385 protein-coding genes, 8 tRNA genes, 2 rRNA genes and 1 pseudogene (2 of these 396 only partly in view) are annotated in these 461,373 nt (G+C 49.7%); 201 read left to right on the forward strand and 195 right to left on the reverse strand.

Annotated features, from left to right (window positions below; all coding sequences use genetic code 11):
• From AC27N8_RS23665 to AC27N8_RS23675, 3 genes are all read right to left on the reverse strand, one after another.
• Positions 1 to 1,767 carry the 5' portion of a PLL family lectin gene (locus AC27N8_RS23665; RefSeq protein ID WP_487069980.1) on the reverse strand. The gene continues 624 nt to the left of window position 1, outside the view, so the window shows 1,767 of its 2,391 coding nt (coding positions 1–1,767); the start codon lies at positions 1,765 to 1,767; the stop codon falls past the left edge of the window.
• 666 nt (positions 1,768 to 2,433) lie between these two features.
• Positions 2,434 to 3,618: a cysteine--tRNA ligase gene (cysS, locus tag AC27N8_RS23670; RefSeq protein WP_487069982.1), complete on the reverse strand. Its 1,185-nt coding sequence runs from the start codon at positions 3,616 to 3,618 to the stop codon at positions 2,434 to 2,436.
• Positions 3,615 to 4,394: a TatD family hydrolase gene (locus AC27N8_RS23675; protein WP_487069984.1), complete on the reverse strand. Its 780-nt coding sequence runs from the start codon at positions 4,392 to 4,394 to the stop codon at positions 3,615 to 3,617. Before AC27N8_RS23675 ends, cysS begins: the two co-directional genes overlap by 4 nt.
• A gap of 175 nt (positions 4,395 to 4,569) precedes the next feature.
• Between AC27N8_RS23675 and AC27N8_RS23680 the strand changes: the two genes are divergently transcribed.
• The gene (locus tag AC27N8_RS23680; protein ID WP_487069986.1) at positions 4,570 to 4,875 is read left to right on the forward strand and encodes a hypothetical protein; all 306 of its coding nucleotides are present in this window, start codon (positions 4,570 to 4,572) and stop codon (positions 4,873 to 4,875) included.
• 68 nt (positions 4,876 to 4,943) lie between these two features.
• On the opposite strand, the gene menA is transcribed toward AC27N8_RS23680, so the two are convergent.
• From menA to AC27N8_RS23700, 4 genes are all read right to left on the reverse strand, one after another.
• Positions 4,944 to 6,998: a 1,4-dihydroxy-2-naphthoate octaprenyltransferase gene (menA, locus tag AC27N8_RS23685; RefSeq protein WP_487069988.1), complete on the reverse strand. Its 2,055-nt coding sequence runs from the start codon at positions 6,996 to 6,998 to the stop codon at positions 4,944 to 4,946.
• 265 nt (positions 6,999 to 7,263) lie between these two features.
• Positions 7,264 to 7,917: a haloacid dehalogenase gene (locus tag AC27N8_RS23690; protein WP_487069990.1), complete on the reverse strand. Its 654-nt coding sequence runs from the start codon at positions 7,915 to 7,917 to the stop codon at positions 7,264 to 7,266.
• 326 nt (positions 7,918 to 8,243) lie between these two features.
• Positions 8,244 to 8,723, reverse strand: a complete 480-nt coding sequence (locus AC27N8_RS23695) for a hypothetical protein (RefSeq protein WP_487069992.1) — start codon at positions 8,721 to 8,723, stop codon at positions 8,244 to 8,246.
• 214 nt (positions 8,724 to 8,937) lie between these two features.
• A complete protein-coding gene (locus tag AC27N8_RS23700; protein WP_487069994.1) occupies positions 8,938 to 9,294 on the reverse strand; it encodes an SUI1 family translation initiation factor in 357 nt (118 codons plus the stop codon).
• A gap of 342 nt (positions 9,295 to 9,636) precedes the next feature.
• On the opposite strand from AC27N8_RS23700, the gene AC27N8_RS23705 reads away from it, so the two are divergent.
• The 5 genes from AC27N8_RS23705 to AC27N8_RS23725 all read left to right on the forward strand — a co-directional run bounded on the left by AC27N8_RS23705 (position 9,637) and on the right by AC27N8_RS23725 (position 16,545).
• Positions 9,637 to 11,022, forward strand: a complete 1,386-nt coding sequence (locus AC27N8_RS23705; protein ID WP_487069996.1) for a serine/threonine protein kinase — start codon at positions 9,637 to 9,639, stop codon at positions 11,020 to 11,022.
• A 166-nt stretch (positions 11,023 to 11,188) separates the two neighbouring features.
• Positions 11,189 to 13,177 carry a serine/threonine-protein kinase gene (locus AC27N8_RS23710; protein WP_487069998.1) on the forward strand — a complete coding sequence of 663 codons (1,989 nt, stop codon included), beginning with the start codon at positions 11,189 to 11,191 and terminating at the stop codon, positions 13,175 to 13,177.
• Between the two features lie 397 nt (positions 13,178 to 13,574).
• A complete protein-coding gene (gene hemE / locus AC27N8_RS23715) occupies positions 13,575 to 14,657 on the forward strand; it encodes a uroporphyrinogen decarboxylase (protein ID WP_487070000.1) in 1,083 nt (360 codons plus the stop codon).
• Between the two features lie 12 nt (positions 14,658 to 14,669).
• A complete protein-coding gene (gene hemH / locus AC27N8_RS23720) occupies positions 14,670 to 15,608 on the forward strand; it encodes a ferrochelatase (protein WP_487070002.1) in 939 nt (312 codons plus the stop codon).
• 622 nt (positions 15,609 to 16,230) lie between these two features.
• Complete coding sequence (locus AC27N8_RS23725; RefSeq protein WP_487070004.1) at positions 16,231 to 16,545, forward strand: hypothetical protein; 315 nt, start codon at positions 16,231 to 16,233, stop codon at positions 16,543 to 16,545.
• A 129-nt stretch (positions 16,546 to 16,674) separates the two neighbouring features.
• On the opposite strand, the gene AC27N8_RS23730 is transcribed toward AC27N8_RS23725, so the two are convergent.
• Positions 16,675 to 17,547 carry an alpha/beta fold hydrolase gene (locus AC27N8_RS23730; RefSeq protein ID WP_487070006.1) on the reverse strand — a complete coding sequence of 291 codons (873 nt, stop codon included), beginning with the start codon at positions 17,545 to 17,547 and terminating at the stop codon, positions 16,675 to 16,677.
• Positions 17,548 to 17,714: 167 nt separating this feature from the next.
• On the opposite strand from AC27N8_RS23730, the gene AC27N8_RS23735 reads away from it, so the two are divergent.
• On the forward strand, positions 17,715 to 17,885 hold the full coding sequence (locus AC27N8_RS23735) for a hypothetical protein (RefSeq protein WP_487070008.1): 171 nt from the start codon (positions 17,715 to 17,717) through the stop codon (positions 17,883 to 17,885).
• A gap of 110 nt (positions 17,886 to 17,995) precedes the next feature.
• On the opposite strand, the gene AC27N8_RS23740 is transcribed toward AC27N8_RS23735, so the two are convergent.
• From AC27N8_RS23740 to sdhC, 4 genes are all read right to left on the reverse strand, one after another.
• A complete protein-coding gene (locus AC27N8_RS23740) occupies positions 17,996 to 18,703 on the reverse strand; it encodes a succinate dehydrogenase iron-sulfur subunit (RefSeq protein WP_487070010.1) in 708 nt (235 codons plus the stop codon).
• Between the two features lie 11 nt (positions 18,704 to 18,714).
• Entirely contained in the window at positions 18,715 to 20,451 is a 1,737-nt protein-coding gene (gene sdhA / locus AC27N8_RS23745; RefSeq protein WP_487070012.1) for a succinate dehydrogenase flavoprotein subunit, read from the reverse strand.
• Between the two features lie 15 nt (positions 20,452 to 20,466).
• A complete protein-coding gene (locus AC27N8_RS23750; protein WP_487070014.1) occupies positions 20,467 to 20,886 on the reverse strand; it encodes a succinate dehydrogenase hydrophobic membrane anchor subunit in 420 nt (139 codons plus the stop codon).
• A gap of 154 nt (positions 20,887 to 21,040) precedes the next feature.
• Complete coding sequence (sdhC, locus tag AC27N8_RS23755; RefSeq protein ID WP_487070016.1) at positions 21,041 to 21,427, reverse strand: succinate dehydrogenase, cytochrome b556 subunit; 387 nt, start codon at positions 21,425 to 21,427, stop codon at positions 21,041 to 21,043.
• A 319-nt stretch (positions 21,428 to 21,746) separates the two neighbouring features.
• Here sdhC and AC27N8_RS23760 point away from each other — a divergent pair, with 319 nt between their 5' ends.
• A complete protein-coding gene (locus AC27N8_RS23760; protein WP_487070018.1) occupies positions 21,747 to 22,178 on the forward strand; it encodes a FixH family protein in 432 nt (143 codons plus the stop codon).
• A gap of 284 nt (positions 22,179 to 22,462) precedes the next feature.
• On the opposite strand, the gene AC27N8_RS23765 is transcribed toward AC27N8_RS23760, so the two are convergent.
• From AC27N8_RS23765 to AC27N8_RS23775, 3 genes are all read right to left on the reverse strand, one after another.
• Entirely contained in the window at positions 22,463 to 24,145 is a 1,683-nt protein-coding gene (locus tag AC27N8_RS23765) for a molybdopterin-dependent oxidoreductase (protein WP_487070020.1), read from the reverse strand.
• 231 nt (positions 24,146 to 24,376) lie between these two features.
• Entirely contained in the window at positions 24,377 to 26,224 is a 1,848-nt protein-coding gene (locus AC27N8_RS23770; RefSeq protein ID WP_487070022.1) for an ABC transporter ATP-binding protein, read from the reverse strand.
• Between the two features lie 3 nt (positions 26,225 to 26,227).
• Entirely contained in the window at positions 26,228 to 28,105 is a 1,878-nt protein-coding gene (locus AC27N8_RS23775; RefSeq protein ID WP_487070024.1) for an ABC transporter ATP-binding protein, read from the reverse strand.
• A 591-nt stretch (positions 28,106 to 28,696) separates the two neighbouring features.
• On the opposite strand from AC27N8_RS23775, the gene AC27N8_RS23780 reads away from it, so the two are divergent.
• Complete coding sequence (locus AC27N8_RS23780; protein WP_487070026.1) at positions 28,697 to 30,115, forward strand: DUF512 domain-containing protein; 1,419 nt, start codon at positions 28,697 to 28,699, stop codon at positions 30,113 to 30,115.
• Positions 30,116 to 30,228: 113 nt separating this feature from the next.
• Here the strand turns inward: AC27N8_RS23780 and AC27N8_RS23785 are convergent, their stop codons facing one another.
• From AC27N8_RS23785 to AC27N8_RS23800, 4 genes are all read right to left on the reverse strand, one after another.
• Positions 30,229 to 30,849, reverse strand: a complete 621-nt coding sequence (locus AC27N8_RS23785) for a biotin transporter BioY (RefSeq protein ID WP_487070028.1) — start codon at positions 30,847 to 30,849, stop codon at positions 30,229 to 30,231.
• 140 nt (positions 30,850 to 30,989) lie between these two features.
• Positions 30,990 to 31,655, reverse strand: a complete 666-nt coding sequence (locus AC27N8_RS23790; RefSeq protein WP_487070030.1) for an SOS response-associated peptidase — start codon at positions 31,653 to 31,655, stop codon at positions 30,990 to 30,992.
• Positions 31,656 to 31,956: 301 nt separating this feature from the next.
• Complete coding sequence (locus AC27N8_RS23795) at positions 31,957 to 32,694, reverse strand: DUF4352 domain-containing protein (protein WP_487070032.1); 738 nt, start codon at positions 32,692 to 32,694, stop codon at positions 31,957 to 31,959.
• Positions 32,695 to 32,896: 202 nt separating this feature from the next.
• Positions 32,897 to 32,968, reverse strand: a tRNA-Thr gene (locus tag AC27N8_RS23800).
• 241 nt (positions 32,969 to 33,209) lie between these two features.
• Here AC27N8_RS23800 and AC27N8_RS23805 point away from each other — a divergent pair.
• Entirely contained in the window at positions 33,210 to 33,632 is a 423-nt protein-coding gene (locus AC27N8_RS23805) for a response regulator (protein ID WP_487070034.1), read from the forward strand.
• Positions 33,633 to 33,710: 78 nt separating this feature from the next.
• On the opposite strand, the gene AC27N8_RS23810 is transcribed toward AC27N8_RS23805, so the two are convergent.
• The 4 genes from AC27N8_RS23810 to AC27N8_RS23825 all read right to left on the reverse strand — a co-directional run bounded on the left by AC27N8_RS23810 (position 33,711) and on the right by AC27N8_RS23825 (position 39,535).
• Positions 33,711 to 34,568 carry a DUF2785 domain-containing protein gene (locus AC27N8_RS23810; protein WP_487070036.1) on the reverse strand — a complete coding sequence of 286 codons (858 nt, stop codon included), beginning with the start codon at positions 34,566 to 34,568 and terminating at the stop codon, positions 33,711 to 33,713.
• Positions 34,569 to 34,723: 155 nt separating this feature from the next.
• The gene (locus AC27N8_RS23815; protein WP_487070038.1) at positions 34,724 to 37,165 is read right to left on the reverse strand and encodes a glycogen debranching N-terminal domain-containing protein; all 2,442 of its coding nucleotides are present in this window, start codon (positions 37,163 to 37,165) and stop codon (positions 34,724 to 34,726) included.
• A 107-nt stretch (positions 37,166 to 37,272) separates the two neighbouring features.
• The gene (locus AC27N8_RS23820) at positions 37,273 to 38,700 is read right to left on the reverse strand and encodes an amidase (RefSeq protein ID WP_487070040.1); all 1,428 of its coding nucleotides are present in this window, start codon (positions 38,698 to 38,700) and stop codon (positions 37,273 to 37,275) included.
• Positions 38,701 to 38,773: 73 nt separating this feature from the next.
• Positions 38,774 to 39,535, reverse strand: a complete 762-nt coding sequence (locus AC27N8_RS23825) for a pentapeptide repeat-containing protein (RefSeq protein ID WP_487070042.1) — start codon at positions 39,533 to 39,535, stop codon at positions 38,774 to 38,776.
• 431 nt (positions 39,536 to 39,966) lie between these two features.
• On the opposite strand from AC27N8_RS23825, the gene AC27N8_RS23830 reads away from it, so the two are divergent.
• Positions 39,967 to 42,300, forward strand: a complete 2,334-nt coding sequence (locus tag AC27N8_RS23830) for a protein kinase domain-containing protein (protein ID WP_487070044.1) — start codon at positions 39,967 to 39,969, stop codon at positions 42,298 to 42,300.
• Here the strand turns inward: AC27N8_RS23830 and AC27N8_RS23835 are convergent.
• Entirely contained in the window at positions 42,290 to 45,001 is a 2,712-nt protein-coding gene (locus tag AC27N8_RS23835; protein ID WP_487070046.1) for a tetratricopeptide repeat protein, read from the reverse strand. The genes AC27N8_RS23830 and AC27N8_RS23835 overlap by 11 nt on opposite strands.
• 322 nt (positions 45,002 to 45,323) lie before the next feature.
• Between AC27N8_RS23835 and AC27N8_RS23840 the strand changes: the two genes are divergently transcribed.
• The gene (locus AC27N8_RS23840) at positions 45,324 to 45,773 is read left to right on the forward strand and encodes a nitroreductase family deazaflavin-dependent oxidoreductase (protein ID WP_487070048.1); all 450 of its coding nucleotides are present in this window, start codon (positions 45,324 to 45,326) and stop codon (positions 45,771 to 45,773) included.
• A 25-nt stretch (positions 45,774 to 45,798) separates the two neighbouring features.
• On the opposite strand, the gene cydC is transcribed toward AC27N8_RS23840, so the two are convergent.
• From cydC to AC27N8_RS23865, 5 genes are all read right to left on the reverse strand, one after another.
• Positions 45,799 to 47,559: a thiol reductant ABC exporter subunit CydC gene (gene cydC, locus AC27N8_RS23845; protein ID WP_487070050.1), complete on the reverse strand. Its 1,761-nt coding sequence runs from the start codon at positions 47,557 to 47,559 to the stop codon at positions 45,799 to 45,801.
• Positions 47,556 to 49,310 (reverse strand): thiol reductant ABC exporter subunit CydD, encoded by a 1,755-nt coding sequence (gene cydD / locus AC27N8_RS23850; protein WP_487070052.1) that lies wholly within the window; start codon positions 49,308 to 49,310, stop codon positions 47,556 to 47,558. The genes cydC and cydD overlap by 4 nt, the downstream gene beginning before the upstream one ends.
• Positions 49,311 to 49,578: 268 nt before the next feature.
• Positions 49,579 to 50,598, reverse strand: a complete 1,020-nt coding sequence (gene cydB / locus AC27N8_RS23855; protein ID WP_487070054.1) for a cytochrome d ubiquinol oxidase subunit II — start codon at positions 50,596 to 50,598, stop codon at positions 49,579 to 49,581.
• Positions 50,599 to 50,637: 39 nt separating this feature from the next.
• Positions 50,638 to 52,023: a cytochrome ubiquinol oxidase subunit I gene (locus AC27N8_RS23860; RefSeq protein ID WP_487070056.1), complete on the reverse strand. Its 1,386-nt coding sequence runs from the start codon at positions 52,021 to 52,023 to the stop codon at positions 50,638 to 50,640.
• Positions 52,024 to 52,439: 416 nt separating this feature from the next.
• The gene (locus AC27N8_RS23865; RefSeq protein WP_487070058.1) at positions 52,440 to 52,934 is read right to left on the reverse strand and encodes a YbaK/EbsC family protein; all 495 of its coding nucleotides are present in this window, start codon (positions 52,932 to 52,934) and stop codon (positions 52,440 to 52,442) included.
• A 158-nt stretch (positions 52,935 to 53,092) separates the two neighbouring features.
• Here AC27N8_RS23865 and AC27N8_RS23870 point away from each other — a divergent pair, with 158 nt between their 5' ends.
• Together AC27N8_RS23870 and AC27N8_RS23875 are read left to right on the forward strand one after the other, a co-directional pair.
• Positions 53,093 to 54,409, forward strand: coding sequence for a GNAT family N-acetyltransferase (locus AC27N8_RS23870; RefSeq protein WP_487070060.1), 1,317 nt, complete (start codon positions 53,093 to 53,095; stop codon positions 54,407 to 54,409).
• A gap of 357 nt (positions 54,410 to 54,766) precedes the next feature.
• Entirely contained in the window at positions 54,767 to 55,774 is a 1,008-nt protein-coding gene (locus AC27N8_RS23875; protein ID WP_487070062.1) for a glycosyltransferase family 2 protein, read from the forward strand.
• Positions 55,775 to 55,884: 110 nt separating this feature from the next.
• On the opposite strand, the gene AC27N8_RS23880 is transcribed toward AC27N8_RS23875, so the two are convergent.
• Complete coding sequence (locus AC27N8_RS23880) at positions 55,885 to 57,291, reverse strand: S53 family peptidase (protein WP_487070064.1); 1,407 nt, start codon at positions 57,289 to 57,291, stop codon at positions 55,885 to 55,887.
• A 552-nt stretch (positions 57,292 to 57,843) separates the two neighbouring features.
• On the opposite strand from AC27N8_RS23880, the gene AC27N8_RS23885 reads away from it, so the two are divergent.
• The 7 genes from AC27N8_RS23885 (at position 57,844) to AC27N8_RS23915 (ending at position 66,790) form a co-directional block, all read left to right on the forward strand.
• The gene (locus tag AC27N8_RS23885) at positions 57,844 to 58,407 is read left to right on the forward strand and encodes a GNAT family N-acetyltransferase (RefSeq protein WP_487070066.1); all 564 of its coding nucleotides are present in this window, start codon (positions 57,844 to 57,846) and stop codon (positions 58,405 to 58,407) included.
• Positions 58,408 to 58,412: 5 nt separating this feature from the next.
• The gene (locus tag AC27N8_RS23890) at positions 58,413 to 59,534 is read left to right on the forward strand and encodes a lipid II:glycine glycyltransferase FemX (protein ID WP_487070068.1); all 1,122 of its coding nucleotides are present in this window, start codon (positions 58,413 to 58,415) and stop codon (positions 59,532 to 59,534) included.
• Between the two features lie 223 nt (positions 59,535 to 59,757).
• Positions 59,758 to 60,882 (forward strand): lipid II:glycine glycyltransferase FemX, encoded by a 1,125-nt coding sequence (locus AC27N8_RS23895; RefSeq protein WP_487070070.1) that lies wholly within the window; start codon positions 59,758 to 59,760, stop codon positions 60,880 to 60,882.
• A 708-nt stretch (positions 60,883 to 61,590) separates the two neighbouring features.
• Positions 61,591 to 62,157, forward strand: a complete 567-nt coding sequence (locus tag AC27N8_RS23900; RefSeq protein ID WP_487070072.1) for a hypothetical protein — start codon at positions 61,591 to 61,593, stop codon at positions 62,155 to 62,157.
• Between the two features lie 96 nt (positions 62,158 to 62,253).
• Positions 62,254 to 65,148, forward strand: a complete 2,895-nt coding sequence (locus tag AC27N8_RS23905; protein WP_487070074.1) for an RHS repeat-associated core domain-containing protein — start codon at positions 62,254 to 62,256, stop codon at positions 65,146 to 65,148.
• Positions 65,149 to 65,676: 528 nt separating this feature from the next.
• Entirely contained in the window at positions 65,677 to 65,961 is a 285-nt protein-coding gene (locus AC27N8_RS23910) for an RHS repeat-associated core domain-containing protein (RefSeq protein WP_487070076.1), read from the forward strand.
• A 121-nt stretch (positions 65,962 to 66,082) separates the two neighbouring features.
• The gene (locus AC27N8_RS23915; protein ID WP_487070078.1) at positions 66,083 to 66,790 is read left to right on the forward strand and encodes a hypothetical protein; all 708 of its coding nucleotides are present in this window, start codon (positions 66,083 to 66,085) and stop codon (positions 66,788 to 66,790) included.
• 267 nt (positions 66,791 to 67,057) lie between these two features.
• Here AC27N8_RS23915 and AC27N8_RS23920 read toward each other — a convergent pair whose 3' ends face one another.
• The 3 genes from AC27N8_RS23920 to AC27N8_RS23930 all read right to left on the reverse strand — a co-directional run bounded on the left by AC27N8_RS23920 (position 67,058) and on the right by AC27N8_RS23930 (position 72,578).
• Positions 67,058 to 67,741, reverse strand: coding sequence for a hypothetical protein (locus AC27N8_RS23920; protein ID WP_487070080.1), 684 nt, complete (start codon positions 67,739 to 67,741; stop codon positions 67,058 to 67,060).
• 201 nt (positions 67,742 to 67,942) lie between these two features.
• Complete coding sequence (locus tag AC27N8_RS23925) at positions 67,943 to 71,899, reverse strand: tetratricopeptide repeat protein (protein WP_487070082.1); 3,957 nt, start codon at positions 71,897 to 71,899, stop codon at positions 67,943 to 67,945.
• A 184-nt stretch (positions 71,900 to 72,083) separates the two neighbouring features.
• The gene (locus AC27N8_RS23930) at positions 72,084 to 72,578 is read right to left on the reverse strand and encodes a YajQ family cyclic di-GMP-binding protein (protein ID WP_487070084.1); all 495 of its coding nucleotides are present in this window, start codon (positions 72,576 to 72,578) and stop codon (positions 72,084 to 72,086) included.
• Positions 72,579 to 72,923: 345 nt separating this feature from the next.
• On the opposite strand from AC27N8_RS23930, the gene AC27N8_RS23935 reads away from it, so the two are divergent.
• Complete coding sequence (locus tag AC27N8_RS23935; protein WP_487070086.1) at positions 72,924 to 73,253, forward strand: hypothetical protein; 330 nt, start codon at positions 72,924 to 72,926, stop codon at positions 73,251 to 73,253.
• A 192-nt stretch (positions 73,254 to 73,445) separates the two neighbouring features.
• Here AC27N8_RS23935 and AC27N8_RS23940 read toward each other — a convergent pair whose 3' ends face one another.
• The 4 genes from AC27N8_RS23940 to AC27N8_RS23955 form a co-directional block, all read right to left on the reverse strand.
• A complete protein-coding gene (locus tag AC27N8_RS23940) occupies positions 73,446 to 74,807 on the reverse strand; it encodes a helicase-associated domain-containing protein (protein WP_487070087.1) in 1,362 nt (453 codons plus the stop codon).
• A gap of 26 nt (positions 74,808 to 74,833) precedes the next feature.
• The gene (locus AC27N8_RS23945; RefSeq protein ID WP_487070088.1) at positions 74,834 to 75,718 is read right to left on the reverse strand and encodes a 4-hydroxy-3-methylbut-2-enyl diphosphate reductase; all 885 of its coding nucleotides are present in this window, start codon (positions 75,716 to 75,718) and stop codon (positions 74,834 to 74,836) included.
• A 114-nt stretch (positions 75,719 to 75,832) separates the two neighbouring features.
• Positions 75,833 to 76,114, reverse strand: a complete 282-nt coding sequence (locus tag AC27N8_RS23950; protein ID WP_487070089.1) for a hypothetical protein — start codon at positions 76,112 to 76,114, stop codon at positions 75,833 to 75,835.
• A complete protein-coding gene (locus AC27N8_RS23955) occupies positions 76,111 to 76,560 on the reverse strand; it encodes a hypothetical protein (RefSeq protein ID WP_487070091.1) in 450 nt (149 codons plus the stop codon). Before AC27N8_RS23955 ends, AC27N8_RS23950 begins: the two co-directional genes overlap by 4 nt.
• Positions 76,561 to 76,886: 326 nt before the next feature.
• On the opposite strand from AC27N8_RS23955, the gene AC27N8_RS23960 reads away from it, so the two are divergent.
• The 10 genes from AC27N8_RS23960 to AC27N8_RS24005 all read left to right on the forward strand — a co-directional run bounded on the left by AC27N8_RS23960 (position 76,887) and on the right by AC27N8_RS24005 (position 86,125).
• Positions 76,887 to 77,708: a class I SAM-dependent methyltransferase gene (locus AC27N8_RS23960; protein WP_487070093.1), complete on the forward strand. Its 822-nt coding sequence runs from the start codon at positions 76,887 to 76,889 to the stop codon at positions 77,706 to 77,708.
• A 107-nt stretch (positions 77,709 to 77,815) separates the two neighbouring features.
• Positions 77,816 to 78,307: an RrF2 family transcriptional regulator gene (locus tag AC27N8_RS23965; protein ID WP_487070095.1), complete on the forward strand. Its 492-nt coding sequence runs from the start codon at positions 77,816 to 77,818 to the stop codon at positions 78,305 to 78,307.
• A gap of 112 nt (positions 78,308 to 78,419) precedes the next feature.
• Positions 78,420 to 79,244 (forward strand): Fe-S cluster assembly ATPase SufC, encoded by an 825-nt coding sequence (gene sufC, locus AC27N8_RS23970; protein ID WP_487070097.1) that lies wholly within the window; start codon positions 78,420 to 78,422, stop codon positions 79,242 to 79,244.
• Positions 79,237 to 80,691, forward strand: coding sequence for a Fe-S cluster assembly protein SufD (gene sufD, locus AC27N8_RS23975; protein ID WP_487070099.1), 1,455 nt, complete (start codon positions 79,237 to 79,239; stop codon positions 80,689 to 80,691). Before sufC ends, sufD begins: the two co-directional genes overlap by 8 nt.
• Before the next feature lie 198 nt (positions 80,692 to 80,889).
• Positions 80,890 to 82,173 carry a cysteine desulfurase gene (locus tag AC27N8_RS23980; protein WP_487070101.1) on the forward strand — a complete coding sequence of 428 codons (1,284 nt, stop codon included), beginning with the start codon at positions 80,890 to 80,892 and terminating at the stop codon, positions 82,171 to 82,173.
• Positions 82,174 to 82,265: 92 nt separating this feature from the next.
• On the forward strand, positions 82,266 to 82,670 hold the full coding sequence (gene sufU / locus AC27N8_RS23985; RefSeq protein ID WP_487070103.1) for a Fe-S cluster assembly sulfur transfer protein SufU: 405 nt from the start codon (positions 82,266 to 82,268) through the stop codon (positions 82,668 to 82,670).
• Positions 82,671 to 82,700: 30 nt separating this feature from the next.
• Positions 82,701 to 83,027 carry a Rieske (2Fe-2S) protein gene (locus AC27N8_RS23990; protein WP_487070105.1) on the forward strand — a complete coding sequence of 109 codons (327 nt, stop codon included), beginning with the start codon at positions 82,701 to 82,703 and terminating at the stop codon, positions 83,025 to 83,027.
• 71 nt (positions 83,028 to 83,098) lie between these two features.
• Positions 83,099 to 83,698: a metal-dependent hydrolase gene (locus AC27N8_RS23995; protein ID WP_487070107.1), complete on the forward strand. Its 600-nt coding sequence runs from the start codon at positions 83,099 to 83,101 to the stop codon at positions 83,696 to 83,698.
• 64 nt (positions 83,699 to 83,762) lie between these two features.
• On the forward strand, positions 83,763 to 85,526 hold the full coding sequence (locus AC27N8_RS24000; protein WP_487070109.1) for a DUF2079 domain-containing protein: 1,764 nt from the start codon (positions 83,763 to 83,765) through the stop codon (positions 85,524 to 85,526).
• 107 nt (positions 85,527 to 85,633) lie between these two features.
• On the forward strand, positions 85,634 to 86,125 hold the full coding sequence (locus AC27N8_RS24005; RefSeq protein WP_487070111.1) for a hypothetical protein: 492 nt from the start codon (positions 85,634 to 85,636) through the stop codon (positions 86,123 to 86,125).
• Between the two features lie 78 nt (positions 86,126 to 86,203).
• Here AC27N8_RS24005 and AC27N8_RS24010 read toward each other — a convergent pair whose 3' ends face one another.
• On the reverse strand, positions 86,204 to 86,899 hold the full coding sequence (locus AC27N8_RS24010) for a DoxX family protein (protein ID WP_487070113.1): 696 nt from the start codon (positions 86,897 to 86,899) through the stop codon (positions 86,204 to 86,206).
• A gap of 486 nt (positions 86,900 to 87,385) precedes the next feature.
• Between AC27N8_RS24010 and AC27N8_RS24015 the strand changes: the two genes are divergently transcribed.
• The 19 genes from AC27N8_RS24015 to gcvPB all read left to right on the forward strand — a co-directional run bounded on the left by AC27N8_RS24015 (position 87,386) and on the right by gcvPB (position 109,651).
• A complete protein-coding gene (locus tag AC27N8_RS24015) occupies positions 87,386 to 88,546 on the forward strand; it encodes an N-acetylmuramoyl-L-alanine amidase (RefSeq protein ID WP_487070115.1) in 1,161 nt (386 codons plus the stop codon).
• An 83-nt stretch (positions 88,547 to 88,629) separates the two neighbouring features.
• Positions 88,630 to 89,568, forward strand: coding sequence for a ribose-phosphate diphosphokinase (locus tag AC27N8_RS24020; protein ID WP_487070117.1), 939 nt, complete (start codon positions 88,630 to 88,632; stop codon positions 89,566 to 89,568).
• Positions 89,569 to 89,731: 163 nt separating this feature from the next.
• Positions 89,732 to 91,147, forward strand: a complete 1,416-nt coding sequence (gene der, locus AC27N8_RS24025; protein WP_487070119.1) for a ribosome biogenesis GTPase Der — start codon at positions 89,732 to 89,734, stop codon at positions 91,145 to 91,147.
• Between the two features lie 301 nt (positions 91,148 to 91,448).
• Positions 91,449 to 92,333, forward strand: coding sequence for a PP2C family protein-serine/threonine phosphatase (locus AC27N8_RS24030; protein WP_487070121.1), 885 nt, complete (start codon positions 91,449 to 91,451; stop codon positions 92,331 to 92,333).
• A 30-nt stretch (positions 92,334 to 92,363) separates the two neighbouring features.
• The gene (locus AC27N8_RS24035; RefSeq protein WP_487070123.1) at positions 92,364 to 94,451 is read left to right on the forward strand and encodes a protein kinase domain-containing protein; all 2,088 of its coding nucleotides are present in this window, start codon (positions 92,364 to 92,366) and stop codon (positions 94,449 to 94,451) included.
• Positions 94,452 to 94,549: 98 nt separating this feature from the next.
• On the forward strand, positions 94,550 to 96,628 hold the full coding sequence (locus AC27N8_RS24040) for a PP2C family protein-serine/threonine phosphatase (RefSeq protein ID WP_487070125.1): 2,079 nt from the start codon (positions 94,550 to 94,552) through the stop codon (positions 96,626 to 96,628).
• A 108-nt stretch (positions 96,629 to 96,736) separates the two neighbouring features.
• Complete coding sequence (locus AC27N8_RS24045) at positions 96,737 to 97,975, forward strand: vWA domain-containing protein (protein WP_487070127.1); 1,239 nt, start codon at positions 96,737 to 96,739, stop codon at positions 97,973 to 97,975.
• A 114-nt stretch (positions 97,976 to 98,089) separates the two neighbouring features.
• Positions 98,090 to 98,746, forward strand: coding sequence for a double zinc ribbon and FHA domain-containing protein (locus AC27N8_RS24050; RefSeq protein ID WP_487070129.1), 657 nt, complete (start codon positions 98,090 to 98,092; stop codon positions 98,744 to 98,746).
• Between the two features lie 334 nt (positions 98,747 to 99,080).
• A complete protein-coding gene (rpmH, locus tag AC27N8_RS24055) occupies positions 99,081 to 99,215 on the forward strand; it encodes a 50S ribosomal protein L34 (RefSeq protein WP_126627207.1) in 135 nt (44 codons plus the stop codon).
• Positions 99,216 to 99,232: 17 nt separating this feature from the next.
• Entirely contained in the window at positions 99,233 to 99,604 is a 372-nt protein-coding gene (rnpA, locus tag AC27N8_RS24060; RefSeq protein WP_487070132.1) for a ribonuclease P protein component, read from the forward strand.
• 21 nt (positions 99,605 to 99,625) lie between these two features.
• Positions 99,626 to 99,853: a membrane protein insertion efficiency factor YidD gene (yidD, locus tag AC27N8_RS24065; RefSeq protein WP_487070134.1), complete on the forward strand. Its 228-nt coding sequence runs from the start codon at positions 99,626 to 99,628 to the stop codon at positions 99,851 to 99,853.
• Positions 99,854 to 99,877: 24 nt separating this feature from the next.
• Positions 99,878 to 100,975: a YidC/Oxa1 family membrane protein insertase gene (locus tag AC27N8_RS24070; protein WP_487070136.1), complete on the forward strand. Its 1,098-nt coding sequence runs from the start codon at positions 99,878 to 99,880 to the stop codon at positions 100,973 to 100,975.
• A gap of 89 nt (positions 100,976 to 101,064) precedes the next feature.
• Complete coding sequence (jag, locus tag AC27N8_RS24075) at positions 101,065 to 101,976, forward strand: RNA-binding cell elongation regulator Jag/EloR (protein WP_487070138.1); 912 nt, start codon at positions 101,065 to 101,067, stop codon at positions 101,974 to 101,976.
• Positions 101,976 to 102,857, forward strand: coding sequence for a PfkB family carbohydrate kinase (locus AC27N8_RS24080; RefSeq protein ID WP_487070140.1), 882 nt, complete (start codon positions 101,976 to 101,978; stop codon positions 102,855 to 102,857). The genes jag and AC27N8_RS24080 overlap by 1 nt, the downstream gene beginning before the upstream one ends.
• Before the next feature lie 98 nt (positions 102,858 to 102,955).
• A complete protein-coding gene (locus tag AC27N8_RS24085) occupies positions 102,956 to 104,647 on the forward strand; it encodes a S53 family peptidase (RefSeq protein ID WP_487070142.1) in 1,692 nt (563 codons plus the stop codon).
• Positions 104,648 to 104,825: 178 nt separating this feature from the next.
• Complete coding sequence (gene gcvT, locus AC27N8_RS24090; RefSeq protein ID WP_487070144.1) at positions 104,826 to 105,944, forward strand: glycine cleavage system aminomethyltransferase GcvT; 1,119 nt, start codon at positions 104,826 to 104,828, stop codon at positions 105,942 to 105,944.
• 65 nt (positions 105,945 to 106,009) lie between these two features.
• Positions 106,010 to 106,405, forward strand: a complete 396-nt coding sequence (gene gcvH / locus AC27N8_RS24095) for a glycine cleavage system protein GcvH (RefSeq protein WP_487070146.1) — start codon at positions 106,010 to 106,012, stop codon at positions 106,403 to 106,405.
• Positions 106,406 to 106,817: 412 nt separating this feature from the next.
• Positions 106,818 to 108,170, forward strand: a complete 1,353-nt coding sequence (gene gcvPA, locus AC27N8_RS24100) for an aminomethyl-transferring glycine dehydrogenase subunit GcvPA (RefSeq protein ID WP_487070148.1) — start codon at positions 106,818 to 106,820, stop codon at positions 108,168 to 108,170.
• Entirely contained in the window at positions 108,167 to 109,651 is a 1,485-nt protein-coding gene (gene gcvPB / locus AC27N8_RS24105) for an aminomethyl-transferring glycine dehydrogenase subunit GcvPB (protein WP_487070150.1), read from the forward strand. The genes gcvPA and gcvPB overlap by 4 nt, the downstream gene beginning before the upstream one ends.
• A 29-nt stretch (positions 109,652 to 109,680) precedes the next feature.
• On the opposite strand, the gene AC27N8_RS24110 is transcribed toward gcvPB, so the two are convergent.
• The 6 genes from AC27N8_RS24110 to tilS all read right to left on the reverse strand — a co-directional run bounded on the left by AC27N8_RS24110 (position 109,681) and on the right by tilS (position 114,693).
• On the reverse strand, positions 109,681 to 109,971 hold the full coding sequence (locus AC27N8_RS24110) for a hypothetical protein (RefSeq protein WP_487070152.1): 291 nt from the start codon (positions 109,969 to 109,971) through the stop codon (positions 109,681 to 109,683).
• A gap of 150 nt (positions 109,972 to 110,121) precedes the next feature.
• Positions 110,122 to 110,496, reverse strand: a complete 375-nt coding sequence (locus tag AC27N8_RS24115) for a response regulator (protein WP_487070154.1) — start codon at positions 110,494 to 110,496, stop codon at positions 110,122 to 110,124.
• A gap of 221 nt (positions 110,497 to 110,717) precedes the next feature.
• Positions 110,718 to 111,362 (reverse strand): hypothetical protein, encoded by a 645-nt coding sequence (locus tag AC27N8_RS24120; RefSeq protein WP_487070156.1) that lies wholly within the window; start codon positions 111,360 to 111,362, stop codon positions 110,718 to 110,720.
• 97 nt (positions 111,363 to 111,459) lie between these two features.
• Positions 111,460 to 112,473, reverse strand: a complete 1,014-nt coding sequence (locus AC27N8_RS24125; RefSeq protein WP_487070158.1) for an NAD(P)H-dependent glycerol-3-phosphate dehydrogenase — start codon at positions 112,471 to 112,473, stop codon at positions 111,460 to 111,462.
• 117 nt (positions 112,474 to 112,590) lie between these two features.
• On the reverse strand, positions 112,591 to 113,175 hold the full coding sequence (hpt, locus tag AC27N8_RS24130) for a hypoxanthine phosphoribosyltransferase (protein WP_487070160.1): 585 nt from the start codon (positions 113,173 to 113,175) through the stop codon (positions 112,591 to 112,593).
• 30 nt (positions 113,176 to 113,205) lie between these two features.
• A complete protein-coding gene (tilS, locus tag AC27N8_RS24135) occupies positions 113,206 to 114,693 on the reverse strand; it encodes a tRNA lysidine(34) synthetase TilS (protein WP_487070162.1) in 1,488 nt (495 codons plus the stop codon).
• 96 nt (positions 114,694 to 114,789) lie between these two features.
• Between tilS and def the strand changes: the two genes are divergently transcribed.
• Complete coding sequence (gene def / locus AC27N8_RS24140; protein WP_487070164.1) at positions 114,790 to 115,296, forward strand: peptide deformylase; 507 nt, start codon at positions 114,790 to 114,792, stop codon at positions 115,294 to 115,296.
• 92 nt (positions 115,297 to 115,388) lie between these two features.
• Here def and AC27N8_RS24145 read toward each other — a convergent pair whose 3' ends face one another.
• The 3 genes from AC27N8_RS24145 to AC27N8_RS24155 all read right to left on the reverse strand — a co-directional run bounded on the left by AC27N8_RS24145 (position 115,389) and on the right by AC27N8_RS24155 (position 116,315).
• Complete coding sequence (locus AC27N8_RS24145) at positions 115,389 to 115,796, reverse strand: hypothetical protein (RefSeq protein ID WP_487070166.1); 408 nt, start codon at positions 115,794 to 115,796, stop codon at positions 115,389 to 115,391.
• Between the two features lie 142 nt (positions 115,797 to 115,938).
• A complete protein-coding gene (locus AC27N8_RS24150; RefSeq protein WP_487070168.1) occupies positions 115,939 to 116,085 on the reverse strand; it encodes a hypothetical protein in 147 nt (48 codons plus the stop codon).
• A 41-nt stretch (positions 116,086 to 116,126) separates the two neighbouring features.
• Positions 116,127 to 116,315 carry a helix-turn-helix domain-containing protein gene (locus AC27N8_RS24155; RefSeq protein ID WP_487070170.1) on the reverse strand — a complete coding sequence of 63 codons (189 nt, stop codon included), beginning with the start codon at positions 116,313 to 116,315 and terminating at the stop codon, positions 116,127 to 116,129.
• 502 nt (positions 116,316 to 116,817) lie between these two features.
• Here AC27N8_RS24155 and AC27N8_RS24160 point away from each other — a divergent pair.
• Positions 116,818 to 117,426: an RNA polymerase sigma factor gene (locus AC27N8_RS24160; RefSeq protein ID WP_487070172.1), complete on the forward strand. Its 609-nt coding sequence runs from the start codon at positions 116,818 to 116,820 to the stop codon at positions 117,424 to 117,426.
• A 126-nt stretch (positions 117,427 to 117,552) separates the two neighbouring features.
• Here the strand turns inward: AC27N8_RS24160 and AC27N8_RS24165 are convergent, their stop codons facing one another.
• The gene (locus AC27N8_RS24165) at positions 117,553 to 117,750 is read right to left on the reverse strand and encodes a helix-turn-helix domain-containing protein (RefSeq protein WP_487070174.1); all 198 of its coding nucleotides are present in this window, start codon (positions 117,748 to 117,750) and stop codon (positions 117,553 to 117,555) included.
• A 735-nt stretch (positions 117,751 to 118,485) separates the two neighbouring features.
• Here AC27N8_RS24165 and AC27N8_RS24170 point away from each other — a divergent pair.
• Complete coding sequence (locus AC27N8_RS24170) at positions 118,486 to 121,212, forward strand: winged helix-turn-helix domain-containing protein (protein ID WP_487070176.1); 2,727 nt, start codon at positions 118,486 to 118,488, stop codon at positions 121,210 to 121,212.
• Between the two features lie 11 nt (positions 121,213 to 121,223).
• On the opposite strand, the gene AC27N8_RS24175 is transcribed toward AC27N8_RS24170, so the two are convergent.
• From AC27N8_RS24175 to AC27N8_RS24200, 6 genes are all read right to left on the reverse strand, one after another.
• Positions 121,224 to 123,998, reverse strand: coding sequence for a winged helix-turn-helix domain-containing protein (locus tag AC27N8_RS24175; protein WP_487070178.1), 2,775 nt, complete (start codon positions 123,996 to 123,998; stop codon positions 121,224 to 121,226).
• Between the two features lie 219 nt (positions 123,999 to 124,217).
• Positions 124,218 to 125,864, reverse strand: a complete 1,647-nt coding sequence (locus tag AC27N8_RS24180) for a sensor histidine kinase (RefSeq protein WP_487070180.1) — start codon at positions 125,862 to 125,864, stop codon at positions 124,218 to 124,220.
• Positions 125,865 to 125,885: 21 nt separating this feature from the next.
• Positions 125,886 to 126,665, reverse strand: a complete 780-nt coding sequence (locus AC27N8_RS24185; RefSeq protein WP_487070182.1) for a response regulator — start codon at positions 126,663 to 126,665, stop codon at positions 125,886 to 125,888.
• 166 nt (positions 126,666 to 126,831) lie between these two features.
• A complete protein-coding gene (locus AC27N8_RS24190) occupies positions 126,832 to 127,407 on the reverse strand; it encodes an NUDIX hydrolase (protein ID WP_487070184.1) in 576 nt (191 codons plus the stop codon).
• A 161-nt stretch (positions 127,408 to 127,568) separates the two neighbouring features.
• The gene (locus AC27N8_RS24195) at positions 127,569 to 128,330 is read right to left on the reverse strand and encodes a TlyA family RNA methyltransferase (protein ID WP_487070186.1); all 762 of its coding nucleotides are present in this window, start codon (positions 128,328 to 128,330) and stop codon (positions 127,569 to 127,571) included.
• Positions 128,331 to 128,395: 65 nt separating this feature from the next.
• Entirely contained in the window at positions 128,396 to 129,526 is a 1,131-nt protein-coding gene (locus AC27N8_RS24200; protein WP_487070188.1) for an ROK family protein, read from the reverse strand.
• 236 nt (positions 129,527 to 129,762) lie between these two features.
• On the opposite strand from AC27N8_RS24200, the gene AC27N8_RS24205 reads away from it, so the two are divergent.
• Positions 129,763 to 130,101, forward strand: coding sequence for a DUF805 domain-containing protein (locus tag AC27N8_RS24205; protein WP_487070190.1), 339 nt, complete (start codon positions 129,763 to 129,765; stop codon positions 130,099 to 130,101).
• A 143-nt stretch (positions 130,102 to 130,244) separates the two neighbouring features.
• On the opposite strand, the gene AC27N8_RS24210 is transcribed toward AC27N8_RS24205, so the two are convergent.
• The 7 genes from AC27N8_RS24210 to AC27N8_RS24240 all read right to left on the reverse strand — a co-directional run bounded on the left by AC27N8_RS24210 (position 130,245) and on the right by AC27N8_RS24240 (position 135,138).
• Positions 130,245 to 130,496, reverse strand: a complete 252-nt coding sequence (locus AC27N8_RS24210) for a hypothetical protein (protein ID WP_487070192.1) — start codon at positions 130,494 to 130,496, stop codon at positions 130,245 to 130,247.
• Between the two features lie 149 nt (positions 130,497 to 130,645).
• The gene (locus AC27N8_RS24215) at positions 130,646 to 131,350 is read right to left on the reverse strand and encodes a YIP1 family protein (RefSeq protein WP_487070194.1); all 705 of its coding nucleotides are present in this window, start codon (positions 131,348 to 131,350) and stop codon (positions 130,646 to 130,648) included.
• A 228-nt stretch (positions 131,351 to 131,578) separates the two neighbouring features.
• The gene (dtd, locus tag AC27N8_RS24220; protein WP_487070196.1) at positions 131,579 to 132,040 is read right to left on the reverse strand and encodes a D-aminoacyl-tRNA deacylase; all 462 of its coding nucleotides are present in this window, start codon (positions 132,038 to 132,040) and stop codon (positions 131,579 to 131,581) included.
• Positions 132,037 to 132,591 carry a holo-ACP synthase gene (gene acpS / locus AC27N8_RS24225; protein ID WP_487070198.1) on the reverse strand — a complete coding sequence of 185 codons (555 nt, stop codon included), beginning with the start codon at positions 132,589 to 132,591 and terminating at the stop codon, positions 132,037 to 132,039. The genes dtd and acpS overlap by 4 nt, the downstream gene beginning before the upstream one ends.
• 17 nt (positions 132,592 to 132,608) lie before the next feature.
• Positions 132,609 to 134,024 (reverse strand): UDP-glucose dehydrogenase family protein, encoded by a 1,416-nt coding sequence (locus AC27N8_RS24230; protein WP_487070200.1) that lies wholly within the window; start codon positions 134,022 to 134,024, stop codon positions 132,609 to 132,611.
• A gap of 4 nt (positions 134,025 to 134,028) precedes the next feature.
• Positions 134,029 to 134,694, reverse strand: a complete 666-nt coding sequence (locus AC27N8_RS24235; RefSeq protein WP_487070202.1) for an MBL fold metallo-hydrolase — start codon at positions 134,692 to 134,694, stop codon at positions 134,029 to 134,031.
• A 180-nt stretch (positions 134,695 to 134,874) separates the two neighbouring features.
• Entirely contained in the window at positions 134,875 to 135,138 is a 264-nt protein-coding gene (locus AC27N8_RS24240; protein ID WP_487070204.1) for a hypothetical protein, read from the reverse strand.
• A 70-nt stretch (positions 135,139 to 135,208) separates the two neighbouring features.
• Here AC27N8_RS24240 and AC27N8_RS24245 point away from each other — a divergent pair, with 70 nt between their 5' ends.
• From AC27N8_RS24245 to AC27N8_RS24270, 6 genes are all read left to right on the forward strand, one after another.
• Complete coding sequence (locus AC27N8_RS24245) at positions 135,209 to 136,597, forward strand: hypothetical protein (RefSeq protein ID WP_487070206.1); 1,389 nt, start codon at positions 135,209 to 135,211, stop codon at positions 136,595 to 136,597.
• A gap of 107 nt (positions 136,598 to 136,704) precedes the next feature.
• A tRNA-Lys gene (locus AC27N8_RS24250) sits at positions 136,705 to 136,776 on the forward strand.
• 268 nt (positions 136,777 to 137,044) lie between these two features.
• Positions 137,045 to 137,866, forward strand: a complete 822-nt coding sequence (locus tag AC27N8_RS24255; RefSeq protein ID WP_487070208.1) for a PHP-associated domain-containing protein — start codon at positions 137,045 to 137,047, stop codon at positions 137,864 to 137,866.
• Between the two features lie 670 nt (positions 137,867 to 138,536).
• On the forward strand, positions 138,537 to 138,767 hold the full coding sequence (locus AC27N8_RS24260; protein WP_487070210.1) for a hypothetical protein: 231 nt from the start codon (positions 138,537 to 138,539) through the stop codon (positions 138,765 to 138,767).
• Between the two features lie 366 nt (positions 138,768 to 139,133).
• Entirely contained in the window at positions 139,134 to 141,899 is a 2,766-nt protein-coding gene (locus AC27N8_RS24265) for a LabA-like NYN domain-containing protein (protein ID WP_487070212.1), read from the forward strand.
• A gap of 83 nt (positions 141,900 to 141,982) precedes the next feature.
• A complete protein-coding gene (locus tag AC27N8_RS24270) occupies positions 141,983 to 142,819 on the forward strand; it encodes an IS5 family transposase (RefSeq protein WP_487066645.1) in 837 nt (278 codons plus the stop codon).
• Between the two features lie 90 nt (positions 142,820 to 142,909).
• Here AC27N8_RS24270 and AC27N8_RS24275 read toward each other — a convergent pair whose 3' ends face one another.
• Both AC27N8_RS24275 and AC27N8_RS24280 read right to left on the reverse strand, forming a co-directional pair.
• Positions 142,910 to 144,124 carry a M20 family metallopeptidase gene (locus tag AC27N8_RS24275; protein WP_487070214.1) on the reverse strand — a complete coding sequence of 405 codons (1,215 nt, stop codon included), beginning with the start codon at positions 144,122 to 144,124 and terminating at the stop codon, positions 142,910 to 142,912.
• Positions 144,125 to 144,763: 639 nt separating this feature from the next.
• On the reverse strand, positions 144,764 to 145,249 hold the full coding sequence (locus tag AC27N8_RS24280; protein WP_487070216.1) for an FtsB family cell division protein: 486 nt from the start codon (positions 145,247 to 145,249) through the stop codon (positions 144,764 to 144,766).
• Positions 145,250 to 145,367: 118 nt separating this feature from the next.
• On the opposite strand from AC27N8_RS24280, the gene AC27N8_RS24285 reads away from it, so the two are divergent.
• Positions 145,368 to 145,748, forward strand: a complete 381-nt coding sequence (locus tag AC27N8_RS24285; protein ID WP_487070218.1) for a hypothetical protein — start codon at positions 145,368 to 145,370, stop codon at positions 145,746 to 145,748.
• Positions 145,749 to 145,855: 107 nt separating this feature from the next.
• Here the strand turns inward: AC27N8_RS24285 and AC27N8_RS24290 are convergent, their stop codons facing one another.
• Positions 145,856 to 146,257 (reverse strand): hypothetical protein, encoded by a 402-nt coding sequence (locus AC27N8_RS24290; RefSeq protein WP_487070220.1) that lies wholly within the window; start codon positions 146,255 to 146,257, stop codon positions 145,856 to 145,858.
• A 371-nt stretch (positions 146,258 to 146,628) separates the two neighbouring features.
• On the opposite strand from AC27N8_RS24290, the gene AC27N8_RS24295 reads away from it, so the two are divergent.
• The 4 genes from AC27N8_RS24295 (at position 146,629) to AC27N8_RS24310 (ending at position 149,573) form a co-directional block, all read left to right on the forward strand.
• The gene (locus AC27N8_RS24295; protein ID WP_487070222.1) at positions 146,629 to 147,135 is read left to right on the forward strand and encodes a hypothetical protein; all 507 of its coding nucleotides are present in this window, start codon (positions 146,629 to 146,631) and stop codon (positions 147,133 to 147,135) included.
• 362 nt (positions 147,136 to 147,497) lie between these two features.
• Positions 147,498 to 148,769: a transcription termination factor Rho gene (gene rho, locus AC27N8_RS24300; RefSeq protein WP_487070224.1), complete on the forward strand. Its 1,272-nt coding sequence runs from the start codon at positions 147,498 to 147,500 to the stop codon at positions 148,767 to 148,769.
• A gap of 177 nt (positions 148,770 to 148,946) precedes the next feature.
• Entirely contained in the window at positions 148,947 to 149,459 is a 513-nt protein-coding gene (locus AC27N8_RS24305) for a hypothetical protein (RefSeq protein WP_487070226.1), read from the forward strand.
• Positions 149,460 to 149,573: a DUF7737 domain-containing protein gene (locus AC27N8_RS24310; protein ID WP_487070228.1), complete on the forward strand. Its 114-nt coding sequence runs from the start codon at positions 149,460 to 149,462 to the stop codon at positions 149,571 to 149,573.
• Here AC27N8_RS24310 and AC27N8_RS24315 read toward each other — a convergent pair.
• Entirely contained in the window at positions 149,564 to 150,709 is a 1,146-nt protein-coding gene (locus tag AC27N8_RS24315) for an ABC transporter ATP-binding protein (RefSeq protein ID WP_487070230.1), read from the reverse strand. The two genes, AC27N8_RS24310 and AC27N8_RS24315, sit on opposite strands and share 10 nt — an antisense overlap.
• A 246-nt stretch (positions 150,710 to 150,955) precedes the next feature.
• Here AC27N8_RS24315 and AC27N8_RS24320 point away from each other — a divergent pair, with 246 nt between their 5' ends.
• Positions 150,956 to 151,312 (forward strand): winged helix-turn-helix transcriptional regulator, encoded by a 357-nt coding sequence (locus AC27N8_RS24320; protein WP_487070232.1) that lies wholly within the window; start codon positions 150,956 to 150,958, stop codon positions 151,310 to 151,312.
• A 51-nt stretch (positions 151,313 to 151,363) separates the two neighbouring features.
• Complete coding sequence (locus AC27N8_RS24325) at positions 151,364 to 151,864, forward strand: HIT family protein (RefSeq protein WP_487070233.1); 501 nt, start codon at positions 151,364 to 151,366, stop codon at positions 151,862 to 151,864.
• 25 nt (positions 151,865 to 151,889) lie between these two features.
• On the opposite strand, the gene AC27N8_RS24330 is transcribed toward AC27N8_RS24325, so the two are convergent.
• The 3 genes from AC27N8_RS24330 to AC27N8_RS24340 all read right to left on the reverse strand — a co-directional run bounded on the left by AC27N8_RS24330 (position 151,890) and on the right by AC27N8_RS24340 (position 154,338).
• Complete coding sequence (locus tag AC27N8_RS24330; RefSeq protein WP_487070235.1) at positions 151,890 to 152,654, reverse strand: response regulator; 765 nt, start codon at positions 152,652 to 152,654, stop codon at positions 151,890 to 151,892.
• 35 nt (positions 152,655 to 152,689) lie between these two features.
• Positions 152,690 to 153,481 carry a phosphate ABC transporter ATP-binding protein PstB gene (gene pstB, locus AC27N8_RS24335; RefSeq protein ID WP_487074745.1) on the reverse strand — a complete coding sequence of 264 codons (792 nt, stop codon included), beginning with the start codon at positions 153,479 to 153,481 and terminating at the stop codon, positions 152,690 to 152,692.
• Positions 153,482 to 153,894: 413 nt separating this feature from the next.
• On the reverse strand, positions 153,895 to 154,338 hold the full coding sequence (locus AC27N8_RS24340) for a hypothetical protein (protein WP_487070237.1): 444 nt from the start codon (positions 154,336 to 154,338) through the stop codon (positions 153,895 to 153,897).
• 312 nt (positions 154,339 to 154,650) lie between these two features.
• Between AC27N8_RS24340 and AC27N8_RS24345 the strand changes: the two genes are divergently transcribed.
• On the forward strand, positions 154,651 to 155,361 hold the full coding sequence (locus AC27N8_RS24345) for a hypothetical protein (protein ID WP_487070239.1): 711 nt from the start codon (positions 154,651 to 154,653) through the stop codon (positions 155,359 to 155,361).
• Between the two features lie 12 nt (positions 155,362 to 155,373).
• Here the strand turns inward: AC27N8_RS24345 and AC27N8_RS24350 are convergent, their stop codons facing one another.
• From AC27N8_RS24350 to lgt, 6 genes are all read right to left on the reverse strand, one after another.
• Positions 155,374 to 156,315: a WD40 repeat domain-containing protein gene (locus AC27N8_RS24350; protein WP_487070241.1), complete on the reverse strand. Its 942-nt coding sequence runs from the start codon at positions 156,313 to 156,315 to the stop codon at positions 155,374 to 155,376.
• A gap of 38 nt (positions 156,316 to 156,353) precedes the next feature.
• Complete coding sequence (locus AC27N8_RS24355; RefSeq protein WP_487070243.1) at positions 156,354 to 156,839, reverse strand: MogA/MoaB family molybdenum cofactor biosynthesis protein; 486 nt, start codon at positions 156,837 to 156,839, stop codon at positions 156,354 to 156,356.
• A 4-nt stretch (positions 156,840 to 156,843) separates the two neighbouring features.
• On the reverse strand, positions 156,844 to 157,506 hold the full coding sequence (locus AC27N8_RS24360; protein WP_487070245.1) for a CpXC domain-containing protein: 663 nt from the start codon (positions 157,504 to 157,506) through the stop codon (positions 156,844 to 156,846).
• A gap of 228 nt (positions 157,507 to 157,734) precedes the next feature.
• Positions 157,735 to 159,003, reverse strand: a complete 1,269-nt coding sequence (locus AC27N8_RS24365; RefSeq protein WP_487070247.1) for a DNA double-strand break repair nuclease NurA — start codon at positions 159,001 to 159,003, stop codon at positions 157,735 to 157,737.
• Between the two features lie 14 nt (positions 159,004 to 159,017).
• Complete coding sequence (locus AC27N8_RS24370; RefSeq protein WP_487070249.1) at positions 159,018 to 162,173, reverse strand: AAA family ATPase; 3,156 nt, start codon at positions 162,171 to 162,173, stop codon at positions 159,018 to 159,020.
• 287 nt (positions 162,174 to 162,460) lie between these two features.
• Entirely contained in the window at positions 162,461 to 163,549 is a 1,089-nt protein-coding gene (gene lgt / locus AC27N8_RS24375; protein WP_487070251.1) for a prolipoprotein diacylglyceryl transferase, read from the reverse strand.
• Between the two features lie 258 nt (positions 163,550 to 163,807).
• On the opposite strand from lgt, the gene AC27N8_RS24380 reads away from it, so the two are divergent.
• Positions 163,808 to 165,310 (forward strand): MFS transporter, encoded by a 1,503-nt coding sequence (locus AC27N8_RS24380; RefSeq protein ID WP_487070253.1) that lies wholly within the window; start codon positions 163,808 to 163,810, stop codon positions 165,308 to 165,310.
• 120 nt (positions 165,311 to 165,430) lie between these two features.
• Here AC27N8_RS24380 and AC27N8_RS24385 read toward each other — a convergent pair whose 3' ends face one another.
• The gene (locus AC27N8_RS24385) at positions 165,431 to 166,261 is read right to left on the reverse strand and encodes an XdhC family protein (RefSeq protein ID WP_487070255.1); all 831 of its coding nucleotides are present in this window, start codon (positions 166,259 to 166,261) and stop codon (positions 165,431 to 165,433) included.
• Positions 166,262 to 166,530: 269 nt separating this feature from the next.
• Between AC27N8_RS24385 and AC27N8_RS24390 the strand changes: the two genes are divergently transcribed.
• A complete protein-coding gene (locus tag AC27N8_RS24390; protein WP_487070257.1) occupies positions 166,531 to 167,355 on the forward strand; it encodes a hypothetical protein in 825 nt (274 codons plus the stop codon).
• Positions 167,356 to 167,367: 12 nt separating this feature from the next.
• A complete protein-coding gene (locus AC27N8_RS24395; RefSeq protein WP_487070259.1) occupies positions 167,368 to 167,643 on the forward strand; it encodes a hypothetical protein in 276 nt (91 codons plus the stop codon).
• Between the two features lie 168 nt (positions 167,644 to 167,811).
• Here the strand turns inward: AC27N8_RS24395 and AC27N8_RS24400 are convergent, their stop codons facing one another.
• From AC27N8_RS24400 to AC27N8_RS24440, 9 genes are all read right to left on the reverse strand, one after another.
• Complete coding sequence (locus AC27N8_RS24400) at positions 167,812 to 169,362, reverse strand: DUF4129 domain-containing protein (protein WP_487070261.1); 1,551 nt, start codon at positions 169,360 to 169,362, stop codon at positions 167,812 to 167,814.
• Positions 169,286 to 170,698 (reverse strand): DUF58 domain-containing protein, encoded by a 1,413-nt coding sequence (locus AC27N8_RS24405; protein ID WP_487070263.1) that lies wholly within the window; start codon positions 170,696 to 170,698, stop codon positions 169,286 to 169,288. The genes AC27N8_RS24400 and AC27N8_RS24405 overlap by 77 nt, the downstream gene beginning before the upstream one ends.
• A 5-nt stretch (positions 170,699 to 170,703) precedes the next feature.
• Complete coding sequence (locus tag AC27N8_RS24410) at positions 170,704 to 171,696, reverse strand: AAA family ATPase (protein WP_487070265.1); 993 nt, start codon at positions 171,694 to 171,696, stop codon at positions 170,704 to 170,706.
• A gap of 71 nt (positions 171,697 to 171,767) precedes the next feature.
• Positions 171,768 to 172,391 (reverse strand): hypothetical protein, encoded by a 624-nt coding sequence (locus AC27N8_RS24415; RefSeq protein WP_487070267.1) that lies wholly within the window; start codon positions 172,389 to 172,391, stop codon positions 171,768 to 171,770.
• A 204-nt stretch (positions 172,392 to 172,595) separates the two neighbouring features.
• Positions 172,596 to 173,438: a GNAT family N-acetyltransferase gene (locus AC27N8_RS24420; RefSeq protein ID WP_487070269.1), complete on the reverse strand. Its 843-nt coding sequence runs from the start codon at positions 173,436 to 173,438 to the stop codon at positions 172,596 to 172,598.
• Between the two features lie 104 nt (positions 173,439 to 173,542).
• A complete protein-coding gene (locus tag AC27N8_RS24425; protein WP_487070271.1) occupies positions 173,543 to 174,427 on the reverse strand; it encodes an alpha/beta fold hydrolase in 885 nt (294 codons plus the stop codon).
• A gap of 97 nt (positions 174,428 to 174,524) precedes the next feature.
• The gene (gene eno / locus AC27N8_RS24430) at positions 174,525 to 175,850 is read right to left on the reverse strand and encodes a phosphopyruvate hydratase (RefSeq protein WP_487070273.1); all 1,326 of its coding nucleotides are present in this window, start codon (positions 175,848 to 175,850) and stop codon (positions 174,525 to 174,527) included.
• Positions 175,851 to 176,076: 226 nt separating this feature from the next.
• Complete coding sequence (hisC, locus tag AC27N8_RS24435; protein ID WP_487070275.1) at positions 176,077 to 177,192, reverse strand: histidinol-phosphate transaminase; 1,116 nt, start codon at positions 177,190 to 177,192, stop codon at positions 176,077 to 176,079.
• A gap of 8 nt (positions 177,193 to 177,200) precedes the next feature.
• Positions 177,201 to 178,352: a hypothetical protein gene (locus AC27N8_RS24440; RefSeq protein ID WP_487070277.1), complete on the reverse strand. Its 1,152-nt coding sequence runs from the start codon at positions 178,350 to 178,352 to the stop codon at positions 177,201 to 177,203.
• Positions 178,353 to 179,429: 1,077 nt separating this feature from the next.
• On the opposite strand from AC27N8_RS24440, the gene AC27N8_RS24445 reads away from it, so the two are divergent.
• Positions 179,430 to 181,031 carry an alpha,alpha-trehalose-phosphate synthase (UDP-forming) gene (locus tag AC27N8_RS24445; protein WP_487070279.1) on the forward strand — a complete coding sequence of 534 codons (1,602 nt, stop codon included), beginning with the start codon at positions 179,430 to 179,432 and terminating at the stop codon, positions 181,029 to 181,031.
• 83 nt (positions 181,032 to 181,114) lie between these two features.
• Here AC27N8_RS24445 and otsB read toward each other — a convergent pair whose 3' ends face one another.
• The 6 genes from otsB to AC27N8_RS24475 all read right to left on the reverse strand — a co-directional run bounded on the left by otsB (position 181,115) and on the right by AC27N8_RS24475 (position 187,015).
• Complete coding sequence (gene otsB / locus AC27N8_RS24450; protein ID WP_487074747.1) at positions 181,115 to 181,930, reverse strand: trehalose-phosphatase; 816 nt, start codon at positions 181,928 to 181,930, stop codon at positions 181,115 to 181,117.
• A 102-nt stretch (positions 181,931 to 182,032) separates the two neighbouring features.
• Positions 182,033 to 184,207 (reverse strand): amylo-alpha-1,6-glucosidase, encoded by a 2,175-nt coding sequence (locus tag AC27N8_RS24455; RefSeq protein ID WP_487070281.1) that lies wholly within the window; start codon positions 184,205 to 184,207, stop codon positions 182,033 to 182,035.
• Positions 184,208 to 184,259: 52 nt separating this feature from the next.
• Positions 184,260 to 184,766, reverse strand: a complete 507-nt coding sequence (locus tag AC27N8_RS24460) for a hypothetical protein (RefSeq protein ID WP_487070283.1) — start codon at positions 184,764 to 184,766, stop codon at positions 184,260 to 184,262.
• 34 nt (positions 184,767 to 184,800) lie between these two features.
• Positions 184,801 to 185,790 (reverse strand): aldo/keto reductase, encoded by a 990-nt coding sequence (locus AC27N8_RS24465; RefSeq protein WP_487070285.1) that lies wholly within the window; start codon positions 185,788 to 185,790, stop codon positions 184,801 to 184,803.
• Positions 185,791 to 185,874: 84 nt separating this feature from the next.
• Positions 185,875 to 186,258: a DUF3037 domain-containing protein gene (locus tag AC27N8_RS24470; protein WP_487070287.1), complete on the reverse strand. Its 384-nt coding sequence runs from the start codon at positions 186,256 to 186,258 to the stop codon at positions 185,875 to 185,877.
• A complete protein-coding gene (locus AC27N8_RS24475) occupies positions 186,236 to 187,015 on the reverse strand; it encodes a HipA family kinase (protein ID WP_487070289.1) in 780 nt (259 codons plus the stop codon). The genes AC27N8_RS24470 and AC27N8_RS24475 overlap by 23 nt, the downstream gene beginning before the upstream one ends.
• A gap of 434 nt (positions 187,016 to 187,449) precedes the next feature.
• On the opposite strand from AC27N8_RS24475, the gene AC27N8_RS24480 reads away from it, so the two are divergent.
• Entirely contained in the window at positions 187,450 to 187,668 is a 219-nt protein-coding gene (locus AC27N8_RS24480; protein ID WP_487070291.1) for a hypothetical protein, read from the forward strand.
• 44 nt (positions 187,669 to 187,712) lie between these two features.
• Here the strand turns inward: AC27N8_RS24480 and AC27N8_RS24485 are convergent, their stop codons facing one another.
• Together AC27N8_RS24485 and AC27N8_RS24490 are read right to left on the reverse strand one after the other, a co-directional pair.
• Entirely contained in the window at positions 187,713 to 188,735 is a 1,023-nt protein-coding gene (locus tag AC27N8_RS24485; RefSeq protein ID WP_487070293.1) for a LacI family DNA-binding transcriptional regulator, read from the reverse strand.
• A gap of 154 nt (positions 188,736 to 188,889) precedes the next feature.
• A complete protein-coding gene (locus tag AC27N8_RS24490) occupies positions 188,890 to 189,087 on the reverse strand; it encodes a hypothetical protein (RefSeq protein WP_487070295.1) in 198 nt (65 codons plus the stop codon).
• Positions 189,088 to 189,270: 183 nt separating this feature from the next.
• Between AC27N8_RS24490 and uxaC the strand changes: the two genes are divergently transcribed.
• The 3 genes from uxaC (at position 189,271) to AC27N8_RS24505 (ending at position 193,026) form a co-directional block, all read left to right on the forward strand.
• Positions 189,271 to 190,683: a glucuronate isomerase gene (gene uxaC, locus AC27N8_RS24495; RefSeq protein ID WP_487070297.1), complete on the forward strand. Its 1,413-nt coding sequence runs from the start codon at positions 189,271 to 189,273 to the stop codon at positions 190,681 to 190,683.
• Between the two features lie 2 nt (positions 190,684 to 190,685).
• Positions 190,686 to 192,140: a tagaturonate epimerase family protein gene (locus AC27N8_RS24500; protein ID WP_487070299.1), complete on the forward strand. Its 1,455-nt coding sequence runs from the start codon at positions 190,686 to 190,688 to the stop codon at positions 192,138 to 192,140.
• A 139-nt stretch (positions 192,141 to 192,279) separates the two neighbouring features.
• A complete protein-coding gene (locus tag AC27N8_RS24505; protein ID WP_487070301.1) occupies positions 192,280 to 193,026 on the forward strand; it encodes an SDR family NAD(P)-dependent oxidoreductase in 747 nt (248 codons plus the stop codon).
• Positions 193,027 to 193,138: 112 nt separating this feature from the next.
• Here the strand turns inward: AC27N8_RS24505 and AC27N8_RS24510 are convergent, their stop codons facing one another.
• A complete protein-coding gene (locus AC27N8_RS24510) occupies positions 193,139 to 194,137 on the reverse strand; it encodes a PfkB family carbohydrate kinase (RefSeq protein ID WP_487070303.1) in 999 nt (332 codons plus the stop codon).
• Positions 194,138 to 194,309: 172 nt separating this feature from the next.
• Between AC27N8_RS24510 and AC27N8_RS24515 the strand changes: the two genes are divergently transcribed.
• Genes AC27N8_RS24515 through AC27N8_RS24525 form a run of 3 tightly spaced genes read left to right on the forward strand, consistent with a single transcriptional unit; the run spans position 194,310 to position 196,541 of the window.
• On the forward strand, positions 194,310 to 194,939 hold the full coding sequence (locus tag AC27N8_RS24515; protein WP_487070305.1) for a bifunctional 4-hydroxy-2-oxoglutarate aldolase/2-dehydro-3-deoxy-phosphogluconate aldolase: 630 nt from the start codon (positions 194,310 to 194,312) through the stop codon (positions 194,937 to 194,939).
• Positions 194,930 to 195,487, forward strand: a complete 558-nt coding sequence (locus tag AC27N8_RS24520) for a GNAT family N-acetyltransferase (RefSeq protein ID WP_487070307.1) — start codon at positions 194,930 to 194,932, stop codon at positions 195,485 to 195,487. Before AC27N8_RS24515 ends, AC27N8_RS24520 begins: the two co-directional genes overlap by 10 nt.
• Before the next feature lie 28 nt (positions 195,488 to 195,515).
• A complete protein-coding gene (locus AC27N8_RS24525; protein ID WP_487070309.1) occupies positions 195,516 to 196,541 on the forward strand; it encodes an alpha/beta hydrolase in 1,026 nt (341 codons plus the stop codon).
• Between the two features lie 72 nt (positions 196,542 to 196,613).
• On the opposite strand, the gene AC27N8_RS24530 is transcribed toward AC27N8_RS24525, so the two are convergent.
• The 6 genes from AC27N8_RS24530 to AC27N8_RS24555 all read right to left on the reverse strand — a co-directional run bounded on the left by AC27N8_RS24530 (position 196,614) and on the right by AC27N8_RS24555 (position 203,417).
• On the reverse strand, positions 196,614 to 197,792 hold the full coding sequence (locus AC27N8_RS24530) for an MFS transporter (protein ID WP_487070311.1): 1,179 nt from the start codon (positions 197,790 to 197,792) through the stop codon (positions 196,614 to 196,616).
• Between the two features lie 308 nt (positions 197,793 to 198,100).
• Positions 198,101 to 199,060: a GNAT family N-acetyltransferase gene (locus AC27N8_RS24535; protein ID WP_487070313.1), complete on the reverse strand. Its 960-nt coding sequence runs from the start codon at positions 199,058 to 199,060 to the stop codon at positions 198,101 to 198,103.
• Positions 199,061 to 199,104: 44 nt separating this feature from the next.
• Positions 199,105 to 200,727, reverse strand: coding sequence for a beta-N-acetylhexosaminidase (gene nagZ / locus AC27N8_RS24540; protein ID WP_487070315.1), 1,623 nt, complete (start codon positions 200,725 to 200,727; stop codon positions 199,105 to 199,107).
• A 23-nt stretch (positions 200,728 to 200,750) separates the two neighbouring features.
• Positions 200,751 to 201,719: a BadF/BadG/BcrA/BcrD ATPase family protein gene (locus AC27N8_RS24545; RefSeq protein WP_487070317.1), complete on the reverse strand. Its 969-nt coding sequence runs from the start codon at positions 201,717 to 201,719 to the stop codon at positions 200,751 to 200,753.
• Positions 201,716 to 202,648, reverse strand: a complete 933-nt coding sequence (gene murQ, locus AC27N8_RS24550) for an N-acetylmuramic acid 6-phosphate etherase (protein WP_487070319.1) — start codon at positions 202,646 to 202,648, stop codon at positions 201,716 to 201,718. The genes AC27N8_RS24545 and murQ overlap by 4 nt, the downstream gene beginning before the upstream one ends.
• Positions 202,649 to 202,670: 22 nt before the next feature.
• Entirely contained in the window at positions 202,671 to 203,417 is a 747-nt protein-coding gene (locus tag AC27N8_RS24555; protein WP_487070321.1) for a GntR family transcriptional regulator, read from the reverse strand.
• Between the two features lie 590 nt (positions 203,418 to 204,007).
• Between AC27N8_RS24555 and nagA the strand changes: the two genes are divergently transcribed.
• The 8 genes from nagA to AC27N8_RS24595 all read left to right on the forward strand — a co-directional run bounded on the left by nagA (position 204,008) and on the right by AC27N8_RS24595 (position 211,991).
• The gene (gene nagA / locus AC27N8_RS24560) at positions 204,008 to 205,201 is read left to right on the forward strand and encodes an N-acetylglucosamine-6-phosphate deacetylase (RefSeq protein ID WP_487070323.1); all 1,194 of its coding nucleotides are present in this window, start codon (positions 204,008 to 204,010) and stop codon (positions 205,199 to 205,201) included.
• A gap of 498 nt (positions 205,202 to 205,699) precedes the next feature.
• Complete coding sequence (locus tag AC27N8_RS24565; RefSeq protein WP_487070325.1) at positions 205,700 to 207,379, forward strand: ABC transporter substrate-binding protein; 1,680 nt, start codon at positions 205,700 to 205,702, stop codon at positions 207,377 to 207,379.
• Between the two features lie 76 nt (positions 207,380 to 207,455).
• Positions 207,456 to 207,641: a hypothetical protein gene (locus AC27N8_RS24570; RefSeq protein WP_487070327.1), complete on the forward strand. Its 186-nt coding sequence runs from the start codon at positions 207,456 to 207,458 to the stop codon at positions 207,639 to 207,641.
• A complete protein-coding gene (locus AC27N8_RS24575) occupies positions 207,628 to 207,771 on the forward strand; it encodes a hypothetical protein (RefSeq protein ID WP_487070329.1) in 144 nt (47 codons plus the stop codon). The genes AC27N8_RS24570 and AC27N8_RS24575 overlap by 14 nt, the downstream gene beginning before the upstream one ends.
• Position 207,772: 1 nt before the next feature.
• A complete protein-coding gene (locus AC27N8_RS24580; protein ID WP_487070331.1) occupies positions 207,773 to 208,768 on the forward strand; it encodes an ABC transporter permease in 996 nt (331 codons plus the stop codon).
• A gap of 3 nt (positions 208,769 to 208,771) precedes the next feature.
• Entirely contained in the window at positions 208,772 to 209,767 is a 996-nt protein-coding gene (locus AC27N8_RS24585; RefSeq protein WP_487070333.1) for an ABC transporter permease, read from the forward strand.
• Positions 209,767 to 210,906 carry an ABC transporter ATP-binding protein gene (locus AC27N8_RS24590; RefSeq protein ID WP_487070335.1) on the forward strand — a complete coding sequence of 380 codons (1,140 nt, stop codon included), beginning with the start codon at positions 209,767 to 209,769 and terminating at the stop codon, positions 210,904 to 210,906. The genes AC27N8_RS24585 and AC27N8_RS24590 overlap by 1 nt, the downstream gene beginning before the upstream one ends.
• Positions 210,906 to 211,991 carry an ABC transporter ATP-binding protein gene (locus tag AC27N8_RS24595; protein ID WP_487070337.1) on the forward strand — a complete coding sequence of 362 codons (1,086 nt, stop codon included), beginning with the start codon at positions 210,906 to 210,908 and terminating at the stop codon, positions 211,989 to 211,991. Before AC27N8_RS24590 ends, AC27N8_RS24595 begins: the two co-directional genes overlap by 1 nt.
• A gap of 146 nt (positions 211,992 to 212,137) precedes the next feature.
• On the opposite strand, the gene AC27N8_RS24600 is transcribed toward AC27N8_RS24595, so the two are convergent.
• A complete protein-coding gene (locus AC27N8_RS24600) occupies positions 212,138 to 213,247 on the reverse strand; it encodes a carboxylate-amine ligase (protein ID WP_487070339.1) in 1,110 nt (369 codons plus the stop codon).
• Positions 213,248 to 213,620: 373 nt separating this feature from the next.
• On the opposite strand from AC27N8_RS24600, the gene AC27N8_RS24605 reads away from it, so the two are divergent.
• The gene (locus AC27N8_RS24605) at positions 213,621 to 215,189 is read left to right on the forward strand and encodes an MDR family MFS transporter (RefSeq protein WP_487070341.1); all 1,569 of its coding nucleotides are present in this window, start codon (positions 213,621 to 213,623) and stop codon (positions 215,187 to 215,189) included.
• 246 nt (positions 215,190 to 215,435) lie between these two features.
• On the opposite strand, the gene AC27N8_RS24610 is transcribed toward AC27N8_RS24605, so the two are convergent.
• The 4 genes and pseudogenes from AC27N8_RS24610 to AC27N8_RS24625 form a co-directional block, all read right to left on the reverse strand.
• Entirely contained in the window at positions 215,436 to 215,975 is a 540-nt protein-coding gene (locus tag AC27N8_RS24610; RefSeq protein ID WP_487070343.1) for a GNAT family N-acetyltransferase, read from the reverse strand.
• Between the two features lie 4 nt (positions 215,976 to 215,979).
• Positions 215,980 to 216,564: a CGNR zinc finger domain-containing protein gene (locus AC27N8_RS24615; protein ID WP_487070345.1), complete on the reverse strand. Its 585-nt coding sequence runs from the start codon at positions 216,562 to 216,564 to the stop codon at positions 215,980 to 215,982.
• 210 nt (positions 216,565 to 216,774) lie between these two features.
• The gene (locus tag AC27N8_RS24620) at positions 216,775 to 218,196 is read right to left on the reverse strand and encodes a flavin monoamine oxidase family protein (RefSeq protein WP_487070347.1); all 1,422 of its coding nucleotides are present in this window, start codon (positions 218,194 to 218,196) and stop codon (positions 216,775 to 216,777) included.
• 113 nt (positions 218,197 to 218,309) lie between these two features.
• Positions 218,310 to 219,527, reverse strand: a pseudogene (locus tag AC27N8_RS24625) (threonine synthase).
• 376 nt (positions 219,528 to 219,903) lie between these two features.
• On the opposite strand from AC27N8_RS24625, the gene AC27N8_RS24630 reads away from it, so the two are divergent.
• Positions 219,904 to 222,552, forward strand: coding sequence for an HsdM family class I SAM-dependent methyltransferase (locus AC27N8_RS24630; RefSeq protein ID WP_487070349.1), 2,649 nt, complete (start codon positions 219,904 to 219,906; stop codon positions 222,550 to 222,552).
• 22 nt (positions 222,553 to 222,574) lie between these two features.
• Here the strand turns inward: AC27N8_RS24630 and AC27N8_RS24635 are convergent, their stop codons facing one another.
• The 4 genes from AC27N8_RS24635 to glmS form a co-directional block, all read right to left on the reverse strand.
• On the reverse strand, positions 222,575 to 223,126 hold the full coding sequence (locus AC27N8_RS24635; RefSeq protein WP_487070351.1) for a hypothetical protein: 552 nt from the start codon (positions 223,124 to 223,126) through the stop codon (positions 222,575 to 222,577).
• Positions 223,127 to 223,253: 127 nt separating this feature from the next.
• Positions 223,254 to 223,478 carry a hypothetical protein gene (locus AC27N8_RS24640; protein WP_487070353.1) on the reverse strand — a complete coding sequence of 75 codons (225 nt, stop codon included), beginning with the start codon at positions 223,476 to 223,478 and terminating at the stop codon, positions 223,254 to 223,256.
• Between the two features lie 185 nt (positions 223,479 to 223,663).
• Positions 223,664 to 225,088: a DUF4268 domain-containing protein gene (locus AC27N8_RS24645; RefSeq protein WP_487070355.1), complete on the reverse strand. Its 1,425-nt coding sequence runs from the start codon at positions 225,086 to 225,088 to the stop codon at positions 223,664 to 223,666.
• Positions 225,089 to 225,452: 364 nt separating this feature from the next.
• Positions 225,453 to 227,321: a glutamine--fructose-6-phosphate transaminase (isomerizing) gene (gene glmS, locus AC27N8_RS24650; protein ID WP_487070357.1), complete on the reverse strand. Its 1,869-nt coding sequence runs from the start codon at positions 227,319 to 227,321 to the stop codon at positions 225,453 to 225,455.
• 671 nt (positions 227,322 to 227,992) lie between these two features.
• Between glmS and AC27N8_RS24655 the strand changes: the two genes are divergently transcribed.
• The 6 genes from AC27N8_RS24655 to AC27N8_RS24680 all read left to right on the forward strand — a co-directional run bounded on the left by AC27N8_RS24655 (position 227,993) and on the right by AC27N8_RS24680 (position 237,873).
• Complete coding sequence (locus tag AC27N8_RS24655) at positions 227,993 to 229,981, forward strand: ABC transporter ATP-binding protein (RefSeq protein WP_487070359.1); 1,989 nt, start codon at positions 227,993 to 227,995, stop codon at positions 229,979 to 229,981.
• A gap of 113 nt (positions 229,982 to 230,094) precedes the next feature.
• The gene (locus AC27N8_RS24660) at positions 230,095 to 230,541 is read left to right on the forward strand and encodes a hypothetical protein (protein ID WP_487070361.1); all 447 of its coding nucleotides are present in this window, start codon (positions 230,095 to 230,097) and stop codon (positions 230,539 to 230,541) included.
• A gap of 191 nt (positions 230,542 to 230,732) precedes the next feature.
• Entirely contained in the window at positions 230,733 to 232,394 is a 1,662-nt protein-coding gene (locus tag AC27N8_RS24665; RefSeq protein ID WP_487070363.1) for a double zinc ribbon and FHA domain-containing protein, read from the forward strand.
• 349 nt (positions 232,395 to 232,743) lie between these two features.
• Positions 232,744 to 235,488 (forward strand): valine--tRNA ligase, encoded by a 2,745-nt coding sequence (locus tag AC27N8_RS24670; protein ID WP_487070365.1) that lies wholly within the window; start codon positions 232,744 to 232,746, stop codon positions 235,486 to 235,488.
• A 770-nt stretch (positions 235,489 to 236,258) separates the two neighbouring features.
• Positions 236,259 to 236,738, forward strand: coding sequence for an NUDIX hydrolase (locus tag AC27N8_RS24675; protein ID WP_487070367.1), 480 nt, complete (start codon positions 236,259 to 236,261; stop codon positions 236,736 to 236,738).
• 163 nt (positions 236,739 to 236,901) lie between these two features.
• A complete protein-coding gene (locus AC27N8_RS24680) occupies positions 236,902 to 237,873 on the forward strand; it encodes a hypothetical protein (protein WP_487070369.1) in 972 nt (323 codons plus the stop codon).
• A gap of 458 nt (positions 237,874 to 238,331) precedes the next feature.
• Here AC27N8_RS24680 and AC27N8_RS24685 read toward each other — a convergent pair whose 3' ends face one another.
• Positions 238,332 to 239,048 (reverse strand): DUF3159 domain-containing protein, encoded by a 717-nt coding sequence (locus AC27N8_RS24685; RefSeq protein WP_487070371.1) that lies wholly within the window; start codon positions 239,046 to 239,048, stop codon positions 238,332 to 238,334.
• A gap of 175 nt (positions 239,049 to 239,223) precedes the next feature.
• Here AC27N8_RS24685 and AC27N8_RS24690 point away from each other — a divergent pair, with 175 nt between their 5' ends.
• Positions 239,224 to 240,003, forward strand: coding sequence for a TspO/MBR family protein (locus AC27N8_RS24690; RefSeq protein ID WP_487070373.1), 780 nt, complete (start codon positions 239,224 to 239,226; stop codon positions 240,001 to 240,003).
• Positions 240,004 to 240,392: 389 nt separating this feature from the next.
• Positions 240,393 to 241,400: a sigma-70 family RNA polymerase sigma factor gene (locus tag AC27N8_RS24695; protein ID WP_487070375.1), complete on the forward strand. Its 1,008-nt coding sequence runs from the start codon at positions 240,393 to 240,395 to the stop codon at positions 241,398 to 241,400.
• Between the two features lie 45 nt (positions 241,401 to 241,445).
• Here the strand turns inward: AC27N8_RS24695 and AC27N8_RS24700 are convergent, their stop codons facing one another.
• The 3 genes from AC27N8_RS24700 to AC27N8_RS24710 all read right to left on the reverse strand — a co-directional run bounded on the left by AC27N8_RS24700 (position 241,446) and on the right by AC27N8_RS24710 (position 243,501).
• Positions 241,446 to 241,625: a hypothetical protein gene (locus tag AC27N8_RS24700; RefSeq protein WP_487070377.1), complete on the reverse strand. Its 180-nt coding sequence runs from the start codon at positions 241,623 to 241,625 to the stop codon at positions 241,446 to 241,448.
• Positions 241,626 to 241,667: 42 nt separating this feature from the next.
• Positions 241,668 to 242,783, reverse strand: coding sequence for a carboxylate-amine ligase (locus AC27N8_RS24705; RefSeq protein WP_487070379.1), 1,116 nt, complete (start codon positions 242,781 to 242,783; stop codon positions 241,668 to 241,670).
• A 328-nt stretch (positions 242,784 to 243,111) separates the two neighbouring features.
• Positions 243,112 to 243,501 (reverse strand): cytidine deaminase, encoded by a 390-nt coding sequence (locus AC27N8_RS24710; protein ID WP_487070381.1) that lies wholly within the window; start codon positions 243,499 to 243,501, stop codon positions 243,112 to 243,114.
• Between the two features lie 376 nt (positions 243,502 to 243,877).
• Between AC27N8_RS24710 and AC27N8_RS24715 the strand changes: the two genes are divergently transcribed.
• From AC27N8_RS24715 to AC27N8_RS24725, 3 genes are all read left to right on the forward strand, one after another.
• Positions 243,878 to 244,576, forward strand: coding sequence for a response regulator transcription factor (locus AC27N8_RS24715; RefSeq protein WP_487070383.1), 699 nt, complete (start codon positions 243,878 to 243,880; stop codon positions 244,574 to 244,576).
• Between the two features lie 257 nt (positions 244,577 to 244,833).
• Complete coding sequence (locus AC27N8_RS24720) at positions 244,834 to 245,805, forward strand: GspE/PulE/PilB domain-containing protein (protein WP_487070385.1); 972 nt, start codon at positions 244,834 to 244,836, stop codon at positions 245,803 to 245,805.
• A gap of 327 nt (positions 245,806 to 246,132) precedes the next feature.
• On the forward strand, positions 246,133 to 246,348 hold the full coding sequence (locus AC27N8_RS24725; RefSeq protein ID WP_487070387.1) for a helix-turn-helix domain-containing protein: 216 nt from the start codon (positions 246,133 to 246,135) through the stop codon (positions 246,346 to 246,348).
• Positions 246,349 to 246,511: 163 nt separating this feature from the next.
• On the opposite strand, the gene AC27N8_RS24730 is transcribed toward AC27N8_RS24725, so the two are convergent.
• Positions 246,512 to 247,432: a hypothetical protein gene (locus AC27N8_RS24730; RefSeq protein WP_487070389.1), complete on the reverse strand. Its 921-nt coding sequence runs from the start codon at positions 247,430 to 247,432 to the stop codon at positions 246,512 to 246,514.
• A gap of 10 nt (positions 247,433 to 247,442) precedes the next feature.
• On the reverse strand, positions 247,443 to 248,660 hold the full coding sequence (locus tag AC27N8_RS24735; protein WP_487070391.1) for a GAF domain-containing protein: 1,218 nt from the start codon (positions 248,658 to 248,660) through the stop codon (positions 247,443 to 247,445).
• Positions 248,661 to 248,965: 305 nt separating this feature from the next.
• Between AC27N8_RS24735 and AC27N8_RS24740 the strand changes: the two genes are divergently transcribed.
• Positions 248,966 to 249,838, forward strand: coding sequence for a methyltransferase domain-containing protein (locus AC27N8_RS24740; protein WP_487070393.1), 873 nt, complete (start codon positions 248,966 to 248,968; stop codon positions 249,836 to 249,838).
• A 365-nt stretch (positions 249,839 to 250,203) separates the two neighbouring features.
• Here AC27N8_RS24740 and AC27N8_RS24745 read toward each other — a convergent pair whose 3' ends face one another.
• Positions 250,204 to 250,437, reverse strand: coding sequence for a hypothetical protein (locus AC27N8_RS24745; RefSeq protein WP_487070395.1), 234 nt, complete (start codon positions 250,435 to 250,437; stop codon positions 250,204 to 250,206).
• A gap of 740 nt (positions 250,438 to 251,177) precedes the next feature.
• On the opposite strand from AC27N8_RS24745, the gene AC27N8_RS24750 reads away from it, so the two are divergent.
• Positions 251,178 to 252,290, forward strand: coding sequence for an ABC transporter ATP-binding protein (locus AC27N8_RS24750; RefSeq protein ID WP_487070397.1), 1,113 nt, complete (start codon positions 251,178 to 251,180; stop codon positions 252,288 to 252,290).
• Positions 252,291 to 252,382: 92 nt separating this feature from the next.
• Here the strand turns inward: AC27N8_RS24750 and AC27N8_RS24755 are convergent, their stop codons facing one another.
• From AC27N8_RS24755 to AC27N8_RS24775, 5 genes are all read right to left on the reverse strand, one after another.
• Positions 252,383 to 254,788, reverse strand: coding sequence for a 3-hydroxyacyl-CoA dehydrogenase/enoyl-CoA hydratase family protein (locus tag AC27N8_RS24755; protein WP_487070399.1), 2,406 nt, complete (start codon positions 254,786 to 254,788; stop codon positions 252,383 to 252,385).
• 2 nt (positions 254,789 to 254,790) lie between these two features.
• Positions 254,791 to 255,999 carry a thiolase family protein gene (locus tag AC27N8_RS24760; RefSeq protein WP_487070401.1) on the reverse strand — a complete coding sequence of 403 codons (1,209 nt, stop codon included), beginning with the start codon at positions 255,997 to 255,999 and terminating at the stop codon, positions 254,791 to 254,793.
• Between the two features lie 143 nt (positions 256,000 to 256,142).
• Positions 256,143 to 256,541, reverse strand: a complete 399-nt coding sequence (locus tag AC27N8_RS24765) for a hotdog family protein (RefSeq protein WP_487070403.1) — start codon at positions 256,539 to 256,541, stop codon at positions 256,143 to 256,145.
• 98 nt (positions 256,542 to 256,639) lie between these two features.
• Positions 256,640 to 258,433: an acyl-CoA dehydrogenase family protein gene (locus AC27N8_RS24770; protein ID WP_487070405.1), complete on the reverse strand. Its 1,794-nt coding sequence runs from the start codon at positions 258,431 to 258,433 to the stop codon at positions 256,640 to 256,642.
• A gap of 64 nt (positions 258,434 to 258,497) precedes the next feature.
• Complete coding sequence (locus tag AC27N8_RS24775) at positions 258,498 to 260,270, reverse strand: long-chain-fatty-acid--CoA ligase (RefSeq protein WP_487070407.1); 1,773 nt, start codon at positions 260,268 to 260,270, stop codon at positions 258,498 to 258,500.
• A 195-nt stretch (positions 260,271 to 260,465) separates the two neighbouring features.
• Between AC27N8_RS24775 and AC27N8_RS24780 the strand changes: the two genes are divergently transcribed.
• Both AC27N8_RS24780 and AC27N8_RS24785 read left to right on the forward strand, forming a co-directional pair.
• Entirely contained in the window at positions 260,466 to 261,278 is an 813-nt protein-coding gene (locus AC27N8_RS24780) for an MmyB family transcriptional regulator (RefSeq protein ID WP_487070409.1), read from the forward strand.
• A 102-nt stretch (positions 261,279 to 261,380) separates the two neighbouring features.
• Complete coding sequence (locus tag AC27N8_RS24785; protein ID WP_487070411.1) at positions 261,381 to 261,515, forward strand: hypothetical protein; 135 nt, start codon at positions 261,381 to 261,383, stop codon at positions 261,513 to 261,515.
• Between the two features lie 109 nt (positions 261,516 to 261,624).
• Here AC27N8_RS24785 and AC27N8_RS24790 read toward each other — a convergent pair whose 3' ends face one another.
• Entirely contained in the window at positions 261,625 to 262,239 is a 615-nt protein-coding gene (locus AC27N8_RS24790; RefSeq protein WP_487070413.1) for a PadR family transcriptional regulator, read from the reverse strand.
• Positions 262,240 to 262,570: 331 nt separating this feature from the next.
• Between AC27N8_RS24790 and AC27N8_RS24795 the strand changes: the two genes are divergently transcribed.
• Together AC27N8_RS24795 and AC27N8_RS24800 are read left to right on the forward strand one after the other, a co-directional pair.
• Entirely contained in the window at positions 262,571 to 263,377 is an 807-nt protein-coding gene (locus tag AC27N8_RS24795; protein WP_487070415.1) for a hypothetical protein, read from the forward strand.
• A 278-nt stretch (positions 263,378 to 263,655) separates the two neighbouring features.
• On the forward strand, positions 263,656 to 264,945 hold the full coding sequence (locus AC27N8_RS24800; protein ID WP_487070417.1) for an FHA domain-containing protein: 1,290 nt from the start codon (positions 263,656 to 263,658) through the stop codon (positions 264,943 to 264,945).
• A gap of 20 nt (positions 264,946 to 264,965) precedes the next feature.
• Here AC27N8_RS24800 and AC27N8_RS24805 read toward each other — a convergent pair whose 3' ends face one another.
• Positions 264,966 to 265,715, reverse strand: a complete 750-nt coding sequence (locus AC27N8_RS24805; RefSeq protein ID WP_487070419.1) for an MBL fold metallo-hydrolase — start codon at positions 265,713 to 265,715, stop codon at positions 264,966 to 264,968.
• A gap of 320 nt (positions 265,716 to 266,035) precedes the next feature.
• On the opposite strand from AC27N8_RS24805, the gene AC27N8_RS24810 reads away from it, so the two are divergent.
• From AC27N8_RS24810 to AC27N8_RS24820, 3 genes are all read left to right on the forward strand, one after another.
• Positions 266,036 to 266,485, forward strand: coding sequence for a zinc-ribbon domain containing protein (locus AC27N8_RS24810; RefSeq protein WP_487070421.1), 450 nt, complete (start codon positions 266,036 to 266,038; stop codon positions 266,483 to 266,485).
• A 205-nt stretch (positions 266,486 to 266,690) separates the two neighbouring features.
• Positions 266,691 to 267,938 (forward strand): 3-oxoacyl-ACP synthase III family protein, encoded by a 1,248-nt coding sequence (locus tag AC27N8_RS24815; protein ID WP_487070423.1) that lies wholly within the window; start codon positions 266,691 to 266,693, stop codon positions 267,936 to 267,938.
• A gap of 32 nt (positions 267,939 to 267,970) precedes the next feature.
• Positions 267,971 to 268,150: a hypothetical protein gene (locus tag AC27N8_RS24820; RefSeq protein WP_487070425.1), complete on the forward strand. Its 180-nt coding sequence runs from the start codon at positions 267,971 to 267,973 to the stop codon at positions 268,148 to 268,150.
• A gap of 13 nt (positions 268,151 to 268,163) precedes the next feature.
• On the opposite strand, the gene AC27N8_RS24825 is transcribed toward AC27N8_RS24820, so the two are convergent.
• Positions 268,164 to 269,048: a GNAT family N-acetyltransferase gene (locus AC27N8_RS24825; protein ID WP_487070427.1), complete on the reverse strand. Its 885-nt coding sequence runs from the start codon at positions 269,046 to 269,048 to the stop codon at positions 268,164 to 268,166.
• 136 nt (positions 269,049 to 269,184) lie between these two features.
• On the reverse strand, positions 269,185 to 270,654 hold the full coding sequence (locus tag AC27N8_RS24830; protein WP_487070429.1) for a coiled-coil domain-containing protein: 1,470 nt from the start codon (positions 270,652 to 270,654) through the stop codon (positions 269,185 to 269,187).
• Between the two features lie 268 nt (positions 270,655 to 270,922).
• Here AC27N8_RS24830 and AC27N8_RS24835 point away from each other — a divergent pair, with 268 nt between their 5' ends.
• The gene (locus AC27N8_RS24835; protein ID WP_487070431.1) at positions 270,923 to 271,405 is read left to right on the forward strand and encodes a PaaI family thioesterase; all 483 of its coding nucleotides are present in this window, start codon (positions 270,923 to 270,925) and stop codon (positions 271,403 to 271,405) included.
• A 122-nt stretch (positions 271,406 to 271,527) separates the two neighbouring features.
• Here AC27N8_RS24835 and ftsH read toward each other — a convergent pair whose 3' ends face one another.
• The 8 genes from ftsH to AC27N8_RS24875 all read right to left on the reverse strand — a co-directional run bounded on the left by ftsH (position 271,528) and on the right by AC27N8_RS24875 (position 283,509).
• The gene (gene ftsH / locus AC27N8_RS24840; RefSeq protein ID WP_487070433.1) at positions 271,528 to 273,555 is read right to left on the reverse strand and encodes an ATP-dependent zinc metalloprotease FtsH; all 2,028 of its coding nucleotides are present in this window, start codon (positions 273,553 to 273,555) and stop codon (positions 271,528 to 271,530) included.
• A 376-nt stretch (positions 273,556 to 273,931) separates the two neighbouring features.
• Entirely contained in the window at positions 273,932 to 275,743 is a 1,812-nt protein-coding gene (locus AC27N8_RS24845; RefSeq protein WP_487070435.1) for an NAD(P)/FAD-dependent oxidoreductase, read from the reverse strand.
• Positions 275,744 to 275,746: 3 nt separating this feature from the next.
• Positions 275,747 to 276,565 carry an alpha/beta fold hydrolase gene (locus AC27N8_RS24850; protein ID WP_487070437.1) on the reverse strand — a complete coding sequence of 273 codons (819 nt, stop codon included), beginning with the start codon at positions 276,563 to 276,565 and terminating at the stop codon, positions 275,747 to 275,749.
• A gap of 64 nt (positions 276,566 to 276,629) precedes the next feature.
• A complete protein-coding gene (locus AC27N8_RS24855) occupies positions 276,630 to 277,388 on the reverse strand; it encodes a class I SAM-dependent methyltransferase (RefSeq protein ID WP_487070439.1) in 759 nt (252 codons plus the stop codon).
• A gap of 200 nt (positions 277,389 to 277,588) precedes the next feature.
• A complete protein-coding gene (locus AC27N8_RS24860) occupies positions 277,589 to 278,242 on the reverse strand; it encodes an ATP-dependent Clp protease proteolytic subunit (RefSeq protein ID WP_487070441.1) in 654 nt (217 codons plus the stop codon).
• Positions 278,243 to 278,494: 252 nt separating this feature from the next.
• On the reverse strand, positions 278,495 to 280,153 hold the full coding sequence (locus tag AC27N8_RS24865; protein WP_487070443.1) for an ATP-binding protein: 1,659 nt from the start codon (positions 280,151 to 280,153) through the stop codon (positions 278,495 to 278,497).
• Entirely contained in the window at positions 280,099 to 280,851 is a 753-nt protein-coding gene (locus AC27N8_RS24870) for a DnaD domain-containing protein (protein WP_487070445.1), read from the reverse strand. The genes AC27N8_RS24865 and AC27N8_RS24870 overlap by 55 nt, the downstream gene beginning before the upstream one ends.
• A gap of 18 nt (positions 280,852 to 280,869) precedes the next feature.
• The gene (locus AC27N8_RS24875) at positions 280,870 to 283,509 is read right to left on the reverse strand and encodes a replicative DNA helicase (RefSeq protein WP_487070447.1); all 2,640 of its coding nucleotides are present in this window, start codon (positions 283,507 to 283,509) and stop codon (positions 280,870 to 280,872) included.
• 862 nt (positions 283,510 to 284,371) lie between these two features.
• Between AC27N8_RS24875 and AC27N8_RS24880 the strand changes: the two genes are divergently transcribed.
• Both AC27N8_RS24880 and AC27N8_RS24885 read left to right on the forward strand, forming a co-directional pair.
• On the forward strand, positions 284,372 to 285,307 hold the full coding sequence (locus AC27N8_RS24880) for a peptidylprolyl isomerase (RefSeq protein WP_487070449.1): 936 nt from the start codon (positions 284,372 to 284,374) through the stop codon (positions 285,305 to 285,307).
• Positions 285,308 to 285,491: 184 nt separating this feature from the next.
• Complete coding sequence (locus AC27N8_RS24885) at positions 285,492 to 286,004, forward strand: peptidylprolyl isomerase (RefSeq protein ID WP_487070451.1); 513 nt, start codon at positions 285,492 to 285,494, stop codon at positions 286,002 to 286,004.
• 74 nt (positions 286,005 to 286,078) lie between these two features.
• Here AC27N8_RS24885 and AC27N8_RS24890 read toward each other — a convergent pair whose 3' ends face one another.
• The 6 genes from AC27N8_RS24890 to AC27N8_RS24915 all read right to left on the reverse strand — a co-directional run bounded on the left by AC27N8_RS24890 (position 286,079) and on the right by AC27N8_RS24915 (position 292,770).
• Positions 286,079 to 286,696, reverse strand: coding sequence for a hypothetical protein (locus tag AC27N8_RS24890; RefSeq protein ID WP_487070453.1), 618 nt, complete (start codon positions 286,694 to 286,696; stop codon positions 286,079 to 286,081).
• Between the two features lie 16 nt (positions 286,697 to 286,712).
• Entirely contained in the window at positions 286,713 to 287,261 is a 549-nt protein-coding gene (gene lepB, locus AC27N8_RS24895) for a signal peptidase I (RefSeq protein WP_487070455.1), read from the reverse strand.
• 383 nt (positions 287,262 to 287,644) lie between these two features.
• Positions 287,645 to 289,849: a glycosyltransferase family 2 protein gene (locus AC27N8_RS24900; RefSeq protein ID WP_487070457.1), complete on the reverse strand. Its 2,205-nt coding sequence runs from the start codon at positions 289,847 to 289,849 to the stop codon at positions 287,645 to 287,647.
• Positions 289,850 to 289,865: 16 nt separating this feature from the next.
• Positions 289,866 to 291,212, reverse strand: coding sequence for a lipopolysaccharide biosynthesis protein (locus AC27N8_RS24905; RefSeq protein ID WP_487070459.1), 1,347 nt, complete (start codon positions 291,210 to 291,212; stop codon positions 289,866 to 289,868).
• 71 nt (positions 291,213 to 291,283) lie between these two features.
• On the reverse strand, positions 291,284 to 291,622 hold the full coding sequence (locus AC27N8_RS24910) for a hypothetical protein (RefSeq protein ID WP_487070461.1): 339 nt from the start codon (positions 291,620 to 291,622) through the stop codon (positions 291,284 to 291,286).
• Between the two features lie 428 nt (positions 291,623 to 292,050).
• Positions 292,051 to 292,770: an RNA polymerase sigma factor gene (locus AC27N8_RS24915; RefSeq protein ID WP_487070463.1), complete on the reverse strand. Its 720-nt coding sequence runs from the start codon at positions 292,768 to 292,770 to the stop codon at positions 292,051 to 292,053.
• A gap of 88 nt (positions 292,771 to 292,858) precedes the next feature.
• Here AC27N8_RS24915 and AC27N8_RS24920 point away from each other — a divergent pair, with 88 nt between their 5' ends.
• Positions 292,859 to 292,999 carry a hypothetical protein gene (locus tag AC27N8_RS24920; RefSeq protein WP_487070465.1) on the forward strand — a complete coding sequence of 47 codons (141 nt, stop codon included), beginning with the start codon at positions 292,859 to 292,861 and terminating at the stop codon, positions 292,997 to 292,999.
• Between the two features lie 94 nt (positions 293,000 to 293,093).
• Here AC27N8_RS24920 and AC27N8_RS24925 read toward each other — a convergent pair.
• Positions 293,094 to 293,164: transfer RNA gene (locus AC27N8_RS24925), tRNA-Gln, on the reverse strand.
• Between the two features lie 231 nt (positions 293,165 to 293,395).
• On the opposite strand from AC27N8_RS24925, the gene mdh reads away from it, so the two are divergent.
• Positions 293,396 to 294,322 carry a malate dehydrogenase gene (gene mdh, locus AC27N8_RS24930; protein ID WP_487070467.1) on the forward strand — a complete coding sequence of 309 codons (927 nt, stop codon included), beginning with the start codon at positions 293,396 to 293,398 and terminating at the stop codon, positions 294,320 to 294,322.
• A 72-nt stretch (positions 294,323 to 294,394) separates the two neighbouring features.
• Here mdh and rsmI read toward each other — a convergent pair whose 3' ends face one another.
• Complete coding sequence (rsmI, locus tag AC27N8_RS24935; RefSeq protein ID WP_487070469.1) at positions 294,395 to 295,138, reverse strand: 16S rRNA (cytidine(1402)-2'-O)-methyltransferase; 744 nt, start codon at positions 295,136 to 295,138, stop codon at positions 294,395 to 294,397.
• Between the two features lie 43 nt (positions 295,139 to 295,181).
• The gene (locus AC27N8_RS24940; RefSeq protein ID WP_487070471.1) at positions 295,182 to 296,741 is read right to left on the reverse strand and encodes an AMP-dependent synthetase/ligase; all 1,560 of its coding nucleotides are present in this window, start codon (positions 296,739 to 296,741) and stop codon (positions 295,182 to 295,184) included.
• Between the two features lie 841 nt (positions 296,742 to 297,582).
• Here AC27N8_RS24940 and AC27N8_RS24945 point away from each other — a divergent pair.
• The 3 genes from AC27N8_RS24945 (at position 297,583) to AC27N8_RS24955 (ending at position 301,253) form a co-directional block, all read left to right on the forward strand.
• Positions 297,583 to 298,965, forward strand: coding sequence for a helix-turn-helix domain-containing protein (locus tag AC27N8_RS24945; RefSeq protein WP_487070473.1), 1,383 nt, complete (start codon positions 297,583 to 297,585; stop codon positions 298,963 to 298,965).
• 294 nt (positions 298,966 to 299,259) lie between these two features.
• Positions 299,260 to 300,162, forward strand: coding sequence for a hypothetical protein (locus AC27N8_RS24950; RefSeq protein ID WP_487070475.1), 903 nt, complete (start codon positions 299,260 to 299,262; stop codon positions 300,160 to 300,162).
• A 41-nt stretch (positions 300,163 to 300,203) separates the two neighbouring features.
• Positions 300,204 to 301,253 carry a hypothetical protein gene (locus AC27N8_RS24955; RefSeq protein WP_487070477.1) on the forward strand — a complete coding sequence of 350 codons (1,050 nt, stop codon included), beginning with the start codon at positions 300,204 to 300,206 and terminating at the stop codon, positions 301,251 to 301,253.
• On the opposite strand, the gene moaC is transcribed toward AC27N8_RS24955, so the two are convergent.
• Positions 301,250 to 301,768: a cyclic pyranopterin monophosphate synthase MoaC gene (gene moaC / locus AC27N8_RS24960; RefSeq protein WP_487070479.1), complete on the reverse strand. Its 519-nt coding sequence runs from the start codon at positions 301,766 to 301,768 to the stop codon at positions 301,250 to 301,252. The genes AC27N8_RS24955 and moaC overlap by 4 nt on opposite strands.
• 124 nt (positions 301,769 to 301,892) lie before the next feature.
• Positions 301,893 to 303,245 (reverse strand): helix-turn-helix domain-containing protein, encoded by a 1,353-nt coding sequence (locus AC27N8_RS24965; protein ID WP_487070481.1) that lies wholly within the window; start codon positions 303,243 to 303,245, stop codon positions 301,893 to 301,895.
• Between the two features lie 821 nt (positions 303,246 to 304,066).
• Here AC27N8_RS24965 and aroC point away from each other — a divergent pair.
• Complete coding sequence (gene aroC / locus AC27N8_RS24970; protein WP_487070483.1) at positions 304,067 to 305,230, forward strand: chorismate synthase; 1,164 nt, start codon at positions 304,067 to 304,069, stop codon at positions 305,228 to 305,230.
• 220 nt (positions 305,231 to 305,450) lie between these two features.
• Entirely contained in the window at positions 305,451 to 307,085 is a 1,635-nt protein-coding gene (locus AC27N8_RS24975; RefSeq protein WP_487070485.1) for a penicillin-binding transpeptidase domain-containing protein, read from the forward strand.
• Here the strand turns inward: AC27N8_RS24975 and AC27N8_RS24980 are convergent.
• On the reverse strand, positions 307,082 to 307,549 hold the full coding sequence (locus tag AC27N8_RS24980; protein ID WP_487070487.1) for a Fur family transcriptional regulator: 468 nt from the start codon (positions 307,547 to 307,549) through the stop codon (positions 307,082 to 307,084). The genes AC27N8_RS24975 and AC27N8_RS24980 overlap by 4 nt on opposite strands.
• 182 nt (positions 307,550 to 307,731) lie before the next feature.
• Between AC27N8_RS24980 and fdhD the strand changes: the two genes are divergently transcribed.
• The 7 genes from fdhD (at position 307,732) to AC27N8_RS25015 (ending at position 318,929) form a co-directional block, all read left to right on the forward strand.
• Complete coding sequence (gene fdhD / locus AC27N8_RS24985; RefSeq protein ID WP_487070489.1) at positions 307,732 to 308,595, forward strand: formate dehydrogenase accessory sulfurtransferase FdhD; 864 nt, start codon at positions 307,732 to 307,734, stop codon at positions 308,593 to 308,595.
• Between the two features lie 66 nt (positions 308,596 to 308,661).
• The gene (mnmE, locus tag AC27N8_RS24990; RefSeq protein WP_487070491.1) at positions 308,662 to 310,089 is read left to right on the forward strand and encodes a tRNA uridine-5-carboxymethylaminomethyl(34) synthesis GTPase MnmE; all 1,428 of its coding nucleotides are present in this window, start codon (positions 308,662 to 308,664) and stop codon (positions 310,087 to 310,089) included.
• A gap of 163 nt (positions 310,090 to 310,252) precedes the next feature.
• Entirely contained in the window at positions 310,253 to 311,491 is a 1,239-nt protein-coding gene (locus AC27N8_RS24995; protein ID WP_487070493.1) for a hypothetical protein, read from the forward strand.
• Between the two features lie 552 nt (positions 311,492 to 312,043).
• A 16S ribosomal RNA gene (locus AC27N8_RS25000) occupies positions 312,044 to 313,524 on the forward strand.
• A gap of 307 nt (positions 313,525 to 313,831) precedes the next feature.
• Positions 313,832 to 316,810 (forward strand): 23S ribosomal RNA (locus AC27N8_RS25005).
• Together the 16S and 23S rRNA genes form the textbook arrangement of a ribosomal RNA operon.
• 236 nt (positions 316,811 to 317,046) lie before the next feature.
• Positions 317,047 to 317,886, forward strand: coding sequence for an amidohydrolase family protein (locus tag AC27N8_RS25010; protein ID WP_487070495.1), 840 nt, complete (start codon positions 317,047 to 317,049; stop codon positions 317,884 to 317,886).
• A gap of 71 nt (positions 317,887 to 317,957) precedes the next feature.
• Positions 317,958 to 318,929: an MBL fold metallo-hydrolase gene (locus AC27N8_RS25015; protein ID WP_487070497.1), complete on the forward strand. Its 972-nt coding sequence runs from the start codon at positions 317,958 to 317,960 to the stop codon at positions 318,927 to 318,929.
• Positions 318,930 to 318,942: 13 nt separating this feature from the next.
• Here the strand turns inward: AC27N8_RS25015 and AC27N8_RS25020 are convergent, their stop codons facing one another.
• Positions 318,943 to 323,025 carry an adenylate/guanylate cyclase domain-containing protein gene (locus AC27N8_RS25020; protein ID WP_487070499.1) on the reverse strand — a complete coding sequence of 1,361 codons (4,083 nt, stop codon included), beginning with the start codon at positions 323,023 to 323,025 and terminating at the stop codon, positions 318,943 to 318,945.
• Between the two features lie 378 nt (positions 323,026 to 323,403).
• Between AC27N8_RS25020 and AC27N8_RS25025 the strand changes: the two genes are divergently transcribed.
• The 6 genes from AC27N8_RS25025 (at position 323,404) to AC27N8_RS25050 (ending at position 326,395) form a co-directional block, all read left to right on the forward strand.
• Positions 323,404 to 323,961 carry a DUF402 domain-containing protein gene (locus AC27N8_RS25025; RefSeq protein WP_487070501.1) on the forward strand — a complete coding sequence of 186 codons (558 nt, stop codon included), beginning with the start codon at positions 323,404 to 323,406 and terminating at the stop codon, positions 323,959 to 323,961.
• Between the two features lie 43 nt (positions 323,962 to 324,004).
• Positions 324,005 to 324,415, forward strand: coding sequence for a methylmalonyl-CoA epimerase (gene mce, locus AC27N8_RS25030; protein ID WP_487070503.1), 411 nt, complete (start codon positions 324,005 to 324,007; stop codon positions 324,413 to 324,415).
• Between the two features lie 113 nt (positions 324,416 to 324,528).
• Positions 324,529 to 325,278, forward strand: coding sequence for a YggS family pyridoxal phosphate-dependent enzyme (locus tag AC27N8_RS25035; RefSeq protein ID WP_487070505.1), 750 nt, complete (start codon positions 324,529 to 324,531; stop codon positions 325,276 to 325,278).
• 68 nt (positions 325,279 to 325,346) lie between these two features.
• Positions 325,347 to 325,841, forward strand: coding sequence for a DUF6391 domain-containing protein (locus tag AC27N8_RS25040; protein WP_487070507.1), 495 nt, complete (start codon positions 325,347 to 325,349; stop codon positions 325,839 to 325,841).
• Between the two features lie 2 nt (positions 325,842 to 325,843).
• A complete protein-coding gene (locus AC27N8_RS25045) occupies positions 325,844 to 326,134 on the forward strand; it encodes a YggT family protein (RefSeq protein ID WP_487070509.1) in 291 nt (96 codons plus the stop codon).
• Positions 326,135 to 326,137: 3 nt separating this feature from the next.
• Entirely contained in the window at positions 326,138 to 326,395 is a 258-nt protein-coding gene (locus AC27N8_RS25050) for a DUF167 domain-containing protein (RefSeq protein WP_487070511.1), read from the forward strand.
• A gap of 74 nt (positions 326,396 to 326,469) precedes the next feature.
• Here AC27N8_RS25050 and AC27N8_RS25055 read toward each other — a convergent pair whose 3' ends face one another.
• The 3 genes from AC27N8_RS25055 to AC27N8_RS25065 form a co-directional block, all read right to left on the reverse strand.
• On the reverse strand, positions 326,470 to 329,313 hold the full coding sequence (locus AC27N8_RS25055; RefSeq protein ID WP_487070513.1) for a protein kinase domain-containing protein: 2,844 nt from the start codon (positions 329,311 to 329,313) through the stop codon (positions 326,470 to 326,472).
• A gap of 61 nt (positions 329,314 to 329,374) precedes the next feature.
• The gene (locus AC27N8_RS25060; protein ID WP_487070515.1) at positions 329,375 to 332,101 is read right to left on the reverse strand and encodes a protein kinase domain-containing protein; all 2,727 of its coding nucleotides are present in this window, start codon (positions 332,099 to 332,101) and stop codon (positions 329,375 to 329,377) included.
• Positions 332,102 to 332,429: 328 nt separating this feature from the next.
• On the reverse strand, positions 332,430 to 333,272 hold the full coding sequence (locus AC27N8_RS25065; RefSeq protein WP_487070517.1) for a sulfurtransferase: 843 nt from the start codon (positions 333,270 to 333,272) through the stop codon (positions 332,430 to 332,432).
• A gap of 381 nt (positions 333,273 to 333,653) precedes the next feature.
• Here AC27N8_RS25065 and AC27N8_RS25070 point away from each other — a divergent pair, with 381 nt between their 5' ends.
• The gene (locus tag AC27N8_RS25070; RefSeq protein ID WP_487070519.1) at positions 333,654 to 335,504 is read left to right on the forward strand and encodes an ABC transporter ATP-binding protein; all 1,851 of its coding nucleotides are present in this window, start codon (positions 333,654 to 333,656) and stop codon (positions 335,502 to 335,504) included.
• Between the two features lie 119 nt (positions 335,505 to 335,623).
• Here the strand turns inward: AC27N8_RS25070 and AC27N8_RS25075 are convergent, their stop codons facing one another.
• Positions 335,624 to 336,697 carry a dipeptide epimerase gene (locus AC27N8_RS25075; protein ID WP_487070521.1) on the reverse strand — a complete coding sequence of 358 codons (1,074 nt, stop codon included), beginning with the start codon at positions 336,695 to 336,697 and terminating at the stop codon, positions 335,624 to 335,626.
• A gap of 408 nt (positions 336,698 to 337,105) precedes the next feature.
• On the opposite strand from AC27N8_RS25075, the gene AC27N8_RS25080 reads away from it, so the two are divergent.
• From AC27N8_RS25080 to AC27N8_RS25095, 4 genes are all read left to right on the forward strand, one after another.
• On the forward strand, positions 337,106 to 337,477 hold the full coding sequence (locus AC27N8_RS25080; RefSeq protein ID WP_487070523.1) for a zinc-ribbon domain containing protein: 372 nt from the start codon (positions 337,106 to 337,108) through the stop codon (positions 337,475 to 337,477).
• A 5-nt stretch (positions 337,478 to 337,482) separates the two neighbouring features.
• The gene (gene rpsU / locus AC27N8_RS25085; protein ID WP_126551285.1) at positions 337,483 to 337,668 is read left to right on the forward strand and encodes a 30S ribosomal protein S21; all 186 of its coding nucleotides are present in this window, start codon (positions 337,483 to 337,485) and stop codon (positions 337,666 to 337,668) included.
• Between the two features lie 221 nt (positions 337,669 to 337,889).
• Positions 337,890 to 338,408, forward strand: coding sequence for a YceI family protein (locus tag AC27N8_RS25090; protein WP_487070526.1), 519 nt, complete (start codon positions 337,890 to 337,892; stop codon positions 338,406 to 338,408).
• A 246-nt stretch (positions 338,409 to 338,654) separates the two neighbouring features.
• On the forward strand, positions 338,655 to 339,632 hold the full coding sequence (locus AC27N8_RS25095; protein ID WP_487070528.1) for an NAD(P)H-quinone oxidoreductase: 978 nt from the start codon (positions 338,655 to 338,657) through the stop codon (positions 339,630 to 339,632).
• Between the two features lie 37 nt (positions 339,633 to 339,669).
• Here the strand turns inward: AC27N8_RS25095 and AC27N8_RS25100 are convergent, their stop codons facing one another.
• From AC27N8_RS25100 to AC27N8_RS25110, 3 genes are all read right to left on the reverse strand, one after another.
• Positions 339,670 to 340,194 carry a hypothetical protein gene (locus AC27N8_RS25100; protein ID WP_487070530.1) on the reverse strand — a complete coding sequence of 175 codons (525 nt, stop codon included), beginning with the start codon at positions 340,192 to 340,194 and terminating at the stop codon, positions 339,670 to 339,672.
• 67 nt (positions 340,195 to 340,261) lie between these two features.
• A complete protein-coding gene (locus tag AC27N8_RS25105; RefSeq protein WP_487070532.1) occupies positions 340,262 to 340,999 on the reverse strand; it encodes a hypothetical protein in 738 nt (245 codons plus the stop codon).
• Between the two features lie 277 nt (positions 341,000 to 341,276).
• On the reverse strand, positions 341,277 to 342,032 hold the full coding sequence (locus AC27N8_RS25110; RefSeq protein ID WP_487070534.1) for a 2-phosphosulfolactate phosphatase: 756 nt from the start codon (positions 342,030 to 342,032) through the stop codon (positions 341,277 to 341,279).
• A 141-nt stretch (positions 342,033 to 342,173) separates the two neighbouring features.
• On the opposite strand from AC27N8_RS25110, the gene AC27N8_RS25115 reads away from it, so the two are divergent.
• Positions 342,174 to 342,425 carry a hypothetical protein gene (locus tag AC27N8_RS25115; protein ID WP_487070536.1) on the forward strand — a complete coding sequence of 84 codons (252 nt, stop codon included), beginning with the start codon at positions 342,174 to 342,176 and terminating at the stop codon, positions 342,423 to 342,425.
• Here AC27N8_RS25115 and AC27N8_RS25120 read toward each other — a convergent pair.
• The gene (locus AC27N8_RS25120) at positions 342,412 to 343,536 is read right to left on the reverse strand and encodes an FtsK/SpoIIIE domain-containing protein (protein WP_487070538.1); all 1,125 of its coding nucleotides are present in this window, start codon (positions 343,534 to 343,536) and stop codon (positions 342,412 to 342,414) included. The two genes, AC27N8_RS25115 and AC27N8_RS25120, sit on opposite strands and share 14 nt — an antisense overlap.
• 3 nt (positions 343,537 to 343,539) lie before the next feature.
• Complete coding sequence (locus tag AC27N8_RS25125) at positions 343,540 to 346,035, reverse strand: FtsK/SpoIIIE domain-containing protein (protein ID WP_487070540.1); 2,496 nt, start codon at positions 346,033 to 346,035, stop codon at positions 343,540 to 343,542.
• A gap of 213 nt (positions 346,036 to 346,248) precedes the next feature.
• On the opposite strand from AC27N8_RS25125, the gene AC27N8_RS25130 reads away from it, so the two are divergent.
• Entirely contained in the window at positions 346,249 to 347,241 is a 993-nt protein-coding gene (locus AC27N8_RS25130; protein ID WP_487070542.1) for a lysylphosphatidylglycerol synthase transmembrane domain-containing protein, read from the forward strand.
• A gap of 80 nt (positions 347,242 to 347,321) precedes the next feature.
• Here the strand turns inward: AC27N8_RS25130 and AC27N8_RS25135 are convergent, their stop codons facing one another.
• A complete protein-coding gene (locus tag AC27N8_RS25135; RefSeq protein WP_487070544.1) occupies positions 347,322 to 348,020 on the reverse strand; it encodes a hypothetical protein in 699 nt (232 codons plus the stop codon).
• A 271-nt stretch (positions 348,021 to 348,291) separates the two neighbouring features.
• Here AC27N8_RS25135 and AC27N8_RS25140 point away from each other — a divergent pair, with 271 nt between their 5' ends.
• The 7 genes from AC27N8_RS25140 (at position 348,292) to AC27N8_RS25170 (ending at position 355,161) form a co-directional block, all read left to right on the forward strand.
• Positions 348,292 to 349,032 (forward strand): response regulator transcription factor, encoded by a 741-nt coding sequence (locus tag AC27N8_RS25140; protein ID WP_487070546.1) that lies wholly within the window; start codon positions 348,292 to 348,294, stop codon positions 349,030 to 349,032.
• An 11-nt stretch (positions 349,033 to 349,043) separates the two neighbouring features.
• Positions 349,044 to 350,675, forward strand: a complete 1,632-nt coding sequence (locus AC27N8_RS25145) for a sensor histidine kinase (protein ID WP_487070548.1) — start codon at positions 349,044 to 349,046, stop codon at positions 350,673 to 350,675.
• A gap of 273 nt (positions 350,676 to 350,948) precedes the next feature.
• The gene (locus AC27N8_RS25150; protein ID WP_487070550.1) at positions 350,949 to 352,082 is read left to right on the forward strand and encodes a sensor histidine kinase; all 1,134 of its coding nucleotides are present in this window, start codon (positions 350,949 to 350,951) and stop codon (positions 352,080 to 352,082) included.
• A gap of 219 nt (positions 352,083 to 352,301) precedes the next feature.
• A complete protein-coding gene (locus tag AC27N8_RS25155) occupies positions 352,302 to 352,547 on the forward strand; it encodes a hypothetical protein (RefSeq protein WP_487074749.1) in 246 nt (81 codons plus the stop codon).
• A gap of 9 nt (positions 352,548 to 352,556) precedes the next feature.
• On the forward strand, positions 352,557 to 353,009 hold the full coding sequence (locus AC27N8_RS25160; RefSeq protein ID WP_487070552.1) for a hypothetical protein: 453 nt from the start codon (positions 352,557 to 352,559) through the stop codon (positions 353,007 to 353,009).
• 293 nt (positions 353,010 to 353,302) lie between these two features.
• Entirely contained in the window at positions 353,303 to 353,515 is a 213-nt protein-coding gene (locus AC27N8_RS25165; protein WP_487070554.1) for a hypothetical protein, read from the forward strand.
• Positions 353,516 to 353,568: 53 nt separating this feature from the next.
• The gene (locus tag AC27N8_RS25170) at positions 353,569 to 355,161 is read left to right on the forward strand and encodes an acyl-CoA carboxylase subunit beta (RefSeq protein ID WP_487070556.1); all 1,593 of its coding nucleotides are present in this window, start codon (positions 353,569 to 353,571) and stop codon (positions 355,159 to 355,161) included.
• Positions 355,162 to 355,248: 87 nt separating this feature from the next.
• Here AC27N8_RS25170 and pgeF read toward each other — a convergent pair whose 3' ends face one another.
• A complete protein-coding gene (gene pgeF / locus AC27N8_RS25175; RefSeq protein ID WP_487070558.1) occupies positions 355,249 to 356,175 on the reverse strand; it encodes a peptidoglycan editing factor PgeF in 927 nt (308 codons plus the stop codon).
• A gap of 33 nt (positions 356,176 to 356,208) precedes the next feature.
• Positions 356,209 to 357,993 carry an LCP family protein gene (locus tag AC27N8_RS25180; protein WP_487070560.1) on the reverse strand — a complete coding sequence of 595 codons (1,785 nt, stop codon included), beginning with the start codon at positions 357,991 to 357,993 and terminating at the stop codon, positions 356,209 to 356,211.
• A gap of 481 nt (positions 357,994 to 358,474) precedes the next feature.
• Here AC27N8_RS25180 and AC27N8_RS25185 point away from each other — a divergent pair, with 481 nt between their 5' ends.
• A complete protein-coding gene (locus tag AC27N8_RS25185) occupies positions 358,475 to 359,665 on the forward strand; it encodes a M24 family metallopeptidase (protein WP_487070562.1) in 1,191 nt (396 codons plus the stop codon).
• Between the two features lie 187 nt (positions 359,666 to 359,852).
• The gene (locus AC27N8_RS25190; RefSeq protein ID WP_487070564.1) at positions 359,853 to 361,367 is read left to right on the forward strand and encodes a DnaJ-like cysteine-rich domain-containing protein; all 1,515 of its coding nucleotides are present in this window, start codon (positions 359,853 to 359,855) and stop codon (positions 361,365 to 361,367) included.
• Between the two features lie 247 nt (positions 361,368 to 361,614).
• Here AC27N8_RS25190 and hisS read toward each other — a convergent pair whose 3' ends face one another.
• Positions 361,615 to 362,913 carry a histidine--tRNA ligase gene (hisS, locus tag AC27N8_RS25195; protein ID WP_487070566.1) on the reverse strand — a complete coding sequence of 433 codons (1,299 nt, stop codon included), beginning with the start codon at positions 362,911 to 362,913 and terminating at the stop codon, positions 361,615 to 361,617.
• 216 nt (positions 362,914 to 363,129) lie between these two features.
• Here hisS and AC27N8_RS25200 point away from each other — a divergent pair, with 216 nt between their 5' ends.
• From AC27N8_RS25200 to AC27N8_RS25210, 3 genes are all read left to right on the forward strand, one after another.
• A complete protein-coding gene (locus tag AC27N8_RS25200; RefSeq protein WP_487070568.1) occupies positions 363,130 to 364,815 on the forward strand; it encodes a glycosyltransferase family 39 protein in 1,686 nt (561 codons plus the stop codon).
• A gap of 120 nt (positions 364,816 to 364,935) precedes the next feature.
• Positions 364,936 to 365,310, forward strand: a complete 375-nt coding sequence (locus AC27N8_RS25205; protein ID WP_487070570.1) for a hypothetical protein — start codon at positions 364,936 to 364,938, stop codon at positions 365,308 to 365,310.
• A 64-nt stretch (positions 365,311 to 365,374) separates the two neighbouring features.
• On the forward strand, positions 365,375 to 367,108 hold the full coding sequence (locus tag AC27N8_RS25210) for an MptA/MptB family glycosyltransferase (RefSeq protein WP_487070572.1): 1,734 nt from the start codon (positions 365,375 to 365,377) through the stop codon (positions 367,106 to 367,108).
• A 257-nt stretch (positions 367,109 to 367,365) separates the two neighbouring features.
• Here the strand turns inward: AC27N8_RS25210 and gyrA are convergent, their stop codons facing one another.
• The gene (gene gyrA / locus AC27N8_RS25215; protein WP_487070574.1) at positions 367,366 to 369,966 is read right to left on the reverse strand and encodes a DNA gyrase subunit A; all 2,601 of its coding nucleotides are present in this window, start codon (positions 369,964 to 369,966) and stop codon (positions 367,366 to 367,368) included.
• Positions 369,967 to 370,354: 388 nt separating this feature from the next.
• Between gyrA and AC27N8_RS25220 the strand changes: the two genes are divergently transcribed.
• On the forward strand, positions 370,355 to 370,918 hold the full coding sequence (locus tag AC27N8_RS25220) for a hypothetical protein (protein ID WP_487070576.1): 564 nt from the start codon (positions 370,355 to 370,357) through the stop codon (positions 370,916 to 370,918).
• Positions 370,919 to 370,959: 41 nt separating this feature from the next.
• The gene (locus tag AC27N8_RS25225) at positions 370,960 to 372,567 is read left to right on the forward strand and encodes a PASTA domain-containing protein (RefSeq protein WP_487070578.1); all 1,608 of its coding nucleotides are present in this window, start codon (positions 370,960 to 370,962) and stop codon (positions 372,565 to 372,567) included.
• Positions 372,568 to 372,681: 114 nt separating this feature from the next.
• Here AC27N8_RS25225 and rlmD read toward each other — a convergent pair whose 3' ends face one another.
• The 6 genes from rlmD to AC27N8_RS25255 form a co-directional block, all read right to left on the reverse strand.
• The gene (rlmD, locus tag AC27N8_RS25230; protein ID WP_487070580.1) at positions 372,682 to 374,043 is read right to left on the reverse strand and encodes a 23S rRNA (uracil(1939)-C(5))-methyltransferase RlmD; all 1,362 of its coding nucleotides are present in this window, start codon (positions 374,041 to 374,043) and stop codon (positions 372,682 to 372,684) included.
• Between the two features lie 209 nt (positions 374,044 to 374,252).
• Entirely contained in the window at positions 374,253 to 375,251 is a 999-nt protein-coding gene (locus tag AC27N8_RS25235) for a DUF8173 domain-containing protein (RefSeq protein WP_487070582.1), read from the reverse strand.
• A gap of 45 nt (positions 375,252 to 375,296) precedes the next feature.
• Positions 375,297 to 375,884, reverse strand: coding sequence for an anti-sigma factor family protein (locus AC27N8_RS25240; RefSeq protein WP_487070584.1), 588 nt, complete (start codon positions 375,882 to 375,884; stop codon positions 375,297 to 375,299).
• On the reverse strand, positions 375,865 to 376,629 hold the full coding sequence (locus AC27N8_RS25245) for a sigma-70 family RNA polymerase sigma factor (protein ID WP_487070586.1): 765 nt from the start codon (positions 376,627 to 376,629) through the stop codon (positions 375,865 to 375,867). The genes AC27N8_RS25240 and AC27N8_RS25245 overlap by 20 nt, the downstream gene beginning before the upstream one ends.
• Before the next feature lie 378 nt (positions 376,630 to 377,007).
• On the reverse strand, positions 377,008 to 377,982 hold the full coding sequence (locus AC27N8_RS25250; RefSeq protein ID WP_487070588.1) for a DUF4097 family beta strand repeat-containing protein: 975 nt from the start codon (positions 377,980 to 377,982) through the stop codon (positions 377,008 to 377,010).
• Between the two features lie 667 nt (positions 377,983 to 378,649).
• A tRNA-Leu gene (locus AC27N8_RS25255) sits at positions 378,650 to 378,732 on the reverse strand.
• A gap of 315 nt (positions 378,733 to 379,047) precedes the next feature.
• Between AC27N8_RS25255 and mnmG the strand changes: the two genes are divergently transcribed.
• The 3 genes from mnmG (at position 379,048) to AC27N8_RS25270 (ending at position 383,280) form a co-directional block, all read left to right on the forward strand.
• Positions 379,048 to 381,111 carry a tRNA uridine-5-carboxymethylaminomethyl(34) synthesis enzyme MnmG gene (mnmG, locus tag AC27N8_RS25260; protein ID WP_487070590.1) on the forward strand — a complete coding sequence of 688 codons (2,064 nt, stop codon included), beginning with the start codon at positions 379,048 to 379,050 and terminating at the stop codon, positions 381,109 to 381,111.
• A gap of 252 nt (positions 381,112 to 381,363) precedes the next feature.
• Positions 381,364 to 382,047: a response regulator transcription factor gene (locus tag AC27N8_RS25265; RefSeq protein ID WP_487070592.1), complete on the forward strand. Its 684-nt coding sequence runs from the start codon at positions 381,364 to 381,366 to the stop codon at positions 382,045 to 382,047.
• Between the two features lie 24 nt (positions 382,048 to 382,071).
• Entirely contained in the window at positions 382,072 to 383,280 is a 1,209-nt protein-coding gene (locus AC27N8_RS25270; RefSeq protein WP_487070594.1) for a sensor histidine kinase, read from the forward strand.
• A gap of 31 nt (positions 383,281 to 383,311) precedes the next feature.
• Here AC27N8_RS25270 and nfi read toward each other — a convergent pair whose 3' ends face one another.
• Together nfi and AC27N8_RS25280 are read right to left on the reverse strand one after the other, a co-directional pair.
• Positions 383,312 to 384,028, reverse strand: coding sequence for a deoxyribonuclease V (gene nfi, locus AC27N8_RS25275; RefSeq protein WP_487070596.1), 717 nt, complete (start codon positions 384,026 to 384,028; stop codon positions 383,312 to 383,314).
• 24 nt (positions 384,029 to 384,052) lie between these two features.
• Positions 384,053 to 384,814 (reverse strand): class I SAM-dependent methyltransferase, encoded by a 762-nt coding sequence (locus tag AC27N8_RS25280; protein ID WP_487070598.1) that lies wholly within the window; start codon positions 384,812 to 384,814, stop codon positions 384,053 to 384,055.
• A 355-nt stretch (positions 384,815 to 385,169) separates the two neighbouring features.
• On the opposite strand from AC27N8_RS25280, the gene AC27N8_RS25285 reads away from it, so the two are divergent.
• Positions 385,170 to 386,096: a DUF4097 family beta strand repeat-containing protein gene (locus AC27N8_RS25285; RefSeq protein WP_487070600.1), complete on the forward strand. Its 927-nt coding sequence runs from the start codon at positions 385,170 to 385,172 to the stop codon at positions 386,094 to 386,096.
• A gap of 176 nt (positions 386,097 to 386,272) precedes the next feature.
• Here AC27N8_RS25285 and ppdK read toward each other — a convergent pair whose 3' ends face one another.
• Both ppdK and AC27N8_RS25295 read right to left on the reverse strand, forming a co-directional pair.
• On the reverse strand, positions 386,273 to 389,053 hold the full coding sequence (ppdK, locus tag AC27N8_RS25290; protein WP_487070602.1) for a pyruvate, phosphate dikinase: 2,781 nt from the start codon (positions 389,051 to 389,053) through the stop codon (positions 386,273 to 386,275).
• Positions 389,054 to 389,152: 99 nt separating this feature from the next.
• Entirely contained in the window at positions 389,153 to 389,719 is a 567-nt protein-coding gene (locus tag AC27N8_RS25295) for a HEPN domain-containing protein (protein ID WP_487070604.1), read from the reverse strand.
• 358 nt (positions 389,720 to 390,077) lie between these two features.
• Between AC27N8_RS25295 and AC27N8_RS25300 the strand changes: the two genes are divergently transcribed.
• The 5 genes from AC27N8_RS25300 to AC27N8_RS25320 all read left to right on the forward strand — a co-directional run bounded on the left by AC27N8_RS25300 (position 390,078) and on the right by AC27N8_RS25320 (position 394,560).
• Positions 390,078 to 390,776 (forward strand): RNA polymerase sigma factor, encoded by a 699-nt coding sequence (locus tag AC27N8_RS25300; RefSeq protein WP_487070606.1) that lies wholly within the window; start codon positions 390,078 to 390,080, stop codon positions 390,774 to 390,776.
• 15 nt (positions 390,777 to 390,791) lie between these two features.
• A complete protein-coding gene (locus AC27N8_RS25305; protein WP_487070608.1) occupies positions 390,792 to 391,811 on the forward strand; it encodes a hypothetical protein in 1,020 nt (339 codons plus the stop codon).
• 258 nt (positions 391,812 to 392,069) lie between these two features.
• Positions 392,070 to 393,251, forward strand: a complete 1,182-nt coding sequence (locus tag AC27N8_RS25310) for an acetyl-CoA C-acetyltransferase (protein WP_487070610.1) — start codon at positions 392,070 to 392,072, stop codon at positions 393,249 to 393,251.
• A gap of 22 nt (positions 393,252 to 393,273) precedes the next feature.
• The gene (locus AC27N8_RS25315; RefSeq protein WP_487070612.1) at positions 393,274 to 394,170 is read left to right on the forward strand and encodes a GNAT family N-acetyltransferase; all 897 of its coding nucleotides are present in this window, start codon (positions 393,274 to 393,276) and stop codon (positions 394,168 to 394,170) included.
• A 141-nt stretch (positions 394,171 to 394,311) separates the two neighbouring features.
• Entirely contained in the window at positions 394,312 to 394,560 is a 249-nt protein-coding gene (locus AC27N8_RS25320) for a hypothetical protein (RefSeq protein WP_487070614.1), read from the forward strand.
• 339 nt (positions 394,561 to 394,899) lie between these two features.
• Here AC27N8_RS25320 and AC27N8_RS25325 read toward each other — a convergent pair whose 3' ends face one another.
• Positions 394,900 to 395,673: a 16S rRNA (uracil(1498)-N(3))-methyltransferase gene (locus AC27N8_RS25325; protein ID WP_487070616.1), complete on the reverse strand. Its 774-nt coding sequence runs from the start codon at positions 395,671 to 395,673 to the stop codon at positions 394,900 to 394,902.
• Positions 395,674 to 395,677: 4 nt separating this feature from the next.
• Complete coding sequence (gene prmA, locus AC27N8_RS25330; protein WP_487070618.1) at positions 395,678 to 396,625, reverse strand: 50S ribosomal protein L11 methyltransferase; 948 nt, start codon at positions 396,623 to 396,625, stop codon at positions 395,678 to 395,680.
• Between the two features lie 276 nt (positions 396,626 to 396,901).
• Between prmA and AC27N8_RS25335 the strand changes: the two genes are divergently transcribed.
• The 5 genes from AC27N8_RS25335 (at position 396,902) to recO (ending at position 402,850) form a co-directional block, all read left to right on the forward strand.
• On the forward strand, positions 396,902 to 399,346 hold the full coding sequence (locus AC27N8_RS25335) for a helicase-associated domain-containing protein (protein ID WP_487070620.1): 2,445 nt from the start codon (positions 396,902 to 396,904) through the stop codon (positions 399,344 to 399,346).
• The gene (locus tag AC27N8_RS25340) at positions 399,333 to 401,744 is read left to right on the forward strand and encodes a helicase-associated domain-containing protein (protein ID WP_487070622.1); all 2,412 of its coding nucleotides are present in this window, start codon (positions 399,333 to 399,335) and stop codon (positions 401,742 to 401,744) included. Before AC27N8_RS25335 ends, AC27N8_RS25340 begins: the two co-directional genes overlap by 14 nt.
• A 78-nt stretch (positions 401,745 to 401,822) precedes the next feature.
• Positions 401,823 to 401,894 (forward strand) — tRNA-Gly (locus tag AC27N8_RS25345).
• Positions 401,895 to 401,905: 11 nt separating this feature from the next.
• Positions 401,906 to 401,979 (forward strand) — tRNA-Cys (locus AC27N8_RS25350).
• Positions 401,980 to 402,037: 58 nt separating this feature from the next.
• A complete protein-coding gene (recO, locus tag AC27N8_RS25355; RefSeq protein ID WP_487070624.1) occupies positions 402,038 to 402,850 on the forward strand; it encodes a DNA repair protein RecO in 813 nt (270 codons plus the stop codon).
• Between the two features lie 10 nt (positions 402,851 to 402,860).
• Here the strand turns inward: recO and AC27N8_RS25360 are convergent, their stop codons facing one another.
• Positions 402,861 to 403,412 carry a hypothetical protein gene (locus AC27N8_RS25360; protein WP_487070626.1) on the reverse strand — a complete coding sequence of 184 codons (552 nt, stop codon included), beginning with the start codon at positions 403,410 to 403,412 and terminating at the stop codon, positions 402,861 to 402,863.
• 277 nt (positions 403,413 to 403,689) lie between these two features.
• Here AC27N8_RS25360 and hisD point away from each other — a divergent pair, with 277 nt between their 5' ends.
• From hisD to AC27N8_RS25415, 11 genes are all read left to right on the forward strand, one after another.
• Complete coding sequence (hisD, locus tag AC27N8_RS25365) at positions 403,690 to 405,003, forward strand: histidinol dehydrogenase (RefSeq protein ID WP_487070628.1); 1,314 nt, start codon at positions 403,690 to 403,692, stop codon at positions 405,001 to 405,003.
• Positions 405,004 to 405,330: 327 nt separating this feature from the next.
• Positions 405,331 to 407,196 carry a protein kinase domain-containing protein gene (locus AC27N8_RS25370; RefSeq protein WP_487070630.1) on the forward strand — a complete coding sequence of 622 codons (1,866 nt, stop codon included), beginning with the start codon at positions 405,331 to 405,333 and terminating at the stop codon, positions 407,194 to 407,196.
• Between the two features lie 48 nt (positions 407,197 to 407,244).
• A complete protein-coding gene (locus AC27N8_RS25375; protein WP_487070632.1) occupies positions 407,245 to 409,878 on the forward strand; it encodes a PP2C family protein-serine/threonine phosphatase in 2,634 nt (877 codons plus the stop codon).
• Between the two features lie 92 nt (positions 409,879 to 409,970).
• Positions 409,971 to 410,330: an NADH-quinone oxidoreductase subunit A gene (locus AC27N8_RS25380; RefSeq protein ID WP_487070634.1), complete on the forward strand. Its 360-nt coding sequence runs from the start codon at positions 409,971 to 409,973 to the stop codon at positions 410,328 to 410,330.
• Positions 410,321 to 411,064, forward strand: coding sequence for an NADH-quinone oxidoreductase subunit C (locus AC27N8_RS25385; protein WP_487070636.1), 744 nt, complete (start codon positions 410,321 to 410,323; stop codon positions 411,062 to 411,064). Before AC27N8_RS25380 ends, AC27N8_RS25385 begins: the two co-directional genes overlap by 10 nt.
• A gap of 48 nt (positions 411,065 to 411,112) precedes the next feature.
• Complete coding sequence (locus tag AC27N8_RS25390; RefSeq protein WP_487070638.1) at positions 411,113 to 411,412, forward strand: hypothetical protein; 300 nt, start codon at positions 411,113 to 411,115, stop codon at positions 411,410 to 411,412.
• Positions 411,413 to 411,421: 9 nt separating this feature from the next.
• The gene (locus AC27N8_RS25395; protein WP_487070640.1) at positions 411,422 to 412,573 is read left to right on the forward strand and encodes an NADH-quinone oxidoreductase subunit D; all 1,152 of its coding nucleotides are present in this window, start codon (positions 411,422 to 411,424) and stop codon (positions 412,571 to 412,573) included.
• A 63-nt stretch (positions 412,574 to 412,636) separates the two neighbouring features.
• On the forward strand, positions 412,637 to 414,061 hold the full coding sequence (locus AC27N8_RS25400; RefSeq protein WP_487070642.1) for a complex I subunit 1/NuoH family protein: 1,425 nt from the start codon (positions 412,637 to 412,639) through the stop codon (positions 414,059 to 414,061).
• A gap of 102 nt (positions 414,062 to 414,163) precedes the next feature.
• Positions 414,164 to 414,646: a flavoprotein gene (locus AC27N8_RS25405; RefSeq protein ID WP_487070644.1), complete on the forward strand. Its 483-nt coding sequence runs from the start codon at positions 414,164 to 414,166 to the stop codon at positions 414,644 to 414,646.
• A gap of 537 nt (positions 414,647 to 415,183) precedes the next feature.
• Positions 415,184 to 415,600 (forward strand): zinc metalloprotease, encoded by a 417-nt coding sequence (locus tag AC27N8_RS25410; protein WP_487070646.1) that lies wholly within the window; start codon positions 415,184 to 415,186, stop codon positions 415,598 to 415,600.
• A 25-nt stretch (positions 415,601 to 415,625) separates the two neighbouring features.
• Positions 415,626 to 416,222, forward strand: a complete 597-nt coding sequence (locus AC27N8_RS25415) for a hypothetical protein (RefSeq protein ID WP_487070648.1) — start codon at positions 415,626 to 415,628, stop codon at positions 416,220 to 416,222.
• Positions 416,223 to 416,338: 116 nt separating this feature from the next.
• Here AC27N8_RS25415 and AC27N8_RS25420 read toward each other — a convergent pair whose 3' ends face one another.
• Genes AC27N8_RS25420 through AC27N8_RS25435 form a run of 4 tightly spaced genes read right to left on the reverse strand, consistent with a single transcriptional unit; the run spans position 416,339 to position 420,166 of the window.
• Positions 416,339 to 416,971, reverse strand: coding sequence for a phosphatase PAP2 family protein (locus tag AC27N8_RS25420; protein WP_487070650.1), 633 nt, complete (start codon positions 416,969 to 416,971; stop codon positions 416,339 to 416,341).
• Positions 416,972 to 417,024: 53 nt separating this feature from the next.
• Positions 417,025 to 417,828: a glutamate racemase gene (gene murI, locus AC27N8_RS25425; protein ID WP_487070652.1), complete on the reverse strand. Its 804-nt coding sequence runs from the start codon at positions 417,826 to 417,828 to the stop codon at positions 417,025 to 417,027.
• Between the two features lie 48 nt (positions 417,829 to 417,876).
• Positions 417,877 to 419,544, reverse strand: a complete 1,668-nt coding sequence (locus tag AC27N8_RS25430) for an acyl-CoA mutase large subunit family protein (protein WP_487070654.1) — start codon at positions 419,542 to 419,544, stop codon at positions 417,877 to 417,879.
• Between the two features lie 49 nt (positions 419,545 to 419,593).
• Positions 419,594 to 420,166, reverse strand: coding sequence for an acyl-CoA carboxylase biotin carboxyl carrier protein subunit (locus tag AC27N8_RS25435; RefSeq protein WP_487070656.1), 573 nt, complete (start codon positions 420,164 to 420,166; stop codon positions 419,594 to 419,596).
• 470 nt (positions 420,167 to 420,636) lie between these two features.
• Here AC27N8_RS25435 and AC27N8_RS25440 point away from each other — a divergent pair, with 470 nt between their 5' ends.
• From AC27N8_RS25440 to AC27N8_RS25455, 4 genes are all read left to right on the forward strand, one after another.
• Positions 420,637 to 420,939: a hypothetical protein gene (locus AC27N8_RS25440; RefSeq protein ID WP_487070658.1), complete on the forward strand. Its 303-nt coding sequence runs from the start codon at positions 420,637 to 420,639 to the stop codon at positions 420,937 to 420,939.
• Positions 420,940 to 420,967: 28 nt separating this feature from the next.
• Positions 420,968 to 421,258, forward strand: a complete 291-nt coding sequence (gene groES, locus AC27N8_RS25445; protein ID WP_487070660.1) for a co-chaperone GroES — start codon at positions 420,968 to 420,970, stop codon at positions 421,256 to 421,258.
• Between the two features lie 88 nt (positions 421,259 to 421,346).
• Complete coding sequence (groL, locus tag AC27N8_RS25450) at positions 421,347 to 422,972, forward strand: chaperonin GroEL (protein WP_487070662.1); 1,626 nt, start codon at positions 421,347 to 421,349, stop codon at positions 422,970 to 422,972.
• A gap of 253 nt (positions 422,973 to 423,225) precedes the next feature.
• Positions 423,226 to 424,029 (forward strand): Cof-type HAD-IIB family hydrolase, encoded by an 804-nt coding sequence (locus tag AC27N8_RS25455; RefSeq protein WP_487070664.1) that lies wholly within the window; start codon positions 423,226 to 423,228, stop codon positions 424,027 to 424,029.
• A 36-nt stretch (positions 424,030 to 424,065) separates the two neighbouring features.
• On the opposite strand, the gene AC27N8_RS25460 is transcribed toward AC27N8_RS25455, so the two are convergent.
• The 3 genes from AC27N8_RS25460 to AC27N8_RS25470 all read right to left on the reverse strand — a co-directional run bounded on the left by AC27N8_RS25460 (position 424,066) and on the right by AC27N8_RS25470 (position 427,055).
• Positions 424,066 to 425,091, reverse strand: a complete 1,026-nt coding sequence (locus tag AC27N8_RS25460) for a carbohydrate kinase family protein (RefSeq protein ID WP_487070666.1) — start codon at positions 425,089 to 425,091, stop codon at positions 424,066 to 424,068.
• A 305-nt stretch (positions 425,092 to 425,396) separates the two neighbouring features.
• A complete protein-coding gene (locus tag AC27N8_RS25465) occupies positions 425,397 to 425,645 on the reverse strand; it encodes a hypothetical protein (protein ID WP_487070668.1) in 249 nt (82 codons plus the stop codon).
• A gap of 27 nt (positions 425,646 to 425,672) precedes the next feature.
• A complete protein-coding gene (locus AC27N8_RS25470; protein WP_487070670.1) occupies positions 425,673 to 427,055 on the reverse strand; it encodes a DnaJ domain-containing protein in 1,383 nt (460 codons plus the stop codon).
• A 532-nt stretch (positions 427,056 to 427,587) separates the two neighbouring features.
• Here AC27N8_RS25470 and AC27N8_RS25475 point away from each other — a divergent pair.
• Together AC27N8_RS25475 and AC27N8_RS25480 are read left to right on the forward strand one after the other, a co-directional pair.
• The gene (locus AC27N8_RS25475; protein WP_487070672.1) at positions 427,588 to 428,538 is read left to right on the forward strand and encodes a sensor histidine kinase; all 951 of its coding nucleotides are present in this window, start codon (positions 427,588 to 427,590) and stop codon (positions 428,536 to 428,538) included.
• A 223-nt stretch (positions 428,539 to 428,761) separates the two neighbouring features.
• Positions 428,762 to 429,427: a DNA-3-methyladenine glycosylase family protein gene (locus tag AC27N8_RS25480; RefSeq protein WP_487070674.1), complete on the forward strand. Its 666-nt coding sequence runs from the start codon at positions 428,762 to 428,764 to the stop codon at positions 429,425 to 429,427.
• Positions 429,428 to 429,440: 13 nt separating this feature from the next.
• Here the strand turns inward: AC27N8_RS25480 and AC27N8_RS25485 are convergent, their stop codons facing one another.
• The 3 genes from AC27N8_RS25485 to AC27N8_RS25495 are packed head-to-tail and all read right to left on the reverse strand — an operon-like array spanning position 429,441 to position 432,784.
• The gene (locus AC27N8_RS25485) at positions 429,441 to 431,090 is read right to left on the reverse strand and encodes an ABC transporter permease subunit (protein WP_487070676.1); all 1,650 of its coding nucleotides are present in this window, start codon (positions 431,088 to 431,090) and stop codon (positions 429,441 to 429,443) included.
• A gap of 46 nt (positions 431,091 to 431,136) precedes the next feature.
• Positions 431,137 to 432,054, reverse strand: coding sequence for an ABC transporter ATP-binding protein (locus AC27N8_RS25490; RefSeq protein WP_487070678.1), 918 nt, complete (start codon positions 432,052 to 432,054; stop codon positions 431,137 to 431,139).
• Positions 432,047 to 432,784 carry a TetR/AcrR family transcriptional regulator gene (locus AC27N8_RS25495; RefSeq protein ID WP_487070680.1) on the reverse strand — a complete coding sequence of 246 codons (738 nt, stop codon included), beginning with the start codon at positions 432,782 to 432,784 and terminating at the stop codon, positions 432,047 to 432,049. The genes AC27N8_RS25490 and AC27N8_RS25495 overlap by 8 nt, the downstream gene beginning before the upstream one ends.
• Before the next feature lie 215 nt (positions 432,785 to 432,999).
• On the opposite strand from AC27N8_RS25495, the gene AC27N8_RS25500 reads away from it, so the two are divergent.
• On the forward strand, positions 433,000 to 435,129 hold the full coding sequence (locus AC27N8_RS25500; protein WP_487070682.1) for a thioredoxin domain-containing protein: 2,130 nt from the start codon (positions 433,000 to 433,002) through the stop codon (positions 435,127 to 435,129).
• A gap of 131 nt (positions 435,130 to 435,260) precedes the next feature.
• Here the strand turns inward: AC27N8_RS25500 and AC27N8_RS25505 are convergent, their stop codons facing one another.
• The gene (locus AC27N8_RS25505) at positions 435,261 to 435,983 is read right to left on the reverse strand and encodes a universal stress protein (protein ID WP_487070684.1); all 723 of its coding nucleotides are present in this window, start codon (positions 435,981 to 435,983) and stop codon (positions 435,261 to 435,263) included.
• 470 nt (positions 435,984 to 436,453) lie between these two features.
• Here AC27N8_RS25505 and AC27N8_RS25510 point away from each other — a divergent pair, with 470 nt between their 5' ends.
• The gene (locus tag AC27N8_RS25510; RefSeq protein ID WP_487070686.1) at positions 436,454 to 437,152 is read left to right on the forward strand and encodes a sigma-70 RNA polymerase sigma factor region 4 domain-containing protein; all 699 of its coding nucleotides are present in this window, start codon (positions 436,454 to 436,456) and stop codon (positions 437,150 to 437,152) included.
• A 126-nt stretch (positions 437,153 to 437,278) separates the two neighbouring features.
• On the forward strand, positions 437,279 to 438,148 hold the full coding sequence (locus AC27N8_RS25515) for an anti-sigma factor family protein (protein WP_487070688.1): 870 nt from the start codon (positions 437,279 to 437,281) through the stop codon (positions 438,146 to 438,148).
• Here AC27N8_RS25515 and AC27N8_RS25520 read toward each other — a convergent pair.
• Entirely contained in the window at positions 438,102 to 438,392 is a 291-nt protein-coding gene (locus AC27N8_RS25520) for a Dabb family protein (protein ID WP_487070690.1), read from the reverse strand. The genes AC27N8_RS25515 and AC27N8_RS25520 overlap by 47 nt on opposite strands.
• 152 nt (positions 438,393 to 438,544) lie before the next feature.
• Complete coding sequence (locus tag AC27N8_RS25525; RefSeq protein WP_487070692.1) at positions 438,545 to 438,844, reverse strand: GlsB/YeaQ/YmgE family stress response membrane protein; 300 nt, start codon at positions 438,842 to 438,844, stop codon at positions 438,545 to 438,547.
• A 286-nt stretch (positions 438,845 to 439,130) separates the two neighbouring features.
• Here AC27N8_RS25525 and AC27N8_RS25530 point away from each other — a divergent pair, with 286 nt between their 5' ends.
• Complete coding sequence (locus AC27N8_RS25530) at positions 439,131 to 440,495, forward strand: MFS transporter (RefSeq protein ID WP_487070694.1); 1,365 nt, start codon at positions 439,131 to 439,133, stop codon at positions 440,493 to 440,495.
• A gap of 28 nt (positions 440,496 to 440,523) precedes the next feature.
• On the opposite strand, the gene AC27N8_RS25535 is transcribed toward AC27N8_RS25530, so the two are convergent.
• Positions 440,524 to 442,308: an ArnT family glycosyltransferase gene (locus AC27N8_RS25535; protein ID WP_487070696.1), complete on the reverse strand. Its 1,785-nt coding sequence runs from the start codon at positions 442,306 to 442,308 to the stop codon at positions 440,524 to 440,526.
• A 240-nt stretch (positions 442,309 to 442,548) separates the two neighbouring features.
• Here AC27N8_RS25535 and AC27N8_RS25540 point away from each other — a divergent pair, with 240 nt between their 5' ends.
• From AC27N8_RS25540 to AC27N8_RS25565, 6 genes are all read left to right on the forward strand, one after another.
• Positions 442,549 to 442,677, forward strand: coding sequence for an AAA family ATPase (locus AC27N8_RS25540; protein ID WP_487070698.1), 129 nt, complete (start codon positions 442,549 to 442,551; stop codon positions 442,675 to 442,677).
• A gap of 187 nt (positions 442,678 to 442,864) precedes the next feature.
• The gene (locus AC27N8_RS25545; RefSeq protein WP_487070700.1) at positions 442,865 to 443,536 is read left to right on the forward strand and encodes a histidine phosphatase family protein; all 672 of its coding nucleotides are present in this window, start codon (positions 442,865 to 442,867) and stop codon (positions 443,534 to 443,536) included.
• Between the two features lie 224 nt (positions 443,537 to 443,760).
• On the forward strand, positions 443,761 to 446,187 hold the full coding sequence (locus AC27N8_RS25550) for a transglutaminase TgpA family protein (protein WP_487070702.1): 2,427 nt from the start codon (positions 443,761 to 443,763) through the stop codon (positions 446,185 to 446,187).
• Positions 446,188 to 446,377: 190 nt separating this feature from the next.
• On the forward strand, positions 446,378 to 447,496 hold the full coding sequence (locus AC27N8_RS25555; RefSeq protein ID WP_487070704.1) for a hypothetical protein: 1,119 nt from the start codon (positions 446,378 to 446,380) through the stop codon (positions 447,494 to 447,496).
• Between the two features lie 44 nt (positions 447,497 to 447,540).
• Positions 447,541 to 448,254, forward strand: coding sequence for a hypothetical protein (locus AC27N8_RS25560; RefSeq protein ID WP_487070706.1), 714 nt, complete (start codon positions 447,541 to 447,543; stop codon positions 448,252 to 448,254).
• A gap of 28 nt (positions 448,255 to 448,282) precedes the next feature.
• Positions 448,283 to 449,410, forward strand: a complete 1,128-nt coding sequence (locus AC27N8_RS25565) for a hypothetical protein (protein ID WP_487070708.1) — start codon at positions 448,283 to 448,285, stop codon at positions 449,408 to 449,410.
• Positions 449,411 to 449,539: 129 nt separating this feature from the next.
• On the opposite strand, the gene AC27N8_RS25570 is transcribed toward AC27N8_RS25565, so the two are convergent.
• The 7 genes from AC27N8_RS25570 to AC27N8_RS25600 all read right to left on the reverse strand — a co-directional run bounded on the left by AC27N8_RS25570 (position 449,540) and on the right by AC27N8_RS25600 (position 453,081).
• Positions 449,540 to 449,624: transfer RNA gene (locus AC27N8_RS25570), tRNA-Ser, on the reverse strand.
• 5 nt (positions 449,625 to 449,629) lie between these two features.
• A tRNA-Ser gene (locus AC27N8_RS25575) sits at positions 449,630 to 449,715 on the reverse strand.
• Positions 449,716 to 449,792: 77 nt separating this feature from the next.
• Positions 449,793 to 450,242, reverse strand: coding sequence for a PPOX class F420-dependent oxidoreductase (locus AC27N8_RS25580; protein ID WP_487070710.1), 450 nt, complete (start codon positions 450,240 to 450,242; stop codon positions 449,793 to 449,795).
• 57 nt (positions 450,243 to 450,299) lie between these two features.
• A complete protein-coding gene (locus tag AC27N8_RS25585) occupies positions 450,300 to 450,974 on the reverse strand; it encodes a ribonuclease HII (protein ID WP_487070712.1) in 675 nt (224 codons plus the stop codon).
• The gene (gene rplS / locus AC27N8_RS25590) at positions 450,961 to 451,404 is read right to left on the reverse strand and encodes a 50S ribosomal protein L19 (RefSeq protein WP_487070714.1); all 444 of its coding nucleotides are present in this window, start codon (positions 451,402 to 451,404) and stop codon (positions 450,961 to 450,963) included. Before rplS ends, AC27N8_RS25585 begins: the two co-directional genes overlap by 14 nt.
• A gap of 69 nt (positions 451,405 to 451,473) precedes the next feature.
• Complete coding sequence (gene rpsT, locus AC27N8_RS25595; protein WP_487070716.1) at positions 451,474 to 451,752, reverse strand: 30S ribosomal protein S20; 279 nt, start codon at positions 451,750 to 451,752, stop codon at positions 451,474 to 451,476.
• A gap of 120 nt (positions 451,753 to 451,872) precedes the next feature.
• Positions 451,873 to 453,081, reverse strand: coding sequence for a cystathionine gamma-synthase (locus AC27N8_RS25600; protein WP_487070718.1), 1,209 nt, complete (start codon positions 453,079 to 453,081; stop codon positions 451,873 to 451,875).
• Between the two features lie 397 nt (positions 453,082 to 453,478).
• Between AC27N8_RS25600 and AC27N8_RS25605 the strand changes: the two genes are divergently transcribed.
• From AC27N8_RS25605 to AC27N8_RS25615, 3 genes are read left to right on the forward strand one after another with little or no spacing between them, the layout of a single operon-like run.
• A complete protein-coding gene (locus tag AC27N8_RS25605; RefSeq protein ID WP_487070720.1) occupies positions 453,479 to 454,264 on the forward strand; it encodes an alpha/beta hydrolase in 786 nt (261 codons plus the stop codon).
• A 57-nt stretch (positions 454,265 to 454,321) separates the two neighbouring features.
• A complete protein-coding gene (locus AC27N8_RS25610; RefSeq protein WP_487070722.1) occupies positions 454,322 to 455,623 on the forward strand; it encodes a hypothetical protein in 1,302 nt (433 codons plus the stop codon).
• A gap of 12 nt (positions 455,624 to 455,635) precedes the next feature.
• Positions 455,636 to 456,517, forward strand: a complete 882-nt coding sequence (locus tag AC27N8_RS25615; protein ID WP_487070724.1) for a carotenoid biosynthesis protein — start codon at positions 455,636 to 455,638, stop codon at positions 456,515 to 456,517.
• Here the strand turns inward: AC27N8_RS25615 and AC27N8_RS25620 are convergent.
• Together AC27N8_RS25620 and AC27N8_RS25625 are read right to left on the reverse strand one after the other, a co-directional pair.
• A complete protein-coding gene (locus AC27N8_RS25620; protein ID WP_487070726.1) occupies positions 456,514 to 457,710 on the reverse strand; it encodes a glycosyltransferase in 1,197 nt (398 codons plus the stop codon). The two genes, AC27N8_RS25615 and AC27N8_RS25620, sit on opposite strands and share 4 nt — an antisense overlap.
• A 44-nt stretch (positions 457,711 to 457,754) precedes the next feature.
• Positions 457,755 to 458,507, reverse strand: a complete 753-nt coding sequence (locus AC27N8_RS25625; protein ID WP_487070728.1) for a lysophospholipid acyltransferase family protein — start codon at positions 458,505 to 458,507, stop codon at positions 457,755 to 457,757.
• 81 nt (positions 458,508 to 458,588) lie between these two features.
• On the opposite strand from AC27N8_RS25625, the gene AC27N8_RS25630 reads away from it, so the two are divergent.
• From AC27N8_RS25630 to AC27N8_RS25640, 3 genes are all read left to right on the forward strand, one after another.
• A complete protein-coding gene (locus tag AC27N8_RS25630; RefSeq protein ID WP_487070730.1) occupies positions 458,589 to 460,160 on the forward strand; it encodes a phytoene desaturase family protein in 1,572 nt (523 codons plus the stop codon).
• Positions 460,161 to 460,320: 160 nt separating this feature from the next.
• Positions 460,321 to 460,755, forward strand: coding sequence for a DUF4288 domain-containing protein (locus AC27N8_RS25635; RefSeq protein WP_487070732.1), 435 nt, complete (start codon positions 460,321 to 460,323; stop codon positions 460,753 to 460,755).
• Between the two features lie 432 nt (positions 460,756 to 461,187).
• Positions 461,188 to 461,373, forward strand: the beginning of a protein-coding gene (locus AC27N8_RS25640; RefSeq protein WP_487070734.1) for a glycoside hydrolase family 6 protein. It continues 1,596 nt past the right edge of the window; only the first 186 of its 1,782 coding nucleotides appear in the window; its start codon is at positions 461,188 to 461,190; the stop codon falls past the right edge of the window.

Here is a 461,373-nt window from a genome sequence, read left to right on the forward strand (position 1 = left end):
CCAGCCGCTCCAGCCAGAGCTTTGTTCTACATCACGCCAGATATTATTATCTGCTCCACGAGCAAATAATTCTATTTGCCCATTCGAATCTTTCGCTGCTGTAGGCGTACCCTGAAATCCGAAACCAGCTTGTATGGTATTCCAGGTTCCCCAAGAAGTTCCCACTGCCGCTTGTGAGATATGCCAGATATTGCCATCGCTACCACGAGCAAAAACTTCTAAACGTCCACTTGAGTTCGTAACAACAGTTGGATCTCCACTAAAACCTAAACCGGCTTGTAGAGGAGCCCAACTTCCCCAGGCAGTAGTACTTGTTTGAGCGATATGCCAAATATTATCATCACTACCACGGGCGAATACTTCAAGAAGTCCATTTGAGCTCTTACCAACATATGTCCCAGAATCATTACTATTTAAATCTGGTACTGGTGTAACTGGGGTAGTTGTAGGGTCATGAAGCCAGCCAAGAAGAGTACCATATCCTTCTGTGTTTAAAACCCAACCACTTACAGGGTAAGTAAAGGTTCCATTGGATGAGGCATTCTCTTCAATTGTTGTTATAGTACCTGTTCCATTGCTATCCAAGTTTACTGCAGAAACTAAGGAGGTATGACCGGCAGTGCTACTATTGTTCCAGCTTAGAATATCACCAGCGCTTAGATTAGAATTGATAGAATTACCACTACCACTCTCTTTGAGAAGCGTTGAACCTGAATATGCAGAAACTACCTGATTCCCATTAGCGCCATAAGGATTGATATTATCTGCAAGATACATGTAACGCATAACGAGTTCAACACATTCAAATTCAAGTACCCCCCATGCACCTGGAAAAAATTGAACCGATAGATCATTGTAAGGAGCAGTTGTCTCGTAAGCAGGTCGTGGACCACAAGCAGGAACTCCTCGATAGCTAGCCGTACCTAGTTGATATGCATTTGGGTGATTGTATGTATCACATAGGGTACCATTCCAGACACTGGGATAAGATAAATTGCCTGGTACTACTGCAGGTGATATATTTGCCTTTGCTGTTGCGTGAGAATGTGCTTGTAAACTCGTGCCTCTATTAAGAGTGGTACTCGTGAGTATGGTGCCTTGAAGATTATGTAATAAATTATTTGCTGAGGAAGAAGTATCTTCTTGCATAACTCGAACAATCCAAACACGTGATCCTGCTTCACCAATCCATTCTGTGATAAGAGTAGGTTTAGGAGTAAGTGAGTCAAGTGGCATTTGAACATGATAAAGCGTTCCAACAATGTTTATCCCAAAAAGATTGATTGCCGGAAAAACCTGTGGCGCTTGTGTTTGAGATTGCCACGCAGTACGTAACTGGCTGCGATATGTTGAAGCAATCCCTGCCTGTGCTGTCGGGAGATGTTCATCATCGCTTGTTCCATAAGGTATGGCAGTTACTGATACCATTATATAAGGGTTTGTACCAGTCACTAGCGCTCGCTGAATAAAATCTCCCGTTTGGGTTGATTGGAAATGTGTGTTGGGTAAAATATGGCTCTGGAGATTAACTGTAACGTTATCAACAGTGAATATTGCTTTTTTCCCAAGATCACTGGAGGAAGCGTGCACAATATTAACTGTGAAGCCAATGCCAGTAAATAGCAAATATAGAAGAAGCGTAAAGAGGCAAGTAAAATATTGCCATGCATGTCCATGTGAATGACTTAGTAGATGTTTTTTTGAGGAGAGAATTGGGAGATGAACGTGCATTGCTCGCTCAGTTTTCTGAAACCAGATGCGTTGCATACAAAGAACTCCATTTCCTTGCGGTAAATATTTCTATTCGTGGAAGAAAACATGGTAGAGTGTGCATCTTTGCTGACACTAAAATGTCTTTCTCCTTGTGGTACAAATTAGATAAAGAAATGCATACTTATAAGAAAAGCGTAATTCTTTTAGACTTTCACCTTATTTAAGCTTTGTACTTTCTATACTTATTTAGATGAATTTGTCAATCAACCTATACTAAATACGTAGTTACTAGTAATTACTATCTTCTCTCAAAAGTAATTTGCTTACTGATAGCATATCTTAAACTAGATAAGCACCAATATTCATTTAAACTAATTTGAATCCATGAATATAAACGAGGAATTTTATATTTAGTAACGTGATTTTTAACCATTTTATATAAAATAAAATTAAATAATACTCTATGGATTACTATGGATTACTATGAATCGTTTTGACATAAATATGTTTATTTTTCCAAAAAATAAAGGAGATCCAAAAAACTGTTATATAGATATTAGTCTGTCATACTAATTTATGATTTTTGGCACGGCAGATTAATATCTATTATTATTTGACTAAGGGAGGAAGGTTAGGGGCAAGAGAAGTTATAATAAGTGGACCAGTTTATACTGGCCCACATTAATCGATAATTACCCTATCAGAAAGATGCAGCAATTGTCAAATAGTCATGCCAAGTACCTGTGTAATACGCAGAACCTCGGAGCCGAGTTGTGTATTTTTCTCAGCCAGAGCTTGTTTGGCAGATTGCTTGAGCAATTGGATGACTTCTGGCGTATTGAGATCGGTCTCCATGGCTGCCAGAAAGCGATTATGTAACATTGTATCCTCGCCTGTGAGCTTAGTGCCTACCAGGGTTCGGACCTGCTGGAGGATCTGGACGGTCTCAGCTGCGATCTTGAGGTCCTCGGGAAAGCACTCCCAGGGATAGCGATAGTGATGGCTCTGGAGGACAACTCGGACGGCGTTGGCATCGTATTCTTTGAGGAGATTTCTTACCAGGGTCAGGTTGCCTAGCGACTTACTCATCTTCTCGCCATCCTGATAAACCATCCCGACATGCATCCAGGTGCCCACAAATGGCGCCTTCCCACTGTAGTGTTCCGATTGCGCGATCTCGCAGGTATGATGAGGAAACGCCAGATCAGCTCCACCACCGTGGATGTCGACCTGCTGGCCCAGATAATACATGGACATGCTGCTGCACTCCACGTGCCATCCTGGTCGTCCGGGACCCCAGGGGCTCTCCCAGGCGGGCTCGTCGGGAGCCTGCGCTTGCCAGAGGACAAAATCTAATGGCGCTCGCTTACGCTTATCGTCGGGGAAATTTCCGCGCTCGTTGGCGATCGTGAGCATAGATTGATAGTCATTCAGTCCGATGGCTCGAGCCATGGCACCGAATTCTGGATCTTTCTCCACACTGAAAAAGACACATCCCTCGCTGACATAAGCAAATCCACGCTCGACCAGCGTCTGGGCTAGCTCAATGATACGCTCGATCTCGTCGGTTGCGCGTGCATATACATCGGGACGGCGTACATTGAGGGAGTCCATATCACCAAGGAAGCGTTCGATTTCGCGATTCCCCAGATCATCCCAGCGCATTCCTATCTCTCGTGCCTTACGAATCACATCGTCGTCGACATCTGTGACGTTCTGGACGTATTTGACTGTCAGTCCTTTGTATTCCAGATAGCGGATCAGTGTGTCGAAGGTGACGTACGTAAAGGCGTGTCCGAGGTGCGTGGTGTCATAGGGGGTTACCCCACAAACGTAGATGCTCACTGGATCCTTGAGAGGGATGAACTCCTGCAAGGATTGCGTGAGCGTGTTGAATAGTTTCATGCTTGCTTTTCTCCTAGACCGAACAAACGGATAGCGTTTGCTGTGGTAACCTGAGAAATTTCTTCGAGGGATATGCCGCGTATCTCCGCTAGCTTTTCTGCCGTGTGTTTGACAAAGAGTGGCTCGTTGCGTCTGACTTTCAGGGGCTTGGGTACCAGATATGGGCTATCCGTTTCGACGAGGATACGGTCGATGGGGGCCATACGAGCTACATCAGGAAGGGCATTTCCCTGCTTTGTAAGTGGACCTGCAAAGGAGAGCATGAAACCTTCAAAGTCCAGACATGCCTCTGCCTGCGCTACATCTCCCGAGAAACAGTGGAAGACTCCGCGTAAGCCCTGACCATGAGCATGTAGCAGTTCCATGACATCATCATGGGCGTCACGTACGTGGATGATGCATGGCAGCTGGCACTCACGAGCCAGTTTCAAATGGGCGCAGAAGACCTCTCGTTGGATTTCGCGTGGCGAGAGCATACGGAAATAATCGAGACCAAACTCACCAATGGCCACCACTTCTGGCTCGCGTGCCATCGCGCGTAACTGGGCCTCAACCTCCTCTGTATAGGTTGTGGCTTCGTGCGGATGAACCCCCACTCCTGCAAAGATGATGCCGGGATAGGCCCTGGCTAACGCGAGTGCTGCCTGGCTGGAGACCAGATCGCATCCTGGATCAACCATACGAGTGACTCCACCCGCTACCGCTGCCTGAATGACTGTGTCACGATCATGCTGGAAGCGGTCGGTATCTACATGTGTGTGGCTATCGATGAGCACTCTCTATGATCCTTTCTTTCCGATTGGAAAGCAAAAGAAAGGGAGAGTTCCAGCTGAAACTGGCTTTCTCTCTCCCAGGTTACTTTATGTTATGTACCTGTAGTATAGATGAAGATTCGGAAATGTGTCAAATTAAAGTAGGGTTTCCCCGAAGCTGCCAAAGGCCATCGTACCGATGTCGCATTGGAGATGTGCATCCCAATGGGGTGGGACGCTCACCGACGTAGCGGCGCGGCTCCGCCGTGCTGTCTGTGACTCGTCCGAACACGCTCCTCATGAGGTTCCATTGCACGATCTTCCCACCATGGATCGTCTTGTCTGTGACTCGTCCGAACACGCTCCTCATGAGGTTCCATTGCACGATCTTCCCACCGTGGATCGTCTCGTCTGCGTTGCTTCCAAATGCAGGTGGGACGTTTTCGTGCGGGATGTGACAGCACGGCGGAGCCGCGCCGCTACGTCGGCTGCCCTGGACGCTTGATGCGATTGTCCTATGATGTAAAAAAGTGGGCACCTCATAGCGAGGTGCCCACATGTTATCGAGGGTCTTCAGGGTAGGGTGATGAGGTTCGTGGGGATCTTTGGTAGCGCTGGAATGATGGCCGCTAGAATCAGCCCGATAATTAATAAGATGGTAAAAAGCGTATAGTTTTTGAGTGTCTGACGCATCACGCCATGAAAGCCAGCTGAGATCTCTGTCCGCATCGCGCCTGTGATTGCCACGACCAGGCCGGGCAAGGTCCATAACGCTATCAGGATAAAGTGTGGATGCGCATGTGGTACACCCAGGGCGATGACAACCAGATAGGCGGCGATCATCAAGATGCTGTAGGCGATTCGACTGAAGGAGAGTCCCAGCATTGTCGCCAGTGTGCGTTTGCCAACGTGACTATCGCCTTCAATGTCGCGCATGTTATTGGCATAGATAGTTGCTGCGGCGAGAAAACCCAACGGTAAACTATAGTAGAAGACCTGAGGGGTTAGCTGCCCATGGGTCTGGATCATATAAGCTCCCATCGTAGGAAGCAATCCAAAGGCGACAAAGCCGATCAACTCGCCCAGACCAAGCGAAGAGAGCGCTTTTTTTGTGGCACTGAAAAAGTATGCGCAGAGGACGATAATTAAGCCGAAGAGGCATGCCAGGAGTCCTCCTCTTAATGCTGCGGCTAGCCCGGTTGCTGCTCCCAGCGCGAGGAGGACCAATCCGATGGCCAGTAGACGTGTTGGCTTGATCATCCCTTGCTGAAGTAAGCCTCCGGGGCCGAGTGCATTACTTGTGTCGATGCCTCTCTGATAGTCATAGTAGTCGTTGATCAGATGAGCACCTGTTTGTAATATGATGGCTGTCACGAGTGCCAGCACAAAATAAACAACATCAAAATGTCCCAGGAGCCTTTTATTGCTGATTGTTTGTGTCCAGGCCAGCGCACTTCCGAGCAGAATTGGCATCAGAGATAAGGGTAAGTAACCTGGACGTATGCCATCTTGCCAGATCTCCAGCCATTCACCCAATCCGCGTCGATATTCTGAGGACTGTGCTACCAATGGCGCTGGCATACTCACAGCGCGCATAGAGGCAACGGAATGTACTGACACCTCTGGCTCGAGTGTGCTAATCGTCTGTAATGAGCCAATAGGAATAGTTGGAACTTCTTCCGCTTGCACGGAGTCAGCTGTGACTATCTGAGTAGCTTGCTTTTTTTTGCCTGGTTTTATTTTTGCCAGAAACTTTTCTGTATTATGTTTTAAATTTTTTGAGTTAAAACTCACGGTTGGGATATCTTCTTCGGCTTGAGGAGTTTGATCTGCTTCAACAATCTGAGAAGATAACGTTTGAGTCTGCATATCTGGCAGAGCATCGACAACCTGAGAGGATAACGTTTGAGTCTGCATGTCTGGTAGAGTATCGATAACCTGATCGGTATGTGTTTGCGCTTCTATCCTCGGCTGAGTCTCGGCCATTTGGGAGGCTTGGGGTTGAGCATCCTTTTCCTCTGGTGTATCGACAATCTGGGAAGTAGGAGGTTGAGCATCCTTTTCCTCTGGTGTATCGACAATCTGGGAAGTAGGAGGTTGAGCATCCTTTTCCTCTGGTGTATCGACAATCTGGGAAGTAGGAGGTTGCATATCTTTGTCCGGTAGCGCGTCGACAATCTGGGAGGTAGGAGGCTGCGTATCCTTGTCCGGTAGCGCGTCGACAATCTGGGGAGTAGAGGACTGTGCGTCCTTGTCCGGCAGTGAGTCGACAATCTGGGAGGTAGAAGGCTGTGTATCCTTGTCCGGTAGAGTATCGACAATCTGAGCAGGCTGAGTATCTGTATCTGTATCTGTTTGAGCATCCACAATCGGGGAGGCTGGAGATTCGCTCTCCATTTTCTGATCGCTATCCGCTGTTGGGAAAGAGTATGGTTTAACATCCGGCTCAGCGTTTGCTCCCTGATCGGCATCCACGAGTTGGGAAGCATGAGATTCAGCATGTTCGTTAGTGCCCTGGTCGGCATCGACAACCTGGGTAGCTTGTAACGTCCTGGCTGGCAGCTCAGCGTTTGGCTTTTTCTCTTGAATAATGTCCTGATCCGTCATAATTTTTTCTTCGTTTTCCATACGCCCCCCTCTTGGCGTAGTGATCAACAATAATGTTATGAGTGCATCTATGCATCTTCGTAAGGGCGCCTGATTGCTATCAATATAGATGGGTTGCTGGTTGGGATCTGCTTTTGTTTCTACACTCACGCGCTTTTTTTGCTGAATAAAGATTACGCGTGCCATGAGTCAGTGATGATTATCTATTGGGATCGTCTGTTAGCTTACTTTGGTTAGTATACAAAGTCAAGGAAGTGGGCCTCTTTTTGTATATAACTCCTATTTCCTATTGATCGGCAGGTAAGTGCTGATGTAAAGTTTCTTGTAACTCAAGCATGGCTCGTTGCAATGGCAATTGGATCGCTGCGGCTGTCAAATCTCCACGTGTCTTCTCCAGAATACCACGCGCAGCATCCGTTGTGCGGCGTAATCCACTGGTAATAGCATCTGGGAAATCCACTGTGATCAACACCGAATAAATATCATCCATATACGCCAGAAACACCTCACCATTTTCAATATTACTATGTCGTAATTGATCAAGCACATAGCGGCGCAGTTCACCAATAGCTTCGGCGATGCCGTTGAGATAGGCAGCGTGCCCTATTGAGAGCTCTGTGGGCGTTGGCAGAGGATGATGTTGTGTGAGGGCTGCAAATGTCGCTGCCTCTGCAAATTCCTTTTGAGCATCCTGGACAAAACCTGCATTATAGATGTCCTGATGATCCCGCAGATCGGCTTCCATCTCTGTCAGCAACGAGGCTGCCTGCTTGATAAGCGCTTCAGCAGCAGCCATCTCATGGCGATGAGTCGCGCGGATACTATTGGCACAATACCTGATCGCCGTACGCGACTTGGGCAGCGCACGCTCGCGGGCAGCATGTTTGAGCGTAAAATAAGCGATAGCTTCACGCCCAATGGCGTCGATGTGCTCAGGCATAAATATTCTCCCTTTCTCTGGTCTCTCTAGTGTAACATCCCACAGGGCTTTAGACGAGTGGTAGTCACCTCAGATAGCACGTTTGCCATGCCCAATCAGACTAGTAATAGTAGAATTGTACCCTGAACAGAGCGTTTTATTCAACGATTTTTGTCATGTGGCCTTGCCAGACGTAGCGTCGTACGCTTGCGTACGATGTCCCACTTTGCCGTACGATCAGGCAGGCCAGCGTCGCTCGCCGAGATCTTGCTGTCTCGTACGAGCTACTGGGACATCGTACGCAAGCGTACGACGCTACGTCTGGCAAGGAAGGCCATTGGTGGCATTTATCCTGCCGACCTTTTTCTTTCGATGCGGCTCTCGGCCTGGACGAGGATGGGCCATACTTCGATTTCCGGCGGGAAGCGATGATTTTGTGTGTTGCCGGCCCAGAAAAGTTGTTTCATCATTTCGGCGGTGGCATATAAGAGGTGTTGGAGTGTGGTGTCCCGACCCTGTTCGTAGGCGTCGCTGCCCTCGTAGGCGGATAACCTGCTGAAGCTGTCATTGAGGGGAGTCTGGTTACTTAAACGGACGAGATAAATATCCATTTTCACATCTCCCGTATCGACCGGGATCATGATACGTAGCTCAGGTCGTTGATCGATCAGATCGAGACGGTAAAAGACGCCGTAATGGTCACGCGAGGTCTGGAAGATGGAAACTTCTGGAATTGAATCGCTGTTGTATGGTTTCTGATCCTCTGGACGTTCCATTTCTACTCCTAACTCAGCCAGAAAATGGTCAAATTGTTCATCAATATTCATGCTTTACCCCCTGCTTACAAATCCCCTGGTAGTTGTAACGCCAGTATTTTTTTCCCTTATCTATATTATTCCTTTTGGAGCCTGCGAAAGCGGAAAAAAATTTGCGTTGGATTTATAAATCTGCTTGAGTGGCCTAAAAATAGATGATATGTGTTGTGAAGAAGATGAGTTATAGTAGTAAGGGGAGGGTCGGAGCGGCTGCGTGCCAGGATTATCAGCCGCCAGCGCGTTTGACTTTATAACCCAGTGCGGTCAGTTTTTCCTGGATTTTTGTGCAGTGATCGCCCTGAATTTCTATGTTTCCTTCTTTTACTGTTCCTCCTGTGCCACAGAGCTTTTTGAGTTGCTGCGCCAGAGTGGCAAGTTCGCTCTCAGTGCCTGTGATACCAGTGATTACTGTTACTGTTTTCCCACCACGCTGCTTGCGATCACGCATGATGCGTACAATCCCATCACTTTTTTTCTTTGTTCCTGCTGGTTGGTCACAGCGACAGGAACGGTAAGGTTGTCCACAGGTAGGGCAGGTTGAAATGCGACCATTATCGGTGGAATAGACGACACGATCTGACATAAGAAATCCTCTCAATTGGGGCGTTATTATCTGTATGATTATGTAATGACCTGCCTCTATTTTATCATACAGGTCTTGCTCATGAATATCATTTTTGGTTGCCAATGTCTGGCATGCAGAGGACATTGGAGTACTGATCTTTATTCGCCTCTCGTCTGTTAACTTCATCAAGAAGCTGGATATTTGTTCAGGCAATAGGAAAAATGACTCTATTATCACATCCTGAGACTAATCATTCTATACAGTCGTGTAGGTATATATATGGCTGCGACGTAGGTCAGCTAGTACATCTTGCTATAAGGATTGTCTCAGATATTTAAATTTGGAAATATGGGGATCGTAATGCAGCAGCTAGAACAAGTAACGATGGGACGTTATCAGATCCTGCGGCGGCTAGCCCGTGGGGGGATGGCGGATATCTATCTTGCACGCGACATTGAGACCGAGAGGACTGTCGCTGTAAAGCTCGTAAATACCGGAGCGGGTGACTACTACGAGCGTTTTCGCGATGAGGTGAAGGCACAGGCTGGATTATCCCATGAACATATCCTTCCTGTCCTGGATCACGGCGAATTTGAGTCATGGTGTTATCTCGTGACTCCGTATATCGAGCATGGTACATTAGATGCTCGTCTTCTGCAAGGACCTCTCTCGCTGGAGGAGATTGATCATGTATTTGGGCAATTGTGCCAGGCATTGCAATATGCCCATGATAAAGGCATTATCCATCGCGATATCAAGCCCTCCAATGTGCTGATGCGGGATGGTACTCATGTCTATCTGGCTGATTTTGGTCTGGTTAAACGCGTTGGCGTGAATAATGGTCTCACACTGACTGGCTACTTGATTGGTACGCCAGAGTACATGGCTCCTGAGCTGGCGGAAAAAGAGGCGGCTCCCGCAAGCGATGTTTATGCACTGGGCGTGTTGCTCTATCAGATGCTGTGCGGACGTGTACCCTTTAAGGCGACTACACCTATAGGTGTTTATGTCATGCATATTCGTGATCTTCCCGAACTACCCTCGACCTATAATCCGAGGATTCCAGTAGAGGTCGAACACGTGGTTATGCGTGCCCTGGAGAAAAATCCGGAAGAGCGCTTCTCCTCTCCCCAGGAATTGTATCTGGCCTATGCGCAGGCAATGAAGGCTGCTGGTGAGAGGCGTTATACCCGCACTTTGATGACGACTCAGATGGCATATCTCTCGCTGGAGAAACCTCATATAACTATCGTGCCGCAGAAGCACAGGATGCTACGTGGCCGCTTCCTCTTTTTATTGTTGCTTGCACCTCTGCTTTTGGTAACCTTGCCCTCAATGAGGCATGTGAGCTTTGGCTGGCAGGGCTTGCAGTTTTCAATGGCTGGTGCTGATGCTGTTTCTCCGATTGAAAAGCAGATTACCCCGGCTGCTAATGGTAAGAGCAGTAAGCCTACCGCTACGGCTACCGTAATTCAGCCGTCTCCAACTCCGACACCTATGCCAACGGTGGCTCCAAAGAATACCAGTCCACAGGGTCCAACGGTGGCTCCAAAGAATATCACCGGCCCACAGGGTCCAACAGGAGCTCCCCAGCCCGCCAGCCCGCCTGTACCATCCGTGGATAAAAGCGTCAAACCATCATTGCCGGATAGCACCTCGATAGATAACATTATAAAGAAAATTAAAACGCTACCACCACCCACGCCGAAGAAAGGGAAGCCTCATGGCCCTCATGGAAAGGGATAAAAAATCGTTTATGTGTTCTAAATCTGCATAAAGCATATATTTTTACTCTATTCATGTGTATCTTGCATCTATATATTTAGTTGTTGCGTGTTATAAATAATGAATCCTTATGGTGTCGCCCAGCTATGTATGGGTTGTGTCGCTAATTGCAGAAATAAAAAATAGTATGTCGGGATTAGAGGGAACTGTCCTCAAAACGTATCATATTGAGCGCTTGCTGGGTAGTGGAGGTATGTCAGATGTCTATCTGGCCTATGATGACGCGACGCAGCAAGATGTGGCAATTAAGGTCATGACAGGCTATTCGGCCAGCTATCTTGAGCGCTTTCGCCGTGAGGCTGAAGCGATCGATAAGCTCCAACATGCCCATATTTTGCCTGCCTTCGATTATGATGAGCATGAGCCATGGTATTATCTGGTGATGCAGTATGCTTCAGCGGGGACATTACGTGATCTGTTGGATGATGGTCCTCTCTCTCTGGAAGAGGCCGGTCAATTATTGAATCAGATCGCCAGTGCTGTTCAATATGCTCATGACCATGGGATCCTGCATCGAGATATCAAACCCTCAAATATCCTGCTGCGTGATGAAAGTCATCATGCATATCTGGCTGACTTTGGGCTGGCGAAGATTGTTGAGGATTCCAATGCCTTGACCCGTACCGGCATTTTGATGGGCACGCCTGAATATATGGCTCCTGATCTGGCTGATGGTCCCGCCACTGTCAGTACCGATATCTATTCGCTGGGCGTATTGCTCTATCAGATGCTAACCGCTCGTGTACCTTTTGAGGGCGAGACTCCTGTATCTGTCTTCTGGAAACAACTGCGCGATCAACCAGTTGCTCCTTCTACTTATAATCCGTTGATCCCGCGTGCGATTGACCTGGTTGTCCTGCATGCGCTGGAGAAAGATCCACGGTATCGCTATCGTTCAGCCACCACCCTCGCCGAAGCCTATCAACATGCGCTATTGCACAGCGAGCTGAGCACAGAACAAGCCTATGGGACTCCAGCGACCAGTGAGGCTACTCAGGGATACGCGACACTGGCGACTCCCGATGAACTTGTGGCGTTGGCGGATCATGCTGACATGCCTGAGCGGCTGGTGCTGGATAATGATAATGATGTGGCTGTTGCGGTTAGACCGGTTCCGCGGCGACGTCACTTTACCTCGCATGCACGAGATTTTATCACCTCGCATTCTGTGCTCGGTATACCTAGACGGCGCGGAGGGGCCAATGGCTACCGTCAAACCACCGACGATGCTGATGCTTATCATGCTGCTCCGTTACCTGTGCAGAGGCGTGCTGCCGTGAAAGGGAGGCCCAATGCTGTCCACCAGAAAGAGGTATCGGACGAACAAGATCTGATTAGACCTGTGGCGATGCGTCGTCATCGCCGTGTATCCTCTCGTCAAAAGCAGCGCAGAGTAGTCACTCGGATTGTTAGTATCGGAATTGCGCTCATTATCGTCATCCCGCTGGCTATCGTATACTTCTTATATGCCACTCGATCCTCCACCCCCCTGGTAATCGGTGCTGGCGCGCAATCGTCTGCGAGCGTGGTTGCCCAGACAACACCAGCCACGACGGGTGCACATGCAAATACTGTCACCCTGGTCGATAGCCTGGCGAACAACCATAGTAATCGCTGGTCTGAAGCACCTGGTAACTGTACTTTTATGGATCAATCCTATCGCGTGAGCAGTAGCTTGAAGAGCCCTGCACTGCCTTGTGCTCTGATTTCTCCCTTAGTTAGCAATGCTACCGTACAGGTTGATGTCTCTTTATTGTCCGGTAGTACTGCCGGGATGCTGCTGAGACTGCAAGGCGATCAGTTTTACGCTTTTGAGATTAGCTCTGCTGGACAGTTTTCTTTCCTCCGTCACGATGCTGGCGCTAGTAGCGCTACCTATACGACGTTGCTTAAAGCAGCAACCAGTAACGCGCTTATCTCGGGTAGTGGCAAAAATACCTTGCAAGTTATCGCACAGGGTAGCGACTTCAAGCTCTTCATCAACACTATTTTTGTGGGCGAAGCGCATGACACTTCGTATCAGAGTGGGCAGATCGCTTTCGCCAGCCATACCCTCTCTTCCTCGGCTATTGCAACAGCCAGCTTTACTAACTTTAAACTTTCGCAGGTATCCTGACCAGGGTCGAGCGCAGCGAGGACACCGTAGCGTCGCACGCTCGCGTGCGATGTCCCACTCGACGTACGAGCAGGCCCGCTAGCGTAGTGCGCCGGAATTGGGCTGTCTCGTGCGACGCTACAAGGTCTCAACGGTAGGGTTTTTTGTAATATAGAAAATTCTCAAAATATGCAGAGTAAACTGAAAAGATATGCAGATTTTTGTAGATTTGTGGTTGCAAAAATAACCTGAATCGCGCTATTATATGTATGAACAATGCCCTATTTCAGTATCCTCATCGCCATCTTCTCATGCGGATCGACATCTGGTTGTTCACGCGTTGAAGGATTGTGGATGGCAAAGTCGAACAGATTAAGTTTTTTGCCATAGGGATGCGATTCTATAGTAAGGAATCTTTATGCAACACAATACAGTATCTTCTGTTCCTCCAACGGAGCACGATGCTCCACATACGGGTGTTGCACGCTTTCTCGCTGCGTGCCGGCATCTGCAACCGGATGCAACTCCGATCTGGTTTATGCGACAGGCTGGTCGTAGCTCTCAGGGCTATCAGGAGCTACGTGAAAAATATGATGTGCTGACTCTCACCAAAACGCCTGAGCTCTGTGCTCAAATGACGTTGATGCCTGTGCAGAGCTTCAACGTTGATGCGGCTGTCCTCTATGCCGACATTATGTTGCCGCTTGAGGGCATGGGCATCAATTTTGAGTTGCGTACTGAGGGACCTGTGATTCACAATCCGATCCGTTCCGAGCGCGACATTGAGGCGTTACGGGTGATGGATATCGAGGAGTCTGTTCCCTATATTCTTGCGGCTATGCGACTGGTCCGCCGTGAGTTGGAGGGGAAGCAGGCGGTGATAGGCGTCTCGGGAGGACCTTTTACGCTGGCTTGCTACATGATTGAGGGAAAGCCGTCACGTGATTATGCGACGGCCAAGGCTTTGATGTATAGTCAGCCTGAGCTCTGGCATCGTCTAATGGACAAAATTACGACGGTGGTGACGAATTATCTGCTGGCCGAGATTGCCGCAGGGGCGCATGTGGTGCAGATTTTTGAGAGTTGGATCGGGACACTGAGTCCGAGTACGTATCGACGTTTCGTTTTGCCGTATACGCAGCGTATCTTTGCCGCAGTCAAGCAGACTGGCGCTCCGGCGATCCACTTTGGTACGGGGGCTGCCGCTTTGCTGGATGTTATGGTGGAAGCCGGTGGCGATGTGCTGAGTGTTGATTGGCGCGTGGATCTTGATACTGCCTGGGAGCAGATTGGTTTTGAGCATGGTATTCAGGGGAATCTTGATCCAACTTTGCTCCTTACCTCCTGGCCAGTCCTTGAAGCAGGTATGCACGATGTGTTACGCCGGGCGGACAACCGTGCCGGACATATCTTTAATCTGGGACATGGTATCCCGGCGGCAACTGATCCTGATATGTTGCGCCGTCTGGTGGATGCAGTTCATGAAACAACGAAGAGATAAGGGAAGAAAAAGATGACAAATACACATGTTGGTGTCATGTTGATGACATATGGTTCGCCAGCTACTCTGGATGATATCCCTGCCTATATTAAAAATGTCTATGGTGGTCGCGAGCCAGATGAAGAGATCCTGACCGAATTTCGTCGTCGTTATGCTTTGATTGGTGGCTCGCCGCTGATTAAGATCACACGTGAACAGGCTCAGGCTCTGGAGCAAGAGTTGAATGCGAGCAGCACAGATGGGACAACGTATCATACGACCGTGGGTATGCGCTTCTCGCCGCCCTTTGTCGCTGATATGGTCCCAGAAACGGCGGCTGGTGCTCAGGCGTTAGTGGGCATGATTATGTCTCCACAATATTCTCCTATTATCATGAGTGGGTACATTAAAACGCTCCAGCAGGCCTTTACCGAACTGCATCGAGACGATATCCAGCTTAAGATCTCCACTGATTGGCATCTACAACCACTTTTTCTTCAGGCAGTTGCCGACCGCATTAGCGAAGCCCTGGCACGCTTTCCTGTCGCTGTGCGTGATACTGTTCCAGTGCTACTGACTGCTCACAGTATGCCAAAGCGCGTGATTGAGAACGAGCCTGATTATATTAATCACCTCAAAGAGACTGCTGCTGAGATTGCTAAGCGCGTTGGATTGGCTGATGAGCGCTGGATGTTCTGTTATCAGAGCGCCGGACATACTCCAGAGGAGTGGCTGAAGCCCGACTTCGCCGATGTAATGCCCGAACTGAAAGCCGCTGGCAAAGAGCATGTTTTGATTGCTCCAGTGCAGTTCCTGGCCGATCATCTGGAAATTCTTTATGATATTGAGGTGGGAGCTCGTGAACAGGCCGAAGAGCACGGTATTCAATTTGCTCGGATTGAGTCGTTGAATACAAGCCCACTGTTTATTAAAGCATTGGCAGCCGTTGTCAAAGATACTCTTGCCCGATAGGAATGCCTGGAGGTGACACTGTCACGGTGTCACCTCCAGGGTTGCTTTATTATAGATGTATATGAATGTATAGATGCACAAAATGATTGGCAGGTTATCTGGAAATATGATGCTATATTAGGATTTAGTTAATAAATATATTCTGCCTGATTGTTGATACATGAATTTTATATGGTTGCTGCGTTCTTTAGAGAAGTAGTAGTTTTAAGGGTCCGTCGTGCGTAATTAGCTGCTATGAGGGCATGATACTTTTCCTCTTTCTCCACAGAAATATTTATGTTATCAGAAAGAATTGTGACATTATGGCGAAACAGTACACTTTTTTTGCTTTGAGATCGATTATAATAGATAGTGGAGATGTGAAGGACATACAATGTCTTCATATTTGCTACCCTGGATACGCGCTGTGATTGTTCGGATTGTGGGGTGAGGAAGATGATCTCATGCAGATACATGCCTGTAGTTGTATCTATGCTTCACGAAAGACCTTCACCGCTCTAGACGAAAAATGTCATGTCCCGGAGTAGAGATAGGTATTTCCGTATACCTGTTTCTATGGCTTTTATAATACCAATAATGACTCCTGTGTCAGGGAGACGCCTGCTGAGAAAGGATGTGGTGTATGGTGCGTCAATGTGCTTGGTGCTTGCATTTAATCAACAATGCCGGGGACCGTCTATCCCCCTTACCGTTGCCCAAGCTCTATGAGGCAAGCCATGGGATTTGTGGTATCTGTGGCGTGCAATGGATGGAGCAGGTCATTGAAGCAGAGGAACCAATGGGGGCTCTCCGGCGGCAAGAGGTTGATGCTACGCATGGAGTTGCCCTGGAGATAGAGCGCGTCGAGTCTATCACGCAGATGGTCCTGCAACTTCAGGAGCAGCCATCTGACGTTCCTGTCAGGCTCCGGCGTGCAACAAAGGTACGTAGCGTGTGAGTCTCTTCAGTTGGCCTTGCCACGTGATCAAAGAAGTTTCTTTTTGCTGACCTACTCAAAGAAGCACGAAAGAAACTTCTCAGTGGCGCTACAGATACGTTGCTGCTAGCAAATCTCTACCTATATTTGCTAGCGAGCTAAAAATTCTTTTAGAAAGGTATTGACCAGCTCCGGCTTTTCCTGCTGAACCCAATGCCCACTATCGGGAATGCGCTTGATGAGAAGATTGGGTACCCATTGTTCTAATCCTGTTGTCAGTGCAATATCCAGAGCTATATCTTGCTCACCCCAGATCAGTAGCGTCTGAACTGTTATCTGGGTATTTGCTCTTTTATTACCTGATGGTCTGAGGCGATCACGGTAAAGAGCTCGATAATAGCTGATACTCGCATGTAAAGAACCTGGTTTACTTATCGCGACGCGATAATGCTCCAGCACCTCGGATGGAAAAGCCTCCTTCTGGAAGGCTGCTTGATAGATCAACTGACCAATTTGAGCTGCGTGATTGCGCCCAAGGAAATATTCTGGTAACCACGGTACCTGAAGCGCGAAGATATACCAGCTTTTACGTAACTGCTTCCAGGTTTTGAGTTCGCGCTGCATCGCATTGGGATGAGGAGCATTCATCACGATCAGTTGCTCGGTTAATTGTGGATACTTGAGGGCAAAGGCCCAGGATAGTACTCCTCCCCAATCATGTCCCACAATCGCCGCTTTCTCATATCCCAGGCCTTTGATCAAACCCACGATGTCGAGTAACAACGTCGCAATATCATAGCCCCTGGCAGGCTTATCTGTATCGTTATATCCACGTAGATCTGGTGCCACTACCGTATAACCGAGCTCGGCCAGAAAAGGGATCTGAAGATGCCAGGAATACCAGTACTCTGGGAAACCATGCAGCAAAACTATCAGGGGACCGCTGCCCTGCGTCACATAATGCATGCGGATGCCGTTGGTGATGATGTCTCTATGGTGCCACGTCTCGATTGCCTGATTCATAGAACAATTTCTCTCACTTTATTTTATGTTGTTTGGAATGTCCCCATTATACGTCAATCGAGAGTTACGCAACCATCCAATACTGTGTTGTCTAAGCGGTCAGGATAACTCCTGGCACGAGGCGTCAATGCTCACCGACGTAGCGGCGCGGCTCCGCCGTGCTGTCTGTGACTCGTATGATTCGGCTTGGGAGCGTCTCGCAATGGAACGCGATGGGCAACGTGATCGTGCGTGCAGTGACAGCACGGCGGAGCCGCGCCGCTACGTCGGCTGGCCTGTTACCCGACGGCTTTACGGATCTGTTTTGGGGACACATCTCCTCTGCAACAGAGACGTAATGGCCTTTGACAATGTACTTACGTCGGTGAACATTGACGCCGTGAGCGGATTCCTATCTTGGGGGTTGCGTACGATGCATGGATACATCGTACGCAAGCGTGTGATGCTGCTAAGCGTCTTCGGGGCCGCCGTAGACGATGGCGCGTTTGACCTGTTCGATCAGGTCGGTGACAGGGATACCACGCGGACAAGCGTCGGCGCAGTTGAAGATGGTGCGGCAGCGCCAGACGCCATCTTTCTGGCTGAGGACGCCGAGTCGCTCGTTGCCGCCCTGGTCGCGACTATCAAAGATGAAGCGATGGGCGTTGACGATCGAGGCGGGTCCGACCCAGTCGGGATTGCCCCAGATGGAGGGACATGATCCCGTGCAGGCTCCGCACAGGATACATTTTGTTCCTTCGTCGTAGCGTGCCCGCTCGGCTGGCGATTGCAGTCGCTCGGTGCCTGGTTCGTTGTCGTGCGTGATCAAATACGGCTTGACGGAGCGATATTTGTCAAAGAAGCGATCCATGTCGACGACCAGATCTTTGATGACTGCATATCCCAGCATCGGCTCGATGGTGACCTTCTTGCCGACGTCGCGCATCAGGACTTTGCAGGCCAGTCGATTGCGTCCGTTGATGCGCATAGCGTCTGAGCCACAGACTCCATGGGCGCACGAGCGACGATATGTCAGCGTGCCATCCATTGTCCATTTGATGGTGTTAAGCGTGTCTAGCAGACGATCGATGGGATCGACCTCGACGCGAAATTCATCCCAATAGGGTTTGGCATCGCGCTCCGAGTCGTAGCGCTTAATACGTATCAGTACGTTCATGGAAAACTCCTCTAGTATTTGCGTTCCTTGGGCTTGAAAATTGGATCTTCGATGAGTACAACATCTTTGTAGTCAAGGCGTACATCGTGAGCGTTGGTACCCTGATACGCTAACGTGTGTTTGAGCCAATTGACATCATCGCGCTTCTCATAATCGAGACGGAAATGTGCGCCACGGCTCTCGGTACGTGCCAGTGCTCCGTGGATCGTCGCTTCTGAACAATCGAGCAGGAAGCCAAGTTCGATGGCCTCAGACAACTCGGTATTAAAGCGTTTGCCTTTATCCTGAAGCTGTACGTTCTTATAGGACTCTTGAAGATTCGCAATCACGTCGAGCGCGTGGCGCAGTCCCTCATCGGTACGCTCCACAAACACATTATCGATCATCTCATTTTGCAGATCCGTACGGATCTGGGCCGCCGATTGACCACCACTTGAGCTGTAGAGATGTTCAACATATTCACGTGAATAGTCTTCATGATGCTCAGGCAAGGGCGTAAAATCATTTTCTTGAATAAACTTCGCCATATGCTTACCGGCACGGCGTCCAAACACGATCAGGTCAACCAGCGAATTTGTTCCCAGGCGATTTGCTCCATGCACGGAGACGCAGGCGACTTCTCCGGCTGCATAGAAGCCGGGGAGTGGTGTCCACTGAGGGTCCATAACGACGCGAGCGTCGACGTCGGTAGGGATGCCACCCATGGCGTAGTGGGCCGTTGGCTGGATCGGCACTGGCTCTGTGATTGGTTCGACACCCAGATAATTGCGGGCGAAGTCGGTGATATCGGGTAATTTTTCTGTGATTACCTTTTCGCCCAGATGTCGAACATCGAGATAGACATAATCTTTGCCATCGACGCCATTGCCATTTTTGATCTCCTGGACAATACAGCGCGATACGATGTCACGGGGCGCCAGATCCTTCAACGTGGGCATATATCGCTCCATGAAGTACTCGCCCTTGCCGTTGAGGAGTTTTCCTCCTTCGCCACGCGCTGCCTCGCTGAGCAGGACTCCTACGCGATAGATGCCGGTGGGATGAAATTGATACATCTCCATATCCTGGAGCGGGATACCACGTCGATAGGCGATCGACATACCATCGCCCATGCAGGCAAAGGCGTTGCTGGTGACGCGCCAGGCTCGACCATAGCCTCCTGTCGCGAAGAGGATCGTTTTTGCGTGGAAGGTATGAATCTCGCCGGTACGAATCTCCAGAGCAACGACGCCGCAAGCCTGTCCTTCGTTGAGGAGCAGATCGAGTACGAGGAACTCGTTAAAGAAGCGCACTTCGTTTTTGATGGCACTCTGATACATCGTCTGGAGGATCATGTGTCCTGTGCGGTCTGCCGCGTAACAGGAGCGCTTGACGGGACCTTCACCGTAGTTACGGGTATGTCCACCGAAGCGACGCTGATCGATTCGTCCATCTTCTGTGCGGTTAAAGGGAAGCCCTCGATGCTCTAATTCGTAGACCGCATCGATCGCTTCGCGGGTCAAGATCTCGGCCGCAGGTTGATCGACCAGATAGTCTCCACCTTTGACCGTATCGTACATGTGCCATTTCCAGTGATCCTCTTCCTGGTTGCCCAGCGCGGCAGCTACTCCGCCCTGCGCCGCTCCAGTATGGGAGCGCGTGGGATAGACTTTAGTCAGAACCGCAACGCTGGCATTGGGTAATTGCATTGCGGCCATCAAGCCGGCTCCGCCAGAACCAACGATCACCACATCAAATTTTTGATACATGATTTATCCTTAGTCTTACTTGTTAACGCACCCGCTTATTCCAAGTACGCTGGGCGCAGCAGGAAATATGATTAGTGCAATTGTTCCGAGCATAAAAAAGACCACCAATAAGACGGCCGTTATCGTCATCAGCCACATTCTGGTTCCCGGCTTGTGGACATAGTCGTCGATCACGACGCGCAATCCGTTGACGCCATGGGTCAATGCCAGTGTCAGCAAGCACCAGTCAAAGACACGCCAGAATATGTTACTATAACGCATGGCTACAAACGCGTAGGTTGTGCAGGCCACGTCATTGGAGACGTGCATGATGTAAAGATGCACAAGGACCATGATAAGTAATATGGCACCAGAAGCGCGAAAATAATACCATGAAAAGGTTTCGAACCCCCCACTTGTAGGGCGAGGTCCACGTCCATTTGAAATATGCAGCATAAAGACCTTTCTCTTTCTATTGCTATTTCTACTCAGATGAGAAATGTATCGCAAGACATTCCTCGCAACCAACGTTGCGTCTCTACATGCATATGGGTATGAGTATGTTTCAAAGCACCGCAGTGTTTTTACCCATCATATGCAAAGCAGGCCATTAATGACCAGTTGAGGCTTGTGGTGGTTGTATTAACCAATGGAGGGTTGGCAACATGACTTTGTAAGCCACCGGTATGAATACAATGATGGTTAATGCCAGCACTATCCCAAACATGACGCGCTGATAACGTGCTCCCTTACGCCAGAAATCGATCGCCATAATACGGACGCCGTTGAAGGCGTGGTAGAGTACAGCTGCAATCAATGAGAGGGATAATAAGCGTACTACCCAATAATCAAACAGGAGCACGCTCTGGTTATAGACATTGGGGCCAAAACTGAGCATAGAGACATCAACGATGTGGATAAACAGAAAGAGTAAGATACCCAGTCCTGAGATGCGATGAAAAAGCCAGGACCACATTCCTGATTGACCTTTATACATTTCTTCCTCAATTCTGGAGGCAGGAGAGGGGGCTAACCAAAAATCTTTATACCACAAATCCAAGCGTTCTAAACGCCTGGAGTATCTATCGTCAAAAAATAATTCTTGTCTGGATCTTTAGTTCTACCAACTTTTGCCCAGTAACCTCTTCGTACCTCTCTGGGATTTGACGGTATTATTCATATTATACGTCAGTGTGCCGGTCGGCGCTACCGGCAAGTTGCCACTTTTATGGGGTAAATGCGGTACTATCTAGCTATTTCGTAGACAAATGATGGGAAAAAACCTCAACCTGTCACTCATAAGGAGATATATTACTATGAAGAGAAGACGACTTTTGATTGTAGTCGTGGGTATTGGTTTGCTGGTGCTGGTGACAACGATTGGGACTTCGCTGGAATCATTTTTGCCGCATCCATCGACATCCGCCGTCCAGATAGCGAAGGTGGACCCCTACCAGATTACCCTGGATATTACTCCCAATCCACCCGGGACCACACACCCTGCCACCCTCTCTTTTCAGATTGTCCAGATTTCTACTCAACAACTCGTCAGCGATGCCCATGTCGTGCTGGCTATCTCTATGCTTACGATGGATATGGGCACCGAGGCGTTGACGGCACAGGAAAAATCTCCCGGCATCTATGAGGTGCAGGCTCAGTTCTCGATGAGCGGTACATGGGAGGTCCATGTATCCGTCAGCAAGACGGGAGCCAAAACCGTATCTACATCATTTGATATTGGCTCCTAACTTATGAGTGTCGACGTAAGCAATCATAGGGCTTCTTCACACAGACCCATGAGAGTTCTTTGTTCTCGTCATTAATGCTAGCCGACGTAGGCGGCCAGTTCACGCACGAAAATGTTCCTTGTCGCTTTGCGGCATGGATAACAAAAATGAACGGATCGTACGTCACGAGGCCGCCGGGCACAAGACCACGGCGCTACGTCGGTTGGCTTGCCCTCTTCAGTGGGAGAGGTCTGATGCCCAGAGAGACCTACCCATATCAATTTGATCACTATTCATAATTTGTCCTAGATGGCGGTTACCGTAATGGTGTGATAGCCAGATGACCCATCCGGAATGGGCTGAGCGATTGAGGGATCTTGCACATTCCCCTGGAGGTCGACGGCGTGAACAACTATCTGTTGATGTCCGGCTTTTGGCTGCCATGGAAGCTCCCAGAGTACCCAGGTCAGCGCTGAAAGTGGACGCTTCAAGGTTGCTATTTGCCAGTTTTTTCCACCGTCGACGCTGACCTCTACCTGGCTGATGCCTAGATTGCCAGAGAAGGCGACGCCAGCTATATAGGTGGGCTTATCCGCGCTGACCTGCGTGCCGTCTATGGGAGTGTCGATGCGCGAGGTCATTTTGATGGGTGCGGGATCGCTCCAGCCGTTCTGCTGCCAGTAGCCCTGGAAATCTGTGTTGACAACTTGAATGTGGGTGATCCATTTGACGTGCTTCATGCCATATATTCCTGGCACCAGAAGACGCGCTGGATAACCGTGCTCCGAGGGAAGCATCACATCGTTCATCTTCAAGGCCATCAGCGTTGTATCTTCGAGCGCTTTAGAGAGGTGGATGCTGTCACTATAGTTGTCTGACGCGTACAGGACGACTTTGGTTGATCCCGGTGTAATCGTTCCTGCGCGTTGCAGGAGTTCTTTCAGGCGTATCCCTTCCCATTTGGCGCTGCTCATATATTCGCCACCCACTTCGTTGCTGATACACATCATGCTTTCATATTGGGTCTGGGTGGGAAAGGTGGCGAGATCTTTATACGTAATCGTGTAGGGCTTTGTGACGAGCCCATCGACAGTCAGTTTCCAGGTTGTGCCGTCGACTTTGGGGTCTGAGAGGAAGTTCTTTGAGACTTTGTAATAGATGCTGTTTGGTGTGACTTCCTTTGAAAGACCTTGTATTTCTGGGAAGGTGCCGTAGTTGGGAGTTGGCGGCGGTGTGATCTTCTTCTGATACTGTTGGAGCAGGCTGGATTGTAGCGCTGGATCGGCTGTCGATGAGCCTCCCGTTCCCACAATGAAGCGCCAGGCGGCGATGCCGAGCGTTCCCAGGCCAATCACGATCAGGCCACTACGAATGAATGAACGCCGCTCGTTCTGCTTTGTCTCCAGGATTGCTGCCGTCTGCGTTCCGTTTGTGGTGATGCGCTTCAATGCTCGCCAGGCCAGCCAGTTGTGCAGCAAAATAAAGATCAGCCCATATGCGAGGCCTGTCACCGCTAGATTAATCATCGTAGTGAGTGCGCCTGTGACAAGTGTGGCACCAAAAATGCCGGAACCTGTAAGTGGAAGAAAGATAAATCCGCTGAAGAGCCAGAGTACAAATGCGAGTCCGACGCCGACGCGATAGGGAAGATCTCCCTGTTCATCGCGCAGATGGCTATAGCCGAAGTGAAGACGATCGATCAGCAGATTGCAGAGTCCGCCGAAGAGGGCGAAAATCAGACATTGTCCGATCAGGATGATGTAGAAAAGGTATTCTTTGGCATCGCCCCCTAAATGTTCGTGCAGGTAGTTGAAGATCGGCAATGGTAACGCCTGGGCGATGTCTGATCCTAATGCTTCGGGGAGTGAGATGCCTCCGGTAATCAGGCTGAGGAGTAACATGATGCCCGAGGCCAGTATACCTGCAAGCAGGCCGGCAATAAAGCCGCGTGTGAACCGCTCTCTGCGGGTCGTTGATGGAAATCCCATTGAAGAGCCTCTTTATATTGATAATCAGGTAAGTATCTTACATTTTTCTTCTTCCTATGAAGTACCTACTGAAGCTTACCTACATACGATATAACTTGTCAGCGGAAGACGTCAAAAATGTTCCATTGGATGGCCTATCGACATGAAAGGAGATCGACTGGCAAGTTATATCTATGATAGTTAGCACGTTCAAGCTAGGTAATTTTTACCACTCAGTAAATATCGAGAGGATTAAACGTTGACGGTTGTGTTCCCCTCGCTATTACTGGTCGGTAAAAAGCCTTCGCCGGGTTTGTAGTCCGGCGATTGATGGCGGAAGTAGGTGTTATAGAGCTCGGCATAATGACCTCCTCGCGCTACAAGTTCATCATGTGTGCCCTCTTCGACGATGCGTCCCTGTCCCAGCACAACGATGCGGTCAGCGTGCTTGATCGTTGAGAGTCGATGCGCTATCACGATGGAGGTACGCGTCTGCAAGATTACATCCAGACCCTCCTGGATCTGGGCCTCAGTCAGAGGATCGATGCTGGCCGTGGCTTCGTCCATGATGATGATTGCCGGGTCCTGGAGCAGTACACGGGCCAGGGCGACGAGCTGACGTTGTCCCATCGAGAGTGCCTTGCCTGACTCTCCCACCAGTGTCTCCAGGCCAGCGGGCAGAGCATCGATCCAATCGCCGTTACCGATACGCTGAGCCACCAGCGCAACCTCATCGTTGGTCGCCTCGGGTCGAGCATAGCGAATGTTGTCGGCGATGGTTCCCGAAAATAAAAATGGAGCTTGCGGGACGATGCCGAGTTGTGTGTGATAGTCATGCAGATCAAAGGTACGAATATCCTGGTCATCGATCAGAATCTGACCGCCCTGGAATTCGTAGAAGCGCGAGATAAGTTTTCCGATGCTGGATTTTCCGGCTCCCGTATGTCCGACGAAGGCAATATTTTCTCCCGCTTTGATCGTGAGGTTGAAATCCTTGAGGACCATCTGGCGCTGGTCATAGCTAAAGAAGACATCCTTAAAAGTGATCTTGCCTTTCAAGCGCTCGACAGCGTTCTCCTCGGTCTGATGGACGCGTGGCTCAGCATCCAGCAGCGCAAAGACGCGCTCGCTGGCAGCCAATCCCAGTTGAAACTGACTCCAGAATGAGGCGATACTGGTCAATGGCTGCCAGAGCAAGCCCAGGCTCTGGATGAAGAGATACCATTCACCCGCTGAGATCGCATTATCGACCACTCTGAGCCCACCAAAGTAGATCACCAGCACGGTTCCGATGTTGGCCAGGAAGATCAGTACTGGAAAGATGCCGTTATACAAAAATCCGGATCGCAAGTTGACGTAATATGATTGCGCATTGACCTTTTTGAACTCATCATACATCGCCTGTTCCTGGCGAAAGTTTTTGGCAATCGTGATCCCGCTGACGATCTCCTGCACGTTTGCATTGACACGCGCCAGTGAGCGTTGCGATTTTTGTGTGTAACGTCTGGCAACAATGCGAAAGCCGATTGCGACTGCGATGATCGCTGGCATAATGGCCAGCGTAAGCAGTGCTAATTGTGCGTTGCGAAAGAACAGCACGACGACGATCAGGATGTAGAGCAGTACCTGACTCAGCAGGTTGAGTGTCAGTGTTACGACAGTGGCGAAGCTCTCGGTATCGGAGGTGACGCGGCTGACAATCTTGCCCGACGAGAACTCGTCAAAGAAAGACATATCGCGTGACATGACGGCGTTAAAAGCATCGGAGCGCAGCTTGAGCACGACATCGCCGACCGCACGAGCGGTATAGCTTTGTCGGAACATATTGCTGACCCACGAGAGCACGCCCGAAACCAGGATGAAGGCTACAAGCCAGAGGACTGTTTGCAAGCTATGTGCACCATTCAAAGTGTCGAGGCTGTTGGAGATCAAGATCGGAAATATGGTATCCAGACCGGCATTGAGCACCACGAGAATGGTGATAGTAATCATCAATGGCACTTTGGGTTTGAAGTATTGCACGATACGTTTGATCAATTGACCATCGGTATACGTTCGATCGTATGCCTCGGCATCAAGCCCATCCATAATAAAGCCCACGGCCTAAAACTCCTTCTGCGCGAGCGCATGCGCTACGCCGACTGCCGGTGCTGGAATGGCAGCATCGTAATGTGAGAAGATGCGACGATATGTATCGCAGCGTCCCAATAATTCTTCGTGTGTGCCCTGATCGATCACTTCGCCCTTTTGCAGGACCAGAATGCTATCAGCCCAGCGGATCTGTGAGAGGCGATGTGTGATCAATAGCGTGGTTCTTCCTTGTAGCAGACGACGGATCGCCTTCTGGATCTCATCTTCGGTGGCGCTGTCGATCGCGCTCGTTGAGTCATCCAGGATCAGAATGCGCGGATTGGTGAGCAGCGCACGGGCGATCGCCAGACGTTGTCTCTGTCCACCTGAGAGCGTGACGCCGCGCTCGCCAATCTCGGTGTCATAGCCTTGTGGGAAGCTCTGGATAAATTCGTGAGCCTGTGCATCTTTTGCCGCCGTCTCGATTGTATCCCGGTCCGCCTTTATGCCCTGGCCGTAGCCAATGTTCTCCGCAATTGTGCGCGAGAACAGAAAAACATCCTGCTCAATCGTCGAGATCTGAGAGCGTAGAGCATCCAGGTCCCAACTGCGCACATCGATCCCATCAATGAGCACTTGGCCCGCATCGACATCATAGATGCGATTGACCAACTTGGTCAGCGTACTTTTACCCGTTCCGGTCTGTCCGACAATAGCCACTGTCTGGCCCTCTTTGGCCCGGAATGAGATGTCTTTCAGGACAGGTGTGGCTCCGTAACTGAAGGTGACATGATCAAAGATGATCTCTCCATGCATCTCAGCGTGATGCCCTCCGGCATTTTCATCCAACTCGGTCTCCTCTTTGACCAGCGCAACGATACGACGTGCTCCGGCAATACCGATCTGTGTCAGGCCGAAACTCCAGGGCGAGACGCTCGTCACATAACGGAAGTTGAGCATCAGGCCGATGAAGGCGATCAGCGCCCCGATCGTGATTTGCTGCTGCGAGAGGAGATAGAGTCCATGCAGAAAGCCGAGCGCGAGTGCGATGCTCAGTAGCAGATTGGGTATATAGCGACCCTGAATCGTGCCGTTCTGCACATAAAAATCACGATAGCGACTCGCTCGCGTCATGAACTTGCCAATCTCTTGCTTTTCTTGCGCTGTGGCCTTGACCACTTCTATCCCTGTTACCGACTCGTTCAGGACAGCGTTCGTCTGGCCAAATTCATCGCGCATCTTTGCCGAGACAGGATTGAGCTGACGTGTGAAGTAGCGAATCGAGATCAAGAAGATAATGCAGTAGATGAACGGTACCAGTAACAATTGCACGTTGACAAAGCCAATAAAAATCAGGCTAATGATCAGGCTAGCGAAAGAATCTGTCAGCGTATCAAGGCCGGGACAGATCATAAAGCCAATCTGACTCATGTCGTTTGAGGCGCGAGCCATGATATCACCGACGCGCTGCCGATTATGAAAAGTCTGACTTTTACCCAGCAGGCTGGTATAGAGCTCCTCACGTGCATCACGCGTGGTGCGATTACTCAGTATCTCGGACAGCAGGCGTGCTCCGATATCGCAAAATCCCTGGAGGACAATGATCCCCAGAATGGAGAGTGCGATCAAGAGTAATTGTGCCTGCGCTGTATTCCTGGCGAGCACAGCATTAAATGCCTCTCCTGATAGGAGAGAGACGACCGACACAAAAATATTATTTCCGATGCATGCGATGAGATAGAAGAGTAAGTGGAATTTATAGCGTAAGATGTGTGATGCAATCCAACGTATCGGGCCTGACAAGTTATAGCGATACTCATCTGCGACTGTGAACTCGCGTTTGGCTAACAATGGATACCTCCCGGAGGCGTGTTGGTAAGACGCATTACGAAAAGATGATGGTTGAAGCATGAAATATCTCTGCGTGCACTATTTATGGCAAAATAGCACAGTCTTTTCTTGCTATTCTTTCTGAACAGTTCCTAAACGGTTACTTTCAGTCTTGAAGGATAGAACTGGTGTTCCGATGCTAGAAGATGAGTGTTGACATAATTTGGCTTGTTTCTCTGCCCATTGTCGAATAATTGTCGATGAGGCAAGTTGATATAGGGGATTGGTTATCTATCCCAGGACGCATTGATGAAAATCTTTTACATACATTCTGATTTGTCTACTCAGCATACCATATGTCCACGTTCTTTTGTAAGAGGGTACCGTGTCAAGCGAAGCGACGACACGGTAGCGTTGGACGCTTGCGTACGATGTCCCAGTAACTCGTACGAGACAGCCCGATCTTGGCGCGCAACACAGGTTGGCCTGATCGTACGTCTTCGCTTCGCTCGACCTTTTTCGGGGGCGAGATTTGACGTGTCGGGGGAGAGGGGTTATAATGGCACGATAACAACTATCATTTTGTAAGAAGGCCGTTAATCAGCCCTCTCTGTGTCCCCCCTCGTTTTCAGGACTGTTTTTTCAAGGACTGTTTTTAAGGAATATGAACCAATGCCAAAAATGTATGGATGGGTGCGTGAGGTAGTGCCCGAGAGTCCTGCTGACCATGCGGGATTACAATCAGGGGATCTCATTCGCTCTATCAATGGAAATATGATCCGAGATCTGGTCGATTACCGCTTCTACGTCGCCGACGAGGAGCTGGTGCTTGGCGTGGATCGTCAGCAGGATCAACTTGAGATGCGCATCAAAAAAGGCATTGATGAGAACCTCGGTGTCCTCTTTGGTGAGGAACCAACCCCCTATATCCGCCAGTGCGCCAACAAATGTGTCTTCTGCTTCATTAAAGGATTGCCTGAGCGCTTCGCTCCTACCGGCGGGATGGATCATGGTATGCGTTCGTCTCTCTACATTAAAGACGATGACTACCGTTACTCGTTCCTTTTCGGCAATTTCATTACGCTGACGAATCTGAAAGAGATGGATTGGCAGCGCCTGGATGAGCAAAAACTGACCCCTCTCTATGTTTCGGTCCACGTGACCGATCCCGATATGCGCCGCAAGATGGTTGATGGTCCGCGTGCGGGCGATATCCTGGGACATATTGAGCGTCTGGGTTCGATGAATATCAATTGTCACACACAGATGGTTTTGTGTCCGGACTTCAACGATGGAGAGTATCTGGATCGCAGTATTCGTGATCTGCTGGCGTTACGTCCGATCGTAGAATCGATCTCGGCTGTGCCCGTTGGTCTGACAAAATATAACAACATGTTGCAGTTTGACAACTTGCCGCCTCTGCGTCGCTACACGCGCGAAGAGGCTGATGTGATTGTCGAGCAAGTTGAAGTCTATCAGCGCGAACTGGCCGCCAGCGATCCTGATGGGAATCCCTTTGTGTACCTGTCGGATGAATGGTACTTCATCACGGGACGCGAGTTCCCACCTGCTCGCCACTACGGTCTCTATGCACAGATCGAGAATGGCGTCGGCATGACTCGCTTCTTGATCGATCAGTGGGCACGTACAAAGCGCCGCCTGCCGCTTCAGATACCTCAGCCGAGCAATGTCACTATCGTCACGAGTACGATGGCCGAACCAGTGATTGAGAAATTTGTTGAGGATTTGAGCAAGATCGACAATCTCAATGTCGAGTTGCTGCCCGTGGTGAATAAGTTTTTCGGCGATGGTATTACTGTTGCTGGACTGCTTTGCGGGCAGGACGTTCTCGATGCTCTGTTTGAGAGTAGCCAGCGGGCCGATCTGATCCTGCTGCCACGCGTGATGCTCGATAATGATGGGGTACGCTTCCTCGATGATATGACGGTCGAGGATTTCAAAGAAAAGTTGGCACCGGCTCGTGTCGAGTTCGTACGCAACGCTCCTGAGACGATCGATGCTATCCGTGCCCTGGCTGGCATTGTAAAAGGTGGCGAACGCAAACTGGTACGTGTTCAGTCTCGCTTGTAGTCCATCGGACATGCTAAAACTTTTTCTCTCGCAAGTGGACCTGCCAGGGCAGGTCCACTTTTTATTATCTCGAAATCAGCTATCTTTCACCACGAAAGAGTTTCTGATAGCGATTAGCGAGGCAATTGGCTCTCTGGCTTTAAGCGGCGTACGATCTGCCAGGCAACTGGCATCAGGATAGCCGCAACGATCACTTTGATCAGATCACCAGGGATAAATGGTAGCATACCCGCGCTAAATGCCTGCCACAGATTGAGATGAGCAACAACTGCCAACCAGGAGACACCAATCGCATAAATGATGCAAGTACCGGGTAGCATCACGAGTAGAGACGTAACAAAGCGCCGATCCAAATTACGCTCACAAAGATATCCCACTACAAATGCCGCAAATGGATACGACCATAGATAACCGGCCGATGGCGCAAATATAAGATAAAGGATTCCGCCTCCACCTGCAAACACTGGTAGACCGGTCGCGCCCTCGGCGAGATAAAGCAGCATCGCGAGCGCTCCACGACGGCTTCCCAGCGTGGCACCAGTTAACATCACAACCAGCGTTTGCAACGTGATTGGCACGGGGGTAAATGGAAGATAAAGACTTGCTCGTGCTGCAAGAATCATCAAGAGACTTGCTCCAACGACTAATATTCCATCTTTTAAGAGAGACGTACTGGACGTCGTTGGCTTAGATCCAATATGATCAGCCAGCGTCGTCCCGGGGGCAATAGCCATAAAAGACTCCTTCCTGAAGTACCTGATACTCATAGGTCTAGGAGTATTATACACTCAAATCCATCGACATTTGGGGCGACTGATGGCTATTGAACTGCGATGAAGCAGATTGGAATCTTTTGAAACGAGTAATCCAGTGCTCAAGCGATTAAATCTGCCTGATCATAGCGTGTATCATTGACACGTCGCGAGACCGGACGAGCTTGCATTTGATCGGCAGGATATGCGGTCAGCAGATGCGCCAGAGCTTGATTATCCTGCTGAGCAGTATCGAGCCACTCCGCCCGAGCATCTGGTGCCAGAATAACCGGCATCCTGGTATGGATCGATGCCATCAGTTCGTTTGGCTCCGTAGTAATAATCGTGCAGGTACGGAGCTGTGTGCCGTCTGGACGTTTCCAGCTATCCCACAGGCCAGCAAAAGCAAAAGGCTCATCGTTCTTAAGATTGATATACATCGGCGTCTTCAACTTTGAACCGGTCTCCTGCATCCACTCATAGAAGCCATCGGCGACGATCAGACAACGCCGGCCATGCAGCAAATGCTTAAAGCTTGGCTTCTCAGCCAACGTCTCCGCACGAGCATTAATCATCCGACTCCCGATACTCTCCTCCTTCGCCCACGACGGAATAAGTCCCCAGCGCACCGTCGCAAGTTGATCAGGATGATCGCTTGTGATCGCCACCACATCTTGCGTCGGCGCAACATTATAACGTGCTGATGTCTGCATTGATGCCGGCACTTCTACCTGAAATGTTTTTCCGATATCCTGGATTGAATGAAAAAGTGTGAAGCGACCACACATATTGATCCTCCTTCTAACATACATGGTTACTATCCACAAATAGTATTCTTTTTTTATACGTCAGAAGTGGTCAAGTGGCGTCGCACGCTTGTGCCCGATGCTGTGAAAAGAAGAAAAAAACTTTTTGCCCACTGCGTTGGTTGGCTGGTTTGATCTCTTTGGAGGAAATTATTGGTTGTTTGGCTCACCTGATCCTATTATACCTTACAATGAGTAATACTGTGTATAAATTAAACAACTTCACGCCTAAAGTGAAACCCCTGGTATGTGCATACCAGGGGGCTCTTCTCTGGGGCCAGATTTAGATTTTTATATCCCAGATGGACTCGCCTGTCGCTGTAAGGTCAGGGTCAAAGGAGAATATATAGTTTTTCTCAGTGGTTGGCACATCATAGGTAAACGTGCCGCGTGCAGGAGCACCTGGCTCAACTTTGCCGTCTGGAGGATTAGGAACGTCGGTTCCTGAAAAAGTTTCGGTATACGAAATGCCTGTTGAGTCCCGAAGCTTGAAATAGAGCAAGCTCGATATGGCTTGTTCTGTGCTGGATGTGTTGACGACTGAAACATCCAGCAGTAAGAATTGTCCTTTTGTTGGTTTAATATAGTCTGATCCGCTGCTGGTCTTAACACTGTTGACTGTCACTTGCCAGGTGCCAACTTTCACAACATCTCCGACTTTAAAATGAGTGGACGTGGCGGGTGCTTGTGTAGGCTGCGAATTGTTCTTGGTCGGATTAGCCGCCGTCTTAGTGATGATGGTACCTGTATTTGTCGTTTTCGATGCACTGTTGGTGATCATTGTCATGATGCCGCAAAGAGCTATCAATATGACAAGCACGAGACAACCAATACCGAGGTTGCGCTTGGTGTGTTTGACCTTTGGTGGAGGTGCAAATCCCTGTGGCGGGTAGGGCTGTTGATAGGGTTGAGCTGGATTGTATGGCGGTGGATATGCATGATTTGGGGTATAAGGTGATTGATTGGGTTGAATCGGTTGATCAGGCTGATTTGGATTTTGTTGATTTGGATCGTTATACATTATTTTTCTCATTTCATGATATAAATACATACATTTGCATTTATATCAACGTGTGATTGAGGAAAAATTAGCCACAGCTTTACAAGAGGCGTGAATTTCAAAGAGGATCATTTCGCTTACGTGGTTATGGCACAATAATTCTGAGGGGTAAAAAGTAGTGGGTGTTGCGTTAATCAAGTGGAAGAGAGAAGAGAGAAGAGAGAGCCGAAGGACAGGATTGAACTGTCGACCGACGGTTTACAAAACCGTTGCTCTACCACTGAGCTACTTCGGCTAATTCGTAGTCGTGGATGACTACAAAAAGCAGTATACACGCTCTTCCACAGCTTGTCAAGCGTTTTTGATGGCATTTTTTTGATAAAGTTTTTTAGCGCCAATATATGAAGCGCAAGCCTTTTACTCAGTAAAAATTAATCCAATTTGGCCTTTTTGGCGAAACCAGGCTTGCTGCTGACCCGTATCTACTTGTAGTCGAGTACAATTATGTGTGTGTTGTTTTTATTGAGGGGGAGAGGATGATGCAGCAATTGAACAATCAAACCTTTATGGGTCACTATACATTAGATAATACGATACTGGTGGTTGAGGATGATGATAGCATTGGCTCCGTATTGGTTGATGCTCTTTCCATGGAAACTTCTTATGATGCTTTGTGGGTCAGCGATGGCTTTCAAGCCTTGAATGTGATGCGTTCTATGAAACCACTCCTGGTGATCACTGATTACCGGCTGCCTCATATGGATGGTCTGGAATTGTATGATCATATTCATGCCAAAGCTGAGACAGCCGATGTTCCTGCGATCATTATGAGTGCTTATATGCCCGATGATGAGGTGCGTAAGCGTGATCTCTATAGCTTACATAAGCCTTTTGAGCTAGATGATCTTCTCAATCTGATTCATAGGCTGCTGGAAGATCATAAAAAAGCTTGTTCTTAATGACGCCCGCTTAAGGGCGTCTTTTTTCTTTATCGTGTGCATCTCCACTAACGTGCTTCTCGTATGTGCTGTACTGCTTTAATCCGCGACCCTGTGCTCCAGATAAATCTCATCCAATTTTCGTAAAGTTTTCAAGAGACGTTGTGTTACCAGTGGTGTGATATTGTCCCAGGTTAATAAGAAGTAGAGGCTGCGTAACATGTTTTTTGCGTTAGTGATACGTGTCCAGGAGACGACATCTGGCTCGCGTTCAACACTGCACATATCGATCCATTTTTCAATAAATTCGTCGCTGGCCTGATGTCCTAAGAGGATGTGATATGGAATAGTGGCCAGGCGCATATCTTCTTCATTGTATAGGGGTTCTGGCAGAGGTGCTAATTCGCTGACCGCTATGAGGATCTCTTGCCGATCTTTACTGCTCATGCTAGGATGTTGCGCACATTCGTCCAATGCTTCGGCGAGATGGGCCATGGCTTGCGCCCAGCCTTTTCCTTCGACGTAACCACGCCAATCTTTTTCTGCGGCTGCGTAGTGTAGAAGCTTCTCTTTGGTCATCTGGATGCTCGATCCCGCAAATTGGGGAGTGCGTGCATCGCTGAAAAGTATTGCTGCAATGATCAGATTTGAAAAGCTACGCATAAAGACTGAATCTGTTCCGCGTTCGCCAATATGATAGAACAAGTGATTTTCATCCAGGGCTGTGGTTAATAATGTTTCTAATTGTTGCTGATCCAGCTTTTTTTTGTCGATAATGCCACTGGCCAGCGTAATATAGCTGAGCTCTTCGCGTAATTCCGCGTCCGTGGAGGCTAAATTTTCTAAAAGGGCCTGCGCGAACGCAAACGGTTCAATTTCATCAGGTATCTCATAATTATCTTTGGCGATCGCCAGTAAAAACTCTTTGTTTGCAGCTTGTTCTTTACTATTTGGCATGCGTGCTCCTTATTACTACCTTGCTACCTTGCTATCATATTACATACGATGGATGAGTAGTAGAAGGTGACAAGTTTGACTCTGCTCCTAAAAAATAACGACGATGTATGAATATCAGGCATCAAGCAGGTTGTTCTTTTTATAGATGAGAAGTGCTAATCTACTTTGCTGCGGCCGAATGCATCCATCTTTCCCCAGCGGCCGGGGATATTAAATAATTTGAGCCAGCCGAACCATTCCGGTAGATGAGGATCAATGATTAGATGGTTGCCAATGGGTTCAAGACCAAGCATGGCACGTAGTAGGAGCAAGGGAGCTCCTGAGGCCCAGGCCTGGGGACTACATGCGGTCGGATATTCCACTGGATACTCTGTCATTGAGCGATCGTAGCCCGCGAAGGCTTCCGGCAGACGATTGTTGAAGTATGTTGCCGCCTGCAAGATCCCTGAGGCGATCCGCGCCGCCTCGCGATGGTAATTATTCTGCGCTAACCCTAGCGCAATAATTGAGTTGTCATGGGGCCAGATCGTCCCGTTATGATAACCGATGGGATTATAACCCCCTTCTCCTTCCGCCATGGTGCGGATACCCCAGCCGGAGAAGAGTCGATCACTCATTAGATGTTGAACACAGGCATCTTTTTTATCATCATCGATAATACCGCTCCACAATAGATGACCGATATTCGAGGTCAATGCATCTACTTTTCGACCATCACCATCGATGGCTAGCGCAAAGTAGCCCTTTTCAGCTAGCCAGAAATCTCGATTGAAGCGCCGCTTTAAATCGATAGCCTCCTGCTCCAGACGTACGGCCATCTCAGGATCATTCCAAACCTCGCGAGCCAGGCGGGCACAACGCCTTTTCGCGTCGTAGACGTAACCTTGTATCTCACAGAGCGTACGTGGCAGACGTGAGTTGCTCCCATCCGCGAACAGGATCGAGTTCCAGGAGTCCTTCCAGCCCTGATTCTCCAGCCCTGTTTTTGTGTTCCGGCGATTGTATTCGACATAGCCGTCGTGGTTGCGATCGCCATAGATATCGATCCATTCGATTGCGGCACGAGCATTCCATTCTAGATCTTTGACCAACTTTGTATTGCCCGTCCAGCGTTCCACCTCATCGAGTAAAATCAGAAACAAAGGTGTTGCGTCAGCCGATCCGTAGTAAGGAGAATGAGGACGCTCCTCAAAAGCCGTTAATTCTCCAAAGCGTGATTCATGGATGATCTTTCCGGGTTCCTCATCGCGGAAATCATCGATGCAGTGCCCCTGGCGATTGGCCAGAGCATACAGCGTCGTTATCGCTAGCTCGGGAGTGAATGGGAGGGCTTGAAAGCTGGTAATCAAGCTGTCGCGGCCGAAGACCGACATAAACCAGGGTAATCCTGCGGCTGGCAACGCTTCGCCGGGACGCGATTTGAGAAAGAGGCGCAGTGATGCTAGATCGATCAGGCTGCGTCGATAGATGTGTTCCAGTTCCGGATGCTCGCTTGAGAGCTGTGGTGCCGCCTCAATCCACGCATCAAGTTGACGCTGCAACTTGATCTTTTCATCGCCCTTATAAGGAATCGGATGTTTCTTCGTGGTTGTATTTGCCACCATGATATCCAGTTCCGTAAATGATTTTCCATGCGGCCCAATATGGATGGGCAGACTGAGTCGATCAGGCTCAATGCTCACCTTTGACGAGCACTCAATCCATGTTTCTCGTCTAAAGCGCTCCCTTTGGTACTGGAGTACGAGCCGCCGCTCGTCGATCCGATGGAAATAGTGACCCTTTTTTTGCAAGGCGTCTTTAATCTCAAAGATATCGGCAAAGTCTGCACCAACCTCAATTTGCACATCGAGATCGACCTCCTGATCGCTGTGATTAAGGAAGCAGAGCTGTTCGTGGAAGCCCTCTCCGATCGTGCGCGTGCGTATGAGTGAGAGGCTCGCATCGATATAGACAGTTCCCGTGGTCGGGACCAGAAAAAACTGCATGGAGTGATATTGCAAATCGTCGGTTGCTAAAATGGTTGGCGTGATACCATCGATTGTCAATTTCCAGCGCGAAAGATGACGCGTATCCCAGCTAAACAATCCCTGCGTATTGACCGGATTGGCATCGATATTGCCTCGCAGATCACTGACGACAAATGTATCGCCATTGAGCATGCTGACTGTTGGATTGGGAATCGCTTGCGACTGGTTGGTGTTTTTTCGCTTGCTTGATGAAGGGAGCGTTGTTTGTTTCGGATGTGGAGTTTGCTTACTCTCTATCAGGCATGGGCAGGGGAAAAGTCGCTGTATTGGGAAAATCAAGGCCAACCTACCTGCACAATTGATTCTCCCCTGTAGATACGTGGTAAGTAGGTTACGCTTCTCGCTGATGAGCAGATCAAAATCTTTAATATCTCCACTGATGACGAGATCAGCGGCTGCGGTACTCTCTTGCACCGTAATCTTTCCATCATCCAGTGTGATATAACGGCTCTCTAATCCTGTAATATCGAAGCGACATGTTCCTTCTACACCACGTATCCACCTGTTGCTACTGAGGGTTGCGAGCTCCTGGAAAAATGTGAAGGTGCTATGCGAAGTCGTCTGAGTCAAAATGTTCTCCTTGTGCGAAAACTCTCTCATCATACCCACTTCTCACCTTGCAGTATTTGAAAAAGTATTGGCTGCACCCTCGCAACACGAATGCTGAGAAACAAAAGTTACACCCTGGCAGGTATTTCTCGACGATGCCAATCAGTAAGTTGCTGATAAGCATGGGCAATACGTAGTACGGTTGTCTCTTCGAAAGGTCGACCCGCAATCTGTAGCCCAATCGGGAGTCCTTCAGAGTTGAAGCCGCAGGGACATGAGACCGTCGGTAAGCCAGTGAGATTAAATGGCATGGTTAGTCGTAGATACGCTGTCGTAGAGCTTTCTGTTACGCCATCAATCTCGATATCCGTCCCTGCCAGCTCACTACGTATGGCAGGAATCGGGAGCGTGGGAAGCACAAAGGCGTCTACGCGTTGCATGATGGTGCGCAGGCTACTGGCAAAGATACGGCGGTCGTTGAGGGCGTCGAGGTAATCAACGGCAGCTATCTGCTCTCCTTCGGCGAGACGTGTGCGTACAAGCTCGCTATAGAGCTCGCTACGCTGTGGATACCATTGCTTTTGTCTATGCGCCAGACTGGCTTCAGGCTTCTGGATGGTGCGATAGAGATCCATTGTTGGTCGCGGAAGCTCTACTTCAATAGTCTCGACGCCTTCTTCTTCAAGCACGCGCAGCGCTGTCTGCCATGCTCGCCGTACCTCTGGATCAAGAGGAGCCACAAATGATTCCTGTGGAATCCCGACTTTGAGTCCCTGCAACGAGAGTGGATCGCGTCCGCTTGTGCCGCTGTTGAGGGTTGTGGTGTTGCGATTGAGCGATGTTGGAGGGCCTGAGACGCTGTTGGGATCGCGTGGATCATATTTCGCAATGGCATCAAACATGATGGCACAGTCTTCGGCGCTGCGTCCCATTGGTCCAACGTGATCGAGCGACCAGCTAAGAGGAATAACACCATAGCAACTGACACGTCCATAGGTAGGCTTGAGTCCTGTCAGGCCACAGCAGGAGGATGGAATGCGAATCGATCCACCTGTGTCTGTGCCGATAGCTCCTGTAACCATTCCGGCCGCCACCGCCGCTGCTGATCCTCCACTGGAGCCGCCCGTGGTGCGTGTGAGATCCCAGGGATTACAGGTTGGTGGTGCGTAAGGTCCGTAAGCGAACTCAAACGTATTGGTCTTGCCTATGATGATCGCGCCGGCTTTGCGGAGCTGCTCGACAACCATGGCGTCTTCAGCTGAAATGTGGTCTGATAAGACCTTCGAACTGCCTGTTGTGCGTACTCCCTGGACAGCGATCAGATCTTTGATGGCGATCGGAATACCGTGTAGCTGGCTGCGATAGAGACCTGTGCGCAACTCTCGCTCAGCTTGTTCAGCGGCTTGCAAAGCCTCATCGCGCATAACTGTGATGAAAGCCTGGATCTCTCCATCCTGCTCATCGATGGATTCCAGAGTCTCCAGCACCAGTTCCGTCGGCGTGATCAGCCCCGAATGGATCTCCTCGGCTGCTTCACGTATGGACATGTAGGACATAAGCGAATATTCTCCTCGTCAAAATTAATCTCCAGCCCTCATTATATCCTAGATTTTGGACAGAGTACTGTGATTATGGATGAACGGTCCCATCTGGCATGGTTGCGCCTTTAAGCGTCTTGACTGAGCTTATTTGCGTCGAGGTCAGTCCGACCACATCGCGCAGATTGGCCCCTGCGAGATTGGCTCCCGTGATGTTCGTATTGTGCATATCGCAGGCGTGCAGATCGGCTTTTGCCAGGTTGGCGTGGGAGAGATTGGTAAATATCAGGATTGTATTGTTAAGCGTTGCTCCATGCAGATCAGCTCCACTCAAGTTGGCCCCGAGTAGATCGGTGTCCGCCAAGGTGATATTGGCCATCTGCCCCTGACTGATATCGACATCCTGCATGTTGAGGGAGACGCTATCATTGCTGATGAGCTTGGTCTGATACAAGAAACTCATCAATTGAGCTTTCCGCGTGGGATCTAAACCGCTCAGCGTCGCACGTGTGAGGGCATCTGCGGCGATCTTTGCCGGATCAGCAGCCGTATGTTTTTTCAAGAGTTGATTCTGGATCATAAAATCGCTGATGTTTTTCATATAGTTTTGTAGGCGGGTCTCTTGTTGCTGCTCATTGGATATGCGTAGCTGTGTAATTTGCTCCTGCTGGCTGATCAAGAGAGCATCTTGATGCCCCTGAATATTGGTCCAGAGAAATCCTGCCCCAATGATCATGATCAGTAGCAGGATCAGCATCCAATTTCCGAAGGAGTAGCGTGGTTGAAGTGGTGGGGGTGCTGAAAACTCCTCCTCGGGTTGATCTTCTTGCTGGCTCAGGGTTATCTCTTCCATGATGCTTTATCCTTTCATATGCCTGGAGCGCTGGGCGCCTGCTAAGGAGGCGATCATTGCACCACCCGATGATGGGTTCTTTCCCTCAATGTATATCATAACTTGATACGAAAAGAAAAGCGCCAATGTAGAAATCTGAATGGTCAGGGGTGATATTGCTAAAGTTGCCTCCACATGAATGTCATGATACTATTTAAAGTGAATTACTATGGATTTTTCTTATAATATGTGAGGTGGGGATTTGTACTTGAATGTGTTCTTCTTTCAATCTTTTCGTGTATACAGGATGTTCTCTATAAAATATTGGCAATTTGTTTTGTTCACGCAATTATTATGTTTTTTTATCTCCTGGTCTCATAAATGAGCTCTAGCGAATGCAATGTGTGGAAAGTTGGAATGGGTCTCTTTTGAGCATGGAGGGAATGCAACTTATGGAGCCAGGGGCAATGGTGGGACAGAGGTTAGGACACTATTATATTACTGGATTGATTGGTCGCGGAGGTATGGCAACGGTTTTTCTGGCCAGGGATACATATCTGAATCGTGAGGTGGCGCTGAAGGTATTCCGTCCCAGATCTGATGCCCAGGATTCCTTTTTGCGGCGCTTTGAACGTGAGGCACAGGTCGTTGCGCGCCTTGAACATCCCAACATTTTGTTGGTGTATGAGTATGGTCGCTACGAGGGAAAGGCGTATTTTGCCATGCCCTATCTCTCGTATGGATCGTTACGTAGTCGCCTACAAGCTCAGCGGAAACTGTCGGCACGCGCTGCGGTCGAATTGTTGGTCCCGATTCTGCGAGCTTTACAATATGCTCATGATCGAGGTTTGATTCATCGAGATATCAAGCCTGATAATCTCCTCTTCAAGGCTGATCATTCGCTGGTGCTCTCGGATTTTGGGCTGGTAAAGGTCTTGACCGACGAATATGATACGGCGGCGCTGGCTAGCTTTGTGACGCATACGACCAGTATCATGGGCACCCCACAATATATGTCTCCCGAACAGATCCAGGGCAGAGCTGTACCAGCGAGCGACATTTATAGCCTCGGTGTTGTGCTGTACGAATTGCTGACAGGCACGGTCCCTTTTGTGGCAGAGACAGCTATCCATGTGATGACGATGCATCTCTATGAGCATGCGCGCCCTTTACGCGATCTCAATCCGGCCATCTCGCAGGAATTAGAAGATGTGGTGCTGAAGTCGTTGGAGAAGGATGCTCATCGTCGCTATCAAAGTCCGCAGGATTTTTTACAGGCTCTCCTGGAGGTTGTACGCATTGATCCTGCCGTTGCCTCAAATGAGTTGCCAGGAGGACGTAGCATTGTTAGTCCAACGAGCAGGTTAGTGGCCGATCCACTGCTGCTCCCTGACGAGTTTGAGGAGACTCGTGCAGGAGGCAATTATGTCGTTGATAATCATAGTCTGGCTTCGTTGAATGTTCCTACACCAGCGCGTAAGCAGACACAGTTGAGCACATCGGTCTTACCAGCCACGATCGCTCGCTATGCAACCAGGAGACATCCCCAACAGCCATCGTCGGCATCGCGTTTTGTCTCGTTGGTGTTTCTGATCGGCTTACTCGCATTAGTTCCGCTTGGCATTCTCTGGAGCCTACCGATCTTGCTGCCAGTAACTGATCCTGCACGATCGATCTCTAGCCGCTGTCCTGCGACAGGTCAGGCACGTAGCGCGGTACTGACGCCACAAGTGGTTGATCCACAGACCGCACATCCAGCGGTTGTATATGTGAAGGAGACACGGGGTTCTGCTGGCTTTGCTGATGCTCTGGTGCGCTATGATGCTGTGACGGGGCAAGCCAGGACGCTTAAGATCTTGCCTGATGTCCGCGTTTCGTCGGCGCAGATCTCTCCCGATGGGCAGTGGATTGTGTTTGTAGCAAGCTCCGCGCAACAGAGCCAGCTCCAATTATTGCGTACTGACGGTTTATTGCTCCAGACATTATACTGTGCACCCACATCGAGCCGTACAGACCCATCGATCCAGGCTATTCATTGGTCGCCGTACAGCTATCGAGACTCTGCGCGACTTCTCTTTACTGCCACATCTGACACACAGATCTATCAGCTCTTTTTACATGATGGAACACTCCATCGTGAGCTCACTCTGCCTCCAGATAACCAGATCGTCGGCTGGCAAGACGCCCATCATATCTATCTGCGCAAAGACACCAAAAGTAGTGCCCTCTATCAGATAACAGTCTCAGACGAGAATACGACTGTCACAAGTGGCCTCCAGATAGTTGTACCTACTGGCAGTTCATCCTGTGATCTCTACGCAGTGAGAGCGCGAGCAGAAGTACCAGCAGTGACATATATTAGCCGCTGCACCGGCAGCGTTAGCATACTTGGTGCCGAACAACCCTTTTTTGTTGATCAGAGTATGGTCTTATCACAGCTCTGCCCGGCAGATGATATCCTCTTAGCTATATCTGATGCCGACCATCCAAACACCAACCTTCCTAATGGATTATGGTCCATCGACACCAAAAAGACGCTTCAGAGGCCAAAGCTGCTGGCACAAATTGACAGAAACCAGTACGACCCGATCCTTAATACATCCTCGCAGGACAGCTGGGCCAACGTCTCGCGCAATGGACGCTTCTATGCTCTCAAACTGCAACCTGTCAACGACACAGACAACACAATCCTTATGCTCGGATCAATGGTGGGTGGAACATCCAGGCAGATCGCCACCATGCCTGCAAATGCGCAAGTATCCCTTGTCGGCTGGATCACGTCGTAGCGTCTGACGTTACGGCATGCAAATTCGTGCGGGTGGCGTTTGTTTTGGGATGGTGGGGGCCATATATGTGTTCTCGGATGGTCAACGCTCGTTGATAAAGGGCTGCTGCCATTTGAGAGGTACCCTGTCCTGCATGGAGCTGGGCAAAACCATGCAACGTTCGGGCCAGATCTGGATGGTTCGGTGCCAACATTTGTTCTTGAATAGCCAATGCGCGTGCAAAGAGTAACTCAGCCTGCTCATACTCATGCCTTATCCAGTATAGCTTCGCCAAGCTCTCAAGGGTTCTGGCGGTCTCAGGATGCTGTGCTCCCAGGTGCTCTTCCTGGATCACTAATGCTTGCTGATAACAGGACTCCGCCTGTTCATATTTCCCTTGCTCGTAGTAAAGAAGTCCCAGATTATGTACAACTTCGGCGGTCTCAGGATGTTGTGCTCCTAATTGCTCTTCCAGGATGGTCAATGCTTGCTGACAATAAGGCTCCGCTCGTTCATATTCCCCTTGTTCATAATAAAGCAGGCTCAAGTTACTCATGGTCATTCCGGTCTCAGGATGCTGTACTCCTAACAACTCTTCACGCAGATGCAATGCTCGCTGATAATAATTTTCTGCTCGCTCATATTTCCCCTGCTTGGAGTACAGAAGTCCCAGGTTATTCAGGGTCCTGGCAGACTCAGGATGCCGTGCTTCTAAATACTCTTCCTGGATTACTAATGCTTGCTGATAATAGATTTCTGCCTGTTCGTACTTCCCCAGTCTGGAATAAAGAAAGCCCAGGTGATTCAGCGTCTCGGCTACATTGGGATGATGCATTCCCAACAGTTCCTCGCGTAGATGCAGTGCTCGTTGATAATAATTTTCTGCTTGTTCATATTTGCCCCGATAATAGTAAAGAATGCCCAGATTATGGAGAGTCTCGGCCATCTCCGTATGCTGTGCTTCTGGATGCTCTTCGCCAATATCCAATGCTCGCTGATAGAACGCTTCAACCTGTTCGTACTTCCCTTGTAACCAGTAAAGAATGCCCAGATTATTCAGGATCTTCGCTGTTTCAAGGTGATGTGCTCCCAGAAGCCCTTCACAAATACGTAGCGCTCGCTGATAAAATGTTTCGGCCAGGGAATAGGAGGCGTGAATGCGTAGATAGGTTCCAGCTCGATCCAGTAGATCTACGGCCTCAGAAAGCTGGAGCTCATGCCGTTCAATGAGCATGCTGCAAGCTTGTACTTGCTCAAGATAGCGCAGACACTGTGGCCAGGAACTGATAGCTTCTCCTGGCTGAAGAGGAAATAGGTGGTTGACAGCACGTACCAGACGTTCTGCCCACTGGCGTTGTTCCTCAGGTATAATTCTTTCTAGCTGGACGACTTGTACGAGACGATGGAGACTGAGTAAATGGTCTTCTGTCAGGCGCTTGACCAGGGAAAATTTAAGCAGGGCTTCAATCATCTGATTAAACGCGAACGGGTTTCCGACCGCTTGTTGGAGTAATGCCGGCCAGTATGGAGCTCCTTCACTTAAGAGTTCTTCAGGAATATGATCGGGGGATACAAACGCACACAATTGCAACAATTGGGCGGCGGCCGGATTGGCTTGTTCAACTTTTTGAAAGGTGAGCGACCAGGTTGTGGCGACTGATGCCGCATAGTTGGTGGATTGCGCACCACGTCTGGCCAGCAAAACACTACAGTGTGTTTGATAAAGGCGGAGATATGTACGAAATGTGCATCCAGTTTCTTCGATATACGCGCCAGCTTGTTCAAGGGCAAGCGGGAAATGATCGAGGGATGTTACCAGATCTCCCATTGCATTAACCTCATCATCGGGCAGTTCTTGCAAGCGTCGAGCTCGACGCAGAAGCAAGGTTGATCCTTCCGTGAAGCCCATCTTTTCCACTTCGATGGCTACAGCCAACGAGCCAACGGCATGCGCTCGCGTGGTAAACAGAAGGTTGCCATTTCCATAACGAGGTAGATAGTGCTGGATCGAGGAAAGTTCATCGGCGTTGTCAAAGATTAAGAGCCAACGCTGTGAGCAATTCTCCAGCCACAACTTGATCGCGTCTACAAGCTTCTGCAGATCCGTCTCATTGGTCGCTGAATATGCAGGGAGCAGAGTGGCCAGCGAGATAAAACTCTTCAAGATGGCTTCCTCGCTCGTCGCATTGATCCAGAAAATATGTGCATATGTGCCCTGCTCATGCATACGATAGGCATATTCGACGGCAAGCTGTGTCTTGCCAATTCCTCCCAGCCCGGTCAGCGCCAATGGTTGAGTCAACGTGGTCCTGTGCGCCATAGTGATCGTTTCCAGTGTCGCCGTCATGAAATGTTTATCAAGGTGACAAAAAAGGTCATCACGCCCGGTAAAAAAGGGATTGCGCAGATAAGGAACCGTCCAGAGTGAAGAAGGATCTGTTGGCATAGGCATGATTTCCCTCTCGTTTGCGACCTCAAACCGGGAGGAAGTTGCAGGCAGTTCCTGAACTTTTTGTAGCCCTAACATTTCTTCACTCTTGCCAAAGAGAGCTGTCAGCTTCAAACGAAAGTAGGGACTTGGAACAGTTATCTGACGTTCCCATCGTTTCACCGTGATAACTGTCGCTCCAACGCGCTCTGCCAGCTCGCGTTGGGACCAATGACGTTGTAATCGTGCGGAGCGTAAAGGGTGATTGTTCCTATGCTTGTTTGATAACGGCATCAAAAACATCCTTTTCTCAATGGTATGTTCAAAAGAAAGTTATTGTTTGATCGTCTGGATCACAACAGCCGTGTGCGACAATTTACCACCAGGCGAGCAGTAGCGATCTGATTCTATCATACTCATTAATAGCTTATGATTAATGCACATCAGACAAATCTAAATGGAGAGGTACAACATCGACAAGATGATACCTTCCACAAAAATGATACCCGAAAATGATACCAAATGATCTTTTTTCTTTTCTCGATACTGGGGTAAGCTCTTACTGGTAAACCTGAAATACCTGTAAACCTAAAATACCTGTCAAGGAGATTTATATATGAGCGATGATTTTGCTCCTGGTAGTTCTTTCGATGCAAAAACGGTCAACGATAATAATAAACTGGTTATTGAGGAGTTCCGTGCTAATGGTGGCAAACTTGGTGGTCCATTTGAGGGCCATAATGCGCTCTTGCTGCACACCCGTGGGGCCAAGAGTAATCAGCCGCGCGTCAATCCCCTGGGATATCTGAAAGATGGTGACAACTTCGTGATTGTAGCCTCCAAAGGTGGTGAACCAACCAATCCTGATTGGTACTACAATATCAAAGCGCATCCAGAAGTCTCGATTGAGGTGGGCACCGAGACGATCAACGTCCGTGCGACGATTCCAGAGCGCGAGGAACGTGATCGTCTCTTTGCCAACGCTGTGCAGGAAGAGCCTGGTTTTGGTCTCTATCAACAAAACACTTCTCGTATTCTCCCGGTAGTTGTTTTAACAAGAATCTAAGCACATAGAAAAGTAATCAGGATACTTATACCTCGGCGCGTGTGCGCTGTTGTTGCCACATGCGCCAATAGAGTCCTTCGGCTTCCAGAAGGGCGGTGTGGGTGCCACGTTCGACGATCTGGCCTTCTTGTAGGAACAAGATTTCGTCGGCCATCTCCATCTCGATGAGTCGATGCGTGACCATAAAGGTAGTGCGCTGCTGACGTAACGTATTGATTGCCTCCAGGATAGCTCGTTCGGTGATAGCATCCAGGTTGACGGTCGGCTCATCCAGGATGAGGATGGGAGCATCTTTGAGGAAGGCGCGGGCGATAGCAACACGCTGGCGTTCGCCTCCGCTCAGGCGCAGACCTTGCTCGCCGACCTGTGTATCATAGCCACGAGGCAGCGTCAGGATGAAGTCATGCAACTGAGCCTGTCTGGACGCTTCAATCATCTGCTCTTCCGTGACGTTTGAGCGTGCGATCATGAGGTTGTCACGTATCGAGGTGTTAAAAAGGTGCGTGTCCTGCTCAACGACGCTCACAAGTTTGTAGAGATCATCCAACTGGTACTCTGGCAGTGGATGGCCACCAAGCTCAATCTTCCCCTCGTGATAGTCCCAGAAGCGCAACAACAGATGGGCGAGCGTTGATTTTCCCGATCCGCTTGGTCCAACGACGATCAGACATTTACCCTGCTGCACGGTGAAGTTGATATCGTGCAGGACATACGGCTCGCTTGCGTCATAGCGGAAGTTCAGGTGTTCAGCCTGGATTGTCTGGTTCTCAGCGCCTGGCGATGGTGCCGTCGGATTAATGACCGCCGGTTTGGCATCTACGATCTCAAAGAGACGCCGTGCTGCTTCCAGGCTGCCTCCTAACTGCTGAAATGAGCCTGCAAGCGGCATGACTCCTTCGAAGCTGGCGAGCGCTCCCATGACCAGGACGGCTAGCAGGACGCCGCTGAGCTGTCCACGATAGACGTATGGGATGGCGGTGAAGAGCATTACCCACGCCGATAGATTGATCAGCAGATTGGTCAATGTTCCCTGCATCCCGCTGATATAGGCGTTGGTCATCTGTAACTTGCGCAGGCGCTTGTTCAGATCCTGGATATGCCGGGCTTCGTGTTCCTCCTGACCAAAGGCGATCAGGTCGGCGATACCCTGGACGCTGTCTACGAGATGTGTCTCCAGATCGGCTTGTGTGCTGACCAGTTCACGGTTCACGCGTTGGCCTAGTAAATGTGCTAAGGTGGGAATCACGATGCTGGTAATGAGGTAGAAGGCGATGAAGATCAGTCCAAAGATTGCGCCAAAGAAACCAAAGAAGATCCACATGACGATGCCGATGATGACTGCAACCAGTGGCGGAGCCAGAATACGCAGATAAAAGTTCTGGAGCGTATCGATATCTGACACCGCACGTCGGAGGATATCGCCACTGCGTAGCTCATGTGCCTGACCTTCTCTTTGTTCGAGCAGGCGTGCAGGAATCAAGGGCTCCAGCGCTGTATAAAACCAGACACGCAGCTTGGCGAGCAGGCCAAATGTGGCTTTGTGCGAGACGAGGCGCTCCAGATAGCGGAAGATGCCTCGGGAAATGCCGAAGAAGCGTACTCCCACAATTGCTACCTGAAGCAGGGCGACCGATGGATGTAGTGCCGCTTCCGAGATCAGATAGCCAGAAGTGGTTAGCAATCCGATGCCACTCATGACAGTAAAGCTACCGAGCAGAGCCGCAAGAAGCATCCAATTCCTGATAGGCCACGCCAGTTGGATCAGGCGTTTCAACGTGCTATTCATACTGTTGCCTCCTCTGCTTCATACGCTTTGATGAGTTCTTGATAGAGCGGCGATCGAGCCAGTAATTCCTGATGCGTTCCACTATCCGCGACCTGTCCATCATTGAGAACCACAATACGATCCGCGCTACTGATAGTATTTAGTCTATGGGCAATTATCAAGATAAAATGCTCTGCGGCGATCTGATCAATGGTCTTTAAGATCTGCGTTTCGCTCTCGCCATCGAGCGTCGAGGTTGCCTCGTCCAGTAAGAAGAGAGGGCTGTTTTTAAGGAGCGCACGCGCCAGACTTAAGCGTTGCAGCTGTCCACCACTCAGACGCGTTCCGCGCTCGCCAATCGATGTCTCATAGCCCTGTGGTAGGGCCTGTATAACCTCGTCGAGATGTGCCTGTCTGGCGGCCGCTATGACCTCTTCCATGCTGGCATCAGGCTTCCCCAGACGAATGTTTTCAGCCACCGTCGTGTTGAAGAGATAGGGACGCTGGGGCTGCCAGGCAACCTGTGTTCGCCATGATTGTGCCGAGAAATTTCTAATATCGGTACCGTCGGCAGAGATTGTTCCTTGCTCTGTCTCAATGAAGCGCAGTAGCAGACTGGCAAGCGTGCTCTTACCTGCGCCACTCTTGCCCACCAGGGCGACTTTTTGTCCGCGCTCGATGCAGAATGAGATACCTTTGAGCGCCTCATGCGGGCTTTCATCTTTGTCTGTGCCTGGATAGGCGTAGTGGATGTCTGTCAGTGTCAGCGTGTGCTCTAGTGAAGCGTCTGTGGCTGTCTCGTTCGTTGATGGTATCTGCGCTGGCGTTTCGAGGATATCGAAGATGCGTTGCGCACCTGCCGCGCTGTTCATGCTGGCATGGAACTGTGTCCCCAGATTGCGCAATGGCTGGTAGAATTCAGGTGTCAGGAGCAGTACAAAGAAAGCTGGCTCAAATGGGATGCTTCCGTAGACGAGTCGCAATCCAATTTCAACGGCAATGATGGCGTTGCTGATCGTTGATCCCAGCTCCATCACGAACGAGGATAGAAATGCAACGCGTAGCACTCCCATCGTGGTCGCGCCGTAGCGCTCGCTGACACGCTGGATCGTCTGTTGTTGCAGCTTGTTGCGACCGAAGAGCTTGAGCGTCGTCATCCCCTGCAACACATCGAGGAAGTGTGCGCTGAGCAGACTCATCTGCTGCCAGCGCTTTGCCGTGATGGCGTTGGCCTGGAGTCCGATCAGGATCATAAAGACGGGCAACACGGGCCAGGTCACAAGCAGAACCACTCCTGAAAGTGGATCGGTGCGGAAGACCACGATTAAAATTGTGAGTGGGATAATTACGGTTGCACATACTTGTGGAAAAAAGAGATTGAAATAAGCATCCAGAGCCTCTACAGCTTCTGTTGTTGTATTGGCGATCTCTCCACTGCGCTCGCCGCGCACATACATCGGTCCCAGCTTGAGAATATGTTTGAAGAGGCGCAAACGCAGATCACTCTTGACCGTTCCCGCCACAAAATTCGTTGCGATCTCGTTGCACCACACAATCAGAGCGCGACCGACCAGGACTCCCAGGAGAATGAGCAGGGCCAGCGACAGTTGCGCCAATGAGCGCCTGTTGAGAAATGAGTCGTTAATAATCTGGGCAATGTAATGAGATTGTAGTACGAGTGCGATCGCCGTAAAAAAACTGAGTAGCCCCACAATTACTATATAGATACGCATCGTCTTGACGTATTGAAGTAGACGTTTATTTATATTCATGACACCGTTCCTGATTGCGTCGACAAACTATCGGACCATGTACACTGTAGCGTCGCACGCTCGCGTGCGATGTCCCACTCGACGTACGATCAGGCAGGCCAGTGTGGCGCGCCGAGCTCCAACTGTCTCGTACGAGTCACTGGGACATCGCACGCGAGCGTGCGACGCTACAAGGTCTTCGCTGCGCTCGACCTCTTTTTGCTTGCCTTATAGTATTGTAGCACCATCAGTTCTTGAGGCAACCCCGTAGCGTCGGCGAGCTTCGGTTTTAATAATGTCCGATGTGATTGGGCTGGATGCGTTGTCGGAATATATAATAGTTCCAGGCTTGATACAGTAGGACGATCGGTACAATTGTCAGACCGATCCAGCTCAAGACGGTGAGCGTGTAGGGGCTGGACGATGCGTTATAGATGGTCAGATTCCAGGCCGGATTGAGGCTTGAGACCATGACATTCGGGACAGAGCCCAGTCCAATGATGACTCCAGATAGGACGATGATTACCGATGTCATGGTGAAGGCCCAACCACTATGATGACGCCTTACAAGCAAGGGGATTGAGACCAGTGCTGCCAGCAGGGCATAACCAAACGGTAACAATCGGACATTCAGAATGAGTTGCTGAAAGACGCTTGAACTACTATATCCAAAGCCGACGAGCGCCACGAGTAGGATGACGACTGGTAACCAGAGGCGTTTGGCGGCTCTTTCTGCGCGCTCTAGCAGTGTTCCTTCCAGACGAAGAGTCAGGAAGATAGCTCCATGTAGGGCGAATAGAGCGACCACCGTCAGGCCACACAGCAGGGCAAAGGGATTAAATGGTGTCAGGAGCGTGCCGACATATTTCATCTTCGCGTCGACCGGCACTCCATGGATCAGATTCGCGATAACCACTCCCCAGAGAAAACCTGGCAGGAGGCTACCGACAAAGAATAATGTGTCCCAGATGCCTTTCCAGCGCAGTCCTATAAGCAGGCTGCGGAACTCGATGGAGACTCCACGGACGATGAGAGCTAATAATATCAGGAACATCTCTAAATAGAAACCACTGAATAATGTTGCATACCAATCTGGAAAAGCGGCAAACATTGCGCCGCCAGCAGTAATGATCCAGACCTCATTGCCATCCCAAAACGGGCCGATCGCGTTGATAACCATGCGACGCTCGTTGTTGTCCCTCCCCAGAAATGGAGAGAGGATACCAACGCCATAGTCGAAGCCTTCTAGCACGAAGAAACCTGTGAAGAGGATGACAATTAAAGTGCCCCATAATATGTGTAAATTCATAAATCCCTCTTCCGCCGACGGAGCTCTATGAGAGCTCCGCTAATATACAGCTACTAACTCCTCTTCCTTACTCTCGAGGTGTTCCTCAACGGCCTCGGCTCCCAGACGACCGAACTTGAAGAGCAGGAATGCATCGACAACTGCCAGTATCCCGTAGACAACGATGAAGGTGATCAGCGAGATCAAGATCATGATTGGACTTACCGATGTTGATACGCCCGCAGAAGTCTTTAATAATCCGGTCACGAGCCACGGCTGCCGACCAATCTCCGCCAGCACCCAGCCAGCCGTATTGGCGATATATGGCAAGGCAATCGATCCAACCAGTAACCAGAGAAACCATCTCTTTTCCTCAAGACGCTTTTTCCACAAGAGGTAGATGCCTCCCAGTGCAATCAACGCCAGCAGCGTACCCGTAGCAAACATGAAGCGGAAGCTCCAGTAGGTCACGAAGACCGGCGGGATGTAGTTGCCAGGACCATATTCCCTGACGTACTGAGCCTGCAAGTCTTTGATGCCTTCGACCTTCCCTGTTAAGGTGTCGTTAGACAGGAAGCTGAGCAGGTAGGGAACCTTGATGGCGACGACGTCTTTCATGTTTTGCTGATCGCCGATCGAGAACAGCGAGAACGAGGCAGGACTCTCCGTATCCCAGAGATCCTCAGCCGCCGCCATCTTCATCGGCTGTTGCGCCACCACATACTGACCACTCAAGTGTCCTGTGATCGCCGTAGCCATACTTCCCACCAGCGCGATGATCAGACCGATACGCATCGAGCGCTGAAAGAAATCATGATCCTTTGATTTCTTGAGGAAGTGATAGGCCGAGATACCGACGACGAAGAAGGCTCCAGTTGTAACTGCTCCAAAGAAGACGTGTGGGAACTGTGCCCATAGCATCGGATTCTTCAGGAGGGCAAAGAAGTCTGTCATCTCTGCGCGACCGTTGCGGATCACATAGCCGACCGGCTGTTGCATAAAGGCATTGGCGACCATAATCCAAAATGCCGACAGCGTTGAAGCGATCGCCACCAGCCAGATAGCTGTCAGGTGGAGTTTCCTGGAAAGCTTCTCCCATCCAAAGATCCATATTCCTAAGAATGTGGATTCTAGAAAGAAGGCTAATAAGGCTTCAATCGCTAGTGGAGCCCCAAAGACGTCGCCTACAAAGCGTGAATATTCTGACCAGTTCATACCGAACTGGAATTCTTGCACAATACCGGTCACCACTCCAAGTGAGAAGTTGATGATGAAAAGCTTACCCCAGAATTGGGCCATACGCTTATAGGTATCATTTCCGCTCCGCACATACATGCTTTCCATGATGGCGATCATGAGCGAAAGCCCCATTGTTAACGGAACAAAGAGGAAATGGTAGATAATCGTGCTACCAAATTGAATTCGTGAGAGTGTTAATGCATCCACAGATGCGCTCCTTAATAGAATGTGCCATCCAATAGTTGCTTCATTGCTTTTTCTTTTTCGTACAAGCATAGTATGCCACTCGCGGTCCCCAGCGGACATCAGATGTTTACCCGATTACTGACCTGATTATTGGAAGCGTTGAATCAGCACAATTAAGGTAGATGTCGCTCTTGTCCATAACAGCGATCAGCTATTGACCTATCCCAGGGGCTTTAGAGGAGTGTTTTAAAAATGTAATAATATCGAAAGATGTATATAACAGACATTTCGGGCTTGGATCAGCCAGCCATCCAGGCCGATCTATCACACCTTAGTGTATCTGATACAATAACCTTAGATGATCGTATCCTGCGGGTGATACCTTAGGGCGTCATCGCCCTTCCCTGAGGAGAGCCGGCCAGTCGATGCTGAGGAGATTATGATTGGGGAGAGGTGGTGGTGACGATCTGAGCGTCTGTAAGTTTGAGCAGGTCATCGACATTGAGTTGCAGGTTGATGCCACGCTGTCCTCCGCTGATGGCGATCTCTTGAAAGTTGGAGGCGCTTGCATCTAGATACATGTCGAAGGGACGGTTGAGCAGGGCGAGGGCCGAGATGCCGCCAACTTTGAGTCCAGTCAACTTTTCGGCCTGATCATGTCTGGCCATGCGGACGGCTTTGACTCCTATCTGTTGTGCGAGGTGTCGTAGGTCGAGCTCCCGATTGGCAGGGACCATGACGAGCAGCGGGTGGGCGTTGATCTGATCCTCACGGATCACGACGAGGGTTTTAAAGACCTGCGCAGCTGGCAGGCCGATCTGCGCGGCTACCTCTTCGGCGTTGTGGATCGTGTCAGGAAACTGATGGACGCTATACTGTATCTTCTGAGCGTCGAGGACGCGCATTGCCAGCGTGCGTATTTTCTTGGCCATGCGAGTTTCCCTCCTTTACGTGCGCAATCTCTGTTTCCATGCTGATAGTATATCTCATGATCAAAGTTATGTGAAATTCGTGCACAAAGTGTTACTTTATTTTCATTTTATGAGTATCATATGAGTATGTTTTATATCCTGAAGAGGTCGCTGATTTTATGGACAAGACTTTTGAGACATCATCATCTTCGTTTTTGGATGCTGATACAACTCGAGCATGCTTACTTCAGGCCATGATAGAAAATATGCGGGCATGGGTTATACATGCCATTCTCCTTAGTGGAGGAGATGTGCAGTATCGTGACGATGTTGTCTGGGCTTATTCGCCACGCTTGCATTATGATGGGCTGATCCTCTTTCCTCGGTTTGACGCCTCGTCTGCCGATGAGCGTATTGAGTCGATGCTGGCATATTATCGTCAACATCAGCCCTTCAAGGATGTGCTCTGCTGGTCGCTTTATCCGCCGGAGCCGCTCGATCTGGAGAGCCGCTTGCTGGCGCGTGGCTTTGAGTCGAATTGGCTTCCCCACTGGATGTGGCTGGATTTTCGTTCCCTGGCTGCTTCTTTTCCAGTCTTGCCTTCTGTCACATTGGAGATCCTTACTGAGCTTCCGAGCTATCCCGTGACTGATCTACCTTATTATGATCAGCAAACAGTTAATACCAGCCCACGCCATCAGGACACGTCTACTTGTCTGGTGCGCTATGTTGTGGCCTGGTTGGATGGCAAGTTGGTCGGACATTGTGCTCTCAATCTGACACTGGGACCCCTGGGTGTCGCCGGTATCTTTGATGTTGGGGTTGTCCCGGAGGCACGCAATCAGGGGATTGGAAAAGCTCTGACGTTTACAGCCTGTCATTTTGCTCGGCAAATGGGATGTCATCACGCAGTTCTCAATGCGACCTCTCTGGGAGAGCCGACCTATCGGCGTCTCGGCTTTCGCTCAGCCGGCTATGGGCGCACCTGGATTCTCCGTGTCAATACCTTGATGGCACCTGAGCCTGCTCCTATTCTGCTGACCCACGCTGAAGCGGTTGGACGTGGCGATATTTCGCTCCTGACCACGTTGAGCGCACAGTCTCATGCTCATGTCTTGAACGAACGTCTGCCGAGTGGCCTTTCATTATTGCAGATCGCCGTACAATGTCGACAGCCTGCGACCGCTGAATGGCTTTTTCAGCATGGAGCCGACCTCGATGTGCTTTCGGCCTGGGATCTTGGTTGGAAAGAACGCGTTCATGCTCTCCTTCAGACCGCTCCTGAGCAGGCGAATGTGCGTCTGGGGATCATGCAGCTTACTCCCTTGCATGTCGCGGTTGAGCGCAACGATGATGAACTAGCCCAACTCCTTTTGTCCGCGCATCCAGACCTGAGTCTGGTCGACGCACGATTTCAATCAACTGCCCTGGGATGGGCACAACATCTTCAGCATCACGAAATCGCGGACCTGATCAGAAAGACGATGGATATGTAAATCGTAAGAGAAGCCAGAATGCGGAATTTTCATACTCCGCCAGGTGCAGGCTCTAGTCCATTAGTCATTATTGCTGGCTTTGTAAGCGTAATCGTGCTAGCCTTGGCAAAAATCCAATTTCATGGTTCCTTGAGTCTCAGTAAAAAAAAGAGAATAGAATACTGAATGAATTAGATGATTTTGCACTAGGCATTTGTATCACGTCTCTGATAAAATTTCTTATAACGAACATACCGTTTTTTGCAAAAACGGTTGTTATTATGATACCGCAGTCTGCCCTCCGCATCTAAAGAGATGCAAACTATGGAGGTTATCGATGAGACATGATCCTTGTGAGGAATATGAGGAGAAATATACATGATTGCTCCCCAGAGAGATGAAGTATCGCAGGCTTTTGCACAGCCTGTCTACTCTATCATAGCTCCAGTCTTTAATGAGGAGGAGACTCTTCCACAATTTTACTCACGGATGATCCAGGTCATGGAGGGCCTGGGTGAGCCGTTTGAGTTGATTCTTGTAAACGATGGCAGTAAAGATGGATCTTTCAATGTAATGAAAGATTTGCATGAGAGAGATGCACGTGTGCATATCCTGGACTTTTCGCGTAACTTTGGGCATCAGATTGCCATCTCCGCGGGACTTGACTATGCAAGTGGAAAAGCTGTCGTTGTGATTGATTCCGATCTGCAAGATCCTCCTGAAGTGATTCCTAATCTGATTGCACGTTGGAAAGAGGGAGCCGAGGTTGTCTACGCACAACGTACCTCGCGTGTCGGAGAGACAAAGTTTAAACTGGTCACGGCCTCGATTTTTTATCGCTTGATTGATCGTATCACCTCTATTCATATTCCGCGTAACGTGGGTGACTTTCGCCTGATGGATCGTACTGTTGTGAATACGTTGATTACCTTGCGAGAGCATCATCGCTTTATGCGCGGATTGTCTTCCTGGGTGGGTTTTCGTCAGGAAGCAGTTTTGTATGATCGCCATGAGCGTTATGCAGGCGCGTCCAAATATCCGTTGCGCAAGATGGTTAGTTTCTCGCTGGATGCTATCACGAGTTTTAGTCATCTACCTCTACAACTTGCGACCACCCTGGGCTTCATCCTTGCGGGCATCAGCCTGCTGGGAATAGTGGTTGCTGCATTCTTACGACTGGTGACCGATGCCATCGTTGGACAAGCCTCGACCTTAATTCTGGTGCTCTTCCTGGGTGGTATCCAACTTATTTTTCTGGGTATCATTGGTGAGTATCTTGGTCGTATCTATGACGAAGTACGCGCACGCCCACTCTATATCGTCCATCACGAACTGGGCTTTTCTAAAGATGATGAAGAGATCAGTCCTCGTCGGGTTGAACATTGACTGAACAATAGAGATATAAACACAGGGGACAGTTCCAATATATGGATCTGTCCCCTGCATTTTTATCTGGAGATGCTTCAATGTAAACATCTCTGGAACTCTGAGCTAGTTTATCTCATCGAACCAATCTGCTTGCTATATTGCGCACCGATGGTCAAGAGTGAGATCAAAGGTACAAACTTCGACACGATGGGAGAGCCCCAACCGGTTGTGGCATCCCAACCTTTTTGAGCATTGTAGCCCGGGAAGGTCTGGGGATTCCCTGCTGCATCCTCAAGCGTGATACCGTTGGTGCCGGTCGTAATATCGTGGAATGTCGATGTATAGATTGGTTTGCTTAATCCAAAGGCCAGGTACAGGTAGGGATTGATCAAGCCTAAGCGCTTGTGTCCCAGCTGATTGGCAAGGGCAGCAATACCGGCCCACTGTGGAGAGCCTGAACTGGTGCCACCGGAGATTAAGACTGCATTGGCTCCATAACCACTGTCAGAAGTGACGGTCAATACGCCACCGTTGATGGCTGCGTTGTAAGCCACATCAGGCTCGCCGCGGCCAGTACCAACGATGTTTTTGTTCCCATACTGGTAGAATGGTTTGGGATAGACATGGCTATAACCACCACCAGTACCAACTTCGTATGTAGGCTCGTTCCAGGTGGTCTCGCTTTGATAGGCACCAGTTGTCGCGTCTGCAACCAACTGTGTACCACCAACGCCTGTGACCAGAGGATCAGTAGCAGGAGACGATGCGACTTGCTCGTATGCTGTACCAGCACAATTTACCTGTGCTGCACCATCATCACCAGCGGATGCAAACAGGGTGATGCCTTTTTTGGTGGCGGCAGCAAAGGCTGAATGCCAGGCGGCATTTGTAGCAGCATCCAGGCAGTTCTCGTCTTCGCCGAAGCTCATCGAGACGACATCGCCCAGATTCTTGCTGATGGCGTAGTTGAGGGAAGCGACCAGATCAGAATCGTTGCTGGTTTTTGAGATGACCAGATCAATGGTGGCATCTGGAGCAACGACATGGGACCATTCAACGTCCAATGCGATCTCACCAGCCCAGCCCTGATCCAGTGGATCATTTGGATCCCAGGTGGGGAGAGAGCCCTGGCCAGGTATGATGTTGAGGATGGGATCTTTCAATCCAAAGGTCTGATCAAATGTATGGAGGTCACTTTTAATATTGGGTGCTCCATACGCATCAAGGATAACTATTGTGGTTCCTTTGCCTGTGATGCCTTTGTTGAGCAGTGGCTGGATGCTGTAGGCGTTACGGATCTGTGATGGTCCATAGCAGCGTACGGCGGCCGTGTTCGACTGACATTTGTAGGTCGTGGCCTCAGTATTACCGACAAAAATATGATGGGGCTTGACAGAAACAGAGTGAGGGCTGACATGGCTGGCCGGAGTGGCTGCCGCATTCTGCGCATACAGACCTTCTAATAGTGCAACTAGTAGAAGTGCGCAAGCGAGAGTAACATAAGATATACGAGAAGATATCATACGTTCTTGCATTACAAATAATCCCCCTAGATAAAAAGAGACTGTTGTAGAAGGTTCATATTAGGAACCTGATAATTATTATAGAAGATTTAGAATGAATTTACTAGTCTTTTATTCCATTGATAAAATAGTTGACAATTATCGGTACAGATACGTACTTTTATGGATATTTTATACAGACAGGTAATGTAGCCTGAAGTAGTAACTAGGGCGTATAGCACCAAAAATAAGCTGAACCATTGCGCCGCTAATAGCAAGATTTCCGATAAGCATACATGTACTTTTAGAGAGCATTCGCTGGCGCTTAACGTCTATATGGAGAGTCCATGTAAGAGAGGAGTGAAAGATGAAATTACCTATAATCTCTGCAATTATAATAGAATGTTTTAGCTCTAAATGTTATATAGGACTAATGGGCTGTATAATCTTCGCTCCTATCGTTGGATCAAACAAATGACCTACGTATAAGGTGATAAAATTGCCTCATATCTGGCCCTATGCTATACTTTTGCTGGAATTGTGCGAGTATTAGAAGTAAGCTTGCAAAGAAGGGAAGTGAGAATTATGGCTGAGGATACAGTAGAATTACAGAATCCCTTTGTGGTTGGGGAGCGTCTGTATTTACGACCTTTGGAGCCCTCTCAAGATAATCATCATTATTCGACGTGGATGAATGATGCTGACATTCGTCGCTATTTTTCAGTCTATCCTACCAGCGATTCGCGTGGTAAGGAGCGGCTAGAAACTTTTTATAAGGATACACGCCATATTTTGTTTGGAGTGGCGATGAAGGCGGATAATCGCCTGATCGGCCTGGTGGGACTCAAAGACATCAATCTGTTGAACCAGAGTGCCGAATTTTATGTGATTATCGGTGATCGTACGATCCACGGCAAAGGCTTTGGGACGGAAGCGACCAGGTTGATGCTGCAATATGGGTATCAAGAGTTGAACCTGAACCGCATTCAAACGCAGGATATGGAAGAGAATATTGGTGGCTGGCGGGCCGATGAGAAGGCCGGCTTCAAATACGAGGGCACTCTCCGTGAAGTGATCCCCCGATTTGGCAAGTACCACAATGTGCGCGTTTATAGTCTGCTACGGAGCGAGTATTTAGAAACGTTGTAGTGCACATGAGTATCACGATCCAGGAAATCAATGATCGGGAGCTGTGGAACAACTTTTTGTTGCATCAGTCCCATGGACATTTTCTACAGTCTTATGAGTGGAGCGAGTTCAGTCAGGAGTTGGGTGAGCGTGTCTATCGCCTCGGCATCCTCGACGATGGCCGCCTGATCGGCACCATGTTACTGATTGTCTCCTCCGTGTCGTTACCGTTGCCGAAATTACGTCCTACGTGGCTGTATTGCGTGCGTGGACCAGTTCTTGAGCGTCTTGATGCAAGCATCCTTACGCGCCTGCTCAAGCATATTGATGGTATTGCACAGCGCGAGCATGCGATTGTTTTACGCGTTGAACCCAATATTGCCGACGATGATCCCGATCTGGATATCTGGCTCGCTGCTTATTATAAGGCTGGCTTTCAGAGCAATCCCAATTCGGTCCATGGGCGACGTTCCTGGGTCCTTGATATTCGTCCCACGAGAGATCAGCTTTTTGCTGACTTTCAACTCATGTGGCAGCAATCTATCCGGAATGCCGAGCGGCAAGGCGTCACTGTCTATGAGGCACGCAGTGAGAGCGACTTCCACACCTATTATATGTTGCTCTCACATGCGAGTGAGCGTGATGGCGTGTTTGTGCACAGTCGAGATTATCATTGGCGTCTGTGGCGGACCTTTGCTGCCAGCAATGATGCGACTATCCTGCTGGCCGAGCGCGAGGGACGTGTGATCGCCGCCAAGTTGCTCCTGCGCTTTGGCGATTGGTGTTGGGATATGTTTACTGGCTATGCGGATGACTTATGGCCGCAGCCTCTCACCTATCAACTGCAATACTCGGCCGTACAATGGGCGCAGATGCGGGGATGTCGTTTCTTTGACTTTCGCTCTATTCCTGACGTGCTGGTCCCCGGCGAGGATCAATGGGATGCCTACGAGTATAAAAGAGGCTTTGGTGGCTTCTCGCGTCTGACGATGCCCACACAGGATTATATTTATCAGCCACTGATCTACAAGCCCTGGCGTAAGTTGACCGAGATGGGTCGAGAGCAGAGGCATAAAGAACGACAGAATATCGATATTGAGCGTCCACTGCTATCAGGGGTACCAGAAGTTGTGTTCGATGCCGATTGAGATATCTGTATCACCTTAAGAGGTAAAGCAGAGATAGGTCGAGCAACGCGAAGACCTTGTAGCGTCGCACGCTCGCGTGCGATGTCCCAGTGGCTCGTACGAGGCAGCCCGCTCTTGACGCGCAACGCTGTCGCACCTGATCATACGTCGAGTGGGACATCGCACGCGAGCGTGCGACGCTACGGTGTCCTCGCTTCGCTTGACACACTGAGGAGAAGGTTGTATGGAAGGTCAAATTATCACAGATCGTCAACGCTGGAACGACTTTGTACTGTCATCCGTTTGTTGCAATATCACACAGACGTATGAGTGGGCAGAATTCGGCTCGTATCTGGGAGCCGATGAGACGTTGCGGGTTGGCGTGGTGGATGATACTGGCTCGTTGTGTGCTGCGATGTTGATCATTGTGTCGCGTGTCCCCGTGCTCAAGCAGACCTATTTCTATGCACCGCGTGGACCAGTTGTAAACGATCCTGCCTCACCCGCCTTGACCGTCCTGCTCAATTATGTCAAAGTAGAGGCGCGACGGCGCAACGCTTTCATGCTAAAAGTTGAGCCCGGTGTACCCGATGATAACAGTTACTGGTTATCAGCATTGAAACGTCGCGGCTTTCAAATCAATCCTTACTATGTCCATATCCGCAACGAATGGGTCCTCGATATCCGTCCCGACGCGAAGACGCTGCTGGCTGGCATGAAAGATAAGTGGCGCTATAATATTCGACTGGCGGGCCGTAAAGGCGTTGTTGTGCGTCGTGGCGCTGGACAGGATGATATCGATGCCTTCTATCGCGTCTATGAAACTACCAGCGCTCGCGACAAGTTTTTCATCAATGATAAATCTCTCTACGCTGATATGCTGCGCATCCTGGGCGAGCAGGAGCGGGCCGCACTCTTTCTGGCCGAATATGAAGGCCAAGTGATCGCTGGCATCATCATGCTCCTGGCAGGTCCCTGGGCCTACTACATGTATGGTGCCTCCTCCAACGAGCATCGCGAAAAGATGCCGAATCATCTCCTGCAATGGACAGCTATCCAGTGGGCTCAAACACAGGGCTGTCAATATTACAACTTCCGTGGCATCCCCGTCATCCTCGAAGAAGGCCAGGAGATGTGGGGCGTCTACCTCTTCAAACGTGGCTTCGGCGGACATGCTCTCTTGTCCTTGCCCACACATGACCTTGCCTATCGGCCGCTAACCTATAGCCTCTATCGCACTATGCTGGATATGAAGCATAAGATGGATTCACGTCGTGAAATTCGTCAGGCCACACACGCAGTCAATTCAGCAGTACTTGATCCCACGAAGGCTCAAAAGCAGTCTCTTCCACCTTTGGAAAGAGCGTAGTATTGGACGCTACTGCTTAACCGTCTCGAGCCACGCTCTTTGAATACTTAAAATGCGTGTGGCTACATCCTCCAAGCATCGGTACAGATCAATATATTCCTCATAGTCTTCCTTGTCGGACACGAATGGCGTGGCGTGCCGTTTTTTCTCAAGTCAATCCCCAATTTCCTAACTTTATCTGTGAGTGAAGTCTTCGCATAAATTTTCGCCCTGAAGCTGTCAAATATGGATAAGCTCTGCCGTTAATATCTGCTACATAAAATAAACTCATCTATTGTTGAGTCAAATCTATGAATTGCTTGTAAAGTCATTAAAAGGGAATTGAGCTCAATCGAGCCCAATCACTCCTGCCTCATCAGTATGTAAAAACTACTCTATTTTGAGTATCTTTTGATTTATGATGAAAATTGTCACTTTATTCGATAGATATCCATTGACTTCTTTTTATTTGCTTGTGTATACTCTGTAATGCTAGAGAATGGAATACCTACTGGTCAGCGATTGTTTAAATTGCTCTAATTGATGTTGGAAATCAGCCATCATGCATTTGTTTCTATGCCTCTCTATATGCGGATGTCAGCTTTTCATCTGTGAATCCGAATATATCTAGTATGTATGGATACCCATGTTTGTTTTTGACACACAGGTATTCACGTTTTCAAGCGTCTATTTTTTTGTTTCTTGTACACAGAAATGGATTTCTTCTTTATGATGACCCAATCATCCTCTCAAGATGACGATGCCTCGTCACAGTCACTTCATTCGACATCTCAGGAGAGGAAGCGACGGCCTGCCTCTGGACACGTTGCGGGATCCGTGCTTCGTCTGGCGCTGGTGACCACGCTTGTCACGACCGGCTTCTTTCTGAGCTTTCTGGGCATGGCATCCCATGCCCACGCGGCAGTCGCGACGACAAACTCGCAGGCTCAGCACACGGTATCATCGACGACGCATGTGACCACCTCGACGCAGACTGGCATTCAGAAACTCGATCAACTGCTTCTGACATTGGCTGCAACCTACACATCTGCACCGCAGACCCAGGCACGGACAGTCACCCCAAAGACCGTAACGCCAATGACCGCCTCGGCCTTTACCTATGATGGTCTGGGAGATCTGCCCTTCTACAGCTATGTAGATCAAAAGAAACTCACCGATCAGGTGGCGATGAAAGTCAACGTCGCCAACGGCAACGTGTTGCTAAGTACCTCTGAACTGCATGTCGCCGGCACCGGCGTCAGCGTCTCGGTCGGTAGCGACTACAACAGCGAGTAAAATCCCTCGGCGCTGCTCGATGATGGCAATCTGTGGTTCTTCAGCACCGGTCGTGGCATCACGGTCGACCTGAGCAACGTGGCGAGCGGGATCACTTTGCATGGACCCAGTGGCTATTCGACCTTCTTCGCTGCCGATAGTGCCAAGCCAAATGGCTTCGACGATGCTCCCGGACTCAATGCCTCAATCAAGGCCGCAGGCAGCGGTACCTATCGCGTCACCTTCCATAACACGGGTGCGTACTGGGGCTTTAATCAATATGGCTCGTTCCTGGTCGAAGGCGATAAGAATGGCAATGCCGTCCAATACAGCTACGGTGGGAATGGGGATCTCAACACGATCACCGATACGCAGGGACGCACCATCACGTTCAATCATGGGACCGATGGGGCCAACAATCTGCATCAGGTGACGTCCTACACCATCACGACCACCGATGGCACCAGCAAGACAATCAGCCATGGCTATACCGCCTTTGCCTTGACGTCATTGACCAATGCTGATCTCAAGACGACCAGCTTCCAGTACGATAGTGTCGGTCGCATCAAGAAGATCACCGATCCGCTCAACCAGAGCACATCGTACGCCTACAACACGGCCGGACAGATCGCCACGATCACCGACGCAAAAATGGGCACGACAACGTTTGCGTATCATGTCAGCAGCGATAGCGCCTGTAGCAACGTCATCACCGGGCAAACCTTGCCGTGCACGGTCGTCACCGATCCAAATGGGCATAGTACCACGTATGCCTATGACAGCAGTACCTTACAGGTAGCCGGTGTCAAAGATGCTCTGGGACATACCTCGTCGCAGAAATTTGACAGCACGGGTTATAATGTGGCAACGTCGACCGACGCGCTCACGCAGGTGACGAGCTTCGGGTATAATAGTAATAACAGCCTGACGACCTCCACGGATGCGAGCGGAGCAAAATCATCGGCAACCTACAATGCGCCCAATCAAACGTATTATCCTGATACGCAAACGGACCCACAGGGTAATGTGACCAACTTCACCTACGACGCAAATGGGAATATGTTGACGCAGAAAGACAACACCAGTAGCAATACATTGACGTATGTCTATAATGCTGATGGCACGGTGGCCTCGCAAAGCGATCCCGATCGCAACGCCGCTGGCACCAATGGACATCAGACGACGTACGGCTACGATGCGCATGGCAATCTGACCACGGTCACGCCAACGGCTCCTCTGGGAGCGACGACGATGACCTACGATCAACTGAGTCGTCTCAAGACAGAGACCGATGGCAACGGGCACACGACCACCTTTACCTATGACAAAGAGGATCGTGTCTCCACTGTTGTCTACAGTGGTACGCCTACGCCCTCGGTGAGCTACACGTACGACGCGAATGGGAATGTGCTGACCGAGATCGATAGCACGGGCACCACAACGTTCACCTATGACGCCCTCAATCGAGAACTGACCAAGACGCTGCCCTCGACGACGGTGATCACGAACGTCTATGATGGCGTCGGCAACCTGACCAGTCTCAACGACGGCACCGGCACCACGACCTATACCTACAATGCAGCGAACTTGATGGATACCTTAACGGCCCCTGGCGGTGGCGTCTCGCGTTATGGATACACGAATACGAATGAGCGCAACTGCATCATCTATCCCAACGGTACCGGCATGCTCCTGACCTTTGATCCCGCAGGTCGTGAGAAGACCAATATCGGTGGCACGATGAGTAGTACCAGTACGGCCTGTACTTCATCTGCAAGTGTGAGTACCCCGATGACTGGCTATAGTTACACCTATGGGACCTCGCCGGCCTTCAAAGATGTGGTGCAGACGGCCACCATCCATGCAGCTGGCAACTATTCGACGGTTGTGACGAGCACCTACAGCTATGATAGTCAGAACCGTCTGACCAAGGTCGTCAATCCGAATCAAACGTGGACGGTGGGCTATGATCCCAATGGCAATATGACCTCCAAGACGTATGCTGGAGCTTCAACCTTCAATGCTTCGTATACCTATAACAACGCCAACGAACTGACGTCGGCGAGTGCGACCGGGACCAATGCAGGCAGTGCGACCTATGCGTACGATGGTAATGGGAATCAGACCAGTGTCACCAACGGCACCTCGGGTCCAGGACCATTAAGCCTGGCGCAGACGCACACCTACAACACAACCAATCAGGATACCAGTGGCACTGGGACGGCAACGGGCTCATCGAGCAGCTATGCCTATGGCTATAGTGGCACCAGTCAGACCGATCGCGTGAGTAACAACACGAACGCCACGGTGTACACGAGCCTGGGCCTGAGTACAGAGAAAACGTCAGCGACCAACACGAACGAGTATGTCCGCTGTAGTTGTGGCATGCTCAACAGCGAACGGACCTCGGCGGGAAGTGTCTACTACTATCTCTTCGATGGCTTAGGTTCCATCGTGGGCATGACCAATAGCAGCGGAGCGTTGGTGGCAACCTATGGCTATGATCCCTTCGGCAACGTCGGTGGGGGAACGGTACAGAGTGGGCTGGTCAATCCGTGGGGCTACGTCGGTGGCTATACCGACAAAACCACCGGCTTGATCAAGTTCGGCATCAGGTACTATGACGCACGCATCGGACGCTGGACGCAGGCGACACCGATTGGGGGCAGTTTGCAGGAGGTCACCAAGGCCAATCCTTACGTCTATGCTGATAATGATCCTATCAATGAAAATGACCCCAATGGCAATACACCAAGTTTTTGGGCTTGTGCGTCTGCCGGAGCAGTCGCTTTTTTTACAGCACTAGGTATAACTGGAGGCTCTAGCAATCTTGCAGCCGCACTTACTACTACTGCCAAAGCGGTGCCAGGTCTTATTAGTGCTTTGGCTGATATTGGTATTAATGTTGCAGAAAAATTTGTTCCTGTCATAGGGTGGATCGTATTAGGGGTTCAACTTGCATTTGGACTTGCATCTGCAGGTGTAGCCATGCATGTACTCGGCTGTTTTTAAGTATTCGTACATATAACATCAAAGGGATATACACAATCTGCCTTAAGAATTTATCGATAGATGACCTAAAGTAGCTATTGGTATCTTCTTTAGGATAAAGAGAGCCAGAGCAATAAAAAAACTTTAGCTCTCTTTTTAAAACAACATTATAATGTGTATCTCCTTACAATCAGGAACTCATCAAACAAGCTTGAGGAAAAACCATAAGGATGAGTATTCACATAAAAGGGACATAAAGCCATGCAAAAATTAAGTTCTAAACGTGGCCTGTTGGTTGGATCAATCATTGGTATGATAATCTGGACTATTCTGACTCTCAGCTTGCTCTACTCGCTTCTTACTAATCAATTTCCGATACTTATCGGAAGGATGATTACCATCATTTTTATTATTGTTAGTATCTTCTTCCTCATAAGTAATGTACGATTCTACTGGAAAAATAGAAATAAAAAGAACTCTTAGATGAAGCTTTTAGTGGGTATGCCAATCAGGCTGAAATAGATTCTCGCTGACCGCTTACCAACAAGTATGTGCTCTGTAGCTGGTAGCCTACTCAATAGCAAATGGGCTCCTGCCAGTAACTCTTACTACTATCTCTTCGATGGGCTCGGTTCCATTGTTGGGATGACTGATAGCAGCGGAGCATTAGTAGCGGGCTATGGGTATAACCCCTTTGGCGGTCTGGGAGGCGGAACGGTACAAAGCGGACTGATCAATCCCTCGGGCTACGCCGGTGGCTATACCGACAAAACCACCGGGTTGATCAAGTTCGGAATACGTTTCTATGACGCGCACATTGGACGCTGGACGTAGGCAACACCAGTCAGTGGCAGTTTGTAGGAGGCTATCAAGGCCAATCCGTACGTCTATGCTGATAATGATCCCACTAATAACGTTGATCCACATGGAACGTCAACTATTTCTGGAGGTTGGAATGCATTTGCATGGACAATTACAAATAATTCTGATGGCTCTACAACAGTTTCAATTTGCTACAGAAGGCTTAGAGGGCGGTCTTGCGATCATAGGAGCTCTGGCTGGTGCACTTATCGGTGCTTTTCTAGATGGGCCAGTTGGTGCTGTTTTAGGGGGATTAGTTAGTGCTGTTCCGGCAGCAGTTATCGTATTTATGAATGCTATGAGGATAAGTATGAGTAGATTATATTTTACAGTTGTACTATCTATATTTTGTATTGCTGGATTTGTTGGTTTGAATTTTATTACATTTTTACGGAGAAAAAATAGCGCAAGACACTTTTTCTTAGAGCTGTTGTGTGTTGGGATTATTATCGTTTTGCCAATAATTATGCTAGAGATTGAGTCCTTTTTATCTACACTGAGAATTTTGTTAGGTATTTTTGGTTTGCTCCTTTGTTTGAATGGTCTATTCGACGTATTTAATAGTTTCAAAAATAACTACGCAACTGATTACCTTATCAATGTAAGTAATATGATGGGTATTTTATTATTAGCACAAGGTACCGTTTCATTTTTTATGTCAGTACTACCTTTCCATTTTGATTCATATTGGCTTATGTTTATAATATTGGCAATTATTATATTTGTTTACAGTACTTTACTTATTGATTGGCGTAGAAAATATCCAAAAAGAGAGAATAATAAATCTATTGATGAGGAGTAGCGATGAAGAGTCCTTGGATTAAATTGAGTGTTTTTTGCATTGGTTTTTTTTGTTATGCATGCTTAGAAACAGTTATCACTCATTTGCCTATTATCGATATGCTTTGTATCGGTTTAGTTTTTTCAATAGGTTTCACATCTCTTACCAATGTTTTGTTCAATCAATATAGGAAAATTAAAAGGCATAAGTAAGAGGACTATAGTTAATGATGACAGAGATACAGCTCTACTGATCACAACTTCTGGAGGGTGCGGCATAAGTAAAAATCTACACAGACGAATGAGCTTTTCCCTGGTCAATTTCCTCTTCTATTGAGGTTTTCATTTGTGCCAGGTGCAGCCATACGGCCATTTCACTGAGAATGATAAAGGAGTTGAGTCCATGGCCTAATGCTGAAAGGAATAGCCATGCTAATTGAGATCCCACCTTTCCAGAACGCGTTGACACAGTATAGGTAAGCAGAGTTTTTTCTTGCTGAGCCTGGAAGGTCAGAAGATGATCCTGGAAAGAAGAACGACGTCTCTGCTTGAAGGCGAAAGATGTAGGAGCAACCGAATTTTTGATGATGATCGAGCCTGAAGTCATTGTTTTCCAGTCTGGAAATTCAGGGAAAGTCTCAGGAAAGTTCCCGGGGAAGCCCTTTGGTAATGTTTTCGAGCGGCGTCTAATTCTCATAATATATTGAAATGTTGTGCCGGCTTGCAAGGTTGGTGTTGAAAGATTTTGTATCTCAATGCTTGTTTCGGACTGTTCCCATAAAGGAGGTCTGGCATCATGTTTTTCGGGACCTTCGTTCCCATACTTTTTAAAGCGTTCGGGGATATTTTCCGGTGGCATGGCTTTTTTTGTGGGATCTAGTGTGATTAATTGAACGATATGTTGTGGTTGAAATAACCAGAGGAAGACGTCTTCAAGTGGGCGTTCAATGACAATATGATCTGTATACTTCATCTTGACCTCTCATTGGGATTTTGCGTTGAAGCTGTTCTAAATGGGAAGCTATTTTTATCTCTGAAGAGTATTGGTCTCTTATGCTGGGTAAAAAATAAATTCTCAATATATAAACGCTGAGATCTCATAGAAGTAAAGTGGAGGCGAGCAAGATGATGGATTAATGGGGCTTGACATCGATCAAGCCCCATTGTTGTGTGATTAGCGTGTGCGGAGTTCTTGCAGGGTGGCGAGACGTTCGCGGGCGATTGAGCTCCCGGGTTGCACTTTTGCCAGGTTGCGATAGACGCGGCTGGCTTGTTCGTATTCTCCTACTGATTGATAGGTTTGTCCGAGCATGTCATAGGCGTCGAAGTTCGAGCGGTCGATTGTGATGAGCTGCTGAAGTGCAGCAACTGCTTCTTTGACCTGTTGAGATTCGAAGTAGTTGCGTGCGATCATCTCTTGATAGCGGACCGCATCCTGTGTGCGACCGAGTTGTAGACAGAAGCCGACGACTTCGCGTAGCAGATCCATTGAGTTGGGATTGAGTTCGGCGGCTCTGAACAGGCTGGTCAGGGCTTCCTCGATGTCTCCCATGTCTGAATAGATGTTTCCGATACGTCTGACAGTTTCTCCAGCCTGCTCCAACTTGCCCTGGCGTAGATAGATATCAGCTAATAGGCGGAGTTCCGCTGTTCCTTCATCTAGCAGGCCACGGCTGACATAGATGTCTGCCAACTCGTCATGAGCACGTGTATCCTGTGGTGCCATGCGTACCATTTCGTTGAGCACGTTAATGGCATTGTCGATCTGGCGATTGTTGCGATAGTGTTGGACCAGATCGGTGTACTCTTGCAATGTGCTATTGATATCTCCGTTCTGGTGCTCTGAGATATCGGTCAGGCTGGATGCAACTTCGTCCTGATCGGGCTTGCCGCGCTTGATCTGCCGTAGGATGGCTTGCATCTGTTCCTGTTGACCTGTACGCCCGTAGGCTTTGGCAAGCTGCGATGAGATCTCGACTTCGGGAGCTCGATGCTCTTCACCGTCTTCGCGTGGGCGTGCGGCCCAGGTGGCTGGATCAATTGCTTGCGGGTTGAGGCGTACATTTTGTAGAGCCTGCTCTAATTGCTTGATGGCGGCCTCTGGTCTGCCTTGAGATAAGAGCGCCTGTGCGGCACTGGCTCGTGCAAAGACCTCAATGTGACTGTCGCGTACCGCTTGTGAATACTCTTCGACGGCGCGATCATAATATCCGCATTGATGATAGATTTGACCCAGGGCATAGTGGACGTCGGAGTTGTTTGGATAGATCTCGGTACTCTGTGTATATTCACGTATCACGGCGCGTGCATGCTTTTGTCCTTCGCCGCGCAGCTGCCAGCGAATCCGCGAGAGAACCTCCAGCGACGTGGCGCGTGGCGTGCCCATGGTTGTGATCATTGAGGTGTGCCAGCGTACGAGAGCTGTGATGTTGCGTGGATCGATCTGAAGCACACGCTGATATTCGGCAACCGCTTGCTGTGAGCGTCCCAGTTTTTGTAAGGCCAGCGCGTAGTTCAGACGTGTCGGAACGCTGGTTGGACTCTCCTGGAGTGCCTGCTCCAATTCTGTCATCGCTCGATCCATATAGCCCAGGCGCAAATATGCCTCTGCAGCCAGCGTACGCTCACGTAGGAGATCCTCTTTGTGTCCATGCGACGCCAGCAGATTGATCAGGCGCATTCGATAGGTGATGTTGTTGGGCTCTAATTGGAGAATACGTCGATATGTAGCGATGGCATCATCGATGCGTCCATTCACGACATAGGTATCGACGAGAATCCCATATTTGGAGACCGCCTGCTCAACGCTGCCCTGGCGTACATAAATCTCGCATAAGACCTGGTGTACGTCCAGATATTGAGGTGCAATATCGATGACGCGTAAGCATTCCTCAGTTGCGCGAGCCAGTAAGCCATGATTGATATATTTCTGAATATCCTGCATCGAGTTCACGACTTGCATGCGGATACTTTCAGGTAAGTTGGCTGTGCTGCTGAGGACCGCGTCGGCAACCTGTCCCATTCCATTGGCCTGCGTGCCTGCCATCTGATTGAGTAAGTCTTCAAAGCCTGGCCTTTGTTCCTGTACGGGTCGCAATGGTGCGCTTGGCACCATCAATTGTGGCTCCTCGAACGAGATGGGGAATGGCGATAGCTCTGGTGCCGGTGGCTGCGCCTGCGGTCGTGGCTGTGGCACAGGAGCAGGTGTCTGCCACGCAATCTGGTCAGGTTGCGCTAAAGGTGCCGATGCCGTTGGCAATGGCTGCGATGGCGCTTGCTGCTGAACTGGCGGTGGCGCGACTGGTGCTGGTGGCGTTTGCTGGACTGGCGGCGGAGCGGCCGGTGGTACTACCTCTTCTGGCAGCACACGTGTCGCATTAGGTTTGGCCTCATCCGTGAGCCAGGATGGAATGGATGCCGGGCCTCCAGAGTCCGCCTGGGATGTTGGTGCTGGTACGGTGGACTCTGGTGCTAGCGGCGATCGATAGTCATGATCGGTGTTTGGTGCCGCCTGTGCCGCTGGTTGTGGCTGTGCTGGTCGCTGTACATTTTGCGACTTGTCGTCATTTAGAATGCCAGTCAACCAATCGGGCAACTCGCCGGCTGCTGCGCCATTCTGTGAGGGAGCCGCCTGCGCATTATTGATGATGTTTGCCTGGATCTCCATCGTTGGTGCTTCTGGTACGTTGTTGGCGCTCGATGGAGGCATGGGGGCCTGTGTCTGCATTCCCATTGGGGGTGGCGTCGAGGAGCGAACAGGCGCGGCAGGGGCAGCGCCCTGCGCAGAAGCATTTTGCGCTTGCTGCAACATATATTCAACCTGTGCCACTTTTTCGCTCCAGCCGCGACTGCGCAAGAAGCCAAGCAGAGCGTTATAGACTGTCAGTGCCTGCTCTTGCTCTCCCAGGAGACGATGAGCTTCTGCCGCTTCCTGACACAGCTGGACCAATTGATCTGATTCTTCAGCTGTCAAGGCATCTAAGTTGACCCGGTCGACGGCCTCGTCAAAATGGACGGTGGCGGTGCGCAGGTCACCACGTGCTCGATAGCATTGGCCTAATGCATAGTAGCACGAGAGTGCATAGTCAGGATCGTTGAGAAGATTCTGAAATTGTTGAATCGCTTCATCCCAGCGCTGCTGCTCCTGATAAAGCCATCCTAAAAAGTATCGTGCATCCGGTCGATCAAAGCCGCTCTCCAGGATCTGCTCACAGAGGTCAATAGCATCATTGAAACGGCCCTGGTTCTGAAATGTTTGCGCCTGCTGTAAAGCCCCTGTGACCTGATTGGCAGTGATCCTTTTTCGTGAGCCAGCATTCATTCCGTTCCCATTGGCCGTTGGTGAAACAGAATTGTTAGCTCCGCCGTAGTTACCCGCGCTACCCATATTACCCATGATGCCAGTATTCCCTCCGCTTGTATTTCCCGATGTTACTGATCCGGTGAATGATTGATTTTGTTCTGCTTGGTCGTTCGCCGGATTCCCAGCATTGGGGTCTGAACGAACTGATGCGTTGTTTGCTCCTGAACTTTCAGAAGCGCTGCTTGTCTGTATCTGAGCCAGGAGCTGTTGCGCTTGCACGTTTGTGGCATCGGCGCGTAAGACTTCCTCACAATGGACACGTGCGGGGCCAGGTTCATTTCGAAGCAGATATCCCTGAGCGGCTGCCAGTCGCTCGGCTAACATCTGGGAGATGTCTTTCTTCTCGAAATAATAGCTTGCAAGCCGCTCGTGTGGCTCCGGATTGCCTGGGGATAATTGGACTGCTTTTTGCCAGGCTGCTTCCGCTCGCGCACCCTGACCAGCCTGTGCGTACAGGTCGGCTAAATGCACGTATGCATGATAGGCATCCTCACGCCGATTCAAAATGCCGTAGAGCTCGGCGGTCTTACTCAATGCAATGACGTTGCTGGGATCGCGCTGTAAAATATACTCGTATTCCTGAAGCGCCAGCGGCCATTGCTTCATTTGCATATTGCAAAACCCTAGACCACTACGAGCTGTAGCATCATCTGGGAACTCGGTGAGCGCTATCTGGTATTCTTGTAATGCGTCCGACCAGCGACTATCCCATCGATGCCGATCGGCTGTATTAATAGCCGTACTATAGGCTTGTCTGTTCCCAGGCATGAAAGGTTCACTTTCTCGAATGGGCGCACAATTGAGCAACTCTTCAGTGCTCGCACCATTGGTGAATGGCACCGAATTCTGTTGGTCTAGTCAGAGACTAGGGTACAACAATTCGGAGGCATGGACACTTTTTCTGGGACCTTAGTACTAAGATTTCTGGTACTCGATGTCCATGCCTCCGTCACTAACTACGATAGTTAATAAAATCCAACGGGATGGGATAATCTCTCTGTTTGAGCAGAGCTATGACCGCCTGGAGCTCATCACGGCTTTTTGCGGTCACGCGTACCGCATCACCCTGAATCTGTGTGCGAATTTTGGGATGCTCTTCGCGAATAATTTTACTAATTTCCTTCGCTTGCTCTTGTGTGATGCCTTGCTGTAGCTCAATCACCTGTCGGACACGGCTACCAGCGGCGTCTTCTTCTTTCCCCGGCTTAAAAATCTTCAGCGATAACTTGCGGCGCAGGGCCTTCGATTCAAGAATATCGCGCACATTTTTCAGTGAAAGAGCGCTATCGGTCGTAATCGTAATCGAATCTTTACTTTGAACAATATCGGTTTTAGTATCTTTCAGATCATAGCGTGTCTGCACGTCGCGTCGCGTCTGATCGAGCGTATTGACGAGTTCTTGCTCATCAAATTGCGATACTATATCGAATGAACAGTCGCCTGCCATGAAAATCCCTCTCTTTAACTCATAAATGGTACAAAATGGCTAGCAGAGGAATGCGCTACGTGTTTAGCTACCTGGCTTAGTCTATACCTTCTCTGCATTGTAGCGCATTTCGCCTCTTGTTTCCACTTTATCCCCCAAGTGGCACAATTTTAAAACCAACGAAGGGCGATGACACCTTATAGTACACTGAAATGGAGTGAGATCACAATATCTCTGTATTCTCTGTTCACTATACTCTTCTGCCGGATTGCTACCGATCTCTTTGTATAAGGATAGATTTTTTTAGCGGGGTGGTCAATATTCATACATGCTATCTCATAGATGTAATACGAGGGAGATCTGTACATGGTGCTCAGTATGCGCTCCGGCACGCTCCAGGATGAGGCGGATATGGAGCTTGTCACGATTTCTACGCTAGTATTGCCGCGTGTGGTCCATTCATCCAACACTATCGAACAAGGCTGCACCTTCGAACTGGTTCGCCTGGCCTTTTTCGCCCTCAAACTGCACAAACTCCAGCAGAGCCACGTCCTTGATCCTGTCAGTATCGATGCATCTGGATACAAATTCCAATGCAGCCTTTTGCAGCACGCCATCTTCCAACAGGTCCTGGTCCTGACAAAGCTAGGAGCACGTCAGCAAGCCCTCCAACTCATCCAGGCCAGCCAAAAGTAGCGTCCAATACTGTAAAGAAAGGCAATGGGGTGAAACGCTCACCGACGTAGCGGCGCGGCTCCGCCGTGCTGTCTGTGACTCGTATGAAAAGGCTTGGATGCGTCTCTCAATTGAACCCCATGGCAACAGTGTCGTACGAGTCACAGACAGCACGGCGAAGCCGCGCCGCTACGTCTGTTGGGGAGATGCTTCTTAAAAGTATTCGTCGGGATCGTTGTAGCCAGACGATTTTGAGCCTGCGGGCGCGATGAAGTGCGACATGACTCCTTCTTTTTCCAGGGCTGTGCGGATGGCTGGTACGTTGATGGAGCCGTTAAACTTTTGTGGGATGGCTAGCAGACAGGGAGCCAGTTGACGGATGCCCATTTTCACCAGTGAAGGTTGTTTCATGACTTGCTGTGCTACTTCTTCGCTGGGAAGTTCTAGCAGGACTGCCTGGGAAATGGAGGCTTGTTTGTATTGCTTGCCCCAGTCCTGTAGCGTGTAGACGATGTTTTGTGGCAATTCCTTTTGACTGAGCTTTTTCAAGGTCGCGATGACGTCCTCTGTACGTAAGCCGTTCTGGATGGCTCGAATCAGTGCCGATTGGGTAAGTGTCAATGTGCTTACCAGGTTGATCTGTTTGACCTGTGTGAAGGGCAGGATGTGGTATAAGGTTGGCATGTCTGGTTGCATGAGGAGTATTTCATAGTTGGGCTGTACGATCAGTAGCTTCTGGGGAGTCTGATTTGTATTTTTAGATACCTTTTTGTCTTCGTTCAGGACATCGGCACCGAACTCGGTGAGCCGAAACATGCACGTGCTGAAAAGCACTTGATGCTCATCCTCTATTCTGGAATGTCCAATTTCGACGATGCCTAACTCAAGCAGCGAGGAGAAGAACATATTGACAAAGACTGGCGCGGCGCTTTGAGCCCAGGTTCTGTACTTCTCTTCCGATGAATTGACACTGGCTTTGCGATAATACGCCTGAGGTCGCATGCTGATCTGCGAAATGCGTACCGGATTCTCCTCCCAGACCTGTCGGACAATCGCCTCCATTGAATACCAGGGTCCCGTCGCGCAGTGACTGATCTCTTCAAGCAGCATGCGCCGGTATTCGAGGAGGTAGTTTCCAAAAATATGGAGCCCGCGATTAAAGTCGTCATTGGAAAACATGTTGACGTCCAACCAATTATGATTATTTTTCCATTGGTTGAGTAGTTTACGCGTTTGATGGAAAGCGTTTTCACTGCTCCAGGTGGCAAAGGCGGGGCCAGGAGCCAGGTAAGGTTTAGTGTCTTCAAAAGGTGGATAGGTGTAGGTGACGATTTTGAGTGCTCTCAGTACGTTGATTAGCATATCGATGTACATCTCAGAATCGTCGTAATAGTAGCGCACTTTGGCTTTGAGTGCGGGCCTGAGCTTTTTTGTGATGCGCTTTGGGATGCGACCTTCTTTGGTTGGTTCTATGGTAGTCTGATAAATATTATTGATGAGTGTGGCTATGTCATAGAGGATCGTTGTTTCCGTTGGAATGACAACTTCTGGCGCAATGGTGGTTTCTTTCAGCATTTTTCCCCTCTACCTCTATTGTACTTCTATACTTCAGTGGGATATTTTTCCAGATAGCGAATAACCTCGCGCGTGAGCTGACTGGGGGTAGAGGCTCCGGCTGTCACTGCAATACGTTTTTTCCCCACCAGCCACTCGGGTTTCAATTGTGAGAGATCCTCAATACGTACTGCTGGCACGCCGGCCAGCTCCTCGGAGACCTGTACCAGGCGATTGGTGTTATTGCTGCGGGGATCGCCAACCACGACTGTGAGATCAGCTCCTTTGGCCTGAGCGGCGACCGCTTCCTGGCGCGTCTGCGTCGCGGCACAGATATCCACATGCACCTCAGCCTGTGGATAGCGCTCTTTAATATAGCGAATCACGCGCCGCGTATCCCATTGTGAAAGCGTTGTCTGAGTAGAGACGGCGATTTTCTCTTGTTGGATCGGAGTTAATTGCAGCGCGTCAACATCGGCCTCAACCTCTACCAGACTCACATGTCCGGGGATCTCGCCCATAACGCCCTCGGGCTCGGGATGCCCCTTTTTCCCCACATAGAGAATATAATAGCCCTTGTTTACCAGATCTTTTACCAGATCGTGTGTCTTCGTGACATCAGGACAGGTCGCATCAATGCATGTCAAACCGCGCTCCTGAGCTCGTTTTTTGACTTCAGGAGAGACTCCATGGGCCGTAAAAATGACTGTCCCGGCCGTGATCTGTTCCAGAATAGTCACGCGATCGGGGCCATCAAGCGTCACAATACCCATCCCCGTCAACTCATCAATGGCGTGCTGATTGTGTATGATTTGCCCGACAATATGTATCGGGCGTGGTAGTGTTGTATCCTTCGCCGCATTTCGTGAGATCGTTAACGCATCGACTACACCATAACAGTAGCCACGGGGCGAGATTTTGATGACTTCCATTTATCTTTTCCCAAATCGCTTTTATTTTTGTCTATATCCCTCTGTAAAAGGGCTATTCTGATTTCTCATTATACTGTTTAATGCAATATCGCGCTAGTAGTGCTCAATCAGAAGTCATCGCAACGTTGCCTGGACAAGAATGATGATCCCTCGCACCAGGCGTCCAGGCTCACCGATGTAGCGGCGCGGCTCCGCCGTGCTGTCACTACCCGCACGATCACGTTGCCCATAGCGTTCCATTGCGAGACGCTCCCAGGCCGAGTCGTACGAGTCACAGACAGCACGGCGGAGCCGCGCCGCTACGTTGGTGAGCATCTCACCCCACTGGGATGCATATCTCCAATGCAACATCGGCCCGATGGCCGTTGACAGAGCAGTAGCGTTGTGATTGTTCAACAGGCTTTCATGGTGGCTTGATTCTTCAGGGCAGCCTTATCGAGAATACTATGTATATCATTTGGGGTATAGAGGCAGACGGCGGGTAAGAGTCCAGCCAATTCCTCGACGGCTGTGGTGGGAGCGAGATCAAAGATAAGCAGCGGCGTGCGTCTGCCATCGCATCCCTGAGCGATACTCGCGGCAGTGATCTGCGGTACGACGATTCCACCGTCCGGCGTTCGCGTGAGGGCGGGCATGTAGATGAGTAACTGCACGTATGGGAGAATAGATGGCAGTCTGGCGGGCGTGTCTTCCTGATAGATATGTTTCATGCGTGCCTGTCGAAGCAGCTTGAGATAGGTTGAGCGCAGTTCTTCAGGTCCTATGAGCAACGCCGAGCGTCCTGGTAATCCACCAAGGCAGGCGTCAGCCATTGACACCACATCTGCTGCTATGTCTTGCATCGACTATTCTCCTCTGACATTGATTATAAATAATTGCTTGCTTAAAATAGATGCTCTTTAGATACTACCGCAAATACTCTGTACTTGGCATCAGGCGCACCCTGTATTTTCTTCTACGGTGTATCCCTGGTCGCGGTTAGAAATTTTGTCGCTTCATACGTCGTTTCGTTATGCGCTGAGCGTAGGAGCGCGTAGGTTAGCCCTGACTTTCGATTGCTGAGTTATAAGCATGTATGATATCCTCAGGTAGTACACTTACTATTTTGCGTGTAGCGAACAAGGTTAAGCTGATCTTCGCTGCTGCTATGACAAGGATAAAAATCATCATGCCCCACGATATGGGTGAATACTATAAGCGCGTTGAGGATTATGACCTGGAATATCAAAGCCAATCTGTGCAAGATCTGCCATTCTGGCGCGAACTGGTCATGCGTTACACGCCGACGCGCCTGCTCGAACTGGCCTGCGGCAGCGGGCGTATCGGTTTAGATCTGCTCCACAATCCCGGCGCTTTTTTGATGGATGGTCTGGATATCGATCACGGTATGCTGCAAGCGTATCGGCGTAAACTGGAGCGCGAATCTGTCGAGATCCAGCAGCGTGTGACCTTGCACGAAGGCGATATGAGTGCTTATCAACTGCCACATAAAGGTGAATATGATCTGATTCTGCTCCCTTTTAATTCTATCAGCCATCTGCACGAGATTGAGGAACAACTGGATACCTTTCACGCTACCTATGAGCATCTGGCTCCCGGCGGACGCTTCGTTGTCGATACCTTTCTGCCCGATATCGATTATCTCAGCGATGCTCTCAATCGCCCCTCGACCGTCTACCTGGAGGATGAGGTAGAATCTCCTGACAACGATTTCACTATGATGCTGTATACGACCAGAAGCTACGATACTATCGAACAGACTCAGCATATTACATATGTGCACGAGAAATTCCTGTCCACTGGAGAGAATGAGCGCTACCTCTCGAAGCTCGATATGCATGTTTTCTTCCCCCGTGAGCTCCAGATGCTCTTTCTGGCCACCGGCTTTCGTGTTGAGGCTATCTATGGAGATTATGCCTGGAAGCCATTTGGACACGGAACGCGTCAGATTGTGGTCGGATACAAGCCAAAAGATGCCCTATCGTCTTAAATAATGGCAGTTGACGCTCTCCCTTCCCAGGTGCTAGAATATATCCTAGTGAATAGGTCGGATTAATTTGTAATCATACCAGACGATGTGCTCAGAAGGGAGAAACCATGATGTTACGTGTATCTACAAAAGGTGAGTATGGTGTACGGATCATGGTGGATCTTGCCCGTCATTACGGTAGCCGCCCACGGTCCCTCACAGATATTTCTCTGTCAGAGACGTTACCGTTAGCTTACTTAGAGCAACTTGTAAAGCTTCTCCGCGAAGCCGATCCTCCGTTAGTTGTGAGTACGCGTGGTGCTCATGGTGGCTATAAATTAAGCCGCGACCCAAATGATATCTCCATGGGAGAGATTGTGCGTGTGCTAGAGGGTCCAATTGCTCCGATGATTTGCGCGACAGAAGGCGAGATGACTCAGGTTTGTAATTTTCTTGACGCCTGTAAAACGAAATATCTCTGGACGAAAGTTCGAGATGCTGTTGCTCAGACGCTGGACTCGATGACATTGGCCGAGTTGGCGTCGATGTCTCAGGATGAGCCTGTTGGTGCCAGCGCAACTGCACAGTTTATTGCGCTCTCTGATGTGCGAGTGAATTGAGCTCACAAGGGCTTTGTTTTCCTTCTACCTGTCAAGGATGGCGAAACTTCGTTTTCGTCCTTTAACATAATCAGTTTTCGTCCTTTATCTAAAAGGAAGGTTTTTTGAGGATATGGCATCTGAACTTGTAATTAAAAATCTCCATGCCAACATTGAAGGCAAGCCGATTTTGCGCGGCGTTGATCTGACCGTCCGTCAGGGTGAAATACATGCTCTGATGGGACCAAATGGTTCTGGTAAAAGCACATTGTCCAATGTCATCATGGGCAATCCAAAATATGAAGTCACCGATGGTGAGATCTGGTTTAAGGGTGAGAACATCCTGGAATATTCGCCGGATCGTCGCGCTCGTATGCGCCTCTTCCTGGCATTCCAGTATCCCATGTCGATCCCTGGTGTGAGCGTCGCAAACTTCTTGCGCCGTTCTCTTGAAGCCGTACGCGAAGGCAACAAGCCACTCGAAGAGGGTGAGAATCCTACCGGCAAAATTGGCAAGCGTAAGACCGTTCCCCCGGGAGAGTTCCGCAAACTGCTGCAGGCCAAGATGAAGTTGCTGCGTGTGGATAATAGCTTTATCAATCGCTCGATCAATGATGGCTTCTCTGGTGGTGAGAAGAAGCGTGCCGAGATCTTGCAGATGGCTTTGCTTGAGCCTGAGATCGCTTTGATGGATGAGACCGATTCTGGTCTGGACATCGATGCACTCCGTATCGTCTCCGAGAGCGTTAACGCGTTGACAGGTCCTGATCTGGGTATCCTGCTGATCACCCACTATCAGAGAATGTTGAATTATATCAAGCCGGACTTTGTCCATGTGATGTTCAACGGTCGTATCATCAAATCTGGCGGCAAGGAATTGGCCTTCGAGCTTGAAGAGAAGGGCTACGAATGGCTGCGTCCTGCTGAGACTGCCAGCGAGGTAACTGCCGATGCTTAATACGTTAGCTCCAGGGTTTTCCCGTGCGGCGATTGAAGAGTTGTCGCGCTACAAAGGGGAGCCTGAGTGGATGCTACAGTTGCGTCTCCAGGCCTGGGAAACTTATGAAAATACGGAGGCCCCCCTTGGTCGACGTGGTGATCTCGGTACGTTGAGGACGATGGCCGGTTTTGATTTTCAACAACTGCGTCCATTTACTCCGGCCGAGAAGGGCGACGTTTTGCCGGATGCTGTGCAGCGTTCGTTGCAGGCGTCTCTGGTAAACGAGCGCTCTGGCTTGATTGTGCAGGTCGATTCGACCGTGATCCATACCGAGCTGAACGCTGAATTAGCGCAGCAAGGGGTTATCCTGACTGATCTGGATACCGCTGTGCGTGAGCATGCTGATCTGGTGCGCGAGTATTTCATGACCAGTTGTGTGCCCGTCGCGACCAGTAAGTATACCGCACTGCATGCGGCCTTCTGGACCGGTGGCTTCTTTCTCTACATTCCAAAGGGTGTAGAGATCGATGCTCCTATTCTGTCGCAAGTCTGGGTTGATCATGACCTTGCTTCAATCTTCTCACATACATTGATTATTGCGGAAGAGCAGAGCAGTGTACGCTTTGTCGAAGAATACAACTCGACCACCCCTCATGAGGCTCCTGCTTTGTTGAGTGATGTGGTTGAAGTGTTCTCGAAGCGTGAAGGACGCGTTGAGTTTAGCAATCTTCAGGATCTGGCTCAGAACGTCTGGAACATCACCGACAAGAATGCTGTCTACGACAACGATGCCAGCGTCACGTTTGTCCTTGCCGATCTTGGCAGTAAAGTCAACGTGGAAACGATCGGTGCCGGCCTGAAGGGGAATGGGAGCGCGGGAGAGCTTGTGGGAGTCTTCTTTGCCGACCATGAGCAGCGTTATATCATCAATACCCTCTCGGATCACATCGGTCTCTCGACCAATGCTGAGACGTTGGTGAAGGGCGTTCTGACAGATCGCTCACGCGTCGAGTTCGATGGTATGATTCGCGTGCGTCCAAACGCGCAGCAGACAACATCATTCTTGTCGGCTCACGGCCTGCTCTTGAGCAAGGGGGCACGTGGCGAGTTCATTCCAGGTCTGGAGATCGCCGCCAACGATGTGAGCGCCAGCCACGGCGCGACTACGGGTCAGATCGATGAAGAGCAGCTCTTCTACTTGATGGTACGCGGTATTTCACGTCCCGAGGCCGAGCGCATCATTGTGCAAGGTTTCTTCGAGCCTGTCTTGCAGCGTATCCCGGTTGAAAACCTGCGCTTCCGCCTGCGTCGTAGCATTATTAGCCGCATGAGTGGTGCGTTTGAGAGCGAGGCCGATACGTGGGTCGATGCTCAAGAGCGCTGGGAGATCGAAGGCGTTGATGAGGTCGCTATCAGTCTGGATAGTCGATCAAGCGATGAAGAGATCCAGCTCGCGGAATACTAATTTTGTCGATATGCTGGTTGAGGGGCGATCACACATTGGTGGCTGAAGGTGACCTGTTTGTGTGCCACCTTGAGAGGAAGTATGAAGGCCAGAACGTCTGTTTTGAGATACGTTCTGTCTGGACATACCTCCTCTCCCGACCACCCTTGCTGATTACTTATCCTCTTCTTTAGCGAAGCAGTAAGGGTTGTGTATACCATGGTTTTATCTAATCAAAGCACACGCGCATCAGATGAGTCGTTTTCTTTTGCTGGTCGTAGCGTAGCAGATATTCGTAACGACTTCCCCATTCTCAAGCGCAAGATCCACGACGACAAACCTTTCATATTTCTCGATAGCGCTGCCAGCTCTCAGAAGCCCACGGCGGTCATCGAAGCGATGAGCCACTACTACCAGACGTATCACGCGAACGTACATCGTGGTGTCTATCAGGTGAGCGAAGAGGCTACAGCCGCGATGGAAAAGGCGCGTGTCAAAATCGCTCGTTTCATCAACGCTCGTCAGAGCAAGCAGGTCATCTTTACCCGCAACACCACGGAAAGCATCAATCTTGTGGCTTATAGCTGGGGTGGCGCTAATATTCACGCCGGTGACCTGATCATCTTGACCGAGATGGAGCATCATAGCAATCTCGTGCCCTGGCAATTGCTGGCTCAGCGTACGGGAGCACGGCTGGAATTCATTCCTGTGACTGATAATGGTCTGCTCGATCTGGATGTCTATGCTCAATTGCTCCAGCAGGGACCAAAATTGATTGCTTTTACCCATATGTCGAACGTGCTCGGAACGATCAATCCAGCTCAAGCAATGATTGCGCAGGCGCATGCCGCAGGCGCTATCGTGGTGCTGGATGCCGCTCAGAGTGCTCCCCATCTTCCGCTGGATGTGCAGGCTCTCGATGCGGACTTTGTCTGCTTTAGCGGCCACAAGATGCTTGGTCCCACAGGGATCGGTGCTCTTTACGGTAAGAAAGCCCTTCTGGAAGCCATGCCTCCCTTTATGGGCGGCGGCGATATGATCCGTACCGTGAAGCTGCGCGAGTCGACCTGGAATGATCTCCCCTGGAAATTCGAGGCTGGTACTCCTGCGATTGCCGAAGCGATCGGTTTTGGAGCTGCGATCGACTATTTGCAGGCGCTCGATATGCAGGCGGTCCAGGCACATGAGCAGGCGATCACCGCGTACGCGCTAGAGAAGCTGCAAGAGGTCCCCGACATTACTATTTATGGACCGTCTGCGCAACAGCGCGGTGGAGTGATCTCCTTCAACGTCAAAGATGTCCATCCCCACGATCTGGCCTCCATTATCGATCAAGAAGTCGGAGTCGCCATTCGGGCGGGACATCATTGCGCTCAGCCCTTGATGGATCACTATGACCTCGCGGCCACGGCACGTGCCAGCTTTTATATCTACACACTGCCAGAGGAAGTTGATATACTTATACAGGGCTTAATGAAAGCGCAGCAGATTTTTCACTTTTAATCGTTGTAAGAAAGTATGCTGGCCTCTCGCGCAGAGAGGCCCATTGCGGAATGCAAGTATCCGTACTCAGTAAATGAAGGGAGTGGATGTCGATGTCAATGGATATGTACCGGGAATATATCCTGGACCATTACAAAGATCCACGCAATTATGGCAAATTAGATGAGCCTGATGTCCATTGCGAGGATTCAAATCCTCTGTGCGGCGATCAATTAGGGATGGATCTTCAGGTTGAAGATAATCTTGTGACTGCCGTGCGCTTTCAAGGACGCGGCTGTGCGATCAGTCAGGCATCGGCGTCAATGCTCTCTGAGATGATTGAGGGTAAGACTGTCGACGAGGTGATCGCTCTGGGAAAAGATGATGTCCTCGATGCGTTGGGGATTCCGATCAGTCCTGCTCGCACAAAATGTGCATTTTTATCGCTGCGTGTCCTGCATCGCGGTCTGGCTATCGCTGGCCTGGAGAAGCCTCAGGGCGATGATGACGACGAATAAATTTTAATGAAGTAGAAGAATATTGTATCTATGGCTGATGAATTTTATAAGGTAGCCGATGTCAGTGAATTGCAGGAAGGCAAGCTGTACGCACGTGAGGTCGATGGTGAACCGGTCTGCGTGGTGAAGCTAGAGGATGCCATTTATGCATTCACTGATAATTGTACCCATATCAGTGGTCCCCTCAATCAAGGTGATTTTGATGGCTGTGCCATCACCTGTCCATGGCACGGCGCACGCTTCGATGTCCGCACTGGCAAAGTGTTGCGTGGTCCCGCCCGCCAGGATCTATACACGTATCCCGTCAAAGTGGACGGCGATACCGTCTTGATTGCCCTCCCGCCCGCTTTTGAATAGTCTGTTGACAGTTTGGGCAGAGCACCATACAATCATCTCTGATGTAATCACGGCAATTGAAAGGATTCCACATGCAGGGTCGCTCTCATCTCCTGATTGGATTGGCGGCGGGCGTCGTCGCGGATAGCCTGTTCCATTTTAGTGGTGCTCCCTTGACGGGTGCTCATCAAGTTTCACTTAACCTCCTGGTCGATAAAGGGGTCTATTATTGTGCCGTGGCGCTTGGTGCGCTCTTGCCCGATATCGATAATGCTCGCAGTACCCTGGGACATAAGCTAGGTTTTATTAGTAAAGAGATTCAGCGACTTGCGGGACATCGCACGTTCTTTCATAGCCTGTTGGGATTGGTTTTTGGCTCTGTGCTCGCCATCGCATTTGAAAATGTTGTGAGCTCCTTGCTCGCGTTGCGTGGGTACACAATTCCGGCCCATTTTGTGACAAGCTCGCATGTTTTTTTCTTTGGCGTATTATTTGGCTGTATCTTTCATATTGCGGCCGATGGTCTGACTCTGGGCGGTGTGCCGTTGCTCTGGCCTTACAAGAAACGCTTCGGCTTTCCACCCAATTATCACTGGCGCTTTCGCACCGGGAGCTGGCCCGAGTTTGTGATCGTCTGGGCAGTGATGATTCTTGTGGCTGTGGGTATCTACAATGCTGTGATTGTCATATAGAACTATTGTTGGTTGAGAAATGTTTGCCTGTCGCCATTTCTCAATGTATTTTATAGAGAATAACATGATAAAACGTTTTCGCTCGGGCGTCTCCTTTTCGCTCTCGTTACAAAAACGTATCGCCTGGCTGCTACTGATCGTTTTCATTGTAGTGTATGCCGTTGTGTTATGCGAGCAATCTATTTTGCGCTACACAACCTATGGGGCGACCGCTTTTGATCTGGGCAACATGGACCAGGCGACCTGGAACACGCTCCACGGTCATTTCCTTGAGTTCACTAATCGCTCGGATAACTGGTTTGGAGCTCCTATTCGCCTGGCGCAGCACGTTGAACCGATATTTTTGCTGTTTGCCCCGCTCTATCTCTTTTTTGCTGATCCACGCACGCTGCTGATTTTTCAGACGCTGGCTATTGCCGCTGGAGCGATCCCTGTATTTATCCTGGCGCGCAAATCTTTGCCTACCCTGCCGCTCTTCGCGCCCGTGATGGTGCTGGGATATTTTCTGGCTCCGGCGACACTCGGTGAGAATATCTTTGATTTTCATCCCGTGACGCTGGTAACTCCTCTTCTGCTCTATGCTGTGCTTGCCCTGACCTATCGACGGCATGTCTGGTTTGTGATCCTTTGTATCCTGGTCGCTGCCTGTAAAGAGGAGATGGGAGCGGTGGTTGCTCTGCTGGCCTTGCTGGCAATCTGGAAGTATCAGATACCACGCCTGGGCACTGCTGTCTTTATTGGCGGCATCGTCTGGAGCGCTATCGCCTTTCTGATTATTATTCCTCATTTCAATGTCGGAGCGCAGTCGAATAATTTCTGGTACCGCTATGAGGCGCTGGGGGTGACGCCAACTGCTGCCATCTTTAATATCTTGCGTCGCCCGTGGCTGCTCTTTGGTGTACTGATTACTACTGATCGTCTCTATTATATCGCCAGCCTTTTGCGCAGTACCGGTTTTATTGCTCTGCTCGCTCCAGAATGGCTCCTGCCGACGCTGCCATCGCTGGCGATTAACCTGTTAGCATCGGCATCGTATCAGCACAACGGTATCTATCATTACCACGCTGCCATTATTCCTTTTGTTGTCATTGCCGCGATCCAGGGTTTCAGGCGTGTGTATGGCTTCTGGTATGGTGCACGCGATGAGACTACTGAGCAAGAGCTTTTACGTGAAGAGGTCGTATTGGGTCGTACTACATATGCGGCGGGGAAACCTGTTCCGGGTATTAGCGCTGTGCTTATGCTTATCTGGACGTTTGTTGTACGTGTCTGGTCCTGGATTGTCAGAGCCGTGAGTACTCTGGTGCAGCGCTTACGTCTCTCGACGCTACTATCTGCCGTTCGCAGGCGTTTACAACTGTTTCGTGAACGTATAGTAGATCTGGCTCGCTGGCTACCAGTCTCCTGGTTGCAAACGGTCTTTGCTGTCTGGGTGGTGGCGATGATTGTACTCAACATTACCGTGAGCTGGCCTCTGCTCAATAGCTTTCTGGCGACGCACAGTCCCGGCGCACGTGAGCAGCATATTCAGCAATTGCTGGATATGATTCCTCCCGATGCGGTTGTATCAGCGGGAGGTAATATCAATCCACATTTGACTGAGAGACGCTATGTGACGGTTTTTCCTGTCTTGACTGTCCGTACGCTTACTCCTGGACAGGATAAGCTGGTTGATTATGTGATCGTCGATTTAGATAACGCTTCTCCTGAGAATAAGGCTTATTCGGATAACTTCTTGGATGTATTGAATCAGCTAGAGCGTACAGGAGAATTTCGTCCTATTGCACAGGCTGATGGAGTTATACTTTTAGTAAGGGTAAAATCATAGCATTCCGATAGAAAAGAATGTTATAATTCTGACAAGATCGGCATGCGCTGTTCTTACCTGTTTACGCGAGCTTGTCTACTTTCACTTTCATATGAGAGGGTTGCAGGATGCGCAATAATCCATATCCCGACGAACCGAATCGTGTACCGCCATCAGCTGAGGTATTGCCTCCGCGTCGCATGGATGATCTACCTCCGCGGCTGGCGCCGATCGTGGCACCAGCATCGATTGAAACTGAGTCTGTGGTTGAAAGTGCTGAAACACGCCAGGAAGAGGCTCGAACGGTGCGCTATGCAATTGGCAAACTGAACGATTTTCTGCAATGGTTTTTGGTTGTGTTGGAGGTGACTTTAACTATCCGCTTTTTTCTGAAGCTGATAGGCGCACTTCAGATAAACTTATTTGTTGGCTTTCTTTATGCATTAACCGATATTGTTTTGTTTCCATTTTCCAACATCGTCAACTCGTTAGTCCTGCGCTCAGGTCAAGTATTTGAGTGGTCAACGCTGATCGCGATCCTCATCTACTGGCTTATCTTCTGGGCCATACGCCGTTTCTTGCGGATACTTATTTCGACACCTGAAGAGCCAACCACTTAAGCCGGTATTATCATCCAACGCGAATAGCGCTTCGAGAGCATCTTTACTCTCGAAGCGCTATTTTGTATGCAAAGAACTTTATGATTGACTCTCAGCTACTACTGCTGGCGTTTCATGTTCAACCACATCTGGGGTACTTTCAGGATCTCGTTGAGTACTCTCTGAATCCCGTTGTTTTCTTGTCCAGGGAGTTCCAAGCAGTGGCAGCAAGAAGTAGTCGAGGCCAAAATAGCCAGCCGTCCTCCAGGCGAGCACGAGAAGCAATGCCGATATGGCTAACGTTGGATTAACGCTGATCGAACCAGAAAATAAATAATTAAGGTTCATAAACATCCCAAAGAATGCTGCTATACCCGTGAAGGCTCCAAATATCAAACCGAGCCCGACGAGTATTTCACCAAACGTGACCATGTAAGAGAAGAGAGTTGCATTGGGCAGAACAGCGCTATGTAAGAAAGCAGCATACCATCCCTGTACACTGGCGTTTGGTCCGACTGCTTTTGCGAGAGCGGCGTTGGCAAATGATTGGATGGCTTTACCACTGTGAGCATTAAATATCCAGGAGCCTCCTTTGGCCGGAGCACCAAACGAGTCAAAAGCGAAAGAATAACCTGTTAGCTTATCCAGACCTGCCGTCAACCACTCATAACCAACGTAGCAACGAAGTAGCAACCAGAGCCAGGAAACACGTGTATCGGTAAAAAGCAGCCTGGCAAGCGGAGCAGGCGGAAGTGAGGCTGAGTTGTAGGGAAATCGTAAGATCGCGGCTTTCATTAAAAGCAAATCCTCCATGCGACTACAGTTATATCCTCTCAGTAAGAGAGATTAGCGTTACCAGGTGATCACCTCTCCCCAAAATTTGGTTTCTTGTGAATATTAGCATGTACTAATACCTTAGTAACTTACTAGGATATTAGCATGTACTAACACTTTGCGTCAAGGGCTGTGGCGACTGAAATTTTGCTTTAATGGATCTGGCTACCAGATATGGTGAGATATTTTTGCTATAGCGGAGAGAATAGCTCTGTTATCTTCATCGTTTTTGCGTTATCTCATACTGGTAGTGTTATGCTCTATTTTTTGTGATTTGATGTGTATTATGATGCAGAAAGATGCTATTCAATGTGTTATATGAAATTGTGCCGACACAGATTATTCTCTGTTGGCGTTCGCTTGTTCTTCGTGCTGCTGTTTTTCGCTGGCGGTGAAGTATTTTTTCAGATCCATATTTCGCTTGCGTATGCGGCACGAAATATATCTGTGAGCTCTAATGACCTGCCAGCAGGCTGTGTCGATGACGGAAATACCGATTATCCTGGTGCGATAGATTGTATCGTGAGTCCTAAGAAATATGATTGTAATCTTGTTCCTGATAAGGCACCCTGTACTTATGAGGATGCTCATCGACCGGGCGATTATCCGCTTGATTATGTGGTTATCCATGATATTGAAGGCACAGCCAGCAGAGCTATCAGTACCTTTCACAATGTCCGTAGTCTGGTGAGCATCCACTATATCGTGGATAGTGATGGCACGGTATACCAATTACTCCATGATACGGACATTGCCTATCACGCTGGCAACTACTGGTATAACCAGCGAGCTCTGGGTATTGAGAATGTTGGCTACGCGGCTACTGGCTATCGTTGGTATAATGCGACACAATATCAGGCCGAGGCGCGCTTAACTGCCTATCTATTGAGTAAATATCATATCCCGCTGGATCGTGGTCATGTGATTGGACATGGTAATATTCCGTCGCCGTCGCTGGCTTTGATGCCGAACCATGTTGATCCGGGACCATACTGGTTGTGGGATTATTATTTATCCCTCGTCAATCGCTACGGGATTCCCTATACGCCTGGATCATGGAATGCCAACGTGATTGCTGTCCATCCTGCGACCGATCTGCTGCCATTGGGTACTGGCGGACAAGAATTGCCGCAAAACTATAATTTTTTTCCTCTTTACAGCGGTCCTAGCACGACCTCCGGACAGATTCCTCGGGCTGGCGGCGATGCCAGGACAGATGAAACTGGCAATGTTGAGCCTGGTAGTAGCTATGTTGCTATTAATCAGGTGCTTGATCCCGCAGGCAGTGGCGCTATGATGTATCAAATCTGGTATGGCGTAGAGACACATCAGAAAAATCGTAATCATTTCGCGGTGGCTCGTCTGGTGTGGCTGGCCGTCCCGCGTGGGTATGTGACGCATGGAGTCGGCATGGGTATCACACTAAGAGCGCGCACGAAAATATATGCCAAGCCTATCCTGGATAATAGCGCTCAGATCGGAGAAGCGCCTGCTGGTGCCGTCTTTGCTGCGATTGGGATTGTCCAGGATGATAAAGCTGGCATCTGGTACGCGATCAACTTCAATCATCGGCAGGCCTGGCTTCTGGCGAGCTCTACTATTTTTTAGCAGAAAAGCTCTACCGTGAGAACGTGCACTTCACCATAACTTGCAAGCAATGTGATATACTTTTTGCTACCAGGAGGTGCATATTGGACGATTTGAGTGTCTTCAGCGGGAACGCAAACCGTTCGCTGGCAGCTGCTATCTGCCGCCATCTGCGCATTCCACTTGGAGATGCAGATGTCTTTCAATTTAGCAATGAGAACATTTTCGTCAAAATCAACGAAAACGTACGAGGCCGGGATGTCTTTGTCATCCAGCCATTTAGTACGCCCGTCAATCGCTCGATCATGGAGTTGTTGATCATGCTCGACGCTTTGAAAAGGGCATCTGCGGCACGCATCACGGCCGTGATCCCTTATTATGCCTATGGGCGCACAGACAAGAAGGATCAGCCTCGCGTGCCGATCACGGCCCGCCTGATTGCCGATTGCATTACGGTGGCGGGTGCCGATCGGGTCCTGACAATGGATATGCATGCGGGCCAGATTCAGGGCTTTTTTAATATCCCCGTAGATGAGTTGACCGCCCAACTGACGCAGGCGCAGTATTTTGCCAATAAGAATATCCAAAATTTTACGGTTGTTTCGACGGATGAAGGTTTCGCCAAAAAGGCTCGTACGCTTGCCGATCGTCTGGATGCCCCTCTTGCCATTGTTGAAAAGAGACGCCTGGGTAATAACGGTATCACCGAGGCCATGGGGATTATCGGAAATGTGGATCAGCGCAATGTGCTGATCGTTGATGATGAAATCGATACGGCTGGCTCTCTGACTCAAGCGGTACAGGTGGTGCGCGAGCATGGTGCTCTCGATGTTTATTGCTGTGCAACCCATGGTATTTTCTCTGGTTCAGCGCTTGAACGGCTTCAAAAGGCTCCTCTCAAAGAGATTATTATCACCGATTCTATCCCACCCCCTGCGATTGAACAACTATCCAACCTGACAGTCCTCTCTGTCGCGGAACTGTTTGCTGGAACCATTAGTCGTATCCATGACGGCCGTTCCGTCTCCGAATTATTCTGGTAACGTCGTATGACGTCCCCTTAAGGCGGTAGATCGGACATTATTTGGAATGAGGAAAGCTCTGGCGAAAATCTCATTATTGGCGGAATATATGCTATAATACCCACCAATTGTATGTACAACTGAGGATTTTTCAGCACCAGGAAAAGGTGGAGGGGCGCATTTTATGAAGCCGCTAGTTGCCGTTGTGGGAAGACCGAATGTCGGTAAATCCACGTTCTTTAATCGTATGATCGGCGAACGGATCGCCATTGTTGAAGATATGCCGGGTACGACCCGCGATCGCCTGTATGGCGATACTGATTGGAATGGGCGTGTGTTCACGCTGATTGATACTGGCGGCCTCGAATTAGGTTCTGGTATTCCTGTGGGACAGGTGGGCTTGCATGGTCAACCCGGCGATCTGATGAACCATGTGATGTCTCAAGCTCAGCTTGCTATCGATGAAGCTGATGTGATCGTTTTTATGGTCGATGCTCGTTCGGGCATCACGACAGCCGACGAAGATGTTGCTCAGAAACTCCGCTTTACCAAAAAGCCGGTGATTGTGGCCGCGAATAAGGCCGATAACAAAGATCGTCGCATGGATGCTGTCGAGTTCTACAGCCTGGGATTAGGCGAGCCGATTGTGATTTCATCGATCCAGGGTGTCGGCACTGGCGATCTCCTGGACCGCATTGTCGAAGAACTGCCTCCGCTGAGCGAGACGGACGATGATGATGAGGAAGATGTCATCCGTATCGCGATCGTAGGGCGTCCAAATGTGGGAAAATCCTCGCTCCTGAACGCTATCATCGGATCAGATCGCTCCATCGTTAGCGCTGTACCAGGGACGACGCGTGACGCGATCGATATCGCCTTCGAGTTTCAGGGACATAAAATGCGTCTGGTGGATACCGCTGGTATTCGTCGTCGTGGTCGGGTCGGTCCAGGCGTTGAAAAGTATAGCGTCCTGCGCTCCGAGCGTGCGCTTGAGCGTAGTGATGTCTCTATTATCCTGGTCGATGCGACTGAGGGTCTGGCGGCCCAGGATACACATATCGCGGGGGAAATCCATGATAAAGCCAAGGGCGTCATCGTCGTTGTGAATAAGTGGGACCTCGCTCAACAGCAGCGTAAGGACGAGCGCGAAGGTGTCTTTGCCCATCCTGATGATGAGATTCAGAGTGCTGAAGAGTATCGTGAGATCTTAGCCGAAGGCTTAAAGTTCATTCCATACGCGCCAATTCTGTTTGCCTCAGCCAAGACCGGCTATCATGTGCAATCGATTCTGGAAACCGCCGTAAAGATCGCCGAAATGCGTTTCCTGCGTGTCTCGACATCGAAGTTAAACGAGGTGGTCCAGGAAGCTATCCGCCGTCATAGTCCGACCGTGATCAAGCAGAAGCCCTTGAAAATCTTTTATGCGACTCAGGCGCGTGTCAATCCACCAACGTTTATCTTTTTTGTCAACGATACTGAAGGCGTCCATTTTTCGTATGAGCGTTATCTGGAGAATCGTCTGCGCGAGGCTTTTGGTTTCAAAGGTACTGCCATTCGTATCCAGTTCAGGGCACGTTCGACGAGAGATAACGATAAATAGAGCCTGCGCGTGCGTGGCTCTTTTGACAAGGTTCAAGGCTGCCAGAATAGCGTTATCAGGTAGCTACATCGATGCGGAAGGTCAAAGGGATGTTTGAGCGACAAGGATGCTACAACTACCAGGCTTTTCGCTGCGTATAATTGATGTGTACCATCGAAATATATTCCATATACATTCGATACTTTGCAATACTTATAGAATTATGTGATTTGGTATGCTGCAATTGTCACGATTACTACTATATGCTATAGTGGACATGTAACGGACTGAGGAGTCTCCTGCTTGGGTGAGGTAATTTACTATGCATTTAAAACTGACTGCTGCTGATAAAACTGATGTTGGGAAGCAACGTGATCAAAATGAGGATTCTGCTTATAAACGCGTAGAATCGTCGGATGATGGAGATCGCGGCCTTTTTATTGTGGCTGACGGCATGGGGGGATATAAGGCAGGAGAGGTGGCGAGCAAGCTGGCTGTCGAGACGATGAGTAAGGCTTTGGATTTTTTCTTTAAACCTGTACATGATCAGCCCACCATTCAATTGGATAAAGCAGACCTGGACCCGGAAAAAACCATCAAATTGAAATCTACCCCTGCAAATGCACCCGCGCAACAAAAGACCCAGAAGTTGCCCGAAACACAAGCGGTCTCTTTCATCGGAGATCAGCTTGAGTTAGCCATACAGCAGGCCAACAAAGCAATCGTGGCGTATGGAGAGAAGAAATCATCGGCGCGAGGCCTTGGCAGCACGGTCACCGCAATGCTGATTCAGAATGATCAAGCCTATATTGCCAACGTTGGCGACAGTCGTACGTATCTATTACGTGGAAGCACATTTGCTCCTGTCACGCGGGACCATTCTCTTGTTGCTCGACTGGTAGAGTCGAAGCAGATTGAGCCGGAAGACGTCTATACGCATCCGCAGCGCAACTTAATCTATCGTTCGCTGGGAGCGGGTCATCGACAAGTTGAGGTTGATATCTTCCACGAGGTCCTTCAACCAGGGGATAAGTTGTTATTGTGCTCAGATGGATTGTGGGAAATGATACGTTATCAGGATCTACTCAGTGCGCTCACTGAGCAAGATAGTCCGCAAGCGATTTGCAACAAGCTCATTGACCTGGCAAATGCTAATGGCGGAGAAGACAACATATCAGCGATTGTTGTGCATGTGAGCCCTCAATAAGCATCCTGAGCGCATTTGGAGAAACGTTGTATGGCTCTCCCAATAGGTACTATCCTTGACGGAAAATTTAAGATTGTGCAGATTCTTGGCGAAGGCGGTATGGGCACCGTTTATAAAGTTGAACAGATCGGAACCCCACCGGGTACTCCTCCTTACTACTACGCCGTCAAAGAACTGCTGATAAGTCCTAATACCAGTGAAGAAGACCGCAGATCGGCTATTGATCGCTTCAATAAAGAAATTGCTTTGCTGCGGGGTCTAAAACATCCGCGTATTGCTGCCCTGATGCTTCCTTTCCAGGAGCGAGGTAACTATTACTTTGTGATGGAATTTGTTCCCGGACGCAGTCTGGAGAAGATTCTTGAAACCACGAAAGGACCGTTGCCAGAAGATCAGGTGCTTAAGTGGATGATTCAAGTCTGTGAAGCGTTGGCTTATATTCATACGAGGAATCCACCGATCATCCTGCGCGATTTAAAGCCTGGCAACATCATGGTGTCGGTCGATGATGAAGTGCAACTGATCGATTTTGGTATTGCTCGTCGCTTCGACCCCAATAAACGCACCAATACAGAGAATCTCGGAACCATCTCCTACGCCTCACCTGAGCATCTGGGCTCGGTCACTATGCCGGGTCAGCGCCGCACCGCACAAAATCCAGGCAAACTGGTGCAGACAGATGCACGCTCCGATATCTATTCTCTGGGTGCCACCATGTATCATTTGCTGACAAATTACGAGCCTGATCCAATTCAGACGCCGGCGCAAGGAAGTATTGTCGCGAAAAATCCTCGTCTGCGGACAGTACAGTTGGGAAATAAACGGGTCTGTCCGGTCGAACAGGTAATTATCAAGGCCATGCAGCAAGATCCCGCCCAGCGCTTTCAGAGTGCTGAAGCGATGCGTGTGGCCCTGTCTCAATGCTTGCCAAATGGAGCCGCTCCTACGACGATTCAAATTCCGGCGATGAGCGCCAATTCGACGATTATCGTGTCGACGGCGAGTAATACCTCTCCTGCGCCTAATGGTGGTGGAGTGATTTGCCCGAAGTGCGGTTTTCACAATCGAGCAGGTGCCAAGTTTTGCAAACGTGATGGTCAACCGCTAGTGCAAGGAGTGTCGATCGCGCCGCCCCAGATCCGCGCTCAGGCGGCGCGTGTACCCATTCGTGCCAGACCAGTGCAACAGCCTATTCAAGCTCGTCCGTCGCAATCTCAATCGATCAAGGCGCAACCAGCATCAACTCCCGGGCGTAACAATAGTATGACATCTGCATCTGCGCGGGTAGCTCAACCCATCCTTGCACGTCCGGTAACGACATCGAACGACCCTATGGTGGCTTATCGTGCTGGCTTACAGGCCCTGGCAGGCAAACGCTTTGTCGAGGCGATTAACCAATTCAAGAATGCGCAGAAGCAGGGGGTTGCCGCGTACGATGCGTTGTACAACCTTGGGCGTGTGTATCGTCAGTATGGACAGTCGGTTCGTGGTACGGACCAGCATCTCTTTACTGAGAATATGAAGCAGGCTGCTGAGTATTTTAAAGAGGCACTCGCTCTGAAGTCAGATGCGCTGGATGCACAATTCCAATTGGGGATGTGCTATCGAGATCTGGCACTGTATCCTCTTGCGCAGGGGGCGTTCAAGCAAGCGCTGGCGCTGGCTCCTGACGACTCGGCCGTCTACTATCAACTGGGATTGGTGGCGATCGAGCAGGGACAAAAAAGCGAAGCGGTCACGTACTTTACGCGTGGACTGGATATTAATCCTGATCATGCGTTGATCTTAGTGGCACTGGGACGTGTCTTGCTTGAGACGAAGAACCAACTGGCGGCTGCGATTGCATCTTTCCAACATGCGACTCGTATTGATCCAGATTTATGGGAGGCCTGGTATGAGCTGGGACGTGCCCATATCAAGGAAAAAGAGTGGAATTATGCTCTAAGTGCGCTGAGACGCGCACAACAGGTTCATTCCAGTTCCGCAGCCGTTTATAGCGCGATGGCGACCTGTTTTTTCAATTTAAAAAAGAAGTCGGATGCTCGGCAGATGGTAAATGAGGCTTTACAGCGTGATCCAAAGAATGCTGAGGCGATTCGCTTACAAAAACAACTGTAATACTCATGAACATTTAGAACTGCAACCTGCGTTGCCTGAAAGATGCTCGCGCGTCTTTCTTCTCTAAGTGCAAGGAATTTATAATAAGGAGGGCAGGAATGCTCTGTCCGTTGTGTCATACACAAAATCGTGATAATGCTAAATTCTGTAAGGGTTGTGGGCAGCTTTTAGCTGTCGAAGTGGTGGCTGCTGGACAACCAGAATCAGCGGAGCAGTATGGATCAGCTGCACAGAATCAGACACAGGGAAAGCAGCCATCCTCGCCATTACCTGAAGATGCTGCATCTGCCGCAGTGCCTGAGGAGACCAGCACAGCGCATGCGCCATCTGAGGGGGCATCGTCGTCTGAAGTGACTCAGGGAAGTGTATCCGCCAATGGACAAAGTACATTTCCATCCGAGGATGCGGCGCAGGTGTATTCGTTGCATCATGAGCAGATTGATGCCACCCAACCAGCTCAGGTAGATACTGCTTCAGATGCATATGGGGGGCTGGATGTCAGCCAGATGCCGACGCAGATCTTGACGCAAGAACAGATGCTGGCTTTTCATGCACGCCGCTGGCAGCAAGAGAGTACTCATGAGTCGGAGGAGCAGACGCAGTATGATAATATCTCTGATGCTCCAACCATCCTGACGACACCTGAGTCTTTGGGCTCAGAGCCAACGGTCTATGCTCCACATGAGGCATCTGGTTATACTATTGATGATGCTCCGACCATCTATAACTCATCTGCGTACGAGGAGAGTGCTTCCGCACCAGCCGATGAGCAACAGACGGCTCGGGATGCTGCTGGCACCTCTCAGGCTGTCCCATCAACAGAGACAGCGGCGACCCCAAAGAGTACTGAAACGCAAGCAAGTGTAGATGACGCAGGTGCTTCTTCCCAGGCGGATGATGCTACTGCTGTCCCCTTAAAGGAGAATAATTTGGAGCAGTCGACAAATACCAGTGAGAGCGCGGAGACAACTGAGGCTACTGAGAAGCAGACCGATGAGCAAGCGGCTCCCGAGAGCAACTCAGAGCAGTCCTTTCCTACGTTAGAGGTGGGCACTGTGGTTGGTGGGCGCTACGAGGTAACGCAAGTTGCTTCTGAGGGTGAGAGCGAGCATGTCTATATCGTCACGGATCACCAGGGATATCAGCATTGCTGGAACTGCGCCTCCGAACAGAATGCGGAAGGCGATGAGTTCTGTATCGATTGCGGCGCAGAACTTTTGAATGCAGCCTACATTCTTCACGCCTATCCCGCCACCGCTCAGAAGTCGGACGATGCTCAGGTCTTGCAAGGAACGATTATCAATACCTTCGTTGATCAAGGCACGACGTATGTCGTAGAGCAACCACAGGCGACCCAGACCGCCTTTCCGAATGGGGCACACTTGATTGCCGCTTGCGACTCTGACGCGGGCACTGTCAGGCGTACCGAACCAAATGAGGATAGTACACTGGTGCTCTCTATGCAAAGGGTCCATGAATCGATCTCGTCTCCTGGAGGACTGTTCGTCGTTGCTGATGGCATGGGAGGACATGCGAATGGACAGGGAGCAAGTCGTTTGACGATTGCTCTGCTGGCCGAGCGTGTGACCCGCGAACTGTTACTGGCTCCCTTGCAGGCCGAAAAAGCTGGCGAGTCGTCTCCTGCCTTCGACGATGAGAGCTTCAAAGAACTGTTACGTGGAGCTATCGAAGAAGCCAACACTGCACTCTGTCAGGTCAACCAGAAAGAGAAGTCAGATATGGGCTCGACCCTGACTGGCTTTATGGTTGTTGGCGACTATGCGTATATATTCAACGTGGGCGATAGTCGTACGTATATGTTACGTGATGAAAAACTTTATCAATTGACCAACGACCATTCGCTGGTGGGACAGCTGGTAGCTGGCGGTCTGATCGAGCCGGACGATGTCTATACACATCCACAGCGCAATCAGATTTTCCGCAGTATTGGCGATAAACAGAATGTACAGGTTGATCTTTTTACGCAACAGGTCCATCCAGGTGATGTGCTCTTAAGTTGTTCTGATGGGCTGTGGGAGATGGTGCGCAATCCACAAATCACTGAGATTCTTAACCAGGCCCCCGACCCACAGACTGCCTGTACCCGTTTAATCGATGCCGCGAATGCCAATGGTGGAGAAGATAATGTTAGTGCCGTCGTTGTTTATGTCCGCTAACCATCCTATGCAGGTCGAGAGAGGCCATTCACGCACGAGCCTGCCGTGGTTAATCGTGGATTATGATATACTGAGGGGCCAGCCGAGTGCGAAAGGAGCAAAAGTATTATGCCTGGAGAGGTAACTCTGGTACACCAATTGGGTAAGGATTATATGCCCGTTACTGGTGGTAGCCAGCTTGCATATCTGCTATTAGAAGCAAAACCGACGGCTTTAATGGCGCAGGTGCGCCTGCCATTGAATTTTGCCCTGGTAATCGATCATTCCGGCTCGATGAAGGGTGCGAAGTTGCGTAATGTCCGCGAAGCGGTGAAACTGGTGATTGATCGTCTGGAGCCGAAGGATTACATTTCCGTGATCATCTTTGATGATAGCGCGCAAGTGATTATCCCATCTATGCCTGCCAATGATAAGCCTGGCATGAAGGCCGCCATCGATCGCATCCAGGATGCCGGGGGGACAACTATGTCCCTGGGCATGATTCAAGGTCTGGGTGAGTTACGGCGTTGGAATATCCCCAATGCTATCAATCGGATGATTCTCCTGACGGATGGCGTCACCTATGGTGATACCGATCGCTGCCGCCAATTGGCTCGCGATGCGGCCGCCAGTGGCATTTCGATCTATCCCCTGGGTATTGGCTCCGACTGGGACGAGGGTTTGCTAGATGATATTGGTCAGCTGAGCGGCGGTATGCCGGCCGAGTTTATCAAATCACCTGAAGACGCGATGTCTCTGTTCGAGCAACAGGTTCAGAGCGCGGTCGCGGTTGCTGTACGTAATGCCACGGTGACTCTGCGCTTGCCAGCAGGCGTGAGCCCACGTAAGGCAGTGAAGGTTCTCCCGTTGATTCGGGATGTTGATGCCTCTTCTTTATCGGATCGTCAGGTAGTCATTAGTCTGGGTGATCTCGAAAAGGATACTGCACAGTCGATTCTGGTCGAGCTGATGATTGATCCTCGTCCTGCGGGACTCTTCCGCATCGCTCAGGCCGAGTTGACGTATGACGTTCCGGTGGTTGGTCTGACGAGCGAGAAGTTGCGCGAAGATATTAAAGTGACCTTTAGCGATGATACGAATCTTACATCTCAGGTCAATGCTCTGGTTATGAACTTCGCCGAAAAATCGAATGCACAGCGTTTGGTGACGCGTATTCTGGATGAGTATAAGCGTACCGGTAAGGCGACGACGAAGATCGCTCCCAATGTGACACGCGTGCTTGATGCCGAGACGCTTTCTGCCATTGAACAAATTAATCAAGGTCAACAAATTTCTCAAGAGCAGGTAAAATCTATCGGTAATAAGACTCGTAAATTAACGCAGCGTTTAGACGATCTGCTTCCGTAAAGATACATTATGTTGATATTCATTGGAAGCTGTAAACTATACATAGATGTTTCCATGTGATTCCCTATTCAGCATACGTAGATAAAAAATAAGGCAGAGGAAGGATATATTCTTATGTCAGTAAAGTGTTCATTAGGTCATGATAATCCCGATGGATCGGCATTCTGTGATGAATGTGGCGAACCATTGAATAGTGCTGCTCCTGCTCCTGACGCGGGGGCTCAGGCTCCGGTAGCGCAGGCAGCACCCGCGCAGACATCCACAGGAGAACAGACGTGCCCATCGTGCGGCGCTGAAAATCCTGCTGGCGAAGCTTTCTGCTCCAATTGTGGCGTGAGCCTGTTAGGAGCTCCTGCTCCCACCGCAGCGCCTGTGGCTCAAGCCTCTCCTGCGCCGATCGATGATACGCCTCAAGTGGCCTCTGCACCAGCGGCTGCCCCGGCAGCCTTGCAGGCTCGCCTGATCGTTGAGGCGGACAATCAGGAGTTTGACCTGAGCGGAAAAGATGTAATCACTATCGGTCGTGAAGATGCTGTGAGCAACATCTATCCTGATGTTGACATGACTCCTCATGGTGGTGAAGAGGGTGGTGTCTCGCGCCTGCATGCACGCATCTTTGTTGAAAATGGTCAGTACCTGTTAGAGGATGAGAACAGCACGAACTTCACATTTCTGAATCGTCAAAGATTGGCTGGCAAAACGCCTACTCCCTTACACGATAATGACGAAGTTCGTTTTGGCCGTGTCCTCTTGCGCTTTAAAACCCCGTAGTCATTGTTTAACTAGCTATGTCTGAAATCCATCTCGCACCTGAAGTAACGTGAGGTGGATAGGCATTGCACTCTGCATATATGTGTACGAGTTTCCGGTGCGGTTTGGTCCTGATTAGGCGGTCGTGAACAGCACTTAACACTGAGTGTATTGGTGTATGAGAGCCCCTCATAGGCGGGAGCTCATACACCAATACACTCACAACATATGTCGCCGACAGCCGACTGTAGTAAACCGGAAATGCTCTGGTACATCTACCGTAGAATTGACAGTAGGTATGATACTCGCTATAATCTACGGGATATCTTGATGTGGAGGCTAAGAAAGGTTCCTTATGAAACGTACCTGGCAACCAAAGCGTATTCCACGCTTACGCGAACATGGTTTTATGAAACGGATGTCTACCCGCAATGGACGTCGCGTGCTCAAAGCGCGTCGTGCTAAAGGCCGCTGGAGCTTGACTGTCTAGCAGTACTGGACAACATTGTGGCACTCAACCGTACGTTACGCTTATGTAAAAATAGCGATTTCCAACGAGTAAGGCAGCAGGGAGGTAGTATATCATCCCGGCTGCTTATCCTCGCTTGGACACCAAATGATCACGGCACATTGCGTGTTGGATTTGTCGTTAGTAAGCGCATCTCGAAACGCGCTGTCCAACGCAACTATGTAAAGCGATTACTCTCGGAGGCGGTTCGACTGTTTGTTGCGGATATTCCTCCAGGATGGGACTTAGTGTTTAGTGCTCGTACACAGATCGTCGGAGTACATCTGTCGGCACTGATCCGGGATATATCTACGTTGTTACGTCGAGCGCAGCTCCTTGAGAACTCTCTAAAATTGGGGACCAAGAGTTGAAGACACGCGAGGGTTTTTAACGTGAAATATATCGCACTCGTATTAATTCGTATCTATCAACGCACGTTGTCGGTGGTAATGCCCTCATCGTGTCGATTTACTCCCTCATGTTCTCAATATGGATATGAGGCCATTCAACGTTTTGGATTTTTCCGTGGCGGTTGGATGACAGCGAAGCGTATCGGCCGTTGCCATCCCTTTTATCACGGTGACCTCTATGATCCGGTTCCAGAGCATCTGGGTCACTAGATCGAGGAAGGCAGGAGAGTTCTTGTGGGTCAAATAGGCTATTTCTTCAATACAATTTTAACATTTCCCATTTTTAATGGACTTGTCGTCCTTGATCGCCTTTTTGGCGATTTCGGTCTCGCAATTTTAGTTCTGACACTGATTATTAAACTGATCTTATTCCCTCTAACGTTACAGCAGCTTAAATCCACCAAGGCGACGCAGGCACTCCAACCGCAGATGGCGGAGATTCGTAAGAAATATGCCAACGACCAGCAAGCTCAGGCGGCCGCACTCCAGACGCTTTACAAAGAGTATGGTGTCAATCCACTCGCCGGTTGTCTTCCCTTGTTTATTCAGCTGCCGGTCCTGTATGGTCTCTACTTTGCGCTTAGAACTGGTCTTAACTCGACAAGTAAATTGAGTGATTTGAACGCACTCCTTTATCCTTTTGTACCTCATTTCACTTCTTACCCGAACGTGTCCTTCGATTGGTTCACCTGGCTGTCATTCTTGAATCCGATTTTGCATCTGGATTGGACCTGGGCTTTCTCTTTGAACAATCCCGATCCTTCGCATGCTCTGCCAATTATCGCTGGTCTGGCGACCTTCGTTCAATTGCGTATGTCGCTGGCCAAGAGTAACCCCACTACGAATAACAAGCCTGCGGCTGTCGATCCCACGCAGCAATCGATGAAGATGATGCAGTACATTATGCCTATCTTCACCATCTTTATTGCCTGGAATGTCCCTTCTGGTCTGGCTTTGTATTGGACAATCTCCTCGATCTTCCAGGCCGTGCAGCAGTACTTTGTCACTGGTTGGGGCGGATTGAGCACGTTGTCAATTTCAAGAAAAGAGATGAGCAGCGGTACGAGCAGCCCAACAACTACGACGCGTCTCTCGCAGCGATCTACAACCACCACATCACGTAAGACAAACGTGGTTGAAAGTTCATTGGCAGATAGCGGTGAGCCTCGTATTGCCAGCGCCAGTGCTGGTACGGGTAGCACTGGGAGTACAGCGACAACTCCTAAGGTAAATGGGAATGGTTCATCTTCCAGTGGTTCACAATATACGCGTCGGCAGCGTGGTGGAAGCGCATCGGCCCGTAGGCGTAGTGGAGCACAACGCGCCCGTTGACGAGCGCTGCCTGATATGAATTTCGATCATCTGTGAAGTACGAGGATGATCGTTGACATAGATAAATTTTACAGGGAGGCACACAAAAAGTGGAAAGCATAGAGGCTAGTGGCAAAAGTGTTGATGAGGCGATTGCTCAAGCGCTTGTCCGCCTGGGAAAACGCCGTGATGAGGTGGAGATCGCCATTCTACAAGAACCTAGTCGAGGAACATTCGGTCTGGGCAGTCGCGATGCTCGTGTGCTGGTGACTGTTCGTGCCAATGTGGCTAATTCTGGTGTGGCGAGTGCCGTGATTACTCCCGAACTGGCTGATGCTATCCTGGGCTCAGTCGAGATTGAAATTCCTCTCCCCGAAGATGAAGAGGACCTCTACGAAGATGAAGAGGATGAGGAAGAGGTATACGAAGAGCTAGATGAAGGTGATATAACGTCTCCTTTCGCTGCCTCCTCGGAGTCTGAGTTACAGCCTCTGATCGAGGCTGCTGAGGCTACGGTTACCAGCGCCAGCGGTGAGATTCAGAACGTCGAACATCCTTCGCGTGAGGATGTCGAGATTACGGTTGATGTGTTACAAAATATTTTACGCTTCATGAGTATTCATGCCACCGTCCAAGTACGTTCAACCAATCCTCTCACGCTCAATATTCGAGGCATTAATGAGAACCTCGGCCTGCTGATTGGTCGTCGCGGAGAGACGCTGGCAGCTTTACAGTTGCTTGTCAATCTGATCGTCAGTCATCGGACCAAGCATCGCATGCGTATCATCGTGGATGCTGAAAACTATCGCGAGCGTCGTGAGGAGAACCTGCGTTCCCTGGCCTTGCGCGTCGCCCAGCAAGTACGAAATTATCGTCGCTCTATTGCTTTAGAAGCGATGCCTCCTCATGAACGGCGTATCGTCCATATCGCGCTCGCCGAGAGCAAAGACATCAGCACTGAGAGTATCGGCGAAGGGGAAGAGCGCCGTGTAGTTATCTCGTTAAAGCGCTCAGTGCGCTAATGTCTATACCAGAGCAGTGTCCCGAATTTGTCGCCCTTGGACATATCACCCGTGATATCCTGGCTGATGGCTCGTTCGCTCTTGGCGGAACGGTGACATTTGCTGCCCTGACGGCCTATCACCTGGGATTAACGGCCGGGATTGTCACCAGCGCGGATGCTGAATTAGCTGCCGGGCTGGCGGCAGCTTTGCCCACAATTGCTTTGCATGTCAGTCCATCGTCTGAAAGCACCACCTTTGCCAATCGCTATCATGAGGGATTTCGGACTCAATATCTTTATGCGCGGGGAACTGATCTCTCCGAGCAGGATATCCCTCCCACCTGGCGCGATCAAGCAGGGATTATTTTATTTGGCCCTCTGGTGCAGGAGATGAATCCCGATATCCTCAGTCATTTCCCACGTCGTGCCGGCAGACTGCTGGCGGCAACTCCCCAGGGCTGGCTGCGACGTTGGGATGCCGATGGACGAGTCTGGCCTACTCCCTGGAAAGATGCTGAGCGCGTCTTGCCGGCTCTCGATGCGCTAATTCTCAGCCATGATGATCTCCTTCCATTCGCCAATGGGAGGCGTGTGGATGCTGATGCGTTGTTGACCGAGTGGAGTATGCTGGTCCCTCTTCTGATTGCCACCGACGGACGTCATGGGGCAACCCTCTTTCAGCATGGAAAGATGACCCATTTTCCAGCCTACGCCGCCAATGAGATCGATCCTACGGGAGCGGGCGATGTCTTTGCCGCCGCTTTCCTCACCTCATTGTATCGTCACAATGATCCGGCCGCCGCGGTCGATTTCGCTAACTGCGTGGCAGCCTTCTCTATCGAGCAAGTGGGCATCCAGGGGATTCCGACGCTGGCTCAGGTTGAGGCACGTCTCGCGTGATGCGGCGGCGCTAGATTGGGTATGGTATCTTTTCTTTTTAGGTATACTATTGCATAATACTTGTGAGTGGATGTGTGGTGATAGGAAAGGGAGGCTTGATGCAAGTACGTGTTTTTCTTCTGTACTGGATCAAATGTGTTGTAGTTGGTTTGTTTTTGTTGAGTTCCTTGATTGTTTTCTGCTCCTTCCAATTTTTTAACCCTCGATATGATGACTCGCTCGTTCCCGCTATCCCCGCTCGCCAACGTAGCGCCGTGGTCTTGTGCCCGGCGGCCAGTTCACGTACGGAAACGTCCCCTATCGCCGATCTTTCGTCTCATCTTGCCGCATTGCGTGGCAAAAACGAACGGATCATACGTCACGAGGCCGCCGGGCACAAGACCACGGCGCTACGTTGGCTGACGTGTATGCCTGGTGCAAGGGGTCATCCTTCTGGTCTGGGCGACGTCGCGATGACCATTGACAGAGCAGTAGCGGAGCAGCCTTTGAACAGTATTGGTCAAGATGCGCGTAGTGGGTCGGCAACGATGAAGCCTGCCATGCATTATCGCGCTATTGGCAATATGCAGCAGAAGTCCTTTTCCTGCCAGTCAAACGCTTCTCCCAGGAAGTGCTATGGTGTCCAGCAGATACAGAATGCCTATAGTGTGACGCCGCTACTGAAAAAAGGGATTACTGGTAAGGGGCGGTCGATTGTGATTATCGATGCCTATCAAGCTCCGCATCTGCGTTACGATCTGGCCCTCTTTAATGAGTATTTTCATCTCCCTGCTTTTCCCCTGAGTATTGTAGCTCCTGATGGTGTGGTGGCGTGGAAGCCATCGAGTGCGCTTCAGGCTTCCTGGTCTGGTGAGATTTCGCTGGATGTTGAGTGGGCTCATGCGATTGCTCCTGAGGCCAGTATTGTGCTGGTAGAAGCGCGCTCTGAAGATGATAGCGCTTTGATCAGTGCGCTAAATTACGCCATCGATAAAAATCTGGGCGATATTATCTCAATGAGCTTTGGCGAAGGCGAAAATTGTGTGAAATCTACGTTGATAGCACCATGGCATGATGCTTTTGTGGCGGCTTTTCAAAAAAATATTACCTTGCTGGCCTCTTCTGGTGATAGTGGTGTGGCGCAGCAAAGCTGTGATGGCGATTCATGGGATAAGGTTGTTTCTGCTCCAGCCTCAGATCCTCTGGTGACTGGCGTTGGCGGCACTATCCTGGATGCAGATGCTCAAACCGGTCGCTATGCGGGCGAGGTTGGCTGGGAAGAACCGGCCAAGAAGGGAGCTACAGGGGGTGGGTTTAGCAATCTTCTCCCGCGTCCTTACTATCAGGCCAGAGCTTCCATGGGTATTTTTAAGCGTGGCGTCCCTGATGTCGCATACAATGCTTCTGTGATTCATGGAGTGATCTCTATCTGGTCCGATGGCCCCAAAGGATTGAATGGCGTGTACAGTGTCGGCGGAACAAGTGCCAGTACTCCCCAGTGGGCCGGGATTATTGCTCTTGTGGATCAATGCAGCCAGCGGCGTGTGGGATTTATCAATCCTGCGCTGTATCAGATTGGGAAAACTCCCTTGCTCTATCATTCTTCTTTTCATGATATTGTCTCAGGGGCAAATACGATTACATTGTCCACCGTGCGAGATGTTTCAAATCTCTATCGCGGCTACAGCGCGCAGACAAATTGGGATCCTGTAACAGGTCTGGGCTCACCGATCGTCTCTAAACTGGTCCCGTTGCTATCAGTCCTGACCATTCCTACAGGCAAAGCCTTGTGGGGCGACAAGCAGAGTTAGTAAGCAAGTCGTGTGTCTGCTGCGTGACATTGTATGACACTCATCATTGATTGTGGTCATCTGTAAAATCTGATATAGTAATTGTGTACAATTTTAGTTCCTACTTTTCCTTGATGGACTGCTTGAGTCGTGAACGAAGAGTAGATGCTGTCTGTTGAATTATACTGGAGTATTTGGCATGACGACAAATGACGGTGCCATCTCGCAATTAAAACGAACCCCTCTTTATGAGCAGCATCGTGCATTGGGCGCTCGCCTGGTTGAGTTCGGTGGTTGGGAGATGCCGGTACAATATAGTGGCATTTCGGCCGAGCATCAGGCCGTGCGCAACAGGGCTGGCCTGTTCGATGTCTCTCATATGGGCGAGTTTAAGGTTGGGGGAGAGGATGCACTGGCTTTTTTACAATATTTGGTCCCCAATGATGTCTCTCGACTGGCTATCCATCAGGCTCTCTACACGCAGTTGTGCTTGCCCGATGGCAATGTGATTGATGATCTGCTGATTTATTATCTGGCAGAGCATGAATACATGTTGGTCGTCAATGCCGCCAATATTGCAAAGGATTTTGCCTGGGTACAGGAGCAGTCTCGGCGCTTCCCGCAGGTGTCGCTTATCGATCAATCGGCTACCACTGCTTTGATTGCGTTGCAGGGACCGTTGGCACAAGAGATCTTGCAGCCTCTCACCGAAACTGATCTGTCCGCGGTACGCTTTTATCACTTTGCGCCCGGCGAGGTCGCTGGCGTGCATTGTATTATTTCTCGGACTGGCTATACGGGCGAGGATGGCTTTGAGCTCTATTGTTCCTCCGCTGATGTCTCCGCTCTCTGGGATGATGTGCTGGCTGCCGGTAAGCCCGCTGGACTCTTACCCGCTGGCCTGGGGGCACGCGATACTCTACGCCTGGAGGCAGGTCTCTGTCTCTATGGGCATGAGTTGGATGAGCATACGAATCCTCTGGAGGCCCGTCTTGGCTGGACGGTCAAGCTGGCTAAAGAGGCCTTTATTGGGCAGGATGCCTTAAAGCAAGTGAAAGCACAGGGACCTCAACGTCTGCTGGTCGGTGTTGAATTGTTGGAGCGTGGTGTGCCACGTGGCGGTTACGCTCTTTACTCCGGTGATAGACAGATTGGAAGTTTGACCAGCGGAGCACCCGGCCTGTCTGTGCCAAAAAATATTGGTATCGGATACGTCGAGACCGCTCAAGCGCAGATTGGCAATCAGATTCTGGTTGATATTCGTGGAAAGCACGTGGCTGCTCAGATTGTGGCCCTCCCTTTTTATAAGCGGAAATAGGGTCAGTCACAGGCAGATCACTACTAGTATGAAGCGTCGTTCCTGGTGAAGGGAGAAATAAAACTATGGCTAGCTTGAATCATCCGGGCAACTTAAAATACAGCAAAACCGACGAGTGGGTACGCGTGGAGGGTGATGAGGCGGTGATCGGTATCACCGACTATGCTCAGGATCAACTTGGAGACATCGTCTATGTCGAGCTGCCCTGGGATGGCAGTCAGGAGATCGCCTTCGACGGAAAATTTGGAGATATCGAGTCGGTCAAAGCCACATCTGAACTGGTCTCTCCGATTGCAGGTGAGATTATCAGCGCCAATGCAGAGCTCAAAGAGCATCCCGAGTACATCAATGACTATCCTTACGAGCAGGGCTGGATGCTACGCGTTAAGCTTTCTGATCCCTCTCTGCTGGATGCTCTATTAGATGTTGATCAGTATCTGGATTATCTGCAAGGTCGCTAAGCATGCTTTTTCGGAGGTGCGTGTCTGGATAGATGGCTGTCCACATGGCACCTCTGCCTGTTTTTGATATGTAACTTGTGTATGCGCTATAATGAAGTGTCATCATTATAGAACATCTATGAAGTGTTCGTGGGCTGCGTGCTTTTGCGCTGTCGATGTGTCGCGATGCCTGACTATGTGGAAGCTAGCACTCGCCTGAGTGCCGCTTATGTCATTACTTGTGTTATCTTCCTCACAATTTTGGTCTACAGGTATACCGCAAGAACTATTCAAAATTCATTATTATGGTAAAGCATGCTGCCCTGCATAGAAACCACTGACAAAGGTGTCAATACCCATTCAAATGACCCGGGTGGTTGCCGAAAAGTAAATCAATTGGGAGAGTTAGTATACCTATGGGAGTGTTCGCTACATGAGCTATGTGCCAAATACCCAAGAAGATCAGCAGGCGATGTTAGAGCGTCTGGGCCTCTCGACGCTTGAAGATCTGCTGACGCCGGTTCCTGCTGAGGTCCGCCTGAATGAGCCGCTAGATCTGCCTCCAGCTCTGGCTGAGCCAGATCTGAAGCGTCTGATGAGCCGGATGGCCGCTAAAAACAAAGATCTGGATACGACAATCTCTTTTCTGGGAGCGGGAACCTATGACCACGCAATTCCAAGCGTGGTGCCTCATTTACAGAAACGTTCTGAATTTGTCACCTCTTATACCCCCTATCAGCCCGAAGTAAGTCAGGGCATGCTGCAAGTGATCTACGAATTCCAAACGATGGTCTGTCAGGTAACGGGGATGGATATCGCTAATGCCTCCCTCTATGATGGCTCGACCGCTCTGGTTGAGGCGGCCTTGATGGCGCTTGGTCCCGGTGGTCGTAGCGAGATAGTCATCTCAGCGGCGGTTGATCCACAGTATCGACGCGTCTTGCAGACCTACGCCTTCGCTCGTGGCTTTACGATCAAAGAAGTTGCGATCAAGGATGGTGTGACCTCTTTGGAAGATCTTCAGACGGCGGTCAGTAAGGAGACGGCGGCAGTCGTGATTCAGCAGCCGAACTTCTTTGGTTGTGTTGAGGATGTGCAGGCGATTGAGCCACTGGCTCATCAAGGAAAATCCCTGTTTGTCACCGTCATCACCGAGCCTGCTTCGCTGGGTATCCTGACTCCTCCCGGAGCCTATAATGCGGATATCGCCGTTGGCGAGCTGATGAGTCTGGGCAATAGTATGAGCTATGGAGCCCCTGCCCTTGGCTTTATGGCGACAAAACAGAAGTTTATGCGCCTGTTACCAGGTCGTCTGGTTGGTCAGACAGTCGAAGAGGCTGGCGAAAAGCAGACAGGGTATGTCTTGACGCTGCAAACACGCGAGCAGCATATTCGTCGTGAACGAGCCACATCAAATATTTGTACCAATCAATCATTATTGGCGGTGGGTGCGACTATCTTCCTCGCGGCCTTAGGTAAGCAAGGCTTCCGCGAATTGGGCGAACTGTGCTTGCAGAAAGCGCACTATGCATTTCGACAGATTACCGCTCTACCAGGCTATGAAGCGGCCTTCAGTGGTCCTTTCTTTGATGAGTTTGTGATCAAATGTCCGGTTTCGATCCAGAAGTTGGAAGAGGCATTTCTGCGTGCGGATCTGCTTGGAGGCTATCCTCTGAGCGAAAGCTATTCTGGCATGGATACTTTTATGCTCTTCTGTGTTACTGAGACGCGCACAAAAGAAGATATCGATACGCTGATCGCTGTGTTGAAAGAGGTGCAGGCATGAGTGTAGAGTCGTTGATTTTTGAGAAGGGAGCTCCTGGACGTCGGGCGGCGACGCTGACACAGATGGATGTTCCTACAGAACCTATCGAGAGCCTGATCCCTTCAAGCTTGTTGCGTTCCGAACCTGCTGCATTGCCAGAGGTGAGCGAGATCGAGGTCGTGCGTCATTATACCCACCTCTCGCAGCGAAACTTTGGCGTGGATACGGGATTTTATCCTCTGGGCTCCTGCACGATGAAGTACAATCCCAAGGTAAATGAGGATATGGCCTCCTTACCCGGCTTTGCACATATTCATCCTTTGCAGCCAACCAGTACCGTGCAGGGAGCGATCCAGCTCATTTATGAATTGGAGCACTATCTGGCGGAGATCTCAAGCATGGCTCGTGTGACCCTTCAGCCTTCGGCCGGTGCGCATGGCGAACTGACTGGATTGATGCTCATCAAAGCATATCATCAGAGTCAGGGTCAGGGACAACGCAATCTGGTCTTGATCCCCGACAATGCTCATGGCACCAATCCCGCCAGTGCTACTCTGGCCGACTATAAAGCGGTCGAGATCAAGAGCGATGATAAGACTGGTGGCATCGATATCGAGAGCCTGAAGGCGCTGTTGGATACTCATGGCGAGCAGGTGGCGGCGATTATGCTGACCAATCCCAACACTCTGGGACTTTTTGATGAGAATATCGCTGAGATTGGACGTCTGATCCATGCCGTCGGCGGGCAGTTGTATTACGATGGCGCGAATGCCAATGCTGTATTAGGTATCACGCGTCCCGGCGATATGGGATTTGATGTGGTGCATTTCAATCTTCATAAGACATGTAGTACTCCTCATGGAGGAGGTGGCCCAGGAGCAGGTCCCATCGGCGTGAAAGCGCATTTAATCCCCTTCCTGCCAGGTCCCTTACCGGCTAAAAACGCGCAGGGCTACTACTGGGAGGATGCCGGACCGTTGTCGATTGGCAAGGTACGAGCCAATCTGGGCAACTTTGGCGTACTGGTACGTGCTTATACCTACATTCGCTTTAACGGCCCTGATGGCTTGCGTCATGTCTCTGAGAGCGCTATCCTCAATGCAAACTACCTCAAGCATGAGCTCTCCTCAGATTATGAGATTGCGTATCCGCAGACATGCCAGCATGAGTTTGTCGCCACCGCTCGCAGACAAAAAGAGGAGCATGGCGTGACCGCTACCGATATCGCCAAGCGTTTGCTCGATTTTGGGATGTATGCTCCTACCGTCTACTTCCCACTGATTGTTCCTGAGGCGATGATGATTGAGCCGACCGAGACCGAGACACGCGAGTCTCTAGATGAGTTTATACAGGTGATGCATCAGATTGCGGAGGAAGCGCGGACAAATCCTGAACTGGTGAAGACAGCGCCACATACGACTGTGATTGGTCGTCTGGATCAGGCTTTAGCGGCGCGTAAACCAAATCTGCGCTGGAAATCCGGACAAGCTGTAACGCATTGATCTGCCCAAACGTAGTACTCTGTCAAAAGTTATCGCGCCGATGCGGTATTGGTGATGTGTGTCCAAAACAGCTCCAGAAGGCGATGGGGTGAGAGGCTCACCGACGTAGCGGCGCGGCTCTGCCGTGCTGTCTGTGACTCGTCCGACCACGCTCCCCATGGGGTTCCATTGCGTGATCTTCCCACTGTGGATCGTCTCGTCTGCGTTGCTTTCAGATGCACATGGGACGTGTTCGTGCGGGAAGTGACAGCACGGCGGAGCCGCGCCGCTACGTCGGCGAGCCTGAGCGCCTGGTTCAAGGGGCCATCCTCCTTTGCCACGCAACGTCCTTCTGTGTTTTGACAGAGCAGTAGCGTCGCACGCTCGCGTGCGATGTCCCAGTGGCTCGTACGAGACAGCCCAATCTTGGCGCGTCACACTGGGGTGCCTGATCGTACGTCGAGTGGGACATCACACGCGAGCGTGCGACGCTACGTTAGTTGTTGTGATGAGGCAAGATGTTTTGCTACAATATCGATCAACTTATCGACATCGAAAGGCTTTTCCAGAAAATCGTCAGCTCCTCCGGCATCGGCAACCTTGCTGGCATCGGAATGTGCGGAGAGCATGATAACCGGGATATGCCTGGTCGCTGCATCGCTCTTGAGAGACCTGCAAATATCGCGGCCATCATCACCAGATAAAAGCACATCCAATAAGATGAGGTCTGGGAGATCATGCGCTAGATCGTGGAGGCCATCCCCGTTTGTTGCGGTGCGGACTGTATATCCTTCGCCTTCCAATACGATCTGTATGACCTCCACAATGCCCTCATCGTCATCAACAACCAGGATGTGATGTCCCATGTGTCAGTCTGCCTTTCAAAACGAGGTAGTATAAGATTAATTATGCCTGTTAGTCATAGATAGGCTTCAGCAGCCTTACGATCTATCTGTACCAGGCATGCCTATCGTTGCAAGCCTCTGGCACTTTACGCTGGAGGCGTTGACTCTGTGGCAATATGATATCTCAGTATATCATACTGTTGGAGCTCATAAGCTCTGCATTGTTTTACGTAGGATAATTGCTATGATTTGGCTGTAACTTCCCATGGGAGCGCTTCCCAACGGTTGATTTGTGCAAAGCCAAAGCCAGCTTCGACGACTGTTCCTTTGAAACCTGCGGGAATTGTCTCAAAGCGAGCGGCCAGCGTACGTGGAAAGATACCCAGATCAAAGACCCATGGGTCTCCTGCTGCTTCTGAAATCACTCGCCATGCCAGATTCTCCTGCCACTCGTCCGTGAAGTAGGCACCTATTTCGGTGAATGTGCGTGCAAGCCCCTGCAAGATCTGCCAGATAGTATATCCTACGGCTGGTGCAAAGCTTGTAGTAGCGTCAGTGCCGAACTCATCGAGATCGAGTAGTAAATTAAAGCCGATCCAGGAAGGCAACTCCTCCAGGCTGGGCACAGCTGGCTGTGTATAAAGCGAGATCTCAATGCCTGAGAATGCCAGTCCGGCGGTGCCAGGAGGAACGATCCGCACAGGAGCGGCATAGATATCCCCAAAGCTATCGTCGTCGGATGCGGGCCAGGAGATGGTTGTGATCCAGTCGAGGACCTGCTGATCCGTGCAGCCCAGGTGTATGAGCGCGGTGCGATAGCGTCGGAGCGCTTCAGGAAATGTCTCTTGCGAGCATGAGACATACGTTTGTATTTGTGCTTGTGACATAGTTCTTCTTCTTCACTTCTACTTTAGAAAAGGAAATGTTTATTATGTTGGAGGCGGTTCCCAACTATCGTCTGCTTGCTCCCGCTTAAATGGCTATCTATGAATAGCTCTCTAGTTCTCCCTTGGGATCACGTAGCATGAGTTCTGGCACGGCTTTGTGGGGATCGAGTCCCTCGAAGAGCACCATGTAGAGCTGATGCGTGATTGGCATCTCAATCTGATAGCGTTCCGCTAATTTTAGCGCTGCCTGAGTGGTGGTGACTCCTTCTGCAACACTCCGAGTTGATTGTAGAATCTCAGAAAGTTTTTCGCCAGTGGCCAGACGGCGTCCTAACTGCTGATTTCTGCTCAGTGGACTGGCACAGGTGGCAACGAGATCTCCCATGCCTGCCAGTCCAGCAAAGGTGAGTGGATTGGCTCCCGCAGCCACTCCAAGCCGCGAGATCTCCGCCAGACCACGCGTAATAATGGCGGCTTTGGCATTTTCTCCATAGCCCAATCCATCATTGAAGCCTGCACCAATGGCGATAATGTTCTTGAGCGCTCCCCCTAATTCGACCCCAATTACGTCGTTCGAGGTGTAGACGCGAAAGGTGTTGCTGGTAATAATGTTGCGTGCCTCGATGGCGATGGCCTGATCGATGGCAGCAACGACGGCAGCTGTAGGTTTCTCCTCAGCAATCTCACGCGAGAGATTGGGGCCGCTAATGGTCGCGATACGTTCGCGTGACTGTGGGAGCTCTTCCGCAATTATTTCTGTCATACGTTGCAGCGTGGCAATCTCGATGCCTTTGCTGGCGTTGACAATAATGGTCGTAGGTGAGAGGTGAGGTGCGAGAAAACGTACGTTTTCGCGTAACCTTTGTGAGGGAGTCACCAGCAAAAGTAGATCTTTCTGCTGGACGGCTTCTGCTACGTCTGAGGTGACCCGCAAGGCTGTGGGGAAACTGATAGCTGGAAGAAACAATCTATTTTCACGTTTTGTCTGCATTTCAACGGCTCGGTCCGCTTGATGATCCCATATCGTGGTTGAAATGCCCTTTCTGGCGAGCAGTATCGCAAGGGTTGTTCCCCATGCCCCGCTGCCAATGACACCAACTGATACCATCACAATTCGCTCCTCTGTCTGATATTCGTGCCTGTTAGGCTTGCCTGGTTCGTTTTTTCAGCCAGAACAACGTCATTGTAACATAGATGAGATAGATATGGATCATCATACGTGCCCCACTTATTCGTTTTCTGCTTTGCTTTTATGTTGTGTGGCCGGACTGACGGTTTCTGCGTAGATGGCTGGCTTGAGGATGCCTATATATGGTAGATTTCGATATAGTTGGGCGTAGTCGAGTCCGTAACCAACCACAAATTTATCTGGAATGCTGAAACCATGATAGTCGACAGGAACATTTTGCACGCGCTGGCGATCTTTGTTGAGGAGCGAACAGACTTTTAAGCTGAGCGGATTGCGCCGATTGAGCAGATCGATGAGATAATGTAAGGTGAGACCACTGTCTATGATGTCTTCAATGATCAAAATATGCTTCTGATCGATTGGACCTTCCAGGTCTTTCGTGATACGCACGATACCACTGGATTGAGTGCTGTTGCCGTAGCTGGCGACGGCCATATAGTCTATCTCCAGTGGAAGCTCAATGGCACGGGCGAGGTCGGCGATAAAGGGCACGGCTCCCTTAAGTGTGCCCAGTAAGAGCAGGTTCTTGCCCGTATAGTCGCGTGTGATTGTCTGACCTAATGCGATGATCTTGGCGTGGAGCTCTTCCTCCGAAATAAGAATCTCTTCAATATCTTGATGCATATATTCCTCATTTATGATAGGTTGATGGCTTCAATCTGACTTCTGACTGATGGATAAGCGTAGAATGTTGCGCGTTTTACTGTGCAGCCTTACACGATGGTCGATCTGGATGCCTCCAAGCCAGATGCAATGCCCTTCTGAGAAGAAGAGGGGCAATTGGGTACGGATAGTACGTGGTACATGTCGATCAATCAGTATATCCTTGATCTTCTTCTCTCGGCTCATGCCGAGTGGTTGCATGCGATCCCCATCCCGACGTGTCCTCACAAGTAGTGGCTTGAGTACGCCAGTATCCTCCTGTAATGGCAGCGTCGCCGCATCGATATGCACTACATAGGGCGTTGAGGGTAAGAGTTGCCAGACAGTTGGCCAATCTTCAGCTTGCAGTGCTGTCTGTACCAACTGCATCTTTTCTTCTGCTATCCACTCAACGCTAACTGTCCATGGTGTATCCACTAATGTGGCGCTTCCTGGCAAGTAGAGTATGATCTCTGTGGCAGATGGCTGACTGATTGGGTTTTGTGCCTGTCCCAAGACGCGTTTGATGCTTAGTATATCACCTTGACGAACGGCATGGAGATGATTGGGTAGATGAAGTGTCAGGTCCTGGCTGGTGGTTTGCCGTTGTTGCAACTGCTCTAGAAGAACGTAGTGGCGTAGCTCTAATGGGGATTGCCCATCACACAATCTTGCACTGACACGGCGTACTAGATGGCGTTGTAGGCTCAATGGGAGCCTGCGTTGCTCGGTGATGGAGAGTTGAATCATCTCTGGTTGCTCGTGGAGGACGATCGTTGGCCAGTGGCTATCGATCTGGTCGTTGATCCAGGAAAAATCGACCTGCGCGATTTCAGCGTTGCGCAGAAGCGTGTTGTGAAAGCCGGGATTAATAGCCTCCAGATCAGGTAAAAGCTCGTGGCGAATACGGTTACGCAGGAAACGTGTATCGTTATTGCTGGAGTCCTCGCTAGGGATGATCTGATGACGCCGACAATACTCCACTGTATCCGCATGCCGAACGGAGAGCAGGGGACGAATTATATCTTGCTGTCGTGGTTGTAGTCCAACCATGCTGGCGATGCCTCCACCGCGTAACCAGTGCAATAATAATGTTTCTACCTGATCATCCTGATGATGAGCTACTGCTATCGGACTTCCCTGAGCCACGTCGCGTAAAAAGCGATAACGTGCCAGACGAGCCGCTTCTTCCAGCGAACGGTGCTCCTGAGTGGCCAGGGTGTGAACATCGATCGTTGCGCTGACGAGCGGGAGTTGCCAGTCATGTGCAATTTTGGCTACTGCATCGGCGTCCCGCGTGCTCTCAGCGCCGCGCAGTAGATGGTTGAGATGCGCTACCTGGAGCTGTAGATGTGGGTAGCGTTTGCCTGGTCCGCACAAGCGATTGAGTATGTGAAGCAGGCAGAGCGAGTCAGCGCCTCCCGAAACTGCTACAACGACTGTTCCATGCTCTGGAAGTAAGTGATGCTCTTCGATAGCCACCACGATGAGCTCCAACATATTGCGCTTCACCTCTCTTGTATGATACGATTACAGCAATTATAACACTCGTGTTTTGATCGCTAGTTAGCGTGCTGTGTAGGGGTATAGAAAAGTATGGGCATTCGGAAAATTATTACTACTGAGAATCCAATTTTACGTCAGAAGGCCAAGAAGATTCATCATTTTGATTCATCGCTACAGAAGTTAGTTGATGATATGTTTGAGACAATGCGTGAAGCGAATGGCGTAGGGTTGGCCGCCCCACAAATTGCCCAGTCAATTCGTGTGTTCGTGGCCGAGTATGAAGATCGAAAAGTGGCAGTCTTTAATCCTGAAATTGTGAAAGCCGAGGGCGAGGAACTTGGTCAGGAGGGCTGCTTAAGTATTCCTGGTTATATTGGTGAGAATATTCGTCGAGCCACAAAAATAGTTGTCAAAGGTCAGGATGTACGTGGTAAAGCTATTCGGGTGAATGCCGAGGGCTGGTTTGCACGTATCCTGCAACATGAAATCGATCATTTGGATGGCGTTCTTTTTATTGATCGTCTCGATGATGCCAAAGATCTCCACGAGCTAACTGAGAGTGATCTCGAAGAAGGAGAAATCGTCCTGGCTGAATAGGGTAACACCTTGTATTGCCGTGGACAAGAATAAGCGGGCTCCGATCTTACTGTAGATCGGAGCCCGCTTATTCTTATTTGCCAGGGATGATCCTAGAGTTTCTGTTGCTTGCGTAACATGAATATACGTTGATGCCCTAAATTGTTTTCGCACTGAGGGCAGACATAAAAACCCTCTTCGCGATAATGAAGCTCACTGGTGTAGTGATAGATGTAGCAAAGGCCACAACGTGTTGCATCTGATTGACTGGCTACCTGTCGATCTTGTTCAAAAAGCTCTCGTAATGAAAGCACCATCTGTTCAAAATCGAATGAGCCGGGGGGGGAACTACGCTCAATACCGAGGGTTCCCAGAGAAGGCAGCGCCCCAGTAATATTGTCGGCGCGTGCTTCACGTCGACTGATCGCGGAACTCCCATTGTTCGATGCTCCACCTTCGGGTCTGGATGTATAGTTATTGCTCAAAGCAAAAATCTCCCAACGCATCGTAAGGGATAGCATTTTAGGTATTATACCCTTTAGGTATTGGATAAATCAAGCTATATGTGATGCGTACAAAGCTTGAGCGAGTCCTTCTGGCTGCTAATAGGGAGTATACTGGGGGGCGGCCGGCTTGATGGAAAGAGTATAGAGAGAAAAAATCTTATCCTCGCTCATCCCCCCAGGCGAAGATACACACATGAATAATCATATCAATTGTGGCGCAAGCAGAAAAATTGATCAAATGATGAACGGCATCGAGCACATCATCGTCAAGTAGGTAGTTACAGCGCCATAGCAGCTGGCGCATGAATTCCTGATCTGTTGCATAAATGTATCAATAGAGATACATTATTGAATATTACTGTCCCCAAGAACTCTGTCGAGGGTTTCGCGCTTGATACGATAGACTTGGCGGGAATGTACATGTGGTAAAACGACAGCTTCTAATACTCCCTGTTTGACCCATCGTCGCACTGTAGCGTCATCAACACGTAGAATACGAGCTACTTCCGAAACCGTGAGCAGATTGTTATCCATTTCATTGTCTCCTAACTCATAGTTAACCTTTTCCAAGTAATCATGTTGAAAAAGATGTATGAGAATCTTCATTCAAGAACATTGTATCAATATTGTATAATATTGATGATGACTTGTAAAGTATTATAAAAAGGGATTTTGGAAAAGTTTTGACATTCATACACTTTTTTTTATGTGTAGATCACGATAGACGGTGTAGCCAAAAAAACGGCGGTTGGCATGCTATCTTTAAATATAAAATTCACCTTCTTTAAACGCCCTCTGATGAATCGTCCTTTTGGTGGATGACAGTTTCCTCATCAGTCCGCTACACTTCTGAATAAGATAGATATATGCATACGAATGTTTACTTTGATGCGTTCGTTTGTATGTTCGCTCAGGGGATAGATGAGATGGTAGCTGTATACGAGGCTGCTGTACGTTCATTCGGTCCTCAGGTATAACTCATGGCAGGATCAAGATGAGCGTTGTGCTTGTATCGTATGGTAGAAAGGGTCTCTTTATGCAGAAGCGAGAATATATGCCTTCGCAGTGGTTAGAGTTCTCGGATGGTGTCCTGGCCCGTGAAGTCCTGGCTGGGAATCAGGTGGCCTTTGAGGCGCTGGTTGAGCGCTATCATACGATGCTCTATCGCTTTATTTATCATCACCTGGGAGAATACGACCAGGCATGTGATGTTCTCCAGCAAGTATTTTTGAAGTTATATATTGCTCTGCCTACCCTGCCAACTGGCGATCAATTGAAGCCATGGCTGTTCCGGGTGGCCCAGAACTGTTGTCGCGATGAGTTGCGGAAGCGTAGACGACGACGCGTGACCCTGTTCTCGGCGATGGAATGGCAGGCCGAGGAAGATGAGATGCCACCGCTCTTCGCTATTCCGGATACTCATCCTCTGCCAGAGGATATTGCTGAATATCATGACCTGCAATATACTTTGCAGCAGGCCATCCAGGCGTTACCGATAAAATTTCGTTCGGTAGTCCTCCTGCGCTATCTTTATCAGTTTAGCTTTTCGGAGATTGGTCAGATTCTGGAGATGCCTATGACGACAGCTAAAACTTATTACTATCGCGCCTGCACCAAGCTGCGTGTCTCGTTAAAATCGCGCTAGCCGTGCATTGATAAGAAGTGCGATGGCGAAGGATTCTGCTCGCTGTCAGCAAGTTGCGCTAGTATCAAACAAAGAAGGGCGCCTGATTAGATACCCTTCTTTGTTTGATTCCTGTCTTGCCTCTGCCTATGCAGGTAACGCAGGCTGATTAAGTAACGTATCGATGGTGCTACGACGCACGCGATACGCCTGGCGCTTTCCCACGTGTGGCAGCGAGACAGCTTCCAGTGTTCCATGTTTGATCCAACGTCGTACAGTTGTATCATCCACACGCAAGCGGCGTGCGACTTCTCGCACGGTTAAGAGTTCATCTGTTTGTTCCATGGTAATATATCCTCCTCGTAAGTAAACGTAATCATCGAATAAATCTCTTGCGAGATACTTTAGGAAATGACTTAGTATTATCCATTACTTTGCATAGCCGATTCAATTCAAGCTTAGGTTGAGTCTGGCTGCATGACAGGAAGACATGCTTTCCTTGATGAAAGATCTTTTCGCTAAAAAACCTTACTTGTTCTGTCCATTCCTTTCTCTTGTGGTTGCATGTGCAAATAATCTTTCTCACTATGCTTCGCTCACAGACAATGCTGTTACAGTATTAGTATAGTGAGGACGTGAAAGTGTGTCTTCCACCATATGGTGGAGAAAAAGGTAGGACTCACACATATACGTCTGTCATGCTAGCGGAAGGTCTTTGCAACATTATTTAATCCCTGGGAATAACAACTATCTGTATGTAGCTGTATGATCCTGAGACACCCTAATGCCTTGCCTTTTTACGTGGGCATTTTTAGATTATACTTTTGGTAAAATATGGATATCATGCTCACTTCAAGGGCAAGAATGCTAAAGCATTCCACTCCTTTATTGTTATTATAATGATGAAATAAAGAGTAAAGTATTGATATGAATTTGCTCCTAATAAATCATACGTTTTTGCATTGGAAGGTGTTTATATATGGATAAAGATTATCAATTATTGTATAATGATGATTGTCTGTTTGATTGATATGATGAGCCATGGCTGGCAGGGATGCTGTTGGATGAAGGAGGATGGCGATGGTAAGTGCCTGGGATGATCAACTGTTGCTGGCAACAAAGCTCACGATACCCCCCACTTATACACAGACGATTGTTCCCCGCAGCCGTCTCTATCGGATTTTAGAGCGTGGTCGGCAACATCCACTGCTTCTGCTCACATCGCCGGCAGGTTTTGGTAAGACTACGCTGCTTAGTGCATGGGCGCAGGATTGTACCGCCCAGGTGATCTGGGTCTCTTTAGAAAAAAGTGATGATGACAGTGTGCGTTTCTGGCGCTATTGTCTCACCGCTTTTGCACAGATCAATCATGATTTAAGTACATGCCTTCAACCTTTTATTCAATCCGGGCTCTCACTTCCGCTAGAAAATATGCTAACAGTTCTGATTAACACTCTGGCGATTGATCCAAAATTGGATATTTTGTTTATTCTAGATGATTACCATACGATTAATTCATCTGAGATACATCAATCGTTGACATTTTTACTAGAACATTTACCATCACATGTGCATATGGTTATCAGTACACGCATAGATCCACCTTTTCCTCTGGCCCGCTTACGCGTACATGGACAACTGATTGAATTACGAGCAGATGATCTACGTTTTAATCTTGAGGAGACCGTTGAATTTCTGATGCATACGATGCAAATTGTTTTAACGCGAGAGAAAACAGTAGCTTTATTGCATAGTACGGAAGGGTGGGTAGTGGGCTTACAACTGGCGGCACTCGCTCTGCAAATCTGTCCAGATTGTGAGTCACAGGCGCAATTTATCGCCTCTTTTGCCGGCGTAAATCGCTCGATTGATCACTATCTGAGCGCTGAAGTGCTGGAAATCCTTCCTATAGAGATGCAGGATTTCTTGATAATGACTTCAATCCTCCCACAGATGAATGGAGAGCTTTGTCGTGCCGTGACTGAGTCCGAGCAGAGTGATAGCATGCTTGAATGGCTAAAGAGGGCGGATCTGCTGAGTACTGTGGTGGATGACTATGGTACCTGGTACCGTTATCAGCATATTTTGCTGGAGCTCTTATGTCAACGCCTCACACAACGTCATGCGTGTGAATTGATTGCAACTCTTCATATGCGTGCAAGTTGCTGGTACGAGCGGTGTCATATGCTAAATGAGGCGGTCCAGCATGCTTTACATGGAAATGCTTTTGAGCGTGCTGCCGATCTGATTGAACGTGATGTGTGGCCCTTCTGGCTCCAGGGAAAAACTCCCGATATTTTTCGCTGGCTAATGATCCTGCGCGAGCGAATCAGCATAGAAAATAGGCCCATTATTGCCTACCTGTCCTCATTTCTCTTCCTGCATGAGGAACGGCTAGAAGAATATCAGCATGCATTGCATATTGCTCTAGATACCTGGGAGGTCGCTCACGCTACTGAAATGTTGAGTAGTATCTTTGACTTGCAGGCGTATTATGCTCTGTATCATCGCAATGGGATAGAAGCATTGGCGTATACGCAGAAGGCATTGGAGCTCAATCGCTATCAGCCTGTCCATGCATGTAGCTCACATGTTTTGCGTGGGGCAGCCTGTCTATACGGTGGAGATATCCAGCAGGCACAGCTAGAGTTGTTGTCAGGACAGCGGACAGGTCTCCAAACGAAACGTGCTATGGCTGTGGTCAGCTCACTGCTATATCAAGGAAGCCTGTACTCCATGCAGGGACAATTGCATGCTGCTTTGAGTTATTATTTGCAATGTATCAATGAGGCAGGAGAATGTGTCATCTGGTTTCAAGTGCTGGCTCATCTACATGCTGGATATGTCTATTGGGAATGGAATGATCTTGTGCATGCAGAGGAACGTCTCGGGACAGCCAGACGATTGTGCATGCATTTCTGGTCGGATCAGGCCAGTATCGATGAGGAGATACTGGCTGCGCGTCTGGCCTGGGCTGCTGGCAAGGCGGATCAGGCCCAAAATATTTTGGAGCGTGCTGAGATAGTTGCTCAGCACCCGGATAAGTGTCATTTTGATCTGGCGCAGATTGGTGTCTTGCGTGTCCAATACTGGTTGTCTGATCGGAAAATTGCTCGCGCACAGGCCTGGATAGAACAGATGTATCCTTCCGCTGCTCATCAGATGGGTATACTGGAACTTGAACTGTGGTGTCAGATCCGTGCTCGTCTGCTTCTGGCTCAAAAGCGACCAGAAGCAGCTATCCAGATCTTGCAGCGCTGCCTACTACGCATAAAAGAGCAGGGTAGAGTTGCACAGGAGATACAGATTCAACTCCTCCTGGTCCAGGCGTATCATGCTCTGGGCGAGAGCCGTCGCGTGAAACAACTCCTTGAGTATCTCTTGATGTTGGCTGAGCCGGGAGGATATCGACGGCTCTTCCTGGATGAAGGACAGGTGATGATCGGATTGTTGTCCGATTTGTATCATCGTCAGCAAAAGCGTTATTCAGGAGATCTTCAACCGCATATTCTTGGCTACGTGCAGACGCTCCTGACTGCCTGCGGATATGAGGTTGAACCACGCGATTGGCGCTCCTGGCAGAAAAGAGCTCAACAGGCACAAGTGTCACTGGCGCAACTGAGCGAACGCGAACTGGAGGTGTTGCAACTGATTGCCGCAGGCCATTCGAATCAGCAGATGGCTTGCACCCTTGTCGTCGCCGAGAGCACCATCAAGACACATCTCAATAGTATCTACAGTAAATTGAGCGTCAAATCACGCTTGCAGGCTCTTATGAAAGCCCACGCCCTTGGCCTCCTAAAGTAGCCCATTCATAGCTACCTTCTTTCGGTGGATTGGAACTGGGCTGGTGACTCGGTGTCAATTTCATTGCGGCGTAATACGCCGATGTCGTATGCACGAGTAACTGCTTGCAGGCGTGTATGGACGTGGAGCTTGGCATAGAGGTTGTTCAAGTGCGTTTTGATCGTACTGACGGTAACAACGAGTTTTTGAGCAATCTCCTGGTTGGATAGTCCTTCCGCGATGAGTCCCAGGACCATGTATTCACGCTCACTCAGGCGGTCGACAAGCAACTCTTCGCTGTTATGCGAGACGAGCCAGAGCGGTGGTTGTGCTTCGGTTCCAAAGGATGCGAGTAATGTGTAGATATAGCTCAATGAGATGTTGGATGTCTCTGCTGCTGAACGTCTTTGATAGCGGCTATAAAGTTCTGTCAACAGTGTCGCCATAATCTTGCCTTCATCAATGAAAATACGCATATAACCTCCAGGCTCGGCCAGAAGTAAGGCATGCTCCAATGTTTGGAGGGTGGCCTGAGTGTTTCCTTCTCGATGATAGGCCTGGGTGAGCAATACAAGCAACGCGATCTCACTTTCGATGCGTCCTTGCTCGGCGGCACTACGCTCGGCCGCTTTCAGGAGCGGAATGGCCTCTTTGCTCTGGTTTTGATGAATGTATAACTGTGCTTGTGCTTTGATGTAGCTCTCTTTTTCGGCGTCGGACATGTTATCTGTGGATAGAGATGCATAGTGTGTCTGCCACTGATGCGAAGCCATGTGATCATGCTGGGCTAACAGGAAACGTATGCGTATCTCTGCAATCTGCGTCAGGAAGCTGTAATGAGGGCCGAAGCGTTGTGAGCTGTGTTCGGCCTGATCGAGATACATGAAAGCTTGCTCGATCTCATCCTGTAGCCACGCCAGCTGAGCCATAATCAGGTAGCGTTGTGGGCTGATAAAACCTTCATGCTGTACTTGCTGTGCCAACTTTTGTGCCTGCTCAATCTGCTCCAGGGCGCTGGAGAGGTTATTCCATTCGCGATAGATGTCTGCTACCTGTATAAATGCTGTGATGTGGTACCAGATGGCGTGTTGACTGGTTTCAGCTGTGACTTGTTGTAATATTTGGAGCGCCGTACGTAAATTGCCCTGTACTTTCTGTAGCTTGCTGAGATGAATGAGTGCATCAAGAGCTACTCTATCATAGCCATATTTTTGTCCTAAGCGAGATCCTTCGGAGAGATAGAGATCAGCCTCTGAGAGCTCTCCACGTGAGAGATGGGTGGCTCCAAGTAGGACCAGCGTATGACTATATAAGAGGGGCGCCTCTGCTTCAGAGAGAGCAGAAAGTATTTGTCTGGCATAGATAAGTGCATCAGCGCTCTGTCCGGTATATACGGCTACCCGGGTGCGCAACTCGGCTGCAGCACCCAGCATCAAATGATTCTGCTCCTGTTGCCAGAGCTGTTCGGCTTGCGTTAACGCCTGTTCAAACGTATCCATACGCGCATGGAAGAATGATGCGTAGGCCTGTAAGTAGGAGAGTATCGGGCGCGTCGCAAAAACGATCTCTGGCAGATCGATAAACCAGGCGTTGATCTGTACCTCTTCTTCGTCCTGGATAAAACTCCAGACGTTTTGTTCGATTAAGCAAGCTGCACGTTCCATGTCTGCGGCCGCAATTGCGTGTGTGATGGCATCTACACGCATGTCCTGTTGTTCGTACCAGAGACTCGCACGACGATGGAGCTCGCTACTCTGATCAGGAGTGGTGGTATGCTTCAAATGATGGCGCAGTAATTCGACAAAAAGTTGATCGTAGCGATACCAGTGCTGTTGATTGTCCAATGCATTGAGGAAAAGATTATGCTGATCAAGCCATTCCAGCATCGCTGTGGCGTTGTTTTGTCCAGTGACTGCGTCACAAAGCGAGGCGTCAAGGCGCTCCAGAATTGAGGTCGTGAGCAGAAAGTTTTGTACTTCCTCCGGTTGATGGATCAGCACTTCTTCGGTTAGATAGTTGAGGATGTTTCTATCGATGGCTGTGAATGTTTTGATGAAATGGCTGATCCGCACGTTGTCTTCCAGGTTTTGTAACGAGAGGGCGGCCAGTTGCAAACCTGCGATCCAGCCTTCAGTATGTCTTCTGAGCTCGTATGCCTCTTCAGGAGCTATATCGATGTTCATTGTGTGCGTCAAGAAAGAAAGCGTCTCATGTTCGGTGAAGCGTAGATCATTCGTGCACAGCTCTGTAAGTCTCCCCTGAACGCGCATCCGCGCCAGTGGCAGTGGTGGATCATGTTGCGTGATGATGATCAGATGGAGTTGGGGCGGAAGGTGTTCAAGTAAAAAGGAGAGTCCTTGATGGATGGGCGAAGTGGTGATGGTGTGATAGTCGTCGAGAACCAAAACGATATCTTGAGTTAAATTCATCGATGTATTAATCAGTTGTGTGAGCATCGCTTCGACCTGGAGGTTGTGGGTCGCTGTTTCCCAACTGGTGAGCAGTTCCGCAAGCGCTGGATGGAGTTGGTGCAGTGCTGTCAGAATATAGCTCCAGAAAAGCAACTCATCATTATCGGCAGGCTCAAGCGAGATCCAGGCGGCAACGATCTGCTTCTGACGTATCCACTCGCTAACCAGTGTGGTCTTGCCAAATCCGGCGGCGGCCTTGATGATTGTCAGGGGACGCTGTAAACCGGCATTCATCTGCGCATAGATCTGGGTGCGCTGGACGATTGCCTTGAGATAATGAGGCGGAATGGCTAATTTTGTTGTAATCAGAAATGGATCATGCTTGACTGGTTCCATAAGAGACTCCTTTTTCGTATGCTCACCCAGGAATAGCTCTGCCCTGGCTGTTCCTGATTGTGTGCTCTTCCACTTCTTTACAATCGGCGAGATACGGAGCATAGAACAATGCTTAGCCATTATCTTACTCAGTTGCTCTGTATAAGGATCTCTGCGTTGAGAATGCTATCTCCTGACTTGCAATCATCTATCGTGGGCCATTTCTGCGCCCCCATATTCTCATTTGTGTGAAGGTAGGGCGAATTGAGAAGGTTGTTGCTTCTCCACGCTGATGCTTTTCGGTGCCAGAGGAAGTGTGAACATAATATGTGTCCCCTGTCCAAGTTTACTCTCGGCCCAGACCTGTCCTCCGTGAGCGGTGATAATCGCTTTCACAATCGCCAGGCCAAGCCCGCTGCCGCCAGTGATGGCGGCGCGTGAGCGATCCGCACGATAGAAGCGTTCGAAGATGTGTGGCAGATCCTTGGGATCGATACCTACTCCGGTGTCCGCGACCGTGATACAGATCATATCTTTTTTATCTTTTGGCTGTGTGGCCCAGATGCCAATTTTTCCGCCACTGTTTGTGTGTCGACGTGCGTTGTCGAGCAGGTTGAGGAGTACTTGCGTCAGGCGATCACTATCAGCCTGTACGTGAGGGACGTTGGCTGAGATGCCATTTTTGATCACAATCCCGGTGGCTTCACATTCTGGTTCTATGACCAGGACCGTCTCATCGACGAGAGAGTTCAGATCTAAAGGGGCCAGATCAAGTTTGATCTGTCCAGCCTCCATCATCGTCATCTGGCGCACATCGGCTACCAGACGGCGTAAGCGCTGCACTTCGCGTCCGATACGCTGAGCGGTCTCCTGTCGCGCCGTAGGACCCTGGATAACATCGTCGGCCAAAGCCTCGCTCAGTCCCTGGATCGCGGTTAATGGTGTCGCCAGATCATGGGCGATGTTGGCAATCATCTCGCGGCGCATCTGATCCTGACGATGCAACTCGTTGACGTCGGTCTCAATTGTATCTGCCATCTCGTTGAAGGTGAGAGCCAGGCGTCCTATCTCATCCTGGGAGCCGATCTGCGTGACACGCTGGGTGTAGCTGCCCTGCTTCATCTGCTCAGCTGCGATGGTCAAAGCTTCTAATGGGCGGATGAAGCGCCGCACAAATAAATAGCTGCATAGTGCCGCCACAATTGCCACGCCGAGCCCCGCTAGAAAAATGTACCAGTTGATCTGCTGCATAACTTGAAGACCACTATTGATGCCGAACGGGGCTCCCATATTATCTTGTGCGGCCATATAAGAAGCTCCGACTACCTGGTTGTTTACAATAATAGGAGTGCTGGCATAGATATATGAATGTGAGTTATTATTGCTGCTGAGGGTAACACTTCCTGTTGCTGTTGATGAATCGCTGGCTTGTAAGGTGTTTTTTAGCTGCTGTGTAATGTTATCATCGTTGCAATTTTGCGCAGAAAATTGATTGCTCCCAAGTTGACCATTTCCCGATGGGTTATTTCTGGGCGGGTTATTTCCGAACTGATTATCCAGCACAAATTGGTTAGGACTGCAATACATCTGATTGCCCTTGGCATCGATTACAACAAATAAACGTGTAGGATCAGTCCACTGGTATTCTACTAAAGTATCGAAGCTTCCTCCATTTTGTGCGTAGATCGTTATGATTCTGTTATTGGTACTGCGAAACCCGTTATATCCTGTGAGCAGATTCGTAATTTCCGTATCATAGTTATACTTTTGAACGGCCAGGGAAACGGCAAAAGTTAATACTATGACGGTGCCAAGAATGACAATGAGGTAGCTCAGTACCAACTTTGATTTAAGACTGAAGCCCGAAATTTTACGAATTGCGCTCATGCGATTTCTCTCTCCCTGTGACTACAACTGTGCAGTTTGTGAGGAGGCTGTCGATGTGGCAGGCGCTGGCGCTGGCACGAACTTATAACCGACTCCCCAGACGGTTTGGATGTGATGAGGCATGCCTGGAGCCGCTTCCATTTTTTTACGCAGGGTTCCGATATGGACGTCGACAGTACGACCGTCGCCAAGATAGCTGTATCCCCAGACCTGGTTGAGTAGCGATTCACGGGTGAAGACGCGATCCGGTGCCGATGCAAGTGCTACCAAAAGATCAAATTCTTTGACGGTCAGGGTGATCTGCTTTCCCTGCGCCATGACCCGACGCGAGGGCAGGTTGATGATGAGCGAGTTGAATTTTAGCTCTTCATGCGGCGCAGGCGTGCTTGGAGCCTCTTCTTTAGTCGCTGATGGGCCGTTGACGACGTTACTATTGCTATTTGTACGACGTAAGATGGCTTTGACACGACTTACCAGCTCTCGAGGGCTAAATGGTTTTAAGAGATAGTCATCGGCACCTGCTTCGAGTCCCGCGATGCGATCGTCCTCTTCTTGACGCGCTGTCAGCATGAGGATGGGGGTTCCCGCCCAGGCTCGAATGCGCCGACAGACTTCCATGCCGTCCAGGATTGGGAGCATAAGGTCGAGGACCACGATATCCGGCTGTTCGCGTGCATGGAGCTCCAGGCCGGCGATGCCGTCGCTGGCTGTGATGACCGTATAATCGGCCTGCTCCAGATAAATGCGGATGACTTCTGTGATGTTGGCTTCATCTTCTATGACAAGAATCTTCATACCCATATTTTACCTGCGACTCATCAAAAAAATACCAGGAAATTGTAAGATTTTTGTATTCTTTCGGCTTTTTGTCAACTTAACAGACCTTATTGGCTAATCTAAATTCGTGCCATTTCCGATCTAAACTATAGATAGGATCTCTACTTCATTCTAATCTATAGTGTACTCTTTAAAAATTTGTTTGCAAGTAACCAAGGCGCTCTAAGGCCATATATGCTGCCGCGATCTGCCCCTGGACGGAGAAATTTCCTTCGTGGATAAGCTTAAGAAGTTCCTGTGGCGTCACAAGCATATTCTCAATTACTTCAACCGGATCAACCTTTTGTTGACCCGTTTTCTGAATATCGCGTGCCAGATACCACCAGATACGTGTACGAGCTCCAGTCGGATTGGCATACATGTGAGCCAACATTTCTAGTTGTCCAGGTTCTACACTGTAGCCAGTCTCCTCCATTAATTCTCGATGCGCCGCCAGTATGGGTTCCTCGGTCTCGTGCGGATCAATACCCCCGGCCGGAAATTCTATCACCTCCTGACCAATCCCGTGCTTGTATTGGCGGTTGAGGAGAAATCGACCATCAGCGGTCACGGGCACAATGCCAACCCAGCCAAAGTTCTCAATAATGTAGTAATCATCGAGCGTCGGACCGTCAGGGATGGCTACACGCTCGCGGCGTACACGTAGATGTGGAGAATCGAGTACTTGCGTGTAAGATAACACTGTCCAGGGTTTCTGTTGAGCCAATCTGCCTTCTCGCTTTCTCTGCTATCGGTTGTTATGCTATCTGTATCATACAACATAGCCTGCCAACCAAAAGTAGCGTCGTACGCTCGCGTACGATGTTCCACTCGACGTACGTAACATTCGATCCTGGCACACGGTGCTGGGGAGCGATATCGTACGAGTTACGTTGGCTGGCGGAAGCGTAGCAGAAAGAGAAATTCGTGGTTGCCGTCGCGTCCAAGGATGGGGGAAGCGATCTCTCCATCGACTTGCAGGCTGGTATTTTCGGCGATCCAGGTGCGCAGTTCGCGCAGGACGCGTTGATGGACTTCTGGATCTCTGATGACTCCGCTGCCGCGATCAACTTCGGCCTTGCCAGCCTCAAATTGTGGCTTGACCAGGGCGGCGATCCAGGTATCCGGAGTTGCGGCCAGGAGCGGGATGAGAGGCGGCAGGACGAGGCGCAGGGAGATGAATGAGACGTCGATGACGGCGCATTGCATGACTTCCGGTAAGGTTGTCAGATGGCGAATGTTGGTGCGTTCCATGACGACGACACGCGGATCGTTGCGGAGCGTCCAGGCGAGCTGGCCATGTCCGACGTCGATGGCGTAGACTTTTTTTGCGCCACGCTCAAGCAGGCACTCGGTGAAGCCTCCAGTCGAGGAGCCGACGTCGATGGCGACCAATCCTGAGGGATCAAGTTGAAAGGTGTCGAGCGCTTTCTCCAGCTTTAATCCCCCTCGGCTGACGTATTTGAGTTCGGGTGAGACTTCTGCAACACGACAGGGGGCGTCGAGTGGTACCAGCGTACCGGGCTTATCCACCAGGCGCTCTCCAATAAAAACCTGACCCTCCATGATGATGGCTCGCGCTCGCTCACGGCTGGGAGCCAATCCCAGCCGTACCAATGCTACATCCAGACGCTCTTTTTTTGCTGCCATGTATTTTTTTAATCTCTCCTGTGCAAAAACCACTTAATTTTTTTGGTTCACCTCTATAAAATCACTCATTGCTGGGATGAACCAGGATGTTGATCCGCTTGAGGAATTGAAACAATTGAAGCAGAGGCACTGTTGTAGTAGATCAGTGCTCCGGCTCCGACCAGACCAACATCTGATCCCAATTCGGCCAGTACAATCTCGGCGGCCTCGCGTGGCACAAGCATGGCTCTCTCCTGGACAATGCGTTTGGCTGGTTGCAGGAGCGCTTCACCGATCTGAATCACGCCTCCGCCGAGGACAATCCGCTCGGGGTTGAAAATATGGATCACGTTGACGAGCCCGACTCCAATGCCTTCGGCGGCGGCGGCGATGATCTCTTTGGCGGCCGTTATGTCAGCCTGGGCCGCCTGGGCGACCATGAGGGCGTTGATGTAGACGGGTCCTTGCCTGGAGCGGCTGAGATCTGAGGGCGTATCGGCCCCGGCTCCATGTTCCTCATGCGTCAGAGCAAATTGTAAGAGCTCTTCACCCTGCCCGAGAGCAATGATTTCGTGGGCTCGGCGTGCAATGGCTGTTCCCGATGAGATACTTTCCCAGCAGCCAATATTGCCACAGTTACAGCGCGATCCGCGCCAGTCAATAGACATGTGCCCGAGCTCGAGAGCGGTACCAGAGATGCCTTCTACGATTCGACCATCGGAGATGACACCACCTCCAATGCCTGTACTGATTGTAATGTAGACAATCTCTTTGCTCCCTCGACCGGCTCCAAACATATACTCTCCGAGCGCGGCCGCGTTGGCGTCGTTTTCCACAAAAACGGGCACCCCAAAATTTTCTACAAAGAGCGCACGCAAGGGAACGTTGGTCCAGCCGGGCAGATTGGGGGGCGAAAAGACCACTCCTGTACGATTGTTGAGGGGTCCTGGAGCACCAATACCGATCCCGGCAATCTCATCGATCGTCACATGCGCTTCTTCGAGTGCTTGATGGATTGATTGGTACATACGTGGGATAACACGATCAGGTGAGGGATTTTCTCCTGTTAGCATGCCCACCCGGGATAGCAATCTGGCTCCTCGTAAGACCGCTGTACGGATCTGAGTGCCTCCCAGATCCAGACCTATCACCAGCGGCAACTGCTCTGGATCGTTCCATTGGTGAGATGGATGCTGTGCTTTTGTGTCGTCATTCATGCCTTTGTCGCTCCGAGTAATTTCTTACCTAGATGATACTGCATTTCAAGTCACTGAACAAGAGATCTTTATAGATAAGCTGGGCCGTGCAAAATTTGCTGTCCCAATAATGGATGCCTCGGACGTTCAATGTGCAAGATACCATTTTATTGATCTTCTGGTAACTATAATTTTAGCTTGTACAATAATTGCTCCCAGATTTCATTCTGGAGTGTTGTATAGCAAGGAGTGAAAGCATGACACCTGAGCAGACACGTCAATTAGAAGCCGCATTGGCTGTATATGCTTCAATCGCTGGAATCATTGGTTTGATTACGATCGTATTCGCTATCATCATCTGGTGGAGAATCTTTTCTAAGGCTGGTTATAGCGGCGCGATGTCTTTATGGATGCTGATTCCAATTGCTAATCTCGTCGTGATCATCATTTTAGCCTTTGGCGAATGGCCTGTCTTGCGCGAACTCAACATGCTACGTCAGCAAGTGGGTGCACAACAACGCTCTCAATATCCCCAGGGTCCTCAATTCTCCTCGGGACCTAATTATCAATCGGGACCTAACTATCCACGCCAGTAAATAGCCCAGAGTCAGGCATCACGCGTGCTCAAGCTCTTCTTGCTGTGATGAATACGGCTGGTAGAAGTTATCAAAAGATACGGCGGCTGAAATGTGATGGAGTCGCCGTGTTCTTTTGCTGATGAGATAGATACAGCTATGTACTATGATTGAGAAGTATCACTTCTATAAATGAGCACAATGCAACAGAGGCCCAGAAAAAAAAGGACAACTGAGATCCAACCAGTAATCTGCCTGCCTGAGAATGTATCTCCGGTGGCAACATCGCTAAAGGCTATTCCTAGTTGATAAATACTCATGGCTAAGAAGAAGAGTGTAATCAGAGAGCTCATAATGAGCATACGAATCTTCCTGCTCATCATCCGGCCTTTCAAGGATAATGTTTCGCCTGACATGGTTCACTCCTATGTGGATGCATCTTTTGGTATGGATTATATGTGAGCATGTATCGATGTTATTTTGTGTATAACTGTAAGACGTTTTACCTGATGAGAAGGTATACTCTACTCGGCGTCTAAATAGATAACGCGGGAATGAGTACTTTTTATTGCAGTGAGGAGATGGCCCTGGCAAGATAATGTGCCAGGGTTGCCAGCCCCCCACAGATTGCTAATCCACCGATGACATAAGGGATGATCACTGTGGCTACGGCTTTTCCACGACTGATCGCATGTACTCCCATGACGGCGAATATGTTGAGGTAGACACCATAGACGAAAAAGGCCATGCTGATGACGGGGGCAAAGAAGAGTGAGAAGAAGTGCAAAATGACAAAGACGGCGATGATGATACTCCCAGTCAGGGTGAGAGGAACTTGATAGAGCTGCATGGAGAAGCCATGTTCAACGTAGCGACCTCTGCCGCCAAAGGCACGAGCGAGAGCATATTGGAGGAGGACTCCAATAAAGAAAAGGATTGGCAGGAAGATAACTTTGAGGATCGTCGCCCCGGTGGTGGCTCCGACGGTAATAGCATCCAGCAGGCCGAAAATGACGTTTGAGGTAGTATTTACTCCCGTCGAGCGATCTCGGAAGATATTGCGGATCAGGCCGAGGATGATGGGAATGAGTATTAAAATTCCGAGCTGCAACCAGACAAGGCTCCAGCGTGCATATTCACTTTCGCGTGCAAAGCTACGCACGGATGGACGAAAAATGGTCCTGGCATAGAAACCTGGAAGTAAATAGAGCGGCGTCCGTGTTGGTCTCGGCTCATATATATTTTCTGATCGAGTGTGTGATTTCGCCATCTTTCCCCCTTACCATGTGTATGCCTTCAATGGATGTGTTGGTAGCATACGAATATACCTGACAAACTATCCATCTACTATTTTCTCATGCATTCACGCAAGTAGTCGTGAGATAACGGTACTATCATAACGAAATTTACAGAAATGTGCAAACACAGATATTCATTATTGATGAGTGATAAGCTTGTCGGGGCGTAATTTTTCTGATAGAAGAGATAATGGTGATTTTTATATGTCTTTGCGTGCCAGTTGCTCGCTATCTAACCAGATAGTTACCGGGCCGTCGTTGGTAAGAGTTACTTCCATGTGTGCACCAAATACTCCGCCCGCGACTGTAAGGCCCTGGGCAGCAATGGCCGCTTTGAAGCTTTCGACGAGTGGTTCGGCGATGCTTGGAGGGGCCGCAGCGATGAAACTGGGTCGGCGGCCTTTGCGCACATCTGCATAGAGGGTAAACTGCGAAACGACCAGCGCCTCTCCCCGTAGATCAAGCAGGGAGAGGTTCATCTTGCCGGCTTCGTCTTCGAAGATGCGCAGATTGACGATCTTATCGGTCAGGATCTTGATCTGTGCTTCGTTGTCTTTTGAGCCGATGCCCAGCAGTATCAGTAATCCAGAAGCTATTTTCCCGACTGTCTGTCCATCGACTGTGACGCTGGCGCTGCTGACGCGTTGTATCAGTGCTCTCATGTGTTAGCTGATTCAGGAGGAGACTGCTCGGAATCGGCTACTGTGCTTGATGGGGTGACCTGGATGGCGACGGCGATGGCAATGGAGAGTTGAGCCAGGTCGGCGATACTGACATCGAAGGCGTTGAGGCCAAGATACTCGGCGCGCCTCTTCGCGTTGCCGTGGAGGCGTACAGAGGGCCGTCCGCTATACAACTGGACAACTTCCATCTCACGCCAGGCCACACCGTGTAGTCCTGTCCCTAGCGCTTTGCTGATGGCTTCTTTGACGGCGAAGCGTCCGGCCAGACGCGCAACCTTGCCCCGGCATTGCACGATCTCCAGGTCGGTAAAGACGCGCTTCAAAAAGCGTTCTCCGTGTCGCTCGTAAACCTTGCGGATACGGTCGACTTCGATGATATCAACGCCGACGGCTACATTGACGCCTTGCGTTGGATGCAATGAAGCAGGAAGACCTGCAACCCCAGCTGGCCCGAAGAGCCAATCAGGCATGGGTGTAGTTGCCTGGCGTACAAGGGGAGTAAAAAGAAGTGGCTGGTCCTCTTGATTCATCTAAATAACTCCAAAGGTTAGCTCTCGCTGGTGATTAAGGTTTCCTGTACGAAGTCGTCTTCGAGTCTGGTGCTTGTGTCGCCGGCGGGCAGGATTGATCCTGTAGGATTGGTGGCTCTACCCATGCCGCGATAGAAGAAGCCGTAGCGATTCATTTCGGCTGGATCATAAATGTTACGCCCATCGATCAGGATTGGACGGCGCATGGAGTCATAAATCTTCTGCATGTTCAGATTTTTAAATTCGTTCCATTCCGTGACGATAACCAGGGCATCAGCCTCTTTTGTGACGTCATAGGCCGTTTTGCAAAAGGTGATCTCTTCCATATTGACGCCCTCACGCCGCAGGGCTTCGCGACCTGTCTCGGTGGCAATTGGATCGTAGACTTGCACTTTTGCTCCCTGACTGGTGACCCAATGGATGATGTCAACGGCTGGTGCTTCACGCATGTCATCTGTGTTTGGCTTGAAGGCCAGTCCCAAAATGCCGACGGTTGTGCCACGTAGCGAACCAAGCAGATTGGTGAGTTTCGAGACGACGAGACGGCGCTGATCGTGGTTGATGTCCATGACTGCACGCAGCATCTGAGGATGGAGTCCGGCTTCGTCAGCCATGTGTGCCAGCGCTCGTACATCTTTGGGGAAGCAACTTCCGCCATAGCCCAGGCCGGCATTGAGGAAGGCGTGACCGATGCGCTTGTCATAGCCCATACCTACGGCAACCTGATTGACGTCGGCACCCAGGCGCTCACAGATCTGCGCGATCTCGTTGATGAATGAGATCTTGGTGGCCAGAAAGGCGTTTGAGGCGTATTTGATCATTTCTGCCGTGTAGAGATCTGTGATGACGAAGGGGGCGCGTAACTGCATGTAGAGATGAGCCACTTTATGAGCGGCCTCAGGCTCCGATGAGCCTAAGACGATGCGGTCCGGATTCTGGAAATCCTGGAGCGCTGCGCCTTCGCGTAGGAATTCTGGATTGGAGACGACGGAGAAGGAGGCTTCAGAAGATTTGAGATTATTGCTGATGACGCGTGAGACGACGTCGCCGCTGCCAACCGGTACCGTACTTTTATTAATTACAATTGCATAGTGATCGAGATTTTCCGCGATACTGCGTGCCGCACTTTCAACAAAGCGCATATCGGCCCCACCCTGCGTATTGCCAGTAGGTGTATTGACGGCAATAAAGATAAATTCGCTGTTCTCTAAGCCTTCACGATAGTCGGTCGAGAAACGGAGGCGATCAGCATGGACGTTGCGCTCTACCATCTCTTCGAGGCCGGGCTCATAAATGGGAAGAATTCCCTGTTTCAGGCGATTAATTTTTTCTTCCACAATATCAATACAGGTGACCGTATTTCCAAGATCGGCGAGGCACGTGCCTGTTACCAAGCCGACATAGCCTGTTCCAATTACACAGATAACTGACACAACATTACTCCTCTGCAATTACGAATGGATTTTCGTTCTTCTCTTCTATTATAGTTGTCGGTTGCCCGTGACCCGGAAAGACGACCAGTTCATCTTCAAGGGTATATAACTTACTTCGGATCGATTGCTCAATCTGTTCATAGTTTCCTCCTGGCAAATCTGTTCGCCCGATACTGCGCTGAAAGAGGGTATCCCCACTAAAGACACAATATGGCGGGCTGATGAAGCAGACTCCACCAGGAGTATGACCAGGGGTAGCAATCACATCCAATGTCAGGGTACCGAAAGAAATGTGATCCCCTTCTTGCAATAAGATGTCCGGTTTTCTCTTGACTAATGGGGCCGTTAGTCCATATTCTTGTGCCACACGTTCATCTGTATAAAGAGGGACATCTGCTGGGTGGATGGCCAGTGGCACCGGATAGATGGCGCTGACCTCGTCAATGGCGCAGATATGATCGATATGTCCATGCGTGTTCAAGATATATTTAGGAATCAGGCGTAACTCCTGAATGGTTTCAAGAATCTTCGCTGGCTCATCACCCGGATCGATAATGACTGCTTCACGTGTCTCCGGACAAGCATAGAGATAGCAGTTTTCTTCAAATAGACCAACCGTGATACAGGCGACGATGGGCATCATCGTTATATCTTTATCATTAACGGACATGCCGTTCCTCCTAGACTTCAGGCGAAATAACACTGCACACTATTATAGCATAGCTTGCTATCAATCAGGAGATATCTGACTTTGGTGGGTATCATTCATTTTTTGTGCCAAGTATCTCCCACTCGACGTACGATCAGGATGGCCCGTGTGGCGCGCCGAGTTCCAACTGTCTCATACGAGTCACTGGAACATCGCACGCGAGCGTGCGACGCTACGGTGTCCTCGCTTCGCTTGACACTTGTCATTCATGTAAAGCATATTTCCTCTTGATTGCTGCTGAAAAAGAATAGATGTGTAGGGATGTCTGGTCAAGGCCGCTGTGGCACTCTCATAATCAAGATAGCTGATAGCAAAAACGGCATGGCTCGCGCTGATAGATGTGTAGGAATGTGGACGAAACGACAGATGTAATGTAGAATGTGTAGTATAAAGAACTTGCTTCATTATCCTGTGTCTTGGTGCCGCATGAGCGCCCTAATTGGCGACTGTCAACTCAGGAGGAGTAGAGGAAAGCATGTCGAAGGATCACCTGGAACGACGAATGTACCGTAAAAGCCCCGGACGCCAGTATGGTTATGATTATGATCCATTGCGTAGTCAAAGCGGGAGCGAACCCAAATCTTCTAGTGGCTCAGCAGCGAGTAGATCTGGTACGCTGCTCGCCCATCGGCCGGACCCGCGCCGAACACGACAACTCATGCGTCAAAGTATTATCGCCAGTAAGCGCCCCAATGAGGATGAGTCGGAGCAGCTAAGCTTTTCCGATCAGGATGTCTATGAGGCGGACGAAGAGTTGGTTGGATCACGAGCCGGGAGACGTCGTGTCTTACAGCGGGAAAGGTATCCATCGCACGAATATCCGTCTTCAGCCTCGCGTAGCCATCATCCATCCCGTGCCGAGCGCGGTAGAAGCATAGATTTGCCTCCCACGAGTGCGCTGCTTCTTTCCGATGTGGATGCGGATGATGATATCTATGGCGCCGACCATTGGCGTGATCTGGCGGCAGCTGAGCAGGAGCTCGGTGGCGTTGAGCCACTCGCTCAGCGTGTGCGCTATCGACACGATTATGATGATGACTATGACGAGGATGATGAGCCTTCTGTGCATCCATCACGCTCGGTCGCGCTGCGTCAGCCCGAGCCAAAATATACACAACGCCTGGAGCCCGAGCCCAAGTATACACAGCGTCTGGAGCCGGAGCGCCTTTATCCTGACGAGGATGACAAATACGACTACGATTATGAGCATGATGGCGATCGCTTGTCGGTACGGCGACCGAAGAGTAGTAAACCTAAAAAGAAGCTGACGCGTCGGCGTCTCTTGCTGGGAGCTGGCGTGGTTGCCGTGGCTGGCGTTGGGGTGGCCGCAGTTGAGTTACCAAAGGTGACCCCTCAGGTTGTCAATAATGTTGGCACCAATGTGGCACATCAGGTTGAAGATGCCTTTAATCGTGGTGTGACGCAGGGAATGGATCAGGCCCGCAAAGAGTTTGTCTCCTCTCTGGAGAGCCTCGAAGGCTTCACTCTGGATGGAGCGATCACGGCGGCTCGTCTGACACGTGTGGCTTACGATGTGTTTGTCTCTCCTATCGTCAAATTTGGCGCGGATATTGCTGGCAATGTATTGACAGGTATGTTGAACGCATTCAAGACGGCTCGCCAATTGCTGGCGGGCATCTATCAGGACAATGCGACCCTGATTGCGATTCAGAAAGTGCTTGAGTCGTGGGTGAGTCAGGTCAATATCATGCCGATGCAGTTGGATGCGATTACGCAGTCGGATCTGGATGGCGCTCAGGCTTATCTGAATGCGCTGCAAAAAAAGGTGGCCGCTGAAAAAGCGCAGTTGAACGCAACACCTACGCCTGCTGCCACGCCTACGAAGACCGCTCCAAAAAAGTAAGCGCACCAAAAAACCATCAATTGTGCGTCGCGGCAAATTGATGGTTTTCATCTCTTGACGGGAATCGGCCAGTATGCTATTATCTCTGTGCTGGACGGAATGTACACGGGCGACTAGCTCAATGGTAGAGCAAGCGACTCTTAATCGCTAGGTTCAGGGTTCGAGTCCCTGGTCGCCCACCTGAAAATACCTTCGATTACCCGTTTCTTTTTAAGAAGCCTCCTTCTTCCATAAAAGAAGGAGGCTTTTTATTACTCTATCGATACTTGATACTCATTTAACAAAGTATTACATTCTTTTAATTCGAAAACTTAATGTAGCTATGGTAGTGTAGAAGTGAGACCTGAAACTTGTAGCGCGCCTTGGATGCCGTTGCAAACCAGGAGAGGATAAAGAATCAGCAAACGTGTCCGATCCAGGCGAGGGTCGGAGCAGAAAAGGAATGAGATGACTACGATCCAGCGCAATCGAGGGCAGATGAAGCTTGAACATGGAGCACCTGGTACTGAGTTGTTGAAGAAGCGTAGCCGGATGACTGCGGAACAGGCAATGTATGCAGGAAAACATGGCAAGGCCGATTTGCATATGCATAGTACGTATAGCGATGGATGCGGCACGATCGAAGAGATCCTGGCGCATGTGCAGAACAATACCGATCTGAATGTGATTGCTATCACCGATCATGACGTCATTGAAGGATCGTTGCGTGCTCGTGATCTCTGGTCAAAGGGCTCATATCGCTTTGATTTTGTGGTAGGTGAAGAGGTCACGACCACAGAAGGTCATTTGCTGGGACTTTTCCTTGAAAAAAGGATTCCTCAGGGCTTAAGTATGGAGCGTAGTATCGATCTGATCCATGAGCAGAATGGTCTGGCTGTGGTTGCCCATCCTTTGCATCGTTTCTTTCGCCATAGCTGCCAGCGCGCCGTGATGGATCGCATTCATGCATCGACCGATGTCTGGTTGGATGGCATGGAGAGCTGGAACGCTAGCTTCTGCGGTTTCTATGCGAACTATATCGCCATGGGAACGAACCGTGAGATCTACCATCTGCCAGAGCTGGGGAACAGTGATGCTCATACCATCAACGCGATAGGCAGTGGTGTGACCTGGTTTGAAGGTCAGAGCGCAGCGGATATCCGTCGGACGATTGAAACTGGTACAGGTGCTCCTGGAGGCAAAATGTGGGAGCTACAAACATATTATCATTGGGCTCGCTACTCCCTCAATAAAGAGCAAAAGGAAGCACGTCGTCCTGTGCTGGCATAATTGTCTCTTGTTACTCAATCAAGCGCGTGAGTGTTATTCTGTCGGCCAAAGATGATGAATAACGCTCGCTTTTTTATATGCGAGCAATGGTCGGAGATTTTTTTAAGAAGCAAGCTTCTAGCCGCTTGAGAACGACAAAGAAAGCTCTTTCTACTCAAGGGTTTCTGTACTAGAATACACGAAGCAAGCGGAGTATGGCAAATCTATAGCGACAAACTACTAGTCCAAGGGAACATAAGTGTGGTACAATAAGAGTGTGTTTAGCAAGCGCGTATAGTAACTGGCCGGAAAAATTAGCGTAGTTATAGGACTGCCGCTGGCTCGGTTTGATGGAAATCCCAACAGGTTGACCGGTACATGGTGACTGCTCAGTGTCGTTATCGCACTGGTAATAGCCGCGAGGATATCAGTTCAATGTTGGGTCACTGATGCGGCTCGCAAACAAACATTTTTGACATACTTATGACGTAATGGCCCGTGTTCGTAATGCTGCCACAAACTCTGGCGCGTTCTTGACTCGATGCCTGACCGTTACGCAGAGAACATGATACTGTTTGGGTTGCTTAGATTTATGCGTTGCAGCATCCAGGCCTTAAAAATTCACTTTGGCCTGCTCCGCATAAGCAAAACTGGATGGTGATGTTCATTTACTTCGCCTGTTGGCTCACTCATGGTCAGCTCTACCAAGGCTCGTGCTAAGGATTGGGTACTGAGTGTAAAAACAAAGGCACTGGCTCGTCTAGAGTATGTCAGTCTGGTGGCAGTTGGACTTTTAACTCGCATCGGTACCTGGGCATTCGCCTTATTGAGTGGTCGCGTAATTTGCTTGATCGCGAATAGACATACCGACTACGGTGGAACGCATCATCGCCGTGTGGCGTCGCACACGTCAACCGCTTGAAATGCGTGACCAAAGAAATCCCTTCTCGTATGGTACCGATGAAGATAATTGCCATGTGCCAATACCGTTCACGTCCAACGAGGCAGACGCTTCCGACGTTCGTTCTGTACGTATTAACGTTTCGCCGTTCAATGGTAGCGTACAGCAAGATTCATAAGCAACGGCATCGACAATGGTAAGACCAGACCGGGATCGTGTAGAAGAAGCGCAGCGTGAAAAGACAGCCGAGGATAATGATAGCAATACATCGGCATTGAGTTGGTTAAGATTTGAAAACACATGTTCGCTCCAACTGTCTTCAGTCAAACAGTATTCTACCAGAGTAACCTGCGCCCCGGTTTGTAGCGACTGAGACTGGAGATCTTAGTGACAACGCAACATACACATCATGAGCATGGCGAGTTTGATGCACATGACGTGGAGAATTCGTCTGTCCCCACAGATGAAACGACGAACTCTCCCGCTGCATCAGAGGCTGATACATCTATTGATGCTGCCTCCTCTTCCTCTGAGGAACCTGCCACTTCTGCTGAGAAGCCGGAGCATGCTTTATCAGAGGCTTCGTTCGATGCGCCACCATTCGTGGAAACATCGACGGATATAGAGATTCCTGTTGAAGTTTCAGCTAACCACGAGGCTACCGTCGCCTCGGAAACAATTTTAGCAGCAGATGCGAATGCTGCTCCTGTGTCTGCTGAAGAGGCTCCGGTTGCATTGCCTTCAGCACAACAAGAGGAGCTGCCAGGAGACACTAAGTCGGAGAGGGACGATCTTTCTCCACTTGAGGTTCCTCATACTGATGAGGTAGCTACTGCTCAAGAACAGACACCTGAGGCTGTGTCTCTATCTGCGCCATTGCATGAGGATAATGCCCCGACTGAGGCGCCAGAGCCCGTTGCTGAGCAAGCAGCTCCAACGACACACACGCATGATATTCACGCTATTCAGGCGAATGAAACACACGAAGACATCGAACCTTCTCATTCCGTGCCGGCTGAAAGCCCAATCGTAGCTCAGCCTGTACAGGAAGAGCTGTCCGAGGTTACCTCATCGACACCAGAAGCTCCTGCCACTCAAGAAGCAGAGCAGCCAGCGGTGGCATCAGAAGAGGGACCCGACAGCCCAACGATTACCTTCCCTTACGCAGAGGGAGCAGCCCTTATCGATGCGAGGGCTGAAGAGGTACGGCCTTTTACCGAGTTTATTGCTGAATTCCGCCAGGCGGAAGCCTCATTGCAGGCGACGTTGCGCGATTCGCAAACTGATGCATTTACACTTCTGACATCGGTAGCCGCTAACCTTGCTAGTTCAGAAAATCAGGAGACACCTGAGTTGATTGAGTCCACCGAGACAGCTTTCTCTGAAAAGAATGATCATACCGCGCACAACGTGCCGTCAGATACAGAGGCAGCAGAAAATACCACAGCCGCGAAGAGTGAAGAAGAAGAGGCCAAGCCTACTGTGCGACCTGTTTCTCCACTTTTACGTCCGGCTTCACGTTTACGTTTACCACGCCATGGCTTAGGCCGCCACGAGCGTGAAGAAGCTCCTCAGCACGTGGCTGAAGAGCCAGAAATTCCTGCTGCTCCAGCGGCGGAAGTCCAGCCAGAAATTGCGGCGGTTGCCGAAGAGCCTGTGGCTCCGCGTCCCGCCCGTCGCTATCGTTTTGATCGACCGGCCACAGGAGTAAATGGCTCAGCCAGTACAACGGCAGCTGCCAAGACGACTGGCCGTCATACTCAGTCAACTATCCACCACAAGACGGGAGAGAAGATTGAGAAAATAGAAAAGCTGAGCGGGGCTGCAGAAGCCAAGGTTGTCAGCGAGCCAGTTGCCGCAGTCAATACGCCAGCGCTTCCAGAGCCTCCGGTTCAATCCGTTAATAAGAAGCATACAACAGCTCCGGAGCCAGAGGTAGTGACGCCAGCTCCAACTGTCGAGCACGGTCGTCGTCGGCATACACAAAAAGAGCAGCCAGTTGTCGCTCCTGTGCAGGAGACTGTACCTGTGGCAGAGCCGTTAACCCCGGCTGTAGATCTGTCGGCTGCACGTAAAGAAGATGTCGCGCCCGAAGATCTGCCTCCATTGGAGTACTCCGAGTTGCAGAAAGCCAGCTCGCGTCGACGTCGACGTCACCGCTCAGGCTCAAGTAGCACCACAACGCATATTGTGCAGAACGCTTCCAGCATTCAGGAGCCCCCGCTTGTAACGCCCGCGCCAATCGTGCCACCGGCTCCGATCCCGGCGCCCGCGCCAATGCCTGCGCAGTCATCGCGTTTACCCGCAGCATCGGCCAATGAGCAAGCGAGCCAACTCTATAACATAGTTTCCGGCTATACTGTTAGCCAGATGAATCAAGGAAATGAAGTGACTGGACCATTCATGGGGCCGGAGCCCTCACCTGCACGTGGAAGTATTATGTCACGAGATGGTCGTAACACTCGTGCCGAAGCTCGTTCAACGCCTCCACCTGCACTCTATTCGGGAGCACGCTCGCCAGAGGGTGGAATCTCTACTGCGGCGATGACTCAATTTGCTAATATTGTTGGACAGGCACTACAAACACAAACCGATCGTATGGTGACTGAATTCCGTCGTGTGAATCAATCGCCAACCAGTGTTTCTGTGTCCCTGCCACCATTTCCTTCGACGGAACGCGTCGGGGTCTTTGTGGACGTTGCCAATCTACTCTATTCGGCTCGTACTTTACGTATGGCTGTAGACTTCGGTAAGTTGCTTGACTTCCTGCGAGGTAACCGCCGTCTGGTACGTGCACATGCCTATTGTCCGACCAGTCCACAGGCTGGCGATGAGCAGATGTTCTTGCAGGCCGTCAAAGGTCTGGGCTATCGTATCACTACGAAGAATTATAAAACGTTCTCCAGTGGCGCGAAGAAGGCTGATCTGGACCTGGATCTGTGCATGGACGTGGTACGTCTGGTTGATGGCGGTTCGGTGGATTGTGTGGTGTTGGTGAGTGGTGATAGCGATTTTATGCCGATGCTTGACTACTGCTCTGATCATGGTGTCCGCGTTGAGGTTGCTGCCTTTGATGAGGCTATGTCGGCTACACTGCGCCAGAGTTGTGATCTGTTTATTAATCTGTCAATGCTTGAAGAGATCCGCGCGTAGCATTTCCTGTATGGCATGACTTAGACCTTATCCGAAAACCAGTGATACAATAGAAACAAAAAGAAATGAGGTGGAAAAGAGTAATGACACGAACACGACCTTGGGAAGTGAGCGATGAATTGTGGGAGCGTGTTCGCCCCTTGATTCCGCAACGGCCTCCTCACCCCAAAGGAGGCCGTCCAACGGCTGATGATCGACAAATGTTTGCAGCCATCATCTACGTGTTGCGCACGGGCATTCAATGGAATGCGTTGCCCCGCGAATTGGGAGCATCAAGTACCGTCTATGACCGCTTTCGTTTCTGGGAAGCGCAGGGCTTCTTCCAGCGCTTGTGGCAAGCCGAGTTGCAGCACTATGACGAACTGCTCGGCATCGCTTGGGACTGGCAAAGCGTGGATAGTTCGACAGTCAAGGCCCCTTTCGCCAAAGCCGCCGTCGGTCCCGCTCCCACCGATCGCGGCAAACAGGGGACCAAACGGAGCCTGCTGTGTGATCGGCGCGGACTTCCACTGGCTCTCTGTATTGAGGGAGCGAATCGCCACGATAGTAAACTGCTTTTTCCAACCCTTGACGCGTTGTGTCTTGATCGTCCAGAGCCAACCGTCGACGATCCGCAGAACCTGTGCTTGGATGCTGCCTACGATCATGATCCCATTTATGGGGAGTTGTATGAGCGTGGCTATGAGCCACACGTACGGCTCAATCCTCAGTACCACAAGTGGTATCAGCCTGCAGAGGAAGAGGTCAACAGTTTGGAACCGGGCAAAACACCTCGACGATGGGTCGTTGAGCGGCTTTTCTCCTGGCTCAATCGTTGGCGTCGCCTTTTGGTGCGCTTCGAGAAGCTTGGTGAGACGCATCAGGCTTTTTTGCAGTTGGCGTGTGGGCTCATCTGTTTTCAGTACACTTCTCATTTCTAGGTTTTCGGATAAGGTCTTATATAAGATTTTCAATTATCGAGACCCGCTTGCACTGGCAAGCGGGTCTTTGATGTCGCGATCTTTTTTCATCTAGAGGGCTTTGGTGCCAATTTCTGCGATGAGTCCAGCCAGCAATCCGGCACGTGGCGCAATACTGTCTTTCTCCATGTATTCGTTTGGACTATGATCCAGGCCGCCAACTGGCCCCAGGCCGTCGAGGGCGGGATAGCCAAAGCCTGATGCGTAGTTGGCATCCGAGATGCCTCCAGTGGGTGCATGGTTGACTTCAAAGCCCAGCTCGTGCGCGATCTCGTTGGCCCACTGAGCCATGTAAAGATTCTCTGGCGTACAGGTCATGGGATCGCGATCGTCGGGATCGGTGGTGAGCACGAGTTCAACTCCTGGTACGCATTTGTTGAGGAGGAGTTTATGCCATTGTTGCTCAAAGGCGATACGATCATCGAGGTGTGCAAAGCGGACGTCAAAGAAGACTTCTGCATGATCGGGGACGACGTTGGTGGCTGTGCCTCCTTTGATCCGGCCCGCATTGATGGTGAAACCTTCGCGCCAGCCGTGGAGCTCGTGCAGTTGTAAGATCTGATGCGCAAGTTCCAGAATGGCGTTTGAGCCTTTCTCGGGCTCGACGCCGGCATGAGCCGAATGTCCATATGCGTTCAGTCTGTACCAGGCTCCACCTTTCCTCGCACTGACGAGGTCCCCATTCTCACGCGCCGCTTCCAGTACGAGCGCAGCATGACTACCCTCGCAGACACGTCTGATGATCTCTTTGCTATGGCGATCGCTGATTTCTTCGTCCGAGACGCAGAGGAAACGAATTTCGGCGAAATCCTCATAATTGATCGTTTTGAGTGCCTCAATGGCATAAATAGCGAGCAGGATGCAGCCTTTCATGTCGATGACGCCAGGCCCGTAAATTTTGTTTCCTTCGACACGTACCGGTCGTGCGGCCGCTGTTCCCACAGGATAGACGGTATCCATATGACCGAGAAGGACTATAATGCCTTTGCCTGTTCCACGTAAAACTCCATAGACATCATTACCCCAGATATCATTTTCAATGAGTGTGACGTCCATGCCCAGGCCGCGCATACGCCCGGCTACGTAAAGGGATACTTCGTCGAGACCTGGTTTATAATATGATCCCGAATCGATGGCGCATAGATCGGTTAATTCCTGGAGGTATTGTGGCATATGTGCTTCCATATAGAGGGCAACTTTTTGTGCAGGCGTTTCATCATCCAGAATGATGTGTTTTGACGCCGGAGAGTGTGTACGTATACTCATGATAACTCCTACTCATAAAGAAATCTTCGGATAACTTCCGTCAGTGACGGGAGCTCCGGGATCAACAGTGATGCGATGTGATCCCGGCCAGATCTTCTGGCAACGCTGTCCTAGATGTCTGCCAGGGTCGAACCCAAACTTCCACTTTTCCCACTTGTCTGGCCCGATTTACGATGCTGTGGCTGTGAACTACTGCACCATAATGCGCATCATCATTGATACCACTTGAGTGGAGTGCGTGACTGTTCTGCTGGGAGTGTGATTTCAAACTCAACAAAAAATGGATAATACCAGGATACAAAGTCACTTTAGTCACATTTGACGATAAAGTCAGAGCCAGCTTATCACTATAAAAAAAAAAGAAAAAACGGAACGCTGGATGCGTTCCGCTTTTAGTATATATCTGATTTACAGTGCGAAACGTACCCTCTTCAAGAAAAACTTACAATGCTCCAAACGAAATTGGAGCTGCATCGTAAGAAGAGTTATAAACTTCTGGGCGTGCTTCGCGTTCATTTGTTGTCCTAAATGCGGTGATTAATTCAATGTAACTATACTTACGTTATACTTTTATCGTACGTATCCTGTCAAGTGATTCAAACTATTGTATGACTTTCTTCTCTTAGTTGAGGACAATCATTAGCTTGATGGACCAAAAAACATTTGCCACCATTCATTCCAATATCCCCCCTGTTGAGAAGGATGCGGGATGGCTGGTTTTTTTGTTTGCCCTTCTGAATTGGTGCCAGTAATCACAACTGGCTGCTCACCGCTATGGATGTATCCCAGCTGTTGGCGTGCCTCGCTCTCGATGACTGCCGGATCTTGATAGTGTTGCGCCTCTTTTTGGAGCTGATCATGCTGCGCTTGAATTTGATTCAGCGCTTGCTGCTCCTTGTTAACCTGTGCCATGAAATTATTATTGGACCAGGCTTGCGCAAATGTTCCCAGTAAGAAGGCGGCGCAGACCAGTCCTGTAATCCACAGCATTGAGCGCGTAAAAAGCGAGGTGCGGCGGGCACGCGAACGACCAACTGTTTCTTCCATACCGATAGCAGAAGTTACATTTGCAGAACTTCCCCCCCGGCGCAACGAAAATTGTGGTCTTCTTGGACGGCTTTGCACATAATCCCCTTTCCAGTAATATACGTATTAACTACTGTATTAGTATCACTGTTTCCATTTTACCATGATTTATGGGCAGGGGCTAAAATGCTACTCTCTGCACGATGGTACATATTGCTTGGTTACCACATCCTCAGGACAAGAGGGGGTAACGCCTGGCACCAGGCGTCCGAGCTGCGCCGCTACTACTTTGTCAAAGGTCATCGCACCGATGTCGCATGGGAGACGCGCATCCCAATGGGGTGAGACGCTCACCGACGTAGCGGCGCGGCTCCGCCGTGCTGTCTGTGACTCGTACGACCACGCTCCTTATGAAGTTCCATTGCGTGATCTTTCCACTGCGGATCGTCTCGTTTGCGTTGCTTTTAGATACAGGTGGGACATTCTCGTGCGTCCAGTGACAGCACGGCGGAGCCGCGCCGCTACGTCGGCTGGCCTGTCACCCCACTGCTTCACGGATCTGTTTTGGAGACAGGTCTCCTCTGCGGCCGAGGCGTAGTGACATTTGGCTGAGTAGTACTTCGGCTGGCTGCCAATAGAGTGCTTTCTAGAAGGAGATATGTGGAGGGTATAGGCGATGGGACTGGATTGATTTACTCATGCGGCTTAATGAGCTCTCAATACCAGTAATCCCATCAGATCGAAACCAATCATCAATAACATCAATGCCAGGCAGCCATACACAATGCGTCGCGACCAGGTGTCGGCGTCTGGTGAGGGGTATGCCAGCGGTTCTGTGCTGATGCCTGGTCGGCTCTGTGAAAGAGCATCAGTGGTATACGCTGGCGTCTGTAGGCTACTGCGGCTGTTCCAGTGATTATGTAGTGCCAGAACGCGATCGCTGAGTGCGGCATCGAATGAGTCGTGTAAGATGTTTTCATCGATGGCGGTTGGCTGTTTGGGCAGGACGATTTTTAATGGGGCGGTGGCATAACTATCTTCTATTTGTATCACTGGACAGTGAATTGCCAGATCGGTTTCCATCTCACTACAAAATATTGCGTTCATGATTGCTCCCTCCTTACTTACTTACTTATTCTCTATACACTCAAGAATAATGGAAATCAGACAGATTGTATATGGGTCAGATGACCCGTTTGTGCTTGAGTTGGAGCGGTTAAGCTAAATCTAATCTGATCACAAGCAGGAATTAATCTTCTGGCAACCTTCCCGAGAGAATAGCATGGCTATGGTAAAGGTAAACATCTCTCTCCCTGCTATCTCTTATCATCGGTATCGATCTACAAAACTAAAGGGCTCTCATAAACCTTCCAGTCCTGTTGGTATACTGATGGTGCGAGGCAATTTGATACCTGTTTGTGGGCTGAACCGGGTGGATGGGGAAAGGGCAGGTGTCTTTCTGTAGAAGGAGTTCCTCAATGCTCTCTCCTGTAATGATGAATGAACATACTTTTGATAGGATGCCGGTTGATAGATCTGATCTGTCTGCCTATCTACGTTGGATCTGGCAGACGTATTTTGCTGATAGCGCTTGCGTGAATAACCTGACGATCGAATATTGCTATCCCTGGAAAACGCGCCTGGGGTTGATTCGCCTCTCGCTGGATGCTACTCTGACTTTTATTGGGGTCAATACACTGTTGTATATGCAGCAGGTGCCGGAGTGTGTTCTGATCACGACGATTGCTCATGAGGTGGTGCATTATATGCATGGCTTCGGTTCACCGCTTGTGCCACGTTATCAACATCCGCATGCCAATCGGGTTGTCGAGCGCGAGTTAGAGCGGCGCGGGCTGGCAGAATCCTTACGCTGTTGCAACGAATGGATTGACAAGTATTGGTATTCATTCTATGATATGCAACGGGCAACTGGTTGGGCTGGTGTTCAGGGAGTGAAGCGCCCGATGCATCGCGCTGGTAAATAGTATATATGTATATACCACTGCAAGAGACGTGTTTCAGACTTCGTATAAGCGAAGAAGATGCAATTGATACACTTGACATCTCTTGGTGTCTATGGTATATTCTAGCTAGCTCCAGGGATACGTACTACGCCAAACAACTTGCCCACAGGTTATCACTCGTGGCAAGGTGTGTTGTATAGCGTCTTTGGTATATGGCTGGCACCTCATAACAACCATCACAGCCACTTGAAATTCAAGTCTTTCAAACAGGATATTATTTCAACGTGACCCGATATGAAAAATCCCACCATTGATTATCCTGGTTCAACCTCAGAAAGGAGAAAGGGCGTTTCCCTCAAGATTCTGCTGCGCCCTTACACAACGTGAACATAGCTGAGTTAGAAACAAAAACCATTACAGAGTTACGCGACATTGCTCGCGACCTCGAACTCTCTGGTTACAGCACCCTCAAGAAACAAGACCTCGTCTTTCGACTTCTCCAGGCCAATACCGAACAGCAAGGAAATATCTTTAGCGCTGGCGTTTTGGAGATAGTTGAGGATGGATTTGGCTTCCTACGTCAGGAACGCTTCCTGCCGGGCAATATGGATGTCTATGTTTCGCAGTCTCAAATCCGTCGATTTGGTCTACGCACAGGCGATATGGTCTCTGGTCAGGTTCGCCCCCCGAAAGATAATGAGAAATACTACGGACTTCTGCGCGTTGAGGCCATCAATGGAGTAGATCCAGAAATCGCGAAAAGACGCCCACACTTCGATAACCTGACCCCAATTTTCCCGCGTGAGATGTTCAACCTGGAGACCGGGCCTTCAAACATCTCTGGCCGCCTGGTAAATCTGGTGGCCCCGATTGGACGCGGACAACGTGGATTAATTGTTTCACCCCCCAAAGCTGGCAAAACCCTCCTCCTCAAGTCAATTGCTAATTCCATCACCGAAAATTATAGCGATACTCATCTGATGATTGCCCTGATCGGTGAGCGTCCTGAAGAAGTTACTGATATGAAGCGCTCGGTGCGTGCTGAAGTTATCAGTTCGACCTTCGATGAGCCAACTGAGGCGCATACACGCGTGGCTGAGATGGTGCTGGAACGCGCTAAGCGTCTGGTTGAAGGCGGTCGTGACGTCGTGGTGCTATTGGATAGCATTACACGTTTGAGCCGTGCCTATAATCTCGCTGTACAGCCCAGTGGCCGTACCCTCTCCGGTGGACTCGATCCCAGTGCCTTGATTCCGCCCAAGCGTTTCTTTGGTGCCGCCCGTAAGATCGAAGAAGGTGGTAGCTTAACGATTATCGCCACAGCTCTTGTCGATACCGGAAGTCGTATGGATGATGTCATCTACGAAGAATTTAAAGGTACCGGCAATATGGAGCTCCTATTAGATCGTAAATTGGCCGAGCGCCGCGTCTTTCCCGCTATCGATATTGCCCGCTCCAGTACCCGCCGTGAAGAACTCCTCCTCGACGACAAGACGCTCCGCTCCATTGTCGTGATGCGCCGTATGTTCTCGACGCTCGCAGATCAGCAGAGTGGCAAGAGCAGTCTTGAAGCCACTGAGGCGCTCCTCCAGCATATGTCTAAGACCAGCAATAATACTGAGTTCTTAGCTACCCTGACCAAGAGCATTTTTTAGCTTTATACCCTGACTCTTCATACCTTTGAGAGTGTTGATGATTGCTGATATGTCATAGCGTATCAGCAATCATCAACACTCTCTTTTTATTAAGGTAAGAGTCTGTGCATTGCATGATTTGCCTTGCGTTGCTACAATACACACAGAAAATTGGTTACTTTTTGGGAGAGCTTTGATATGGCATCATCTTCAGTCGCGCAGGAACAGGTATTTGTTGGACCCGGTTTGAGCCTGTTTAAACGCGTTGTGACAATTATTGGACTGATTGGGATCGTGGCACTCATTTTGTGGATCGCGTTCTATCAGCATACGGAGCGCAATGATGTTTCGGTTGTTGGCAGCACGATTGCTGCTATCCTCTTTGTGGCTGGCTTTGCCTGGTATCTCCGCATGGTGGCTCCAGCCTCCTTTACGATCACGATTACACCAGCGGCGCTGATTCGTAAGACCAGCCGTGGCGAGATCATCGAATTGGGTTGGGAGGATGTTCCGCGTATTAAAGAGGAATTTTTCCCGAATGGCAAGCTGATTAGCGTCAATGTGTATCGTCGCGTAACCGATCCGAGCCAGAAAGCTAAAGCCTGGGCCGTCTATCGGGATGAAATCAAAGATCTAAATGCGCTCTCTGCTGCGTTGCAAGAGGCCATTCCTGAGTCATGTACGTGGGAAAAAGAGATGGTGCACGAATAAATGGAGCATATCTCAAAAGCCTTTTTACTCGCCGACGATCAAAAGATTAAAGATCCGTCCATTGTCAGCCAACTCCGTCGTTGGCCGCTTTATTGGCAGGTTATCTATAGATAGGCGTTGGCTTCTGAGGCCTTAAAGGTGGCAAAGATCGTCTGTCCCTCTCGGATGTTCATGCGTGTGGCTGAGGCTTCGGTGATCTCAGCGGTTAGTGGGGCCTCGTTCTGGTTAATCAAAATGCTCACCCGCACCTGCTTATCATGATTGCCTGTCGAGCTGCCGAGGGGGAGCACCTGAGAGACTTCTCCCCGGAAAACGTTGCGCGCTGATCCTTCAGGGATGCTCTGGTGCAGGGTGACGCTGCGTGGATCTATGATCACACAGGCTTCCTGTCCCTGGCTAGATTGAAATGCTGCCTGCTCGCCTGGCTCTTCGATCAGCGCGACTATCACCGTGGGCTGTTCATCGATGCTTTGTGTGGGGAGGCGAATAGTACACGTGGTTGTATCCTCGCTGCTCTTAATCTGGCCGCGAAAGAAATTTACTCCGACCAGTTCTGCGATATATGGCGAGCGTGGACGCTCATGCAGTTCGCGCTGTGCTCCCTGCTGGATGAGTTTTCCCTGATCAAGGACCAGAATTTGATCTCCAAAGAGGACGGCGTCCAGGTATTGGTGGGTGACGAGAAGGGTGGTAATGCCAATATCGCGCAGGATATGCCGTAATTCTTGTCTTACTTCGCGTCTGGTCTGGACATCGAGGGCGGCCAGAGGCTCATCGAGGAGAAGTAGCTGAGGCCGAAGCGCGAGTGCGCGAGCGATGGCGACCCGTTGCTGCTGTCCTCCAGAGATCTGTGATGGCAGTCGTTCTGCATATTCGGTCAGATTAATTCGTTCCAATGCATCGATGACTTGTTGTTGAATAATTTGACGTGGTAGATGTTGTGCTCGCAATCCAAAGGCGACGTTTTCATAGACCGTGAGATGTGGAAAGAGTACATAGTCCTGGAAGACATAGCCGAAAGGACGCCTTTGTGGGGGGATTGCAATATGCTGTATACTATCGAAATAGGTTGTGTTGTCGAGTATAATGTGTCCTTTGTGTGGTGTTTGCAAACCTGCTAGCAACCGTAAGACTGTACTCTTTCCAGCTCCACTTTCGCCGAGCAGCACTGTTGTCTGCCCCGATTGAGCTTGAAAGTTCAGGTTCAATTGGAAGGTCTCGAAGTGAGTTTCGAGTGCAACATCTAGCATACTATCCATACCCCCAATGTTTTGTATTTTGTTCTCTTCTATCGTAGCGTGTAGAGGCAGTATTTGGCAAATAAGGTTGCGCGTTAGAATGCTTACTTTTTATACGTAACATTTCTTGCCTTAGAGCTGAAAGCATGGTATACTAAACAATACACCAAAGGATCGGATTCGATACTGGTTTTATATCTCTATTTTGGATGCTTGCGCGGGCAAGAAGACAGAATAGGAAATGGTAGGCTGAGCCTTATGACCACAAAACCGACACAACAAATACCATCGCCATCATCGCTAGCTCAAGCCTGTCCTCGTTATGAACATGCCGTTCAGGTGATTTGTAAACGTTGGACGGGATTATTGCTGAACGCTCTTATGGATGGTCCACGACGCTTTTGCGAATTAACCACGCTTGTCGAAGGTCTATCTGATCGCGTTTTGAGCGACCGTCTACGTGAATTGGAAACAGAAGGCATAGTCCGACGAGTGGTCTATCCCCAGATTCCCGTGCGTGTTGAGTACCAGCTGACAGAAAAGGGCTATGCCCTGAAACCTGTGACAGATGCAATCCACACCTGGTCTGACACCTGGATTGAACCCCGAAAGTAGCGTTGTGCGCTTGCATACGACATTACGGGATGATAAAGGTTTTATATTCTTATGGAAAATTTATGGGCTCCCTGGCGCATGGCATTCATCGACCCCAAAGATCCTCCTCCGCCAGGCTGCATCTTTTGCACGCAACCGGCTGCTCAGGAGGATGAGAAATATCATATCTTGCATCGAGGCACGTATTGTTTTATGATGCTGAACCTGTATCCTTACAACAATGGACATCTGATGGTCGCGCCCTTTGAACATGTCGGGGCGCTTGATCTCTTGAGTCCAGAGACGCTGGCGGATATGATGGCTCAAGCTCAGTGGGCTCTTAGAGCTCTACGCGTGGCGATGAAGCCTGATGGCTTTAATATGGGTATCAATATGGGGAAAGTCGCTGGTGCGGGTTTTGCCGAACATATCCATTATCACATAGTGCCACGTTGGAATGGTGACACGAATTTTATGCCTGTGATTGGAGATGTCAAAGTGATGCCAGAACATCTTGATGCTGTCTATGCTAGATTAGTGCAGGCCCTCGCCGAGACCAAAGTGGCTGAATGATGCGAAAAAGCACGCCTTATGTTGTCTAAGCGTGCTTTTGTTCTCCTCTAAAGACATAGCCTACCCCACGGACTGTCTGAAGCAACTTGGGATTGGCTGGATCTTCCTCCAACTTTTCGCGCAGCCAGCGCACATGGACATCGATTGTCCGCGTATCGCCCACGTAGTCGTAGCCCCAGACGTGTTGTAGAAGCTGATCACGCGTCAGGACGGTCCCTCGATTATGCACAAAATAGGTCAATAGATCGAATTGCTTGGGCTGGAGCTCTATGTATTTCCCTTGAATGCTTACCTGCCTGCCCGCCTCATCGATGCGGAGTGCCCCTGCTACCAGCTCATGATGCCTGAGAACCTGCTGGCTTTCGTTACGATGCGTGCCGCTATAATTGTCCTGACGCTGTTCATCGCTGGTAGGATAGTCGGCACGTCTCAGGAGCGCCCGGACGCGTGCGAGTAACTCACTACGCCCAAAGGGCTTGGTGATATAGTCATCGGCTCCGACCTCCAGTCCCACTACCTTATCGATCTCATCGCCGCGTGCCGTTAACATAATAATTGGAGTCGTTGCTGTTGCGTCATTGCGCCGTAGGCGGCGGCAAACTTCCAGACCGTCAATACCTGGAAGCATGATATCCAATATCACCAGGTCGGGAGTATCCTGCCTGGCGGCATCCAGCGCATCGATGCCATTGGATGCTATCGTCACTTGATAGCCAGATTGCTCTAAATTGTAGGCAATGGTATCCGATAAAACTACCTCATCATCCACAACCAGTATTTTCCGTGCCACTGAAATCTCCTCAACGTCTACTTATTTTCTATCACTCAACCAAAACGGCCGCTGATGTAATCCTCGGTCTCTTGACTGCGTGGGCGCTCAAAGAGCGTGGTGGTTGGTGCATATTCGATTAATTTCCCACTCAAGAAAAAACCTGTAAAGTGTGAGACACGCGCTGCCTGCTGCATGTTGTGTGTCACTATGATGATAGTATACTCTTTGACGAGTTCTGTGATCATCTCTTCAATTTTTAGCGTCGCGATCGGATCGAGTGCCGAACATGGCTCATCCATTAAAACCACGTCGGGTTTGACTGCCAGTGCTCGCGCAATACAGAGGCGCTGCTGTTGACCGCCCGAGAGCCCCATGGCACTGGTATGTAAGCGATCTTTGACTTCATCCCAGAGAGCCGCGCCTTTAAGACTATCCTCCACGCGCTCCTGAATATATTTTTTCGATTGACCCTGTACGCGTAGTCCGTATGCGACGTTGTCAAAGATGGATTTTGGAAATGGATTAGCTCGCTGGAAAACCATACCGATGCGCTGGCGCAAAAGCACCGGATCGGTCTTCTTGTCGTAGATATTTATGCCCTCAAAGATAGCCTGTCCTTCTGTACGCGTGCCAGGGATCAAATCATTCATACGGTTCAGCGTGCGCAAAAATGTCGATTTTCCGCAGCCGGACGGTCCTATCAGCGCGGTCACTTGCCGATCGCGTAAAGGTAGCGATATATCATATAATGCTTGCTTCGATCCATAAAAGAAATTGGCGTTTTGGACATCAATTTTGGGCTGAGATTGGATATTTAACGTCTGTGTTGGGTCAAAATGTCCCATGTGCTCGGATTTCTCCTCAGAGAGTTTATTGAGAGCGGATATATCGGTATCCTGAGCATAATCTTTCTCTGGCTGTGGTAGTGTCTGTGAATGATGTGACTCCATCATATCTCCTTAACGCGATGCGCTTTGCTGATGATGATTGTTATGGCAAGTCTGTCGCTGTCCGAAAAATTTATGTATGAGTCAATTCATATCACTCTATAATTAACGTTGCTTTATGAATATGTTAACAGAATGTTAAATACTATCTAAAGGGATAGGTGCTGTGCAGCCAGATAACTTGATTTTGCTGCTCTTCATGTTGCTGCAGATGCCCAATGAGGTTGGATGATTGGCTCAAGTTTGTTCTCCATTTTGCTGGATCAGCTTGTGGCGTTGAGCCAATCTGAGGTGTCTGAATATATTTATAGTTAGTCGTTGGTAGATGCCTCAAGTGCCTCGACACTCTGGGTTGCTTCGTCTTGATCGGCTTCTGTATCCGTCGCCGCTTGAGGTGCGATCGGCGTGGCCGACAAATGCTCAACAGGTGGATGGGCGTCGGGACGATCCTCGTAGTTGGAGGCTCCATTGCTCGACAGGATGTTCTTTACTTCGTCTTCTCGTCCATCTGGACGAATCGATACCACGACTCCGCCAGACTGATAGGCTGCGTCATAGTAGCTGGCCTGTTCCTGTGGCACACCCAGGTTGGTGAGATCGGCCTGCAGGTCTGGTGTGGCATTGCTGGAGCTGCTGATCGCGACTCCTACTTGATCGTAACGAAAGCCAGCACTACGGATAGCATCTACAGCGTGTTTGGCCTGTATCTCATTTTGGAAAATGCCAACGACAATGGGTGTCTGATATATTGCCATCGCTCAATACCCTTTCAAACTAACCATCCTGAAACATCTTTCGCCACTTTATAGAATATAGCAACGTGTATCTTGATATTTCAGGAAATCCTCCCAGAATACGCATACTCATCTGTTCGACACTTTTTACTACGTTTGATGAGGAAAAATAGATACAAAAAATGGAATAGAGGCCCGTTTGGATATGAGGAGTGTACATATTATTGCCTTCTTATCAAGAGCCTGCAATGCGGGCCAAATCTGACCGCTTTTCATGAGATACTCTCAAGAGAGAATTTGACGTTGCAAGCAGATAAAAGGAGATTTCCATTGATGGGACAGCCTTCAGCGCTAGGAGGAGCGACGACTGACAAACTTCGGGTGATGCTCGAAATCGGCCCAAAAGGCAAGCGTGTGGTGGCAGTGGCACCGGATTGGCCCGGTCTCGAGCGTGGTGCGAAGACCGAGGAGGCCGCAATTGCACGGTTACAATCCTATCTTCCACGCTATGCCCAGGTGGCGAAGCTAGCTGGGATGAGTGCAGCGTTTGCAGCTCTCACCACAGTTGATATAGTCGAGCACTATCCAGGTGTGGGCTCAACCGACTTCTGGGGCATTTCATTCGCGTTCTCAAGCATCGATAGGCAAGATATGTCAAGCACAGAATTGGAACGTGAACTGACCCTGATGCAGGCATGCTGGGCGTTTTTCGATGTTGTACATCCGCGTGTATCGGCGGAGCTACGGAAGGGTCCGCGCGGGGGCGGGCGGGATCGGGACCGCATTGTCAGGCATACATTGGGCACGGAGCAGGACTGGGCTACGAAGCTTGGGGTGCATACTCCTGAAGGCATACTGCTGACCGACGAGGGCCTGAGTGCGTATCGCGACGCCTATTGTACTGCCATTCGGGAGTTCCATGCCCAGGGCAAAGCGGCTCGCACCTGGCCGCTACGATATCTGATTCGGCATACTGCCTATCACACGCTGGATCACGCGTGGGAAATGGAAGACAAGGACCTGACAACAGCCAACCGCACGTGAGTAGGGGAGGTCTCATGCGAGTGATTGGATATCATGCCTCATTGGGGATTGTGACCAGAGATGGATGGTTTTTTTGCTGGCTGAGACAAGTCGCCGACTATCTGGTGACCAGGCGAGGGTGCGTATCCAGGAGGTGTGTTGATTGGAGACTGAGGCGATGGGCTGTCCGTTGTGAGCGGACCAGATATGTAGTGTATGGTCGTTGCCTCCGGTGGCGATATATGCTCCGCTTGGCGACCAGCTCATGGCTTTGATTGGCTGGGTGTGCCGGCTATAGATGTATTTAAGCTGACCTGTTGTGGCATCCCAGACGTGAGCTCGGCCTTCGTGTCCTGCGGAGGCGATGCTCGTGCCATCGGGCGACCAGCAAACGCTATAAACAGGTGCGCTGTGTCCGTCGTACTGGAGTTGTAGTTGACCTGTGTGTGGGTCCCAGATCTGCACTTTGCTATCAAAGCTACCCGAGGCGATGCGTGCTCCCTGTGGTGACCAGGGTGCGGCAAAGATGCGATATTGATTGCTATGTTTGTAGTGGATCTGGCCGGTGAATGGATTCCAGATTTGGGTACTACTGTCGCCGTATTCTGCCCCCGATGCTAATAGGAGTCCATCAGGAGACCAGGAGACACTACGTACGAAGCGTACATGACCTCGATAGTCAGTTATCACTTCGCCTGTCTGGACGGCCCAGATATAGACGATACCGCTGGTACAGCCGGTGGCCAGATATTTTCCATCAGGAGACCAGGCAAGCGCCAGGATACAGGTGGGATGCCGACGAAAGGTGAGAAGTGTCTGCCCGGTCACTGGATTCCAGATCTGGACAGTGGTATCTCGTCCGCCGGAGGCGATCAGTGAGCCATCAGGAGACCAGGCAAGCGCAAAGACGTTGTCGCTATGGCCTGCGTAGACTTTACCGTTGTCTCCCTGTGGGCTCGTGTTGTCCTCTTCCATCTCTGCTGGCGTCCTTTGGTGTGCTCTGGGGCCTGCGGTCAGTGTTCTTTTGGTCCTTCGGTGAGCAGGTTGATAGCGTGAGGTAGGACATCGATGATGTATGTCAGGCATTCTTCGACCGCTTTGGGGCTGCCTGGCAGGTTGATGATAAGCGTACTTCCTCGGACGCCTGCGAGTCCACGTGAAAGCATAGCCATCGGCGTATATTGCAAACTGTTTGAGCGTAGTGCTTCAGCAATTCCTGGAGCCTCACGTTCAATCACTGCTCGGGTGGCTTCGGGCGTGACATCGCGTGGTGCCAATCCCGTGCCGCCAGTTGTCAGGATGAGGTTGAGGCGCTGATGATCACTCCAGTCGAGGAGCGTCGCTATGATCTGCTCTTTTTCGTCTGGAATGATGGTCTGGGCGCTGATCTGGGCATCCGGCAGGAGAGTGATGAGCTGGCGCATGCGCTCACCGCTCACGTCTTGCCGTGTGCCATGAGCTGCGCCATCACTGATCGTAATAATTCCTACTGTTATCATAGTCCTACCTTGTGGCCAATTCGCGCATCAACGCGCCGACCTGGCGACGTGCTCCATAGATCCAGACGGTGTATTCATCGGGCAGATCTTCGACCTCGATGCAACATCCCATCTCGCTCGCCAGCTTACGTGCGATATCATGAAACTGTCCGCGCTCTGCCTCATTGCGACTCTGCGTATTCAAGGCCAGGCGTCCCAGGCGATCTTCCTGCGACAATACAGCGTTCATCAGTTCGCCGAGCTGCTCAATGCCAAAGATGACTTTGAGTGGAGGCATATTCTGGGCTTCGTTTGTTGAGAGAGAAACGACTTGTCCACCATTGTTTCCACTGGTTTCTCCCACTTGATCGTCTTGCTGCTCCCGGATCTTCGTCGCATCCAGATAGACATCGCGTAACTTCTCAAGGATCATCAGGCGTGCATCCTCGGGAGCGTCTGCTCGTGGATGTACATAGGCAAGCACATTATACGCGGGATCTGAATAGACAAATGGCATTGAGATGGTTGCTCTTCTGTTACAGATGGGACAGGTGGCAACGTTGATTAATCCGGCCAGCACAACGTAACGCAGATGGGGTTCATCGGCGACGTTGACGTATTCGTAGGCCTGACCGTTAAAGACCTGTCCGCAGGGACAGGTGAATGTGTGTGTTGTCGAACGTGACATATGGCTTATTCTTCGCTTAATTTCTAGTGAACTGTGTTTCTGGATGAATATCTATTCGTATGAGATCGATACTCTATCAAGTATAACATATATTTGTGCTGGATTTAAAAGCGATGTCCCTGTGACTCGTATGAGACAGCACGATCTCGGTGCACCACGCAGGCGAGCCTGATCGTACGTGGAGTGGGACATCGTGCCAGAGGGCACGACGCTACGGTGTCCTTGCTGCTAGCGACGCCTGTTTTTGCTGAGCGATTTGGTTGAGTAGGTGAATTGGACTCCTTGATGTTCCATGAAAGCCTGGAAGTGTCCATAGAATGCGGCGCGGTCTTGCATGGTGATGACGGAAACGGCATCAGCAGTCTCGATGGCGTAGGGATAGCCGTTGCCGGCAATAATCTCGGCGCGTACGACATCCAATACCGGTTCGAGGATACCATCCTCAAGCATCCAGCGTGGAAACTCCAGGCGCGTCGGCGGACGCGTGGCCGTGGTCTGGAGATAGCTGAAGGCGACGCTGTTATGATACGGTCCGTAGCTTTCGAGCACATCGTTGCGAGCGCAGATCATGGCTGGAGTGCGGTCTCCCCAGCGCAGATGTCCTCTCCAGAGCAAGGCGTCATGAATCTTCTTGGTATCCTGGAGGACTGGCCTGGGTAAGTTAGCATCCAGGCGTCTGAGCATAGTGATGGTATCGCGAGCGTAACTCGTGTCGATGTAGCCGATCAATGGGACACGCAGCTCCTCTGAGGTCTTGAGTAGCGAGACGGCGGCGTCGATGTAGCGCTGCCGGTAGGGATTGGGCATGGTGAGCGCAAAGGAGACAACAAGTGAGCCGTCAAAGAAGACCATTGGGCTGTGCAGCGGATCGTCGGTGCGTCGAGCCGCAGCATGTTGCTGCATCAGATTGCAGATGGTTTCCACTTCCAGCAGGTAGCGGCGCTGTGTCACCTGCATTTCGGAGTAGGGATAGCTATCAGGATCATCTAGCTCATTGCCATTCTCCTCCATCAGCTCTTCGGGTGTGAGCACTTCTATGCGGACGTCTTTGGTGTAGGTCTGTCCGCGTGCGTGAGGATTGACAAAGAAGCCAACCTGTACTAATCCAACGGGGATAGATGCGTCTCGCCAGGGCATGAGCTGGCTGCCATCGACTGCGATGGTGGTGATGCCCTCAATACACTCGGCCCACAGTCGTGATTGTTCGTGGCTGGAGAATTCTCGCCCAAAGGGAAAAACAGGACCATGATAGGTCTGCTCGGCTGCCGTGGTGAGCCAGTGATCGAATTCCATGGTCGGACGCGCACCGGCTGGCGGCATTCCAGGATCATCGGGTGGCAGCACGCTGTCGAGTTGGCTGCTGGATGCATAGGTCTTATGTAGTCCTTCGAGCGCCTGCTGATACATGGTTATCTGATCATGAAAGGTGCTGTCAAAGAGCGAGAATTGTCCTTGCTTGGCATTGAGTGCGGCTTGCAGTTTGCCTTTATGCAGCATGTTCTCTCCTCCGTCTAATTGGTTGGCTGGAGTTGGGGCTGATGATCCTGCCCATCATTGTGCCAGACGCCTCCAAAATTGGATTGTGGGAGCATTCCATCATCGTCGAGCACGCGTGTCTCGCCGTTGACCTTGTTGAGGCGGACAAGACTATCTAATCCTTGTTCGAAGGTGTCGTCGTGGCTGATCACGATCAATTGATCGAAGCCACGGACACGACGAATCTGCTCGGCAAGATTCATACGTCGTAGCTCATCCATATTTTGTGTTGGCTCATCGAAAAAGGCGATATTGAGCGTCGAGAGCTTCTTGAGGAGCGCCAGACGGACGGCGAGGGCCGCACTCATCTGTTCGCCACCGCTCAATTGCGCAAACGTGCGATCAACTCCTTGCTGGCGCAGAATGATTTCGTAGTCGTTGCGCCAGGACAACTGCGCTCGACGATCTCCCATAACCTCTCCAAAGATGCGATTGGCTTCTGCTGAAATATCTGCCAGCATCGCTTTTAATACGTGAGGAGCGGCATCTTTAATCATCTCGCGGAACTGCTTGGTCATCTTATACAGATCGTCGAGCGTCTGATGCTCCACTTCAGCCGCTGCTAGCTCTACGCGTAAAGCTTCGGCGACCGCGATTTTCTGCTCCAGTTCAGCTATCTCGCGCTGCAGCTCTTTGATGTTTCCTCCCAGCTCTATCAGCTCTGTGCGCAGCCTCTCGATCTTGATGCGTAACTCGTCCAACTCATGCTGCTGGAAGGAGGCTTGCGCCTCGTTAAATGCAAGCTGGATCACCTGCAAGTGTTGCGTAGCATTCAGTGTGTCCTGTTGCTGTTGCTGGAAAGCTTTTTCCCTGTCTGGGAGCGTCTGCGCTGCGTTCTGATGATTTAAGTAACGGCGATATCCCGCCTCGCTTTGCTGTACACGTATCTCCTGATAAGCGATGTCTTTATCAAGCGAGGTATAGATCGCGAGTTGCGCTTCCATGGCCTGCAGTTGCATTTCGATTTCGTGTAGACGTGCCAACTCGCTCTGTAACTGCTGCTGATATTGCGCTTCTCTGGCGATTGTCTCTTGCTTGGCTCTGCTTTCTGAACGAGGATCATTGAGCGCGTGCAGTTCGCTGGTGAACTGTTCGAGCCTGGCACCGCTGTTTTGTAGTGGAGCCGCTTCCTGTCGCAGCGTCTGAATTTCAAGCTCAGATTGCGCTATCTGTTTTTGTAGCTGCTCGCTGTGGCGATAGAGGCCATCGAGTTCGCGCACACGTGTATCGGCCTGTCGGCTCTCTTGCAGATCCTTCTCGGCCTGCTTGAGCTGGGAAACGACCTGATCAATCACGCTAATCTCTTGCTGAAGCGTCTGCTGATCCAGCTCTAAGCGTGTAATCTCTTGCTCCAGTCTCTGGGAAGCCTCAAGGAGGCTGTCGCGTTTGTCGATGTAGAGTGCGCTTCGATCCAGGGCCTCAGCATACTTCTTGATCTGATCTTTGCGGGTTGCAATTTTTTCCTGTTCAGCCGTGATAACTGCAATACTTTGCTTTTCTTTGGTCAGCAGATTTTCAAAATAGGCTTCCAGGCTGACGATCCCGTGCTGGCGGATGTTCAGGCAGCTTTCATTCAGGAGTGGACATTGTCCTCCAGCCGATTGCGCCCGCGATAGCGTGTAGCCTTCAATGTTTCCTTGCAGGTGATGTTTCTGTCCTATGAGCTGTTGCAGTTTTTCTTCTATCACAGGCATCTCTTCGGCCTCGTGACGATGCTCTTCTATCACCTTGAGATTATTTTCTGCTCGGCGCAGTTTATCGGCGAGCGGTTCTCTCTCGGCCAGCTTTTCTTTGAGACGGACCTCCTTCTCTTGGAGTTGGCGCTGTTTTTCCTTGCGTGTGCTGCTCTGGATGCGTAAATCATTGAAGGCTTCGGTGCGCGTCTCCAGCAGTTGTGCAACGGGTACGAGTGGCTCGATAGCTGTGATTTTTAGCTGCGTTTGCGCTTGCTCTTTCTGTAAGTTGCTGATTGTCTCGCCGAGCCGTTTGCCGGACGTGTAGATATCTTCATAGCGCTGCTTCTGATGCCTGGCTTCGTCGCGCAGCCGCTCTAGCTCACTTTGGTGATCCACCAGAGGTGCCAGATCAGCGATACGTCGTCGAGCCGTTTCAACCTCCTCGAGCTGGCCCTGATAGGTTTTGATGCGCTCATCACTCTGAATTCGCGTGTGGTGGAGGCTATTTTGCGTTTGACGTAAAGCATCACGCTGCTGGATCTCCTGACGCAGTTGGCGAAGCGCTGCGGTTGCCTGCTCGTTGAGTTGATAGTCATCGAAACTTTCTGTGACAACTCTTTGCGCCTCTAGTGCCTCTTGATGGGCGGCGCTGCGTTCGCGCAGGAGCGATTGTGCGTAGTTATGGCTGGATTGTGCCTGATCATATTGGACGCCTAGATCCCTGACGCGCTCGGCCTGCTGATCAAGCTTAACTTTGCGTACCTCGCTTTGGATGAGGTGTTCACCGAGTTGTATATTTCTGTCCTGCTGCTCTTGATTGTGCTGGAGCTTTTCCTTGAGCGTGTCATTCCACTCATCCAGATGCTGTGTTTTGTATTGTAGCAATTCGACGAGTCGCAACTGCTCTTGCATCTGATCTTTATAAACGCGTTGTGTCTCAAGCAGGTTATCGGCAGCAGTTTTGAAGTCCTCAATCTGGAGAAGCGCGTCGAAGGTCTGTTTGCGTTTGGAGGCTGTTTCAAGGAAGATAGAGGTGAAGGTTCCCTGAGGAACGCCGAGTGCGTCGCGGAAAAGAGCGTCGAGCGAACGTTCGCGCTCAATGCCGAAGAGATCATGGAGTTTATCCTGGACATCGGCACGCTGCTCCAGACGGATATCCGCTTCTTCATCATACACGATCCAGCGTGCGCCCGCGCCGCAGCGTCTCTCGACGGAATAGGGACGATCATCGCTGCCGACCAGATAAATCACAACCTTGCCGGTCTTCTCTCCCTCACGCACAAATTTATCATGATTATAGGGTAAGTAGCCGAAGAGCGCGAAGCCTACCGCCTCGACTAATGTCGTCTTTCCCGCCCCATTTGATCCACTGATCGCGGTGGTACCACGTCGAAAATCTACGCTAATCTGCCGATAACTTTTAATATTCTCTAACTCAATACGCGTGATGAGCATAATACAGTGGCCAGCCTTCCCTGCACGCAAATGCGAAATAATGATATGTACTTCAAACATTCTATTTCGAGATACCAAAAGTGGAAACTTCAGGGCATTATAACACGACCGGAAATCCCAATGTCGTCCAAGATATGTCCTCCCAAAGAGATCATGCCAAAGTAGCGTCGTGCCCTCAGGCACGATGTTCCAGTAGCTCGTACGAGACAGCAGGCTTGCGGTGAGCGACGCTGGCGTGCCTGATCGTACGTCAAGTGGGACATCGTGCCCGAGGGCACGACGCTACTTTAAATGGGTTCCTCCTCGGAGGTTGTTGTTGTGGTTACGGGTTGATTGTCCTGTGGGACCTCCTCTTTTTCGGGCTCGTCGTCGCTTGATGTTTCTGCGACGGTTTCAGGGAGGGTGTGCAGGTTTTCGGTAATCGCCTTTGGTTCGAGGGGATGTTCGGGTTTTTCTGGTTGTGGGATGCCATATGTGGCGGCTACCTCTCCGTCTGGGACTGGTTTCGAGTTGCGCAAGACCCAGTATGTCAGGGGGAGGAGCAGGATAAAGACGATGATTGATGTCCATTGGGCCTGCTTCAGGCCCGGGTTGAGGCCGAGGAAGCTGACAATGTCGTTGGCGCGTGTAAAGAAGATTAAGAACTGTGAGATGGCGTAGCTGAACAGGTAGATGAGCATTAAGATGCCTGGCCGTCTGAGTCTATAGGATAGGTAGAGCATGGTGCTCAATACGATCAGGTTGATGATGAGCTCATATCCTGCGGCGGGCTGGACCGGGACATTACACGTTCCGGCTGCCAGATTCAAGCAGGCCCAACTGTTGGGGTTCACATAAACGGTTGACCATGGCAGGGTGCTTGGATATCCAATGATGTCGCCGTTAATCAGGTTGCCGATACGCCCAAAGATCTGTCCGGCGGCGGCAAATAGCACTCCAGCGTCGATCAACACAAGTGGGTTGACGTGTTCACGCCTCGCTCGCCAGATGAGTGTGGGGATGACGAGGAAGATGGCTCCATAAAAGGCCATGCCTCCCTCCCATGTTGCCAGGATATGCTGCGGCTGGAGAAGATAGCCGCTGACAAAGTCGGGCTGCTGGATCACAAAATAAAGACGTCCGCCAAGTAAGCCTGCGACAATACACCACCAGAGCACACGATAGACCATATCCTGATCGATGCCTTTGCGCGTTGTGTATCCTTTGATGATCCATAGGCCCATCATGATGCCGACAACATACATTAAGCCATACCAACGAACTGCCAGTGGTCCCAGGTGGACAAGCACCGGATCAATATCGATATAGAGATAAGGCGGCCCAATGTGTAGCCAGCCTCCGCCGCTCAACAAAGCGGCGAATGGAAGATTATTCATGTGTAACTCCAAATATAAAAACTTCTTTAGCGCTTAAACTGTATGATAGTATGCATTGCTTAGACATGCAAGCCTGAGACTTGCTCATGTTTTTGCGCCCTGATGACAATTGTAGCTGGAAAGGTGTCATGGGGCAAATGACCCATCGACGAATTATCCCTTTCTTGATAAGATAGCCTCTACTGGTTCTATTTTCTTTTGAGCACTTTATTTGAGTATCCAGGCCAGTGAATAGCATCTAAGAAAGGCAAATAGGCGATGACTGTCGTAGATCATGGAGATGATACGTCCTCTTTCTCAGAGGACTCTGAGCCTCGAGCGACAAAATTACATTGGGGACGCATCATCTCGATCAGTGTTTTCTGGTTTGCTCTGAATTTCCATTGGGCGGCCATCGGCACTATTATCTTACCAAGTCAGGTTTTCAAGCTCGTGGGACCATTGCATCAGGGTGAGGCCTTAGCCACGATCCTGGTGCCCGGAGCCTTTGTGGCCTTACTTACGAATCCTCTCTGGGGTATGGTGAGCGATAGGACGCGTGGTCGTCTGGCACGTTGGGGACGTCGGCGTCCATATATTTTTATTGGCACACTTATCAATGTGGCTGGTCTGGTCTGGATGGCTTTCGCTCCAGATATTTTTTCACTTGTGCTCGCCTATATGGTGATTCAACTCTCCAGTAACATGGCTCAGGCTCCTTTCCATGCTCTGCTGCCTGATCTGGTTCCAACAGAGCAACGTGGTACGGCCTCCGGTATCATGGGATTTCTGTTGATTGCTGGCAATGTGGGTGGCGTATTGTCTGCTGGCCTGTTGGTCGATGCTTCCAAGCCCCTGGCACAGTATCAGAGGGATCTCTGGCTGATCTATGCAATTATCATTATTGTGCTCGTTGCCTTTATGCTTATCACCATCCTCGTCGTACACGAGCATCCTGCTGAAGAGAGAGAACTGCCTGATCGCTCGGATCAGAAGGGTTGGCGGCCAGATTGGCTGACGCGTTCCCTAGTTGTAACGGTGGTTGGTACTCTGGTGGCGGCCCTGATTGTCTGGGGCCTGACGCAACTCTGGAACTTTTTCCGCCCTGGAGGTTTCCAGATTAGCAACGATGTGATACAGGTTCTGATCGAGTTGGTGGCAACGGTTGGCATCCTCCGCTTGTTCGATTTTCACCCCCGGCGCAATCCAGATTTTGCCTGGGTCCTCTTTACACGCTTGCTCATGATGATGGGCATCTACACGATTCAGACATTCTTGCAATATTATATGCGCGATGTCGTCAAGGTCGCGCATCCCGAGGTCCAGACCAGTAATTTTTCGATTGTCGTTGCGGTGACGAGTCTGGTCAGTGCCGTAGTTGTTGGCTGGCTCTCTGATCGTTATGGGCGTAAGCGTATGGTCTATTTCTCAGGTGGCTTTATGGCGGTCGTGGGAGTAGTTTTTGTTATCTCCCACTCTTTAACAGTTGTGCTGATCTCTGGAGCCGTCTTTGGACTGGGTTATGGAGCCTATCAGAGCGTGGACTGGGCTCTCGTGGCGGATGTCTTGCCTTCACGTCTGAATTATGCTCGCGATATGGGTGTCTGGAACATCTCTCTCTCGGTCCCTCAGATCGTCGCGCCGGTACTCGGAGGTCCATTGCTGGATACCTTTGCCCAGCACGGTCAAACAGTACTTGGCTATCAAGTGCTTTTTATGATGGCCATTATCTATTGCGTGCTGGGTACCGTTACCGTACGCTATATCCGCCTCAAAAAGTAGCGTCGTACGCTCGCGTACGATGTTCCACTCGACGTACGAAACATCCGATCTCGCATGCGGCGCTGGGGAACAATATCGTACGAGTTACTGGAACATCGTACGCGAGTGTACGACGCTACTTTAGGCGTGGACGGCTTCTTCGAGGAGGTTGTGAATGCTGTTGAGAGGGGCTCCTGTGGCTCTTTTTTGCAGCATCATGATCTCGGCGGCGATGCTTAGGGCGATTTCGTCGGGTGTTTCTGCTCCTAGATCCAGCCCGATGGGGGCGTGGACCTGCTTGAGGCGTTCGCTGGAAAACCCTTCATTCATGAGCTCGCGGAAGATCCGTTTGACTTTGCTGGGGCTGCCGATCATACCGATATAGCCGGCTTTGCTTTCCAGGGCGGTGCGCAGTGCTTCTTTGTCCAGATTATGTCCACGGGTGACAATCACGATCCAGGAGACATCATCGGGCTCAAGCGTGCGTAGCGTTTGGGGGATGTCGCCAAAGGTGAGTTGGATCTGCGAGTTGAAGGCTTGCGGATCGGCCAGGTCGCGTCGATCGTCTACGACGATAATGCGGAAGTCGAGCGTGGAGACCAGACGCGAGAGCGCCTGCGCAACATAACCCGCGCCTGCTATAATCAAGCGCTGCTCCGGTCGTAACAGCTCAAAGAAAACTTCGAGTGTTGCTCCGCAACTTCCTACGGCTTCGCCTTGATCGGCGTCTAAATGGATATGGGTCGTCGTTGGATGTCCTTCACGTACCACCTTGAGCGCTTCCTGTACCACCTTACTATCCGTGTCAGGACCAGCAAAGCTGCCATGCATCGTGCCATCCAGATGAATGAGGGCCTTACTTCCGATTGGACAGGGGGCAGCCCCCATCGTTTTGATCACTGTGGCAATGATGACCTTTTCTCCATGTGCCAATGCTGTCTGCATCTCATTATAAATGCCAATGGTACTCATAGTTGTCCCTTTGTCTAGCAGCGGATGCTCAATCATTGAGTATGGTTATGCTCTAGATTATACATTACTTTGGCGTGCTTTGGTGTTTTCTCATGGATATTTATCAACATTGCCTCCTTGCTTTTTTGTTTCCTACCACTTTCTGCTACCCAAAAAAGAATGTTCTTGTGTATGACACTTTATGATACAACTTGATGCTTGACAAAACATGTCTCAAGTTCTAAAATAGTAGAACATAAATTCTAAAAGGAGCTAAAAGGAGCCGTAACATGATTGATCAAACTAAGAGGCCGGTTCAGGAAGAGCAGCCATTAAGTCGTGTGTTTAACCCCAATGAGCATCTAATACAGATTCGTAGTGGCCAAACTTCAAAAGATTACCTGCCGGTTCAATGGCGGCTCGTTTGGTTCCGCTCAATCTTTCCGCAAGGCGAGATCGAGACACAGATGCTCCAGTTGGATCTGGATCGCGACACTGAAGAAGAGGCTTTCGTTTGGAACAACGAACGTCGCCGTAGCGAGAAAGTCATCAAACAGGCCAAGGGCTTTTGCGTATTTCATGCAGTAGTCAAAGACGGTGTTGGTGGCATGGCGACGGGGACAAAGTCGGAGAAGGCAGCCAGCTTTCCAGATTTCATCGAAAAGGCTGAGACTGGTGCGATTGGTCGTGCTCTGGCAGCCCTCGGTTATGGCACGCAATTTACCGGCGACGAGTGGGAAGAAGCCCATCGTATTGTCGATGCTCCGGTCGATCGCCAGACGAATGGGAATGGCTCGAATGGCGCAGGCTCAAGTGCTACCTTTACGCCACTTCGACCTGCTTCCTCAACTACCAATGGATCGAACGGTTCGAATAATGGATCAAATGGCAACGGTCATAGTGGCCCGAACGCTACCGCGCATCGTCCCGCCGCCACTGATGCTCCAGTGACCGCTACCGAGCAGCAGCTGTCGGGGATTCGCAAGCTCTGTGACCATCTGGGCAAGCCGGCCCCCGAGGATAATGCCAATCTCAGTTTCGTCGACGCCAGTAAGTTACTTCAACAGTTGACCGCAGAATATAGGGAGTCGAAACAGCAAAATAAGGCTTCCTGAAGGAAAAGTACCATGAGCCCGGCTGAGCTAGAACATTCTCGTCAATCTATGCAGCAGCGATGGTACGAGTTGGTACAGGCAGAACAACGCGGCGTGTCGTCACAGGAGCTCGAACGTATGTATGATCTTTATCTACATGCGGTCGAGAAGTACAATCGCAGTGCGGAAGCCTATCAGCTTCATCATCGGGAGCCAGAAGCAGGGATGTCAGGAAGCTCGCAAGAACAATCCTCTTCTACGAGGACAGATGCCTCCAGGCGGGGAGGACGTAAACGTAAAGCATCATAAGTAGGACACCGTAGCGTCGTACCCTTGGGTACGATGTCCCACTCGACGTACGATCAAGCACGCCAGCGGGGTGCACCGAGAGCCTGCTGGCTCGTACGAGTTGCTGGGACATCGCACGCGAGCGTGCGACGCTACGGTGTCCTCGCTTCGCTCGACGGGAGCACACACTCAATCTTCGCCCCAGCGCGATGATTGGTAGGGGCGTTGTGGTGTTTTGGGGGGTGGGTTGAGATGTTCATTGAGTCGTTGCAGCAGGCGTGGAACCCATTGAGACAGATACTGTTGTGCTTCTCCAGACGATTGTTTGCCTCCATAGCGTTCCTGGACATAGGCATCCGTCAGCGTGGTAAGGATTGCTCGGTCGGATGGAATATCCGCAGCCTGCGTCTGGGGCGGGAGTTTTATTTCTGCCATGGTCAGCAGGCGTCTCTGATATTCAACCGGAGTTTCGTTATAGTGGCGCTCGATCTGCTCACCTTTTTCTGCCATCGCTTGCAAGAGGGATCGATACTGTATCTGAACGGAGTTAGAGGCCAGAACGTCGATCGGTTCCGCTTGATGATTTCTTTGGCGTTCGCGACGACGGTCCCGCCGGATTTGTAGGGCATCGAGCCCCTCTCGTACTTCTTCCTCTTCCGCGAGCGTCTCTTCCAGTGGATCTTTCTGGCGGCTCTTGATAAACCAGGCAATGCCAAAGATGGCAATGATAACACAGGCTATCAGGATGATTTGCAGGATAGGTGAGCTCTTGCCGAGCGCAGGCTGTGCCTCTGGTGGCTTTATGACTGGGATCGGAGGCTTTTTGAATGCTTGTATGGCGGGAAATAAGTAAGCTACCAGATCCAGTAGCAGCACATAGAAAAAGAATACTCCATAGGTGATCCATCCCAGGACGGTGAATATGATTTGAAGGATCAGTCCAATCAGCCACCATACTGGACTGAGTAGGACAATCAGAGCCGCTACTGGAAGGAGCTCCGAGGCGATGCTGAGCACAACGAGCAGTATCCAGGCGGCACTCAGGGCTATGATCCATGTATTGGTTCCTGCTTGACGTGTCGTCTGATGCTGGCGCTCCTGCTCCTTTTTAATGGCTGCGATACGCGTGAGTGAGAGTGCCAGAAAGCCGGCCAGAAAAAAGATCGGTAGGTTACTTAGCAGCTCATCTGCAACGGTATTGGCATGTGTGAAACCATCGAGTAGCGAGAAACATATGACCACAAGTAATATCCCAAACCCAACCTTGAACCAGAGGATCAGCTGGCTTTCATCGAGTCCTGCTTGTACACGCCGCACGCCACGTTGCCAGCCCCAGACAATAACTATGGTCGCGAGGATGGGTGTGATACCATCATCCAGCACGAATAGGTGTGTCAGTCCAAATGCTAGTAATGCCAACGCTATCCCCAGGATGTCATGCTTGCTGATTGAGATACGGGTGGAAGCGTCGTCCTCGATACCGCGTTGTGTACGTCTGGATTTTCCCCATAAAGCCCACCAGTTGAAAAAAAGTAGGATAAAGAGAATACTGCCAGCATCCATATTATCGGTGGTCATGAAAAAGTGTGATAGCAGCAGTTGTAGCCCAAGCAGAATTGGCTGTGTCTCCATCAACGCTGCGGCGACAGGGAGCGCAATCAGCTCAATCCAGTTGGAGGCTATGCGAGCTGGTACCGATCTCTCCATGTGTTTCGTCTTCGACGGTCTGAATAAGTTCATGCCATTTCTCCTTTCCGCCGATATGATAGCTTGGGATGCCTGCTGTATCCGGTTGTGACTTCTCTGGGGCCAGATCACCTGCTAACACGATATTGACCGCGTTGCCACGCCTGCGGTGCATATAGAGTCCCTCAATGGTGTTCTCGCTTAGCGTATTGATCGGGCTGACAGCTATGATAGTTGTTCCCGGCTGAAACATGTCGTTTTCTAGCTCAATGAGCCGCTCAATTGGTGTATTGTAGGTGGGCAGCATGGTTGCGAGTAACGTTAAAATCTGTTCATATTGCGTATAGTCGCGAGCGAAAGGAAGGCTGACTCCCGGCGGTGAGATGGTCGTGCTGGCAGATTTATCAGTGCCGATATTATCCTTCTCTTGATCAGTGCCAACCATGACGCTCAGAGGATGGTTCGCCGTGATGGTTGAACAATTGGCGAGTATACCAACCATATATCCCTCGTCGAGTCCCCAGGTAGCCAGAGAGGCTGTGATCGAGATACAAAACTCCTGTAGTTCTTCGTCCATGCCGTTTTTTTCATTGGTCCAGGTCCAGGTATCAAGCAGAATGAGCAGACGACGCTCAGTTGTTGACTCATAAATCTTGCTGCGTAACGCTCCACTGCGCGCCGTGGCCTTCCAGTCGATGCGGCGTGGATCGTCTCCGAGCTGATATTCACGGTTGCCCGCAAACCAGAGTGGATCTTCGAGCAGGTGACGCGCTCCTACAGTGTCTCCCATCGGAAAGACACCTGGGAGTCCAAAACTTTCGAGCGGCGCGATCAGCGGATAGACTAATAATGTCTCGTAGGCAGGCAGCCGGATGTCGTGCTCAAGCCAGCCGAGAGGATCACTGCTGTGCAGGTGAATAGGTCCAAAGAGGTGAAAGCCTCGTGCGTGACAGTGCATGTGGTAGCGCCGTGTGACGCGTTGATAGGACCAGAGTAACCAGGTGCTGATTAAGGTATCCCGTTGTGTGGTCTTGAATCTGTTCGCCTCTACCTGTGATACAGTCAACGGCGGCGAAATAGTATCCTCGATCTGTAAGCCAGGCAAGGGAAGCAGCTTACGATTCTCGATCGTAATCGAGAGCGTCACCTGCTCTCCAAAGAAGAGATGCTGATGATCGATCTGCTGACGTATAGAGAGATGCTTTAAGGCGAAACGAAACCAGAGTTCTGGTATAAGCCCTATCATACCTGTGAATGTAGCGGCCAGCATCAAGAAAGGTTGCCTGGTGAGAGCGCTCAACAGCAAGAGCGCCAGTGCCAGATAATACCAGGGACGTCTCTTTTTGAGTAACAGATAATGCTCGTCATTGAAGGTTGGATCTGTTCTCATGTCTGTTACCTTGTCGCTGATGGTGGAACAAGTCTCTCAACTGGAACTGGGGTTGCCTGGATGATCTCAGCGATAATGTCGAGCGTCCGCTTACCACGCATCCGATTACGGCTGGTGGTTAGCAAGCGATGTCCCAGGACAAATGGTGCTAAATATTTAATGTCGTCCGGCTGCACAAAATCTCTGCCCTGGATAGCGGCATATGCTTCACAGGCTCGATAGAGGGCCAGCGTTCCGCGTGGACTGACTCCCAACTGGATCGCGTCGTGATGGCGGGTCGCACGCACGATTGCCAGGAGATAACGCTCGGTTTCTGGTTGCCACTGGACCTGCCGGATGACGTTTTGTAGCTCAACGAATTCTGCGGCGCTCACGACAGGCTCCAACGTGTCAAATGGCTCGGCCTGTTTGAAGCGATGTAGGATTGCTTGCTCTTCTTCTTCTTCGGGATAGCCCATCTGTACGCGCAACAAAAAGCGATCAAGTTGCGCCTCCGGGAGTGGGAAGGTACCTTCAAGCTCGACCGGATTCTGGGTTGCCAGGACAAGAAATGGTCGTGGCAGGAGTTTGCTTTCTCGCTCGACTGTGACCTGATGCTCTGCCATGGCTTCTAATAATGCTGATTGGGTGCGCGGGGTGGTGCGGTTAATCTCGTCGACCAGCAGGATCTGCGCAAAGAGCGGACCCTCGCGAAAGATAAATTCGTTCTGCTTTTGATCGAAGTAGCTCACGCCAATGATGTCGGTGGGCAGCAGATCAGGAGTCCCTTGCACGCGCTGAAAGGTTGCTCCCAGTGAACGCGCCAGCGATTTTGCCAGCACGGTCTTGCCCGTACCAGGCACATCTTCTAGCAACACATGCCCATCGCTGAGCAAGGCAACGAGCAAAAGATCGATAACATCAAGTTTGCCGATGATGACGCGTCCGACATTGGCGCGAATATGTTCCGCATACTGCTGAACCCTGGCAAACTGCGGAACATTGGATGCATTTCCCATATAATTACAAAACTCCAGTCAATCTCTATGCATATCTTGTTGCCCCCTTACTATATCACCATCGTCCACTACTACTCTTTTCTCTGAGTATGAAGGGTGCGCAGAGCTTTCAGGTAGGCCGTCGTGTCATCTTGCAACTCGCGCAGCTGGGCGTTGCGATATGGATTGACGGTAGGTTGATCGTGTTCATCACTCGTGTTCGTGGTTGGTAAGCGCAGCAGCTTCTGGATGCTTCGCAGGGTTTGCATGCGTAAGCTTCTGCTGGCGAGATAGGCCCAGAATAGCATAATGAGGCACCAGGATATGAGAAGATAGTATAACCTGTGATTGAATAGTTGGTAGCTGATTAATCCCAGCACGACTGTGTCGAGGGCAAAAAGAATCTGCTTGCCGATGGGGATCAGGCGCGTGGAGGATAATGGTGCTTTTTTTACTCTGCTATATGGTTGTCTGGGCACTGTTTGCACCATCGATTGGCGCAGCTTGCTTATTTGTGATTGCTCGATCTCGTGCTCGGTCGAATGTGTAGATTGAAAAAGTTTATCTGTATGTACTGGTTTTTGCTGCATAAAATTATCCATCATCGGGTGATAGGCTGGTTGATCTACATGGGCGGAAATGCCGAGGATGGCTTTGATTTGTTGACCCTTCAGGCGAAGATCGCTAACTCTATGGAGTGATCTTTTTAAATGCATGTGAGAACAATCCCCTCTACTACATCTCCTCAATAATACTTTTATTGTTCTCTATTATTATACCTATTTATAGGGGATGATGCAAGAATCACACTCTTCTCAGTGATTGCATTGTTCATAGATGTCTGAATGTATCATAAAAAATGCTCCTTAAACCTGAGATGTGTGCTATCTGTACTCCTACTATGCGGTTGTCTTATAAATCTACAGGCGCAGCAACATTTCATATTGTGAGAAGAACTCTGTGAAACCAATCTCCCTGTAACGTGGGATGAATGGACTCTCCTCAGGCTCATTGAAGATATGGATTTTTGTTGCATCTCCAACCATTGAGCCAAGTAGGCCTGCAAATGCGCTATTGGTCAGTTCTGGCTGGAGATGAATAGTACGTATGCGGATAACGTCGTCTTTACGATTGGTGATGAAGGTGTTCGTCTGACCATCAGGACCTGCTACGGCAAGCATCTCGGAGTGTTGGGTAAGGATGCTGGGTAGCTCAAAGCCCCAATACGGTTGTACCTTGTTCTTTTCTTCTGAGTTTAAAAGGTCGACGAGTGCGATCTGTTTTGGTGTCGGTGTCGATGTTGGTGTGTTGATCGGGGGAAGCGCATGCGTGGCGATCTCCAAACCCAAAAGACGGCGTTGTTTGACAAAGCCTACTCTTTCGTAGGTTTTGATCGCTTTGGTATTCTGGCTGAGTACTTCTAGTTGGAGTTGGGTGAGTCCACTCGTTCGTGCGACCTGTACCATTTGCGTGGCGAGCAATTTGCTAACACCAAGGCCGCGAAATGCGGGCGCGATACCGAAGCCTCCACACCAGCCGTGTGTGCCACGTGATCCCATACGAGCCATGCCGACAAATTCGCCGTGCTCGTCGTGCATGATCACGCAGCGGGTAGCATCGATCTGATTGATACGCCAGAAATCAGCCACCTGCGTTGCTGTCATTTGGGAGGGGAGAAAATAGCCACTGAAGCTGCTGGTATGCATCTCAGCTAATTGTTGAAAGGAATGATTTACAGCATCGGAAAAATGGTATTCAGTCATGTTCCTTGCCTTTCAATGAGGGAGAAGGCGTGTCAGAAAAAGATCACCCCTCATGTTTGCCGGCGGGAATGAGGAGTGATTCTGTAATATATTCTGCGGCCCGGTTAGATGCCTTTGATGAATTCTGTAAGCGCGTCGGCAACCGCTGCTGGAGCATCAAAGAGCGAGAAGTGGCCAGCATCGGGCAGGATGACCAGTTGTGAGTTTGGGATGTCACGGTGCAGGCGATCGGCGTCTTTGACTGGATTCTGCTCATCTTTTCCGCCCCAGACGATCAGGGTCGGTTTGTTGAGGACGCGCAGGTCACTGGAAACCGCGTTGAGATAGTAGGGAACGAGATTGCGTATCTGCTGGAAGAGCAGTTCTTTGCCGTGCTCATTATTCCAGGGCTCGACATAATCCTTGATGACGTCGGCGAAGCCTTGCGCGTTTGTGGTAGCGGCAGGTAAGGTGGCGCGTAGGTCGCTGATCAGGTCATCCAGCTCGGTGTTCTGAGGAGCATCGAAGTCGCGGCGCTTCTCCATATCGGTCAGAGGCCAGTTGTCGGCAAAGGTGTGCAGGTAGCTGACTGAGTCGACGAGCACAAGCGCGGCAGTCTGTTGACGGATCAGGCGGGTGGCAAGCACCTGTGCTACACCTCCACCGAGTCCATGGCCCACAAGGATAATGTTGGTGAGTTTGAGGTCGCGAATGAGGTAGGATAAGACGTCGGCCTGCCCCCAGATGGAGGTATCGGCGGGCCAGGGGCGCTCAGATTGACCGAAGCCAAGCATATCAAAGGCATAGACGGCGCGATTGAGTCCTCCAATCTGCCCCATAATGCTTTCCCAGGTAAAGGCTCCGCCCAGAATATCATGTAGCAGAACAATGGCACCATCCGTACCGTACTCTGCTCCCTGGACCAGGTAGCTGATGTTATAGTGAACAGAACGTCCGGTACGTCGTTCGCGTGCGCTTGTACTCAGGACGTCAGATGTGTTGCTTGCCATAAACCCTCTCTTTAGTTGAGTTTAACTCGAGTGCAGATGTTGTCTGCATATCTCCTAATAATATAGCGCATCTGAAGCCCAGAGTACAGAGCAATTTTTATGCTTGTTTGTAGAGGCTAGGGACGTTGTAGAACGCGCCGAAGCCAGCATAGCGAGCTGTCTCGGCTCCCAGTTCATCTTCGATGACAAGCAGGCGATTGTATTTGGCGACGCGCTCACTGCGCGATGGTGCTCCAGTTTTGATCTGTCCGGCGTTGGTGGCGACGACGAGATCGGCGATGGTAGTATCCTCGGTTTCGCCGGAGCGGTGCGAGACGACGGCGGTGAATTGCGCTCGCTTGGCCATCTCGATCGAGTCCAATGTTTCGGACAGGCTACCGATCTGGTTGAGCTTGACAAGGATGGAGTTGGCCGATTGCTCACTGATGCCACGTTTCAAGCGCTCGGTATTGGTTACGAAGAGATCGTCTCCCACCAGCTGGATGCGATTGCCGATGCGCTTGTTCAGGAGAGACCATCCTTCCCAATCGTCCTCGGCCAGGCCGTCTTCGATACTGATCAGAGGATATTCACCAGCCCATTGCGCGTAGAGATCGATGAGTTCTGCGGAACTGAGTGTGCGACCTTCGCGGGCCAGGACATATTTTCCATTTTCAAACAGCTCGGTGGCGGCTGCGTCCATGCCCAGGAAGATGTCTTTGCCGGGCTTGTAACCTGCCGATTCGATGGCGGCGACCAGGAGCTCTAAGGCGGCACGATTTGTGGCTACAGCGGGAGCGAAGCCGCCTTCGTCGCCGACGTTCGTGTTTAGCTTTTTGTCGTGGAGTACTTTTTTCAGCGCGTGATAGACTTCGGCTCCCATGCGTAGTGCTTCATGGAACGATGAAGCTCCAACTGGCAGAACCATGTATTCCTGGAAGTCGGTGGAATCGTCTGCGTGCTTGCCGCCGTTGAGGATGTTCATCATCGGGACGGGGAGCGTGCGTGCAGAGACGCCTCCCAGATATCTATAGAGTGGCTGCTGATGCGCGGCTGCGGCTGCTTTGGCGACTGCGAGCGAGACTCCCAGGATCGCATTAGCACCCAGCTTGGCTTTATTCTCAGTACCGTCCAGAGCAATCATGACCTCATCGATCATGGCCTGATCTGTAGCATCCAAGCCAACCAGAGCATCTCCAATGGTATCCTGAACGTTGGCGACTGCTTTGAGTACACCTTTGCCACCATAGCGACTCTTGTCGCCATCGCGTAGCTCTACGGCCTCATGGGCTCCCGTTGATGCGCCGGATGGCACTGATGCCGTACCCTGGGCGCCGCCCATTAAAAGCACTTCCACTTGCACTGTTGGATTGCCACGCGAATCAAGAATTTCGCGTGCTGCGACGGCTTCTATCGTCGTAAGATCACTTGTATTGTATGGCATAAATAGAAACTCCTCTACGAAACCGTGTATGTGCATAATACGCATTGGTTGCGATGACGTTGATTGGTTATAGGGCACTGGTCCAGTATTTTTCGCGCAACTTTGCGGTGCTATTGTACATCTTGTCAGGCTCATGAGCAAGGGTAAAAAAGGACACATCAAGACGCAGAAAGATAGATACTATTATCCATGCTTTCTGCGTCTTGATGTGTCCCGTGGGGATTATCTATGCCTCTGCCTTGATCTGGTCCAGTGCATGAGCAATGAGATCGGTATGTTCTGGACGTCCGACCGTCAGGCGTACGAAGTTGCTCAAGTAGGGGTGATTAAAGAAACGCAACATCACGCCTCGCGCTTCGACCGCTTGCCGGATGCGTTCTAATTTAACCTCTTCTATATCCACTTCGGTCAATATAAAGTTGCCCTGTGATGGTAGGGGGTGAAGATATGGATGGCTTTCAAGCATTGTGAAGAGCCGCTCACGTTCTTCTACCAGCAGGCGCACTTTATCGAGCGTATAATCCAGGTGTTTGAGTGTTTCAATGGCAGCAATATGGCCCGCCAGATTTACCTCGAATGGACATTGAGCACGGCGCATGTAGGAAACGATCCATTCAGGAAAGATGCCGTAGCCGACGCGCAATCCTGCCAGACCAGCCCACTTGCTAAACGTGCGCATGACGATTAGATTGCGGTGATGTGGCACAAGATGGGCGAATCCCTGAGGTTGATCTGAGAACTCGACATACGCTTCGTCGACCATCACGATCCGTCCGGTATCCAGGAGTGCCAGGATATCCTGCTCGCTGACCGGATTGCCGGTAGGATTATTGGGCGAACACAATACGATCATCTTGGTTTCAGGCATGAGCGCTTTGATAATACCTTCGACATCGATCTCGTTATCGCTCAGGCGTGGGACCTCAAGCACGTAGGCGCCACAGAACGTCGTGATGAATGTGTATAGGGAAAAAGTCGGTGGACAACAAATAATATTGTCACCCACCGAGAGGAAGATGTGCCAGAGCAGATTGATGAGCTCATTGCTCCCATGGCTCACCACAATATGGCGTTGATCAACTCCGGTGTACACAGAGAGCGCCTGTTTGAGCTCTTGCGAGTCGGTATCGGGATAATGATTATAATTAGAATATTGGCCCAAAGCGGTCATCACCTGGGGCGCTGGTCCATATGGGCTTTCGTTGGCATTTAATTTAATGATTTGATTGACTGGTATTCCTGTACGTGCGCTGAATGATTCCTGCGACTCACCAGGTATATATTCAGCCATTCGGTCCAATTCTGGGCGCACGTGAACAGGACGAGGGGAATACGTATACATGGTTTGTCCTATTTTTTAGAGTCGGCGTCCACAAAAATTTGTGTCGGTCGACGAATGAGTGTGCTCCGAGGAGAAGTTCCTCCCGATGGGCTATTAAAGAGTGAACCACTGTTTTGGCCTCCAAACCTGCCATTTTGCTGAAGGTTTGGCTGCCCCATAGGTGTATCTGAAAGGCGTGCATTTGGTTGTTGTACCATATCTAAACCACGTCGTAACGTCATCATATCTCGCATAAAGCAGGCCACAGCAGATGCCGCAGACCCTTTCTCCTTAGACGTTTCATAGCGGCGAGAAGTTGCTTCACCAGCTGACTGCGCAGCTTCAGCCATAGGATCTGAAGTCTTTGCTGCATAGGCATCCTGGAAGATATCGTCCCAATTGCCGTAGCGTCCACGCAGTGGTTTCCAACCAAGCTGGCTATCGCTGATCGTTCGCCATTTTTCTTCCGTAAATTGGACCCAATCTTCTAACAGGCGATTTAAGGCAGCTACCTGTTGACGTAACTGTTCTTCTTCCTGTGAGGGGCGCTGTGGAAAGTTCTGTGGGAGCCCGTCAGTGCTCTGCGTGCTGACAAATTCGTTGTTAAAGGTGTTATTGCCAGCCGGTTGATAATTCATGGCTGGCTGACCATAGCCATTCGGTGCGAAATCCCCAGCTCCGGGAAAGAAACCAGAGCCGTTATATGGTTGCATGCCATCGCCGGGCATCTGTCCGCCTGGCATCCCAAGCATGGGCAATTCAGTACCAGCCGGGAGCTCTCCAATGACATGGATACCGTTGGCTCCGAGCAATGGGCTCATAATCGTCGTCCCATCCTGAAGCATAATGCTGTCGCTGAGGCCAGAGTTGCCACCGATGACAATCTCCTCATGACCGACGGCATCTAAGATACGCCAGGCAAGGTTGGGATGTTTTATTGACCACCAGATTCGGCGGCTCAGAAAGACGGCTGCGAATGTAAAATTTACGACCAGCCAGACAATACCACGCACCGCTAACCAATTGATGAGCGCAATAATGATAATGAGATACCAGGGGTTGTTCTGATTCGCCTCTTCAATGAATGTTAATACGGCTGCCACGGTGAGGCTGGGATCGCGCAACGGATTGATAAAATCCAGGATACGCTTAGGCCATTTCCTACCGGTCTTCTCTTCCAATGTGCGCTCCTCTCAATAGTCCCGCAGGTTAGATTACACATGTATTTCTCTCTGCATCTAGCAGGGCAATTCTAGCATGATGCCCCAGGTAACCGCAAAGTTTTGCTGTATTGATAGTAGTTATGGGTTATGCCTACAGGGTACCAAATAAATAGATACCAGTAAATAAGTATACCTCATAGAATTAGCGATAAATAAGCTGTATAAGCTCAGCAATATGCTTCCTGCCAGGCTACAGGCCGGCTCCAAAGCACTCTCTGCTAACAAAAACGAGTGCTTTGGCATGTCTTGATGCAAATGGGACTATTGTCTCACTCGCTTGTCGCAATTTAGCACTGTATGGAAGAGCAAAGCAATTATTTATGGGAGAAATACGTCTATGTTTATAGGGGTTGTAAATGGGAATGAATACTATGTACAAGTTATGGATTTGTGCGGCTGGTTTTTTGTTTATCTGGTAGCGCATGACGAGATAGATAAGTGCCTGGCATGCAGAACTTGTACTGAGAGTATCTACTATTTAAAACGCCGTCATGTTTACTGTGACTCGCCCTGTGTTGTGTGAGTGATGCGCATTGCCTGCGTGATAGCATTGGGAGGATCGCCTGACGAGGTATTGAGGACAGTACACTGACATGTTGTGTGCAAGAGGATGTGTTTGTTCAGCCGTTGCGGTTTATGTGCACAAGGCCAGGGTAAATTGTCTTCGCTACTATTCTAAAGTGAGTCGCTAGGACTGCTCTTATACGTGTCACCAATAAGTAAACTACCTCTACGATGACTTAGAAACGATCCAATTTGCTTACTTGCACAAGAAACTATTTCAGGTGTTGTGCTGAACTGCTCGCGGTGCGGTACTAACTCGAGGAAAGTCTAGGCATTCTCCTTCGTTGTATGGTAACATTACTATTGGGGGCTTGCATAACTCCGTCCTGCATAATTAGGTTTGTTAGTAGGTCAACGTGTGTCAGAGAGAATGAACAGCCAAAGAAGCCATAAACTCTTAGCTGTTTGTGTCTGTCAGCACGAAGAGGCCGAGGGCAAGAACAGTAAGCACCTGTTAGAAAGGATACATCCATGCCCACGCGGAAGACGACAAAGGTCCCTCCTCCGCAATTAGCGCATGCGCACCGTCTGATTATTGCTTCCAACCGAGGTCCTGTAGAATTTCAGTTAAAGCAAGATAAGACGCTTAAGGCGCGGCGCGGTGCTGGCGGTATGGTGACAGCATTGATTGATGCTGGCAACCGTATGGAGGTCTCGTGGGTTGCAATGACCATGACAGATGGGGATCGCCTGGCGGTGAAGAATGCGGAAAAAGAGAATGGTGGCCTTCTTCAATCACCTATCCCGGGTCAAAAAATGCAACTGCGTTACGTGTCTGTCTCGAAAGATGCATATCGCAAACACTACGAAAAGATTAGCAACGAATTGCTCTGGTTCCTACAACACTACATGTATGATCCCACGCAGGAATCTGCTTCGGCCGATCAACTCCAGGATGCCTGGGAAAATGGCTATACGGTCGCCAACCAAGCGATTGCCGATGCTATCTGTATTGAGATTGAGCGTGAGACTTCTGTGCCAGTGGTGATGTTGCAAGACTATCACCTCTATCTGGTACCATTAATGATTCGTAAGCGTCATCCGACCATTTTGATGCAACAGTTTATACACATCCCATGGCCGGACATCCGTTGCTGGCACTTTTTGCCCAGCAATATTGCTCAGGCCATCTACAGTGGTCTGGTGGGCAATGACATTATCGGGTTCCAGACCGAGCGTGATGCGCGTAACTTCTTAGAAGGTGCTCGCACACTTCTGGATGATGCGGTCGTCGATTTTGAGGAAGGGGCTATCTGGTGGCAGGGGCACCGGACTCAGACGAGGGCCTATCCAATCTCTATCTCTGTCGCGGAAGAACGGCGTGTTGTCAACAGTGCAGCTGGACGTCGGGCGGCGGAGCAAATGAAAAAACTCACCTGTGAATACACGATTATGCGTGTTGATCGTGTTGAGCCAACAAAAAATATCGTGCGTGGCTTTCAAGCCTATGCCGATGTGCTTGAGAAGCATCCCGAACTGCATGGCAAGGTAACATTTCTGGCCTTTCTCGTTCCATCTCGTCAGACCTTGCCCACCTATCGGCGCTTTGACGGTGATGTCCGTGCGCTGATTGAAGAGATCAACAATAAGTATGGTACCGATGAGTGGACACCTATACAGGCTTTCTTTGGCAACGATCGCGTACGTGCTCTGGCCGCGATGCAGTATTATGATGTACTGTTGGTCAACCCGATCATCGATGGTATGAACCTGGTAGCTAAAGAAGGTCCGGCGGTCAATCAGAATGATGGTGTTCTTGTCCTCTCGCGTACCGCTGGTGCGTTCCAGCAATTAGCAAAAGGATCTATCCCGACCTCTCCTACAGATGTTGTGGAGACCTCACAGGCTTTGTACAAAGCTTTGTCATTGTCGCCAGAGGAACGACGTACAAAAGCAACCTTAGCTCGTCAGGCGGTTGAGCGTAGCGATTTGAATGTCTGGATGGCTCGTCAGATTGCTGATATCAATGAACTGCTTGAGCGTACATTTGCCAGCCAAACCGTAACCCATCATGATATACCATCCGGTAGTGACCCTCACACGGATACATCGATTGTGGCTCATATGGCATAATGTGCACTTTGGCAGCGCTTGTGCGATGAGTGAAGACGCTGCAATTGTAGAGGTACCTTTGGGTACCCCTACCCTTGCTTCGTCTAGGGCTTCTGCCGAACGTGTGTGAGCTCCTCGGTCATCTCTGCCAGCAACTGGACCATCCCTTCTACTCCCTGGACAATCGTATCTCCGTGTTCAAGCAAAGCTTGAGGAGTGTCATCGTGCTGTACTACAATCGAGTGAGCCGCATATCCATCCTGGCGGAGGCGCTCCGTCTCCAGGATCGCGTGCAGGTCCGTGCGATCGTCTCCTGCAAAGATGACGCCGCGTAATGCAAATTGATCGACAAAGCGTCGTAGCGCTTTCCCTTTGTCGATGGTCACAGGAGCAAGTATCTCTACTGCACGTTTGCCCTCATCTATCTTCATGTTGAGCCTGGCTGCAGGCTCTTTGAGCGTTGCTAAAATGAGCTCACGCGCTTGCTCGGGATCGGGCACCTGCCGATAGTGTAATGTGCCCCCGATACTTTTACGCTGGACGATGAGCTGTGGAAGTTGAGGACCGAGTTGGTGCTCCGCGAGATCCATCAATTGCTTGCCGGGCTCGATGTAAGGGGTAGCCTCTGTGAGCAATTCTATCGGATGGGCGGCTGGAAGACCTTCGCTCCATTCCAATCCATGCGTACCTACATAGGTTAAACCTTCAATATTCACAATCCGTGCCCCATCTTCGACCGCTCTGCCCGTCAAAATACCAATATGAGCGAACTGTTTTATCCTCTCCAGATAGTTGGCTACTCCTGCGTAGAGATGTGCCTCACCGGGCGTCGGAGCGATAGAACTTAAGGTGCCATCAATGTCAAATACAAGTCCCAATGGATATTGCCTGAGTATAGTGGATATTTCCTCTGATATCATCACACCTTCTCTCTTTAGCTGCTGCTTGTACGTACGTATCATTGTTCTTACTATGTCTGATGGCGTCTGATCTTGTCAATGGACCTTTATGGATGAGTGTGTCTATGAGATGATGCGGATGTCTACCTGATTGTCGGGACAGATAGTGACTTCGGTATGTGCTCCTTGACGCGTGAAGCGTAGATGGACGCGATGCGCTCCAACAAAGAGTTCGTTGAGTTCCAGTGTGTTGAGCCAGGTAGGTAAGGTGGGCTGATGAAGTGTCAGGCGATTCTCGCTGGCGTTGGGTGTCAGACCGAGCAGGGATATGAGAAGGATTTGCGGGGCTCCAGCCGACCAGGCCTGTGGCGAGCAGGAGACGGGATAGCGTGTCGGTCCATAGCCGCTACGGCGTGTAAAGCCACAATAGAGCTCTGGCAGACGAGTGTCTGCGAAATGTCGGCTGGCGTCAAATAGACTCTTTAACAACTGGCTGGCGGCTTCTTTCTCTCCGTACAAAGCAAAACCTGAGCCGATCAGAGCGGTGTCGTGCGGCCAGATAGATCCGTTGTGATAGCTGAGGGGATTATAACGTGCCGCTTCGCTGGAGAGCGTGCGGATGCCCCAACCGCTGAACATATCGGGACGCATCATGCGCTCGATAATCTGATGGGCCTTGTCGTCCGGTAGGATGCCTGTCCAGAGGCACTGGCCCGCGTTGGAGGCAACGACGTCGCATGGCTCCTTGTTGACCGCCAGGGCGAGATAGACGCTCTGTTCTTCTTCCCACCAGTAGCGTTGCAGGAAGTTTTGCTGGATCTCCTCCGATTTCTGAGCCCAATGCTGCGCGTCGTCGTGGCGGCCCAGTTTTTGGGCCAGGTAGCTGGTTGCTCGGTAGGCGGCGTAGGCGTAGCCCTGGACTTCGCTGAGCGCTAGCGGCGTGCGTGCTATACGTCCATCGCTGTGAGACATGCTATCCCAGGCGTCTTTCCAGCCCTGATTATCGAGCCCCTTCCCGGAGGCACGATGATATTCGAGGAAAGTATCTCCATCTTTGTCGCCGTAGTTGACCATCCATTGGACGGCTGCCTCAATGTGCGGCCAGAATTGCTCCAGGAAAAGCTGATCATCGGTCCAGCGCATATAAGCTTCAAAGACAATCAGGAAGAGGGGCGTGGCGTCGACGGTGCCATAGTAGGGGATGTAGGGGACTTCGCGACAGGCAGCCATCTCGCCAGTCCTGAATTCGTGAAGTATCTTTCCAGGCTCTTCATCGGTGAAATCGTCTACCTTTGTGCCCTGGTAGGAGGCAAGAAAGGCTAACGTCCCACGTGCGATCTGTGGATAGAAAGGGAGGAATTCAAGCGCTGCTATCAGGCCATCGCGTCCAAAGGGACAGTTAAACCAGGGGATGCCAGCATAGGGATAGTATCCATAGGCGGTCATGGTGCTGAGCATCATAATGTCGTGGATGCCTCGATCTAACAACTGGTTGAGAAAAGGCTCGTCCGTAATCAGCGAGGATGGACGGCTCTCTTGCCAGAGAGGCTCGGCCGGTGCCGTCACAAGTTTGCTGCTACTCGATTCGTCCAGTCCGAATGAGATGCTGATCTGGATTGGCTTTCCTCGCTGTAGAGCGAGTTGCCAGTCGATGCGGTCAGCCTGGACGTTGTTCGCCGGAGTGTCTATATAGAGGGTGGTGCGACGCTCGACCTGATCAAGTCCCAGATAACTCAAGCGAACCCCTGTCTCATCGGTCTGAGGCGCTTGCTGGCTTCCATGCCGGGTACGATTAAACCCACGAATCTCAAAGAGATCACAGAAATCTGCTCCCAGCGTCAGACTCAGCGTGAGCGCGACATCGGCCGTATGGAAGTTGGTGATGGTGAACGTCTGTACCAGCGTGTTTTGCGCTAATTCCACAAAGCGATCGATGTGAATGACTCCTTGCTCGATGCTGGTCTCCGGCCCCAATTGCAATGGGACGTTAGTCAGGTCGATATGGCAGGCTTCACTCATACGCGACGTTTGATGCGAGAGCGAGACGCATTTGTAACCTTCTAAGAAGAGATTGCATACATTGAGGAAACGTGTCCCTTGCCGGAAGAGTCCCATTGCCTGACGTGACAAAAGGAGATCTCCACAGACATCCATGATCAAAAAACTGTCCCCACTTTTGAGCGTAATCGCCGTCTCGTTTACCAGCGTTTTTTCTTCTATAATCGATGTTTCATGCAATACAATTGGCTTCTCTTTGACTGTAGGAAGCGAGGGCGCATATTTTTTCTTGTCTGTCATGATAGTTTTTAGAATCCTTATGATGTCGCTATTGGAGTACGTTCGGTGCCTTTCATATCTTATGTGACGTACCATACTGCATATGGTCATTGTGCGACTGGACTCTAGGACATTTAGCAAAAAAAGTAGCGTCGCACGCTCGCGTGCGATGTCCCAGTTTCTCGTACGAGACAGTTTGATCTCGGCGAGCCACGTTGGCCTGCCTGATCATACGTCGAGTGGGACATCGCACGCGAGCGTGCGACGCTACTACTCTGTCAAAAGTCATCACGCCGATGCGGTATCGGTGATGTGTGTCCAAAACAGCTCCGGAAGGCGATGGGGTGAGAGGCTCACCGACGTAGCGGCGCGGCTCCGCCGTGCTGTCTGTGACTCGTACGATCACGCTCCCCATGGGGTTCCATTGCGTGATCTTCCCACCGTGGATCGTCTCGTCTGCGTTGCTTTCAGAGGCACATGGGACGTTATCGTGCGTGCAGTGACAGCACGGCGGAGCCGCGCCGCTACGTCGGCGAGCCTGAGCGCCTGGTTCAAGGAGCCATCCTCCTTTGCCACGCAACGTCCTTATGTGTCTTGGCAGAGTACTACTTTGGTTACCAGCGATTCTGCACTTGAGCACGGATCTTTGCATCATAGATGGCTTGAATACGCTGCATGGTTGCATCGCTCAGTGGAGGCAGTTGCGATGCATGAGCGTTGTCGCTGGCTTGCTGGGGATTCTTGGCACCTGGAATGATGGTCGATACTTCTGGGAACATCAAGATCCAGCGTAGCGCGAATTGTGCCAGCGTGATTCCTTCAGGAACCAGTGAGCGCAGTTCTTCGACGGCTTCCAATCCAGTATCGTAATCGACGCCGGAGAATGTTTCTCCCTGGTCGAAGGACTGTCCATAGCGATTAAAGTTGCGATGGTCGGTGCTGCTGAACTGTGTGTCGGCTTTGAATTTGCCGGTCAGCAGGCCGCTGGCGAGCGGGACGCGGACGATGATGCCGACGTTGCGCGCTTTGGCGGCAGCGAAAAACGCTTCGGAGGGCTTGAGTCGGAAGATGTTGAAGATGATCTGGACGCTTTTGACGTTCGGATATTGGATGGCTTTCATGGCCTCTTCAACTTTTTCGACGCTGACACCATAGTTGCGCACTTTGCCTTGCTGTACGAGCGTGTCGAGGATCGCGAAGACCTCGGGATTGTCATATACTTCGGAGGGCGGACAGTGTAGCTGTAAGAGGTCAAGCGTCTCGACGTTAAGGTTGCGCAGGCTGCGCTCGACAAAGCCGGTCAGGTTTTGGGCGTTATTGTAGCCCTCGGCGGTGTGCGGATTGAGGCGGCGTCCCGCTTTGGTGGCGATGAAGATATTCTCACTGCGCGCTTTGCTGACCTGTGCCACAAGTTGCTCTGAATGCCCATCGCCGTAGACGTCGGCGGTATCGATAAAATTGACACCTTCATCGATAGCTTTATTTAAAGCTGCAATCGAAGCAGCGTCATCCGTCTGTCCCCAGGCGTCTCCGCCGATACCCCAGCTGCCAAAGCCAATCTCTGAGACGTCCCAACCGGTCCGTCCAAATGTACGATAATGCATGATACATTGATCCTTTCTCTGTCCATGCGACCTCTGTACTATCAGGGGTAGCACCGATAGCTTACCTCAGAAATGGGATACATATCAAATCACCATCTTTTGCAAGAGCGCTCTGATGGCTTTCTCAGGATCTTCACAGATGCCCGAGTGGACCGGCGATGTCTGGATGGTTGTGTTGCGCGGAGAGACGATCCAGTGGAAGCGTTCCGACTGTGAGAGTTGTCCGATTGGTCCGCTCTCCTGCTTGCCGGCACTGACTATTTGTAGATAATTGAGCTGCTTCCAGAGAGTCGCGGTGTCGATATCGGGAGCGAAGGCGGTCAGGCGTGCCTGATCAAACTCCACCAGAGCTTGCAGAAAGCGCCTGGTGCGGCAGAAGAGGATAATCCCCACATTTATATACTCACCTCGTTCCACACATGGCACGACGCGAATCACGGCGTAATCATAGGAGCTGATCGCGGGCACGTAAGGCCTCCTCTACAAAGATATCGGAATGTGCCAGACGATCCAGCAGATAGTCAAAATAGGCCTGTCGATGAAGCTCGGTAGTCTCGAAGGAGTCACCATCCAACCAACTATTGGGAATCAGTTGAACGATCTGTTGCAAAATGGCTGGCGTCAGACGCGCCTTCAGACGCTGATCCGCTTCCCGCAGCTCGCTGGCTCGGGAGAGCAGGACGTGGCTTTTGATCGTGGTGAAAGGCGTGCGACTGCGCTCCATGTAGCCGGTGTCGATGTGATGAAAATAGAGCGAGGCTCCATGATCGATAAGCATGAGTCTGTGGTGCCACCAGAGCATGTTGGTATTGCGGGCCGTGCGATCGACGTTCGTCACAAATGAGTCGAACCAGACAATCTCCGAAGCCAGAGCGGCATCGAAGGTGCGCGTATCCAGAGCATCAAAGGCAAACGCACCCGGCAAAAAGTCGAGCGCGATATTTAGTCCTGCACTCGCTTTGACTAGCTCCTGGATCTCGAAATCTGGCTCCGAGCGTCCCAGCACCGGATCAAGCTCCATAAAGACAATTTCAGGCACCGGCAAGCCCAGCGCTCGAGCGATCTCGCCCGCTACCAGCTCGGCGATCAGCGCCTTGGGACCCTGTCCAGCACCGCGAAACTTGAGCACGTAGAGGCCATCATCGTTCGCCTCCACCAGAGCTGGTAGCGATCCTCCCTCGCGAAATGGAACCACGTAACGCGTGGCAACAGTTGTTCTCAGCATAGAGCTATTCTAGCATAAATTTTCTCTTTATACCTACTGAAAATTATTTTGAACGAGGGCGCCTAAAAATTATATACAGTAAGTAGATAAATGATCCCAACCAGATAATGCCGCCACAGTTTTTTAGCAAAAGAGAATGACTTAAGAATATGATGGCGATACCGATAAGCATCCCGATACAACTCACTGCACTAGCAACGCGATTACTCACCCTGTTCCTCCACAAATAGAATCGATATTAAAATGCGGCTCTTTGTTATAGGTATACGTGGCATTGAAGGTAGAGGCTCCAGCGTACGTCTTGGAAGTGATATACCCATTGCCATCATAGGAAGGATTCTCTCGCGATCATTATGCTAAAATAAGCGAGGAAGTAACATACTTCTGTAGAGTAATTGAGGGGCTTGAAAGAGCTATAGATTATAGGATGCTAAATGAGCCAGAAAACGAAGGAACGTCTTGTATTTACATTTTATTTCGCTGGTGCTGCGCTTGGTGCGTATTACCTGGCGATGGCAGTACAAGGAAGTGTCACTGCTCTCATAAAAATGATTGTGATTTTTGCGATACTCATCCTGGTATTTCTATTTTTCCTGTTACGTAATGCTCAAATTATACATATCAAAGAGCAAAGGCCAAAGAAGGAGATGTGAAAATCAGTAATATGTAGCTTTATTGCTACATATTATTCGTTGGATCAGGAGTCGCGCGTATCAATTGGGCGTGTGCTCTCGCGGACGACCAGACTGGGCACGAGGATGCGCTGATGTGGTTTCATCTCGGGAGTATTGAGGATCTCGATCAGATATTTGATGGCGGTTGTATCCTGCTGACTGAAGTCGAAGTCGACGGTTGTCAATGGAGGCTCTGTGAAGGTTGACAGCTCGGAGTTGTCGAAGCTCACGATTGAGATGTCCTCTGGGATGCGTAGTCCATGATTTCTGATGGCACGCATGGCGCCCAGGGCGATGGTGTCGGCTCCGACCAGGACGGCCGTAAAGTGCTGTCCACTTGTCAGAAGCTGGTTCATGGCTTCATAGCCTCCTTTGAAGGAGTACGCTGAAGCGCACATCGGTCCGGGCTCTAGATTGTGTTTCAGGAGGGTCTCACGCCATGTCTGGTGACGCCACCGTCCATTGATGTGATCCAGTGCGGGTGGGATGGTGGCTATCTGACGATGTCCCAGCTCCAGTAAGTGCTCAACGGCTATACTGGTGGCGTAGCGTTGGTCGAAGCCGACCCAGGCCAGTCGCGATTCCTTGACATAATCGCGACGTACCAGGGGCATGCCGGAACAGAGTTCGAGCAGCTTTTCGTCTGTGATGTGCAGAGCGGGTGCGTACATCACGACTCCATCTACGAGGCGAGCAGCGGCGTCATCGAGGGTGACGCCGAGATTTTCCAGGTCGGTCATGGTCACGAGGAGGTTGTAGCCAGCGTCTCGGGCGGCCAGGGCCATGTTTTGGATCGAGTCGGCGAAGCGTCCGCCGTGCTTGATGTCGACGATGATCAGCTCCAAGGTGTGCGAGCGATTGGTGCTGAGCATCTGTGCAATCTTGCTGGGGATGAAGTCAAGGGCCTCGATCGCCTGCAAGACACGCTTTCTCGTCTCCTCGGCGACGCTGCTGTTGCGGTTCAGGACGCGCGAGACGGTCTGATAGGAGACTCCTGCTTCTCGGGCGACATCGTGGATCGTATTTTTTTTCTTCCTGTTTGCCATCTTGCTACGTTCTCAACTTATCCCGCATGTGATTATGTGCCTGATACTGTCCAGCTGAAGGAATCGTTTCACCCTCAGAGATCAAGCACACCGACGTCGTGCTCTATCAAAGGTCATCGCGCCGTAGTCCAATCAGCCAAGATGATCCCTTGTACTAGGCGTCAACGCTCACCGACGTAGCGGCGCGGCTCCGCCGTGCTGTCAGTGGCTCGTCGGATTCGGCTGGGATGCGTCTCGCAATGGAACGCCATGGGCAACGTGGTCGTACGAGCCACTGACAGCACGGCGGAGCCGCGCCGCTACGTTGACTGGCATTGTCCCCCACAGATTCACAGATTTGTTTTGGATACACATCTCCGATGCGACAAGCATACGACGCTACTATAGCGGCTAGTCTATGCTCGTGTCAATGATAGAATGAACATATCATTATTTTGTCTCAGGATTTCGGCAGAGCTTGAATTGTACACTCTATCAGTGCATATAATATATGTGATCGGTCACAATGATGTAAAGAGAGAAATGAGGATTATGCATGCCTTTAGCACGAGAAGATCGCTATTTTGCTCCCGATCCGGCTCAAAAGCAGCTGGCGCGAGCGTTTTATGCGCAGGTTAAAGATCTGGCTCTTATTTGTCCGCATGGACATGTGGACCCGCGCTTATTGTCGACTTCACTGTATGAATGGGGCTCGCCCGTTGATATGTTGATTATCCCGGATCATTATATCTTCCGTATGCTTTATTCGCAGGGTATCTCGCTTGAGTCGCTGGGCATTCCACGCAAGGATGGCTCTCCTGTGGAAAGAGATCATCGTAAGATCTGGCAGACGGTCTGTGATCATTGGTATCTGTTTCGCGGCACCCCATCTGATCTCTGGATGCGCGATGGCTTACAGACGATCTTTGGGCTCGATGAGAAGATCAATTCAGCTAACGCACAACATCTGTATGATGCCATCGACGCTCAGTTACAGCGTCCGGATTTTCAGCCACGTAGCCTGTTTGAGCGCTTCAATATTGAGGTACTGGCGACAACCGATGCGGCGGTCTCGACGCTCACTGAGCATCAACGGTTGCGCGACTCTGGTTGGTCAGGGCGTGTGGTCCCGACGTTGCGTCCCGATGTTGTCATCAACATCCAGGCCGATTATGCCGCACAGATCGAGCTGCTGAGCGACGTCTCTGGCGTGACGGTCAGCGATTATCGCTCATATATTACGGCTCTGGAGCAACGTCGTCGCTTCTTTAAGAGTATGGGCGCGACGGCCACCGATCATGCTGCTCTGTCAGCTTATACGGAACGTCTCAGCGAGCGAGCTGCCGACGATATTTTTCAACGCGCTCTGCATGGTACGGCCTCTCCTGAAGATGTTCGTCGCTTTACGGGCCATATGCTGATTGAGATGGCTCGCATGAGTGTCGAGGATGGGCTGGTGATGCAGTTGCATGTTGGCTCATTCCGCGATCATAACGCGGAGCTGTTCGAGCGCTTCGGACGCGATATGGGGGCGGATATCCCTACGGCCAGCGAGTTCACGCACAATCTGAAGCCGTTACTCAATCTCTATGGACGCGATCCCAACCTGACCCTGATCCTGTTTAATCTCGATGAGACGACCTATAGCCGCGAGCTTGCTCCGCTGGCGGGACATTATCCAGTGCTACGTCTGGGACCTCCCTGGTGGTTCTTTGATAGTGTCCTGGGGATGCAGCGCTTCTTTGATGCTGTGGTGGAGACGGCTGGCATCTATAATACGGCCGGCTTTAATGATGATACCCGAGCGTATCCATCTATCCCCGTGCGTCACGATGTCTGGCGGCGTGTGAGCGCGGATTGGCTGGCTGGTCAGGTGGTGCGGGGCATCATTGATGAAGATGATGCGCATGAAATGATTGTTGATCTGGCTTATCGCCTGGCGAAGCAGACCTATAAATTGGAGGGATAATTATGTCTCAGGAATTTCCTTTTGCTGTCATTGAAGCATCTGTGGTCACACACGATGAAACGAGCTATGCTCTGGTACAGGCTGAGCAATCTGGAGATTATCAATTGGTCGTGGCAGGCGATCAGACTGGTCTGAGCGGCGAGATTGGCGCGGATGGTATCCTGCATGCTCCTCTCAATGCTGCTAATGCTCGTGTGTTACGTCAGAAGCTTGGCTGGTTGCAGCCAGCGGTCCTGGGATTGCAAACCTCAGCGGGCTTTGGCGATCGCCTGGGGATTGCTACTCCTGGACATGTCTGGGCCGTACGTGGAACTGGTGTGGCACCTATCTTCGCGCAGCAGTCGGTGCGAGAAAATACGCGTACCGGACGCTCTCCGCAGCAGGTCCTCGACGATGCGATGTGGGGCGTGTTTCAGACTGGATGGCGCGAGCCCTGGGGCGCGGATGCCGATCATCTGAAAACCGTCGATGATATCGTGCCTTTCGTCACCGCTGGCTATTCTTTCTATACGGTTGATCCCGGTGATTACGTCGATGATAGCGCCGAGACCGATGATGTGGAGGTGTTATTACTCAAATGCGCTGACTTACCCTGGTCCGATCTCCAGACCTCGCTTCAGGAGAGTAAAGAGCGCTATCTGAAAAGCTTTGATCTCGGCGAGGTGACGCTGACTTTTGATGAGCATGCACTCTATAAAGCTCTGGCGAAATATGGCGGTGCCGTGGCCCATACTGCCCGCATGACGCGGCGACTTCAGAAACTGTCAGGCAGCCATCCATTTGAGATGGAGATGTCGGTCGATGAGACTGGAACGACGACTACTCTACTTGAACATTTTTATATTGCGAGCGAACTGAAACGTCTGCACGTGCCTTTTGTGAGCCTGGCCCCGCGCTTCGTCGGACGTTTTGAGAAGGGTGTGGGCTATGTTGGCGATCTCCAGGAACTGGATCAGAATATCGCAGGCCATGCCAGTATCATGCGTTACTTTGAGTCTAGCTATAAGCTGAGCTTACACACTGGCTCGGATAAGTTTGAAGTCTATCCAATTGCGATGAAGCATACGCATGGACATGTTCATCTGAAGACGGCCGGAACCAGTTATCTCGAAGCGCTGCACTTACTGGCTTCGATTGACATCCCTTTGTTCCGCGAGATCTGGGACTTTTCACGTAGTCATTACGAAGAAGATCGTAGGACGTATCACGTCTCGGCCAGGCTTGAGCAGACGGCGCCATCCGCCGCACTGAGCGATGAGCAGTTGCCCTATCTGTTCAATCAATTTGCCGCACGTCAGGTGCTACATGTTACTTTCGGATCGGTTCTCGATACCTTTGGGACACAACTTCAGCATATCTTACGAGATAACCTGGAAGCGTATCAGACCTACATCAAAAAGCACTTCGACAGGCATCTGGAGCCGTTTCAGACCAGTCATAATGAAAAAGTAAGGTGAACGGTTATCCATTCATCAACATGTGATCTTTTTCCGTCACCTTATCCGTCATATATGCGTGTTAGTACTGCACAGGTATGCAATTATTAAGCAACGCTATGATATGTGATTTTTTTATGGGAAGAGGTCTTTAAATTAGATGGGGAAATCATTGCAGGGAAAAGTAGCCCTGATTACTGGTGCCTTGTCAGGCATCGGTGAAGCTTCGGCTCTGGCACTGGCAGCGGAGGGCGCTAATGTGGTGGCTGTGGGGCGCTATGCGGATAAGTTACAGAGCTTGATCAAACAGATTCGTGGGCGCGATGGCAAGGCGTTTCCTGCTGTGGCCGATATGGCTGATGAGAAGCAGGTCCAGAATCTGGTAAAGCATGTCGTCACTAAATTTGGATATATCGATATTTTGGTAAATAATGCCGGTGTGGTGCTTCAGGATCATCCGGTCGATGGCGTGCATACCGACGAGTGGCGTCGTCTGGTTGCGATCAATGTGATGGGATTGATGTACGTCACGCATGCAGTTTTACCGATCATGAAACAGCAGAATCGTGGCCATATTGTCAACATATCATCGGTCGCTGGACGCACCACTCAGGCTGATAGCGGTGTCTATAACGTCACCAAATGGGGAGTCGTGGCCTTCTCCGAGGCATTGCGCCAGGAGAGCTATCAGCACAACATACGTGTCACCGTGATCGAACCTGGATCGGTCACCAACGACTCCAAAGGCCAGCCGGCAGACGACGACGATCACAAGCAGCAGAGCGAGTGGATGCAAGGCCTTTCTCCTCTGGAGAGCGAGGATATCGCATCCGCTATCGTCTATGCCGTCACGCAGCCAGAGCGCGTCAACGTCAACGAGATACTCATCCGTCCCACAGCATCCTGACACCAGGTTTTTATCTACTGATTGGTATTGGTTTTATAATATAGATAGAGGTAATAATAATAATCCTGGTGCTTTGCATGTGGCTGTTTTCGTGGAGGTGGAGCTCTCTCCTCTACCGGAAGCGTTTACTGATCTCCAGTTGCAAGATCGTTTTGACGTCCGCCGGACTGATGATGGCTATGTCTCCGGCAATGCCTCGTTTGAGTGCAGCGAGCGCGTTTCCAAATTCGAGTGGTGAGAGTCCGGTCGTTCCGCGATTGTCTGCCAGTTCCTGATACAGGGGCTGTGCGAGATACGCGTGGAGATAGCCAGCATCAAAGGCATCGCCGGAGCCAAAGCGTCCATTGCTGGTGGTCGGGAAGCTGGGGGCGTGGTCGTAGTTGCCATGGTCAAGATGCGCTGATCCTTTGCTGCCGAGGGTCAGAACCAGCTTTTTGTCGCTGCCGAAGCGCTGAGCCATCATCCTGAGAACCGACTCCGCATCGCCACTAAATTCCCACAACTCGGCGGCATCGGCGTAGGCGCAGAAGAGGATACTGGCTTGTCGGCAGGCATCCTCGACATGTTGAGCAGCTTCTTCAGGCGTCCAGAGCTTGGCGCGATAGTTGACGTCGAAGGAGAGCGGGATCTGCTTATGCTGCGCTCGTGTGAGGAAGCGCTGGAAGACGTCGCGTGTCTGCTCGCTGAGTGCCGGTGTGATGCCGGTGAGATGCAGGATACGGGCCTCATCTATGCTGGCGTAATTGACGCGCTCGGGATCGATCAAGGCGCAGGCCGAGTTGGCGCGATCGTAATAGACCTGGAGTCCGATCGGCTCGGGCGCGTTTTCCGCATAGAATGTCCCCAGACGGCTGGCTGGCGTATCCCAGACCACCTGACTGGTGTCGATGCCGTGGGAGCGCAGTTCGCTCTCGACGTGTTTTCCCAACGGATTGTCAGGCAGCGCCGAGAGCCAGGAGACTTTGCAGCCGAGGCGAGATAGGGCAGCCAGCGTATTTGACTCAGTTCCTCCCACGTAAATGGTGAAGGCTGATGCGTTCTCGATCCGGGTATTATCAGGAGCGGTCAAACGGAGCATCGTCTCTCCAAAACTAACGACATCGACGGCCATATTCTTTTTCCTTCCGTTGCTTGTGGTGCACAAAGTCAAGACCTAAGCTATGAGTTATGTCTGGTTGTGTTGGCAGGCCGCATCTTGATGGATGGTAGCCGCTTTGCTACATGATATACTGAGATTGCCCGTACGACAACTTAGTTATCCATGGGAAGGAGCATAAAGAAGCATGCAACAACGAAGTGTCGATATTTTGCAACCACGGATGCCGGTCGCGATTGTGCGTTTGGATAATCTTGACGGCGCCCTCGATATCAGTGCTGCTCTGCTGGCGGGAGGCATCACGACGGTCGAGTTTACACTGACAAACGCGAAGGCAAATGAAGTGATTACTCAGGTGCGTCGTGAGTTTGGGGCGCGTATGATTATCGGGGCGGGAACCGTCCTGGATAGTGCCAATGCACGCGCTTCTATCGCCGCTGGCGCTCAATTTCTGGTGACTCCTATTCTGGCCCTCGACGTCATTGCTACGGGCAAAGAATTGAATGTTCCAGTTGTGTGTGGAGCGTATACTCCGACCGAGATCTGGACTGCCTGGCAGGCCGGAGCTACTCTGGTCAAAGTATTTCCAGCCAGCGGACTTGGTCCAACCTACTTCAAGGATGTGCTGGCACCTCTGCCCGATCTGCGACTTGTCCCGACTGGCGGCGTGAACCTGGAGACGTGCGGAGCCTATCTGGCAGCGGGAGCGTATACTGTAGCTATTGGGAGTAATCTGGTCAATAAGGCCAGGATCGCGGCACAGGACTGGGCTGGCCTGACAGCCTTATCGCGTCAATATGTTGAGGCATGTTTATAGTGACTATCTTTACAACAATCGAGACAAGCAGACTGCGTCTGCGACACTTTATGGATACTGATCTGCTCCCATTTATGGCCTATCGCAACGATCCCGAGGTTGCCCGCTATCAGAGCTGGGAGGGTATCAATGAGCGTGAAGCTCGTACGTTTATCGACAAGCAAAAGTCGGTGCAGCCGGGCGGACGCGGTCAGGGTATCCAGATTGCGATCGAGCTCAAGGAGACTGGACAGCTGATCGGCGACTGCTACTTTATGATCAGTGAAAACGACGAGCGTCAGGCCGAGATAGGATTTACTCTGGCACGTGCGTATCAGCGCCAGGGCTTCGCGACGGAAGCCGTCTCAAGCCTGCTCACATATATTTTCAACACGTTCAAACTGCATCGTATCATCGCTATCGCCGATTGTGAAAATACAGCCTCGGTTGCCCTGCTTGAACGTCTGGGGATGCGCCGAGAAGGACATTTTATCCAGAACATCTGGTTTAAGGGCAAGTGGGGCGATGAATATCAATATGCCATCCTCCGCGATGAATGGTTACAGTAATTAAGTATGTTTTTTGGAGGGAATTGTTATGTTACCATGGTCTGCTCCGCTCAGCGGACGCTTCGACGAAGTAGTCTTTGAGAGCACTGTCCTGAAAGATAATCCTCTGCACGATCCGGCGCAGCGCCCGCTGTGGATCTATCTGCCTCCCGGCTATGATGATCATCCCGAGCGGCGTTATCCATCCGTCTACATGATTCAGGGCCTGACCGGACAGCTCGATATGTGGCGCAATCGCTCCGCCTTTCGACAGAACTTTCCCGAACTGGCTGATGCTCTGTTCGCCCGCAATGAAGCACCTCCCTGCATCATCGTGTGGGTCGATTGCTGGACATCTTATGGTGGCAGTCAATTTGTCGATTCGCCCGCCACGGGACAGTATCATACGTACCTGTGCGACGAGATTGTTCCCTGGGTCGACGCCCACTATCGTACCCTGCCCGCACGGGATCATCGTGGAATCGCAGGCAAATCGAGTGGAGGTTACGGCGCTATGATCACGCCGATGCTGCGTCCAGATCTATGGGGCGGCCTGGCAACACATGCAGGCGACTCTCTTTTTGAAACTTGTTATCTTCCAGATTTCCGCGCCTCCATCCGTACGCTCCGCGACCGCTATCAGGGATCATTTGAGCAGTTCTGGCAAGCCTTTCGCACGCGGCCAGCCTTCTCACAGGCCGGTGATGAGGCTCCCATGAACGATTGGTGTATGGCCGCTTGCTATTCTGCTGATCCCGATGGCACGGTGCGCCTCCCCTACGATGTCGAGACTGGCGAACTGATCCCTGCCGTCTGGGAGCGTTGGCTCGCCTGGGACCCCGTGCGTATGGCTCCCAAGCACGCCGAAGCGCTGCGCAGCATGAAAGCCATCTACATCGACGCCGGCAATCACGATCAATATTATCTGGACCTTGGAGCCGCTGCCTTCTACAAAGAGCTCAAGCAGATCGGCGTTAACGATGTCCACTTTGAACTCTTTGACGGAACGCACTCAGCCATCGAATATCGCTATCCTATCAGCCTTAAATACCTGACTGAGCGCCTGACACCATAACCTTAATACTTTTCAGGGAGACTGTTGAAGGATATAGGTAGTTGGAAATTAAATGTTGTAAGGGAATACTACTTAACCAATTTCCTGAGAAATTCTTTGTTTGACTGCGGGAAAGCCTATTTTCAAAATAGGCAAAAGAACTAAAAGAGATAGGCTTAGGGTTATCATCGAGATAATGTAGATCATTTTTGTCTGGATGAAAGTAGAGAGGATAAGAGAGATTACAATACCTCCATTTTGTATCATCCAGAAAAATGAAGTCAAATACTCTAAGTTCTTTTTAGTTGTAACATCTCCGACTAATGCAAGCGTTATTGGGTAGATGATTGAGTAATAGGCAGAAATCAATATAATGCCCATAAGCAGAAAAAGAGCTATTGAAGAAAAGTATAGGGAGATTAATCCTAGGAAACAAATCAGGAATGCAACGCCTAAAATAGCTTTTCGACCTTTTATGTCTGAAAGTCTTCCTGATACATAAGAAAGTAGGACTGGCATAATGTAGAGCAACGAAGATAGCCCTCCGATGTAAGATACGCCTAACGTATTTTTAATCTCAATAGGAATTAAGCCAATCGCTAACCCAAACACGAAGTACAACGAGAACCAGATCATTGAGAGTTGCCATGCAGTTTTACTTGTCAGAACTTTGCGCAAAAGTTGGAAGTGATTTGCTGATTTTTCTGGTGGTAAGTCCCTCAAGCGTAATATGAATATGACACCAATAAGAGTTAAAAATGCAGCGCTTAAAAATGCTGATTGATAGGAAAATATAGATGTAAGAAGGCCCAACACAATAACACCCACAACCGCTCCGAAAAATAGCAAAGTGCCAAAAAAGCCTGCATTTGCGCCACGATTATCATCAGTTGTAGCTCTTACCAAATAGCTATTCTGTCCCGTCCATAGGAAAGCTCCAGAGAAGCCAAGAAGAGCGGATGCAAGGTAAATAAAAACAAGAAACTTTGTCATGAGTGCAAATAGAAAGAGCGCATAAAAGAAGAGAGCTATTGTCATTGATTTTTTTGCGCCGTATTTAGAAATAATGACGGCAGACAAAGGTTCTGCCAATGTAGAGAAAAGATAAATGAGAATAAGTACTTGAAATCCACTTCGAGGCAATCCAATTTGAGAAAAAAAAGCTGTAATATATTGTTGAGCTCCATCATACCCTGCAAACGCAAAGAAAAAGGCAAAACTTAGTAATCTTATCTCTTTCGTAACAGGAAATCTTACCATTTTAAAAAGCATACTCTCTTTACCTCATCTCAAAAAAGAAATTACCTTCATCATTTAAGGCAATCTCCATTTATTAACACATGTATTCAATCCAGTATAAGATATTATCTGGGCAAGAACATGTTTACCTACTATTTCTATTTTTTCTCTCTTTTTTTTGATCTTGTTGCTCATCGCGAGGGCGCACGACAACTATCTGCATTGGACTCCATTGAGTGGTCTTCCCGTGTAGATTGTTTTGTTTGATGTGGGTGGGTGTTTGCACTGTGAGAGAAAGGGCCTTTTTAACCTATCTGAGAGGTCTTGGACCCTTTGACCTGCTAGCTCTCCGGTTCAGTGCGTTGGCAGTAGGCATATGCGCGCCATTTGGGGTATCCGACTTTGGAGTAGAAGTCGGTGAGGGTGACCCAGTCAATGAAGCAGTTCTGGACGCCGCGCTGTTTTTGGATCTCGGAGGCGGCTGCGACAAGGGCGATGCCTATGCCACGTCCGCGTGCTTGAGCGTCGACCCCGACGGCTCCGATGGCTCCGGCGTTTTCGCCGAGAAGCTCCTGCCAGATGAGGTCGGTGCGCTCGGAATGGGAGTTCTGTGAGTACATGATGAGCGTCCCGATTACACGTCCATCCGCCTCGCGAGCGGTCAAGATGTCGCGATAATCGCCGAGATCGGCGCAACGCTCATAGAGAGCCAGCCAGCCAGAAAATTCTTTGGCTTCGAAGGCCAGGGCGTCTGTGACGTTCTGGCTGGTGGCGATGGCGATGCTGATCTGCTCTTGTTCTACACGTTTAACGATGTTTTCCGGGGTCTGATACGTACTGAGGTCCTGCACAAGATCATAGACAGTCTCAGATGGATTCCAACCTCTGGCTTTGAAGAAGGCGAGGGCTGGCTGGGATTGTGTCGGGATGCCGGGCCAAAAGCGTGGGACTATGCTACCCAGCTGGATTACGCTGGCTCCTGTACCCTGAAGATAGGCGAGGGCTGTATTATGCAAGGCTGTACCGATGCCCTGTCGTTGCATCTCTGGATGAACCAGGAGCGCTGCCAACTGCCCAATCTTTTTACCATCTTTGGAGCTCTGGAGGGTCGCGGCAAAGCCTACGATGCGTCCATTGATACGAGCTACAAAGTGCCGGGGCTCTGGGCCGTTCAGCACTTTTGTCAGGCGCTCTTGATTGATTGGCCAACTGGTGGCAAAGACTTCCTGCCATAGCGTATAGATGCTGGATGCATCGTGGTCGGCATCGTAGGGCTGGATATGTTCGGTCGTGACTTGCATTCTATTGTCCTAATCTAGCTAGTGATGATACAGTGTGCCCGCTGCTATTGGGTGAGTGGATACAATTCTGGTAAGCTGACCGGGAGCTTTCCTTGTGCTGGAATCTCACCAAACAGTACACGCACTGCTGCTGTTAAGGCCGGGGCCGTATACTCGTAGGTGACGATGTAGCTGCCGAGCTCGGGAAACGCTAACAGGTCATATGGATTATAAACCGCCAGCCCGATGGTTGGCTTCCCTCGCTTGAGCACATGTTGGACAAACTCTGCTTGAGCGTGATCTAGATTTGCATTCACTGTCACAATCATAATCATAGCAGCATTATCGACCGCCTCGTCAATCCCCGACAAAACATCCATAACTTTTTTAGGGATGATGGATATTTCCTCTACCTGTGCGTGTCGTTGGCGTATCTGCTCTATCAAGACGCCTGATTCTTCGGATGCATCGGCGGCGGCGGTGTACGTCTCCGGCTGGATTGTTAGCACCAGGATCTTTTGCGCGTCTGTCAATCGGAGCGGTAACAGTCCTTGCTGGTCGCGGACCACTGTCGTCGAGAGCTCGTAGGCGCTATCGCGTAGCTGCTGATGGCTGGCCGTGCTGATAACGCTGAGCTGCTCTTCGGTAGGGAGATCTTCCCAGGAGAGCATGCGGGCTTTCAATTGGAGGACACGCTCGCTGGCATCCTGGATGGTTTGGATATCGAGTTGCCCGCTCTTGATTGCTTGTTTGACAGCTAGAAGACTGCCCTTCTGCCGCTCATACGTATGAGAAACCAGCACTAAATCATTGCCTGCCTGTAGTGCCATCACTGCGCCATTCTCAACACCAATTGTCTTGGAAACTGCATTCATCTCCAGGCAGTCGGTGATGACGACTCCCGTGTAGCCGAGTCTGGTGCGCAGGAGATCGTGCACGATGTGGGATGAGACGGTGGCTGGCAATGTGGTATCGGCGGGCATCAGTGCTGGTAGATAAATATGTGCGGTCATGATGCTATCCGCTCCCGCTTCGATGCCGCGCTGGAAGGGGATCAGTTCGAGTTGTTCGAGCCGTTCCAGCTCATAGGGGATGCTGGGGAGGGCCAGATGCGAGTCGACAGCGGTATCACCATGGCCTGGGAAGTGCTTCAGACAGGTAATAATGCCGGCTTCTCGATACCCCTTCAGCATGGCTGTGAGGAGTTGCGCGACCTGTTGTGGATCTTCTCCAAATGAGCGGATGCCAATGACTGGATTGGCCGGGTTGTTGTTGACATCGGCTACAGGGGCCAGGTTCATGTTGATGCCCAGTGCTTTTAATTCTCTGCCGGTTGCCTGAGCTACGTCGTGTGTCAGTTGTGGAGATGCAATTGCACCCAGAGTCATGTTGCCAGGAAAGATCGTTGCGCTATCACCGAAGCGACGCACCATCCCGTTTTCCTGGTCGATACTGATCAGTAGCGGATAACGGTGTCCAGCTTTTTGCGCGATCATTTGCAAATCGTGCGTGAGCTGGCGAATCTGCTTGATGTCCTGAAGATTGCGCTTGAAGAGCACGATGCCGCCAACGTGATAGTTCTGGATCAGGTCAACGATTTCTGGCGTCACAGTTGGTCCAGGAAAACCTACGACAAACAATTGGCCGATCAATTCTTCCTGACTCATGTCTGAGGTGGAGGATTGCATAGAGTTTTCTCCTTGTGTGATTTTTAGATGCGGAACCAATCTTTGAAGTCTGCGGCGTGGATGACGCTGCGTGCGGCACTCAAAGCTGGCTGTTCTACATGCACAATCAGGTCTATCGCTTGCTGCTGCCGGAGTTGCTCTAAGAAGCGGGTCTGAAAACGGATCTCATTTAAGAGCAGTCCACCGCCCAGAGCGAGGGGAAGTGGTTGTTGCGCTGAGAAACCGAGTTTGGTTCCAACTGCGCGTACCACGAGCACCAATTCGTCGAGATTGTTCTGGACGATCTCATGGGCCACGGCATCTCCAAGCTGTTCGGCCTGGAAGACACAATTGGAGAGACGCGCAATTTTGGCTTTGTCATCCGCGCCATAGACCTCACCGATGATATCATCGGCTTGTTGAAGTTGCCACGCTTGCATAATGCTCTTCAGGAGCAGCGTCTGCGGCCCACGACCATCTGCAGCTCGGACTGCCGCTCGTAACGCCTGGTGTCCCAGTGCATAGCCGCTACCTTCATCGCCGAGAATATGTCCCCAGCCACCAGAGCGGGTGGTCTGACCTTGCGCATTACGTCCCAATGAGATAGATCCTGTGCCCGCGATCAGTACCACTCCGACGGTGGCTGGGAGCGCACTCAATGCGAGTTCGGCGTCATTTGTGACGTAGACGGTGGTGGCCAGAGATTGCACGTGGGCTTCAAGCATCTGCTGGTCCGCCTGACGATCAATGCCTGCGATACCTAACCAGGCTTTCTGGATCGGCTCCTGCTCATCCAATCCTTGACGCGCTTGCGCGACCGCCTCATGGATATGCTCGAGCGCTCGCGTGAGTCCGACGCCGGTATGATTCGAACTACCGGCTTGTCCGCGTCCAATCTCGGTGCCCAGTTCATCGACAATAATGGCCAGCGTCTTGCTGCCGCCGCCATCGATACCTAGATAATAGCTGTGCCTGGATTGGCTTTCTAAGTGGTCTGGTTGTGGGTTGCTCATTTTTGTATGGCTTCTAGCGTTGTACGCAAAATAGATTGATGTGTCGCCAGATGCTTTCTGGCCGCCTCCGACGATACGTTGGTAAGTCCAACGACAATCGCTGTTTTGGTCTCCCCATCGACACTTCTTAGCAAGCTAGCAGCCTCATCTTTAGATAATCCAGTGGCAGTCTGTACAATCTTCGTTGCCCGTTGCTCAAGCTTATAATTCGTCGCCACCACATCCACCATCAGATTGCCGAAGGTCTTGCCCAAAAGAATCATCGTGCCCGTGCTGAGCATATTGAGGACCATTTTCTGAGCTGTGCCGGATTTTAAGCGCGTCGAGCCTGTCAGCGCCTCTGGTCCCACGATTGGAGCAATCATAATGGCGACAGCCTGCTCAAGCGGTGTGCTGGCGTTACAAGCGATCCCAATCGTCAGGGCGCCTTGCGCTGTGGCATAGTCGATCGCTCCCAGTACATACGGTGTGCGTCCGCTGGCCGCGATGCCTACTACCGTATCGAGAGCTCCGACGTGCAACTGCTCCAGTTCGGCCTGTCCGGCGGCTGGATTATCTTCCGCATCTTCGACGGCGTTGGCGGTCGCAATAGGACCGCCTGCGATCAGTCCCACAATCTGCTCTGGGGAGGTGCCAAAGGTGGGTGGACACTCCGAAGCGTCCAGAATGCCCAGACGACCCGACGTGCCAGCTCCGATATAGATCAAACGTCCACCCTGGCGCATGCGGGCAGCGATCTGCTCAATTGCCTGAGCAATCGCGGGCAAGACGCGCTCCACTGCCAGCGCGACTTTGGCGTCCTCGGCGTTGATGGCCTGTACAATCCCTAATGGACTCAGGCGATCGATCTCTGTCGTGGCCGGATTAATGCCTTCTGTCGCGAGTGCTCCAATGTTGCTCGCTTCATCAGGATGCGATGCGCTAGACATAAGTTCTCCTTCATTGTCGACGCTACGGCATTAATTGTTCGCGTTTCAGATTCGTGTAGTAGATATATTTGTTGCCACAGTACATTGAGGTGGCGTACTCGATGGGTTGGTCTCGCTCGGTATAGGTGATGCGACGTGTGAAGAGGGCTGCACTGTTGGCTGGCACATGGAGCAATTGAGCTGCTTTCTCATCGAAGAGACCCGCTTCAATTTCCTGTTCAGCCTCCATAAGTGGGAGGCCATATTTTGTCTCCAGGATGCGATAGAGCGAATTATGCTCTAGATCTTCCTCAAGTAACTTCTCGCAGCCCATAAAGCTGAGATGAGAGATTTCGACCGCCAGTGGCTCATCATCGGCCAGGCGCAGGCGTTGCAGGCGAAAGATGGGTTGTCCTGGCTTGATGCGCAGGCGCTCGGCGGTTTTTTCGTCGGCCGGACACATGGCAGCGTCCAAAACCTTGGTGCCGGGTCGTTGACCACGTGTCTTGATATCCTCGGTAAAGCCGGTTAAGTGGATAAGTTGTTGTGTGATCTTGTGTCGACTGACGAAGGTCCCCTTGCCTTGCTCGCGGTAAAAGAGTCCTTCGTTGACCAACTCGGTGATGGCCTGACGCGCCGTCATGCGACTGATCCCGTATTGCTCTCCAAGCTCACGTTCAGAAGGGATAAGATCTCCAGGTTTCCATTCACCCAGACGAATTTTTTCTCGCATAATCTCTTTTAACTGATAGTAACGAGGTAAGGGACCTTTGCGAAAAACTGTACTCATATAGTTTCAACCTAATCCTTTTCAGCTCGTATAACGATAATCTGCCCCCAATGATCCAATCCCAATGAACGTCTACAAGGTAGCGTTTTTGCATATCACTGCAGGCTGGTATAATTGGTATATCGTCTATACCACGCCGTATCTTTAAATAATCACAGATATTAGACGAAACGTCAAGGCTTCTGGTTGCAAGCTCATATTTTGTAGCTCATGCGTATCGGGTGTCAATAGCTTTTGACGAGGCAAGCCCTTTATGAGTGCAGAAACTGGAGAGTTTATAATCAGGACCAGATAACGCTGAAATTGTTGCGCCGAAAAGTATTCTATCACTGATGATAGTCACGAGATGATGAGCAGGATCTTATTCTCTACGGCAAAAAAAATATAGTTAGATACTACATGTGTAAATCCTTGTGCATGGCTGATCTATCCATTTCTCTTTTGGGCGGGAGAAGCCAATAGTAATTTCTAAGGCTTTACCACTGTAGGGATTAGATACATAGTGGTACAATTGGCATATTGTATAGACCACTACTGTACAGGAAGATTGTCAAGTGCTGGAAAGAAAATCTGTGAAAGAGGAAAACTCAATGCGGTTTACATTAAGTGGTGCTCGTCTGGTGGATGCGAACATGGATGTGGAGCGGGGGGATGTGGCGATTGAGGGTGAGCACATTCAAACTATCGGACAGAGCGGTGATCAATCCGGGCTGGTGATCGATGCCGCAGATAGCATTGTCATGCCGGGATTTATAGAGGTCCATACGCATGGTGGTGGCGGCTTCAACTTACATACAACCGATGCAGAGGAGATTCATGCCTATCGACACTGGGTGGCGTCCACGGGTGTGACCTCATTTCTCATCGCCGTGGTAGGAACTCCGAACGCGCTACCCGAGGCGCAGCTCTTTACGGCAGTAGAAGCTATTGAGCAAGCAAAAAAAGCAGCCCATGGAGGTGATGCCGAGCCCGTGGGTATTCATCTTGAAGGTCCCTATATCAGTGAGGACAGGCGTGGAGCTCATCCGCCCATCTGGTTGCGTAAGCCTGATCCTGAAGAGACCGAGCTGATTTTGGATCTGACGCGAGGGCACCTCCAGCTCATCACACTTGCCCCCGAACTACCAGGCGCTCACGCTATGATCAAGCGCTTAGTCGAGGCTGGTGTCACGGTGAGCATTGGGCATACCGATACCGATTATTATCAGGCGAGCGAGGCGATTCGGCTAGGGATTACGCATGCGACGCATTGCTTTAATGCTATGCGACAATTAGAGCATCGCAATCCTGGACCATTGGCCGCCATTGTACAGTCCGAGCAGGTGCTGGGTGAGTTGATCGCCGATGGTGTTCACGTACATCCCGCCATGATGGATATGCTCATCAGAATGTTAGGCCCCAAACGGACCATCGTGATTACCGATGCCCAGGCCGGAGCCGGTATTCCAAATGCAGTCTTTGAGTTTGCTGGTCAGGAGGCACACGTTATTTGTGGGGCTGCTCGTTTACTGGATGGCACTTTGACCGGTAGTGTTCTGACATTGGATCATGCCTTACGTAACATGCTTGAATATACTCATGTCACCTTGTCTGAAGCCTCCGGGATGCTTTCATTCAATCCCGCTCGCTCCGCCCACGTTGCGGAGCGCAAAGGTCTCCTGACGCCCGGCTATGAGGCTGACCTGGCTATTTTCGATCGCTCTTTCCAACTGCAAGCCACGATCTGTCGTGGTCAAGTGGGCTTTGCGAATGAGGACTGGCAGCAGCGTTTAAAGGATTTATAGGCTCGGGCGTCTTCGTAAATGGTGGGTGGTGTTCCAGCGGAGCGATACCTCCACCATTTTGCCGTCAAGTTAGATTTTAGTGGTCTAGATGACTTGACAATTAGTGTAAATCCGTGTAATGTTCTCATAGACGTTCCAATTATGACACGCGAGCAGGGATGCTCCAGGCAATCATTGCGTTTTTATCACGTTGAATGAGACCCAGAAGGAAAGAGCGGACATTCAACTTGTAGTGCGTCCTTGTACCACGGAGTAGATAGTTGTATGTGCATGTTTGCTAATATCTATCTGGATAATGGTGAACATACATGTATCTTGATGAAAACGGTTCCCGTTTTTCGCGCACTGGTCTAGTTGTCTATATTAATTATAGGCGTATGAAGGATGGCGAATGGCGCGTAGGTTGAACAGAGGCTACGCTCTATTTTGCATATATCTGGACTTATGATGACTGTATTCCCATGGCACGGTGTTTTTTTATCTTTTAGGAGGTTGGGCGTGACTCTAAATCTCTTTTCACCGGTTGACAGCAAGAGATCCAGGGCTGGTATGATCTTGCTCTCGTCATTGATGATCATGGCATTTGTCCTCGCAGCCTGTGGTGGGAGTTCCACCGGCAGCACAAGCAGCAAAAAAAGTGTGTTACACATTGGAGCCCACGTTGGCGGCGATTTCACCAAGGCTCTTAGCCCCTATAATCCGACTCAGGTCAATGAGGGCATTCTGGGTATGGTCTATGAGCCTCTATTATTTTATAACGTGAACGATGGCTCAGTTCAGAACATGTTGGCCTCAAGCTACAAGTGGAGCAGCGACGAAAAGCAAGCCACCTTCACTATTCGTGATGGAGTTAAGTGGTCGGATGGCAAGCCTTTCACCGCCAGTGACGTGGCTTTCACATTCAATATGCTCAAGAAATATCCAGCAGCCGATGTGAATGGCGTCTGGACGTATCTCAGTGATGTGAGTGCCCCGGATGCAAGCACCGTTGTCTTTACCTTCAAATCTCCAAATCCCCCGACGCTCTGGTACATCGCAGGCAAAACATTTATTGTTCCTGAGCATATTTTTAGTGGTGTCGACCCCACAAAATTTGCCAATACAGATCCAATTGGAACTGGCCCCTTCAAGCTGAGCAAATTTTCGGCGCAATTATTGGTTTACACAAAGAATCCCAGCTACTGGCAAGCCAGTCAGGTAAAGGTTGACGAACTGGATTATCCAGCGGTTAAAGACAATCAGACATTGCAGTTGCAATTGATGAAAGGTCAAATCGACTGGGGAAGCTTCTACGCTCCTAATCTGGATCAGACATATGTCGCCAAAGATAAAGAGCACAACCATTATTGGATGTCCCCAACTGATATGGTGACCCTATATGTCAATCTAACCAAGGCACCATTTAACGATGTCGCCGTACGTCAGGCGATGAGCGCTGCATTTGATCGAGGGCAGATGGCCAAGCAAGCTGAGAGCGGCTATGTTTCTCCTGCGAGCACAACTGGCTTGATCTTACCCAATTCCAATGCCTACCTCGACCCCGCCTACAAGGACCAGCCCACAACGGCTAATGTCGCCAAGGCGACACAACTCCTGGAGAGTGCCGGTTATGTGAAGGGGAGTGATGGCATCTATGCCAAGGGTGGCAAGAAGTTGTCTTTCACTGTAAAGGTTGTGAATGGTTGGACCGACTGGGAAACAATGGCAGCGATCGTTACGCAGAACTTAAAAGATATTGGTATTAATGCGACCGTCGATGATATTCAGGATACTGCATATTTCGATGCTCGTAATAATGGCAACTTTGACGCGTTGATCGGTGGTCTCTTTGGTGGACCAACGCCATTCTACCTGTACAATACCGACCTGAATACAGCTAACCTTTCTCCCAAAGGCTATAACTGGGGCAAATGGAGCGATAGCACAACAGATCAATTGTTGAAACAGTATGCTTCGACGATTGATCCTGCCAAGCAAAAGACAGCCATCGCGGGACTCGAGAAGATCTTCGCTGAAAAGCTGCCCAACATTCCTCTGGTAAATGCAGCTTCCTGGTACGAATACAGCACAAAGAACTTTACCGGCTGGCCGTCGCAGGACAATCCATATGCGGTCGGAGCGGCTTACACCTCACCTGATAATGAAGTAGTCATCCTTCATTTGAAGCCTGTTAGCTAGGCAGTATGTCAGATCGTCTCATTAGCATAAGAGATGAGCGTACTCATACCGCACAGACAGTCAGATGAGTCAGGGGATGGTTGCGCAACCATCCCCTGACTCATACCCGGAGAATACTGTGAAGATAGGGAGCGTTCCCCTTTCACCTACAGTGCAAACGCTCACCAACGTAGCGGCGCGGCTCCGCCGTGCTGTCTGTGACTCGTACGAAAAGGTTGGTGTACGTCGCTCAAGGGTAGGCTTTCTCAATGGAGCCCCATGAGGAGCATGGTCGTGCGGGACGTGACAGCACGGCGGAGCCGCGCCGCTACGTTGGTGAGCTTGATCTCTTTGGGGAACACAATTTTTCTGCCGCTACTTTGTTTTGTAGTAGGACTGCAAAGGAGTACTAGAATGCGCCATATGTTTCGTCGCATTTTGTTCTATCTGGTGGCGATCTGGATATCAATCACCTTGAATTTTTTTATCCCGCGTCTGGCTCCAGGAAATCCCGCCCAAGCTCTCCTGGCGCGTCTTGAGCGCCTGGGACCGATCAGCCCCTCCACCCAACACGCTCTAGAGGCTGCCTTTGGCGTTAACACCACCGACTCTCTCTGGACACAATATATTCAATATCTCGGCAACCTCTTGCATGGGAATCTTGGCGTCTCATTTATTCAATATCCTATTCCCGTCGCTTCGGTGATTGGTCAAAACATCTTCTGGACACTTATCCTGGGGGCTGTCTCTGTTGTTATCAGCTTCATTGTCGGATGCTTGATTGGAATTATCATGGCCTGGCGCCGTGGCACATTTTTGGATACTTTCCTCTCGCCCGCTATGACTTTTCTTTCGGCAATTCCCTATTTCTGGTTGGCACTGATTATCCTCTATTTCTTTGGCTACACGCTGAGCTGGTTCCCATTCTCTGATGGTTTTGATACTCAATTAGATATTGGTTGGAATACTGATTTTATTATGAGTGCGCTCTACCATGCTATTTTGCCTGCTTTCACGATTGTGATCTCCTCGATCGCTGGCTGGATGCTGGTGATGCGTAACTCGATGATTACGACGCTGTCGGAGGATTATGTCTTGATGGCCGATGCCAAAGGATTGACGAGGGCTCGCGTGATGTTTATCTATGCGGCTCGCAATGCGATTCTGCCCAATATTGCTGGTTTCGCGCTCTCCATTGGCACCATTGTTGGCGGCCAATTATTGACTGAAATTGTCTTCTCGTATCCCGGGATTGGTTTTTCGCTGTTGCAGGCGGTGCAGGGACAAGATTATCCCCTGTTGCAGGGTATCTTCCTTGTGATCGCGTTGGCAGTACTTGGGGCCAATTTTCTGGCAGATCTCGTCTATGTCTTACTTGATCCTCGCGTACGTCAGGAGAGGAGTGCCTGAGTTATGAATACATTTTCATCCCCGTCTTCAAACGATGCTGTCTCCCAGAGCAGCAGGAAGCCAGTGGACTCTACGCTGCTGCGTACGGTGCGACCTCCATGGTATAAGCGCGCTGGACAAAGTTTGCAACGCTTCTGGTTTTATCTATCCGGGAATAGGAAAGTTGCGATTGGAACCTATATCGTAATTTTCTTTATCCTGGTGGCTATTTTCGGGCCACTCTTTATTCATACCGATCCTAATCGCTTATCGCAGGATGCGCAGGCGGCTCCTTCATCTGTCCATCTGCTGGGCACGACGGCTTTGGGGCAGGATATCTTCAGCCAGCTGGTGGTTGGAACGCGCTCCTCGATCTTCTGGGGCTTTATCACTGGTATTGCCGTCACGCTGCTTTCTGTCCTGGTAGGATTGATCGGTGGCTATGTCGGCGGTGTGGTCGATGAGTTTCTCTCATTGTTAACCAATGTCTTTCTGGTCTTGCCGGCACTCCCGCTGGCGATTGTGCTGGCCTCTTACTTCCCACGTGGACCTCAGACGGTGGCGATCGTGATTACTCTCACCAGTTGGTCGTGGGGGGCACGCGTCCTACGCTCGCAGACACTCTCTATGCGCAGTCGCGAGTTTGTTTCTGCGGCCCGCTCAAATGGCGAGACGACATTCCGCATTATCTTCAGAGAAATCTTCCCAAATGAGATCTCGATCGTGGCAGCCAATTTTGTAAGCACGACACTTTATGTTATACTAGCATCTGCTTCCCTAGAATTTTTAGGCTTAGGCGATCCCAATGGTATTAGCTGGGGCGATATGTTTTATTGGGCTCAAAAAGATAACGCCTTGATTTCCGGATTGTGGTGGTGGTTTATTCCACCAGGCATCTGTATTGCTGTGTTGGGAGCAGGCCTATCCCTGATTAATTTCGGTATTGACGAAATCGCTGATCCACGTTTGCGCCAGGACAAGAAGCCCCGGTTGCTGAAAGAGAAAAAGGTGATAGCTTAATGGCAACAAGTGTTGGAACCAAGACACTCTTAGAGGTCAATAATCTGAGTGTTGATTATTTGGCGGCGAATGGAGCAGTCCATGCCGCGCGCAATGTCAGCTTTAGTCTGGCACGCGGAGAGATCTTAGGGTTGGCAGGTGAGAGCGGATGCGGTAAATCGACCATGGCCTATGCAATTGCACGCCTGCTGCGTCCACCGGCCTACATTACTGGCGGCGAAATCCTTTACTATGCCAACGAAGAAGATGAGGTGATACGACGTCTCCCGAAGAAAAGCCGTCAGACGGACGATCAGGGGGCTATCGACGTGCTGAAGTTGTCTCCGCGAGAGCTCCGCGCATTTCGCTGGAACGAGCTGTCAATTGTCTTCCAGAGTGCCATGAATGCTCTGAATCCTGTGCTGACTGTGGGTGATCAAATTATAGATGTGTTGGTCACGCATCGTCCCGAGATGAAAGCGGATGCCAGGAAGCGTCGAGCCGCCGAATTATTTGAGATGGTTGGTATCGCTTCGGATCGTTTGAAAAGCTATCCCCACGAGCTGAGCGGTGGTATGCGCCAACGCGCCGTCATTGCGATTGCTTTAGCGCTCCAGCCCGAACTCATCATCATGGACGAGCCAACGACCGCTCTGGATGTGGTTGTCCAACGCGAGATTCTCCAACTCATCAGTAGCCTCTGCAAAGAGCTATCCACCGCACTCATCTTCATCACCCATGACCTGTCGCTCTTGATCGAATTAGCCGACAATATTGCGATTATGTATGCCGGCAAAATGATTGAGAAGGGACAGAGTAAAGATCTCTATCTGCACCCACGCCATCCCTATAGCTATGGACTGCTCAACTCTTTCCCCACTCTGCACGGACCACGGCGCATGATGGTTGGTATCCCAGGCTCCCCACCAGATCTACGCGCTTTGCCTCCCGGATGCCCTTTCCAGGAGCGCTGCCCGATGGCCTTTGATGCCTGTTCTCATGTGACTCCAACGTTGCTTCCTTCCAGTAAGGAGAGTCCTGATCAGGTTGTTGCGTGTCATTATTATGATCCAGCTCTCAGCTCTCATATCCCTACCACGGCGGAGTTAGCAGCCGGATACGAAAAGCTGGCTGAGAGAAGTATCGGAGGAAGAGCCTGATGAATACACTTGACCAGTCAAATGGTAGCGCCGCTGTGCCAGATGGAGAAGCTCCAGTATTGGAGGCTCAACACTTACGGAAAGAGTTTCCGATCAACGACTTTAAATTATTTCAGCCGCGTCGCGTTGTGCACGCTGTCGACGATGCCTCCTTTGCTCTCTATCCCGGACAGGCTACTGCTCTGGTGGGCGAAAGCGGAAGTGGCAAGACGACCGTCGCACGTATGCTGGCACGTCTGTACGATCCCACGTCTGGGACCATCCGCTTTCGCGGCGAGCCAATCCGCCTGCATGGAGGCACCTCTGTCCTGAGAAAATATCGCCGACATGTGCAATTAATCTTCCAGGACCCCTTTGCTTCGCTGAATCCGGTTCACAACGTACGTTATCATCTCAGTCGTCCGCTTCGATTATTCGGACACGCCCGCACGGAGGATGAGGTAACCGAGCAAGTTCTGGCGTTGCTCAGACGCGTGAGCTTGAGCCCTGCCGAGCAATTTATTCAGAAATTTCCGCATCAATTGAGTGGTGGACAACGACAGCGTATCGCGATTGCGCGTGCCCTGGCGGTCCAACCCGAAGTGTTGCTGGCCGACGAGCCGGTCTCGATGCTGGATGTGTCTATTCGCCTGGATATCTTAAATCTGTTGCTGCGGCTAAAGAACGAAGAGAAACTGGCTTTATTGTTTATCACGCACGATATTGCGAGTGCTCGCTATTTTGCTGAGAACACGCTGGTGATGTACGCCGGACAGATGGTGGAAGGCGGACCCAGTGATAGCGTTATCCAGGAGCCAAAGCATCCGTACACGCAACTGTTGTTGGCAGCAGCGCCTGATCCTGATCGTATCAAAGCGCAGGCGCACGGCCTGGCCGAAGAGGTGCATGCACGCGGTGAGATTCCCAGTTTGATTAATCCTCCAGAAGGATGTCGTTTCCATCCACGCTGCCCCCACGCGATGCCGGTCTGTAAGCAGAGTTTCCCGGCCCGGACCGATCTGGGGAATGGTCATTGGACAAACTGCTTCCTGTATACAAAAGAGACAGTCCAGGCGTCAGAGGCGCAGGTAGGAAGCAATCCGTAAGTGGAGCTTTCTTTGGACCTATTATGAACGATGATGAGCTCTATCTGTCTGGCAGATAGAGCTCATACTGTAGATTGTGGTAAGTTCCGACGGTTCTCTGGCAGGGCCTGATGGGTTGGTTATGCTATCTTTCCAGTAACCAGAATCTAAAAGCTACTGGTTTGCGCTACGACGTAGTCAACGACGTCTTTAAAATCTCCGGTCTGCTGAAAGATGTTGAGTTGCTGACGCGCTCCATTGCCTTGTTGCAAGATGCGACGCACACCTTTTTCAACACGTTCCCAATCGCCTTCAGCTTCAAGGGCGGGACGTAAAAATGTTAGCATATTTTCAATACATTGATGAGCTGGCACAATACAATTTTTCAGTGTATCGAACAGGTTTGCATCCAGGCCATAGCGTGCTGCACGCCAGTGCATAGCACGTAACTGATCAGCAGTTATCTCTGGATAGGGAATGCCTCGTACGACCTGTTCGTAGCATGTGCGCACAAGTGCTCGCGTGAGGCCAGTGATGACGACAGCTTCGTCAACGGTCAGACTGACATCCATCACACGAAACTCCAGGGTTGGGAAGCGCTCTGAAGGACGCAGATCCCAATATATTTTAGTGGCATCGTCGATGCTCTCGGTCTCAATCAGATTGTTAATCGTCTTTCTGTACTCATGATGCGAAGCGAAATAGGGAGGCGGACCAGCCAGTGGAACGGTCCACCAGAGTCCTGTCCGATAATCCTGATAGCCAGTATCCTCACCGAGCCAGTAGGGAGAATTGGCCGTCAACGCAATCAGTGGAGCGAGCCAGACACGCGCATGATTCAAGATCATGATGGCATTTTCTGGATCGGGCACTCCAATATGAACGTGACATCCAAAGATGACCTGTTCGCGGATAAGTTGTTGATATGTTTCTATAAGCTCGACATAGCGTTCTCGGGGTGTCACCTCTTGCTCATTCCATGGTGAGAAAGGATGCGTACCGGCTGCCGCGATCTTTAATCCGCGTTGATCGGCAGCAGTAATAATGCCCTTACGTAAACGAGTGAGCTCTCTGCGTACATCATCGAGTGTCTGGCAAATTGGAGTGGCAATCTCAATTTGGGAGAGAATCATTTCATACTGAACAGCGTCTCCTAACGTTTCTTGCGCATTGGGCAAGATAAGATGGGCGGCTTGACTTAATTCACGCGTGTGAGGATCAATGATTTGATACTCTTCTTCGACGCCTATCGTAAAACCATTTGATTGCAGGGACATGTATTCTCGCCTCCTTACAACTGCCAGAGTTCAAACTTACTACATACAAACCTGCTCAACTAGTATACAGTATGAAGCACGTATCGTCTGTGGACATAGTAGCCAGATAAATTCCGAATTCTTCCGACAATTCTTCAGTATTAGCTCCTGATGCGACAGGTAGAGTGTACATTTTCTCTATAGCGGCTGTAGAGATTGGAATAAATATTCTTATGACAAGTGTTAGATTAAGTTAGGGACACTATCTACCGTACCTCTTTTTTGCGCTGTTGCAGAGAAAAAAACTTCTAAGATGTTTGTACGACCGTCCTGGGTTGGGTGGTGGCTACACATACGTTGTCTTGATTTATTTTATGTGCAGGGGAAAATAGGGATGACCAAACAAGCAAAAATTCTTATCACCGTCGGATTAATGCTCGGCATGTCGTTAGCGGCGTTAGATACAACCATCGTCGGGACCGCTTTACCGAGTATCGTTGGGAAACTAGGAGGCATTACACTTTACTCATGGGTGTTTTCGATCTACCTGTTGACCTCTACAACCACCGTCCCCATCTACGGAAAACTCGCCGATCTGTATGGACGTAAACCGCTCTTTCTCTTTGGAGCCTCTCTTTTCTTGATCGGCTCAGCGGCCTCCGGAGCTGCGCAGTCGATGGAGCAGTTGATTATCTTCCGAGCCATCCAGGGTTTAGGAGCCGGAGCTGTGCTCCCAATCGTTCTGACCATCATCGGGGACATCTTCGCCCTGGAAGAGCGAGCCAGAGTCCAGGGATTATTTAGTGGTGTCTGGGGAATCTCCAGCGTGGTTGGACCACTGGCCGGTGGATTGATCGTTGACAATCTTTCGTGGCGCTGGGTCTTCTTTATCAATATTCCCTTTGGCCTGGTCTCAATGTTCCTATTGATCGTGTTCTTTAAAGAGTCCATTGTGCGCACCAAGCATCGCCTCGACTATCTGGGCACGCTGACACTGACTGGAAGCATTGTATCTCTGCTCTTTGCGCTGCTACAGGGAGGTACATCATGGTCCTGGCTCTCGGTCCCAAGCATTGGACTCTTTGTGGGAAGCGTAGTGCTCTTTGGACTCTTCATCTTTATTGAGCAGCGTGCCGCCGAGCCAATCCTCCCGCTCGAGCTCTTTAAGAGCCGTATCATCACGATCTCAAGCATCGGTGGTGTCATCCTTGGCGTACTGATGTTCGGTATCACAACCTACGTTCCGCTCTTTGTACAGGGCGTTAATGGGGGGACCGCCACAAGTGCTGGCTTTACACTGGGTCCTTTGCTGCTGGCCTGGCCTATCGCTGCCGCCATTAGTGGAAAAATTGCAATCAAGTATGGCTACCGCTTTACCGCTGTTATAGGAATGCTGGCTGCGGCCATTGGTGTCGGCATGACGACTCTCTTTACAATACAGACGGGCTTGCCCTTCATCATTGTCGCCATGGTCTTTATCGGTACAGGACTTGGCTTTGCCAGCTCTGTCTTTATCCTCTCCGTACAAAACGCCGTTCCCTGGAACCTGCGTGGAGTCGCAACTGCGACCACACAATTCTTTCGCACTATGGGTGGTACCGTTGGAGTAGCTATCATGGGGACAATCCTCAACGCGCAGATGGCCCAACGCTTTGCGCCTATCTACGCGCAGTTCGCAGCCGACGCCAGCCGCTTGCCCAAGAACATCGCGCCTGCCAACGTCCTGCTGACTCCTGGATTGCGCTCTTCGTTGCCGCTGGATTTCCTGGCGCAACTGCGGGATGCTCTCTCCCATAGCCTGTTCTGGGTCTATGCCTTGATGCTCGTACTTGCCATCATAGGCTTTGGCGTCATGTTTCTACTGCCAGGCGGCCGCGCCGACAAATATGCCTACCAGCCTACCGAGGAGGAGGTCGCTCTGATGCCGGAGGCGTCTACGGATGCTCTGGCACATATCGGGTAGTGGTCTGGATCGTTGCATGCCGATGGATAAATAAAATTCTCCATCTGGCTTTATGCCGAGATAAAACGCTGGGATTGTTTCTCATTTCAACAGAAACAATCCCAGCGTTTGTTACAAACTTTGGTGCATAACCCTAAGTTATCCTTTGCTACCTTTAGTTAAGCAAACGTAAATATGACGGACAAACAAAAGATAACATGTTTTTATTGTCTATCATGAATAAGAGGAGTTGGATAACAGGTTAGCCTATGATTCTGATGAGGAGATATCTGTAAGGGAGCGGCTATAGCCGATAACCAGCACTCCGGTGACGGGGCTGAAATCACGCTCGGGGACGCGCACGAAGCCCATGCGTTCATACATACGTACAGCGGCCTGCATGACCTCCATCGTATGTAATCCTAATGCCCTGGCTCCTGCGAGTTGTGCTCGTCGCATACATTCGTTCATGAGTGCCTTGCCGATCCCTTTCCCACGCGCTGACGGATGGACGGCCAAAAAGCGTACCTCTGGCTCCTGAAGGCTGATGGCGATATTGCGATAGGCGTCGGCAGTTGCAGGATAGAGTAGAACGCTTCCTATGATAACTCCATTTTGTTCGGCGACGATACGCTCGATTGAGTTACTGTTGTCGCTCAATGTTTCCAGGAGAAGTTGGCGGTACACGCTCCAGAAAGATGGAGGCATCAATGCTCCATACTCTTCATAGGCGGACAAAGTAACTTCTCGTATGCTATCTCGTTCGCTGGTTTCTGCATCGCGGATGGTGATTAGTTGCTGCTCCATTATTTTAGATATCCTTCTGCGCTGTGTGTCGTTGTCGATAGGCATTTGCTTTGAGGCGACTTCCGCAACTGGCCATTGAGCACCATACTCCTGAATGATTCTTTGAGCTATCGTAGAACGCCTTCCGACAGCGATCATTGCGACAAGTTTTGAGCCTTGTCCAGGTTCCCTCGGTCATACTCGTGAATACCATACCGACGAGACGAGCTATTGCTCCATCCACGCCATTGACGTCTGGTTGGAGGATCGATGATCCATCCGGCTCAAAATGAACTGTCAGAGGGGCGTTGTTGGCAAGATGATTGAGTGTTTCAAGCTGTGGGAGCGGTGAAGAACTCTCATTATTGGCGCGTAAGAGCTCGCGGAATGTTTCGCGCAATTGTATCATACGACGAAAATCTTCCTCGGTGACTGGCATCTCATCTTCCAGGAGATGATGCTGCACGAGCCAGGCATGAAGATGCTCTGGACGCGTCAGTTCTGCATGGAGGCGCTTTTCCTTGCCATATTGTGTATTGACAAAAGCTTGAATCAATGACAGAGCCTCTGGCGTCTCTTTACTTTTCTCTTCAGCTGTTGTGTTTATCAATTTTTTCCTTTTTAGAATATGTCACCAGTATACCATATATGCTGGTGACATGATAGGCGTTTTAGCGTGCACATCACCGGCATAATATATTGAATGGTCAACATGGTTTGAGGATATGAGTTGTCGACGATACGAAATTATGCCAGAAGATAGCATGTCAAACTCTCGCATCGTCCATGTATCGATGAGTAAAAAGGAGAAATTTAAGCTTTACATACCAGCGTCCTGTATAATCTCGCGAGCGGCACGGGCGCCTTCTTTGGCTGCCCCTTCCATGAAGCCTTGAAAGTCGATCGAGCAATGTTCTCCGGCAAAGTGAATAGATCCCTGGCGCATGCCCTCGTAGCCGCTAAATTGGGTATACTGTCCGATGCCCCAGCAGGAGTAGCTGCCCAGAAGATGGGGATCTCCGGTGGAGTAGCTCAACGCTGCTTTGCCTGTATAGTGGGCGCTGATTCCAGGGAAGACATGCTCCAATTGTTGTAGACAGTCCATGGCATAGGGCTGGATGTTTGTCGAGGCGTCGGAGGTGGTATACGCTGTCGATGGCGTGTAGGCGGCTCCTCGATGTCCACTCGTATAATTCACAAGCAAGCCATTTGGTCCTTTTTGACCGAGGGAAGTATCCCAAAGTGTCTGGATCTCCAGATCGGTGATGGTAAAGCCGTTGTGAGGCTGAGGCCAGGAACCATTATCGTACCAATAAGGCCTGTCAAATTCTAAGATGAGTTTGGAGATCGTGCCGTAGCCCAGCTCTTTGATGGCCGTTTGCTTCAATTGATCAAATCCGGCTCGTTGGTAATCGACGTGACGTAAGGTGCTGAAGGGGAGAGCCAGTAGCGCGTAGTCGCAATCCACCTTCTGCAAGCCAGCGGCAGTGGTAAACGTTAAGGTGAGTGAAGAGTCGCTCTGGCGCTCGATGGCTACCAGTTGATGCTCCAGATGGATACAATTTTCGGGTAAGCTACGAGCAATCGCCAGTGGAAGCTGTTGGTTGCCACCTGCGATTTTACTGCTCCCTTGTAGCGCACCAGAAGTGATCGAGCCCTTCGAGAGGTCACGTGTACCAAACATGTAGACTAGATTGAGAGAACTTTGCTGATCTGAATCCATGCCGTAGAACGCGGTGCAGGAGGCGTCAAGTAGACGACCCAGTGCCGTATTATGTCCACCGTTGACGTATTGCTCAATCCAATCATACACACTCAGATGATCGAGTCTGAACCCTTCCTGGGTGAAGTTGGTGTGAGTTGTAGGGAAACCTGCCGCTTGCAGCTGCTGGTGTAGGAGAGGTGCCAGTGCCTCGAAATCCTCAGTCATCTCTTCCTCGGTGTAATAGCGATTGAAGAGATACAAGACACTTTTGGACTGCTCGTCTTGTTCCTGTTGCAGGTCAGTGATATGGAGTCCAAAGCGCTTGGCAAGCCGGCGTATGGTCTCGTGATTGCTGTCGATGAATTCACCGCACCATTCGCTCACCATACCATTGTCCCAACTGCTGGCATCGGAGTGCATGCGACCGCCGATGCGGTTGGATGCTTCGTAAATGTTGCATGAGAGTTCGGCGTCCTGCAAGGTGAGTGCTGCATTGAGTCCTGCAATTCCTGCGCCCACGATGGCGATTCGAGGCATTGTTTTCCTCCTATTCGAGTCACTTGTTTCAGATGTACATAATTTACCACATAGACAGAGGCTTTCCCTTTCAACCTGTATACCTGATAAAAGCGCTGCCATCGATACAGATTTTACCATTGTAAAGGGACATCGTCCTGGGGCTGGAGCACAGGTACATTTACATGCACTGTATCTGGATATTTTATACCAGCTCCTGTATTTAGTAAAACAATCCTCTCACCTGATTTGAGCCAGTTCGCTTCACGTAGTTTTTGAGCAGCCGCAAGCGTTGCAGCACCCTCTGGACAGATAAACAGTCCCTCGCTGCTGGCCAGCAGCGCTTGAGCTTGTAGTAGTTCATCATCGCTCACAGAGATAGCACAGCCACCGGTATTTCTCACGGCCTCCAGGACCATGAAATCGCCGAGCGCCTTGGGAACATTAATGCCAAAGGCAATCGTGTTGGAATTTTGCTTGAATTCTGACTCTGACCTTCCTGCTCGCCAGGCCTGTACAATGGGATCACATCCATTGGCTTGAACGGCAACAAGACGTGGTAGACGCTCTCCAATCCAGCCAAGTTGCTGCAACTCACGTAACGCCTTGTAAATACCAATGATACCAACACCTCCGCCCGTTGGATAGAGGATCACATCCGGCACATCCCACTGAAATTGTTCAGCAATCTCATAGCCCATTGTTTTCTTACCCTCGATGCGGTAGGGCTCTTTTAAGGTCGATGCATCATACCAGGCATGCGCCTTAATCGCTCGACCGACAATCGCACCAGCATCGCTGATCAGTCCATGTACTAAAAACAGCTTCGCACCGGAAATCGCACATTCATTACGCGTAATGAGTGGAGCCCCCTCTGGCATAATTACTACCGACTCAATACCCGCACGCGCCCCGTATGTAGCCCAGGCTCCACCTGCATTCCCATTCGTTGGCAGTGCAAGTACTGTCGCTCCCAGTTCTTTTGCCCGTGACACTCCAACAGCCGCTCCACGAGCCTTAAAGCTTCCTGTAGGAATTATCCCTTCGTCTTTTACAAAAAGATGCTTCATTCCCAGCTTAGCGCCAACACGCGACAGAGGCAGCAAAGGAGTCATACCCTCTCCAAGTGTTACTACGTTGTCCGCAGAGCGTACTGGTAACAATTCGTGATACCGCTATAATGATGGTTCACGCAAGCGTATCGTATCTGTACTCAGCTGTGCCCGTACAGCATCAAGGTCATAACGCGCCAGCAATGGAGACCCACATGTACACAGATGAGCTGGCATGTCTGCATCGTAATGAGTATGACAGCGTGCACATTCGAGATGCGTCAAAAAGCTAAAGGTCATCTATCGAACTCCTGTATAAGTAGTAGGAAATATACATTGTAACATGTGTTACAAAAAATCTGCAGAAAGGGCATCCCCTATGATGTGATTAGCCGGGAAGACTATTGCAAAAGTTTTTTTATTGCTACGGACGCTATTGATCTTGTATTTCTAATATGCTAGTATTGCGATGCTAGCATATCGATAATAGATGTTTGGGAAACGTCGTTAGTGAGGATGCAATTTTATATAATTTAAATGAAATGATGATTTTATAAAAGTAAATCATCATTTTGGGAGTTTCATATTAGATGTGTATCTTCTGAAAGAAGTATTGCATCTTTGCGTTGTTTATAGACATTTTTGTGTATATAATTCAAGCAGAAGAAAGGGAGCTATGTCATTAGTCGAGGTACTGGACGTACTCCAATATAGTCAATCTCCACATTATCTGAAAACAAAGGATACTCACGAGCCAGGAAGCGTGGCCCTTTTTTGCGCTGCTTATCATGCGGGCGTAGATGGTATTTATGTCTTTCAATCAGAGAGCAAAAAAGATGCACCCTTCTCCGTACAGCCAGCTGTCTATGTGGCGGAAGCACAAACTCTGGTAGAAGCACAAACAATTCGTCGTCAGGTGTGGAATCTTGGACAGGCTCCATTTCTCATCATCAAACTTCCCACTGATATCCAGGTCTATAGCGGCATTGAGTACTCAAAAAAAGATGTACAAGTGGGTCTGCTTGAAGCACATGTGACGCTTGATAAAGACACTCTGCTGGCACGTCTGGCAGACTTTTGTGCTGCGTCGATTGATAATGGACAATTATGGCGTCGTCGCTCTCATGCTCTCAAAACGGATCAACGCGTTGATCAGCGTCTACTCAGAAATCTGAGCAGATTGGGACAATTGTTGAGAGAACAGATGAAGCTTTCTTCTGCTCTCTCGCACGCCTTGATTGGTAAATATCTCTCTATTCGTGCTTTGCGCGACCGAGATATCCTTTCAGATCAGTGGCTGAGACAGCATGAGATCGAGATCGATACTGTTCTTGGTCGTCATGCGACTGTTGATGGCTTACGTCAACTTGACGAGCTTCTGGCTGATCGCTTCAATGGCGCTATTTTCCCGCTGGATGTTGCAGGTGATGAAACAATTAGAGATGAGCATGTTGAATTGGTTGCTTCACTCTTCAAGGGTGGCGGCCCTCTACCTGGAAGATGGCGTCAGGCAGGCCTGGATGATTTCCAGATTTACGATTTTGCCCTCATACCTGTTGAGATGCTTGCCGCTGTCTATGATCAATTTCTACACGCCGAAGGCAATGGGAAAAAAGTGGGTGCATATTATACCCCTGCCTATCTTGCAAAATATCTCATTGCGGAAATGGACTCGGTGAGGCCACTGCATGCTGGAATGAAGATCCTTGATCCTGCCTGCGGGTCTGGAGTTTTTCTCGCGCTTATCTATACACGTTTGATTGAGCTACGTCTGGCTCGTTCAGATGCTAAAACGCTGTCACTGTCAGAATTATTAGAGCTCTTAGAGTCTATCTATGGGATTGAGCGAGAGGATGATGCCAGTCACTTTGCGGAGTTTAGCCTTCTTTTGACGTTATTAGATTATGTCGATGTATCCGATCCTTTACATGATGAGCATTTTAAACTTCCATCTTTACATAACACTCAGATTTTTCAGCACGATTTCTTTGATGCAACTGTACCTGTCTTGATGCAAGAGATTTCGTTTGATTGGATTGTAAGTAATCCTCCCTGGATTGTATCTGATCGTAGGGATGAAGCTCCAGTGAATGAGTGGATACGCACACATAGTACGCGTCGATCGATTGATAATAATAGTGTAGCAGAAGCCTTTAGCTGGCATGCACTTGACTGGCTGACACAAAACGGTGCTAGCGGACTTATTTTGCCGACGTCACTTCTATACAATCTTGAAGGATGGAAGTATCGACAGTCCTTCTTTAGAGATTGTGACGTGCATCGCATCACGAATTTTGCTAACCTGTATGGAGACCTCTTTGAAGGAAAAGTTACTGGCTCGGCCTTTACGGTAGTTTATCAGCAGGCACAGCAAGATCAGACAAAGCCATTGATTGATCATTATGGTCCCTTAGCCATTAACCAGCTTGTAAAGGCTGGTAACAAGCTCTTAGCGGTCACTGTAAATAAGGACGAAATTCACAGTGTTTCTTCGGATGAAGCAGCGCGTGGAGAGATCGCTACCTGGAAATTTGCTTTGTGGGGAACGTTACGAGATAAACAAACAATCGCTCACTTCAGAGAAATTTTCCCCAAAACTCTAGCCCAACTCTGTAGGGAGCAGCATAAATGGTATCTGTTGGAAGGTCCGCAATTACGCCATCAGGGTAAGGTTGGGGACAACAAAAGTGTCGAGCACATTCCGTCTCTGACAGGAAAGAAGCAACTTAACACAGATACTCTGAATACATCTGGATATCTTTTCTCTCTACCTGAACATGCGCTCGAAGATATCTCTGCCGCCGAAAGTTACATGCGTAAGCAGGGAGGACGTAAGGCTCTGCTCGTATCAGAGCCACCCCATGTAATTATGAACGACGCATGGAAGTACAGTATCTATAGCGATGCCTATGTGGTGATTAAACCCTGGCAGATAGGCTTATCTGCTCCTCCGTCTGATGCGGATCATTTACGAGCGCTCTCAGTTTTTCTTAGTTCTGGCTTTGTAAAATACTACTTTTTTTTTCACGCACCCAGATGGGGAATTGATCGTGATGTGGTGACGCTGAATATGGTTAAGACGATTCCCGTTCCCGAATTGACCCTGACGCAGATAGAAGCGCTAGCCGAGCTACAAAAAAAGCTTGTCATACTAGAAATCGGGCAGGATAGCAAATCTGCTCAAGCCTATCGGGATGAGCAGATCGTGCGGATTCTCCAGGTGCCAGCAAGTATCGCCACGCGCGTGACCGAATTTTTGCACATGCGCTCGAAGTTGGCCGGAGGGGATACAAAGAAGCTGCATTCAGGCTATGAACGGGGTTGATGAGATGATTGCTTCAAATCTCTCATCTTAACTTCTCCTCATCTTGCTTGAAATACTCGGTAACAAGATAGGCAACATTATCCCACGCGTTGTGGATACCTATAAAGATGAGTAGAGCCGTAGCTGCTCCAACGATAAATAATGTAAATGCTGGATTGCTCATGAGTAGAAACGCTGAGATAGCCAATGCTATGTATGAAGCAAATGGAAAGATGGTATGCCATAGCCAGTCTTCCAGTACCGGCTGATAAACAGTTTGACGACGCGTCCGTTGAAACACAACAATGACGTATATCGATCCTCCTAAACCAGTTATACCAAGTAGAATGCCGGCATTCCACAACTGCGGCCAGGGAGCACTGAGAATCATAGCTATAAGGAGGGCGACACAAAAATGCACAACGGTCGGAGTACTAAATGCCTCGATCACTCCATTTGAAGCCCTTTGTACTCTGATGCCTGTGATAAGAGTGATGACTACAAACATTAATCCAGTGAGTGCCGCAGCGGCGGAGCCGATAATGACATAAAAGTTTTCCCAACTTGCGAGCAGCGCTATCGCAGTCTCTTGCATAACGGGATCTTCCCTTTCGATATACATGCAAACCTTTGAAACCTCGGGGTGTCCCATACTTCTCAGAAAAGATAGCTATGAGACAAGACTGGATTGATTAAACCAAATCTTGTCCTCCACGTCAACTTCAGACGCGGCGACGACCAATCTTTAGAATAGATCCAGCCCCGCCAATACTGAGGATACTTCCCACGCTGCCAATACTCAAGATGCTTCCCGTGCTCCCAATACTGAGGATACTTCCGCTGCTCCCGATGCTGAGAATGCTTCCCGCACTAAAGAGACTCACCAGGCAAAAAATACTCCCAATGCTGAGGACGCTCTTGTAGGACCATTGCGATTGTGCTTTCATTGATTTCTCCTTTTTCTTCTATATTACCATTGACAAGAAGATCTACCATTCTGCAGTTGGTAAATATGATTTACTAACGAAGTACAATTTCACTTTTCGTGCTAATCCATTGAGTGAAGAGCACAACGAATAAAGAATATCTTGGATCAATTTTGGTATGACATTATTTATTCGTTGTTTACAGGTTATAGAAATTTTATTCGCGGTTGGAAGACGTCAATAAATTTTAACATAGTTTCCAAAGCCCAGTTTTTTAACATATCTAACTTATCAGGCGAGTCTGTTATCTTTCCCGGGTGGGCAATTGAAATACGGCAAGCTTTTTTACCATCTAGCCGACTCCAATCGAGGACCATGTGCAATTGATTCTCGATTTCCGGTTTCTGTTGAAATAATTTATCAAATAAATTTTTACTGTCTCCTGCCTCAATATATAATTCTACCCTAAGATTATCTATTCCGAATGCCCATCCAAAATTAAAACCAGAACGTCCCCCACTGAATGACCAGTAAGTTTCAGGTTGTGTCTTTGTTGCGTTAGTGATTCCTGGCTTGGCAATTTTCAAGCGATCTAACATCTCTACAAAGAACATTTGCCATAAAACTGTATTTGTTCGATATAAGATTACTTGCTGATTGTTGATGCTAACATCTCCAACACGCCATCCAGCCTTAAGCCATATTAAAGATTGAGGATTATCGATATAATCATTTGACCACCAACTCTCGTGTTGATATGCAGCAGAAGGAAGAGGATTTTGCAGTAGTGTTTCCATATCTACAAAATTTACTTGAATATTATTCTTTTTATCCCCTTCTACTTGTTTTAGAAATTCTATGAGTTTTTGTCCACTGGATGGATGAGGTTGAGAAACATTAATAGGTAATTTAGGACGTGTAGATATCCAGTAGCGTGCGTGTTCCAGCGAATTTCGCTGTGCTGCATCAAGGCGTATTCTAAAATGAGCTAATTTATTACGTATGTCGTTTATGTTACTCATTGTCTCTTTGAAAAGATCCTTAGGGGCTAAGTACTTTTCAAAGAATTCCCAATTTTTTTCATTCACTACCAGTCGGATTTGCTGGTTAAAGTTAAGTTTATCAAACTTGATATCAGATTTGAACTCTCGATAGATAGCGGCGTCTCTCACATTTCCCTCGGGCAAAATTGTTTCAATATAATTACGTATTGTTACCTCAATGTCTTCTATCTGAATAAGTCCCCCTGTTACCTCACGAAAAAAATGCGTTATATCATAATCAGTCAAAACACCAACTGGTTTTTTTTCATTAACAATTATGACTACAGAAACAATTTCTAAAAGTTCAAGTACTTTAAAGACCTCTTCAGTGTGGGGTAAAGTAGTTGGTTGAGATTGACAGTGATCTACAGTGAGATCTAAAAGTGGAACTTTTCCATTGAGAAAATGATATTTTTGTATAATGGTTCGCTCAGAAACAATGCCTACTAAATCCCCTTTTGTATTAACAACAGGAAGTTGGCTATAGTTGTTTTGAGTCATGATATTTAACGCTTCTCGTACCGTTTGATGCGTGCCAATACAAATCAGCTGTTGTGTTTCAAGTAATTTGCTCAAAGGAAATTGCATTGACTTTTCTGACCTCCTAATATCCCTCAAAGTTTGAGCGTTTAGATGTATAAGAACGGATTATTGTTCAAATAATACTTCTTCTTCGTTCGAATACAAGATTTATATATTTTTCAAAATATTACCATAAATTCTGTTTAGATACAGCATTATTGTATATGATTTTTGTGATGAATTGGGTTATAAATGCCATGAATGCCATGAATATAAATGATAATTATCATGTTAAAGGAGAAATGCCTATGAGTGCTGAAGCAGTGTAGAGATGCTAATATTGTAATGATAAGTATGACCACGTTCTATCGATTTAATAGAACGTGGTCATACTTATATGTTGTATAGAAAAAGCTATGGTAAGAAGTAGTTATTCCACCGTCACCGACTTTGCCAGATTGCGTGGCTGATCCACATCGCAGCCCCGTGCGACGGCGATATGGTAGGCAAAGAGTTGCAGCGGGACGGAAGCGAGCAGTGGACTAAACATCTCCAAGGTAGCGGGTACATACATGATGTCGTGGGCGTGCTGCTTGATGTTCTGATCGCCTTCGGTGGCGACGACGATGATATGTGCGTCGCGTGCGCGCACCTCCTGGATGTTGCTGACGACTTTCTCATAGACATGCGAGGCTGTGGCGATGCCGACGAGCGGCGTCTCTGGATCGAGCAGGGCGATGGAGCCGTGCTTGAGTTCACCAGCGGGAAAGCCTTCGGCGTGTATATAGGAGATCTCTTTGAGTTTGAGTGCGCCTTCGAGTGCGGTGGGATAGCCGACGCCGCGTCCGATGAACATGATGCTTTTCAGATTGGCCATGCGTTTGGCGAGTGGTTCGATGATGTCGTGTTCGCTGTTGGCGTGGTTGAGGATCTGTTGGATCTGTTCGGGGAGGATGTCGAGGGCGGTCAGGAACTCCTGCATCTGTTCGTCATTGATGCGTTTGCGTTGCTGTCCGAGGTAGAGTCCGAGCAGGTAGAGGACAGCAACGGAGCTGACGAAGGTTTTGGTGGCGACGACTCCTATCTCGGGTCCGGCCTGGAGGTAGAGGACGGCGTCCGAGAGTCTGGTGATGGCGCTGGAGACGATGTTGGTGACGGCTATGACTGGTGCTCCACGCTCGCGTGCCTGGCGGATTCCGACGAGTGTGTCGGCGGTCTCGCCCGATTGCGTGACGGCGATGCAGAGCGTTTCGGGTCCGACGATTGGATCGCTGTAGCGGAATTCGGCGGCGGTGACTGTCTCGACGGGTATGCGAGCCCATTTCTCGATGGCGTATTTGGCGATCATGCCGGCGTGGTGGGATGTTCCGCAGGCGACGACGATGATGCGCTGGATGTTGTTGAGCAGTCCGGCATGCTCGATGCGTTCCATTTCGGGGAGGTGTAGTTGTCCGTCGCGGATGCGTCCTGTGAGGGAGCGGCGCAGGGCTTCGGGCTGTTCATTGATCTCTTTGATGACGAAGTGGGGATAGCCAGCTTTTTCGGCGGCTTCGGCGTCCCAGTCGATGGTGATGGCTTCACGCTCGATGGGTGTGCCATAGATGGTCATCAATTCGACTCCCGTGGGACGCAGGACAGCCATCTCTCCTTCCTCCAGGATGAGGATGCGATGGGTGTGGGTGAGGATGGCCGGGATGTCTGAGGCTAAAAATTGTTCGTTCTCTCCCAGTCCGACGACGAGTGGTCCGGCGCAGCGGGCTCCGACGAGCAGGTCTGGATGCTCCTGGCTGACGACTCCGATCGAGTATGATCCGGTGACGCGTTGCAGGGCTGTTCTGACGGCCAGGACAAGATCATGATCAGCGGGTCCGAAGTAGGCTTGTTCGATCAGGTGGGCCAGCACTTCGCTGTCGGTCTCCGACTTGAAGCTATGTCCGGCCGCTTGCAGCTCGAGGCGTAGTTCGGCGTAGTTCTCGATGATACCGTTGTGGACAACTGTCAGGCTGCCTGTGCAGTCTGGATGCGGATGGGCGTTGATGTCGTTTGGTCGTCCATGCGTGGCCCAGCGTGTATGTCCGATGCCGAGCGTGCTGTTGCCGGGTCGCTCTCCGTTGGAGACGCTGGCTACGAGGTTGGCGATCTTGCCTGCCTGTCGATGAAGGTCGATGGTGCCTGTGGAGTTTAAGACGGCGATTCCTGCGGAGTCATATCCGCGATACTCAAGTTTAGCCAGGCCAGCAAGCAATATGGAAGTAACATCGGTCTCTTTTGAGCCGACGTATCCTATGATACCGCACATGTGTCGGGTACCTTTCTGTATTGTAATAAAACAGTCAATATGTTGTTTTACTACCTCACTGAGAGCGTTTTGTCCTGATCGTTACCAGACAGGCATTGTGTACTCTCTTCTTAGGAACGTGATCATCCCTGGAGGCTCCCCGCTGATTGTTCCGAACGGCCTCCACCTCGTCAACCGTAGTTTCCTCCTACGAACCCGGTCCATGCGCTACTAGACACGACTATGTATATCTTACTGCTCAATTGTAACACGCCTGATGGGTTGTTGTGGTAGACATCTGGTTAAATTTGCGTGTTGATAGGAAGAATAGACTATCTATTATCTACACAGTAGACGTTGACCCCTCTTATTTTCGATCTATCATTCCTGTCTATTTTGACAGGATTAAAACCCGTCCTCTTAGACAGTGTGTTCAAGCAACGCTTCATCTATACTTCATAATGGAGTACATATTGCTCTGTCAAAAGTCATCGTATCTCTGTCGTATCGGAGACGTGCATCCCAAATAGGTCAGTGAAGCCGTGGGGTGAGCGTGGATACCTGGCACGTCGCGATCAATTTGCTTGATCGCGACGTAAGCGAATTGCAAAGGATCATCACTGCCGGGAATCCTGATGGGGGTGGGATGGTACAATATATGTAATTTACGGATAGAGGAGTGAATAAAGCGTATGGGTTTTCGGAGTATGGGCGGTGGCATGTCTTCCTATTTAGAGGAGCAGAAGCTACGTGGACGTCAGACAGACTCTCGTACAATACGTCGAGTTGTGTCTGCATTCAAGCCATATAAACTACAGGTGTTTCTTGTCTTATTCGCAATTATCTTGACGACTCTCTTGGGATTGGTCAATCCTTTGTTGATCGAGCGCGTGTTCGATGACGCGATTGACAAAAGAAATCTTCAATTGCTTATCATCTATGTCGGTATTATGATCATCACGCCGATTGTCTCGGGCCTGATCGGTGTCTGGCAGTCCTACCTGAATAATACGGTGGGACAAAATGTGATGCGTGATTTCCGCAATCAGCTGTATCAGCATGTGCAGAGGATGTCGCTGCGCTTTTTCACGGCCACCAAGACTGGAGAGATTCAGTCGCGCTTATCGAACGATGTGAATGGCGTCGAGTCGGTCGTCACGAATACCGCGACCACTATCGTCTCAAATATCTCGACGGTCTTAAGCACAATCATCGCCATGCTGATCATCAGTCCCACGCTGACAGCCATCTCTCTCTGCATGCTACCGCTTTTCCTCTTTATCACGGTCAAGGTGGGCAATATTCGCCGGAAGACGAGTAAAGAGACGCAGCAGTCGCTGGCGTCTCTGACTGTGATGACTCAGGAGACACTCTCGGTAAGTGGTATCCTGCTGATGAAGACCTTTGGCCGTCAGGACTATGCTCGTAAGCTTTATGAGAATGAGAATCAGAAACTTACAGACCTTGAAGTGCGTCAGCAGCTAATTGGTCGCTGGTTCTTCATGACCATCAGTATCTTTTTTTCCATCGTGCCTGCGGTTGTCTATCTGGTCGCCGGCATACAAATCATCGATCATAGCGATCCATTTATGACGCTCGGTAAAGTCGTGGCTTTTACGACTCTCCAGAGTCGTATCTATGGTCCTATTGGACAGCTATTGTCTGTGCAAGTGGAGATCCAGGGGACGCTGGCTCTGTTTGATCGCATATTTGAGTATCTGGACATCCCGATCGAGATTATGGATAAAGCCGATGCTCTCAAGTTGACTCCTGCCGAGTCACGTGGACAGGTGAGCTTCAAAAATGTCTCCTTTGTCTACAAGAGCGATGTGCCGGAAGTTCTACTCCCCCCACCAGCCAGATCGAAGGGCGGTGCGAGACGCCCAGGCATGATGGGAGCTCGTCCCATGGAAAATTCGCTCTCTGACGAGGTCGCAGAGCAAAAGGTTGAGCTTCCAGGCGAGCCACGGCGCCAGACGCTTTCTAACGTCTCCTTTGACATCGCTCCGGGACAGCTGGCGGCCTTAGTGGGTCCCAGTGGTGCCGGGAAGACGACGATGACGTATATGGTGCCGAGGCTTTACGATGTCGATAGCGGTGCGGTTGAGATCGATGGGCATGATGTGAAAGACATCGCCCTGACCTCCCTGGGAGATTTGGTGGGCATGGTGACGCAGGAGACCTATCTTCTGCATGCCAGCGTGCGTGAAAATCTGCTCTATGCTCGACCGGAAGCCACCGATGAGGAGCTGATTGCTGCGACAACGGCTGCGGCTATCCACGAGCGCATCATGGAACTTGATGAGGGCTATGATACCATCGTGGGTGAGCGAGGATATCGCTTATCGGGAGGCGAGAAGCAGCGTATCGCCATTGCGCGTGTGATTCTCAAGAATCCGCGTATCCTGATCCTCGATGAAGCCACCAGTGCCCTGGATACCCATTCGGAGCGCTTAATCCAGGCCGCTCTTGTGCCTTTAATGCAGGGTCGTACGACCTTCGCGATTGCTCACCGCCTCTCGACTATTCTTGCGGCCGATGTCATTCTGGTTGTAGATAAAGGCGAAATCGTTGAGCGTGGCACGCATGAGGAACTCCTGGAACGTAATGGGCTCTATGCTCGATTGTACAACGAGCAATTTAGCAGTACTGCTCTGGAGGCACAAGAAATAAGCGCATAATATCCAACTTTCGCAACCTCAAGGCGTATACATTGTGGAAGAGATTGTCATCGTCTCTCAAATGATGTTTTACATCAATGACTATAAATATAAATTTATTGGAGGATAGCGCTATGGATGCTCGTTTTTATAATGTGAAAGATCAGCAAATCGATATTGAAAGTGTAGCAAATCAATTCGTGAGCGCCTATCGATCTCAAGGATATGCCGCTCAGTATGTTGGCAATAAAGAGAATGGTCTGATTCAGTTGAAAAAGGGCGGCGATTTTGAAGCCGTACTCGGTATGCAGGCTGCTCTTTCGCTCTCGTTGCAGCGTACGGATGGCGGAGTCGTCGTGACAGCCGGGCAGCAAAAATGGATCGATAAAGTGACGCTGGGAGCGGCAAGCTTTTTGATCCCTGTCCTGGCGCCGCTGGTGATCACGGCTGGCCTGGGAGCTGTGCGTCAGATGAATCTGGCAGGACAGGCCTTTTCTATGCTCGATGGCTTGATTCGTCAGCGCTATCCGGAGGTTCAGATTAATCCAACGACGCATGGGGCGGGTTTTGCTGGCTTCTAAATCTGCTCTCAACCCCTTTCTAACTCTGGTCAGTTACAAACGTAGATAGAAGTAAGCGAAAATGCTTATGCAGTATGCACTCGTTAGGGATAAGAGATTCTCATATTAGAAATTCAGCATAAGGAACAACCTTCCTTATGCTATTATGTACTTATAAAGAGTGATGAAAAAGCTACGTTGGAGGATAATGGATGGATGCCCGCTTTTACAACTCAGATGATATAGATGTGGAACGACTGGCTAATGATGTCGCGAATGCCTATCTGGCTCAAGGTTATCAAGCCCAGCAAATCGGTCACAGAGATCAGGTGCTTGTGCAGCTGAAGAAAGGTGGCGATTTTGAGGCGATTCTCGGGATGCAAGCGGCTGTCTCACTTACAATTCAACGAACCACTGGCGGTGTGTTGGCGATAATTGGTCAACAACGCTGGTTGGATAAGGCTGCCATTGGAGCAGTTGGTCTGGTGGCTTTTCCGATTCTCTGGCCGCTTACTTTGACGGCCGGAGCAGGAGCATTACGTCAGGCCAGTTTAGGTAATCAGGTACTCAACGTTGTGGATGGACTGGTACGCCAGCAGCGCCCAAATATCCTGCCGGGACCAATTCCACTGCAATTGATGCCGCACGTTCAGCAGCAGTGGGGACAGCCTACACCGCAGCAACAACAGACGCCTTACTATATCCCGTCCGGCACAGTTGTTGATGGATCTTCTCGTCCGATGATGCCAACGCCGATGGCTCCAGTCTCAACAGGATTAGCCTGCTCATTCTGTAATACGCCCTATGGACCTGGCGACACTTTTTGTTCGGGGTGTGGTCGGCCTTTAACGGCGCCAAAATCATATTGTCCCAATTGCAACTCCGAATTGAAATCGGGCCTGGCTTTCTGTCCCAAATGCGGTGCTTCTACCTATCAGCCTGGTTCATCTTCTTCGATTCCAAAGCCGGGACCAGCTCCGCAACCAATATCCTATGCAGCATCTGCACCGGCTCCGCAGGCGCCTGTGTATCAGCCGCCGGCTCCACCTATTCCAACCTATACACCGCCGACTCCGGCTCCACAGGCACCGGTCTATCAGCCGCCAACCTATACACCACCAGCGGCACCAACCCCACCGCCGGCCCCGGCTTATGTGCCGCCAACGCCACAATCGCCGCCCGTGGTACCACAGCCGCAGGTCTTTTATGTGCCATCTAACCAGCAGCCAACGGTGGAGGAGAAGCCAAAGGCACCTGAACAATATTATGTGCCTCCGGTGACGCAAGAGCCACTATCACAGCCGCAGCCGAAAGTGACGATCGTACCGGCTACGCCAACTCATGAGACGCCACCGCCGCCGAAGGCACATCCGCAGAAGCAGTACTATGTCCCATCACATCCTGAAGCTCAGCAGACATTGCAGGATATCGCTGGACAACCAACTGTACAGCATCAGGTGAATCCATCAGATGCCACACTGGCTGCGCAGCCAACTGTTGTCCATGCGCCATCTGGAGAGCAGGAAACGACCCTGGCTGATAATCCGCCAGCCAAACCCTGGGGAACACTGACGTTTAGCAATGGACAAACGATTCAGCTTACTGGCGAGAGTGCCGTCGTGGGTCGCTATGATCATGATCTGGGTGGGATTGAGCCAGAGGTTGATCTCAGCAAGACGGATGGTTCGGATACTGTCTCGCGTATCCATGCGAGCTTTGAACGCACTGGAAGCACCTATACGCTGACCGATCTGAACAGCACCAATGCGACCAAGATCAATAATAAGCGTCTGACTCCGGATACTCCGACTACTATCCAGGATGGCGATACGCTGCAATTTGGCAAGATAACCTGTACATTTAAAACCTTATAATGTCAGGGCTTGACATTTGTATGCATACTCGATAGACTAAAGCGAACAAGAATTTATACTGGCTGGGATCAGGAGGAGTAGCTGCGTCTGCCGTGTAGAGAAGGAAGATCAAGAGGCTGAAAGTCTTCCTCGGAACGTGCACAGCGAAGGTCGCCTGTGAGCCTGGAAAATCTCTTTGATAGAGGACTTTCCACGGGTATGCCCGATACAGCATTGGCTGAGGATCAATCTTAGGATACAGCGGTCTGTTGTGTCGTGTGTTTGATCGAAACAAGGTGGTACCACGAGTCACGTCCTTTCTCGTCCTTGACGGGAAGGGATTTTTTTATGTGTTATTGAGAGGTAAATAATGATCGAGCAGCAAAATACAAATGAGATAACGCCGATCACGGATGTGGCGTCATTGCCCAAGGCCTATGAGCCACAGGCTGTAGAGGCACGCTGGTACCGTTTCTGGGAAGAGGGGGGATACTTCAAGCCACGCCCCAATCCTGCACGCAAACCGTTTGTGATCGCTATGCCTCCCCCTAACGTGACGGGTGCTCTGCATCTGGGACATGCGATCACTGCGACGCTGGAAGATATTATGATCCGCTATCATCGTATGCAAGGCGATGAGACGCTCTGGGTGCCTGGTGAGGATCATGCCGGGATCGCCACGCAGACGGTGGTTGAACGCTTGCTGGAGCGTGAGGGGACGGATCGTCATAAGGTTGGCCGTGAGGCTTTCGTCGAGCGTGTCTGGGAGTGGGTCGCTCAGTATAAAAGTCGGATTCAAAATCAACATCGTCGTTTAGGAGCATCCTGCGATTGGTCACGCGAGCGTTTCACGCTCGATGAAGGTTTGTCCAAGGCTGTGCGCGAAGTCTTTGTGCGTATGTACGAAGAGGGCCTTGTTTATCATGGCGAAGGCATCATCAACTGGTGTCCATTCTGTATGAGCGCCATCTCAGATCTTGAGGTAAACCATGTTGACACGCCAGGGAAACTGACCTATGTGCGCTATCCCCTCAAGCCGCTGGCGGGACAGACCGTGGCCGATGTTGAGTATATTAGCGTGGCGACCACTCGTCCTGAGACGATTCTGGGAGATACGGGTATTGCTGTCAATCCCAACGATCCGCGTTATGCCAATATGATAGGTCGGCTGGCGATTGTGCCAGTCGTTGGGCGTGAGATCCCGATTATTGCCGATGAGGCCGTCGAGACGGCGTTTGGTACTGGTGCCGTCAAGGTGACTCCTGCTCATGATCCGGTCGACTTTGAGATCGGTCAGCGCCATCAACTGCCACGCGTCCAGGTGATCGGCTTCGATGGGATGATGACTGCTGAGGCTGGTCCTTATGCCGGTCAGGATCGCTTTGAGGCACGGAAAAATCTGGTCGCCGATCTGGAGAAGCTGGATCTTATCACGAAGATCGAAGATTATACGGTGCCGCTGGGTCGTTGTCAGCGCAGTGACACGATCATTGAGCCATTGATCTCAAAACAATGGTTCGTCAGGATGAAATCGCTGGCCACGCCAGCTATTAATGCTGTGCGCTATGGACAGATTAAGATTGTTCCGGAGCGCTTTAATAAGATCTACTTTGATTGGCTGGAGAATATTCACGATTGGTGTATCTCGCGTCAGCTATGGTGGGGACATCGTATCCCTGTCTGGTATTGTGATGCCTGTGGCGAGGTGATCCCAAGCCGTGAGGATGTGACAAGCTGTCCACGTTGTGAGAGCGCGGAACTGCGTCAGGATGAGGATGTGCTCGATACCTGGTTTAGCTCATGGCTGTGGCCGTTCAGCACACTGGGCTGGCCGGATAACACTCCTGATCTTCAGCGCTACTATCCGAACGCAGTTATGGAGACCGGCTACGATATTATCTTTTTCTGGGTGGCTCGTATGGTCATGTCAGGCATCCATTTCATGGGGAACGCACCGTTCTCGACCATTTATCTGCATGGTCTGGTGCGCGATGCCAAGGGCGAGAAGATGAGTAAGTCTAAAGCCAACGTGATTGATCCTTTGGAGGTGATGGATAAGTTTGGGACCGATGCTCTGCGCTTTACTCTGGCGACCAGTAGTACTCCGGGTAATGATATGAAGCTGATCGATGAGCGGATTGTTGGCAATCGCAATTTCGCCAATAAGATCTGGAATGCTTCGCGCTTTGTGCTGATGACCACGGATGCTATTGGTGGTGGCGTGCCTGCCATCGAGGATTTACAGCCGCGTACGCTGGCCGATCGTTGGATTCTTCAGCGCTTTGAGCAGGTGACAAAGTCGGCGACACGCCTGATTGATGAGTTTCAGTTTGGTGAGGCTGGTCGGCAGATTAATGATTTCTTCTGGTCGGATTATTGCGACTGGTATGTTGAGATTGCGAAAATACAGATGCAGGGCGATGAGCAAGCGCGTCAAAGTACCGCAGGTATCCTGCGTGCGGTCCTGGATCAAAGCCTGCGACTGTTGCATCCCTTCATGCCATTTGTGACTGAGGAGGTGTGGCAGTATCTGTATCATTTCAGCCAACCTGACACAGCATCCTGGCCCGCCTCGGCCTTGATCGTGGCGCAGTGGCCGCAGTATCATGCTGCTTTTGCCGATGAGAAGGCTGAGGAGCAGTTTGGTCTCGTACAGGAGGTGATTACACGTATCCGCGATGCTCGTAATCAGATGAATGTAGAGCCATCCCGGCGCGTGCCTGCGATTATGGCGTGCGGCTCTGATGAGACTCTGGCGATGTTTACAGAGCAAGTGCCTCTGATTGAGGTTCTCGCTCGCACAGAGGCTCCGCAATTGTCTGTGGTGCTCGCACAGAAGCCGGAACAGGCTATGAGCTTGCTCGCTGGCCCTGTAGAGATCTATCTGCCGTTGGCAGGTCTATTGGATATCGGGAAAGAGCTTGAACGCCTGGATAAGGAGATTACTCAGGCCCAGCAGGAGATCCTTCGCGTCCAGACGAAGCTGGCAAATCAAAATTTCGTCTCACGGGCAAAGCCGGAGGTGGTCGAAAAAGAGCGCGAGAAATTAGTAGTTCAGGAAGAACGCATCAACAAGCTACAGTCCAGACGCGTAGAGTTATCGAACATTCAGTGACGCTACGCTAGACTATGATGATGCGCATCTGCATTTTTCATGCCTTCTCCGGCAAAATGTGGATGTGCTGGCCAGGACAAAAAGAAGCGGTCGAGTTAATACCCTCCAGAAGTATTAACTCGACCGCTTCTCGTAGACACAAGCACGAACAGAGGAGACACAAGCATGAACCGGGGGGTGTTTGCAATGGTTCAGATAGCTTTCTTTGCTCGACTCTTCTTTCTTACTTATCTCCTTGAGACAGTGGCAATGACGTTCTCACACATATGAAATAGGCTTTATCTGGTCGGAATATATTATTACATCACTCCCGCCATTAAATAAACTTATTCCTTTTTCATAGCTTTTTTGGCTATCGCTGTATTTCTGCTCTGACCAAAGCATAATCTATAACCCCCCTTGTTGTCAAGAGTTTCATGACTAAATTGACAAACTAAGTCAACATATCAGAAAAATTGCTTCAACAAATGGGTAGGAGAGGGTTTAGCTGAGTTTCATATACTTTAGCCATATATATCTCATTTGATAGATAGGTAAAGTACCCGATGTATGAATTATCTCTTTTCTTTATAATACTAAAGACGTTTGATAGAATGTGCCTATTATAACTGAGTGCCATACATTGCTATACCCACATTTTGCTTATACTGCATCTATAGAAATGATACGGGCATGTCATAAAGCCTCCTTTTTAAGGTATACTTGACAAAGAAATTTGAGTGCCAGATTATGTATGGCTAAACTGTTGGCGAGATGAGGAGGAATTTATCATGCTTTATGAGATGCTCAAGATGTGCGTAAGCATTTCTTTCAATGTGTTGAACATGCTATTTAGTGGCAAGTTGCCTCCGTTAGGAAGCGCGGCCGTGATCGTGAACGAAGAGGATCGCTATCTGGTGATAGAATTGCCGCGTGGGCGTATCGCTTTGCCGGGAGGTTTTATGCACTGGCGTGAAACTCCTGAGCAGGCGGCTGTGCGTGAAGGTAAGGAAGAAACTGGCCTGGACTTAAAGGTAGATGGTCTGATTGGCTTCTATTCCTGTGCTAGCTCAAGTTGGCTGAATATGAGCAATTTGAGCTTTGTTTATCAAGCACATGTTGTTGGCGGTCAGTTGTGCAAGAATATCGAAGGGCGTCCGTTTTGGATGACTGAAGAGGAGTTACGTCATCGGTTGGATAAACATACTTTGAGTATCCTTGATGATTTCGTGAGCTATCTTCAACGGCAAAAAGATTCTTGTGCTGCATGATTTCTTTCTTTATCACGAGTATGCCTATAATCTGGCTCAGATATGGTAGCAAGCAGTTCCATCGTATTGACGAATGTTACCATAGAAGCTATGCTATATATAGTATGACAGCATAAATTGAATATAACAGCGCAAATACTATGTATTGGTGGTAGAAAGAAATATGGAAACATCCTGGCGTGAGCTTCTGAAAAAAATGATCAACGATCCACATGAGCAGCAAAGAATTTTAGAGGCGTTGAATATTAGCTCGATGACGCTACGGCGTTGGGTCAACGGAGAAACGAATCCTCGCCCACAAAATTTGCGGCTCCTTTTGAATGCGATGCCACAGCAACGTAAACAAATGATGGCTCTCCTCGTCGCTGAATTTCCTTCGATTGCGGAAGGTGGTGAGGTAAGAGAAGAAAATTTTCTTATGTCAGCTGAATTTTATGCTCAAGTGATTAATACCTATGTTAGTGCCTCCCAGTATTTAAGATCTGTAACGATAAGTAATCTGCTTTTGCAGCACATGTTGAAACATATGGACCCCTATAACGACGGCATGTTTATCTGTGTCGCCCAATGTGTGCCACCGACCGAGGGTCAGAAAGTACGTAGTGTACGCATTGTGGCGGGTCGTGGGACGCCTCCCTGGAGCACGTATATTGAACATTATCCACAATTGATGGGCATAGAATCAATGGTGGGATATGCCATCTCTTCAGGACATTTGACATCCGTGCATAGCCGTTCTGAAGGTTTACATTCCTTCGCTTTGGAGCAGATCAGCGGCGTGGAAAGCGCCGTGGCGGTTCCTATTGTCCTGGCTAATCAAACTGCTGGTGGAATCTATATTGGAAGTACACAGCTAGATCATTTTACTCAAAAACATCTTTCCTTGATTCAAAAGTATGCTGAGCTCATGTGTCTTGGTTTTGAAAAAGAGGATTTTTATCTCTTGTCTGATATTGCCTTAGGCGTTATGCCAACGCGTGAGCAACAGGGGCCATATCTGGTCACATTTCAGAAGCGTGTTACCCAGCAGATGGTCAAGTCAGTGAACAAGAAGTATCCTATTACACGGCCTCAGGCGGAAAGAATGGTGTGGCAACAACTTGAAGATGAACTGCTTCATCTGATTGAGCAATGATGTTAAGTTGTTTGTGAAAAAGGGGTCAGATCTACCGCATAAATCAGTACATCTGACTCCCATAACGAAATCCTTGAGTTCTCCTTACAGTCAGGCATCTTGCCGGAGACAGAAACTTTCTAGCAAGAGGAAGTTTCTGGCGTTGAGTGTTCTATACTTGTTTGCCACCACTATCCTATCTATCTTTTCTCCTGCTATCTTTTCACACCCACATCCCTACGCGCCACACCAGATAGTTCAGATGAGATAGATATATGATCTTTCCCCACATCCACCACAAGTATAATTTTAGCTCTTATCAAAAGAAGAGACAGGAAAAGCAGAGTTACTCCCCACTCAACTCTCTTTTAGAGTATAGCATGTTATGTGTGTAAAAGCTACATTTTTTATTCTTTCATATAGGGATGATCTTAATATTCTAAAAGTTGTAATAATGATTTTATAGTCGGATCGGCTGATTATAAATCTTGCCGGGATGATAAAGATGATGTTGTCTGAGTCCCTTGCGGGTGGATTTCATTCCAGTTTTTCTCCTGGTCATCTACATAGTGCAAGCTCCACATGGTTAAGAGTATGTAGAAAAGGCATGTGATGATCAGTGCGCTGGTGCCAAAAATCTCTGAAGCTATAAGTACGAAGAGAAGCATGATAACCAGTGCGAGGAGTATTTGTCCGACTCCCCAGACAAGATTGAGACGATACATCGTCTGCCGATATGCCTCATTTGTTTGCCAGTAGCCACGATAGAGTTCTGGACTCTCGGATGACTGAGCACGACAGTAGCGTTCTACATAAAAAGCCAGTGGTCTGGCTGTTAAACGCGTGCATATGGTTGCCAGACCGAGGATCCCAATCGGAAGGATAAAGGTAAATAGCGCTGGTATGATGGCCAGGTTACTTTGTACGATGGCATTGATGAAGATCCAGAAGATGACATAGAGGGCAATAATCCCTATCAGGTCAAGGATATGAAATGCTAGCTCAATGCGTATAATATTAACAATTGGGATTATTGCCGCCAGCGCAAATGCTATAAATAGAGAGACGTGGCTGACAAGAAGCTGATACAGCATATATGGAAAAACGATGTCAATCAAGATGGTTTGTAAGATACCGCTAGGCACAACTCCTGAGAAATCGAGTCGTCGTCGCGATGGTGGTGTATTACTATCCATACAATATTTCTCTCCTTCAAGCATCTTATTTTCTTTGTAGTATGACACGATCGCAGAAAACGAGCAACTTTCTTTTCCTCTTCTCGCAATCAGTATCAATGCAGGCTCTCTTGTTTCCGACTGACACGATTCTCTATTCTCATGCATCACAGAAAGATGTGAAGGAAGATGCTTTATGACAAAAGATCAGATAAGGCAAGTAGTCAATGTTGTGGCGACGATCGTCACACTTATTTTTAATCTCTTCAGCAACACTATCTTTGGACATAGTGTCGGTGAGATATCAAGTCACTACCCGACTCTCATCACGCCCTCAGGCTATGCTTTTGCTATCTGGGGACTTATTTATATAGGATTAATTGCTTTTGCTATCTATCAAGCGCTGCCATCACAGCGCAGCAATCCGCGTCTCAGGCGCATCGGTTACTACTATGTCGTGAGCTGTATGGGGAATGTTGGCTGGGAGTATGTCTGGTTGCATGAACAGATTGTACTTAGTCTGGTGATGATGCTTGTCATTTTTGGAGCGTTGCTGATGCTCTATCTTCGTGGCCATATCAATCGCGAAAGGATCTCGCCCACCGAAAGCTGGTGCGTGAATGTGCCTTTCAGTTTGTATCTTGGCTGGATTAGCGTAGCAAGCATTGTTAATGTCTCCGTTGTGTTGGCATATCTTGGCTGGGACGGCTTTGGCATCGATGCTGTGACCTGGACAGTGGTGCTTTTATGTGTCGCACTGCTGATTGGTCTGTTCGTTGGTCTATGTTGTTGGGATATGGTCTATCTAGCGGTACTGGCCTGGTCATTTATCGCCATTCTGGTGAAGAATGTGGGCAGGCCGGCGATCACTGTCGCTGCTGGTAGTCTGGCGGTGCTTGCCTGCCTTGCCATTGTCGTAATTGTCCGGCGACGCAAAGATCTATTAAGGATTGATGCGCCAGACACTTTTTCATAATGGCAGTGGCAATTTACTAGAGCGAGAGGGCAGAAAAATACCCTCTCGCTTTTTTATTGTGTATTTTTACACAGCTCCAGAAATATCTTCACAATTTTTGTACCGGATATTATTTTTTTTGTTGAAACATATCCTGTAAAAATGCAAATGATTGTACTGGTGAAGACATATCTTTATCTTCCCTGTGCTGGCTCCTTTATAGAAACGGCAGAAGTATCCGTATAGCAGGCTGTATATTATGTCTTTGGCATGGTTATTGCACATAAAGAATAGTGTCAGTGGAAAGCTTGAAAATAACATGCGACATGAGACACTGGCAGGAAAATTTTCTTTGAATGTAATGCATGTAACATAATGCATATGGGTATTGAGAAGAAGGAGTCGGTGGTATGACGGCAAGAACAATCAAAGCAGCGAACGCAGGAACGTCCACGGTTACAAAAAAAACAGATAAGACACGTTGGACGAAAGAGGTCGCCTTTGATGAGTCCCCGTTAGATGATGAGCGGAATCTCTATGATGAATGCGACGAAGAAGTGCATGATGTAGAGGAAGATCAACGTATGGCCGTTGATGATGCGGTAAAGCAATACTTAAAAGAAATTGGTATGTATCCTCTTCTTACCCCCGAGCAGGAATTATCATTGGCTAAGCGCGTATCGCAGGGTGATCAGCGCGCTCGGCAGCACTTGATTGAGGCCAATCTGCGCTTAGTGGTAAGTATCGCCAAGCGTTACTCAAATCAAGGCCTGCCCCTATTAGATCTGATCCAGGAGGGCAATATTGGCTTGATGCGGGCCACGCAGAAGTTTGATTATCAGCGTGGTTTTCGCTTTAGTACCTATGCGACGTGGTGGATTCGACAAGCGATCAGTCGTACTATTGCCGAGCATTCGCGCAGCATTCATATTCCTGTGCATGTGGTCGAACTCATTTATAAAATCAAGCGCATCGCCCGTCGCATGTATCAGGAACAAGGTATCGAGCCCCTGCCCGAGCAGATTGCCGCTGAGATGGGGCTGCCGCGGGAGCGTATCGTTGAGCTATTGCATGCATCTGAACAACCTATTTCGCTTGATGCTCCGATGGTTGATGATGAAGAATATCATCTAGCCGATTCGATAGAGAATATGAATACCGTTGTACCGGTCAACCAGACCACTAATCTGCTCCTGCAAGCTCAGATAGAGCAGGCCCTGACCGTTCTGAGTCCACGCGAGCGAACAATTATCGAAATGCGCTATGGATTGAAGGAGGGTCATTCGTTGTCATTGGACGAGGTGGGCGTTATTTTTCGACTGACACGCGAGCGTATCCGCCAGATTGAGGTGAAGGCTTTGCGTAAATTGCGTTATCCCGAGCGCTATGAGGGGATTCGAGAGCTTGCACGAGCCTGATTAACGTCGTATGCAAGCGCCCAGGAATCATCACCCACAAAGAGATCAGTAGCGGCGCGGCTCCGCCGTGCTGTCTGTGACTCGTACGGCAAGGTTGCCCATGGCGCTCCATTGAGAGACGCTCCAGACCGAAGCATACGAGTCACAGACAGCACGGCGGAGCCGCGCCGCTACGTTGGTGCGCGTTGACGCCGTGGGCGAGAGGGTTTTATTCCCTATCTTCACAGTATTGTACGCTTGATCATGGGGCGTGCTAAGTTTACGGTGTTACTTAATAGATTGAAGAGGGATCATACGTTGTATCAAGTATTTCGTTACTTCATGGATGCTCTGTGTTTCATTGTAGATGGCGATCTGGCGATCAGCTCCTGTGCCATACGGCTGCTCTAATAACGTACGCAAATACTGTATCTCTCGCTGGATGCCTAATTCTTCTACCACATCTGCGATAAAGTCGAGTGTCTCATAGAGAGATTCACGCATTGTTAAGCGTCGATTGCGTGGGAAGTCTACGATCATTGCGTCGAGCCCATAGCGAGACGCCTTCCATTTGTTTTCTTCAATGTAGTGGGCTGGCAACACAGGTGAGCTCATACCGTGTTCGTAGAGCCAGGTAAGTTTGCATACCAGAGCCTGACAGAGCGCGGCGATCGCCATCGTATCCTCGAACGTTGCGGGCATGTCGCAGACGCGAAACTCGATGGTGCTAAAGAATGGATGCGGTCGAATGTCCCACCAGATCTTCTTGGCGTTATCGATTTCTCCATTGCGCATCAAATCGGCCACATACGTATCGAACTCCGCAGTTGAGGCAAAGACCGGTGGGATGCCAGAACGGGGAAAGCGTTTCCAGACGATGGAGCGATATGATTTGATGCCGGTGTAGTGACTGATCCAGAAGGGGGAGTTGGAAGAAAGGGCGAGTAAGTGAGGAAGCCAGGTACGGAGTTGGTTCATCAGTGGTAGCGCCATCTCGTGAGAGTCGATACCGACATGGACGTGAAGACCACAAATGAGAATCGAACGTGCCACATCCTGTAACTCCTCTTCAATCTCTTCATAGCGCGGATTGGGAGTGCTACGCTGATCTCGCCAATGGGCTTCCGGATGAGTGCCCGCACTGATCAGTGCGAGTCCCTCTTCCTCAAGGATCTTGCTCAGCTGCTCACGCTTACAGGACAAATCCTGGCGTAGCTCCTGGACATCCGAGCAAACTCCAGTAATAATTTCCACCACAGATTGGAGCATTTCAGGTTTAATGAACTCGCCAAAGATCGGTATTCCTTTATCCAAAATAGTCTGGACATGAGACGCCAATTGCCCAGTGTCTCTCTCAACCATTTGAAATTCTTCTTCGACGCCAAGTGTAAAACGTGATGACATCGTTTTCCCCTTTCGGATAGTGTCAGAGCGTGGGTGTGAAAGATATACGATTGCGGCCAGCTACAGGAGGAGAAGAATGTAATAACAAAAGACGGGTACCATACGAGGCGTGAGAGGAATGAAAGGCGATTGCTATCAAGATCAGGTTCTATTGTAACCGACAGCAATCGTGCGCTATTGCGCAAGATCGGCATAAGGCACCTCTGGGTTAATGTATATGTGTGAGAGTCAAGCTAGAGTAGAGCACTATAGTAGAAAAGTATTAGGACTTATAGCGTACACAAGGGCTTTACATATGTCAAGGGGTAAGCAGAGAGAAGATAAAAAATCATAGCCTAAATGCAAATGGTAGGAGGTCGGACACCAAAAAATCACGGCTACAGCCGTCGATATAGAGTATGGCGGTGGGAGCTAAATCTGCCATCCACTGACGGCAAGCGCCGCAGGGCATACGTTCGCTTTCGGATGCATCTTCGCCGGCGTCGATACAGGCGATGGCGATATGCGTAATCGGACCTGCCTGCGCTGTCAGTGCGGCCGCAAGCGCTGACCTCTCGGCACAGAGCGTCAGACCATAGCTGGAAATCTCGATATTCACTCCTACAAATATCGTCTCTCCGGCTACCAATGCGGCTCCTACTCTGAAATGTGAATAAGGAGCATGCGCTCTTTGAGCGGTCTCGCGAGCCAGGGCTAATAAATCCTCACGTTGTGGCATAAAAAATCCTTTCATCACCATGATCAAAATCTCATCCTTTTCAAGCTTCTCGTCCAGTGTAGCTCTAATAATATCATTGCATGTCAAAGTACATCATGGCTATCTATTCTGTTGCCAGTAAAAAAAAGAAACGAAAACCGTTATAAAAATAGGCACCAATGACATATTGCGTTACCAGTCGAAAAAAGTGCTGTCAACAAAGGTAACCGAGTAAAGAAATCAAGAAGATGTCTAGCGATAGCCCATTTTGTGTCATGGTGTTACTGCACTTTAGAACGTCCCGTTACAACAAATGTAAGCCGTCCTGAAATTATGTACTTTGGTGAAAATCGGTACATTTTAGTATTGTAATGTAGGACAGGTAGGAGGCCGTGAATTGAAGATCCTGGTGGCGGATGATGACCGCGATATGGTAGACATGTTGAGCTACTGGCTCAAAGGCCATGGCTACGATGTCGTGCGTGCATTTGATGGAGAACAGGCGATTAAACGATGGCGGGAGACGTTACCTGATCTGGTAATTTTGGATATTCAAATGCCTAAACTTGATGGATTTGAGGTCTGTCGCCAGATGCGCATGGAAACAAATTCCATGATAATGATTTTGACCGCTCATGATCGCGAGGACGATGAAGTTCGAGGTTTGGAGATGGGAGCGGACGACTATTTGCGTAAGCCTTTTAGTCCACGTCAACTGCTGGCACGCATTAAAGCTGTGATGCGTCGCTCTTCCAGCTCCCGAGGAACATCCAGTTCGTCAGCTATCACGGTTGGTCCCGTGACTCATGATGCTATGCGCCATGAGGTGACGAGAGATGGTGTAAAAGTACGCCTGACACCAACTGAAAGTCGCTTGCTTCACCTTTTAATTTCTCATACGGGGCAGGTGCTGACGACCGATATGATTATAGAACGGGTCTGGGGATACGATGAAGCTGGAGATTCGGGTTTGGTCAAAACTCATATCCGACATATTCGGCAGAAAGTAGAACCTGATCCAAATTCGCCTCAGTATATTACGACTGTGCCAGGTGTTGGCTATACCTTTTCCGTTCCTATTACAGTTGAGTCGTAATGCTGAAGTGTATTGTGCATAAAAGTATATTTATAGATCTTTAAAAGTGCAAGACGTATCTATAGCTATCCAGGTGAATAGCCTGTACCTACAGGTTTATTCATCTGGATAGCTATCTGACTCTACGTTACTTCGCAAGCTAGTGGATAGGAAGAAAAGGTATCCTGCTAGCTATCTTGTTTATTATTGTATACACTGTTGAGCACGGTCAAATAGCGAGAAGCATTGTGAACCAGAAGCAACAGAAACAGAAAAGTATGTCATCAAAAATATCTCCACTCGCATCCCAGCTGAAGAAACATTCGGCTCCAACATCCGTCAGAAATGAACTATGCACCTGCTTTCCACTGACTCAAACCTTTTCCTCCGATAAGAAAGAGTCAGCAGATAAGTATCCGGGCAGTGAGCATACCGTACTTGTATCGCAAGAGTTGCGCAATAAAATGTATGCTCTGGTGCAGGAATTTATGCCACGTCTGGAGCCGATCAGCCTACTCGTATTGCACATGGTTCAGAGAGATGTCTCCTCGTCGCGCTTCTCCCAAAAGAGAAGGAGGCGTCATGCCACATATGAGTTATTCCAACAGGTACTAGTTTATGTACGACGTGCTATCCGTATCGATGATGATATGATACTATATGGGGAAGCAGGAGTGGCTATCGTTTTTCCTGCGGTAGACCAATCGGGCATGAAAATTATCGCAGAGCGTATTTATCGAAGTATTTGCTTATTACAGGCGGAGACTCTCGTTCCGCCACTGAAACGTGAAACAACCATCGTTCTGGGTATAGGAACGTATCCAGATCCTGCTCCGACCATCGATGGAATGTATCAGCATGCGGCACAGATCGCTCATACTTTGATATTGCGCCCCGCTATTATGCATCAACTCAGAGGACATAGTCCCCTACCAGTCATGGAAGTGACGACGGAGCAGCTACATTATTGGAAGAGCTCTATTCTGGCGGGCGTGAAGGGATCAATTGTGCCATATATGGAGCTGCCTCGCGCCTTATCAAAGCGGCTGACACAATTGATTCCATATCAGGTTGCCTGTGAGCTCCAATGTGCTCCTGTTGGTCGTGATCATCAGTGCTTGACTGTAGCTATGCTTGAGCCTTCTAATCATGAGGCAATTGCACGCTTACATGAGATCACAGGACTGACGATCTTTCCCGTCTCCTGCGAGGAGAACGAGTTAAACGCTTTATTAACAAGCCGTTGGTAAGAAAATGTCGCCCGTCTTCTATAGATAAAGAAATAGCAAAAAGACAATATAGTTCACGTTGATACGAGATGATATTCTCTCATGAGAGCCTTTTGCCGGTCAAATAGGCGAATTCTGGTCAGTAGAGACCTGCTGGTAGTGAAGATAGAACCAGATAGTTCTTAAAATTAACCAGATCGCAACTATTCCTTAACGCGAAAGCGTATCAACATTGGTTAATATAACATGCAATGAGACAATATTAATGATCATCTTTTAATGTTTTTTCACTACATTGTTAGTGTCAAACGCACTTATTTATCTGGTTTTATTTCAAGGAGAGAGTTCATGGTCGTACAGATGCTTCAGGAAGATGTTCTGCTGACGTTCAAGGAAGCGATGAGTTACCTGCGTGTTAGTCGCTCCACTCTTTATCGCCTGATGTGGTCAGGGCAGCTGACAGGTCATAAAGTGGGTAGCACGTGGCGCTTTTATCGCGAAGATCTCCGTGCCTGTGTCGGACGAGAAGTCCCGGTCGCAGTCGTTGCTAATGCTGTAAATTAAATTTTATGTAACTTTTTCATTTTATATGTGTTATATTAGTGAATATCGATCTTGTTCATAGAGAACTTCAAAAAAGTAATCAAAGAGAAGAGGAACAACCTGCATGGCTGTTCCTCTTCTCTTTGATTACAGAAATGATTGCTTTGTGATGATGCGATTATCTCTAGAGGTGGTCGTAGTTTGAGATTTTCCACTGATCATTGATTTTTGTCAGTTGGAGCTGCGTTGTATAGGATTGCTTGTTGCGTGCTATATCAACTTTGAGCGTAAAGGTTGTAATCGTATTGCCATCGTAGTTACTTAAGTCGGGTTGCGACGGGGTGTAGCGTAATACTGGACCATAAAGGCTGTCTTGCTTTTGGGCCTGGGCAGTAAATTCTGCCAGCGTGATATTTTTTAGCGCCCCTTGTGTGCTGAGATCGCTATAAGCCTGGGCATATTGTTTGTTTTGTAGTGCCGTGTAGTAGTCACTGACAACCGGGAGGCCATTCACTTCGACATTGTAGGCCTGGCTGTAGACCTGTTGAAAAATTGGGACGCCAACCCATGCGCATAAGCCGCAACTGAGTAATACGACCGCTATCAGCACCACCAGAATTGTGATGGTCCATTTCCGTGGCCTTTTTGTAGATGGTGGAGCGGCTACGAAGGGAGGGGCTTGTATTCCTGTATAGTTCTGCCCTTGAGGATAGCTTGGATAGCCTGCACGTGGAGCTTGTTGGTTGGGCGGAGGGGCTGTTTGCCAGGAATTTGGTTGTCCACTGTTGCGATATTCCGTAGTACTGTAGCTGGGTTGAAACGGTTGAGCTGGTACCGGTCGCGGACGTACTTGATTTGCCACCATGGCGGGCTCTGGTATTTCCTCATAGAAATCCGGCGGCGGTGGATAGATGAGTCCACGCCGAATTGCTTCATTTTGCGCTTTCTTGTCCGCCTTTGGAGCGATTTCTTGACGCTCTAAGGATTCTGGCTCTATGCCGGACGAAGAAGACGTTTCCTGTGTCTGATCAGTAACATTGGCTGCTTCAGATGACTGATCTCCAAGCGGTTGATTTTCTTCAGATGATTGATCGGACGTTTGCATAATTTTTACTCTATTCAGAAACTGGTACATGATGTGAATGATTCAGTTCAGGGATATCGTTTCCCTGCTGTATGAGCATTGTATGTGCTATTTCCTCGAACTCCAACTCGATTTCTCGCTGTACATTAAATTCGGCCTCCCGGCGTGAAGTGTTGTGCTCATGGGCGTACGTAATGATACGGTTTAAATAATTCTCTGCAAGCTCTTTCCGTTGCCATTTGATAGGAGGCATTGGTCTTAAATGTAAGAGATCAGAGGAGTGAAATTCGTGATCACTTAATGCTACACCCATCAGTAAGGCATATTCTGCGACCAGTTGGCAAGCGATTGGGTTTTTAAAGAAATCTGGTTGGTTGCTAGAAACAACGAGTACTCCCGCCAGAAGATTTCCATGTAGTACAGGGACTGCATATGAGCTACGTTCGTAACAGTCGATATCTACCAGAGAGCGGCTGTTATCAGTATCGTTCCAATCGCGAGCACGTTGCAAAACTGCGGCGGAGCCAACGAGCGTGGTGCCTCCAAGAAAGGCTTTTCCGTCAATTGAGTCCGCCCAGGGAGCATGGCCGCGCATTTTTATTTCACGTAAGGAATGGATACCATCTTTATGTGGAGGCATGAGTTTTGCATAAGTAATGGCCAGGCCATAATGATTGGGGTCTAGCTGATTGAGGGCCTCATTAAATATAATTTCGGAAACATGCCAGAAACGCATCTCGGAGTCTGGACTGCTGGTCATGACCGTTTCCAGTACCTGCTGGTAGACCTGTTTGCTTACTTCCCTGTTGTCTGATGATGGGGCACCGATGACTTCACCAAAAGTCTGACGGATGGCAATGATAAGTTGCGTACGATATTCCGGTAAGATCTCTATCAGGCGTTTTAAGTAGGTGTAACGCGGGTCCGATACATTGCTCATCCAGCGATAGATAGTATTTTCTGTGACCAATAACTCTCTGGCAATGCGCGTGATTTCGGAGTGGTTATGGCGCAGGATCTTTTGTAATAAAGAGCTAAATTCTGTCATCTGCTCTTTGTTACTCACATGATCTTCAATAGTTGTCGTCTGCGTGACGGATTCTATGGGCAATATATATGCAGCATTGGTCTTGCTCTGTTGCCGGGCTTTTTTTTGTTTGGCCTGCGTTGATGTTACTCTTTTGGTAGAGCCTGGAGGGCGACCACGTTTTTTTGTGTGTGGTCCATTGGGGGACGGTCCACTGTTCATATTATATTCCTTATGGCTATTGAAGGCATGAGAACATCTATAAAAAGCATGATTACTATTATACCATAGGCGCTGTATAAAGGGTTACACAAATCTGAGAATCACTCTCCTATTACTTATGTATTATTATTAATAATTTTTAATATAGTTAAGCATAAAAGCTTATATATTACAATGTGTAAACGTAAGTGGCACAATGTTAATAAACTATTGCTTTTTTATAATACAACATGTATATTAATTACTATCATGAGGAGCGATATATATACTAAATACACTTGATGGCTGGAGGAGTAAGGGTGAAAATGGCAGTTAACAATGTTGTGTACATTAATGAATGTGGGCTCCCACTAAATGCAGTTGATTGGTTAGCGAAGCATCATCAGAGCAAGTTGCCGGAACGTTATCAGATGATTCAGGATCTACAACTTGCGCCTGGGAGCTTTGTGGTGGATGCGGGGTGTGGCCCAGGTTTGTGGACTCCCCTCTTGGCTCAAATGATTGGAAGTGAAGGTCGTATTCTTGGGATCGATATTTCAATGGAGGCTCTGGTTATTGCGCAACGTATCTGTACAAATGTTTGGTATCGTCACAATGTGCAGTACAAACGTGCCAGCTTAGAGCAGTTGCCGATTGAATATGGCTGTGTTGATCACATTTTTAGCGCGAATGTTAGTCAATATCTCCCAGATCCTGTGGCAACGTTTGCGGCTATGGGTCCCTATTTGAAGCCCGGGGGACGTCTGGTCGTGAAAGATATTGACTTTGGAACGATGCATTTTCATACGGTTGAACCTACGCTACAGGCACGTGTATTACAGGCGCGTCAATATTGGGAGGCGGAACGTGTGCGGCATGATTATGCCTTTGAAGATAGCTGGGTAGGCTCGAAGCTTGCTGGTTACTTGCATGAGGCGGGTTATACCGATATTGAGGAGAAGGCGTATCGGATTGTGCGTCAGTATCCTTTAGCCAATGATTTTCGCTTCTACTTGCAAGGAATTGCGGAATGGTTTGTTTGTGAAGGAGCTCCCTATCTTTCACCTGATGAAGTGACAAGTTGGCTACAATGTTTTGCCGATGGTGAAAAGAATGTGCTGGATCAGCCAGATTTTATGAGCGAAGAGACCGAGTTCGTGGTATCCGGTACCTGGAATGCGACGCACGCGCGTTTTTAGTACGCGATAACCGTAGGCCGAGCATTGAATATGTTTGACTTACGGCAGCACATCAGATCCATTTATGAAAAATTTGTCATAATTGAAGGTTGTATTTCAGCTTCTGTCTTGATGTTTTCTCCTGCAGTAGACACATTGAAAATATTGAGACAGAATAATTGAATCACACGAATAGTGTAATAGCGTATACAAAAAGGATATCCGCCCACGAATACCCTTTTCCCTTTTCCCGTATAGTGTTACCTGTGTGTATATACGTAGAATGTGCCATGAGGCAGCTTAGATCGTATTTGAATTTATTTAGCATAGGCATATGTGCTAAATACCAATTTGCGCCTGGTTAAATGCAATCTACTCTGAGATGTTTAAGAATGAATGGTATTTAAGCGGTCGGCGATCATCGCGATGGCAACATCACCGACAATTGTTTGTAACTGAGTATGGAGCTGGCCCATATTTTCCATGCGAGCAGTAATGAATTCATGTTGTGACATACCATACGAAAGACCAGTGAGTCCGCGTTGAGCTGCTTCATACTCATCGCTAATCTGTGATAATAAGCGGGCTACTTCACTGCGTTGTTCATGTGCTCCAAGCATATTTTCCCGTTCCTTCCTAACCGCATAGGTCATCTATCCCAATTCTATGCTACGTCCAACAGACTTACGCTCGATGTAAATACATTGTACATCGTTTGTAAGAACAACATTAACAATGCACATCATTAGTATGCAACACGATGCACGTTCTTGTCTAGTGGTAAAATATGATTTAATACATAAAATATAATAATCTTCATGAAATCTTTATGCTGATGCAATCTCTTATTGTCAACATGTGTACAGTTATTTGTATCACAAGCTCTATCTAATGAACCCTCATAAAAATAAATCGATCTGCGATTGCAATTCCTTTTGTAAATGTACCCACCGATTATTTAGTACTTTTGGTGAGTTGTGGCTATATTTGCCTCCCAATAGGAGTTGATCTCCTGTATCGCCCCTGTCTTTTCTTAATAAAAATTTTATATGCACTGTAATTACATAGACTGCGATATTTGCAAAGCTTAAAAAAATACATGTTAGTAGAAGAATAAACAAGAAAACACAAAATTATATTTGTAACCTTCACTTCCACCGGGAGATATGGTATACTCATGCTTAGCACTTACGAAACGCGAGGCTTATTTCTCGTTGGTTGCGTACGGTGTGAAGAAGCCACATTGACTCCCCTCTGATATGTTACAGAGGCAATGTTGGCACTAAGCGATAGCTTCCATTAATGAAGTGAAGAATAGCAGGAATGGCCCTGCTATAGAAGCGAAAAGGAGTCAGCCTTCATGGCACAAGTACGTTTTGATCACGTCTACAAAACCTTCAACAAAGTTGAAGTTGTCCACGACATCAGCATTGACGTAAAAGACAAAGAATTCCTCGTTCTGGTTGGACCATCCGGTTGTGGTAAGAGCACCTGCCTGCGTATGATCGCTGGCCTGGAAGAGCCGACCGATGGCGAGATCTATATTGGCGATCGCGTCGTTAACGGTGTTGACCCCAAGGATCGGGATATCGCGATGGTTTTCCAAAACTATGCGTTGTATCCTCATATGACTGTCTTTGACAACATGGCCTTTGGTCTGAAATTGCGCCACTTCAACAAAAATGATATTAAGAAGCGTGTTGAAGATGCGGCTGAGATTCTGGGTTTGCAAGAATTACTAAAACGTAAACCTAAAGAGCTGTCTGGTGGACAACGCCAGCGTGTTGCTCTGGGCCGTGCTATTGTGCGTGAAGCACAAGTCTTCTTGATGGACGAGCCACTGTCTAACCTGGATGCAAAATTGCGTGTTGCCACGCGTGCAGAGATCATCAAACTGCATCAGCGTATCCAGACAACCATGGTCTATGTTACGCACGACCAGGTTGAAGCCATGACCATGGGTGATCGCATCGCTGTCCTCAACGGAGGCGTCATCCAGCAACTGGGTGCTCCACAAGAGCTGTATGATCATCCCGCCAATATCTTTGTAGCGGGCTTCATTGGTTCCCCTGCGATGAACTTCCTCCCCGGAGCAAAAATCTCCACTGAAGGAGAGCATACAGCGGTAGTGCTTGAAGGCGTTGGTCAAGTGATCGTTCCTCAGATCTATGTTGAGCGTGCTCGTGCCGCGGCTGAGCGTAACCTTACCTTTGGTATTCGCCCGGTTCACCTTGAGGATGCTAATCTGATTAGTGTCGAGCGTAGCGAATTGTTGTCATCCATTGATGCATCTGTCGATGTGGTTGAGAACCTGGGTAACGAATTGCAGGTCTATCTGACAACTGGCGGTAAAAATATCGTCGCAACGCTTGATCCACGTTCGCATGTCACAGCAGGAAACAAAGTAAAGCTGTTTGTTGATAGCGATCAGATTCATCTGTTTGACACCGATACCGGCGAAGCTATTTTCTAAACCTGAGATAGTTGTAGCTCAAAAAAGAGCCAGGGACCCGATCACAGCGCTGATTGAGTCCCTGGCTCTTTGGCTTTTAACCTCAATGCCCTTTAATTGCGTAGAGGCTTTCCCGATTGGAGAATCGATTGCATCCGATCTTGCGTCTTCTCCATGCCTGAGAGGCTTAAGAAAGCTTCTCGTTCCAGATCAAGGACGTATTGCTCGCTGACTGGCGTGACGGGCGAGCAATCCCCTCCAGTCAGGACGCGTGCGAGTTGGCTTCCGATGATGGCGTCATGTTCACTGACTTTGCCAGTAAGCGCCATGCCTTCAATCTGCTGCTCAAGTACCAGACGAGCACCTGCTCCTGGTAAGAGTAACATCTGTGGTTGTAGTTGCTGCCATGCGCCAGACTCTTTTGCCTCGGCCAGTCTAATGGCATCAGCTTTGGCATCGCGCAGGAGTAGATCCCGATTGACGGTGATGGTATCGGTCTTACGCAAGAAGCGTAGCTCCTGAGCCTCGACGGCGCTGGTAGAGACGGTTGCTACCGCGATTGCCTCGAAGGCCCGCCTGGAGGCGTTAAATGGTCCGCCGGATTTTCCTGACTTCTGACTCTCGACGCTCGCGCCATGACGTAGGAGCAGTTCTTTACATCCTCCACCTGCAGGCACCAGTCCAACGCCCACTTCGACCAATCCTATATAGGATTCGGCCAGGGCACGCGTGTGATGGCAGTGCAGGATGATTTCACAACCCCCACCTAACGCTCTCCCAGTAGGAGCCGCAACGATCGGGATAGGGCTATATTTCAAGATCTGATGGGCTTGCTGAAGTCCTGAAATGGCTCCTTCAAGCATATCCCAGGCACCCTGACGCGCTCCCATCAACACGAGGAACAGGTTGGCTCCGGCCGAAAAGTCGGGAGCTTCGTTGCCGAGCACCAGGGCTCGGAACTGCTTTGATCCCTCTTCCACAGCGTAGCGCAGCATCTCGATGATGCCCTCGTCGATGGAATTCATCTTGGTATGGAACTCAAGGCAGGCGATACCGTCGCCGAGATCGATCAATGCTGCTGAGCCGTTATCTTTGATGACTCCCTGGCCATGATACGCTTCAGGAGTGGCTTTGATCTCGCTCAGAGAGATGGCTCCTTCAACGACTGGCACCGGACGATAGCTATCGGTGAGGAAGTCAAAGAATTGCTTCTGGCCGTTGCTGGTGATATAGAATGTGCCCTGTCCCCTGGTCTGCACGCGCTGAACGAGCTCGGGTAACTCTTGTCCCTGAAAGACTTTCTCCAGCAGAACTGGATCTTTCAGGATCACATCCCATAACTCGAAGCTGCCCAGATCAAAGTTAAAGCCCCAGCATAAGGCGTGATCAATATCGACGATGCTCTCGGCAATTTCCTGAGCGCGAAACGCTGCATAGATTAATGAGTCGGCGGTTGTCTCGCGTGCCAGTTGACTCGCTCGATCGTCACCTTTGAGTACAGTGCTGATCTTCTGGACAGGCGTTTCGAGGTTACGCGCTTTGCCGATCGAGTCGAAGCGATGTTTGGGCTGCGGTTCATACTCCAGCGTTTTTAAATTGAGCTCCAGAATACTTGATGCTCCATCCGGGCCTTTGACGCGTTTATAGAAGCCCTGTCCGCTCTTTTCGCCCAGCCATTTACGATCGATAACCTGCTGGACCTCTGAGGGAATATGGAATGCTTCCCTCTGCTCATCGCCGGGGGCGTTCTGATAGAGATTATTGGCAACGTGCATGAGCGTGTCGAGGCCAGAGAGGTCGGCCGTGCGAAAGACGGCCGATTTTGGACGCCCCATGTTTGTTCCCAGAATGGTGTCGACTTCGCTGACCGTATAGTTCTCTGCCAGTGCGCGATGAATCGTAGATAAAAAGCCATAGACACCGAGCCGGTTGGCGATAAAGTTCGGCGTGTCTTTGCAGAGTACAACGCCTTTACCGAGCTTTTCTGTGCCAAATTGTTGCATGAATTGTAGCAATTCTGGATCGGTATCTGGCGTTGGAACCAGTTCGAGTAGGCGCATGTAACGCACTGGATTAAAAAAATGGGTGATCATGAAGTGACGACGAAAATTTTCTGAGCGTCCTTCGGCCAGCAGATGCGCTGGCAGTCCAGAGGTATTGGAGCTGATAATCGTATTGGGTTGCAGCACACGCTCGATCTTGCTGTAGAGCGCTTGTTTGATGTCTGGACGCTCGATAATCGCTTCGATGATCCAGTCGACATCGGCCAGGGCATCCAGATCGTCCTCAATGTTGCCAATGGAGATCAGTTGAGCGCCACGTTTGCTGTAAAACGAGGCCGGTCGGGATTTCAAGATGTTGGCCAGACCTGTCCGAGCGATCTGGTCACGATCGCTGGCGTTGGCCGGTACCACATCGAGTAAGAGACTGGGTATGCCGACGTTCGCCAGATGAGCCGCGATTGCGGCTCCCATGACACCAGCGCCGATGACGGCTGCTTTGCGAATAGCGTATGCCATGACTACGATATCCTCTCTATCAGGGTAGCCAGACCCTGACCACCACCGATGCAGAGCGTGGCGACACCAAAAGTCTTATCCTTCTCCTGCAAATCGTTGATGAGTGCTCCGACCAGACGAGCTCCACTGCATCCCAGTGGATGTCCAATGGCGATGGCTCCTCCGTGTGGGTTGAGCTTATTCTCATCAATACCCAGCGTGCGTACAACGGCCAGGCTCTGGGCCGCAAAGGCTTCGTTGAGTTCGAAGATGTCGATGTCACTGATCTGCATATTGGCACGCTTCAGCAGCTTCTGCACGGCTGGGATTGGTCCAACGCCCATCACATCCGGTCGGACGCCGGCCACTGCCATGGTATGTACACGCGCTAATGGGGTAATACCCAGATCGCGAGCACGTTCAGCCGACATCAGCACGAGTGCGGCTGCGCCGTCGTTGAGTGGGCTTGAATTACCCGCTGTGACCGTGCCTCCTTTGATAAAGACTGGCTCCAGACTGGCGAGCTTTTCCAGCGTTGTATCGCGCCGTGGACCCTCATCGATCTCCAACGTATCGCCGTTGGGTAGTGGAACGGAAATGATTTCATTGCGGAATGCCCCGCTATCGATGGCCGCAATGGCGCGTTGATGACTGCGTAACGCGAAAGCATCCTGATCCTGGCGGCTGATATGGTAGTCACGAGCCACGTTTTCGGCCGTCAAACCCATCGGGATGTAGCTTGCACGTGCATACTCCAACTCGCAAGGTGGATAAGGCGAGCTCTGAAGTCTTTGCCGCTCTTTATCGTCTCGTGGCTCTACCAGGCGAGGATTGAAGCTGGGATTAAAGCCTCCCATCGGGACGCGTGACATGCTTTCGACGCCGCCCGCGATAATTACATCGCCCAGCCCCAGCATGATGCTCTGGGCTGCCATGTTGACTGCCTGCAAACTGGAGGCACAAAAACGATTCACCGTCACGCCGCCCGTTGTCTCTGGCAGTCCGGCCAGTGCTCCAACCAGGCGAGCGAGATTCATGCCCTGTTCACCTTCAGGAAAAGCGCATCCTAAGATAACATCTTCGATCAGGGATCGGTCAAGTAAGGGGACACGCTCAACCGCAGCTCTGACCGCCAGGGCGGCCAGATCATCAGGTCGTACATCTTTCAAGCGACCTTTGTTGGCGCGTCCTATGGGAGTGCGTACCGCACTGACAATGACAGCTTCTGTCATAGTTAATTGCTCCTTCGCATACTAGTTCTGTACAACATTTCATGCTCTGTTCTGTTGTGTGACATATCAAATCCCGCTGGAGTGCGCGTGATATTTCTCGCAATGAACTTTGCGTATTCGCTTGAATATGACGTTATTGATGGTTAGTTAAGTCCAACACACATCGGGCGTGGCTTACGGATAGCTCCTGCCGTATGGCCGCGTAAGACAATCTCGCCATTCTGATTATGGCAAAGGATTGCGGCGCCGATATTAAGTTGCTCACCAGATTTTTCGGCTTGTGTCACTGTGACCAGGCAATGAACTGTGTCGCCGACAAAAACTGGTCGGATGAACTCGTATGTAAGATTATGCGCGAGAAAGTTCATGTCTGCGGCAATCTTTGTTGGTAGAGTAGCTGTTAAGAGATCGTGTACCATCACACGTCCTTGTTCATCGGGGAAGATATGATGTGCTCCCATTGCTTTGGATACCTTTCCAAAGAGGCGTACATCTTCGTCGGTGAAGCGACGTTCCCAATGTTGTGTATCACCAATCTGCATTGTTTAACTCCCGCCTGGGTAAGGTCGTGCTATAGAAACTCTCCCTGCTCAACGCGATCGACGTTGAGCAGGAGACTTCTGCAAGGGACCGGGCATGACTACAGGGGATAGCCTTGTTTTTCGACAACAAGGGCGGCAATTTCGCGCTGGACCTGCACGGCGTTGAGCATGTAATCACCAACATAGGCGCGTACACGGCTGAGTACTTTCGCGGCACGCTTTTCATCGACGTAAGTCTGGATCAACTGATCAAGATTGCTGCGCAGACGTGTCAACGCTGTCCAGGTTGCCAGTTGCGCGAGCTTGATATGCACACTGCTATTTTCAGCTCCCTGCGCGGTAACTTTGATGGCGCGTGCCAGAGCGCTATCGGCTGCATAGAGATCGATCATCAGGTTTGCCAGATACTCAATAAACTCCTGCTCCTCGCTGAGAGCCTGGGGATTTTGCATGTACTTGAGTGCGATCTGCATGGTGGCATAAATCGTAGCATCTTTGGCTCGTTCCAGTGTATCGACCGCATCGCGTAGCTCTGCCGGGACATCCTCACCGACACCAGCTGGTAGCTGATCAGCTTTCATACGTGCCTCGACCTCGCCATATTTGGTCATGAGGTCGAGCTTGCCGGCGATGACACGGCGGAAAAGGGTGCTGGCTGCGACGAGTCGGTTGATCTCGTTGGTGCCTTCGAAGATGCGTTGGATACGTGCGTCGCGGTAGGCTTTCTCGATCGGATATTCGTGCATAAATCCATAGCCACCGAAGATCTGGACACCTTCGTCAACGACGAGGGCCAGGACTTCACTGCCATGGACTTTGGCGATCGAGGCTTCAATCGCATATTCTTCGATGGATTTGAAGACCGTCTCTGTATCGGCTCCCGCGCTTTTCTGTGCCTGGGCAATATTGCCAGCGGTACGGAACACCTCGCTCTCAGCGGCATACGTCTCGGCAGCCATACGGGCCAATTTCTTCTTAATCATTCCGAAATTGTGCAGGAATTGTCCAAATGCTTTGCGCTCGGTGGTATAGGTCGCCGCCAGATCGAGTGCGGAACGCGATCCTCCCACGCTCCCGGCTCCCAATTTCAAGCGACCGATATTGAGAATATTAAAGGCGATCTTGTATCCTTTATGAATCTCGCCGAGCAGATTTTCGGCTGGCACCTTAACGTCTTCCAGGATCACCTGGCGTGTTGAGGAACCTTTGATACCCATTTTGTTTTCTTCGGGTCCGGTTGAGACGCCCTTCCAGTCAGCCTCCACGATAAATGCAGAAGGTCTCTGATCGCCGATCCTCGCAAAAACGACAAAGAGGTTGGCAAAACCAGCATTGGAGATCCATTGCTTGGTGCCATTGAGGATATAGTATTTGCCATCATCGGATACTGTTGCTCGCGTGTTTAGTCCCATCGCATCCGAGCCAACGCCAGGCTCAGTCAACGCATATGCGGAGATCCATTCGCCGGAGGCCAATCTGGGCAGATACGATTGTTTCTGAGCCTCGGTGCCGTAATAGACAATCGGGAGTGTACCAATGGTGGTGTGGGCTCCAAATGCGACGCTAAAGGATGCTTCCCGCAGCTGTGAGGCGACGAGTGCGCTGGTCAGTAAGCCAAGTTCCGCTCCACCATATTGTTCGGGAACATCAATCATCAACAGTCCCTGCTCACCAGCCTGCTTGACTAAGGCAGGCATGACGCCGGGCTCCTGACGATCGATGGCCTCTACCTTGGGCAGGACTTCACGCGTGACAAATGTATTGGCTGACTCTTCGATCCAGCGCTGTTCATCGTCGCGATCCTCAAGAATGAAGATGTTTTTCGCACTCTCGTTGACCGGGGTCGTGAGAAACGCTGTTCCTGGCTCCGTGGATTTTATCGTAGCTGACATGATTGTTCTTCTCCTTCGAAAATTAATCTTTCCATAATCCTGGCTTCTCGCTTGATTGCGAGCACTACGAAGGTGGACGTAACTTTCTGCGCAGGACTTTGCCTACCAGCGATTTTGGCAAGTCATCGCGAAATTCCAATTTTTTGGGTACTTTATACGCAGCAAGTTGATCTTTACAGAATACCACAATCTCCTGTTCTAACTCGGGTGACGGTTTGAACTCAGGTTTGAGAACAATGAATGCGGCGACGGTTTCGCCACGATATTCATCCGGAACGCCGGTGACGGCGGCTTCTAACACTGCTGGATGATTGAAAAGGACCTCTTCGACTTCTCGTGGATAGACATTGAAACCACCAGCGATGATCATATCTTTGGCGCGTTCTACCACGTAGAAAAAGCCATCAGCATCCATACGGCCAATATCGCCAGTGCGCATCCAGCCGTCGACGAACATCTCGCGCGTCTCTTGCTCACGATGCCAGTAGCCCTTCATGATATTTGGTCCTTTGACGACAATTTCACCAACCTCACCCGCGGGGAGTTGCTGATTGGTTGTCCTGTCGATGATGGCTGCTACCACGCCGGGCAGAGGAAGGCCAATGCTTCCATTGCGACATTCGTCCGTAAGCGGATTGCCGTGCGTGACTGGTGAGGCTTCGCTGAGACCATAGCCTTCGACGAGCTTTCCACCAGTGATGGCTTCGAAATCTGCCTGGACTTTAGCTGGTAAAGGCGATGCTCCACTGACGCAATATTTGATCGATTGCAAATACTCGGGATGGTTTTTTGTCTCTCTCATGATGGCAATATACATGGTCGGAATACCAGGGAACACGCTGGGATGATAACGCCGAATGGCTTTAACTACCTCTTTCACTTTAAATTGAGGGAGTAAAATCATCGTGGAGGCGGCGAAAATCGATGAATTCATGCCGGCACTTAATCCATAGGCATGAAAAAATGGTGCCACACAGAGTGCCCTCTCCGTGCTATCCTTGATGCCGGGCACCCAATAGCGTGTTTGGAGCGCATTTGCCAGCAAATTGCGATGCGTTAACATCGCCCCTTTTGATAATCCAGTGGTGCCACCGGTATATTGCAGCACTGCCATATCATCGCTCTGAATACTCGTCGGAAAATTGATGAGCTCGATGGCACCTTTGATGTGCGGTCTGAGTAGCGCTTGCATCGTATGCAAGGTTTTATCTTCTTTGAGTTCTTGTTCAGAGAGAGGAAGTTGCTTTGGCAATTTCTTTTGCTTACTCAAAGGATACAGCTTTTGGAGCACTAAAGGCAGAAAATCTGCCGGACTTGTGACGATGACATGCTCTAAAGCTGTCTGATCTCGAACTGCACGGATGATTGGATAATACATGGAAAGTACGACAAGAACTTTTGCTCCGGAGTCTGCAAGCTGATGTTGCATCTCGTGCTCGGTGTAGAGCGGGTTCGTAGGAACTGCGATGGCACCAAGACGGAGCGTGGCAAAAAAAGCAATCGGAAATTGAGGAATGTTGGGTAATGCAATCGCGACACGATCGCCTTTTTTCACTCCCAGACGTTGCAATTCGATGGCAAAGCGATTCGTCAAATCGGAGAACTGTGCGTAGGTGATCTTCTTTCCATAGTAGATGAAGGCGACCTGATGAGGATGGTTCTGGGCTGCTACATCTACGAGCCAGGAGAGAGATTTTTCCGGTATGGTTAACTGCTTTGGCACACCATGCTGATAATGCTGTATCCAGGGATACGAAGGCGTACCCACTACGGCATGCTCTTGCTCTGCCGAGTCTACTTCGCTATGTGTGTTGTGTATTAACGACGGATCAGACATGCGGTAATAGCTCCTCTCCATAGGGAATATCCATGATTAGGATATTTGGCGACAACCTCGTCGCTACCTGCTAAGCAACAACCCACTTATCATAATTATATGGTACTTTCGACCTGTTGAACATGTTGCCAGCTAACAATTTTTGCGGCATAATGTGCAGATAGCTAACGTAATCTCACTGTTGAGGATATTTAGATGCTTGATAACTCACGAGAAATTTCGACGTTTTCGCAGCTAGTGACTCAGTTTCGGCGTCGGAGGGCAATTTCACAGGGGCAGCTGGCTCAGGCAACGCAGCTGTCGCGTACCTATGTGTATCACCTGGAGACAGGGCAGAGAGCGAATCCTTCTCCACAGGTAGTGCAAAACATCGCCCGTGTCCTTGAGCTTTCCACGGCCGATCGCGTGCGCTTCTTCGAGGCCTATCATCGGCAGACAGGGCAGTTTGTGGATGCAGAACAGCTGGAGAGCACTCTGTTGGATATGGGGGAATTAGCCCGTTTACTGGTTCATAATACATCGTATCCAGCACACTCACTCGATAATTTGTGGTTTCTGCACTCCTGGAATGATGCTTCGACGTATCTCTTTGGCGTGCAAAGTATGGTGGAGCGCAATGAGCATATGCATCTGTTAGAGCTGGTCTTTGATCCTGATATGCGCAAGCGCTTTCAGGGTTGGGAGAATCTGGCTCGACGTCTGGTCAGCGACTTTTTGTATAATACCCGCACACTGACTCATCTGGCTGAATACAAAACCTTAGTCAAGACGTTACGCGATTACCCCGAGTATCGACGCCTGGCTTCATCGGTCTACACGCGCAGCAAGCCATCGCCATCGTTCGTCTTTCAGATTCAGCATGAGGAGCTGGGCCGCGTCACGTTGCGTACTGCGACCACCGTATTTACCAATCTTTCAAGTTATTCGATGGTCAGCTATGTCCCGGGCGATCAACAAACTCTGGATGTCTATCGCGCACGCCATTGGCAACCCGACGAATATGTGTGATCGCATGAGCATGCATGCCTGAGATTGGCGCTATTTCTTACGAGTGACTGGAACATCGGAAGCAAGTGCCCAATATTGTTAAGATAGGGATAAAAGCACCTTTTGCCTACGGCGTCAACGCTCACCGGCGTAGCGGCGCGGCTCCGCCGTGCTGTCAGCAGCTCGTACGATAGCTTTCCCCATGGTGTTCCATTGAGATATCTTCTCGTTGTGGAGCGTTTTGTGTGGCGTACGTGAGAGAGACGCACCCGAGCCGAATCATACGAGTCACAGACAGCACGGCGGAGCCGCGCCGCTACGTCTACTGGCTTGCTCTCTGGCGGAGATGCGTCATTCTGGATGCAAGCTACTGTGATGGGATTTCGGCCTGGCGCTGCTCCAGGCGTGCGATGGCGTTTTCGGTGACTTCCAGGCCGGCTTTCAATACCGCTTCTTTGTATTCGCGGACGAGGAGCTGGTATTCTAAGAGATGGGGACGCTTAACTGGTCGGTTACCGTATTCGCGCAGTGCCCATTCCATGTGTTCGAGCTGTTTTAGCAAGCTTGCGTGATGATCGCGCAGGTGGATGAGCGCGACGTCATCGGTCGTCTCGCCACAGAAAAAAAGCTTGGTCAAAAACTCGTCTTTGGTGAAGCGCTCAGGTACCTTTTCTTGTAACCAACGCATGATTTCTTGCTCGCCCATGGCTGTCAAACGATAGACTTTCCGGTTTGGACGGCTGGTCTGGACGATGATCTCGGCTTCGATCAGGCCCGCTCTGTGCAGGTTCTTGAGTGTGGTGTAGATCTGACTGTTGCCGGCGTTCCAGTAGCTGGCGATTGCTCGCTCAAAGGTGCGTTTGATATCATAGCCACTCAATGGACGGGTCCAGAGTAGGCCAAGCATGATGTAGCGTAACGTGTTACGTGAAGGGCCTTCGGTCTCATTGCCTTCGATAAATATGTCTGATTGTTCGTGCATGGACTACTTCTCTCATCTGTTAACCTGAATGAAATTGTTGTGGCGTATTATAGCACCTTCCCGTGGAATAGTCATGCATAGTGGATTGCTGGTTCTCCTCCTGCGAACGCTGGTTCGCCGTGGGTTTTCTGGAATATGTTGATTCTGCCACTACAAAGATAGTATCTGGCATACACAATGAGTTAAAATAGCTTTGGTGGATAGGATTTATATGAATCGTAAATGGTGGATGCAAGGTTGCTGATCTGTATCGCATTTGTCTCTGTATCTCGCTCTGACAAACGTGTATAAGATAGAGAAACTGAAAATTTAACGAGGAAAGAAATTTATTATGGCTGAAGCAGAACAGACTGTGGTTGTCGGTATTTTTGAAGACCGTAAAGCGGTGGTGGGAACCTTTGATGCGTTACTGAAAGCTGGCTTTCAGGAAGAGCAATTGGGTTTTGTGGCACGTACTCATGAGGAACATATTGCCAATGCTCAGCATCACATCAAGCATGGATACGGCGTACGTGCGGTGACACGCGGCATTCTGGGAGGTATCTTGGGGGCTGCTGATATCTTGTTGGTGCCGTTTATTGGCCCGACTGATGCCTCTAACGTTTTTGCGACTGCGCTTCCCGTGACGGAAGAGGCGCTGGACCGTCTGCCATTCCCTGGTTCGCGTGACGAGAAGGAGCCCCTGGCTCGTCCTGACGATGCTTTGCGCTCAGGAGAACATGCTCCATTGACCGATGATACTGTATCTCAAGCCGATGATGCAATTGATGAGGAAGATGAGTCTGAAAGTGTTGTGGAAAAACGCATCTTGCATGAAGAGCGGGAAAGCGCGGCCGCTGGTGGTGTGGTCGGTGGCGCGTTGGGAGCAGCGGCGGCCGCGTTAATGTTGCCCGGGGTTGGCTTTGTCGTGGCTGGTGGTATTATTGCTGCGGCACTTGGAGGTGGCGCTATTGGTAGTGTGGCCGGCAGTTTTCTTGGGACGCTAACGGAAATGGGTGTTCCTCATGAAGATGCTCGACGCTATGAACATGAGGTGAAGGCTGGTCGTACGGTTGTAACGGTGCGAGATGCCTCCAGGCAGCAGGAGGCTGCGGATATCTTGCGGCAGCAGGGAGCTGTCGACGTTCAGGTACATTAAGTTTGTGTCCATTGTCACGCTTTTGGGTGCGGGATTCTCTTTGTTGCTGTGATATGTGGCAAAGAGAATCCCGCTTTAGAGGAATATCTCTGTTAGAATTTCTTTATCATATGAGGGGCGTTAAAAAGTATATACTATATAGAATTGTTCAGCAGAAATGACCCCCACAAGTCCCATTTATTTGCTCGTCATGATACAAGATGATATGATTAACCTCGAAAGTAACTTCCAAAAGAGGGTGGTACATATGCCATGCAAGGAAGGAGCGAGCCGCAATCATGCTAAATTTTACGACCTGGTTCCACGTAGATTGTTATGGAGGTATCGCGTGTTGTTTATTAGCGATGTCCCTCACAATCTGTGTGAAAATGGTGCGTCATCATAAAGGGATTGGCTATCACTTCGCTGTTACGATGGTACTCTGCTTATTATCTGCGCTATTATTAACGCCAGCTATACTCTGGTTTCATGTCGGTTCTTACAGCACGCAAGTGCAAAAAGTGTCTGCCGTTGTGACCTGGGGTGCGCTGGTGTATGTCTTTGTCTGTGGTTGGCTGATACCTCTGACTGCAATGAGCGTCTATTTTTTTTCCACCCGCTCTCGCTCGGCCAATACTCCTTCATCTGGACAGCCACCAGAATCTACGCTTCATCCGCCTCGCTATCAAGCTGGACAGGTTCTTCCCTATGTATTTGCCGACGATATACCATGGGGCTGGCTTGAATATAAAAATGGGAATTTCCAGGGACAGCGTCTGGCTCTAAAGCGTGTCGTGGCAACACTCGGTCGCGAGGAGAGTTGTGATATCTGGCTGGATGATGATCTGGCCTCACGCTTTCATGCCGAGCTGGCCTGGTATGAGGGGAAGTGCTGTTTGACAGATTGTGGCAGCATGAACGGGGTGATACTGAACGGCCAACGTATTTATGGTTCGGTCTTTGTCGAAGCCGATAACCTGATCGAGATTGGTGCACAACAGTTCAGCTTTTTGCCTGCAACGAAAGAAGATGTCTTAAAGGATCAATATGATCCTCTCGTGCATCACACCTGGCGCTCATCACTTGATCTTCAGAGCAATGTCTGGCCTGCCGCCGTTGATCCTCTCTCAAGCCCATATGCGACTCCTCACCTCTCAGTGGAAACCGATCAGGTCTTTCAGATTCATGGTTCCGAGCAGGACTATGGCTATCTTGTCGTGCAGCAGGGCGAAAATATAGGGCAGCGTTGGACGTTGGATGCTCCCGTGATGACTGTTGGATCCGGCGAAGCGTGTGCGATTGTCCTGCATGACGCATCTGTGGCCCCGGTTCATGTACAAATACTGCGGCGTCCTGAGGGATTATTTGTGCAGGATGTGGCTGGCACATATGGAACTTTCATCAACGGAGAGGCGATGACAGCTCCTCAATCGCTAAAGGTGGGCGATGTATTGGGCCTGGGCAATGTTCTGCTGGCATATGGTCAGATCGCACAGTTGCCGAATACGACTATGCCTCCTATCCCAATTGCTAAATCGATGAATGGTCCAATGCCCTTACGCTTGCCGAGCAAGATGAAGCCGTACTAAATAAGTTGCTACGGATGGATTTACCATTCAACGTCAACGTTGTTGAGGGGATGTAGCGCTAGAATCGGTCGTCCATGGCCGGGATATAAATAGTGGACCTGTAAACTGCGCAGCACACGTAATGTCTCTTCTAATTGTGCACGATTGCTACTGCCTCGCAACAACGGCGCTCCTCCCTGAATTGTAATCACGGAGTCTCCACATAAAAGTTCTTGAGTAAATGGATTATATAAGCAGAGGCTCTCGGGTGTGTGTCCGGGACTGGCGATAACGCGCCAGTTTGGATGCCCTGGTAATCCCTTTACGTCTTCTAACCAGATATCTACCATTTTATATTGGCGCTCATAGATGGGTGGAAAAAGATCAACATGTTGCAATGGACCCGTTAAAAAATGTTCAGCCAGATGCGCAAAGCTAGGAGCGCTTCTCCTCTCGCGCATATCTTCATGTGCCAGATAACGCACGATGGCTGAGGCGGCGACGGGGGCGGTACAAATCTTGCGTAGCGCCTCGACACCGGCTGTATGATCAGGATGCAGATGCGTCAGGACGATCAGGTCAATATGTGAGAGCGGTCGTTGGAGTATTTTTTGCAGATAGAATTGAATCTGGCGGACGTTTAGTTCTGTTCCCGGGTCGACAATGATAATGCTCTCTTCATTAAGTAGATAGGTATTGGCCATAGAAAAGCGATCAGTAATAGTATGAACCTGACGTAATTGAAGTGTAGATGTTTCACCTTGTGACTGATCAGCATAATCAGAGTTCAAGTTATTCCTCCGGTAATCGCATTAAGAATGTACCTATATCCTAGCATTGAGGTCAAGAAGGTAATGCAATTTTGGAACGAATATGGTACAATGAGATGAGTGGTTCAGGAAAAAATCCAGTTTGGTATGGAAAATCCAGCCCCCGGCTTCCGTTCCGTCTTCCGGTCGCCCAGGAAATCATAGCCCAACAACCACCAGGAGATGTATGACTATTATACACTTGGATCCCTGAACGAATATATCTCTTGTCTATCACCACTGTTTAGTCGTTTGTAGAGCTCAGATGGAACGTGTTAACTCAAGAAGAGGAAAGTAGACCCATGATGTTTAATGAGGGGTATCGAGATCGTGTACTTGTTTGCCGCGATTGTGGAAATGAATTTACTTTTACAGCCGGTGAACAAGAATTTTATGCCAGCAAAGGTTTGACAAACTCTCCATCTCGATGCTCAAGCTGTCGTGCAGCACGTCGCGGCGGCCAGCAAAATGCTCAACGTTCTCCACGTGAGCAGCACGAGGCCGTTTGCGCTAACTGCGGTCGCGCAACCACCGTTCCCTTTATCCCACGAGAAGATCGTCCCGTGTATTGCAGCGATTGTTTCCAGAGCCAGCGTGCCTCCAATCCTCGTCGTGATGATTCCCGTAGCTATGGCAACAGCAGTGGTTATGGCAATAGCTATGGCAACAACAATGCTTATGGCAATAACAGTGGTTATAATGACAATTACAGTGGTGGTCGAGATCGACGGGAACGTCGAGATCGTTGGTAATTTTTCATAACCCAAAAGTAAAACAGTAAAACATTCTGAGACAGTAGCAAGGATCAGTGTCGGTGTATGTATCTATACGATGTCTGGTCCTTGCTTTTGTGTGTCATAAGTTGTAATGGTTTTCTCCATCAGGGAAGACGATATGATATACTTATGGGGAAATTATACTCTTTGGTTTGTCCTCATACTGGAGGTTTTGGATTCGATGACGTTTACCAATTCTGGCTCGCAGCCAAATTACTCATTTGTGATTCCCCATATTTATACAAAAGCACAGGTGCGACTGACTGGCCTGGGTACATATGTGCCGAAAGGCGTGATTACGAATGAGTTTTTCGCCTATATTTCTACACGACTTGGCAGCCCGCGCAACTCGGAAGACCTGGAACGCGTCACAGGTCTGGAGACGCGACATGTGCGTGCCAGCACTCTGGCTCATTGTCGCGCAATGGCTGGAGCGGATGCTCCTGGCTTGATTGATGATCCAACGGCTCCACGCGAGGAGTCTCTGGTCGATATGGCTGTGATTGCGGCCCAACGTGCTCTGGCCAGCGCAGGATTGCAGGCGTCGGATATTGATACAGTTATCGGTGTATCTTCATCAGATAATGATGCGTTTCCCACAATTGCTGGTATGGTCACGCTGCGTTTGGGCTTAGGTCCTTTGCGCTCCACGATGCTTAAGGGAGCCTGTGCCTGTCAGACGGAAGGTTTTCAGGTTGCGGCTGAAGTGCTGGCAGCCAGTACCGCTCAACGCGTTCTGCTGGTGGCAACCGAGGCTCTGTTACCCAATATTATGCATGTGCTGGATTGGAAAACAAGCTCGCTCTTTGGCGAGGGCGCGGCAGCTTTTGTGATCGAACGCGGCGATGAGGATACCTATGTGATTAATGGGTCCGATGCGCGCCAAGCACAGGCTCTCATGTATCAGTCTCCATTGCGTAAAGATGCTGTCGATATGGCTGAGATAGATTTAAAGATCCATCAATTATATAAAGAGGGCCTGGGACAGGAATTGAGTCAGCTGCTCTCACAATATATGGTCGGCTATACTAAGATGAATGGCAAAGAGGTCTATCGTGAGGCTCCCCGAGCGATGGCTGAATGTATCGATGCTCTTTGTCGTCAAGCTGATCTTGATCCCAATGAATTGAGCTATATAATTCCCCATCAGGCCAATTCACGTATCACGCGGCGCATGGGCGAATTGCTGGTGCGCGACTTTGGTTGGCCCGCGTCGACAATGGAGAAGCTGGTAGATAATTTCCGCTATTATGGAAATCTCTCTAATGCCAGTATTGCTCTGGCGTTGGTGGAACTCCTGCGACAGGATCGTTTACAGCCCGGACAATGGATCGCTTTACCCGCAGTCGGCGGCGGCCTGAATTATGGTTGCTGGCTGTTGCGCTACCACGGCCTGAAGAATCCCGATGCTGTTCTTAATCCCGCTTAATTAACGGCCGTTTTTAATGGGTGTGTGCTTGCGTGCGATGTCCCACTCGACGTACGATCTGGCAGGCCAGTGTGGGCGCGCCGAGTGCCAACTGTCTCGTACGAGTCACTGGGACATCGCACGCAAGCGTGCGACGCTACGAGGTCTTCGCTTCGCTCGACCTTTTTCTGCTTGCCTTTCAGGGCAAAATAGGTGGCAATTTGCCTCCATAAAATATCCTGACATTCAAACAAGTCCTCGCTCATAGACGTAGTGAAGTTCGCTGCCAGCTTTGTATTCTGCACTGTCAAAAGCGTCACGCACCAGCAGCGTATTTGGGGCATAGACACGTATATTGTCTAAACCTGTCTGTGTAAGGTGGCGGCGTAGCTCATATGCTATCAAGCTGAACGCTTCACTGGCTGTGCCATCGATATAGCCAACCGAAAAATGTTCTCCCATACCATAGTGGATCTCCTCGGTGATGGCCAGACCATCCAGACGATCCCAGCGACGCAGGAGATATATCTGCTTCTGCGCAATTTTGTGCTCTAAAAATGAAGAGGTGATAGGCTTCCCTGCAAAGCGCATAAAGTAGAGGCCACCAACCAGAGGGAAGATATTTGATGTATTGAGGTAATCAATGATGGCGTCTAGGTCTTCTGCGGTGGCTGGTTCAAGCGTTTGTTGTGCGTGGTGCCGGGAATCCGTAGCATAAGGGGTTGCGGTATAGAGTGAGAAATCTCCAACACGCTGCATGTGGATGCTTTCGGCCAGAGACATTGAGGCTGTGTTGTTAGAAGCGACCGCCAGACGAACTGTAGTAGCTCCACGCTGCATGGCGGCTCCCATCGCGGCCTCGCTGAGTTTCCTTCCAATCCCTTGCTGACGATATGCTGGATTGACGCGTAGTCCCTCTAACCATGCTTCCGTCGCATCAAGCATCTCCATATGCACAACACCAACTTGCTCCTGATTGATGATGGCCACGAGAAGTTGCCCCTGCGGATCAATCAACCATTCCTCCCAGGTGCGGTCAATATAATCTCCCCATTCCCACGTTTGCGTGCAGAAGGCAAGGATGGTTTCTCGATCGCTGGCCTGCGCTTGTCGAATCTCTATCTGTGGCATCGGAACTCCTTCTTGAAAACACCTTATACACATCTATTTTATGACGGAAGAGTACATAGTACAATAGACGAACAAGCATTTTAAAATGCTTGTTCGTCCAAATAGCGCTGGTGAAGTACTTGAGGTTTTCTGTGTACTAGTTGTGATCGGTTTCGCTTGTTGGTTCAGGCGTGCTTTGCTCTGATGAGGTGGATGCATCATCCCGGGCTGCCTCTTCATCAAGGGCTTTGGCTCTGGCTACAGCTTCGTGCAACTCTTCCTCTGCTTTGGCTCTGGCTACAGCCTCGTGCAGCTCTTCTTCAGCTTTAGCTCTGGCTGTCTGATCGACGCGAGCTTCTTCAAGCACTGCTTCGACCACTTCTTCAGCGTCGGCTTCCGTGAGCGTTTCATCAGATACTGCTTCAGCGACCTCTTCTATAAGTGCCTCATCGGCGGTGGCTTCAGCGACTCCCTCAGCCACGGCCTCGTCGGTTGTCGCGTCGTCAAGCTCATCGCTGATGGCTTCGACGAGTTCCTCTTCGGAGGTCTCTTCTGCCACAGCATCTTCAATGTCAGCTTCAGCTATCTCTTCAGAGACTTCATCATCGGGATCGTCATCGAGGTTCAGGCTCTCATCAGTAGTATCGCTAACAAGGTCCTCGGCGAGTTCTTCATCAGCAAGCTCCTCGTTAATAGCTTCTTCGATCAGGGCCTCTTCGGTTGTCTCTTCGGTAAGGTCCTCGGTGAATTCAATGTCTGCCAGTTCCTCGGCGAGCTCTTCATCTTCGCGTGCCTCTTCCTCAATCTCGTCGGCGACCTCTTCGAGCAGAGCTTCATCAGTTATGTCGTCGGTAGTCTCTGTGGGGGTGGTTTCCGTAGCTGGATTGTCGGTGGGTTCTGTGGAGGCAGTTTCCGTGGCAGCAATGTTGGCGATCTCTTCTTGTAATGCTTCTTCGGCCACGGCTTGTTCAATTAACTCGTCAGCAACTTCTTCGAGCAAGGCTTCAGCAGCTACTTCATCAGCAAAAGCGGCATCTTCTAGAGCCTCGGCTACTTCATCGGCAAGCGCTTCTTCTTCTAGAGCCTCGGCGATATCATCAATAAGAGCGTCTTCCGCCACAGCCTCAGCGATTTCCTCGGCGAGCGCTTCTTCGGCGACTTCCTCGGCGATGGCTTCTTCAATAATAGCTTCAGTGACTTCCTCGATAATGGTTTCGGCGAGCGCTTCTTCAGCTATCTCTTCGGCAATGGATTCCGCAATTACCTCTTCAATAATAGCTTCAGCCGTCTCTTCATCACTGGCCTCAGCTGCTTCCTGCTCTTTTTTTCGGGCTTTGCGCAGAGACTTTTTGCTGGCAGACTTTTTATCACTTGTCGCCGTTTCTGATGCCTTTTGTGCAGGCGTTTGAAGTTCAGAGAGATTATTTTCAAGTTCCTGGAGCTGGTCGTTTTGTGCTTTTAAATTATTTTGAGCCTCCTGGATGCGTTGCTCGGCTTTTTGAATCTCTCTTTTGGCCTGCTCAACTTTGAGCATGAGCTTGGCTTCTTTTTTGGCAGATTTTTTGCGCTTTTTTAAGTTGTCTTCTTGCGCTGAGGATTCTTTATCCTGGGGAGATGTTTTTGTCATGGCTTCTTCCTTATATGACTATGTCGTAGAAGATAGGATCTATACCTTATACGACACGAACAGAATCGTTGTTCCGTCTCACTTTTATCCAGAATGTATGTATGTTTGGATAATAGCATCTACGCAATACAATTTTGAGTGGTAGTGGGTAAGCATTAATATGTACTTATTATACATTATTGATGAGTTGTGATGCGATACGAATCTATGTGATAAACTCAAGAAAACCTATTTTATACTTGCAGTGGAGAGGATGTTCTTCGATTCTATGGAAGTTAATGATACAACTGATTATCAGCGCTGTTTTGCTTGCGGCCAACAAAATCCCTTCGGCTTGAAGATGATTTTTCAGGCGGATAATGATACGATTGTGGCCGATTTTGTTCCAGGTGAGCAACATCAGGGTTTTCCCGGTGTGATTCATGGTGGGATTATCGCTACTGCTTTAGATGAGGCTCTCAATCGCACATCTATGCTCTCTGATAGTCCTGCCTGGACTATGACTGGACGCCTGGAGATACGCTATCGACGTGCGGTTCCTTATGGTCCTGTGTTGCGTGTCCGAGCTTTTTTACAATCCCAGCGGGGAAGGATGCTCCAGGCCACTGGCAAGCTTACTCTGGCTGAGGATGAAACAGTTGTCTTTGCGGAAGCGCAAGGAACATTTATGGCCCTCGCTCCAGAACTTCTGGATACTGTCATGAAGGATTATCCCGCTATGCGGTCCTTCTTCGAAAATGTCCAAAAGTAGCGTCGTACGCTTGCGTACGATGTTCCAGTAATGCGTATGATATGGCTCCCCAGCGTCGGGTGACGAGATTGAGCGTTTCGTACGTCGAGTGGAACATCGTACGCAAGCGTACGACGCTACAATTATTGTGTCTCTGTCGGTGCGACAGGACTCGTCGGAGGCGGCGGCACCAGTGCGGCAACCGCTTGTCGAGCTGATTCTAGTTGATACGGTGCGATGGGAGCACCGGTCTCTTCCATGATTGAATGTAAGCGTTTGATATCGATGGTTTCGTAACGGCGTAGATCCTGAGCTATACGTTCCAGGGTTGGTCGATAGGTTGTCAGTAGGTTAACCGCCTCTTCATATCCTGTACGGACAATGCGATTGACTTCTTCATCGATCAATTCGGCGGTCTCTTCACTATAGTCGGAAGGGGCTCCAGTGTCGCCACCGCCCGAAAATGGATTTTCTCGCTCGCTAAACGAAATCGTGCCGATGCGCTCACTCATACCCCAGCGCGTCACCATCTGACGTGCGATCTGAGTCACGCGCTGTAGATCGTTTTCAGCACCAGTCGTAATGCGATCAAAGATCACTTTCTCGGCGGCTCGTCCACCCAGTGCTGTCACAATCCGAGCCAACAAGTATTCTTTCGAATAGTTGTAGCGATCATCCAATGGCGTGTACATAGTCACACCAAGTGCTTGACCACGAGGTACAATTGTGACTTTGGTGACTGGATCAGTTCCTTCAAGCAGGAGACCTGTCAGAGCGTGCCCACCTTCATGATAGGCAGTCACATTGAGATCGCTATCGCTTAAGACCAGCGGACGCTCGGCTCCCAAGAGAATCTTATCCAATGCCTCGTCGAAGCAGCGCTGATCGACGTCGTCACGATTACGGCGGGCTGCCAGCAAGGCTGCCTCGTTGACGAGATTGGCCAGATCAGCTCCCACCATGCCAGTGGTTGAGCGGGCAACTGCGACCAGATTGATATCTTTGGCCAGAGGCACTTTACGCGAGTGGATCTTGAGAATCGCCAGACGACCGTTCCAGTCAGGACGATCAACGGTGACGCGACGATCAAAACGCCCTGGACGTAACAGCGCTTGGTCCAATCCGTCGGGACGGTTCGTGGCCGCTATGACGACGACCGCTTGCCGATTATCAAAGCCGTCCATTTCGACCAGTAGCTGATTTAAGGTCTGCTCGCGCTCGTCATTGGTGTTAATACTGGAACCTCGCTGACGACCGACGGCATCGATTTCGTCGATGAAGATGATACTTGGTGAGGCCTTTTTGGCCTGATCAAATAGATCTCGTACACGACTGGCTCCCACACCGACAAGTACTTCGACGAACTCGGAACCTGACATGGAGAAGAAGGGGACGCCCGCCTCTCCCGCGACTGCACGTGCTAAGAGCGTTTTACCTGTTCCTGGAGGGCCTACAAGTAAGACACCACGGGGGATTTTTCCGCCCAGGCGCTGGAACTTGGCTGGCGTCTTCAAAAATTCGACTACTTCTTGTAGCTCGTATTTGGATTCATCAACACCAGCAACATCCGCGAACGTCGTGCTGGGACGATCTTCCAGGATCAGCTTGGCTCGGCTTTTTCCAAAGCTGAAGATGCCTTGCTGCCCCTGCGATGAGCGGCGCGTGAGGAAAAGGAAAAGTCCAATCACGAATATCAGCGGCGCAAAATCAATGAGCAACGTGAGCCAGATAGAATTATCAGGGGGTTGCTGATAGCCGAACGCGACATTATGTGCATACAGTAAGTCGGTCAGCTTTGTATCGCCGTTCGGTAACTGGTTGACCGTAAACTGTGACTGATTCTTGACTGGCTGTATGAATGTTCCTGTAATTGTGCTCGTGCCGTTGATGGTGACGTTTTTGACGTTATTCGCATTTACTTGTGCGTAAAAGTCGCTGTATGACAGCTGCTGTGGTTGAGTCCCACTGTTGCTGCCAAAATTATTGCTGAAGATAGTGTATATGTAGACGACAAGCATGACACCAACAAGCACCAGTAACCATCTATTGATACTGTTCGATGGGCGTTGTGGTGGAGTTTGTCCATTCGGCCGACCTGTAGGGCCAGGACGCGTTGGCTGTCTATCGTTGCCGTTCTGTAGCCTGTATACATTCTCCGGCGGTTTTTCCATTGCAAATTACCTGCTTTCTTGGCCCTTGACATGCATTACCATTGTATTTTGTATGCATACGGAAAATACGCTAGGCCGTCTTATGGTAACACCTTATATTATATCTCACTGATGGCGGAAATGCATCACATATGTTAAGGAGATGATGCTTTTATCAGTGATCTGTCCTCACTGATGACGTTTGCACCTGAGTACGAGACTCTTGCTGCTTTTTTGCAGATGACCCTTTTTCACTTTGCTGTGAGAGGTCATCCCAGGCACCACCAGACCAACATTCCTCTACCCAACAGATGAAGCTACTATTCTTGTCTATATTACGCTGATTATATATCCTGCGTTGCATTCTTCTCAGCTTTGAGTACTGACATTCTCACGATCATGATCCAGCACGCCATTTGCTACCCAGCCAGAAGCCAAAGGTGCGGGTATGTGTGTGTCTGCCGGGAGGTGAGGCGCTGTGATGGCCCCGAGTTCTGCCTATCTGATCCATGCTTTCCTGCCAGATGGTGACTCGTAATCCCAGCGCCGGCTGCATGCGCTTGAGTGCGATGCGTGCCAGCCGGCCGATAGGCGAGCGTAATACTGGTCGACATCTCCGATAGAGCTGATATTGCGCCGCTTGAGAACCTAATTGCAGCCAAGCTGTAATCCAGCCGATGATCTCGGTTGGCGTCAGCGTTTTGAGCGCCAGCGCATAAATACGCGGATAATATCTGGGCATCTGGAGCACGATGCGTGTGTAATCAAGCCAGCCAATACGATCTTTGAAAAAGTCGTTAGTGACTTGAGGACCGAGATCCTGGAGGACATGACAAACGACGTTCAGAGTCTCGTTGACTTGCCATCCTGGCTCTTGCTGAGTCGGTTGGGCAATCATAAATTTGCTGAAGGCTCTGGCGACGGCTGGGACTGCTTCCGAAGCTCGAATGTGATTAAGATCTTCTGCCCGCAAGCAATTGCTCTCCAGCGCCTGAGCCAGCAGCGTGGTGATGCGCTGGACGTTGCGTACATAGGAGCCAAAGCCACAAAAGGTCAATGGCGACTGAAAGGCGGCTGCGTCTCCCAGCGAGAGAACCCGATCGTAGGCAAGCACTTTCTGTTCCGCTTGCCAGGGGAGCGTGATGTTATATCCCGCCGGAATAAAACCATAGACGGGTTTGAGAATCTCGACCTCGCTGGTATCTTTATAGCCGGGTAGCAGGGCGAAGAAATCATCAAACAGGGCCAGTAGATCGATCTTACTCCCAGCCTCTGCATAGTAGAAAAGGTAGATCGCGACTTGATCGTCGCGACCCGGAAAGGCTTCCCAGATCAATTGGCGACCGTTGCGACTGTCTTCCGTGGTGACCAGCACCTCACCGCTGTTGGGATCGATCGCATCTGTCGTTGATCCTTGCTTGTAGCGATGCGCCACGGTGCCTACGGTCGGACATACGAGCGAGAATGGGCGTCCACAATTGAGCTGACAAGCGATCGGTGATGTTGAGCCCATGCCATCAATAAGTAAGCGGGCTCTATAACTATGATGCGTCCCGGTGGCGTCGCTGACGTCAATTGTGACACTCGCCTGAGGCTGGACGGCACATTGGATAAAGGTTGTGTTGTGAAGTATGACGTTGGCTCCGCCTGTCTTCGGCTGATGCTGCTGGATCTTTTCTACACAGAGCGCTGTGAGTTTATCGGCGTCAATGGCGATATTCAGGACATCCTGGAGATGCAAAGCGGCGGCTGGCTCGTGGATATTTTCTGCATGAAACCTGATAATGCCATCCTGATACTCGCGTTGGATGACTGTTTCAAGCTCGGCTGGTGTTAATAATCCCACATCGAGCAACTCCTGAATCTCGTCCCGTGAAATATTCCACTCGCGATGTACCGCTCCAACCGTGAAACGATCAAAGATCAGCACGCGCAAACCATAGCGTCGGGTCATGATCGCTGCGTTGAGGAGATTGAGTCCGCCTCCTGCATAGATAATGTCAAACGTATCGTCTGGAGGAATCATAGGACGCTCTTCAGTCACAACCACTTCTCGATAGCTGCGCTTGTCGCCAGCCAGAAGCAGATGTTGCCAACTCCGATTGAGATCCTGAAGGCGCTTGAGATGGATTTCACCTTGCGGGATGCGGGCGAACGCTTGCGCAAGGTGTGGATATTGGTTGGCGAGTTGCTCGATGGATGTTTGCATGAATTACTTTTCTCTTAGAAATGTCCGAACAGCAGTTATATAATCATGATATTGTTCACGACGAACGTTGTGTCCCGCACCTGCGAGATGGACCAGGGTACCATCTCGCCAGCTTGCGATGGCCTGTTGCGCGACCTCCTCGGTAACGATCGATCCCCGCGCTGGATCACCTGTCAGGAGCAGCGTTGGCCTTGTCAGGGATGTGACGATGGCTTGCCAGCTATTTGTTACCTGAGCGATGTGATCCGAGAAAATTTCGATATGAAACTGCGCCTGTGCTTCAGCCCATGGAATTGCCTCCTCCCGAGACCAGAGAGGATGAAACTCGATGGCTTCCTCGATGCGTTCATCGGATGACAATTTTTGAAATTCTCGTAATTGGCCTTCCCACAATTGCATCCCTCTATCCTCCTCATCGGATACTGGTGGCGCACTGATGCCCATCCAGGGAGGATCTTCAAGCACGAGGCTACGCACAATGTCAGGATGGCTCTCTGTCAGGCGAGCGGCGACATGTGCGCCCATTGAATGTCCCAACAATGAGACTTGTCCTAAAGCCAGCGATTGTATCACCTCGAATACATCTGAGACCAACAAATCTGTAGTAAAACCGGTGACTGGAGCGTCAGAGCGTCCATGTCCACGGGCATCAATCATCGTAATGTCATAATCAGACTCCAGCACTTGAGCCGTAGGAGTCCAACATAATCCACTATCAGTAAAACCATGTAGCAGCACGAGTGCAGGCTTGTCTCCACCAGTCCGATAATAACGTAGATTGACTCCGTTGGCAAAGACAGATCCTTCAGACCATTGTGACATGTTTCTATTCTCTCCTGAAAAATTTATTATGTGCCTGTGTGATTCTATCATCTTTGTTCCGGTCTCATTCGGAGATGGATGAGATCGTTTCAGGAGCAGGCTTTTCTCCTATGGTAATAAACGCGTGCCAGCGCCGGCTTTGGATCTGTTGTGAGCGGCGGCTCAAACCAAACTGCTCTAAAGGAATGAGATTCCCAAATGGCATACCGGGTAACTCTCTGGTAGTAAATACTGTTGAGCTATCTGCATTGCTCCCTGTCCCAGATGCCTGGTTGGTTGTGGATGTTGTCTGATCGCGTGCAAAGGTGGCTGAACCGTAAACCAGCCATTGAATCAGGAGCAGGCATCTTTGCAGTGGACTGGTCGGTTGTAGATGTGCGCCTTCGATGATGATGACTCTGCCACCAGGTCGTAGCACGCGCTCAATTTCTGAGATGGTATCAGCATCATGAATGTAGTCGGAAGGGAACGTACTCACGACTGTGTCGAAGGTATGGGATGAGAAAGGGAGCTTTTGAGCTGATCCCTGGATGACCCAGGATGGCACTCCAACGTGGCGACGTTTCAGGGTCGCACGTGCAGCGGCAACCATCTGAGGAGATTGCTCGACCGCTCGACACATATAACCAGCCTCTAACATATCCGCCAGCAGATCTCCTAGCCCGCACCCCAGTTCCAGCACATCGTGTCCATGGAGGCGAGAAAAGATCAGGCTCTGCCAGACACGCCACTGGCCCGCGAATGGGACGGTGCTGGCGAAGCGATAGAGATAACGATTTTTATAGAGTGTCTCAAAGAATAGCTTGCGTAGATGTGGTGTCATAATGACTTGTACTCCTACAAATAGCATCTGTGTTGGTATGGAGAGATCGCTGTGACAATGAGGAGTCAGAAAAAAGCCAGGTTGTTTGTCTCTAAGCGCCCGGATGGGATTAGAGAGACAAACAACCTGGCCTTCTTTACTCACTTCTCCCTTGTGGACAGGTATGCGATGAAGCATGGCGTCCACAAGGGAGAGATGCTTTATTCTTCCTTGGTGTTGGAGAGGATATCATCAACCAGACCATATTCTACAGCCTGCTGAGCGGCGAGGTAGTAGTTACGGTCTGAGTCCTGCAAGATGCGCTCGGTCGTTTGGCCTGTATGATGGGCAAGGATCTCATAAAGGCTACGGCGTAAGCGTAGAATCTCACGGGCGGTGATTTCGATATCGGCGGCTTGACCTTCGGCACCACCCAAAGGCTGGTGAATCAGCATCGTGGCGTTAGGTAAGCAGTAACGCTTATCTTTGGCACCACCGGCCAGTAGGACCGCACCCATGCTCATAGCCATGCCCATGCACACAGTAGAGACGTCGGGGCGTACCCACTGCATGGTGTCATAGATCGCCAGGCCAGCGTAGATGCTTCCTCCTGGGGAATTAACATACATACTAATATCTTTGGTTGCATCCTCACTCTGGAGATACAGCAACTGTCCGACGACGCTGTTAGCGACCATATCATCGATTGGTGTACCGACAAAGATGATGCGCTCTTTTAACAGGCGCGAGAAAAGATCCGAACCGTATGTGCCACGAGGCGTGGTCTCGACGACGTTAGGAATAATGCCTAAAGGCTCCAAATGGTCGCGAGATTCTCTAATCCATTTAGGATCGCGCGGATCGAATTTGGTCATGTTCGCTCCTTACTTATCTATAACGATCAATTCCTGGCTGGACCAGAAATGGACCGTTGTTTAAAATGAGTGTGCAGAGGAAACCCACGAATGGGGGACGTTTACCGTTATGATAGCACTTACGAGATGCGAGTGCAAGAAAGGATGTCCTTAACCGCATTTCTTGAAGAATGTTCGGTAATGAGTGCTGATAAGGCCTGTCATCTACCCAACATTCTGCAAGAACTTCAGGGGCATCTTAAGCGCGGCGGCTTAGCGTCTTCTGACCTTTTGAGGGCGGAAATCGCGGACGCGGTCCATGTTTACATTTTGGACGAGTCCGCAGTCATTTAAGCGCGAGCGAATACGCTCATCGATCCCCTGCATCCCTTTGGGGTTCGCGGTGACCACAGTGGGCATGCTCATGTTATAGCGATAGTTCAGGAGCTGAAACAGCTTCTCATTCGCCCAGGAGGAGCTCTGCTGGGCTCCCAGATCATCTAATACCAGCAGTTCGGCCTCGCGCATTTTTGAGAAGAGCTGATCATAGACTTCGTTGGCTGTAGGTGCAAAGGCAGCGCGTAAGTGATCCAGGAGGTCAGGAACGGCTTCAAAGAGCACGACCGCACCTCTATCGAGGCTCTGATTGGCGATTGCCGCTGCCAGATGTGTTTTGCCACAGCCATTGGGACCAATCAGCACCAGCCAGCCCTCAGGATCATCTGAGAAGTACCTGGCCGCATCATACGCCTCCTGCACACCGGCAGAATGTAAATCGAAGGTGCGGAACGTTTGCGCTCGGAAAGCATCCATGTTTGACATATCGCGCAGCTGTTGACGCCTCTTTTCTTTGCGTTCGTTCTCCTTGCATTCGCAAGCAATCGGTTTGCCAAAGTTGGGATGACCAAAGATGACGTTGGATCTCAGGTAGCCAGCACCTTTGCAGATCGGACAGACCTCTTTGGTTGGTACAACCTCTTTAACTACTGGTTGCTCCGGGGTTGTAATTGGGTCTTCGCTTGGAAGCGCGGCAGAAGTATCGGGGCGTGTAAATCTGGCTGCATACGCGAGAGAACCACGATCGTGAGCCAGTTCAGCGATGCTATTAGGATTCAATGGCTGTGTGACGCGTTGCTGTGTTGTCAGAGCAGCAAGCTTGCGCGTGCCTTGTAGATTGCGTGTGTTGCGTCCCTGTGCCTCTGGCTCTACTTTGACACGTGGACGACTTCCCCGATCTTGCGGGGCAGAATATGTTGCAGCTACGTCGAAGGCCTCAGTATCTTCATCTTCGAAGTAGTAGTTGTCGCCATCTTTTTCCCAATCTCCGTAGCCCATACCATCCTGTTCCCACTCCTCGATGGCATCGGCACGCAGGCTGGGCAGATTCGCCGTGTAGGCATCCGGCGGACGCTGCGGGTAATATTCGTTGTTGCTGGTTGGATGCGGCTGCAAGGGCTGAATCGGTGGTTGATCCCGATGCGGTTGAGGCATCGCCTGGTACGAAGAATTAGTTTCTTCAACCGTTCTCCTGGCTGGCGCGGGCGTGTACGTGGATCGGCTATCCCGTGAGATAGGTGTCGTGTAGGGTGCACGATGCTCTGGATTCGTGGCTCCCGTGTCTTCGCCGGGACGACGCTGCTGAAAACGTGTGCGTGATAAAGGAGATGAGTTCGGTTGATATGATGGTGGTGCCGAGCTCGCTGGATATGGTGACGGCGCAGCATCGGGATTATTTTTGTTTCTCATGCGCATTTGATTGTTGGCGGCAGCACGGCGCAGCGCCGGGTCTTGCGACTGTGGCGCTCGTGTGCGTGCTCGTTGCTCGGAAAGAGGTTGTTGCCGCCCACTTCGGTCAAATATTTCATTGAGGCGCTCCATTAGTGCCTGCCTTCCGTTTCCCAGCGCCTGAGTATGGCGCGAATATAACTCCATTTACGTTTGTTTTGCTCGACAGCTTCACGAAAAGCTGCCTCAATCCATTCCTGGGGATAGTGATCGGCTGCGTCTTTTAACTCATCCGCGATCATTGGTGATAATAAGCCAATATTTTGCTCATATAGTACAAAAACATTTGGACGTTCTATCTCAATGTGCATAGGGTGAATAGTATTGTTGTAGCCTATAGAACTAGCATACACACCCGCTGCAACGACCAGTTGATTTGTCTGCTCGACTGGCTGCTCGTCGCGTGCCAGCTGGGTGGCCGGAATCATCTCACCTCCTTGTAATTCTGCTACGACTTTGCGGCTGCGGGAAGTATTAAAAAAATACCAACCAATAAGTTCTTCTCCCCCTTCACCCGCCAGACGTAGATGCACCTTCAAGAGTGTTCCACGGGCCAGCGCCTGTTCAAGTCCAAGCCGTAGGCGCTCCTCCGGCGGACGCGGATCACCTCGACGCTTCAAGCTACGCAATAGGATATGATCATTCGTGAGATCATGTTCACTCACGCAACGAGGGTTACCTCGCTGCTTGGCTAAGAGATAGAAGAGATGGAGCGTTACTTTGAGCTCCGCACTATCTTCTATCTCTGGTAATAGTTGTGTAAAAAAGACTTCTGGGATAGGCACAAACGGATTTTTTCCGGCTGGAAAGCCTGGAAAGCCAGCAGTCTCAGCAAAAGTTGTCATCAAAAAGTCACCCCCAATTTATTCGTCTGCTGGTGGTGAAACTTCCAGATCGCGAAAGCGCGTCTGGTTGGCCTGGAAATAAAGACTGACTTCGCCGACAGGTCCGTTACGATGTTTGGCGACGATAATGTCGGCAATATTTTTGCGTTCAGATTCGGGATTATATACATCATCTCTATAAATAAACATAACAACGTCCGCATCTTGCTCAATTGAGTTGTGAACTATAATATTATTGGCGACAAAGTTATGATGATCTTCAACTGTCAGATCGTATACTTCTTCCTCACCATCTGGCTCGACAGAGATAATCTCATCCCAGTACACATCGCTGATGGCGAGCCTGGCTAATTCATCACAATTTGTCACCTGCGCTACGCGGGCGGCTCTCTCTCGGCCTAAACCATTTTTGTATAAATTTGTGCCACAATACGAGCCGCCGAGAGCTGCTTGCATCTGACGTGTCGCCATATTTGAGTTAATCATTGCTGGGACAACTAATTGTCTCCAAGCAAGGGATGGAATAATATCACGATTTGTGTTGGCTTTTCGTCCATTCAAGTGAGCACTGATCAAATTTAGTATCGCCTGCTTACGTTTTCCTGCTATGCCAACCAGCGTAATAAATTGTTCTTGATCGGGTTTCCCACTGATATCAACGTGATATTGAGTTCTTCCCTTTTGTCCCTGAGACACTTTGATCACACGAGCATTTATGCCAAGGCGTAGTAAAAGTGCTTGTACGTCATTGGCAAGTCTGATGCTACTACTTGCATAGTATATTTTGGGTATCAGACGATCAGGTGTCAGGCTTGCACAACCGTCTGTTGACCATAAGTGGTTTAAGAAGATTGCGATATATTCGATAGGTTGAGCGAAAATACAGGCAGGCACATATTTTTCATAAGACCGGAGCCCATATATTCCCATTTTACTTAACCATTCGGTTACAGGATTATGCACACCTTGAGCTAACTTTTGTGAAGATGAAAGATACACTTGATACCATCCACCAGATCGCTCTTGTGGACTTTCCCATTGGATACGTGGAGTGATTTTCTCTTCAAATATATTTGTAGTCAGTTGTGCGACTTTAAGAGCAAGATCCTCATCGATGGTGGTATATTGAATCGCATGTCGTGGCAATGTACATCCATCACCAATTAGATGTCCAAGTAGTGCCAACTCATCCTGAGTCATAGTAGGGACTTGTGGCCCGGACAGAGTTCGGGGCAGGGCCAGATATGTTCCTACCTCTAATTCATCTAATCGATGCCAACCATTAAACGCTAAAAATTTGTGATTAGCGGTAGCACGAATGGTTCGCCCCAATCTGGTTGTTAATTTGAAAACTGGCTTATGACCAGTTGGAAACGCACGTGTCACCATTTTTGGTTCAAGTTTCCAGCTTTGAGGATCTAAGGCAAGAACTTTAAAGTCAGATCGGTTTATTAATGCATCAATACGCTGGTATTCCCCTGATTCTGGAAGGTAAACCAATGTCTCACCAGTTAAACAGCCAGATTCGCGCAGGTCAGATAGTTGTGGAACCTTCGATTGACGGCTCTCAACGGCACGTGAGAGCTGTGCCAGTGCCATGACAGGTACGTTTAGCTCACGGGCCAGACCTTTCAGGTTCCGGCTGATCTCTGAGATCTCCTGGACGCGATTCTCGTTGCGCTTGCCTCCGGCGGAGGATTGCATTAACTGGAGATAGTCCACGATGATCAGATCGACTCCATGCTCGGCTTGTAACCTGCGGGCCTTACTGCGCATCTCCATGGTCGAGATACCTGCTGTATCGTCGAGCCAGATGCTGGTCTCTGTCAGAGTGCCCATCGCGAACACAATGCGCTCCCACTCGTCATCCTCAATCCAGCCGGTACGGAGGCGTTGCTGATCGATACCTGCATCCATAGAAAGCAAACGTTGGACGAGTTGTTCTTTGCTCATTTCCAGGCTGAAGATGGCGATCGATTTTTTGAACTTGATGGCGGCGTTATGGGCCAGGCTCAAGCAGAGGCTGGTCTTTCCCACGGCGGGACGAGCGGCCAGGATAATCAGGTCAGATTTTTGGAGGCCACCGGTCAGGCGATCGAGGTCGGTGAAGCCGGTCGGGACGCCAACAACGGTCCCACGACGCTCATGGAGCTGATCGAGTTTTGTCATATAGTCGCTCAGCAACTCACCCAGGGAAGAGAAGTCCGCGTGGGCGTGGCGCTGGCTAATCCCAAAAATGAGTTTTTCAGCTTTATCCAGAGCAACTACGGCATCCACCTCTTCGTAGGCGGTGGCGGCGATCTCGCCAGCAGCATGAATGAGTCGGCGCAGGATCGAGGTGCGCTCGACGATGCGTCCGTAGTACTCGATGTTGGCGCTGGTTGGTACCTGATTGATCAAGGATGTGATATAACTTGCGCCCCCTACCTCTTCCAATTTATTTTTACGATCAAGCTCATCGCAGATAGTAATAAAGTCGGCAGCTTCGCGCTGATCGAATAGTTGCATAATAGTTTCATAGATAGTGCGATGAGCATCGCGATAGAAATCTTCGGCCATCAGAAAATCGGCTACCTGTACGATAGCTTCCGGGTCGATAATGATACTTCCGAGGACACCGCCCTCGGCTTCCACATTCTGTGGCAACAGTTTTTCCACGTCAGCAACTCCAGCATCTACTTTTTTCAGATTTATAACGCCGCCAGGCGAGTGGCGAGAGAAGAAGCGCGATAGCAACAAGCATTATAGCATAAATACGAACATTTGATCGATAGATAAACTCATGTTTTCGCTCGGGTCGAGACGGTACGGTTGGGCACCTGACAGGCGTTTGAGCCGATAGTAAGGCACGGTCTAAATAATGATCTTTGTGCCCTTACTCCCACGGTACCATGTATCTACAAACATCTTTTTGCGTACCCATTGTGAGCTACGGGACAACGGTCTGGGGCAGGAGTTACTACTGATGTTTATCTTGGTCCTCAAAGTGTAACGAATATTTTGTCCGAAATCAAATAGGTAGGCATGGGTATGCCATATGGCTACGTGGCCTTTTTTTGCCAGGATCGCTGTAGAAAAGCCGTCAATATTCACATATTCCTTACTTATCCACAGGATATCCGGACTTATCCACAGAAAAGACGGAGTTTTCCGCACTTATCCACACAGTTATCCACCGAAAATTAGTCAAGATGTGGATAAGTTCACAGCAAAAGTCGCTACGTATTGGGGGGAAGCATGGGCTAGCAGGTTTAGTTCGAGCCGATAGGGATCAGTATGGTGAGACATAGACATGTCGGCTTGTCTGGCTTGATAATGGTGTCGCTTATAGCCAAACTGTTATAATAAAGAAGTGGCCAATCAGAGGCATCTTCTCTTTTGTTTTTCGTCTCTCAGGCTATCATGCGGATTTATCAGAGAGCAGGTCTTGACCATAAAATGGAGTAAGGTTATTATAAGCCAACATATATACGAGTGTGTGTTGGTCATGTAATAAAGAAGGAGCATTGAAAAACATTCTATGCCAAAAACATCGAAACGTGCAGAAAGCAAATATGCTGCAAAGATATCTAGAGCACATTCGACAGAGCTACCAAAGCCGGAAGCCAGTAATAAAGACCAACGTCGACGGCCTCCTGGTGTGAAGCCTCCCGCTCGGGGGATTGCCCGTTATCCCTGGGCAACAACTATTTTGGTTCTCGTGATCCTCGTCTGTGGCGGTTTAATGTTATATACCAATCATTGGGGGCCTTTCGCACCTCCTCCTGTGAAGGCCAGTGTGACCCCGAAGGCAACCGCAACTACCGCTGCCAAGCCACAATCGACCACAGCGGCGGCAACTGCGACCGCAGTTGCTAATAGCACTGGTTCGACTGCTTCGCCGTGCTTAAGCAAAAGCATCATCAACGCGGTAACTGACACGAATGCTCCTCTGACGAAGGATCAGATCTCAAAAATTAAGCATACATATAGTGGAGCTCAGAACGTTACTGATACGAACAAGGTATATTGCGCCGGTATCAATACGAATAAGGGTTTGATTGTGGTGGAGCTTGATCCCAAATTGGCTCCTAAAACCGTCAACAACTTTGTATTTTTAGCTCAGAATCATTTCTATGATGGTCTTACATTTCATCGTGTCATCGCAGACACGATCATTCAAGGCGGCGATCCGCTCGGTACTGGTAGTGGCGGTCCTGGCTATAAATTTAACGATGAGGCTGTGCAGGGAAATTATACAGCCGGTACCATCGCGATGGCGAACTCGGGCGCCAATACCAACGGAAGCCAGTTCTTTATTAATCTGGCAGATAATTCCAGTAAGTTTGCGAAGTCATATAACCTCTTTGGTCATGTTGTGCAGGGTCTCGATGTGGCAAAGAAGTTGACGGTGACTGAAAATGGTAGCGCGACGCCTGACGTGATGCAGTATGTGGTAGTAAAAGCGGCCTCGTAATCCCAGTCTCGATATTGTGAAGCGGTGAGTATAAGATCGCAATTTAATGCTGGATACTTGCTGGCTTTTCTTGACACAGTACAATAGAATGATAAGGGCTTCCTCTATAATGGTAGGAAGCCCTTAAAATGTCATAGCGGACTCCTTGAGAGCTTGCTTTCTCATAGCGGAAGGAGAAATATCCTTGGCTAAGCAATACAGTGCTCCACCAAAAGAGCAGATTGATCCTAACAAAAAATATACAGCCATTTTCCATACAGACAAAGGTGATATCACCGTTGATCTGTTTGCGGCTCAGGCTCCGATTACCGTAAGCAACTTTGTGTTCCTGGCTCGTGATGGTTTTTACAATAACACGACATTCCATCGTGTTATTGGAGGCTTCATGGCTCAGGGTGGCGATCCTGAGGGCTCTGGACGTGGTGGCCCTGGCTATCGCTTCGATGATGAAAAAGGAGCTTTGGCTTTGCGTCATGATGGTCCTGGCGTGCTCTCAATGGCGAATGCAGGTCCAAATACCAATGGTTCTCAGTTCTTCATCACCTATGAAGCAACTCCCCATCTGAATGGCAAGCATGGTGTCTTTGGGAAGGTTTCTAAGGGACTGGATGTATTGAGATCTCTGCGCGAGCGCGATCCACAACGTGATCGCCAACCAGGAGATGTGATTCACTTTATCGAAATCGTTGAGGAATAGGTGTAGCATTTGCTGCGTATCTTCCCACTATCCACTTTCTGGATAGTGGGAATTTTTATGCACGCGATTGAGCTTTACTCTTCTACAACTTCCATTTCTTCCTGTTCCTGCCTGGCCAGGTAATAGGGATGCTTGCGTGTCGCGACAAATGTTCCCCATAAGCTGATCAATGCTCCAATCAGCATCCAGACAACAGCCGTGATGAGTAGTACGAGCAACCCTCCCGAGACTGAAGACGTTCCCGTGGCGCTGTTCGCTCGACCCGGATAGTTGGGAATATATCCGACCAGGACGCTTCCGATGTAGGCAATGCCTCCAGTGAGGAGTCCTGCATAGAAACCGTAGAGGCGGCGCACCGACTGCTTGCCGACGAAATAACCATCAAAAAAGGCGATCACCAGCGCCACGATGTAGATAGCGCAGGTGAGACCAAGGATCAGTTGAGCTGTGCCGAGCGAGATGTTATCCCCCTGGCTTGCCGCTGCCTGAAACGCTGATGAGTTGGCGAGGGTGGTCGCGACTGTAATGATCACGATAAGTATGCCACCCAGTGCACCAAGGCCGAGCGCGATTGGTAGTGCACGAGGCGGGATATAGACATGTTCGAGTGATCCCTCTTCGATAAAGAGATCCTGGTCACGTCGGTCGAAGTCTGAGCGCGTATGATGATAACGGTTCTCCGGGTCTTGCATTATACTCTATTCTCTCTTACTTTTTTGTGGTGATGCCGTTGTAGACATCTGAGTAGGTGCCGATAAAATGAAAATTCGTTAACGGCCAGAAGACCAGAGCGGCTTTACCAATAATATAGTCCTTCGGTACAAAGCCCCAGTAGCGTGAGTCATCACTTTGAGGGCGGTTGTCTCCCAGGACAAAGTATTGATCTTTAGGAACCGTCCAGGTCTTCCCTTCTAGATTATACGGCGTACTGATATAGGGCTCAGTAAGAACTTTTCCGTTGACAGTCACGTGAGTGCGATCAGTCGTAATCGTATCGCCCGGTACGCCAATCACGCGTTTAATAAAGTCCTGTGAAACATCTTTCGGATAATGAAAGATAATCACATCGCCACGCTCAGGACCGTGGAAGAGATAGGTCACTTTATTTACCATCACATATTGACCGTTGGCAAGTCCTGGCTGCATGCTTACGCCCTGTACATAGTAACTCTGGACAACAAAGCGCACAACGAGAAAGATCAGTAGTGTGAGTGCTAATATCTCGACAATTTCACGCGCTAATTGTGAACGTTTCAACTCAAAACCTCTCTATATTTTCTGAATGGCCTGGGTAATACGACCGGTAGCCAAATAAATGCCACTTAGCCCCGTTTTTATAGCCCCCTCATTATAGCTGATTACTGATGCAGTATTCACTTCTGCGTAGCCCAATTTGATGAGTTCTCGCCTCATTTTATCGCTGCTCGCTGCGAAATGACTACCGGACGTAATTACTATCAGGGATACGCTCGGAGATAAATGGTATGCGTTGTCAGTTATCGATGAGACTTCTCCGTGTTGTTTTGCAAGACTTTTGTGTCAGACCTCGTTATCAAATTCATTTATCTGTATATATAAATGTGTTTGTATGACATATGGTAGGTAGATACGCATGAGATAGTACTAATTTGTGGGCGTAATCACAATTTTTCACCTGATTTGGCTAGCAGCGTTTGATAATTCTCGGCTAAATGGCGTACATACATCCTCCATCCGGGCTGATAATTTAAATTGGTCGCTTCTTGAGGCGTGTGTTGATACGATCTTTGGGTCGCTTTCAGGAGCGCTTGAACGAGTGCTGTTTGACTGGCTGCTGTATACACGATTCCTGCATGTGGTGGTAAGAGTCCATGCAGGCGGGGTAGATTGGGTGAAATAATCATTCGTTCGTATGAGTAGAAGAGCATTGTCATTTCAGGGATGCCGGCTTTCTCCGTGACATTATAGGGCATCACAATGGCATTGCTTGCGCCGATGTAGAGCGAGATATCATGAGCGTGGTAGGTGAGGAAGAGATGAATGGCCGAGTTGAAGGCGGCTCGCTTCATGACTTTTGTGGATAGTTTTTTATCTCTTGGCATGCCAACCAGGAGCAGTTGTGGCTCCGATGAGAGGATGTTTGGCTCTTGCGAGAGGTAGTCACGCATTTCGGCGAATGCGCTGATGCAGCGGATTATCTCTCGCTCGGTGTGCAGATGGGCAAAGCAGAGGAAGATGTGGCCGGCATTGAGCGGAATTCCCAGTTGACGTCGCGCATCGGCCTCTTCGGGGAGAACTGCGATGGTGCCACGTAGTCCGGGATGACTCAGAAAATGAGTTCGTTTCCGCCAGCGCTGCTCACGATAAAAGCGTTCAGGTTGGCGCGTAAATGTATATATTTTGTGGCTGCATGCAAAGATCTGGCGCTCAAAAGTGCAGCGAATGGTGGATTGAATGTTGTGAACGTTATGCCACCAGCCACCGGCATCTGTGCTGATGGTGCGTAAGCCGAGGCGACGTGCCAGCCAGAGCTTGAAGAGGAGCAGCAGGCGCTGAGGGATGCTTAAATTAAAGGCTCCTGGTTGATAAAAATGAATCACCCCGATCGTTTTATCGCTATAGGCGCGGTGACGCCAGATCCATGAGAAGGGGATACTGGCAATACTGGTTGTGCAATAGATGCCGTGTTGCATCAGTGCTCTTGCCTGCCATATGGCGGCCTGTGTGTGCGCCTGTACGAGCAGGACAAATGGAGTCTGGAGCGTCGCTGGGGCATGGTTGCTCAACATGAACTGCTGCTGGATACGTCCCCAACTTCTTGCTTGCTCCATTGCTGCATTGATGCGCTCGCTCATGGGCTTACGTGCCAGATAGAGGAGACAACGATGTAGCAAGATTATTTCTAACATCACCCGTAGCTCTGGTAGGATCGAGTGTACGGTCTGAAAAAAAGAATCGCCTGTTGCATCATTGTATTGCTCTATGTTGGCGTATTGAGCGAGAATCTCCGAACGCCCATGCCAGTAGGCTCGTCCAACCAGAAATGGGCGCTTGAGACGTTCTGGCGCTACACGATGGATGACAAGTGCGTTCGGTTCATACCAGATGGTGCATTTCTGCTCGCGTAAGCGCCGACACAGATCGGCTATCTCAGCGTTGAGTGGTGTATTGAGGCGCTTGGTCAGAAAGGCTGAAAAGCCTCCAATCCGATTGAGTGCCTCTCGCTTGATGGAGAAGCAACTACTCCCCAAACTTAATGCCTCTGGTAGACTGGTCCGCGTGCGAAATGGCATGTAATAGCCATAGAATTCTAGCATGTCATGTGTGAGCCAATATGGCTTGTTGGCTTCCCATTGGATCTCTACGCTCCCACCGATTGCATCCGCATGCGTTTCTTCATAAGCTGTATGGAGTTGGCTTAGAAAATGTTGATCAATAATCACATCATCGTCAAGGAAGACCATAATATCTCCGCTGGCAGTCTCCACCGCCGTGTTACGGGCGTATGCTAATCCATTACGGCTCTCAAGCAGGCATTGTGCCCTCCACTGCTCATCGCCAGGCCTCTGATGCAGCGCATCGCGGCTCAGATAGGTCTGGATAGCTGTCAGCGTGCCATCGCTTGATCCATTGTCGACCACAACCACTTCAAAATACTTGAATGGAAGTGTCTGTTTGCGCAGGCTTTCCAGTGCGCTTAACACCATCGTGCGTCGATTGTAGGTGCAAATAATCACACTGAAGCGCGGCCTGGCAGTATGCTTGTCCGTCTGATTAAGTTCTTTCGTGCCTGTACGGAATGCTCCAGTCGAGCGCGTACGTATCAGGATACGGGCGTGATGTCCGGATGTGGGCTGGATAGTCATACTCCCTCCTCATGGGTTAGGATAAGTTGTGTGGCCGCATCAGTAGTGTTTTGCAGAGCAAAATAGAGATAAGGGCAGAGGCAATCTGAGCGATGGCGCTCGCCAGAGCCGCTCCTGTAATCCCCCATAGGATGATCATGGGAATGGCAAGCATAATTTTCAGGCACGCTACTCCTGCCGTGAGATGGTGCTGGATACGTTGTAGATGGCGTTTGTCATAGCGTTGATCATTGGAGATATGCGTCAAGCTCACGGTGGCGATGCTCCCAAAAACTGCCGCCATCAGTAAAATCCGCAGCGGCCTGACGACCGGCAGGTAGTTGGCTCCTAGCGTAAGGACCAGTAGATAGGGACAAAACATGATCAGTCCCAGCGAGATGGGTACCGCAAGAAAAATGATATAGCAGGATGTTTTTACGAAGGCATCGTATTGATTTGAGAAGCGAAACTTTGGGTAGTAGTGCATGATCAGCGGGAAAATCCATTGGGTAAAGAGCGATGGAGCAATGCTGATAACTTTTGCGCTGATAATTGAGCTGAGTGCATAAAAACCTAGTTCTCTGGTGTTATGCCAACATGCCAGTACGAGTAACTCACTTTGTTGCCAGATCACTGCATCAAATGTCGCGTGTAATTTGTAGTACTGCATGTGCAGAATGAGGCGCTCTTTAAGAAAGATACCTGGCGCTATCGCTTGCCTTAAAGGTAGCAGGCTGATGATGCACACGATGGCTAGCATCAGCGTGAGCGTGTTTGAGAGCGCGAAGGCGAAAATAAAGATGGCTACCGATTGACATTTGATCTGCGTGGCAATGATGATAAACAATAGAGTCAGGAGATTGCCAAAGATATGTAGCATGGTCAGCAGATCTGAGCGGCGTAGGCTGCGTAGTGTGGTGCCCGCGATGCTGCTTAACAATAAAGGCAGAGTAGCCAGACTGGAAAAGAGTAGGATGCCTGGCGTGTAGTCATGAAAAATCTTTGTCAGCGCGAAGGATAGACAAAGATAAACAAGACAATAGACTAAGATATTGCGCAGTTGACGGTACCACAAGAAATAAAAAATGCCAGCGATCAGCTGTGGCGTTTCCTGACTCTGGGTGACTGCTACCTGACGGCTTGCCAACGTCGACATGCCCGTACCGATCACCGGAATCGTAACGGTGACGAGCCATTGAGCAAAAAGATAGCTTCCAAATAGATGCGTGCTCAATGTATGGGTAATGATGATATAAATACTGATATGGATCAGGGTCGAGCTTACTAAGACGATGTTTTGCCAGAGTCGAGATTGAGTTAAACTGGTGATATTAAGATGTCGTTCAAGGAAAGTCTGCGAGAATAAAATATCCCTTCCACCCACCGTTTTCTCCCTACTGTTCAGACTGATTAACTATATATAGCTCCTGTTATGTGCAAGTTCGATCGTTAAAGCTACTCACTATCCAGTGGATGGGGATGTTCCGTCAAATTATGCTCCTCCTCTTGCAAAAAGCTCATAAAGGATGGATCAAGCCCTGCCAGCGTGTCTTCTACCGGACTAAATGTATGTTCAGCCTCAACCGGTGGCTGGACCTCTTCCGGCAGTAGCACCTGGATCTTTTTTGAGCGCTTCCATTTTTTGCCTTTACCTGTCTTACCATGGAGCGAAGAAGGCTGCCGGGCTGATTGTTCTTGTGTGATTGATGCACTGTGATGCAATGATTGCTGGAAAACGGTCGCGTCAGGGATCATCAGAGGATCAGGTATCAGCGATGCTTGCCAACGCATCATCCATTTTTTCTTTTTCATTTTTGACCTTTCCAATAAAAAATCTCTTGGGCTACTTTTAATTGTATCATAATGTTTTATGATATGTTGTGATCACATAAGCATTATTGTAGAGGATTGATTATATAGAATTATCTGAGGCTTTTCTTTTTAACGCCTCAGTGCCTTTCGTTCTTCACAATATGTTTTATTGACATAATAGGCTGCTTATAGCAACGGGCAATGAAAATCATCATATATCTGAAAAAAGGAAAAATCATGTGTGGATGGATGCGTGGGCTTGCATTATTTGGCTACTTGCTTGTGGGGTTTTCTGTTTGGGAGGGGAGGCAGTGCACGGCAATGCGTAAATAGTCTCTCTATCTATGATGATCTATGTGCCAATGAACTGCCTTGATATTGTTCGATCGAATAAGCATAAACATTAATCGTCATGCGATCGCTGGCACAAATTCTGTATCAGCAAATAGCAGCGCCTCTTCTTCGTTCGCGGAATGTAAAGTCCGACGCAGATTGGTCAGGGCGGCCTGAATACGCTTTTTCAGGGTATTCTCTGATGTTTGTAACGTGTGTGCCATCTCTGGAAGCGTCATACCATTGTAGTAGTGAAGCACTATCACGACCCGCTGCTTTAATGGTAGGCTCTCGATGGCCCTGGCCAGATCCCAATCACGTTCCATACGTCCCTTGTGATCGTCTGCGGCCTGCGCGATCAGATCGGTTTCCTGCTCTGATAAAGCTTGACGCATAAACGCACTGGTACGAGCCAGACGGCGCTTAAAGCTAATACACTGGTTGACCACAATCCTCATTAGCCATGGACGTAGAGCGCCAGCCTTGCGCAGATCTGATAGATGATGCCAGGCCTGAATAAGAGCATCCTGAACCACATCCTCTGCAATATCGCGATCGCCAACAATCATCGACGCCGTACGCAGCATCAGCGTACTATACTGATCAACGATCTCGCCGAAGGCCTCTTGATCTCCCTGGATCGCTCGGATCACTAACTCTTCTAGCTCGATGTACTCTTGAGCCGCCACAAGATCATTATTTTCCGCGGTTTTTATATCTTTATCTACAGCCGGAGGTGTCATGCCTTCCTCTGAGATAGTTGTCGTCTCTTGAGCCTGGGCTGTGGCTGTAACCATGAGATTTATCCTTCTGCTAGCGCTTACTGTACAAACCATATACAGAAATATAACATACGGTATACATGCGAACAAGGTGTGCATACTCATGAATTTTGTGCAGCAGAATTTTACCAAAGGAGATGCCTCTGAAGGTAGTCATCGCTGTCATCGCAAAGAGGGGGATCTGGTAGTTATTAAGGGAGGCTATCGTGTCTATCGTGTCAGGAGAGTTTTTGTCCAGGCGTAGATCGAGGGAAACGAACTGTGATGCAATTATTGGGATGTAGCTACATGATGGAAAATAACGCAAAAAAAGAGAAGTAGCTTGCTACTTCTCCAGGCTGGGGTACAGGGATTCGAACCCCAATTAACTGATCCAGAATCAGCCGTCCTACCGTTGAACGATACCCCAATGTCCTTTGACGTTGCTATAATACTCCATCCATTGATGTATGTCAAGCACTTTTTTGGGGTTTTGTTGGAAGCTTAAAAAATTCCCCGGATGATTGCTATTCCAGCCCTGTTATGCATACAATAACGGCGGGACGCTGCGGACCTCTACGTTTTCGAGGTTTGAGCGTGCTGACATTTAATGACACATAAACTACAAAGATGAAGCACGGATAAATGAAAGGATACATCAATGCGTAGTAAAATCACTGTAGTCGGGGCTGGATTTGTGGGGAGCACGCTGGTGCAGCGAATTGCGGAGCGCGATTATGCTGATGTGGTGATGTTTGATATTGTTCCCAATATGCCACAGGGTAAAGCGCTGGATATGCTCCAGGCGGGTCCGGTACTCGGTTATGATACGCTAATCACTGGAACGAACGATTATGCCGATACGGCGAATTCCGATGTGGTTGTGATCACATCTGGCTTCCCGCGCAAGCCTGGTATGAGTCGAGATGATCTTTTGAAGAAAAATCAAGAGATTGTGACGCAGGTTGTTGAGCAGATAGTCAAATATTCTCCCGATAGTATTTTGATTGTTGTGACCAATCCCCTGGACGCTATGGCACAGGTTGCCTTGAAGGCCAGTGGATTCCCTCGTGAGCGCGTGCTTGGTATGGCGGGTGTGCTGGATACATCCAGGTTCCGTACCTTTATTGCTCAGGAGCTGGATGTGTCGGTGCGTGATGTGCAGGCATATGTACTGGGTGGTCATGGCGATACGATGGTGCCTCTGGCGCGCTTATGCACGGTTGCAGGTGTGCCGATCTCTGAGCTCATTCCGGCCGAACGCATCGAGCAGATCGTGCAGCGTACCCGCGATGGTGGTGCTGAGATAGTGAATCTGTTGGGCAATGGTAGTGCCTATTTTGCTCCTTCGGCTTCTGTCTTGCAGATGGTCGATTCGATTGTGCTGGATAAGAAGATGATTATGCCTTGTGCGATTTATTTGCAGGGTGAATTCGGCATCCAGAATCTGTTTGTCGGTGTGCCCGCTAAATTGGGCGCGAAAGGTCTGGAGCAGGTGATTGAGGTTGAGCTCTCCGAAGATGAGCGCGCTCTGGTCCAGAAATCCGCTGACGCTGTCAAAGAACTTGTGACTGTGCTTGGCTTGTAGTCACTGAGTTATTGCTCTCTTTCCTGCGTGCAAGCTAGCAAGCCCAGGAAAGAGAGCAATAACTTATACTTTTTAGTCTTCGGCTTCGTTTTCTACTTCGTCGTCGTCCTCCTCATCGTCGCGAGCTACTTTCGCCTCTTTCTCTTTGCCGTTGTTGCCACTAATGATGACGATATACTCTCCTTTTAATTTTGTTTGCTCCGAGAGGGGAGCCAGTAGGGAGGAGATGGTACCACGCTCTACTTTTTCAAACATCTTGGTCAGGTCGTTAGCGATGGCCGCTGGACGGTCGCCAAAGACCTCTAAGGCGTCTTTGAGGAAGTTGACGAGCCGATAAGGGCTCTCGTAGTAGATGAGCGTGTGTGGAGCTTCGCTATCCACGGCAAAGAATTTGCGGCGTCCGACCGGCTTGCGGGGAGGAAAGCCGCGAAAAGTAAAGCTGTGGATGGGCAAGCCTGAGAGGACTAAAGCCATTACGAAAGCTGTCGGACCAGGTATCATGGTGAACTCTATCTCTTCCTGGATGGCGCGACGTACGAGCGTGAAACCAGGATCAGAGATGCCTGGCGTGCCCGCGTCTGTCACGACGGCCACAGAGAGTCCTTGCTTCAATGCGGATATGATACGGTCGCCGCCACGCTGTTCATTATGCTCATGGAAAGGCAATTGACGTTTCTGTATCTCGAAATGTTTCAGAAGCAATCCAGTTTTGCGCGTATCCTCGCTGGCAACGATATCCACCGAGCGCAGAATCTCCAGCGCACGTAGTGTGATATCTCCCAGGTTGCCGATGGGCGTTGCTACTAAGTAGAGCATGTGTCCCTTTCTCTTCTCCCTATCCTCGCGCTCCCGTCGCGCTTTATGCCTGCCCTTTTAACTGTGGCAGCTTGTTTAAAACATCTTGCCGTTTCACCTTCAGCGTCAGTGTACGTGGGAAGTCCTCTTCGTGCCAGATCGTAAAGCCTTTGATTTGTTGATGCGGGACGAGGAGTTTATTGGCACGCTGAACAATAGCTTTCGCCTGTTTCGCATCATCGAGTAGTAAGATCGCATGGACACTGGGTCCCTGGTTCTCGGCGCTCAGGCCGAAGACGACCGCATCTTTGATCTCAGGCTGCGTCTGCAAAGCGTTCTCGACATCCTCGGGATAGACGTTCATGCCGTTCGCAAGCACAATCAAATTTTTCTTGCGACCTTTAATGTACAGGTTATTCCGTCTGTCAAGATAGCCAAGATCGCCGGTCGCATACCAACCATTTTGGAACGCGGCCGCAGTCGCCTCTGGCTGTTGCCAGTAGCCCTGGGCCACATTTGGACCTTTGACCATGATTTCGTCGTCATCGTTGATCCGCACCTCGACGCCTGGTAATGGCCGTCCCACCGATTCGATGGTGTGATCGTGGAAGGGATTGGCTGAAATGACGGGAGAACATTCGGTGGCTCCGTAGCCTTGCAGGATGCGGATACCCATATGTTCCCAACGATATCCTAACTGAGGTGGGAGGTAGGCTCCTCCGCATACGAAGAGGCGGAAATGTCCACCGAATCTTTTATGGACAGATCCAAAGAGCACGCGACGCCACTGAAAGGGGAGGCGGGATGCGATTTTATGTAAAGTTTCCCATTGGCTCTCTTTTTTCTGCCGTCGTACTTCTCTATCTATACCATTCATGAAGAGTTGTAACGCCTGTGGAACTAACACTATACACGTTATTTTTTGTGTAGCGAGTAACCTAAATAATGTATCTGGTGCAAGCGAGCGTGCATATAAAATACTGCCACCCGCATGAATTATCGCCATCTCAATAGTTAATTCCAACATATGAGAGAGAGGTAAAATCGAAAGTACTCGATCCTTAGATGTAATTTCGACTACTTTTAACGAAGCCTGGGCGTTAGAAACAATGTTGAAATGAGATAATATAACCCCCTTTGGTTGTCCCATTGTACCGGACGTAAAAACGATCTCAGCAATATCATTTTCATCGATTGACGGTAGTTGTAATTTATCTAATGGAGCCTCTGGCAATGCTTCAATATCGATGAATGGGAGAGTGTGATCTTCCAGACTTGTATAGTTTTTCTGTGTGGTGATCAAAAAGGCGCTCTCAGTAATTTTGGCCAGACTTTGTAGAAAATTTTCTGAAGTATGGACATCCAGTGGCACGACAACCAGTCCTGCCATCAGCGATCCGAAGTAGGCTACGAGCCAGTTTGAGCAACTTGCTGACCAGATCATGACGCGCTGTCCTTTGCGCACCTGCTGCTGTTGTAGATAGCCTGCAAACTGCCAGACGCGCTCCTGGAGCTCCTGATACGTCAATGTGTTAATGGAGCCATCAGCCAGAGGCTCACTCAGCGCTGGATAGGTGGCGAAGCGTTCGACAGAGCGTTCAAATAAAAGAGGAATGGTACTCATCTTTGAGTTTCTACTTCCTTTCTCGGAGACTAGTAGGAAACAACATCTAAACGGGAAAAGTCTGTGCTCATGATAGTAACGAATGAAAATCATTTTTGCTACTACCAAAACAGAATCACCGCTATTCTCAAGCTATTCTGCTCTACCAGGGTCTTTGATGGCTCAATGCAGATAGTTTTATGCATAAGAGCTGAACATTTACGATTGAATAAGCAAACAGGCTATCAAACTTCAGAAAAGATAACTCACTTCTTGTGCATTATAATGTAGCCCGGATGTTTTTGCTAGAGGTGTTAAAAGTCTTATAATAGCACGTTGGAGTAGTGGTAGAGAGCTCTACATCACATCATGTTCTTATAGTTATGTAATAGAGTGCGACTATTCGTTATTTATCGATTGCTTGCTATCGCTTGCAAGTGTTGCTGGCTGCTTTGATATGTTTTTATAGCTTAGCAAATTCTCTGTAGGAGAGACATGAGAAGAATAATATGAATTCAAACCATTATGGTTTTTTGTTGAAACAATATTTGAAGCGTTCATGCTTCATTGATGTGAAGGATTATATAATAAAGCGATGAAAAAAGTACAATATGGGTTGACTAGAATCGTAGTGTATGATAGACTACGAAATATGAAGTAACATCTAGCTATTTTCCTCATTTAAGCATTAAGAATGCTTAGAACACTCTCTTATTTCCGAGAGTTATACACGAAGGTCACTCAAATGAAATGCCAAAAGTATGTGTGTGGATTGTGTGAAGGGGAAAGGGCTAGTCCATTAAGAAATTTGAAACTTCTCGACTAGAGTGTAATAATACTATTCATTGAAAGGAACTGTTCCATGCCATCCCTTGAAACAGCAAATGTAGGGAAGGCTGTTGCCGCAAGAGTCGGTACGAATATTCGCGAGGTTCGTACGAAATTGGGCATGACTCAAGCTCAACTGGCCGCCCCCGAATTTTCGATCTCCTACATTTCGGCCATCGAGCGCGGCAAAATACGTCCCTCTTTGAAGGCCCTCTCTATACTAGCTCGAAGGCTGGATGTGCCACTGACGTTCCTCCTTGAGGGTTCTCCCTCTGGCGCTGCCGAAGCGCGTGCGGTTGGATATTCGCCGGCCGATTCCGGGCCGGATCAGCATGTCGATGTTGATCTCTTACAGGCAAGTGTTTTCGTTCAGCAGGGCGATTATGCACAGGCCAAAACTCTGCTTGCCCCGATCCAACCCGAGCGTGTCACCACAGATCAAGTTTATCGCCTCTATTTGTTGCAAGGTCAGATTCATCTCGGCTCTGGCGAATACCAGGAAGCCGTCGTTGATCTGAGAAACGCAGTTGCGCAAGGAGAGGCGCTCAACGATAGTGAATATATTGAACGTGCGCGTAACCTGTTAGGGAAAGCGTACTTTCTTCTTTATAACTATACTCTGGCAGTAGAACATCACCTGCATTGCTTTGCCGCAATTGAAAATAGCCAGATTACTGACCCTGTCTTTTCCTTAGAAGTCTTCAGTAATCTCGCCAATGACTATTTCCGGTTAGGTGATTTAGAGAAAGCTATCATCTACTACAATCGTGCCCTTGAGACTCTCGATGCCATGAATCGCGATAGCAAGAGCTTCGCGAAGAAATATATGGACATCAGCCAGCATTACAAATCCGTTGGCAAGCTGGCGATGGCTCGTGAATATGCCCTGCAAAGTCTGGCTATTTACGAGATGCGCGATGAGCAGCGCCTGGTCGGCATGACTCATCAGCGTCTGGGTAAGGCATTGGAGAAGCAGCACGATCTGGATGGAGCTGAGAACGAGTATCGTCAGGCAATCGCGATTGAAAGCGAATTGAACGACGAGATCTCCGCATCGGTCTGTCATACCGGACTGGCCGAACTCCTCCTCAAGCGAGAGCACACCCAGGAAGCGGAAAAAGAGGCCCAGGAGGCTTTGAAGTATGCTCAGGCTGGCGGCGATTCCCAAACGCAAGGCCAGGCTTTGATCGTATTGGCACAGATCAGTCACCAGCTCGGTGAGTATGCTGCTGCCGATCAATACTTCACCCAGGCTCTGGAACTTCTCGATGCTTCCAATGCACACGAAATTGCCGCCGATGCTTACTTCCGCTACGCAAATCTTCTGGAAGAGCGGGGAGATGTTAAGCGCAGCTTATCGATTATCAAAAAGGCGTACGAACATCAGCGCCTGGGCAAACGTGGTGATATCGAATAATAGAGAGTGAAGTGTCGTGCTCATCATGAGATGAGTCGTAATATCTCTCATATTGTGCAAGCTATACGTATGGACTGCGCTCCTACGAGGACAAAATGATACGTTTCATTCCTCCTCGTAGGAGCGCAGTTTGTTGCGTCTTGTACGTCTTCAATATACAATGTACAAGAAAACCAAAATTCATAATTTGTCACAGTTGTCATGCCATACGTATGTGGGTACTTCCGTTGAGACAACGGGGATGGTACGCATCTACTTATTTCTAAGATTGGCACCTCGGAGGAATATCCCGCAATGCCATTTACAGCCAATGATTTGAGATATCGAGCAGAGACGAGTTATCCGTTGCTGTATGCCTATCTGCACAGGAACGCACAACGCTTTTTGGGTGCGTTAAAATACGATGCATTCGAAGTTGATACTGTGATTGGGCATGTCGTTGAACAACTTGTCCGTCTCGGTCTCCTGGGAGGGGAAGATAAAACTCCTCTGAACGCTTTAGATCAGCTCACCGACGCTCAGTTTTATGCCTTTTTAAGTCGCAGCGTGCGCAACAAAGCCATCGATCGGCTACGCAAGCGACGTCTCCAGGTCAATTCGACCGCCGAATTAGAGAATGCCGACGATATTGATGGCGATGCAAGTCCTCTGGTCGATGCCGTCGAGTCTATTTGGGGAGAGACTCCGTTTTCGACGCCTGAAGAGATTACGCTGCATATCGCCTCCCAACTGGAGCTGCGTAGTATATTGAAGCATTGCATTACAGCTTTGAAAGCGGCTCCCAATCAGCTACAAGCGGTGATGCAAGAAATGTATGAGATTGGTGCCGACGAATTTATCGGTATTCTGGCCGATGAAATGCACTTTTCGTTCGATGCTGAACGCAATCCACATCTAAGTCAGCACAAAGATCATGCCCATAAAAAGTTACGCCATTGTTTGCAACAACAAAGCTCCCATTTGACCGTGGCTGTTGCTTTGCGTCTAACCATGTATACAACGAAACATGCGACAGAAAAAGCTCTCTACGAAGTAGCTGTTCTGGTACTAGCACAGGATGATTTGAGTATTCAAGATGTGCAGAAAGGCTTGCGCGGATTGGTTATCGAGGGTCTTATCGATTGGCAAGGTGAGGAGACCGTACAATTAACCACTGCTCAAATGAAGCGTCTCGCACGTTTTTATAGAGAAGAATAGAGTCAGGCGTCCGGCAACCAGCGTTGAAGGAGAAATTTACAATGAATGATGAGACGGTTTCGGGAGGGACATCCGAGCTCCAGGGGGATTACCGGAAGCTAGGACAATGGTTGCTGCATGTATTGCAAGCGCCTACCCAGGAGACAGATGCGATGCTTCCGATGGAAAATGAAAATGATGCGCCATTAGAACTGAAGTTTGTGGGTGACTATCATATTGCTTTTTATCAACAGTTGCCTGATTTTATTATGGCGCTGCTAAAGAGCGATCTACAGGCGCCTGTGCGCTACTCTTCTTTACTTTTCCATCTGGCGGCATGCCGAGAATGTCATCATGCCTATCTGGATTTGTACGATTCGATGCAAGTTGCTATCCGGCCGACCGTAACGCGACCGCTGTTGGGACAGGGAACGCGCACACTCGCAGCTACTCCCCATCGTATGCTGAGCCATCTCTGCCAATCATTAGTCAGCCAGGCGGAGGCTATTCTACTTCAGGCCCGTCACGAGCGTCTCGATCAAGATGAAGCAGCACGTTCATTGTTACAATTGGCCTTGCGTGTCAGTGCTCATATTCATCAGAGTACTCTACGGCGTCAGGCATTGCAGGATCTGGTACGTGTAGCCACGCTTTTTGGTAGCTTTGATGCGACACGTCCATCTGATCCCGACGTGCATGCCTATTCACCTGTGATGGCCGGCAATAGTGGAACACGCCGCGGTGTCGCAGCACCACGTGCAGATAGTAATCTCCGTGCGCATCCGGCCGATAATGCTGTGATTCATCTGCAATCGCACTCGCTTTCAGGAAGCGTTGTGCAGCAGGGTGATATGCTTGAACTGCATCTGCATAATCTGGAAGCCTCGCTACATAGCCAGTATGTCAGCATCTCAATCCTGCTCGGCTCTCTGTTGGAACCTGTACGCTGGCAAGGAGGAAATCCCTGGGCAATCCAGAGCACGGTTCCGGTAGATGAACATGGAAACCTGATCATGGCACTGGGGAGAACAGATTTGCGCCTGGCCAATCCCGAAGAGCGGAACCTGCTCGAAGCCATGTTTATGCTACTTGAAGTACGTAAAAGAGATTAAGTGGGCTGGAATTTCACTGTTCCACTCTTTCCACCACTTTTCTCTGCAATATAAAACTGTTCCAGTGTAATCGTCGTATCCACACCTTTACACATGTCGTAAATTGTCAGAGCGGCCACCGTGACAGCTGTTAACGCCTCGACATCGACGCCAGTTTTATAGTTTGTGCGTGTACGCCCCTCAATAAAGATGTATCCGGTCGTGCCATCAAAGCGAAATTGAAGATCAATATGGGTCATGGGTAGCGGATGGCAGAGCGGGATGAGTTGGGGAGTCTGTTTTGCAGCCATAATCCCAGCTATCTTGGCAACTTCCAAGACGCTCCCTTTCGAGATCTGATTCGTTTCAATTAAGCGTACTGTCGCTGGCAACATACGCACGCGTCCATGCGCAATGGCTTCTCGCATTGTCTCTGGCTGCTGAGTTACATCCACCATCTGAATGTTGCCGTGCTCGTCAAGATGAGTTAAGTGTGCGATGTTTTCTGGCTGGTCATTTGATGCTGTTGTTGACATATGCTGTGCCCCTTTCCGAGCACAGTATAGCATGAACACCGACAGTCAGGTAGATATCAAACATAGATGCCATTGTAGAAATGCTGCGATGCCCACCTGGTTGTCAATATATCACTGGCCGATGCTATTTTCCTAACATCTGGCGACTCTGAAAGGCACGTCTGAAATGTGTAAAAGCTTCGCGCTCGTCACCGATCTCTTCTAGCAGCTCGGCATAGCGGACCGATTCATTGGCGAGTTCTTCATGGCTCCCCAGGCGCTCGAGTATATCCAGTCCTGCGACAAGATGTTTTCCACCCGCCTCATATTCCTTTTTCGCATATTCAATGCGTCCAAGCACAATCAATGTATCGGCTGTAATGATCGTATCCCCAAATGCTTGAGCCAGCTCATTGGCTTGATGCGCGAATTGCTCCGCCTCTGTCAGCTCGTGCTGGGTGAAATACCATTCTGCATTGCGTGAGAGCAGACTGGCATGTGTCAACGGATCTGGAAAGCTGCCCTCGCGAGCCTTCATCGCATTATCCAGGTAGCTGCGTGCTTGTTGTAGGTCCGTTTGCATTATGGCATGACCCATATAGTGGTTCAGTTCGCTTTTTAGTCGCTTCATTACATCCGTATTGTGCAACTGAATACTTTTATAGGCATACAATTTTGCCAGCTCAGTCTCTTTGGCTCGTGCATAATATTGACTCAAATTTGAATAGGATGCTTGTATGCTTTGTGTGGTAGAAAATTCTTCTGTAATTGCAAGCGCTTTATGAAACATCTCTAGTGCTTGTTCAAACTCTTCTGAACGCGTATAGTGTTGCCCCATCTGGATATAGATTTGCGCAGCAAAAAAAGGATCATGGGTAATGAAGTCTTTCATTTGATGTAAGCAGCGTTGCAGTGCAAGAAAGGCTTGAGCATAGTTGCGCATCGCGCTATAAGTTAATGCCAACTGATAAAGAATATGTACATGAATGTATTGGGCATTCATATCTTTTGCAACTTGTATTGCTTCTGAAAGGATATATTCGCTCTCCTGATAGCGTGCTAGCTTATAATACGCCCATCCTAAGAGGTAGCGCTGGCGCAGTTGAGCCATGGGCTTCAAGCGCTTATTGGCGAGTTCTTCTAATAATGTGACTGCAGGTGTAGCTTCTCCTTGTATAATTAGAATTTGACTATCCAATAAATCCAATTCTATCTCGTCTTCTTCACGTTCACTCATGGCGGCGGCGGCGCTGGCACGCTCTTCTTGCTGCGATTTATTTGGAAGGAGTTGCGTTGAGCTCAACCCCAGGCGCGAAGCCAGAATCTCCAGGGCGCGTAATGATGGATGAATCTGACCACGCTCAATGGCTGAGATGTAACTCACAGAGAAATCTGGAGCAGCAAGTTGACTCTGTGTATAGTGTTGAGTAATACGGGCTGCTCGCAATTTTTCCCCTACTGATTTTCCTATTTTGCTGGGTGGTTGCTCAGGGGACATGTTGACCTCCTCATTGTCAATGTTCTTAGGATAGAGAGTCAATAAATACACAAAATCCTGGTCAAATGTATTGTAAAATACACTTATGTATGGTGTCAATATCTTAGTGCAATCTGCATTCGAAAGATACTATTGAAAATTCGCTTGTGTTACAAGTAAATTTCTCGATTTACGCTCATAAAACCGGCATGATTAGTACATACTATAATCATTCAGTATGTCTTTAATGAGCAAAAAACTAGTATTTTCAACTCAAGCTATCATGCAAGTAGCTTAATTTCACTGTACTCTGTAGCAGGACCTTTTGCCCATTTTTTTAGTGCAATGATGAAATGAATACTTGTACAGGACATTGATTGCCTTGTGAAAATCAGTAATAGTTGTATCATCTTTCGATTAAACTGCTTGCTTATTTACACAAGTTATGGTTATGGCTAACTTATCTTTCTACTGTTTTTCTTCGTATGGTTGCATGTATGCAACGCAATCTTAGCGTTATATATAGAGGCATACAATGTCTCTACCGCTTTTAGTAGATTGATGTTACTAGAAAAACGCAGCGACAGGACTTTTTTTTGACGTTTTGTTGTGATTATTACTTTTCGTGTGAATATTGGTGGCTAAACAATTGATTGTGGGCGAATTTGTTGGGAACTGATGCTCTCTGTTGTACAATTGAGGATGTTATTGAGAGATTGATTATCCGTCATTCAAAAGAAAAGGCATGTTTGAAGAGGGTGGATGCAGATGTTTGTGGTCCGGTTGCATGATGCCTTCTATCTGATGCATAAAATCCCCGGATGTATTGAGGAGTTCGCGTTATGTTTCGTTTTTTGACGGCAGGAGAGTCACATGGTCCCTGCTTAACTATGATTGTTGAAGGTCTGCCCGCTGGCTTAGCGGTCGAAAAGGCCGTCGTTGATGCCGATCTCCATCGGCGCCAGGGTGGCTACGGGCGCGGTGGTCGTATGAAAATTGAGAAGGATGCAATTCGTTTCCTCTCAGGTGTGCGTCATGGTAAGACGCTGGGCTCTCCTGTCACGATGCAGGTGGAAAATCTTGATTGGGTGAATTGGGAAGAGCGTATGAATCCAGCTCCGGTCGAGACAGAAATCGAGGCGGTGACACGTGTGCGTGCCGGACATGCAGATTTTACCGGCTCCATAAAATATGGGCATACCGATGTGCGCAATTCTATTGAGCGTTCAAGCTCACGTGAAACAGCATCCAGGGTTGCGGTTGGTGGCTTGTGCCGGCAATTTCTCTCTCAATTTGGCATCGCTGTGCATAGTCATGTGCTCTCGGTGGCTAACGTTGGCTATGCAGAAGCGCGAGGGATGACTCCCGAAGATTATCCTGAAGATATGTGGAGCGCGGTGGAAGCCTCTCCAATGCGTTGTGCCGATGCTGCTTTGACTGAAAAGATGATCGCACGTATCCTGGAAGCCAAGCGCTCTGGCGATACCTGTGGCGGTGTCTTTGAAGTCGTGGCTTTTGGCGTGCCGATTGGACTGGGAACGTTTAGCCAGTGGGATCGTCGTTTGAGTGCTCGCCTGGGTATGGCGATGATGAGTATCCCCTCTGTTAAGGCGATGGAGATTGGCGCTGGCTTCGAGACGACACGTACTACTGGTTCCCATGTACATGATGTTCTACGCCATGCGGAAGACGGCCATTGGTTTCATCTTACGAACAATGCTGGCGGCATGGAGGGCGGTATTTCTAATGGTGAGCCGATTGTGGCTCGTGTGGGTGTCAAGCCAATTCCAACGCTGGCGCATCCATTGCCATCGGTTGATCTGGCTACTGGAGAAAATACCGATCAGAGCCGCTACGAGCGTAGCGATGTCTCCGTTGTGCCTGCTGCTGGTGTAGTCGGTGAGGCTATGATGGCCATTGTATTAACAGAAGCTCTGCTCGAAAAATTTGGCGGTGATAACATCGAGGAGACGTTGCGTAATTATCAGTCATATCTGAAGCAGTAGGTATTTTATGAATTGCTTACGTACATCATTTGTGTAACAAACATATTGGCGCTGGCAATAATGATATGAATAAGATTATCTTCCCCCGTAGTGGCAAATGAATACGGGGGAAGAGCGCGTTTGTTCGCTCCAAACATGTACAATGAAACGAAAAAGATATATAGTCAGCAGCTATCGTGTCAACCGATCAGGTGGAATGTGTGGTAAGGGGGTGTCTCCAATGAAAATTAACCGATCCATTCGTCATATTGCGGGTGTATTTGTGTTCCTCTTTCTCGTTTTAAGCGCTGACCTCGTGTACTGGCAGGTTCTGATGGCCTCGGCGATTCTCTCTAATCCCCACAATGGGCGCAGGTGCCTCTCTCAAATTACGCCGGAGCGTGGTCGGATTTTTGATCGTAATGGTGTGATCCTTGCCGAGACGATACCCGATAAAAGTGCCATTTGTGGCTTTGTGCGCCATTATAGTGAACCGTCGCTGGCTGGTTTGCTTGGCTACTATGTGCCGGGTTATGGGATGATCGATGGGGTCGAGAAGCAATATTCTTCCCTCCTGGATGGTGCAGGAAGTCAGACCGAATTGGATACCATGATACATCAAATTTTGCATCGCGCTACGCGGGGAGATGATATCTACTTGACGATAGATATTCGTATTCAGAGATTGGTGAGCCATTATTTTGCACGTTATCACCCGCAGAGCGATCCACTCTATCAGCGGCCGTTCTTTCGCCAGCAGGCTTTTGTATCGAATCGTGGAGCAGTCATCGTAGCGAATCCGCACACTGGCGAGATCCTGGCGATGGTCAGTGCTCCCGGTTATGATCCCAATCGCATGGTGCAGACGCTAGCGCATGGCGATGTATCTTACTTTAATCGTATCAATGCCGATCGGGATCAGCCTCTCTTGATGCGACCTCTCAAAGCACGCTATGCTCCTGGTTCGACTTTCAAGACCCTGACGCTGATGGCAGCTTTAGATACAGGAACAACGACACTTGCGCATCCCTGGTTTCAGCGTGAAGCCATGGGGCCATTGGTCTATTCGGGACGGCGCATTATGGGGGATAATCTTGCTTATGGCGAGTATACGTTTCATTTTCCGATTACGACGGCGTATGCCTATGCTAATTCCGACAATATTGTGTTTGCTCAACTTGGAGTGGAGACTGGTCGTGCTCAATGGTTGGAATACGCTCAACGCTTGACGGTCGATCGTCCAGCGACCTTTGATCTACCCGTCACGATGAGTAGCGTACAGAATAGCGACGATCAACCGTTGTCGACGTTGCAACTGGCAAGCGGCGCCTTTGGACAGGGGGTCGACAATGTGACGCCGTTTCAAATGTCTCTGATCGATAATGCGGTGGCGAATAATGGAGTCTTGATGCGTCCGATGTTACTACTAAAAATTGTCGATGCGCAGCATCGACTTATTCAGGAGGCCAGTCCGCAACAGTTGAGTGTGGTAACGAGTAAAGAGACTGCGTATCAGGTGCGCTGGGCGATGAATGGCGTGACGACTTGTGGTAGTGCCTGGCGTATCAATACCGCCTTTAATGATCCCGTATCGATAATTGGTAAGACCGGGACGGCTGAAGTTGGGCGTGGCTGGAAGGCTCATAGCTGGATGATGACACAGGCTCCTTTTTGGCTCGATGATCCCGATCAGATGCCGGCGGTGACGATTGTTGCTATGCGTGAGAATGCCGGGGAAGGCGCTTATGCTGTCGGGCCAGCGATCTGGCAGATGTATCACGATATCTTTCGTAAAGGATATATCAAAGCTCATATCCCGCTGGTAAATAATCCTGGTCTCTTTTGTCCTGCTCAGGCTCTATGGCAACGACGCTAGTTATCTTTATCCTGACTCTGTACCGCTTCTTGCTGCACTATCTGCCAACAATCATTACAATAGCCAGCTGCCACTAACTCTAACGTGAGGTTGTGAAAATGATACTGTTTTTGCAGTTGCTCATTGAGATCTCCTAACAAGGTTTCATCGAGATGAACGGTGGCATGGCAACGACGGCAGATCAGGTGGTGATGAGCATGGCCTTCCGCTATTTCATAGGTTGGTTGTTCCCCATGGAGATGGCTTTCACGGATCAAGTCGACGTTTTTGAATAGTTCCAGTGTACGGTAGATCGTGGAAAGGTTGACGCAAGGATTTGCCTGTTGAACGCGTTCCATGATCTGCTCAATGTTGAGATGCGTGTCGGCTTCCTGGATTGCACGTAAAATCATATGTCGTTGTGGCGTTAAACGGTAGCCCCGCTGGCGTAATATCGCGTCGCTTGACTGGAGAAATGACTGCATCTCACACCTTTCTATTCGTGTTAGACAGAAGCTTTTTGTGTTATCCTAACACTCGTTGCGTGGATCGTCAACGCGCTTGTTTTCTGACAATCTGTCTGCTACTACCCACTGGAAAAACTATGATACACTAGGATGATAGTGAGCGTATCTCAAGCTGTGTTTGCATGAATGGGGGGATTCGTATGACTGTTTCGGGTTTCTGGCGTTCTCCTCTAGATCCTCAGCGGGTCATGGAAGTGAATGTGGTACGTTGGCAGGATGATACTGCCGCTTCCAATGAAGAGCATCTTACAATTGAAGAGCCCTTCGAGGTTCGTCTCGGTCATCAGAGTCTGGCAGTTATCATGCGTACGCCAGGACACGATGTCGAGCTGGCTCTGGGCTTTTTGTTGACGGAAGGTATTATTCACTCTGCCCATGATGTGCTCTCTGTACAAAATGATTATGATGCCGATGGCTTGCCACTTGAAAATGTTTTGAATGTGACTCTGGCTCATCCAGCGCAAGAGGCGGCGATGCAATCTCATCCGCCGACATTTGAGCGACATTTTGCTGTCTCCGCCAGTTGTGGCCTGTGTGGAAAGAATAGCATTGCTGATCTCATGCTGTCTGTTCCTCCTTTGGAGTCAGATACGCTACGCATATCGGCGGCGATTTTCTATCAGCTTGCGGATCGACTACGTATGCAGCAGTCGGTATTTCGCTATACTGGCGGTCTGCATGCTGCTGGCCTGTTTACGCGTGAGGGGGAGTTGCTCTCGTTGCGCGAGGATATCGGACGCCATAATGCCGTCGATAAGCTGGTTGGATATGGTTTGCAGGCAGGGATCTTTCCCTACCGTGAGCATATTTTAATGGTGAGCGGGCGCACATCTTTTGAGATCATCCAGAAGGCACTGCTGGCCCGTATTCCTTATGTGGCTGCTATCTCTGCGCCATCGAGCATGGCGGTTGAGCTAGCCGATAAGGGAGGCATTACATTGGTCGGTTTCTTGCGCGATCGTTCGATGAACGTTTACACGCATCCAGAACGCGTTGAAAAATAATCCTTTGACTTGAAGACAAATGGATGGCTTGCAGAAGCTTTTCCCTATTTTGAAGATAATTGGTCTATGCATAACGATACAATTGCTGCAATCGCGACTCCTCCTGGCGTCGGTGGCGTCGGGATTATTCGTGTGAGTGGGAGCGATGCTTTTCAACTGGTTGCGCCTCTTTTTAAGCGTCCGGGAGCTCCTACCTCATTGCCTCCTTCACATCAGTTGACATATGGACATATCATTGATCCGGCTACCGGGGAGATCCTTGATGAGGTGTTGGTTGCTTTTATGTATGCTCCACATACCTACACTCGCGAACCTGTTGTCGAGATTCAGGGTCATGGTGGTCCTCTTATTCTCAGGCGCATCTTGCGAGCCGTGTTAGCGCAAGGCGCACGCCTGGCAGATCCTGGTGAATTCACTATGCGCGCCTTCCTCAATGGCCGTCTCGATCTGGCTCAGGCGGAGGCTGTGATGGATCTGATTGAGTCTGAGACTGAGGCTGGACAACGTCTGGCTATGCAGCAGTTTCGCGGACAACTCTCAGAACAGGTTCAAAAAGCACGTACAGCGATCCTTGGAGCTGTTGCTCGCATCGAAGCCAGTATCGATTTCCCTGAAGACGATATTCCTATTCCACAGATTCATGAGTTGTTGCCATTTATTGTTGATGCTCAGAAGCTGGTGGCCTTGCTGCTGGCTGGCTCTGATCAAGGTCGGCTCTATCGTCAGGGATTGCGCACCGCGATTATCGGTCGTCCGAATGTTGGGAAATCCAGCCTGTTAAATGCATTGCTACGCACGGAGCGGGCGATCGTTACTCCCATCGCCGGCACGACCCGTGATACTGTCGAGGAGGTGGCCAATCTGCATGGGATGCCTCTGCATCTGATCGATACGGCCGGCATTACCCCTAGCGATGATCCCGTTGAGCAGATAGGTGTTCAACGGAGCCGCATGGCTGCTGAGAGTGCCGATGTCGTTCTGCTGGTCTTTGACGCTTCCGAACCGCTACAGGAGCAAGACCGCTTCATCTCTGCTGAGGTGCAGGCGATGGGGTTTGGTCTACAAACAGGGGAAAATATTGAAACCTCTCATCGTCGGCCTGTCCTGTTGGTCTTGAATAAATCTGATCGAGAGCCACAGCTCTCTCAGGCTGATCTGCAACTCCTCTGGCCTCATGGAGTATTTATCTCTACCTCAACCCTGGCCGAGACAGGTTTGAAGGAGCTAGAAGACACTCTGGCCGATATGGTGCTGGCCGGTCGCCGGTTGTACAGTGAGAGTGTGCTTGTTACCAGTACGCGCCACCAGGAGGCTCTCCGACGTGCTGCTGAGCATTTGCAGGCAGCGTCTGCTTCTCTGGAAAAACGCTTGCCACAAGATTTCGTCTCCATCGATCTACGCGCTGCTTACGATGCTCTCGGTGAGGTGACTGGCGAGACTGCTGATGAGGATCTGTTGGATAAGATCTTCCATGAATTTTGTATTGGGAAATAAATAATGGCTGTATTTGACTAGCCCCTTTATCTATGTGCGGATGCTTTTCGGCTGGGGGCGAGTATCGATGCTACAATATGAAATGTTGCATCGTTTTATACATGTATCATTCCTCATATTTCTATTAGAATAGAGATTATGAAAAATAGAGGTAGTTAGCGACGTGAATGTACCCAACAAATTTTTAAATGTATTAAAAAAACCTGCCGGTGTGGTGCTGGTGGTCGTAGTACTTGTGGCTATCGTACTGGCTCTGCTCTCATATCGACTTGTGACTTCATCGCCAGTGCAAACAGCAGTAGTCGCAACTCCGACGCAGCAGCCCGTTACTCCTACTCCCATACCGACGACGCCTGTTGTCAAAGTTTCTCCCACACCTGCGCCACTGATTTTACCTGTGGTCGATCGCTCGAAAATTCTTGGCATTGCGGGAGGCCCCGGAATAAATTATACGGGTATTCCCTGGATTCGCTTGAGTTCTCCTACCTGTGGCTGGGGATCGCTACGCGGCAATCTCTTGAAAAGTACTATTCAGACTTACCACAAACAAGGTATCCGTATCTTGTTCTCTATTTGCCAGCATAATGGCGCAAATCTGGTGGATACAGCTACGTTTAATGATGCCGCTCAGGCGTATCCCGATGCCGTTCAATGTGGCAATGAAGAGATGAAGCAGGATGCGTCCGTATCGTTTCTCTATGTTGCTCCGGCGCAATTTGCCAGATTTTATGATGCCTGTGCCAGTGCGATCCATAAAGTACGGGCCAGCACCCCGGTCATCCTGGGCTCTCTCGATCCCCATGTCGCTGGTCCTGATATTCAATTGATGGAGAATCAGGTCAGTTACTTAAATCAAATGCAAACGACTATGAACTCAAGTGTCCATCCTGGTGGTAACTGGAGTTGGCGTCAGCAGATTGTTGGCTTGATTGACAGTTGGCATAATGGCTGGGATGGCGCGGATAATCTTGCTGGCATGTTCAATTTCTGGTCACAACAATTTCAACTCGATATAGGACAATTGGGAAACCACTTTTGGGTGATTGAAGGTACTGGTTGTTTCAAGGGCTGTGGCATTAATGTCGATAGTTCCTATGACGTTGCTGTCTCGCATATTCTTACTCTGATCACTGACGTACAGGAGGCCAGACAGTATCATGTGCCTTTCTTCTATTTTAGTGGTCAGGATTTTAATAGCGATGGCATTAATTGGCCCATTGGTATTCTGGATCTCAAGGGACACGCTAAACCTATTCGCCAGGATCAGCAGATGGGCGTGACGAAGTTGACACTCACCTGTGGAAGTAAAAAGGTTACTGTTCAGGACCAGTTGCAGCTCTTAAGCAGGCTCTATAATGGTTGTGCGCTGCCAGGTAATTATCTCAATGTGATTACCAGCTGATGAGACATTTAGCCGATCATTAAAAAGCCTTGACAAATATCCGATTAGCAGGTACACTAACTGAGTTGGCATTTGAAGTATTGCACATGATGTGTGGCAAGATTTCCTCAGTAATACCAGCCTCCTCAGTTAGTGGATATGTTTGATCGAGACATGATTTGTCTTCGGGATTGAGTGTTGAAGCCAACCGTCGAAAATGGAAATATTCGGGACGAGTAAATTTCCTCGGAAAAGTACTTGACAAACCACCATGAGTATGCGATACTAATTAAGCCGAAGTGAGCGACGCAAAAACAACATCATCGCTTACGACGATACGAAACAGGCGTTTCGTGGATTGTACCTTGACAACTGAAGAGTGGAAAGCAGAACAGTAACTGGAACACACAGGTGTTTCACGTTCCTGTCAATTCGGTCCCGCATGTCATGTGCGGTGACCATTAATCTCTGCGAATTTATAGCCAATGTTAATGTAACTTGGTCATGATCGCAACTTAACGCATATGCTTTTTCGCATCTCGTCCGCTGTGATGGGGTGTTTTATAAAAACATTTGATGGCGAGTTTGATCCTGGCTCAGGATAAACGCTGGCGGCGTGCCTAACACATGCAAGTCGAACGCTCTGAGTAATCAGAGAGTGGCGGACGGGTGAGTAACACGTGGGCAATCTACCCCGAGGTGAGGAATACCGGCGAGAAATCGCCGACAATACCGCATACGCTCTGCAAAGAGCAAAGTCTGCAAAGACGCCCTGGGATGAGCCTGCGCTCGATTAGCTAGTTGGTGGGGTAATGGCTCACCAAGGCTTCGATCGATAGCTGGTCTGAGAGGACGATCAGCCACACTGGGATTGAGAACGGCCCAGACTCCTACGGGGGGCAGCAGTGAGGAATTTTCGTCAATGGGGGCAACCCTGAACGAGCAACGCCGCGTGCAGGAAGAAGGTTTTCGGATCGTAAACTGCTTTTCTCTGGGACGAGAACGGACGGTACCAGAGGAATCAGCCTCGGCTAACTACGTGCCAGCAGCCGCGGTAATACGTAGGAGGCGAGCGTTGTCCGGAGTTACTGGGCGTAAAGCGCACGCAGGCGGTCAGATCAGTCTGGAGTGACAGTCGTCGGCTTAACCGACGAAGTGTTCTGGAAACTGTCTGACTTGAGGGCTTCAGAGGGACACGGAATTCCGGGTGGAGTGGTGAAATGCGTAGATATCCGGAGGAACACCAATGGCGAAGGCAGTGTCCTGGGAAGTACCTGACGCTCAGGTGCGAAAGCTAGGGGAGCGAACAGGATTAGATACCCTGGTAGTCCTAGCCGTAAACGATGACCACTAGACGTTGGGGGTATCGACCCCTTCAGTGTCGCAGTTAACACGATAAGTGGTCCGCCTGGGGAGTACGGTCGCAAGATTAAAACTCAAAGGAATTGACGGGGACCCGCACAAGCAGCGGAGCGTGTGGTTTAATTCGATGCAACGCGAAGAACCTTACCAAGGCTTGACATGGATTTGCACCAGCGGTAATGCGCTGTCTCTTCGGAGCGGATCCACAGGTGCTGCATGGCTGTCGTCAGCTCGTGTCGTGAGATGTTGGGTTAAGTCCCGCAACGAGCGCAACCCCTGTCGTTAGTTGAATCGATCTAACGAAACTGCCATTTCAAAATGGAGGAAGGCGGGGATGACGTCAAGTCAGCACGGCCCTTACGCCTTGGGCGACACACACGCTACAATGGTCAGGACAAAGAGTTGCCAACCCGCGAGGGGGAGCTAATCTCGTCAAACCTGGCCTCAGTTCAGATCGGAGGCTGAAACTCGCCTCCGTGAAGGTGGAGTTGCTAGTAACCGTAGGTCAGCACACTACGGTGAATACGTTCCCGGGTCTTGTACACACCGCCCGTCACACCACGAAAGTTGGCAACACTTGAAGCCGCTGGGCTAACTCTTCGGAGAGGCAAGCGTCGAGGGTGGGGTCAGTGATTGGGGTGAAGTCGTAACAAGGTAGCCGTACCGGAAGGTGCGGCTGGATCACCTCCTTTCTAGGGAGCTACCGTCACTGTCCTTCAAAGAAGGACGCATCTAAGGTGACGCACTTCCAGGTCGACACAGGACATGGTACATCTGTCCAGCAATCTGCGCTGGTTTCCACTCTCCAGAGGTTGGGGTTTCGCCCCACGGGCTACGGCTCGTGGTGTGCGCCAATCTTGCACGTTTACAACTGCATAGGATATCTCTTCAATTTTGCTGAGCACAATGTGTGGTCAGCCGAAACTGAAGCAGAGGATCGAAAGTTTTTATCACCAAAAGATAAAATGTCAAGCATTCAAGACATGACAAAGATGTAGAGAACAAGCTACACAGAGTACGAGGTGGATGCCTTGGCGCTGAAGACCGAAGAAGGACGCGGAGACCGGCGAAACGTTTGGGGGGAGCTGCATGCAAGCGATGAGCCCCAAGATTCCGAATGAGGCAACTCTTCCAGAGTGATGTCTGGAAACCGCCTGCTGAACACATAGGCAGTGACGGGGGGCAGTGGGTGAACTGAAACATCTCAGTAACCCGACGAAAAGAAATCAACCGAGATTCCCGTAGTAGTGGCGAGCGAACCGGGAGCAGCCCAAACCGGAGGTTCTTCGGAACAACCGGGGTTGTAGGACCGATATCAAGCAATGATGAACTACTCGAAGGCGTTGGAAAGCGCCACCAGAGCGGGTGAGAGTCCCGTAGAGGACGGTTTGTCAACGTGGATCGGTATCCTGAGTACCACGAGGCACGTGAAACCTTGTGGGAAGCTGGGGGGACCACCCTCCAAGGCTAAACATCTTCAGCGACCGATAGCGAACAAGTACCGTGAGGGAAAGGTGAAAAGCACCCCGAGAGGGGGATGAAAGAGACCCTGAAACCACGTACTCACCAGCAGTCAGAGGCCACTGTCTCTTGCGAGACCAAGGGCTAATGGCGTGCCTTTTGTAGAATGATCCGGCGAGTGCATCGTCGTAGCAGGTTAACCAACGGTATAGTTGGGGAGCCACAGAGCAATCGAGTCTGAACAAGGCGACCGTTGCGGCGATGCGACCCGAAACCGTGTGAGCTATCCATGAGCAGAGTGAAGCGGATGTGACAGTCCGTCGAGGCTCGAACCCACCAGTGTTGCAAAACTGGGGGATGACTTGTGGATAGGGGAGAAATTCCAATCGAACACGGAGATAGCTGGTTCTCCCCGAAATGTATTGAGGTACAGCTGCATGATTGAGAACTATCCTGGAGGTAGAGCACTGAATGGGCTAGGGGCCTTTTGCGGGTTACCAAACCCAACCAAACTCCGAATGCCAGGACAGATTGCATGCAAGTGAGACAGTGGGGGCTAAGCTTCATTGTCGAAAGGGAAACAGCCCAGACCATCAGCTAAGGTCTCTAAATATGCGCTTAGTGTCAAAGGGAGTCATTTCGCCCAAACAGCCAGGATGTTGGCTTAGAAGCAGCCATCATTGAAAGAGTGCGTAATAGCTCACTGGTCGAGTGGAGTGGCACCGACAACGTATCGAGGCTCAAGCGCGTTACCGAAGCTATGGAATTTTCTTCGACGTTTACGTCAAAGAGGGTTGGTAGGGGAGCGTTCTGCGGGCAGAGAAGCCAGATCGAAAGAACTGGTGGAGCGCGCAGAAGTGAGAATGCCGGAATGAGTAGCGTCATGTCTGTGAAAACCAGACACACCGAATGCCTGAGGGTTCCTGGGCACCGTCAATCGTCCCAGGGTGAGTCGGGTCCTAAGCCGAGGACGTCATAGTCGTAGGCGATGGAAAGCAGGTTGGACATTCCTGCACCGGAGTACTTCGTTACGAGCAATGGGGGGACGCGGTAAGGAAGGTGAGCCCATCGAATGGACAGGATGGGTCTGTATATGGAAGCGCGACGCCGAGGAAAATCCCGGAGTCCTGTGCGTGACCAGTGCAGCGAGCGGTCGCAAGACTGCGGAAGTCATTGAGCCCTACGCCGCCAAGAAAAGCCTCTCGCCAGAAGCCTACTCCGCCCGTACCGCAAACCGACACTGGTAGGCAGGGGGAAATCTCCCCAGGTGATCGAGCGACCCTCTGTTAAGGAACTCGGCAAATTGACCCCGTACCTTCGGAAGAAGGGGTGCCCTAGTAGCGATGTCTTTTCGGAGATGGCGTGAGGGGGTTGCAAGAAATTGGCTCAACCGACTGTTTACCAAAAACACAGGTCTCTGCGAACGCGAAAGCGGAAGTATAGGGGCTGACTCCTGCCCAGTGCCGGAAGGTTACGAGGAGCGGTGATCGTAGCTGCGAATCTAAGCCCCGGTGAACGGCGGCCGTAACTATAACGGTCCTAAGGTAGCGAAATTCCTTGTCGGGTAAGTTCCGACCCGCACGAAAGGAGTAACGAGTTGAGCACTGTCTCGACAGAGGACTCGGCGAAATTGAAGTACCCGTGAAGATACGGGTTACCCACGACAGGACAAAAAGACCCCGTGGAGCTTTACTACACCTTGATCTGGATACGAGGTGGATCGTGCGTAGCATAGGTGGGAGTCGGAGAACCTATCCTTGTGGGGGTAGGGGAGACAACAGTGAAATACCACTCTCGATACAGTTTGTGTCTCATGCGTCACCGTGATCCGGGACGCAGACAAGGTCAGGCGGGTAGTTTGACTGGGGCGGTCGCCTCCCAAAGGGTAACGGAGGCGCCCAAAGGTTCCCTCAGGGTGGATGGACATCACCCACAAGAGTGTAAAGGCAGAAGGGAGCTTGACTGCAAGACGGACAGGTCGAGCAGGGACGAAAGTCGGGCTTAGTGATCCCACATTCCCGAGTGGAAGGAGTGTGGCTCAACGGATAAAAGCTACCCCGGGGATAACAGGCTTATCTTGCCCAAGAGTTCACATCGACGGCAAGGTTTGGCACCTCGATGTCGGCTCGTCGCATCCTGGGGCTGGAGTAGGTCCCAAGGGTTGGGCTGTTCGCCCATGAAAGCGGCACGCGAGCTGGGTTCAGAACGTCGCGAGACAGTTCGGTCTCTATCCGTCGTGGGCGTAGGAGAATTGAGGGGCGTCATCTCCAGTACGAGAGGACCGAGATGGCTTGACCGCTGGTGTGCCAGTTGGCCTGCCCAGGCCACAGCTGGATAGCTATGTCAAGAAGGGATAAGCGCTGAAGGCATCTAAGCGCGAAGCCGCACCCAAGATGAGTTCTCCCAGCATTTTCGGATGCTTAAGATCCCAAGCAGACTACTTGGTAGATAGACGACACGTGGACATCCGGTAACGGACGCAGCGAAGTCGCCCTAATGATCGAGCGGCTTGTTTCACAATTGTATCTTCATCATGGACTTTGAATGCGGGTTCTCTGCTTCAGCAATTGGCTGACAGCACGGTGCTCGGCAAAATTGAGGACAGATCCTATGCAGTATGTACTCTTTCGAGAAGAGAGGCTTTACTCACACGAGTAAGGTCTTTTTTTGTATCTAAAGAAATTGTAAGCCGCGCTTTGGGGATAATATTCTATTTCTCGTCTGAGATACTACTCTTACAAGGAGCTGTTCTGATGCTCATTGATTTTCATACCCATATCTTTCCGCCAGATATCTGTCAACGGCGTGCCGATTATTGTGCTCGAGATCCCTGGTTTGGGGAACTCTATGCCAATCCGCGTGCCCGTCTGGCGTGTGTGGAAGATCTGATTGCAGAGATGGACTCTTCGGGTGTTGACGCATCAGTGACTTTCTCCTTTGGCTGGACTGATCCTGGCCTGATCGAGGAGACGAATAGCTATGTGCTTGATGCTATGAGGCGTTTCCCGGGACGTATCTATGGTATGGCTGTGATACAACCCCTGGCTGGCCTACGCGCTCTCAAAGAGCTTGAGCGCTGTGCGCAAGCTGGTATGATCGGCCTGGGTGAGTTGATGCCTCATGGACAGGGCTATACATTGAGCGATATTCCTTTACTTGCTCCACTCATAGAGATCGTGCGACATTATCAACTGCTTGTACTTTCCCATTGTAGCGAACCCGTGGGACATCTCTATCCTGGCAAGGGTAATGTTACGGTGCAGGATCTCGTGACCTTCTTGACGGCTTTTCCCGATATTCGTTTTATTGCTGCCCATTGGGGTGGCGGATTGCCTTTCTATACCTTGATGCCAGAGATTCAGCGTATCTGCTCACAGGTGTGGTATGATACGGCAGCAACACCATATCTCTACCGGCAAGATATTTTTCCGTCCGTAGCGCGGCTCGTTGGCGCGGAGCGCATTCTTTTTGCCAGCGATTATGGGCTGCTGCGGCAGAAGCGTGTTATCTCTCATATTCGGGATGCCGGATTAGATGCTGCATCGCTAGATTTGATTTTGGGAGGAAATGCTCGACAACTATTGAGTTTATAGCTCCCTTTCTCTGCCTGCAATGAGTTTTATGCTTCTTTTTTTATTTTGCTATTCTGCGAGGTGCCTGTCACATGCGAGTTGTTTCACTTGGTAGTGGAAGCAGTGGAAATGCGTACTTTGTTGAGGCTGGTCCTCAAGGGCGCACAAAGCTATTGCTCGATGCTGGCCTTAGTGCTCGCACCTTGATAACTCGTTTAACCTCAATTGGTGTCTCTCTCTCTGCTATTCAAGCGATCCTTGTTACCCATGAACATAGCGATCACGTGCAGAGTATTCCAACGCTGGTGAATCGCTACTCCTTACCTGTTATGGCCGATCCTCGTACGTTAACGGCTATTCGAGAGGGCTTGAAGACTGGTGTATGGCGCTCAGACTCAGGGAAAGTAGTCCCAACACGCATAATGGCTCCTTCAACGTCTGCCTCCAGCGAGTTGCTGCCGCATGTGACCGTGCCTGTGACTGCTATTGCCGCTTCTGAGCAGATGATCTCCGCAACCGATGATCAGAAGCTTCCAGGACTGTCTTCACTGGCGACGCTAGATCTGCCTGTTGGATCTCGGCGTACCATTGGAGATATTGTCGTGACCTCATTCCCAGTTTCTCATGATGCGATTGCTCCCTGTGGTTATCTGCTGGAGGCCGGCGGATGCCGTGTCTGTCTGGTGACAGATGCCGGTGAAGTCACGATTACTATGCTTAATCATATCCAGCATGCTGACCTGCTGATTCTAGAATCAAATCATGACCGAGAAAGCCTGCGCCGTGGACCATATCCCTGGATGCTCAAGCAACGCATTCTCAGTCCAACAGGACATCTCTCCAATGATCAAACTGCTGAAGCTGTGCTGCGTATCTGGCGTGAGCGTGATCGACGCTGGCTCTGGCTGGCTCATCTCAGCCGTACTAATAATACACCTGCTCTTGCTCTGGAGAGCATGCGTACCTACCTGCAATCTTATCATGCGGATCTGCGCTATATTAATATCGTTGCTCTGCCTCCAACTATGGGACCAACCTGGGACTCAAAACTGTTATGGCTCTAATGATGGTTCCTGTTTAGTTCAAGTGCGCAATTGTTTCGAGTGTCTGACGCACACGTTTAAGCAACGGCCTGGCGCGGAGAAATGCATAGTAGCCTGCTGCTTGCTCTAAATAATAGCGCGTTAAATCCAGCTCATTTTGGTATGTTTTCATCTCTCCATGCTTATCGGCTCTGGCTTGATGCAGCAAGCCTAGCTGATAAAGACTATGAGCGTTTTCCCAGGGAAGATCGAGAGTCTCACAATAACGATGTGAGAGTAACAGATCCTTTTCCGCCTCATCCCACCTACCTTTTTGGATCAGGAATCTTCCACGAGCTCGGAGTGCTGCGGCCAGACTTTTATCAGCTCCAGCCTCTTCGCACAACGTGACTGCTCGATCAAATAAATCCTCGTGTTGATCTGCCTGGTTGTTGATGACTAATAATTCCACGTAGGTGCTTAATATTTCAGGATTAGGAAATGGTTCACTGCGCAGAAATTTAGCACGATAATTATCCAGTGCACGCGCCCAGTCTTCCTGGGCTAGATGGATTGCGTGCAACTTGGTTTCCAGGTTCGGAATAGCTTCAGCTGGTAGCGCTTCACTTTCCTGATCGAGTAGCCGCTTATATTGCTGGGCATATTTATCGCCTTCTTCCTGATTGCCTCGATGATAGGCGATTGTGGCCAGTGTTTCTATTGCCCAGCGCTGACGTTGTTCATCCTGCTGATATTTTTCGATGAATTGTAGAATCTCCAGTGCTAATTTCTGTGCCTCGTCCCAACGGTTCCAGAGATACCATGTCGTCATCCGTGCGGTCATGCTACTAAGTACCATGGGTGGGCTCTCCATTTTGAGTGCGTTACTCCAGGCCTGACCAAAATAGGTCAGGGCGGCTGCATACTCTGAGGTGAGCATATAGGCGTATCCTTGCGATACATAGAGATCATATAGTTCTTCGCGGCTGGTGATAAATTGTTCAAGTTGTAATCGTCGCTCTTGAATCTCCAGGGCCTTTTTGTAGCGACCATACACTACTACATAGATGAAGCTCATCGCATCTAGCGTAGGTGAAAGCGTGCGTGGATTATTTAACGCTTCAGCTATATGCAGTGCTTGCTCGCCGCTCTGCAAAGCTTGCTCCGCGAACTCATTTTTTTTGTCGCTGCTAATCTCTCCTAATTGATCAATATACCAGAAGACGAGATAAGTAAGGAATGCTACATGCTCTTCGCTCTGACTTCTTCCCTGGATGAGATTGAGTCCTTTGTCGATATATGTCCGCACCTCTTGTTGATCAGGTGGGGCATCAAATAGAGATGACCAACGGGTGGCGAAAAGTGCGAGCAGGTTATAGAGCTTGAGCAGATAGGCTGGATCGATCGTTTCTTCGACAGGCAGCACTAACTGTAATGCTCGGCGTATGGCTTTCCAGGCCGAATCGAGATTGCCGCGCTGAGCATGGGCTTCGCCAATTTTCGTGAGCATCTTGCTGCGCGTTAGTGTATCCGTGTGGCTGTTATCCAGCAGATCGAGTGCATCTGTATAAGCGCGTAAAGCTCGCAGGCTGTAGTAGTTATCTAAAGCCTGATCTCCTGTCAGCATCAAAAATTTTACCGCTCGCTCGCGTAGATCGTTGCGCGCCAGGCGGATTGTGGGCATCGTTGTATGAGACGTCTGTTTTATCTCAATGATATCGATTGTTGCATTTGTCGACCATGTGCTTAAGGCTCTTTGAAGGTGATACGCAATCATTTCGACAAAACTGGATTGCTGATTGGAGATTTTGTCTTCCAACCAGAGCGCTAGATGGGTATGCTCTTGTGCCCGTCGTTGGCGCGGGATGTTATTATAGACGACATCTCGGATTAAGATATGTGTGAAGGCGAAGGCTCTATCTGGTGTAATCGGGCTGGTTGTCCTCATGTTGATTTCGATGATAAAGTCGTGATGAAATAGGGAGACCAGGGAGTTTTCAACTGTTTCAGGGGTCAGATCGCTGGTCAATTCTTGTAACGCTGACAGCCAAAAGATCCGCCCAATGATAGAGCCATGCTGCAAAATCCGTTTATCGGTTGGATTGAGCAGGTCGACGCGAGCTGCCAGCACACCTTGAATCGTATCTGGCACATACGGCAACGGGATCAGATAGGGGTCAACCAATCTTTCATCTTCATCTGGCTCATCGGTAATAAAATCCACTGATTGAAGCGATTGACTAAAATTTCCCAGGACATTGTAGTTGGTATGATCGACGCGCCAGAAGTTTTGACCTCGTTCACGGTTCTCTCCCTGTACGAGGATGCCTTGATCGATAAACATGCGCACGATCTCTTCGATAAAGAATGGATTTCCCTCCGAACGCGTGAGAATGGTATAACGTAACGCCTCGGGTAGCTCGCTGGTATTCAAGAGTGAATTGATCAGGTCACTACTTTCATCCTGAGTCAGCGCTTCCAACTCGATTGCAGTGAAGTTCCTATGACCGCCACCCCAATCACGATGCTGTTCCAGAAAATCGGGACGCGCTGGACAGATGAAGAAGACTGGTACTGCCGTAATACGATCCGTCAGATACTCAAAGAGATCCAGTAAGGCTTCGTCTGCCCATTGGAGATCATCTACCACGATGATCAGTGGCTGAAGTTCCCCTAGAGCCTCTAGCAGGATGCGCCACGCCCTTAAGAGCGTACCCTGTGCATTACTTTGCTGTGTGGCGGCGGAGCGGAGCGCTATGGATGCTTCTGCTCGGTTAAGCTCTGTCTGATGGGATGCCTGAGGAGGAGTCTGGCTAATTAAGCTATTTCCAATGCTGCGCCATAGCGTCTCTGCAACTTCTATGTCTGATGCATTCACTCCAGCCTTGATAAAGGTATCATGCAAAAAGTCGGTAAAGCGTTGTTTGACAGTTTCATAGATGTCATCGTATTGTACACGCAAAAGGGTGCGCATGATCTCGATCAGCGGCCAGTATGTAAGACCTTCTCCATACGGAGGGCAGCGTCCCTGGAGGACAAGAGGCGATAGTAATCCGCCGGTGGCTGACGCGCTTTTGATCAATTCATGTTCTCGTGCGATAAACTCCCGTACCAAACGGGATTTCCCAATGCCTGGAGCTCCTAGAATAGTGATGAGATGGGGTCGTCTTTCAGTCTGAACACGGGCGTAGCTTGCATGGAGCAGCGTGAGTTCAAGGTTGCGCCCAACAATTTGTGCGCTCCCACTTCTTAAGCTTCTTGGCGCTGTAATGGATGTTGCTGCCTGGCGCGATCCCAGGATCATATAGGCGACAATTGGCTCTGTCTTCCCTTTGACCTGTAGTGGTGCAATGGCTTGAAACCTGAACATCTCAGGATCACGGCTGGAGAGATAGGTGCGCTCTCCCACCAGAATTGTATCGGGAGTGGCCATCTGTTGTAGACGTGCCGCGATGTTGACTGCGTCTCCTGTGATCAGGAAGTCGTAAAATTGTGTTGTGGTCGCGCTTGGAGCTGCTACCTCTCCTGTATTGATCCCAATGCGCATCTGTAAGCGCGTCGCCTCCGGATCGCGGGCCAGACGCCGATCATTAAATAGCTTCAGTGCGGTTTGCATATCAAGAGCCGCTCGCATCGCCCGATCTGGATCATCCTCATGAGTAATAGGAGTCCCAAATACAGCCATCACGGCATCGCCGATATATTTTTCTACTGTTCCATCGTGTTTGCGTATCTGTTCCGTCATCAAGTTGAAATAGCCGCTGAGAATGGCACGCATATCTTCAGGATCAAGGCGGTCTGCCAGCGGGGTCGAGCCTGTGATATCGGCGAACATGATCGTTACGATGCGTCTCTCTTCTATCGATGACGAGGAGATCAGCGCGGGCGGAAATATTGCTCTGGCGGGCGTGGGTGGCACTTGGATCTGGGCCTTTTTGGTGGCGTGAGCAGGCTCATAGCCGTTTGATGGTGGCGATGTGGCGGGTTGGGGAGATAGAGCTGTTCCACATTCCATACAGAATTTGGCCCCCGATGGATTGATTGTACCGCAATTGGGACAGCCACCGAGACGATTTCCACATTCGAGGCAAAATTTGGCGGCCTGTGGATTTAATGTGTGACACTTAGAACAACGCATACACGTTTCGTTTTCCTGTTGCTTTATAACCTGGATAGAGCTTCTCTTGAACGCCTTTTATTATACACCATTGCCTGGCTGTGTCGAGCGAAGCGAGGACACCATAGCGTCGCACGCTCGCGTGCGATGTTCCTGCGACTCGTATGAGCCAGCAAGCCCTCGGCGCACCACGCTGGCGGGCCTGATCGTACGACAAGTGGAACATGGTCTTCGCTTCGCTCTACCTCTTTCTGCCTGGCGGGTCGTTTATCTTTAGTAGGATGGAAGGATTAAGTGTTCAAATGTGTTCTCTATTATAAGATGCATCTCATTGTGCACCTTTAACTTGACGTTTTGTCCTTTGTTCCGTACTATGGATGTTGTTGAAGGGAGAATGTAATGCAGCGAGATTTTATTGTGGAGAGCCGTAGTTTTGATCAACTGTTACGTGGATCATGGCGGGCATATAATATACCTGCTGATCTCCAACTTGGCGACGATCAAGCCTCATCCGCTCTCGATGATTGTAGACGTTTGTGGCTGCCTGCTGGTACACCTATGAATTGGGCATCGGGAACGCGGAACTTACGGAGCAATTGCGTACAGTTTTACTGGCCTGAGCGCTGGTATACGCTCAGTGCTTTCTATAATGAAGATGTGCTTATTCATACCTATGCCAATATTATTCAACCTGTCACGTTGGGGATTGATCGTCTTACCTACGTTGATTTGGATTTAAGTACGTTAGTGAAACCAGATTTGAGCTATGAGGTGCTTACCCAGGCTGAGTTTGAGCATATGGCCGAACTGCTTCATTATGATGAGGCTACACGTGTCAGTGCATTAATGGCTTTACAAACAGTTACAAGCGTTATTCAGCGCAGTATTGGTCTTTTCGCCGTAGTACCGCATCATTTAAATATATCCAATCTGCCTACTGCGAGCCATCATCTGTAATTTCCAGCACCTTATGTGCTGATGCAGAGCAGGAGAGAAAAGTATGTCCAGGCGTCTCGATCATGTGGCTATTCTGGTACGCGATCTGGAGCAGGCTCTGGCCTTTTATCGTGATATCCTGGGGATTATCCCCAGCGAGATCAAAGATGTACCCACTGAACAGGTACGCATTGCCTTTCTACCTTGTGGAGGCCCACAGGACAGTCAAATTGAATTGATTGAGCCGACTCTACAAAATACTGGCTTGCAGAAGTTTTTGGAAAAACGTGGTGAAGGATTGCATCATATCTGTCTCGAAGTCGACGATATCGATGAAGCCTTACAGGACCTTAAAGCCAAAGGTGCCGCCGTCCTTGACCAGCAGCCACGTGTCGCGGCTGAAGGTCGAGCCATCTTCATCCATCCCAAAAGCACCAATGGCGTGCTCCTGGAGATGCTCGAAAAGGAATCCTAGCGGTTGTTAAGACATCCGGTTAGTGGTATTTCGAGTTTGCTCTGTCGATCCTGGTGTACAATATTGATAGAATAAGATTAAATAGCCGTTTGATAGTCAGCAAAGAGAGAATTGTGATAAACGAGCCTTCGATAAGCCAGGAAAAAATTATTGCGGAGAATATTGCCAGTGTGCGTGCCTTGATCGCGCAGGCGGCACTACGTGCCGGGCGTACCCCTGAGGACGTGACGCTGGTGGCTGTCTCTAAAACCAAGCCGCTCGAATTTGTGAAGATAGCATATAATCTAGGAATGAGAGATTTTGGCGAGAATCGGGTCCAGGAAGCTGTAGAGAAACAGGCAGCCTTCGCGGCTCCAGACCTCCACTGGCATATGATTGGGCACGTACAGACAAATAAAGCCAATAAGATCGCCGGACATTTTTCCTATATTCATAGCATTGATAGTTTTCATGTGGCTCAGGCACTGCAACGCTCTCTGGAAAAGCAGCAGGTAGATGATGAGGCTATGCGGCAGGCGATTTTCTTGCAGGTGAATGTGTCTGGCGAGGCGAGTAAGGAGGGGATGGCTCCTGAGGAGGCTGTAACGGTGGCACGTCAGATCATGTCTCTCTCTCTCCTGGAGGTGCGTGGCTTGATGACGGTAGCTCCTCTGGTTGAGGATGCAGAGCAGGTTCGCCCGGTTTTTCGAGCTCTGCGCGCTCTGCGTGATCAACTGCGCCAGGAACTGCCCGATGGCCATTGGGAGCATCTTTCGATGGGGATGACCGATGATTATCAGGTAGCCATTGAAGAGGGTGCGACGATTGTGCGCGTCGGGCGTGCGATCTTTGGTGAACGCATCAAACAACCTCTCAGCTTGTGAGTGGCTGGAGTTCTATACGATTTATTAGCATGGGTGCTGTCCATTGATGATGTGAAAGGAATATCTTCATGAAAGTCGATGAATTATTGTTTAGCCGCCGTACGCGACAGAATCATGCGCTTGAGCATGCTACCTTTACTGTCTTAGCCAGAATGGACCCTGATTTAAGCCTGAGCGCTCGCTCCAATCATAATGGTTTTACTATCTTCGGCGATGTTGATTTAGGATTGCTCAGACGCGCCCTGGATGAGGCTCTGACCCGTTTGCTTGCTGGAGAGGCAGAATTAGCCATCCATCCCAATTGTGGCACGAATTTGGCTGTAGGCGTCTCTATGGTGACGATTGGGACGATGCTGGGAATGGCATCCAATAACAATCGTACCAGAGTAGCATCAGCTGCCGCATCGGGTGTTGCTGGCTGGATGTCTGCGCGTCCTCTTGGAGAATATGTGCAGAAGCACTTTACTACCTTGCCTGAGCTGGAAGGTGTCCATGTGACTGACATTACGCGTCGTAAGCTCTTTGGCTTTACTTATATTGACGTTCGTACTGTTCAGGAGTAAATATGTATACGCCACCACCATTGTTGCCTATACCTATTCTTTTTTACCTGATCCAGTATGGCCTCAGTTTCTTGATTCTGGCCATGCTGGTGCGAGGAATTGCTTCCTTTTTTCCCAACGCTGAACGTTTTGCGTTCATTCGTTTTCTGGCTTATCTGACTGATCCTTTTATTATGCCCATGCGGCGTATCATCGGTCAGATCGGCATCCTGGATCTCTCCTTTATTGTGGCCTGGTTTATGCTCACTATCCTAAAAATTGTGTTGATTCAGGCTTTGCCAGCGGGATGGTAAGAGATGTTGATCTCTCTGCGGGTTATTCCACGCAGTGGCAGAAATACGTTGGAGTGGGATGGAGATGGATTGAAGGCCCATCTGACAGCTTCTCCTGTCGATGGAGCTGCGAATAAAGCACTGATAGCGCTGCTGGCTGATCAATTGTCTGTACCTAAACGCACGCTTAGTATTGTGCGCGGCGCTACCAGTCGTCAAAAAGTTATCGCGATTGAAAATCTAACGCTTGAAACTCTGGAAATAAGATTTCCAAAAGCCTAAACCAGACTACAGTACCAGTATTTCTCCTGTAGTCTGGTGAGTTTTATACGATGGAACAATACTTTCTGGAGATATTATCCTGCCAACAAAGTCCCCGCTCCCAGCTTGTTTGCCATATGAATATGGTTGTTACTATCAACCGATAAGATCACGACTGCTTTATTCACTGGATCTCTATCGCTTCCCATTGTGATATTTCCGCTGACGCCTTGCAGATTTTTAAGCTGTGCCAATGCTGCTTGTAGCGCATCAGGTTTCATTGTTGTGGTGCCACCCAGAGCAGTTTGGGAACTGGTTAGTAGCGCCAACATGGCGTCATAGGAAAGCATCACGTTACCAGAGGCTCGGGTGAAGCCATAAACCGATGCTGGATGCGCTCCTGCATACGTTGCGGCATAGTCGCTAAAGAAAGCCGGCTTCTTGCTGGACTCTCCCAGGACATCCCACTCGTCAGGATAAGCAAACGCTGTAAATTGGAGCCTGTAGAGATTGAGGCGTGCCTGAGTTGAATAGCCTCCTAGCTCGTAGAGAGCATCTCCTCCCAGGATGCGCGTGTTTGCCAGTGGCGCATAGTTAGGGATTTTTATGAGTAGTGTATCCATATCACTGGCATAGCCTGAGAAGTAGATCAGGCCGGGATCGGCCTTGATGCTTGCCAAACCATCAGTGATTGATTGAGCATCGCCCATTTTGTAATTGATTACCTGGGTGATTGTGCCCTTAAATGCTCCCTGGAAGTCATTGCCCAAGCCGTTGCTGTATGAGTCAGATGCATCTTGAAAAACGACAGCTTTTTGGGTCTTGAGTGTGTTTTGTGCGTACGTTGCGCCGACTTCAGCCTCCATTTTGTTGGATGGTGCTACCCGGAAGAAGTAGGGTGAGAAACCTGTTAGCTCATCACTGGAAGCAGTGGCTGATATCAGTGGGATATGGGCTTTTGCCAGGGTCCCTACCGCGTTGATCGTGTAGCTGCTGAAGGACCAGCCCATCACTCCGACAATGGTGTGATCTTTGGCGGCTGCCTGGGCTATCTGATCAGCTACGGCGTTGGCGTTGCTTGAGTTGCTGCCCGCATTGGCGATGACCAGCAGCACTTTTGCCTGTCCTAACTTATTCTGACTATTCCATTCGCTTTGCGCGATATATGCTCCCTGTAAATCGTCCGCTCCTACGCTGGCGTTCGCGCCGCTGAGGATGGTTCCAATGACATATGTAATATGGGGACTGCCAGAGGCGAGGACGCGTGCATCTTCTTGATAAATATGGGCTTCGGCGTCGCTGGAGTCTCCTGTCGTTGAATTGCCGTTGCTTGCATTGCCCCAGAGCGTTGCCGCCTGGCTGGGATTTTGAAAGGCTGCCGCAGCATCTTTCTTGATTGCTGCATTTCTACGGCTGGTATCGAAGGCGAAGTTCCCTTCGCTGAGTCCAATTGGCTCATTATTCACTGTTTTGACGCTGATCGGATTGGTGTAGGTGACCGTTGGCGTCACTGCTTTGCTGGTGCCGGTACTGCTAATTGGATATGACGAGTTCGATTTTGTGAGCAGGGGGACGACAAAGATGAATAATGCTATGATAATGACCACTATAATGAGTATGATGAAACTTCGGGCAATATGATTGTCCTTTTTCTGTGGAATGGCACCTGGAAAAGGAGCATAGTTTTGCTGTTGATTGTTTGCCCGTTGCCCACTTTGTCGGTTCTGATTGCTGGGAAAAGGACTGATCGGATTTGGTTGTGCTTGCCTGTTTTGATTGGAGTTCCCCTGGTTATAGCCGCTCTGATACGATGGGGGCCTGGATGGCTGAGGTGTAGGCGTTGCCGCTGTTGCCGCTATACCTGCTGATGAATTCAACAGATAACTGCTGCTTTTGTTGGTGGTATTAAAGCGTGTACTTAGCAGCTCATCGATATCATTTTTCATGGTGGCCGCGTTCTGATAACGTTTATTGCTATCGATCATCAGCGCGTGTTCGAGAATGCCTTCTAACTCAGGCGTGATCTTACTATTCAGGCTCCGCGCAGGCGGATAGCTGAATGGTGGAAAGTTACGTGGATCTCTGTTGGTTACCAGATGGTGTAGCGTCGCTGCCAGAGCATACAGATCAGAGCGTCCGTCCGCGTTGCCTTGATATTGTTCAGGTGGCGCGTAGCCAGGTGTACCCAGGGCTGTCGTCTGCTTGTGTTTGGCATTTTTGGCTTCATCTGCTCTGGCGATACCGAAGTCTACCAACCGGGCGCGTTTGTCGCGACTACTGATGATGATGTTGGCTGGCTTGATGTCTCGATGGACAATCGGTGGTTTCTGTTCGCCCAGATATTGGAGAATATCCAGGACTTGCGAGATGTAGGTCAGTGCCTCATTTTCGGGCATTGGCTTATTAAACCGCTCCATGTAGTCTTCAAGATTTTCGCCTGGCGCATATTCCTGCACCATATAGTAGCGTAAACCTTCTTTAAAGCTATCGGTGACCGTTGGGATGAGGGGATGGTCGAGGTTCGCCAGCGTCTCTACCTCACGCTCAAAGTTGCGCTCATCCTCCAGACGCTGCGTGGGATCGCTTTCGTCTGAGATTAACTCTTTGATGACGACGCGTTTATTTGAGACACGTGTGTCTTTTGCCAGCACAGCTGCGCCCATGCCACCCTGGCCCAGGATCTTTTCGACCACATAACGGCCGTTCTGTAACTGGCTGTTTGGTGTCAGGGTGATTGAATTCCCTTTCGATCTACCACCAGTTGTTGTTGCGCCAATGCTTCCACTGCTGCTGTTTGATACCTGGGTAGGACCAGTCATCTGAGGATTGACCTGTCCCACGACTGTTTGACCATTGGCTGCTGTATCCAGATATCCCCCACAGTTGGAACAAAAGGTTTCATCTGCCGGATTAACCGTGCCACAAAAAGGACATTTCATAGTGTGCCTGTAATTCCAATCTCGTAGCTATTTACTATCTAGAGATAGTCAAAGACCATCCCTATTTTAAAAAGCGACCCAGAACCGTTGGTTCCATATGGATGCGCCCTAGCTGATCGACATAAAGAACGACAATTGCTTTATTGATTGGATCTCCATTCGATCCAAAGGCAATCTGTCCTCCGACTCCTTGAATTGCTTTGCTGCCATTGATGGCATGTAAAGCCTGGTTCTCATCTTCGGGCGTAGGATTTTTCTTTCCGCTACCCAATGCATTATTGTACGCAGTTAGCAAGGCAACGGTTGCATCATAAGAGAGCATAACATCATTATCTGTACGCGTAAAGCCATAAGCGCCTCCCGGATGCTGGCCGTTGGGATTAAATGCGGCGCTATATTCATTGAAGAATGATGGCTTTTGCGTTGTATATCCAAGCATCTCCCACTCGTCAGGATAGGCAAAGGCAGTGAAGCGTAGATGGCTAAAGTTAGCCCGAGCGCTGCTCTGATATCCTCCCAATTCATAGAGGGCATCGCCTCCCATCACGGGTAGATTACCCGCTGGCAGGTTAGATAACACTGTGCTTACGTCGCTGGCGTACCCTGAGAAGTAGATCAAGTCAATGCCTTGCGTCAAAACTTTTTTGACTCCACTGGCGATGGTTGCGGCATCTCCAATCTTATAATTTTCCTCAATAATCTGATTTTTATCCTTTACTCCAAACTGCTCGCGAAAATCCTGAGCGAGGCTTTCACTATATGTATCCTGATTATCATAGAAAAGAGCTACCTTCCTGGCATGCAAGGTCTGTTCTGCATACTTCGCTCCCTGGACGCCCTGTACCGTATTGGCTGGCACGACGCGCAGAAAGTATGGTGAGGCAGAGGTCAACGCGTCGCTGGATGATGTTGATGATACCATGGGAATATGCGCCTGACTCAATCCTTTAATCGCTGCTTGCGTGCGCCCACTGAAAGGCCAACCCATAACGCCGACGAATGTCGTATCCGACTGCTGAAGTTGTACGATCTGCTGCACAATTCTGCCTACATTACTGATGGCTGTACTTGCCTGGCTACCCGTATTAGCAATGAGCAGGCGAACCTGTACGCCACCTTGTAATTTGGCTGCATCGTTGTACTCCTTCTGTGCTACATAGGCACCCTGTAGATTATCTCTCCCTACCTGAACCTGCTCGCCACTGAGCATTGTCGCTACCACCAGTGTGACATAGGGAGTCCCAGAATTGATTACACGAATATCCTCTTGATAGATGAGTGCTTCGGCGTCGTTGGAGTTTTGTTGGATGGCCTGATTTAACAGTGAGATCGTCGCATTGGTGTTGTTTTGTTTGAGCTGCTGGGCGGCCTGCGTTTTCAGGACACCATCGGCTAATGTCGTATCGAAAGCCGTGGTGCCATCGCTGATCCCAATCGGCTCCCCATTGATCATCGTGACGCTGATGGCTGTTACCTTTGTGCCCGATGTTACCAGCAGATAGATTCCAGACAAACCTATAATTAGCAGCAAGATGAGTCCCAGCAGCAAGCCTACAAGGAGCTTTCTTTTCGATTTCTTTGGCGCTTGCTGTACAGGCGGATTCTGTGGCGTGAGCAGCGTGGGATATCCAGCCGCTGGCGTTTGGCCTGCATAGACGTTTGGCAATGGCGTAATCGGCCCGATGCCCGGTAATGTGATGGGGGCCGCCTTCATGGGTAGCCCTGGTGGCGTTGATGTTTGCAGCTGGGTTGGCTGTTGCGTGATAGAAAATGTTGATGATGCAGATGCGGATAGCGCATTCATCTGTCCTGATGTGCCCAGCTTATAGTTATCGATATTGCCTGATAGTCCAAATTGTTGCTGTAATATGTGGTCGATCTCTTGTTTCATCTCCAGTGCGCTCTGTGGACGCTGATTGATGTTATTGTTCAGCGCTTGTGTCAGGATAGTCTCGGTCTCTGCCGTGATGGCCGGATTCAAGGTGCGTAGCGCCGGATAGCTAAATGGTGCATAGGTTCTTGGATCATGATTGGTGAGCACGTGATGGAGGGTAGCCGCCAGTGCATACAAATCTGAGCGTGGATCGGCTTTCCCTTGATACTGTTCAGGTGGAGCGTAACCAGGTGTTCCCAGCGCCGCTGTCTGCTTGCGTGCTTCCTCAGCGCGTGCAATGCCAAAATCTACCAGATGAGCTCGCCTGTCTTTTGTGCCGATGATGATGTTGGCTGGCTTGATATCTCGATGCACAATTGGAGGTACCTGTTGACTCAGATAATCCAGCACGTCGAGAATCTCTGACGCGCAGATCAGTGCTTCGCGCTCCGATAGTGGTTGGTTCAGGCGGTTGAGATACTCCTCGAGATTTTCGCCAGCGATATATTCCTGGACCATGAAGTAGCGCGTGCCCTCTTGAAAATGATCTGTGACGCCTGGCACCAATGGATGATCAATATGTGCCAGCGTTGCCACTTCACGCTTAAAGTTGCGCACGTCCTCCAGGCGATGAGTCTGATCTGTGCTATCGGAGATCAGCTCTTTAATCACCACCTGCTTATTGTCCAGGCGGATATCCGTTGCCAGGAGCGCTGCTCCCATACCTCCCTGACCCAGAATTCTTTTGACAATATAGCGGCCGCCCTGCAATTGCGAGCCGCTGTTCAGCGAACTTGACAGCGTCAAATCACTATTTGAAGGCGCAGATGGCAATGGCGAACTTACCTGATGACCACAATTTCCGCAAAAGCGAACGTTATCACGAAGTTCTTTACCGCAGTAAGGACACTTCATCTTCCGACCTGCCTTCTAAGACGTGAATGTCGCTTCGCGTCTTTTAATGGTTTGTGCTCTGTTACGTAAAAATTACTCTTTTAAAAGCTGTCGTGAGGGTACAAAATAAATCTCTTTCGAAATATCTATCCTCCTATTACATACGCAATCTCCCATGAAAAGTTAAAATCGCAGTGGAAGTTAGCACAGGAGATAGTCTTTAACGTAGATCAGCCAGGAACGTACGGTCAGCTCTTTTTTTGCACAGCAAAAGACCCTGCTCAGGATCATATCCGGCAGGGTCTGAAAGTCAGGGGCCAAAGAAAGGAGCTCTTTCTCTGCAGGCCTCTTAACGCTCTACTGGAGAGCGTACAAGGCTGCCCCATTCGGTCCATGAACCGTCGTAGTTGCGTACATTGGGATAGCCAAGCAAGCGAGTAAGTACAAACCATGTATGCGCTGAGCGCTCACCGATACGGCAGTAGGAGATGACATCTTTATCAGGTGTGACATCCTTTGCGGTGTAGATCTCTTGCAGCTCATCGGCTGACTTGAAGGTGCCATCCGCGTTAGCTGTGACGGCCCAGGGGATGTTCTTGGCATGAGGGATATGTCCGGCACGCTGTGCACCCTCTTGCGGGTAGTTGACCATGTGCAGCAGTTCGCCGCTGTACTCCTGAGGAGAACGGACGTCAACGAGGCGCAGGTTCGCGTCGTTCAAACTGGCCAGCACTTGATCGCGGAAGGCGCGAATCGACTCATCTGCGGGCTGTGCATGATAGGTGGTCGCTTCGTAGTGAGGCACATCTTTAGTATATGGACGGCCTTCGGCTTCCCATTTAGTGCGTCCGCCATTGAGAACTTTGAGGTTTTTGTGTCCATAGCCGCTGAACAGCCAGTATGAATAAGCTGCATACCAGTTGTTGCGATCGCCATAGAGCACAATCGTGGTGTCGTTTGAGATACCCCATTTAGAGAAGAGCTTTTCAAGACCTTCCTGATCAATGAAATCGCGGCTCAGAGGATCTTGCACGTCGACATGCCAGTCGAGTTTGACTGCTCCGGGAATATGTCCAACTTCATATAACAGTACATCTTCGTCGGCTTCAATCAAGCGGACATTCGCATCATTAAGATGATCTGCGACCCAACTTGAGTCGACGAGTGCTTCTGGATGTGCATACTCAGCCATAGTATCTGGCCTCCTTATTTATTAACCACCATTGTTGACTTAGTGGATCAACATTTGAAACTTCTACTGTAGTATAGAAGCTAGAGATGGCTGATGTCAAGGGAGATTTGTACAGGTTTTGTCTTTTTCTGTGTGAATCATGTCTGTTTATTAGAAGGTGAAGCTGGTCGGAGACACTGCTTTGCTCGTTCGTCGCTCTATGATGAGTGTAGAGCCCGAAAAATAAATTTATGTATCTGGTATACTTTAGAATGGTTACGTTGTTGTCTTCTTGATGTCCTATGCCTGCATGTTTGCTTCGCTGGAGTGCGTACTCTGTATCTCTGTCAAATCTTTAGCTATTGTTTCTTTTTCATCGATCTTGCGAGATAGGAGTTACGCATGCCTGCTGCACGTTCGTCTGTACAAGCTGAGAAACCTGAAGAAACTTTTAAATTTTCTCAGATCTTTATTGCCTTTGCGAGTATGCCACGTGTTATTCGTCTGGTCTGGTCGGCCAATGCTCCCATGACGATTGCCATGGGAGCTATCAGTATTGTGCGCGGTCTGGTGCCACTGGTCACAGTGATCATTTCTCAGATGGTGATCGATAATGTTGTCTATAGTATTCGTACCCATTCGATCGCCACAATCTGGCTTCCCGTTATCTTACAGCTTGTCGTGAGTCTGTGTGATCGTCTCTTACAGAGCCTGAATAGTATCGTCCAACAACTTTTGCAGGATCGTGTCTCCGATCATATTCAGCTCATCATTTTGCGCAAGGCCAATACACTGGATCTCTCGTTTTTTGAGGATACAGAGTTTTATGATAAGTTACGTCACGCGACACAAGAGGCAAACTACAAGCCAGTGATCCTGATCTCACAAACATTTGAAATGATACGAACCCTGATCACACTGACCTCGATGTTGATCTTGTTGTTTCAATTAGCCTGGTGGTTGGTTCTGATTGCCTTTGTCGTTCCGCTGCCATCCTTTTTTGCCAACAGTCGCTATAGCTGGCGAGCCTATCGGCGTATGCGCTCCGAAGCGCCCGAGCGTCGCATGATGTGGTATCTGACCCATGTCATGACGATCGATGATTATAACAAAGAAGTGAAGCTATTCAATCTTGGGGATTTCTTCATTGGACGCTTTGTCGCGCTGATGGAAGAGTTTTATGCGGAGAACAAGAAGCTGGTCATTCCACGTTATCTGAGCGGTTTTATCTGGTCCGCGATTACAGTGATTGCCAATTCAGCTATTTATCTCTATGTGGCCCTCCAGGCGGTGCAGGGGAGGATTACATTGGGTGGACTGACGAAATTTACGCAGGCATCGATCCAGGCAGGCGCGAGTTTTCAGCTATTGCTGGATGGACTCACGACAATCTATGAGAATGTGCTGTTTGTGAATACGCTCTTTGAGTTTCTTGAGTACGAGCCGATTATTCTTTCGCCTGCGCAACCTTTGCCGATCCCGGTCCCGATGACTTCTCTGGGCATGGAGGTCGAGTTTAGAGACGTCAGCTTTACCTATCCGGGAAAAACCACACAGGCCCTGAGTCATGTGAGCTTTACTATTCATGCTGGCGAGTCGATGGCGCTGGTGGGCCGCAATGGGGCCGGTAAAACCACATTGATTAAGTTGCTCACGCGCTTGTATGATCCCGATGAGGGCGAGATTCTGGTGGGTGGACAAAATATTCGTATGTATGATCTGGTGTCCTTACGCCGTCAGGTTGGAGTCATTTTTCAGGATTTTGTGAGATATCATTTGACGGCGAGCGAGAATATTGGCGTTGGTCGGATTGACGATATCGAGGATCTTGAGAATATCAAGTTCTCGGCCACCAAAAGTGGAGCCCATCCTGTAATCGAGGATCTGAGCAATGGATACGAGACGATCCTTGGACGCTGGTTCAAAGAGGGCGTTCAGTTGAGTGGAGGCGAATGGCAGAAGGTTGCTCTGGCACGTGCTTTTATGCGCGATGCGCAGATCCTGGTTCTGGATGAGCCAACCAGCGCCTTAGATCCTCAATCCGAATATGAGATCTTTAAACGCTTTCGACAGCTTACAGAGGGGAAAACCGCTCTTTTTATCAGCCATCGTTTCAGCACGGTGCGCCTGGCGGATCGAATTGTGGTGATTGAGAATGGCTGTCTGCTCGAATGTGGATCTCATCAGGATCTGATGTCCTTAAACGGTCGCTATGCTGAACTTTTTAGTCTCCAGGCTGAGGCGTATCGTTGACCTTTGTTGTGTTTTTGCTGTAGATGCTGTGCAGGGAGTGGTAAGATGATTATTGATTCTACTACTCTCTGCACGTTTGAGGAGCATTAGATGATTATGTTGTCAGGATGTTCTATTATCTATTTCCGTGTAATACCCAGCCCTCTCTCAATCTGAGAGAGATCATAGATCCCACCTCTTTGCTCATAGCCACCCTTGAATGGATCTTCTGTCAGGAGCATGGGGCTATCAAGATCGATAAACAGAAAGCCACCCAGCCCGGCTGCCAGATGAGCTGATGCACTGATTGCCAGGCGCGACTCGATCATGGCTCCTATCATCAGCTGTTTGTTCGAGGCGCGACAGAGGGCTGCGATATCCATCGCTTCTAAGATTCCAGTTTTCATTAACTTAATGTTGATAACATTGGCAGCGTTTTCTGAGATGATACGTGCGACCGCTGTCAGGCTGGAGGCGCTTTCATCGACCGCTATCGGGACCGTTGTATGTTGCATGATATAGCGCAGCCCCTGGAGATCATCTTTGTGCACGGGCTCTTCGAGGAGTAGCGGGCGGATATCACGATCGTCGAGTGCCTCCAGACAGAGCAAGGCTTCATTGGGGGTATAGCCCTGATTGGCATCCAGCGTAATCGCCAGCTGTGGGGCACCGCTGCGGATAGCTTCGACGCGATTGACATCGTCGCGCAGGTCACCACCAACCTTGACCTTCAGGGTTTTAATGCCACGTTTCGCTGTCTCCTCTGCTAACTCAAAACCACGTTCTGGTGTCACCATCGGGATACTCATATCCGTCTCGATGAATGAATGCGCCCCACCAAAGAAGCTGTAGAGTGGAATGCCGTAGGAGTGCGTCAAGGCATCGAGAATAGCCATCTCGATACCAGCGCACACGGTTTTTTGTGCATAATAAAAACCATGGACCAGCTGCGAGAGCAGACGCCATTGTGAGGTATCGCGTCCCACCAGAAGATCGATGCAACCTCTGGCTGCGGCCAGGGCGGTCTCCTGTGACTCTCCTGTACTGGGTGGAAATGGTGCGCACTCGCCATAGCCCACACTGCCATCCTCGAGTGTGAGCGTGATAAGTACGTTGCGTGCCGCTGTGACGCTGCCGGTCGCAATCGCAAACGGTTCGCGTAATGGAATATTCAATGCTTCAACGGTCATTGAACGAATAGTTGTACGTGCCATATTCGCTCCTTTCCCATAATCGCCATAGTGCAAAACGCTTTGACCTTTTCAGCGTTCCCGTCCTACTGTACTTTTTCTACTGTACTTTGCGCTGATTATATCATGGTTAACCACTGTCATGCCGATGATTTTTTGACGCCACACGCCGTCTGAAAGCAAGGCGGGGAGTTTCCGCGCGAGAGAAAAATCCTCTTTTTGAGGAATTGAGTGCATGGAAGTATATATGGATGGCAATTTTCAAAAGTGGCGGAAAAAAAGCCAGAAAGTAGTAGCATTTCGTATCATTGTGTGGTATAATCTCAAGACACTGTACACACGTAGTTGCTTTCAATGGCTGATCCGTGAAAGTTGTGCCGTACAGGAGAAGAGCTATATGGGAAATTTAGACCCAAGAATTGAGAAGCATTTATGTCATTCACAGACCAGACGTTGATTTGCCGCGACTGCAATCAGGAATTTACTTTTACCGCTGGCGAGCAAGAATTTTATGCGAGCCGTGGACTAACCAACAATCCTTCACGTTGCCCATCATGCCGTGCAGCTCGTAAGAGCCACATGGGAGACCGCTCACGTTCCTCACGTGGTGGTAATGATGGTGGCTACCGCGAGCCACGCCAGATGTATACCGCGACCTGCGCAAGTTGTGGTAACGAGGCTCAGGTACCATTCCAGCCCCGCGAAGATCGCCCAGTTTATTGCAGCGATTGCTATCAGCCTCGCACCGCGAGCCGTGGTGGCAGTGGCGGCGGCGGCGGTGATCGCCGATCCTCTCGCTGGTAGACTCTATGAGCGAAATTGTGATTCAAGCCGGTGAATCGTTTGAACTTGCGCTTAAACGATTTAATCGTAAAGTACAAAACGCGGGTATTCTTGCCGAAGCTCGTCGTCGAAGATATTACGAGAGCCCACAGTCGCGTCGCAAACGGAAAGCTGAAGCCGCTCGTCGCAAACAGCGTCGGTCACGCTTCTAAGAATTTCTGAGCGTACGGCCCAGCAGTCACGGACTACAACGTCAATGGAGAGTACATCTGATAGAAACAGTCTATCAGGAGTACTCTCTATTTTTATGTTCAATCTCTGCTAATTAATTATTAGTTTCTTGACAAAAGAAAGTGAGTATGATAACCTACTGCTAATGTTAGTGATGTAACTAACTTTTGCACAGTTTATTTTCTCTTGGAGGATTATTTACATGGCTTGGACAATTGATACATCTCATTCTCATGTCGGTTTTAATGTTCGCCACATGGTTGTGAGCACAGTTCGTGGAGGATTCAGCAAATTCACTGGTACACTAAACTTTGATGAGGCAAATCCTGCTAGTTCTTCGGTAGAGGCCGTAGTGGAGACTGCCAGCATCGATACTCGTGATGCCAACCGTGATAATCATCTTCGTTCGGCTGATTTCTTTGACGCTGAAAAGTATCCAACCATAACTTTCAAGAGTACCAGCATCGAAAAAGATGGTGACGATTATAAAGTTACTGGCGATCTCAACTTGCACGGTGTCACCAAACCGGTTACTTTTACCGTAGAGTATTCCAGTACGGTTAAAGATCCCTATGGCTTGCAGCGTGCCGGCTTCTCAGCCCGAGCAAAAATCAATCGTAAAGACTATGGACTGACCTGGAACAACCTGCTCGAGACCGGTGGTGCTGTCGTCAGTGACGAAGTCAAAATCGAATTGGATGTCGAAGCTACCCAACAGTAGTTTGGGTTTCATAGAAACTATACCTGAAGCAATCAGCGGCCTGGAACCATTTTATGCGCTAGAATAGTTCCAGGCCGCTGATTGCTTTTGTTATGAGTATTTTTTCTTATATTTTCTTTATTTCGCACGCTGGAAAATCACTATCTACTCAGCCACAACATGATGTATATAATAGTAGAATACGGGATGTATCTGACGTGCTTGATTGTGGATATGTACAGTAATTTGATTGAGGAGTATTAAGCTATGCAAGCTGTTGTAATTACGCGTTTTGGTGGTCCAGAGGTCTTGGAAATTCAGACGGTGGAGACGCCAGAACCTGTTGGGGATTGGGTTCGTGTGCGTGTGCGTGCGGCGGGTCTTAATCGTGCTGATCTGTCTCAGCGCGCCGGTTTTTATCCTGCGCCGGAGGGATCTCCTCAGGACATACCTGGTATGGAGTTTGCTGGTGAGGTGGATGCTGTCGGACCGTTTGTGACCAGATGGAAGATTGGACAACGTGTCATGGGGCTTCTGGGAGGTGGTGGGCAGGCCGAGTATGTGATTGTGCATGAGGGCTTGCTGATTGAAATTCCTGAAAATTTGGATTTCGTGCAGGCGGCGGCGATACCAGAGGTGTTTATCACTGCTCATGATGCTCTATTCACGCAGGCTCATTTGAAGATGGGCGAACGGTTACTTGTACACGCTGCCGGAAGTGGAGTTGCCACTGCTGCGATTCAATTGGCGCGGGCGGTTGGTGCGACTGTCTATGGAACTTCACGTACAGCCAGCAAACTCGAGTCGGCCAAGAAGCTAGGCCTTGAAGTTGGTCTATCTGAGACCAATTTTGCGGCTGAGATTAAGCAGTTGACCAATGATGAAGGTGTCCATGTGGTGCTTGACTTTGTTGGGGCCACTTATATGCAGCAAAATTTAGATGCTCTGGCTCCATGGGGGCGTCTGGTTTTTCTGGCCACGCTGGGAGGTTCACAAGCCGATGTGGATCTACGCTTGGTGATGGCTAAACGCCTGCAAATTCGTGGATGTACGCTCCGCTCGCGGACCTTGGACGAGAAATTACAGGTGACACGTCTCTTTACGGAGCAGGCGATCCCTCTGTTCGCGAATGCTACATTGCTACCTATCGTCGAAGAAGTTTTTCCCTGGCAGGATATCGCTAGAGCTCATACTGTTATGGCGGAAAATCGCAACTTTGGAAAATTAATCTTGCGCGTTGAATAGATTGACCCTTTGTCCTGGCTAGCGAACGTATATGCGACTATCTCGATAATGATCTTTTGCTTAGAAATCCTGGTACCGATAGCGGCACCGACATTTCATGTGGCTGATGTATCAACGCGTCTGCGATGGTGCGAACAATCAGATTTGTTCTGTCTTCACCTTCTGGTAGCGATGATGAGATGATGCGAATGATTTCATAGACGTTTAATTCGTTTGCTTCATGGCGTAGCTCGTTGGCGTAATGATCTACTCTTCTATTCGCGGCGCGTGCCTGCGAGACTATCAGATGCTGTGAGACGCTGGTTGCGACGTTGGCAATCGTCATGACAATTTTGATGCTCTGAGGGACAAAAAAGGTGTTACTGAAGAGAAAAAAAAGTAGCACTGTTCCTAAAATGAACATAGTACCGATAATCGCAACAATGAGGCTGATGAAAAACCAGCATTGCGCTTCAAAGAGACTTTGTTGATACATCTGCTCTAAAGCCATCATGTCTTCTGGAGAGGATGTTTTGCGTGATTTTTGCTTGAAATATGATTTTTTGCGACTACTTTTGCGCATTTTTCCATATCCTCACTCTTGATCATCCTGGACATTTTATAAATATTGCCATTTTATCTCGGATAGGTTAGAGGGCACTTTCTTGCAATGGTCCTGTCTGTTGCCGTTTTGTTCCCTCTGACAGCGCTGCTATCCCTAGCGACGAGGAGATCAGAGCCTTTTGCAGAGAGTTTTTTTGCGTCTCGCTCATTTGAATGTGCGTGATAATGTGCGTTAGAGCTGAGAAGTTACGAATCTCTGTCAGGCTGTTCAGATAATGATCAACTTGTTTATTGGCTAATTGCGTTTGGCGGAAGATCCAGATGGCCACACATGCGTTCATGATATTGGTGCATATGACGAAGCTGATTACCGGAATGGCTTGTTTCTCTAGCTGTAATGAGTATAAGAGGAAGGGAATACAGATCGAGAGCGTAATCAGGATTGCTTCCAGAATTGCGGTAAAGACGCTACAGCGAAACCAGTTTAACGCTCCTTGATGGCCCTCTTCGTAGAGTCTTTCAAGCAGCTCAAAATTTTTCTGAACCGCTTCTACGATCCGTTGATAGGCTTTTTCCTGCGGGATGCGTAATACGCGCTTTTGATGACTTACATCGGTTATGTCTCCTCGATTGATACACGGTGTCTCAACGATCACTGTTCCCATCGCATCGACCTCAATCTTCATATCCTCAGGAGTAAATACGTTATCGCTGATGATGGCGTTGCGAGCAACTTCGCTTAGCGTTGCTTGCTCATCTGTGATGGAAGGATCATTTGCGTTAAAATATAACTTTACCAATGGTTGTCTTACACGTGAAGTCACTATTTTTTCCTTTCTATACTCCACTATACATAAATTTCTATAAATCCCTTTAATTATTTTTTCCTTATATCACATATGCGTGACAGTGATTAATTTATAACATTTTAAACTGTATTTGTCAAATTATATACATTTATATATAACAATGTATTTTTTGTGCTTTTGCCTATGAAGTTGATGTATGAAATATGTTGTTTGAAAGAGGATGCCGTGAGGACGAGGATTGATGAATCTTGATTGTATCAATGTCGTCCTCTTATGAAGTGGATGTTTGAGCTTAGTTTTTTGTGGGTACAGGTTCGAGAATCCATAGCTTCGTCTCAGCTTCACGACCTGTCACTTGTCCAATACTCGTGCTGCTACTATTTTGGAGGCATATATCGATGTCCGCGGCTAATCCTGCCTGTATCACGTGCTGGATCGAATGGCTGGATGCGATTAATTTAGGAGGCGTATAAAATTGGTACAGGGTGCTCGCTGCAAGCACGCTTTCGTGGCATTGGATATCTGGCTGTTGACGCTGAATCTCCTGTGCGAGATAACCAGCACAAACAGTATCATCAAGTGCAAACGCACCACTCTCGGCTGCACATATGATAGCGATATTACTCTCGCGTGTGTGAGCCTGTGCAAGCGCATAGGCTGTGACTGCAGCTGCATTATAAAAGCATCCAGCCAGGCGAACACTCTGCTCAGGACAGGCGAAGAATGCTCGCGTGCCATTGGTCGTGGTAAGTATCAACTCCTGATTACTGAGTCGAGTTCGTGCAAACTCTGCGGGAGAATTGCCAAAATCAAAATCGGGCAAAGGTTTCGCCTCACGCTCTCCACATAACAATCTGCCAGGAATCAGCCTTGCGGCCTTGCGAGCCTGCTCAACAGTATCAGCGAGCAGTATCCGTTTTGCTCCACTATCAAAGATCGTGGCAATCGAAGTCGTCGCACGAATTACATCGATCACAATATAAATATCTTCAGCCATAAGTCGTGTTGCCAGAGCGGCAGCAGGACTCATATGAATCTGTAATTTCATTGTTTATCTCTCTTGAATATATCTGCTCTGCATATAAAACAACTGTGTTGACATGATTGTATCCCAAACCCAAAGTAACGTCGTACGCTACTACTCTGTTAAGAAACATAGGAACGTTGCCAGGCAAAGAAGGATGATCCCTTGCACCAAGCGCTCAGGACAGCCAACGTAGCGGCGCGGCTCCGCCGTGCTGTCACTGGACGCACGAACACGTCCCACCGTGGGAAGAGGTTTCAATGGAACCCCATATGGAGCGTGGTCAGACGAGTCACAGACAGCACGGCGGAGCCGCGCCGCTACGTCGGTGAACGTCTCACCTCATCGCTTTCCGGAGATGTTTTGGACGCACATCACCGATACCGCATCGGAGCTATGAGCACTACTTTAAGGTAAGAGCGGCCTTCAATTGTTCCGCGCGTATATCTTCATTCGGGCCGGCCAGCGGCAGCGCCAGTTGTATTTGATTGATTTTGTGGTCCGGCGTCATGAGCAGGCCGCGCCCAGGAACGCCTTCATAGAGCAGGTGTGTTTTGCCAAAGAGCTCATTGCGTTGTTGCTCGTTGATCTCAAGTCCGATTCTAGTTGTGCACTTGCCCAGGATATCTGTCGGTATAGAGTGTGAGCCGCTGTCGGTTGAGGTAATAATCAGATAAACGCCCATGGCACGGGCCTCGATCACCGTTTGTACGAGCTTTTTGAGTGAGGTTGCGGCCGAGAGGCGTTTGGCAAAGAGTTGATAATTACTGATTATCAGTAGAATTTGTGGGATGGTTTTTCCCTGTGCCCAGAGCTGTGGCAGGGTTTGTGTGTTCCAGTGCTGATCGGGAAAGGCGGTCCGACGGCGTTGTATTTGCGCGGTCAGTTGTTGTATGAAGCGGTTTAACTGTTCATCGGAGCTTGCATCGGTCCAGAGTAGGTCGCCATGGCTGGATCGCATATGTGGCAGCATCTGAAAACTATCGAGTTCTGCGCGTGGATCTATGATCGCGCAATGGAGTTGGGCTGGTAGAAAGCGCGTCGTGAGCCAGAATAAGATGGTCTGGAGTGCGGTCGCCTTGCCGCTATGCTGTGCTCCTACAATCAGTAATGGACCTCCCAGGAGTTCTCCTTTTGTGCCATGTAGATCAACCAGTAATGATTCGCGTTGCTGCTGCTCTGGTTTATCGATCAGGCCGATCGGTATCTGCATGGAAGGCTTCATATTTTCATGGCTGCGACGTTCTAAAACTTCGCGTCGTGTCATAGGAATGACGGCCAGATACTCATAATCTTTTGTCTGTCTGGCCTGATTTTCATCGCTCTCCTCAAGCGCAAACAGGATCAACGGATCGGGCTGATCAGGTGTGGGAGTAGGAAGTGGTTTGGGCCAATAGTGAATATCTTCTCTGCCCACCGGTGCCTGCGCGTAGGCCGTGCTGATACTTTCGATGGCTGCCTCATACAATGTCCTTGGTCGGATGGCAGTCATGGGACGTGTTTCTTGCTCATCGAGTGGTTGAGACATGCTTTATTTTCCTCTGAATGGTAGTAATAGGAGTGCATTTAGCTGTGATTGGGCTGTGGCCAGTTGCTGCTCTTGCACGATAGGAATGGTGACGCGTGCTGCCTGGAAGAGATCTAACTGGTTATCTCCATGCAAGAGATAGCCACGTCCGGGGATACTCACTGGCAGATTTGCTGCATCGGGACGGTGCAGAATTTCATTGCTCTCGTCGAGCGAGGTACAGCGCAGACATAAGCGATATTGAATGTGATCGCGCACCTTACGCCCGATTAAGCCATCCAACTGCTGGCTTACCAACAGAAGATGGATTCCAATCTCAAGCCCTACCTGTGTAATTGCAAATAGTTCGTCGATCATCGATTCAGCGTATTGCGTCATATCCATAACATTATCGATGACAATTAGCAGCCGTGGCGGGAACTTGCCGGCTTTGTGAAGTATCGCACGCCTGCTTACCTCGGCTCGCAGCAGCGTAAGAAAGCGCTGGATAGGAGCCGCCGAGGTGATATGTGCTTCGAATGCGATTGTATGCGGGAGTTGGCTAAACGACTCCAGTGATCGTCCTGTTTTGCTATCCAGCAGGAGAAAATTGATTTCTGAGGGTCGATAGGCGAGTGCCAGCGATAAGAGGATGGTTTGTAGTAATTCGCTTTTCCCAGAACCGCTTTGTCCGACCAACAATCCATGTGGACCATCTTTGACGAGGTCAAGGTATTGGACTTCGTCTCCGATTTTTAATCCTATTGGGATGCGTAATAACGGCTGTGGTGTGCGAAAAAGGGAGTCGCTCCAGAGTATGAGGGGATCGTAGCCAGTCAGATTGAGCGGAGGATCAAAGAGGGTGCGTAGATCTACCTGCGTGCGCAGATCCATACTACTGGCCGTCGCTGCGCGTAACGATTGTATGCGCAGAGCCAGGGATTGTAAATCATCGAGCGAGGCGTTATCAATCTGCGAGATTGTGGTCGCGGGCTTGTGGTGATCTATGAGACTACGTACGATGGCCTGGGGCGGCCTCTGAATGATTGTTTCTTCGATCTTTGACTTTTTACTTTTCTGCTGTTTCTGCTGGGAAGAAATCTCTTCTGCCTCTAGCTGTAGGATGCGTGGTGGGAGCTCTTCTTGCGATAGATCGATCAGGAGTTGGCACGTCGCCGGCAATGATGTGAGGCTGCTATTGGCACTGAGCACCGAGATGCCTAGATGCCCTCCCTGGCTGAGCGCCAGAGCCAGCTCGGGTCGCTTGAGCGGAGAAACCGAGAGCCGTGGTCGGCGATAAAGCGTTGGCTGTGAGGATTGCGTGCTTGGCGTTGGTAATGTCTGGAGAGGTTGATCAAGATCGCCAGGCGCGTTAAACTCGTCCACAATTATCAGTAAATGTGGTGTGAGCGCAGTCTTTGGTTGCTGTTGTACATCCTCAAATAACATTTTGCGACGCCCCACTTCGCGAGAAATCAGTGGGAGCTGATCTATAATTGCTCCCGTACCGATCGCACATGCGTGGGCCAGGTTGGCATCTTCTATCTGCCCACTTGATTGGCGTGGATCATAGAGAATGGTATGAGGAAGTAGCGTTGTCCATTGCCAGGCTGTTTCTTGTGAGCGTGGAGCGAGTATGATGAGGCGTATGTCCTCTGGCGAGTGATGGTAGACAATCTGGCTGATAATGGCATGCATTAAGCCACGGGCGTCTGAAAGCCTGTTCCCCGGACCAACAATGCCAATGGGACTCTGTCGAGCTATATCTATTAATGATGGGGCATAGACCTGTGCGTAATTGGTCGCTAGCTCTTGAGCATATGCCAGCAACTCGGCTTTCATTTTCTGTGCATAACTCTTATATGACGTGTTGGAATTTTGGGGCTTTTCGTGGATATTGAGATCTATTCCCTCTACCTTTTTGTCTTCAGACTGCTTGTTCTCGATCTGATAGGTTGTTGCATGTTGTGCGATGCCGATCCGTACCTGTAAAAAGTCATCATCCTCGGGATGACGTGCCCAGAGGCTTAAATTTTGCTCATCGAAGGTATGTTGCAGCAACGGCTTGATATCAAGGAGTTCATAGATGACCGATTTAAAGTCATATTGAGCCAGCGGGGGATTGAGCTCCATAAAGGCTTTACGCTCTTGCCACTGAGATACTTTTAACTGAACTTCGGTCTCCTGTAATTGTTTTTGATACTGCTTTAATGCCTGCCTGGCATCGCTCTGAGCGCGGATGCGCTGTCCTGTTAATATGATCAGCGTGCTCAGTGCCATACATCCGCTAACCACCATCAGAGGAATGCTATAAGCATTTGTGTTGCCTGTATTGAGGTGAAGGAACACAAATTCAATCATTGTGATCGTAGTCAGGCTTAAAAAAATAGCCAGAAGTACAGATGCTTGGGGAGGATCTACTAGTCCCGGAGGTATTGGTAGCGTAATCTTCCTGGCAGTAAGTTCAGGCCTGATGCGAGCTTTACGCCTGATGATGGTATATGGCGATTGATAAGACATCACAACCCCCTTCTCAACGTATCTTTCCCACATGCTTATTTTTGGATGAAAGGCTCTATATAATTTTTAATCATAAAAAGAGCTTCTCTGTATAGTAACATACAGCAGGATATCAAGCAAATGCCTGGATATTTTGTCTTAGATGAGCAGTAATTTGACTTTATCTTATGGCCTGTTCTGCCGATGGAGTTTCTAAAGAGGGGGACTTTTATAATGGAAGAGCGACCGAGAAACTTTTTCAAACGCCATCTCAAATTTTTGTTACGCCTTGGATGTACCTTACTGATACTCATCTTTTTATTGAAGTCAATTTCCTGGAAGATTTTGATCGATCAGATCATTCATCTGGACCCTGGTGCTTTGCTGATCTGCGTGGCACTCGGCTTCTATGGAGTGGTGATCAGCTCATATCAATGGCAATGCCTGCTGGATGGAGAGCATATTCATGTCGATCTCAGGAGATTGATCAATCTCTATCAGGTAGGCATCTCTTTTAATCACTTTTTGCCCACTGGTATGGGGGGTGATGTGATCAAAGCCTATTATATAGGCAAAGAAGGAAAAAATGCGGCTGGTTCTGCCAGCGCGGTCGTGATGAGTCGTGTGACTGGCTTCTTTGGTATGGTACTGATCTCTTCACCTGCTTTGCTTTTCTGGCAGACTCATCTAACTCGTCAGATCAAAGTTGGCTATGTTTTATCCTGTGTGCTCATGTTCAGTGTGTTTGTACTGGCCTTTGTTGGAGTCGCGCTGCTGCCGCGTTTTTTACGCTTTAATTGGATTACCAAACGAATCCTACCTCCATTATTGAAACTGGGAACGGCTCTCAAAGAAAGTATTCGGCGTCCACGGACGTTATGGGCGGCCACTATCTTTGGCATGTTATATCATGTTGGATATATCCTCAATTACTACGCGTATGGACTCCTGCTACATATTAATGTACCTGTACCTTTTTATCTGGTAGCCATCCCTTTTGTCTCTCTAATAGCTTTCTTGCCCTTTTCTATCAATGGCTACGGTTTGCGTGAGGGAGCCTTTGTCCTGATGTTTTCGACTGTCCACGTGGCGGTACCGACTGCTATGCTCTTAGTTTTGCTTATGGATCTACAGGTGCTCCTGTTTGGATTGATTGGTGGTGGTATCTATCTGCTTTCTGGAACGCGTAAGGAGAAGGTGATGACATCTGTCATGACGAATACCTGATACACAGAAATGTGGCTCATTCTGTGCTGGAGGCTATATCTTTTATCGCCTCTACCATAGAATGGGCCATTTCAATGTGACTATTTTGTGCTGGCTTTTTTGACGATGGCTGCTTCTAATTTCTGTATAGCTTCCGGATGTTTTTGGATGTAGGCTGAGATTGTATTGGCTTGTGTTTGTTTCAACGTGCCAGCACTCACTGCTTGCTTGAGAACAGTGTTCGCTGTATTTTTCACTAGTGTTTGCAGTGCGCTGGTCGAGACGTTCTGAGCTTTGGCGATATCAGCCAGAGTCTTGCCTGCTTTGAATTGCGCGGTAAGCTGACTTGCGTTCAAATGCAGTCCTTGAGCCAGCAGCGTAATCACATTTTGAGCATACTTGTTGAGCCAGGCATGCTGGATGGTGTGTTTATGCGTGAGCTGGCCGGGGCATACATTGCCCGTACCTTGATTGATCTTCTTGATCATGGCATCTGCTTTTGCCTGGGTCAATTTGCCAGCTTTTACTTTCTGATTAATGACGGCGATCAGCGTCGCTTTATTGTCCTGTGTAAGTGTGCTGACTGAGATGTTGAGTTTTTGTGCGAGTGCTTGTTCATATTGAGTACAGTAGTTCACTTTGGTTGTTGCTGTTGGTGTGCTGGTTGGTGTGGCCGTTGCCTGCCTGGCCGAAGCTATTGTGGGTACGACCAGGAATACGCTTATGACTGCTATCAGAGTCAATAGTGAGCCACCGATACTGGCCAGGATAATTTTGTGTCTCTTGAGGAATGCTTTCATGATCTTATCTCCTGATGGTGCTTATAAATGGTAGACACATGGCTGTTACCTATGCTGTGTCTGTAAATTGTCTTGTAAAGCCTACAAGACGGTAGGCTTACCACTTTTGTGGGGACGCTTTTTATCTTAGCTGACAGAAGTGAAGATCTTCTCTGACTACATTCAAGATTTCCTCAAGATTTAGCGACCAGGCGCAAAGTTCATACTTTTTCGTGTCTTCTTATGCTACTATGACATTGAAATGATCTCTCGCTTTCAGGAGTTCTATAAGATGTCTCAAAAAATTCTTGTAATTGAAGATGAAGAAGGCATTGTGCACTTGATCCAGTTGTATCTGAAGGATGCTGGATATCAGGTGGTGATTGCCAGGGATGGCGCTGATGGCCTGGCTCTGCATGCGCGAGAGTCTCCTGATCTGGTGCTACTGGATATTATGTTGCCAGCCATTGATGGCTTTGAGGTGTGTCGTCGTATTCGGGCCTGGTCTCAGACTCCTATTTTGATGTTGACCGCTCGTGGTGACGAGGATGATCGCATTACCGGGCTGGAGATTGGTGCGGATGATTATCTGGTGAAGCCATTTAGTCCTCGGGAACTGGTGAGCCGTGTGCGTGCTATCTTGCGACGTGTCGGCAGTCATGAGGCATCTCAGGATCAGTCTACCAGCTCAAACACATCCGAACAGCGTGGAAAAGGGGATATCTTACGCTTTCCCGATCTGACGATTGACTTACTGGCTCGCCGCGTCGAGGTGCAGGGGTATGAGGTGGCTCTGACTCCCACGGAGTTCGATCTGCTGTCCTTATTAGCACGCTCTCCTGATCGTGTCTTTACGCGTGAAGTGTTGATGAATACTGTGTGGGGATATGATTATCTTGGCGATGGGCATACGATCGATGTCCATATGAGTGCTCTGCGCAAGAAGATTGATGTTGATCCCAATCAGCGCTATATTAAAACGGTCTGGCGTGTTGGCTACCGTTTTGAAGTAAAAGTGCACTCATCAACATAAGGATGATTATTATGCGTATACGTTGGCGTTTGGCGTTAGGTTCGATGCTTGTGGCTCTACTTGCGGCTGGCTTATTAGCCCTGACTGCCATCCTGGTAATTAACTACTATTATGGGAATGAGCAGGAAGCGAGTCTGAGGTTATTGGCGCACGCGAAGGCGCAAAATGTGAGTATTATCTATATTCACAAGCAAGAACTTCTTACTACAGGCGGTGCATCGGGGACGAGTGGACCAAGCACCGTCGTTTCCGCTACGACCCTATTGCAGTCGGTGCGTGAAGCTATGAATCCTCCAACCGCAAGCAATGAAGCGGACCCGGATCATCTCTATATATTTTTCAATCTACAGAAGAAGATGATCTATCCGCGTTCGATTGGTCATGGAAGCGCCTTTGTGGCTATCAATTCGGTTTTAAATCTCTCAGGTTCGGCCCACATCAATAATAATAGTCAGGGACAGGCTGATTTGAGGCTTGCGCTGAACAATGCTTTAAAAGGACAGGCGAGTGGTGGTCTGCTTGCCAAGCAGACACCAGTTACGACTGCGTTGCCGTTTCTCGTGGAACCTATCATCATACGGGGACATAATGGTAGCGCCGATCAGGTGATTGGCGCTGTGCTTGTGACACCTTTCTCGACCAGTATTCCGGCATTTGTAACCACGGTCGGATTGGCGGTTCTGATCGCGACTCCAATTATTGCCTTGTTGGTTGCTGCTGCTGCCAGCGTCTATTCTCTGACCATCACACGTCCGCTGGCCAAACTCACCCATGCCTCGCGCAAACTTGCCTCGGGAAACTATGACACTCAGGTCAGCGTAACTGGCCCCGGAGAACTGGGCGAATTGGCTCATACCTTTAATGAGATGGCCGCACAGCTGAAAAGCGATGTGAACGAGTTGCGGCGGCAGGAGATCTGGCGGCGCGAATTAATTATGAATGTGACGCATGACCTGGCTACTCCTCTGACGGCCATTGCGGGATTGGGCGAAGCTCTGGCCGATGGGATCAATCAGAGCTATGAAGATTATGAGGCCACTGGACGCATTATCGTACGCGAGACGCTACGCTTACGTCGTCTGGTCCAGGATCTCCACGTGATGGCAAAGGTTGAAGCGCGAGCCCTACTGCCTCAACTGAAATCCTTGCGTCTGGCGGCACTCGTCGATGAAACCTTTGCGGCGCTCGCCACCGAATTTGAGCGTTATCAGATCGAACCGGTGAACTCCGTTTCCTATAGTTTTCCTCCTGTGCAGGCCGATGCGGATATGCTGACCCGTGTTTTTTCCAATCTCTTTAATAACGCGCTGCACTACACGCCGGCTGGAGGACAGATCATCGTTGATGCTCATGTGGCAGAAAAGAATATCGTGGTGTCGATTACCGATACGGGGAGCGGTATTCCCGAGGAATCGCTTCCGCGTATCTTTGATCGTTTCTATCGAGCTGACGACGCTCGTCAATCCAGTAGCGGTGGGAGCGGTCTTGGCTTAGCCATTGTGCAAGCTATCATCGATGTCCATGGTGGCACCGTCTGGGCCGAAAATGTCCCCGATATTGGAGCGCGTATCTCTTTTACGCTCCCTCTCCAGGCTGATGAAGCGTCTCTGACGACGCAACCTTTAGTACAAAGCCACTCCTGACAGGTTATAGGTGATACGTTCCTGCTTATGCCGTCATAACATCAGGGATGTATCACCACTGCCTCCTCCATAGCCCATACGCGTAGTTCGCTCGACTCACTTTATGCATCAATGATATAATTTGAAGCAACTCATGGGAGCGATTTTACTTTTTATGTTGAGATGAAAACTATGGAATATGATTCATCTCTAATTGTGTGTGGCAGCCGTATATTTTATATAATATTTGGATATCTGATCTTTATATGGATGAAGAAGCAAAAGAGAATGTAGATGAATGCGAATATTCCAGCCCTGGGCTCTATCTGGGAAGCGAGCTCTGATGGTGTTGCTTTAGTCAATGATGAGCGGAAATTTATCGAGGCGAATACTGCTTTCGGTCATATTTTTGGCTTGACTCCATTGCAGCTCATGGGCCGCTCCTGTGCTGATATCTTTGGCTGTCAGACACGCGAACGTCCCATAAGTTGCCAGCATAGCTGTATGATTGAGCAGGCGTTCGCGCAGGGAGAGTCGCTGCCCTACACGGAGATGGATGTCTCTATTCAGGAGACTGCTCATGTGTTAGGTTTGAGTGTTTCTCCCGTTGCTGTGAAGAATGAAGCTGTCTGTCTGCTGGTGGCGCGTGATATGACGTCTATTCGTGATGCGACGCGCAGTCGAGCGAAATTTTTGTCGATGATTACTCATGAGCTTCGTTCACCTTTAAATGCGATCAATGGTTATCTGGATCTTGCTTTGTTAGGAGTCGGAGGCGAACTGGCTCCACAGCATCGTGAGTTTGTGCAGCGAGCACGCGCTGGCAGTGAACATCTTTATGCACTACTCGAGGACTTGCTCCTGATCTCGCGTGCCGACTCTGGACAGATACAGTTGAATCGAGAGATTATTACTCTCTCTGAGGTTATTGAAAACGCTGTTGAAGAATTAGAATTGACGGCCGCCGATAATGGTATTCAGATCCATGTGACTATTGCTTCAGACCTTCCTCGCTTATATGCGGATGCTTTACGTTTACAACAGGTACTACGTAATCTTATCAACAATGCTCTTCAGTTTACACCTTCCGGTGGGGAGGTGAATATTACTGCGGTTGCGGGTGGCCGTAAATCCAATTCCTCTTCCGCTATGGCATCTGCTCTTGAGCCCGACGAGGACGAAGAGCAGCGTATGATTACTTTGCAAGTGCGGGATACTGGCTGTGGTATTGAACCAGAGTTTCAGGAGCGCATCTTTGAACGCTTCTTTCAGGTGCAAAATGAGCATGCCAGACACGCTGGAGGACAGGGTTTAGGTCTGGCCATTGTCAAGATGATTGTGGAACTACACGGTGGTACTGTGACGCTTGAAAGCGCTCCAGGCCAGGGAAGCACCTTTACGTGTCTTCTTCCATGCTTGCTACATTAAGAAAACTGGTTTTTCCTGCCAAATTCCCATCGCGTAAGCAGGGCCGTCACGTGGAGTATTTCTCTTTGCTTCTTGCCTTACCCTTGACGTGCCTATGATTGCGTGCTATGCTCAATTTATTCCAATATGTTCCTTGTTGTTGAGAAGCCAGGAATAAGCTCGGTAGTAGAAGCTTGCGCAATCAAGCTTTTGTACATGGGAAGGAGACAGACTGTGGGTATGCTACGAGTCATGTCACGTCGCGGCGATGATCGGATCACCTGGGATTCCCAGAAGGTTGAAACTCACGATCCGGATGCTGAAGCGGCTGTTCGAGAGGCTGAGCGTATTTTTACCGACGAACGTCGCAAGGGAGCCACAGCCTTCAGAGTAGAGGATGGTAAAACTGTAGAGCGTATCGACAAGTTTGATCGTAATGCCGAGCAAATTGTCCTCGTGCCTCGCGTTGTCGGTGGTGAGGAGTAGAACTGGCTTATGTTAGAGACGCTAAGTTTGTTCCTCGGTATCTGGTTGCTGTTTCTTCTGCTCGCGATTTACTACCTCTCGCAATCACCTGATGGGAGCGTTGGCCGTTTACGCGAGTCCGTTAGCGAGCATCTCTCGGCCGAAAGTAGAGCCAAAGCCCTGATGCGCGAGATGCTTTCCGAGCACCAATATCAGCAATTGATCAAGTTTGGCTACCTTGAAGTCCCCAGCCCCACGATGGATAGCCGTATCTATCGCATACCGGGCGGCGGCGGACTGGTTAAGGTCTACGAGCGTGGTTGTGCTGTCATGGAACTCTGTCTACAGCCAGCCGAGCCGCTGCCAGATGGCGATGTGGTCGTCATGCACAAGTTGATGATTGAGGCCAACGAACAGGAATACTTGCAGAAAGCGAATCATTTCGCGCCAGGCATCATCTCATTGCGTTGCCAGCATCTCTAAACCGGCTCTCAGATAAGGATATCCATTGTTTGGGCTGCATTGAGGTATGATTTTATCTATCATCTTGTGCAGTCTATTCATTGTTTTCTATCTTGTCTCGATAAACCATCTTTTTGGAGGGGTTCATCCAGTTGATCAAAGTAAGATAATCAACTGGATGAGCCCTTCTGCTATTTTCCCGCTATGTTATGATTGGGTTGTGAATGCTGCTCTTAACCGATCTATGAATATCACTCTGTCAAAGGTCATTCGCACCGATGTAGCATTGGAGACATACATCCCAATGGGCTGAGATGCCCACTGACGTATACGAACACGCTCCCCATGGGGTTCCATTGAGACATCTTCCTGCGGTGGATCGTTTCGTTTGTGTTGCTTCCAGCGGCACGTGGGACGTTTTCGTGCGAGACGTGACAGCACGGCGGAGCCGCGCCGCTACGTCGGCTGGCTCGGATGCCTGGTGCCAAGGAGCATTCTGGTCTGGTGCGATGACCGTTGATCGTTGATCGTGTAATATCACTAAAAGGCGTATACGTAAAAATCGATGGAGATAGTTGATATGACTACTGGTGAACGAAGTCCACAGGAAACTTCCAATGTGAAGGGAACGCAAGAGAAAATTGCTGAACTTCATAGCTTGCAAGCAGATGCGCTACGTGGTGGCGGCGAGAAGCGTATTGAGGCTCAGCACAAGAAGGGGAAATTGTCGGCGCGTGAGCGTCTGGATCTGTTGCTTGATCCCGGGAGCTTCAATGAACTGGATATGTTTGTGACCCATCGTACGAGCGATTTTGGTCTGGCGGATCAGAAGATCCTGGGCGATGGCGTTGTGACCGGCTATGGTAAGGTTGATGGCCGTCTGGTCTACGTGTTTTCGCAGGATTTTACTGTCTTTGGAGGCTCACTCTCTGAAGCACATGCCGAAAAGATCTGCAAGGTGATCGATATGGCTATGAAGATGGGAGCTCCTATTCTGGGCTTGAACGATTCTGGTGGTGCGCGTATCCAGGAGGGCGTGGTCAGCTTAGGTGCCTATGCCGATATATTTCTTCGTAATACCCTGGCCTCTGGCGTTGTGCCGCAGATCTCCGCGATTATGGGACCCTGTGCCGGTGGAGCAGTTTATTCGCCAGCGATCACCGATTTTATTTTTATGGTGGAAGAGGCCAGTTATATGTTTGTGACTGGCCCGAACGTGCTCAAGGCTGTGACGCACGAGGATGTCTCTTTTGAGGAGTTGGGTGGTGCCGCTGTACATAATAATACCAGTGGTGTGGCTCACTTTGCCTGCCCCAGCGAGCCTGACTGTATTCGTATGATTCGTCGACTCCTGAGTTTTCTCCCGTCCAATAATCTGGATGATCCTCCTCTGCTGACGCCCAATGATGTCCCCAATCGCCTGCTTGAGCCCCTTAATCAGATCATCCCGGATAATCCTGGCAAGCCCTACGATATGAAAGAAGTGTTGTCTCAGGTTGTCGATGATGGGGATTTCTTTGAGGTGCAGGAGCTCTTTGCCCAGAATATTATTGTTGGCTTCGCTCGCCTTAATGGACGCTCAATCGGTATTGTGGCGCAGCAACCTCGTATTCTTGCGGGCGTGCTTGATATCAATGCCTCCGATAAAGCTGCACGTTTCGTACGCTTTTGCGATTGTTTTAATGTCCCTCTGATTACCTTTGTGGATGTCCCTGGCTTCCTGCCGGGGGTGGGACAGGAACATGCGGGCATTATTCGCCATGGAGCCAAGCTTCTTTACGCCTATTGCGAGGCTACGGTTCCCAAGATTACCGTTATCACCCGGAAAGCCTATGGCGGTGCCTATGATGTTATGAGTAGTAAGCATATTCGTGGCGATCTTAATTATGCCTGGCCGACGGCTGAGATTGCTGTGATGGGGGCTGATGGCGCAGTGAATATTCTCTTTAAAGATGAGATTGCTCGTGCTGCTGATCCCGAACTGCGACGGCAGGAGCTGATTGCTGAATACAATATGAAATTTACCAATCCTTATATTGCTGCCAGCCGTGGTTATATCGATGAAGTGATTGAACCAGCTTATACGCGTATCAAGCTGATCAATGCCCTGGAGATGCTTAAAAATAAACGCGATACGAATCCTCCTAAGAAGCACGGGAACATTCCCCTCTGATTTTCATCAGCAGGTGCTGGCCAGAAAGTGGCTATTCTTGCTAGCACTCTGCTGCGTTCAAGCTGTATGTCGCCGCTGGTGACTCTCTCAGGCCGCCAGAGACATGATCACCACAAAGCGTCCTGTTTTGCCATGTTCTTTACGATGTGAGAAGAACTGTTCTGTATGGCAACTGGTACAGATGTGCATGACTTCAATGTGTTCGGGCAGGAGCCCGGCTGCCAAGAGCTGATTACGATTGGTTTCCTGTAGATCAACTCTCAGGCTGGGTCCAGTCTCCAACTGAAGCGTTGAGAAGACCGCTGAACTCGCTATCTGCTCCTGATATTCCGGCCGCGTAGGCATCGTCTCGAAGGCTTGTCGACCCAGAAAGATATCCTCTACTTCCTGAGAAACTTCGTAGCAGCAAGGTCCAATCGCGGGAGCTATTCCAGCATAGATATGCTCCGGCTGGCTGCCAAAACGTGCTTGCATTTCCGCAACGGTTGCCAGCACGATACCTCGTGCAGTCCCACGCCAGCCGCCGTGTGCAATCCCGAAGACTTGTTTCATAGGATCATAAAAAGTTATCGGTACACAGTCGGCAAACGAGAGGGCTAACGCTGTCTCTCGTTCTTGACTGATCAGCGCGTCGCCCTGACGTATCGTGGCGGGGCTCCAGGGACGTTCATAGTAAGAGGTGTTAGCCCAGTCGGTACGCCATTCGTCGTGACTATCAAATATCTGAACATTGGCTCCATGGACCTGCCATAAGGTTACGTTGGGTCGGTCGGAGAGTTCAAGTGCCTGGAGTGCCAGTTGACGGTTGCGAATGACGTTTGGAATGCTATCTCCGCCGCCCCAGGGCGGCGTTGATGTGTTCAGGCTTTTATATGGCTCTTCGCTGTAGCCACCATGGCGCGTGAAGATACCATGAATGAGTTCTGGGAAGGCGCTGTAGTGGCTAAACTGTAGATAATGGACGTTTTCGTATTGTTGTTCGATCAACATGACTCCTTTTTGTTGATAGATCAAGAAAGCTTTTCCATTATTGTAGCATACAGCATGCTAGCCACTTGTATGACAGCTTTGTGTATCTCCCAGCCCGAAGATTTTATTAATCACAGGTTGGATGTTGACACAATTGGGCTGGACAATATCTTGCTCGGCCCCGATCGATGTATCATAGACGGTCGTGAGGTCTCCATAATCCTCGCTGCCTGAACCGACTCCTAACGTGATATGCTGGATCGGATTATTGAGCAATGTACGCCCATAGTTAGCAAATGCGAGCATCTCCTGTTCATTCAGATCTGTATAAATATTCCCCGACAGATCGCTGAGCAATTGCGAAAAGTTTTCAATAATGGTTGTGACGTTGAGTTTCAATTTAAGCGCCTCAAGCACTTGTTGCTGACGTTGTGTGCGTCCGATATCTCCAACCAGATCTGAGTGGCGTGAGCGTACATATTCAAGTGCTTCTTGTCCATTCAGATGCTGGGGGCCAGCGGCTATATAGATGCGTTTGTATGCAAAAGTGTCCCCGGCATTGCTTCCCTGTCCGACATCATTGGGATAGTTATCGTCTACAATTGGATGCTCAACATCCACATCGACACCTCCCAATGTGTCAATGACCTTTGAAAAGCCATCCAATCCCACCCAGGCATAGCGATCGATCGTAATGCCGTAGTCGGCCTCAACCGTTTCTCGCGCTACACGAACGCCATCTTCAAACTTTCCGCTTTGTTGTTCCCCCAGAAAGAACGCCTGATCAATCTTATGGAAGCCGAATCCTGGCACAGATACCCAGGAGTCGCGGGGAATTGAGACCATGGTGACCGTATTTTTGACGGTATCAACGTGGACGACCATCATCACTTGAGTCAGCACGCCTGGGAATGTGTATTTGCTATCATTGTCGCTGCCCAGCAACAGGATATTCCAGGATCTTCCCTTGATGACATCATAGACTGGGGCTGATGTGGCCGTCGCTTTGGGTGTGCTTTCCGACTTTGAGCGCGTCACGGGCCGATATATCTGGGCCAGCGGTTTTTGGATGTTGGTTTTGTAGTAGTAATAGCCAGTGCCTGCTGCAACTGCACCCAAAAATAATAATATTGCGAGCACGCTCAATAAAACTTTTGTCAATCGTGACAGAGGCTTCCTGGTTTTTTTTGCACTTGCTTGCTTGTTTGCTGTTTGATTAGTTACAGTTTGATCTATCTCATCTATTGTATCAGAAGATTTCGGCTCTTCAGAGATAATTACATTGTCTTCTTTTGAGGCGAGATCCGTCGTTTTTGTGGCTTTCTCGTCGTTGTTGATCTCAGTGTCTTCAGCGATCACCTCTTGATTTCTGGTTTCTGCTGCCTGATCCACTGTCGCATTATCTGGCTTGGGCTGGGTGATCTCCGAGATAGGGAATGTTTTTTGCTCATGCTTGACCGGTGATGGTCGCCGGGTACGTAATGGTTTTCTTGTGCGCACAAAAGAATCTTTTTTAGTAGTGCTAGAGTTTTTTAATTGTTTATTCATAGCGGCTATAGATAATTTGGTCTGCGTCGTAGTAGTAGATATCCAGGGCTGTGTGGCTTGATTAGATGATTCTGACTGATTTATAGGCAAAGTGATAGTATTGTCCGCTGCATCTGTCGTTGTTTCTGACTGCGGCATCTGTGCTACTTGATCCGACGAGGTGTCCTGCTCTTGATGCATAGATGTATCAAGAGCGTTCTGTTTCTCATCTTCCTGGTACGCTTTTTGCTTGCTGGTTGGTTCCTCTGAAGATGCAGGTGTATCGGAGCTCTTTGATTCTTCCCAGTTATTCTCATTGGGGGGAGATGGTGCCATCTTTTATATAACTCTTTTCGTTCTGTAATAGTATTCCGAATTAGAAAAATGAATTGTGAAATGAGTTGCCTGGATGTATTTGCTCTGCCAAATATAACAATGAACATCACTGATCATGCTGCTTTAAACGATTCCGAAGAAAATAGCTCCCTCTTTTATCTCGTACATCTGGTTCAAATGTCACAAATGATCTCTCTGACCAATTGCTGAAGAACGATTGAGAGCTTGCTGTACTTTATATACTCATGAAGCGATGACAAGGTAACACTGTTTGATGAGTTAAGATAAGCGAGTATGGTGCGAGTAGATCAGGATAGCTATTATCTGCAAGTGTGCTCTATCCCACCTAAATAAATAATGCATTAGCTTTTAGAATCGTCGCGCCTGGCGCCAGGATGGCTATTGTCCTCTGTGATAAGGTGATATAGTGGAGCCGAAAGAAGTTATCGTCTTAGTATATCTTGCGTCTGGAGGTTGTTTTATGACTATTGAGCGTATCCAACAGGTGTTGCGCGAGGCTGACCTGGATGGCTGGCTTTTCTATGATTTTCGCAAATCAAATCCTATCGCCTATCAGATTCTCGCTTTACCTATCGATACGATGTATACGCGACGCTGGTTCTATTATGTGCCCGCTGAAGGGACTCCGGTTGCGATTATTAGTGCAGTTGAACCTCATGTTTTAAGTTCGTTACCGGGAGAGCGGATGCTCTTTCAGAACTGGCAAGGAATGCATTCTCAATTGCAAGCATTACTCCCTGTTGCGGGACGCGTTGCAATGGAATACTCTCCTTTGAACGCCATCCCCTATGTTTCTCGGGTCGATGCTGGTACTGTCGAGCTTATCCGCTCGTTTGGGGTAGAGGTCGTGACTTCCGCCAATCTTGCTCAGTACTTTATCTCACAACTCAGCGTGGAACAGATTTATACTCATCGGGAAGCTGGACGTCGCCTGATCGCAGCCAAGGATGTACTTTTTGCACAGCTTGGTGCCGATCTGGCTGCGGGATTAGAACTGAATGAGTATGCCGTGCAGCAGCGTTTTGTGGCATTGATTCAGGAAGCTGGATTGGATATCCCTGATGATGAGTTTCCTATTGTGGCTGTCAATGGAAATGCCAGCAATCCACATTATGAGCCAACCGCTTTGACATATAGCCCTATCCAACGCGGAGACCTGATCCTGTTTGACTTCTGGGCCAAACTATCTGAGCCTGGCGCTGTCTTTGGCGATTATACCTGGGTCGCCTTTGCGGGCACGCGGGATGAGATTCCCGCTCGCCAGCAGGAGGTGTTTGAGGTAGTGAGAGACGCACGCGATAGCGCGATTGCGTTTGCACGCGAGAGTCTGGCTGCAGGACGTCCGGTGCGGGGCTGTGACGTTGATGATGTGGCACGTACCGTGATCACGAAAGCTGGCTATGCTGACTATTTTGTGCATCGTACTGGCCATAGTATCGGCACTGTTTTGCATGGAAACGGTGCCAATGTCGATAACTTCGAGACACAGGACGTACGTACCCTGCTTCCGAATACGCTCAATTCGATTGAGCCCGGTATCTATCTGCCGGAGTTTGGTATTCGTAGCGAAGTTGATCTGCTGGTGTTTGAGCAGGATGTTGAGGTCACTGGCGTACCTGTTCAGAATGAAATTTTTCCTCTTCTCTCATGATCTTGTGATGGACATCCCTGACGTGTAAGCTTGCCAGAGATGTCCATCAAAAAATTGGATAGCACTTACAACTCTCATATCCGTCTGGCGTAGATACTAGTGACATAAACATTTGTGATAGTCTTGCAAAGATGTATAACATCTTATTCTCTTTAAATTTCCTCTTGAGAGCCAGGGAGGCGTATATATGGGTAACCAATGGGATCAAGATCCTGATCCGACAAGGGGTCCATCCAGCCAGGATGAGATCGACAAACAACTGAAAGAAATAACGCGTGTCGTCAAGCAGGGAGCCAGTGAAGCACAGTTGCGCTTTAAGCGTGTGATTGACAAAGCTGGTGGCTATTGGCAGCAGGTACAGAGTCCTCCAACGCCTCATCGAGCCTCCGACACTGAAGAGCAGCGCCTGCGCCAACTGATCAATAATTGGAGCAGCGAGAACTGGCGTGTCACGCGTGATCTCGGCAACTACATGGATATCGTCTCTGTCACCACCGATGAGATATGGGAGATCTCTCTGGAAACACGTTGGGAGACGCGTTCATTAGAGATTATGAGTGAGCCTTACGCAGGTCGTAGCGCGGGTCGTCCCCAGCCGCTCCTGCCCGTCTGGGACTACGAGCTACCCGATGTGACAGGACTCAAGGCCCTGCCGACGCGTACGCGTCTTGAGGGTCTGGATGAAATTGTCTCCTGTACCAGTTGTAACAGCACTGGACATGTCCTTTGCTCGGGTTGTAACGGTCGAGGCTGGATCGTGTGTCCAGAATGTAAAGGTCGCACCAAGAAGCGCTGCACCACCTGTCGCGGACGTGGCTACGTGCCCGATTGGACGGCGGGACAGAAGAAGCCTTTTTTCAAGAAGCAGGCAGAAAATGTCGCTTCGAGTGTCACCAATAAATTCTCTGATGTCGTGGAAAACATTCGCCAGCAGGGAGTGCCAATTGCCAATCCGATTGATACCGATCCAGCCAGTAAGGGGCCGACCGTGCCCTGCCCGGATTGCGTCAATGGTGAGGTTGATTGCTCGTGTGGGAATGGAAAACGCGTCTGTACCACCTGTCAGGGAGCAAAAATGTCCCTCTGTTCCAACTGTGGCGGTACCGGAAAAGTCGTGCGACATCGTGAAGTAGCGCGTCGCTTTGATCTGCGCTCTCAGACACGCTTCCTGGGTGAGACTGTGATCCCAACCCAGCAGCTCGGCAAAGTTGAGGGAGATCTGGTCTACAGCTCTGAGACCAATGAAACGTTATATATGGATGCACCGCCCAATCTTGTACCGCTTGATGTCTGGCGGACCGCCGTTGATCTTGTAGAGTCCGAGCGTAAGGTGACCGAGAAACCTGGACTTGATGCTCAAGCTTCCCCGCGCCCAACCTTACAGGTAATCGAGCTCTTACGTATCCCATACACGATAGTTCGCTATCGTTATGCCGATCAAGATTATGTATTATATATCTATGATACCGAAGGCAATGAGAAAATTTACTCTGATCGTATGCCTGCTCGTTGGGATCGTGTAGAGCGTCTGGTGAAAGCGATCACGACAGATCTCCGTACTCCAGCCGCCCCTGAGAATGGCAAGGAAAGCAACTCTTCCACGAACCAGGGCTATAGCGGAGGCTATCGCGTCCCGGTAGAAGTTCCTCCCGTTGTTGTGGTTGAAGAGGACGATGAGGAGACTCCTCCTTATACGAACTAAACGTAACGTTGTACGCTCACTTACGTAGCGGCGCGGCTCCGCCGTGCTGTCAGTGGATCGTATGATTCTGCCTGGGTGCGTCTCGCAATGGAACGCTATGGGCAACGTAGTCGTACGAGTCACAGACAGCACGGCGGAGCCGCGCCGCTACGTAAGCTGGCTTGATCTTTTTGGGGAATACTATTTCTTCTTTGAAATGTATTGGATGCTGAGTGTATGGTGTGATCAAACAGGTTACGGTGCATCCTTAATGCTGTTGGAGGTAGGCGAGGAGTTCCTCGCGCTTGACCTGGATCTGTTTATTCTCAGTCTTCTCCTGGCCGATCTGCATCTGCTTGACTGAGACGGTTCCGTTTGCCAGTTCGTCGTCGCCAATGATCAGCGAGAATGTTGATCCCGATGAGTTGGCTTGCTTCATCTGGGATTTATTGCTCCGCTCTCCATAGCTGGTAGACGCTTTGATACCTGCCTGACGAAGTTCGGCTGTGAGCTTTATCGCAGCATCCTTCAAGGTTTGTGTCTTCCCAAAGTAGACGACGAAGGCTAGCGGCTTGGGCTCCGCTGGCGGAACTATCTCCTGGCGCTTGAGCTCCAGTATGACTCGTTCGATACCCACACCAAAGCCAATGGCAGGAGTGTGTGCTCCGCCAAAGATCTCTGCCATTCCATCATAGCGTCCACCGCCGTTCAAGGCCACGTTGTCGCGTTCAGAAGTAAACTCGAAGACCGTACGTGTATAGTAATCCAGGCCACGAACGATCAGTTTGTCGATCGTGAACGGGACCTCATAGAAGTTCAGGTAGCGCTGGACAGCATCAAAGTGTTGCTGGCAGGGCTCACAAAGGTTATCAGTGATGCGTGGTGCGCCTGCAATCTTGGCCTGATCCTGAGGCTTCTTACAGTCGAGCAACCTGAGTGGATTTTTGTGAAAACGAATCTGACAGTCATCACAACAATGCTCCAGCAGCGGTGCGTAGTATGCTTTCAGCTTCTCGATGTACTGTGGACGACAATTCTGATCCCCGATGCTGTTGATGTTGATGCGGATATTTTTTAAGCCGATACGTGTATAGATCTGATGCAGCATCCCGATTAATTCAGCATCAATCGCTGGATCTTCTTCGCCAAGTGCCTCGCAGCCAAATTGATGATGTTCGCGTAGGCGTCCAGCCTGTGGTCGCTCGCGCCGGAAGATGGGCAAGCTGAGATAAAAGAGTTTCACTGGCTGAGCCAATGTAAACATCCCGTGCTCCAGATACGCACGGACAACGCTTGCGGTCCCCTCAGGGCGTAGCGAAATGTTTTGTCGACGCCCCTCTTTATCGGCCCGATCATCGAAACTATACATCTCGTGCTCAACGATATCGGTCCCCTCGCCGGCCGTGCGGCGAAAGACCGAGGTCTCTTCAAGCAAGGGTGTCTCGATGCGCTGATAGCCATAAAGGCTTGCCACCTCAGAGGCGACGTTTTCGATCAAGCGCCAATAGGGTTGTTCATCTGGTAAAATGTCTTTAAAGCCCTGTAAGGCTCTGTACTGTTCTGGCATAGTGCCTTATTAATCCTCCACGCACATACAAGTTCCCGTTATTATAGCAGATAGAGCCAACTTCGTACTCCTGGCATGGAGAGCTTGTGTTGCCGTAGAATAATTAGTATCTATGGTTGTTCTCAACCTTTGATAGTGACCGTGTTATGTATAGTTCGTCGTTATGTAACGAACCTATTTTCTTTGCAATTACGCATCATAGAAGGATATTTGTTAATGGCACAGGCGAGCGAAAAACCCTGGCAAAGGGATACAGCAACGGCTGCGCAGGATGGCGGGCAGATAGATGACTCATCGCTCATGCACCGTATCTCTTTCTTTATCTCGCACCATCCCTGGATCGTCTGCCTGCTCTTGATCGGTGTGGCACTACTGCTGAATCTCTACGAGCTTGGCAAGCCCGGCATCTGGTTTGATGAGGCATTCTCTGTCGAATTGGCGCGTCAGCCATTTCCCCTACTCTGGCGTACCATTTTTGGTCCCGAGCCGAATATGGAACTGTATTATATCTTTCTCCACTTCTGGTTGCTGCTGACTGCCGCATTCGGACTCCATCCCGTTGAATGGGTCGTACGTTTGCCTTCGGCGCTGTGTGCGGCACTCAGTACAGGAGTGATCTTCTGGTTTGGACGACGCTATCTGGGAACAATGATTGCGGCACTGGCCGCGCTATTATATGCCAGTAATTATTTGCAGCTGATCTATGCACAGCAGACGCGCTCATATGCTCTCCAGTTATTGCTTCTCTGTCTGGCCTGGCTGGCTTTGCTGTCTGCTTTGCAGGATGCCCATGGACAGAAGCGCTGGTGGTCTCTGTATGTCGTGATGACGGTACTGGCGATATACGCTCATCTGTTTAGTATACTGATCTTATTTGCGCAATGCGTGGCGATCGCCGGCCTATTTGTGTTGTCACCTCAGTGGAGAGCACGCATCAGTCGCCGTGCGCTGGTTTTTGTGGGCTGTCTGCTATTGATTGGCATCTTGAGTGTGCCTATGCTTATTGAGAGCCTGCATGGACCCAAGACCGGTTGGCTTCCAGTGCCTCGTGTGCAAGAACTATTCTCTCTCGTGACGATCATCAGCGGAGATAATATTCGCTATCTGTCGGTGATGAGCATCGGCATCCTCTGCGCTGTGGTGTTAATTGGATGCGCGGTGTTGATCCGACGCGTGGCTCGCTTAGCTCGCTGGTCGGATACACATCCTCGCATTTCCCGTAACCTTGAGCCTCTCTACGATCTGTGGCCGTTTGTCTGGATGATGTTGTGCTGGCTAATTCTGCCCGTTGTGGTAAGCTACCTCGTTTCGCAGGGCTCCGTGCGGCTCTTTTCGACGCGCTATCTCGTCGTGATTGTGCCCTCCTTTTGCTTGCTGGCGGCACTGGTCGTGATAGTATTCCGTCAGGTAGCTGTACGCATTATACTGAGCTGTATCTTGCTTGGATCTGCTCTCTTAGTGGTGCCTCATTACTATCAGAATGCGCAGGTGGAGGACTGGAATAGCACGGTCCATTGGATGTTGGCACGCTATCAGTCAGGGGATGGTCTGGTCTGTTATGATAATACAGTAACACAAGGATGCCAGATTGCTGTAGAATATTATCTAGATGCATATCCGCAACAGGGAGCCTCTTTTTCTGCTGATACGCCAGGAGCTTTCTCCTGGGAGAAATTTAGCACCAATACGCCCCAGGAAAATCCAGAGTTAGCCTTGCAGCCGGCGGCATTGTCTGCTTTTGCTCGTCAGCACACGCGACTTTTTATGATTACTGGACGTGTAGCTACTGGCGCTGATGCTGTCCATGTGAAGCAGACACAACAATGGTTGGATCAGCACTACCATTTTGAGACACAGATTAGCACGTCGACTGTCGTGATTCGTTTGTATATGACTCACTAGTACCTGTTTTCTGTGCGCTGATTGAATGTATGATACTATTAAGAATACGTCTACTATAATTGTTTGTCAGATGACCTATGATGAGGTTTTCTGGTACGTCAAACATAGGTGGAGCTGAAGATGCCCGGTTCATTTAATGACATGTATAGCAATTTACCTAACGCTGTTTTTCTTGAGAAGGCCCGCAAACAATTGGAGCAAGGGGTTGATGGTCTGGCTTGTGCCGATGCATATGCCGATCAGGGTAAACCCGACTTTACGTTAGCTCATCTCCTTTTGGCGGATGCTCCTGATGAGTTGAAGCGGGATATTCTGGCTCGGTCCTATGAGCGACGTGCAGAAATCACTGACGAGAGATCTGATGCCTTCGCGCAGCAATTTCATCGTCCTTTCCCCTTAGTGAGGCTTGAAGCCCAAAAAGATCGTATGTCTGCCCAACAGGTTCGGCAAGGGAAACGTGTACGTAGAGGTACAAAGTCGCTCTCGATGAACTGATACTGATGTCTTCTGTCTGGATACTCGCGAGTTGAAGGATTAGTCTTGTAGGAGATCGTAGTTCTTGTTAGAAAATGCTCTAGAAAATGTCGACGCACCTCTAGCAACGAACAGCGTGCATGATCAGCAGAGAACGTTAGCTTCTTTGTGGCCTCTGTTATGCTGTGCAGGTGTGTTTCTGCTATGTATCTTATTAAATATCTCTGTTTTTTATACCGTTGGTGGAATCCAAACGCATTTCGTGCTCAGTAACATGCTGAAATGGTTTGGTCGCTGGCTTCCTACTGATATCTATAGCGGTGCGCCAAGCCGTTTGATGATACATAAAACTATCTTTCTGGAATGGATGATTTTACTGGTCGGTATGTTTCTTGCCTATGGACTGGGAGCATTGTATATCCACCGCCAGGAGAAGAATGGCTCATTTAAATACGTGCTGGGAATCATCTGGCTGGGAGCCCTGGTGGCGAGTTTTCTCTTTCTCTTCACTCCGGCTATGATGACCACAGATGTCTACTCTTATGCTAGCTATGGTCGTTTGTTGACTCTGTATGCTGCGAATCCATATTTTGTACCACCTTCTGCTTTTCCTCATGATATTGCTTACCAATGGGTATACTGGAAGGATGTTGTTTCTATCTATGGACCCATCTGGATGTTTCTGTGCGGGCTGTTATCCTGGGTGGCTGGCCCGTCGCAATTAGGTATTATGCTGGTGTTTCGCGGATTTGCTCTGGCATGCCATTTTGCCAATATCCTTCTGATCATGGCGATATTGCGTACGATGAAGCGCTCGCGACGCGTGGTGCTGTTAGGAGCTTTTCTCTATGGCTGGAATCCCCTGGTCTTGATGGAGACTGGCTTAAGCGGGCATAACGATGTGTTGATGATTTCGTTCCTGCTGTTGGGTCTGTATTTTTGTGCTCGTGCCGAGAGTAAAGGGACCTTTTTGCAATGGCGCGGCTATCTTCCTCCAGTGCTGGCCTTTACCGCTTCTACCCTGATCAAATTTAGTGCGGCTCCTGTACTGGTTATCCTCGTACTCGCGCTCTTTTTCGCGACTGTACAGGCTGATAGCCAGGGGAAAAAGTTTGTGTGGCGACGTGCCCTGACCTCGGTCGTGATTGCCAGTTGCGTTTGTGGTGTGATAGCTATTGCTTTGTATGTGCCATTTTGGATTGGACATAGCGTCTCCCAAATTCTCAATGCTTTTACCTCGCTCCCCTCGGCGACACAGTCTATGAGTTCGGTGCTGGCAACCATTGCCAATCTGAACGATGCGCATCAATTGCCACACATACTTACTATCCTCAAGAGCCGTAAGCTGTGGAATATCTTCAACCTGCTGGGAACTATCGTACCTATCGTTGCGGGCGCTTTCTATCTGTGGCGTGCACCAACGACGAGAACGATTGTACTTGTCACCATTGCCTCCTTTGCGGGTTTTCTCCTCTTTTCACCCTGGTTTTTCTCCTGGTACCTGGTCTGGCTCGTCGGACTGGTTCCTTTCTGCCTGCCAGTCAAAGGGGATCGTTTGGCGCGAGCGCTGTTAGCCTTCTCGCTGGCCTTCTCGGCGACCTGCTTTTTCTCTTACTATACGACCCTGGTTGGTTGGATGCTGGTCGATTTGAAGCCCCCACAGGCTTCCTGGGGTATCCTACAAAACATTGGCATGCTTGGTATCCCTCTGCTCGCATTTTTCATCGCCTGGTTCTATAAGCCAATCGCCCTGAAGCCATCATTACGGCGTGCTCCCATCGTAGAGCCTTCATTAGTAAGTTCAACTTCTAAGGGATAGTTCATAGCAGTTGTTTGTGCCTTAGTAAGGCAAGGTTGCATAAGTGTCGAGCGAAGCGAAGATAACGTAGCGTCGGACGCTTGCGTACGATGTCCCAGTTTCTCGTACGAGCCAGCAGGCTTGCAGTGCACCACGCAGGCGGGCCTAATCGTACGTCGAGTGGGACATCGTAGACGCCACAGAAAGCGAGCGGGCCTCGGAAGATTACTCCTCCGAGGCCCGCTCGCTTTTCATAGTGTTGTGACTGTCAGATAGATTTATTCCTGATCGTCTAGATCTTGCTCATCAGAGCTTGAAGCGGACCGATCGTCATCGTCATCGTCATCCTGCTTTTCAACTGTGACTTCGAATGGAACGCTGACTGGAACGCCCTCTTCTCCCAGTTCCTCTGAGCTCTGGATGTTCTCCTCATCGTCATCCTGCTCTTCAGTCTTTTTGCCATTGGTGGTTGCTACAGCAACAATCGAATCGCGCTTATTCATGTGCATCAGGATAACACCTTGCGTTGCGCGTCCACTCACCTTGATGGCGCTGACCTCTGTGCGCAGAACTACTCCACTGGCCGAGATGATCATGAGGTCGCTGTCAAGCTCTGTGACGATACGGGCCGTTGCGACCAGGCCTGTCTTATCCGAGATCCTTGAGGTGATGACTCCGCTACCACCACGGTTGTGGCGAGGATAATCATCGATCGGTGTCCGCTTGCCATAGCCATACTCTGTCACGATCAGCAGCTCGCTCTCGGCTTCTGCGAGGTTGAGCGATACGACCGTGTCATCTGCGTCCAGACGGATGCCACGGACACCTCCACTGGTACGTGAGGCCAGACGTAGATCGTCAACGCCGAAGCGGATGGCCTGTCCCTTGGATGTAATGATCAGCACATCGTCGCCGGTACGTGCCATTTTCGCGCCGATCAGCTCATCATCCTCCTCAAGATTCATTGCAATCAGACCCTGACGGCGGACAACTTCAAACTCGCTCATTGCGGTCTTTTTGACTTCGCCTTTTTTCGTCGTGACGATCAACACGTCGTGGCTGACGCCTTTGGGGACGGAGACGATGGCGGTGACCCGTTCGCGCTGCTCGATTGCGATCAGATTGATCATATGCTCGCCCTTGGCCGTACGACTGACATCGGGCAATTCATAGACTCTGAGCTGGAAAACGCGTCCACGATCGGTGAAGAAGAGCAAGCTATCGTGCGTATGGGTGACCAGCAGATGGCGTACTGCATCGTCTTCGCGGGTCGCCATACCTGTGACGCCGCGTCCACCGCGTCGCTGTGCGCGATAGGTGTTTGAGGGCAGGCGCTTGATATAGCCTTTCTCGGTCAGTGTGACAACCGTCTCCTCATTGGGGATCAGATCCTCATACTTGAAGTCGCCGATTTCGGCTTCAATAATCTCGGTACGGCGTGGATCGCCATATTTCTCTTTGAGTTCATTGAGGTCGGCTTTGATCACCGCACGAATCTCGTTGATGTCGCCGAGCAGCATATGGTAGTATTCGATACGCTGGAGGACATCGTTGAGCTCATCTTCGATCTTCTGACGTTCCATCGAGGCCAGACGTGCCAGACGCATATCCAGGATTGCTCGACCCTGCTCGTCTGAGAAGCCGAATTGCTCGCGCAACTGGACCAGGCCATCGTCATACGCCGAGCGTGACGATCTGATGATACTGATGATCGCATCCAGATTGTCCAGAGCAATCTTCAAGCCATCCAGGATATGGCGGCGTGCTTCTGCTTTTGCCAGCTCATACTGTGTACGGCGTGTCAGGACAACTTCACGATGGCGAATATAGTGAAAGAGGAACTTCTTCAGTGTGAGTGTCTGAGGTTGCTGCTCGACCAGCGTCAACATGTTTGTGTTGAATGCTGTCTGCATGGCGGTGTATTTGTAGAGCGAGTTCAGGACGCTGTCCATATTGGCGTCGCGCTTGAGCGTAATCACCATGCGCATACCTGAACGATCAGACTCGTCGTTTACTTCGGAGATACCATCAATTTTTTTGTCGCGTGACAGCTCGGCGATCTTTTTGACCAGATCTGCCTTGTTGACCTGATAGGGCAATTCAGTCACAATAATACTGATGCGACCGCGCTCGGTCTCTTCGGCATGGGTACGTGCGCGAATCACGATGCGTCCCCGGCCATTGGCGTAGGTATTGCGAATACCCTCGCGACCCTGGATAATCCCACCAGTAGGGAAGTCTGGACCCTTGACGATGCGAGCCAACTCTTCAGTCGATGCCTCAGGATCGTCGATCAGGTAGATAATGCCATCACAGACCTCGTTGAGATTGTGGGGAGGAATATTGGTGGCCATACCTACGGCGATACCCGTTGAACCATTGAGTAGCAGATTCGGGAGGCGTGCCGGAAAGACGACCGGTTCGGTTGTCTGATTGTCATAGTTGGGGACAAAATCGACGGTATCTTTATCTATATCTTGCAGCAATTCGTCAGCGATTGCAGCCATTTTGGCCTCAGTATAACGCATTGCGGCAGCTGGATCATCATCTTGTGAACCAAAATTTCCCTGTCCCAGAATCAGGGGATAGCGCATCGCCCAGGGTTGAGCCATACGAACCAGGGAATCATAAACGGCTTTATCGCCGTGTGGGTGATAACTTTTTAGCACTTCGCCGACAGTACCCGCACATTTACGAAATGCTCGGTTTGATTGGAGACCCATCTGGTCCATTGCATAGAGTACACGTCGATGGACAGGTTTCAGGCCGTCTCGGACGTCAGGGAGCGCACGGCTCACAATGACGCTCATTGAATAGTCGAGATAGGCTCCTGTCATCTCTGTAGCGATATTGACTGGCTTTACATTGCCCGGTTCCATATAAAACATCCTCACCAAAAGAAAGACATAGCCTGAAGGGCGATATCGAGTTGAAGCATTGATATAAGCTGCTTGGAGGGGTCTTAAAAAGAGTATCCTACGTCTCTCTATTATACCACATTAAGCCGCTCTTGACGAACTTTTGGGACTCATTTTGGAGCACTATCCTGACCCATTTTGCCGCTGGATAGAGGCATAATATCTGCTACCTGAAGCAAGGGTCTACTACAGGAGGCAAAATGAGGGGCTTGGAGCTACAAACTCTATATTTTATAAATGACCTGTGGTATGATTAAATGCAGGAGCTGAATCAAGGGTGGGTTTTTGAGCAGCGACTTTTTCTGATTGTGTAACGTGGATGTTAGAAGGGTAGGGGAGATCTGGACACATGTCATTACCTTTCACCGGGCAACAATGTTTTTTTGCCGCGATTTTCGTTTTTATCGTGCTTGGATTTCAACGGGGATGGCGACGCGAATTGATGTCACTGGTATTTATTTTATTAGCATCGTTCATTGTACGCCCAAATACGAGTGATGCTGTGGGAAGCTTTTTGATGCGGCTGCCTGGTGTACTGGGAGGTGGAAGTGCTTCCTCAGCTAGCAGTCATCAATCGGTGGCGCAGATGACTGGTTTCCTGGGGGGACCGTTCTGGTCTCTGGTCATTTTTGTCGGTCTGGTGATATTGGGCTATTACGTAGGCAATAGAGCGTTCCCTCAACCAACGACGCCGCACGAACGTTTTATTGGTATTGTACCGGCTGTGCTTTCTGGAGCCTTTGTGCTCGGATATTTAAGTAGCTACTTCAAGGCGACCGCTGGAAGTTCGTCGTTGAAGGTGGATATGCAATCGCCTGATCCACTAAACTATCTTGCAGTCATTTGTATGATTGTGGTTGTGGCAGTGGTGATTGCTTTGATTGCCTCACGACATAAAACGGTCAAAAAATAGTGGGACTATTCTGATCTTGTGCTGACCATTGAGGTAACCGAATGGCTGAAAAACCTAAGCAAATTTCCCAGAGAATTCCACGTAATCCCTGGCGCTCGGTGCGCCAGCGCTTCAGGGGGTCGGATCTGCGACGCGGCCCCAATCATGTCTGGCAATTTCCGGGCCAACAGGCAGGCGAAAACGTCTTGCGGGTTGTACGTAAGCATTGGTGGTTCTTAATCCAGCCTGCGTGGCCTGTCGTGCTCTCTGTGACGGCATTGATCGTGATCGCCATTGTCGCCGTCGCTCTGCCTGCAATGGCAACGGCCTGGATTATCCTGGAGATCATCTCCTTCTTTGCCGTGGTACTGACGGGAGCCTGGTTTGCCTATAAGCATCTTGTCGTCTGGTGGTATGAAACGTATATCATCACGGATAAGCGTATCATCAATGCTCGTGGCCTCTTGGAGCCGACGCGCCAGGAGACACCGATTGGCAGTGTGCAACAAGTTGGGATTGGGGTTGACTCTATCTTAGGTTTGTTGTTGAACTTTGGCACTGTCCATGTCTATCTCACCGGTGGCGATTTATATATACCTAACGTTCCCAATCCAAAGGCCGTTCGTGATGCTATTCAGGGTATCTCGAACATCGTGAAGGCTAAAAAGCCTGCGCCCCCGCCTCCGACTTTGCCCAAAGATCCTGAGCTGGCGGAGGTGTTGAAAACTCTGGCGACCGGCAAAACTATTCCCAGCCTACCTGATGCGGATGCGGATCTTCCTCCCATTCGTGGCGGCGATGGACGCCTTTTAGGCCCTCGACGTACTTTTGGGGGGATCTTACGGGTACCCTGCGATGTGCGCTATGTCTCGGGAGAGTATACCGTCAAGTATATTCAGCGTTCTTCATACGTGCTCTGGCGTAACCTGTCGGTACCTCTGATCGCCCTGTTGGTGCTGGCACCAATTACGCTATTCGCACCAGGTGTGGGAATAATTCCCTATGCCATCTGGCAATACTGGTGGGCGTTTATGGGCTTTGTACTGCTGGCCTTGTTGGGGATAAGCTTTTTAATCTATACAAATTTTGTAGATGATGTTTATATTCTAACTAATCGACGTATTATTGATATTGAACGTAAATTTGCCTTCTTCTTCGAGACGCGTCTGGAGACCGAATATAAAAATATTCGCGATATTCGCGTGCAGATTCCTGGCGTGACGGCACGTTTCTTTGATGTGGGTCATGTCTATGTTGAAACTCCTGGTAGCAATCCTGATGTCGTCATCTCTTATGTTGATCATCCCTTTATCTTACAAGATGAAATATTGGGAATTAAATCGCATAAGGATAAGGCTGATGCGGCTGCCAAAGAGAATAAAGAAAAGCAGAATTTGTATAACTGGTTTGGTACCGTGGTAGCGAAGCTTGAGGATACCAATAAAGGTATCGGGACACCCGACCTGAGAAACCTTGATCTGATGGAGGCGATGGGTTGTGCTCAGGAATATGGTCTGGATGTCACGGTCTGGGGCGAGGCGGTTGATAGCCCTAACGTTCCTCCTGGCCTGGTGATTAAGCAGAGTCCTCCGCCCGGTACGGTGATGGAGCGCGGCAGTAAGATCGAGATTGTCTTGAGCAAACGCTCCACTCTGGTAGATTCTGTCTAGTTCATCCCGGCTGATCGATGAATTTTTGAGCCGTTGGATAGGGAAGAGCGTGCTGAAACTTTATTTCTGCAAAGTTTCAGCACGCTCTTCTTCATGTAGTGGCCTTGAAATGCTTTAGCGATTGCCAACGCGCATTAACAAAGCGACACTTTCAATATGATAGGTCTGTGGGAACATGTCAACTGGTTGTGCGGAAACCAGGCGATAGCGTCCTCCTGAGCAGAGCGTGGCGATGTCACGAGCCAGTGTGCTGGGATCGCAGGAGACATAGCAGATAGCTCGTGGGGCTATGGTTTGTAACGCCTGAAGCGCTTTAGGATGGCAACCGGCACGTGGAGGATCAACCAGGGCGATATCAATCCGTTCATGTTTGTAATGTAACTGATTGAGGATGCGTTCCAGTGTGCCTTCCCAGGCGGTAATGTTGTTTTGATTGTTCAGTGCGCAACCGGCTCGTGCGTCCATGACGGCGCTAGGCTGTGACTCAACCGCGATTACACGCGAACATTCGGAGGCGAGGAAGGTTGAGAAGAGTCCCACACCGCTATAGCCATCGAGTACCGCTTCATGGCGTTGTGGCGCGATCGCTTCTATCGCCTGCTTGACAAGGACCGACGTTTGAATCGGATTGACTTGAAAGAAAGAGTCAGCCGAAATACGAAAACGCCTGGCTAAGACGACGTCCGTGAGAAATTCTTGTCCCACAAAGACGCGTCCATAGCGTCCTCCGACTCGTTCGATAATCACACCAACAATGCCAGGGGCGATCGTCATGAGTTCCTGCGCCAGCTGATGAGGATTCTCGATCAATGAACCGGGTCTCGCGTTGAGAATGAGAAGTGTAGGTACTGCCTTGACTGCGTTGGGAGCAATGCCCGTGGCCGCATTACTGACGGCACCGATCGCTCCACGGATCGTGACACTTTGTAGCATCTGACCGAGAGTATCGCCAAAATAATCGATCAATTTTCTGCGTACAAGCTGATAAACCTGATCCAGCGCGGGATGGAGCAAACCACATTCCTCTAAATCCTGGACATCATGGCTTTCCGTTAGCTTAAAGCCAATTTCGCCAGAGGTTCCCACCGTGAAGACGGCGTAGTTGCGATAGTGCCAGGGAGGAATATTGGCTGGCATGCCAATTGTGGGATGAACGAGGGCATCGGGCTGCTTCCCAATACGTACCAGGAGTTGTCGCACGATGTGTGCCTTCCAGGTCAATTGGGCAGGATAGGAGATATGTTGCCATTGACAACCACTATCCGTCAACTGTGGATAAGCTGGTTCAACGCGCTCGGGAGCGGGTCGGAGAATCTCCAACAACTCAGCGCGTGCGTGACCGCGACGTTCCTCTACAATCTCTACCTGTACCCGTTCGCCAGGGATCCCTCCAGGGACAAATAAAACGCGTCCCTCGTAGCGACCTACAGCGTCACCTCCGTAGGCAAGGTCTGTCAATTCAACATCAATGCTCATGTTCACCTCGGCGGCACCTGACGACAACATATATCGTTGGTGTCCGTCCCATCTTTCCAGCTTTTATTGTATCGTTCAATTCTTACTACATTGCCCCAAATTATTCTCTTGCATCTGAGATGGCCCATCGCACATGTCTGAGCTCCCCGCTCAGGCCCACAAATAGAGCAGTCTATATATTTGAGATAGTTACCAGATAGATAACAGCTTTACCAGGGAAGTGGTTGTTTCGGCTGGCTATAGAGCCGTGTGCCGAAACGACTCAAGAAGACTGCCCCGATACCTAATACACCTACTCCGATATTAACCAACCAACCGAGATAAGGAAGTGATCCCAACAGCGACAGGATGATCAGACCTACGCACACCTGCATGAGATGTGTATTCATCTGAGGCGCAAACCTGTGTAGAATCATATCACCAATAATCCAACTGATAGCCACCATGCCAAGCGCCCAGGCGGCGAACAGCCCAACGACGACTAAAATTGCCAGCGGGATAGGGATAATCAGTGCAAGCAATACGATCAGAATAGTTGGTGCGAGTAGAATGCTTAAAAGCCCAAGGGCGAGGCTACGCCGCAATTTGCTTTTAACGGTTGTCCGGACCATCATCACATGTTCCGGCAACAAAGTGGTAAGTAACATCCCCAATACGACCCATGTCACAATATACCAGAAATGAAACTCTATCCCTGCATCACTTCCAAGCATATCGATAATACCAGTTGGGCAGTCAATGAAACTGCCATGCATCTTAAGTGCTGTGTTTTGGACCGGTTGACCTCCACAAACATGAATATCCCCATTGACATAGGCGCTGGGGTGAGAAATGAGCGTCCCTCCGTATAAAGTCACGTTCCCAATGACTTTACCTTCGATATCTGCATTTCCTCCGATGACCACCACATCACCTCTAACCTCCCCTACAATAAACACATTGCCCCAGAACGAGGTTACATTGCCGCACATCACATCACTACTGCTCACTACCACATTATCTCTAAAGCCAGGCTTGCTCTGTTTTTCAGTGCAGGCGGCTTCGGGCGAGCTGCTTGCCGGGAGGTCAACCTCTCCGGATGCTCGTGCCGATGCCGTTGGAAGGCCTATGAGAAATGCTTCTACCCCACCGCCTATTAAAAACGCTACGACGAGCATGAAGCCCGGTAACGTGAGCATGAAACGTTGTCTTTGAGAGACCTTTTGCATACTAGAACTCCCTATCACGGCCGCCACATAACATGACCTGCGTCATTACACCTCTTGTGGAGAGCGCATTAAGCGAAGCCACATCCCCATCATGACGACTACCGCAAAGGCCAGTCCTGATAAGAGCCAGTTATCGCGCGTAACGAGGGTCAGTCCGGTTTGTACGTATTGACCAAGCACAATTCCACCATCAATGACGCCATTAAAGAGTGAAAGTGCCTTGAGGGCAAGATCGGTTTGAAGGAATGCTATAACGAGAAACAGGAGTGGAATGCTGCTTAATGTGAGGAAACCTAAGGCAGCACTCACCGTTCCAACTTTACGCATACGTGCTACACGTAACAGTTGCTGTTGTCGTAGATCCTCAAGCTGACAGGTAATATGTTTTTGTTGTTGGATCGCTTGCATGATCTGATTGGTTGAAATGCTGGCCGGACGTACCAATGGGGTGTCAACCATACTTTTCTGATCACTCACAGAAGCAATCATGGTATCGATGCGCCGTTGCTCATCAGCCAGGGCACGACAGGAGGCGCAATGGGTAAGATGCTCCTGAAGTGCTTTGGCTTGTGACGGCTCAAGATCAGCATCACGCTGAGCGCTCAGCCAATTTTTAGCGTCGCGACAGCGCATTGGTTGATCCCTCCTCATTGGAAGTTTTTTGTTGCATATAGCGTGCCAGCAACTCACGGGCACGGTGCAAGCGAGCTTTCACCAGGGCTGGAGTAAGTTTCAGCGCATTGGAGATCTCTTCATAGGAGAAATCATACCAATAGCGTAGCACGATCACTGCCCGATACTTGCTGGGCAGACGTTGCAGGTAGGTTTGGATTTCGTCCTGCTGCTCACCTTGTAAGGCAAACTGTTCCGGGCTGGCACCCACGTCGACGATCCATTCTAAGAACGGGACATCATCAAGGGGCAGTGCCAGGAAGCGCCTTCTTCTCAATTGGTCGATTGCCAGGTGAGAGGCGATTGAAAGCAACCAGGTACTGAATTTATGGACAGGTTTATAGGTGGCAAGTTGTGTATAAGAACGTACAAATGTCTCTTGTGTCACATCTTCTGCCTCGGTTACATTGCCGAGCATCCGATATGCGAGATTTTGTACCGCGTCTTTATAGCGTTCAACGAGTACTGAGAAGATGTCATGTTCTCCACCGAGAACAAGCTCGACGAGCGCGGCATCACTCATCGATTCCACGATCGCACCAGTTTTTGTGCTCATCGTGCTCGTGCTGGCAATATCCTGTACACCCGCTACACCTGTTATCGTCCCACTGTTCTGGTTAGTACGTGACTTACGAACTGGCTTTTTTAGTGCCCCAGTTCCAATCCCCCGCAGCACATCGGAAGCGTTTACAGTTGATTCTAGCATTTATCACCGCTCATTTATTCTTTTAACTCGATGCATAGTATAAGAGGACGATATCAAGCGTCTTCTATAGCCATATACGAGCAGTGGCAAGGAAAGTTGTAACCCTTGACGAAAGTGTAGCATGAGTGCGATATGCTGGCAAGAGCAGATCATTGCCGCTATCTGTCCTCTTGCTGTCAGTCACAACCTCAACTTTTTGATACACTACTGCATCATCTCTCAACTGCATCGACGTAGACAATATCATTCTTTACTCTCTATATCGTATAGACGTACGAAATCGTTTCGATCAAATATGATAACAAATACACGACCGAGAATATTGCATCGTGAGCTGTCCGCAGCAGCTTTTTACACACACGTTGCTTGCCTGCTAGCTTATCTATTGTCGATAGAAATATCTCCGCTGACCGTGTTCAGATTCACCTCTGCTGCCTGTCCTTGTCCAGAGTCAGGCGTGTCATATTCGTTGTCGACATTGCCAGTTAAGGAAGATGCCGTAAAATGAACGGGAGGCGTAGGATCAGTCGCTACATTGATATCTCCACTCAACGTTGTGAAGGAATATGTCCCCTTGGGATCAAATCCCGCTGCCAGATCTATAGAACCGACGAGTGTCTTTACTTGCGATGGCGCGAAAAGTGTTCGTGCCTCGAGTCTTACCGAAGCTTCTCGCGTCGATATATTTACTGTTCCGTCGATGCCCTCTACCACAATATTACCATCAGATGAATCAATCTGTAGATCGACTCTCTGGGGCACCGTAATATTGATATCGGCATTGTCGTCATTTGGAGAGGTATCTGTCACCTGGAGCGTATTGCCATTAAGTTTTGATGTCATGCCAGGCGCATCGCCGGCGTTTATAATCACCTCATTCGTATTACGCTCATCTCCGACATGGATCTCTACCTGGCTGTGGAGCGTGTGGATAACCAGCTTAGGAGCGGTCCCAACTTTATACGTGGTCTGGGCTATTTGGGGAATATGTCTTCCAACAGGATTTACCATAGCACGCTTGAGACTTATGATACTACCTGTAAACAATACTGCTATGACGATCAAGCAGATCAATAAATAGATCAACGGTTTGAATTGTGCCCTTTTTTTCCTCGTGCGAGGTCGAGGTACCAACTTCTCTCCCCGCATCGAAGCGCTGTAGTAATCTGTCGCAGGCGCCTGTCCCATATAGCCCGACTGATAGCCCTCCTGGGGCGGCTCCTGCCAGTATGTCTGTGACACATTATCATCATCGTCGTCTACGCGCCGCCGAAAAGATTGTTCCTCTGTATATGGCCGAGATGTACGTTTCGCAGCTCGATTTTCCTCAAACTGTGACTGTCCTTGTCCCATGATCTCTATCTCCATGTATAAAAATATGTGCTGTAGACAAACAAAATATTATCAATAGGGAAGGGTACATTCATTATACGGCCTAAAGGCTAGAGTGGATAGTATCCTCGAGGGACGTAATTATTTACTTTTTTGATTTTATCTTATCTCATTTATCTATGTAGCCAGATATTGCATAGGTAAAAAGGAATCAGTGCGAGAATTTTGTATGATTTCTTAGATAGAATACATATGCAAAAATGAATATGCTGACAAGCAGCGGTATAAGTGTTAAAAATGATAATGTATCGTTTTTGGGGAGCAGGTTCTTTGATGTGAGGAGTTGGAATAAGGCACTCGAAGGTATACAGAAAAAGAATAACCCAATACTTGTAATAATCTGTGGATGTTTGAACCAGTGCTCTTGGACTCCTTGAGAGCGTTGCTTGTGCAAGTCTTTCAATCCAAGCGTAAACACAATAGATGAGCAACCAATGCCAAACAGAGCCCCTACGATTATTAGGACAGGGAAGATAGTGTCCATGATTAAAGTCCTTTTATTTTTATATCACGGACCAAGGCAATTCAAAGTTGCAAATTGATGTGATCGATTTAGAGGTAACTATGCTTATGGGAAAAACAATAGCAGGATTTTGTTGAGTATTCTAGGAGTGGTTTGAGAAGAAAGTGGGGCGAGGGGGAGTCGAACCCCCACGCCATTGCTGGCAGGAGATTTTAAGTCTCCGGCGTCTACCATTCCGCCATCGCCCCGTATTTAGCAATGATACTACCATGCTTCAGCCATTCCGTCAATCACTTTTGGGGTTAAATTTTGGAGCAGCTTAAAAAATTCTCCGGGTCTAACTCTTTGGCGCTTTCCTATTTGTGCTGGCGATGATTTCTACCTGTTCGCCGCTATGGAGCTTGTCAGCCTTTATTTTGTCGCTCATCGCTTGAGATACTAGTTTCGCTCTGGAAATATTGACGGAGGTAGGTATCTAAGGCATAATACGAAGCGTGCGGGAGTGAAAATTTGTTCATCATATTGTTCATCATAATAGAGGAATCAACCAGGTAATAAGAGCTATGAGTAACGGCACAGAGAGCAAGAATCTATCCCCGGAGCAGCTTTTGCGGGGCGTATACGATGTGATTGTCGTGGGAGCTGGTCATGCAGGTTGTGAGGCGGCCTTAGCGAGTGCGCGTATGGGTCGTAAGACGCTGCTGCTGACGATGAATCTGGATAGTGTGGCCTTGATGCCCTGCAATCCATCGATGGGTGGTCCGGCCAAGGGGCATTTGATCAAGGAGATTGATGCCTTAGGCGGCGAGATTGGCCGTAATACTGATCGCACATTTATACAGATACGCTTATTAAACACCAGCAAAGGTCCGGCGGTTCAGGCGCTCCGTGCTCAATGCGACAAGCAAGCCTATCGTCTCGCAATGAAGTTTGTGCTGGAGAGCCAGGAGAATCTGGAGCTGAAGCAGGCGACGATTTCGCAGTTGCTCAGTTCAATCGGCAGTGATGGACGTCCGGTGCTGTCGGGCGTGGTGACAAATAATGGTTGGCGCTACGATGCTCCTGCGATTATCTTGACGACTGGCACATTTATCAACGGCCGCCTGGTGGTAGGTGAGAAGACTCAGCCGGGTGGACGTGCTGGTGAAGGTCCGGCGCTTGGTATCTCGGAGTCTCTGAAGGCTCTTGGCCTGGAGGTGCGTCGCTTTAAGACAGGTACTCCTCCCCGCATCGATGCGCGAACGGTGGACTATAGTAAGACTGAGTTGCAGCCAGGTAGTCGTGTTCCTCTGTATTTTTCACAGGATAAGGCGGCTCGTGCAGATGTACAGCTTCCGGGCGGCAAGCCGAATCCAGTCTATCCTGTGACTGATGAGGATCTGCATGGCTGGCGTGCTCAACTGCCCTGTTATCTTGTACGCACGACCGAGCGCACGCATCAGATCATTCGCGATAACTTGCATCGTTCACCGCTCTATACGGGTGTGATTGAAGGAATTGGTCCACGCTACTGCCCTTCGATCGAGGATAAGATTGTACGCTTTGCTGATAAGGTCTCGCATCAGATTTTTCTGGAGCCTGAGGGCTGGCGTACCGGCGAGATTTATGTCCAGGGGCTGAACACCAGTCTGCCTGAAGATGTCCAGCTTGAGATGCTGCACTCTATCCCGGGCTTAGAGCATGCTGAGATGATGCGTGTCGGGTATGCGGTTGAATATGACTATGTTCCGCCGGAGCAGTTGTTGCCAACGATGCAGACAAAGCCTGCGGTCGGTCTCTTCCTGGCTGGACAAATTAATGGGACATCAGGATATGAGGAGGCGGCCGCTCAGGGTATCATGGCGGGCATCAACGCGGCTCTCTATGCGCGTGGTGAGGAAGCCTTTGTGCTTGGACGTCATGAGGCTTATATTGGTGTCCTGATCGATGATCTGGTGACGCGTCCGATGAGTGAGCCCTACCGCCTGCATACCTCGCGTGCTGAGCATCGACTGCTCCTGCGTCCCGATAGCGCGGATCTGCGTCTGAGCGATCACGCCTATCGTCTGGGACTGATTGACGAGGCACGTTACTTCCAGGTTGTGCAGAAGCGAGCGGCGATTGAGCAAGCGATCACGCGACTTGAACATGTCACCTTTACTACATCGCGCATTGTAGAGTCTTGCGCTCAAGAGGTGGGTATTGCTCCTCTCGGACAAATGCTGACCGGGCGCGAGCTACTCCGTCGTCCCGAGGTACATTATCAGCAGGTAGCGCAACTGGCCCAACGTGTCGAGCACGAACGAGCGGCCCAGGCAGAATTCTCCTCCTCTGAGATTGGTCCAGATCTTCCTGCCCTGGCGGACGATGCCGCCGAAGAAGTTGATCTCCAGATAAAATACGAAGCCTATATTCGTAAGCAGGAGCAATTGGTCCATCGCACCAAGCGCCTGGAGGATAAGCGTATCCCGGAGAATCTGGACTATCAGGCTATCCCTCACCTGCGGACAGAGGCGCGTCAAAAATTGATACGCACATTACCGCGTACCGTTGGTCAGGCTTCGCGTGTCGAAGGTGTCACGCCTGCGGATACCGCTATTCTTATGATTCACCTGGAGAAATTACGCGTGTCAAAAGTTTCATCTTGACACTACCTGCACTGAACGTGTACCATACACACATATTACTCATTTATAATATATCGATATGCACAAGAGCCAGAGACATACGTTTCCCCCCTACATACGTCAATAGCTCTTGTGTGCACATAGACTGTTTAATCCAGGTGCCAGCGTAGGTACTTGATATATTGGGGAGACCCTGGAGAACCCGTAGCTCGCTTTTATGGGCAGCTACAGAGGGTGCGCAGCAAACTGAGGTATCGAGAAGAGGGGAAGACTGTGTACATTCTTGTCGTTGATGACGATCGGTTTGCAAATATGCTCGTACAATTCGTACTCAGCAAAGAGGGTTACGAGGTTGAAACAGCTGATAACCCGCGTGGCGCTATGCAGATGATTCAGAAGCGTGAACCGGATTTGCTGATACTGGATGTGGCTATGCCATATATAAATGGTTTTGAGTTCTCGCAGAAATTACGCTTAGAGGGTTATGAGATCCCACTTATCTTTATGACGGCTCAAGATACAATTGAGGCGAAATTACAGGGATTCAATATCGGTGCTGATGATTACATTTGTAAGCCATATAATCATCAAGAATTGGTTGCGCGTGTGCAGGCGGTGCTGAGGCGGATCAAAAAGAATGGGAAGGTTGGCAATCAAAGTATCCGCAGCGGCCAGATTGAGCTTTTTCCAGGCGAGCTGAAGGTCATCGTTGGAAATCGTGCCTCGATTACGCTCACGCCGACCGAAATGCAAGTATTACGAGCATTAATGAATAGTTCTAATCAAGTAGTAAATAGGGATCAATTGTTAGCTGAAGTGTGGAATGACAATGAAAATAATAGTAACATTGTAGATGTCTATGTACGTCGCTTACGTATGAAGTTAGAGGTCGATCCCGATCGGCCTCGTTATATCGTCTCTGTACGAGGCATAGGATACAAGTTCGTCGTCAAATAGGTCAGGTGGAAAGGTTGGGGTCAGGTGCGGAAGCGTGTTCAAAAACAAATACAGACTGAAGAACAAAGTCCTATCTTATTGCCGGGAGTGTCAGTATCTTCCTCAGGAGAAGATTCCACTACTGCGGCTGAGCTTTCTGCGATCGAATGGCATAAACAATTTGTTGACGCCACACTTATTAACGCTACAGATGCTATCATCGCTCTCAATCAAAATTTTCATATTGTCTATCTCAATCCAGCCGCTAATGCTCTACTGAACGCCCCCACCGCGGAAGCCATGGGGAAGCATTGCATGGATGTCTTGCGGTGCAAGAATCTGAACCAGATGGTGTTATGCGGAACATCGAGCTGTCCCCTGGTACGAGCCGTTGAGCAAAACAATCCCTTGCCGAACGAAGAGCTGATTATGGGTACCGATCCTACCCATATAAGCGAGGTGTCAGCGAGTGTCAATCCCGTCAACATTGCAGGCACCTGCACTGTTATCTTTACTGCTCGTGATATGTCTGCCCTCAAAGTTGCCAGTCGCGTGCGTTCTAATTTTGTCTCCATGGTTTCACACGAGTTGAGGACGCCACTCAACTCTGTGCATGGCTTTATTGATCTCTTATTGCAAGGGCATATGGGGGACCTGTCTGAAGAACAGCGCATGTATCTGGGATATACCCAGGAAGGCGTGCAGCAACTGATCTCCATTGTGGAAGACATTCTGTTTATGACGCGCTCTGACCTGGGACAGTTTGAGGTGAAGCAGGAGGAGGTGCATATCATCGGTTTGATTCGACAAGTGATCCGTACCTTGCAGCCTCAAGCCATCAAAGCGGAGGTTGCGCTCACTCAGAATATCGCCGTTGATGTACCTGCGCTCTTCATTGATCCTCACCGCATCAAGCAAGTCATGAACAATCTTGTGGCCAACGCCATCAAATTCACTCCTCCGGGCGGCATGGTGACGATCAGCGCGCAACGCTATGATGATCACTTCGAGATGATCTCGGTGGCAGATAGTGGCTATGGTATCCCCTTAGAAGATCGTCAGCACGTTTTTGAGCGCTTCTACCAATCGAATCACAGCCAGCAATCCAAGATGGGCGGTTATGGTCTTGGTCTCCCGATTGCCAAACTGATTGTGGAGCAGCATGGCGGCACGATTGGTTTTGACACGGTGATCGATAAAGGGACGACCTTTTACTTTACCCTGCCACTGTATGTGCCGCCACTTGAAAACTGAGATATATTTAGCTAACCTGGAAGATCGGTACTCACCACAGTTTTAATTGTTCTCCTTGCTCATCGGCAGGCTCTTCCCAGCTATTATCTTTTGAGAGCTTGTCTGCCTGGCGGGTTGGCTCTGGTAACTTATAACCCTTGCTACAGGCGAGTACGTAGTGAATGCTTGTCTCCAGGCTGATCAGATGTCCCGCTGAGATAAACATTGGATTAACTTTGGTGCGCGTGCGTACGACTGCTCCAATAGTGGTATTTTTGCTGATCAGAGGGACCCATGATCCAGCCTCTTCACCCAGCTCATCTTGCTTATAGGTGCCGGTGAGCAGAGATTTGGCACAGCCGATCGTGGGAATATCCAGCCAGAGTCCCAGATGTGAGGCGATTCCCAGGCGCCTGGGATGAGCAATGCCCTGGCCATCTGCCATGATCAGGTCTGGTTTCTGACGGAGCTGATCGACGGCTCCCAGGACCGCTGGCGCTTCGCGGAAGGAAAGGAGTCCAGGGATGTAAGGCATGCGTAGTGGTTCTTCATAGATATGGCGCTCAACGATTTCCATATCTGGATAGCTCAGTAGCACAACGGCGGCACGTACCGCTTCGTGTTCTTCATTGATCGCCATATCGACTCCGGCGACGTAATGGACCTCTCCGACGCGATCTTCCAGGATGACGCGTTTGGCTAATTCTTTTTGTAGAGCGATAGCCGTTGGTACATCTAATTTCCACTCATGTAAAGGAACACGTGGCATCTTACCATCCTTCTCTCTCTGCCGCTATTTCGCTTCGGCAATAAAAATCATGCGAGGGCTCTCGGTGTGATATGGACCCAGATCGTGATCTCCATAGACCGCTTTAACCACAAAACCAGCTTGCTCCAGGAGCAACTCCATTTCGCTCCGCTCAAACAGGTAGAGCTGCGTGACAGCGATCGTCCGTTGGACGCTGCCTCCCTGCTCGTGACGCTCGTAAAAATGGGTCAGCTCTAGCATATGCTGTGTGGTCGATGAGGCGGGACTCACGAAATGTGTGAAGTAGATACCATCATCATCCTGCCAGCTCCCCTGATGCAGAACCTGTCCACTCAAATCTTCCATATAGCGTGCATCGGAGTTACTGATATCGATGATAAAGGTGCCTCCATGGCTCATATGGGCGCGAACGGTTGCCAGCGCCTGTTGCTGATCGAGACGATCCGTAATATGCGCAAAAGATCCGAGAGCGATGATCACCATGCGGAATTTCTGATCAATGTGAAACGTGCAGAGATCCTGTTCCAGTAGTGTACAAAGATCGGTCACATCGGCCTCTGCGAAGGTCTCGCGAGCCAGTTCAAGCATTTTGGCAGAATTATCGATTCCGGTGACCTCGTATCCCTGCTCCGCGAGATAGAGCATGACGCGACCGCTACCGCAGGCCAGTTCGAGTATTTTTCCACCGCATAGCTCTGCGAAATTATGATACATATCGAGATCTTCGGCGAAATGAGCATGCTCAATATCGTAAAAAGGAGCAATCAGATCGTATTCGTGGTTCATATGTTCCTCTTCCATCCCTCAGGCAATAATAACCATATTTTATCATCAAGAGGCAATATAGATGCGCTACTTTCTGACACTGTGACACTGTAACACTGCGACGCGAGCCAGCGTTGTGCGAGCCAGCTTGTCGTGATCTTATCTCCTCACCCTTGCGTCGGTATGTCTGTGTAAAACGTGGTAGAAGTGTCATTATGGCATTTGTTATCATGTAGGATTTTCAATCGCTACGCGGTAGCTGGATTGTAGAAATAGAGTAGAGAGGAGTAGTGAGACCGGTCAGCTATCCCATTTAATAGGACTTATAGGATATTGTTTTACAATATGTCCGGTTATCACGACAGCATATATGCAGTTGACACAGCGTAGAAAAGCAGTTCTCATCTTAGCCATCGTATTATTGATCTTATTGGTGATTGGCGTTTTAATCTATAACCATAACACGGCCTCGAACGATCCCTTTGTCTCGACCGATGGCACTCCTGTAAGCCAGGATAAAAGCTTCCAGGTCGGTGATCAGCCATTTATCGCCATCAAGGGTCACGCCAGCGATGTGAACGTTCAGACTGGCAATACTGGTACCATCATAGTGAAAGTGTTTCAGCATCAGAGCAATCAGGCTCTTGACACCTCCAACACGCACATTTTATATAATCAGAGCACAGATGCTCAGGGACACAATCATCTCAGCATATCCAACGATCCTGTCTTCAAGGATGTCGATTACGATGTGACCGTTCCTGCCAGCGCACACGTCGATGTTGAGGTGAATAGTGGATCAGTGGCCGTCGCTGGGACGAGTGAAGCGACTATAAATACGGGAAGCGGTAGCGTGGATGTTGAGGATATCCATGGACCAGTGAATGCCGCGACCGATAGTGGTGATATCACGTTGCACAACGTCAATGGTCAGACGATACTCAATGGTCAGAGTGGCTCGCTACGTATCACCGGCGTGACCGGACAAGTGAAAGCGGTCACCCATAGCGGCGATGTCGTGGTACGCGATGCCAAATTAAGTGGACAATCAGCACTCAAGACCGATAATGGATCGGTGCGCTTCAATGGCTCACTGGATACGGCAGGAACGTATCTCGCCTCGACCAACAGCGGCGATATCAATCTGACCTTGCCTGCGAACGCAGCCTTTCAACTCTCAGCCAGTACCGGATCGGGGAATGTCAATAACGCATTCGGAAACAACATCGTCGGGAGTGGTCCACAGGCGCATATCACAGCCACCATTAATAATGGCTCAGTCACCATCGATAAAGCCGTATAACACGCAAAGTAGCGTCGCACGCTCGCGTGCGATGTCCCTGTTACTCGTACGAGACAGCGAGATCTCGGCGAGCAACGCTGGCGTGCCTGATCGTACGTCGAGTGGGACATCGCACGCGAGCGTGCGACGCTACTTTGGGTTGCCAGACCTACTTTACATAGGTCTGGCAACATTTCCTAGCGATCTTTCTCTGAACGTGCGAGTGAGGCCTGAGCCGCAGCCAGACGTGCAACGGGAACGCGGAACGGTGAGCAGCTTACGTAGTCGAGACCGACTTCGTTGCAGAACTCGATGCTATCGGGATCTCCACCGTGCTCGCCGCAGATACCCAGCTCGATGCCAGGATTGGCTTTGCGGCCCTTCTCGGCTGCCATGGCGACTAACTGACCGACGCCATCGCGATCCAGGGTCTGGAACGGATTGAGAGGCAAGATTTTGACCTTATCCTTCAGGCCGGGGACTTCGAGTCCTTCGACGTATTTGAGCAAGAATTTGCCCTCAGCGTCGTCGCGGCTGAAGCCAAAAGTTGTCTGAGTCAGGTCATTGGTACCGAAGCTGAAGAAGTCGGCGACGGGAGCGATCTGATCGGCTGTCAGAGCGGCGCGAGGCAACTCGATCATGGTGCCGAACTTGTAATCGATCGTCTTGCCAGCCTCTTGCGAGATCTCGCTGGCGACCGCTTCCAACTGGCGACGGACTTCTTTGAGCTCGTTGACATGTCCGACGAGAGGGATCATGATCTTTGGATGCAGCTTCTTGCCAGCTTTTTCCAGCTCTGCTGCGGCTCCAAGGATGGCGCGTGTCTGCATGACATTGATCTCAGGGAAGAGCAAGCCCAGACGACAACCGCGTAGACCCAGCATGGGATTCATCTCACGCATGGCGCCAACGGCCTCAAGCATTTCGCGCTTCTCAGCCAGCTCTTTTTCGTGACCACCCTGAGTCTCCAGGCGGGTGACGTCAACCAGGAGCTCCTCATAGGAAGGCAGAAACTCGTGCAGAGGTGGATCAATCAAGCGGATAACAACTGGATATCCTTCGTTGGTCTCTGGATCAACCATGGCCTCGAAGATACCTTTGAAGTCGCTCTGCTGGAATGGCAGCAACTGATCGAGAGCTGCTTCGCGCTCGGCTTTGGTTTTTGACAGGATCATTTTCTGCACGATTGGCAGGCGCTCCTGCTCCATGAACATATGCTCTGTGCGGCAGAGGCCAATACCCTGAGCTCCGAAGGTGATGGCGCGTTGGGCATCGCGTGGATAGTCTGCGTTTGCCCAGACGCCCAGTTTGCGATAACTATCGGCCCAACCGAGCAATTTCTTCAGATCGGTCTCTTTTTCGAAATCGGCATCCATCGTTTTGATGATTCCGGCATAGACCTCGCCGGTTGCGCCGTCGATAGAGATGTCGTCGCCCTCTTTGATGACGAGGTCAGAGCCGACTACACGGAAGAGATGCTGCTCTTCGCTGACACGAATGCCTTCGCAGCCAGCGACGCAGGGGAGACCCAGGCCACGAGCCACGACTGCTGCGTGACTGGTAGCACCACCGCGAGCGGTCAGAATACCCTTGGCTACGAGCATGCCATGGACATCATCTGGACTGGTCTCAGGACGAACCAGCACAACAGGTGTGCCCGCTTTACCCAGTTCTTCGGCGCGATCAGCGGAGAATATCGCTTTACCGAAAGCGGCACCTGGGGAAGCATTTAATCCTTTGGCCAGCAGACGGCCTTCCTGCTCGGCGCGTTTCTTCTCGGCATCATCGAAGCGAGGCAGCAGCAATTGGTAGACCTGCGATGGCTCAACGCGTTTGACGGCCTCTTCTGTGTCGATCAAGCCCTCTTCCACCATATTGACAGCAACCTTGACGGCTGCGCCCGCGTTACGTTTGGCTGAACGCGTCTGGAGCATATATAATTTGCCCTGCTCAACGGTGAACTCGAGGTCTTGCATATCGCGATAATGTTTTTCGAGGCGCTCAGCGATCTCCTGGAACTGCTGGAAGACTGCTGGCAGATCCTGCTCCAGCTTGCTGATCGGGGATGGTGTGCGGATACCTGCGACGACATCTTCACCCTGAGCGTTGAGGAGGTATTCGCCGTAGAGCTTTTTCTCTCCGGTACTAGGATTACGGGTGAAGGCCACGCCTGTACCACTCTCGCCACCCATGTTGCCGAAGACCATGCTCTGGACATTGACGCCTGTCCCCAGGGTATGGGGGATCTTGTTGAAGTTGCGATAATCGATAGCGCGTTTGTTATTCCAGGAAGAGAAGACGGCCTCGATCGCTTTGTGGAGTTGCAGATACACATCGGTTGGGAAAGGCTCACCCGAAGCGCGTTCGGCAATCTCTTTGAATTCTCCGACCAGCTTTTTCAGCGCATCGGCAGGAATCTCTGCATCCGTCTTCACGCCGGCCTCTTCTTTGTAGCGCTCCAGAACGGCTTCAAAGTCCTGAGGATTGGTGTCAAGCACGATCTTGCTGAACATCTGGATAAAGCGACGATAGGCATCATACGCGAAGCGCTCATCGCCGGTCAGAGCGACCAGTCCCTGTACGGTCTCGTCGTTGATACCCAGGTTGAGGACGGTATCCATCATACCAGGCATCGAGAATTTCGCACCCGAACGTACCGAGACGAGCAGGGGATTTTCTTTGGAGCCGAATCCTTTGCCGGTCTGCTTTTCGACGATGCGCAAAGCCGCTTTGGCCTGTTCCCAGGTGCCATCGGGGAATTGCTGATTATTGTCATAGTAGCCGTTACAGGCTTCGGTCGTGATCGTGAATCCTGGAGGGACCGGGAGACCGGCATTTGTCATTTCAGAGACGCCGGCGCCTTTGCCTCCGAGCAACTCGCGCATGCTGGCATTGCCTTCGCTGAAAAGGTAGACCCATTTGCGAGGAGAATGCTTAACTGCCTCATCCAACTCTGAATGAGTAATCTGTTGTGCCATGAAAACTTCCTCCAACTGTGTTGTGGTGAGTTGACGAACGGGTAAGGAGGTGCAAATTACCTGCTATACCGTAGAAATAAGGATTGCACAATATCAGCATTATCCGTTGAGCACGAGATTTCTGGCCCAACGTAAGACGTTGCGTGCACTTTGTATATAGCTGCTAGCTTGCTCTGCATTGATGACTTCGTCTGCTTCCTCTGGAGGCGTGTCGATGTAGAAAGTTTCAGGATGAAATGGAGTTAAACGTTCCAGATCGTCTAAAATCTCGCCAGGGGCACCAACGTGAGATCCGAGTGCACGTAAATCATGGTCGTAGCTTGTGCGACGACCAAAGCGTAACAGGCTGACAGCTTGTGCTGCCTTTTCCGCGGCCTGATTACAAAAGTCAACGCAGGCAAAATGTCGCCCAAGACTTAATTCAACCGTAGCGGTTGCCATATCCTGAGCTGCCTCTGCGAAGAGTCCTAACGAGCCTTGAACATCACTACTCAAGTGAGTTGCCTGTTTCTCTTCATCTTGTGCTAGCCGGGATAAATCATCATGGGTCTCTGACGTATACGACGCAGGTTCACTCAGAGAAAGGCCATGTAAGAGCTGTTGCTCAATATCTTCCTCCGTATAATCATCAGACAGTCCATGGCTGTTATCCTGTATCTGTGACATGATGGTTCGATCCTTTTGCATACTGTGATGGGAAATAGGCCAAATACACTACATACTGCTTAGCGCTAATCAGCTATCCTGCACATAGTATTCCTAACTGCCTTGTTGTGTCAATCCTTTTTTTATGTGGAGACTATCTATCATCCGGGCTGGGAACGCTCTGGTACAGGGATTTTACCCCCCGCGACTTTTTTTGTAGCTCATTGGTAAAGGAGAGTCTATCTCTCTCTGCTTTGTCCTTTTTTGGCTATCTATGAAGAATATAGATGTGATTAGCATATTTTGAAAATTGTGCTGCTCTTCTGCGTGTGTATTGATGAAAGTGATCTTTATTTCAGGTAAGGGGGTGGCATCTTACATGTTTAATTCCGTGGCGTTTGCTGGTATACTACTGCTACAAGATATGGATAATGTTCCATCAATAGAGGCTCAAAAACGAGAGAGAGTATATCCCAGCATGACACTGGATAAATCGACTGGTCAGCAGAAAGCTGATCCTGTGACAGATGATGCTGCGTTGATACGTTTATATGAGCAGTTTCGTCGCCCAATACATTCATATGTTTATCGCTTGCTTGGAAGCCAGGAAGATGCGGATGATGTGACACAAGAAGTGTTCGTGCGCGTGTTTCTGTCCTGGAGCAGTTTATATGAGCGCGATAACCTTTCATCGTGGATGTATCGTATTGCGACGAATTTATGTGTAGATATGCTACGTAAGCGCAAACGTATTTCATGGTGGCCTTTGCGCATGCGTTCGCATCAGGACGATTATGCGGGCGATTCTGCCGTGCAGGAAGACTATATGTCTTTGCTGTCTGATAATGGTGGTATTCCGGAAATTGCTGAGCGTGAATTGATTCGTCTGGCATTGGCAAATATGCCCGAGGAATATGCTGTTGTGTTGGTCTTAAGTGCTGCTCAGGGGATACCATATCAAGAGATTGCGCATATTTTGGATATTTCGCCCAACGCCGCTGCTACCCGTATTTCTCGAGCCAAGAAGTTGTTCGCAAAGCAGTATCAGCATGTCTGTAAAGATGGTGTTGGCAAATAGGAGTAAATGGAGAATATGAGCAGCACCAATGATCGCAATAACTTAAGTACACTGAATAGTGCGCTTTATGAGCGTCTACCGCCTCTTCCGTCGCCTGGAGCTGTCGGTCCTGATGTCTGTGCCACTATGCGTTTATATCTGGCTGTCTGGTCAGATCTGCCGCCGACGCAGAAGCGTATTGTCCAGCAACATGTAAATTCATGTGTATCGTGTATGAATGAACAAAGGGTGTACGCGCACTCCGAGCAGTTAATACAGAGTCTGCCTGCTAGTGGTCCATCTGTGCAGGTAGATCGTGCCGTATTGGCTGCTATCGTCGCTCGCAACACCTCTCATCGGAGTCTGGGGGCGCTTGGCGCAACACCTTTCAAGTCCGCGCCACGCAAGCGTACGCAATCCTTGTGGGTTGTGGGATCGTTGGCGGCAGCGGCAGTGATCCTGGTCGGATTTGCTCTTATGTATACTTCCTTTATGAGACCGACGACAGAGGCCTTTGCCCTCCCTGCCAATCTATCCTGGAATAACTATGTGCTTTTTCATAAGCAGGTCAATACAAATGCCCAGGGGCAGCAGGTGGAAGTCATGTCCTACCATAATATGAGCAAGGATGTAGTGAATGTCGAGACGATGGTCCAGGGTAAAAAGGATGTGGTTGTCGTGGCCGATGAGAAGCAGTCTCTGGGATTGGATATGATGAATCATGTGGCACAGTGGGATGTCAAAAGTCCCTCTACGGATGCTACATACTTTGACCTGGATACTTTACGTCGGGATTTACAGACAGGAAGTGCTGTCTATCAGGGCACTGAAACGTTCCAGGGGCAGACAGTCTATCGTATTCGCTATTCAGATGGCCATGTGCTCCTTCTGAATAAGAATTACTTACCTGTCAACATTCTACCGCAAGATACAACTACCGCAACACCTCTCTACACCACAGTTCAATGGTTACGTCCAACTCAGGTCGCAGACTCAATGTGGGATATGAATGTGCCGGCCGGTTTCAGCATGGGACATGTCTCGCTCGCCTCTTAAGACATGTCTCATCGGCTGCTTGATGGAACTCCATTTTTATAGACCATAGACGTGATACAATACAAATTAAGTAGATGTATTCTCTTGTCACCTCTGTCTTTCAGCGTATGCAACTGAGTAACGTTTGCAGCTATATATGTTCGCCTGCAACTTTACTCTCTGCATCACGTGATTTCCTGCTTGTCTCATGGTTCGTCACAGCCGATAGTTGGTCTATATCATCAGAGTTGATGATTGGTCTATAAAGGAGAAGAAGCGATGTCTGAACGTATTCCTGTGCTGGTTGGGGCGGCGAGAACGCCAACTGGAAAATTTCTCGGTGCGCTGGCCAGTTTTTCGGCTCCCCAACTGGGCGCTATTGCGATAAAAGAGGCAGTGCGTCGCTCCGCCATTGAGGCCGATGCTATTGATGAAGTCATTATGGGGAATGTCGTTTCCGCTGGAGTTGGGCAAGCCCCTGCCCGTCAGGCCGCGCTGCATGCGGGCCTCCCCGATGATATCCCCGCTTTCACTGTGAATAAGGTCTGTGGATCAGGACTTAAGGCTGTGATGCTTGCTGCGCAGGCCATTCGCGCCGGAGACGCTCAAGCTTTTGTGGCCGGCGGCATGGAGAGTATGAGTAATGCGCCTTATTTATTAGCCGAGGCTCGCACGGGCTTTCGTATGGGTGATAAGAAGATTGTTGATAGCGTTGTCCATGACGGCCTCTGGTGCGCCTTTGAAGATATCCATATGGGCAACGAGGCCGAGATTATCGCGGAGAAATTTGGCGTGACGCGTGAGGAGCAGGATAACTTCTCGTTGCAAAGTCATCAATATGCTGCGGCTGCGACGTCGGCTGGTCGCTTTAAGGATGAGATTGTGCCAGTTGAGGTGAAGCAGAAGCAGGGCTCGTTCCTGGTTGAGGTCGATGAGCCTATTCGCGGCGATGCTTCGCTTGCTGCGCTTACAAAGTTGAAGCCTGCTTTTCTGGCAGGTGGGACGGTGACGGCCGGTAATGCTCCCGGCTTAAGCGATGGGGCGTCTGCGATGGTGGTGGTGGAGCAAACTTTTGCGCGTGAGCGTCAGCTGGAAGTGCTGGCACGGATTACTGGTTATGCGTCGGCTGCGATTACGCCACGCTATATCTTTGGGGCTCCCACCCGTGCCGTGAGGCGCTTACTTGAGCAGACTGGCTTACATCTGCAAGATTTCGATCTGATTGAGGTAAATGAGGCCTTTGCGGCTCAAACTCTGGCTAACGGCAAAGAGTTGGAGTGGGATTGGAAGCGTGTCAATGTCAACGGTGGAGCTATTGCCCTGGGGCATCCGATTGGTTCAAGCGGCTCACGCGTGCTGACAACTTTGATTTATGAACTGCGCCGTCGTGGCGGTGGACGTGGATTGGCTACTCTTTGCCTGGGTGGTGGTGGCGCGGTCGCTATGTCTGTAGAAGTGTGACTATCTGCTTGAAATGGAGCTAATGATGTCGCTAGAGCAATTGCAGGGGCTGGTCAAGAAACGTACTTTGACGGCTCCCGAGGTGACGATGATTCAGCAGTTGGCTAATGTATGTGAGCGCTACGAGCAATTGCATATGCGTATCGATTCGATGATGTTGCAATATCGTTCTGGCTCTGTCACCAACGATTTTTTGTACTATGAAAATGATTTGCTGGTTGGCTATCTGGCGGTCGATGATCGCGGCTCTGTCCAGAACGAACTGGTTGGCATGGTGCATCCAGATTATCGGAGGCGAGGTATCTTCCGCATGCTGTTAGATGCTGCTATCGAGGAAGGTCGTGCGCGGAACGCGCAGCAGTTTGTCTTAGTCAACGAGCAGTCATCGCGCTCGGGATACGCTTTTTTGCACTCGGTTGGCGCTGTGTTAAGCGAAGCCGAGCATGAGATGTTTTTGACACGCATGCCACGCCGTGAGTCCTTTGATGAGCGCTTGATCGTACATAAAGCAGATGAGCAGGATATCGATGATCTTGTCAAAGTGCAGTCCCAGAGTTTTAACGATCCCGAGGACTCAACCAGAGAGCGCATCGTGCAGTGCATGCAGCATCCTGACCAGACCTACTTTCTGGCCGTCTTTGGAGACTCATCGGTTGGCTGTCATGAGCCTGTAGGGAGTTTCCGCCTGGACAGCACTGACACATTTGTTGGTATCTACGCCTTTGGTGTACGTCCTGATTATCAGGGTCGCGGTTATGGGCGTCAGATTTTGGAAGACGCTATTCATATTATTCGAGCGCGTAGTCAAAAAGCGATTATGCTAGATGTCGATGTTGAAAATAATCGTGCCATCCATTTATATCGCTCCTGTGGCTTTGAATTTCGGACAACCTACAATTATTATGTGCTCGAATTATAAAACGGCCTGGAGCGTAGCCCTGAGGCTTCTCACCTGGAAGTCGGACGATTACTCGCCCTTGACGTGCGGATTTTTCTTGCGTAATGTAATCAGTGTACACAGTTTGTAAAGAGAACAGGCAGTGGAAGGTTTTAATCAATCATGCCTAACATTTTTCATCTTCTAGCAGAAGAAGACAAGTTTACGGATGAGCTGTTTGCCTTTATTACTGATGCAAATGCCGATGATCGCAACGAACGTGCGATTGTCAGTGTCCTGCATGAGGTTGCCCCGCAGATTGTCTCGGTGGCAGAATGTATGATCATCGACGGCGTTGATGAGCGGCATTACGTGGCTGATTATGTTCACGCTGTGCTGACTGGTGAAGGTCTGGACAACGAAAATCGCTAATGTGGTTTCTACACGCATTGGAGAGCAAAAAGTATCCCCAAAAAGGGTAAGCTCACCGACGTAGCGGCGCGGCTCCGCCGTGCTGTCACTGGGCGCACGAACACGTCCCACCTGCATCTAAGAGCAACGCAGACGAGACGATCCACAGTGGGAAGATCTCGCAATGGAACCCCATGAGGAGCGTTGTCGTACGAGTCACAGACAGCACGGCGGAGCCGCGCCGCTACGTCGGTGAGCGTGTCACCCCATTGGGATGCATGTCTCCAATGCCACATCAGCGCGATGAATTTTGACAGAGTAGTAGCGTCGGTGAGCTTTTGCGGCGCAGGCGAAAAGATACTACGCGTTTTCCAGAGTGTACATAACGTTGGCCACGCTTACCAGCGCAGCTGTCTCGGCACGTAAGATGCGTTTTCCCAATGTGACGCTTTTGACGCCATGGCTTTGAGCCAGCGTTACTTCCTCGGGCGTCAGACCCCCCTCGGGACCAATAAAGATAATCACGGTAAGTGACTCCTGCCTGTCGGCCATTGAGCGTTCCTGACGTACTGCTTGCAGCGTATCATACAGGCTCACCCCATGTTCTTCTTCCCAGGGCATGATGGCCAGTGCGCCGTCTGGTATGGTCTTGAGTATCTGCTTGAGTGGCTGGATTGTCTGGAGGGTCGGGATACGTGTTCCACCACATTGCTCAGTTGCTTCCTGGATGATGCGTTCCCAGCGTTGCATTTTCTTTGGACTTGTCTCTTCCAGGCCAGCCATGGAGCGATGACAGAGGGTTGGGATAAAGACGCTTACCCCTAACTCTGTTCCCTTCTCCAAGATCAGTTCAAAGCGTGCTGACTTCAGCAATCCCTGACACAGGATAATCTGTACTTCCGCCTCTTTTTGACCTGCACGCTTTTCCTGGATCTCTACATCGACGCTGACGCGGCTACTTTGGATGACACGGCACACATATTCCGTGCCACTCTGATCAAAGAGCAGCAGTTGTTTGCCAGGATTGAAATGCAGAACGTCGTGGACTTGATGTACCAGACTTTTTGGGAGTGCCAGTGTTTGACCAGGCTCCAATAAATCAGGTCTGGCATCATCCAGAAAAAAACGATGCATTGGTCTATACTCGCTTTCGATAGGTAAGGGCTAACCAGTCATCGATTTTTAGTTCATCAATCAGCTCCAGGCCGGCCGCCAGAAGTGGAACTTCCGCATCGGGTCGGCGTGCCTCGATGATGCCGCTGGCTACCAGGATGCCTTGTGGGGCGAGGACCTGCGCGAGCTGGGGTGCGATCCCACCAATGATGTGGGCAAAGATGTTTACCAGTACCAGATCGTATTGACCCTCTGTTCGCTGCGCTTCGGCGTTATCGAGCACGCCGAGTACCACAGTGATCTGATCTTCTAGCTCGTTGAGCTCTGCGTTGGCCTGCGAGCTCTCTACGGCGACGCTGCTATTATCGATCGCCACGATATGGGCTGCTCCCAACTTCGCCGCGGCCAGTGCCAGAATACCTGAGCCGGTACCGACATCCAGGACACGCATGCCGGGTTGTACCAGTTTCTCCACGCGTTCCAGGCACAGGCGCGTTGTCGGATGGACACCTGTTCCGAAGGCCATACCAGGATCAAGTGTCAGGACCACCTCATCGTTCTTCGCCGTATACTCGCGCCAGGAGGGGCGTATCACGAGGCGTTTTCCAATATGAGTGACATGATAATAATCTTTCCATGCATTGGCCCAATCCTCTTCATCGACCTCACGCGTCTGCAATTCGCCCACAAAATGCGCCCCTATACTGGCGAAATGCCAGAGACCTTGCTCGATCTGCTTTTGTTTCTCTTGTTCTGTTCCATCCAATGGCAGATAGGCATGGATTTGTACAGGCTGTCCTACCAGAATATGATAGTCTTGTCCATCCTCGCTTAGCTCATACGGTTCTTCAATCACCACTCCGTCTCGGGAGTAGCTGCTTAATAATTCACTGACCGACTCGACCGCTTCTGGATGGGTCTGGATCGTTAATTCTAACCATCGCATAAAAAAGCTATCTACCTTTCGCACCATCCACGCTTACTCTTTATTGCGCAGCGTGGAGTGATTCTTCGCAAATAGGGAATGACGTATCGTTTCTATAATAGAGAGGCGTTGTGCTTCTCTGCTACGTAGGATATCACAGAGGAGGAGGACGTAAAAGGGAATTTTTGTTTACGACTATCTCTGCATGTGCCTCTATTTGACCTACTCTGTGACAGTTTGATAAATATTGACCTGAACAGATACTCCGTGCTATCATTGCCGGACATACGAGTTCAGATTAGATTTTTTGAGTACATTGCCTTGATGGAAAACGTGGTACCTGGCGCTTTGCAGCGTCTACGAGCTGCCGATATTATCCGTATGGCAGGCTTGAATTCGGCTTCCCTGGGACAAGAGTATAATCGCACTGCTACGATATGGGATACGCAAAGGCAGGGTATGCGCTTACGCGGTAAAGTTGATGTCGCTCAAGCTGATCCTTTGACTGCTTTGGATGATCATGATGCGACTCCATCCGATGATGCGACTGCCGCTATTCACTCTTTTTCGGTTGAAGTTGAGATTATTAATTCGGAAGCCTGGGTGAGTTCCTGCTCATATGATGGACAGGGCTCTTTGTTATGTGCTCATGGGGCTGCACTTCTCTATCATTGGTTAGCTCAACCGACCACTTTTACCTCCCTGCTTGTTCCCGATGAGCAAGACACTATCAATGATACTTTCTTGCCTGCTGCTGTGCCTGCTCGACGTGCACCGGCACCGGTACGTGAAGTGAGCAAGCCTGAGAGCGTACTACCAGCACAACATCGCACGTTGTCAGTCAGTACGGCGACTGTTCGCTATAGTCCTGATCTTCTCACCATCTTAGGACAACTCAGCTTGAGCGAGTTACGAGGTATCGCTCGCGAATACAATCTATCGACCAATGGCGTTTCGAAGCCACAACTGGCGGAGACGATCCTGGAGTCGATCAAGCAGCCGGATAGCGTGCGTCGTATCGCTACAACGCTTGAGAAAGCGCAGCGCCAGCTTCTGGCCGCTCTCTCTCTGGCCGGAGGGATTATTAGCGATGATGATGTTCATGGTTTGTTTGAGCGCTTTGGGCTCGGACAACCTCCGCAACTGCAACAGGCGCTGTTAGCGCTACAAAGAAAGGCGCTCCTCTTCCATATTAATGCTCCAGCCGCTGAGGTTCCGCTCCGTGTGACGCATACGAGCAACCTTGCGCATGTCGATTGGTTTGTGCCTGCAGAGGTGCGCAGTGCTCTACGCGTGTCGGTGCCAGTAACTCCTTTTGACGTGTCTCAAGAAGATGAAAAATATGGGATGTCACAGGTGCAGCCGGTGCAGAGTTATCGTATCCTCTCTGATCTGTTGCAGGTGGCACGCGCTCTGGATGGGGTTGAGCTTGAGATGTCTGATCCATGGGCCTCCATCCACATGGTCGAGACACCTTTTCCTGGGAGCATCGCTGGATCATCATCTACTGTGGGCACCTCGCGTCTCCTGACCTCCATCAATCTGCCCTCGGAGGCCTTGCTTGATACTGTGCAAAAGAAAGTGCCGTTTACGCGCCCCTTTGCTCGCTTTGCTGTCTCTGTTCTGGTCCTGGCTGGTATCGTACAAAAACCGGAACGCGAGATTACTACCTTACGTACTCTACCTAATGTTGCCCATTTGCTTCTCGGGTCTGTACATGCCGATGTGCTCTCTGATCTCTTTCAGCTCTGGCTCCAACATGCTTCTACCGCTGAGCTGTTTGCTCTGCTTGAAGAGGGGGTCCAGATACGTTATCGGATGAGCTCTCAGAATGTGCCGATGGTACGTTCTGGCGAAATTGGCGAGGAAAATAAAGAGGCGCGTCAGATATTGATCACGTTACTGGCGCAGGCTCCTACCCAACAATGGATGAGTTTCGCTGCCTTTGCCCGATTTGTCTTTCGCCTGAATCCTTTATTTTTACAGAGGCGTCAGCGTCTCTTGCCCACCCCTCATTGGTGGTTGGAGGCGGAGGCGACTAAAGTGCTCAGGCCGCATCATCTCGGCGATTGGCAACGTGCGGAGCAAATCTATCTGGCGCAATTTATTACTGGTCCGTTGCATTGGTGGGGACTGTGCGAGGTCGCGCTTTCTGCACAAGGACGCTTGTTAGCGTTCAAACTAACCGATCTGGCCGCCTGGCTGTTGCATACTGGATCAGTCGATGCCCCCACCTCTAGCTATCCTGAGAAGGTAGCCGAGGCGCCGCTGCAAGTCGTAGATAATGAGCATGTGCTTGTGGCCTGTGCGGCGCAGTTCTGGCCAACAATCGAGCTGCTGGAGACGTTTGCCGAGGTAGCCGGTGTCGCGGAAGGACGTTTGCATTATCATTTTACTCCGCAGGCGTTGAGCGATGCGCTGCGACGTGGACAGCGTCCCGATCGCTTGCTTGAGATTCTGCGCTCGCTAGCTGAGGCGGAAACGCAAGAGCATGGCCCCTGTGAGCAACTCCTGGCGCAGTTGAAGCGCTGGATCGCTAGCTACGGACGCGTGCGTCTCTATACAGGGGTGACGTTGCTGGAGGTGGCTGATACGACGGTGATGCGTGAGCTTTCTGCTACCACAACGCTTGATGAATATGTGATACGACAACTCCATCCCACCTTGCTGGTGGTGCATAAAGAGGCTGTCGGGCGCATAACTGAGGATCTCAAACGGCGGGGACAGTCTCCGCTTATTCATGACGAGGAGCTGTATGGATCAGAATGACCTCGAATTATTGCAGACTGTGCCTCTTTATCATCTGCAAGTGATCGCGAAAGCGCGACGCGTTCCGCAATCCGCCCGTATTTTTAGCCTTGGGGCGGTGCCTGTAGATCTTTCTGCGACAGCTTCTACTCCAGTATTGTTGGAAATCGCGCAGTATATTTTGAATACCGACTCGATTGGCGAGGTCCTTCAGGAACTGAACGAGCTTGAAGTCTTGCTACTGCGTGAATTGGTCGCCTGCGGAGGGCGTACAAATAGTCGCGATCTGGCCCTTTACGCGCAATGTGCTGGCCTGTTGGAGCTCGATAAAAAAGATATTGCCGTTCCCGATGATACTATCTCCTTTGGTGAGGCCGCGCTCAGATATCAAGCTGGAACTGCACTCCAATCGCCTCACTATCCGGTGCCGCATCCACATGGACCTTTTGAACACGCCCTGCGGCAACTGCTCGTGCAGGGATACGTATTTTGGGGGAAGCAGACGCATTTCGTGGGACGAGAATATGCCAGCGGGATGCATGATGGTGTCTTAATTGTCCCCCAGACTACTTTATCGGTCATCCGCCGCAAATGGCCTTCAGAGGCTCTTACACCTGTCCATGAGCCTGAGGAGATTGCGGATACATTAGATGTGCATCTGCAAGCATTTCAGCGCACACTCTATCTCTACTGGTCCTTCGTGGCGGCCACGCGTGGTGGACTCGCGCTGGTCAATAACGGTCTGCTCTCGCGGACCAGTTTGCGTCAGGTGGTTGAACTGATGCACGCTCAGGATGAGGTTGAACAATTACGTCTGGAGAGCGATTATCCACGCTTACTCTTTATGCGCTTATTGTTGCTGCAATTGGGATTGTTCTCGGTTCGTCAAAATATGCTTTGTGTACAGCCTGCCGAACATTTCTTTTCGCTTCCGCTGGCGCAACGTGCCAGAGAATGCTTTCGCGCCTATATGGATACGCATTTCTGGAACGAAATGCTTTATCTCTCCGAGATCAACATCCGGCCGGCTCCTGATCCTTTGATACCCGCGCACGAAGAAGTGATCCACGCACGGCGTCAGGCGTTGGAGCGCCTCATCGTAGAAACGGTCCAGGAGTGGCATGATCAGTCGGCCTTCATAGCTCGCACTAAATTGTACGTTCCTTACCTGCTCTTTCCCCGTCAATATGGACCTCGGGCCGAGCGCTATTCGCAAGGGAGCAATCCCTATGGATGGGATTTCCGCTTGCGGCGTGGCTGGTTGACGCATCGTGAGGGATGGCACATGGTCGAGGGTGGTTTTATCCGGGCGATGATCACCGGGCCTCTGAACTGGATGGGTCTGGTACAACTTAATCAAGAGAAGCTCTCCTCAGACTTTCAATATTCGGTTGCCAGCGCCTTCATTATGGGCGACACAGCTTTTAAAGATGCTCCTGCATTCAGCGGCCGCCTGATTATCCAGCCCAACTTTGATCTTGTTGTTTTAGCGCCCATTGTCGAAGGGCTATTGGTAAAGCTGGACACCTTTGCCGAACGCATCAGCCTGGAACATGTAGCTCAATATCGTTTGACAAAAGCCAGCGTCACGCAGGCGATTCAGCGGGATATCCATGTCGATGCCATGTTGGCCGTGCTAGAGAGCGCCGTTGAAACTGATATCCCACAGAATGTGCGCTATTCTCTTGAGGAATGGGAACGTCAGGCACGTCGGATTGAAGTCTGGCCGACGGCCACTCTCCTTGAAGTTGAGGATAGCTCGTTGTTGGATCGTTTCCTGGCTGATCCTGAGCTTCGGACGCTCTTTAGAAGACGCCTGACTCCGCAGCTCGTCGAAGTGGTACCAGCGCAGCTGCTTGCGGTCCAGCAACTGCTCTGGCATGAGAACTACTTGCCGGCCCATTCTGTCGTGCCAGAGCATGCTCTGACACCGACGCAAGCTGCTACCGCTTATGAGCCGCAGTGGAAGCTACATGAGGATGGTTTACTGGCGCCTTTTTATGCCGTCCTTGATTTTTATCTCATTGCCGAGGCCCTGCTCTTCTGCGAACGTGACCCCTCAACTGGATGGCTGCGCATCACTGCTGCATCCTTACAGCGTGCCCTTGATGATGAGGTTACACTGGATCAGATTATTGCTTTCTTACAGCATTATTGCATTGATGGTATTCCGGGCTCTTTTTTGATCCGCTTCAAACTCTGGGGTGGGGGATATGTCAGAAGCAAACGTATCTATGTTGAGCAGGCTCCGCTCCTGCGTCTCTCCGCCGATGTGTTACACGACCTGCAAGCAGATAAAGAGGTTGCTGCCTTACTTGGTTCTGAGGTTCAAGCCGAGCAACGCCTGGTACATGTCCCGGCCGAAAATCTGGCTGCTATCCTTGCTCTTTTGCAGCAGCGGGGATTTTTACCTGAGTAAAACTGTTGACAAATTAGGTGCTGTATGATATCTTATCCCTACAAACGTGATGCACTTCTTACTTACAGAAATGCAGATGCGGGAGTGGCTCAGTGGTAGAGCACTTCCTTGCCAAGGAAGATGTCGCGGGTTCGAATCCCGTCTCCCGCTCCCCTTTTTTAGGCGACGTAGCCAAGTGGTAAGGCACGGCTCTGCAAAAGCTGCACCAGCGGTTCAAGTCCGCTCGTCGCCTCCAAACGAGACGTGGCATTTTGCCACGTCTCTCTTTTTTGTATCTCACCTGGATATCCACTATGCGCGAACAACGTAGTTATTCCACAGACGCTATCATTATCAAACACGCTGATCTGGGCGAAGCTGATCGCGTGTTGACGATTTTTACCCCTTATAAAGGAAAGATGCGCTCGCTGGCCAAGGGCTCTCGCCGACCAGGGAGTAAAAAAGCTGGCCATCTTGAACTGCTGTGTGAAAGTCAGTTGCAGCTGGCGGTTGGTCGTACCTTTGATATCATCACACAAGCGCAAGCCAAAGAGAATTTTTCTCATGTACGCAATGAGCTCTGGCATATGACGTGTGGTTTTTATCTGGCTGAGCTGATCGATCGCTTTGTGGAAGATAATGTGCAGCAGCAGAATGTCTACACCCTGTTCTTGCGTACACTGCGGGCTCTGGATGCCGATGCTCTGGATCTACAGAAACGTCGTGCCGAAGGCATTGAGCCATCACTACGTGATCGCGATCGTACAAATTTGCTGCTACGCTATTTTGAAATATCGTTGCTTTCCTATATAGGCTACGAGCCTGTACTGCGCAACTGCGCTCACTGTGGGAATGAGCTGAAGCCGGAGGAAAATGGTTTCACCCCTACACTTGGTGGAGCGCTCTGTCCTGAATGCGCGCACCTCTGGTCGCAGTCGCTCTCGATGAACGGACTCAAGGTGTTGCGCTTGCTCCAGCGTACGGAGTGGAATAACGTTCCGCATTTCCATCTTGATACCCGCATCCAGGTGGAGATTGAAGCCGCCATGCACAGCTTAATCCGCTATCACCTGGAGCGCGATCTGAAGTCCTGGGGCTTTATGGACATGCTCAACATGTCGAGATAGATGCTTGTTGTCAGCCAAGGACTTTATGTGTGTAGACCAAAGTGCCATCCTGATCATATAACTCTGCCTCGATAGGGAGATCAACTGGTTGATGCGTTAAGAAGAGGACCATGCCATCCTCAACCGTATCCTCAAGCGTCGTACCGCATTTTGCAATTAATTTGACCCTTGTCACTCCCTGGCCATGGTCGGCCACAAAACCACCTGCATAAAAGTGATTGGGCATGCCTCCACCGCTGAGATTAGCCCAGGCTCGCTCGACTACTGGCCCTGGATTACTTCCCATAATCCCATCCCCGGATGCCCCACGGAATTGCCAGTGGCCCTGAGCATTTTGCTCAACGTAGCATGTGAAATGCATCTCCTGGCCCTGTCCGTTTTCGAAGACGACGATATGAACCTGGCGGCCCTCGATAGAGCGTGCCTTGAGAAAGCGCAGGGTCTTATATTTGGCCCCCTGACTACCGTCATTCTGTGTTCCGGCCGGAACTTTGCTGATGTTTGAAACAAGTAAGCGTGTTAATCGATTGACTATCTCCTGTTTTGGGTCTTGGTGTGCCATAGATATCCTCATCTTCACTACTCAAAGGGTTTTGGCAATCATAACATAGTTTGCGTAGAGAAACCTAGCTATTGCACAGTTTTTCTCCCAACTTGCCAGGATTACGTACATGTTTGCTATCGCTCTCAGGCGATGTGTAGGGGTAAGCGGGGGCCTGGACAATAATCCTGCTTGTCGCGTATGATGATACAGGATGACCATTCAAGCTGGTATATCCATTATTTTGCGTCTGTTTGGTCCTTTTTGGTCAAGTGGATGAAAGGAAGAAGTATATTTTATGATTCATGTGTACAAACTGGCTGATCTGGACACAGCGCAGCGTGCGCGCCTGATGCGCCGAGCTGAAGTTGCGATTGATGATCTCCTTGAATATGTACGCCCGATTGTGCATGCCGTGCGTGATCGAGGCGATGCTGCACTTCTCGAATATATGGAGCGTTTTGATCATGTTCATCTGACCGCTGACCGTCTGCGTGTGACGCGTGCGGAGATTGATCGAGCCTATGATCTTCTCGATAAAGATGTTCTGGAAGCGATGACACTGGCGATCCGTAATGTGCGCACCTTCCATGAGCGTCAGCTGCCTCAGGAGCAGTGGTTTACGCAGGTTGCTCCTGGCGTGATGGCCGGCGAAAAGATTACCCCTATTACCAGCATTGGCTTGTATGTCCCACGTGGGAAGGGAGCTTTTCCTTCTGTCATGTATATGTTGGCCACCCCTGCCAGTATTGCCGGTGTGCCTCGCATCGTAGTCTGTACGCCACCGGCACCTGATGGCGAGATTGATGCTGCTTCCCTGGTTGCTGCTGATATGTGTGGTGTGCATGAGATTTATCGTGCTGGTGGCGCTCAGGCCATTGCCGCACTGGCCTATGGAACTGAGACCATTCCCCGTGTCCGTAAGATCACTGGGCCTGGTAGTCCCTATGTATCTGCCGCCAAGCGCCTGCTCTACGGCACGCTTGATGTCGGCCTACCTGCTGGACCAAGCGAGTCGGCCCTGCTTGCCGATCGCTATGCAGATCCAGAATTGGTCGCGCTCGATCTGATGGTTGAGGCTGAGCATGGCCCCGACTCTTCGAGCCTGCTGGTTACCGATAGCCGGGCTTTGCTTGAAGCTGTCCAGGAGCTTTTGCCGGCTAAAATTGCCGCGCTGCCTGAGCCGCGTCAGAGTTTCTGTCGTACCGGCTTTGAAGGGGAGAAAGGGACTGGTGGACTGGTTTTAGCCAGCAATCTGCAAGAAGCTATTGACTTTGTGAATGAATACGCGCCGGAACATCTGCTGGTACACACGCAGGAACCCTTTGCTATCCTGCCTGAACTGAAGAATGCGGGCGAGATATTATTAGGCTCGCGGACCTCTGGTCCTCTGGCTAACTATGCTCTGGGCACGAATGCTATTCTACCCACAGGCGGCTTTGCCCACACCTTCTCCAGCACATCTGTCTATGACTTCTTGAAGCGTACCACTGTGGGCTATGTTACCGCTGAAGGCTATGGTCCTTTGAGCGCAGCTACCCGTCGCCTGGCCGATTTTGAGGGTTTTCCCTCCCATGCGCTCGCTGTCACTGATCGTCCAGAATCTCGTTGATGAGTGCTGCTGCGATTGTTAAAGAAAGTGTTGCGTTAAAAATCGTGCTTTAGCTCGTATTCCTTAGTAAAGGATAAGCGATTGTGTTAGTGATTGGCTTCGGGCTGCTCTGAAGCCAATTGCTACCATGACTTATAGGGATAGTTTAGGGCGTCGCTGTAGGACTCTGGAAGCATCCACTGCTCACTTAAGGAAAGATGTGTTATAATGCCCCCTAGAAAAGCCGAAATTGAAGGTATGGAGCGCATATATATTTGAACCCCATGAAGTGGCATCTGTCACAGGAATGACAAGGAGTTCAATTAGTTTTCGCGGTGTAAAATACGTATGTCAAATAATTATTCATCGAATGCTGAAACCGACAACGAACTACCAGGAAATGGCTCGACGCCAGTTCCACCGCGGCCACCAAGTGATGTGCCGGCTAATGAACACACACCTTTTACACCGCCATCTTCTGATGCTGCCCTTCCTGCAACGGGCGAGAGTGGACCTCGGAAGGGGTTGGCAGCGGGTACTGTTCTTTCTGGGGGGCGTTATACTCTGGAAAGACCGATTGCCTCTGGCGGTATGGGTGCTGTGTATAAAGCCATCGATGGTCGTTTTAAGCGTCCGTGTGCGGTAAAAGAGCTACTGGATAAGTTTCATAACGATAGTGAGCGCGCACAGGCGATTGAGTGGTTTGAGCGTGAAGCAACGATGTTGCTGGAGCTGAATCACCCTTGTATTCCGCGTGTGCGTGACTTCTTTGCTGAGAATGGCCGCCATTACCTGGTGATGGATTTTATCGATGGCTTTACACTGGCTGAGATGTTGGAGCGTGAGGCCAATGTGGCTGGCGTGCAGGGAGCACGTGGCATTACCGAGTTGCGTGCCCGCAGCTGGATGCGTCAGGTGAGTAGTGTGCTTGGCTATCTCCATGCGCAGACGCCACCGATTATTTTTCGTGACTTGAAGCCATCCAATGTGATGGTCACAGGACGTGACGAAATTAAATTAATCGATTTTGGTATCGCTCGCACCTTTCAGTCACAACTCCAGGCCACCGTCATTATGACTGTTGGCTATGCTCCTCCTGAGCAGTTATATGGTCAGCCCGAGCCTCGTAGTGATATCTATGCGCTGGGAGCAACGATTTATCGCTTGCTCACGCGGCATGATGCCAGTAATAATAAGCCGACACTTTTCTCGTTTCAACCCATCCGCGCATTGCGACCTGATGTGTCGCCGGCCTTTGAGCGCGTCTTGATGAAAGCTCTGGCTCCTGAACTGGGACAGCGCTGGGCGAGTGCCGCAGAATTGGAACGTGCATTATTGGCTTTGCCACCAGTGACTGTTGTGCCATCAATGGTCGCGGTGAAACCAGAAGCCATCGCGGCAACAGAGAGAGCCTTTCCTGCTGGCTCCAAGCCAGAAGGCGCTTCCGGCTCCGGACAAAATTCTCTTGTTGGAGCTAATCCCACGCCTGTGAGGCCCGTATCGGGATCGCTGACTGGTGGGCCTGCCGGTTCATATATTACAACTTCGCTGGCTCATCTAACGTCAAAGAGGATTGACGCTGCGTACGAAGCCATCCAACTGGCGCACACCCTGGAGCCAAACAATGCTCTGGTCCATCAAATCTTTGGGCAGGTTTTTGCACGTCGCACGCCCCCGCAAGTGGATCTGGCGCTCCAGGCGTATAATCGCTCACTTGCACTCAACAATGGTATGGCTAGCACGCATAAGTTGATCGGAGATGTCTGGCTCTTTTTACGGCAATCGCCGGCTCAGGCTATCCAGCCATATACGCAAGCTTTGCGAATTAATCCACAGGATTTTGAATCCCATGACCGTCTGGCGCAGTGTTATGAGAAGACGAATCAGGTAGAGCCTGCTCTGCGTGAGTATCAGCAGGCGTTATCGATGGTTCCTCAGCAGCCGGAAATTTTGCGTTTGCGCTTATACTTTTCGTTGGGTCAGGTTGCCATGCGTGTAAACCAATGGTCGGTTGCCGAGCACGCGTTCGTACAGATCCTGATGTTGAATGCTGCGGATACCCAGGCTCGCTATTTGCTGAGTCAGGTGTATGAGCGCGAAGGGAAATTAGAAGATGCCTTCCGCGAATGTGGCTATGTTATCAACGGGCCGCTGGGAGGCAATCCAGCTGTCCAACAACTCTTCTTTAGTTTGAAAAATCGTTTAGGACGGTAAGAGGCAATCTTTTATGCACTGTCTATCTGGCATGAAGGGAAAGTGTCAATGAGTACGCATCGTCTCAACTCCCGGAGATCAGTGAGCTTTCAACTGCCATTTTTTTTCTTATGTATCTGGCTCATCATCGCCCTGCAAGTTGGGTTCTCTTCTCCTGCCTTTGCTGTTGCCCGACAGACGCCAACGCCGCTTCCTTCTCAGGATGTGACGCGTGCTGGCGTCTCTGTTATTCGCCTGCTTGTCTCGTATACAAGTACGGAAGATGCTACGAATACGGGATCTGCTGCGAACTCTACTATTATGTGTACTGGTTTGGGCGTTTTTGTCTTGAGTCAACTTACCTCCGGTAGTGTTAGCCGCTATGAAAACTGGGTACTCACCGACGGATCGTTAGTGAATACAGGAAACAAAGCTACCTGTTTGCCGTCTGAACCGGCTGCAAAGCTCACAAGTATTATTATTTATACCAGTACTGGCTATAATTCTCAGCAGGCTATCAAATTTACTGTTAATGCTGCTGATATTTCTGTGCATTGTGTGTCTAAGGATAGTGCCTGCTCTGATAGTCCTGCTTTATTCTCTTTTACAAGTGGGGTTGATGAGCCGCAGCCATTTCTTGATCTCGCTCCTGGGCAGACGAATGGGACTTCCACGAGTGATGGAGGAAAAGCGCTTTCGCTGACTCAGAGTGATGCGACGCTGAATGGCCTGCAAACGTCGAATATCAGCTCAGCGTTATCGACTACGTATGAGAATCAATTGACTTTATATCGTACACCAGCGATTATGACGCAGCAGAATGTCACCACTGAAGTGGGTACGCCGCTGGTGAATAGTACTGGTGAGCTCGTTGGGATGCATGTAGGGACAAACGCGTCTGCGACAGTACCTGCTACAGCGCTGGTTCCATTCCTGGGTGCAGTCTTGCCCAAGAGAGCGAGCACCTCTGCGCTGAGTCCCGTCTATCAAAATTGGAAAAATGGCATGGATGCTTATTATAATCAAGCGACTGCTACAGCTCATACCTCCTTCCAGAAAGCGTATACAGCCAATGCCAGCTTTCAAGCCGCGCAACATTTTGCCAGCCTCACTACGCTTGAGAGTGGTCGAGCGGCCCAGAGCACTGGTGAGCAGCAGCGAACATTATCTGCGACCCCTGGAAGCGTCACAGTGAACGGAGTGCAAATTCCCTATTGGCAACTGGCGCTGTTTTTAGCTCTTCTGATTGCATTAGTGCTTTTTGTGATCTTTATCAACTGGCGTGCCCGCTTGAAGCGACGCAAACGTGCTCTGGAAGCAGAGTTGGCGGATGCCGAGCAGCATGCGACAATCGATGCCCAGCGCATTCGTCTGGCGGAGCTGGAAGCCTCTCAGAATCAGAGCCAGGGCCAGATGGTCGGATCGTCATCTCCCCTGCCTGCTGTTGTGAAGACTGGTTCTTTAGGAATGGTGGCCCATTTTTGCCCTCGCTGCAACAAGACTGTAAATGCAGATACTCGTTCCTGTCCCAATTGCCAGCAGCAGCTGATTCCGGTTGATACAAGTGCCCAGCAGCGTGGCTATACACCCCTCCCTGCTGTCTATAGTCAGGCAAATGGAGTTGGTTCTGCGGCACCGGCTCGTCCTCCTATCACCAGCTCCAGTTCTATTGCGGAGCAGCCCACGGTTGTACCGGCGGGAGCCATCGCGGAGCAGCCGACGATTGTACCAGGACGCTCTATTGCGGAGCAGCCTACGGTCGATATTATGGATAATAAGTCAGAGGAAGATGAATATCATGATCCCGAAAAGACTATTCCATATGCCATGCGCCATTTAAGTGGACAGCGTTTGGGTTTTGTCGTTGGTGCGCGTTCCGATCCCGGCATTAAGCGCAAGTATAAGCCAAATGAAGATAGCTTGTTTGTGGCGCAAGGAGTCGTCAAGGGTTCAGCACGACCCCCTATGTTTGGCTTGTTTGTGGTGGCTGACGGTATGGGCGGCCATGCCAATGGTGAGGATGCCAGTCGCCTGGCGATCCAGACGGTAATTAATTATGTCTTGCCGAAAATTGTCGGCCAGGGATTGCGTCAGGGCGATGTCTATACCCGCCTCCTGGTTGAAGGGGTGCAAGAGGCAAACGTGGCAGTGCATCAAAACAACGTGCAGCAAAATTGCGATATGGGAACAACTGTCACTGCCACGCTGTTTGTGGATGGTGTTGGCTACGTAGCCAATGTGGGCGATAGTCGAACCTATCTCTACCGTCCGGGGACGGGACTGAAGAAGGTAACGATGGATCACTCGGTGGTTGCCAGCCTGGTAGAGGCCGGCATCATCAAGCCTGATGACATCTACACGCATCCGAAGCGCAACCAGATCTATCGCAGCCTGGGAGAAAAACCCATGGTTGAAGTTGATTCGTTTATGGTGCAATTACAGCCAGGTGATAAGCTTATCCTCTGTTCTGACGGTTTATGGGATATGGTACGTGATCCGAAAATCGAAGCGGTCATCAAAGAATTTGATGGACATCCGGCCGATATCGGTGATGGACTGATCCAGGCTGCTCTGGATGGCGGTGGAGAAGACAATGTAAGCGTCATTGTGGTGCATATGACCGAATCGGTTGATATGTCTGGTTTCCCGGCCATTCAGCTGATCGCCAAACCAGACTCGGTCGAGATGCCGACGTTACAGTAAAATTGTCGCCCTCCCATCTCTGTGCTATAATCTATTCAGCATTTTCTTGACCTCCGCTGCTATTGGCGGAGGTATTTATTGGGAGGAAAAGCGTGTCTAATATTGGATATTTATATGCAGGTATCCTGCTCGCAGCTGGCTTCGTTTTTGTGATCGTCGCCACGACGGCTGGAAATCTGCTTGCTCCACATAAAGCGACAAAAGAAAAACTGCAAACGTACGAATCTGGAGAAGCTCCCATTGGCTCTGCCTGGATACAATATCCACTCGGATTTTACATCTATGCTCTGCTCTTCGTTGCCTTTGATGTAGATATCGTTTTTGTTATCTCCTGGGCTATCATCTTCAAACAATTGGGCATTTTCGGCTTTTGCGAAATCGTCTTCTTTATTGTGGTCCTTGCTCTCGGATTGTTGTATGCCTGGCGTAAGGGAGTCACACGATGGATCTAGTACCTCGTTCAAAAAATATTCCCAGTGCTACTACTGGCTATCGGGATCAGAACGCCGCTCTGGCTCGTGATCTGGCTCCGCTGGCACAAATCACTGGGAAGCCAGTTGTTCCGCAAGTCCAGAAGGGAGACTATCTCGGCCTGGAGGTTGAGCGCGAACATCTGCTTTCAGTCGCACGCTTCTTGCGTGATCAGCTGGGTTTTGATCTGCTTAGCTGTATTTCAGGGACCGATATGCTAGACCATTTAGAGACTGTCTATCATGCACGTTCAACCGTGCGTGGACAGTTGCTTCAGGTCAAAGTTCGTATCGACAATGTCTCACCCGAAGTCGATAGCGTTGTCTCAGTCTGGCCGACCGCCAATTGGCTGGAGCGTGAGACCTATGATATGTACGGCATTCGTTTTGCTGGCCATCCAGACCTGCGCCGCATGTTGCTCGATGATGATTTCGAAGGTTATCCTCTCCTGAAGACTTTCCATCAGGTTCCTATGACTGTGAAACCTCGTGCCACTACCCAGATTGATCCAAACATGGCCGTTTCCGGACAATATCAGCAGCAAAATGTTGAGCACGTGGTGCAAAAGAAATTGGGACAAGGTCAGGAAGAGAGATTACATCCTGGTACACCTACCTTTGTGCATACGCAGGAATCGGTGCAGAAAGATGCGAATCTGCAAGGAACGTCGCAGGCTGGTGAGTCCGTGCCGGGTACCGGACCGTCTAGTAAGTAATTAGTTCTACGTGGTTGATGGGTGACCCGGACGGAAGGCATAGATATCATGCCGCAGCTCAAAAAGCGCAAAAAAAAACAACGTATCATCACTAGTATTGCTCAGCCTGTGCTGCCTGATCAAGTCTATCGCCAGCGACCAGCCCCACAAACATCTGCTGGGGTTCGCCCGTTAGTGATTGGGGCTGTGGTGGCGCTGGGATGTTGGATCATCGCTTATTCCTTCTTTGTACAAAGTAGTCCCAACCGCTACGTTTTTGCTGGCATGATGGCAATGATTGCTTTACTGTGGTCGGTTAGTTTCGGCGTTCGTTTACTAAAGTGGCAACGAAGAAGACACACAAACTAGAGGAAGCTTATGGCTACGAATCAAGATACTGATCTTCAGTACGAACTGACGGGCACGTCAGAGGGTCTGAAGACGCAGGAAATGTTGCTAAATATGGGGCCGCAGCACCCCAGTACTCACGGTGTGTTGCGTCTGATCATCACCCTGGAAGGCGAAACTGTCACAAATTGCACCCCAGTGATTGGCTATCTCCACCGTGGTATTGAGAAGATTTTAGAGAATCGTCCTGTTATGGGCGGCATCCGCTATATGGACAATGCGGATTATCTCTCCCCGATGCTCAATGAGACTGCCTATGCGGGTGCTGTTGAGCAATTGATGAATATTGAAGCGCCCAGACGTGCACAATATATTCGTTTGCTTACCAATGAATTGCAGCGTATCGCGAGCCATCTGGTAGGTATCGGTACCTATGGACTGGATCTGGGTGCGACGACTCCTGTTTTGTGGGCGTTCCGCGATCGTGAAGGTATTCTCTCGCTGTTTGAGGCTCTGGCCGGGAGTCGTTTTAACGTCAACTATCTGCGTGTTGGCGGCGTGCTGCACGATTTCCCCAAAGGATGGCTGGCAGAATGTGAAGCTTTCCTGGATACCTTAGAAAAAAATATGGTTGAGATGGATGGTCTGTTGAGTGGTAATGAAATCTTTATGTCGCGCACACAAGGCGTGGGATATATTGATCCTCAACAGGCTCTTGCTTATGGTCTGACGGGTCCGATGCTACGCGCCAGCGGCGTCAACTGGGATCTACGCGTCAATCGCCCTTACATGGCGTATCGTGAGGTTCCTGTGAACGTCTGTGTACGTCAGGAAGGCGACTGCTTTGCCCGCTATTCGGTGCGCATGCAGGAGATTACAGAGAGTATTCGTCTGTGTCGGGTAGCCATCGATAAAATGCCCGGTGGTCCGATTGGCACGCGTACTCCCATTGCCTTGCGTGTACCTCGTGGCGAGACCTATTTCGCTCTTGAGAGTAGCAAAGGCGAGCTGGGTGTGTATCTGATCGGCGACGGAAGTGAATATCCCTGGCGCGCCAAACTGCGCGGTCCATCGTTTGTCAATTTGCAGATCGTCCCTGAACTGCTACGTGGACATAAGATCAGTGACACGATTGCTATTCTCGGTAGCACTGATATCGTGCTTGGTGAGGTCGATCGATAAGCGTGTCTGTGAAGTAGTGAATAACTCATTTTTATGTTTGCTGCTTTTCCTTGGAGTTATCAAATGTTAGCAATAGTTATGACTGATACCCCATGGTATTTATGGTTGCAGCAATTGTGGACAGGAATTATTTCCTGGTCTTTCCTACAATTTGTCGTAGCCTTTCTTACCATCTTTGGTTTTGTGCTGACCAGCGCGACGATTCTGGTGCTATTTGAGCGGAAGATTATCGCCTGGATGCAGGACCGCTATGGACCTCTCCATACAGGCCCCTGGGGCATGCTCCAGTCGGTTGCCGATGTCGGTAAGCTGTTACTCAAAGAAGATATTCATGTGGCCAATTCAGATAAAGCGATGTTGATCTTCGCGCCATCTGTCTTCCTGGCACCGGTAATCGCAGCATTTGCCATCATGCCTTTTTCGCCCTACATTCAGATGCCTGGTGTCTCGATCGCAACTGGCCTGGTATTTTATGTCGCGATGAGCTCTATCGATGTGATTGGCGTGATCATGGCAGGCTGGGGCTCGAATAACAAATATTCGTTGATCGGTGGCCTGCGTTCAGCCTCGCAGATGATCTCGTATGAGCTGCCACTCGTGCTGGCTTTTATCAGCGTCATCATGCTGACCAGCGTCCTGGCGGGCTCACCGGGCTTCCCGAGCTACTCTGGACAGAGCGGCGTCGGCACGATTGTCCCTTACGAAATCATGCTCTTCCAGAACGCGGCCTGGCATCATACCGGCATCGGCATTCTGGATTTCCTCTTCCAGGGCTTCACTCCCTGGTCCTGGTTCTTTCTCTTCCAGCCACTGATGCTCATCATCTACTACATCTGCGGTCTGGCTGAGACGAACCGCGCTCCCTTTGACTTGCCTGAAGCCGAGTCCGAGCTGGTTGCGGGTTATATGACTGAATATAGCGGTATGCGCTGGGCTATGTTCTTTCTGGGTGAGTATGGCAATATGACAATTGTGTCTGCGATTGCTACTTACTTGTTCCTGGGAGGCTTTTCTGGTCCTGGAGTGAGCTTCTTAGTTGGCCAAAACTCCCTGCTCTGGGGCTTCGTGGGCAACATCATGGCGCTCGTCTACTTCGTTATCAAGATTTATGCCTTGTGCGCAGTCTTCATCTGGATTCGTGCCACGCTCCCACGGTTGCGTGCCGATCAGTTGATGCAATTCGCCTGGTTGATTTTGATGCCTGTCACGCTGGCGAATATTCTGGTTACTGGCCTTCTGTACTTCGCTACCGAGAGTCTGCCTACCTGGGTCTTCTTGGTCGCCTTAGCCTGTGTCAACTGGGCCAGTGTCTTTGGCTTCATCTGGCTGGTACGACGTGTGACAGTATCGTCCACGCGTCACGCCCAGGCACCTGCCATTCGGGCTCAATTGCGTGCCAGACCTGCCACGCCAACTCCTGCCTTGCGCGACGGCATACCGACGCGTGTGGCTCTCCCTGCTGGGGCTAGCTCTGCCACTCCGGAGTAGTCAGAATACAAACTACATATCGTGCGCAGACGATTTGCAGTGCAAGCAGATGGATCAACCACAAGCGTTGATCCATCTGCTTCTTTTTAATGAGGTGATATTTTGAGGACGTTAGCTGTGCTGGTCTGTGCCGCGCTCTCCGCCAGGCAGATCCAGGACTTTGTCGCGCTGGCTCAGCAGGACTCCTGGGATGTCTGGATCATTGCGACTCCCAATGCGCGTGCATTTATCGATGAAGCACTTCTAACGCAGCAAACGCATCATCCGGTCACCATCATGCAACCACTCGATCCGCTTCCCTCTTTCGACGCCGCAGTCGTGGTCCCAGCCACCTTTAACACCCTGCGCAAATGGGCGGCTGGCATCACCGATACCTATCTCCTCTCGCTTCTATGTACATGGACTCAGCAGCCTCACTTTCCCATCTCCGTATTCCCCCGAGCTAGCGCCGAGCTCGCTCAGGAGCCTGATTTCGCTCCTGCTTTATCCTGGTTACTGCAACACGGCATCCAGGTGTTTTATCAACCAGATCGCTATCCTCCCAATAATGCCATCCCCTGGACTGAGATAATTGCTTTGATATGATTTTAGGTGTCGAATGAATCTCTTATATGAGTGAGTGCTAGATATATTTAAGATAGTAGAAAATTGCTTGCCTCTTTAAATATGTCCTATATTGTTACATGATAGCTAATACCTAGTATAAATAATATATGATCTGGAACCAAAAAAACATAATTTACTCTTGTGCATATTTATATTTTATGCTATATTTAATATTATTGAAGTGTAAAAATATTAATAGGGGGATATGATATACCATAATAGTGTTGTGTGCTTAAGGTAAATATCGGAATGGAAATAATAACCGAAGATCGGGACGTTTCTCACTAATATTTACTTTATTTGCATTGATATCTCCTTAAGATATTGCTTTTAAAGAGAAAGGATATCTCTGTGAAAAGAACACTTGTACGTTTCGTTTTACCTGTCATGTTTGTAGCAGTACTATTTTCTGTATGTATAAGTCAAGCTTATGCTTATATCTTGTTAGGTGGGAGATGGTCAGGTCAACCCAGTGGTGGATGTTGTTTAAGGTTGGGAATTATTCTGGAAGGGCCTATGAATTCCTATGATCAGACTGGTTGGCAAAATGGAATTAATAGCTGGAACGCGAGTGCTGCAAATGTTTACTATACGACTGTCGGATATGGTCAAAGCACCATTGGTGCAACCGATACCTCGAATTCATCCGTTGGATGGGATGGCCTCACTTCACTGTCTCCTGGGTCGAGTGGACCAACGTATACAAGTGCTACAATGTATTTAAATGCCTATTATACACATTCCTATAATGCTGGAACCATTCAGTCGGTGTCGGCACACGAATTAGGGCATTTGAATGGCCTGGCACATGTAAGTGCTTGCGTATTATTAAACCCATACACTTCTGGATCTTCTGGACGATATACGGCCAGTTGTGGCTATATTAATACACCCAAGAGTGATGACATTAATGGAGTGAATGCACAGTATTAGTTTTTTAGATGCAAAGGATAAGATCATGATGAGAAAGCATTCCGTTCGCTCTTTTCTATTTGTCATCGCTATACTCTTTTCAGGAGGGCTAATGCTGTTCATGGTTGGCTGTCAAAGTTCTTCCGCAAATAATGCCTTAAATAATGAGGTTACAAAGACTGTTCATATGGATGCCAGTTGGTCCTCTGGATATGCTGATATTAAGAGTGCAAAGTACGCATCAGATGCGGTTGTTTACGGGCATGTCTCAGGTGTAAAAAGTACAGAAAAAGACTCTAAGGGTCTTGTTTATACGGATTACATTTTGAGTATAAATAAAGCTGCATGGGATCCACAGGGTAAAGCAAGCACGCAGACAATTATTATCCACCAGACTGGTGGGATTCTGGCTAATACCCGCTACGAAGTTGATGACGATCCTCTCTATACCGTGGGTGAGCAAGTAGTTTTATTCTTGCATGTCTATCAACCTGGCTATGCTTTTGTGAATGGGGGGCCAACTGGACGCTTTCAAGTTCGTAACGGCATTGTCTCCCCGCGCATAAGCCAGGCAGGTATGCAAGCATATGCATCTCAGTCTTTAGCCTTAGATACGTTTTTAAAGAATATCGAAGATGCATGAGGATGATCTTTAGAGAGTCGTATAAGCGTGATTTGTGACATCAAAGTCATCCTTCTTTTATGAGAAGGATGACATTTTCCTTTTGAAGTATCAATGTGATCTGTTCAGTACGGTGCTTAAAAACCTCGTATTTTTAGTAGCACCCATGAGAGGGCGACGCCTACGATTGATCCTGCGATGACCTGACTGAGGGTGTGACGATGCAGTTTGACTCGCGACCAACTGACCAGGATGACGAGTAAATAGGCAGGTAGGACGATAAGTCCATAGACGAAGGTAAGGGCGGTTACGGCGGCTGAGAGCGCTGAGGCGTGCATGCTGATCTTCCACCAGAAGGTGATAAACATCATGATGATGCCGCTAACAGATATCAGGAGCAGTAACGTTTCAAGATTTTTTTGTCCGTTGGTGAGACTGAGGACGATATACCCGATCAAGGTTGAGGCGATCCCAAACAGAAAAGGTCCGGTGCGTTGCGAGCGCATACTCACATCGAGATCGGTGAATTTTCCCGTGACGACTCCGATAAAGATATAGGTCATGGGACCGATGCAGAGAAAGAAAATGGTAATGAGGACGGAAAGAAAAATGTTTTGATTTTGGTTGGATAAGGCCATCAATATGATGAATGGTAAGGCTACTACCGCAGGCGATAAAACCGTCGATATGAAGCGTGCGAATGGCATCGAGCTATTTTTCGCTGTGTTTGGTGGCGTATCGCTGTCTTGTAGAGCCATATTATCAAGCATCGTGAATAATCTCCTTTAAATTCCTTCGCATCGTTGAGCGGACAAATTGTATCTCATGATGGTGTATGAGAGGCTTGTACGGTATATCCTAACACCGCACTTGCAACCTGACTGAAATCTTGAGAATCACCACTGCACCAGATGCGTATTGTACCATCTTCTTGCTCGCTCTCTGGATAAAGTAGCCTTTCTGCCTTGAGGATAGTATGAGTTCGGCGAGCAATGGCGGCTCCACTATCAATTACTTGAACGTCTTTTCCCACCACTTTTTCAATTGCTGGTCGCAAGGCAGGAAAGTGTGTGCAGCCCAGGACGATGACGTCAACTCCTTTTTCGGTCAAAGGTTGTAGCGCATGTTGTAAGGTCTCCTCAACCACCGGACCATCCAACATGCCATGTTCCACCAGTGTTACCAACTCAGAGCATCCGACGGCGTAGGCCTGGACATCTGAGGCGAAGTCCTCGATCAGGTGGTGTAGATATGCTGATTGGGCGGCCTGGTTCGTGGCAGTGATGCCGATGCGCCCATTTCTGGTGAGTCGTGCGGCTGGTTTTACGGCTGGTACGACGCCAACAATCGGAAGATTATAGGTGGCGCGTAGCGCACTGAGCGCCGCTTGTGAGGCCGTGTTGCATGCGACCACCAGCAGTTTAATTCCTTGATCGATCAGAAATTGACAGGCTTGCAGCGAGAAGGCGATGATTTCTTCTTCGCTTCGTACACCATAAGGACAATTGGCGGTGTCGCCAAAGTAGACGAAATGTTCATAAGGGAGTTCTTTACGTAAGTCTGCCAGGATGGTCAGGCCACCCGCACCTGAGTCAAAGACTCCAATTTTTCTACGCTCAATCTTCATACATTGTCTCAATTATACTCTATAACTAGCTGTAGAAAGCATACCATGCTAATCTATACTATGGAATTCTTCCTGCTCACCGAATATCCGGCGCAGGGTATCGCTAATCTCTCCAAGTGTCGCATAGGCTTCGACGGCTGAGATAATCAGCGGCATTAGATTCGTTGTTCCGGAAGCTGCTTGCTCAAGGGCTTGCAATTTCTGTCCAACTACTTCATTATCGCGCCGCTGCCTTAAAATAGCCAGTCTGGCAATCTGGCGTGCTCCAATCGCTGGATCGATGGATTGCGTCGGAGGACGTTTGAGCTCCTCTGTTTTGAAGCGGTTGACGCCTACCACAATTTCTTGTTCCTGATCCAGGGCGCGCTGATAGCTGTAAGCGGATTCCTCGATCTGAGCCTGCATATATCCGTGCTCGATGGCGCGGACGCTACCTCCCAGAGCATCTATCTGCTGAATATATTCCCAGGCGCGTTGTTCCAGCCCGTCTGTCAGAGACTCTATAAAGTAGGAGCCGGCCAGGGGATCAACCACATCGGCAACACCTGTTTCGTATCCCAGAATCTGCTGGGTGCGTAACGCGACCCGAGCGGTCTCCTCTGTTGGCAACGAGAGGGCTTCATCTTTCGCGTTCGTGTGGAGCGATTGTGTTCCGCCCAGGACCGCTGCCAGTGCCTGATAAGCTGTGCGTACGATATTATTATCAGGCTGCTGCGCCGTGAGCGTTGAGCCGGCTGTCTGTGTGTGGAAGCGAAGCATCATGGAGCGCGGATCTTGCGCCTGGAAGCGTTCACTCATGATGTGTGCCCACATGCGGCGTGCGGCGCGAAACTTGGCGACCTCTTCAAACAGGTTGTTGTGACTGTTGAAGAAGAAGGAAAGCTGTCCGGCGAATGTATCCACATTGAGTCCTGCATCGATGGCCGCCTGGACGTAGGCGATCGCATTGGCAAGCGTAAAGGCTATCTCCTGAGCTGCGGTGGCTCCTGCTTCTCGGATGTGGTAACCACTGATACTGATCGTATTCCAGCGCGGGAGTTCTTCAGAGCAATAGCGAAAGATGTCCGTGATGATGCGCATCGAGGCTTGTGGCGGATAGATATACGTTCCGCGCGCAATGTATTCTTTGAGCACATCGTTCTGGATCGTGCCTGAAAGCTTGCGTATATCCATGCCTTGCTTTTTCGCGACTGCGATGTAGAAGGCAAGCAGGATACTGGCCGTGGCGTTGATGGTCATCGAGGTGCTGATGTTTTCGAGTGGCAGATCATGTAGTAAGGTCTCCATATCTTCCAGGCTGGAGATAGACACTCCAACTTTTCCCACCTCGCCCTCAGCAAAAGAATGATCGGCATCGTAGCCCATCTGGGTTGGCAGATCGAAGGCCACCGATAGTCCAGTTGTTCCCTGTCCCAGGAGATAGTGATAGCGCTTATTCGATTCTTCGGCACTGGCAAAGCCGGCATATTGACGCATGGTCCATAGGCGTGCGCGATACATGCTCGGACGTATGCCACGCGTGAAGGGAAACTCGCCTGGATAGCCGAGCTGTTGGTGGATATCACTGCCGGCGAGATCTTCCTCGGTTGCCAGGTCAGGAATGGGGATACCTGAACTGGTGGTGACGCTTTTTTTTCGCTCGGCTGATTTTTTACTACTCTGTTGTGCTACCGAATGACGCCACTCGTCAACGTTTTTACTCGTATGCGGATTCATGACGCACTGCTCCTCTTACTGAATGCCAGGAAAATTATAGCATAGATTACTAGGAGGTTTGTTCTGCTTCGATAATCATCAGTAGTTGTCCCTGATCGACCGTCTGACCCGTGCTGACTTTGACTTCCTTGACGGTACCTGCGATGGGTGCGGTAATATCATTCTCCATCTTCATGGCGACCAGGATGAGTATGGTTTGTCCTGCACTGACTCTATCACCGGGAGCGACGACTGTCTTCATCACCAGCCCTGACATCGGTGCCTGGACCCTGGCTGTGCCGCTATGCGTGTTAGCACGAGCCGCACCTGCCAGCAGTTGTGTACGCTCATCGCTCACCTCCACAATAAAATAGTGCCCGGCGATTTGGATTTCATAGCTTTGTGCATCCGTCTCATTGGACTGGGAGAGAGGTCGTGCGAATATCTCGTACGATTTTCCCCCTATAATCAAGCTATATCCCCCACCAGTCTCTCCATGAGATGCAGTGGCGAGCGTCATAATTTGATGATAGTCGAGCGTATGAGAAGAACCGTTGAGCGTGATCGTCGTCTGATTATCTGGTTTGGGCTTCACAATCCCGATTGTGTATGGGCGATTTTTGATGGTTGAAATATATGGCATTGCCGACTCCCTTCCCCTATGAATGCTTGGACGCGTGCATGCCTGCTCATTGTACCATACGCCTTCGGTAACATATGCTTGCATCCCATGCTGCCAAAGTTAAGGAGAAGCGTCCTTTCTGAGATTCAATGTAAAAATGGATAAAAGCGCTATTTCGAGAAGTATCCTACGCATTCTAACGTTCCTCTAACACTATTCCTATGCGCTTCTAACACTTAGTGTGGCATACTCGTAAGCAGAGAAAAGAATAAAGTCGCATCTGAGATACTCAAACGTACAAAGATACAGGATCTTGCAACAGGCATTTTTCAAGATGTTAAGTTGTCGGTCTATACTATCTTTGTATGTAGTGGAAAGAGCGTGGTGCGAAAAGTTGCAATAACGCAGGAAGCGTCAGGTATTTTTCTTCTGAGAAATATTCCCGTAGCTAAAGTGACGTTTCAAGGGGGGCTGCAACAAAAGGTACTACCATGAAGAGACAAGAGGATTTCGAAGGTTTCAATGATTTCTCTTATCAAGAAAGCGAGCGCGGACAGGGCGATCTAGCTGATACCGTTCGGAAGGACGTTCAGAGGCCGCCACGTTGCGCAAATTGCGATATCGATATTCTTTGGCCTCCAACGGTGGTACGCGAAAAGACCTTCTGTTGCGTCGGATGTGCCGCTGGCGGCCCATGTTGTTGTGACTATTCGCAATATCGCTCTATGAACATAGAGGGTGTTATTCATTACGGTTTAGACGAAGAGGCACCCCATCAATCTTCTGACCGATAAGTTTCATTGACGAAAGGAAGTATATACCGTGGCAACAATTCGTCCGATTGGTGATCGCGTGGTGGTAAAGCCCGCAGCCAAAGAAGAAGTAACCAAAAGCGGTATTGTTATCCCTGATACTGCCAAAGAGAAGCCCCAGGAAGGGGTCGTTATTGCGGTTGGTAATGGTCGCTTGTTAGACAATGGCGACCGTGCTGTCATAGATGTCCATGAGGGTGATCGCGTGTTGTTCGCAAAATATGGCGGCACCGAGTTCAAATTGGATGGCGAAGAGTACCTGGTACTCAAAGAAAATGACATTCTCGCGATTGTTGGCTAGCAATTCCCGGCATTGGGTGCACTCATAGATTGCATAGTGATGCGATCTCGGTCTGTATGAAGATGCTGTAAGGGGAAGGATTACAATTATGGCTAAACAGCTTGTATTTGATGAAGAAGCTCGTCGATCACTCAAACGTGGTATCGATATTCTGGCTGGTGCGGTAAAGACCACACTTGGACCTAAGGGTCGTAACGTTGCTCTGGACAAAAAGTTCGGTGCTCCTAACGTCACGCATGATGGCGTAACCGTGGCAAAAGAGATCCAGCTCGAAGATCCCTTCGAGAACATGGGCGCTCAGTTGTTGAAAGAAGCCGCTACCAAGACCAATGATATTGCTGGTGACGGAACAACAACCGCAACCGTGTTGGCACAGGCCATTGTCAACGAAGGCTTGAAGAACCTGGCCGCTGGTGCGAATCCTATGCAATTGAAGCAAGGTATCGATAAAGGTACCGAAGCGATCGTTGCTTACATTCGCGAACTGGCAGTTCCAGTTGAAGGTAAGAAAGACATCGCTCAGGTGGCATCGATCTCCGCTGCTGATGAGCAGATCGGTGAGTTGATCGCTGAAGTTATGGACCGCGTCGGCAAAGACGGTGTGATCACCGTTGAAGAGTCCCGTGGTATCAACTTCGAGACCGAGTATGTCGAAGGTATGCAGATCGACAAAGGATATATTTCTCCTTACTTCGTTACGAACTCGGAGAAGATGGAAGCCTCACTCGAGAACCCATACATCCTGATCACCGACAAAAAGATCAGCGCCGTTCAGGACATCCTGCCCGTGATCGAAAAGATCGTCCAGCAGGGCCGTCGTGAAGTCGTCATCATCGCAGAGGATGTCGATGGTGAGGCTCTGGCAACCCTGGTTGTCAATAAACTGCGTGGTATCCTCAATGTTCTGGCTATCAAAGCCCCAGGCTTCGGCGATCGCCGTAAAGAGATGTTACGCGACATCGCTGTCCTGACCGGTGGCGAAGTGATTAGCGAGGACATGGGCCGTCGTCTGGACAGCGCAACCCTTGATGATCTCGGTTCCGCTCGTTTGGTCTCCTCGCATCGTGAGGACACAACCATTATCGAGGGCCATGGAGATACCGAAGAGATTCAGGCTCGCGTCCGCCAGATCAAAGCACAGATCGACGATACCACAAGCGATTATGACCGTGAGAAGCTGCAAGAGCGTCTTGCCAAGCTCTCAGGTGGAGTTGCCATCATCAAAGTCGGAGCAGGAACCGAAGTTGAGCTGAAGTATCGTCAGACACGCGTCGAAGATGCTCTCTCAGCCACCCGCGCCGGTGTTGAAGAAGGCATCGTAGCTGGTGGTGGAGTTGCTCTGCTGACAGCGATCGAAGCTTTGGACTCACTCAACCTGACCGGAGATGCCGCCACAGGAGTAAACATCCTACGTCGTGCCCTCGAAGAGCCAATCCGTCAGCTGGCCGCCAACGGTGGTCGTGATGGTTCAGTCATCGTCGAAGGTATCCGCCGCGCTCAGAAAGAGCAGAACAACAAGCACATCGGTTACAACGTCCTGACCGATACCTATGGCGACATGTTCACCTTCGGTATCGCTGATCCTGCCAAAGTGACACGCTCAGCCTTGCAGAATGCTGCCAGCATTGCCGCAATGATCCTGACCACCGAGGCCTTGATCACCGATCTTCCCGAGAAGAACCAGCCTGCCGCTCCGGCCATGCCTGAGTACTAAGCTCAAACTAGCAGACCAAAGAAAAGCGTCCTTCGTAGCAATACGGAGGGCGCTTTTTATTTTCAGTTTACAAGACCTATTTTCAATTGAGAAAGGAGCGCTTTTTCGTCATGTCTTGCATAAAGCCTTTTTTCATTGACGAGAGACGAACAATTATCGTAAAGTAGAGGTCTATGCTCAGCTTAGAAATCCATACTACTTAATGATCCTTCGATATTCTGCAATCGCTGAGTAAAAAGAGAGGCCTTCTGAAATGTATCGTCTGCTTGCGATAGACCTGGATGACACATTATTAACCCCCAGGCATACCATTACCCGTTATACTTTAGAGATGCTTCACAAAGCTATAGATGCTGGTATGACACTTGTTATTGCTACTGGTCGTGTCCCCTATATGTTACCTTCTGCCGTCAGAGATTTACCATTGCACGGACTGCAAATTACGAGCAATGGAGCAATGATTTTAGATCTACAAACGAATGACATTTTATCTGCATTATTTCTTCCCATTGATCGAGTCAAAGTTGTCATGGATGAAATACGCCGTCTTGATTTATCTTATTGTTATTATGCACAGAATCGTATGTATGTAGAGCCGCTCCTCTTTGATAGTTTTGGACATCGAGGTAGAGGCCAGCGCCCAGAAGTGCAGAGAGGTGATGCGCTTGACGTACAAACTCATCCTTGCCTCAAAATAGCGGCCTATGGTGATGCGTCAAGCATGAAGGTAAAGCGTCAGGAATTGGAAGGTCTTTTTAAGGGAGAAATATATATCACTCAGACAGCCCCAAACTGTTTAGAGTTTCTTCATCCGGAGGTCTCCAAAGCCAATGCTCTCAAGATAGTGATGCACTCATTGGATATCAAAGCTGAAGAAGCGATAGCCTTTGGCGATAGCGATAATGATCTTGAGATGTTGCGTCTGGCTGGTTTCAGTGTAGCTATGGCGAATGCCACGCCTGAAGTGAAAGCGGTAGCAAACTATGTCACATCAAGCAATGCTGAAGATGGAGTTGCCACCGCTCTCAAAAAAATCCTCTTTTCGCAGAGCAATTAAAGCATCTGGAGGCAGACGGATTATGGATACCGTGAGCTAGTAACTGGCCTGTACCACGAAGGGATTCGTGGATGTAAACTCTTGCCGGCGCTGTTCAAGTATCTCTGCGGTTGGTACGGCGGCAGTGCCGGTCAGAGCGGTTGTTGACAGGCTACCACAGATATTTCCACATTGTAAGATATCATCCAGGGAGTATCCTTTGAGCCAACCGTATATCATGCCGCCATCGAATGCATCGCCGGCTCCCGTTGTATCCATGACCTTTTCAACTGGATACGCTGGACTATACGTGATTTCGTCACCCTGGCAGGCGATTGCTCCTTCTGGCCCCACCTTGACAATGGCTGTCTGAGCCCAGGTGGCTAGCAAGCGAGCAGCATCTTCTGCGCTTTCTTTTTTCGTGATATATTGTGCTTCTCTTAAATTAAGAGATATCATTTTTGCATGTTTGATAACATCGATGGTTTTTTCGTCCTCTAGATTTGAAATTTCACCACCTGGATCAAGAAAGAACGGAATATTGTACTCCGCCAGTGCATTGAGGAGGGGAAAAGATCTTGCTTGAGCGGACATAAATACCGCATCGAAGTCGTATTTATTGAGTAATTGATGGAGTTGTGGCGGTAGTATCGTTGTAGCTTCTCCCTGCACGTCCTGGTCTGCCTGATGAGTGGATAGGATATCAAGCATATGCGTTAATGTTGCATCGTGAGTATCTTCGTAATAGACGATTCCCCGTTCTCCTTGATGAGCCAGACAAATACTGACAGCTTTCACCGGAGCATCGTCGATAATTACCAGCTCACGCGAGATTCCAACGCGTTCAAGCTCAGCTAAAATAAAGCGTCCTAAGAAGTCATCGTTCAATTTTGTCAGGAGACCTACACGTAAGCCAAGGCGACTTAAAGTTGCCGCTGTATTGAATATTGCTCCACAACTAATGGCAAAATGACTTCCTCCTATCTCAGCACCCGCTATTGGCCATTGAGAAATACCACCAATAACAATATCAACACTAACTGTACCAATAACTAATACATCAAAATGTTCACGCTCTATCACAAATGGAGACCTTCCTTAGTCTTGATAATAAGCTGTAAAAAACTATCGTCAACGTCGCGCTCAGGCGGCTTTACTCAGACGATTGAATGGCATGATATCGCTATGCACATAAAGTTACTATCAAGTGCAACAATGTAGCTTAACTTCATTTGACTCTCTTGATCGTCTAAGCCTCGTACAAAAAGTACATGCCTGAATATAGACCGTTTCGGTCCAAAATGTAGATCGAGTCGATGAAGTTACTTGTTATAGTGTAATAGTGTGAAGGTGGAGTGTATAGTAAAATATAAGGACAATTTTAAGCGTTATTCGACGAGATGGCAATCGAAGCGTACGATACCACTTTTACGCTCAGTAATGACTTTGATGACTTCTAATTTGATGTGTTCTCCGATGGCAATGGGAATATCGGCCTGATCCAGGACGCGACATTCAAATTGGCGCTCGGGATTTGTGACGTCAGCGATCACGGCCCGCACGTAGGGATGATCGGTGCCCTGAAAGCTCGTGGTTAAGCCAGCCTCTTTGAGGATCAGTGTACCTTCTCGTATCATGGCGGATATCCTTTCATCGGTTGTTGCTTACTGCCATATCTGGATGGTGCCATCTGTGAGTGCGACGATCAAGTGGTCTTCGGTAAAGTTGAGGGCGCTGATCTGCCAGGGATGATAGAATTTTTGCACGATCTGTCCGGTTGCTATTGACCATAGATCGATGACGCCTTCATTGATCTCGCTATCCTCACGCGCCACGGCGAGCCATTGTCCGTCTGGTGAGATCGATAGGCGTGAACTGCCGCCCATGGTGCCGCTCGCAAATTCGCTATAGGTGCCGTTGAAGGTGTCGCAGACGCGAATCTTGTTGCCCTGATAGACGAAGGCGAGCAGAGATGCATCAGGTGTGGCTATATATGGTGGAGAGCAGTCTTCGCAGCGACCCATGAGGATCGACGCTTCGATTTGAGGCGCTTTATTGCCTGGACGTCCTCTAGGAGCCACATTCCAGCGACGAATGATGACCATCTGTTGCTGCTCGTTGGGGATCTGCGCGCATGAGAGCGTGACCAGCCGTCGAGCGTCCTGTGAAAGTGCACGCATGCGGATCGCCCAGAAACTCCTCTTTTCGTTCCCTTCTTCGGGACAGATAGTGGTATCTGACAACGCACGATCGGCCGTACCCATCTCGTGACTTGAGACGTCTGTGCTCTTGACGCCCCAGGAACGCGGCGAGCGTTCCTCCTCATTGAAGTGTGGTAAAGCCATATAGGCGATACGTTTTCCTTCAGGTGTTACATGCAGGCTCATATCCAGCGAATAATGCGCTGAGACGGCCCGCTCGGTTAGAGGATAGCTCCAGAGTCGTACGCCCGTAAAGGCATCCCAGACGTGGAGGGCCAGACGATTCCAGCCCGCAAGCAGGGTCCCTGCTTGCGAAAAGCGTAGTTCACGCAGGGCCTCAATGGTGGAGGCTGGATCGCTGGCAAAGCTCGCAGTCTCTTTGATCTCTCCATTAGCGAGATGCCAGATCGTGCCATTGCCATCGAAAGAGCCGGCCGCCAATCGTATGCCGTCGGTAGTTCGCTGGCTATAGATCGCTCCGGGTATACCAGAAGTTGTCTTAACCACTGATCCGGCGCGGAATGGTCCTCTGGTACTAAATGTATGCAGTCCCGAAAATTCAACGTCGGCGGGATCGTCAGGAACGTGTGGACGCGAGTGCGGACGCAATATCGGTCGACGTGTATCGACGATACCACTTAACACCGTATCATAATTCCCACGCTTCTCTGAATCACTGAGTACCGCGTATGCCCGATTGATACGCTTCATTTCCACTGCCCCATCTGGACCGGCCAGGTCGGGATGGAAGCGGCGAGCCAGTTGACGATAAGCTCTTTTGACAGTATCGCTATCCGCATTGACCGGGACACCTAAGACGGCATAATAGTTTTCTGGTGTATCCATATATTTCTTATCGTAGCATCAATAATCAGGAAAGCCCACACCTTTCCTTACATCCTCCGATTTTATCACATTCCCTCCACTATGCTGGCTCAAAATTGGCCTTGTGCGCTGACATATATCAGCTTAATCGGAGGAAGCTCACATGGCGAAAAATGTATAAAATCACAAATTTTAACAAATTTAATTACAAAAAATTATTTAACCCTATAAAAATGAGAAACATTGTGCTATATTTATGTATTAGAGGATCGATTTCTTCTCTAGAATGTACAAAGTCTTATCACGAGAAATGTGTTTAGCTAGTAATCATCTAAAGCCTTGGATTACTTATGGGTTATTTCATAACGATATTAGTAGGGATTGGTGTAGGATTGTTTTGATTGGTAGGGGGAATTTAATGCAAAAAATTGTAGATTCAACGCCCGACTGGAAAAACTTACGGCAAGAGAGGCTGTATTTACAACGTACCGGGCAGCGTATATCATATATCGCTTGTGTTTTCATACATCTGGCACTAGGATTGTTTCTCATCGTGTTTTTATACGTTGACCAACTTCCTTTTAATACAACTGAGAAATTTGCTTTACGGATTGGCCTGATCCTGGGTGCGATGATCTGTCTGGTTTGTGCCTGGGCGTATAGTATCCTCGTCGGTCGTCGTTTTAAACATGTCATGGTGCGTTGGTCGCAGATGGAAGAGGCCTATCGGCAGCAAGAGCATCTCAATCAATTAAAGGATCAATTTATCTCGCACGTGGGACATGAATTGCGCACTCCACTGACAGAGTTGTGTGGCTTCCTTGACCTGATTGAGCAGCATAACGATCTCGATTCCTTTATGCGGGCGACCTTTCTGGAATATGCGCGTGATGGCTGTAATCAGGTAATCTTCATTGTGAACAATATCCTGGATGCAATGAATGCCAGAAAATATATCGATGATCATAATGTAAAAAGTCTTGTGCTTGACGCTCTGGTGCATGAGGTTCTGGCAACTTTTTCGCCGCAAGAAATCAGTCACTATCCTATTGTTATGAACATTGACCCAAAACTTCATCTGCTGATCAATGAGCCTGCGATAAGGCAGGTACTGCGAAATCTGATCTTAAATGCCATCACGTATTGTCCTCACGGCACCACGATTACCCTCGAAGCGCAAAAGGTCGGGGGAGCATTGATGACATCTCCATCACGTGTGTGTCTGTGTATCGGTGATAGGGGTCCCGGCATCCCTCTTGATGAACAACCATTGCTCTTTCAGCGCTTCGTGCGCCTGCGGCGCGATCTGACAGGATCAATTCGTGGTATCGGATTAGGACTCTTTGTCTGTAAGCAGTTAGTTGATGATATGGATGGACAGATATGGGTCGAAAGCTCGGGGATTCCAGGAGAAGGGAGTCGTTTTTATATCTTACTTCCTGATACACCTGGCCGTGCTACCATGCATACAGCCAGGTTAAAGAATCTGTTCCACAAAAGATAAAACCAATGGTTTGGTATTCATTATAATAAACAAAATAATAAACAAAAGTGTATTTCCACTTTCCTCTTCTGAAGAGAGTTTAAAGAGGAATTTGGAATACCCTGGTCAGGGTTGTGGAATGTCATGTCAGGATTGATTGTCTCTGCTGGACAAATGTTCTTCATCCTTCTATACTACAGCACACATAACCGATGGAATGTTTAAAGGAAAGAAGAGAAGAACTATGTCAATGCAGACTCCTTTTGCTGATGTTGTCGCAGCTGCTACGGCCTACCTGAGTGGCATTGACCCTGTGATGCGCGAGACGATAGAGCGTGTGGGTCCATGCACGCTACAGCCCGATCCCAATATCTTCGACGCTCTCGTTGACGCCATCATCTCGCAGCAAATATCTGTCAAGGCAGCCGACGCTATCATGGCTCGTGTACGAGCGGCTCTGCCTGATGGAAAAGTCACACCTGAGCATCTCCAGCCGCTTGACTTTGATCACTTGCGGACACTGGGACTCTCCACACCGAAGGCGCGTTATATTGGGAATCTCGTCGAACACGTCACCAGTGGTCAACTCCAGTTGGACGCTCTGGCGGAGCTGCCCGATGAAGAGGTGATTGCGCAGTTGACCGCCGTCAAGGGGATTGGTCAGTGGACGGCGGAAATGTGTCTTATCTTCACGCTTGGAAGGCCCGATGTGCTGCCTGTTGACGATCTTGGCTTTGTAGAGGGGATGCGTGTGGCCTATCAGCTACCTGCCCGTCCCTCGAAGCAGGAGGCGCGTGAACGGGGTGAACTCTGGCGACCCTATCGGACCTTTGCCACCTGGTATATGTGGTCTGTCCGACGCCTGGCCCTCAAAAATGAGCGACCTCGTACACGCATCGTCTCCTTATAACTTTCTTCACTCCTCAATGTCCGCGATCGATGTCTGCACGCCTGAACTGGATCATGCCTGTAAGAAAGAGCATGAGCGTGATGGCAAGCATGATCGCATCCGCATTCCACTGCCAGCCGTTGAGCATGGGATTGTTATAGGCATGGAAGATGGAGAGCGAGATGATCCATGTAGGGAGCTGAAGAAATGGATGGAGAAACTCTAACGCATAGGCCAGCGTCAGGTAGAGTGCTGTGATTGAGAGTATGATGCTGGCGCTCACGCGTGCCGTACAGGCGTAGACGAAGCTTACAATCACCAGCTCCAGAGGGAGCATCCCAAAGGAGGCCGCCGCGCTGTTTCCTATATCCACGCTGATACCAAAGATGGATGCGCTACAGATGGTCGCCAACCAGACAAGGAGTGCCGTTACTACTATGGTCACGAAGACGATGATGCTGTGTTCACACAGCAGACGCAACCTTGAGAGTGGGGTGCTTACTATGAGTTCCATGCGTCCGGAGTCGAGATCTCTGGCCCACTGAAGCGCCAATGTGAAGCTGAAGATGACGAGCAAAAGAGGCACAAATGAGAAGATGGAGTAACCTATAAAGCCTGCGTTTGTGGCTACGTCTTTTCCACTGAAGAGTTGAGACAGAGTCGGATTCTGAGAGACAAGATCACGCGTTGTTTTGAGGAAACTGGGGGTTAGCGAGACGATCCAGATAACATAGAGAAGCGTGCTGATGATCCAGCTACTCGCGGCGATGGCTTGCGCATTGCATGTGCGTAGGCCGAATGAGCGCAAAAACAGATTATGTTGCGCTTTGGTGATGGACTTGCTTCTGTCTTGCTGTGGACGCTCACTGCTCGTTTGCCGATAGATGATTCCGGCACCCAGATCGCGTTGTACAAAGAGCCATCCGCTCAGGACACTTATCAGGAGAGTGCTTCCCAGTAGTAGCAGTGTGGCTCCTGGATGTGTGTCGTACGTCGTTATCAGCGGCTTGTTGATACCATAGTAGTAGCTTGGCGATAGATACTGAAGCCAGCTAAATTGGGTCACGGTACGAGCTGTGCCATCCAGCATGATTGAAAGGGTCAGGATGGCAAATGCCCATCCCTGGGCCGCCCCACGTGCGGAGAAAAGCTGAGTCAGGAGGAGCGCGAGCGCAGCAAAAAAGAAGCAGAAGAGGCTGATATTCAGACCTGTCAGGATAGCTCGTAGTATCTCTACCTGCACGCCCGCGCTCTGCTGTCCCAGCAAGATCCCCAGGGCGATCAGGAGTCCGATCGCCAGGAGAGCACTACAGAGCGCCAGCAGCTTTTCGACAAAGATGCGTGTGCGCGATAGCGAGGTTGCCAGCAGAAGTTCGGCTGACAGGCGTTCCTCTTCTCTGCGTATTAAGTTAGTGCTTGCCAGAATTGCCCAGATGCCCAGTGCCACGGGCACGAATAGATCGAATAGTCTCCAGGTGATGAGTCCAGCGGCTGTATTCAAGGCGACCGGATCACCAATAAAACTGAAGGATTGGTATAGTTGGGTGATTGCGGTGGATGATTGGGTAGCGATTGAATTTAGTGCACTATAGGTGGCGAATAACAGGAATGCTAAGCCACATCCCCAACTCAGGAGTGGTATGCGAAAATCGCGCAGTGTCTTGCTCCATACGGTGCGAAACATGATCTATGTCCCTCTCAGATCCATATATCGATCTGGATTATAACATTCATTGCGTAACGACATCCAATGCGCTTGCGGGCTGGTAGAGGCGTAAAAAGATCTCTTCTAGATTTGGTTCGCGTGAGGTAACACTAATCGCCTGATGCTGCGCGGCGATCTGAATAATCTTGCGTTGATCTCCGCGCACGGTAATTTTTAGCTGCGTCGGATTCAGTTCTTGCTCGGCACTGACAACTTCGGGGAGGTCGGTAAACCAGGCAGGTGAGGCGTTCTCCGTGAAGTGAATGATCACATCGCTCTGCTTAAGGTCCTTGAGATGATCCACTGTATCAACCTGGATCAGTTGCCCGGCTCTGATTATGCCTACACGTGTGCAAGTGTGCTCAACTTCGGGCAGGATATGCGATGATAAGAAGATTGTGCGGCCGTCGGCGTGGACCTCTTTAACCATGCGATAAAACTCTTGCTGGTTTAACGGATCAAGGCCACCAGTGGGCTCATCCAGAATTAAAAGGCGTGGCTTATGCATAAACGCCTGTACCAGACCAATTTTTTGTTTATTTCCACGCGAATAGGTCTGAAAGCGTCTGCCGGGATCAAAATCCAGACGCTCAATTAGCTGCTTCACATAAGACTGATCTATCCCGCCACGCAGGTTGCCAAGATAGGTAATGATCTGGGCTCCCGTGAGATTTGGATCAAAGGAGAATTCGCCTGGCAGATATCCTACCTGGCGCTTGACCTCGCTGGATTGGGTCCAACAGTTAAAGTTCCCGATCAGTGCTTGTCCGCTGGTGGGCTTGAGAAAACCCATCAATGTTCTGATTGTTGTCGTTTTGCCCGCGCCGTTGGGACCAAGAAAGCCAAAGACTTCTCCTTCTGCGATGGTCAGAGTTACATTACTCACACCACGCTGCTTCCCATACATTTTTGTAAGATCGTTGATCTGTATCAGATCATCCATCTCCTGTCTCCTTCTTTAGAAATTCTTGTGTGAGATCCATGATATTTTGCATATGAGTCGAGTTTGCCTGTCGTTCATCTTGAGTTGGGGGACGTATTGCAAAGATACGTCTGACGGTATCGGCTGCTAAATTTGCTCGTTCTTCATCTCCAAGCTGATATTCTTCTGGTAAGATTTGATTTGTGACGAGAAAACCCATGGTAATTGCTTCGATCGTATGTACCTGAGCTTGAATCGAGATATCTTTGCGCATTAAGCCTTGCTCGCGCTGATAGCTGATATAGGCATCGAAGGCGTCAAGCTGTGGGCGTATATCTACCAGTTCGGCATTCTCACGCAACAGCTCGCCCAGTAGATCGATATCGCGGACGACGATGGCTTTGATTAATGGATTCCGTTGAGCTGAAAGCATCCCATATTTGACCATGTTATAGATGGTCATCCCATCGGGCTCTTGCTCAATCTCTTTTTGCATCCTTTCACCCTCGGTGATCTTCTCACGCATGATTAAGGCCATGAAAAGATCTTGCTTGGTCTGCCAGTGCAGATAGATTGTCCCTTTGGCTACACCTGCCTGTCTGGCAATATCATCGATCGTCGTTTTCTTATATCCCCAGCGCTGAAGCAGCTCGGATGCTGCATCCAAGATGCGGTTTGCTCGCTCGGGATTTTTTATCTGATCGCTCTCGGTTGTGGCTCGGGCTTGTTTCTTTTGACTGCTTTCTACCATGTTTCTCTTTCTTGATGTGGTTACGTCTGCCTACGACTATGTGACCATATGACTGGAAGAGCAGTATTGGTCATAGAGTTCTACCAGTAAGTATACTGATGTGTTGTCAGAAGTCAAGTGGAAAAAATGCAGCGCCCCCTTTTTTCTTTTTGAGTACATGTCGTACAATAATCGAGTTACAATTGTGTTGGGTAGGACACAGGAGTAGGTTTTTTATGAGTGAGAAACAGAGTTCTGATACGCATACAAATCGCCTCATTAACGAGACGAGTCCATATCTTTTACAGCACGCGCATAATCCAGTTGACTGGTATCCCTGGGGGGAAGAGGCTTTGCAGCGGGCCAGACAGGAGGATAAGCCAATCCTCTTAAGCATTGGCTATTCGGCCTGTCACTGGTGCCACGTGATGGAGCGTGAGTCGTTTGAGAATGAGCGGATTGCTGCTTTAATGAATCAGCATTTTGTCTCGATTAAAGTCGATCGTGAAGAGCGTCCTGATATCGATAGTATCTATATGCAGGCTGTGCAGGCCATGACCGGTCAGGGTGGCTGGCCAATGACGATGTTCCTGACTCCCGATGGGCGTCCCTTTTATGGTGGCACGTATTTTCCACCGCAGGATCGCCGCTATGGTGAGCAGATCATGCCAGGTTTTCCGCGTATTTTGCAGAGTCTGGCCGAGGCGTTTACCGAGCATCGTGCCGAGATTGATGAACAGGCGGCCGAGATTGCGGATCATTTGAATCGCCGTGGCAATGTGCTCTCCCACGTGGAGCCCGCGACTGGGTCAGCATTGCTTTCAACTTTGCTGGTTGCTGAGACGAATCTACTTGACGATTCTGATGAGCGCAATGGTGGTTTTGGTCGAGCGCCCAAGTTTCCGAATACGATGGCGCTGGAGTTTTTGTTGCGCCTCCATAATCATCGTCAGGCGCACGAGCTGCCCGCCGCCGATCCAGAGCGCTCGGGACCTGGCACTCTGGAGGTTGTCAATCTCTCGCTTCAGCGCATGGCCTATGGCGGTATCTATGATCAGCTCGGAGGTGGCTTCCATCGCTATTCTGTCGATGAGCGTTGGCTAGTGCCTCACTTTGAGAAGATGCTTTATGATAATGCCTTGCTTAGTCGTGTATACCTGCATGCCTATCTGGTCACGGAGAATAGTCTGTATCGGCGGGTGACCGAGGAGACGCTCGATTATGTAGTGCGCGAGATGACATCCCCCGAGGGGGGCTTCTATTCGACTCAGGATGCTGATAGCGAGGGCGAGGAGGGTAAGTTCTTTATCTGGACCCCCGCTGAGGTTACGACCGTACTCGATGCTCAGGATGCTGCTGTGTTTATGCGCTACTACGATGTGACCGCCGCAGGCAATTTTGAGGGCAAAAATATCCTGCATATCCAGGCCGATGCCCAAACCTTTGCCGAACAGGAGCAGATCAGCGTCGAGGCATTGCAGGAACTGCTTCAGCGGAGCCGTGCTGCTCTATTTGAGGCCCGTGAGCGACGCATCAAACCTGGTCGAGATGAAAAGATCCTTACCTCCTGGAACGGTCTGATGTTGCGGAGCTTTGCGGAAGCGGCTCGCTATCTCAAGCGATCGGACTATCTGCATGTTGCGATCCAGAATGCGACGTTCTTGTTAGAGACGCTTCAAAAAGATGGTCGCTTGCTCCGCACCTATAAGGATGGTCGGGCTCGCTTGAATGGCTATCTTGAGGATTATGCTTTTCTGGCGGATGGCTTGCTGGCTTTGTATGAGGCTAGCTTTGATATACGCTGGTTTATGGCCGCACGCATGTTGATGGATCAGGCTATTGCTCTCTTCGCCGATGAGCAACAGGGAGGCTTCTTTGATACCGGTTCGGATCATGAGGCGCTGATCAGTCGTCCCAAAGATATCATGGATAATGCCACTCCTGCTGGTAGCAGCGTAGCGGTCGACGTCCTATTGAGGCTCTCAGCCTTTACGGGTGAGTTCTCCTATCGGGAGCGTGCGGATAAGTACATACAGCCACTGATTGATATTATGGTGCAGCATCCACAGGCGTTTGGACATGTGCTGGGTGCAGTTGATTTTGCTCTCTCGTCTGTCAAAGAGTTTGCCATACTTGACAATGGATCTCGTCATGAGACGCAAGCCTTGCTTGATATCATCAATGCACATTACTTGCCCAACAGCGTGGTAGCCTCTGCTATTCCCGCCGATAACGCAGCCAGTACGGCTGTGGCCTTGTTGGCTGATCGTCCTCTGAAGGATCAGAGAGCGACCGCCTATGTCTGTCAGAACTTCACCTGTCAGGCTCCTGTGACCGAGCCTGAGGCTCTCGTAAGCTTACTATAGTAGCGTCGCACGCGAGCGTGCGATGTTCCACTCGACGTATGATCAGGCAGGCCAACGTGGCTCGCCGAGATCATACTGTCTCGTACGAGAAACTGGGACATCGCACGCGAGCGTGCGACGCTACTTTTGGTTTAATCGTTGATATAGCGTGTCTGGCCCTGAATATCGCGGCGGAAGAGATAGCCCTGCTCCGCCAGCTTTTCCAGGGCCAACGTGGCTGCCTCCAGTTCTTTCTGTGCATTTTGATGCTTGCCTGTTAGCGGAAAGAGTTTGATGACTGTTTCTGGGGTGAGGACAATCAATGAGCTTGTGTGGGTGTTAAGATAGCTTCTGGCGGCTTGTTCATACCATGCGACCAGATTCTGGCTGGTGAGCGGGCGAGGGGGAGGCACGATCATCACGGGACAGGCAGCCGCTTGCAAAATTTGATGCGAGATGCTTCCTAATATGATGCGTCGTAGGCGTTGCCGCCAATTATCGCCTCGACTTCCGATCACTATGACATTGACGTGCCGCTCTCGTGCAAGCTTGACAATCTCATCTGCTGGCGAACCAACGCGTGTGATGAGCTCAATCTGATGATGATCAAATCCCTGTTTCTGTAACGCTGTACTGGCTTTTGTCAGGACCTCTTCCGCCAGCTTGCGCTGATCTGCCGTTGGCGCCGTGAGCTCATAATGGTCTATGAAATGATGAGGATACTCTGTGGTGATGTGGATGTGCGGGATAATATGAAGAAGCAACACAGAGAAAGAAGAGGCATCTTGCTCAAAAAGATCGACTATAGTCTGTATTGCATATTGGGTTGCAGCAGAATAATTTGCATCTATACCCAGCAAAATGCGCTTATTCATAGGAACGCCACCACCTTTTTGTGTGACAGTTCACAGTTTTATTGTTGAGTACGACCTTGAGAGAATATGTACTTAACTATATGCTTGGTACATACATCCTATTATAACCGCTTTGGGCAGTAGTGGCAAGAAAATAGCAAATGGGACATATGACAGGTCACATGTAGCTTAACTACCACCTATACTGACATATAGAAGTTACTCTATTGTTCAATGTTTTATTATGTGTCTCTAAAATTGCTTCATAATGCCCTGCACAATATGAAATGAATTCTTCTTTTTGTGTGTGTCTTTGTTTTTAGCATAAATTATTCTATAATAAAAGCAATAATCTTTAGGGCAAGAAAATCAGTTTTACATCTTGAAGAAAGCATTTGATTAGTGGTGATCCTTTACGTCTACTATTGTTGTGGAGAGCAAAAAGATATGACGTATTCCAGCTAGAGCTAGAGGGGAAGTAGGACAGAACCATGAATACTGAGACCGAGAAGCCTCTTGAGGAGATGAGCCTGGTAGCCCTGACAGAATGTAGCATGCGTGAAATGGGTCGCTATCGCCGCAAGGAATCGAGCGATGATCGCTATTGCCTGGAGATTTTGAAACGGGCTGTGATGCAGCATAATAACGATGCCTGGGTCGTTTTACAACGACAGTTTAGTGATAATGTGCGCTTGTGGTTGGGGGGTCATTCCCATCGCGATCTGGCCTTGCGCTACGAGGGCGAGCAGACCTATATCGATGACACGTTTCGACGCTTCTGGCAAGCCGTGAGCGATCAATCCTTGTCTTTCTCTACCATTGCAAGCGCTCTGAGCTACCTGAAATTGTGCCTGCACTGCGCCATTATGGATACTTTACGTGCCTTTGCACGTGTGAACGTCGAGCGTATGCCAGACTATGGTCATCCTGATGAGCCTCAATTTGAGGATCATTATCATGAAAACGAACTCTGGGAGACGATTAAAAGTATCCTGCCGGGTGAACGTGAGCAGCGTGTCGCTTATTTACATTTTCATTGTAATCTCAAGCCACGAGAAATTATCCGCTACTGTCCAGGCGAGTTTCAGAACGAAGAAGAAATCTATCGTCTGAAACGTAATATTATGGAGCGTATATTACGTAATGTAGATAAGATACGTTGGAGACTGGATGGAAGCTTGCTTGTTTAGCTCATCGCTAAACAAGCATCTATGATTGGTTGGCTGAAAAAGTATCTGTACAGGCGTTTTTATAAAGTGAAAAGTGTTTCACTTTGATCAGATTAGCTCAACTACATATGATACGAAGGACCATTAATGATGAATTGTCTGTGCGTGGTTGCTCCTACAGATGAGGACCTTTTACGTTATGCACTCGATGGAGAGATTTTGCCAACGGAGGCAGAAGAGCATTTAGGACATTGTTTCATCTGTCAGCAACGACTTGCCAGATATGTGTCTACCAATAGCTTTTTGACGCAAAATTTATATCGTAGCCAGTGTCCAGACACCATAACACTGCTTCAGTATTGTCATGGCCTGCTCGCGGATCATACTACGCAGGCGATTACCGCACATATCAATATCTGCCCATTATGTACTTCAGATGTGCTGGAGACACGGCAACTGATGAGTTCATCGGCTCAGTCGCCCGATACGAATCCTTTTTTCCCCGTGAAATCCCCTGTAGAAAGTATCTCAGCTGTCCCCTATTGGAACATGCGAGAAGCAACGCTCCCTGAGAGAAGCGTATCCGAAGGAGAACATGGAGCCGAAGCTTCTATCTGGCCAGTGAAATATCAAGCCAACACCACAGAGCTCCTACTCCAGGTCAGCTATAACAACCATGGTGGCATCGCGCTGGCGGGGAGGCTGCTCAGTCTCTATCCAGATGAGACAAGCGGAACTGCTCCCACATTTCTTGGTGTGAAAGCAGAACTCTATGGCTCGATGGCGCTGACCGAGTTAGAAGAATGTCCCGCCTGCAAGAGTGATCATCCGCTCGAATATCCAGAAGACCCTCTTTATACCGCTCTGGTCGATGAACCAGGTACGCTCAAATTTCCCTCTGTCCCCCCAGGCAAGTATCTGCTGATTGTACACCTACCCGATACCGCCATGGTGATCGAGGAGCTGTGTATTATTGGGCGAGGTCAAACACGATCAGATTATCACACAGGCGATTGAGCTCGCGGCCGGCAACCACGTGTGCTGGATGGGCCAGATAGGTGTTCAGTTCATCGGCACTTTGAAAGTGCGCCACTAATCCATAGGTATAGCCCTGGTGATGATCTCCAATACTTTTCCCTACCTGTATATCTTGAATCTCAGGAATGATGGTTTTGAGTGCCAGCAGTTGATCAATTACCGTCTGAAACTCATCTGGGGATATGTCTTCTTTCGGCTTGCCCAGGACAATGTGTGTAAGCATATTTATCTTCTCCTCCATAGTTTATTGTTCTGTCGCACTGACGAGTGCTAACGTTACTGATACGTTTCATCCGGCCTGTTTTTGGACAAAAGATAGTCAGGATCGCTGATTTCCTTGTGCTCATCAAAGAAAGGTGCCCCTGTTTCCTACTATCATCTGCTGCGACCTCCGGCGAATAGTTGAAGGATAGCTACAAAGATGGCGGCTCCAATAAATGAGATGAAGATACTGCCGCAGAAGTGAAAGGTGCCCAGATCCAGAGCGCTGGCCAGAACGGCTCCGATCACTGATCCGACAAGCCCTACGACAATATTGCCAATACATCCAAAGCCTCGTCCGCGTACGATGATACCTGCCAATGCGCCGGCGATCAGGCCGACAATCAGCCAGGCGATAATATTGCCGGGTTGTAGGATGTCTGATAGATGGACGCTATGGACCACAATATTCATATATTTCCTCCTGCGGTTTTGTATCTAATTTGCTATAAATTATAGACGTAATGGCCGAGCTAAATTCCAATCGAGCGAGGATGAGTCATGCCGCCTGATTTTTTAGAGCTGGACGTAATGGCCGAGCTAAATTCCAATCGAGCGAGGATGAGTCATGCCGCCTGATTTTTTAGAGCTGGACGTAATGGCCGAGCTAAATTCCAATCGAGCGAGGATGAGTCATGCCGCCCGAGTTTTTTCTAGTGAATCTGGAACTTCATCCTGTCCATTAGACTAGTGCTTTATTATGAGCGTGTGTATTAATATATGGGTACACATCTATTTATTCAGGAGTAAATGTATAATGTCTTTGGTGTCCGATCCCTCCGAGTCAGGGAAGCAGGATGGTAATCCTGTTCGAAAGCAACCATTTTTATCGTCTCTATTGCATCTGCCGAGGAACGTCTATCTTTTACTGCTATTCACCACTGGTAAGGGATTTCAGCTCAGCATTGCTGCCTTGACGATCAATTATTATCTCCACAGCCTGGGATATCGTCCAGATTTTATCGGTCTGTTCACAGCCACATCGGCCATTGGTGCCCTGATTGCGGCCGTCCCGACCGGGATGCTGGCTGATCGGATTGGGCGCAAACCTGTACTCCTGATGACTGCTATCTTCTCGCCACTTTTTCTGGTCGCGATCGGATTGGTCACCACAGCTCCTCTCTTACTCATTCTGGGACTCCTGCAGGGGCTGACCTCGACCGCCTACTGGGTCACAAATCTGCCGCTTCTGACCGAGAGCTCAACCAAAGAGCAGCGCATCGGCGTGCTGGCCATGAATAGTTTTCTGCTACTGGGAGTCGGTTCACTGGGTAATCTCCTGGGTGGAGCTATCCCCGAGTTTGCCGCTGGCCTGCTCCACGTTTCCGCCGCCGCCACCGAACCATTGCGTTGGGGAGTCCTGGTTGCAGCCTCATTCACCTTTGTCTTTGGCCTGCCATTATGGTTTTTGCGTGAGCCGCAGCGCAGCCAGGCGCCAGATCCCGTTGCGAAAGTCATCGATGCAGAGATACCTGTACAAGCAGTGCTTACGAAGGAACCTCGACCAATTGGTCTCCTCATGCAGCTCCTGGTACCCGACCTTTTCTTTACCATGGGTGAAGGAGCCGTGGTGGCACTCATGCAGGTCTACTTCGTGCTGCGCTTCAATCTATTGCCTGGTCCTTTAGGGATTATATTTACCATCAGCGGACTCGCCGGAGGAGTCTTCTCGCTCACTGCCCCACTCTTTGTCAAGCGCTGGAGCAAGCTGCGCCTGATCACCTCCGTGCAATATCTCAGCGCCCCCTTGATGGTACTGATTGGTTTTGCTCCCACGCTCCCGCTTGCCATCACAGGCGAATACGCTCGCTCGTTGATGCGTACACTGATCGAGCCAGTCTATGCCGCCTTCGCCATGGAACAGGTCTCTGATCGCCAGCGTGCTACGCTCGCAGGCTTGTACTCCGTCACCTGGAGCATCGGATACAGCGCTGGACCAGCCATTGCTGGCTGGTTGCAAACGACGATTAGCCTATCGGCCTCCTTTGTCTACGGAGCGGGCTGCTTACTGATAGCTCCTAGCCTGCTGCTGCTCTTTTTTGGCAAAAAACGCAAGGTGGCTTAGACGTTCTCCTTTCAGCAGACTAATGCCCTCATTTCTTAGGTCTTGGTTCGGATCTATAGAGGACATAGCCATCGAGATAGTGAGGCACAAAATAGTTACCGCCTGAAGCGTTGATCATTCTGACCCATGCTTGTAATGCCGGCAGGCAATTATAATTTTGGGTTGTGAGATTAAGATCTGTTGCGCACATCCAGGGAGGTCTTTTTGAGTTATCGACCTCTTTTTCGATGGCTTTGATACGGTTATGCCTGTTACTAAGCTGAGATTGAGCGTCGGCCAGGGTTTGATACGTATAGGTCTTGCCTGGTATCTGATCGCCGCCAATTACTGCACAGAGAATCGGATGCTTTGTATCCATCGTTGCCACGATCAGACTATAGCAGGTCCAGTAGTCTGTGAAGAGATAAGAGACATGTAAAGCATCCAACTGATCAATGAGATGCTGGCGTCGAGCACTGGCCGCCTGCGCTCGAGGTACCTCGATGAAGGCGATACATGTTCCACCAATCAGAATAGCTGCCAGCAGCACGAGAACAATGCGGCTGCCATAGAAGCGCGTCCTGGCCCATGTGAGTTCTGGCCTGAAACGACGGGCTGCTCCATAGAGTGGAGCCAGAATCACCGGCGTGATCACGATCAGGCTCATAATATAGCGTGCGTGATAACCCGGCTGGTCAACCGGGCCGGCACTGGTAATATAGACGACCAAAATCAGGATAGCTGCGCCAAGCATACACAGGCGAGCTACATAGATCGCCTGTGTTTTCCGGTATGCTGGCCGATCCAGATCTTGCTGTTTTCTCAGCTGTTTGAGGACTACTATCGTAATAGCTATGGATGCGATAATCAGCAGGACGTAACCAATGCTCCAACTGGATTGAATAATGCCGCAGGCAAGTGATCTGCGTGTGTTGTCGCCCATAAAGGGATATTCAATCACCGGGCAGAAAGGAGAACTGGTGGCCGTTGGGAGGCTAACCTGGAAGGTTTCGACAATCTTGTGCCAGAGACTTAATTGTTCTGGAGTAGCTGTCGTGGGTACACTTTCGGCCTTACCAAACAAATCCCCGATTGGGCTTTTCCCGTTTTGTATGGCATAGATGATCGTTGGTAGCAGGCCAATGGCTCCTCCCAGGAGGCCGATCAACCACCCTCCCCAGATAAAGATCTCTCGCCAGCAGAGGATCAGTAGCAGAAGTGTTGCCATAGTATACAATGGAAGTCCGACCATATCGCTCCAGATACCCAGCCCGACAATTATGCCAAAGAGCAGATAACCCGACAGACGCCGGAGTCTGGTACGTGTGGAGGCATCAGGATCATATGAATACGCCAGATGGGTTGCTACCAGGAATGCGAGGGTGCCAAATAATAAAGTCTCAGCAGAGCCTCCAGTCGCCAGGATCAGGCGTCCCAGATAGGGAATAGAACCAACGCTCAGGAATGCCAGCGTCAAGAGAGCGATCTTTGGAGAATAGAGCAAACTGGCGAGGCGATACATGGCCACAAAGAAGAGTCCGACCAACAAAATAACGCCCAGCCTGATCGCCGTAATTGATGGGCCTCCAAAGATATGAAAGAAGAGAGCCCCTAAATAAGCTTCGGTGATCCCCATATAATCCTGACCATAAAACATGAGGGGCCATTTTCCATGATAAGCGATATCGTTGGCGATAATTACCATGATGCTCTCATCGCTGTTGGTCGGAGGCCAGTGTAATAGAGCCAGAAGAAGGCGTAGACTTATGGCAAATAGGATAATCGCTGCCGCGATCAGCGTGTGTTTATTAATCTTTCGATGTACTATCCACATACCTGACAATTGTACCTCTCTAAATACTTTTGCAGCTTCAAAAAAATATCACGTGCTTGCTAATAGCTTACAACCTATCACTGTCCTTGTGTGGTAAGAAGAGCAAACCATACACGTTCCTTCGGCCTTAACGGTATAATATGATAGAGCAGCCTGAGAATTGCTTTGCTAACACCACGAAAACAGAGGCAGGCTAAAAATCTCAAAGGTCATTCATCCAGGCGTGTGAGGAGAATTTCAATGAAATTACAAGTAAAAAATCTTGGTATTATACGGAACGCGACCATAGACCTGAAACCAATGACTATTTTTGTGGGTCCAAATAATTCAGGCAAGACTCTGCTGGCTTATCCTCTTATGTCCTCTTAGCTATCTTTGGGCAAATTGGCCTTGATAGATATAAAAACGTTTTGACGAAAGATATAATCTCTCATTTGTATTCACCTCTAAGTGATAGTATATTAAAAAAACCTTGGATGACACCTTTGGAAAGGGTAATTATGGTATCCGATCCGATCGAGATTTGGGGAATTTCCTGAGAAATGGACACTAATGAATGGAAAAGAGCAACCGTGCATCGTCTCTCTCTACGCCAGCAGTTACGCGCTTGATTCTTGTCAGGCACGGAGAAACGCTGGCTAATCGTGAGTTTCGTTATATTGGGGCGCGTGATGACGCTCTCTCGGAGCATGGAGTTGAGCAGGCTCAACAGTTGGGAGAGGCATTGATCTCGTTCCCGCTGGCGGCTGTCTATAGTAGTCCGCTGCAACGGACGTATCAGACGGCACGCTCGATTGCTTCTCAGCATCAGCTTACGGTACAGCCGCTTGAGGATCTGGTTGAGGAGCGTTTTGGGCTCTGGGAGGGCCTGAGCCGTTCGGAGGTGCTGGCACGCAGTGCCCAGGATCGGGAGCAGTTGTTGGCATGGGAGCAGGATGCGACGATTGCTCCGCCGCAAGGTGAGAGTTTGGCTCAGGTGCAGGCGCGTGTGCGCCAGGCTGTGGATCGCCTGGCGGCGCAGCACGTTGGTCAGACGATTGTGCTGGTTTCGCATGTGGGGCCGATCAAAGTTTTGCTCTGTCAGGCGTTAGATGCTCCTCTAAGCTCCATGCGTCACATCTTTCTCGATCCTGCTACGATCAGCGTTGTCGATTGGAGTGAGCATGCCTTTGTTCGTCTGATGAATAGTCATGCACATCTTGGCTGGACGCAGGCGCGTTGGCTGTAGCGTGTCGCGCTCTCGTTTATTTCTGTTGATCCCTTCTGTTGCTTCCAGGCGTCTACCTGATAGGAGCCCCTTTCGTCAGGATGTTTTAATGCGTATCAAGCATTGCATGAATATTTGGTCCTACCTGTGAAGTAGTATACTGTTTTTATGGGACGTTCATTGTATACTCATAGTCTGACGATGGTCACATGCATAGGTTACGTCGCTGTATAGAGGAGTATTTGATGCGTTCGAGTCTGATGGATAAGCGTATACTGGACGAACATGAATCGAAGCAACGGAAACAACCTGGCTACACGCCATCCTTCCAACCTGCACCTTCATCCGAGCAAACTCAATCATTACGTTTCACTCGACTGGGTCGTGATTTCGACCAGGCTTTCACCTTTCGGCCCCATGAAGGCTGGCTTCCACTCGTCCTATTGGCTATTGCGCTGTATAGCGTGGTGATAGTCATTGTGCAGGCGAATTGGGTGAATCATAGTGAGTTTTTCTATATATTTCCCATTGTTGGGTTACTGGTAGGTTTCCTGGTTGCCAAAATCCCCGTAGTGCCCCAGGTCTTGTTACACATTCTGGCCTGCTTTATCGGCTACATGCTGGCCGAGGGTAGCAGTATGCTGGCATTTCATACATCCTGGACGGTAGTGGTCGGCGGCCTCAAAGCTGCTTTTACGGGACAGATGGGGATGGAGTCGGCCTCTCTTAGCGAGATCGTCTTCTTCTTTTATCTCTCCTTTTTATGTTTCTTCCTGGGATATTTTGGGAGTTGGCTGATCTATCGAGCTCGTTTGCCGTGGTTGGTGGCCTTAGTCTACGGCTCGATCATGCTGGTCAACCTCAACTATGTCAAAAGTGCATTCAATTTTCTCTTGCTGGTGATGTTAGGAGCGTTAATCCTCTTAATCGCCAGAATACAATTGTCGTCTCAACTGCTCCAATGGGCAAGCGAGGGTTTGTATACTGATAAAACCTGGTTGCGAAAGATTACCTGGCGTTGTATGCAGTTTGCCTGTATTATCACGTTGATTGCCGTTCTTTTTAGCTGGCTACTGCCAGTTCAGGAGCAGCCCGCCAGCGGTAAGGAACTGTGGAATAATATTAATACTGCCTGGACGAGTGCCGTCACGGGGAAAATTCCATGGGCCAGCGGAAATTATGCAGGTTCCTCGTCAGGCAATACGACGAACTACTTTGGGGATCAATTGACCATCTCTAATAGTATTCATTTGCCAGCAGGTGAAGTTTTGTATTATAAAAGTTCAGATAGTAAGTCTCACTATCTGGAGAATGCCACCTTTGACACTTTTAATGGCACGAACTGGGTGGCTTCAGATACAGATGTTACCTCCGGCGATTTTGTGGCCAATGCGGCTTTGCCTGCCGATGCGGAGAATGACTCTGACGCAAAAATAGTGACACGTGTGACCATGGAACAATCGCTTCAGGGTTCAAAGAGTTATATTTTTGCGCCACCTCAACCAATCCTCTTTAGCGTGCCGACACGGGTGTCCCGTAATGGAAATTCGCAAGCCTCGACGGCCACTTCCTGGGCGCAAACAATGCCGCTCCTGGCAGGCTCGGCGTATTCTGTTTCTTCTGACCTGGCCTCAACGACCTCTCTCTCGAATATGCCTTTGCCCGCTGATAATCTCGATGATTGGATGAGTGATCCCTACTTTAGCACCGTGCGTCGTTCATATCTGCAACTGCCACACGATCTCACTCCCAATGTGCAACAGACAGTTCGGTCCTGGACCGGTAACGATACGGATACCTATAATGCCTTGAAAAGTATCGAGTCCCATTTTACCAGCAGTGGAGAATTTAAATACTCCGTTGATAATGAGCCTATTCCAGCCAATACCGATGTGGTTGATTGGTTGTTGAAGACGCGTGTTGGTTACTGCACGTATTATGCCACGGCTATGGTCGTTATGGGACGCCTCTTACAGATTCCAATGCGCCTGGTGACTGGTTTTAGCGCGGGCAAATACGATGCCACAAGAAATGTCTGGTCGGTTCAGGGCAGTGATGCTCACAGTTGGGCACAGGCCTATTTCCCCAATCATGGCTGGATCGATTTTGACCCAACTCCTGGATATTCAACTGCTTCATTGGGAGCTACAGATCAGGCACTCACACCTGTGCCCAGCCCAGGTGCTCAAGCGACAGCAACTCCCAAGGTCCAGCCCACAACTCCGGCCCATACTCAACCTACTCCTGTGAACCCTCAGCAGCAAGGACAGTCTTCAGATGCGGGTTCTAATTCTCTCGGTATCTGGCTCGCCCTGGGCTTGCTATTTTTGTCTCTGAGCTTCTTTATCGTGGCGCTTGTCCTTCGGCAACGCCAACGTTTCCTTGCCTCACGCTCGATGATTGTGGGTATGTACTGGCAAGCCTGCCGCGTTGCTGCCTGGGTAGGGTTAGGTCCCAGGTCGTGGCAGACTCCCTATGAATATACCCGTGTGCTGAGTCGCCACTGGCCCGCCGAAGATGCAACGCTCTGGCGCTTAACCGATCTCTATGTACGTGAACGTTGGGGCGGAGCATCTTCTCTTCAAGAGCACGAGATGACGTCATTGCAACACAGCTGGCCTTCACTCCCCAGCCTCTTCTGGCATTTCTTACTGCGCAAGAAAAAGAAATAGTCTAGAGAGAAATATAAGTATACACGGATGCATCAATGATGGTTACTATCATTTATGCATCTCGTTTTCTATTATGTATGGTATAACTTTTCAGTCTTCTCACTAGCGGCTGTGTTGCTCACTCTCTTATGGGCCAGTGATAGAGGTGAATGGTGCTGAGCAGCAAAAGAGGAGGCTAAAGCGTGACACGGTGAGCAAGGTTGTCTGTCGGGTTGTTGGGGAGAAGATGCGCGTGATATGTGGTGAGCCGATTGTGGAATGTGTGTATGGATGGGCGAATGTGCTACGACTGTATCCTGACCATCTAGAGATTCAGGGTGAAATCTATGCCTTAAGCGATTTGACGAATTTTAAACCTGCTTATCGTCGCGTTTTTGGTATCTCTTCCATGCGTTTAGAGTTGCAGTTTGTGGCCGGTACGATTGTGATACGTGGCATATCCGATGTTGGATTAGCTTTAAAGCTTATTAACTATCTCAATACCTGGAATGATGCTACAGTCGCCTTGACACGTAAAGAACTCTATGAGGCCAGCCAACTTTCCTTTCCTGAAGCTCAACGATCTCAGCCGCTTGTGTTGTCGGGTTCGAAACAGGAAAGCTTCTGGGAATACGATGCTCATGATCACTCTACGCAGCTAGTCAATGTATCCGAACCATCTGGACCCTCTACTACCGTGCCTGTCATGCATGGATTATCTTTACCTTTGTCTCTTCCTTCGATTACGCAGCCTTTATCCTCTCTACCCTGGACCGATGAACGTTATCGCCAGCACGATCAACGCCTTCAGCGCTTGCAGGCGGAGCGTGAGATCCGCTTTTATGGTTTTGATGCTGCCGCTCTGGCCAAGCGTTTGCGTGATGAGACGCTTGAACCTATCCAGGTTGCTGTTTCGCTCCATGCGGACGAGTTGGCTTATTATCGTACCGAGGTTTGGCTCTTCGATGAATTTTCTGACGATAAGAAACATACGAGATCGAAGGCGAAGGATCAAGGAACACTGATTCTTACGAATCAACGCCTGATCTATCGGGGACAGAAGCGTCATATTATGCTTGGCTATGAACACCTATCGCAGGTCGAGCAAGTTAAAGGAGCTCTTGCTCTCTCGACCGAATATTGGCAGAGAAAACAATACTTCTGTATGCGGCATCCTCTAGAATGTGCGATGTATCTGGAGCACGCCCTGCACAGCTTTCAACAGATCCTTCCATCGGAGTCGGCACAAACGCAAGCGTTTGCTCTGCCAGCCCAGGCATCTTTTCTGATCGCATCTAACTCGCTTGAAGAGTCCAATGCTTCCAATTAATGACAATGTATAGTGTGGCTTTATACTATTTTACAGGAGACTTTATGTTTATTGATACTTTAATGGTCTTATGGAACCGCTTCTGGTATGGCAAATTGAAAAGGATCTTCTTGACCTGCTTTCTGTTTGGTATTGGATTGGTACTGCTGCTGATTATGATTGGAGTGCCTCTTCTGTCGCGCGCGCAACCCACGACCAGACATGCCATTCCATCTGTTGATACTGCCAATCAAAGAGAGTATGCATTTACTCAGCAGCCGCATCTGGATGGCTTAAGTACACTCCCGCTTTCTCCAACGACCATTCCGATCATGCCTACACAGATTGCGACGCCAGCGCCACCAACTATGCCTGTGGATCAGCATCGCCAGGCGGACCAGGCCGATGAAGGATTGATGCCTGCTGTGACGATCAACATATCCAAACGTGCTCCTGTTGCTGAGTCCTCTCGACCAACTGTGAAGCATCGAACTGGCATGGTTGTCAAGAAAGGTCGTATCGCCACCTCTACGGCTGTTCCACAATCAGCTCCAACCAATGTGAGCACGACTATTGTGGCTGCTACACCGATGCCAGAACTGCTTCCGATTCCTACTCCCATTATGACATCAACCCCGATGGGAAATATCACTCCAACACCTGAAGCTTCTCCCATCCCGGAGATAGTGGGAACCGTACCGGCTTCTCCTATTCTTTTCCCGGAAATAACTGCGACACCCACCAGCGCCGTCTCCTGGTGGAATTTTAATGATAGATAAGCAGCGTTTTTGTAGAAGGAGTTTTATTATGCAAGCGTCGATTCCCAGTATGATCGACAAGTATGATCGCAGTACCTGTTTTGAGTGGTATTATCGGATTTTTGCCCCTCCACTAGCTCCTGCTGATGCGAGTCTGCTCAAGCGTGAGTTATCGCGCAGAGGACGACTTAGTAGCGTGGTTCTTATTCTGGGCCTATGTATGGCGGTGATTGCGCTACCAATTACATCTGGACTTAATAACAGGGTGCTCCCCATCCTTTTGATAGGATTGGTGTTAATCGCGTCTTCTATCTGGATTAATAAGAAAGGACATACGACCGCTGCTGGTATCCTCTGTGTACTCAGCACTGAAACGTGTCTGCTCTTAACGATCGGTACCGCCCCGACAGGTTTAACCTTGTTTGCCATCTCTCTCTTCGACGTGCTGATTATTCCTGAGGTGATAGCGGTGTCTCTCCTTATCCCCTGGAGCGTCTTTATTGTCGCTGCTATCAATAGTCTGGCGTTTATTGGCTTCTTTGTGTTTATGCCTCATGATGCCGTTCTCAATGAGCTCGTTAAAATTCAGGGGTATGACATACTTTTGCGCCCGATTACCCTGCAAATTGTGGTTGCCATCGTTACCTGCTTATGGGTCAGGAGTGCCAATCGAGCGATTCGGAAAGCAGATCGTGCCGAAGTTATCGCGCTGCTCCAATCCAACCTGTTGAGTGAGCAGAGTGAGAATCAGCGTCGCAGGCAGGAACTCGATCGTGTGATTGCGGTCCTCGAAGATGTGCAGCATCGTATTGCGAGTGGTGATCTATCGGTACGTGTGCCTTTAGAAGGCGAGATTTTAGTCTCTATTGGAGGTAAATTCAACAATCTGATTAATCGTTTCCAGCGTGCACTCAAGTCTGAGAACGATCTGTTGTATCTCCAGCAAGCTATCAACTACATCGTGAGCGAGGTGGATATGGCGCGGAAACGTGGTGGACCGTTCCAATTGCGCCGTACTGGCACACCGCTTGATAGTTTGTTACTGGCATTTCTCGTCTTGCAACAGCATCAGGAGACCACGACAAATCCGACCGCTACCCGGAATCCGCATACTGTAGCCTATCATCCCCTCACTAGCGATCCGAGGGCTTACAATCCAAATACGCCCATCATATAGGACGTGTTCAGGGATACGATCGGCTCGTTCTTTGTATAAATCTGTTTGATGGCAGTACGATCCCATCATGTTGAAGCGCAGGGATGCATATGACGAAGATTTTGTGGGGATTGAATGTGGCTGCTTGGGCGGAGGAGGAGGGATTCGAACCCTCGAAGGCTTGCACCTTACACGATTTCCAGTCGTGCTCACTAGACCACTATGAGACTCCTCCGGAAGCGGAGAGAGAGGGATTCGAACCCTCGAAGGCTATTAACCTTACCGCTTTTCGAGAGCGGCACATTCGACCACTCTGACATCTCTCCGCGAACTAATATAACACATCTCTGTGGCTGTGGCAAGCATTAATTTCTGCTGTTTGCGCGCCAGTTGACCTTTGAGCCTAATCGTGGGTGTGTTCATCGAAAAACTCGATCGCGACATAGACCTGTTCGACGGCTGGTTGCCTGCGTATGAGTTGTGCCAGTCTCATGATAGCGTAGATTGCTTGACGTCTTAAGCCATATTTGCTCTGGAGAGCCCCTCTGGCCTTGTATGTTTCGGCGACGGCTGTAATGACATGGGCATGCGCTTCTACGGCTTCTCCTGTCTCTCTCCCGCGTGCTGTGCAGGGGGCGATGGTGACGTGAGGATTGTTCTCGATACGTTTGATCTTGCCTGAGTTTGCTGCGGTGGAGAAGTAGATGATGCCATCATGCTCGGCACATGTGACGGGCGTTGAGACCGGCGCACCGCTCTTGCGAAAGGTTGTCAGATTGTTGTTGCTGGCGCTAAAGATGGCTTTGATCGCGGGTGTGATTGGATAATTAGGATAATGGATATGTGCTGTCATAAAGGCCATTTATCTCCTGATGATATTTTTTTGCTCCATTCTAGCATAGACAAAGATTCAGCTATCCGATGATTGTGGCGTTGCGAAGAGTCCGAATAGTTCGCTGACAGGCGAAAAGCTGCGGCGATGATGGGGTGTGGCTCCATGTTCTCGCAGAGCGCTCAGATGAGCGGGTGTGCCGTAGCCTTTGTGCTGATGAAAGCCGTAAGCGGGATACTCCTGATGCAATTCTACCATCATGCGGTCGCGGGTCACTTTGGCGATAATCGAGGCGGCGGCGATTGAGAGGCAACGAGCGTCACCTTTGATAATCGAACGTTGTGGCAGAGCGATTTTTGGTAGATAGATGGCATCCAGCAAGAGCGCGTTAGGAGCGGGTGAGAGTTGCTTGAGCGCCAATCCCATGGCGTATTTAGTGGCTTGTAGGATGTTGCGCTCATCGATGATGGCCACGGAACCGATGCCGATGCCGATCGCCAGGGCATGTTGCATGATGAGATCGTAGAGGCGCTCACGCGTGGCTGCGGAGAGTTGTTTGGAGTCGTTAACGCCGGCAAAGAGCTCCAGCGTATTTTCGGCGCGAGGTAAGATCACAGCGCCAGCCACTACCGGACCAGCCAGGCAGCCTCGTCCCACCTCATCGAGTCCGGCGACAAAGGAATAGCCCTGTTGAAACAGGGCCATCTCTTCTTCTAACGTGGGGCTTTGCTTGTTAGGCTTAGGCTTTTGCATTCTTTGCTGCTTCTTTGGCTGCTTCTTTCGCCGCCACCTGCTTGGCACTCAGAGGGCGAATCTCCTTCAAGCGTGCAGCTTTACCGGTCAGGCCGCGTAGATAATAGAGCTGTTTGCGGCGTACTTTCGCGTGGCGAAGTACTTCGATCTTCTCGATACGTGGAGAATTGACCAAAAATGTACGTTCGACACCTACACCATTGGTGATACGGCGGACTGTGAAGTTGCGATTGACCTTGCTACCGCGGAGGCGCATGATCACGCCCTCGAACGGCTGTAAACGTTCGCGGCTTCCCTCAACAACTTTGACTTGTAAGCGGACGGTATCGCCCGATTTCATCTCGGGTATATCTTTCCGTAACTGAGCACTTTCTACAGCGGTAAGTAATGCCCGCCCTGCTGGCTTTGTTACGACGTGGTTGTCGGCCATCCCTAGAACCTCCTATGCGCCAGTGCTCAACATGAATATATGGGTGGCAGAGCATTGGGCGAAATTTATTTACTTTTCGGCATTAATGGCATTGAGCTGCTTCATCAGGCGTGATTTGCGGCGGGCTGCATTATTTCTGTGAATAACACCTTTTTTGGCGGCCTTATCCAACTCGCTGACGGCCAGGCGTACAGCCTCGGCACTTACTGCTACGTCGTCGGTTGGATGCTGAATTGCCTGACGAGCTTTGGTCACATGATTTTTAACAATCGATTTTGTGCTGCGATTGAATGAGCGGCGCCTCTGTTCCTGACGCATGCGCTTTTCAGCAGCGGCATTATTGGGCATATGGAATCAATCCTCTCCGGAAAACATCTATCTCTTAACGCGGACTTCATCACCATAAAAAGACCGACATGATTGTCGGACTGAGTGCCCGTAGATTATAACAGAACTCTCTTCTTACTGTCAAACCAAGAGCCGATTGGCATCGAGCCTCTTTTCGGGCAGCGCTTCTCGCGCATCCTCAACCGCGGGAAGCGAATCCAGGGCCTGTTGCAGATCAAGCAGAATATCTTCTATATCCTCGATGCCGACCGAGAGGCGTAGCAACGTATCTGTTAGCCCACGGGCCTCGCGGATCTCGCAGGGGATAGAGCCGTGTGTCATGCTGGCTGGATGGCAAATCAGTGACTCGATGCCTCCCAGGCTTTCTGCGAATGTGATCACTTTCAGGCGCCGCAGGATCTGGTCAACGTCATCCCTTGTCCCTTTGAACTGGAATGAGACCATGCCGCCGAAACCCTTCATCTGTCGCTTGGCAAGCTCATGATCGGGATGGGAAGGTAGACCCGGATAGATGACTCTCTCTACGCGTGGATGCTCACTTAAGAATTTCGCTACAGCGTGAGCATTTGCCTCGTGCTGGCGCATGCGGACAGCAAGGGTTTTAATACCTCGTAACGTGAGCCAGGAATCAAATGGTCCTGGTATGCTACCTGCTGCGTTTTGATAGAATTTAATCTGTGTATATAATTCCTGATCGTTTAAGGCAACGGCTCCGCCAACCACGTCGCTATGTCCATTGATGTACTTGGTGGTGCTGTGCACCACGATGTCTGCTCCGAGCTCCAGAGGCTGCTGAAAGTAGGGGCTGCAAAAGGTGTTGTCCACGACGAGCAGGATATTATGACTATGGGCTATCTGTGCCACTGCCTGGATGTCAACCAGGCGTAATAGTGGATTGGTTGGCGTTTCCAGCCATATCAATTTGGTATTTGGTCGCAGCGCCTTTTCGTAATCTTCAACTGAGGCGGCGGATACGTAGGTGGTCTCGATCTGATAGCGTCCTAAAACCTGCTCGAAGAGACGATAACTGCCTCCATAGAGGTCATCGCAAGAAACTATATGATCGCCAGTTTTCAGCAGACTCAATATTCCCTGCTCCGCCGCCAGACCAGAAGCGAATGCCAGACCGTATCTGGCGTTTTCCAATGAGGCGATGCATGTCTCCAGTGCTGTGCGTGTCGGATTGCCTGAACGTGAATATTCATATCCTTTATTATCACCCAGACCTGCCTGGGCGTAGGTTGATGTTTGAAAGATTGGAGTCATGATCGCGCCTGTCGTTGGATCAGGCTCCTGTCCCGCATGAATAGCTCGCGTTGAAAATTTCATATAAGTACTCTCCCCTAACAGCCTCCCGCATACATGTGTTTATAGTGAGAGGATTGCCGAATAAACTTGATCAACTATATCATCAAAGGAATAAAAACACAATCGACAGCGGTCGAAATAGGTCATTTGAACTGCTCTCTGCCGGCTTGATTGGAATGGATTGTCATGGCTAAACAAAAGAGGCACCCGGCCTTGAAATTACACCAGGTGCTCATTAATGATTACATTGTGTATGACGAAATTATTCCCTGAAACTAGCATGATCGTACAATCGTCCTATTGATGAGTATTATAGAGAGCACTTTTGGAGTACCAGGGATTTGTAACACTTTCATCTTATTTATTCTCATGCGTCAAACGTGTATAGCGTTATCTTCAGGAGAGGAGTGAGATCACTGTGGACATTGCTGGAAGTAAATCCCATCCGAGTACGGCTCGTGGTTCGGTTGGCGTTTTGTTAGTGCATGGCCTCAATGGTGACCGTGGGGATATGGAAGAATTACGGATTAAATTGTCTGCACAGGGCTTTGTGACTGATAATCTTTTGTTGCCGGGCCATGAAGCCGATTCGCATACGATGCTCTCTTTCGGTTGGACGGATTGGGCTGAGGCGGTGCGCTCTGCGCTGCTTTCACTGCGAGCTCGCTGTACGCGGGTATTCCTGGTGGGACATTCGCTTGGTGGTGCGCTTTGTCTGCATGTGGCTGCATCAACGCCAGTGGATGGTATTGTAACTATGTGTGCGCCGATTATGATGCATCCAGCTATGTTATTGGGAGTGCAACTGGTGCGACGTTTTACGCCGTTTTTGTGGCTACCAAGTTTGCGCGAGGATATCAGCGATCCCATGGCACGTCGTACGCATGGTCGCAAGGTTTATCGCCATACACCTATGGCACCTGTGGAAAGTATGTTACAATACCTACCATTGCTGAGAGCCGAATTGCCTCGTGTGACGGCCCCCATTCTCATCATGATTGCCATCCACGACCATGTGGTGCCGGCACGTGATGGGCGTATCATTTATCGCCTGATTGGCTCACGGGATAAGTCGCTGGTCGCCTTTCACCACTCGTATCACGTGATTACGAAAGACCACGAACGTGCTGAGGTAATGGCGCGTACTCTCACATTTATTCAGCAACATCTGCCCGCGCTGGATGATTCTGCTGCAAAAGCGTGAAATAGCCTGAATATACGACAACGAAGCAATATTGCTATAGTGGAGTGATAGATTACTTTGAAACAGCACGTTACTAATTCACCAGAGACAGAGGACGGACGCCGACGCCTACCACTGTCTAAAGGTGGTGTGATCATTTTTCTGCTTATTATTTGTTTGATCTTTGCCGTGGTCGGTCGTCAGATCATACGTTCCTGGCCCAGGACTGGTGCTGCATCAGCCACAACGAACTCTTCTTCGGCCGCCGCACCGCTTCAACTTCCTGGTGGCACTGGCTTATCTGCCTTGACTTTATCTGGTAACCATACCGTGATTTATCAGGAGCAGAGTCATATTTATACTGTGACGGTGCCCGACGGAGCGTCACACGTGCTTAATACTCCAGGTTATCTTTACAATCGAGCCGTGCCAGCGCTTGTTACTGCCACGAAGGAACTGATCTATAGTGGCAGCGGTATCTGGGCTTTGAGCTTGCCTGATGGACAGGCCAGGCAGATAGCTACACTGCCAGCCGATCAGGTGATTACATCTCTGGTTGTCAGTCAGAACGGGAGCTCTCTGGCCTGGAGCAGTGCTCCTGCGAATGGAAGCGGTACGACGCGTCTCTATGCTGGAAGTCTTGAGCATACCACTCAGATCTATCAGCAACCGGCCTCGCAATGTCCATGTTATCGAGCCTTTTCATTTCTGAATCAAAGCAGCAGCACGCTCTTGCTCACCAACGATCGCGGTGATCATCGCAGCGCTCATTATGGGCTCTGGACCTTTGATCTGAGCCAGGAAAGTGCTGCCAGGCCGCAGCAGGTCCTCAATGATGCTGACCAGCAGGGTCCATTGGCGCTCACTGGACAGGGAGATAAGCTCCTCTATGCTTCTTTTCTGGGCTATGTACCCTGGCCAACGATCGGTGCTCCTGCTGATATCACGTCGCTCGCTTACGCGAATAGCCTTTCTCTGGCGTCTATTGATGGAACGCAGCATACGTTAGGCAAATCGCAAGTAATTCTGCCGGATCAAGGCGATCTGGCTAACACGCAGAGCTATCACTGGGTTGACACGCCGGAATTTGCACCTGACAGTCAGACACTGGCTTACGTAGAGTTTTCCTCTTCCAGCCAGAAAGATTTTCCGCGTCAATTTGCGCTCTATACCTATGATCTGCATGGGAAGAGCGGGATAGAGCCTCAGTTACTGGCGACCGCAACGGCTAAATATGTCGAGCTGGGGAGCTGGCTGAGTGATACTGTTGTGACCTTCTATGCTGATAATGTTCTCTATGCTCTGGATGTACAGCAGCACTCTGTTGCGACGCTGATTGCTACTGGAGCTTATGCACATATCGTATCTGTCATAGAATAGAGGCCAGACTTCATGCGTATCCATCAGCGCACATCATCGCGTATCCAGGCCAGTCTGAGCAGTTTATTTGTCGTACTGGCCGGATTATTCTGTTTTTGTTATCCCTTTGCCGTCATCGGGGTTGCCTTTGATGTTAAACCGCCTTTCTCGCTCGATTGGGCTGGCAGCTTCCTGCTTTTTATCGAAGGTAGCCTGCTGCTGGTGGCGGCCCTGCTCTCCTATGGATATGTGCGTGGATCATTGGCGGGCCTCTGCATTCTTGTCTTCTCGTATGCTGTCGAGGCGCTGGGCGCAAATACAGGCTTTCCTTTTGGCAGCTATCACTACACCGCGATTCTGGTCCCGCACCTGCCCGGCTACGTGCCGCTGCCGGTCATGTTTGCCTGGCTGCTGATTGTCCTGGGAAGCTATGGGGCGGTGAAACGTTCGACATCTGGCAAGCGTGGGATGATTGTAGGGACAGCATTTACGAGTGCCTTGTTGGCGATGCTCCTGGATTTAGCGATTGAGCCGGTGGCGGCGCATGTGGTGTTCTATTGGGATTGGCAGGCTCAGAGGACGCTAAATTATTATGGAGTACCGTTGACCAATTTTGTGGCATGGTTCGGTGTGGCGTTTGTGTTGTTATTACTGGCTGATTGGTTGTTGCGGGGAAGGAATACGCAAGCGATTCCGCAATACAAACAGGAAATCTGGAGGCATGGGCAGAACGTTGGGTGGATTGAGTACTTGCTCATGCTTGTCCCTCGTCTTCTTTTTCTCTGTAGTCTTTTCATGTTTGGCCTCGTTGACCTCACGCATGGCTACCTCTGGGGATCGTTCTGGGCCTTGTGTGCCGGCGCGCTCATCCTCCTGCTCTGGCGACGTTCTTCATCCTTCTCAGAGCAGCTCTAACTGCTCTGAGGATTCGCATAATATCTTCCCTTCCATTCCGTTCCCGTTTTGCGATAGTGCCAGCGGATCGAATTCAACAAGATCAGACATTCCAGGGCTATCGAGATTGGATGTACCAGACTGAGCAGGATCATCAAGGGACGTTGTGTGCGGGTAAAGCGATAGGCTATGAGCGCACGCATACAGACCGAGAGCAGATAGCAGCCCAATGCCAACTGGAAGATCGTCGCGGGCACTATCCACACCAGTGCGCTGATGAGTAATAGTACGGGCGCGACAAAGAGAAGGAGATTTATCAGGATGGCACCGAGCGCAAAGGGAAGTGCGTAGTTGTAAAGAGCGTACAGGTTTTTTGAGAAGCCGCTCCAGACCTCTCGAAACGAGTGATACATACGGCATTGGATCATTTCTAAGGCATCGACGTATACCATGCGCTGGCCTGTGGCCTTGACTTTGTGTGCCAGTAATACATCTTCCAGGATATGATCTTTGACGGAAACATGTCCGCCGATTTCATTATAGAGAGTACGTTCAAAGCACAGAAGCTGTCCATTTCCGATCGACAGGCTGGGCTCTGGACGTCGATATATCAACGCGATTGGCAGGAGGGTGAGGACGGTAAAGTTGAGGAGGGGAACGGTCAAGCGTTCCCCCAGACTCTGTGTGATCTGTTCGGGCTGTGCCGTCAGCAGCTTTACCTTGAGATCCTGCATGTGCTGGATCACAGCCGGGAGCATGCTGGCTTGATGAATAGTATCGGCGTCAGTGAATAATAGATAGTCACCTTGAGCTGATTGGGAAAGTTGATGGCAGGCATAATTTTTCCCAACCCAGCCAGCAGGCAGCGTTGCTCCTGTGATGAGTTGTACGCGTGTCTTATCTCTGCTGGAAGTTGATAATTCCTGGATGATCTCTTGTACAATAAGAGCAGTGTTGTCAGTACTTTGATCATCAAGCACAAGGATCTCGAAGGAGCTGTAATCTTGTGCGATGAGAGAACGTAAGCACCTGGCGATCTTGTCTTGTTCGTTGCGAGCGGGTATAAGTATAGAAACGAATGGTTCGAACTCTCGCGTTTGTACATCGGAGCTGCGTAAGCGCTTAAATGTGCTCAGGTTGTATAAAAGAATACCTAGATTCACGCTCAGGATGAGCAGGAGGATACTGAGTAGCGCGATGGTTGCATATATCATAAAGTTGAATGTCGTTCCATTTCTCACGTAAATGTCAAAAAATATCATTGGCGGCTGATTTGTTTGCGCAGCAGGATAGCATCAAACAATCTATTGACAGACGCTTTCCCATTCAGGATTGGGGCAAAGCCTGTTAACTGTCCGGCTATGACATCAGCTCTCAGTTGATCGAGTTCGGCAGTGACACGAGCTTCCAGAAGTTTCGTATAGTTTTTTAGGAAGCCAGGCGTTTGCAGCTCCTTTTCGCCAATCAGCAAGGGATCACCTATGCTGATGTAGAGATCGGGATGTTGCTCGGCTATATATTCGATGCGTGTGGCGACCGGATAGAGTAATGCCGGAGCTGCCAATTTGGCAAGATGGGCTGCTCCGCTGAAGAATACGAGCGGTCGTCGATCGTTAGGAGCAATCTCTCCCTGTGGAAAGAGCCAGACGAAGCGTCCGGGATGGCCTTTCAACAAGGCGGCGGCATATTGGATCGTCTTGACCGCTGAGCGTGCGTTGTGGCGATCAACTGAAAAGCATCCGACCCAACGAAAGAAGAAATATCGTTTCAGTTGAGCCTCTTCCATCATCAGATAGGCATCGAGCTTCAAATGACGCTCAATCAGAGCTGCCACATAGCCATCCCACCAGTTCGAATGGTTAGCGCAAAAGATAATTGGTAAGCGGCGTTGGGCGTCTGTCATAGGGGTGGCGCTGCGAACATAGATACGATCAAAATGTTTTCGCAACGATGAATAGATCATCCATCGTACCAATGCTCCACCCAGGGGAAATTTTTGTGCAGGTAGCATTATGACTGTACTCTCCTTACCCGGTCATTAACTGTGATAACATCTTAGTTGTCAATATTATAACGAGGTGTGAAGATGTCTGTGCCAAAGAATATTTTGCTGGTTGGAGCCGGTATCGGTGGGCTCTCGGCTGCTATCCATCTAGCGCATCAGGGACATGCAGTCCATATGCTTGAAAGTCAGCCGCAGGTGGGTGGTAAGCTCAATCACTTGACGCTGGATGGCTTTAGTTTTGATACGGGGCCTTCTCTGATTACGATGCCGTATGTCCTGAGTGAACTATTTCAGTCAGTCGATCGTCGTCTTGAGGACTATCTAGATCTGCGCCCGCTGGATCTCACGTGTCGCTATTTTTATCGCGATGGCTCTATCCTGAACGCCTGGCGTGATCGTCAGAAGATGGCGCGTGAGATCGCACGCTTTAGTCTCCATGATGGTATGGCCTTTATGCGCTTTATCGAGCAGTCGCGTGCGATCTTTGAAGCGGCGGCAGATCCCTTCCTCTACCATAGCCTGGGCAGCCCTCTGGATGTACTGGAAACCTTTATACGCTATGTCTGGCGTGGAGAGCCGTCAGTAGCAGGTACGGCACCATCTAGCCATCAGAGCACGCTCTCAGAACGTTTGAGTGCAGTCTCGACTGCGCTTTCAACGCAGACGTTAGATCAACATATTCGCAGCATTTTTGAGGACGAACATATTCGTCAATTGTTTGATCGCTATGCCACCTATAATGGATCATCGCCGTATCAAGTCGCCTCAGTCTACAGCATCATCCCCTACGTTGAGCTGGCTGACGGCGGTTGGTATCCTCATGGAGGCATCTATGCTCTGGCGCAGGCGTTGCTGCGACTGGCTCGTGAGCTTGGTGTGCGTGTCGAGACCCAGCAGCACGTCCGCCGCATTCTGGTTGAACACGGACGCGCCTGTGGAGTGGTGCTCGCTGACGGACGCGTCTTGCGGAGCGATCTGGTCGTGACCAATAGTGATGTTGTGACCACATATCGAGAAATGCTATCGCCAGCCGTGCAGAATCAACAATACGTGAAGCGTTTGGAGCGTCTTGAACCCTCCTGCTCGGGCTTTGTGCTGCTTTTGGGAACGAAGAAGCAGTATCCCCAACTATCACATCACAACATCTTTTTCTCCAACAACTACCGCGCCGAATTTGACGACCTATTTGAGCATCACATCCCGCAACGCCATCCGACCATTTATGTGTGCGCCACCACGCGTACTGATCCCAGTCAGGCGCCGGAAGGTCACGAAAACCTGTTTGTTCTCGTCAATGCTCCCTATCTCAATCCCAAAGTAGATTGGCAGCGGGATGCACCAGCCTATCGCGATCGTATTCTCGACGTGCTCGCCAGCTACAAGCAGATCGATCTGAGTGACATTCGTGAGCATATCGTCTGTGAAGCGATTCTGACGCCCGAGGATTTCCAACGCAACTATGGCGCCAACGCAGGATCGATCTATGGACTCTCATCCAATCATCGTATGGCCCCTTTTACTCGTCCGAGCAATCGAGCCAAAGATATCCGTGGACTCTATTTTGTAGGAGGTAGTACGCATCCAGGTGGTGGCGTGCCCCTGGTGATCTTATCGGGAAAGATCGTGGCAGATCTGATTGCGGAAGATATTGCCAGCTAGAAGGGGAATCGTCATGGCATGCGTGTTATAAAAAGCCATCGTCAATGCTGTGCTCAAACGATTGAGTGGCATAATATAATGGAGGCAGTGTTGTTTGGCCAGTTGTTGATGAATTGGCAAGACGCTGCATATCTATAGGACAAGAGAGAGGAGCTTCCTCATGGCTAATAGCTCAAGTAATGTGAAATGGTATCTGGCGGAACTGGTTGAGGAAATTAGAATTGATGACGAGGATGAAAATATTGTGCACAATAACCTCGTTTTGATCCATGCGAACTCGCCCGAAGAGGCCTATAAAAAAGCGCTGGCCCGAGGATCAGCGATGAACGATACATATGAAATGTCTCCAGGAAAAAAGGTTGTCTCCACATTTCGCGGCCTGAGCGACCTGAATCCTATCCTTGACGAGCTAGAAGATGGAGCCACCATTGCCTATGAGGAATTGACCGGCCTGACCGAAGATGAAATCACTGAAATGGTCCCCGAGAAGGACTTGCTCGGCGCTTTCCAAACAGATGATGACGAAAACGAATCCAATAGCGCTGCCCTTGAGGAAGCCATGAGAATCATTCGCAACTCAGAGAAAGACCTGTAAAACCCCATAGGTAGCGTTGCACGCTCGTGTGTGACGTCCACTCGACGTATGATCAGGCTCGCTTGTGTCCTTCCCAGGTATCTATGATCACCTGTAAAGAACCGTGGCGTACAGCGAGCCGGCATATTCAGTTTCTATTCACAGTCGAAAATTCGTTGACAATATAGTTTTATCTGGACATAATTGCAATGAGGTACATAGATATGTCTGGAATGCAAGTATCAATTCTTAGTTAGTGATGCTTTGCTACGCTATAAAAATGCCTGTATGTCTTCCAATGGAAAAACTTAACAAAAAGTGGAAAAAATGTATAGGCAGAGATTGCGGAGACAACATGGTGCCATGGGTGCATACTGGGGTGCTGTCCAGACAGCGGGATGTTTTATCGTCCTGCTGTCATACAGTACGGTTTTGTAACAAGGAGGTTAAGCGATGGCTAAAAAAAGGATAGTCGCATCATTTATAATGATCACGATAGTCCTGAGCGCGATCAGTGGATTTTTTGTCAATACGCAGGTGACGCATGCCGCTTCATACTGTCAGGTGACCTATACAGTGACGAATCAGTGGCCTGGTGGTTTTGGTGGCAATATTGTCATCCAGAATACCGGTACCACA

The sequence above is a fragment of the Dictyobacter sp. Z7_2 genome, from assembly GCF_057551105.1.

Bases quoted from the DNA above. Each gene is read 5' to 3' on its own strand.
- cysS (WP_487069982.1), bottom strand. From the start codon at position 3,618: ATGAAACTATTCAACACGCTCACGCAATCCTTGCAGGAGTTCATCCCT.
- AC27N8_RS23680 (WP_487069986.1), top strand. From the start codon at position 4,570: ATGTCGCATTGGAGATGTGCATCCCAATGGGGTGGGACGCTCACCGAC.
- menA (WP_487069988.1), bottom strand. From the start codon at position 6,998: ATGGAAAACGAAGAAAAAATTATGACGGATCAGGACATTATTCAAGAG.
- AC27N8_RS23690 (WP_487069990.1), bottom strand. From the start codon at position 7,917: ATGCCTGAGCACATCGACGCCATTGGGCGTGAAGCTATCGCTTATTTT.
- AC27N8_RS23695 (WP_487069992.1), bottom strand. From the start codon at position 8,723: ATGAATATTGATGAACAATTTGACCATTTTCTGGCTGAGTTAGGAGTA.
- AC27N8_RS23700 (WP_487069994.1), bottom strand. From the start codon at position 9,294: ATGTCAGATCGTGTCGTCTATTCCACCGATAATGGTCGCATTTCAACC.
- AC27N8_RS23705 (WP_487069996.1), top strand. From the start codon at position 9,637: ATGCAGCAGCTAGAACAAGTAACGATGGGACGTTATCAGATCCTGCGG.
- AC27N8_RS23710 (WP_487069998.1), top strand. From the start codon at position 11,189: ATGTCGGGATTAGAGGGAACTGTCCTCAAAACGTATCATATTGAGCGC.
- hemE (WP_487070000.1), top strand. From the start codon at position 13,575: ATGCAACACAATACAGTATCTTCTGTTCCTCCAACGGAGCACGATGCT.
- hemH (WP_487070002.1), top strand. From the start codon at position 14,670: ATGACAAATACACATGTTGGTGTCATGTTGATGACATATGGTTCGCCA.
- AC27N8_RS23725 (WP_487070004.1), top strand. From the start codon at position 16,231: ATGGTGCGTCAATGTGCTTGGTGCTTGCATTTAATCAACAATGCCGGG.
- AC27N8_RS23730 (WP_487070006.1), bottom strand. From the start codon at position 17,547: ATGAATCAGGCAATCGAGACGTGGCACCATAGAGACATCATCACCAAC.
- AC27N8_RS23740 (WP_487070010.1), bottom strand. From the start codon at position 18,703: ATGAACGTACTGATACGTATTAAGCGCTACGACTCGGAGCGCGATGCC.
- sdhA (WP_487070012.1), bottom strand. From the start codon at position 20,451: ATGTATCAAAAATTTGATGTGGTGATCGTTGGTTCTGGCGGAGCCGGC.
- AC27N8_RS23750 (WP_487070014.1), bottom strand. From the start codon at position 20,886: ATGCTGCATATTTCAAATGGACGTGGACCTCGCCCTACAAGTGGGGGG.
- sdhC (WP_487070016.1), bottom strand. From the start codon at position 21,427: ATGTATAAAGGTCAATCAGGAATGTGGTCCTGGCTTTTTCATCGCATC.
- AC27N8_RS23760 (WP_487070018.1), top strand. From the start codon at position 21,747: ATGAAGAGAAGACGACTTTTGATTGTAGTCGTGGGTATTGGTTTGCTG.
- AC27N8_RS23765 (WP_487070020.1), bottom strand. From the start codon at position 24,145: ATGGGATTTCCATCAACGACCCGCAGAGAGCGGTTCACACGCGGCTTT.
- AC27N8_RS23775 (WP_487070024.1), bottom strand. From the start codon at position 28,105: ATGCTTCAACCATCATCTTTTCGTAATGCGTCTTACCAACACGCCTCC.
- AC27N8_RS23780 (WP_487070026.1), top strand. From the start codon at position 28,697: ATGCCAAAAATGTATGGATGGGTGCGTGAGGTAGTGCCCGAGAGTCCT.
- AC27N8_RS23785 (WP_487070028.1), bottom strand. From the start codon at position 30,849: ATGGCTATTGCCCCCGGGACGACGCTGGCTGATCATATTGGATCTAAG.
- AC27N8_RS23790 (WP_487070030.1), bottom strand. From the start codon at position 31,655: ATGTGTGGTCGCTTCACACTTTTTCATTCAATCCAGGATATCGGAAAA.
- AC27N8_RS23795 (WP_487070032.1), bottom strand. From the start codon at position 32,694: ATGTATAACGATCCAAATCAACAAAATCCAAATCAGCCTGATCAACCG.
- AC27N8_RS23805 (WP_487070034.1), top strand. From the start codon at position 33,210: ATGATGCAGCAATTGAACAATCAAACCTTTATGGGTCACTATACATTA.
- AC27N8_RS23810 (WP_487070036.1), bottom strand. From the start codon at position 34,568: ATGCCAAATAGTAAAGAACAAGCTGCAAACAAAGAGTTTTTACTGGCG.
- AC27N8_RS23820 (WP_487070040.1), bottom strand. From the start codon at position 38,700: ATGTCCTACATGTCCATACGTGAAGCAGCCGAGGAGATCCATTCGGGG.
- AC27N8_RS23825 (WP_487070042.1), bottom strand. From the start codon at position 39,535: ATGGAAGAGATAACCCTGAGCCAGCAAGAAGATCAACCCGAGGAGGAG.
- AC27N8_RS23830 (WP_487070044.1), top strand. From the start codon at position 39,967: ATGGAGCCAGGGGCAATGGTGGGACAGAGGTTAGGACACTATTATATT.
- AC27N8_RS23835 (WP_487070046.1), bottom strand. From the start codon at position 45,001: ATGCCGTTATCAAACAAGCATAGGAACAATCACCCTTTACGCTCCGCA.
- AC27N8_RS23840 (WP_487070048.1), top strand. From the start codon at position 45,324: ATGAGCGATGATTTTGCTCCTGGTAGTTCTTTCGATGCAAAAACGGTC.
- cydC (WP_487070050.1), bottom strand. From the start codon at position 47,559: ATGAATAGCACGTTGAAACGCCTGATCCAACTGGCGTGGCCTATCAGG.
- cydD (WP_487070052.1), bottom strand. From the start codon at position 49,310: ATGAATATAAATAAACGTCTACTTCAATACGTCAAGACGATGCGTATC.
- cydB (WP_487070054.1), bottom strand. From the start codon at position 50,598: ATGAATTTACACATATTATGGGGCACTTTAATTGTCATCCTCTTCACA.
- AC27N8_RS23865 (WP_487070058.1), bottom strand. From the start codon at position 52,934: ATGGCCAAGAAAATACGCACGCTGGCAATGCGCGTCCTCGACGCTCAG.
- AC27N8_RS23870 (WP_487070060.1), top strand. From the start codon at position 53,093: ATGGACAAGACTTTTGAGACATCATCATCTTCGTTTTTGGATGCTGAT.
- AC27N8_RS23875 (WP_487070062.1), top strand. From the start codon at position 54,767: ATGATTGCTCCCCAGAGAGATGAAGTATCGCAGGCTTTTGCACAGCCT.
- AC27N8_RS23880 (WP_487070064.1), bottom strand. From the start codon at position 57,291: ATGCAAGAACGTATGATATCTTCTCGTATATCTTATGTTACTCTCGCT.
- AC27N8_RS23885 (WP_487070066.1), top strand. From the start codon at position 57,844: ATGGCTGAGGATACAGTAGAATTACAGAATCCCTTTGTGGTTGGGGAG.
- AC27N8_RS23890 (WP_487070068.1), top strand. From the start codon at position 58,413: ATGAGTATCACGATCCAGGAAATCAATGATCGGGAGCTGTGGAACAAC.
- AC27N8_RS23895 (WP_487070070.1), top strand. From the start codon at position 59,758: ATGGAAGGTCAAATTATCACAGATCGTCAACGCTGGAACGACTTTGTA.
- AC27N8_RS23900 (WP_487070072.1), top strand. From the start codon at position 61,591: ATGATGACCCAATCATCCTCTCAAGATGACGATGCCTCGTCACAGTCA.
- AC27N8_RS23910 (WP_487070076.1), top strand. From the start codon at position 65,677: ATGTGCTCTGTAGCTGGTAGCCTACTCAATAGCAAATGGGCTCCTGCC.
- AC27N8_RS23915 (WP_487070078.1), top strand. From the start codon at position 66,083: ATGCATTTGCATGGACAATTACAAATAATTCTGATGGCTCTACAACAG.
- AC27N8_RS23920 (WP_487070080.1), bottom strand. From the start codon at position 67,741: ATGAAGTATACAGATCATATTGTCATTGAACGCCCACTTGAAGACGTC.
- AC27N8_RS23925 (WP_487070082.1), bottom strand. From the start codon at position 71,899: ATGCCTGGGAACAGACAAGCCTATAGTACGGCTATTAATACAGCCGAT.
- AC27N8_RS23930 (WP_487070084.1), bottom strand. From the start codon at position 72,578: ATGGCAGGCGACTGTTCATTCGATATAGTATCGCAATTTGATGAGCAA.
- AC27N8_RS23935 (WP_487070086.1), top strand. From the start codon at position 72,924: ATGGTGCTCAGTATGCGCTCCGGCACGCTCCAGGATGAGGCGGATATG.
- AC27N8_RS23940 (WP_487070087.1), bottom strand. From the start codon at position 74,807: ATGCTGAAAGAAACCACCATTGCGCCAGAAGTTGTCATTCCAACGGAA.
- AC27N8_RS23945 (WP_487070088.1), bottom strand. From the start codon at position 75,718: ATGGAAGTCATCAAAATCTCGCCCCGTGGCTACTGTTATGGTGTAGTC.
- AC27N8_RS23955 (WP_487070091.1), bottom strand. From the start codon at position 76,560: ATGCAAGACATAGCAGCAGATGTGGTGTCAATGGCTGACGCCTGCCTT.
- AC27N8_RS23960 (WP_487070093.1), top strand. From the start codon at position 76,887: ATGCCCCACGATATGGGTGAATACTATAAGCGCGTTGAGGATTATGAC.
- AC27N8_RS23965 (WP_487070095.1), top strand. From the start codon at position 77,816: ATGATGTTACGTGTATCTACAAAAGGTGAGTATGGTGTACGGATCATG.
- sufC (WP_487070097.1), top strand. From the start codon at position 78,420: ATGGCATCTGAACTTGTAATTAAAAATCTCCATGCCAACATTGAAGGC.
- sufD (WP_487070099.1), top strand. From the start codon at position 79,237: ATGCTTAATACGTTAGCTCCAGGGTTTTCCCGTGCGGCGATTGAAGAG.
- AC27N8_RS23980 (WP_487070101.1), top strand. From the start codon at position 80,890: ATGGTTTTATCTAATCAAAGCACACGCGCATCAGATGAGTCGTTTTCT.
- sufU (WP_487070103.1), top strand. From the start codon at position 82,266: ATGTCAATGGATATGTACCGGGAATATATCCTGGACCATTACAAAGAT.
- AC27N8_RS23990 (WP_487070105.1), top strand. From the start codon at position 82,701: ATGGCTGATGAATTTTATAAGGTAGCCGATGTCAGTGAATTGCAGGAA.
- AC27N8_RS23995 (WP_487070107.1), top strand. From the start codon at position 83,099: ATGCAGGGTCGCTCTCATCTCCTGATTGGATTGGCGGCGGGCGTCGTC.
- AC27N8_RS24000 (WP_487070109.1), top strand. From the start codon at position 83,763: ATGATAAAACGTTTTCGCTCGGGCGTCTCCTTTTCGCTCTCGTTACAA.
- AC27N8_RS24005 (WP_487070111.1), top strand. From the start codon at position 85,634: ATGCGCAATAATCCATATCCCGACGAACCGAATCGTGTACCGCCATCA.
- AC27N8_RS24010 (WP_487070113.1), bottom strand. From the start codon at position 86,899: ATGAAAGCCGCGATCTTACGATTTCCCTACAACTCAGCCTCACTTCCG.
- der (WP_487070119.1), top strand. From the start codon at position 89,732: ATGAAGCCGCTAGTTGCCGTTGTGGGAAGACCGAATGTCGGTAAATCC.
- AC27N8_RS24030 (WP_487070121.1), top strand. From the start codon at position 91,449: ATGCATTTAAAACTGACTGCTGCTGATAAAACTGATGTTGGGAAGCAA.
- AC27N8_RS24035 (WP_487070123.1), top strand. From the start codon at position 92,364: ATGGCTCTCCCAATAGGTACTATCCTTGACGGAAAATTTAAGATTGTG.
- AC27N8_RS24040 (WP_487070125.1), top strand. From the start codon at position 94,550: ATGCTCTGTCCGTTGTGTCATACACAAAATCGTGATAATGCTAAATTC.
- AC27N8_RS24045 (WP_487070127.1), top strand. From the start codon at position 96,737: ATGCCTGGAGAGGTAACTCTGGTACACCAATTGGGTAAGGATTATATG.
- AC27N8_RS24050 (WP_487070129.1), top strand. From the start codon at position 98,090: ATGTCAGTAAAGTGTTCATTAGGTCATGATAATCCCGATGGATCGGCA.
- rpmH (WP_126627207.1), top strand. From the start codon at position 99,081: ATGAAACGTACCTGGCAACCAAAGCGTATTCCACGCTTACGCGAACAT.
- AC27N8_RS24080 (WP_487070140.1), top strand. From the start codon at position 101,976: ATGTCTATACCAGAGCAGTGTCCCGAATTTGTCGCCCTTGGACATATC.
- AC27N8_RS24085 (WP_487070142.1), top strand. From the start codon at position 102,956: ATGCAAGTACGTGTTTTTCTTCTGTACTGGATCAAATGTGTTGTAGTT.
- gcvT (WP_487070144.1), top strand. From the start codon at position 104,826: ATGACGACAAATGACGGTGCCATCTCGCAATTAAAACGAACCCCTCTT.
- gcvH (WP_487070146.1), top strand. From the start codon at position 106,010: ATGGCTAGCTTGAATCATCCGGGCAACTTAAAATACAGCAAAACCGAC.
- gcvPA (WP_487070148.1), top strand. From the start codon at position 106,818: ATGAGCTATGTGCCAAATACCCAAGAAGATCAGCAGGCGATGTTAGAG.
- gcvPB (WP_487070150.1), top strand. From the start codon at position 108,167: ATGAGTGTAGAGTCGTTGATTTTTGAGAAGGGAGCTCCTGGACGTCGG.
- AC27N8_RS24115 (WP_487070154.1), bottom strand. From the start codon at position 110,496: ATGGGACATCACATCCTGGTTGTTGATGACGATGAGGGCATTGTGGAG.
- AC27N8_RS24120 (WP_487070156.1), bottom strand. From the start codon at position 111,362: ATGTCACAAGCACAAATACAAACGTATGTCTCATGCTCGCAAGAGACA.
- hpt (WP_487070160.1), bottom strand. From the start codon at position 113,175: ATGCATCAAGATATTGAAGAGATTCTTATTTCGGAGGAAGAGCTCCAC.
- tilS (WP_487070162.1), bottom strand. From the start codon at position 114,693: ATGTTGGAGCTCATCGTGGTGGCTATCGAAGAGCATCACTTACTTCCA.
- def (WP_487070164.1), top strand. From the start codon at position 114,790: ATGGGCATTCGGAAAATTATTACTACTGAGAATCCAATTTTACGTCAG.
- AC27N8_RS24145 (WP_487070166.1), bottom strand. From the start codon at position 115,796: ATGCTATCCCTTACGATGCGTTGGGAGATTTTTGCTTTGAGCAATAAC.
- AC27N8_RS24150 (WP_487070168.1), bottom strand. From the start codon at position 116,085: ATGCGCCAGCTGCTATGGCGCTGTAACTACCTACTTGACGATGATGTG.
- AC27N8_RS24155 (WP_487070170.1), bottom strand. From the start codon at position 116,315: ATGGATAACAATCTGCTCACGGTTTCGGAAGTAGCTCGTATTCTACGT.
- AC27N8_RS24160 (WP_487070172.1), top strand. From the start codon at position 116,818: ATGCAGAAGCGAGAATATATGCCTTCGCAGTGGTTAGAGTTCTCGGAT.
- AC27N8_RS24165 (WP_487070174.1), bottom strand. From the start codon at position 117,750: ATGGAACAAACAGATGAACTCTTAACCGTGCGAGAAGTCGCACGCCGC.
- AC27N8_RS24170 (WP_487070176.1), top strand. From the start codon at position 118,486: ATGGTAAGTGCCTGGGATGATCAACTGTTGCTGGCAACAAAGCTCACG.
- AC27N8_RS24175 (WP_487070178.1), bottom strand. From the start codon at position 123,998: ATGGAACCAGTCAAGCATGATCCATTTCTGATTACAACAAAATTAGCC.
- AC27N8_RS24180 (WP_487070180.1), bottom strand. From the start codon at position 125,864: ATGAGCGCAATTCGTAAAATTTCGGGCTTCAGTCTTAAATCAAAGTTG.
- AC27N8_RS24185 (WP_487070182.1), bottom strand. From the start codon at position 126,665: ATGGGTATGAAGATTCTTGTCATAGAAGATGAAGCCAACATCACAGAA.
- AC27N8_RS24195 (WP_487070186.1), bottom strand. From the start codon at position 128,330: ATGGCAGCAAAAAAAGAGCGTCTGGATGTAGCATTGGTACGGCTGGGA.
- AC27N8_RS24200 (WP_487070188.1), bottom strand. From the start codon at position 129,526: ATGAATGACGACACAAAAGCACAGCATCCATCTCACCAATGGAACGAT.
- AC27N8_RS24205 (WP_487070190.1), top strand. From the start codon at position 129,763: ATGACACCTGAGCAGACACGTCAATTAGAAGCCGCATTGGCTGTATAT.
- AC27N8_RS24210 (WP_487070192.1), bottom strand. From the start codon at position 130,496: ATGTCAGGCGAAACATTATCCTTGAAAGGCCGGATGATGAGCAGGAAG.
- AC27N8_RS24215 (WP_487070194.1), bottom strand. From the start codon at position 131,350: ATGGCGAAATCACACACTCGATCAGAAAATATATATGAGCCGAGACCA.
- dtd (WP_487070196.1), bottom strand. From the start codon at position 132,040: ATGAGAGCACTGATACAACGCGTCAGCAGCGCCAGCGTCACAGTCGAT.
- acpS (WP_487070198.1), bottom strand. From the start codon at position 132,591: ATGAATCAAGAGGACCAGCCACTTCTTTTTACTCCCCTTGTACGCCAG.
- AC27N8_RS24235 (WP_487070202.1), bottom strand. From the start codon at position 134,694: ATGTCCGTTAATGATAAAGATATAACGATGATGCCCATCGTCGCCTGT.
- AC27N8_RS24240 (WP_487070204.1), bottom strand. From the start codon at position 135,138: ATGAAGCAAGTTCTTTATACTACACATTCTACATTACATCTGTCGTTT.
- AC27N8_RS24245 (WP_487070206.1), top strand. From the start codon at position 135,209: ATGTCGAAGGATCACCTGGAACGACGAATGTACCGTAAAAGCCCCGGA.
- AC27N8_RS24255 (WP_487070208.1), top strand. From the start codon at position 137,045: ATGACTACGATCCAGCGCAATCGAGGGCAGATGAAGCTTGAACATGGA.
- AC27N8_RS24260 (WP_487070210.1), top strand. From the start codon at position 138,537: ATGGTCAGCTCTACCAAGGCTCGTGCTAAGGATTGGGTACTGAGTGTA.
- AC27N8_RS24270 (WP_487066645.1), top strand. From the start codon at position 141,983: ATGACACGAACACGACCTTGGGAAGTGAGCGATGAATTGTGGGAGCGT.
- AC27N8_RS24275 (WP_487070214.1), bottom strand. From the start codon at position 144,124: ATGAGTATACGTACACACTCTCCGGCGTCAAAACACATCATTCTGGAT.
- AC27N8_RS24290 (WP_487070220.1), bottom strand. From the start codon at position 146,257: ATGAACGCAATATTTTGTAGTGAGATGGAAACCGATCTGGCAATTCAC.
- AC27N8_RS24295 (WP_487070222.1), top strand. From the start codon at position 146,629: ATGCTCTCTCCTGTAATGATGAATGAACATACTTTTGATAGGATGCCG.
- AC27N8_RS24305 (WP_487070226.1), top strand. From the start codon at position 148,947: ATGGCATCATCTTCAGTCGCGCAGGAACAGGTATTTGTTGGACCCGGT.
- AC27N8_RS24310 (WP_487070228.1), top strand. From the start codon at position 149,460: ATGGAGCATATCTCAAAAGCCTTTTTACTCGCCGACGATCAAAAGATT.
- AC27N8_RS24315 (WP_487070230.1), bottom strand. From the start codon at position 150,709: ATGCTAGATGTTGCACTCGAAACTCACTTCGAGACCTTCCAATTGAAC.
- AC27N8_RS24320 (WP_487070232.1), top strand. From the start codon at position 150,956: ATGACCACAAAACCGACACAACAAATACCATCGCCATCATCGCTAGCT.
- AC27N8_RS24325 (WP_487070233.1), top strand. From the start codon at position 151,364: ATGGAAAATTTATGGGCTCCCTGGCGCATGGCATTCATCGACCCCAAA.
- pstB (WP_487074745.1), bottom strand. From the start codon at position 153,481: ATGGGACATTTTGACCCAACACAGACGTTAAATATCCAATCTCAGCCC.
- AC27N8_RS24340 (WP_487070237.1), bottom strand. From the start codon at position 154,338: ATGGCAATATATCAGACACCCATTGTCGTTGGCATTTTCCAAAATGAG.
- AC27N8_RS24345 (WP_487070239.1), top strand. From the start codon at position 154,651: ATGGGACAGCCTTCAGCGCTAGGAGGAGCGACGACTGACAAACTTCGG.
- AC27N8_RS24350 (WP_487070241.1), bottom strand. From the start codon at position 156,315: ATGGAAGAGGACAACACGAGCCCACAGGGAGACAACGGTAAAGTCTAC.
- AC27N8_RS24355 (WP_487070243.1), bottom strand. From the start codon at position 156,839: ATGATAACAGTAGGAATTATTACGATCAGTGATGGCGCAGCTCATGGC.
- AC27N8_RS24360 (WP_487070245.1), bottom strand. From the start codon at position 157,506: ATGTCACGTTCGACAACACACACATTCACCTGTCCCTGCGGACAGGTC.
- AC27N8_RS24365 (WP_487070247.1), bottom strand. From the start codon at position 159,003: ATGCTGCATAAAGGCAAACTGCAAGCCGCACTCAATGCCAAGCAAGGA.
- AC27N8_RS24370 (WP_487070249.1), bottom strand. From the start codon at position 162,173: ATGCTCATCACGCGTATTGAGTTAGAGAATATTAAAAGTTATCGGCAG.
- lgt (WP_487070251.1), bottom strand. From the start codon at position 163,549: ATGAATAATCTTCCATTCGCCGCTTTGTTGAGCGGCGGAGGCTGGCTA.
- AC27N8_RS24380 (WP_487070253.1), top strand. From the start codon at position 163,808: ATGACTGTCGTAGATCATGGAGATGATACGTCCTCTTTCTCAGAGGAC.
- AC27N8_RS24385 (WP_487070255.1), bottom strand. From the start codon at position 166,261: ATGAGTACCATTGGCATTTATAATGAGATGCAGACAGCATTGGCACAT.
- AC27N8_RS24390 (WP_487070257.1), top strand. From the start codon at position 166,531: ATGATTGATCAAACTAAGAGGCCGGTTCAGGAAGAGCAGCCATTAAGT.
- AC27N8_RS24395 (WP_487070259.1), top strand. From the start codon at position 167,368: ATGAGCCCGGCTGAGCTAGAACATTCTCGTCAATCTATGCAGCAGCGA.
- AC27N8_RS24400 (WP_487070261.1), bottom strand. From the start codon at position 169,362: ATGAACTTATTCAGACCGTCGAAGACGAAACACATGGAGAGATCGGTA.
- AC27N8_RS24405 (WP_487070263.1), bottom strand. From the start codon at position 170,698: ATGAGAACAGATCCAACCTTCAATGACGAGCATTATCTGTTACTCAAA.
- AC27N8_RS24410 (WP_487070265.1), bottom strand. From the start codon at position 171,696: ATGGGAAATGCATCCAATGTTCCGCAGTTTGCCAGGGTTCAGCAGTAT.
- AC27N8_RS24415 (WP_487070267.1), bottom strand. From the start codon at position 172,391: ATGCATTTAAAAAGATCACTCCATAGAGTTAGCGATCTTCGCCTGAAG.
- AC27N8_RS24420 (WP_487070269.1), bottom strand. From the start codon at position 173,438: ATGACTGAATACCATTTTTCCGATGCTGTAAATCATTCCTTTCAACAA.
- AC27N8_RS24425 (WP_487070271.1), bottom strand. From the start codon at position 174,427: ATGGCAAGCAACACATCTGACGTCCTGAGTACAAGCGCACGCGAACGA.
- eno (WP_487070273.1), bottom strand. From the start codon at position 175,850: ATGCCATACAATACAAGTGATCTTACGACGATAGAAGCCGTCGCAGCA.
- hisC (WP_487070275.1), bottom strand. From the start codon at position 177,192: ATGTATACGTATTCCCCTCGTCCTGTTCACGTGCGCCCAGAATTGGAC.
- AC27N8_RS24445 (WP_487070279.1), top strand. From the start codon at position 179,430: ATGCCCACGCGGAAGACGACAAAGGTCCCTCCTCCGCAATTAGCGCAT.
- otsB (WP_487074747.1), bottom strand. From the start codon at position 181,930: ATGATATCAGAGGAAATATCCACTATACTCAGGCAATATCCATTGGGA.
- AC27N8_RS24455 (WP_487070281.1), bottom strand. From the start codon at position 184,207: ATGACAGACAAGAAAAAATATGCGCCCTCGCTTCCTACAGTCAAAGAG.
- AC27N8_RS24465 (WP_487070285.1), bottom strand. From the start codon at position 185,790: ATGCATTATCGTACATTTGGACGGACCGGTTGGGACGTCTCAGAGATT.
- AC27N8_RS24475 (WP_487070289.1), bottom strand. From the start codon at position 187,015: ATGCTGAGAACAACTGTTGCCACGCGTTACGTGGTTCCATTTCGCGAG.
- AC27N8_RS24480 (WP_487070291.1), top strand. From the start codon at position 187,450: ATGAGCCAGAAAACGAAGGAACGTCTTGTATTTACATTTTATTTCGCT.
- AC27N8_RS24485 (WP_487070293.1), bottom strand. From the start codon at position 188,735: ATGGCAAACAGGAAGAAAAAAAATACGATCCACGATGTCGCCCGAGAA.
- uxaC (WP_487070297.1), top strand. From the start codon at position 189,271: ATGCCTTTAGCACGAGAAGATCGCTATTTTGCTCCCGATCCGGCTCAA.
- AC27N8_RS24500 (WP_487070299.1), top strand. From the start codon at position 190,686: ATGTCTCAGGAATTTCCTTTTGCTGTCATTGAAGCATCTGTGGTCACA.
- AC27N8_RS24505 (WP_487070301.1), top strand. From the start codon at position 192,280: ATGGGGAAATCATTGCAGGGAAAAGTAGCCCTGATTACTGGTGCCTTG.
- AC27N8_RS24510 (WP_487070303.1), bottom strand. From the start codon at position 194,137: ATGGCCGTCGATGTCGTTAGTTTTGGAGAGACGATGCTCCGTTTGACC.
- AC27N8_RS24515 (WP_487070305.1), top strand. From the start codon at position 194,310: ATGCAACAACGAAGTGTCGATATTTTGCAACCACGGATGCCGGTCGCG.
- AC27N8_RS24520 (WP_487070307.1), top strand. From the start codon at position 194,930: ATGTTTATAGTGACTATCTTTACAACAATCGAGACAAGCAGACTGCGT.
- AC27N8_RS24525 (WP_487070309.1), top strand. From the start codon at position 195,516: ATGTTACCATGGTCTGCTCCGCTCAGCGGACGCTTCGACGAAGTAGTC.
- AC27N8_RS24530 (WP_487070311.1), bottom strand. From the start codon at position 197,792: ATGCTTTTTAAAATGGTAAGATTTCCTGTTACGAAAGAGATAAGATTA.
- AC27N8_RS24535 (WP_487070313.1), bottom strand. From the start codon at position 199,060: ATGCAAGTCACGACCGAACATATCCAGCCCTACGATGCCGACCACGAT.
- nagZ (WP_487070315.1), bottom strand. From the start codon at position 200,727: ATGCAATCCTCCACCTCAGACATGAGTCAGGAAGAATTGATCGGCCAA.
- AC27N8_RS24545 (WP_487070317.1), bottom strand. From the start codon at position 201,719: ATGAGCAACCCACAACCAGACCACTTAGAAAGCCAATCCAGGCACAGC.
- murQ (WP_487070319.1), bottom strand. From the start codon at position 202,648: ATGTCTAGCGCATCGCATCCTGATGAAGCGAGCAACATTGGAGCACTC.
- AC27N8_RS24555 (WP_487070321.1), bottom strand. From the start codon at position 203,417: ATGAGTACAGTTTTTCGCAAAGGTCCCTTACCTCGTTACTATCAGTTA.
- nagA (WP_487070323.1), top strand. From the start codon at position 204,008: ATGCGGTTTACATTAAGTGGTGCTCGTCTGGTGGATGCGAACATGGAT.
- AC27N8_RS24570 (WP_487070327.1), top strand. From the start codon at position 207,456: ATGGTTGCGCAACCATCCCCTGACTCATACCCGGAGAATACTGTGAAG.
- AC27N8_RS24575 (WP_487070329.1), top strand. From the start codon at position 207,628: ATGGAGCCCCATGAGGAGCATGGTCGTGCGGGACGTGACAGCACGGCG.
- AC27N8_RS24580 (WP_487070331.1), top strand. From the start codon at position 207,773: ATGCGCCATATGTTTCGTCGCATTTTGTTCTATCTGGTGGCGATCTGG.
- AC27N8_RS24585 (WP_487070333.1), top strand. From the start codon at position 208,772: ATGAATACATTTTCATCCCCGTCTTCAAACGATGCTGTCTCCCAGAGC.
- AC27N8_RS24590 (WP_487070335.1), top strand. From the start codon at position 209,767: ATGGCAACAAGTGTTGGAACCAAGACACTCTTAGAGGTCAATAATCTG.
- AC27N8_RS24595 (WP_487070337.1), top strand. From the start codon at position 210,906: ATGAATACACTTGACCAGTCAAATGGTAGCGCCGCTGTGCCAGATGGA.
- AC27N8_RS24600 (WP_487070339.1), bottom strand. From the start codon at position 213,247: ATGTCCCTGCAATCAAATGGTTTTACGATAGGCGTCGAAGAAGAGTAT.
- AC27N8_RS24605 (WP_487070341.1), top strand. From the start codon at position 213,621: ATGACCAAACAAGCAAAAATTCTTATCACCGTCGGATTAATGCTCGGC.
- AC27N8_RS24610 (WP_487070343.1), bottom strand. From the start codon at position 215,975: ATGGAGCAGCAACTAATCACCATCCGCGATGCAGAAACCAGCGAACGA.
- AC27N8_RS24620 (WP_487070347.1), bottom strand. From the start codon at position 218,196: ATGCCTCGAATCGCCATCGTGGGCGCAGGAATTGCAGGACTCAATGCA.
- AC27N8_RS24630 (WP_487070349.1), top strand. From the start codon at position 219,904: ATGTCATTAGTCGAGGTACTGGACGTACTCCAATATAGTCAATCTCCA.
- AC27N8_RS24635 (WP_487070351.1), bottom strand. From the start codon at position 223,126: ATGCAAGAGACTGCGATAGCGCTGCTCGCAAGTTGGGAAAACTTTTAT.
- AC27N8_RS24640 (WP_487070353.1), bottom strand. From the start codon at position 223,478: ATGAAAGCACAATCGCAATGGTCCTACAAGAGCGTCCTCAGCATTGGG.
- AC27N8_RS24645 (WP_487070355.1), bottom strand. From the start codon at position 225,088: ATGCAATTTCCTTTGAGCAAATTACTTGAAACACAACAGCTGATTTGT.
- glmS (WP_487070357.1), bottom strand. From the start codon at position 227,321: ATGTGCGGTATCATAGGATACGTCGGCTCAAAAGAGACCGATGTTACT.
- AC27N8_RS24655 (WP_487070359.1), top strand. From the start codon at position 227,993: ATGGGTTTTCGGAGTATGGGCGGTGGCATGTCTTCCTATTTAGAGGAG.
- AC27N8_RS24660 (WP_487070361.1), top strand. From the start codon at position 230,095: ATGGATGCTCGTTTTTATAATGTGAAAGATCAGCAAATCGATATTGAA.
- AC27N8_RS24665 (WP_487070363.1), top strand. From the start codon at position 230,733: ATGGATGCCCGCTTTTACAACTCAGATGATATAGATGTGGAACGACTG.
- AC27N8_RS24670 (WP_487070365.1), top strand. From the start codon at position 232,744: ATGATCGAGCAGCAAAATACAAATGAGATAACGCCGATCACGGATGTG.
- AC27N8_RS24675 (WP_487070367.1), top strand. From the start codon at position 236,259: ATGCTTTATGAGATGCTCAAGATGTGCGTAAGCATTTCTTTCAATGTG.
- AC27N8_RS24680 (WP_487070369.1), top strand. From the start codon at position 236,902: ATGGAAACATCCTGGCGTGAGCTTCTGAAAAAAATGATCAACGATCCA.
- AC27N8_RS24685 (WP_487070371.1), bottom strand. From the start codon at position 239,048: ATGGATAGTAATACACCACCATCGCGACGACGACTCGATTTCTCAGGA.
- AC27N8_RS24690 (WP_487070373.1), top strand. From the start codon at position 239,224: ATGACAAAAGATCAGATAAGGCAAGTAGTCAATGTTGTGGCGACGATC.
- AC27N8_RS24695 (WP_487070375.1), top strand. From the start codon at position 240,393: ATGACGGCAAGAACAATCAAAGCAGCGAACGCAGGAACGTCCACGGTT.
- AC27N8_RS24705 (WP_487070379.1), bottom strand. From the start codon at position 242,783: ATGTCATCACGTTTTACACTTGGCGTCGAAGAAGAATTTCAAATGGTT.
- AC27N8_RS24710 (WP_487070381.1), bottom strand. From the start codon at position 243,501: ATGCCACAACGTGAGGATTTATTAGCCCTGGCTCGCGAGACCGCTCAA.
- AC27N8_RS24720 (WP_487070385.1), top strand. From the start codon at position 244,834: ATGTCATCAAAAATATCTCCACTCGCATCCCAGCTGAAGAAACATTCG.
- AC27N8_RS24725 (WP_487070387.1), top strand. From the start codon at position 246,133: ATGGTCGTACAGATGCTTCAGGAAGATGTTCTGCTGACGTTCAAGGAA.
- AC27N8_RS24730 (WP_487070389.1), bottom strand. From the start codon at position 247,432: ATGCAAACGTCCGATCAATCATCTGAAGAAAATCAACCGCTTGGAGAT.
- AC27N8_RS24735 (WP_487070391.1), bottom strand. From the start codon at position 248,660: ATGAACAGTGGACCGTCCCCCAATGGACCACACACAAAAAAACGTGGT.
- AC27N8_RS24740 (WP_487070393.1), top strand. From the start codon at position 248,966: ATGGCAGTTAACAATGTTGTGTACATTAATGAATGTGGGCTCCCACTA.
- AC27N8_RS24745 (WP_487070395.1), bottom strand. From the start codon at position 250,437: ATGCTTGGAGCACATGAACAACGCAGTGAAGTAGCCCGCTTATTATCA.
- AC27N8_RS24750 (WP_487070397.1), top strand. From the start codon at position 251,178: ATGGCACAAGTACGTTTTGATCACGTCTACAAAACCTTCAACAAAGTT.
- AC27N8_RS24755 (WP_487070399.1), bottom strand. From the start codon at position 254,788: ATGGCATACGCTATTCGCAAAGCAGCCGTCATCGGCGCTGGTGTCATG.
- AC27N8_RS24760 (WP_487070401.1), bottom strand. From the start codon at position 255,999: ATGACAGAAGCTGTCATTGTCAGTGCGGTACGCACTCCCATAGGACGC.
- AC27N8_RS24765 (WP_487070403.1), bottom strand. From the start codon at position 256,541: ATGCAGATTGGTGATACACAACATTGGGAACGTCGCTTCACCGACGAA.
- AC27N8_RS24770 (WP_487070405.1), bottom strand. From the start codon at position 258,433: ATGTCAGCTACGATAAAATCCACGGAGCCAGGAACAGCGTTTCTCACG.
- AC27N8_RS24775 (WP_487070407.1), bottom strand. From the start codon at position 260,270: ATGTCTGATCCGTCGTTAATACACAACACACATAGCGAAGTAGACTCG.
- AC27N8_RS24780 (WP_487070409.1), top strand. From the start codon at position 260,466: ATGCTTGATAACTCACGAGAAATTTCGACGTTTTCGCAGCTAGTGACT.
- AC27N8_RS24790 (WP_487070413.1), bottom strand. From the start codon at position 262,239: ATGCACGAACAATCAGACATATTTATCGAAGGCAATGAGACCGAAGGC.
- AC27N8_RS24795 (WP_487070415.1), top strand. From the start codon at position 262,571: ATGGCTGAAGCAGAACAGACTGTGGTTGTCGGTATTTTTGAAGACCGT.
- AC27N8_RS24800 (WP_487070417.1), top strand. From the start codon at position 263,656: ATGCTAAATTTTACGACCTGGTTCCACGTAGATTGTTATGGAGGTATC.
- AC27N8_RS24810 (WP_487070421.1), top strand. From the start codon at position 266,036: ATGATGTTTAATGAGGGGTATCGAGATCGTGTACTTGTTTGCCGCGAT.
- AC27N8_RS24815 (WP_487070423.1), top strand. From the start codon at position 266,691: ATGACGTTTACCAATTCTGGCTCGCAGCCAAATTACTCATTTGTGATT.
- AC27N8_RS24825 (WP_487070427.1), bottom strand. From the start codon at position 269,048: ATGCCACAGATAGAGATTCGACAAGCGCAGGCCAGCGATCGAGAAACC.
- AC27N8_RS24830 (WP_487070429.1), bottom strand. From the start codon at position 270,654: ATGACAAAAACATCTCCCCAGGATAAAGAATCCTCAGCGCAAGAAGAC.
- AC27N8_RS24835 (WP_487070431.1), top strand. From the start codon at position 270,923: ATGGAAGTTAATGATACAACTGATTATCAGCGCTGTTTTGCTTGCGGC.
- ftsH (WP_487070433.1), bottom strand. From the start codon at position 273,555: ATGGAAAAACCGCCGGAGAATGTATACAGGCTACAGAACGGCAACGAT.
- AC27N8_RS24845 (WP_487070435.1), bottom strand. From the start codon at position 275,743: ATGCAAACATCCATCGAGCAACTCGCCAACCAATATCCACACCTTGCG.
- AC27N8_RS24850 (WP_487070437.1), bottom strand. From the start codon at position 276,565: ATGTCACAATGGTCTGAAGGATCTGTCTTTGCCAACGGAGTCAATCTA.
- AC27N8_RS24855 (WP_487070439.1), bottom strand. From the start codon at position 277,388: ATGACACCACATCTACGCAAGCTATTCTTTGAGACACTCTATAAAAAT.
- AC27N8_RS24860 (WP_487070441.1), bottom strand. From the start codon at position 278,242: ATGACCAAATTCGATCCGCGCGATCCTAAATGGATTAGAGAATCTCGC.
- AC27N8_RS24865 (WP_487070443.1), bottom strand. From the start codon at position 280,153: ATGGAGTTATATTCGCGCCATACTCAGGCGCTGGGAAACGGAAGGCAG.
- AC27N8_RS24870 (WP_487070445.1), bottom strand. From the start codon at position 280,851: ATGACAACTTTTGCTGAGACTGCTGGCTTTCCAGGCTTTCCAGCCGGA.
- AC27N8_RS24880 (WP_487070449.1), top strand. From the start codon at position 284,372: ATGCCAAAAACATCGAAACGTGCAGAAAGCAAATATGCTGCAAAGATA.
- AC27N8_RS24890 (WP_487070453.1), bottom strand. From the start codon at position 286,696: ATGCAAGACCCGGAGAACCGTTATCATCATACGCGCTCAGACTTCGAC.
- AC27N8_RS24900 (WP_487070457.1), bottom strand. From the start codon at position 289,849: ATGACTATCCAGCCCACATCCGGACATCACGCCCGTATCCTGATACGT.
- AC27N8_RS24910 (WP_487070461.1), bottom strand. From the start codon at position 291,622: ATGATGCGTTGGCAAGCATCGCTGATACCTGATCCTCTGATGATCCCT.
- AC27N8_RS24915 (WP_487070463.1), bottom strand. From the start codon at position 292,770: ATGGTTACAGCCACAGCCCAGGCTCAAGAGACGACAACTATCTCAGAG.
- AC27N8_RS24920 (WP_487070465.1), top strand. From the start codon at position 292,859: ATGAATTTTGTGCAGCAGAATTTTACCAAAGGAGATGCCTCTGAAGGT.
- mdh (WP_487070467.1), top strand. From the start codon at position 293,396: ATGCGTAGTAAAATCACTGTAGTCGGGGCTGGATTTGTGGGGAGCACG.
- rsmI (WP_487070469.1), bottom strand. From the start codon at position 295,138: ATGCTCTACTTAGTAGCAACGCCCATCGGCAACCTGGGAGATATCACA.
- AC27N8_RS24940 (WP_487070471.1), bottom strand. From the start codon at position 296,741: ATGAGTACCATTCCTCTTTTATTTGAACGCTCTGTCGAACGCTTCGCC.
- AC27N8_RS24945 (WP_487070473.1), top strand. From the start codon at position 297,583: ATGCCATCCCTTGAAACAGCAAATGTAGGGAAGGCTGTTGCCGCAAGA.
- AC27N8_RS24950 (WP_487070475.1), top strand. From the start codon at position 299,260: ATGCCATTTACAGCCAATGATTTGAGATATCGAGCAGAGACGAGTTAT.
- AC27N8_RS24955 (WP_487070477.1), top strand. From the start codon at position 300,204: ATGAATGATGAGACGGTTTCGGGAGGGACATCCGAGCTCCAGGGGGAT.
- moaC (WP_487070479.1), bottom strand. From the start codon at position 301,768: ATGTCAACAACAGCATCAAATGACCAGCCAGAAAACATCGCACACTTA.
- AC27N8_RS24965 (WP_487070481.1), bottom strand. From the start codon at position 303,245: ATGTCCCCTGAGCAACCACCCAGCAAAATAGGAAAATCAGTAGGGGAA.
- aroC (WP_487070483.1), top strand. From the start codon at position 304,067: ATGTTTCGTTTTTTGACGGCAGGAGAGTCACATGGTCCCTGCTTAACT.
- AC27N8_RS24975 (WP_487070485.1), top strand. From the start codon at position 305,451: ATGAAAATTAACCGATCCATTCGTCATATTGCGGGTGTATTTGTGTTC.
- AC27N8_RS24980 (WP_487070487.1), bottom strand. From the start codon at position 307,549: ATGCAGTCATTTCTCCAGTCAAGCGACGCGATATTACGCCAGCGGGGC.
- fdhD (WP_487070489.1), top strand. From the start codon at position 307,732: ATGACTGTTTCGGGTTTCTGGCGTTCTCCTCTAGATCCTCAGCGGGTC.
- mnmE (WP_487070491.1), top strand. From the start codon at position 308,662: ATGCATAACGATACAATTGCTGCAATCGCGACTCCTCCTGGCGTCGGT.
- AC27N8_RS25010 (WP_487070495.1), top strand. From the start codon at position 317,047: ATGCTCATTGATTTTCATACCCATATCTTTCCGCCAGATATCTGTCAA.
- AC27N8_RS25015 (WP_487070497.1), top strand. From the start codon at position 317,958: ATGCGAGTTGTTTCACTTGGTAGTGGAAGCAGTGGAAATGCGTACTTT.
- AC27N8_RS25020 (WP_487070499.1), bottom strand. From the start codon at position 323,025: ATGCGTTGTTCTAAGTGTCACACATTAAATCCACAGGCCGCCAAATTT.
- AC27N8_RS25025 (WP_487070501.1), top strand. From the start codon at position 323,404: ATGCAGCGAGATTTTATTGTGGAGAGCCGTAGTTTTGATCAACTGTTA.
- mce (WP_487070503.1), top strand. From the start codon at position 324,005: ATGTCCAGGCGTCTCGATCATGTGGCTATTCTGGTACGCGATCTGGAG.
- AC27N8_RS25040 (WP_487070507.1), top strand. From the start codon at position 325,347: ATGAAAGTCGATGAATTATTGTTTAGCCGCCGTACGCGACAGAATCAT.
- AC27N8_RS25045 (WP_487070509.1), top strand. From the start codon at position 325,844: ATGTATACGCCACCACCATTGTTGCCTATACCTATTCTTTTTTACCTG.
- AC27N8_RS25050 (WP_487070511.1), top strand. From the start codon at position 326,138: ATGTTGATCTCTCTGCGGGTTATTCCACGCAGTGGCAGAAATACGTTG.
- AC27N8_RS25055 (WP_487070513.1), bottom strand. From the start codon at position 329,313: ATGAAATGTCCTTTTTGTGGCACGGTTAATCCGGCAGATGAAACCTTT.
- AC27N8_RS25060 (WP_487070515.1), bottom strand. From the start codon at position 332,101: ATGAAGTGTCCTTACTGCGGTAAAGAACTTCGTGATAACGTTCGCTTT.
- AC27N8_RS25065 (WP_487070517.1), bottom strand. From the start codon at position 333,272: ATGGCTGAGTATGCACATCCAGAAGCACTCGTCGACTCAAGTTGGGTC.
- AC27N8_RS25070 (WP_487070519.1), top strand. From the start codon at position 333,654: ATGCCTGCTGCACGTTCGTCTGTACAAGCTGAGAAACCTGAAGAAACT.
- AC27N8_RS25075 (WP_487070521.1), bottom strand. From the start codon at position 336,697: ATGGCACGTACAACTATTCGTTCAATGACCGTTGAAGCATTGAATATT.
- AC27N8_RS25080 (WP_487070523.1), top strand. From the start codon at position 337,106: ATGTCATTCACAGACCAGACGTTGATTTGCCGCGACTGCAATCAGGAA.
- rpsU (WP_126551285.1), top strand. From the start codon at position 337,483: ATGAGCGAAATTGTGATTCAAGCCGGTGAATCGTTTGAACTTGCGCTT.
- AC27N8_RS25090 (WP_487070526.1), top strand. From the start codon at position 337,890: ATGGCTTGGACAATTGATACATCTCATTCTCATGTCGGTTTTAATGTT.
- AC27N8_RS25095 (WP_487070528.1), top strand. From the start codon at position 338,655: ATGCAAGCTGTTGTAATTACGCGTTTTGGTGGTCCAGAGGTCTTGGAA.
- AC27N8_RS25100 (WP_487070530.1), bottom strand. From the start codon at position 340,194: ATGCGCAAAAGTAGTCGCAAAAAATCATATTTCAAGCAAAAATCACGC.
- AC27N8_RS25110 (WP_487070534.1), bottom strand. From the start codon at position 342,032: ATGAAATTACAGATTCATATGAGTCCTGCTGCCGCTCTGGCAACACGA.
- AC27N8_RS25120 (WP_487070538.1), bottom strand. From the start codon at position 343,536: ATGTCTCAACCACTCGATGAGCAAGAAACACGTCCCATGACTGCCATC.
- AC27N8_RS25125 (WP_487070540.1), bottom strand. From the start codon at position 346,035: ATGTCTTATCAATCGCCATATACCATCATCAGGCGTAAAGCTCGCATC.
- AC27N8_RS25130 (WP_487070542.1), top strand. From the start codon at position 346,249: ATGGAAGAGCGACCGAGAAACTTTTTCAAACGCCATCTCAAATTTTTG.
- AC27N8_RS25135 (WP_487070544.1), bottom strand. From the start codon at position 348,020: ATGAAAGCATTCCTCAAGAGACACAAAATTATCCTGGCCAGTATCGGT.
- AC27N8_RS25140 (WP_487070546.1), top strand. From the start codon at position 348,292: ATGTCTCAAAAAATTCTTGTAATTGAAGATGAAGAAGGCATTGTGCAC.
- AC27N8_RS25145 (WP_487070548.1), top strand. From the start codon at position 349,044: ATGCGTATACGTTGGCGTTTGGCGTTAGGTTCGATGCTTGTGGCTCTA.
- AC27N8_RS25150 (WP_487070550.1), top strand. From the start codon at position 350,949: ATGAATGCGAATATTCCAGCCCTGGGCTCTATCTGGGAAGCGAGCTCT.
- AC27N8_RS25155 (WP_487074749.1), top strand. From the start codon at position 352,302: ATGCTACGAGTCATGTCACGTCGCGGCGATGATCGGATCACCTGGGAT.
- AC27N8_RS25160 (WP_487070552.1), top strand. From the start codon at position 352,557: ATGTTAGAGACGCTAAGTTTGTTCCTCGGTATCTGGTTGCTGTTTCTT.
- AC27N8_RS25165 (WP_487070554.1), top strand. From the start codon at position 353,303: ATGCCCACTGACGTATACGAACACGCTCCCCATGGGGTTCCATTGAGA.
- AC27N8_RS25170 (WP_487070556.1), top strand. From the start codon at position 353,569: ATGACTACTGGTGAACGAAGTCCACAGGAAACTTCCAATGTGAAGGGA.
- AC27N8_RS25180 (WP_487070560.1), bottom strand. From the start codon at position 357,993: ATGGCACCATCTCCCCCCAATGAGAATAACTGGGAAGAATCAAAGAGC.
- AC27N8_RS25185 (WP_487070562.1), top strand. From the start codon at position 358,475: ATGACTATTGAGCGTATCCAACAGGTGTTGCGCGAGGCTGACCTGGAT.
- AC27N8_RS25190 (WP_487070564.1), top strand. From the start codon at position 359,853: ATGGGTAACCAATGGGATCAAGATCCTGATCCGACAAGGGGTCCATCC.
- hisS (WP_487070566.1), bottom strand. From the start codon at position 362,913: ATGCCAGAACAGTACAGAGCCTTACAGGGCTTTAAAGACATTTTACCA.
- AC27N8_RS25200 (WP_487070568.1), top strand. From the start codon at position 363,130: ATGGCACAGGCGAGCGAAAAACCCTGGCAAAGGGATACAGCAACGGCT.
- AC27N8_RS25205 (WP_487070570.1), top strand. From the start codon at position 364,936: ATGCCCGGTTCATTTAATGACATGTATAGCAATTTACCTAACGCTGTT.
- gyrA (WP_487070574.1), bottom strand. From the start codon at position 369,966: ATGGAACCGGGCAATGTAAAGCCAGTCAATATCGCTACAGAGATGACA.
- AC27N8_RS25220 (WP_487070576.1), top strand. From the start codon at position 370,355: ATGTCATTACCTTTCACCGGGCAACAATGTTTTTTTGCCGCGATTTTC.
- AC27N8_RS25225 (WP_487070578.1), top strand. From the start codon at position 370,960: ATGGCTGAAAAACCTAAGCAAATTTCCCAGAGAATTCCACGTAATCCC.
- rlmD (WP_487070580.1), bottom strand. From the start codon at position 374,043: ATGAGCATTGATGTTGAATTGACAGACCTTGCCTACGGAGGTGACGCT.
- AC27N8_RS25235 (WP_487070582.1), bottom strand. From the start codon at position 375,251: ATGCAAAAGGTCTCTCAAAGACAACGTTTCATGCTCACGTTACCGGGC.
- AC27N8_RS25240 (WP_487070584.1), bottom strand. From the start codon at position 375,884: ATGCGCTGTCGCGACGCTAAAAATTGGCTGAGCGCTCAGCGTGATGCT.
- AC27N8_RS25245 (WP_487070586.1), bottom strand. From the start codon at position 376,629: ATGCTAGAATCAACTGTAAACGCTTCCGATGTGCTGCGGGGGATTGGA.
- AC27N8_RS25250 (WP_487070588.1), bottom strand. From the start codon at position 377,982: ATGGGACAAGGACAGTCACAGTTTGAGGAAAATCGAGCTGCGAAACGT.
- mnmG (WP_487070590.1), top strand. From the start codon at position 379,048: ATGAGTAACGGCACAGAGAGCAAGAATCTATCCCCGGAGCAGCTTTTG.
- nfi (WP_487070596.1), bottom strand. From the start codon at position 384,028: ATGCCACGTGTTCCTTTACATGAGTGGAAATTAGATGTACCAACGGCT.
- AC27N8_RS25280 (WP_487070598.1), bottom strand. From the start codon at position 384,814: ATGAACCACGAATACGATCTGATTGCTCCTTTTTACGATATTGAGCAT.
- ppdK (WP_487070602.1), bottom strand. From the start codon at position 389,053: ATGGCACAACAGATTACTCATTCAGAGTTGGATGAGGCAGTTAAGCAT.
- AC27N8_RS25295 (WP_487070604.1), bottom strand. From the start codon at position 389,719: ATGTCACAGATACAGGATAACAGCCATGGACTGTCTGATGATTATACG.
- AC27N8_RS25300 (WP_487070606.1), top strand. From the start codon at position 390,078: ATGTTTAATTCCGTGGCGTTTGCTGGTATACTACTGCTACAAGATATG.
- AC27N8_RS25305 (WP_487070608.1), top strand. From the start codon at position 390,792: ATGAGCAGCACCAATGATCGCAATAACTTAAGTACACTGAATAGTGCG.
- AC27N8_RS25310 (WP_487070610.1), top strand. From the start codon at position 392,070: ATGTCTGAACGTATTCCTGTGCTGGTTGGGGCGGCGAGAACGCCAACT.
- AC27N8_RS25315 (WP_487070612.1), top strand. From the start codon at position 393,274: ATGATGTCGCTAGAGCAATTGCAGGGGCTGGTCAAGAAACGTACTTTG.
- AC27N8_RS25320 (WP_487070614.1), top strand. From the start codon at position 394,312: ATGCCTAACATTTTTCATCTTCTAGCAGAAGAAGACAAGTTTACGGAT.
- AC27N8_RS25325 (WP_487070616.1), bottom strand. From the start codon at position 395,673: ATGCATCGTTTTTTTCTGGATGATGCCAGACCTGATTTATTGGAGCCT.
- prmA (WP_487070618.1), bottom strand. From the start codon at position 396,625: ATGGTGCGAAAGGTAGATAGCTTTTTTATGCGATGGTTAGAATTAACG.
- AC27N8_RS25335 (WP_487070620.1), top strand. From the start codon at position 396,902: ATGGAAAACGTGGTACCTGGCGCTTTGCAGCGTCTACGAGCTGCCGAT.
- AC27N8_RS25340 (WP_487070622.1), top strand. From the start codon at position 399,333: ATGGATCAGAATGACCTCGAATTATTGCAGACTGTGCCTCTTTATCAT.
- recO (WP_487070624.1), top strand. From the start codon at position 402,038: ATGCGCGAACAACGTAGTTATTCCACAGACGCTATCATTATCAAACAC.
- AC27N8_RS25360 (WP_487070626.1), bottom strand. From the start codon at position 403,412: ATGGCACACCAAGACCCAAAACAGGAGATAGTCAATCGATTAACACGC.
- hisD (WP_487070628.1), top strand. From the start codon at position 403,690: ATGATTCATGTGTACAAACTGGCTGATCTGGACACAGCGCAGCGTGCG.
- AC27N8_RS25370 (WP_487070630.1), top strand. From the start codon at position 405,331: ATGTCAAATAATTATTCATCGAATGCTGAAACCGACAACGAACTACCA.
- AC27N8_RS25375 (WP_487070632.1), top strand. From the start codon at position 407,245: ATGAGTACGCATCGTCTCAACTCCCGGAGATCAGTGAGCTTTCAACTG.
- AC27N8_RS25385 (WP_487070636.1), top strand. From the start codon at position 410,321: ATGGATCTAGTACCTCGTTCAAAAAATATTCCCAGTGCTACTACTGGC.
- AC27N8_RS25390 (WP_487070638.1), top strand. From the start codon at position 411,113: ATGCCGCAGCTCAAAAAGCGCAAAAAAAAACAACGTATCATCACTAGT.
- AC27N8_RS25395 (WP_487070640.1), top strand. From the start codon at position 411,422: ATGGCTACGAATCAAGATACTGATCTTCAGTACGAACTGACGGGCACG.
- AC27N8_RS25400 (WP_487070642.1), top strand. From the start codon at position 412,637: ATGTTAGCAATAGTTATGACTGATACCCCATGGTATTTATGGTTGCAG.
- AC27N8_RS25410 (WP_487070646.1), top strand. From the start codon at position 415,184: ATGAATTCCTATGATCAGACTGGTTGGCAAAATGGAATTAATAGCTGG.
- AC27N8_RS25415 (WP_487070648.1), top strand. From the start codon at position 415,626: ATGATGAGAAAGCATTCCGTTCGCTCTTTTCTATTTGTCATCGCTATA.
- AC27N8_RS25420 (WP_487070650.1), bottom strand. From the start codon at position 416,971: ATGCTTGATAATATGGCTCTACAAGACAGCGATACGCCACCAAACACA.
- murI (WP_487070652.1), bottom strand. From the start codon at position 417,828: ATGAAGATTGAGCGTAGAAAAATTGGAGTCTTTGACTCAGGTGCGGGT.
- AC27N8_RS25430 (WP_487070654.1), bottom strand. From the start codon at position 419,544: ATGAATCCGCATACGAGTAAAAACGTTGACGAGTGGCGTCATTCGGTA.
- AC27N8_RS25435 (WP_487070656.1), bottom strand. From the start codon at position 420,166: ATGCCATATATTTCAACCATCAAAAATCGCCCATACACAATCGGGATT.
- AC27N8_RS25440 (WP_487070658.1), top strand. From the start codon at position 420,637: ATGAAGAGACAAGAGGATTTCGAAGGTTTCAATGATTTCTCTTATCAA.
- groL (WP_487070662.1), top strand. From the start codon at position 421,347: ATGGCTAAACAGCTTGTATTTGATGAAGAAGCTCGTCGATCACTCAAA.
- AC27N8_RS25455 (WP_487070664.1), top strand. From the start codon at position 423,226: ATGTATCGTCTGCTTGCGATAGACCTGGATGACACATTATTAACCCCC.
- AC27N8_RS25465 (WP_487070668.1), bottom strand. From the start codon at position 425,645: ATGATACGAGAAGGTACACTGATCCTCAAAGAGGCTGGCTTAACCACG.
- AC27N8_RS25470 (WP_487070670.1), bottom strand. From the start codon at position 427,055: ATGGATACACCAGAAAACTATTATGCCGTCTTAGGTGTCCCGGTCAAT.
- AC27N8_RS25480 (WP_487070674.1), top strand. From the start codon at position 428,762: ATGTCAATGCAGACTCCTTTTGCTGATGTTGTCGCAGCTGCTACGGCC.
- AC27N8_RS25485 (WP_487070676.1), bottom strand. From the start codon at position 431,090: ATGTTTCGCACCGTATGGAGCAAGACACTGCGCGATTTTCGCATACCA.
- AC27N8_RS25490 (WP_487070678.1), bottom strand. From the start codon at position 432,054: ATGGATGATCTGATACAGATCAACGATCTTACAAAAATGTATGGGAAG.
- AC27N8_RS25495 (WP_487070680.1), bottom strand. From the start codon at position 432,784: ATGGTAGAAAGCAGTCAAAAGAAACAAGCCCGAGCCACAACCGAGAGC.
- AC27N8_RS25500 (WP_487070682.1), top strand. From the start codon at position 433,000: ATGAGTGAGAAACAGAGTTCTGATACGCATACAAATCGCCTCATTAAC.
- AC27N8_RS25505 (WP_487070684.1), bottom strand. From the start codon at position 435,983: ATGAATAAGCGCATTTTGCTGGGTATAGATGCAAATTATTCTGCTGCA.
- AC27N8_RS25510 (WP_487070686.1), top strand. From the start codon at position 436,454: ATGAATACTGAGACCGAGAAGCCTCTTGAGGAGATGAGCCTGGTAGCC.
- AC27N8_RS25515 (WP_487070688.1), top strand. From the start codon at position 437,279: ATGATGAATTGTCTGTGCGTGGTTGCTCCTACAGATGAGGACCTTTTA.
- AC27N8_RS25520 (WP_487070690.1), bottom strand. From the start codon at position 438,392: ATGCTTACACACATTGTCCTGGGCAAGCCGAAAGAAGACATATCCCCA.
- AC27N8_RS25525 (WP_487070692.1), bottom strand. From the start codon at position 438,844: ATGAATATTGTGGTCCATAGCGTCCATCTATCAGACATCCTACAACCC.
- AC27N8_RS25530 (WP_487070694.1), top strand. From the start codon at position 439,131: ATGAGCGTGTGTATTAATATATGGGTACACATCTATTTATTCAGGAGT.
- AC27N8_RS25535 (WP_487070696.1), bottom strand. From the start codon at position 442,308: ATGTGGATAGTACATCGAAAGATTAATAAACACACGCTGATCGCGGCA.
- AC27N8_RS25540 (WP_487070698.1), top strand. From the start codon at position 442,549: ATGAAATTACAAGTAAAAAATCTTGGTATTATACGGAACGCGACCATA.
- AC27N8_RS25545 (WP_487070700.1), top strand. From the start codon at position 442,865: ATGGAAAAGAGCAACCGTGCATCGTCTCTCTCTACGCCAGCAGTTACG.
- AC27N8_RS25550 (WP_487070702.1), top strand. From the start codon at position 443,761: ATGCGTTCGAGTCTGATGGATAAGCGTATACTGGACGAACATGAATCG.
- AC27N8_RS25560 (WP_487070706.1), top strand. From the start codon at position 447,541: ATGTTTATTGATACTTTAATGGTCTTATGGAACCGCTTCTGGTATGGC.
- AC27N8_RS25565 (WP_487070708.1), top strand. From the start codon at position 448,283: ATGCAAGCGTCGATTCCCAGTATGATCGACAAGTATGATCGCAGTACC.
- AC27N8_RS25580 (WP_487070710.1), bottom strand. From the start codon at position 450,242: ATGACAGCACATATCCATTATCCTAATTATCCAATCACACCCGCGATC.
- AC27N8_RS25585 (WP_487070712.1), bottom strand. From the start codon at position 450,974: ATGCAAAAGCCTAAGCCTAACAAGCAAAGCCCCACGTTAGAAGAAGAG.
- rplS (WP_487070714.1), bottom strand. From the start codon at position 451,404: ATGGCCGACAACCACGTCGTAACAAAGCCAGCAGGGCGGGCATTACTT.
- rpsT (WP_487070716.1), bottom strand. From the start codon at position 451,752: ATGCCCAATAATGCCGCTGCTGAAAAGCGCATGCGTCAGGAACAGAGG.
- AC27N8_RS25600 (WP_487070718.1), bottom strand. From the start codon at position 453,081: ATGAAATTTTCAACGCGAGCTATTCATGCGGGACAGGAGCCTGATCCA.
- AC27N8_RS25615 (WP_487070724.1), top strand. From the start codon at position 455,636: ATGCGTATCCATCAGCGCACATCATCGCGTATCCAGGCCAGTCTGAGC.
- AC27N8_RS25620 (WP_487070726.1), bottom strand. From the start codon at position 457,710: ATGATATATGCAACCATCGCGCTACTCAGTATCCTCCTGCTCATCCTG.
- AC27N8_RS25625 (WP_487070728.1), bottom strand. From the start codon at position 458,507: ATGCTACCTGCACAAAAATTTCCCCTGGGTGGAGCATTGGTACGATGG.
- AC27N8_RS25635 (WP_487070732.1), top strand. From the start codon at position 460,321: ATGGCTAATAGCTCAAGTAATGTGAAATGGTATCTGGCGGAACTGGTT.